The organism is Microbulbifer maximicatervae (SeqCode), from assembly GCF_052467815.1.
The window spans coordinates 2,091,201-2,552,573 of record NZ_CP174326.1; the positions used below are offsets into that span (position 1 = coordinate 2,091,201).

General features: G+C 49.2%; 384 protein-coding genes, 4 tRNA genes, 1 other RNA gene and 2 pseudogenes (2 of these 391 running past the window's edge). 197 read left to right on the forward strand and 194 right to left on the reverse strand.

The features are described 5' to 3' along the window. Together ppk1 (ACJJIW_RS09125) and ppk1 (ACJJIW_RS09130) are read left to right on the forward strand one after the other, a co-directional pair. Positions 1 to 738 carry the final stretch of a polyphosphate kinase 1 gene (ppk1, locus tag ACJJIW_RS09125; RefSeq protein ID WP_444937157.1) on the forward strand. The gene continues 1,311 nt to the left of window position 1, outside the view, so 738 of the gene's 2,049 nt are visible here — the last part of the coding sequence; the start codon falls outside the window, past its left edge; its stop codon occupies positions 736 to 738. Positions 739 to 1,097: 359 nt separating this feature from the next. After that, entirely contained in the window at positions 1,098 to 3,149 is a 2,052-nt protein-coding gene (gene ppk1 / locus ACJJIW_RS09130) for a polyphosphate kinase 1 (RefSeq protein WP_444937158.1), read from the forward strand. Between the two features lie 127 nt (positions 3,150 to 3,276). Here ppk1 (ACJJIW_RS09130) and ACJJIW_RS09135 read toward each other — a convergent pair whose 3' ends face one another. Together ACJJIW_RS09135 and aceK are read right to left on the reverse strand one after the other, a co-directional pair. After that, a complete protein-coding gene (locus ACJJIW_RS09135) occupies positions 3,277 to 3,786 on the reverse strand; it encodes a hypothetical protein (RefSeq protein WP_444937159.1) in 510 nt (169 codons plus the stop codon). 56 nt (positions 3,787 to 3,842) lie between these two features. Continuing rightward, positions 3,843 to 5,597, reverse strand: a complete 1,755-nt coding sequence (aceK, locus tag ACJJIW_RS09140) for a bifunctional isocitrate dehydrogenase kinase/phosphatase (RefSeq protein ID WP_282931143.1) — start codon at positions 5,595 to 5,597, stop codon at positions 3,843 to 3,845. A gap of 156 nt (positions 5,598 to 5,753) precedes the next feature. On the opposite strand from aceK, the gene ACJJIW_RS09145 reads away from it, so the two are divergent. Together ACJJIW_RS09145 and ACJJIW_RS09150 are read left to right on the forward strand one after the other, a co-directional pair. Beyond that, entirely contained in the window at positions 5,754 to 6,362 is a 609-nt protein-coding gene (locus ACJJIW_RS09145; RefSeq protein ID WP_282931144.1) for a MarC family protein, read from the forward strand. A 149-nt stretch (positions 6,363 to 6,511) separates the two neighbouring features. Next, a complete protein-coding gene (locus ACJJIW_RS09150; protein WP_444937160.1) occupies positions 6,512 to 7,246 on the forward strand; it encodes a sulfite exporter TauE/SafE family protein in 735 nt (244 codons plus the stop codon). Between the two features lie 395 nt (positions 7,247 to 7,641). On the opposite strand, the gene ACJJIW_RS09155 is transcribed toward ACJJIW_RS09150, so the two are convergent. Then, the gene (locus tag ACJJIW_RS09155) at positions 7,642 to 8,001 is read right to left on the reverse strand and encodes a putative quinol monooxygenase (protein ID WP_444911587.1); all 360 of its coding nucleotides are present in this window, start codon (positions 7,999 to 8,001) and stop codon (positions 7,642 to 7,644) included. A gap of 928 nt (positions 8,002 to 8,929) precedes the next feature. Here ACJJIW_RS09155 and ACJJIW_RS09160 point away from each other — a divergent pair. Then, on the forward strand, positions 8,930 to 10,792 hold the full coding sequence (locus ACJJIW_RS09160; protein WP_444937161.1) for a diguanylate cyclase: 1,863 nt from the start codon (positions 8,930 to 8,932) through the stop codon (positions 10,790 to 10,792). Between the two features lies 1 nt (position 10,793). Here the strand turns inward: ACJJIW_RS09160 and pstS are convergent, their stop codons facing one another. Continuing rightward, entirely contained in the window at positions 10,794 to 11,876 is a 1,083-nt protein-coding gene (gene pstS / locus ACJJIW_RS09165; RefSeq protein ID WP_444937162.1) for a phosphate ABC transporter substrate-binding protein PstS, read from the reverse strand. 111 nt (positions 11,877 to 11,987) lie between these two features. Beyond that, positions 11,988 to 13,910 carry a PhoX family protein gene (locus ACJJIW_RS09170; protein ID WP_444937163.1) on the reverse strand — a complete coding sequence of 641 codons (1,923 nt, stop codon included), beginning with the start codon at positions 13,908 to 13,910 and terminating at the stop codon, positions 11,988 to 11,990. A 229-nt stretch (positions 13,911 to 14,139) separates the two neighbouring features. Between ACJJIW_RS09170 and ACJJIW_RS09175 the strand changes: the two genes are divergently transcribed. Then, positions 14,140 to 16,743: a TonB-dependent receptor gene (locus ACJJIW_RS09175; RefSeq protein ID WP_444937164.1), complete on the forward strand. Its 2,604-nt coding sequence runs from the start codon at positions 14,140 to 14,142 to the stop codon at positions 16,741 to 16,743. A gap of 131 nt (positions 16,744 to 16,874) precedes the next feature. Further along, a complete protein-coding gene (locus ACJJIW_RS09180) occupies positions 16,875 to 18,755 on the forward strand; it encodes a phytase (protein WP_444937165.1) in 1,881 nt (626 codons plus the stop codon). Here the strand turns inward: ACJJIW_RS09180 and ACJJIW_RS09185 are convergent. The 5 genes from ACJJIW_RS09185 to ACJJIW_RS09205 form a co-directional block, all read right to left on the reverse strand. Beyond that, positions 18,733 to 19,170 carry a VanZ family protein gene (locus ACJJIW_RS09185; protein ID WP_444937166.1) on the reverse strand — a complete coding sequence of 146 codons (438 nt, stop codon included), beginning with the start codon at positions 19,168 to 19,170 and terminating at the stop codon, positions 18,733 to 18,735. The genes ACJJIW_RS09180 and ACJJIW_RS09185 overlap by 23 nt on opposite strands. Positions 19,171 to 19,761: 591 nt before the next feature. After that, entirely contained in the window at positions 19,762 to 20,472 is a 711-nt protein-coding gene (locus tag ACJJIW_RS09190; protein ID WP_282931153.1) for an outer membrane beta-barrel protein, read from the reverse strand. A gap of 218 nt (positions 20,473 to 20,690) precedes the next feature. After that, complete coding sequence (locus tag ACJJIW_RS09195) at positions 20,691 to 21,401, reverse strand: outer membrane beta-barrel protein (RefSeq protein ID WP_282931154.1); 711 nt, start codon at positions 21,399 to 21,401, stop codon at positions 20,691 to 20,693. A 142-nt stretch (positions 21,402 to 21,543) separates the two neighbouring features. Then, positions 21,544 to 22,209, reverse strand: a complete 666-nt coding sequence (locus tag ACJJIW_RS09200; protein WP_108734620.1) for a replication protein P — start codon at positions 22,207 to 22,209, stop codon at positions 21,544 to 21,546. Beyond that, on the reverse strand, positions 22,121 to 23,428 hold the full coding sequence (locus ACJJIW_RS09205; RefSeq protein WP_108734619.1) for a DnaT-like ssDNA-binding domain-containing protein: 1,308 nt from the start codon (positions 23,426 to 23,428) through the stop codon (positions 22,121 to 22,123). Before ACJJIW_RS09205 ends, ACJJIW_RS09200 begins: the two co-directional genes overlap by 89 nt. 200 nt (positions 23,429 to 23,628) lie before the next feature. Here ACJJIW_RS09205 and ACJJIW_RS09210 point away from each other — a divergent pair, with 200 nt between their 5' ends. The 4 genes from ACJJIW_RS09210 (at position 23,629) to gbpA (ending at position 29,659) form a co-directional block, all read left to right on the forward strand. Then, positions 23,629 to 25,872 (forward strand): heavy metal translocating P-type ATPase, encoded by a 2,244-nt coding sequence (locus ACJJIW_RS09210; protein ID WP_444937167.1) that lies wholly within the window; start codon positions 23,629 to 23,631, stop codon positions 25,870 to 25,872. Then, entirely contained in the window at positions 25,873 to 26,241 is a 369-nt protein-coding gene (locus tag ACJJIW_RS09215; protein WP_282931156.1) for a cupredoxin domain-containing protein, read from the forward strand. It begins immediately after the preceding gene. Between the two features lie 155 nt (positions 26,242 to 26,396). Continuing rightward, entirely contained in the window at positions 26,397 to 27,224 is an 828-nt protein-coding gene (locus tag ACJJIW_RS09220; protein WP_444937168.1) for a DUF417 family protein, read from the forward strand. 782 nt (positions 27,225 to 28,006) lie between these two features. After that, entirely contained in the window at positions 28,007 to 29,659 is a 1,653-nt protein-coding gene (gene gbpA, locus ACJJIW_RS09225) for an N-acetylglucosamine-binding protein GbpA (RefSeq protein ID WP_444937169.1), read from the forward strand. A gap of 89 nt (positions 29,660 to 29,748) precedes the next feature. Here gbpA and ACJJIW_RS09230 read toward each other — a convergent pair whose 3' ends face one another. Next, complete coding sequence (locus ACJJIW_RS09230; protein WP_444937170.1) at positions 29,749 to 30,360, reverse strand: TetR/AcrR family transcriptional regulator; 612 nt, start codon at positions 30,358 to 30,360, stop codon at positions 29,749 to 29,751. A gap of 134 nt (positions 30,361 to 30,494) precedes the next feature. On the opposite strand from ACJJIW_RS09230, the gene ACJJIW_RS09235 reads away from it, so the two are divergent. Further along, positions 30,495 to 31,571 (forward strand): MBL fold metallo-hydrolase, encoded by a 1,077-nt coding sequence (locus ACJJIW_RS09235; protein WP_282931159.1) that lies wholly within the window; start codon positions 30,495 to 30,497, stop codon positions 31,569 to 31,571. 163 nt (positions 31,572 to 31,734) lie between these two features. Here ACJJIW_RS09235 and ACJJIW_RS09240 read toward each other — a convergent pair whose 3' ends face one another. The 9 genes from ACJJIW_RS09240 to ACJJIW_RS09280 all read right to left on the reverse strand — a co-directional run bounded on the left by ACJJIW_RS09240 (position 31,735) and on the right by ACJJIW_RS09280 (position 39,842). After that, a complete protein-coding gene (locus tag ACJJIW_RS09240; RefSeq protein ID WP_282931160.1) occupies positions 31,735 to 32,808 on the reverse strand; it encodes a hypothetical protein in 1,074 nt (357 codons plus the stop codon). Between the two features lie 520 nt (positions 32,809 to 33,328). Next, on the reverse strand, positions 33,329 to 33,553 hold the full coding sequence (locus ACJJIW_RS09245) for a hypothetical protein (protein WP_282931161.1): 225 nt from the start codon (positions 33,551 to 33,553) through the stop codon (positions 33,329 to 33,331). 49 nt (positions 33,554 to 33,602) lie between these two features. Further along, a complete protein-coding gene (locus ACJJIW_RS09250; RefSeq protein WP_282931162.1) occupies positions 33,603 to 34,874 on the reverse strand; it encodes an alpha/beta hydrolase-fold protein in 1,272 nt (423 codons plus the stop codon). A gap of 145 nt (positions 34,875 to 35,019) precedes the next feature. Beyond that, the gene (locus tag ACJJIW_RS09255; protein WP_444937171.1) at positions 35,020 to 35,766 is read right to left on the reverse strand and encodes a copper resistance protein B; all 747 of its coding nucleotides are present in this window, start codon (positions 35,764 to 35,766) and stop codon (positions 35,020 to 35,022) included. Next, positions 35,759 to 37,549, reverse strand: coding sequence for a copper resistance system multicopper oxidase (locus ACJJIW_RS09260; protein WP_444937172.1), 1,791 nt, complete (start codon positions 37,547 to 37,549; stop codon positions 35,759 to 35,761). Before ACJJIW_RS09260 ends, ACJJIW_RS09255 begins: the two co-directional genes overlap by 8 nt. Before the next feature lie 11 nt (positions 37,550 to 37,560). After that, positions 37,561 to 38,049 carry a DUF411 domain-containing protein gene (locus tag ACJJIW_RS09265; RefSeq protein ID WP_282931165.1) on the reverse strand — a complete coding sequence of 163 codons (489 nt, stop codon included), beginning with the start codon at positions 38,047 to 38,049 and terminating at the stop codon, positions 37,561 to 37,563. Between the two features lie 108 nt (positions 38,050 to 38,157). After that, positions 38,158 to 38,505 (reverse strand): hypothetical protein, encoded by a 348-nt coding sequence (locus tag ACJJIW_RS09270; RefSeq protein ID WP_282931166.1) that lies wholly within the window; start codon positions 38,503 to 38,505, stop codon positions 38,158 to 38,160. A gap of 82 nt (positions 38,506 to 38,587) precedes the next feature. Continuing rightward, on the reverse strand, positions 38,588 to 39,385 hold the full coding sequence (locus ACJJIW_RS09275; protein ID WP_282931167.1) for an oxygen-binding di-iron domain-containing protein: 798 nt from the start codon (positions 39,383 to 39,385) through the stop codon (positions 38,588 to 38,590). A gap of 13 nt (positions 39,386 to 39,398) precedes the next feature. Next, positions 39,399 to 39,842: a pseudoazurin gene (locus tag ACJJIW_RS09280; protein WP_282931168.1), complete on the reverse strand. Its 444-nt coding sequence runs from the start codon at positions 39,840 to 39,842 to the stop codon at positions 39,399 to 39,401. A 261-nt stretch (positions 39,843 to 40,103) separates the two neighbouring features. On the opposite strand from ACJJIW_RS09280, the gene radA reads away from it, so the two are divergent. Next, positions 40,104 to 41,498, forward strand: coding sequence for a DNA repair protein RadA (radA, locus tag ACJJIW_RS09285; RefSeq protein WP_444896030.1), 1,395 nt, complete (start codon positions 40,104 to 40,106; stop codon positions 41,496 to 41,498). An 81-nt stretch (positions 41,499 to 41,579) separates the two neighbouring features. Here the strand turns inward: radA and ACJJIW_RS09290 are convergent, their stop codons facing one another. The 4 genes from ACJJIW_RS09290 to ACJJIW_RS09305 form a co-directional block, all read right to left on the reverse strand. After that, entirely contained in the window at positions 41,580 to 42,686 is a 1,107-nt protein-coding gene (locus tag ACJJIW_RS09290) for a YHYH protein (protein ID WP_444937173.1), read from the reverse strand. Between the two features lie 56 nt (positions 42,687 to 42,742). Further along, the gene (locus ACJJIW_RS09295) at positions 42,743 to 42,997 is read right to left on the reverse strand and encodes a hypothetical protein (RefSeq protein WP_444937174.1); all 255 of its coding nucleotides are present in this window, start codon (positions 42,995 to 42,997) and stop codon (positions 42,743 to 42,745) included. A gap of 391 nt (positions 42,998 to 43,388) precedes the next feature. Then, positions 43,389 to 44,447, reverse strand: coding sequence for an AraC family transcriptional regulator ligand-binding domain-containing protein (locus ACJJIW_RS09300; protein WP_444892078.1), 1,059 nt, complete (start codon positions 44,445 to 44,447; stop codon positions 43,389 to 43,391). Between the two features lie 737 nt (positions 44,448 to 45,184). After that, positions 45,185 to 46,786, reverse strand: coding sequence for an AbgT family transporter (locus tag ACJJIW_RS09305; RefSeq protein WP_444892077.1), 1,602 nt, complete (start codon positions 46,784 to 46,786; stop codon positions 45,185 to 45,187). A 316-nt stretch (positions 46,787 to 47,102) separates the two neighbouring features. Here ACJJIW_RS09305 and ACJJIW_RS09310 point away from each other — a divergent pair, with 316 nt between their 5' ends. The 6 genes from ACJJIW_RS09310 to ACJJIW_RS09335 all read left to right on the forward strand — a co-directional run bounded on the left by ACJJIW_RS09310 (position 47,103) and on the right by ACJJIW_RS09335 (position 62,104). Then, positions 47,103 to 47,804: a glutamine amidotransferase-related protein gene (locus ACJJIW_RS09310; RefSeq protein WP_444892076.1), complete on the forward strand. Its 702-nt coding sequence runs from the start codon at positions 47,103 to 47,105 to the stop codon at positions 47,802 to 47,804. 653 nt (positions 47,805 to 48,457) lie between these two features. Continuing rightward, positions 48,458 to 51,472, forward strand: a complete 3,015-nt coding sequence (locus tag ACJJIW_RS09315; RefSeq protein ID WP_282931175.1) for a TonB-dependent receptor — start codon at positions 48,458 to 48,460, stop codon at positions 51,470 to 51,472. A gap of 810 nt (positions 51,473 to 52,282) precedes the next feature. Beyond that, positions 52,283 to 53,421 (forward strand): IS3 family transposase gene (locus ACJJIW_RS09320; RefSeq protein ID WP_444935996.1). Its coding sequence is split into 2 segments (ribosomal slippage): positions 52,283 to 52,532 and positions 52,532 to 53,421, totalling 1,140 coding nucleotides; the frame shifts between segments, so codons are not numbered across the junction. 2,776 nt (positions 53,422 to 56,197) lie between these two features. After that, a complete protein-coding gene (locus ACJJIW_RS09325) occupies positions 56,198 to 57,262 on the forward strand; it encodes an HlyD family secretion protein (RefSeq protein WP_444937175.1) in 1,065 nt (354 codons plus the stop codon). A 2-nt stretch (positions 57,263 to 57,264) separates the two neighbouring features. Beyond that, positions 57,265 to 59,997 (forward strand): ATP-binding cassette domain-containing protein, encoded by a 2,733-nt coding sequence (locus ACJJIW_RS09330; protein WP_444937176.1) that lies wholly within the window; start codon positions 57,265 to 57,267, stop codon positions 59,995 to 59,997. After that, positions 59,987 to 62,104, forward strand: coding sequence for an ATP-binding cassette domain-containing protein (locus tag ACJJIW_RS09335; RefSeq protein WP_282931178.1), 2,118 nt, complete (start codon positions 59,987 to 59,989; stop codon positions 62,102 to 62,104). Before ACJJIW_RS09330 ends, ACJJIW_RS09335 begins: the two co-directional genes overlap by 11 nt. A gap of 213 nt (positions 62,105 to 62,317) precedes the next feature. On the opposite strand, the gene ettA is transcribed toward ACJJIW_RS09335, so the two are convergent. Next, positions 62,318 to 63,982: an energy-dependent translational throttle protein EttA gene (ettA, locus tag ACJJIW_RS09340; protein ID WP_444892073.1), complete on the reverse strand. Its 1,665-nt coding sequence runs from the start codon at positions 63,980 to 63,982 to the stop codon at positions 62,318 to 62,320. A gap of 180 nt (positions 63,983 to 64,162) precedes the next feature. On the opposite strand from ettA, the gene ACJJIW_RS09345 reads away from it, so the two are divergent. The 5 genes from ACJJIW_RS09345 to fnr (ACJJIW_RS09365) all read left to right on the forward strand — a co-directional run bounded on the left by ACJJIW_RS09345 (position 64,163) and on the right by fnr (ACJJIW_RS09365) (position 69,649). Then, positions 64,163 to 65,269 (forward strand): enoyl-CoA hydratase/isomerase family protein, encoded by a 1,107-nt coding sequence (locus tag ACJJIW_RS09345; RefSeq protein WP_444892072.1) that lies wholly within the window; start codon positions 64,163 to 64,165, stop codon positions 65,267 to 65,269. Positions 65,270 to 65,341: 72 nt separating this feature from the next. Continuing rightward, the gene (gene mmsB, locus ACJJIW_RS09350; protein WP_444892071.1) at positions 65,342 to 66,247 is read left to right on the forward strand and encodes a 3-hydroxyisobutyrate dehydrogenase; all 906 of its coding nucleotides are present in this window, start codon (positions 65,342 to 65,344) and stop codon (positions 66,245 to 66,247) included. A gap of 398 nt (positions 66,248 to 66,645) precedes the next feature. Then, a complete protein-coding gene (locus ACJJIW_RS09355; RefSeq protein WP_282931182.1) occupies positions 66,646 to 67,344 on the forward strand; it encodes an OmpW/AlkL family protein in 699 nt (232 codons plus the stop codon). Positions 67,345 to 67,467: 123 nt separating this feature from the next. Continuing rightward, positions 67,468 to 68,850, forward strand: coding sequence for an oxygen-independent coproporphyrinogen III oxidase (gene hemN, locus ACJJIW_RS09360; protein WP_282931183.1), 1,383 nt, complete (start codon positions 67,468 to 67,470; stop codon positions 68,848 to 68,850). Positions 68,851 to 68,920: 70 nt separating this feature from the next. Further along, positions 68,921 to 69,649, forward strand: a complete 729-nt coding sequence (gene fnr, locus ACJJIW_RS09365; RefSeq protein ID WP_282931184.1) for a fumarate/nitrate reduction transcriptional regulator Fnr — start codon at positions 68,921 to 68,923, stop codon at positions 69,647 to 69,649. Positions 69,650 to 69,701: 52 nt separating this feature from the next. Here the strand turns inward: fnr (ACJJIW_RS09365) and ACJJIW_RS09370 are convergent, their stop codons facing one another. Next, positions 69,702 to 70,724: an adenosine deaminase gene (locus ACJJIW_RS09370; protein ID WP_282931185.1), complete on the reverse strand. Its 1,023-nt coding sequence runs from the start codon at positions 70,722 to 70,724 to the stop codon at positions 69,702 to 69,704. A gap of 290 nt (positions 70,725 to 71,014) precedes the next feature. Between ACJJIW_RS09370 and ACJJIW_RS09375 the strand changes: the two genes are divergently transcribed. From ACJJIW_RS09375 to ACJJIW_RS09390, 4 genes are all read left to right on the forward strand, one after another. Next, a complete protein-coding gene (locus ACJJIW_RS09375) occupies positions 71,015 to 71,881 on the forward strand; it encodes an SDR family oxidoreductase (protein ID WP_444892070.1) in 867 nt (288 codons plus the stop codon). A gap of 232 nt (positions 71,882 to 72,113) precedes the next feature. Continuing rightward, on the forward strand, positions 72,114 to 72,845 hold the full coding sequence (gene fnr, locus ACJJIW_RS09380; RefSeq protein ID WP_444937177.1) for a fumarate/nitrate reduction transcriptional regulator Fnr: 732 nt from the start codon (positions 72,114 to 72,116) through the stop codon (positions 72,843 to 72,845). Positions 72,846 to 73,696: 851 nt separating this feature from the next. After that, positions 73,697 to 74,092 carry a hypothetical protein gene (locus ACJJIW_RS09385; protein ID WP_444892068.1) on the forward strand — a complete coding sequence of 132 codons (396 nt, stop codon included), beginning with the start codon at positions 73,697 to 73,699 and terminating at the stop codon, positions 74,090 to 74,092. A 98-nt stretch (positions 74,093 to 74,190) separates the two neighbouring features. Continuing rightward, positions 74,191 to 74,886: a putative adhesin gene (locus ACJJIW_RS09390; RefSeq protein ID WP_282931189.1), complete on the forward strand. Its 696-nt coding sequence runs from the start codon at positions 74,191 to 74,193 to the stop codon at positions 74,884 to 74,886. 68 nt (positions 74,887 to 74,954) lie between these two features. Here the strand turns inward: ACJJIW_RS09390 and ACJJIW_RS09395 are convergent, their stop codons facing one another. Together ACJJIW_RS09395 and ACJJIW_RS09400 are read right to left on the reverse strand one after the other, a co-directional pair. Next, the gene (locus tag ACJJIW_RS09395) at positions 74,955 to 75,398 is read right to left on the reverse strand and encodes a SpoIIAA family protein (RefSeq protein WP_282931190.1); all 444 of its coding nucleotides are present in this window, start codon (positions 75,396 to 75,398) and stop codon (positions 74,955 to 74,957) included. A gap of 29 nt (positions 75,399 to 75,427) precedes the next feature. Then, complete coding sequence (locus tag ACJJIW_RS09400) at positions 75,428 to 76,003, reverse strand: hemerythrin domain-containing protein (protein WP_282931191.1); 576 nt, start codon at positions 76,001 to 76,003, stop codon at positions 75,428 to 75,430. Between the two features lie 480 nt (positions 76,004 to 76,483). On the opposite strand from ACJJIW_RS09400, the gene ACJJIW_RS09405 reads away from it, so the two are divergent. The 13 genes from ACJJIW_RS09405 to ribA all read left to right on the forward strand — a co-directional run bounded on the left by ACJJIW_RS09405 (position 76,484) and on the right by ribA (position 86,564). Beyond that, positions 76,484 to 76,972, forward strand: a complete 489-nt coding sequence (locus tag ACJJIW_RS09405; protein WP_444892067.1) for an outer membrane beta-barrel protein — start codon at positions 76,484 to 76,486, stop codon at positions 76,970 to 76,972. Positions 76,973 to 77,124: 152 nt separating this feature from the next. Continuing rightward, positions 77,125 to 77,619 carry a porin family protein gene (locus ACJJIW_RS09410; RefSeq protein WP_444937178.1) on the forward strand — a complete coding sequence of 165 codons (495 nt, stop codon included), beginning with the start codon at positions 77,125 to 77,127 and terminating at the stop codon, positions 77,617 to 77,619. A gap of 219 nt (positions 77,620 to 77,838) precedes the next feature. After that, complete coding sequence (gene glyA / locus ACJJIW_RS09415; protein ID WP_108734578.1) at positions 77,839 to 79,107, forward strand: serine hydroxymethyltransferase; 1,269 nt, start codon at positions 77,839 to 77,841, stop codon at positions 79,105 to 79,107. Between the two features lie 153 nt (positions 79,108 to 79,260). Next, on the forward strand, positions 79,261 to 79,728 hold the full coding sequence (gene nrdR / locus ACJJIW_RS09420) for a transcriptional regulator NrdR (RefSeq protein ID WP_108734577.1): 468 nt from the start codon (positions 79,261 to 79,263) through the stop codon (positions 79,726 to 79,728). After that, positions 79,725 to 80,870 (forward strand): bifunctional diaminohydroxyphosphoribosylaminopyrimidine deaminase/5-amino-6-(5-phosphoribosylamino)uracil reductase RibD, encoded by a 1,146-nt coding sequence (ribD, locus tag ACJJIW_RS09425; protein WP_444892065.1) that lies wholly within the window; start codon positions 79,725 to 79,727, stop codon positions 80,868 to 80,870. The genes nrdR and ribD overlap by 4 nt, the downstream gene beginning before the upstream one ends. Further along, complete coding sequence (locus tag ACJJIW_RS09430; RefSeq protein ID WP_108734575.1) at positions 80,870 to 81,532, forward strand: riboflavin synthase; 663 nt, start codon at positions 80,870 to 80,872, stop codon at positions 81,530 to 81,532. The genes ribD and ACJJIW_RS09430 overlap by 1 nt, the downstream gene beginning before the upstream one ends. A gap of 78 nt (positions 81,533 to 81,610) precedes the next feature. After that, positions 81,611 to 82,732: a bifunctional 3,4-dihydroxy-2-butanone-4-phosphate synthase/GTP cyclohydrolase II gene (gene ribBA, locus ACJJIW_RS09435; protein WP_413663385.1), complete on the forward strand. Its 1,122-nt coding sequence runs from the start codon at positions 81,611 to 81,613 to the stop codon at positions 82,730 to 82,732. 77 nt (positions 82,733 to 82,809) lie between these two features. Next, on the forward strand, positions 82,810 to 83,280 hold the full coding sequence (gene ribH / locus ACJJIW_RS09440) for a 6,7-dimethyl-8-ribityllumazine synthase (RefSeq protein ID WP_108735355.1): 471 nt from the start codon (positions 82,810 to 82,812) through the stop codon (positions 83,278 to 83,280). Positions 83,281 to 83,349: 69 nt separating this feature from the next. Further along, on the forward strand, positions 83,350 to 83,793 hold the full coding sequence (gene nusB, locus ACJJIW_RS09445) for a transcription antitermination factor NusB (protein ID WP_282931196.1): 444 nt from the start codon (positions 83,350 to 83,352) through the stop codon (positions 83,791 to 83,793). A 10-nt stretch (positions 83,794 to 83,803) separates the two neighbouring features. Then, positions 83,804 to 84,745 (forward strand): thiamine-phosphate kinase, encoded by a 942-nt coding sequence (thiL, locus tag ACJJIW_RS09450; protein ID WP_444892064.1) that lies wholly within the window; start codon positions 83,804 to 83,806, stop codon positions 84,743 to 84,745. 42 nt (positions 84,746 to 84,787) lie between these two features. Continuing rightward, entirely contained in the window at positions 84,788 to 85,276 is a 489-nt protein-coding gene (locus ACJJIW_RS09455; protein WP_444892063.1) for a phosphatidylglycerophosphatase A family protein, read from the forward strand. A gap of 17 nt (positions 85,277 to 85,293) precedes the next feature. Then, positions 85,294 to 85,929: a retropepsin-like aspartic protease family protein gene (locus tag ACJJIW_RS09460; RefSeq protein ID WP_282931199.1), complete on the forward strand. Its 636-nt coding sequence runs from the start codon at positions 85,294 to 85,296 to the stop codon at positions 85,927 to 85,929. 17 nt (positions 85,930 to 85,946) lie between these two features. Next, positions 85,947 to 86,564, forward strand: a complete 618-nt coding sequence (ribA, locus tag ACJJIW_RS09465) for a GTP cyclohydrolase II (RefSeq protein WP_282931200.1) — start codon at positions 85,947 to 85,949, stop codon at positions 86,562 to 86,564. Between the two features lie 69 nt (positions 86,565 to 86,633). On the opposite strand, the gene pulA is transcribed toward ribA, so the two are convergent. After that, positions 86,634 to 89,960: a pullulanase-type alpha-1,6-glucosidase gene (gene pulA / locus ACJJIW_RS09470; protein ID WP_282931201.1), complete on the reverse strand. Its 3,327-nt coding sequence runs from the start codon at positions 89,958 to 89,960 to the stop codon at positions 86,634 to 86,636. A 589-nt stretch (positions 89,961 to 90,549) separates the two neighbouring features. Here pulA and rsgA point away from each other — a divergent pair. Further along, complete coding sequence (gene rsgA / locus ACJJIW_RS09475; RefSeq protein WP_444937179.1) at positions 90,550 to 91,668, forward strand: ribosome small subunit-dependent GTPase A; 1,119 nt, start codon at positions 90,550 to 90,552, stop codon at positions 91,666 to 91,668. Between the two features lie 39 nt (positions 91,669 to 91,707). Here rsgA and ACJJIW_RS09480 read toward each other — a convergent pair whose 3' ends face one another. Then, positions 91,708 to 92,025 carry a DMT family transporter gene (locus ACJJIW_RS09480; RefSeq protein WP_108734565.1) on the reverse strand — a complete coding sequence of 106 codons (318 nt, stop codon included), beginning with the start codon at positions 92,023 to 92,025 and terminating at the stop codon, positions 91,708 to 91,710. A gap of 294 nt (positions 92,026 to 92,319) precedes the next feature. Between ACJJIW_RS09480 and ACJJIW_RS09485 the strand changes: the two genes are divergently transcribed. Continuing rightward, positions 92,320 to 94,368 (forward strand): TonB-dependent receptor, encoded by a 2,049-nt coding sequence (locus tag ACJJIW_RS09485; protein ID WP_444937180.1) that lies wholly within the window; start codon positions 92,320 to 92,322, stop codon positions 94,366 to 94,368. Positions 94,369 to 94,459: 91 nt separating this feature from the next. On the opposite strand, the gene ACJJIW_RS09490 is transcribed toward ACJJIW_RS09485, so the two are convergent. From ACJJIW_RS09490 to ACJJIW_RS09510, 5 genes are all read right to left on the reverse strand, one after another. Continuing rightward, positions 94,460 to 96,310 carry a DUF885 domain-containing protein gene (locus ACJJIW_RS09490; protein ID WP_444937181.1) on the reverse strand — a complete coding sequence of 617 codons (1,851 nt, stop codon included), beginning with the start codon at positions 96,308 to 96,310 and terminating at the stop codon, positions 94,460 to 94,462. A gap of 140 nt (positions 96,311 to 96,450) precedes the next feature. Continuing rightward, positions 96,451 to 98,367 carry a 1-deoxy-D-xylulose-5-phosphate synthase gene (gene dxs / locus ACJJIW_RS09495; protein ID WP_444937182.1) on the reverse strand — a complete coding sequence of 639 codons (1,917 nt, stop codon included), beginning with the start codon at positions 98,365 to 98,367 and terminating at the stop codon, positions 96,451 to 96,453. Positions 98,368 to 98,462: 95 nt separating this feature from the next. Continuing rightward, entirely contained in the window at positions 98,463 to 99,356 is an 894-nt protein-coding gene (locus tag ACJJIW_RS09500; RefSeq protein WP_444937357.1) for a polyprenyl synthetase family protein, read from the reverse strand. Positions 99,357 to 99,371: 15 nt separating this feature from the next. Beyond that, positions 99,372 to 99,686, reverse strand: a complete 315-nt coding sequence (locus ACJJIW_RS09505; RefSeq protein ID WP_444937183.1) for an exodeoxyribonuclease VII small subunit — start codon at positions 99,684 to 99,686, stop codon at positions 99,372 to 99,374. A 50-nt stretch (positions 99,687 to 99,736) separates the two neighbouring features. Further along, positions 99,737 to 101,224 (reverse strand): PQQ-dependent sugar dehydrogenase, encoded by a 1,488-nt coding sequence (locus tag ACJJIW_RS09510; protein ID WP_444937184.1) that lies wholly within the window; start codon positions 101,222 to 101,224, stop codon positions 99,737 to 99,739. A gap of 796 nt (positions 101,225 to 102,020) precedes the next feature. On the opposite strand from ACJJIW_RS09510, the gene ACJJIW_RS09515 reads away from it, so the two are divergent. Further along, positions 102,021 to 102,590, forward strand: coding sequence for an HNH endonuclease (locus tag ACJJIW_RS09515; protein WP_282931208.1), 570 nt, complete (start codon positions 102,021 to 102,023; stop codon positions 102,588 to 102,590). A gap of 53 nt (positions 102,591 to 102,643) precedes the next feature. Here ACJJIW_RS09515 and ACJJIW_RS09520 read toward each other — a convergent pair whose 3' ends face one another. The 6 genes from ACJJIW_RS09520 to ACJJIW_RS09545 all read right to left on the reverse strand — a co-directional run bounded on the left by ACJJIW_RS09520 (position 102,644) and on the right by ACJJIW_RS09545 (position 109,968). Further along, positions 102,644 to 103,654 carry a D-alanine--D-alanine ligase gene (locus ACJJIW_RS09520; protein WP_444937185.1) on the reverse strand — a complete coding sequence of 337 codons (1,011 nt, stop codon included), beginning with the start codon at positions 103,652 to 103,654 and terminating at the stop codon, positions 102,644 to 102,646. 4 nt (positions 103,655 to 103,658) lie between these two features. Further along, entirely contained in the window at positions 103,659 to 104,600 is a 942-nt protein-coding gene (mepA, locus tag ACJJIW_RS09525; protein ID WP_444892054.1) for a penicillin-insensitive murein endopeptidase, read from the reverse strand. Between the two features lie 76 nt (positions 104,601 to 104,676). Beyond that, positions 104,677 to 105,750: a histidinol-phosphate transaminase gene (gene hisC / locus ACJJIW_RS09530; protein ID WP_444918212.1), complete on the reverse strand. Its 1,074-nt coding sequence runs from the start codon at positions 105,748 to 105,750 to the stop codon at positions 104,677 to 104,679. Then, positions 105,747 to 106,787 carry an FHA domain-containing protein gene (locus ACJJIW_RS09535; RefSeq protein ID WP_444937186.1) on the reverse strand — a complete coding sequence of 347 codons (1,041 nt, stop codon included), beginning with the start codon at positions 106,785 to 106,787 and terminating at the stop codon, positions 105,747 to 105,749. The genes hisC and ACJJIW_RS09535 overlap by 4 nt, the downstream gene beginning before the upstream one ends. Beyond that, on the reverse strand, positions 106,778 to 108,076 hold the full coding sequence (locus ACJJIW_RS09540) for a S1C family serine protease (RefSeq protein WP_444918211.1): 1,299 nt from the start codon (positions 108,074 to 108,076) through the stop codon (positions 106,778 to 106,780). The genes ACJJIW_RS09535 and ACJJIW_RS09540 overlap by 10 nt, the downstream gene beginning before the upstream one ends. Positions 108,077 to 108,186: 110 nt before the next feature. Beyond that, entirely contained in the window at positions 108,187 to 109,968 is a 1,782-nt protein-coding gene (locus ACJJIW_RS09545) for a trans-sulfuration enzyme family protein (RefSeq protein WP_444937187.1), read from the reverse strand. 1,221 nt (positions 109,969 to 111,189) lie between these two features. Here ACJJIW_RS09545 and ACJJIW_RS09550 point away from each other — a divergent pair. Continuing rightward, positions 111,190 to 111,687, forward strand: a complete 498-nt coding sequence (locus tag ACJJIW_RS09550; RefSeq protein WP_444937188.1) for a hypothetical protein — start codon at positions 111,190 to 111,192, stop codon at positions 111,685 to 111,687. On the opposite strand, the gene ACJJIW_RS09555 is transcribed toward ACJJIW_RS09550, so the two are convergent. From ACJJIW_RS09555 to ACJJIW_RS09565, 3 genes are all read right to left on the reverse strand, one after another. Then, entirely contained in the window at positions 111,681 to 114,242 is a 2,562-nt protein-coding gene (locus ACJJIW_RS09555; RefSeq protein ID WP_444937189.1) for a protein kinase domain-containing protein, read from the reverse strand. The genes ACJJIW_RS09550 and ACJJIW_RS09555 overlap by 7 nt on opposite strands. 126 nt (positions 114,243 to 114,368) lie before the next feature. Continuing rightward, the gene (locus tag ACJJIW_RS09560) at positions 114,369 to 116,951 is read right to left on the reverse strand and encodes a protein kinase domain-containing protein (protein ID WP_444937190.1); all 2,583 of its coding nucleotides are present in this window, start codon (positions 116,949 to 116,951) and stop codon (positions 114,369 to 114,371) included. 106 nt (positions 116,952 to 117,057) lie between these two features. Continuing rightward, positions 117,058 to 118,032 (reverse strand): FHA domain-containing protein, encoded by a 975-nt coding sequence (locus tag ACJJIW_RS09565; protein ID WP_444918206.1) that lies wholly within the window; start codon positions 118,030 to 118,032, stop codon positions 117,058 to 117,060. Positions 118,033 to 118,747: 715 nt separating this feature from the next. Here ACJJIW_RS09565 and ACJJIW_RS09570 point away from each other — a divergent pair. Continuing rightward, positions 118,748 to 120,142, forward strand: a complete 1,395-nt coding sequence (locus ACJJIW_RS09570) for a cytosine permease (RefSeq protein WP_444892047.1) — start codon at positions 118,748 to 118,750, stop codon at positions 120,140 to 120,142. A 49-nt stretch (positions 120,143 to 120,191) separates the two neighbouring features. On the opposite strand, the gene ACJJIW_RS09575 is transcribed toward ACJJIW_RS09570, so the two are convergent. The 3 genes from ACJJIW_RS09575 to ACJJIW_RS09585 all read right to left on the reverse strand — a co-directional run bounded on the left by ACJJIW_RS09575 (position 120,192) and on the right by ACJJIW_RS09585 (position 122,176). Further along, positions 120,192 to 120,755, reverse strand: a complete 564-nt coding sequence (locus ACJJIW_RS09575) for a YceI family protein (protein ID WP_282931220.1) — start codon at positions 120,753 to 120,755, stop codon at positions 120,192 to 120,194. Between the two features lie 12 nt (positions 120,756 to 120,767). Beyond that, entirely contained in the window at positions 120,768 to 121,373 is a 606-nt protein-coding gene (locus ACJJIW_RS09580; RefSeq protein ID WP_444892046.1) for a cytochrome b, read from the reverse strand. Between the two features lie 134 nt (positions 121,374 to 121,507). Next, positions 121,508 to 122,176 carry a hypothetical protein gene (locus ACJJIW_RS09585; protein WP_413663348.1) on the reverse strand — a complete coding sequence of 223 codons (669 nt, stop codon included), beginning with the start codon at positions 122,174 to 122,176 and terminating at the stop codon, positions 121,508 to 121,510. A 570-nt stretch (positions 122,177 to 122,746) separates the two neighbouring features. Between ACJJIW_RS09585 and yihG the strand changes: the two genes are divergently transcribed. Further along, positions 122,747 to 123,649 (forward strand): 1-acylglycerol-3-phosphate O-acyltransferase, YihG family, encoded by a 903-nt coding sequence (gene yihG / locus ACJJIW_RS09590; RefSeq protein WP_282931223.1) that lies wholly within the window; start codon positions 122,747 to 122,749, stop codon positions 123,647 to 123,649. A 52-nt stretch (positions 123,650 to 123,701) separates the two neighbouring features. Here yihG and ACJJIW_RS09595 read toward each other — a convergent pair whose 3' ends face one another. Beyond that, positions 123,702 to 124,139, reverse strand: coding sequence for a host attachment protein (locus ACJJIW_RS09595; protein WP_282931224.1), 438 nt, complete (start codon positions 124,137 to 124,139; stop codon positions 123,702 to 123,704). A gap of 315 nt (positions 124,140 to 124,454) precedes the next feature. Here ACJJIW_RS09595 and ACJJIW_RS09600 point away from each other — a divergent pair, with 315 nt between their 5' ends. From ACJJIW_RS09600 to ACJJIW_RS09610, 3 genes are all read left to right on the forward strand, one after another. Then, complete coding sequence (locus ACJJIW_RS09600; RefSeq protein ID WP_282931225.1) at positions 124,455 to 124,883, forward strand: Hsp20/alpha crystallin family protein; 429 nt, start codon at positions 124,455 to 124,457, stop codon at positions 124,881 to 124,883. Positions 124,884 to 124,957: 74 nt separating this feature from the next. Beyond that, positions 124,958 to 125,374 carry a CBS domain-containing protein gene (locus tag ACJJIW_RS09605; protein ID WP_282931226.1) on the forward strand — a complete coding sequence of 139 codons (417 nt, stop codon included), beginning with the start codon at positions 124,958 to 124,960 and terminating at the stop codon, positions 125,372 to 125,374. Between the two features lie 272 nt (positions 125,375 to 125,646). Further along, on the forward strand, positions 125,647 to 126,222 hold the full coding sequence (locus ACJJIW_RS09610; protein WP_282931227.1) for a PhnA domain-containing protein: 576 nt from the start codon (positions 125,647 to 125,649) through the stop codon (positions 126,220 to 126,222). Between the two features lie 146 nt (positions 126,223 to 126,368). Here the strand turns inward: ACJJIW_RS09610 and ACJJIW_RS09615 are convergent, their stop codons facing one another. Then, on the reverse strand, positions 126,369 to 126,611 hold the full coding sequence (locus ACJJIW_RS09615; RefSeq protein ID WP_353057013.1) for a DUF6868 family protein: 243 nt from the start codon (positions 126,609 to 126,611) through the stop codon (positions 126,369 to 126,371). A 234-nt stretch (positions 126,612 to 126,845) separates the two neighbouring features. On the opposite strand from ACJJIW_RS09615, the gene ACJJIW_RS09620 reads away from it, so the two are divergent. The 3 genes from ACJJIW_RS09620 (at position 126,846) to fghA (ending at position 130,039) form a co-directional block, all read left to right on the forward strand. Beyond that, positions 126,846 to 127,859 (forward strand): AraC family transcriptional regulator, encoded by a 1,014-nt coding sequence (locus ACJJIW_RS09620; RefSeq protein WP_282931228.1) that lies wholly within the window; start codon positions 126,846 to 126,848, stop codon positions 127,857 to 127,859. A gap of 174 nt (positions 127,860 to 128,033) precedes the next feature. Continuing rightward, positions 128,034 to 129,167, forward strand: a complete 1,134-nt coding sequence (locus ACJJIW_RS09625; RefSeq protein WP_444892044.1) for an S-(hydroxymethyl)glutathione dehydrogenase/class III alcohol dehydrogenase — start codon at positions 128,034 to 128,036, stop codon at positions 129,165 to 129,167. Between the two features lie 14 nt (positions 129,168 to 129,181). Beyond that, the gene (gene fghA, locus ACJJIW_RS09630) at positions 129,182 to 130,039 is read left to right on the forward strand and encodes an S-formylglutathione hydrolase (RefSeq protein ID WP_444937191.1); all 858 of its coding nucleotides are present in this window, start codon (positions 129,182 to 129,184) and stop codon (positions 130,037 to 130,039) included. Positions 130,040 to 130,176: 137 nt separating this feature from the next. Here fghA and ACJJIW_RS09635 read toward each other — a convergent pair whose 3' ends face one another. Continuing rightward, on the reverse strand, positions 130,177 to 130,611 hold the full coding sequence (locus tag ACJJIW_RS09635) for a hypothetical protein (protein WP_444937192.1): 435 nt from the start codon (positions 130,609 to 130,611) through the stop codon (positions 130,177 to 130,179). A 412-nt stretch (positions 130,612 to 131,023) separates the two neighbouring features. Between ACJJIW_RS09635 and ACJJIW_RS09640 the strand changes: the two genes are divergently transcribed. Beyond that, positions 131,024 to 133,231: a S9 family peptidase gene (locus tag ACJJIW_RS09640; RefSeq protein ID WP_444937193.1), complete on the forward strand. Its 2,208-nt coding sequence runs from the start codon at positions 131,024 to 131,026 to the stop codon at positions 133,229 to 133,231. Positions 133,232 to 133,304: 73 nt separating this feature from the next. Here ACJJIW_RS09640 and katG read toward each other — a convergent pair whose 3' ends face one another. Then, positions 133,305 to 135,578 carry a catalase/peroxidase HPI gene (katG, locus tag ACJJIW_RS09645; protein ID WP_444937194.1) on the reverse strand — a complete coding sequence of 758 codons (2,274 nt, stop codon included), beginning with the start codon at positions 135,576 to 135,578 and terminating at the stop codon, positions 133,305 to 133,307. Between the two features lie 328 nt (positions 135,579 to 135,906). On the opposite strand from katG, the gene ybaK reads away from it, so the two are divergent. Next, positions 135,907 to 136,383, forward strand: a complete 477-nt coding sequence (gene ybaK, locus ACJJIW_RS09650; RefSeq protein WP_444937195.1) for a Cys-tRNA(Pro) deacylase — start codon at positions 135,907 to 135,909, stop codon at positions 136,381 to 136,383. 140 nt (positions 136,384 to 136,523) lie between these two features. On the opposite strand, the gene ACJJIW_RS09655 is transcribed toward ybaK, so the two are convergent. The 10 genes from ACJJIW_RS09655 to ACJJIW_RS09700 form a co-directional block, all read right to left on the reverse strand. Beyond that, positions 136,524 to 138,872 carry a DNRLRE domain-containing protein gene (locus tag ACJJIW_RS09655; protein WP_444937196.1) on the reverse strand — a complete coding sequence of 783 codons (2,349 nt, stop codon included), beginning with the start codon at positions 138,870 to 138,872 and terminating at the stop codon, positions 136,524 to 136,526. Between the two features lie 86 nt (positions 138,873 to 138,958). Further along, positions 138,959 to 139,600: an Lcl C-terminal domain-containing protein gene (locus tag ACJJIW_RS09660; protein WP_444937197.1), complete on the reverse strand. Its 642-nt coding sequence runs from the start codon at positions 139,598 to 139,600 to the stop codon at positions 138,959 to 138,961. Then, positions 139,600 to 141,183 carry an ethylbenzene dehydrogenase-related protein gene (locus ACJJIW_RS09665; protein ID WP_444937198.1) on the reverse strand — a complete coding sequence of 528 codons (1,584 nt, stop codon included), beginning with the start codon at positions 141,181 to 141,183 and terminating at the stop codon, positions 139,600 to 139,602. Before ACJJIW_RS09665 ends, ACJJIW_RS09660 begins: the two co-directional genes overlap by 1 nt. Positions 141,184 to 141,475: 292 nt before the next feature. Further along, positions 141,476 to 142,078 carry a glutathione S-transferase N-terminal domain-containing protein gene (locus ACJJIW_RS09670; protein WP_282931239.1) on the reverse strand — a complete coding sequence of 201 codons (603 nt, stop codon included), beginning with the start codon at positions 142,076 to 142,078 and terminating at the stop codon, positions 141,476 to 141,478. Between the two features lie 83 nt (positions 142,079 to 142,161). Continuing rightward, complete coding sequence (locus tag ACJJIW_RS09675) at positions 142,162 to 142,413, reverse strand: HP1242/YdcH family protein (RefSeq protein ID WP_282931240.1); 252 nt, start codon at positions 142,411 to 142,413, stop codon at positions 142,162 to 142,164. A gap of 314 nt (positions 142,414 to 142,727) precedes the next feature. Further along, positions 142,728 to 143,480, reverse strand: a complete 753-nt coding sequence (locus ACJJIW_RS09680; RefSeq protein WP_282931241.1) for a TetR/AcrR family transcriptional regulator — start codon at positions 143,478 to 143,480, stop codon at positions 142,728 to 142,730. 145 nt (positions 143,481 to 143,625) lie between these two features. Next, complete coding sequence (gene cydB / locus ACJJIW_RS09685) at positions 143,626 to 144,645, reverse strand: cytochrome d ubiquinol oxidase subunit II (protein WP_282931242.1); 1,020 nt, start codon at positions 144,643 to 144,645, stop codon at positions 143,626 to 143,628. Then, positions 144,642 to 146,030: a cytochrome ubiquinol oxidase subunit I gene (locus ACJJIW_RS09690; RefSeq protein ID WP_444892038.1), complete on the reverse strand. Its 1,389-nt coding sequence runs from the start codon at positions 146,028 to 146,030 to the stop codon at positions 144,642 to 144,644. The genes cydB and ACJJIW_RS09690 overlap by 4 nt, the downstream gene beginning before the upstream one ends. A 317-nt stretch (positions 146,031 to 146,347) precedes the next feature. Continuing rightward, a complete protein-coding gene (locus ACJJIW_RS09695) occupies positions 146,348 to 146,905 on the reverse strand; it encodes a GbsR/MarR family transcriptional regulator (protein WP_282931244.1) in 558 nt (185 codons plus the stop codon). Positions 146,906 to 147,041: 136 nt separating this feature from the next. Then, complete coding sequence (locus ACJJIW_RS09700) at positions 147,042 to 147,995, reverse strand: DUF1853 family protein (protein WP_444937199.1); 954 nt, start codon at positions 147,993 to 147,995, stop codon at positions 147,042 to 147,044. A 263-nt stretch (positions 147,996 to 148,258) separates the two neighbouring features. Between ACJJIW_RS09700 and ACJJIW_RS09705 the strand changes: the two genes are divergently transcribed. Together ACJJIW_RS09705 and ACJJIW_RS09710 are read left to right on the forward strand one after the other, a co-directional pair. Further along, on the forward strand, positions 148,259 to 149,161 hold the full coding sequence (locus ACJJIW_RS09705; RefSeq protein ID WP_444892036.1) for a bile acid:sodium symporter family protein: 903 nt from the start codon (positions 148,259 to 148,261) through the stop codon (positions 149,159 to 149,161). 211 nt (positions 149,162 to 149,372) lie between these two features. Continuing rightward, positions 149,373 to 150,290, forward strand: coding sequence for a glycosyltransferase family A protein (locus ACJJIW_RS09710; RefSeq protein WP_444937200.1), 918 nt, complete (start codon positions 149,373 to 149,375; stop codon positions 150,288 to 150,290). Between the two features lie 80 nt (positions 150,291 to 150,370). On the opposite strand, the gene ACJJIW_RS09715 is transcribed toward ACJJIW_RS09710, so the two are convergent. The 3 genes from ACJJIW_RS09715 to ACJJIW_RS09725 all read right to left on the reverse strand — a co-directional run bounded on the left by ACJJIW_RS09715 (position 150,371) and on the right by ACJJIW_RS09725 (position 154,817). After that, the gene (locus ACJJIW_RS09715) at positions 150,371 to 152,722 is read right to left on the reverse strand and encodes an autotransporter family protein (RefSeq protein WP_444937201.1); all 2,352 of its coding nucleotides are present in this window, start codon (positions 152,720 to 152,722) and stop codon (positions 150,371 to 150,373) included. Positions 152,723 to 152,870: 148 nt separating this feature from the next. Further along, positions 152,871 to 153,647: an OmpW/AlkL family protein gene (locus tag ACJJIW_RS09720; RefSeq protein WP_444937202.1), complete on the reverse strand. Its 777-nt coding sequence runs from the start codon at positions 153,645 to 153,647 to the stop codon at positions 152,871 to 152,873. Between the two features lie 240 nt (positions 153,648 to 153,887). Then, complete coding sequence (locus ACJJIW_RS09725; protein ID WP_444937203.1) at positions 153,888 to 154,817, reverse strand: LysR family transcriptional regulator; 930 nt, start codon at positions 154,815 to 154,817, stop codon at positions 153,888 to 153,890. A 113-nt stretch (positions 154,818 to 154,930) separates the two neighbouring features. Between ACJJIW_RS09725 and ACJJIW_RS09730 the strand changes: the two genes are divergently transcribed. The 4 genes from ACJJIW_RS09730 to ACJJIW_RS09745 are packed head-to-tail and all read left to right on the forward strand — an operon-like array spanning position 154,931 to position 157,692. Next, positions 154,931 to 155,149, forward strand: a complete 219-nt coding sequence (locus tag ACJJIW_RS09730) for a hypothetical protein (protein WP_444937204.1) — start codon at positions 154,931 to 154,933, stop codon at positions 155,147 to 155,149. Between the two features lie 2 nt (positions 155,150 to 155,151). Beyond that, positions 155,152 to 156,081, forward strand: coding sequence for a sodium-dependent bicarbonate transport family permease (locus ACJJIW_RS09735; RefSeq protein ID WP_444937205.1), 930 nt, complete (start codon positions 155,152 to 155,154; stop codon positions 156,079 to 156,081). Between the two features lie 6 nt (positions 156,082 to 156,087). Continuing rightward, positions 156,088 to 156,579: a 5-(carboxyamino)imidazole ribonucleotide mutase gene (gene purE, locus ACJJIW_RS09740; protein ID WP_282931253.1), complete on the forward strand. Its 492-nt coding sequence runs from the start codon at positions 156,088 to 156,090 to the stop codon at positions 156,577 to 156,579. Positions 156,580 to 156,591: 12 nt separating this feature from the next. Further along, positions 156,592 to 157,692, forward strand: coding sequence for a 5-(carboxyamino)imidazole ribonucleotide synthase (locus ACJJIW_RS09745; RefSeq protein WP_444937206.1), 1,101 nt, complete (start codon positions 156,592 to 156,594; stop codon positions 157,690 to 157,692). 3 nt (positions 157,693 to 157,695) lie between these two features. On the opposite strand, the gene mnhG is transcribed toward ACJJIW_RS09745, so the two are convergent. The 12 genes from mnhG to ACJJIW_RS09805 form a co-directional block, all read right to left on the reverse strand. Continuing rightward, positions 157,696 to 158,040, reverse strand: coding sequence for a monovalent cation/H(+) antiporter subunit G (gene mnhG / locus ACJJIW_RS09750; protein ID WP_282931255.1), 345 nt, complete (start codon positions 158,038 to 158,040; stop codon positions 157,696 to 157,698). Continuing rightward, positions 158,030 to 158,365 (reverse strand): cation:proton antiporter, encoded by a 336-nt coding sequence (locus ACJJIW_RS09755; RefSeq protein ID WP_282931256.1) that lies wholly within the window; start codon positions 158,363 to 158,365, stop codon positions 158,030 to 158,032. The genes mnhG and ACJJIW_RS09755 overlap by 11 nt, the downstream gene beginning before the upstream one ends. Further along, on the reverse strand, positions 158,365 to 158,838 hold the full coding sequence (locus ACJJIW_RS09760; protein WP_444937207.1) for a Na+/H+ antiporter subunit E: 474 nt from the start codon (positions 158,836 to 158,838) through the stop codon (positions 158,365 to 158,367). Before ACJJIW_RS09760 ends, ACJJIW_RS09755 begins: the two co-directional genes overlap by 1 nt. A 6-nt stretch (positions 158,839 to 158,844) precedes the next feature. Next, positions 158,845 to 160,365: a Na+/H+ antiporter subunit D gene (locus tag ACJJIW_RS09765; protein ID WP_444937208.1), complete on the reverse strand. Its 1,521-nt coding sequence runs from the start codon at positions 160,363 to 160,365 to the stop codon at positions 158,845 to 158,847. Continuing rightward, positions 160,362 to 160,736, reverse strand: coding sequence for a Na+/H+ antiporter subunit C (locus tag ACJJIW_RS09770; protein ID WP_282931259.1), 375 nt, complete (start codon positions 160,734 to 160,736; stop codon positions 160,362 to 160,364). Before ACJJIW_RS09770 ends, ACJJIW_RS09765 begins: the two co-directional genes overlap by 4 nt. Position 160,737: 1 nt before the next feature. Then, on the reverse strand, positions 160,738 to 161,157 hold the full coding sequence (locus ACJJIW_RS09775) for a Na+/H+ antiporter subunit B (protein ID WP_282931260.1): 420 nt from the start codon (positions 161,155 to 161,157) through the stop codon (positions 160,738 to 160,740). Then, the gene (gene mbhE, locus ACJJIW_RS09780; protein ID WP_444937209.1) at positions 161,154 to 163,439 is read right to left on the reverse strand and encodes a hydrogen gas-evolving membrane-bound hydrogenase subunit E; all 2,286 of its coding nucleotides are present in this window, start codon (positions 163,437 to 163,439) and stop codon (positions 161,154 to 161,156) included. Before mbhE ends, ACJJIW_RS09775 begins: the two co-directional genes overlap by 4 nt. Before the next feature lie 219 nt (positions 163,440 to 163,658). After that, complete coding sequence (locus tag ACJJIW_RS09785; RefSeq protein WP_444937210.1) at positions 163,659 to 164,351, reverse strand: pirin family protein; 693 nt, start codon at positions 164,349 to 164,351, stop codon at positions 163,659 to 163,661. Between the two features lie 102 nt (positions 164,352 to 164,453). Further along, the gene (locus tag ACJJIW_RS09790; protein WP_444937211.1) at positions 164,454 to 165,356 is read right to left on the reverse strand and encodes a LysR family transcriptional regulator; all 903 of its coding nucleotides are present in this window, start codon (positions 165,354 to 165,356) and stop codon (positions 164,454 to 164,456) included. 105 nt (positions 165,357 to 165,461) lie between these two features. Then, the gene (locus ACJJIW_RS09795) at positions 165,462 to 166,433 is read right to left on the reverse strand and encodes a glutathione S-transferase family protein (RefSeq protein ID WP_282931264.1); all 972 of its coding nucleotides are present in this window, start codon (positions 166,431 to 166,433) and stop codon (positions 165,462 to 165,464) included. A 47-nt stretch (positions 166,434 to 166,480) separates the two neighbouring features. Then, positions 166,481 to 166,912, reverse strand: a complete 432-nt coding sequence (locus tag ACJJIW_RS09800; RefSeq protein WP_282931265.1) for a DoxX family protein — start codon at positions 166,910 to 166,912, stop codon at positions 166,481 to 166,483. A gap of 170 nt (positions 166,913 to 167,082) precedes the next feature. After that, complete coding sequence (locus ACJJIW_RS09805; protein ID WP_444937212.1) at positions 167,083 to 167,820, reverse strand: OmpW/AlkL family protein; 738 nt, start codon at positions 167,818 to 167,820, stop codon at positions 167,083 to 167,085. 663 nt (positions 167,821 to 168,483) lie between these two features. On the opposite strand from ACJJIW_RS09805, the gene ACJJIW_RS09810 reads away from it, so the two are divergent. Continuing rightward, the gene (locus ACJJIW_RS09810) at positions 168,484 to 169,353 is read left to right on the forward strand and encodes an alpha/beta hydrolase (RefSeq protein ID WP_444937213.1); all 870 of its coding nucleotides are present in this window, start codon (positions 168,484 to 168,486) and stop codon (positions 169,351 to 169,353) included. Positions 169,354 to 169,436: 83 nt separating this feature from the next. On the opposite strand, the gene ACJJIW_RS09815 is transcribed toward ACJJIW_RS09810, so the two are convergent. Further along, positions 169,437 to 169,580, reverse strand: a complete 144-nt coding sequence (locus tag ACJJIW_RS09815; RefSeq protein WP_444937214.1) for a hypothetical protein — start codon at positions 169,578 to 169,580, stop codon at positions 169,437 to 169,439. A gap of 381 nt (positions 169,581 to 169,961) precedes the next feature. On the opposite strand from ACJJIW_RS09815, the gene ACJJIW_RS09820 reads away from it, so the two are divergent. Genes ACJJIW_RS09820 through ACJJIW_RS09855 form a run of 8 tightly spaced genes read left to right on the forward strand, consistent with a single transcriptional unit; the run spans position 169,962 to position 177,196 of the window. Further along, complete coding sequence (locus ACJJIW_RS09820; RefSeq protein WP_444937215.1) at positions 169,962 to 171,287, forward strand: hypothetical protein; 1,326 nt, start codon at positions 169,962 to 169,964, stop codon at positions 171,285 to 171,287. Further along, positions 171,284 to 172,108, forward strand: a complete 825-nt coding sequence (locus tag ACJJIW_RS09825) for a hypothetical protein (protein WP_444892020.1) — start codon at positions 171,284 to 171,286, stop codon at positions 172,106 to 172,108. The genes ACJJIW_RS09820 and ACJJIW_RS09825 overlap by 4 nt, the downstream gene beginning before the upstream one ends. A 33-nt stretch (positions 172,109 to 172,141) precedes the next feature. Further along, complete coding sequence (locus ACJJIW_RS09830) at positions 172,142 to 172,960, forward strand: hypothetical protein (RefSeq protein WP_444937216.1); 819 nt, start codon at positions 172,142 to 172,144, stop codon at positions 172,958 to 172,960. A 34-nt stretch (positions 172,961 to 172,994) separates the two neighbouring features. Beyond that, positions 172,995 to 173,816: a hypothetical protein gene (locus ACJJIW_RS09835; RefSeq protein ID WP_444937217.1), complete on the forward strand. Its 822-nt coding sequence runs from the start codon at positions 172,995 to 172,997 to the stop codon at positions 173,814 to 173,816. A 33-nt stretch (positions 173,817 to 173,849) separates the two neighbouring features. Beyond that, complete coding sequence (locus ACJJIW_RS09840) at positions 173,850 to 174,671, forward strand: hypothetical protein (RefSeq protein ID WP_444937218.1); 822 nt, start codon at positions 173,850 to 173,852, stop codon at positions 174,669 to 174,671. Between the two features lie 31 nt (positions 174,672 to 174,702). After that, entirely contained in the window at positions 174,703 to 175,524 is an 822-nt protein-coding gene (locus tag ACJJIW_RS09845; RefSeq protein ID WP_444937219.1) for a hypothetical protein, read from the forward strand. A gap of 34 nt (positions 175,525 to 175,558) precedes the next feature. After that, positions 175,559 to 176,341: a hypothetical protein gene (locus ACJJIW_RS09850; protein ID WP_444937220.1), complete on the forward strand. Its 783-nt coding sequence runs from the start codon at positions 175,559 to 175,561 to the stop codon at positions 176,339 to 176,341. Between the two features lie 33 nt (positions 176,342 to 176,374). Then, entirely contained in the window at positions 176,375 to 177,196 is an 822-nt protein-coding gene (locus ACJJIW_RS09855; protein ID WP_444937221.1) for a hypothetical protein, read from the forward strand. A gap of 800 nt (positions 177,197 to 177,996) precedes the next feature. On the opposite strand, the gene ACJJIW_RS09860 is transcribed toward ACJJIW_RS09855, so the two are convergent. The 7 genes from ACJJIW_RS09860 to ACJJIW_RS09890 form a co-directional block, all read right to left on the reverse strand. Next, complete coding sequence (locus ACJJIW_RS09860; protein WP_444937222.1) at positions 177,997 to 178,932, reverse strand: COG2958 family protein; 936 nt, start codon at positions 178,930 to 178,932, stop codon at positions 177,997 to 177,999. Positions 178,933 to 178,997: 65 nt separating this feature from the next. Next, on the reverse strand, positions 178,998 to 180,359 hold the full coding sequence (locus ACJJIW_RS09865; RefSeq protein ID WP_444937223.1) for a restriction endonuclease subunit S: 1,362 nt from the start codon (positions 180,357 to 180,359) through the stop codon (positions 178,998 to 179,000). Then, positions 180,356 to 181,951 carry a class I SAM-dependent DNA methyltransferase gene (locus ACJJIW_RS09870; protein ID WP_444937224.1) on the reverse strand — a complete coding sequence of 532 codons (1,596 nt, stop codon included), beginning with the start codon at positions 181,949 to 181,951 and terminating at the stop codon, positions 180,356 to 180,358. The genes ACJJIW_RS09865 and ACJJIW_RS09870 overlap by 4 nt, the downstream gene beginning before the upstream one ends. A gap of 5 nt (positions 181,952 to 181,956) precedes the next feature. Further along, positions 181,957 to 183,081 (reverse strand): Fic family protein, encoded by a 1,125-nt coding sequence (locus ACJJIW_RS09875; RefSeq protein WP_444937225.1) that lies wholly within the window; start codon positions 183,079 to 183,081, stop codon positions 181,957 to 181,959. A gap of 195 nt (positions 183,082 to 183,276) precedes the next feature. Continuing rightward, complete coding sequence (hsdR, locus tag ACJJIW_RS09880) at positions 183,277 to 186,801, reverse strand: type I restriction-modification system endonuclease (RefSeq protein WP_444937226.1); 3,525 nt, start codon at positions 186,799 to 186,801, stop codon at positions 183,277 to 183,279. A gap of 224 nt (positions 186,802 to 187,025) precedes the next feature. Then, positions 187,026 to 190,226, reverse strand: coding sequence for a DEAD/DEAH box helicase (locus ACJJIW_RS09885; protein WP_444937227.1), 3,201 nt, complete (start codon positions 190,224 to 190,226; stop codon positions 187,026 to 187,028). A 151-nt stretch (positions 190,227 to 190,377) separates the two neighbouring features. After that, entirely contained in the window at positions 190,378 to 193,395 is a 3,018-nt protein-coding gene (locus ACJJIW_RS09890) for a DUF2339 domain-containing protein (protein ID WP_444937228.1), read from the reverse strand. A gap of 598 nt (positions 193,396 to 193,993) precedes the next feature. Between ACJJIW_RS09890 and ACJJIW_RS09895 the strand changes: the two genes are divergently transcribed. Both ACJJIW_RS09895 and ACJJIW_RS09900 read left to right on the forward strand, forming a co-directional pair. After that, positions 193,994 to 194,716 carry an AzlC family ABC transporter permease gene (locus ACJJIW_RS09895; protein WP_444937229.1) on the forward strand — a complete coding sequence of 241 codons (723 nt, stop codon included), beginning with the start codon at positions 193,994 to 193,996 and terminating at the stop codon, positions 194,714 to 194,716. Continuing rightward, entirely contained in the window at positions 194,713 to 195,027 is a 315-nt protein-coding gene (locus ACJJIW_RS09900) for a branched-chain amino acid transport AzlD family protein (protein WP_282931290.1), read from the forward strand. The genes ACJJIW_RS09895 and ACJJIW_RS09900 overlap by 4 nt, the downstream gene beginning before the upstream one ends. Positions 195,028 to 195,482: 455 nt before the next feature. Here ACJJIW_RS09900 and ACJJIW_RS09905 read toward each other — a convergent pair whose 3' ends face one another. Both ACJJIW_RS09905 and ACJJIW_RS09910 read right to left on the reverse strand, forming a co-directional pair. Further along, a complete protein-coding gene (locus ACJJIW_RS09905; RefSeq protein WP_282931291.1) occupies positions 195,483 to 195,863 on the reverse strand; it encodes a DUF5329 family protein in 381 nt (126 codons plus the stop codon). A gap of 118 nt (positions 195,864 to 195,981) precedes the next feature. Then, a complete protein-coding gene (locus ACJJIW_RS09910) occupies positions 195,982 to 196,341 on the reverse strand; it encodes a hypothetical protein (protein WP_444892006.1) in 360 nt (119 codons plus the stop codon). 759 nt (positions 196,342 to 197,100) lie between these two features. Here ACJJIW_RS09910 and ACJJIW_RS09915 point away from each other — a divergent pair. Next, entirely contained in the window at positions 197,101 to 199,644 is a 2,544-nt protein-coding gene (locus ACJJIW_RS09915; protein WP_444937230.1) for an LVIVD repeat-containing protein, read from the forward strand. Positions 199,645 to 200,009: 365 nt separating this feature from the next. Here the strand turns inward: ACJJIW_RS09915 and ACJJIW_RS09920 are convergent, their stop codons facing one another. Continuing rightward, on the reverse strand, positions 200,010 to 202,175 hold the full coding sequence (locus tag ACJJIW_RS09920; RefSeq protein ID WP_444937231.1) for a winged helix-turn-helix domain-containing protein: 2,166 nt from the start codon (positions 202,173 to 202,175) through the stop codon (positions 200,010 to 200,012). Between the two features lie 220 nt (positions 202,176 to 202,395). Here ACJJIW_RS09920 and ACJJIW_RS09925 point away from each other — a divergent pair, with 220 nt between their 5' ends. Together ACJJIW_RS09925 and ACJJIW_RS09930 are read left to right on the forward strand one after the other, a co-directional pair. Further along, positions 202,396 to 203,247, forward strand: coding sequence for an alpha/beta hydrolase (locus ACJJIW_RS09925; RefSeq protein ID WP_444937232.1), 852 nt, complete (start codon positions 202,396 to 202,398; stop codon positions 203,245 to 203,247). A gap of 57 nt (positions 203,248 to 203,304) precedes the next feature. Then, entirely contained in the window at positions 203,305 to 204,507 is a 1,203-nt protein-coding gene (locus ACJJIW_RS09930; RefSeq protein WP_444937233.1) for a serine hydrolase domain-containing protein, read from the forward strand. A 166-nt stretch (positions 204,508 to 204,673) separates the two neighbouring features. Here the strand turns inward: ACJJIW_RS09930 and csrA are convergent, their stop codons facing one another. Next, on the reverse strand, positions 204,674 to 204,883 hold the full coding sequence (csrA, locus tag ACJJIW_RS09935; RefSeq protein ID WP_282931298.1) for a carbon storage regulator CsrA: 210 nt from the start codon (positions 204,881 to 204,883) through the stop codon (positions 204,674 to 204,676). A 693-nt stretch (positions 204,884 to 205,576) separates the two neighbouring features. Between csrA and ACJJIW_RS09940 the strand changes: the two genes are divergently transcribed. Further along, positions 205,577 to 205,915: a YjaZ family protein gene (locus tag ACJJIW_RS09940; protein WP_444937234.1), complete on the forward strand. Its 339-nt coding sequence runs from the start codon at positions 205,577 to 205,579 to the stop codon at positions 205,913 to 205,915. A 723-nt stretch (positions 205,916 to 206,638) separates the two neighbouring features. Here ACJJIW_RS09940 and ACJJIW_RS09945 read toward each other — a convergent pair. The 4 genes from ACJJIW_RS09945 to ACJJIW_RS09960 all read right to left on the reverse strand — a co-directional run bounded on the left by ACJJIW_RS09945 (position 206,639) and on the right by ACJJIW_RS09960 (position 209,319). Next, positions 206,639 to 206,893 (reverse strand): hypothetical protein, encoded by a 255-nt coding sequence (locus ACJJIW_RS09945; protein WP_282931299.1) that lies wholly within the window; start codon positions 206,891 to 206,893, stop codon positions 206,639 to 206,641. 137 nt (positions 206,894 to 207,030) lie between these two features. Further along, entirely contained in the window at positions 207,031 to 207,387 is a 357-nt protein-coding gene (locus ACJJIW_RS09950; protein ID WP_444937235.1) for a hypothetical protein, read from the reverse strand. Between the two features lie 282 nt (positions 207,388 to 207,669). Next, entirely contained in the window at positions 207,670 to 207,876 is a 207-nt protein-coding gene (locus tag ACJJIW_RS09955) for a hypothetical protein (RefSeq protein WP_282931301.1), read from the reverse strand. A gap of 280 nt (positions 207,877 to 208,156) precedes the next feature. After that, positions 208,157 to 209,319 (reverse strand): IS3 family transposase gene (locus ACJJIW_RS09960; RefSeq protein WP_282932943.1). Its coding sequence is split into 2 segments (ribosomal slippage): positions 208,157 to 209,061 and positions 209,061 to 209,319, totalling 1,164 coding nucleotides; the frame shifts between segments, so codons are not numbered across the junction. A gap of 982 nt (positions 209,320 to 210,301) precedes the next feature. On the opposite strand from ACJJIW_RS09960, the gene ACJJIW_RS09965 reads away from it, so the two are divergent. Both ACJJIW_RS09965 and ACJJIW_RS09970 read left to right on the forward strand, forming a co-directional pair. Continuing rightward, positions 210,302 to 210,523, forward strand: a complete 222-nt coding sequence (locus ACJJIW_RS09965; protein ID WP_444937236.1) for a hypothetical protein — start codon at positions 210,302 to 210,304, stop codon at positions 210,521 to 210,523. Between the two features lie 318 nt (positions 210,524 to 210,841). Beyond that, positions 210,842 to 211,915 (forward strand): competence protein CoiA family protein, encoded by a 1,074-nt coding sequence (locus tag ACJJIW_RS09970; RefSeq protein WP_444937237.1) that lies wholly within the window; start codon positions 210,842 to 210,844, stop codon positions 211,913 to 211,915. A gap of 98 nt (positions 211,916 to 212,013) precedes the next feature. Here the strand turns inward: ACJJIW_RS09970 and ACJJIW_RS09975 are convergent, their stop codons facing one another. Beyond that, positions 212,014 to 212,208, reverse strand: a complete 195-nt coding sequence (locus ACJJIW_RS09975) for a hypothetical protein (RefSeq protein WP_444937238.1) — start codon at positions 212,206 to 212,208, stop codon at positions 212,014 to 212,016. A gap of 328 nt (positions 212,209 to 212,536) precedes the next feature. Here ACJJIW_RS09975 and ACJJIW_RS09980 point away from each other — a divergent pair, with 328 nt between their 5' ends. Genes ACJJIW_RS09980 through ACJJIW_RS09995 form a run of 4 tightly spaced genes read left to right on the forward strand, consistent with a single transcriptional unit; the run spans position 212,537 to position 213,611 of the window. After that, a complete protein-coding gene (locus ACJJIW_RS09980) occupies positions 212,537 to 213,049 on the forward strand; it encodes a hypothetical protein (RefSeq protein ID WP_444937239.1) in 513 nt (170 codons plus the stop codon). Positions 213,050 to 213,051: 2 nt separating this feature from the next. Further along, positions 213,052 to 213,246 (forward strand): hypothetical protein, encoded by a 195-nt coding sequence (locus ACJJIW_RS09985; RefSeq protein ID WP_444937240.1) that lies wholly within the window; start codon positions 213,052 to 213,054, stop codon positions 213,244 to 213,246. Continuing rightward, positions 213,230 to 213,394: a hypothetical protein gene (locus ACJJIW_RS09990; protein ID WP_444937241.1), complete on the forward strand. Its 165-nt coding sequence runs from the start codon at positions 213,230 to 213,232 to the stop codon at positions 213,392 to 213,394. Before ACJJIW_RS09985 ends, ACJJIW_RS09990 begins: the two co-directional genes overlap by 17 nt. A gap of 22 nt (positions 213,395 to 213,416) precedes the next feature. After that, entirely contained in the window at positions 213,417 to 213,611 is a 195-nt protein-coding gene (locus tag ACJJIW_RS09995; protein WP_444937242.1) for a hypothetical protein, read from the forward strand. Positions 213,612 to 214,292: 681 nt separating this feature from the next. On the opposite strand, the gene ACJJIW_RS10000 is transcribed toward ACJJIW_RS09995, so the two are convergent. Then, entirely contained in the window at positions 214,293 to 214,433 is a 141-nt protein-coding gene (locus tag ACJJIW_RS10000) for a hypothetical protein (RefSeq protein ID WP_444937243.1), read from the reverse strand. Positions 214,434 to 216,597: 2,164 nt separating this feature from the next. Between ACJJIW_RS10000 and ACJJIW_RS10005 the strand changes: the two genes are divergently transcribed. Then, positions 216,598 to 217,500, forward strand: coding sequence for a putative phage abortive infection protein (locus ACJJIW_RS10005; RefSeq protein ID WP_444937244.1), 903 nt, complete (start codon positions 216,598 to 216,600; stop codon positions 217,498 to 217,500). Positions 217,501 to 217,985: 485 nt separating this feature from the next. Here ACJJIW_RS10005 and ACJJIW_RS10010 read toward each other — a convergent pair whose 3' ends face one another. The 8 genes from ACJJIW_RS10010 to ACJJIW_RS10045 form a co-directional block, all read right to left on the reverse strand. Further along, the gene (locus ACJJIW_RS10010; RefSeq protein ID WP_444937245.1) at positions 217,986 to 218,237 is read right to left on the reverse strand and encodes a hypothetical protein; all 252 of its coding nucleotides are present in this window, start codon (positions 218,235 to 218,237) and stop codon (positions 217,986 to 217,988) included. A gap of 768 nt (positions 218,238 to 219,005) precedes the next feature. Then, entirely contained in the window at positions 219,006 to 219,476 is a 471-nt protein-coding gene (locus tag ACJJIW_RS10015; protein WP_444937246.1) for a hypothetical protein, read from the reverse strand. Then, entirely contained in the window at positions 219,476 to 219,901 is a 426-nt protein-coding gene (locus tag ACJJIW_RS10020; protein ID WP_444937247.1) for a hypothetical protein, read from the reverse strand. Before ACJJIW_RS10020 ends, ACJJIW_RS10015 begins: the two co-directional genes overlap by 1 nt. Positions 219,902 to 220,919: 1,018 nt before the next feature. Beyond that, positions 220,920 to 222,161 (reverse strand): tyrosine-type recombinase/integrase, encoded by a 1,242-nt coding sequence (locus ACJJIW_RS10025; protein ID WP_444937248.1) that lies wholly within the window; start codon positions 222,159 to 222,161, stop codon positions 220,920 to 220,922. A gap of 234 nt (positions 222,162 to 222,395) precedes the next feature. After that, positions 222,396 to 222,785, reverse strand: a transfer-messenger RNA (tmRNA) gene (gene ssrA / locus ACJJIW_RS10030). A gap of 173 nt (positions 222,786 to 222,958) precedes the next feature. Next, complete coding sequence (locus tag ACJJIW_RS10035) at positions 222,959 to 224,305, reverse strand: sodium-dependent transporter (protein ID WP_444937249.1); 1,347 nt, start codon at positions 224,303 to 224,305, stop codon at positions 222,959 to 222,961. Positions 224,306 to 224,345: 40 nt separating this feature from the next. Then, a complete protein-coding gene (smpB, locus tag ACJJIW_RS10040) occupies positions 224,346 to 224,825 on the reverse strand; it encodes an SsrA-binding protein SmpB (protein WP_282931304.1) in 480 nt (159 codons plus the stop codon). 15 nt (positions 224,826 to 224,840) lie between these two features. After that, positions 224,841 to 226,259, reverse strand: coding sequence for a sodium-dependent transporter (locus tag ACJJIW_RS10045; RefSeq protein WP_282931305.1), 1,419 nt, complete (start codon positions 226,257 to 226,259; stop codon positions 224,841 to 224,843). Positions 226,260 to 226,449: 190 nt separating this feature from the next. Between ACJJIW_RS10045 and ACJJIW_RS10050 the strand changes: the two genes are divergently transcribed. After that, complete coding sequence (locus ACJJIW_RS10050) at positions 226,450 to 226,890, forward strand: type II toxin-antitoxin system RatA family toxin (RefSeq protein WP_413663280.1); 441 nt, start codon at positions 226,450 to 226,452, stop codon at positions 226,888 to 226,890. Next, the gene (locus ACJJIW_RS10055) at positions 226,887 to 227,240 is read left to right on the forward strand and encodes an RnfH family protein (RefSeq protein WP_444937250.1); all 354 of its coding nucleotides are present in this window, start codon (positions 226,887 to 226,889) and stop codon (positions 227,238 to 227,240) included. Before ACJJIW_RS10050 ends, ACJJIW_RS10055 begins: the two co-directional genes overlap by 4 nt. Here ACJJIW_RS10055 and ACJJIW_RS10060 read toward each other — a convergent pair. Next, complete coding sequence (locus ACJJIW_RS10060; RefSeq protein ID WP_282931308.1) at positions 227,237 to 227,581, reverse strand: outer membrane protein assembly factor BamE; 345 nt, start codon at positions 227,579 to 227,581, stop codon at positions 227,237 to 227,239. The two genes, ACJJIW_RS10055 and ACJJIW_RS10060, sit on opposite strands and share 4 nt — an antisense overlap. Before the next feature lie 278 nt (positions 227,582 to 227,859). Between ACJJIW_RS10060 and fur the strand changes: the two genes are divergently transcribed. Next, positions 227,860 to 228,270, forward strand: coding sequence for a ferric iron uptake transcriptional regulator (gene fur / locus ACJJIW_RS10065; RefSeq protein WP_282931309.1), 411 nt, complete (start codon positions 227,860 to 227,862; stop codon positions 228,268 to 228,270). 50 nt (positions 228,271 to 228,320) lie between these two features. On the opposite strand, the gene ACJJIW_RS10070 is transcribed toward fur, so the two are convergent. Both ACJJIW_RS10070 and recN read right to left on the reverse strand, forming a co-directional pair. Then, on the reverse strand, positions 228,321 to 228,920 hold the full coding sequence (locus tag ACJJIW_RS10070) for a 1-acyl-sn-glycerol-3-phosphate acyltransferase (RefSeq protein WP_282931310.1): 600 nt from the start codon (positions 228,918 to 228,920) through the stop codon (positions 228,321 to 228,323). 281 nt (positions 228,921 to 229,201) lie between these two features. Beyond that, on the reverse strand, positions 229,202 to 230,869 hold the full coding sequence (gene recN / locus ACJJIW_RS10075; protein ID WP_444937251.1) for a DNA repair protein RecN: 1,668 nt from the start codon (positions 230,867 to 230,869) through the stop codon (positions 229,202 to 229,204). Between the two features lie 228 nt (positions 230,870 to 231,097). Between recN and grpE the strand changes: the two genes are divergently transcribed. The 3 genes from grpE to dnaJ all read left to right on the forward strand — a co-directional run bounded on the left by grpE (position 231,098) and on the right by dnaJ (position 235,141). Continuing rightward, a complete protein-coding gene (grpE, locus tag ACJJIW_RS10080) occupies positions 231,098 to 231,718 on the forward strand; it encodes a nucleotide exchange factor GrpE (protein ID WP_282931312.1) in 621 nt (206 codons plus the stop codon). A gap of 123 nt (positions 231,719 to 231,841) precedes the next feature. Beyond that, entirely contained in the window at positions 231,842 to 233,788 is a 1,947-nt protein-coding gene (dnaK, locus tag ACJJIW_RS10085) for a molecular chaperone DnaK (protein ID WP_282931313.1), read from the forward strand. A 228-nt stretch (positions 233,789 to 234,016) separates the two neighbouring features. After that, complete coding sequence (dnaJ, locus tag ACJJIW_RS10090) at positions 234,017 to 235,141, forward strand: molecular chaperone DnaJ (protein WP_282931314.1); 1,125 nt, start codon at positions 234,017 to 234,019, stop codon at positions 235,139 to 235,141. 125 nt (positions 235,142 to 235,266) lie between these two features. Here the strand turns inward: dnaJ and ACJJIW_RS10095 are convergent, their stop codons facing one another. Then, positions 235,267 to 235,716 carry a hypothetical protein gene (locus ACJJIW_RS10095; protein ID WP_444937252.1) on the reverse strand — a complete coding sequence of 150 codons (450 nt, stop codon included), beginning with the start codon at positions 235,714 to 235,716 and terminating at the stop codon, positions 235,267 to 235,269. Between the two features lie 232 nt (positions 235,717 to 235,948). On the opposite strand from ACJJIW_RS10095, the gene dapB reads away from it, so the two are divergent. The 7 genes and pseudogenes from dapB (at position 235,949) to greA (ending at position 244,438) form a co-directional block, all read left to right on the forward strand. Beyond that, on the forward strand, positions 235,949 to 236,764 hold the full coding sequence (gene dapB / locus ACJJIW_RS10100) for a 4-hydroxy-tetrahydrodipicolinate reductase (RefSeq protein WP_444937253.1): 816 nt from the start codon (positions 235,949 to 235,951) through the stop codon (positions 236,762 to 236,764). 164 nt (positions 236,765 to 236,928) lie between these two features. Further along, positions 236,929 to 237,318: pseudogene (locus tag ACJJIW_RS10105) on the forward strand (ATP-dependent zinc protease family protein); the annotation flags it as partial. A gap of 84 nt (positions 237,319 to 237,402) precedes the next feature. Beyond that, the gene (gene rimK, locus ACJJIW_RS10110) at positions 237,403 to 238,311 is read left to right on the forward strand and encodes a 30S ribosomal protein S6--L-glutamate ligase (protein ID WP_444937358.1); all 909 of its coding nucleotides are present in this window, start codon (positions 237,403 to 237,405) and stop codon (positions 238,309 to 238,311) included. A gap of 168 nt (positions 238,312 to 238,479) precedes the next feature. Continuing rightward, positions 238,480 to 239,055, forward strand: a complete 576-nt coding sequence (locus ACJJIW_RS10115; protein WP_444937254.1) for a YfiR family protein — start codon at positions 238,480 to 238,482, stop codon at positions 239,053 to 239,055. A gap of 330 nt (positions 239,056 to 239,385) precedes the next feature. Then, positions 239,386 to 240,534: a glutamine-hydrolyzing carbamoyl-phosphate synthase small subunit gene (gene carA, locus ACJJIW_RS10120; RefSeq protein WP_444937255.1), complete on the forward strand. Its 1,149-nt coding sequence runs from the start codon at positions 239,386 to 239,388 to the stop codon at positions 240,532 to 240,534. 112 nt (positions 240,535 to 240,646) lie between these two features. Next, entirely contained in the window at positions 240,647 to 243,874 is a 3,228-nt protein-coding gene (gene carB, locus ACJJIW_RS10125; protein WP_282931319.1) for a carbamoyl-phosphate synthase large subunit, read from the forward strand. Positions 243,875 to 243,961: 87 nt separating this feature from the next. Continuing rightward, positions 243,962 to 244,438, forward strand: coding sequence for a transcription elongation factor GreA (greA, locus tag ACJJIW_RS10130; protein ID WP_282931320.1), 477 nt, complete (start codon positions 243,962 to 243,964; stop codon positions 244,436 to 244,438). Positions 244,439 to 244,495: 57 nt separating this feature from the next. On the opposite strand, the gene ACJJIW_RS10135 is transcribed toward greA, so the two are convergent. From ACJJIW_RS10135 to ACJJIW_RS10190, 12 genes are all read right to left on the reverse strand, one after another. Next, complete coding sequence (locus ACJJIW_RS10135; protein WP_282931321.1) at positions 244,496 to 245,371, reverse strand: hypothetical protein; 876 nt, start codon at positions 245,369 to 245,371, stop codon at positions 244,496 to 244,498. A gap of 448 nt (positions 245,372 to 245,819) precedes the next feature. Next, positions 245,820 to 246,701, reverse strand: coding sequence for a hypothetical protein (locus ACJJIW_RS10140; RefSeq protein WP_444937256.1), 882 nt, complete (start codon positions 246,699 to 246,701; stop codon positions 245,820 to 245,822). 295 nt (positions 246,702 to 246,996) lie between these two features. After that, a complete protein-coding gene (locus ACJJIW_RS10145) occupies positions 246,997 to 247,887 on the reverse strand; it encodes a hypothetical protein (protein WP_444891975.1) in 891 nt (296 codons plus the stop codon). 306 nt (positions 247,888 to 248,193) lie between these two features. Beyond that, entirely contained in the window at positions 248,194 to 249,078 is an 885-nt protein-coding gene (locus ACJJIW_RS10150) for a hypothetical protein (RefSeq protein WP_444937257.1), read from the reverse strand. A 410-nt stretch (positions 249,079 to 249,488) separates the two neighbouring features. After that, positions 249,489 to 250,370, reverse strand: coding sequence for a hypothetical protein (locus tag ACJJIW_RS10155; protein ID WP_282931325.1), 882 nt, complete (start codon positions 250,368 to 250,370; stop codon positions 249,489 to 249,491). Positions 250,371 to 250,614: 244 nt separating this feature from the next. Next, positions 250,615 to 251,634 carry a hypothetical protein gene (locus tag ACJJIW_RS10160; protein WP_282931326.1) on the reverse strand — a complete coding sequence of 340 codons (1,020 nt, stop codon included), beginning with the start codon at positions 251,632 to 251,634 and terminating at the stop codon, positions 250,615 to 250,617. Positions 251,635 to 252,084: 450 nt separating this feature from the next. Beyond that, positions 252,085 to 253,107, reverse strand: a complete 1,023-nt coding sequence (locus ACJJIW_RS10165) for a hypothetical protein (RefSeq protein ID WP_282931327.1) — start codon at positions 253,105 to 253,107, stop codon at positions 252,085 to 252,087. A gap of 489 nt (positions 253,108 to 253,596) precedes the next feature. After that, a complete protein-coding gene (locus tag ACJJIW_RS10170; RefSeq protein ID WP_282931328.1) occupies positions 253,597 to 254,139 on the reverse strand; it encodes a hypothetical protein in 543 nt (180 codons plus the stop codon). 58 nt (positions 254,140 to 254,197) lie between these two features. Beyond that, a complete protein-coding gene (locus ACJJIW_RS10175) occupies positions 254,198 to 255,070 on the reverse strand; it encodes a CsgG/HfaB family protein (RefSeq protein WP_282931329.1) in 873 nt (290 codons plus the stop codon). Between the two features lie 32 nt (positions 255,071 to 255,102). Next, entirely contained in the window at positions 255,103 to 255,522 is a 420-nt protein-coding gene (locus ACJJIW_RS10180) for a curli assembly protein CsgF (RefSeq protein ID WP_282931330.1), read from the reverse strand. Next, on the reverse strand, positions 255,522 to 255,950 hold the full coding sequence (locus tag ACJJIW_RS10185; RefSeq protein WP_282931331.1) for a CsgE family curli-type amyloid fiber assembly protein: 429 nt from the start codon (positions 255,948 to 255,950) through the stop codon (positions 255,522 to 255,524). Before ACJJIW_RS10185 ends, ACJJIW_RS10180 begins: the two co-directional genes overlap by 1 nt. Then, positions 255,947 to 256,378 carry a response regulator transcription factor gene (locus ACJJIW_RS10190; RefSeq protein WP_282931332.1) on the reverse strand — a complete coding sequence of 144 codons (432 nt, stop codon included), beginning with the start codon at positions 256,376 to 256,378 and terminating at the stop codon, positions 255,947 to 255,949. Before ACJJIW_RS10190 ends, ACJJIW_RS10185 begins: the two co-directional genes overlap by 4 nt. 864 nt (positions 256,379 to 257,242) lie before the next feature. On the opposite strand from ACJJIW_RS10190, the gene ACJJIW_RS10195 reads away from it, so the two are divergent. The 3 genes from ACJJIW_RS10195 to ACJJIW_RS10205 all read left to right on the forward strand — a co-directional run bounded on the left by ACJJIW_RS10195 (position 257,243) and on the right by ACJJIW_RS10205 (position 261,019). Continuing rightward, positions 257,243 to 258,679: a hypothetical protein gene (locus tag ACJJIW_RS10195; RefSeq protein WP_444937258.1), complete on the forward strand. Its 1,437-nt coding sequence runs from the start codon at positions 257,243 to 257,245 to the stop codon at positions 258,677 to 258,679. Positions 258,680 to 258,842: 163 nt separating this feature from the next. Then, positions 258,843 to 259,634, forward strand: coding sequence for a glycerophosphodiester phosphodiesterase family protein (locus tag ACJJIW_RS10200; protein ID WP_444891971.1), 792 nt, complete (start codon positions 258,843 to 258,845; stop codon positions 259,632 to 259,634). 482 nt (positions 259,635 to 260,116) lie between these two features. Further along, entirely contained in the window at positions 260,117 to 261,019 is a 903-nt protein-coding gene (locus ACJJIW_RS10205; protein ID WP_444937259.1) for an MBL fold metallo-hydrolase, read from the forward strand. A 64-nt stretch (positions 261,020 to 261,083) separates the two neighbouring features. Here ACJJIW_RS10205 and ACJJIW_RS10210 read toward each other — a convergent pair whose 3' ends face one another. Both ACJJIW_RS10210 and ACJJIW_RS10215 read right to left on the reverse strand, forming a co-directional pair. Continuing rightward, positions 261,084 to 264,203 carry an efflux RND transporter permease subunit gene (locus ACJJIW_RS10210; RefSeq protein WP_444937260.1) on the reverse strand — a complete coding sequence of 1,040 codons (3,120 nt, stop codon included), beginning with the start codon at positions 264,201 to 264,203 and terminating at the stop codon, positions 261,084 to 261,086. 120 nt (positions 264,204 to 264,323) lie between these two features. Then, positions 264,324 to 265,442: an efflux RND transporter periplasmic adaptor subunit gene (locus ACJJIW_RS10215; RefSeq protein ID WP_444937261.1), complete on the reverse strand. Its 1,119-nt coding sequence runs from the start codon at positions 265,440 to 265,442 to the stop codon at positions 264,324 to 264,326. 134 nt (positions 265,443 to 265,576) lie between these two features. Between ACJJIW_RS10215 and ACJJIW_RS10220 the strand changes: the two genes are divergently transcribed. Beyond that, positions 265,577 to 266,209, forward strand: a complete 633-nt coding sequence (locus ACJJIW_RS10220) for a TetR/AcrR family transcriptional regulator (RefSeq protein ID WP_413663250.1) — start codon at positions 265,577 to 265,579, stop codon at positions 266,207 to 266,209. On the opposite strand, the gene ACJJIW_RS10225 is transcribed toward ACJJIW_RS10220, so the two are convergent. Genes ACJJIW_RS10225 through ACJJIW_RS10235 form a run of 3 tightly spaced genes read right to left on the reverse strand, consistent with a single transcriptional unit; the run spans position 266,190 to position 268,437 of the window. Beyond that, positions 266,190 to 266,654, reverse strand: coding sequence for a GFA family protein (locus ACJJIW_RS10225; protein WP_444937262.1), 465 nt, complete (start codon positions 266,652 to 266,654; stop codon positions 266,190 to 266,192). The two genes, ACJJIW_RS10220 and ACJJIW_RS10225, sit on opposite strands and share 20 nt — an antisense overlap. 59 nt (positions 266,655 to 266,713) lie before the next feature. Then, positions 266,714 to 267,475 carry an ABC transporter permease gene (locus ACJJIW_RS10230; protein WP_444937263.1) on the reverse strand — a complete coding sequence of 254 codons (762 nt, stop codon included), beginning with the start codon at positions 267,473 to 267,475 and terminating at the stop codon, positions 266,714 to 266,716. Then, positions 267,472 to 268,437 carry an ABC transporter ATP-binding protein gene (locus ACJJIW_RS10235; RefSeq protein WP_413663247.1) on the reverse strand — a complete coding sequence of 322 codons (966 nt, stop codon included), beginning with the start codon at positions 268,435 to 268,437 and terminating at the stop codon, positions 267,472 to 267,474. Before ACJJIW_RS10235 ends, ACJJIW_RS10230 begins: the two co-directional genes overlap by 4 nt. A gap of 39 nt (positions 268,438 to 268,476) precedes the next feature. Between ACJJIW_RS10235 and ACJJIW_RS10240 the strand changes: the two genes are divergently transcribed. Then, a complete protein-coding gene (locus ACJJIW_RS10240) occupies positions 268,477 to 268,749 on the forward strand; it encodes a hypothetical protein (RefSeq protein WP_282931342.1) in 273 nt (90 codons plus the stop codon). A 219-nt stretch (positions 268,750 to 268,968) separates the two neighbouring features. Here ACJJIW_RS10240 and ACJJIW_RS10245 read toward each other — a convergent pair whose 3' ends face one another. Continuing rightward, positions 268,969 to 269,124 (reverse strand): hypothetical protein, encoded by a 156-nt coding sequence (locus tag ACJJIW_RS10245; protein WP_282931343.1) that lies wholly within the window; start codon positions 269,122 to 269,124, stop codon positions 268,969 to 268,971. An 84-nt stretch (positions 269,125 to 269,208) separates the two neighbouring features. Between ACJJIW_RS10245 and soxR the strand changes: the two genes are divergently transcribed. Next, the gene (gene soxR, locus ACJJIW_RS10250; protein WP_282931344.1) at positions 269,209 to 269,697 is read left to right on the forward strand and encodes a redox-sensitive transcriptional activator SoxR; all 489 of its coding nucleotides are present in this window, start codon (positions 269,209 to 269,211) and stop codon (positions 269,695 to 269,697) included. A gap of 93 nt (positions 269,698 to 269,790) precedes the next feature. Here the strand turns inward: soxR and ACJJIW_RS10255 are convergent, their stop codons facing one another. The 3 genes from ACJJIW_RS10255 to ACJJIW_RS10265 form a co-directional block, all read right to left on the reverse strand. Continuing rightward, the gene (locus ACJJIW_RS10255; RefSeq protein ID WP_282931345.1) at positions 269,791 to 270,516 is read right to left on the reverse strand and encodes a dienelactone hydrolase family protein; all 726 of its coding nucleotides are present in this window, start codon (positions 270,514 to 270,516) and stop codon (positions 269,791 to 269,793) included. Between the two features lie 80 nt (positions 270,517 to 270,596). Next, on the reverse strand, positions 270,597 to 271,010 hold the full coding sequence (locus tag ACJJIW_RS10260; RefSeq protein WP_282931346.1) for a VOC family protein: 414 nt from the start codon (positions 271,008 to 271,010) through the stop codon (positions 270,597 to 270,599). 83 nt (positions 271,011 to 271,093) lie between these two features. Next, complete coding sequence (locus tag ACJJIW_RS10265; RefSeq protein WP_444937264.1) at positions 271,094 to 271,696, reverse strand: LysE family translocator; 603 nt, start codon at positions 271,694 to 271,696, stop codon at positions 271,094 to 271,096. Positions 271,697 to 272,071: 375 nt separating this feature from the next. On the opposite strand from ACJJIW_RS10265, the gene ACJJIW_RS10270 reads away from it, so the two are divergent. Then, positions 272,072 to 273,004 carry a LysR family transcriptional regulator gene (locus tag ACJJIW_RS10270; RefSeq protein ID WP_444937265.1) on the forward strand — a complete coding sequence of 311 codons (933 nt, stop codon included), beginning with the start codon at positions 272,072 to 272,074 and terminating at the stop codon, positions 273,002 to 273,004. A gap of 99 nt (positions 273,005 to 273,103) precedes the next feature. On the opposite strand, the gene ACJJIW_RS10275 is transcribed toward ACJJIW_RS10270, so the two are convergent. From ACJJIW_RS10275 to ACJJIW_RS10305, 7 genes are all read right to left on the reverse strand, one after another. Then, the gene (locus ACJJIW_RS10275; RefSeq protein ID WP_444937266.1) at positions 273,104 to 275,866 is read right to left on the reverse strand and encodes a nitrate reductase; all 2,763 of its coding nucleotides are present in this window, start codon (positions 275,864 to 275,866) and stop codon (positions 273,104 to 273,106) included. Further along, positions 275,866 to 276,312: a nitrite reductase small subunit NirD gene (nirD, locus tag ACJJIW_RS10280; protein WP_413663240.1), complete on the reverse strand. Its 447-nt coding sequence runs from the start codon at positions 276,310 to 276,312 to the stop codon at positions 275,866 to 275,868. Before nirD ends, ACJJIW_RS10275 begins: the two co-directional genes overlap by 1 nt. 87 nt (positions 276,313 to 276,399) lie before the next feature. Beyond that, the gene (nirB, locus tag ACJJIW_RS10285) at positions 276,400 to 278,937 is read right to left on the reverse strand and encodes a nitrite reductase large subunit NirB (protein ID WP_444937267.1); all 2,538 of its coding nucleotides are present in this window, start codon (positions 278,935 to 278,937) and stop codon (positions 276,400 to 276,402) included. Between the two features lie 270 nt (positions 278,938 to 279,207). Continuing rightward, positions 279,208 to 280,989: a bifunctional protein-serine/threonine kinase/phosphatase gene (locus ACJJIW_RS10290; RefSeq protein ID WP_444937268.1), complete on the reverse strand. Its 1,782-nt coding sequence runs from the start codon at positions 280,987 to 280,989 to the stop codon at positions 279,208 to 279,210. Next, the gene (locus tag ACJJIW_RS10295; RefSeq protein WP_444937269.1) at positions 280,979 to 282,442 is read right to left on the reverse strand and encodes a NarK family nitrate/nitrite MFS transporter; all 1,464 of its coding nucleotides are present in this window, start codon (positions 282,440 to 282,442) and stop codon (positions 280,979 to 280,981) included. Before ACJJIW_RS10295 ends, ACJJIW_RS10290 begins: the two co-directional genes overlap by 11 nt. Positions 282,443 to 282,622: 180 nt before the next feature. After that, the gene (locus tag ACJJIW_RS10300) at positions 282,623 to 283,687 is read right to left on the reverse strand and encodes a CmpA/NrtA family ABC transporter substrate-binding protein (RefSeq protein WP_444891958.1); all 1,065 of its coding nucleotides are present in this window, start codon (positions 283,685 to 283,687) and stop codon (positions 282,623 to 282,625) included. 7 nt (positions 283,688 to 283,694) lie between these two features. Continuing rightward, complete coding sequence (locus ACJJIW_RS10305) at positions 283,695 to 284,282, reverse strand: ANTAR domain-containing response regulator (protein ID WP_282931354.1); 588 nt, start codon at positions 284,280 to 284,282, stop codon at positions 283,695 to 283,697. Positions 284,283 to 285,056: 774 nt separating this feature from the next. Here ACJJIW_RS10305 and ACJJIW_RS10310 point away from each other — a divergent pair. From ACJJIW_RS10310 to ACJJIW_RS10325, 4 genes are all read left to right on the forward strand, one after another. Further along, positions 285,057 to 286,604, forward strand: coding sequence for a Re/Si-specific NAD(P)(+) transhydrogenase subunit alpha (locus ACJJIW_RS10310; RefSeq protein WP_282931355.1), 1,548 nt, complete (start codon positions 285,057 to 285,059; stop codon positions 286,602 to 286,604). Positions 286,605 to 286,619: 15 nt separating this feature from the next. Next, positions 286,620 to 288,011: a Re/Si-specific NAD(P)(+) transhydrogenase subunit beta gene (gene pntB / locus ACJJIW_RS10315; RefSeq protein WP_282931356.1), complete on the forward strand. Its 1,392-nt coding sequence runs from the start codon at positions 286,620 to 286,622 to the stop codon at positions 288,009 to 288,011. Positions 288,012 to 288,222: 211 nt separating this feature from the next. Then, entirely contained in the window at positions 288,223 to 289,809 is a 1,587-nt protein-coding gene (locus ACJJIW_RS10320; RefSeq protein ID WP_444937270.1) for a S41 family peptidase, read from the forward strand. 1 nt (position 289,810) lies between these two features. Then, entirely contained in the window at positions 289,811 to 290,185 is a 375-nt protein-coding gene (locus tag ACJJIW_RS10325; protein WP_282931358.1) for a hypothetical protein, read from the forward strand. Between the two features lie 34 nt (positions 290,186 to 290,219). Here ACJJIW_RS10325 and yhbY read toward each other — a convergent pair whose 3' ends face one another. Next, positions 290,220 to 290,522, reverse strand: a complete 303-nt coding sequence (gene yhbY, locus ACJJIW_RS10330) for a ribosome assembly RNA-binding protein YhbY (RefSeq protein ID WP_108734403.1) — start codon at positions 290,520 to 290,522, stop codon at positions 290,220 to 290,222. Between the two features lie 143 nt (positions 290,523 to 290,665). Here yhbY and rlmE point away from each other — a divergent pair, with 143 nt between their 5' ends. From rlmE to cas6e, 14 genes are all read left to right on the forward strand, one after another. Beyond that, complete coding sequence (rlmE, locus tag ACJJIW_RS10335; protein WP_108734402.1) at positions 290,666 to 291,286, forward strand: 23S rRNA (uridine(2552)-2'-O)-methyltransferase RlmE; 621 nt, start codon at positions 290,666 to 290,668, stop codon at positions 291,284 to 291,286. Positions 291,287 to 291,473: 187 nt separating this feature from the next. Then, entirely contained in the window at positions 291,474 to 293,393 is a 1,920-nt protein-coding gene (gene ftsH / locus ACJJIW_RS10340) for an ATP-dependent zinc metalloprotease FtsH (RefSeq protein ID WP_444894768.1), read from the forward strand. A 91-nt stretch (positions 293,394 to 293,484) separates the two neighbouring features. Further along, positions 293,485 to 294,330, forward strand: a complete 846-nt coding sequence (gene folP / locus ACJJIW_RS10345) for a dihydropteroate synthase (RefSeq protein ID WP_444937271.1) — start codon at positions 293,485 to 293,487, stop codon at positions 294,328 to 294,330. A gap of 94 nt (positions 294,331 to 294,424) precedes the next feature. Then, complete coding sequence (gene glmM / locus ACJJIW_RS10350; RefSeq protein WP_282931361.1) at positions 294,425 to 295,777, forward strand: phosphoglucosamine mutase; 1,353 nt, start codon at positions 294,425 to 294,427, stop codon at positions 295,775 to 295,777. Between the two features lie 119 nt (positions 295,778 to 295,896). Continuing rightward, positions 295,897 to 296,631, forward strand: a complete 735-nt coding sequence (tpiA, locus tag ACJJIW_RS10355; RefSeq protein ID WP_444937272.1) for a triose-phosphate isomerase — start codon at positions 295,897 to 295,899, stop codon at positions 296,629 to 296,631. Positions 296,632 to 296,701: 70 nt separating this feature from the next. Continuing rightward, positions 296,702 to 297,136 (forward strand): preprotein translocase subunit SecG, encoded by a 435-nt coding sequence (secG, locus tag ACJJIW_RS10360; protein ID WP_444891953.1) that lies wholly within the window; start codon positions 296,702 to 296,704, stop codon positions 297,134 to 297,136. Positions 297,137 to 297,145: 9 nt separating this feature from the next. Then, positions 297,146 to 297,231, forward strand: a tRNA-Leu gene (locus ACJJIW_RS10365). A gap of 1,338 nt (positions 297,232 to 298,569) precedes the next feature. Beyond that, positions 298,570 to 300,735 (forward strand): choice-of-anchor U domain-containing protein, encoded by a 2,166-nt coding sequence (locus ACJJIW_RS10370; protein WP_444937273.1) that lies wholly within the window; start codon positions 298,570 to 298,572, stop codon positions 300,733 to 300,735. A gap of 45 nt (positions 300,736 to 300,780) precedes the next feature. Then, positions 300,781 to 301,020, forward strand: coding sequence for a hypothetical protein (locus tag ACJJIW_RS10375; RefSeq protein WP_444937274.1), 240 nt, complete (start codon positions 300,781 to 300,783; stop codon positions 301,018 to 301,020). A gap of 468 nt (positions 301,021 to 301,488) precedes the next feature. Next, positions 301,489 to 303,090 carry a type I-E CRISPR-associated protein Cse1/CasA gene (gene casA, locus ACJJIW_RS10380; RefSeq protein WP_444937275.1) on the forward strand — a complete coding sequence of 534 codons (1,602 nt, stop codon included), beginning with the start codon at positions 301,489 to 301,491 and terminating at the stop codon, positions 303,088 to 303,090. Then, on the forward strand, positions 303,090 to 303,668 hold the full coding sequence (casB, locus tag ACJJIW_RS10385; RefSeq protein WP_413663214.1) for a type I-E CRISPR-associated protein Cse2/CasB: 579 nt from the start codon (positions 303,090 to 303,092) through the stop codon (positions 303,666 to 303,668). Before casA ends, casB begins: the two co-directional genes overlap by 1 nt. A 204-nt stretch (positions 303,669 to 303,872) precedes the next feature. Continuing rightward, a complete protein-coding gene (gene cas7e, locus ACJJIW_RS10390) occupies positions 303,873 to 304,949 on the forward strand; it encodes a type I-E CRISPR-associated protein Cas7/Cse4/CasC (RefSeq protein WP_444937276.1) in 1,077 nt (358 codons plus the stop codon). A gap of 8 nt (positions 304,950 to 304,957) precedes the next feature. Beyond that, entirely contained in the window at positions 304,958 to 305,716 is a 759-nt protein-coding gene (gene cas5e / locus ACJJIW_RS10395; RefSeq protein WP_444937277.1) for a type I-E CRISPR-associated protein Cas5/CasD, read from the forward strand. 10 nt (positions 305,717 to 305,726) lie between these two features. Beyond that, on the forward strand, positions 305,727 to 306,497 hold the full coding sequence (cas6e, locus tag ACJJIW_RS10400) for a type I-E CRISPR-associated protein Cas6/Cse3/CasE (protein WP_444937278.1): 771 nt from the start codon (positions 305,727 to 305,729) through the stop codon (positions 306,495 to 306,497). 784 nt (positions 306,498 to 307,281) lie between these two features. Here cas6e and ACJJIW_RS10405 read toward each other — a convergent pair. The 3 genes from ACJJIW_RS10405 to ACJJIW_RS10415 form a co-directional block, all read right to left on the reverse strand. Then, positions 307,282 to 308,640: a hypothetical protein gene (locus ACJJIW_RS10405; RefSeq protein ID WP_444937279.1), complete on the reverse strand. Its 1,359-nt coding sequence runs from the start codon at positions 308,638 to 308,640 to the stop codon at positions 307,282 to 307,284. 343 nt (positions 308,641 to 308,983) lie between these two features. After that, positions 308,984 to 309,538 carry an endonuclease V gene (locus ACJJIW_RS10410; protein ID WP_444937359.1) on the reverse strand — a complete coding sequence of 185 codons (555 nt, stop codon included), beginning with the start codon at positions 309,536 to 309,538 and terminating at the stop codon, positions 308,984 to 308,986. Continuing rightward, positions 309,532 to 310,266, reverse strand: a complete 735-nt coding sequence (locus ACJJIW_RS10415; protein WP_444911462.1) for a tetratricopeptide repeat protein — start codon at positions 310,264 to 310,266, stop codon at positions 309,532 to 309,534. Before ACJJIW_RS10415 ends, ACJJIW_RS10410 begins: the two co-directional genes overlap by 7 nt. Before the next feature lie 236 nt (positions 310,267 to 310,502). Here ACJJIW_RS10415 and cueO point away from each other — a divergent pair, with 236 nt between their 5' ends. Beyond that, positions 310,503 to 312,074 (forward strand): multicopper oxidase CueO, encoded by a 1,572-nt coding sequence (gene cueO, locus ACJJIW_RS10420; RefSeq protein ID WP_444937280.1) that lies wholly within the window; start codon positions 310,503 to 310,505, stop codon positions 312,072 to 312,074. A gap of 20 nt (positions 312,075 to 312,094) precedes the next feature. Here cueO and ACJJIW_RS10425 read toward each other — a convergent pair whose 3' ends face one another. Further along, positions 312,095 to 312,529 (reverse strand): helix-turn-helix domain-containing protein, encoded by a 435-nt coding sequence (locus ACJJIW_RS10425; protein ID WP_444937281.1) that lies wholly within the window; start codon positions 312,527 to 312,529, stop codon positions 312,095 to 312,097. Positions 312,530 to 312,557: 28 nt separating this feature from the next. Here ACJJIW_RS10425 and ACJJIW_RS10430 point away from each other — a divergent pair, with 28 nt between their 5' ends. After that, complete coding sequence (locus ACJJIW_RS10430; protein WP_444937360.1) at positions 312,558 to 314,063, forward strand: MFS transporter; 1,506 nt, start codon at positions 312,558 to 312,560, stop codon at positions 314,061 to 314,063. A gap of 282 nt (positions 314,064 to 314,345) precedes the next feature. Next, positions 314,346 to 314,852 (forward strand): hypothetical protein, encoded by a 507-nt coding sequence (locus ACJJIW_RS10435; RefSeq protein ID WP_444937282.1) that lies wholly within the window; start codon positions 314,346 to 314,348, stop codon positions 314,850 to 314,852. A 287-nt stretch (positions 314,853 to 315,139) separates the two neighbouring features. On the opposite strand, the gene ACJJIW_RS10440 is transcribed toward ACJJIW_RS10435, so the two are convergent. Continuing rightward, positions 315,140 to 316,093 carry a hypothetical protein gene (locus ACJJIW_RS10440; RefSeq protein ID WP_444937283.1) on the reverse strand — a complete coding sequence of 318 codons (954 nt, stop codon included), beginning with the start codon at positions 316,091 to 316,093 and terminating at the stop codon, positions 315,140 to 315,142. A gap of 846 nt (positions 316,094 to 316,939) precedes the next feature. Here ACJJIW_RS10440 and ACJJIW_RS10445 point away from each other — a divergent pair. Further along, positions 316,940 to 319,372, forward strand: a complete 2,433-nt coding sequence (locus ACJJIW_RS10445; RefSeq protein ID WP_444937284.1) for a glycoside hydrolase family 19 protein — start codon at positions 316,940 to 316,942, stop codon at positions 319,370 to 319,372. Positions 319,373 to 319,519: 147 nt separating this feature from the next. Here ACJJIW_RS10445 and ACJJIW_RS10450 read toward each other — a convergent pair whose 3' ends face one another. The 6 genes from ACJJIW_RS10450 to ACJJIW_RS10475 form a co-directional block, all read right to left on the reverse strand. After that, positions 319,520 to 320,335, reverse strand: a complete 816-nt coding sequence (locus ACJJIW_RS10450) for a NosD domain-containing protein (protein WP_444937285.1) — start codon at positions 320,333 to 320,335, stop codon at positions 319,520 to 319,522. Positions 320,336 to 320,716: 381 nt separating this feature from the next. Continuing rightward, positions 320,717 to 321,940, reverse strand: a complete 1,224-nt coding sequence (locus ACJJIW_RS10455) for a hypothetical protein (RefSeq protein ID WP_444937286.1) — start codon at positions 321,938 to 321,940, stop codon at positions 320,717 to 320,719. A 235-nt stretch (positions 321,941 to 322,175) separates the two neighbouring features. Further along, positions 322,176 to 322,373: a hypothetical protein gene (locus ACJJIW_RS10460; RefSeq protein ID WP_444937287.1), complete on the reverse strand. Its 198-nt coding sequence runs from the start codon at positions 322,371 to 322,373 to the stop codon at positions 322,176 to 322,178. A 128-nt stretch (positions 322,374 to 322,501) separates the two neighbouring features. After that, entirely contained in the window at positions 322,502 to 323,860 is a 1,359-nt protein-coding gene (locus ACJJIW_RS10465) for a hypothetical protein (protein ID WP_444937288.1), read from the reverse strand. Between the two features lie 511 nt (positions 323,861 to 324,371). Further along, entirely contained in the window at positions 324,372 to 324,482 is a 111-nt protein-coding gene (locus tag ACJJIW_RS10470; RefSeq protein ID WP_413665889.1) for a hypothetical protein, read from the reverse strand. Positions 324,483 to 324,515: 33 nt separating this feature from the next. Then, positions 324,516 to 324,797, reverse strand: a complete 282-nt coding sequence (locus ACJJIW_RS10475) for a hypothetical protein (RefSeq protein WP_444937289.1) — start codon at positions 324,795 to 324,797, stop codon at positions 324,516 to 324,518. Between the two features lie 945 nt (positions 324,798 to 325,742). Here ACJJIW_RS10475 and ACJJIW_RS10480 point away from each other — a divergent pair. After that, on the forward strand, positions 325,743 to 326,582 hold the full coding sequence (locus ACJJIW_RS10480) for a right-handed parallel beta-helix repeat-containing protein (protein ID WP_413663199.1): 840 nt from the start codon (positions 325,743 to 325,745) through the stop codon (positions 326,580 to 326,582). A 543-nt stretch (positions 326,583 to 327,125) separates the two neighbouring features. Here ACJJIW_RS10480 and ACJJIW_RS10485 read toward each other — a convergent pair. The 6 genes and pseudogenes from ACJJIW_RS10485 to ACJJIW_RS10510 all read right to left on the reverse strand — a co-directional run bounded on the left by ACJJIW_RS10485 (position 327,126) and on the right by ACJJIW_RS10510 (position 335,239). Next, the gene (locus ACJJIW_RS10485) at positions 327,126 to 327,500 is read right to left on the reverse strand and encodes a cysteine peptidase family C39 domain-containing protein (RefSeq protein WP_444937290.1); all 375 of its coding nucleotides are present in this window, start codon (positions 327,498 to 327,500) and stop codon (positions 327,126 to 327,128) included. A gap of 426 nt (positions 327,501 to 327,926) precedes the next feature. Beyond that, positions 327,927 to 329,021 (reverse strand): hypothetical protein, encoded by a 1,095-nt coding sequence (locus ACJJIW_RS10490; protein WP_444937291.1) that lies wholly within the window; start codon positions 329,019 to 329,021, stop codon positions 327,927 to 327,929. A gap of 156 nt (positions 329,022 to 329,177) precedes the next feature. After that, positions 329,178 to 329,282: pseudogene (locus ACJJIW_RS10495) on the reverse strand (hypothetical protein); the annotation flags it as partial. Positions 329,283 to 330,269: 987 nt separating this feature from the next. Then, positions 330,270 to 331,580: a hypothetical protein gene (locus ACJJIW_RS10500; RefSeq protein WP_444937292.1), complete on the reverse strand. Its 1,311-nt coding sequence runs from the start codon at positions 331,578 to 331,580 to the stop codon at positions 330,270 to 330,272. Between the two features lie 494 nt (positions 331,581 to 332,074). Then, complete coding sequence (locus ACJJIW_RS10505) at positions 332,075 to 333,370, reverse strand: hypothetical protein (protein WP_444937293.1); 1,296 nt, start codon at positions 333,368 to 333,370, stop codon at positions 332,075 to 332,077. Positions 333,371 to 333,946: 576 nt separating this feature from the next. After that, positions 333,947 to 335,239 carry a hypothetical protein gene (locus tag ACJJIW_RS10510; protein WP_444937294.1) on the reverse strand — a complete coding sequence of 431 codons (1,293 nt, stop codon included), beginning with the start codon at positions 335,237 to 335,239 and terminating at the stop codon, positions 333,947 to 333,949. Positions 335,240 to 336,641: 1,402 nt separating this feature from the next. Here ACJJIW_RS10510 and ACJJIW_RS10515 point away from each other — a divergent pair. Beyond that, positions 336,642 to 338,030 (forward strand): MFS transporter, encoded by a 1,389-nt coding sequence (locus ACJJIW_RS10515; protein ID WP_444891934.1) that lies wholly within the window; start codon positions 336,642 to 336,644, stop codon positions 338,028 to 338,030. A 35-nt stretch (positions 338,031 to 338,065) separates the two neighbouring features. Here the strand turns inward: ACJJIW_RS10515 and ACJJIW_RS10520 are convergent, their stop codons facing one another. Continuing rightward, positions 338,066 to 339,277 (reverse strand): hypothetical protein, encoded by a 1,212-nt coding sequence (locus ACJJIW_RS10520; protein WP_444937295.1) that lies wholly within the window; start codon positions 339,275 to 339,277, stop codon positions 338,066 to 338,068. An 810-nt stretch (positions 339,278 to 340,087) separates the two neighbouring features. Here ACJJIW_RS10520 and ACJJIW_RS10525 point away from each other — a divergent pair. Then, positions 340,088 to 341,248, forward strand: coding sequence for an NnrS family protein (locus tag ACJJIW_RS10525; protein ID WP_444891933.1), 1,161 nt, complete (start codon positions 340,088 to 340,090; stop codon positions 341,246 to 341,248). 82 nt (positions 341,249 to 341,330) lie between these two features. On the opposite strand, the gene ACJJIW_RS10530 is transcribed toward ACJJIW_RS10525, so the two are convergent. Together ACJJIW_RS10530 and ACJJIW_RS10535 are read right to left on the reverse strand one after the other, a co-directional pair. Continuing rightward, entirely contained in the window at positions 341,331 to 341,753 is a 423-nt protein-coding gene (locus tag ACJJIW_RS10530; protein WP_444891932.1) for a GFA family protein, read from the reverse strand. A gap of 87 nt (positions 341,754 to 341,840) precedes the next feature. Then, entirely contained in the window at positions 341,841 to 342,632 is a 792-nt protein-coding gene (locus ACJJIW_RS10535) for a PhzF family protein (protein ID WP_444937296.1), read from the reverse strand. Positions 342,633 to 342,827: 195 nt separating this feature from the next. On the opposite strand from ACJJIW_RS10535, the gene ubiM reads away from it, so the two are divergent. The 14 genes from ubiM to ACJJIW_RS10605 all read left to right on the forward strand — a co-directional run bounded on the left by ubiM (position 342,828) and on the right by ACJJIW_RS10605 (position 356,234). Next, positions 342,828 to 343,994, forward strand: coding sequence for a 5-demethoxyubiquinol-8 5-hydroxylase UbiM (ubiM, locus tag ACJJIW_RS10540; protein ID WP_444937297.1), 1,167 nt, complete (start codon positions 342,828 to 342,830; stop codon positions 343,992 to 343,994). A gap of 288 nt (positions 343,995 to 344,282) precedes the next feature. Further along, positions 344,283 to 344,359, forward strand: a tRNA-Met gene (locus ACJJIW_RS10545). 41 nt (positions 344,360 to 344,400) lie between these two features. Beyond that, a tRNA-Met gene (locus ACJJIW_RS10550) sits at positions 344,401 to 344,477 on the forward strand. A 37-nt stretch (positions 344,478 to 344,514) separates the two neighbouring features. After that, positions 344,515 to 344,591 (forward strand) — tRNA-Met (locus ACJJIW_RS10555). A gap of 246 nt (positions 344,592 to 344,837) precedes the next feature. After that, a complete protein-coding gene (gene rimP, locus ACJJIW_RS10560; protein WP_108734364.1) occupies positions 344,838 to 345,302 on the forward strand; it encodes a ribosome maturation factor RimP in 465 nt (154 codons plus the stop codon). 42 nt (positions 345,303 to 345,344) lie between these two features. Continuing rightward, positions 345,345 to 346,847, forward strand: a complete 1,503-nt coding sequence (nusA, locus tag ACJJIW_RS10565) for a transcription termination factor NusA (RefSeq protein WP_282931408.1) — start codon at positions 345,345 to 345,347, stop codon at positions 346,845 to 346,847. A gap of 64 nt (positions 346,848 to 346,911) precedes the next feature. Further along, positions 346,912 to 349,815 carry a translation initiation factor IF-2 gene (gene infB, locus ACJJIW_RS10570; protein ID WP_444937298.1) on the forward strand — a complete coding sequence of 968 codons (2,904 nt, stop codon included), beginning with the start codon at positions 346,912 to 346,914 and terminating at the stop codon, positions 349,813 to 349,815. A 90-nt stretch (positions 349,816 to 349,905) separates the two neighbouring features. After that, positions 349,906 to 350,304, forward strand: coding sequence for a 30S ribosome-binding factor RbfA (gene rbfA, locus ACJJIW_RS10575; protein ID WP_108734361.1), 399 nt, complete (start codon positions 349,906 to 349,908; stop codon positions 350,302 to 350,304). A 3-nt stretch (positions 350,305 to 350,307) separates the two neighbouring features. Then, positions 350,308 to 351,249, forward strand: a complete 942-nt coding sequence (gene truB, locus ACJJIW_RS10580; protein ID WP_444937299.1) for a tRNA pseudouridine(55) synthase TruB — start codon at positions 350,308 to 350,310, stop codon at positions 351,247 to 351,249. 146 nt (positions 351,250 to 351,395) lie between these two features. Next, entirely contained in the window at positions 351,396 to 351,665 is a 270-nt protein-coding gene (gene rpsO, locus ACJJIW_RS10585) for a 30S ribosomal protein S15 (RefSeq protein WP_252083174.1), read from the forward strand. A 263-nt stretch (positions 351,666 to 351,928) separates the two neighbouring features. Further along, positions 351,929 to 354,052 carry a polyribonucleotide nucleotidyltransferase gene (pnp, locus tag ACJJIW_RS10590; protein WP_444911446.1) on the forward strand — a complete coding sequence of 708 codons (2,124 nt, stop codon included), beginning with the start codon at positions 351,929 to 351,931 and terminating at the stop codon, positions 354,050 to 354,052. Positions 354,053 to 354,166: 114 nt separating this feature from the next. After that, positions 354,167 to 354,817, forward strand: coding sequence for a hypothetical protein (locus ACJJIW_RS10595; RefSeq protein ID WP_444937300.1), 651 nt, complete (start codon positions 354,167 to 354,169; stop codon positions 354,815 to 354,817). Next, positions 354,810 to 355,214, forward strand: a complete 405-nt coding sequence (locus ACJJIW_RS10600; protein ID WP_444937301.1) for a GFA family protein — start codon at positions 354,810 to 354,812, stop codon at positions 355,212 to 355,214. Before ACJJIW_RS10595 ends, ACJJIW_RS10600 begins: the two co-directional genes overlap by 8 nt. 51 nt (positions 355,215 to 355,265) lie before the next feature. Beyond that, entirely contained in the window at positions 355,266 to 356,234 is a 969-nt protein-coding gene (locus ACJJIW_RS10605) for a zinc transporter ZntB (protein ID WP_444891925.1), read from the forward strand. A 54-nt stretch (positions 356,235 to 356,288) separates the two neighbouring features. Here ACJJIW_RS10605 and ACJJIW_RS10610 read toward each other — a convergent pair whose 3' ends face one another. The 7 genes from ACJJIW_RS10610 to pcnB form a co-directional block, all read right to left on the reverse strand. Next, positions 356,289 to 357,851, reverse strand: coding sequence for a Rossmann-fold NAD(P)-binding domain-containing protein (locus ACJJIW_RS10610; RefSeq protein ID WP_444937302.1), 1,563 nt, complete (start codon positions 357,849 to 357,851; stop codon positions 356,289 to 356,291). Between the two features lie 164 nt (positions 357,852 to 358,015). Then, complete coding sequence (locus ACJJIW_RS10615) at positions 358,016 to 359,053, reverse strand: endonuclease/exonuclease/phosphatase family protein (RefSeq protein WP_444937303.1); 1,038 nt, start codon at positions 359,051 to 359,053, stop codon at positions 358,016 to 358,018. Between the two features lie 399 nt (positions 359,054 to 359,452). Further along, entirely contained in the window at positions 359,453 to 360,244 is a 792-nt protein-coding gene (locus tag ACJJIW_RS10620) for an acyl-CoA thioesterase (protein ID WP_444937304.1), read from the reverse strand. Positions 360,245 to 360,322: 78 nt separating this feature from the next. Then, positions 360,323 to 361,135 (reverse strand): 3-methyl-2-oxobutanoate hydroxymethyltransferase, encoded by an 813-nt coding sequence (gene panB / locus ACJJIW_RS10625; RefSeq protein WP_282931419.1) that lies wholly within the window; start codon positions 361,133 to 361,135, stop codon positions 360,323 to 360,325. A 5-nt stretch (positions 361,136 to 361,140) separates the two neighbouring features. Beyond that, entirely contained in the window at positions 361,141 to 361,827 is a 687-nt protein-coding gene (locus tag ACJJIW_RS10630; RefSeq protein WP_444915629.1) for a deoxynucleoside kinase, read from the reverse strand. A gap of 101 nt (positions 361,828 to 361,928) precedes the next feature. Then, a complete protein-coding gene (gene folK / locus ACJJIW_RS10635; RefSeq protein WP_282931421.1) occupies positions 361,929 to 362,405 on the reverse strand; it encodes a 2-amino-4-hydroxy-6-hydroxymethyldihydropteridine diphosphokinase in 477 nt (158 codons plus the stop codon). Then, positions 362,405 to 363,781 (reverse strand): polynucleotide adenylyltransferase PcnB, encoded by a 1,377-nt coding sequence (gene pcnB, locus ACJJIW_RS10640; RefSeq protein WP_444937305.1) that lies wholly within the window; start codon positions 363,779 to 363,781, stop codon positions 362,405 to 362,407. Before pcnB ends, folK begins: the two co-directional genes overlap by 1 nt. A 6-nt stretch (positions 363,782 to 363,787) precedes the next feature. Between pcnB and ACJJIW_RS10645 the strand changes: the two genes are divergently transcribed. Then, complete coding sequence (locus tag ACJJIW_RS10645; protein WP_444937306.1) at positions 363,788 to 364,411, forward strand: hypothetical protein; 624 nt, start codon at positions 363,788 to 363,790, stop codon at positions 364,409 to 364,411. 183 nt (positions 364,412 to 364,594) lie between these two features. Here the strand turns inward: ACJJIW_RS10645 and ACJJIW_RS10650 are convergent, their stop codons facing one another. The 5 genes from ACJJIW_RS10650 to dksA form a co-directional block, all read right to left on the reverse strand. After that, positions 364,595 to 365,986, reverse strand: coding sequence for a sigma-54-dependent transcriptional regulator (locus ACJJIW_RS10650; protein WP_444937307.1), 1,392 nt, complete (start codon positions 365,984 to 365,986; stop codon positions 364,595 to 364,597). 129 nt (positions 365,987 to 366,115) lie between these two features. Then, positions 366,116 to 369,079, reverse strand: coding sequence for an ATP-binding protein (locus ACJJIW_RS10655; protein ID WP_444937308.1), 2,964 nt, complete (start codon positions 369,077 to 369,079; stop codon positions 366,116 to 366,118). After that, entirely contained in the window at positions 369,069 to 369,245 is a 177-nt protein-coding gene (locus tag ACJJIW_RS10660; RefSeq protein ID WP_169337099.1) for a hypothetical protein, read from the reverse strand. Before ACJJIW_RS10660 ends, ACJJIW_RS10655 begins: the two co-directional genes overlap by 11 nt. 142 nt (positions 369,246 to 369,387) lie before the next feature. Beyond that, on the reverse strand, positions 369,388 to 370,311 hold the full coding sequence (gluQRS, locus tag ACJJIW_RS10665) for a tRNA glutamyl-Q(34) synthetase GluQRS (RefSeq protein ID WP_444937309.1): 924 nt from the start codon (positions 370,309 to 370,311) through the stop codon (positions 369,388 to 369,390). Between the two features lie 29 nt (positions 370,312 to 370,340). Beyond that, positions 370,341 to 370,778 (reverse strand): RNA polymerase-binding protein DksA, encoded by a 438-nt coding sequence (gene dksA / locus ACJJIW_RS10670; protein WP_108734345.1) that lies wholly within the window; start codon positions 370,776 to 370,778, stop codon positions 370,341 to 370,343. Positions 370,779 to 371,036: 258 nt separating this feature from the next. On the opposite strand from dksA, the gene sfsA reads away from it, so the two are divergent. Continuing rightward, complete coding sequence (gene sfsA / locus ACJJIW_RS10675; RefSeq protein WP_444937310.1) at positions 371,037 to 371,738, forward strand: DNA/RNA nuclease SfsA; 702 nt, start codon at positions 371,037 to 371,039, stop codon at positions 371,736 to 371,738. An 18-nt stretch (positions 371,739 to 371,756) separates the two neighbouring features. Here the strand turns inward: sfsA and ACJJIW_RS10680 are convergent, their stop codons facing one another. The 6 genes from ACJJIW_RS10680 to ACJJIW_RS10705 all read right to left on the reverse strand — a co-directional run bounded on the left by ACJJIW_RS10680 (position 371,757) and on the right by ACJJIW_RS10705 (position 375,771). Next, complete coding sequence (locus tag ACJJIW_RS10680) at positions 371,757 to 372,101, reverse strand: Rieske (2Fe-2S) protein (RefSeq protein ID WP_108734344.1); 345 nt, start codon at positions 372,099 to 372,101, stop codon at positions 371,757 to 371,759. Positions 372,102 to 372,149: 48 nt separating this feature from the next. Further along, positions 372,150 to 373,205: a S1C family serine protease gene (locus tag ACJJIW_RS10685; RefSeq protein WP_282931426.1), complete on the reverse strand. Its 1,056-nt coding sequence runs from the start codon at positions 373,203 to 373,205 to the stop codon at positions 372,150 to 372,152. Between the two features lie 216 nt (positions 373,206 to 373,421). Then, entirely contained in the window at positions 373,422 to 373,952 is a 531-nt protein-coding gene (locus tag ACJJIW_RS10690; protein ID WP_444937311.1) for a hypothetical protein, read from the reverse strand. A 7-nt stretch (positions 373,953 to 373,959) separates the two neighbouring features. Continuing rightward, positions 373,960 to 374,319, reverse strand: a complete 360-nt coding sequence (locus ACJJIW_RS10695; protein ID WP_444937312.1) for a hypothetical protein — start codon at positions 374,317 to 374,319, stop codon at positions 373,960 to 373,962. Positions 374,320 to 374,427: 108 nt separating this feature from the next. Beyond that, positions 374,428 to 375,312 (reverse strand): protease HtpX, encoded by an 885-nt coding sequence (htpX, locus tag ACJJIW_RS10700; RefSeq protein WP_282931439.1) that lies wholly within the window; start codon positions 375,310 to 375,312, stop codon positions 374,428 to 374,430. Between the two features lie 174 nt (positions 375,313 to 375,486). After that, entirely contained in the window at positions 375,487 to 375,771 is a 285-nt protein-coding gene (locus ACJJIW_RS10705; protein ID WP_108735343.1) for a TfoX/Sxy family protein, read from the reverse strand. 246 nt (positions 375,772 to 376,017) lie between these two features. Between ACJJIW_RS10705 and ACJJIW_RS10710 the strand changes: the two genes are divergently transcribed. The 3 genes from ACJJIW_RS10710 (at position 376,018) to ACJJIW_RS10720 (ending at position 378,195) form a co-directional block, all read left to right on the forward strand. Next, the gene (locus tag ACJJIW_RS10710) at positions 376,018 to 376,737 is read left to right on the forward strand and encodes a M15 family metallopeptidase (protein ID WP_444937313.1); all 720 of its coding nucleotides are present in this window, start codon (positions 376,018 to 376,020) and stop codon (positions 376,735 to 376,737) included. Between the two features lie 156 nt (positions 376,738 to 376,893). After that, complete coding sequence (cysE, locus tag ACJJIW_RS10715; RefSeq protein ID WP_444937314.1) at positions 376,894 to 377,700, forward strand: serine O-acetyltransferase; 807 nt, start codon at positions 376,894 to 376,896, stop codon at positions 377,698 to 377,700. An 18-nt stretch (positions 377,701 to 377,718) separates the two neighbouring features. Next, positions 377,719 to 378,195, forward strand: coding sequence for a hypothetical protein (locus ACJJIW_RS10720; protein ID WP_282931442.1), 477 nt, complete (start codon positions 377,719 to 377,721; stop codon positions 378,193 to 378,195). Positions 378,196 to 378,276: 81 nt separating this feature from the next. On the opposite strand, the gene ppa is transcribed toward ACJJIW_RS10720, so the two are convergent. Then, positions 378,277 to 378,813: an inorganic diphosphatase gene (gene ppa, locus ACJJIW_RS10725; protein ID WP_444925791.1), complete on the reverse strand. Its 537-nt coding sequence runs from the start codon at positions 378,811 to 378,813 to the stop codon at positions 378,277 to 378,279. Positions 378,814 to 378,975: 162 nt separating this feature from the next. Between ppa and ACJJIW_RS10730 the strand changes: the two genes are divergently transcribed. The 5 genes from ACJJIW_RS10730 (at position 378,976) to ACJJIW_RS10750 (ending at position 384,789) form a co-directional block, all read left to right on the forward strand. Further along, entirely contained in the window at positions 378,976 to 380,349 is a 1,374-nt protein-coding gene (locus ACJJIW_RS10730; RefSeq protein ID WP_444891912.1) for a glutamine synthetase family protein, read from the forward strand. 18 nt (positions 380,350 to 380,367) lie between these two features. After that, positions 380,368 to 381,774, forward strand: a complete 1,407-nt coding sequence (locus ACJJIW_RS10735) for an aldehyde dehydrogenase family protein (protein ID WP_444891911.1) — start codon at positions 380,368 to 380,370, stop codon at positions 381,772 to 381,774. Between the two features lie 105 nt (positions 381,775 to 381,879). Beyond that, the gene (locus tag ACJJIW_RS10740; protein WP_444891910.1) at positions 381,880 to 383,064 is read left to right on the forward strand and encodes an iron-containing alcohol dehydrogenase; all 1,185 of its coding nucleotides are present in this window, start codon (positions 381,880 to 381,882) and stop codon (positions 383,062 to 383,064) included. Positions 383,065 to 383,129: 65 nt separating this feature from the next. Then, positions 383,130 to 383,720 carry a peptide-methionine (S)-S-oxide reductase MsrA gene (gene msrA, locus ACJJIW_RS10745; protein WP_444911431.1) on the forward strand — a complete coding sequence of 197 codons (591 nt, stop codon included), beginning with the start codon at positions 383,130 to 383,132 and terminating at the stop codon, positions 383,718 to 383,720. A gap of 25 nt (positions 383,721 to 383,745) precedes the next feature. Beyond that, complete coding sequence (locus ACJJIW_RS10750; RefSeq protein ID WP_444937315.1) at positions 383,746 to 384,789, forward strand: lipase family protein; 1,044 nt, start codon at positions 383,746 to 383,748, stop codon at positions 384,787 to 384,789. A gap of 237 nt (positions 384,790 to 385,026) precedes the next feature. Here the strand turns inward: ACJJIW_RS10750 and ACJJIW_RS10755 are convergent, their stop codons facing one another. The 3 genes from ACJJIW_RS10755 to pdxR all read right to left on the reverse strand — a co-directional run bounded on the left by ACJJIW_RS10755 (position 385,027) and on the right by pdxR (position 388,684). Next, positions 385,027 to 385,959: an ADP-ribosylglycohydrolase family protein gene (locus tag ACJJIW_RS10755; protein WP_444937316.1), complete on the reverse strand. Its 933-nt coding sequence runs from the start codon at positions 385,957 to 385,959 to the stop codon at positions 385,027 to 385,029. A gap of 200 nt (positions 385,960 to 386,159) precedes the next feature. Continuing rightward, positions 386,160 to 386,969: a right-handed parallel beta-helix repeat-containing protein gene (locus tag ACJJIW_RS10760; RefSeq protein ID WP_444891906.1), complete on the reverse strand. Its 810-nt coding sequence runs from the start codon at positions 386,967 to 386,969 to the stop codon at positions 386,160 to 386,162. Between the two features lie 260 nt (positions 386,970 to 387,229). Next, positions 387,230 to 388,684 (reverse strand): MocR-like pyridoxine biosynthesis transcription factor PdxR, encoded by a 1,455-nt coding sequence (gene pdxR / locus ACJJIW_RS10765; RefSeq protein ID WP_444937317.1) that lies wholly within the window; start codon positions 388,682 to 388,684, stop codon positions 387,230 to 387,232. A gap of 103 nt (positions 388,685 to 388,787) precedes the next feature. On the opposite strand from pdxR, the gene ACJJIW_RS10770 reads away from it, so the two are divergent. Continuing rightward, a complete protein-coding gene (locus ACJJIW_RS10770; RefSeq protein WP_444915645.1) occupies positions 388,788 to 389,387 on the forward strand; it encodes a pyridoxamine 5'-phosphate oxidase family protein in 600 nt (199 codons plus the stop codon). 28 nt (positions 389,388 to 389,415) lie between these two features. Here the strand turns inward: ACJJIW_RS10770 and ACJJIW_RS10775 are convergent, their stop codons facing one another. Further along, positions 389,416 to 390,390 carry a S41 family peptidase gene (locus tag ACJJIW_RS10775; RefSeq protein WP_444937318.1) on the reverse strand — a complete coding sequence of 325 codons (975 nt, stop codon included), beginning with the start codon at positions 390,388 to 390,390 and terminating at the stop codon, positions 389,416 to 389,418. A gap of 2 nt (positions 390,391 to 390,392) precedes the next feature. Further along, entirely contained in the window at positions 390,393 to 390,863 is a 471-nt protein-coding gene (locus tag ACJJIW_RS10780) for a MarR family winged helix-turn-helix transcriptional regulator (RefSeq protein WP_444911424.1), read from the reverse strand. A gap of 264 nt (positions 390,864 to 391,127) precedes the next feature. On the opposite strand from ACJJIW_RS10780, the gene ACJJIW_RS10785 reads away from it, so the two are divergent. The 3 genes from ACJJIW_RS10785 (at position 391,128) to ACJJIW_RS10795 (ending at position 395,465) form a co-directional block, all read left to right on the forward strand. Continuing rightward, positions 391,128 to 393,980 carry an ExeM/NucH family extracellular endonuclease gene (locus ACJJIW_RS10785; RefSeq protein WP_444891902.1) on the forward strand — a complete coding sequence of 951 codons (2,853 nt, stop codon included), beginning with the start codon at positions 391,128 to 391,130 and terminating at the stop codon, positions 393,978 to 393,980. A gap of 723 nt (positions 393,981 to 394,703) precedes the next feature. Beyond that, on the forward strand, positions 394,704 to 395,072 hold the full coding sequence (locus ACJJIW_RS10790; protein WP_413663153.1) for a hypothetical protein: 369 nt from the start codon (positions 394,704 to 394,706) through the stop codon (positions 395,070 to 395,072). Between the two features lie 30 nt (positions 395,073 to 395,102). Then, the gene (locus ACJJIW_RS10795; RefSeq protein WP_413663152.1) at positions 395,103 to 395,465 is read left to right on the forward strand and encodes a VOC family protein; all 363 of its coding nucleotides are present in this window, start codon (positions 395,103 to 395,105) and stop codon (positions 395,463 to 395,465) included. A 66-nt stretch (positions 395,466 to 395,531) separates the two neighbouring features. On the opposite strand, the gene ACJJIW_RS10800 is transcribed toward ACJJIW_RS10795, so the two are convergent. Then, positions 395,532 to 396,794 (reverse strand): 6-phosphofructokinase, encoded by a 1,263-nt coding sequence (locus ACJJIW_RS10800; RefSeq protein WP_444891901.1) that lies wholly within the window; start codon positions 396,792 to 396,794, stop codon positions 395,532 to 395,534. A gap of 287 nt (positions 396,795 to 397,081) precedes the next feature. Between ACJJIW_RS10800 and mpl the strand changes: the two genes are divergently transcribed. From mpl to ACJJIW_RS10820, 4 genes are all read left to right on the forward strand, one after another. Then, positions 397,082 to 398,464 (forward strand): UDP-N-acetylmuramate:L-alanyl-gamma-D-glutamyl-meso-diaminopimelate ligase, encoded by a 1,383-nt coding sequence (gene mpl / locus ACJJIW_RS10805; protein WP_444937319.1) that lies wholly within the window; start codon positions 397,082 to 397,084, stop codon positions 398,462 to 398,464. A 31-nt stretch (positions 398,465 to 398,495) separates the two neighbouring features. Continuing rightward, on the forward strand, positions 398,496 to 399,158 hold the full coding sequence (locus ACJJIW_RS10810) for a flavin prenyltransferase UbiX (RefSeq protein WP_444891899.1): 663 nt from the start codon (positions 398,496 to 398,498) through the stop codon (positions 399,156 to 399,158). Further along, entirely contained in the window at positions 399,148 to 399,435 is a 288-nt protein-coding gene (locus ACJJIW_RS10815; protein WP_444891898.1) for an Rdx family protein, read from the forward strand. The genes ACJJIW_RS10810 and ACJJIW_RS10815 overlap by 11 nt, the downstream gene beginning before the upstream one ends. A 118-nt stretch (positions 399,436 to 399,553) precedes the next feature. Then, positions 399,554 to 402,136, forward strand: a complete 2,583-nt coding sequence (locus ACJJIW_RS10820; RefSeq protein ID WP_444891897.1) for an efflux RND transporter permease subunit — start codon at positions 399,554 to 399,556, stop codon at positions 402,134 to 402,136. A gap of 73 nt (positions 402,137 to 402,209) precedes the next feature. On the opposite strand, the gene ACJJIW_RS10825 is transcribed toward ACJJIW_RS10820, so the two are convergent. Then, positions 402,210 to 402,491, reverse strand: a complete 282-nt coding sequence (locus ACJJIW_RS10825; protein WP_282931463.1) for a peptidylprolyl isomerase — start codon at positions 402,489 to 402,491, stop codon at positions 402,210 to 402,212. 188 nt (positions 402,492 to 402,679) lie between these two features. On the opposite strand from ACJJIW_RS10825, the gene ACJJIW_RS10830 reads away from it, so the two are divergent. The 14 genes from ACJJIW_RS10830 (at position 402,680) to ACJJIW_RS10895 (ending at position 417,629) form a co-directional block, all read left to right on the forward strand. Further along, positions 402,680 to 403,261: an LON peptidase substrate-binding domain-containing protein gene (locus ACJJIW_RS10830; RefSeq protein ID WP_444937361.1), complete on the forward strand. Its 582-nt coding sequence runs from the start codon at positions 402,680 to 402,682 to the stop codon at positions 403,259 to 403,261. A gap of 96 nt (positions 403,262 to 403,357) precedes the next feature. Beyond that, positions 403,358 to 404,641: a glutamate-5-semialdehyde dehydrogenase gene (locus ACJJIW_RS10835; RefSeq protein WP_444891896.1), complete on the forward strand. Its 1,284-nt coding sequence runs from the start codon at positions 403,358 to 403,360 to the stop codon at positions 404,639 to 404,641. Positions 404,642 to 404,665: 24 nt separating this feature from the next. Then, entirely contained in the window at positions 404,666 to 405,373 is a 708-nt protein-coding gene (gene nadD, locus ACJJIW_RS10840) for a nicotinate-nucleotide adenylyltransferase (RefSeq protein ID WP_444891895.1), read from the forward strand. Further along, positions 405,370 to 405,747 (forward strand): ribosome silencing factor, encoded by a 378-nt coding sequence (gene rsfS, locus ACJJIW_RS10845; RefSeq protein ID WP_413663146.1) that lies wholly within the window; start codon positions 405,370 to 405,372, stop codon positions 405,745 to 405,747. The genes nadD and rsfS overlap by 4 nt, the downstream gene beginning before the upstream one ends. Before the next feature lie 5 nt (positions 405,748 to 405,752). Continuing rightward, the gene (gene rlmH / locus ACJJIW_RS10850) at positions 405,753 to 406,229 is read left to right on the forward strand and encodes a 23S rRNA (pseudouridine(1915)-N(3))-methyltransferase RlmH (protein WP_444896240.1); all 477 of its coding nucleotides are present in this window, start codon (positions 405,753 to 405,755) and stop codon (positions 406,227 to 406,229) included. A gap of 120 nt (positions 406,230 to 406,349) precedes the next feature. Then, the gene (gene mrdA / locus ACJJIW_RS10855) at positions 406,350 to 408,248 is read left to right on the forward strand and encodes a penicillin-binding protein 2 (protein WP_282931468.1); all 1,899 of its coding nucleotides are present in this window, start codon (positions 406,350 to 406,352) and stop codon (positions 408,246 to 408,248) included. After that, positions 408,241 to 409,386 carry a rod shape-determining protein RodA gene (gene rodA, locus ACJJIW_RS10860; protein WP_444891894.1) on the forward strand — a complete coding sequence of 382 codons (1,146 nt, stop codon included), beginning with the start codon at positions 408,241 to 408,243 and terminating at the stop codon, positions 409,384 to 409,386. The genes mrdA and rodA overlap by 8 nt, the downstream gene beginning before the upstream one ends. A 42-nt stretch (positions 409,387 to 409,428) precedes the next feature. Beyond that, positions 409,429 to 410,439: a lytic murein transglycosylase B gene (gene mltB / locus ACJJIW_RS10865; RefSeq protein ID WP_282931470.1), complete on the forward strand. Its 1,011-nt coding sequence runs from the start codon at positions 409,429 to 409,431 to the stop codon at positions 410,437 to 410,439. Between the two features lie 147 nt (positions 410,440 to 410,586). After that, positions 410,587 to 411,462 carry a septal ring lytic transglycosylase RlpA family protein gene (locus ACJJIW_RS10870; RefSeq protein WP_282931471.1) on the forward strand — a complete coding sequence of 292 codons (876 nt, stop codon included), beginning with the start codon at positions 410,587 to 410,589 and terminating at the stop codon, positions 411,460 to 411,462. A gap of 249 nt (positions 411,463 to 411,711) precedes the next feature. Further along, positions 411,712 to 412,857, forward strand: coding sequence for a D-alanyl-D-alanine carboxypeptidase family protein (locus ACJJIW_RS10875; protein WP_282931472.1), 1,146 nt, complete (start codon positions 411,712 to 411,714; stop codon positions 412,855 to 412,857). A gap of 167 nt (positions 412,858 to 413,024) precedes the next feature. Beyond that, positions 413,025 to 413,306 (forward strand): HP0495 family protein, encoded by a 282-nt coding sequence (locus ACJJIW_RS10880; protein ID WP_282931473.1) that lies wholly within the window; start codon positions 413,025 to 413,027, stop codon positions 413,304 to 413,306. Beyond that, positions 413,306 to 414,007 (forward strand): lipoyl(octanoyl) transferase LipB, encoded by a 702-nt coding sequence (gene lipB, locus ACJJIW_RS10885; protein WP_444915656.1) that lies wholly within the window; start codon positions 413,306 to 413,308, stop codon positions 414,005 to 414,007. The genes ACJJIW_RS10880 and lipB overlap by 1 nt, the downstream gene beginning before the upstream one ends. Next, entirely contained in the window at positions 414,000 to 414,983 is a 984-nt protein-coding gene (lipA, locus tag ACJJIW_RS10890) for a lipoyl synthase (RefSeq protein WP_282931475.1), read from the forward strand. Before lipB ends, lipA begins: the two co-directional genes overlap by 8 nt. A 930-nt stretch (positions 414,984 to 415,913) precedes the next feature. Beyond that, a complete protein-coding gene (locus ACJJIW_RS10895; RefSeq protein WP_282931476.1) occupies positions 415,914 to 417,629 on the forward strand; it encodes an AMP-binding protein in 1,716 nt (571 codons plus the stop codon). Between the two features lie 70 nt (positions 417,630 to 417,699). Here ACJJIW_RS10895 and ACJJIW_RS10900 read toward each other — a convergent pair whose 3' ends face one another. From ACJJIW_RS10900 to ACJJIW_RS10910, 3 genes are all read right to left on the reverse strand, one after another. Next, a complete protein-coding gene (locus tag ACJJIW_RS10900; protein ID WP_282931477.1) occupies positions 417,700 to 417,990 on the reverse strand; it encodes a DUF1540 domain-containing protein in 291 nt (96 codons plus the stop codon). A 159-nt stretch (positions 417,991 to 418,149) separates the two neighbouring features. Next, on the reverse strand, positions 418,150 to 418,671 hold the full coding sequence (locus tag ACJJIW_RS10905; protein ID WP_282931478.1) for a GNAT family N-acetyltransferase: 522 nt from the start codon (positions 418,669 to 418,671) through the stop codon (positions 418,150 to 418,152). A 112-nt stretch (positions 418,672 to 418,783) separates the two neighbouring features. Continuing rightward, entirely contained in the window at positions 418,784 to 421,168 is a 2,385-nt protein-coding gene (locus ACJJIW_RS10910; RefSeq protein WP_444937320.1) for an autotransporter outer membrane beta-barrel domain-containing protein, read from the reverse strand. A gap of 427 nt (positions 421,169 to 421,595) precedes the next feature. Between ACJJIW_RS10910 and arfB the strand changes: the two genes are divergently transcribed. Then, complete coding sequence (gene arfB / locus ACJJIW_RS10915) at positions 421,596 to 422,015, forward strand: alternative ribosome rescue aminoacyl-tRNA hydrolase ArfB (RefSeq protein ID WP_444891889.1); 420 nt, start codon at positions 421,596 to 421,598, stop codon at positions 422,013 to 422,015. 264 nt (positions 422,016 to 422,279) lie between these two features. On the opposite strand, the gene ACJJIW_RS10920 is transcribed toward arfB, so the two are convergent. Beyond that, positions 422,280 to 422,837 carry a DUF2799 domain-containing protein gene (locus ACJJIW_RS10920; protein WP_282931481.1) on the reverse strand — a complete coding sequence of 186 codons (558 nt, stop codon included), beginning with the start codon at positions 422,835 to 422,837 and terminating at the stop codon, positions 422,280 to 422,282. 245 nt (positions 422,838 to 423,082) lie between these two features. Here ACJJIW_RS10920 and ACJJIW_RS10925 point away from each other — a divergent pair, with 245 nt between their 5' ends. The 3 genes from ACJJIW_RS10925 (at position 423,083) to ACJJIW_RS10935 (ending at position 429,508) form a co-directional block, all read left to right on the forward strand. After that, positions 423,083 to 424,504, forward strand: coding sequence for an amidase (locus tag ACJJIW_RS10925; protein WP_444937321.1), 1,422 nt, complete (start codon positions 423,083 to 423,085; stop codon positions 424,502 to 424,504). Positions 424,505 to 424,978: 474 nt separating this feature from the next. Then, entirely contained in the window at positions 424,979 to 426,538 is a 1,560-nt protein-coding gene (locus ACJJIW_RS10930) for a M20/M25/M40 family metallo-hydrolase (RefSeq protein ID WP_282931483.1), read from the forward strand. Between the two features lie 345 nt (positions 426,539 to 426,883). Next, positions 426,884 to 429,508, forward strand: a complete 2,625-nt coding sequence (locus ACJJIW_RS10935) for a TonB-dependent receptor plug domain-containing protein (RefSeq protein WP_444937322.1) — start codon at positions 426,884 to 426,886, stop codon at positions 429,506 to 429,508. A 132-nt stretch (positions 429,509 to 429,640) separates the two neighbouring features. Here the strand turns inward: ACJJIW_RS10935 and ACJJIW_RS10940 are convergent, their stop codons facing one another. The 4 genes from ACJJIW_RS10940 to can form a co-directional block, all read right to left on the reverse strand. Then, positions 429,641 to 430,372 carry a glycerophosphodiester phosphodiesterase gene (locus tag ACJJIW_RS10940; protein WP_282931485.1) on the reverse strand — a complete coding sequence of 244 codons (732 nt, stop codon included), beginning with the start codon at positions 430,370 to 430,372 and terminating at the stop codon, positions 429,641 to 429,643. A gap of 159 nt (positions 430,373 to 430,531) precedes the next feature. Then, positions 430,532 to 431,044 (reverse strand): flavin reductase family protein, encoded by a 513-nt coding sequence (locus tag ACJJIW_RS10945; RefSeq protein WP_282931486.1) that lies wholly within the window; start codon positions 431,042 to 431,044, stop codon positions 430,532 to 430,534. A 118-nt stretch (positions 431,045 to 431,162) separates the two neighbouring features. Further along, positions 431,163 to 432,755, reverse strand: coding sequence for an FAD-dependent oxidoreductase (locus ACJJIW_RS10950; protein WP_444937323.1), 1,593 nt, complete (start codon positions 432,753 to 432,755; stop codon positions 431,163 to 431,165). A 96-nt stretch (positions 432,756 to 432,851) separates the two neighbouring features. After that, complete coding sequence (gene can, locus ACJJIW_RS10955; protein ID WP_282931487.1) at positions 432,852 to 433,508, reverse strand: carbonate dehydratase; 657 nt, start codon at positions 433,506 to 433,508, stop codon at positions 432,852 to 432,854. A 428-nt stretch (positions 433,509 to 433,936) separates the two neighbouring features. Here can and ACJJIW_RS10960 point away from each other — a divergent pair, with 428 nt between their 5' ends. Then, entirely contained in the window at positions 433,937 to 434,446 is a 510-nt protein-coding gene (locus tag ACJJIW_RS10960) for a GNAT family N-acetyltransferase (RefSeq protein ID WP_444937324.1), read from the forward strand. A 78-nt stretch (positions 434,447 to 434,524) separates the two neighbouring features. On the opposite strand, the gene ACJJIW_RS10965 is transcribed toward ACJJIW_RS10960, so the two are convergent. Beyond that, positions 434,525 to 435,721 carry an MFS transporter gene (locus tag ACJJIW_RS10965; protein WP_444937325.1) on the reverse strand — a complete coding sequence of 399 codons (1,197 nt, stop codon included), beginning with the start codon at positions 435,719 to 435,721 and terminating at the stop codon, positions 434,525 to 434,527. A 165-nt stretch (positions 435,722 to 435,886) separates the two neighbouring features. Between ACJJIW_RS10965 and ACJJIW_RS10970 the strand changes: the two genes are divergently transcribed. The 9 genes from ACJJIW_RS10970 to ACJJIW_RS11010 all read left to right on the forward strand — a co-directional run bounded on the left by ACJJIW_RS10970 (position 435,887) and on the right by ACJJIW_RS11010 (position 448,386). After that, complete coding sequence (locus ACJJIW_RS10970) at positions 435,887 to 437,803, forward strand: IucA/IucC family protein (RefSeq protein WP_282931490.1); 1,917 nt, start codon at positions 435,887 to 435,889, stop codon at positions 437,801 to 437,803. Between the two features lie 10 nt (positions 437,804 to 437,813). Further along, on the forward strand, positions 437,814 to 438,797 hold the full coding sequence (locus ACJJIW_RS10975; RefSeq protein WP_282931491.1) for a GNAT family N-acetyltransferase: 984 nt from the start codon (positions 437,814 to 437,816) through the stop codon (positions 438,795 to 438,797). After that, positions 438,794 to 440,614 carry an IucA/IucC family protein gene (locus tag ACJJIW_RS10980; protein WP_444937326.1) on the forward strand — a complete coding sequence of 607 codons (1,821 nt, stop codon included), beginning with the start codon at positions 438,794 to 438,796 and terminating at the stop codon, positions 440,612 to 440,614. The genes ACJJIW_RS10975 and ACJJIW_RS10980 overlap by 4 nt, the downstream gene beginning before the upstream one ends. Positions 440,615 to 440,616: 2 nt before the next feature. After that, the gene (locus ACJJIW_RS10985) at positions 440,617 to 441,933 is read left to right on the forward strand and encodes a lysine N(6)-hydroxylase/L-ornithine N(5)-oxygenase family protein (protein WP_444937327.1); all 1,317 of its coding nucleotides are present in this window, start codon (positions 440,617 to 440,619) and stop codon (positions 441,931 to 441,933) included. An 826-nt stretch (positions 441,934 to 442,759) separates the two neighbouring features. Then, the gene (locus ACJJIW_RS10990; protein WP_444937328.1) at positions 442,760 to 443,491 is read left to right on the forward strand and encodes a hypothetical protein; all 732 of its coding nucleotides are present in this window, start codon (positions 442,760 to 442,762) and stop codon (positions 443,489 to 443,491) included. A gap of 225 nt (positions 443,492 to 443,716) precedes the next feature. Beyond that, a complete protein-coding gene (locus ACJJIW_RS10995; RefSeq protein ID WP_282931495.1) occupies positions 443,717 to 444,829 on the forward strand; it encodes a phospholipase A in 1,113 nt (370 codons plus the stop codon). Between the two features lie 81 nt (positions 444,830 to 444,910). Continuing rightward, a complete protein-coding gene (locus tag ACJJIW_RS11000; RefSeq protein ID WP_282931496.1) occupies positions 444,911 to 445,315 on the forward strand; it encodes an NUDIX hydrolase in 405 nt (134 codons plus the stop codon). 250 nt (positions 445,316 to 445,565) lie between these two features. Further along, entirely contained in the window at positions 445,566 to 447,617 is a 2,052-nt protein-coding gene (locus ACJJIW_RS11005; RefSeq protein WP_444891872.1) for an aminotransferase class I/II-fold pyridoxal phosphate-dependent enzyme, read from the forward strand. Between the two features lie 28 nt (positions 447,618 to 447,645). Then, entirely contained in the window at positions 447,646 to 448,386 is a 741-nt protein-coding gene (locus ACJJIW_RS11010) for an SDR family NAD(P)-dependent oxidoreductase (RefSeq protein WP_444937329.1), read from the forward strand. A gap of 72 nt (positions 448,387 to 448,458) precedes the next feature. Here the strand turns inward: ACJJIW_RS11010 and ACJJIW_RS11015 are convergent, their stop codons facing one another. Further along, positions 448,459 to 450,117, reverse strand: coding sequence for an acyl-CoA dehydrogenase family protein (locus tag ACJJIW_RS11015; protein WP_444937330.1), 1,659 nt, complete (start codon positions 450,115 to 450,117; stop codon positions 448,459 to 448,461). Between the two features lie 810 nt (positions 450,118 to 450,927). Between ACJJIW_RS11015 and ACJJIW_RS11020 the strand changes: the two genes are divergently transcribed. The 6 genes from ACJJIW_RS11020 (at position 450,928) to ACJJIW_RS11045 (ending at position 455,342) form a co-directional block, all read left to right on the forward strand. After that, complete coding sequence (locus tag ACJJIW_RS11020) at positions 450,928 to 451,611, forward strand: helix-turn-helix transcriptional regulator (RefSeq protein ID WP_282931500.1); 684 nt, start codon at positions 450,928 to 450,930, stop codon at positions 451,609 to 451,611. A 4-nt stretch (positions 451,612 to 451,615) separates the two neighbouring features. Continuing rightward, positions 451,616 to 452,044, forward strand: a complete 429-nt coding sequence (locus ACJJIW_RS11025; RefSeq protein ID WP_282931501.1) for a CsgE family curli-type amyloid fiber assembly protein — start codon at positions 451,616 to 451,618, stop codon at positions 452,042 to 452,044. Then, positions 452,044 to 452,445, forward strand: coding sequence for a curli assembly protein CsgF (locus ACJJIW_RS11030; protein ID WP_282931502.1), 402 nt, complete (start codon positions 452,044 to 452,046; stop codon positions 452,443 to 452,445). Before ACJJIW_RS11025 ends, ACJJIW_RS11030 begins: the two co-directional genes overlap by 1 nt. 42 nt (positions 452,446 to 452,487) lie before the next feature. After that, the gene (locus tag ACJJIW_RS11035; protein WP_444891868.1) at positions 452,488 to 453,333 is read left to right on the forward strand and encodes a CsgG/HfaB family protein; all 846 of its coding nucleotides are present in this window, start codon (positions 452,488 to 452,490) and stop codon (positions 453,331 to 453,333) included. 290 nt (positions 453,334 to 453,623) lie between these two features. After that, positions 453,624 to 454,109, forward strand: a complete 486-nt coding sequence (locus tag ACJJIW_RS11040; RefSeq protein ID WP_282931503.1) for a hypothetical protein — start codon at positions 453,624 to 453,626, stop codon at positions 454,107 to 454,109. A gap of 54 nt (positions 454,110 to 454,163) precedes the next feature. Beyond that, the gene (locus tag ACJJIW_RS11045; protein ID WP_444937331.1) at positions 454,164 to 455,342 is read left to right on the forward strand and encodes a hypothetical protein; all 1,179 of its coding nucleotides are present in this window, start codon (positions 454,164 to 454,166) and stop codon (positions 455,340 to 455,342) included. Positions 455,343 to 455,429: 87 nt separating this feature from the next. Here ACJJIW_RS11045 and holA read toward each other — a convergent pair whose 3' ends face one another. The 3 genes from holA to leuS form a co-directional block, all read right to left on the reverse strand. Continuing rightward, on the reverse strand, positions 455,430 to 456,434 hold the full coding sequence (holA, locus tag ACJJIW_RS11050; protein WP_444937332.1) for a DNA polymerase III subunit delta: 1,005 nt from the start codon (positions 456,432 to 456,434) through the stop codon (positions 455,430 to 455,432). Positions 456,435 to 456,447: 13 nt separating this feature from the next. Continuing rightward, positions 456,448 to 456,972 carry an LPS-assembly lipoprotein LptE gene (locus ACJJIW_RS11055; RefSeq protein ID WP_282931506.1) on the reverse strand — a complete coding sequence of 175 codons (525 nt, stop codon included), beginning with the start codon at positions 456,970 to 456,972 and terminating at the stop codon, positions 456,448 to 456,450. An 85-nt stretch (positions 456,973 to 457,057) separates the two neighbouring features. Then, on the reverse strand, positions 457,058 to 459,655 hold the full coding sequence (gene leuS / locus ACJJIW_RS11060) for a leucine--tRNA ligase (RefSeq protein WP_444937333.1): 2,598 nt from the start codon (positions 459,653 to 459,655) through the stop codon (positions 457,058 to 457,060). Between the two features lie 161 nt (positions 459,656 to 459,816). On the opposite strand from leuS, the gene ACJJIW_RS11065 reads away from it, so the two are divergent. The 3 genes from ACJJIW_RS11065 to ACJJIW_RS11075 form a co-directional block, all read left to right on the forward strand. After that, on the forward strand, positions 459,817 to 460,266 hold the full coding sequence (locus ACJJIW_RS11065) for a zinc ribbon-containing protein (protein WP_444937334.1): 450 nt from the start codon (positions 459,817 to 459,819) through the stop codon (positions 460,264 to 460,266). A gap of 197 nt (positions 460,267 to 460,463) precedes the next feature. Further along, positions 460,464 to 461,045 (forward strand): YdcF family protein, encoded by a 582-nt coding sequence (locus tag ACJJIW_RS11070; RefSeq protein ID WP_444896286.1) that lies wholly within the window; start codon positions 460,464 to 460,466, stop codon positions 461,043 to 461,045. A 172-nt stretch (positions 461,046 to 461,217) separates the two neighbouring features. After that, positions 461,218 to 461,373, forward strand: the start of a protein-coding gene (locus tag ACJJIW_RS11075) for a hypothetical protein (RefSeq protein WP_413663111.1). The gene runs 258 nt beyond the window's last position; the window shows 156 of its 414 coding nt (coding positions 1-156); the start codon lies at positions 461,218 to 461,220; its stop codon lies off the right edge, out of view.

Sequence of the window (461,373 nt, forward strand, 5' to 3'; positions counted from 1 at the left end):
CGCCGCGAGGATGGCAAAGACCGTTTCTACAGTCATCTTGGAACCGGTAACTTTAATGAGAACACTGCGAAGGTCTATTGCGATTTCAGCTTATTGACCAATAATCAGGAGCTGGGTAGGGACGTTTACAATGTATTTGAGTTTATGCAGGCACCGAGTAAGCGCCCTTCTTTTAAACGTATTATCACTTCACCATTTTTCTATCGGGATGCGATTACTGCGGCGATAGATCGTGAAATTGATGCCGCCCAGGCAGGGAAGGAAGCGGCGCTATTTTTCAAGTGTAATAACCTTGTGGATAGTCAGATTATTGAGCAGCTGTATCGTGCCAGTGCCGCAGGTGTAAAAATTCGTATTATCGTTCGTGGGATGTGTGCATTGGTTTGTGAAACTCCGGGCGTATCAGATAATATTCGTATTATCAGTTTGGTAGATAAGTACCTGGAGCATGCCCGGATCTATATTTTTCACAATGGTGGTGATGAGATGATGTGGTTGTCTTCGGCGGACCTGATGAAACGAAACCTGGATCAGCGAGTTGAAGTCACTTTCCCGCTTATGAATCCGGAGCACCAGGCTACAGTTCGCAAAATTATGGAATTGCAGTGGGGTGATAATCAGAAGGCGCGGCTGATTGATGCCAAGCAAACAAATTCCAAGTTAGCTAATGAGGGACGAAAAGGTTGTCGATCTCAGGATGCCATCTATCGCTTTTTAAAGCAGCGCGAGGCGGAGTAGTATAGATCGCCAGTAATGGGCTGTAGACCTTCCCTAGATTAAAAGGTGACCCTTCAGTTTGTCTGTGGGGTCACAAATACCATTTGTACTGCTAACATCATTATTCTACCCAGTGTAGGCTTCACTCTTGACAGAGTGCATCTTTCCTTTATTTATGGACCCCGCTGCCAAGATAGAAACTCTAATGTTGGTTTTAGAACCGATATCACAAGGAGTGAATCCAAAAATACGCTGTCACCTTGTTCTATTATTTTATAGTTAGCCAGATTTTAAGCTCTGTACCAGTAGGGCGGATTTGGGGAGGCTGGTATTTGGATTTTGGTGATCAATAGTAGAAGCGTTGGTGAAGTGCTCTATTTATGCTGAATGATATTCCTCTATTTCCCAGCGAATTAAGCTGGCTATCTTTTAATGAGCGAGTACTACAGGAAGCCGAGGATGAAAAAGTCCCGGCTATCGAACGGGTACACTTTCTCGGAATTTTCTCCCAGAATATGGATGAGTTTTTCCGCATTAAGGTGGCTGGTGTACGGAGGTTGGCGAGTATTGATTCTGGTGTGGGGCAGAGGGAGCACTTTTCCCAGCTATTGAAAACTATTAACGATCGTATTTTGACACTTGAAAAGCGCTATGCCGAAGCTTATGTCAAAGTGTTATCGGGATTGAAAAAACATAGTATTTATCTTGTTCGAGAAGATAGCTTAAATAGCCATCAGTTGGGATTTGTAAAAAACTATTTCCATAGCCTGGTTTTACCGGAGTTAGAGCCTTTTTTTATCGATGGCAGGTCAGCAATGCCATTGCTGAGTGACAATAATATCTATTTCGCTATCACTTTGAATTTAAAAGGGGAGCCAAGCAGATATGCAGTTATGGAAATCCCCACTGCTATTCTTCCCCGCTTCCTGGAAATTCCATCGCGCCAAGGCAGGAAAGAGAAAGTTTACATCGTTCTGGATAATATTATTCGAGTGTGCCTGGAAGAAGTCTTCCGCAATGTCCTGCCTATTCTTTCTGCCAAGGCCTATATGTTCAAGATAAGTCGGGATGCAGATATTGAACTGGGGGAGTACGTCAACCGGGATATTCTCGAACGTGTTGAACGGTCGCTCAAGCAGCGTAAGCGTGCAGAGCCGGTACGTCTTGCTTACGACATGGAAATGCCTAATACACTGTTGGAGCTGATTAAGAAAAAGCTGAAGATGGGGTCCAGGGATAGTTATACCCCTGGTGGGCGTTATCACAACTCCAAAGATCTTATGGGCTTTGCCCCGGACTCCAAAAGTTGTCGGTATAGAAGGCCGGCACCGCTCTTGGCTTTATCCACCAGTAAAAATATTTTTGACCAATTGCAAGACGATGATGGATTGTTCTGTTATCCGTACCATGATTTTTGGGCAATAACAAATTTCCTTGCTTCGGCCTCTATTGACCCGCAGGTAAAAGAGATACGTATTACCTTGTATCGAATGGCGAAAAAATCAAGGGTAATTGCGGCGTTAATTAATGCGGCAAGAAATAATAAAAAAGTAATTGCGGTTGTTGAATTGCGGGCGAGTTTTGATGAAAAAGCCAATATTTATTGGTCCCGTAAATTAATAGAAGCAGGAGTATTGGTTGTTTACGGCGTTCCTGAAATGGAGGTTCATGCGAAGTTAATTTCTGTAGTTCGACGTGAGCAGGGAAAGAATCGTTTTTATACCCAGTTGGGAACAGGGAATTTTAACGAAAGTACTGCCCGTGTCTACTGTGATTTCAGTGTATTGACTAATGATCAGGGAGTTGGGCGCGACATCTATAACTTGTTTGAATTTATGCGATTCCCCAATACAAAACAGGTTTTCAAGCATATAATCGTTTCTCCTTTCTCATTGAGAAGTTCCTTTGAGCAGGCCATAAACCGGGAAATAGAGGCTGCCCTTGCTGGGCGTAAAGCTGGCATATTTTTTAAGTGCAACAGCCTGATAGACAGCAAACTGATTGCCCACCTTTATCGGGCGAGCGCTGTGGGAGTAGATATTCGATTACTCGTTCGCGGTGAGTGCTCTTTGGTATGCGACACCCCTGGATTATCCGACAATATTAAGGTGATCAGTTTGGTGGATAAGTTTCTGGAGCACGCAAGGATTTATGTGTTTCATAATGGTGGCGATGAACTGATGTGGATGTCCTCTGCGAACCTGAAAAACCGCTGTCTGGATCAACGGATCGAAGTCACTTATCCGGTAACCAATTCTCGACACCTCCGAACCATTAAGAAGATCATGGAACTACAGTGGCATGATAATCAGAAGGCCCGCTTAATTGATGCCGGTCAAACCAATACCAGGTTGGCTAATGAAGGGAGTAGGGGCTGTCGGGCCCAGGACGCTATTTACCGCTACTTGAAGAAGCATTCCCAGAGGTACTAAAAAGGACAGAAGAAAAGCAGTGTGGGGCTCAAGAGTGTATGGAGCATAGAAGCTTTACAGGCTTAAGTGAGTGTATCCACGTTATGTTTCAAATACGGTCTACTCACACTAGTGGCAACTCTTTTCTTTAGTTGGGGCTAAATCCCACCAGTTGTCCATCACTAAATGAAAAGCGATAGCCCTGGCCCACCTTCAGTCGCTGGCCGCAGGGGGATTGAATTGTAATACGGGGATATTGCGGGGTGGAAATCCAAGTTGCAAAGTCGCCTCTGGGTCCGCGTCCCAGCAGTTGGTAATAATCTCCATAGTTACAGAAGGCTGCTGGCGTACAACTTTCCGCGCCCCAGACATAGGCAATCACGTCGAACTGTTGGGGGAGGGCGTATGACTCTACGAAGGGTTGGCGTGGGTTTTCAGTAAAAGTAAAGACCTCATCAAAGGACAGGGTTGGAAACCCCCGGGCGGGGGTTGCACAGCTAACCACGTGGGGTTTTCCTGTGATTCGTGCGTAAGGTGGGGGGCGTTTTGCTGGAGGGAGCTTGCCGGGGATGGACATCTCGCTGGGGAAATAGCCGCAACCGCTGGTCGTCAGCAGGGAAACAGTTGCGGCAACTAGAGCCCAGCGAAAAATATGCACGGATTATCCGCTCCCTTGGAAAAGTCCTCCTACCAATATAGTCATAGATTGGTCGTCTACTTTTGTTGTGCACGGTTATGGGAACGGCGCGGGAAACGCCACTTGCGTCGATAGGGGAAAGCACTCTCCACATGTCCGGCGCGAATACGATCTTGTAAGAGTTTCCAGAAGCGATAGTTGTATAAATCGCCGTGCAGCTTTTCGAATGCCGCGCGCGCGGTGGGATTTCCAGAGAAGAATAAGCGGAATTCTTCCGGGAAGACGTCGGCTTCTGCGACGGTATACCAGGGCTTGTCGGCCAGCTCCTGCTCAGAGGTATGAGCTTCGGGAATCTTGCGGAAGTTACATTCCGTCAATGGGCAGAGTTCATCGTAATCGTAGAATACTACCCGCCCGTGACGGGTAACCCCAAAGTTTTTCAGCAACATGTCACCTGGGAAGATATTTGCGGCTGCCAGCTGTTTGATGGCATTGCCATACTCTTCCATGGCCTCCTTGGTTTGCTCTTCATTGGCGTGTTGCAGGTAGAGGTTAAGCGGTTCCATACGCCGCTCTACATACAGGTGTTTGATGATGACCCGCTTCTCATCAATGATCAGTTTTGATGGTGCCACTTCCTGCAGTTCTTTGATCAGCTCTTCACTGAAGCGATTGCGGTAGAAAATAAAGTAAGAATACTCTTGGGTGTCAGCCATACGGCCGACCCGGTCAGAGCGGGATACGAACTTGTATTTTTCTTTTACGATCTTTTCGGTGACAGTTTTCGGCTGGTCGAACTCGTCTTTAATGACTTTAAATACCACCGGGTAGGAGGGTAATGTGAATACACTCATCACCATCCCTTTAATGCCGGGTGCAATAACAAACTTGTCGTTACTGACCTTCATATGGGCGAGGATATGGCGGTAGAACTCGGTCTTACCGTGTTTGTGGAAGCCGATAGAGTTGTAAAGCTCAGACTTCTCCTTGAGCGGCATAATGGTGGATAGGAAGCGCACAAAGCGGGAGGGGATTGGCGCATCCACCATAAAGTAGGAACGGGTAAAACTGAAAATAATACTGGCGGAGTCGTTATTGTAGATAAGGGTGTCGACAAAAATACCGCCGCGCCCGTTGTTTAGGCAGGGCAGGATCATGGGGATAACTTCGCCGTTCAGGATAATGCGCCCCACCAGATAGGCCGCTTTGTTACGGTAGAAAACCGACTCCAGCATATCCACCCGCAAGTGTTTCTCGTTGTCCACATTGGCCAGAGGTGCGCTGCGCAGGGATTCGCAGATATGGGCAATGTCGCGCTCCATATTCTCCCAGGGCGTGGAGAAGCTGAAATCCTTGAGAATATCTTCGACCATACACTCGAGGCCGTGGCGGCCGCTGTAACTGATATAGATGCTGTAATCCCGTAGCGGTTTGTCTTCCGGTGCTCGGGACGGCTTGACGAAGATATTGCTGTCGTGAATGTTGGTGTGGTGAAACTGGCTGCAAAACACCGAGTTAAAAAAGGTCTCGGCGATCTCATAATTGCTGTGATTGGCAATCAGCTGTGCATAAGTGGCGCGGGCATCACGCCACAGCTCCAGCTGGCTGGTGTCCTTGCTGGTTACCGAATGGACCAGGTCCACCACTTGGGTGACCTTGGTTTTGTAAAGATCGATCCGGGCTTTATTGGCCTCATGTGCCGCTTGCCAGGAGGCGGTTTCAAAACGGGCCTTGGCGCCCAAAGTGATGTTCTGATAGTCTGCGAAATAGGCGTCAAAACCATTGAGGATGGTTTTAGCGATGCGTCGGGCGGTCGGTGAGTGATTCGTCATGCACTAGACTTTTTTTCTAAGTTACAAGTTACGCTTGCGCCAGCAGTTACCGTAGATAACGGCGTTGGACCCCCTAAGCACACCTCGCTCCGGTCCTGCCCATACTGCCTGGGGCTCTAATTAAGCGGATAGTAGCACGGCACGTCGGAGTCCCAATTGAACGATTGGATCAGTAGCTTTGTCTTTTTCTTTGCTGTGATTGACCCGGTGGGTACTCTGCCAGTGTTTATCGCAGTCACTTCACGACATGCAGAGTGGCAAAAGCGCAGGATAGCCTGGCTGGCAGTACTCGTTGCCACCGGGATCTTGTTGTTCTTTTTGGTCGCAGGGCAATTCTTCCTCGAGGCGATTGGCGTGCCCCTTTCTGCATTTCAGGTAGCTGGAGGCGTCGTCCTGTTCCTGTTTGCCTTAACCATGATATTTGGTGAGAGCAAGCCAGAGCAGGAGATAGAAATCATCCGTGAGGGGCATGAGACAGCGATTTTCCCTCTTGCGGTGCCCTCCATTGCCTCACCCGGAGCCATGCTCGCGGCTGTGGTACTCACAGATAACCATCGATTTGATGTGGTTCATCAGCTGAGTACAGCATCTGCCATGATAGCTGTATTGGCGATAGTGATATTGCTGCTGCTAACTGCCAACTGGATATATCGATTTATTGGTGATGCCGGGGCCAGTATCGTAAGTCGCGTTATGGGGCTGATCCTGGCCTCCGTAGCAACAACCAATGTACTTGTCGGGATTCAGCAGTTCTTTTCAATTTAACTACTGGCATTTGGTTTTGTACTGGTTGAGCTAAGGCTGCGTTTCTTCTAGTGAAGAGAGTATTGGATTGCCGGTTAGTGTTGGAATTGCGCCCAAGCCTGAATTTCTACTTTATTCATTGTGATTTTGGTGACTTCTGAAGCGGTAAAATGATAGAGCTATTGCTGCTGATTTTTGGCGTCTTGATTTGGTATATCAGCACGCTTGCGGCCGGGGGCGGGGCACTGCTCCTTGTTCCAGTGATTAGCTTTATCGTTGGCCCACACCTGGTTGCACCAACGGTAACCATTGCCAAGTGCCTGGCTTCACCCTACCGGGCCCTGATTTTTTGGTCCTATATTGATTGGCGGGTAGTACGCTGGCTTACCCCGGGAAGCTTAGTCGGGGCATTGCTAGGTGCATATTCCTATACACAGATGTCCCCAGAGTGGATACAAATAGTGGTTGGGCTTTTTTTAATGTCCACGATACTTCAGTATCGCTTTGGCCATAGGGAAAGATCTTTTCCCATGTCACTTCCCTATTTTTTACCTTTGGGATTGGTGACCGCTTTTGCTTCCGGTCTTATTGGGGCAATGGGTCCCCTTAAGAACCCTTTCTTGCTGAATTATGGCCTCGAGAAAGAATCCCTGATAGCCACTAAGGCCTTTAATGGGCTGTTAATGCAGCTTGTAAAGCTGGGAACTTATATTACATTCTCGGCGGTATCCCTAGAGTTGGCATTCTATGGTGTGGCGGCTGGGCTTGGGGGGATTATTGGTGTAACCCTCGCTAAAAAGAGATTGCACCAGGTCAGCTTTAAAAAATTTAGGAAATACACTCTATTGGTAATGTTTTTGTGTGGCTTGGTATTAGTGATAAAAGCGCTTTATGACATGGCTTAAATTTTTAGGGATAGTATTTATAATTTATTGCTAGAACTAACCCTTTGGAAAGCAAAGAATTAAAATTCGCTCCCCTAATTACAATACTATCATCATAAGAATTGGGGAGCCTCTGAATAACTCCGTGATACCTCTGGCATGCAGAGCGGTTCTCAATCAAGGCGCGGCTTCGCAGGAATGTCTAGACCTTTCAAGAAGTCGCAACGCGGAGTGTGAATCGCTCTGCAAGCCCCGAAGGGCGGGCCTTGAAGGCCACAGCTGCTGCGTTGCCGCTCTTGCAAAGGGCTTACGGCCATTCACGGCGAGCTGCGCCTAACATCTGCAGCCTTCAAGACCCGCAGAGGCATTACGGAGTTATTCAGAGGCTCCTTAGTACAATTTTTATATCCAGTTTATTAATGGCTGCGTTCGAATCCTGCATAGGTGTGATACTGCTGGGGGGTTAGGCCTGCATGGCGTGCCTGAAGATCCTTGGGAAGATCGCCTAAATAGATGACGCGAGTGGGTTCTGCCGTCTTGAGCCAGCGCTCTGAATAATTCTCCCAGGTATCCACATGTTTATGTGCGGCACTTACATCCTTGAAATGCTCGTATACAATAATTTCTCCACTATCAGAAATATAGTACTGGTAATTCAATGTCCCCGCTTCTTTCTGCGAGACTACCTCTACCATTTCATCAACAATTGACCTAAAGGCCTGCTCCTGTCCGTTCTTTATTTTCGCCTCCACAAGCCAGCCAACATTATTAAACATAAGTATCTCCAATACGGTTTAAGAGGCTTTGACATAAGTGGTAGAGCAACAATTTTTAGGTCCTGGGAGCATGCTGACTGATAAGCAACCTATCGCTAAATACCAGAGGGGGAGTAACTGCTCTACTCAGGAGGAAGATCAAGCGATGCTCCTAGATATTGTAGACGACATCGTGGCGTCTAGTTTGGTAAGGCTAGCTATTTGATAGCTCTCCAGTTGCACTGAAATTCACCGGGCTCCTTATATCAGAAACCTGCTTCACGAATGACTAATGGTTCATTGTTTGGCCTAAGGGAGGGTTCAATGCTTGTGTTGTGAGATAAGCCCAATTGTATTCAGCTGTTCTTTAGAGGCTCCTTAATATCTAAGAGTGGCATATTTTCCGTATGTACTGATTGGTAAACAACGATGAGATCCCCGGATCAGCAACAATTTCTAAATTTAGCGTTCTAGGGACAATATTTAAATTTGATGTGGGTAGTCAAATGTAATCGTTAACAGGAATTTTCTCTTTGGCGTATTTAAGATTTTGTATTCTTTGTCTCTCCTAATTAATACCAGACTTTAAGGCTTAGCCCCAAGGTGTAAGACGGCGTAACAGCCTGTGTACCCTTATTTCAAGCTAAAAGGCATAAAACACATTACTTAAGCGCTTGATAAATGAAGAGTGAAACTGCCAAATAGGGGGAGTAGAAAAAAGTTGTACCTGATAATTTAAAGTCCTTGCTAGTGTGTTTTTTGTACAGGTGTGGACTTGTAGAATTCATACATAGCTATTTTATTTAAGTATGAATTGATGACTTTCTTGTATGGAAGCTATTTCTCTGAAATACAACAAGCATTATCAATTCACTTTGGAAGTCAGTATCCATTATGACTGATTTGGTCTTTATGAAGACGGAAATTGTTGCGTATCTACATAGTAAGAATGAAAAAAACAATTGGTGAATTTGAACTGTGGACTCAAAAGGGCGGCCCTAAATGGCACAACCGTTTGGTTTGTTGTGCAGTGCTGATGTTTGCCATACTTCTTTCTATGCCCAGCTACTCCCATACGGTTGTGGATGTCACCTCGTTGGATGGAGGAAGTAAACCGAGTGGCCTAAATGCAATTTGGCATGACCCAGCGGGGTTTGGAAACATTATTGAAGCTGAAAGAGCTTACAAAAATAAACTTTTTCTTCCCTTGGGAACTGCCGGATCTACCGGGCTTAAATCCGGAGCCTTCTGGTCTCACTTCATATTAAAAAATTTCAGTAGTGAAACAGTTTATGTCTCGATTGAATATGTGGATAACCAGCTCGATGGGCTGACGGCCTTTTCCAGGATTCAGGGCGGCAGTCAGCCTTACACGGAGCTGGCAAGCCTGTCTGCGAATCAGACTTTTTCCAGTCGAGAAATCAAGCATCATCGCTTTGCTTTCCCACTTAAAATCCCCCCCTTCGCATCAAAGGAAATTATGGTTAAATTTGATGTTGGAGTTTTAGGTGTTGCCTTTCCCAGTATGCGCATTTGGCGACCTGAACAACTTGAAGAGAGGAGTAAGGCTGAGGCCATTTTAACGTCATTTCTTTTTGGTGGTTATTTTTTGATGGCCATTCTTGCGCTGATTGGTGCTATTACTGCGCGTAAGAATATCCTGTATCTATACTCGTTATATTCCGTAACGAAAATTTGGGTGTGGGGATCTCTGCTGGGATATACCCATCAATATTTGCTCCAAGAGCAATTTGATTGGCGCTATCAATCGATTAGTAGTGCTGTGGCGATTCTGACTGGAATTCTTTTTGCTCGATACTTTCTTGAAACGGCAAAGTACACTCCAAGACTGGATTACTTTTTAAAATTAATTTTACTCAATGGTTTATTTCTGATTATTTGCGTTGTTCTGCAGTGGGAAGCTCTGGCGCACATTTCCATGATACTCGCTCTATTTTTCTATCCTGGCGTTGTTGTTGTCGCATTGGTGCGTTGGAGACAGGGGGACACCTCGGCGGCCGTTTTCGCTTTAGCCTGGGGCGTTTTGGTGTTGGGGCTTTTGGTGCAGGCGATGAGGGATCTCGGTTATGTGGTGCACAATCCAATTAATTATTATTGGCCCCCGGTTGCCTCTTTTGTTGAGATGTTGGCAATAATGATAGCTATTGGATTACTGGTAAAACGTTTACGGCAACAAAAAGAGACTGCAGAAAAGAAGTACCTACTACACCTGGAAGCCTCGAGAACCGAGCTGGAGCAACAGGTAAAACTTCGCACACAGGAATTGGAGTACGCTAAGGCCAGAGCTGAAGAAGAAGCTCGGACAGACCCATTAACGGGTATTTTTAATCGTCGCTGTTTTTTTGAAGAGGCTAGTAACCTGATAAAAGTGTTGATTAATAATAAAATGCCACTGTGTGTATTAATGTTGGATATCGACAACTTTAAATCTGTAAATGACATTCATGGCCACTTGATCGGTGATCAGGCACTCTGCGCGACGGCTAGGGTAATCTCCCAACATGTGCGGGATGTGGATATCTTCGGGCGTATTGGTGGGGAGGAATTTGCTCTGGTACTCAGTACCAATGTCGAAGGAGCAATGAAGGTTGCCAATCGTATACACCGGGATATTGCTAAAATCGTGATTAAAAGTGCAGTTGGCCAAGCTCAATTTACCGCAAGTATTGGCATAGCCCACCTGCAGGGGCGGGAAGACATCCTGGAGTTAATGCGGCGGGCGGACTCTGCGTTATATCAGGCTAAACGAGCTGGCCGTAATCGTATTGTGGAGTGCGCTGAAACTACGTGAGTTAGCGCACAAAAGTGACAGCGTTTAACACTTTGAGCCTTATGTTTTCTGGAAGAGGGACCAAACCCAAGGTCCCGGCTTGACTTTGAGATGCGTTACTCAACATAAAGACCAGCATTTGCCGCAATGCTTGTGCTTTTTGATCATCCTGGTCTGCGTAGAGTAACAGCCAGGAAAAGCTGGTAATGGGATAGGCGGTTTCTCCCTTGGGGTCCCAGATCCAGGCGATAAGATTGGGAGCACCACTAATTGGCAGTGATGCTTTTGGAAACTCAACCTCTGATAGTGCCTCTGCTCCGCTCTTGGGGCCGGCAGCAATATAATTGCCCGCTCGGTTTTCCAGTAAAGCCACGGGCAGGTTTACCAGTTGGGCAAACCCGTGCTCGACATAGCCAATGGCCCCAACTTTCTTGCGAACCTTAGCAGCGACGCCTTGATTGCCCGGTGCTCTTTTAAATCGGGGCAACTTTGGCCAACTGGGTGTCCTGTCCAAACCAATTTTTTCGCGGAAATCCTGGCTCACGCTACTCATATGTCCAGAAAAGATATATGAGGTCCCCGAACTTTCAGAACGGGTAACAACGGTGATCTCATCTCTGGGCAACTTGATATCGGGGTTTGCGGCCGCGATCTTGGGATCATCCCAGTGGGTGATCTCTCCCAGGAAAATCCCCACATATGCTTCCCTGGACAGTTTTAGCTTGTCGATTCCTGGGAGGTTAAATACCAGTACCACTTCCCCAGCAGTAACCGGTAGTACCACGCCACCGCCTTTCAGGTTGCGTAACTCATCGATCTCAATAGCGGCATCTGAGGCGGCAAAATCAACTGTATGACCGAGGAAGTCCCTGATGCCGTCACCGCTACTGCTCATCTCGTAGAAAATAAATATGTTGTTTTCCCGATGGGTAAACTGCCGAAACCACTCCACATAGATTGGGTAGGGGAAACTGGCGCCGCTGCCGCGGAGATTTACAGGATTTTCTGGTACCTGGGCAGTTCCCGGTGTGGCGGCAAGGATAAAACTGGCGATTGCCAGCACAGCGGTAAGGCGGCGTATAAGGGTTGCACACCTCGATATCATAGGGACCTCGGCTTATAGGCCTCCGACAACCTGCCTATAGGCGGGGTGAGAGGCCAAAAACTGCTTTAGATTAAAATTTTAGCAGGGTCCCTGGTTTGTCATATCCATTGCCTAGCTACCGACTATTTGGTCGTCCTCACGGTAAATGGCCAGTACTGATGGCCGAGGTGGTAACAGGGGATTATTATCTGGCCAGCGGTGCAGGGGTTGGTCATAAGTGGAGTTGCGCGAATCGGCCGGGTGTTGCACGGCAATAAACAGGGTTTTTCCATCGGGAGTAAATTCCGGCCCGCATACTTCAGCCCCTTGCGGGCAGCCAAAGAAATGCTTGGGTGCCGCCCGCAAAGGCCCCTCAGTAGCCATTGCCCAAAGTCCATCGTGGAAGCCAAAGCGCTCACAGCCATCGGTAGCAATCCACATATTGCCCCTGGGATCGAAAGCGACGTTATCGGGATTGGCAAACCAGCCGTGCTCAGAGATATCGTAAGGGGACTGTTGTCCATAGGCGCCCCTTTCAGCAGGGTCTTCAGCATTGGGGTTTCCACCAAGTAGAAATTGCTGCCACTGAAATTGGGCGCTGGTGTGGTCGCGGTCTCCCTTCTCCCCGGGGGGCGCTATTTCCAATACATGGCCGGCAGTATTGCGGGCGCGGGGGTTGGCGGCATCGGTATCGCTGCGCTTCTTGTTTTTGGTCAGCATTACATAGGTGCAATCATTGTGGGGGTTAGTCTCCACGTCCTCCGGCCGATCCATCGGCGTGGCTCCCAGTAGCGCGGCTGCGCGGCGCGCATCAATCATTACATCTGCTTGATTGCGAAAACCATTCTCTGCGGTCAGTGGGCCCTGGCCATATATCAGTGGCAGCCATTCGCCACCGCCATCATCGGCAAAGCGTGCGGCATAGAGTGTGCCATTAACGAGTAGCTTTCGGTTTGCATCGGGATCTTTGGGCTGATAGTTATCTTGGGATACATAGCGATAGACAAATTGATGTTCATCATCATCGCCACCGTAAGCAACGATCGGTTGCCCCGGTTTACAGACCAGGGTAAAGCCTTCGTGCTCAAAACGCCCCAAACTGGTCAGCTTGCGCGGTTTTGATTGGGGGTTATAGGGGTCAAACTCCACCATCCAACCGAATCGATTGGGCTCATGGGGTTCTACCTGAATATCAAATCGGCGGTCGTGGTCACCCCAGTTGCGATTTTCTGGTCTTATACCAAAAAGTTGATGGTTTTCGATCTCCCGGGAATCTTCGAGCTTTTTTGGGTCTCCCTGAAAAGCGCCGCCAAACCCCTCTTCGGCAATTAATACAGTTCCCCATGGAGTTTTCCCTCCTGCACAGTTGCCTATGGTGCCGAGGACCTGGGTTCCACTGGGGTCTTGGCGGGTCTTCAAACGTTCGTCGCCTGCGGCCGGGCCAGTGATTTTCATTGGCGTCGTAGAAGTTATCCGCCGGTTATAGGGACTGTCAGCCACTACTTTCCAGCCCTGTTTACTTCTTCGAATTTCCACGATGGAGTGTCCGCAGGCGGCCTGTTCAATGGCCACATGCTCGGCACTCACTCCTCGGGTGGCACTGTATTCGTCGTTATAACCGGGGAACATTAGATGGGGCTGGGTGTATTCGTGGTTGACACATAAAAGCCCGCGATCACTATTTTTGCTTTGTATATGCAGGTACCCCTGGGTAGAACTGGTCCCCACTGCCAAGGGCATAAAAGCAATAAAATCGTTGTTGTAACCGAATCGCTGTTCCTGGCCGCTGGCGCTAAGTTCTTCAGGCTGAAAAGGTGTTCCCTCTCTATTTAAGGGATCTCCCCACCTCAATAGAACCGTGGATTTATAACCCTCTGGTAGATGGTGTTGGTAATCCAGTCTATGGGGGATTTCTTTAAAGGTGAGGGAGTTGTGTGTGGGCTTTTCATTTTCACTACAGCCGGGTAGTAAGCTGCTTACAGCACCGGTGGCGGTTACACCACCCAGGACTTTAAATAGAGATCTGCGTGCTGGGTTTTTGGGGCTATCGTTCATGACTGCTCCATATTTGGCTTCAGTATATGACGCTTTTTACTGTTAATTGCCTTGATGGTTCTTTTTAAGGCGATTGATATCTGTGTAAATAGCAGGGCTTACATCTATCGTCGCAGTACTAATTGACTATGTGATGACAAGCTTAAAAAAAATGTCACGTAAAGTTCATAGCGGCCTTCTACTCTGCGTCCAATTCAAACAACCACCGGTAATGTGGGAGTGGGACGCAATGAAATACAGAACTTCAGGCTTGCGGTTACTGGGAATGCCATTGGCGGCTCTGGCGACTGCCATCATTAGTGCAAATGCTGTCGCAGAAAATGAGCAGGTAATGGAAACTGTGACGGTTACCGCCCAGGCAAGTAATGCGCGTAGCGACTTGGACCGACAGCGGGACGCCAATAAGGTCGTAGCGGTGCAAACTTCTGATGCGATTGGCGAACTCCCCGATGCCAATGTCACAGAAGCGTTACAGCGGATGCCCGGTGTATTTATTGCGAGAGATCAGGGTGAGGGGCGTTTCGTTGGGGTGCGGGGTATAGACCCAAATTTGAATGCGGCGACAATTAATGGTGTGAGCTTGCCTGCACCGGAAACAAACACCCGGGCGGTAGCCCTGGATGTTATTCCATCGGACTTACTGGCGAGTTTGGAGGTATTTAAAACTCTTACACCGGATATGAGCGCAGATTCTATTGGCGGTGCCATTGAGATCAAAAGTCTGAATGCGCTGGATTATGACAGCAATCGCTACAAGTTCAGCGTAGAGAATAGCTACAGCGAGCTTCAGGAAGAGTACAGCCCCAAAGTGGCTGCGACCATGACCAACATTTTTGAACTTGATGGAGAGCGCCGTCTCGGGGTGGCCTTGGCGCTAAGTCACCAGGAGCGGGATTTTGGCTCAGATAATATTGAGACTGATGGTAGCTGGGAAGAGCTGACCGCTGAAGACGGCTCTGTCGCTAAGGGCGCGACCGAAATAGAGCATCGCGATTACAGTATTACCCGGGAGCGCACAGGTCTTGCTGCCAACTTTGACCTGGATCTGGGCAGTGACTCAAGTATCTATCTCCACAGTTTGTACTCCGATTTTTCTGATCAGGAAATCCGCCAGCGCAATTCCTGGAAGCTCGATGATGAGCGCGATGAGCCGGAGACTATTTCGGCCAACTCGGCAGAGTGGGAAGAGGCAGCACTAGAGAAGTCCCTGAAGGACCGCCTGGAAGAACAGGAAATTATTTCTGCGGTATTTGGCGGAGAGCATAATTTTGATCAATGGGGATTGTCCTATGCCTTGGGATATTCCCATGCAGAGGAATCTGAACCCAATCGCCGCGATACCGATTTTGTCTTGGACTCCCTGCGTTTGGGGTATGTTGAAGCTGGTGATACTCCCCGTATGGCGGTGGGAAGTGAGGATGTTGAAGCAGTATTGGACCCGGCCAGTTATCAACTCGATGAGTTGGTCATTGAAGATAACTTTACTGAAGATGAAGAAATCAGCTTCCGTATTGATCTCAGTAGAGAAATGGATTGGGCTGGCAATCCTTCAGTAGTTAAATTCGGATTACATGAGCGTCAGCGAGAAAAGGCTGGTGACTTAAATGCGACTGTATATGAAGGGTTTGGTGGGGATTACACTCTGGCGGACTTTTCTCGCAATAGTATCGATTATGGTTTGGATGCATTTGGACCTGGCGTCAATGTTGGAAGCCTGAATAGTTTTATCAATGCTAACCTCAGTGATTTTGACATAGATGAGACGGAGACCGCTTTGGCATCCGCCCGTGACTACGCAATGAATGAAGACATCACGGCCTTGTATGTGATGAATTCTATTGAGTTGGATCGCTCCCAGCTGGTTTTTGGGGTTCGCTATGAGCGCACCGAATTTACTGCTGAAGGCGTGAATGTGGCAGAGTCGGAAGAGTCCCTGCCGGGTGCCGATTTAATTTCAGAAGGGGTTTATGCCACTGAGGTTAACTACGAGCGGGACTACGACAATTTCTTCCCCAGTATTAATTACAAGTTTGATTACAACGATAATTTTGTTCTCCGTGCAGCTTATTCGGAGTCCTTATCGCGTCCATCATTTGGCTATTTGAACCCCTCTCCGGCCAAAATTGAATACGATGATGGGGAACTGGAGGTTGAAGCTGGAAATCCAGAATTAGACCCCTATGAATCCCGCAATATCGACCTGTCTGCCGAATACTATGCGGACGACCTGGGTATGTTCTCTGTGGGACTTTTCCATAAGAGTATCGATAACTTTATTGTCATGTCTGAGGTTTCCAGTAATACCGATTTTACCCGTTTTGTAGGTGATTTAGCGGTTGATGATGCTGAAGTATGGCAACCGATTAACGGAGACAACGCCCGTATCAGTGGTGCCGAACTGGCCTGGACTCAAGGTTTTGAAAATGGGTTCTTACTCAGGGCCAATGCAACATTTACCGATTCAGAAGCTGATCTGGGTCTCAATAGCAGTGATCGCAGTGACAAAATATCTATGCCTTCCCAGGCGGATTTTGTCGGCAACTTTATTGTAGGCTATGAGCGCGATGCCTTTAGTATGCGCCTGTCAGCAGCTTTTCGCAGTGAACGCCTGCTGGAAGTAGACCTTGAAAATGAGGCTAATGATCGCTACGAAGAAGACCATTTGCAATTGGATTTGTCGGCCCGCTACCGCTTTGATAATGGCCTTCAACTTACTTTTACTGGGGTTAACCTCACGGATGAACCTTACTATGTTCACACGTCTGGGTTTAATGGTCAGTACGAAGAATACGGTCCGACTTATGCGATTGGGCTGAGCTATAGCACTTTCTAGAATTTTCACTGGAATTTTTGGATTAGTGTAATTTTTTTCCCTGATAAAGCCCCTGCAATATTGTGGGGGCTTTGTTTTTGTAAAAATAATATTTTCTGTCATTTACCGGTAAGTCCTAAGCAGGTTTTATTATGCGTTTTTCAATAGTGGGTGTTTTGTCCTGCCTTATATTACTCGGATGTGATCTTGAAAAGGATAGTCAAAGATTATCTTCACAAAAGATCATCTCTTTAAAGGGGGTGATAGCTGAACAGATTCAGCTGGTCAGTTTCCCTGAGCAGCAATACTTGTTGCTATCCAGTAAAGATAAGGGGCTAGTGCTTCTAGATGAGTCCGCAGAAATACAAGTTCAAAAGGATGGCAGAGTAGAGGCACTTGCCATTCAGCCAAGGGAAGATGGCAGCTACCTGGTGGCGGCTTACGAAGAGCAGGAAGCGCAATTACAGCTATATCAATTATTTACTGATCTAAACGATGATTTGCAGCTTCAACTTTTAGGAAAGCTTGAGAATGCTAAGCCTGTGAGCGCACTCTGTTTTTCACTACAAGCAGGAAGAGATCACCTGTTTGCCATTGGAGAGGACGGACTGGGGTTTGAGTACCTGCTTTCTCCCAGTGATGAGCACTGGGACTTTACCGAGATCCGGCCAATATATTTGGGGGAGGAGGTTAATAGTTGTAGCGTGGATAACCGTCGGGGGCGATTATTGGTATCACAGCCACCTGTTGGGATATTGGCATTGAATGCCGATGCAGAGCGAGATGAGGAGCGTGAGCTTTTAATCTCGGCGGAACAGCTCGGTGATGATTTCGGCAGCTTGCGACTGGGTTATCAGCAGGACCAAATCTGGATTACTGTGGAACAGGGGGTACAGGCTTTCGACTTGTCAGGAAGTGATAGGCCCCACCAGCTTTGGACTTTGCCTGCAGAAAGTTCTGCTTCAATAGCAGTTTTTGGTGATAGGTTGGCCGTGTTAAATGATAAGCAGAGTGAAATAACCTATTTCCCGATAAATACCAAGCTGACCAGCGCTACAGATAATTCGCTTGAAATTATTCCCACTGTTGCCGCCAGGGGACAAACTGACCCCGTTCACTCTTATGGGGATGCTGCTGATGATCCCGCTATTTGGGTGAACTCTTATTCGCCGGCAAACAGCCTGATTTTTGCTACAGATAAAAAAAAGGGGCTCAATATTTATCATCTATCAGGCGGCTTAAAACAGCACTTTCCGGTAGGCAGGGTTAATAATGTTGATATCCGTAAAATTTCCCACCCTAATATTGATGCGATTGCCGTTGCCTCTAATCGTACTAACCCCGGTTTGGATCTATTTACTATTAGTACAACGGGCGAGGTGGGGTATCTTGGATACCGGGGTATAGGGCTTCGTGATCCCTATGGCTTGTGCCTGCAACAGGACGATAGTGGACTTTATGCTTGGGTTTCTGACAAGGAGGCCAGCTTGCATCAGCTCAAAATCAATGTCTCTGAGTCCTCCAATGAGTTTGAGATTGAGCAGGGTATCCAGTTTGATGACTATGGACAGGTTGAAGGCTGTGTTGTGGATGACCAGTTCGGAACCCTGTTTTTTGCTGAGGAAGACCGGGGGATTTGGCGGCTGGACCTAAAGTCCTTATCAGAGGCCTCTCCAGAGTTGGTGGCAGAAGTGGATGGTGACAAGCTGGTGGCAGATATAGAGGGATTGGCACTTTATCAGGATGGCGATAAGGGCTATCTAGTGATATCCAGTCAAGGTAATGATAGCTATGCACTATTCAGCCGTAGTGGGAATGAATTTATTACCTATTTTCGGGTTGGTATGAATCCCCAGCTAGGTGTGGATGGCAGTTCGGCGACCGATGGTTTGGCCGTTACCAGTTCAGCTTTGGGTGCGGAATATCCTCAAGGTTTGTTAGTTGTCCAGGATGGGCGCAACCGAATGCCCAGCGCAACCCAGAATTTTAAATTGGTTGATTGGAGAGATATCAATCGTCTGTTGTCTCACTAGCGGTATCGGGGTTTTCAGGCTGGCTTAAATTGTTAATATTGCGGGCTCTCTGAACCAGGTAAACCAGAGAGCTCGCAAGTATCACTCCAACGATATCGGCGGCCAGATCAAGTAAGTCAAAAGTCCTTGAGCGAACAAATGCCTGGCTTATCTCTTCAATCAGGGCAAAGCCAAGCACTGCGATAGCACCATAGTAAATTCTAATAAAGCCGAGCTTAAAATAAGTGGCGCGGGTGGCAGGTATCAGGATAAGACCAAAAGTACCAAACAAGGCGATATGGCCTAGTTTATCGCCATAGGGGATAGCACGGACAAGGTCAAAAAATATACTACTCGATCCGGTATTGGCTAGATAGATAATCCAAAGAATAAAGAGAAAAAACAGTAGGGCTGAAGCCTTGAGAAATCTTGACATAATACTTATTGATACTGTTTCGTCTAATCTTGTGAAGCTTGACTATTGATTTTATAGATATCTAATTGGATCGGAAAGATAGGCCATTTGGCTATGTGAATTAGCCAGAATGTGATGGCTCAGTATCAATTATTTTCGACTTACAGTCCCTACATAGGTAGGCGATACCATTAATATCTAGTGATTTACTTTTAGATCGAAACTCATAGGGCTCCATGTTTTTCTTACAGTCGGTGCAAATAGGTGGGTTTTCAAGTTTTTCTTGCTCTAGCTGTTTTTTTGTTCCGAATATTAACAGCACAAACACTATAAGAATGGTCCATTGATAATTGTCTGGCTGCCTAGAGCTTCTCGAAACGAAGATTGAATAAATTAATAGTATAGAAACTATTGTAATGTATATAATTGAATGAGTTTTTTTGGTTTCTTTTAGCGTGTTTTCATAATCTATTTTCGCTCGATAGTCTTCTTGGTATTCCTCCAGATCTTTTTCATTCAGTATTTTATTCTTTTTGTTGTTCATTTTGGAATGTGTTAGTTAATGGCTGTTTATGGAGAGGAGTTCTATCAGTATTTAACAGGGTTTTATCATTAAAAATGCATACTCCACCCCATGGTGATAGCTTCACTATCTATTTCATCCAGAAACGTATCGCCCCCAATTTTTGAAAACTGTTCCCACTCTATCCGTAGGCTCCACTTGCCCCTGTAGCTATAGTTAACACCAGCACCATATGCCCAGTGGAATCCATTGCTGCTATCGGTTAATTCACCTCTGACAGGAGTTAATTGTTCTATTAAACTGCCATCTTCAAGCTGGTATAGGATAAAAACTTCACCCTTCTGAATCTCATTGGTTTCCGCGTACCAGATGCCGGTGCCAAGTTTCCCGAATAAGCTAAATGACTCTCCCAGGGGAAGATACGCCAGGGAAAATATATTGAAAAGCTGGCTATCAAAATCAGAGAAATAGTTTAAATATTCACCATCCCCATATGAGATATGGGTATCCAGCTGGTACTTATTGAAATTTTGATAGCTGGCTTCAATTGCCAGGTAAGGTGTCCATCGAATTCCTGCAAATAGTTTCCAGGCGTTATTTTTATCATCACACCGACTGAGATCCACTTGATCTAAGCTGGTGCTAATTTGTTGAACACGCTTTTCTGCTTCGCTACACAAGTTATTGGCATGCTGGTTACCGAAAGAGATACCAGCATATTTGTGTGAGTAGAAATCGGCGCAAGTAAGGGCAGGCAAGGAAAGTAGAAAAATAATGAATAGGGGGCTAAAGCGGTTCATGGTTTGACCTTGTTTAGCTTATATGGGGGGACCGCTGAAGATGATTTTAGAGTGAAATTTGATTAAGGCAACCACCAAAATAATAACGTCTTTTAGATTGATCGAAGGTAGGACCTACTCTATTAACTGGATTCGGCGCCTAAAGATAGAGTTCCCAGTAATAGTTCGCGGGAACTCTATTTAATTTGTATAAAGTTATAGGTGTCAATTAACAAAATTCAAAAAAGCCGCCCTAAACCCAGTGATAGTGTTTCTGCATTGAAGTCTACTCCAGTGGGCTCCAGTTTCTCCCACTCCAGTCTCCAAATCCAGTGATTCCTATAGATATAATTCATGCCGACCCCAACTCCCCAGTGAGGGCCTTTGTGGTTTTGGGACTTGTCTTTATCGAACGTCTGAAGTTGTGCCGTGAATTGTCCATTGGATAATTGCTGGGGGATATAAAATTGAGCGGATTGTTGCTCTGATAATTTTCCTCTCCAAGCTCCAGCCCCGACTCTGGCAAACATATTTATATTGGAGTTAACAGGATAAAAACCCAATAAAAAGGCGGTCAATAAATGTGTCTCAACCTGGTATGCAGCCTTTGCATACTCTCCATTTTCATTATTGGTATAAAAGCTGCTTTGCGCAGCTGAAGGTTTTAGATAGCTGATTTCAAGGGCGAGGTATCTGTTCCAACGCAAGCCGCCATAAAACTTAATCGTACTGCCGCTACTATTGCAATGAAAACGTCCGTCTGTAGATCCTTGAGGAATCTGTGATTTTATCCGGGGGTTTGCAGATGAGCAAAATTGAGGATAAGAGGTTTCACCGAGGGTAGCCCCAATATATTTCCTGTTGGCAAAGTCAGCGCTGGTATTTGTAGCGAAAGTGAATATAAGGCTGGAAAACAAACTTGTTTTTACGGTGGTCTTAAAATTATTCATGATCTGTCCTGTGCTTTGTTTATTTTTATTTCAAGCACAGTAAAGCTAGATCAGGGCTTTTACTTCACAAGTCATTGGCGTGAGGGCCTTTAGGTATCAGGCCCTGTATTCAAAGTCAGAGTAAGCAGTTGGCTGTTAATTTCTAAATGCCAAGCTTTGCTCGCATCTCCGAGAGTCTTTTCGAATTTTCTTCCTTGGAAAGTGGTGAGCCGGGGTTTTCCTCCAGCTTTAATTGCTCTGGAGCGGTTAGTTTTTCTCCCCCCAGGACTCGTTCACATATTTTTCGATAGTGCTCAGCAAAGACCGGGTAGGCGATAGACTCGGGGTTATTGGCAAGAAAAAACCAGTTGGATTCCCGCCCTGCGTGATAGATCGCTAAGTGGCTCCAGTTGTAATTGGTTTTGGGGCTGGGGGCATTGCAGGCTTCGCGATAGGCGGCGCGTGCTTCCGGTAAACCATTCTCCCCAGCGGCGCACAGCTGCAGCATTTTATGTACGGTGGGCAGGTACTCGCTTTGCAGGATCGCTCGCTTGGCACCCTGCATAATATCCTGGGGAGCGAAAGCAAGCAGGGCCTCCAGCCAGAGGCGCTTGGCGTGGTGAAGGGTTTCAGTGTCTGGAAACGCTGCGCTGAACTGATTGTGATAATTCAGTTTAAACAGCGCAAATACTTCATTGATTGCGCGCTTCTTTTCGTTCAGCAGTTCCTGGCCCTGTTCACTACCAGTTTGTGTCTGTGAGTATGTCGCCGATTGACCGGTCGCGGGTGCGCTGGTTGGTGTTGTTGTGGGAGTCTTGTGGATTGCCATAAGAGTTTCCTATTGCCAGTTTGTTGCGCTCCGCCCACTGGTGGCGCGCGTGACGCACAAATACGGCGTCCCAGCTTTTACGTGCGGCATTTTGACCGCGCCAGTAAATAATAAATTCCGGAACCAGGGATAGAGCGAAGTCGCGATCTATCTCGCATTGGTTCATCAAATGACTCAGGCAGTCACCACTGGGCTGCCAGTTGCGGGAGATGGGTTTGGCCACCGGGTTTTTCTCAATACCCTGGCAGTAATAGGCCCACTCTTCCCGCGCATACTCGATAAACAGTTCACCCCAGCGGGCACTGTGGCCACCGCGCTCGGTCCATTTATAAATGAATTCCGGCAGCAATTCGGCAGCAAAGCGCGGATTGATGGCCAGGCGCTGCAACTGCTCCCAGGTGTGCTCGCTGGGCTGCCAGTCGCGGGACATAGCAGTGGGCTTGCGCTTTTCGATAAATGGCGTGTCCTGCTTTTCCCAGTCTTCCATAATCCAGTCATTGAATTCCAAATCCCAGGAAATGGACTGCTTGCCACTGGAGCGGTGGTAATCGAGAAAGCGCTGTAGGCCGCGACCGACAAAAGTGCTGGGGACTCCCTCGTCTGCCAGCTTGCGCAGGGTCTCATCGCTGGGTTGCCAGCCGTTGGGCAGTGGCTGTTTGCGCTGAGCAGTTGCGCGAAAAGCCTCCCACTTGCTTTTAACCTGGCGCAGGAATAGGGAGCCAAAGGAGTGGCGGGGCTCGGCGCGCTCGCGCCAGTAAGTGACAAACTCCGGCAGTTGCTCCCTTACAAAGTGCTCGGGAATACCCAACTGGGCGATACGCGCCATGGTTTCACTATCCGGCTGCCAACTGGGGGCAATGGTGTTGGCATTGCGGTTGGATGGGGTAGGGGGTGTTGCCACCGGGCGCTTGTACTCACCGGGCAGGGCGAACTTCAGAATCTCGCTACTGCCGAATGGTGCCGCCCCCAGCAGAAGGGCACCCTGGTTGCGCAAGCTGGTGGCTACCCGCTGGATATCCGCCGCCTGCCAGAAGGGCAGCAGCAGATATAGCTGCTCCCCCTCGGCGGTATACCAATCCCGACCTCCGTAGGGCTCCAGGGGAAGGAATGGAGCCAGGTCGCCAAGTGCAGTGAGCAGCACAGCTTCCTCCAGGCCGACAGTGGCAGCCAGAGAAGGAGAGATACTCAGGGGTCTTTCGGGAAGCAGGGGATGTGTCATGGCGCGATAATAACATTCCGTCGCATCGCATGCGCGATCATTGGCGAATCCTCAGCCTTTTCCTGCCCCTGGTGCCAACCACTAAGCTGAAGGATGAATTGACTGCGAAATTTCGGCAGACGGTGCGCTGCCAACTGTTGCCTTCCCCTAGCGGTAAGGTTGTAACTTTGTCGCTGTAATTGGTGTTGCGGGAGAGCAAGATGACGAAGGAGCAACAATCTGCGCCAACGGTGTTCCGTTTGAGTGGAGTCAATTGTGCCGGTTGTATCAACAAAATTGAGACTGCGGTTAAGGCCGTAGCCGGGGTGACTGATGCCCGGGTAAACCTGTCCGATAAAATCCTGTCGGTATACGGCCCGGCGGAGGCTGAATCCTGTATCGAAGCCGTCCGAGGCGCGGGCTACGGCGCTGAACTCCTGCGAAGTAGTGAACGAGAGCAGCGCGCGGAACAGCGGGAGCAGACACAGCGGCACTACCGCCAGCAGTTGTGGCGCTCGGCATTTGCTCTGGGCGTGGGCGTGCCAATGATGGCCTGGGGGCTGATCACCGACAAGGTATCGGTGAATACCCCTGCGGAGCAGCTGGCCTGGGGTGTCATGGGGCTGATTACCCTGGCGGTGCTGGTCTTCTGTGGCGGCAACTTCTTCAGTGGTGCCTGGAAGGCACTGCGTCACCACAATGCCACTATGGATACGCTGGTGGCCCTGGGCACGGGAACGGCCTGGCTCTTCTCCATGATCGTGGTATTGGTTCCCCATCTCTTACCGGAAGCGGCACGACATGTGTACTTCGAGGCCAGTGCCATGATTATTGGCCTGATCAGCCTCGGCCAGGCACTGGAGATTCGGGCGCGCGGGCGCACCAGTGCAGCAGTGGAGAAGTTGTTGGAGCTCCAGGATACATCCGCGCGGGTATTGAGAGACGGCCGAGAGGTGGATCTGCCTATCGAGCAGGTGCAGCAGGGAGACCAGCTGCGCGTCCGCCCCGGAGAGAAAATTCCGGTGGATGGCACTGTGCTTGAAGGGCGCAGCCTGGTGGATGAATCCATGCTCACCGGGGAACCAGTGCCGGTGAAAAAGGCGGAGGGTGACAGCCTCGCCGCCGGCACCCTGAATAAAAATGGCAGCCTGTTGTTTCGCGCAGATAAAGTGGGTTCCGACACCCGCCTCGCGCAGATTATCGAGATGGTAAAGAATGCCCAGAGCTCCCGGGTACCTATCGCGCGCTTGGCGGACAAGATTTCCGGCATCTTTGTGCCAGTGGTGATGATTATTGCCCTGGTGGCCGCACTGGTTTGGTTCAACTTGGGCCCCGATCCTCGGGTTGCCCATATGTTAGTAGTACTGACTTCGGTGCTGATTATCGCCTGTCCTTGTGCCTTGGGTTTGGCGACTCCCATGTCGGTTATGGTGGGGGTGGGCAAAGGTGCTGAGTACGGTGTACTGGTGCGCAACGGCAAGGCCCTGCAACAATCCTGCACCTTGGATGTCCTGGTTGTGGATAAAACCGGGACTCTCACCGAGGGTTCTCCGCGTCTGACAGATATCGATAGTGATGGCGACAGCGATGAACTGCTGCGTTTGGTAGCGAGCCTGGAGCAGGGCTCAGAGCACCCCTTGGCCGAAGCCATAGTGACGGCAGCTCACGATAAAAACCTTGAATTGCAGTCTCCAGCCAACTTTGAAGCCATCACAGCTCACGGTGTGAGTGGTGATATTGGTGGCAGTCGCGTGCTGTTGGGGAATACCAAGTTAATGCAAAAGGAAGCCATTTCCCTGGACGCCTGGAATGAGCGGGCAGCCACGTTGGCTGCGGCGGGGCGCACGGTGATGTACGCCGCCGTGGACGGCAAGTTGCGGGGGATTATTGCCGTAGCCGATCCGATTCGCGCTGATGCGCAAGCTGCAATCGAGCGACTGAGCAAACTGGGTTTACGCATTGAAATGCTTACCGGGGACAATCACGGCAGTGCCGAAGCGGTTGCCCGGCAACTGGGCATCGATCGAGTTCACGCAGAACTATTGCCGGAAGATAAAGAGGGGATCGTCGCTGAATTGCAAAAAAAAGGCGAGCGAGTGGGTATGGTGGGTGACGGGATTAACGATGCCCCGGCCCTGGCGCGAGCCGATGTGGGCTTTGCGATAGGTGCCGGTACCGATGTTGCTATTGAGAGCGCCGATGTCACCCTAATGCGTTCCTCCCTGCACGGGGTCGCCAATGCCGTGGAGTTGTCCCGGGCCACTTTGCACAACATCAAGCAAAACCTGTTTGGAGCTTTTATTTATAACACTCTGGGTATTCCCATCGCCGCCGGCGTCCTCTACCCGATTACGGGTATGTTACTGAGCCCCATTGTTGCCGGTGGTGCTATGGCGCTTTCCTCCCTGACGGTGGTCAGTAATGCCAACCGCCTGCGCTTCTTTAAACCATCGGAGGCTCGCTAAATGGCTGAAGTTCTCGTAAATATCGTCGGTGTGCTGATGATTCTGGCTGTTATCTGGTGGTTTTGGTTGGGGCCAAAACGAAGTGCCAGTAAGGCGACGCCGAGCACGGATAATTTACAGATTCTGGTTAAGGACGGTGTTTACGAACCGGATCTTATCCGCCTGCCCGCCGGTCGCACCGCGACTTTGCATTTTCACCGGGAGGACCCCAGTCCCTGCTCCGAGTGGGTATTGTTTCCAGACTTGGAAGTCAGCGCTCAGCTTGCCCTGAACCAGGATACCTTGGTGGAAATACCAAAAGCCGAGCCGGGTGAATACCCGTTCAACTGCCAGATGCAAATGTATCGGGGCACATTGATACTGGAGTAACAGTAAATGTGATTCTCTATGGGGGTGTAATAATTCCCCGAGCCAAGACGACATAGATTTAACCAATACCCCAGAGCCGCCTTTCACCTGTATGGAGAGAGGGGCTCTGGTCAGGCTGGTGACTAAGCTCTAATTTGTTAAGAGGTCGTCAACAAATGTCATTTCTTCTTCGAAAACTTCCCTTCGCCCTGGTGGCCATCGCCTTTGCGCTTATTGCGGCGGCGCTTTTTTCCGGCCAATGGGGTGGTATCAAGCGCGTATTTGAATTTTACGGTGTCACTAATGAGGAAGTGCTTTCCTCTATACGTTTACTGACTGCCATTATTTTTTCAGTCGCCGCTATTTTGGGGGCGCTCGTCCTTCGCTTTGAGCGAGTTGTTAAGCCCCTGGCAATCCTTCTGATTTTAATATCGCTAGTGCCCCTACTGAGTCTTCTTGGCAGCGGCCATTGGATCGACTCCCTGGGCGGCTTTCCGGCAATTGGCTCAGGACAGGGGATAATTAAGTACTTTGCCCTGTTAACCTTGGGTATTACCTGGTTGTATCGGGATTCGTTGAGTCCACTAAAGCTGATATGGCTCAATTATTTCCCTGTCGGCTTGGTATTACTCTGGATTGGTGGGATGAAATTCACAGCGCTTGAGGCTGAGGGGATTGAAGGTCTGGTAAGCACTTCGCCACTGATGTCGTGGTTATACAGTGTATTTAGCGTGCAGGTGGCCTCAAATTTTATCGGTATATATGACTTGATTGCGCTGGCTATCCTCGCCTTGGGTATTTATATCCGGCAGCTGTTTTGGCCGGGACTATTGCTTTGTGCCGCAGTATTTATAACAACCCAGACCTTCCTCTACTCCTACCCGGGCAGTTGGGTAGCTCCCTGGAAACTTAGCTCTAGCGGTATTTTTATTATTAAAGACCTGTGGTTTATCGCAAATCTGATATTAATCTTGGGCTTTAGAAACTCCATGATTAAATCTTAAAGCTGATGGGGCCAAAGAGTTGTTCCGAGGCCCCCAGAATGCCAGCTTTGATACATTGGGGATACTATTTGTAAGTTATGGAAAGGTAGAATTTTCTGTGGGCTCTGGGAGATCTGGCCGGTATGAATTCAGTGAGGTGAAAGCTTGAAAAATAACTCATATCTTTAATTGTTATTACAAAGCCCTCTGCTTACTTTGCTATAGAAGATGTGTTGGCCGTTGTTTTCCAGATTTTTCTATTTCTATTTTATCTTGGATACACTGAGTTTTTGCCGATAAGCGATAGGTGGTGTTGGTTAAAATTTCATATTGAGTTTCGGGAGGATTTAAGTGTGAAATTCATAGTTCTTCCATATTTCGTTTTTATATTTTCATAAACGTTATTTTCGGGTTTGTACCTGATTACTTTTGCTGGAATAAAGTTCCATCAAAGGTGCTGCATATTGATATTGTGTTGTAGTAAAGTTCCGATAATGTGGTCTTTCTTTGTTTTAGATTGTCATTTTTATATTTTGCAAGAAGTTGTTTTGTCATTATTTGTATTTTTATTTTTGTGTGTATATGGAACTTTTAATGGAATGGTATTTATTAAAAGTTGGGCTTATCTTTCGGTGACACACTAAAGGTTGTTTGTCTAAATTATAAAAATAATAGGAACCGTGCCAGTTAGTGGCGGTCCATAACTCTGTCGCTAGCGTTGCAGGATTTACATCCTCTAAAAGTAAAAATTTGTGTTCAGCTGGGGAAGGAAGTTGAACGCAAAGTAATAAATGGGCAGAGATATGATTCTACGTAAGAAAAAATTAGCATCCGTATTTAAACAACCGATAGTCAATCGCACATTAATGGCAGTGGTATTAGCCGGTGTCAGTTCTAATGCTTTCAGTCATGGTTATGTTGAGGCCGCTGACGGTGGTGTAGCTTCTGCGCGCGGTACTTTGTGTAAATACGCATTAGATACCGGTGAAATGAACTTGAATTGCGGTGCAGTTCAGTGGGAACCTCAGAGTATTGAAGGTCCTGAAGGCTTTCCCGATAGCGGCCCTGCCGATGGGCAGATTGCCAGTGGAGGAAGCAGTGCCTGGTCTGAGCTTAATGAACAGACATCAGATCGCTGGGTAAAAAATTATATTAGCTCCGGTTGGCAAACCTTTAAATGGTACTTCACCGCCAATCATGTAACTCGTGATTGGAAATACTATATTACTAAAGAAGATTGGAATCCGAATTCAGTCTTGACTCGTGATCAATTTGATCTCGATCCATTCTGTGAGATAGATGGCAATTATGAACAGCCAGATGTAAATACAACTCATGAGTGTCAGGTGCCGGATCGCGAGGGCTATCATGTAATTCTGGCTGTTTGGGATGTGGGTGATACGGTTAACGCTTTCTACAATGTTATCGATGTAGAGTTCGATGGCGATAATGTCACTAATACCGAGTGGAGCGCTGCGGGTACCATCAATCCGACGCAGGACTTGAACGTTGGCGATAAAGTATATACCCGCGTATTTGATGGCTCAGGTGAAAACTCATCTTACAGCACTGTTTTGGAAATTGCCTCCGAAGAGCAGGGCATCGCTGAAAACTGGTCACACGATTTGGCTGAGTTGATTAATGCAGAGCAGACCGATATCCGTGCCGGTGATTTTGATGGTGATAATAGTTTTGAACCTCTGTACGGTATCAACCGAATTTATCTGAAAGATGGCAGTGGCCTGGAAAATGTCGAGATCGGTTACGAGTTGAGCGAAGAAGAACCCAGCTATGAAGTAACGGTAAGTGGCCTTGAAAGTGAATATACAATTACCGGTGGTGCTATTTCTCTAGACTTGGCTCTCAGTGCAACGGGAGATGTCAGCGTTGAGGTTACAGTGGTGAATCATGGCGGTGATACTTTAGCAAGCTATAGCAATAACATTGATGATGGTGATACTGCCAGTACTAGCTTGACCCTTTCAGAGACTGTAGCAGGGCACCATATGGTTGTAGTGGTGGTAAAAGACCGCGATGGCAACATGGTTGATCAAAACACTCTGAACTTCTACCTGGTTGAAGATACCTCTGGTGATGATGACTCCTCGAATGGGGATGACGATACTTCCAATGGGGATGACGATAGCTCCAACGGCGATGACGACACCTCCAATGGAGACGACGATACTTCGAACGGGGACGACGATACTTCGAACGGAGATGATGATAGCTCCAATGACGATGATCAATCTTCGAGTGATCAGGATTACGATTATGTCTTCCCTAGAGGTCATAGAAACTATGCTGCGGGCACCAAAGTTCTGGGCCGTGACGGTAATGTCTACGAATGTAAGGACTCTGCTTACTCCCACTATTGTAAGGAAGTAAAAAGAGGTGCAGTACAGTTCGAGCCAGGTGTTGGCGGGAACTGGGAAATACTCTGGGAAAGACTGTAATTTGTTCCCGATAAAATAAAAAAGGCCCCTTTTGGGGCCTTTTTTATAGGTAAACTAGTTGGTAATAAATGGCCTTTTAGGGAAGCGATTTAAGCTTGGTAATAACTTAAAAACATCGCTGCGGTGCGCTTGGCCAGTGTCTCTTGCTCGACGGAACTCGGTGGGCCGGAGAGTTGGAGTAACTGAGGCCAGTAGCAACCACCCTTAATCAGGTTGTGAATCTGCCCACTGGCGACCTCTATGTCGAGAGACTTTAGTCGCCCATCAGCTACGGCAGATTTAATCCAGCGCTGCACCCCGGTTTCATGGGCCTTATATTTTTCCATTTCCTTCTGTAGTGCTTCTGGCTGGTGGAAGAAGTAGTCGAAGGCCATGCGGTTAAGCTCAATATACTGCGGGTTGCAGATCGTTTTTATTTCCTGCTCTAACAGTGTACGGAGTTGTGACTGCATATCACTATCTGGGTTGTAGTCACAACCGGAGGGCTGGGTGGCTTGCTGCCAGAGTTCACCGATCAAATACATCACCAGGGCTTCTTTACTGGAGAAGTGGTTGTACACGGTGCGTTTTGATACCTGAGCTCGGGCTGCCAGCTCGTCCATACTCGTGCCCTGCACCCCCAGCTCCTGAAAAGCCTGCTTGGCGGCATCAATAATAGCTTGGCGTTTCAGCTCACTTCTGGTTGGTTTTTTTTCAGTCATGGGTATCTCTGTGAAATCTGGGCCGGGGGATTCCATTGCCGGCGAGTTACTTCTTACGCAAATTTTACACTATATAGTTTACTTTTATATAGTTAGTTTATACACTGCACTGTATAGTTTACATGGTAAGTGAAATGAAGAAGCGCTGGTGGATTCTGGCAGGAGTGATTGTTATGTCGGTAAGTCTCTTTGGTAGCTGTACAAATCAACCCGAGAAGTTCCGCAACAGTGATATGGACTACAAAGTCAGTAGTGGCGGTATAGTTGAGATGATTGGCGCCTACATTAAGGCGGATCGTGCAGCCCCCGCACCGGTGAAGCCAATTCCATTGCGGCAGATTCCCGCCGCAGAGCTGGCAGCCCCTGTCGCTGAGAGTGCCGTATATCGCGTTGGGCACTCCACAGTACTGATTCGAATGGATGATCAGTATGTTTTGACAGATCCGGTATTTAGCAAGCGGGCATCCCCGGTTCAGTGGCTGGGCCCAAAGCGCTTTCATCCATTGCCCATAGATATTCGAGACTTGCCTTCGATTAAAGCGGTCGTTATCAGCCATGATCACTATGATCATTTAGACAAAAATAGTATTCGCGCACTGAAGGATAAAGTAGAGCAATTTGTCGTTCCTACCGGGGTGGGGAGTCGTTTGCGTAATTGGGGAATTCCGGCCGAAAAAATTGAGGAGTTGGCCTGGTGGGAATCGTTTGCCCTGGGCAGTTTGCACTTTACCGCGACCCCGGCTCAACATTTTTCCGGGCGTGGACTCACGGATAAAGACTCAACACTGTGGGCCAGCTGGGTAATTGAAGGGCGCGAGGGCCGTATGTTTTTTAGCGGTGACAGTGGCTATTTTAGTGGCTTTCGTGAAATTGGTGAGCGATTTGGTCCGTTCGACCTGACACTGATGGAAACGGGTGCTTACAACAAGCTTTGGAGCTCGGTTCATATGTTGCCCGAAGAGAGTGTACAGGCACATCTCGATCTTGGAGGGCGAGCAATGTTACCTATCCACAACAGTACTTTTGATCTTGCCCTACACGATTGGTATGAACCCCTGGAGCGCGCACAGGCGGCAGCCAAAGACCAGGGTGTCACTTTGGTAACGCCTATCATTGGAGAGGTTGTTCGTCTGCGATCTCCCACCACAACAAAGGCCTGGTGGAAAGATGAGGTGAGGGCAGCTGATAATTTAAACCTAGTGACTAAATAGCTCGGATTTGAAGTTTATATTCGAAGGAGGGGGCAAATGTATTGTGGTTTGTGGCTCAGGTTGGGTGTAATTTAAATTGCTAAGCATAGGGTTACCAGAGTTAAGTTCCGGTAACCCCAATTTTTTATTCAGAAGTAGACGTCCTGGAAAATATTATTTCCTTTTAGTCTCTAAACATTGCAACTGCTTTTCCAAGAATCTCATACTGTGATCTTACAAGTGGCAGAGTTTTTACACCATAATAACTGTACTCATCATGTTCATTATTCCCAGCTGTGCGCCAGACAAAGGGAAAGATTGTTACAATTTTTTCATTACTTGCAGCAAAATCATAAGCATCCCAAGCACGGAGAACTAACTCCTCTTCCGTCATGACACTATAGCTTGGGCTGTCGGTTTTAAATGCGCGGGGTACTATGTGGTATTTTACATCCATGTCTTGTGTTGCATACATAAGGTCGTTAACAACATCGGACTGAAAATTTTTATGCTTGTAGTAATCTGCGCCAAACATATCATAATTATTGGGGGGTTCTGGGGCTTTGAGGCAATAAGAGGCTAAAGAGTCATTGTATGGATCGTCATCAGTTAGATAGTCATAGTCATCGTCATAGTAGCAGGAATTGTACTCATCCTTCATTTCCCCGACGGTATCTTTTGTGAAAGTTATTCCTCTGCGTGCGTTGGGGAAGTCTGCTTTAAGTAGAAGTCCGATTTCTTCCAAGTACACCTTTAATTCATTATTGCTCAAGTCTGAGCGATGGTATGGCTCGTCAAGAGGGTCAAATGCATAGATCATGTCTTCGTAAGGTTTTAGCTTTTCCTTGGCTTCTAACCAACGTTCATAATAATCACTGTTCTTTTTATAGCCGTCATCATAACCACTAAAGAAAATTGATTGAAGTGATATCCAGACTTTGGTACCACTGCTTTTAGCAATATCCATATATGTGTCAACCTTTCCATAGTCAATATTGACAAAAGTTGACAATGTTGCAGCATCAGGAATGTCGTCTTTTTCCCATCCTGACTGGTAGAAGCCAAATGCTTCTAGATGATCAGGAACAACATTTCCTGGGTCAGCATAGAGGGGGATAGATACAGGCCCATGGATTATCACCATTGGAGGTTCTTTTAAATCCATTGCCGGGGTGGGTTCTACTTCTTCTGCCACTAGAGAACTTGAGATTGCAGTCAAAAAACAAGTACAAATAGATAAAATTTGAAAGTGTTTCATCGATAAACTCCTTTTATTGCTCAATATGATGCTCTATCTAAGTTTTATTTGGGGTTTGCTTTTTGTGTGAATAGCTAGGTTAGAATGTCGTTTGATACTATATGTTGATATGTAAACTATAGTAGCTTGGCAGTCTATAGTCTTTATTAAATTAGCTTTATTTTATTGATCTTTCAAAAGGTTTTCCCTTTCAGTAATATATTCAATATTGGTACGATTTAACCAGTCAGCTTGATTTGCTTGACTGGGCATGCATTTTTTATGCGTTATTACAACACTAAACATGTTAACATATGAGGGTTGGTTGTTCTTGTCCTTTTGTGTGGCAACCTGTAAAGAGGTACCTGGGAAAATCAGATAACTGCTAAAATTAGTATTTTATCACAATCTGCATTATTTTTTCCTTTTGTTCTCTAAAACAACATTTCCTGGATTGATAGTTGCCCGGAATCCCCGTCCGTAAATTGAAAATTAATTATTCTCTCAAGATCACATAACGTTGTTTTTCGAGAGAAGTTGATTAGCCAGGAATCGTAGGTGTCTCAATTGTGTTATCTGAAGAAAACAGCTCCTGTGTTTCGGTAATGCGGCTGATAAACAGACTGTCGACCACCGCAGTATGATTGAGTATACGGATAAAGAAGCTCGCACCTTCCTTGGGTAGAAGATGAAGTTGCTTTTCTCCAGCTGATAATAGCTCTAAGTTGGCCCATTTTTTATATTGAAAAGCACTGGTGAAATCCATATATATTTATCTCCTTTTATTTTTAGTAAATACGATTTTTAATCGTATGCTAATTGAGCTTGAGTTCATCTATTTGCCGATTTATCGCCGCCGTTTTGCTTTTATCCTGATTGCGAGAAATTTCTAGTGCTTTCTTCAAGATATCAGAAGCCTCTGAAATTCCATCATTCTGTTGTAGCGCCTGGGCCAAACTTTGGCGGGCGTCAATAGAATTTGGCCGATATTCCACCCATCGCCTTGCGACATTGATGGCTTCTTGGATACGACCATCCTTTAGTAACAAATTGGTGATATGGCTTAATTTGTTAACATTTCTCCAACGTGTAGCCCTGGGTAAAATAGGAAAGCCATATTTCTGTGATAGTGATTGATAGAAATGATCGATATTTTGTAAGGCGTCACCAGGCTGGGATATCAATTCTCGATAATTTGCGGACCATTCTTCGTGGGGGTAATTAAGCTCAATAGCCGATAACGTGGCTTTTATAAAGGCGCCGTAATGGTTTTCATTGTTAATAATTTCTATTTTTAGTTTGAGGTTCTCTTTTGCGTAAGGAGAAAGTTTGGTGTTAATTTGACTTAAGATTTTTTCATGGCGCTTATCTTTACGCATGTCACTGTCAGCCATCGCGAAATAAAAAGCACTAATCTTGTTTGATGAGGTCTGCATACTTGTGGTTATTTCATCAATAAAAGTACTCTCTGAAGTGGGCCCCATACCAAATATATCGGCTGCAGATAAAAAGAAGTAAGACTGAAACAATCCAGGTTTGTTAGTTAGGGCGTATAGAGGAAAGATACTGCTAGTTGAGACACCAATAATCATCCTGTTGTCGAGAGCGCGGTAATTACTTTCTAAATATGGGAGTAGTTCTTCAGTTAGAAATTTACTATAGGTCTCAGGGTTTCCCTGGGCGCTAAATTTCTCCTCAGCGGTATGCTTCCACATTCCATGTAGGTAGGTTTCCGGTTCATCACCGCCATCATTAAGACTGATTACAATACTTTCCGGCATACGTTCTACGCCACTTAGATGCTTTACCACCCCGGTTAAGGCGTGGAAAAATTCTTTGCCGTGAGTGCCATTAATAAAGATAACCGGGTATCTATGCTGCTCTGATGCTTGGTGGAACGTTTGCGGTAAATATATGTTGATTGGTATTTCACGACTCAAGATTCTGGATGAGAAAAGAATTTCATCGCCATAATTCAGGTGTTTGGTCGTGTTAACAGAAGAGTGGCTCTGTGGACTTTCAGGTTCTGCTGATAGTCCCACACACAGTAAAGAAACTGCGATTAACAGTATTCGGGGAAAAATCATATCACCGGCATCCTTGCTGAATTTAAATTTTCTTAAAAAGGCGATTAAGATCTATTAGATGCTATGACAGATTGAGGGGGTGGTAAAGTTGGTTATAGCTGATGCGAAGTGGTACACCTTGTATAGATATAAAAGTTGGATTTTTTCAAAACCAAGCTCTAAACCCCAGTACCCATACGGTTGAGTCCACATCCTCCCCTTCTTCACGGGCGAAATCAGCGGCATTGCCCACTTCCCGTTCATAGTGGACGCCAATATAGGGTGAGAATTTCCTGGTGACTTCATACATGAGCCGAAAGCCGACTTCCGCTTCCGATAAGCCAGAGCCGCTACCTCGGGCCTCATCGTTCTGCCCAAAAAAGTTCAGCTCGATACGTGGGACCAGATTCCAGTCCTGTGCCAACTTTATTTCATACTCGCCTTCCAGGCGAAATGCAGTACTGCCATGTTCTCCATAGAAAAATACTGCATCCATTTCGAATTTGTAGGGAGACTCTCCAGTAATACCCACAGCAGCCCAATTCCGGCTAGTAGTCTCCAGATTAAAATCGTGGCGAATTCCAATTAGGAAATTCCAGTTTGCCGAAATTGCCCGGCTATAGAGCGCCCAGAGTTCATTTTTTTCAATTTCCCCACTACTTCGTTCATAGTCAACTTCGGCAACAAACTTATTTTGCTCTCCGCCATAGCTGAAGTCTCCCTCGATCTCCCCGCCGTTATCACCTCGCAATTCCACATAGTCGAGGCTGACTTCAGCCATGGGTTCTTCTTCGTTATCCTCGCCAGAGGACTGGTAGCTGTGGTGTTGATGCTGAGGGTCTGCCTGCCCATAGCTGGCCTGGGCAGCAAGTAGCCATAGTGTTGCTGCTATCCCTGAAATATTCTTAAACAATGCGCACCTCCCGATACATACCGGGCCTCTGGTAAAGCAATTGACTGTGTAGAGCCCAGCGGCCATAGGTGTCGGCGCTGATTAAGTAACTGATGCTTGATCCGGGTTGCACGATCACCGTGTGCTTGCGGGGTAAATACTCTCCGTCGCCGGTTTCCAACTCACTCCAAAAACCGTGTAAGTGCATGGGCTGGGGAAGCGTGGTGTCATTGACCAGGGTAATGCGCAGGCGCTCCTGGTGCCGCAATAATAATGGGCTGGCATCGCGAAAATTTTCACCATTTATTGACCAGAGATAGCGTTCATAATTGCCGGTCAGGTGTAACTGTAATTCCCGCTGTGGCTCTCGCTGATCCTGGGTAGGCTTATTGCTGCGCAAGTCGCAGTAAGTCAGTACGCGGCGGTTATAGCGATTTTTGTGGATTCTGAGCCCTACACCGGGGTCAGAGATGCCGTTTGCTGGCGTCAATGCGCGATGATCCACCCTGAAGTTGGATTCACTTGGCTGATGAATAATAGGGCTATTACTACCGAGTCCCGCTGCGGCGAGGCTTCCGTAAAACCATCCCCCCTCAGTTGCCTCGGGCAAATCGGAATGTTTTTCGGTGTGAGCAGCCTGGGTTGTTTTAAAGTGTGTATCTGTCTCTTCGGTTTTTCTCGCCAGTCCCAGATCTTGCAGAGTGAGCACTGGGCGGTGATCCATCGCAGGAATCTCTGCGCTCAGACGTATATCACTTGTCAGTGTGCCTCGCGCATAGCCACTGCGGTCCATGGACTGCGCAAATATACTGTAGGCCTGTTCACTCTCTGGCTCGACAATTACGTCATAGGTTTCGCCGCTGCCAATGCGAATTTCATCGACGCTAACGGGCTCGACATTTTGTCCATCGGCCGCCACCACCTTCATTTTCAGGCCAGGGATACGCAGGTCGAATAAGGTCATCGAAGCTGAGTTAATTAATCGCAGGCGAACCCTCTCACCAGGTTTAAATAATGCAGTCCAATTGGTATCGGGTGTATGCCCGTTCATCAGGTAGGTGTAAGTCTCGCCTGTGACCTGGGAGATACTGCGGTCGGAAAGCTGTTTCCAGTTCCATTGATGCCGGTCCCGCCAGGTTCGTGCGACACCTTTTGTTCTCACTTCACGCCATAAATCTGTAGCCGTGCGCTGTTGCCGGTTGTAGTAGTCCGGGTCTTTTTTTAAATGGGTATAAATAGTTTGGGGAGATTCATCGCTCCAATCGGATAGGACAACAACATAATCCCGCTCGTAAGAAAATGGTTCTGGAGATATCGGATCAATGACTATTGCCCCAATTAGCCCCAGTTGTTGTTGAAACCCGGATTGGCTGTGATACCAATAAGTACCACTTTGGCGCACAGGGAATCGGTAGCGAAATGTTTGCCCAGGTCGAATGCCGCTAAAGCTCAACCCCGGTTCGCCGTCCATATCGCTGGGTACCCTAACACCGTGCCAGTGTAGGGAGGATTTGTCGGGTAATTGGTTGTGGACATTCAGGGTGACGGTTTCCCCTTCCCGCCAGCGTAAAATGGGGCCCGGTAGACCGCCATTAATGGTAAGGGCTTGTCGTTCGCGCCCGGTAAGATTTACCTGGCGGTACCCGATGGATAAATCAAAGTGGTTACCGCGCAGGGTTGCTGTCGAAGCTGTTGGCGAGTTTGGGTGCGAACTGTGGGGTATCCCCAGCAGCAAGGCTCCCGCTCCGAGACCTGTGACGAAAGTACGCCTCGATACGGCGTCGGTGCGGAAGCTCTCTGTCATCGATGTCCCTTTTAAAACTGCTCCTGTGCCGTATTGATTTCGGCGTAAATTTCGCTGCTGCCGTTTTTGTTAAGCAGCATTACCTGATAGGGCGTAAAACGGTCGCCCACTTCCATACCGGGGCTGCCCAGGGGCATACCTGGCACTGCGAGGCCAATGGCATTTTGCGGTGGATTCTGCAAGAAACGCTGTATCAGCTTTGCAGGTACATGCCCTTCAAAAACATAGCCCTGTTCTGACACTGTGGTGTGGCAGGATTGGTAGCGCGGAGAGATATGGTGCTGCTTTTTCACGCCGTTAAGGTCTTCGACATCCTTTGCTACGACGTTAAAGCCACTTTGTTGGGCATGCTCAACCCAAATTTTGCAGCAGCCGCAGGTGGCGGATTTGTAAGTGGTCAGGCTCACAGATTCCTTTTTGGGGTCTGGAGATTCGGCACAGGCACTTAATGCCAGGGTAGTGAGTAGCGCAGCAATAGCGATCAAAATTGAACGGTTCATATGAACTCCGATGATGAGATTAAGGGCGCACACAGGCGCGCGAGTATTTATAAAAAATATTTGGAGTAAAACTGGGGAGTGCGCGTATGCCTAGGCATACGGGGCCCGTTAAGTGCGGAATATGGGTGGGCGTAGTGCCATTTCCGGATCTGGAGAGGAATTAAATTCCCGGTAGGCAGTGACAAGTAGATTGCGGTTGTATACAAGAATTTTATATTGAGCGTTTACCGCAGAGCTGGTGCCTGGCCCTGCACAGCAGCTGCATTCAGCAGTGCAACTGGAGGGATGGCTGTCGCTGCAGTTCTCAAGGGTTGCCTCGTCGCAGTGGGTTTTTTCTTCTGCAGCGATGGATGCCGCTGGGGATTCGTGTGTTTCCGCACAGGATGACGCAACTGCCTGGCCGCCGAAGGCCAGTAGTAGTATGAGCAAAAATAGGCGGAAGATCCCGGAGTGCATGGCGGTATTCAGAAAACAAGCCAGCCCGCAGTGTATGGGCTGGCCTCTGCCGGTGCAACTTTCCCGCTTGCGGGATGGCGGGTTAAGAGCGGCTCAGGGGTAGGCGGAAGTCCTGGTGTCGCAACAGGTCCGGCCCACATTCGAGGCGCTCGAGCCAGCCCAGGAAGCGCTCTTTGACATCGCCTGAGGCAAAGTAACCGCCGTGCTGGGGCACAATCATTGCGGGGTTGAGCTCCCGAATCATCTTGGCCCAGAGACGACAGGTCCAGTTCCCGCCCATATAGCGGCGGTGGAACCCTTCCATCGACGGCAGGTGCTCGTCGAAATCTTTGACTTCGCCCTCCTCACCACCGAGTGAGGCACCGATATCGCCGGAAAATAATATGCGGCTGACCGGATCATAAAAACTGAAGTTGCCACAGGAGTGCATAAAGTGGGCTGGCAGCGCCCAGATCTCGCTGTCGCTGAAGGGGATAATTTCTCCCTTGTCGTCCAGAGGCATGATGCGTTCCTGCCAGCGTTCAGCACCGGCACGCGAGGCGACAAAGCCGGAAACCAGGTGTGGCAAAAACCGCGACCACAGCTTCGACACTGCCACCTTACAGCGCGAATGCAGCATCCAGCGCGGCAGCGAGGCGATAATATCCGGATCCTGGTGAGAGGCCAGGATCAGGTCCAGTTCGCTCAGGTTCAAATGGCGGCTGAGCTCAATGGTGAGGTGTGTGTAAGTCAGATCGCCGCCGGGATCGATAAGCGCCCCTTTGGTGCCGCGGCGAATAACAAATTGATTGGCCTGTACCCCATCGCTGCCATTCTGCTCTTTAACCAAATCGCCGAACCGCGCAACCAGGTGGTGACCTTTTTCAAATAGGATGTCCACGCCGCGACTCCTCTTATTGGACTTGGCCGAGGTATTGAGTGAGCCTCTCCTTGTTCATGGCGATGGTGGCATTCATGCCTTCGGCATGCTTCTTGGCTTCTTCCAAGTTGGTTGCCTTACCTACCTGAATTACCCCAACCATACCCAGCGGCAGATGTGGGTCGCACTGGTATACGTAGACACCTTCCTGGTTCAAAGTGACAGTCACCTTTTCTCCCATGCTGCCATTCCAGGTAGCGCCCTCGGCAGGGGACAAAACTGAGTGAGTGTTGTGGGCCGCATCAGTGGGCAGGAAGGTGACAGAATCGCCCGGTGCTACTGCGAGAAATGCCGGTTCAAAAGTCATCATGCCGTCCTTGCCCTGGTTCAGCATCTTAACTTCGTGATCCGCAGCCAGGGCGGAGGTCGAGGCCATGGCGAGCGCCAGAATCGCGCCGCGAAGAGTAATAGACGACATACTTACTTCCTGTTCGATGGTTAGTCAGTGTTGTTCAGCGCCTCCCCATTAGTGGGTAGAGGCAGCGGCGGATGTTATCTCGGAGGGGGCTGGGTGAATTGATCTAGATCAATCGCGTAGATAGACCAATTAGAAGGAGAAGATGCCAATAGAAGGGATCCGTGTAGGAGAGTCATTTTAGACTGCTGAGCACCACCCGCCTTGGCCGGATAAGGGGTAAACTGTGCGCCGATCAATTCTGTGACTTTTCGGGAGAGTGCTTTGGCCACAAAACGTAAAACTGCCTACGTGTGTAATGAATGCGGCGCTGACTACACCAAATGGGCAGGGCAGTGTAGTGCTTGTGGCACTTGGAATAGCCTATCGGAAGTACGCCTGGGACCGGATCACAAAGACAGTCGCGCCGCGAATTTTACCGATGCACAAAGTGGTTACGCCGGTTCCGCTGGTGCTGGCAAAGTACAAAAACTATCGGAAATCGACCTCAGTGAATTGCCGCGTATTCCCACTACGGCCTCGGAACTGGATCGGGTACTGGGCGGCGGGCTGGTGCCGGGCTCCGTTGTATTGATCGGCGGCCACCCCGGTGCGGGGAAATCCACTGTTTTACTCCAGACCTTATGCCATCTCGCCACATCAATGCCGGCGCTTTATATCACCGGCGAGGAATCTCTCCAGCAGGTTGCTATGCGCGCTAAGCGCTTGGGGCTGCCCACGGACTCCCTGCAATTGCTCAGCGAAACCGATGTGGAGCGTATTTGCCTGGCGGCCAAGGAAGTGAATCCTCGGGTTATGGTAGTGGACTCGATCCAGGTGATGCACATGAGCGATGTGCAATCGGCACCCGGTTCTGTGGCACAGGTGCGCGAGAGTGCGGCCTACCTGACCCGCTTTGCCAAGCAGACCGGCACGGCGCTCATTCTGGTGGGGCATGTCACCAAAGATGGCAGCCTCGCAGGCCCCAAGGTGCTGGAACATATTATCGACTGCTCCATTCTCCTCGAAGGCACCCACGACTCCCGCTTCCGCACATTGCGTGCCCATAAAAATCGCTTTGGGGCCGTCAATGAACTCGGCGTGTTTGCCATGACAGAGCAGGGCTTGAAAGAGGTATCCAATCCCTCAGCCATTTTCCTGCAAAGGGCTGAGGAGATCGCAGCCGGTTCTGTGGTGACCTCGGTGTGGGAGGGCACCCGGCCGCTGTTAGTGGAGTTGCAGGCCCTGGTGGACGATAGCAGTCTTGGCAACCCCCGCCGGGTAGCGGTGGGCCTCGACCAGAACCGCTTGAACATGCTGCTCGCTGTGTTGCATCGCCACGGTGGTGTCTTGGTGGGGGACCAGGATGTCTTTATCAATGTGGTCGGCGGGGTAAAGGTGATGGAAACCAGCGCCGACCTGACACTGTTATTGGCGGTAGTCTCCAGTTTCCGCAACCGTGTCCTGCCCCGGGATCTGGTGGTATTCGGGGAAGTTGGGCTGTCAGGCGAGATTCGCCCAGTGCCTTCGGGCCAGGAGCGTTTGCGCGAGGCGGCCAAACACGGTTTCCGCAAAGCCATTGTGCCTGCAGCCAACCGTCTTAAGAACGATATCGAGGGAATGGAAATGCACTCGGTCAAGACCTTGGCGGAAGCGCTGGCAGTAATTGATATGAGCTGACAGCCCAGCCGGGGCGGCTGTTTTGACAGGGGAATACCTTGCGTATTCCCCTGGAGAAGTGAGTTTTCAGAGCCTCCTGCGCTAGGGGCGCCTAGTTGCTCCCTTGCGCTGGTTGTTACCGGGGCCCCGACGAAAATCCTCTGACGGAGTGCCCTTGTAACAGCGCGGGATAATGGGCCAGTCCTCTGTTAGAAAATAGGCATAGGTGCCCTTGGGGAATTCCGGGGTGCTTACCATTCTGCCGTTGCACTCATCCAATGTGCCGGAGCCAGCCACATAGTGGTAATCATCCACAAAGGTACCATCGTAGTAGCCTCCAGGTTCTTTACTGCCCTTGGGGCGTTTCCCGGATTTCACCTGATAACTTGAAGTCATTGCCGCAATCCCGGATTTAGGTTCCCAACCATCGGCATAGGCGTACAGGGCATAAATGGGGAATCCATCGGCAGCCCAGCCAATCAGCGGCGAATGCCTTTCCTTAGATACCCCCAGGCGCTGTAATAAACCGGTGGGAATTCCGTGATAGTGATAGGCACCATTGGGCTGAACATGGGCGTAGTTATCGTCTACACCCAGCTGAATCGCGCCGGATAGGGCTTCGTAGCGCCAGCGTCCGCGATTGCCCAGGTACCATTCCGCAGCACTGGGGTCGAAAGGCACTCCGTTCAGGCCGATACCAAAGTCCTGTAACGGAACTGGTGTGGATTGAGCGGCGATCTGGGGATTTGCAGGAATCCGAAAACGGTAGCGCTGCACCTCGATTTCATGGGGATTGCCGCGATTGGGGAAGGTGCCAGTCTTGTGCTCGGAAATACCGTTGGCCTCAATAACGCGCCAGGGCCCTTGAATACTGATACTCACTTCACTAAAGGTGATGGGCGCCTCGGTAGCAGGGACTGTGTGCTGCAGGCCGTCGGATTGTACCACTGTATGTTTACGGGCGGCGGGGGGCCCACCAGCGGCGCCACCCCCTGTAGCGCGAGCAGCCGATTTACGCTCGGGAACACAAGCTAGCCCGTGTGATTGGGGGAGGTTGCGGCAGCGACCAGTGACTAGTCCGCTGGGCAGCTCTATAGTGCAGCTGGCGCCACTGGATAGCTTCTTGCAAGCCTGTAGGGCGCTGTCAGGAACGTGAGCCAGTGCGAGCGGTGCAATACTGCAAAGCCCCGCAAATAACCACTTCTTCATAATCACATCTCAAGATTTACAGTACCGCTGGCCGGCCTCGATCGATTTATTAGGATTTATTGCGCTTCATCTTCCATTGGGCGAGGGCCACCTTTGCCCTTACCGCCGGCAGGTACACAGACCAACTGCTCAACCTCTGGGGGCATACGGCAGGTGCCTTCCAGAGTGCCTCGCGGGGTCTCGACAGTGCAGGCGTCTCCTTCTGCCAGGCTGCTGCAGGCATCAATCGCTTCCTGCGGCGGCTGGCGGGGCTGTGCGGACACATTAGTGGCCAGTAAAAGGGCTGCTACTGGAATAAATATTCTTTTCATCATGATCTCCTGTCGTAGGCACTTTGGGGGAGTCCCACAAGCTGTGATTTTGCTCTTTGGGTTTTGACAATAGTTATTGGTGTCGCCCAAAACTAAAACTATAGGCTCTGGTAGTGGCGATTACCGCTCAACAGAAAGTTGGCTTCTCGGTACCGCCCTGGGACTTCAATCGAAAATAGTTGAGGAATGAGTAAGTAATGTGGACAGCTTGTAAAGAAGTGTGGTGCAGGGGAGATGGAACTATGACCTTCTAGTCCGGGTACCGGCCAATTCCATGAAGAAAAGCTAGTATGGTCGGCGTAATTGGAGGGCTAGAAGGTAAGGCCTTAGATAAGACCATCGGGACACATACCTAGAGTAGGTTTGTGTCCCGATTTATTACTTGTGAGGTTTAACTCTCAGCTTCCAGTGCGGCTTTTGCTGCGGCTTCACTTAGCAGCTTACGCCGGACTTTCATCGGGGTAATACCAAACCAGCGATCGCAAGCCCGGTTGAATGAGCTTTGCTCTCGGTATCCCAGCATGTTGGAAATCTGAGCCATCGGTGGCAACTTCCGACTGAGATAATGTTCCGCGCGTTCTCGGCGAATTCGATCCAGAATATCCTCAAACACCAATTCTTGGTCTCGCAACCTGCGCTGTAGAGTGCGCTTGTGCATACCTAGCTGGTTGGCAACTTCTTGCAGACTGCAACGCTTCAGAGGCATCAGACAGTAGATCAGCTGCTCTACCTGATGAATCAAATTTGATTCGCCTTCGCTCAGTACTTTATCGATATAGGATTTCAGTAGGGGTCTTAATACCGGGTTGCACTTCTCTGTAGGTTGGGCCAGCTGGCCGCTATTGAGAATTAAGGTATCGCTATTTTTCGAAAAAAGTACTTCCGTGCCAAAAAAGTTTTCGTATTGGTCGTGTAGCGGACGCTTGGATTTTAAGTGAACTGCCTCCAGGTTGAATTTTTCCCCACAGAGTATTTGTAGGGCGACAACGGACACCCCGAGTAAAAATTCCCTGAATAGTTCTAGCGGCAATGAAGAGTCCGAGGGTATATAACTTTCCAGGTCATTTAAGCAATGAAAAGTTATATATGTTTGCAGCCCCTTAACCTCCAATTCAACTCGGAGGTTATAAGGGGGAGCAGCAAATTGTTTTACGGCAGCATTGAGGAACTCTCCCAGGGTAAGCGACTGCAATACTGCTGCCCCCAGAGAGCTCAGGGCTGCAGCCCCCTGGCTTTTTGCTAGTCTCAGTCCAAAGTCTGCACAGTTGAGTTGCCGCGCAGCCTTTTCTACAAGGTCTGTCACTTTACTCAAAGGGAGGTACCCCTCGAGTTTTTCAACTTGCTCGGGGTTTATACCGGCGCTATTAAGCAGAGTTTCCGGACAGCCGTTTAGCTGGGATACTTGGTCATAAAAGCCGGTTAACAGCTTAGCTCTTATTTGTTGGGTCAATTTCTTCCAAATCCTTCCAAGAACCCAGCCTGATTTAAATTATTAGGCGTGCCGGGTCGCAACTTCAATTTGAGCGGAAATCTTCAACTGATAGGGGCACCCGATAATTTTGGGAGTCTGCAATTAAATCAGATTCCAGAATTATGCTTTCCTGGGCTTTGTCTGACAGGTTTATGAAACCGTCATATTGGCGAATGCCTGTTTTATTTCGATTTCCTGATATGTAATGTGCGCGATGAATAATTGTTACTGCACTAACTACCACAAAGTGCACACGGCTCATCCTGAGAGAGTAATATTTGAGATTAAAACAGGGCAGGCGAAACTGGCGCAATCCGCCTATCAGTCTCCGCTAAGTATTATTTCAAGGTCTATATTACTTGTTTTTTTTTCCGGATTCGAAGGGCTTCTGGATTTTACCCATAAACAAACTGTCACCTAATGAAAAAAAATACCAGTTGAACCTGATATATTGAAACTTTATTCCCGTATGACAGCAATAAAATCTTTTTGTTTTATGGTGACTTCATATCTGGGAATAATAATTTTTTCATACTTTATCCACTTTTTTTTCTGCTCGCTAAAGCTAGCTTGAATGACTGGTGATTTCAGGAACGCTTTAACACTTTTAGGGTAGTTACAGCCGGATATAAATGACTCGGTCAAAAGAGTAGTCATTCTGCGCAGACAAAAAAGCCCGCAAAAGCGGGCTTGTGGATCACTGTTTGGAGAAAAGCTTAGCCACCGTAGTAGGTAGCGGCACCTGGGCCTACCGGCAGTCCCAAGGCAAATACCCAGATAAAGAACAGCGCTGTCCAACCGATGAAGAAGAAGATGGAGTAGGGGATCATAGTAGCGATCAAAGTACCCATCCCTAGATCTTTCTTGTAGCGTGCGGCAAATGTAATGATTAGACCGAAGTAACTCATCATCGGCGTGATTACGTTAGTCACAGAGTCACCGATACGGTAGGCAGCCTGGATCACTTCCGGAGCGTAACCGAGCAACATCAGCATTGGCACAAATATGGGGGCTGTCACTGCCCACTGAGCTGAGGCACTGCCTAGCATCAGGTTCACAAAGCCACACATTATGATAAAGAACAGGAATAGCAGTGGCCCAGTAAGACCGATGCTCTGCAGCGTATCTGCGCCCAGGACGGCGAAGATGGTACCCAAATTGGTGATTTTAAAGAAGGCAACAAATTGTGCAGCAAAGAATACCAGCACAATGTACATACCCATGCTGTTCATACTCTTGGCCATGGCATCAATGACATCTCGGTCATTTTTCATTGTGCCAACAACTTTGCCGTATACAAAACCAGGAATTGCAAAAAATACCAGAATCAATGAGACGATCCCTTTAAGGAAGGGGGAGCCCGCGACCAGGCCTGTCTCAGGGTTACGTAAAACACCCCACTCAGGTACTACTGTCAAGGCAAGCACAGCAGATACACCTAAAACTGCCAAGCCCGCGTACTTGAGGCCGCGTTTCTCAGCCTCGGTCAGAGTGCCGACCTTGTCTTGAGTCAGGTCGACAGATGCTTCGCTGGGATCATATTTCCCCAACTTTGGCTCAACGATCTTCATGGTCACCCAGCTGCCAACAGCGGTAATCAGGAAGGTGCTGACAATCATAAAGAACCAGTTTACTTCCGGGCCCACTGAATAGTTCGGGTCGATCATATGGGCCGCAGATTCAGTGATTCCAGACAACAAAGGGTCCACAGTTCCTAACAGTAAGTTGGCACTATAGCCTCCAGAGACACCGGCAAATGCAGCGGCCAAGCCAGCGATGGGGTGTCGACCGAGGGAGTGAAAGATCATCGCGGCGAGGGGAATTAGCACCACATAGCCCAGCTCTGAGGCTGTGTTGGAAATGATGCCGGCAAAAACCACAATAACCGTAACGGTGCGCTTAGAAGCCTGGAGTACCAAGCCACGCACAGCGGCACTCAGCAGGCCCGAGTGCTCGGCAATCGCGACTCCCAAAAGAGCTACCAAAACTGTGCCCAAGGGCGCAAATCCGGTGAAATTCTTTACCAGGCTGGTAACGATCATCCTGAGCCCATCACCGCTCATGAGATTAAAGACTTCAATAACGCCATCTGGCGCGCGGCCAGCGGCGCCAACTGGGCGAGGATCAGGGACAGATAGGCCAAAGTAAGAGGCGACACCGCTAATGACTATCACACCAACGGCAAATAGTGCGAATAGTGTTATTGGATGGGGAAGAAGGTTGCCGAGCCATTCCACGGCGTCTAAGAAGCGGATAAAGGCGGTCTTGCGCCCAGGTGGGCTGTCCTGCCGATCACTCGGGGAGGTTGTTGTGGTCATTGTTTGTCCTCAATCGTAACTGCAAGCGGCCCTAATTGCCTCTGGGCCGCCCTGTAGCCGAAGGGTTGGCTGAAAAATGTGCTAAAGCCGAGATCATACACAAAACTACTTCAGCTAAGAATGCCTTGGAAGAAATGTTGCTCCTAGATGTCAGGGTTAAACGCTATAGAGAAGCCTAGATAGAATAGAGATCTATGATGGGTGGTGTGCTGGCGGTAGTGTATGGCCTCGAGTGTCAAATACCCTAGATGACGCTCTCTGATGCATAGGTATGCCATAATCTCAACACCAAGCAGTCAATTCAGCGGTGAAAATAATGAAGATTGGAATATTAAAGACCGATGATGTGCGCAAAGAGCTCGTCGACGAATTTGGGGAGTACCCGGAGATGTTTGTCAACTTGCTGCACGACCAGGACTCCGGGCTGGAGTTTATCACCTTTGAAGTCCAACACGGTCAGTATCCAGAGCAGATAGATGAAGTAGACGCATACCTTATTACAGGTAGCAAGACCGGCGTCTATGACGATAAGCCATGGATTGCCCCTTTAATGGAATTCGTTCGCAAATTACATGAGAAGCAAAAGCCGACTATTGGCATTTGCTTTGGTCATCAGATAATAGCTCAGGCTCTGGGAGGTCGGGCGCGTAAATCGGATAAAGGATGGGGGTTGGGGGTACACACTTATGAGATGCAAGAGACGCCAAGCTGGATGTCTGAGCCAACGCTTAATTTCAGCCTTTTAGTAACACATCAGGATCAGGTGGATCAGCTGCCCCCGGGGGGGCGAGTATTGGCATCCAGTGAGTTCTGTCCTATGGCAATGGTGCAAGTGGACGACCATATGCTCAGTTTCCAGGCGCACCCGGAATTTACCAAGATTTATTCAAATAGCTTGATGGAGCTCCGCCGAGAGGCGTTTGGTGAAGCTGTTGTTGATAAAGGACAGGAGTCGCTGAAGAACGATATCCATGAGAATACGGTTGCCAAGTGGATGTTGGAGTTTTTACGCAAGTAAATTCCTGTAAGGAAGTGAATGGCCTCACTTCCTTACAATTCACCCATTCCTGACTTTACTTATCCTGACTCACTCTATTTCTTGATATTGAGAATATATTCTGGCTTACCCTGCATTTTTTGTATGTTAATTATTATTCTGAATGGCGTAGTAAATTAGTGTGACAAAAAGCAATTATAATTTAGATATGCTTGAGCATAGATTGTAATTTATTTTATTTGGCTCTAACTGTCTTCTGTTGAAGTTGCCTTCGCATTTTGACAGGGATCTGAACGTGGAACAAATTTGTTAGTTCGGCTTTAAATAGTTTCTATTTGCTAATTGTGTCCGGTTTTGGCGGTATTTCTGTCTTTTTTATTTGATGTATATTAAAGAGCGGTAGAAAATATTTTTATTGGTTGTTTTAAAAAAGGATGATTGCTTAATATGTGGGGTGCCAAGAGGGGCTAATTTAAGTAATTGAAATGATTGTCCCAATTTTAACTTTTCTAGATCTGTCAATATTGAAGGTTGGATAATTTTTTGAAGCGCTTTTTCATACTTTTTTATAGTTGTTTGGTGGAATAAATAACTTGATGGGGGTGAGTAGGCAATAGAAGGTTGGTTTAATTAACATAATTAATAAACATTTTAATAATCAAAAGGATGGGTTTATGAATCTGTTTAAAAGGACACTTTTAGCGACGTCGATAGGGTTGTCGTTTGTTGGTAGCCAAGTGTATGCGACAGGTAATTCAAGTTCCAACATCGTTGGGGTTATCGAAGCTTCTGAGCAAAAAGCGGAAGAAGAGTACATCGTCACTGTTAATAATTTGAGTACGGGCCTGACGCGATCGATTGAGACATTGCCGGGAGAGAACTTCAGATTTACCAAGCTGCCTATTGGCATGTATCAAGTCGTGGTCACGCAAGACGGGGAGCAAGTCGGTGAGCGCACAGTAAGGGTCGCTCTTGGAGCAAATGCTAGTGCCAATTTTGACATTGATAATGTCACTTACGAAGAGGTTGTTGTTGAAGGCAGGCTTCTGACCTCTGTTGACACCTATACGATGGATTCTGGTTTGGTTATGGGAGAGGCTGAGCTTGATGCGATGCCAATCGCAAGAAACCTGACAGCAGTGTCATTGTTGGCGCCAGGAGTTATTGCCGGGGATACAGGCTTTGGTACTGGTAATGGTTTTGGTGCCGCTTCTTTCGGTGGCGCATCAATTGCGGAAAACTCCTGCTACATCAATGGGCTTGAAGTCACAAATACCCGGCAAGGGATAGGCTGTAGTTCTGTTCCTTTTGAATTCTACCAAGAGTTTCAGGTGAAGACCGGCGGTTATTCAGCAGAATTTGGTCGCACAACTGGCGGTGTTGTTAATGCAGTTACTAAAAGTGGTGGGAATACCTGGGAGTTCGGCAGTACGGTCTATTGGGATCCAGATTTCTTCCGCTCAGAAGGGTCTGTTTCGAGGGGCAATGGTGGAACTGGAGATGTTTTCCGCAATGAATCCCAAAATGAATATGATGAAATCTCTTACACATTTTCTGCTTCGGGTCCAATTGTTCAGGATAAGCTTTTTTTCTATGGCTTGATAAACCCTAGGGATAAAACTGATAAGTTTGCTTATCGATCTGGGTTCGACCAGGGAAATCCAGATACTCAGTTTCGTACTCGCGAATCATCTGGTACTGACAATCTATTTTGGGGGGCCAAAATAGATTGGGATATTACTGATAGTCATAGGTTGAGTTATTTCGGTTTTTCCGATCGGAATGAAACGGAGGAGCTCATCTTTGAATTTGATGCGAATACCGGGTCAATTGGGCCAAATATTGGCGCTGCAGCGGGGGTTGTTACGGGTAATACCCGAATAAGGGGATCTGAAGCTCATTCCTTTAATTATACCGGATATATAACCGACGATTTAAGTATATCCGCTATGGCTGGCCAAATTGAAACTGAGTATACCACTGAGCCCTTAGCTCTAGAATGTCCAGCAATTGCAGATGAAGCTGGGCTTGGGGTGAGCACCTGTGGTGGTGGAACTATTGGGTCAAATTTCGATGAAAATACTCAATATCGTTTTGATATCAATTACTCACTGGGGGATCATAGCCTTAAAGCGGGAGTTGATATTCAGGAGCGTTCATCAACTCGTACTACAGCTCCAGTTGCTGGTCATAGTTGGACTTATGAAACTATTGGCATTGGCGGTAGTGTACAGGGTGATCAGGGAGCTTTATTTACAAATGAAACTGGAGAACCGCTGCAAGTCGTTAGCGATAGAATCTTCGAAGGTGGAGGCGGTTTTAGTTCAGATTTAACTGCTTTCTATATTGAAGATCAGTGGCAGATAATGGATGACTTGATGATAAGTATCGGTCTTCGGAAGGATATTTATGAGGGAGATGGTACTACTGGGAAACAGCTGTTCGAGTTCGATACGGATATTGCCCCTCGATTAGGATTTTCCTGGGACCCCTTTGGTGATGGTGAGACAAAGGTTTACGGTACTTGGGGACGGTATTATCTACCTATTGCGAATAATACTATCTATAGAGCCGCATCCGGCGTTAGCGATGTAACAACCTATTATACTTATACTGGCATTGATCCTGTAACTAATGCGCCTACAGGAATTACGCCTATAAATGGTGATGTTGCGTCTTCCTCCTATGTAAGTTCTGTGCCTGTAATTCCAGAGAAGGACATATTCCAGGCCCAAGAAGCTGAGCCATTTGCCCGAGACGAGTATATTTTGGGCTTTGAAACAGCGGTTAACGATGAACTAAGTGTAGGAGTTCGAGGGGTTTATCGTGAAGTTGTTTCCGCTCTTGATGATTACTGTGGACGCTATGCATGGCCATACTGCGTTATGGTAAATCCGGGTGAGTCGATGTCCTGGTATGCCGATGGGTATTACTGGGATGGCTCCGAACTTGTAGTGAAAGGGGAGTTATTTGATGGCTCGCCAGATCCAGATTCCCTCAGGAAATTCTCTGCAGGAACAATCGGTCTACCTGAAGCTAAAAATATCTATCGTGCCCTTCAAGCGGATCTGACCTATAGTACAGATCAGATGACCTGGAAGTTCATTTATACTTGGTCTCGTAGCACAGGTAATTTTGAAGGTGCAGTGAAGTCTGATATTGACCAGGCTGACGCCGGTGTTACTCAGGATTTCGACTTCCCCGCCCTTATGGATGGGGCAGAAGGATACCAGCCTAATGATCGCAGACATGTCTTTAAATTATTTGGAAGTTATGATTTTACTGAAGACCTAACATTCGGTTTAAACGCTACTTTAGCAAGTGGGCGACCAATATCAGCATTTGGCCATAGTTACCCGAGTGACGATCCAAATATTTATGGTAGTTATGGTGATACCTTCTACCATCTGGACCCTGAAACAGGCGAATATGTGTACATCCCAAGAGGAGAAGTTGGCAGAACTCCGTGGACATTTAATGTAGATGCCTCTATGAGGTATAGATTCTCATTAAATGGAGTTGACATGACGGCTTCTCTTGATATTTATAATGTATTTGATAATCAAGAGGCGACTAATGTTAATGAGCACTACGAGCTAAATTCTGCTGAAGTTAACGATTGGTATGGCGCTGCATACGACTGGACAGCGCCAAGGTCTGCAAGAATTGGCTTAGTAGCAACCTTCTAATACGATTAGTAAATCCCCCTGTAGTAATGATTTGATAAGATTACTACAGGGGTTCTTGTTTTAGTTTACATTACTGATTTCTCTTAATTTTAAGCTGGCCTTTAACTGCAGTATAATGGCCCTTTTTTATTTTTAACTGATCATTTAGTTTATTCCAGTAATGAAATCTTCTTCGAGTATTAGTACTCTTACTCGAATCGGATCTTCAATTTGAAAATAACTTCGAGCCCGCTCATCAAGCTGGATGGATAGTGTTTGTAGTTTTTGATGTGTTAGGCTGGGTTTCTTCGAGCAGATTATTTCTATATAGCACTCGCCTGGTGTTATTTGAAGGGCGTTAATTATTTCTATACTAGGGTCTTCCTCTGTATCTAACTCCTTAATAATTAGATCTTGGAATAGTTCAGAGGCTGAATCCGGAGCTAATTTTAGTGGGGTCAAAAAAATCTTGCAGCTAACCATAGGGAAGTTCCTATTGGGAAAATTAATAGCTATATTAATTGTCTTTATATTACTTTTTTAAAGGCGATAGTGTTAAGAGGAGTTTTAAATGCCCCTTGGGTGTCCGTATGTTTAGGTGTGCAAAGATAATAGCAGAAGATTGTGTTTTTTCTTTGGGGTCGTCTTGCTTAGTTATAACTTTTTGTAATTTAGAGTAGCTTTTTTGAATTTGAGTTTGACGGTTTTGGCCAAGCTTATTAGCTTCTTTAAGATTTTAGGTAGGAGTTGTTCAGGTGGGCGGCTCTTTGTAGTGGTCTAATCCTTCCGGACACTTCGTTAAGATGGTAAAACTACCTAGCGAGGTGAAGTATGACAACAAAAGGTACACGCCGGAAATTCAAGCCGGAGTTCAAGAAAGACGCCGTAGCTCTTGTCTCAGAACAAGGGTATTCGATTTCCAAGGCCGCAGAGGCTGTAGGAACCACTGCTAACAATCTGCGACGCTGGATAAAGGAGCTGGAGCAGGAAGAGAGCGGAGTAAGGTTGGATTCGGGCGAACGAGCTGAACTGGATCAACTGCGACGTGAAGTAAAGCAATTGCGGATGGAGAAGGAAATCCTAAAAAAGGCCAGCGCCTTCTTTGCGAAAGAAATGAAATAAAGTACGAATTTATTAAAAAGCAGCAAGGTAGCTTTCCAGTTAGAGTGCTCTGCCGAGTAATGCAAGTAAATAAGAGCAGCTATTACGAATGGTGTCGTCGTAGTGATAGCCCAATAGATGGCCAGATTTGGCAACTATGCCATCGATTGAAGGCCTTATTTGCAGAATCTCGTGAGAGTCTCGGAAGTCGTCGGTTAATGAAGCTGTTGCGCAAAGAAGGCTTTGAAATTGGGCGTTATCGAGTCCGCAAACTCATGAAAAAGCTCGGCTTGGTAGTAAAACAGAAGAAGCGATTTACACTAACCACAAATAGCAAGCACCAACTGCCAGTTGCTGAGAATCTTCTAAATAGGGATTTCTCACCGAGTGCTAAAAATCAAGTTTGGACTACGGATATTACCTATATCTGGACTTTGCAGGGTTGGTTATACCTAGCAGTGGTAATTGATCTTTATTCACGCCGGATTGTTGGCTGGCACTTAGACCGCCAGATGGAGACGGCCCTGGCAAGTCGTGCACTGATTATGGCTATCAATTTGCGCACCCCAACAAAAGGTCTGCTGCATCACTCTGATCGAGGTAGCCAGTATGCCAGCCATAGCTACCAAGCGCTACTAAAGCAGCATGGAATGGTGTGCTCAATGAGCCGCAAGGGAAATTGTTGGGACAATGCACCTACTGAGCGTTTTTTTAGTAGCCTGAAGCGGGAATGGTTAACAGGAAACCTCTATCCGACAAGGGAGGGTGCGATAACAGACGTGAGGGCCTATATTGCGTATTACAATTCACGCAGGATACATACAACACTGGGGGACGTAACCCCTATCGAATTTGAAAAATGTGCTTAGGAAAGTGTCCGGTTGGAGTTGACCACAACACTTCGTGTTAGGTAGTAATTAGGTAAGAATAAACTCTGTGGGTGGGAGAGGTTGGAGGTCAATAGATTTATCTGGATATATACATTATTCCACCTTTAGTGTTGCCGGGTATTTTTTTGCTAGAAAATTTAGGTTTACAGCATAAATTGATGAAATTTAAATAGTATTTCTTTAGCGATAGGTTTAGGAGGCTACAAAGCGCTTTAGAGATACTTTTGTGTAACAAAACACTAGTGCTAGCTAAGGGTGGGTTAGTGGGTAGGTGTAGTTAGAGTAGATGCTACAAGTTTGAATGGGTTGAATTTTATGCAGCGGGCTTTACGGTAGTCCGTTACTCCAGCCTTAAGAATGAGTTTGATTATGCTCGGAGTATGTCAATATTTATTGTTGTGATCTGGTTGCTGTTTAAGTTTTTACTTATTTTTTCAAAGTTAGTTGATTTTTGGGGCTGGCATTTAGTCTTTCCTGGGGGGGGGCTGTAGAAGTTAATTCAATTTAATAGGAGCTGTGAATAATCTTTAGGGGATTTAGACCCAGATTACCCTACATTAATTGGTACGAAAGTTCCGCCAGCAATATGAAAGCTCAGTTTAATTTGGCTGTATCAAGGATTGGTTTAATGAAAGTTACACTAGGAAGTTGTGGGCAGTGTTAAGCTAGTTGAGGTTTTCATCGATTCCATTAAAGAGGTCGATAATTATTTTATAAATGTTGATCGATGTAGGATGGATGTTACACCATAAGAGAATTAGTAGGCTGTGAATAGGATAGATAATCCTGAAAAGTGAAGAGTAGAGCCTATTGGGCTAAGATAGTTTTTGCTCAATTTAGGAGGCTTATGCATGTATGCAGGATGTTTCTAGCGGTAGACAAAAATTTTTGTTGTGATCACTCACCCATAATTACCAGTCAACATTGGCATATTGGGGCATAATCGAGTTAAGCTTTAGTTTGCTGGGTAGAGGTTCCTATCCAGCAAACTATACGAACTTACTGAAAGGAAGGTGCGCTATGTACACTGAAACTGATATTAAAGCTGGTCCTGATGCACAAATAGAGCTGCCTTGGGATGAAGATTAAGTAATCTTTCCCTTGACCCCCAAAGTTAGGCTGTTTGGAGTGCTTTTACAGATTGATCTCGATAGGTTTTGGGGCTATTTTCAGTATTGCTTTATTGAAAACTTCGAATAACCTTGTAGTTATATCTGCTTGCACTGCAGGCTTTGCTTTCCTGAGGGGGGATTGCCGGCCCTAACTTACCTGTCGAGTTTATTCCAGTGTACGTAAATGGTTGTAGCTCGCACTGATTGTTCGACACACCTATTTTGTAAGAGTTCATTCGTGAATTTGCAATTTTTCTACATGACTCTTATCGCTTGGTCTACTTTCGATGGGATAATATGGGTTTGCAGGCGCCAGTCGTCAAATGATGTCGATTGGTGCCACTTTATTTCCGCTATAGGAATAGCTCTAGCTGTTTATTTTTAAATACTAGAACCAATCTAAATGAGTTTGCTCCCCTCTACTTTTTGCTTTCAGTTGGCGGTGAAAGTGAGCTATGATTTTTTAACTATAAAACCTATGTCCTAATATGATTATTGCTATTTAGCTCATAATTTAAGCCTATCTTTGTCAGCTTTGACTTTATCAGTAATTTAGCGAGAATATGTCTCGACAACTATCCTTGCGAAAAGCAGGGCCGAAAAAGGAGGTCTGTTGCTAGTAGAATCTTGACGGTGCTGATACAATGCTTGGTTCACAAGTGGCAGCTTTGTTAGAGCTTTATCCAATCAGATAACACCCTGAATTCATTTTAATTGTGTGTTTTTAGGTGGAGTCAATAAGTTTTTTGTTCAATAAAAATTCTGGATGGTGTTTATTTCAGACTCTTGATAGCGCCGTCTCGTAGATTTTATATTGGCCCGATTTGCCACTTTTCTACCGAGATCTCTAATAAAAATCTTTGAGCCACCTTTTGTGATTGAGCTCTAGCATGTGTATTGGCTTTGCAATTTCGGAAATGCTGTAAAGTATTAAGCAAGTCTCGAATCTATATTGATGGTAAGCCGAATTTATGCTTTTGATTTTAACTCTTGTGCTTTGCTTTTAGATTTACTTTATCAAAAAATGGGTTCTTGCCTATCCTATATAGTACTATGGCTACTTAGCTGAAATATGTAAAAAATGTGAAATTCTTGTTTTTCGACAGCTACTTTGATCAGTATCAAGGTTTTAGTGATGGAGTATAACTATAAGTGAACAGGCCACTATACCTACCGTTAGTTTGTACTTACTTTCCATGTTAGATGAATATGACTTGAGAGTGTTTAGGTGCACCCCAGGTCTATATTTCATTTTCTCCTCAATGATTTTTGGTTGAAAAGCTTCATCTTGCCTGCTTTGGCTGTGGAGTAAAAATCATTGCATGGATCATCACTTTAGTTTAGGGGGATAGTTATAAATCACTATGTTAGAGCGAGTAATATACAGATTCCAATTGACTCCATAACCTGAGAAATCTAAATTTGTATTTCCTGTATTCTAAGTAGAAAAATACAAAAGATCGAATGAATAGAGTCAAATTTTACTCCTGTTCAATGCGATAACTATTGATAGGTTTCTTATATTGTCAACTCCTTTTTTTCACACTTCACGTTCCATTGTTTCAGATTCTATTCGTGGTCTGATTGTAGCTATTGCTCTCGGTGTCCTGCTTTTATCGGCTTGGGTTATATGGTTTTTTACAATGGAAATCACAACATATAGCGTGAGTGAAGATGCGAGGTTGGAGCAAGATCACAATACTGTCCATGTAAGTACCCAGAGAGTTGGGCGTGTTGTGCATATTGAAGCAGAGCTGGGAGATGCCTTAGAGCAAGGCGATATATTAATTCGTCTTGATACGTCCGTACTTGATTTGAGCTTGCAGGGAGATAACAAGATATCCGGAAGCTTGCGAGATCAGTTTGAATCAGTTCAAAGAGAACAAGAGCTACTCGATAAAAAATTTGGTGAAGACGAGAAGGCCCTTAGCGATCAATTAAAATTACTGGAACAACAGTACCAGCTTCAAGTGAGTAATCAGAAAATTCAAGCGGATGTTACTGATCGTTATGAGCGACTGTTACAAAAACAACAAAGTTCAGAATTGGATTACCTCGCCGCAAAGCGAACGTACCAACAAATGGCGATGGCAACCTTGAAAGTACAAGCGGATATTCGTGCTTTGGAGGATCGTCGAGCGCAACTGATTAGTGAATATCAACTTGAGGTGAGCGCATTAAAGCAGCGACATCAGGATATCGATGGAAAACTTGCGGAAGTTGATACCCGTATCCAGCAAAGCCATCTTGCAGTACGTGAACAGAACTTACGTGCCCCAATTACCGGGGTATTGGCTTCGCTGGCGAAAATTCGGGAAGGTGAAGTACTGGTTGCCGGGCAACAAGTTGCAACGATTCAGGCAGAAGGCGTTATTTCTATACAGGCATTTTTCCCGCCCGCATTAGCACTTGGACATATTCAGCCTGGGCAGCAGGCCCAAGTAAAATTGGATGGATTTTCCTGGGCTCGTTACGGGCAATTGGAGGCTCGTGTAGAGCGGGTGGCGAGTGCCGTCCAGCAAGGTAAAGTTCTTGTACAGCTATCCTTGCAAGGTGAGACACCGCCCCACCTCCCTTTATTACACGATTTACCGGCCAGAGTAGAAATTGCCACAGGTAAGAAAACACCTTATCAGCTGCTGCTACAAAGGACGGGCGAAATACTTTCAGGTAAAGCTTCCGCAGAAATAGTAGAAGAGGGAGCGTGATAGTGAAATGCAAAACACGCTGGTTAGTTCCAGAGGTTGTTCAGACCTCTAATATGGACTGTGGCCCGGCTTCCCTGAAGTGCTTGCTTGAAGGCTTTGGTGTAAACACACATTACGGCCATTTACGCGATGCTTGCCAGACTGATGTAGATGGCACCTCAATAAATACTCTGGAAAAGATTGCGATAGAGTTAGGGCTGGATGCCGCCCAGATGGTAGTTCCCGTGGATCACCTTTTACTGAGTTCCACTGATTACTTACCAGGATTGGTTGTGGTGCGCCTACCTAATGGCAACACTCATTTTGTTGTGGCGTGGAGAAATCATCGCGGTATCGTGCAGGTGATGGACCCTGCCAGTGGCAGGCGTTGGCCTAGCGCACGTCGTTTTTTGGATGAGTTGCATGTCCACATCCTACGGGTGCCTCCTCAGGGCTGGAGAAGCTGGGCAGGTGGTGATGACTTTATTGCCCCGCTTAAAGAGCGTATTGCACACTTAAAGGTTGGCGATACTGTGGCCACCACGCTCTGTGACAAAGGGCTAAAAGATAAGAGTTGGCTGTCGCTGGCATTTCTCGATGCATCCGTTCGAATGCTCACCTCATTAGTTACGTCCGGGGCGATAAAGCGAGGAACTGAAGTCAGTGGTATGTTGCAGCGGCTGTTTGTTGAGTTTTCTACAGATACCAGTCAAGCATTTTCTCTAGTGCCAGAGAGTTACTGGTGCGCTAGGCCGTCCCGTCCCAGTGGAAGTGAGCCGGCAGAGACAATTGAACTGTCGCCAGAGCAGCTGGCATTTAGTGGTGCGGTCATCGTGAGTGTTAAAGGGGTTCGCGATGTCAGTGAAGTTAAACCGAAATCGGAAGCGCTATCGAGGGCTTTGCGAGAGCCACAGGTTCAACCTCTCAAGCAACTATGGGGGTTGATGCGTGAAGATGGAATGATTGCGCCACTCTCTATATTTATTGCTATGCTCGGAGCGGTATTGGGGCTGATGTTCGAGGCCTTGCTTTTCCGTGGCCTGATTGATATTCACAGTGAGTTAGCGACAGAGATACAGCGAGCAGGCACGATTGCACTACTGCTGGTCTTTATGATCACATTACTGCTATTGCAGTTTCCTGCAGCAAAAATCCAAATGGTGGTAGGGCGGCGTTTAGAAAATCGATTTCGCATGCGTTTTTTAGCGGCGCTGCCCCAAGTACCCGATCACTTCTTTCAGAGCCGCCCGACCTCTGACACAGCCGAGCGCTCACATCGTATTGCCGCCTTAAGAGGTTTGCCTGTTCTTGGAACGAGTATCGTTTTTAAAATTTTCTCCCTGCTCGCTACTGCACTGGGAATAATTTGGCTTGCGCCTGTTGCTGCTCCTTTGGTGCTAATGATGTCGGTATTGCAAGTTGCTGTACCTTTGATGTTCCACCCAGTACTCACTGATTACAGTATGAGAGTACAAACTCATGCGGGAGCCTTGGCTCGCTTCTATATGGATGCGCTGCTGGGAGTTATTCCAATTCGTACGCACGGCGCAGGTGAGTCTGTACGGCGTGAGCATGAAAACCTGCTCACCGAATGGATAAGGGCTGGATACTCATCATTGAGTTTTCAACTCAATAGCCAGGCGGTACAACTGTTGGTTAATTGCACTCTCAGTAGTGTATTGGTGATTTATTGTGTTAATGCACGAGGGGCAAGTCCCGATCTGCTTTTATTGATTTATTGGGTGTTGGCACTGCCGCCACTGGGTGAAGAAATTGCGGGGCTGATGCGAAGTTATCCACGGCAGCGAAATTTTTTACTGAGAGCCCTCGAACCGCTGCAAGCAGTCACTGAAACTGATACAGACAAAAATTCCGCTGATAGTGTGGCATTTTCCCCGGCAAAACCGGTGGGAATTAAGTTTGAGAATGTCACCGTTAATGCCAGCGGTCGCACTATTCTCGACAGGGTAAATCTGGAAATCAGCCCCGGTGAGCAAATTGCTGTGGTCGGAGCATCCGGCGCTGGAAAATCTAGCCTTGCAGGGTTATTGCTGGGGTGGCACAAGCCCGCCAGTGGCCGTGTAATGCTCAACGGTGGAGAATTGAAGGGAGAATTACTGCATCGTTTTCGCCTTCACTGTGCCTGGGTTGATCCCGCAATTCAGCTGTGGAATAGCAGCCTTTTGGAGAACCTGAGTTACGGCAATAAGCTGGAAACTCCCCTTTACCCCATTTTACAGCAAGCGGATTTACTCAAGCTGGTAGCAGCGCTACCGGAGGGGCTGCAAAGCCCGCTAGGTGAAAGTGGTGCTTTGGTCAGTGGTGGTGAAGGGCAGCGCGTACGTCTGGGGCGCGCACTTGGCTGTGAGGAAACTGCTTGTGTGATTCTGGATGAACCGTTCCGGGGTCTTGATCGCCAACAGCGGCAGCGCTTGATGAACCGGGTGCGGGAGGTTTGGCAGGGGGTTACCCTGATCTGTATTACCCACGATATCAGCGAAACCCGGGACTTTCCTCGTGTTTTGGTCGTGGACGATGGTTGCATTATTGAAGATGGCAAGCCCAGTGAGCTTCAAGCCCAGGGCGATACGCGCTATGCACAGCTACTGGCAGCTGAAAGCAGTCTCTGGCAAGAGTGTTGGCAGAGTAGCAGTTGGCGTCACTTGCGTATGGCCAGCGGTCAATTGACAGAAGTGCAAGGAGTCCCTGGGGCGACACCGGCCTCCCGGTTTACGGAGGTTGCCAGTGAGCAGTAAAGAATTAATGCCCTATTGCTGGCCAGTGTCACAGCTGGAGGCCGCCTTACAAGCGTTAGCAAAATACAGCGGCTTGGAGCCAGAGGTAGCGGAGCACAAATCCCAGGGAAGCACCCTGGAGTTGAATGCCAGGTTGCAGGCAGGTGCCGAAGCTTTGGACTTGCAAGTGGAGCAGGTGAGTTGTAGCTATCCAGAGATGGAAACCATGTTGTTGGGAGCCGCCCCGGCACTGTTGCGGGTTCGCTTTCCCGAGGGGGAATATTTTATCGCACTGTGTGGTGGCAGGGGGCATAAGTTACAGCTGCTCACACCGGCACTGAATGTGGAGAAAGTTTGCCTAGAGCTGGTTATTCAGCAGCTGGCTCGCGAGCTTGAAGGGCCTCAGCGCGAACGAATCGAGCAACTGTTGGATAGTGCATGCATTAAAGGGCGTCGCCGCAAGAAAGCCATGGCTGCTCTGCTGCGGGAAAATCTTGCGGGCGTACGCCTGGATGATTTCTGGCTGTTGCGTCAACCCTCTCACCGGTCTTTCCGCTTACAGCTTCGCCAGCGCGGGTTGTATTGGCGCTTTGCCGCCATGCTTGCCTGTCACAGTGCCCAGATGACTATTTTTCTGTGCAGTTGGTGGGTAATAGGTAGGGCTGTGCTCGAGGGCCATATTGATACCGGCTGGCTATCTGCCTGGGTATTGCTATTGGTGACTCAGGTTCCCCTATCTTTGCTCACAGCCCGAATGCGAGGAGTGCTCTCTGTTGAGACAGGTGCACTCCTGAAGCAGCGACTGCTTGCCAGCGCGCTGCGCGTTATTCCCAGTCGTATTCGCCATATGGGGTCGGGTCAGGTATTGGGCAGGGTTTATGATGCGGAGAATATAGAAGCCAGTGCATTGCAGGGTGCCTTTTTATTGTTGCTTGGCGCTGTAGAACTGTTAATTGCAGCCTCAATTTTACTGATGGGAGCTGGTGGCCTTATCTACGCAGCAATTTTGCCCCTATTTTTAGCGGTTGCGTTTTTCCTGGGGCGGGCACAGTACTACGGCCGCAAAGAGTGGACGTTACAGCGCCTTTCAATGACCCACCGTTTGATTGAGAAAATGATCGGCCACCGCACCCGCCTCGCGCAGCAGGCACCTGGCGACTGGCACCGGGGCGAAGACAGTGAGTTAAATAACTACCTGGAAATTTCCTCTCACATGGATAACACCATGGCGCGTTTGCAGGCTTTTTTGCCGCGCCTCTGGTTACTTCTTGGGGTAGTGGGGTTGGCTCCAATATTTATCGCTAACAGTGTCAGTAGTACCCAGCTCGCGATTGCCTTTGGAGGCATGTTGTTGGGGTATCGCGCGGTCTTGAAGTGTATGAGTGGCTTTACCAGTGCTTTGAATGCAGCAATTTCCTGGGAAAAAGCACGTGAATTATTTTTCTTGGAAGAGCGCATTGTAAAGGGAAGCGTGGGGTCGGCAATGGTTACGCCGTCGGGCCAGCAAAGTTCCTCGCAACCACTGTGTTATTTACGCGATATCGGCTTTACTTACAAAGGAAAAGATCAAGCGGCGTTGGCGGGTTGCAATCTCAGTATTTATCCTGGCGATCGGCTTTTACTACAGGGCGCTTCTGGTTCAGGTAAATCTACTTTAGCGAATATTCTTACCGGTATTCAGCGGCCGGATGAAGGTTTATTACTACTTAATGGCTACGACCGGGCGAGTATTGGTGCTGAGCCTTGGCGCAGGATGGTCGCCTCCTCTCCCCAATTTCATGAAAACCATGTGTTGGGAGACTCATTTTTATTCAATTTATTGATGGGAGATCAGTGGCCGCCACGTCAGGAGAGCCTGCGCAAGGCTTATGCAATTTGTGATGAGTTGGGTCTCACCCCGCTTCTTCGAAAAATGCCTGCGGGAATTTTACAGACGGTAGGGGAAATGGGGTGGCGGTTGTCTCACGGAGAGATGAGCCGTTTATTTATCGCCCGTGCACTTTTGCAAAATGCTGAGTTAGTGGTGCTGGATGAAAGTTTTGCGGCACTCGATCCGGAAAACCTCCGTATGGCGGTAGCCTGCGTACAGAAAAACGCAAAAACTTTGATGGTGATTGCCCACCCATAGAGCGATAAGTTTTTTATTGGGAATTTTTACCTCCACTTTACTTAAGTAATCTATGGGAGGATAAGTCTTATGTACCTCGAACCTGATATTCAGACTGATCTAACAGCTGTATACCTTTCTTTCCATAGTTGGTTAGAGCTTAAGCCTATGGCTAGCTATTCTAAGGCCCTCCCATAAAAAAGCCCGCTGACGCGGGCTTTTTTGTTATCAGGGTTAAGTCTTAAGCTTCTTATAATGCATGCGATGGGGTGTTGCATCCTCACCTTTGCGCTGCACAAAGTCCTCGTGGTACTCGGTATAGTTACCCTCGAAGAATATCGCTTCACTCTCACCCTCATAGGCGAGGATATGGGTGGCAACGCGGTCCAGGAACCAGCGATCGTGCGAGATTACCAGGGCGCAGCCGGGGAAGTTGAGCAGGGCTTCTTCCAGGGCGCGCAGGGTTTCGATATCCAGATCGTTGGAGGGTTCGTCCAGCAGCAGTACATTGGCGCCCTGCTTGAGGGTATAGGCCAGGTGCAGGCGTCCGCGTTCACCGCCGGAGAGTTCGCCTACGCGCTTCTGTTGGTCACTGCCCTTGAAGTTAAAGCGGCCAACATAGTTGCGCGAGCCCACTTCGTAGTTGTTGATCTTGAGCATATCGTGGCCGTCTGAGATGGCTTCCCATACGGTCTTGCTGTCATCCAGATTTTCACGGCCCTGTTCAACGTAGGCGACCTTAACGGTTTCCCCCATCTTGATCTCGCCGGAGTCTGGCTGCTCGGTGCCGCTGATCATTCGGAACAGGGTGGACTTACCGGCACCGTTACCGCCGACGATACCTACAATTGCGCCCTTGGGCACGCGGAAAGACAGGCTGTCGATCAGCAGGCGCTCGCCGAAGCCTTTGCTCACACCTTTAAACTCAATCACATTGTCGCCGAGACGCTCGCCGGGCGGAATGTAGATTTCGTTGGTCTCATTGCGGGCCTGGAAGTCCTGGGACTGCATTTCTTCCAGGCGGGACAAACGGGCCTTGTTTTTGGACTGACGGCCCTTGGGGTTTTGGCGGGCCCACTCGAGTTCCTTTTGCATAGCTTTGGCGCGAGCCTGTTCGCCGCGCTGCTCTTGCTCCAGGCGTTTTTCTTTCTGTTCCAGCCAAGTGGTGTAGTTGCCTTCCCAGGGGATGCCGTGGCCGCGGTCCAGTTCCAGAATCCAGCCGGCAACATTGTCGAGGAAGTAGCGATCGTGGGTGATGGCAACCACAGTGCCGGTGAAATCGTGCAGGAAGCGCTCCAGCCAGAATACGGATTCCGCATCCAGGTGGTTGGTGGGTTCGTCGAGAAGCAGCATATCCGGGCGGGACAGCAGCAGGCGGCACAGGGCCACACGACGTTTTTCACCGCCGGACAGGTTGTTGACGTCCGCATCCCAGGGTGGCAGGCGCAGTGCGTCTGCGGCGACTTCCAGGCGGTGCTCCAGGTTGTGGGCGTCCCAGGCCTGGATAATGTCTTCGAACTGTTGCTGTTTCTTGGCCAGGGCATCGAAGTCCGCGTCGGGCTCGGCGTAATCGGCGTAGACCTGTTCCAGGCCGGCGAGGGCGTCGATGGCTTCGCGTACACCGTCCTCTACGTTACCGCGCACGGTCTTGCTGGCATCGAGTTGCGGTTCCTGGGGCAGGTAGCCGACCTTGATGCCGGGCATTGCGCGGGCTTCGCCGTTAAAGTCCTGGTCGACCCCGGCCATGATGCGCAGCAGGGTGGATTTACCTGCGCCGTTTAGACCGAGTACGCCGATCTTGGCGCCGGGGAAGAAGGAGAGGGAGATGTCCTTGAGGATCTCGCGCTTGGGGGGCACTACTTTGCCCACCCGGTTCATGGTGTATACGTATTCGGCCATTTGGGGTTCCGTAATGGGTGTTGGAATCGGTCAGATTTTGCGCGCAACTTATCAGTTTGCGTAAAAAGTGCAACCGGGCATGTCTGAGGTAGCCCGCTGTACTCGCGTGTGGCTGACGTCAAATGTGATCTGTGTTTAACTGCGACACTATCTAGTACAAGAGCTATAAGACGAATAAAAATGGATCAGGATTCCCCGGTGTTGTTTTCCCGACGCGGCGCCCTGGCGATCGCGACGTTAAACCTCCCCAAGGCTCTCAATGCCTTAAATTCACCCATGATCGACTTGTTGTCGGCCCAGTTGGACCGCTGGGCTGAAGACACTGAAGTCGCAGCAGTCTGGATCGATGGCAGTGGCGACAAGGCGCTGTGCGCTGGCGGCGATGTGGTGGCGCTGTATCGGGAGTCCGCCGCCTATGGTGAGACACCGGACTACGGCTTCACCACCGACTTCTTCTCCCGCGAATATCGCCTGGACTACCAGATTCACACTTACGCCAAGCCCGTCGTGGTGTGGGGCGGTGGCTTCGTGATGGGAGGCGGTATCGGCATTATGGCGGGAGCCAGCCACCGGATTGTGACGGAAACCACTCGCATGGCAATGCCGGAGATTACGATTGGTTTGTTTCCCGATGTGGGGGGCAGCTGGTTCCTGAATCGTATGCCCGGGCGCCTTGGACTTTTCCTGGGACTGACCGGTGCGCAGTTTAATGGCGCCGATGCCCTGTTTGCCGGTATGGCGGACCGCATAATCGGTCAGGGCCAGCGGGAGTCAGTCTTGTCTGCGTTAGCGGAGCTCAGTTTTGGTGAAAACCTGGAAGCCAATCACCAGTTAATTAGCAATTGCCTTAAATCCCAGGAGCTGCCCCTTCTGGAGCGGCCTGAGTCTGCTCTGCGAGAGCATTATGACCAAATCCAGCAGCTTACCGATTTTGCCACCTTGCCAGAGGTTTGTGCCGCCATCAGTGCATACCAGGGTGTGGATAAGTGGTTGCAGCGGGCAGCTGCCACTTTGGCAGGTGGCTCTCCGCTGACCCCCTGGATTGTGTGGGAGCAATTACAGCGGGCTCGACACCTCTCCCTGGCGGATATCTACCGCATGGAGTTGGCACTCGCGGTAAACCTCTGTGCCAGTGGCCACTTCAAGGAAGGGGTGCGCGCGCTGTTGATTGATAAAGACCGCGAACCCCAGTGGCAACCTGACAGCTTGGAACAGATTACACCTGCGCAGGTGGAAAGCTGCTTTGAGGGCCCCTGGGGCGGTGAGCACCCGCTGGCCGACCTGTAGATATCGTATTTACCGAGCGTCCCGGGCTGTTAATCGCCAGGGATACCAACAACAAAATAGGGAGTGGCTTTTATGGAAAAGATAGCCTTTTTTGGTTTGGGTAATATGGGTGGCCCCATGGCTGCCAACTTGGCGAAGGCCGGCTATACCGTAGCGGCATTTGATTTGAGCCCTGTTGCTCTGGAGCAGGCACAGCGAGACGGCTGCCTGCCCTGTGACAGTGCCCAGCAGGCTGTTGAGGGCGCGGATATCGTAATTTCCATGTTGCCCAGTGGCGACGCGGTGAAAGGGCTTTACCTGGGAGGGGCTGGGTTGTTGCAGCAACTCCCGGCCGATACCCTGATTATCGACTGTTCGACTATCTCTGCAGAGGATGCCTGCCAGGTCAGCCAGGCTGCGGGGGAGCATGGGTTGAGAGCGATAGATGCCCCGGTATCCGGAGGTACAGCTGCGGCACAGGCGGGGACGCTTTGCTTTATGTGCGGCGGGGATGAAGCGGCATTCGATGCAGCGCGGGCCCCGCTGCAGGTGATGGGCAGCAAGATATTTCTCGCCGGTGCTGCCGGTGCTGGGCAGGTGGCAAAGATCTGCAACAATCTGTTGCTTGCGATCCATATGACCGGTACCGCAGAAGCTTTACAGCTGGGGGTGGATAAGGGGCTGGATGCCAAGGTACTGAGCGATATTATGCGGGAAAGTTCGGGTAATAATTGGTCCCTGGCTAACTATAATCCCTACCCGGGCACTATGGAGAGCGTACCTTCGGCAAAGGGCTATGCCGGCGGTTTCAGTGTGGCATTGATGCTCAAGGACCTGGGACTGGCTATGGATGCCGCCTCAACCAGTGCATCTTCTACTCCGATGGGAGCCCTGGCGAAAAATCTTTTCCAACTGCATGGCGCTAGTGAGGAAAACCAGCAGCTGGATTTCTCCAGTATTCAGAACATGTTCCGGCGCCCGGCGGGTAGCCTTACCTAGGGCTTATCTATAGGTCCTACACCGCAGTCAGGCAGCATTGGCTGTGGTGTAGTTTTAGGCGGTTTTACATAGTTGTACTGATGTCGCCTAATGGAAAAATTTGCGACAGTTCGCAAATTGGCAATTAGGTGCCAAATAGTGCAGGCTGCTCTGTTCCCAGCGGCAGCGAGAGTCGCTATCTTGCCAATCCCTTCCCGGAAATGGGCCCCCCTTTACCAACGCAATAGCTGTGCAGTCGTATGGCTTCAGTGGATTTTTTTCCAGGTAATTCGGCAGCTTGATTTGGATCAAGCTGTTCCAGTTAGCCTGCGGGTAACCTGTCCGCGACTTGTGATTGTGCCTGGAGGGGGGCCCTTCCTGAGTCGGGAAAAATGCCTAATCGCTTTATGGAGAAGTTAATGAATCGTATAACTGCTTGTGCGACAGCCGCTTTGACCGCCGTACTTACTGCACCCGCACTGGCCTATGAACAAGGCAGTTTAATTCTGCGCGGTGGCATGGCCACTGTAGCACCCGATGCTAATTCCAGCGTGCTTTCCTTGAATGGGACCGGCATCAACCAAACTGGCGTTGATGTGGATAATGGTTCCGCACTGGGCCTGACCGGCGTCTACATGTTCCGCGATCACTGGGGCTTGGAACTGGTTGCTGCAACGCCGTTCAGCCACGATATCGAAGTTGTGGGCGAGGGCCTGGGCAGCTTTGATCTGGGGGAAACCAAGCACCTGCCACCGACTCTGTTGGTTCAATGGTATCCGATGGAGCCGCAGTCCAACATTCAGCCGTATGTTGGCCTGGGTGTGAACTACACCGCTTTCTTTGATGAAGAAATCAGCAGCACCGCCGATAGTGCTTTCGCAAGCCTTGGCGCTACCGGTGATGCAGAGCTCTCCCTGGACAATTCATTTGGCCTGGCAGCAGAAGCTGGTATCGATTTTACCTTCGGTGCCGATCAACGCTGGCTGTTCAATATGTCCGTGTTCTGGATGGACATCGAGACCGACGCCACAGTCAAAGTACCTGGCCTGGGTGAAGTGACGGCCAATGTGGATATTGATCCGCTGGTTTACATGGCTGGTCTGGGCTACCGCTTCTAACAGGTAGCAATAAATAGGTCTGGGGTAGAGCAGTCACTGCGGTTTTCTGGTCGAAGACCCGGTGGCTGCTTTTTTGTTTGTGTCGGATTTTCAAGCAAACTACCGAACGAGGTGTGAATGAATATGAAGCAAGAGATTAAAAGCCCCGTGGGAGGGTTGTCTGAAGAACTCTTATCCCGTTATAGCGGACCCTGCCCGCGCTACACCTCGTATCCTACCGCCGATCGTTTTCACACATTAAATGGAATTGAGCCTTGGGCAGCACTGCAGGATATTCGCAGCTTGTCCCTTTATGTTCATATTCCTTTTTGCCGTTCTCTTTGTTACTTCTGCGCCTGTAATAAAGTAATTACTCACCAGTATGGATTGGCTTCCAGTTATCTGGATCACCTGCTGCAGGAGGCCCAGTGGTACCGGGATAAAGTGGCTGATGTCCCCGTCACCCAATTACACTTGGGCGGTGGTACGCCGACTTTCTTGAGTGATAGTGATATGCGTCGCTTAATGGGGGGGCTGGCTGAAGTTTTTGATTTGCGCCCAGGCGATGGGGTTGAATACAGTATTGAGGCCGATCCACGTACCCTTGAGTTAGAGACCCTGGATACTCTGCGAGAACTGGGTTTTAACCGCTTGAGCTTGGGGGTGCAGGATTTCGATATCGAAGTGCAGCGTTCAATCAATCGTATCTGCAGTGCCGACCAAGTCACGGAGTTGACCGTAGCGGCGCGTGAGCGCGGGTTTGAGTCTATTTCCTACGATCTGATTTACGGACTACCCAAGCAGGGACTGAGCAGCCTGCACCGCACTTTGGATAAAGTGCTGGAGCTGCAACCGGACCGCATCGCTCTCTATCACTATGCACACCTGCCGCACCGATTTAAGGCCCAGCGCCTGATTGATACGGATTTAATTCCTTCCGCCGCAGAAAAAGTGGCGATGCAGCTGGCGGCTGTAGAGCACCTGGGTAAGGCTGGGTATGAATTTTTGGGGATGGATCACTTTGCCCGCCCTGGGGATGAACTGGCTAAGGCAGCCCATGCCGGTATGTTGCAACGCAATTTCCAGGGGTACACCCTAATGCCGGCAGATGCTTTGGTTGGATTGGGAGCGTCTGCAATCAGCTACAGTCGCGATGGCTACTGGCAAAATTTACATCGCTTAAAAGAATATACTCAGGCGATTGGAGAAGGGAAATCTGCAGCCTGTCGCGGCTGGTTAATGGATGATGAAGATCGTTTGCGCCAGTGGATTATTAGTGAATTAATGTGTCGTTTGCGCTTGGATAAAAACCTTGTTGAACAGCGTATAGGTGCTTGCTTTGAGGAGTATTTCTCTGAGGAATTAGCGCGCTTACAGCCTATGTTTGACGATGGTCTAATTTATCAGGATAACGAAAATATTATTGTTACCGAGGAAGGCCGCTGGTTCGTGAGAAATGTTGCTGCTGCATTTGATATGTATTTGCACAGTCAAGAAACAGATGCGAAATATTCACGTGTTCTATAGCTACCGGCAGGAGACTAACGGCTCAACAGCCGTTACAATTGCGGCAAATTAGTTTACCGACCGGTTTAGTATGATGGATTCCTCTACAGCTGTTAGTTGCGGCAACTGTTCAGTCAGACGTTTGTGCTTGCCAGCTGGTTTGTGTCAGTCTGATATTGATCGGCTAGAGCAGATCACGCGTCGAAAGAAAATAATTAAAGCGGGGGAGACCCTTTACCGAGCTGGCGATCCATTTGCCAACCTCTATGCAATTCGTTCAGGTAGTTTTAAAACTGTGGTGATTGCTGCAGATGGTGACACTCAGGTCACCCACTTCGCTTTACCTGGGGAACTGCTCGGTCTGGATGCCTACAGTACTCGGGTACATCCGAGTTATGCGGAAGCATTGGAAGACAGTAGTGTTTGTCTGCTGCCTTTTACTCAACTGGAAATTTTGGCCCAGCAGGTGACAGCCCTGCAGCAGCAGATTTACAGCATTTTTTCTGAAGAGTTACGCCAGGAAAATGATATTTTAATGTTGTTGGGTAAACGCTCTGCCGATACTCGTTTGGCGGCTCTTCTGATTAATATTTCCAGCCGTTACGCTCGTCGTGGATACTCTCACAGTGCCTTTGTTTTATCGATGCCGCGCACTGATATCGCCAATTATCTGGGTTTGACAGCGGAAACTGTCAGCCGGCTTTTCTCGCGTTTTCAGCGAGAAAAATTAATTAAGGTGAGTGGCCGATCAGTTGAGATTGTTAATTTAATTGAACTCAGTGAGCTAGCGGGTACTCACTGCGGATATGATGAAGACTGAATCTTGAAATAGTGTCCTGGCTTTATGGTCAGCCAGGACACTACCCAACTCACTAAACTCCAGCAACCGTTTCGATTGCTGATATTGCCTCCGCCCACTTTTCTTTATCTGCCTCTGAAATGTAGCTCGCTTTAAAACTATTCAGGGCCAGTTTTTTCGCCTGCTCTTTGGTCATGCCCAGACTTTCGCTAAGGGCCAGATAATTTTTATTCACGTAACCGCCAAAGTAAGCGGGATCATCTGCATTAACCGTGACACACAGCCCGCGCTCGAGGAGTGACAAAATGGGGTGTTGGCTCATATTGTCGTACACACAGAGTGCGGTATTGGAGAGCGGGCAAACAGTCAGGGGAATATTTTCTGCTTTCAGGCGCTCAATTAGTGCTTCGTCCTCAACGCAGCGAACCCCATGGTCGACACGGCTCACGTCCAGAAGATCGAGAGCCTCTACGATATAATCGGCAGGTCCCTCTTCACCGGCGTGGGCAACTCTCTCAAGCCCTAGCTCTTTGGCCATAGCAAAAACTTTTTGAAATTTTCTGGGTGGATGACCCAGCTCAGAAGAGTCCAGCCCTACACCTTTTATTAAGTTCAGGTATGGTTTTGCCGCTTCCAAGGTGGCAATTGCTTCCTCTTCACTCAGGTGGCGTAAGAAGCACAAAATAAGGTGACTACTTATTCCCCACTCATTTCTTGCATCATCAAGAGCACTGTTAATACCCTTGATAACCACACCGATATCAATGCCCCTCTCTGTATGGGTTTGGGGGTCAAAGAAGATCTCTGTGTGGACAACATTGTCTTCACGACAGCGCTTGAGATAAGCCATGGTCAGATCATAAAAATCCCGCTCATGGATCAGGACCGAAGCGCCTTGATAATAAATATCGAGGAACGACTGTAAATTATGAAATTTATAGGCTGCTTTAATTTCCTCAATACTGGAAAAGGGAATTTCAATATTGTTGCGCTTGCTCAACTCGAACATTAGCTCCGGTTCCAGTGAACCCTCGATATGGAGATGAAGCTCGGCTTTTGGCAGTGCTTTCAAAAAGTTCAAATCAGCAATGGACATAGAAATACCTTGTTGCGGGACTACCTGTGAATGTGAATGCGCCGGAGGCAATCCAACATTCCTACTCACAGAAACTGTCTGGGCTATAAAAGGGCGCTAATGGTATCAGGTTACGTTCTCTGAGAATAAAGCTGGTTACGGATTATTCTGGCAAGTTAGCCCTATGCTTAGCAGCAGCCAGCTACACCGCCAGAAAATACACTGATCGGTTTACTTGTTGCTTTTTATGTGTATACTGCACCGAGTAGTTTACATCTTGAGATTGATTAACGGATACTGAGGAGAGAGCAATGAGTAAGGTTGCCTTGATTACCGGGACTTCCACAGGGCTGGGGCAGAGTCTGGCGCTGCAAATGGTCAAGCAGGGGTTTAGGGTCTTTGCCACCATGAGAGATCTCTCCAAGGCCGACCAGCTGATAAATGCGGCTCCTCAGGGGGCGGCTCTCGAAGTGATGGAATTGGATGTAACAGATTCTGACAGTATTCAGAACTGCGTAGATACCATTATCCGGGATGCTGGGCATATCGATTTATTGATCAACAATGCTGGCGCTGGTTTTGTAAAGACCACTGAACACGCCAGCGAAGAAGAGATACGCTGGGTGACGGATGTGAACTACCTCGGTGTAGTTCGCTGCACTAAAGCAGTTTTACCCCATATGCGCGAAGCTCGTAGTGGACACGTTATCAATATTTCGTCGGTGGGCGGGCTAGTTGGGCAGCCGTTCAATGAGCTGTATTGTGCGGCAAAATTTGCTGTTGAGGGTTATACAGAAGCCATGGCAAGTTATATAACTCCTGCCTTTAATATCAATTTTACCGCTGTCGAGCCCGGTGGTATCCACTCGGAGTTTGCCAATAATGTACTTTCGCAGTTGGAGCAGAGCCAGGGGTACCCCGAAGATGAATACCAGGGGGTCTTCAATCAGTATATTGGTGGTATGAGGTCTCGGAGCCCAGAGAAGACGGCAGAAATATATCAAACTTGTGACCAAGTAGTTGGCGTGGTTTTGCAGGTTGTACAGGCTGAGGATCCACCAATTAGAGTCAGGACATCCTCCTGGGCCAATGAATTGTGTAATTTTAAGATAGGCTTAGATGATAATGGGAAAAAACAGCAGAAAATGGTGGTCGAGAGTTTTTTGCCGAATATCTAGACCTTCATTTCTTGGTAGGTTAGTAATTCCCCGTGAGCTAAATGAGTAAAATCCAGTTTTAATTTTGAGAATTTTACGTCTAGGGTGATCTATTAGGTGTCCAGCGGGTTCATTTTTTCAGTTGGCAAAGTAGCCCGCTCGGGTGTGTAATTTATTCACGGCAGGATGAATTCCCTATTTGATGCCCTGATTAACAGTACAATAGAGAACATATTTTTTTGGCTGCCTTTTTATGAGTAAGGCATCAGCAGCGGTAAGCTGCAGTAACTGTTCAGTCAGACGTTTATGTTTGCCTGCGGGGCTGGAACAAGCGGATATTGATCGGCTTGAGTGCGTTAGTCGTAGGAAAAAAGTGATTAAAGCGGGAGAGCCTCTTTATCGTGCAGGTGACCCGTTCCAAAGCCTCTTTGCAATCCGCTCCGGAAGCTTTAAAAGCGTGGTTATTGCTGCAGATGGAGATTCTCAGGTAACCCATTTTGCCCTTCCTGGAGAGCTTCTAGGGCTCGATGCTTATAGTAGTCGGCTCCACCCGAGCTATGCAGTGGCCCTTGAAGATAGCAGTGTATGTCTTCTTCCATTCGATCAGTTGGAAAATCTCGCTCAGGAAGTTCCAGCTTTACAGCAGCAAATCTATAGCATCTTTTCTGAAGAGTTGCGCCAGGAGAATGAGATTTTAATGCTGCTTGGTAAGCGTTCAGCGGATGCTCGTCTCGCTGCTTTACTTATGAATATATCCAGCCGTTATGCCTGCCGAGGTTACTCCCCTCGCGAATTTGTGCTTTCTATGCCTAGAATAGATATTGCCGACTATCTCGGATTAACGGCAGAAACGATAAGTCGTATATTTTCTCGTTTTCAGCGTGAGGGGCTGATAAAAGTTAGTGGTAGGATGATTGAGATTTTAAATATAGTTGCACTAAGTGATTTGGCGGGTACCCATCTTAGTTATGAGAATGATCAATGAATTTTTTTGGGGCTTATTTGAATTGCTGCATGTTATAGAAAGATATTAATTGACTGTCGTAAAGTTCAACTTTCTGTTTTATAAATTACTCTGCTATTTTTCTAGGTTTGTGGGTGTTTTAGCTGTAAATGCTGATACTAGATTATTTATACGGTGGCATCAGTTGGCAGGTGCCATGTAATTATAATTTATTTTCAGGCCTGTTTTTTATGACTGATTAATAATTCATTCGTGGAAAACGATTTTCCCCGATCTCTGTTAGCTATAAGTTTTCCAGGAAATGTTTACCTGAGCATAGTAATCTTTCAGTTAAGGTGCTGAAAAGTGCAAAAAAATAATAAGGTGAAAAGGGAAGAAATCATGCCAGTTAGAAGGCTTGACCTAGTTAAGAGTTTTGCAGTGGATGGGGCTTAGGTCGAAGCTGCGCCCAACTTAGCTATTTCTACTCATGGGGCGATAATCAAGCAATTTTTTACCCGAAAAGGGCATGGGGGAGATGATCTATTTTTCTTTTCTCCACATGATTGCTTTCTAGATGATCCGGGTATTAGTAGTGCCTTAACGGGTAATGCGAAATGTCGCGAGTAGGTAGGCAAAGGAAAGCTTTGTCATAATTATACGCTAAGTAAATTTTAAGAATCCCATGGCACAACTACAGGTCAGATTCCCGGTCGTGTCACACGCTTTTCATAAAAGGCGCGAGCTATGCTGGCGTACAAAAGGCAGTGGATAGCACCCATTAGCGCATTGAAATTGTGAATAGTCCGGATCTAAACAATCCTATAGACCAGTAATATATTGCAAAAGGGGTGGAGTCGGTAGACTTATTAACTATTCGCCATCGAATAAAGATGGGTAATCTCACTCTGGCTGATGTTCTCAATATTCGGCATAAAAATAAACTGCATTATGAAAATGTTTATTGCTCTTTTTGTCGCAGTGAAATGAGTTTTGGAGATATTGTTATTGGAGCTCCATTCTGGGGTAGCAAAATGCAGGGGGCAGCTACTAAATCAGTATTTTTGGACTGTAATACAAATGAGGTGGTGCTTGTTTGGCGGTGGTATAAATCTACTTATATTTCTAAGTACCTTTTTGATTTTAATGTTGGTCTTGCAGAGTTTTCTTTATTTTCCATATTTCCTCCTTATTTCTTTCGTATTTTATCTGGTTTTTTAAGAAACCTTCCTGGTTTGTCGCCTCACTTCCAAAATTATCTGTTCATGACAAACATCAAAAATTACTGAATATAACTTGAGTGTGAATGGCTGGTCATAGTACGTTAGTAGTACGGTTATGAGGGGTAACCCTCTTATTTTTATACTAGACGTTAAATAGGTGTCTTATGCCTGTTCGTGAACTTGATTTAGTTAAAATTTTTGCGCCTGAAGGTACCAATGTTGGGGATGCGCCGAACCTAGTCATCTCTGCCCACGGTGCCGCAACCAAAGAAGTTTTTTGTAGCAAGGGACATGGCGGTGATAATCTATTCTTTTTTGCCCCCCACGGTTATACGTTAGATGATCCGGGTCTGGAAAATGTAGTTAATGGGACCGCGAAATATCACGAGTGGGTTGGTAAAGGTAAATGGTGCAAAAACTATACTCTGAGTAAATTCCAGGGTTATCACGGATCTATGGCGGGGCAAATATTCGGTCGCCTAACGCGGCGATTCATTACTGATGGTGAAAGCTATAACGATATTCAGAGAGTTGTAGACTCGGCACATAAAAATAATCAATTTGTTGAGCGCAAGAAGACGGAGCTGGCAAAATATGATTTATCTGATCCGTTCCAAAAGTCTATGTACGATGCAAAATCCAGCTCGCTTGAAACCAGAATGGAAGCTAATTTTCTGACGATTCGAAATCGGCATAACCAAAAGAATCCGACACTGGTTGATGTGCTCAATATTCTGCATCGAAATAACTTGCATTATGAAAATATTTATTGCTCCTTCTGCCGCAATGAGCTGAATTTCAATAACTTTGTTATTGGTACACCTTCTTGGGATAGCCATAAGCAAAAAGTGTCTAGCTGAAGCAGTTAGATTGTCAAATTTCAGGCAAAAAAAAGGGGGGCGTAAACGCCCCCTTAATCCACTACTTATCAGGAGTGTGTGGAGAAAGCTAATTCCTTTTCAGATTCCTTGTGACCAATACCCGTCTTCCTTGTTTCCTGTAGCCAATCCATGGCCTCTTGTTGCTGTTTGAAATAGCGGACTTCACCGCTAACAAACCAGCTCCCGACTTTTGTGGCTATTTGCTGCCACTCCTCATCCCCAAGTACAGCGACATGCGAGAATTCATTGCCGTGCTTTAAGGCCAGCTTGAACTCATCCCAGATCGCGTGCATCCCCCAGCCCTCGAAATCCCGGAGATCAATCAGTAATTGAACCTGAGGTTTTTTTACCCCTTCCAGAGCATATTCTAATAGTGGTGTTATATGCTCATAATCCTCATGGGTTAACTCACCAATTGCCTTTATGTAAAGGAAAAACTCATCATTTATACGTTCCATGCCAATGGATATGCCGTGGCGTTTAAACTGCATTAACATTTCCTCCCTGCTGTTTTGGTGACCTAAGCTAATGCCTGCGCGGGCATTTGATGTTGTGTCAGATCTTCGTGCAGGGACTCGTAAATTTTTCTGGTTGCCCTGTCGAAATATCTGCAGCTTAATTCACTGACCTGTTTCTGAATATAAATCCAGTCGGTAGTCCCCAGGTACTGTTCGATCTGTGGGAAAATAGATTTATTTTCCAACTCCATATGCTTGCGTTGCAGCTTCAGGTAGGTGTTGCAAGCTCCTTGCAGCACTCTCCGTTCAACGGTCGCATCATTGGCAATAGCGTAAAATAAAGCGCACATGTGTTTTGTCGCTGCGGCTATATTTTCATGCTGCATTTGCGCTTCGTAAATTGATTCCCTGTCATGTACTGGCTTAGTCAACAGCCGGGAAAATATTAAATCCTCAACTGGGTGGTGATACCTATCCGGGTATGCCGATAAATAATCCAAAGCATCAAGGATCAGTGACAAGGTGTTTGGATCGCGGTCGCCGCAGCCAAAAAGATCCAGGAGTAATTGCTCAAAGGCGTTGAGCAACTCTTGCATATGTTTATGGTCACAGCACAGTTGTCGGTAGATGGCATTCATCCCAGACCTCCGCGATTTGTCGATGGGTCTATTGTTGCCATATGTACCAATCCAAAGTTGATTTGGATCAAGTGAGGGGGACTTAGTGGGACTCAAGGTGGAACTTACCGCTACCTACTCAGGGGAGGGCTGAGGTTATCAATAGGTATGAGGCTGACCATGCCGCTGAATTCCTTGGGCCAACTCTTATCTGTACCTCGTTGTATTTGACCACAAGATAAATTAAACCTATTTTCGAGTAGCCCTTTCTTCAGTTTTTTCCACAAGTACGCTCTTCTGTCGGACCTAGATAAGGGTGTGTCTGATCCTTCATATTTTAATAATTTCTAATGACGTGTTGTTGCACATTTAAGCATGCTGCGATGTTTCCCGTTGTTCAATAAATTTATTGGTGCTGAAGTCGTAGGTTGTCATCGAATTATTCTGCAGCGCTCTATTTATGTGTCACGACAAAGTTAATGCAACAGGATGGGAGTGTTAATGAAAATAGTTAAGGCTGGTATAGGTGTGCTGGCACTCGTTGTTTCAGCGGGCGCAATTGCCGAGGGCGCCTACTGGGGGGGTGTGGCCGGAATAACAGATTTTGATTTCAAGGGGGTCGATAATCCACTGAATTTGGGACTGCGAGCAGGTTATGTGCGGGCCTCGGGTTTTGGGGTGGAAGGTGAATATACTAGTTCACTATTAAGTGGTGAGACTGAGGCTTATGGTCGGAATGTGGGTGTAGACATACGTACTCTTGCTACTTATGCGACTTACAGAACAGAGGGGGACTGGTACCTGAAAGGACGCCTGGGCCTTCTCTATGAAGACGTTTCTGTTGGCAGCGAAAGTAGTGATGACCTGGGTGTCAGCTTAGGGGCTGGAATTGGTTATAGCCTGAATGAAATTTATCACCTGGAGCTTGAGTACACCATATTAGAGAAGGATGTCAGTTATTGGTCAGGCGGGTTTAGCCTGAGATTTTAATTGTCCCTTTCCTAAATTTAACTAGTGGAGACATCTCTTTTTAGAAGCTCCTAGGTTACATACTGACCTGTCTAAGTAAACACTTGTGCCAATTGATCGTGCCCCTATAATCCCTGCCCTTTGATCAGACTTCGAGATTTAAGGGGAAGATGGTGGGCTTTAATCTCAAGGCAATGGCTGCAGTTGCCGCTCTGTTGTGTTCCGCTACCGCTTATGGGCAGGGTGCGTATATCGGTGGCGTTTTCGGTGTTTTGGATGTTGATGCCAGGGGGGAGAGCCCTTTAAATGGGGGGATTCGAGCCGGTTATACCTGGGGTTCTGGCTGGGGATTCGAGGCAGAAGTCACCGACTCTGTCATTGATGGTGAGTTCGACTACTACTGGTACGATTACAACTACTCCCTGGCAACACAAGCTGTTTATGCCACCTATCGCAGCCCGGGCAACATTTATCTGAAAGGTCGTATCGGCTACCTCCATGAGGAGTTGGAGATAGATAATTGGGAGAAAGAGTACTCGGATAACGGTGCATCTGCCGGGCTCGGGGCTGGTTTCAAACTGACCGACGAGGCGACCCTGGAACTGGATTACACCATCATTGAGTCAGATGTGAATTACTGGTCTGGCTCTGTGGTGTACAAATTCTGACCGCCTTTTTAAGGTGGACGGGTTGGTCCCGCCACGTCTCTGCATTTGCGCATTCATGCTGCCCTTGGTGTACAATGCGCGCCTTTCTAAAATGCCCAGAATGCATTGAGCAGTAGGGCCATCCCACGCTGGGAGCCTTTGGTCCTACTCATAAGTCTGGGCGCTGTGGTATCGAGTTTTAAAAGCCTCTACTCAAGCCCGCTTTACCGAGGGAACACCATGTTTGATTCATCTGTCACTTTAGCTTCTTACGACCCGGAAATTTGGGAAGCCATCCAGGAGGAAGACTCTCGTCAGGAAGACCATATCGAGTTAATCGCCTCTGAGAACTACACCAGCCCAATGGTAATGGAAGCTCAGGGCAGCAGCCTGACTAACAAGTATGCCGAGGGCTATCCAGGCAAGCGTTATTACGGCGGTTGTGAGTACGTGGACAAAGTGGAAACCCTGGCCATTGAGCGCGCCAAGGAGCTGTTTGGTGCTGACTACGCGAATGTGCAGCCGCACTCTGGATCACAGGCTAATGCGGCTGTTTACCAGGCGCTCTGTGCCCCAGGTGACACTGTACTGGGCATGAGTCTGGCCCACGGTGGCCACCTTACCCACGGTGCCCGCGTTAACTTTTCCGGCAAGATCTACAATGCAGTGCAGTACGGTCTGAACCCGGAAACTGGCGAAGTGGATTACGAGGAAGTTGAACGCCTGGCGCTTGAGCACAAGCCGAAGATGATCGTGGCTGGTTTCTCTGCCTATAGCCGAGTGATGGATTGGGCGCGTTTCCGCGAGATCGCTGACAAAGTGGGTGCTTACCTGTTTGTGGATATGGCTCACATTGCAGGCCTGGTTGCCGCTGGTGAGTATCCCTCCCCAATCTCCCACGCCGATGTTGTGACTTCTACTACTCACAAAACCCTGCGTGGCCCCCGCGGCGGTATCATCCTGGCGCGCGCCAACGAAGAAATTGAGAAGAAGCTCAACTCCGCTGTATTCCCCGGTGGTCAGGGTGGCCCGCTGATGCATGTGATCGCGGCGAAAGCGGTTTCTTTCAAAGAGGCCATGACCCCTGAATACAAGGCCTACCAGAAGAAGGTTGTGGAAAATGCCCGCGCAATGGCGGAGACCTTCCTCGATCGCGGTATCAACATTGTATCCGGTGGGACCGATGATCACCTGATGCTGGTTGACCTGATTGGCAAAGAGTACACCGGTAAGGATGCGGATGAAGCCCTGGGTAACGCCAACATCACCGTTAATAAGAACGCGGTACCCAACGATCCGCGCTCTCCTTTCATTACCAGCGGCCTGCGTGTCGGTACCCCGGCAATCACTACTCGCGGCTTTGGTGTAAAGGAAACCCAACAGCTCACTCACTGGATCTGCGACGTGCTGGATGCACTGGAGAAAGGTGATGTTGAAGCCACTATCGCCGATGTGAAGCAGAAGGTTCTGGGGATTTGCGCAGAGTTTCCTGTGTATAAAAAAGGCTGATCAGCACTGCTGACAAAAAAGCGGCTCATAGAGCCGCTTTTTTTATGTGTCCCTGTTGAATTTGCGATGCACTGTGGCTGTGCGTGCCGCGGTCACACAGTGCAACGGCTGTGGTAAACTGCGGCCCATTTTCCATTCCGGGGATAATCCCACATGCACTGTCCGTTCTGCAGCGCAGAAGAAACAAAAGTAGTCGATTCCCGATTGGTGGCTGAGGGCGACCAAGTACGCCGCCGGCGCGAGTGCCTGGAGTGCCACGAGAGGTTTACCACATTTGAAACTGCGGAGCTGCTGCTGCCGCGAGTGATCAAGCAAAACGGCCAGCGCGAGCCGTTTAATGAAGACAAGTTGCGCGCGGGTATTCAGCGCGCTGTGGAAAAGCGCCCGGTGAGTATTGAGCGGGTGGAGTCGGCGGTATCTCAAATAAAACACGCTCTGCAGGCGACCGGAGAACGGGAGTTGCCGGCGCGTGCTATTGGTGAATTGGTGATGGAGCAGCTGCGTGAGCTGGACCAGGTGGCCTATGTGCGCTTTGCTTCTGTCTATCGCCGTTTTGAGGATGTCAGCGAGTTTAGAGAAGAGATTGAGCGACTGACCAGTAAGGGATCGAAGACAGAATGAGTCAAACGGTTGTACACAGTGCGGAAGCACTGATGGCCCGCGCTATTCAGTTGGCAGAGCGCGGTCTCTACACCACTATGCCGAATCCGCGAGTGGGCTGTGTGATTACTGACGGGGATGGCAATGTTGTCGGCGAAGGCTGGCACAAGCGGGCCGGCGAACCCCACGCTGAGATCGAAGCCTTGAGTGATGCCGGCGACCTGGCTCAGGGGGCTACGGTTTATGTCACTCTTGAGCCCTGCAGTCATACCGGCCGCACAGGTCCCTGTGCCGAGGCGTTGGTAAAGGCCGGCGTGGCCCGGGTTATTTACGGAATGCAGGATCCGAATCCGAATGTCAGCGGTGCCGGATTGCAAATATTGCGCGATGCTGGGATCGAAGTGGAAGGCCCCATCCTGGAAGAGAGGTGTCGCGCTCTAAACCCCGGCTTTATCAAGCGTATGACCCTGGGACTGCCCCTGGTGCGAAGCAAATCCGCCATGAGCCTGGATGGGCGCACCGCTATGGCCAGTGGGGAGTCAAAGTGGGTATCGGGCCCTGCGGCTCGCGCCGATGTACAGCGCCTGCGCGCTCGCAGTTGTGCAGTGATTACCGGGGTTGAGACGGTGCGCTTCGACAATCCCAATCTCAATGTGCGCGCCGATGAAATGGCACTGGAAATGCTGGCCGCAGAGCGAGCCGCCGAAGTGCAGCCGCTGCGAGTAATTGTTGACAGCCAGCTGCGTACCCCAGCGAGAGCCTTTATTTTGCAGGGGGATGCCCCCACATTGGTGTGCACGACAGAGCGCGCGGAGGCCGAGCGCCGCGAGCGTATTGAGAAAACGGGTGCGGAAGTCGTGGTTTTACCCCACGACAAAGAGGGCCGCGTAGACCTGCTCGCCCTGCTCAAGGAGTTGGCGCGACGCCAGTGCAATGAAGTTTTGGTAGAGAGCGGTGCGACCCTCTCTGGTGAATTCCTCTACCGGGGCCATGTCGACGAAATAATTGTTTATATGGCGCCAAAACTGCTGGGTAGCACCGGGCGACCGCTGTTTGAACTGCCTATCGAGCGTATGGGCTCGATGCTGCCGATTACGATTACCGATATGCGCGCAGTTGGTCACGACTGGCGCATTACTGCAACAACCGATATCGAGCGCTGATGTTTACCGGAATTATTGAAGCCTTAGGCGAGATTGCAGAGTTAAAACCCCAGGGCGGCGACCTGCGTGTGCGTGTGCGCAGCGGTAAGCTGGATCTGGGTGATGTGCAACTGGGGGACAGTATTGCCACCAATGGTGTTTGTCTCACGGTTGTTGACCTGCCCGGTGATGGTTACTGGGCGGATGTCTCTGCGGAAACCCTGGATGTGACAACGGTGGGCCGCTGGAAAAAAGGCGACCGGGTCAATCTGGAAAAAGCACTAACACCCCAGACCCGCCTGGGTGGACACATTGTCAGCGGCCATGTGGATGGTATTGGCGAGGTGGTATGGCGCAAGTCCGAGGCTCGCGCCGAGCGATTCCGCCTGCGCGCACCGGAAAACCTGGCTCGCTATATTGCCCATAAAGGGTCTATCACCGTCGACGGCACCAGCCTCACGGTCAATGCCGTGGATGGGGCTGAGTTTGAACTCACCATAGTGCCACACACGTTGCAGGAAACGATTATGGCCGGCTATACCGCCGGTACTCGGGTCAACCTGGAAGTGGACCTGATTGCGCGCTACTTGGAGCGGCTACTCCTCGGTGATGAGGCAGCCAAGCCTAGTGGTGGGGGTATGACCCTCGAATTTTTGGCCCAGAACGGGTTTTACAAGCGCTAAAGATGGGCCGTGCACCACGGCGAAAACAGCAGCGATAGCCGCTCTATTTGCAATTGATAAATTTATCCAGAGTTAACCATGGAACTAAATACGGTTGAAGAACTGATCGACGATATCCGCCAGGGCAAAATGGTAATCCTGATGGATGATGAAGATCGCGAGAACGAGGGCGACCTGGTGATGGCTGCGGAGCAGATTCGCGCTGAAGACATCAACTTTATGGCCACTCATGCCCGTGGCCTGATTTGTATGCCCATGTCCAAAGAGCGCTGTGAGCAGTTGGATCTGCCGCTGATGTCGCGGGACAACGGAGCCCAGTTCAGCACCAACTTCACCGTATCCATTGAGGCGGCAGAGGGTGTCACCACCGGTATTTCCGCCGCCGATCGCGCGCGCACGGTTCGCGCCGCTGTGGCCAGAAATGCCAAGCCCAGCGATATTGTACAGCCCGGCCATATCTTCCCCATTATGGCCCAGCCCGGCGGTGTATTAAGCCGCGCAGGCCACACCGAAGCCGGTTGCGACCTGGCCCGCCTGGCGGGTTTTGAGGCGGCTGCGGTGATTGTTGAGATCATGAATGAAGACGGCACCATGTCCCGCCGCCCGGACCTGGAAAAGTTCGCGAAAGAGCACAACCTGAAAATCGGCACTATCGCCGATCTGATTACCTATCGCGCCCTGAATGAGAAAACCGTCGAGTGCGTTAATGAGCGCAAGGTGCGCACCGAGTTCGGTGAGTTCAAGCTGCGCACCTATCTCGATAAGGCTCGCCGCGAACGCCACTTTGCCTTTGTTAAAGGCGACCCCACCCCAGAAGAGCCGACCCTGGTTCGTGTGCATGTGGGAAATACTCTGCGCGATGTGCTTACGATTCAGCGCGGCGATGAAAAATTCACCCCGTGGACCTTCCGCCGCGCGATGCAGCGTATTGAAGAAGAGGGCAAGGGTGTTGTCGTACTGATCTGCCACAACGAAACCACCGAAGAAATCGAAGAGAGCATTGATTGGCTGATCAGCGGCAAGCAACAGCGCCCCAGCCAGGACTTGGTGTACAAGCAGGTAGGTACCGGTTCGCAAATTCTGCGGGATCTCAAGGTGCGCAAAATGCGCCTGATGAGCGCACCGTTCAAGTTCAGTGCTATTTCCGGGTTTGACCTGGAGGTAGAGGAATACCTGAACGTGGAAGCGCCGCAACCCTAGTAAAAGAGTAACAATACTGAAGCGCCGCTACTGTCCTGATAGCGGCGGCGATGGACAAGAAATACGGATTGAAAATTATGAGTAATATTCAAGTGATCGAAGGGGACTTTGTCGGCAGTACGGGCAAATACGCACTGTTGGTGAGCCGCTGGAACAGCTTTGTGGTTGAAAGCCTAAAGGATGGTGCACTGGACACCCTGCGCCGCAAGGGTATCAAGGATGAAGATATCACTATCTACTACGCCCCGGGCGCATTCGAATTTCCCCTGGCGGCACAGAAGTTGGCTGAGACTAAAAAGTTCGATGCCATTATTGCCCTGGGCGCGGTTATCCGTGGTGGCACCCCGCACTTTGAGTATGTGGCTGGCGAGTGCACCAAAGGCCTGGCTCAGGTATCCATGAATACTGGCATTCCCGTCACCTTTGGCGTGCTGACTGTGGACTCCATTGAGCAGGCTATCGAGCGCTCAGGCACCAAGGCTGGCAACAAAGGTTGTGAAGCCGCCGAAACCGCCCTGGAAATGGTTTCCCTACTCGGCAAGATTTAATTGCCGGCGCGCCGGCACAAAAGGTGTGTCGGTGCAGCCCATTCTGTGAAGTATCTACCGGAAAAGACAATGACCGTAACTGCATCCGCCCGCCGTAAGGCACGTCACTACGCCATGCAGGCGCTCTATCAGTGGCAGATGGCCGGCGCCAGCCTTAATTCCATTGAGGCCGAGTTTCACGCCGATAATGATATGAGCAAAACCGACGTGGAATATTTTCGTGATATTTTCCACGGCGTAGCGAAAAACCTTGATGAGGTAGAGGGCGCTTACACGTCGCACCTGGATCGCAAAGTGGAAGACCTGGACCCTGTATCCCGCGCGCTGTTGCGCATGGCCACTTACGAGCTGAAAAACCGTATCGATGTGCCTTACAAGGTTGTCATTAATGAGGCGGTGGCCCTGGCGAAAAAATTTGGTCCCACCGATGCCTTCAAGTTTATCAATGGCATTTTGGATAAGACCGCTGCGGACCTGCGCTCGGCAGAGGTAGCCGCAGACAAGAAGGGCTGAGCCAGCAATTATGTCTAAAGCGCCGGGGGAGTTTGAGATCATCCGCGATTACTTCGCCCGCGCTCCCCAGGGCGAAGGTGTAGCCCTGGGGATTGGCGATGACTGCGCGCTATTGCAAGCACCTGTCAGCGGGCAGCTGGCCACTTCTATGGACACCCTGGTAGCAGGCCGTCACTTCCCCGCAGGTGCTGACCCATTCATGGTTGCGAGCCGTGCACTGCGTGTGAATATCAGTGATCTGGCGGCAATGAATGCCCGCCCCCTCTGGTTTACCCTTGCCCTGACCTTACCCGATAGCGACTCCGTTTGGCTGGAGAAATTCGCCAGTGGCCTACTGGAAACTGCTGGCAAGTTTGGGGTTTCCCTTGTGGGTGGTGACACTACCGCTGGCCCCTTATCCATTACGATTCAGGTGATCGGCCATACCGAAAAGCCCCTCCGGCGGGACGGCGCTTCTGTCGGCGACAATATTTATGTGAGCGGCCCACTGGGCGCTGCCGCGGCAGCCCTGCCCGTTGTTTTGGCAGAGCGGAATGTGACTGAGTCAGTGCGGCGGGAAGCGGAGCAGGCTTTCTATTTTCCCGAGCCGCAATTAGAAACTGCCAGCGCGATTGCAGGCATTGCTACCAGTGCTTTGGATATTTCCGACGGATTACTGGGGGATCTGGGCCATATCTGCAAAGCGAGCGGTGTGGCAGCAGAAATAAACCTGGAGTCTCTTCCCATAGCCCCCCTAGCCAATCGATTGGCAGCTGATACTGCCGTAGAGCTGGCGGCCTGTGGAGGGGATGACTACCAGCTTTGTTTTACCGCACCGGCAGCCGCAGTTGAGCAAGTTCGTCAGTTGGGTTTTACACCCATAGGGAAACTCGTTGAGGGGGAGCCGCAGGTACGTTGCTCCTATCACGGGAACCCCTGGGTTGCTCAATCGCCAGGCTATAGGCACTTTTAAGTCATTGTGTAGACCATAGTGCCTTTGTGAGAATTCAATAATATGAGCATTAACAACCCGACATTTTCCCAGCTGTTGCGCGATCCCACCTTACTGTTGGCATTTGGGTTCGGCTCCGGGCTGGCACCCAAAGCGCCGGGTACGTTTGGTACCCTGGCAGCGATTCCTTTTTGGTGGTTGATGAAGGATTTGCCTCCATTCTGGTATCTGGCCATTGTGTTTGTTACCGGTGTGGTAGGTTGCTATCTATGTGGTGCAGCTGCCAAGAAAATGGGAGTTCACGATCACGGCGGTATTGTTTGGGATGAAATGGTGGGCTACTGGCTCACCATGTTTATGGCTCCTGCAGGTTGGGCTTGGGCGCTATACGGCTTTGTCCTCTTCCGGGTATTTGATATTGCCAAGCCCCCGCCCATTGGCTGGGCCGATCGCAAGGTGCAAGGTGGCGTTGGGATTATGCTCGACGATATACTGGCCGCCGTTTATGCCTCCCTGGTACTGCAAGTAACGGCGTGGGTACTGGGCGCTTAGATTGATAGGGAAGATCAATGCGCAGCTATTTTGTATTTTTTTTCAGTCTCTTTATTGCTCTGAGTGCTAATGCGCAGCAGGTTCAATTAAAGGGGTTATTTGGCGATAGCGCCATGCTGGAAATTGATGGCCGCCAGAAAATTCTTAAGGCGGGACAAAAATCCCCAGAGGGTGTCACCCTGTTGGAAGCGACTACTCGTTATGCACGGATTAGTGTGTCTGGACGAGAGCAAAAGCTGACCTTGGATGCACCTATAGCAACCAGTTTTGCCAAGGCGGCGAAAGCAGAAGTACGGCTTCCCGCCGATAGCCGTGGACATTATTTAACAAATGCCTGGGTCAATGGCCTGAGAGTACCGATGATGGTGGATACCGGCGCTACCAATATTGCTATTAATTATCCTACCGCTCGTCGCCTAAGGCTGAATCTGGATAATGCCGAGGAAGTACTAGTCTCTACTGCTAATGGTATTACTAGTGTTTATCGAGTGAATCTTAGCAGTGTCACCATAGGTGGAATCAAGGTTCACAATGTTGATGCGACAGTTCATGCCGATGACTTCCCCCAGGTGGTACTTCTTGGCAACAGCTTTCTCAGCCAGGTTGATATGGAACAGCAGGGCGGTGTGCTGGTACTGCGCGCCCGACACTGATTTAAAGAGGTATTAAGTTGACCATTCGTTTTGTGGAATCCTCAAAACTACCCACCTCTTGGGGTATGTTTGAGATGCACGGTTTCGAGGAAGTGGAATCCGGAAAAGAGCACGTGGTGCTCACCATGGGTGACTTCGATACCGAAGAGCCTCTGTTGGCCCGTATTCATTCTGAGTGCCTGACCGGAGATGCACTATTCTCCCTGCGCTGTGATTGTGGTGCCCAGCTACAACATGCTATGCATCGTATTGCGATGGAGGGGCGTGGAGCTATTTTCTATCTCCGCCAGGAGGGCCGTGGTATCGGTCTGTTAAATAAGATTCGCGCTTACCACTTGCAGGATTGTGGTGCGGATACGGTGGAAGCTAATGAGCAGTTGGGCTTTGGCGCCGATATGCGGGATTACTCGATTCTGAAAGCAATGATCGAACACCTGGGTATTCATGCCATTCGCTTGATGACCAATAACCCGCGTAAGGTAAAAGCGCTGGAGGACTTGGGCATCAATGTGACTGAGCGCCTGCCGCACCAGTCCGGACGCAATCCCCACAATGCCAAGTATTTGTCTACCAAAAAAGGCAAACTTGGTCACTTGATCGAAAATGAGGATGAAGAAGGAAAAGAGGAAAACTAACTTTCACTTTTCTTGAAGCACCCCAATAAAAAAGGCCGGAAAATCCGGCCTTTTAAAATTTATAAAGAATTAATATCTACGGCGTGGCTGCACAAATACTGTGGTAGTTCGGCCGGGCAGAGTAAAGGTGCCGCTGCTCCTATCAAATTTTACTTTGTGCAGGCGTGAGTCTACTGATCGGCGCTGACGTGGGTGCTTGAACAGGTACTCACCAATAAGGTTTTCGCTGGTAAATTCCAATGATTCGTCATCGCCATTAAACAGCACCACAATACGTTCAAAGCGGCGATCGATGTTGCCATTGGAATCGGATAACTCCATCACAATCAGCCCAGGAATCTGGTCGGGTCCGGTGTTGAGGAAATTGAGATGTGCTTCTACGGACTCTGCATCAGACAAGCGGAACAGGGGAGAGCTGTTGCGAATCGCCAGCTGCTCGCGGAATAGAGCAGAGCTCCACAAGCGGTGCCGGCGCTCGGGAGCCAATTCCGGGTTTGCCAGTAAAGGTTGCATCAGGGACCAGTTATCTTCGTTTTTATCTGCGATAGGTAAACCCGCAGCCCAATTATCGGTGGCGAGGCTGAAGTCCAGTGCATTAAACCAGTCACCGGAGTTGTAGCTGTCCCGATCCATCGACTTTGAGCGCAGGAAATCCTGGCCTGCGTGGATAAACGGCACTCCCTGGGCGAACAGAACCAGGGAATTACTGAATGCCTGGATACGCACTCGTTCAGCCAAGTCGGCGCTGTCGCTGGCTTTGATCTGTACTCCGTCGAACAGCGTCTCGTTGTCGTGGGCGGCAATATAATTAATGGATTCCTGCGGGTCGGCGGTATAGCCGGTGGGCTGGCCGTTATAGACCAGCTCGCTGCCGGTAATGATATTGCCGTTGGCATCTTCAAAAGGATAATCCGCCAGGTTGCCGGCGAGGGAAATGCGGACTTTATCTGCCAGGGTTAGCAGTGTGGCACGCTCATCTTCTCCCTCAAACTTACCGTTGCTGTCGGTGAACAGACCGGTACCAAAGCCCTGCTCCTCAAAACCTCCAAAGGGGTTGCCGCCACGCACGGAATCGCGCAGGCGATCGTTAAAGGTGCCGACACCGCTGCCGGCCATATTGCCCTGGCGGGCCTGTACAAAGCGAGCATCGTCAGCCACTTCGCCAAAATTCCAGCCCTCGCCGTACAGGTAGATAGCTTTGCCGTCGACACCATCGGCTGCCGGGGTCAGTGATTGCAATGCCGCTTGCGCCTTGAGGATATTGTCGAGGCTGTGGTGTCCCATGAGATCGAAACGGAAGCTGTCCACCTTGTAGGACCGGGCCCAGGTGACCAGGGAATCGATCATCAGCTTTTCCATCATGGCGTGCTCACTGGCGGTATTTGCGCAGCAGCTGCTCATCTCCACTCCGCCCTCCAGATTGCGGCGGTGGTAATAGCCGGGGACGATTTTATCGAGTACGGAGTTGTCGTATTGGCCATAGGAGCTGGTGTGGTTGTAAACCACGTCCATTACCAGTCGCAGGCCGGAGTGGGATAGCCCTTGCACCATTTGACGGAATTCGCGAATGCGCGCAGGTCCATCGGGAGCGCTGCTATAGCTGCCTTCGGGGACCGTGTAGTGCAATGGATCGTAGCCCCAGTTAAAGCCATCGGTATCGCGAATAGCATCTACCTGGGCCTGCTGCTCGCTGCTGTCCGGCGCGTAGTCTGAGAGGTCCGGGGTTTGCTGCTGCTGGGTGCGATCCTCATTGACTGTGGCAAAGTCAAAGGCCGGCAGCAAGTGGATATGGGTGAGGCCGGCGCGGGCCAGTTTATTGAGGTGGCGCATGCCGTCGCTGTGCTTGCGGGTGAAAGCCTTGAAGGTGCCGCGCTCTGCTTCGGGGACAGTTTGATCCACAATACTGAAATCGCGTACGTGCAGCTCGTAGACACTGATATCTTCCGGCTGGGTTAACCTGGGCTTGCGCAGGCGATCCCAACCGCGCGGCTTCAGGTCCCGGTCATTCAGGTTAATGATCTGGCTTTTGCCACTATTGATGGAGAGACTCAGGGAATAGGGGTCGGTGACCAGGTTGGTTTCAATCTGGCGGCTGAAGTAGGAGTACACCTCGACCTCATAGAGATAAAAGTTGCGGTCCCACTGCTTATCGATATCGGCACTCCAAACCCCGGTAGATTCATCGCGCAGCATGGATACCACCTGACCGGCGCTATCGCTGCTGGGGTCTGTAAACAGGTGCAGCTTTACTGCCCGTGCAGTGGGTGCCCAAAGATCGAGCTGGATAATCTCCTCGCCGACACGGGCACCGAGTTCACCGTCGTAGTAGAAGCGATCATCGAGCGCGCCTGCTATCTGCACACCAGTCGCATCCAGTAACGTGCCCTCCGCATCGTAAGCGGCGAGGGCCAGCTGCTGGGTGACCAGATCACTGATGGAGGCCTGCCCTGGCAATTGCCAGGCACTGAAACTGGCCAGGTGCGGGAATTTTTGTTGGGCGCTGTCGGGCAGGGTGGCGAGAGGGGTGAGATCGATGGTGCCGTCGGAACGGATATCACCGTCCTCCAGTTCTAGCTCGGCGCTGTTGCTGTAGTGCAATTTAACCTCGATACCTTCCTGCACCTGGATATCCCAGGCAAAGCTGCTGGTATCCACCCAGTGAGCTTTATCACTGCTCAGGTCACCCTTGGCGAAGCCATCACTGCTGACGGTGACTTCTTTACTATTCGAGTCAAAAGCAAAGTAGATTTCGTCGTAATCGGCGGCCACGGTAAAGCTGACGTTGGTTCCATTGTTGCCGTAGCTCTCCTCCCAGCCTTCGTGCAGGGCTACCTTGAATTCATAGGAACCGGCAGGCAGTGCTGAGGTGATAAAGGTGTAGGTGCCATCTCCATCGGCATCCTGCATCCAGCTGCGTAGGCAACCGGGTTGCCAGTCTCCCGGGCACCCCAGCAGGGATTGGAAGTTGCCGGCTACAGTGGCGACCACGCTATTGTGGTTGTCGGTGATCCAGTGACTCTCGTGGTCGTAGATAAATTTAACTTCGCGGGCCTCATCCAGGCTAAGGGAAATATTACCGCCGTCCCGCTGGCCGCCCCAGCCATAATTTTCATCCCAGCTGTTGTTGAGAGCGGCTTTGTACTCCCAGTTGCCGGCGGGTATCCAAAAGTTGCCTTGCCATTTGTCGTCTTCGCTGTCATAGCTGAGCAGGGTGGCGACACAACCTGGTTGCCAGTCGCCATCGCAGCCCAGTTGGCTTTGTAGGTTGCCGGGAATATTGACCTCTGTGGGGTCTGGTGTGTCAGATGCCCACACCGGTATTTGGATGGAGCAGAAGACTGCCCCCAGAATCAGCCCCGCCTTTGTGCCGGGCCCTGTAAATTTTGTTGTTGGCATAGCGCTTCCCATTTTTTTTGTACTTGTTGCGGTTCTCTCAGTTGGTATTGAATCGCAGTCACGCATTGACGGCCTCCCACCCCGAGGAGGTGGAGGTCTGGGGGAGGTGGTTGGGGGTGTCATAAAAGCTTTATAAATTCGTCACTTGGTGGAAACACCCGCAGGAGAAGATGCTTCTCGAGTAAACGCGATGGCGAAAGAAAAAGCCGGATCTATACTCAACTGATCGGGTTATGGTGAGTCGAGAAAGGTGATGCACTCGCTGTAATCGGATTCGAAGGCCGGCTTTTGCCGGCTTTGCTTTTTGTGGCGGGGCAATTACTAAGAGGCTTCCCGGGATTATCCTTGCTCCTATCCCCGGGTAGTGCTAATTTGCCCATAGCCCGCCAGGTACTATGGCGGAATCCAGAACTCAATGACTGCGGAGGATGATTGATGATTGTTGCAACCCTCCGTCGGGTCCAGTAGCAGCCTCCAGCTGCCCACGCCCGGCGATAGATTCCTAGACGTCGGGCTTTCCCTGAGAAAGCTCTGTTGGCCGCGTATCTGCGGTCGCTTGGTGCTTTGTTGCGCCCAGAGGGTTTCAATCTTGAGTAAATCTCACTTTACCCGCCGGTCTGTTAATAGATTCGGCACTAAATCCCTATCTATCAAAATTGAGCGGGAAACCTCTCCGCTACAAAAACTCGGTTGGAAGTCTTTTTTCCAACAGCAGCTGACGCTCGAAGAACTCGAGCAGTGTTTGCCGCTGCGGATTATGGCTGTACACCGCAGTCGCCTGGAATTGGCCGGCGAGCAGGGGGCTGTGTCCCTTCCCCTAACCGGGAGTCTTGTGGCTAATTTGCCCGCGGTGGGGGATTGGCTGTTGTTAGAGAAGAGCAGTGGATATTTCGTGCGTTTGTTGAGCCGCAGCAGCCAGTTTGAGCGCATGGCACCTGGGGGGCATCAGGTGCAGATGATCGCCGCCAATGTCGATAGTGTTTTTATTGTTTCGTCTCTGAATGATGACTTTAACCTCTCACGTATTGAGCGCTATTTGGCTCTGGCTCGGGAGTCTGGTTGCAGCCCACACCTGATACTGACTAAGGCCGATCTGTGTGAAGATACAGCCCCTTTTCTTCAGGCATTGCGTCCATTCGGCGAATTACCCGCTGCAATGGTAAATAGCCTGGATCGAGAGAGCGTGGCACAGCTGCGCCAGTGGTGTTTACCGGGAGAAACTATCGCGCTGTTAGGTTCTTCTGGAGTGGGTAAATCCACTTTGCTAAATACGCTGTCTGGCGAATCCCTGGCTGAGACTGGGACCATTCGCGAGGCCGACAGTAAAGGGCGTCACACTACACGGAAACGCTCTCTTCACTCCCTGAGTTGGGGAGCGCTGTTACTCGATAGCCCTGGAATGCGGGAGCTGGGGTTGGTGCATGTTGAAGATGGCGTGGCGGAGACTTTTTCTGATATTGAGGCCTTGTCCAGAGAGTGTCACTTCTCTGACTGCCAGCACCAGTCAGAGCCAGGCTGTGCGGTACAAGAGGCAATAACGGGCGGTTCGTTGGATGATCGGCGCTTGCGCAATTGGCAAAAACTGCAACAGGAATTAAGCCGTAACGGTCTAACTCTGGCACAGAAGCGGGCAGGGGAGAGAGCGCTATCCCAGATGTATCGATCTGTACAAAACCAGGCGCGTAAACACAAATATTCAGAGGATTAATAGAACTGGCCCCCGGGAATTTTCCCGGGGGCTTCTCAATTAATGAGAGAGTTTTAACGTGACAACACCTAAGATAATGAGCAAAACTCCCAGATAGCGTCCAAGGCTGGTGGAGTCTCCAAAGAACAGCACCCCTACCGCAAAGGCTCCGGCGGCACCAATTCCTGTCCAGACCGCATAGGAAGTACCAATAGGTATCTCCCGCTGCGCCAGCCATAGAAGAAATCCACTGACCCCAATAAATACCACAGCCATAACCACACCCAGAAGGCGGGTGTTACTTCCCTGTGAAATTTTCAGTCCCAGCACCCAACCAATTTCGCATAGTCCGGCGAGTATTAAGTAGAACCAGGCCATGATATTCCTTTAAAAATAGCTTTGGGGATTTCAACTTCAGCGCCGCTTGTGACGCTTGCTTGTTGATAAACATATTGAAGGGTCAATAGAAAAGATATAGCTGAGAATGGAGGAAACGCTTTTTATGAGGCTTGGGGCAGGCCAAGCGGCAGACCATACTTGTCTTTAGCAGCTGCAACTTCCGATATAATCAGGTTTGAAGGGAAGTATCCGACGATAAAAATAAAATCAGTTATAGGGAGTTTGGCCAAGTTGAAAATGATCCATGGAATAAAAGGAGTCTTATTATTTTTTGTGTCTGTCTGGTTATGTTTCCTCTCTGACTTTTCGTATGGTAATGAGACGAAGATAGAAACCCTGGTTGTTACAGCGGGCAGGTATGCTCAGGGCATTGCGGAGCGGGTAGAGAGCATTTCCGTTGTCGACAATGATGTACTCAAGAAAGCGGGTAACACCCATATCCAACAAAGCTTGGCGAGTGTGCCCGGAGCAAATCTGGCTCGAGGAAATGGGCAGGAATATCTGCCTGCCCTGCGCTCCCCAGTACTGACGGGTGCGGGAGCTTGTGGGGGAGTTCTGACAGCAGAGGATGGTATTCCACTGCGAGCAAATGGCTTTTGCAATATTAATGAGTTATTTGAATCTTTTAGTGAGACAGCACGTCATATCGAAGTCATAAGAGGGCCTGCTGGTACGCTATATGGTTCAAATGCCCTACATGGATTGATCAATATTATTAGCCGTGACCCTGTTGAGGATAAGGGTGGATTACTCAATGTTGAGACGGGGCCGCACGATTATCACCGAGTGGGTGTGTCGGCGAATCATCATTTTAATACTGAAGGTGATGGAATAAGTACGGATTTGTATCTGACGACCGATGGTGGCTATAGAGATCACTCAGGTGTGGACCAGCAAAAAGCCAGTGTTCAGTATGTTAGCCACATCGGAGATAGCAGGGTTCGAACCCGTTTGGTAGCTACAAACCTGAACCAGGAAACTGCGGGTTACGTTGAGGGAGAGAGCGCTTATCGAGATCCTCGATTGAGCCGTACAAACCCCAATCCAGAGGCATTTCGGGATGCCTATGCTATCAGGATGTATTCCCTGATCGATATACCTATTAATCGTGACAGCCAAATACAGTTGTCGCCGTATTTTCGAAAAACCAAAATGCGTTTTCTGCAACATTATTTACCGGGCCAGCCTTTGGAAGAAAATGGTCAGGAAAGTATTGGAATTAGAACTAGTTATTATCTGGAGCTGGATAAAAAACTGAATCTGGTTTCGGGTATTGATACGGAATTAAGCGAGGGATATCTCTTGGAGGTGCAAGAGAGTACTACCGAGGGATCTGAATTTCTTCAGGCGACGATTCCAGTGGGGAAGCACTATGATTACGAAGTGACGGCTTGGAATCTCGCTCCTTACGCATCGGTAAACTGGCAGGTTAGTGATAAATTAGAAATTACTGGCGGAGTGAGGTTTGAGTCTGCACGTTACAATTACGACAATAACATGCTCTCCGGGCGTACCGATGAAAATGGAATGGCTTGTGACTTCGGCGGCTGCCGGTTTAGCCGACCGAGTGACCGAAAAGATAGATTTAGCAATATCTCCCCCAAGCTGGGTGCTCTGTTACAGTTAGATAGTGAATTTCAACTATTTACCCAAATCGCTCAGGGATATCGGGTACCCCAGGCGACAGAATTATATCGCTTACAGAGGGAGCAAACGGTTGCAGAATTGGACGCTGAAGAGCTCAATAGCTTTGAAATAGGACTGAGGAAGCTGGGTGATCCCCTTTCATTTGAGTGGGTGGCCTATGCAATGGAAAAGGAAAATGTAATTTTTCGCGACGCTGATTACTTTAACCAGTCCAATGGGAAGACCCGGCACTGGGGACTGGAATTAGCGGTTAATTATGAGTTCTCTGAAAGTCTGCGCTTTGAGGGTAGTACCAGCTATGCTGAACATCGCTATGACGATCAACGGGAGTTAGAGGGCGTAGAACTGGATGGGAATTTTGTAGATTCCGCACCAAGAACTTTTGGTAGCTATCGCCTGCAGTGGTCGCCTGGCTCTCTTATATCGGCGGAACTGGAGTGGTTACATCAGGGCAGTTATTTTACCGACCCTCAAAATGCTCACCGCTATCCGGGGCATGATTTGCTCAATTTCCAATTGGCCTGGCAGTGGGATCAATATGGATTTTCGACACGATTATTGAATATTACTGACAGAGCTTATGCTGAGCGCGCCGATTACAGCAGCTTTAGTGGCAGCCGGTATTTTCCCGGAGAGCCTCGCTCAATTTATTTTGGAATTGATGTTGAGTGGTAATGGGGAAATTAGGGTTGTTTTATCGAAACTTCCTCTTTGCAATAGGTTTGAAATCTATTGCAAAGAGGAAGTAGAAGCCGACAGGTTTGGATTAACTGGTAGCGGGCTTCTCGATCTGTTGCGCATCGATATGGGCAGATGCTGAGGCCTGGCTTTCCAGCCAGTTGTCCATACGCTCTTCAAGAATATTCAGTGGCAGTGCTCCAGATCCCAACAGAGCATCATGGAAACTGCGAATATCAAAATTGCTGTCCAGGGTTTCCTCCGCTTCCGCACGCAGCTCTTTAATTTTGAGCTGCCCCAGTTTGTAGGCCAGGGCCTGGCCCGGCCAAACCAGATAGCGGTCGATCTCGACGGTCACATCGTGGAGTGGCTTGGCGCTGTTTTCCATAAAGTACTCGATCGCTTCCTCGCGACTCCAGCCCAGCTGGTGCATACCGGTATCCACTACCAAACGCACTGCACGCCACATATCGTAAGTGAGTGCACCGAACTCGCTGTAGGGGTTTTTATACAGGCCCAGGTCGTAACCGAGGCTTTCGGAGTAAAGGCCCCAACCCTCTACAAATGCGGTGTAGAGAGCCATACGGCGCAGCGGGTGAATATCAGTTTGCTCTTGTGCCAGGGCGATTTGCAGGTGATGACCCGGCATCGCCTCGTGCACTGTGAGCGCCTCCATTTCCCATTTCGGGCGGCTGGGCAGGTTGTAGGTATTGGCAAAGAAGATACCTGCACGGCCTGCCTCATTGGAGCCCGGTTGGTAGTAGGCAGTAGTCTGGGCCTGTTCTGAGTAACCGGGAATTGGTTTCACACCATAGGGCAGGCGCGGCAAGGTGCCGAACAGGGCGGGCAGCTCTGCATCAATGCGTTTGGCAATATCGCGATAATCCCGCAGTAACCCCTCCCGGCTGGTGTGGTAAAAGCGCGGGTCGGTACGCAGGAAGTCGGTAAAGGCCTTAAAGTCCCCCTGGAAGCCCGTCTTCTGGATGATTTTATCCATCTCCCCTCGAATTCGCTTCACTTCCGCAAGCCCAATGCGGTGGATCTCTTCGGGGCTAAGATCGGTGGTGGTACTCTCTTCCACTTTATGGGCGTACCAGCGCAGACCGTCAGGGCGGCTGGTTAAAGCTGTATCCACCTGGGCCTCGGGAATATATTTTCGCTCAACAAATTCAGCCATACCCTGCCAGGCCGGTACCAGTTGTTTGCTGTAAATGGCATAGGCGCGTTGCTGCAGGCTTTTCCGCTTAGTTGCTGGGATGGCCTCAGGCATTTGATTAAATGCCGTCAGCAATGGGCTGTGCTCCGGCGCGGCAGGTACCAGTGCGCGTATCTGACGCGGCAGGTCGCGCAGGGTAATTTGTGGTGGTGTGACCCCTTTGCGCAGGCCCCGGCGCATCAGCCCCTGGGTTTGTTCAATCAGGATTGGCAACCTTTCCAAGCGGCTGATTATTGTTTCGTAATCGGCTGCAGTGCGCTTGGGCATGCTATTGATAACAGCCGGTACATTGCGCTGAATACCGCTCATATGGGTAATTGGTTGCAAGTGCTCTGGAAACTGGAAGCCTTTTACTTCTCCCAATAAGTCCTGGTAAAGCAGCTGGTAATCCAATTGTTGCCCGGCTGGCAGGTCGCTCTGGTCGATATTGCGTGTAGCGCCCAATAGGATTCGGGTCTGCTTCTGCCTGAGTTCCACAGATTTCAGGGAGTTATCTACCCAGCGATGATTTTGCCCGGGGTAGCCCTCGTAGGTTGCCTGGCTGGGATAACTCTCCATAATCCAGCGATAGCGTAAATCCTGTAAGGCGATGAGGCGCTCGGAGGCGCTGGTCTCCGGAAGGGACTTGTATGCTTTCCGGAAGGTATCCTGATCCATCGCCGAGGTATTGAGGCTGGCAATAAGTCCCAGGGAAGTGAATAGGGCTTTTCTGATAAACGACATAGTCCCCTCGAGTGAAAGCGTGTGGTCCAAATAGTGGCCGGATTTAGTCAATGGGTGGTTTGTTACCACTGCCGGCAATTTATTGCCGGGCATTCGAAGAGCAGCCAGCCGCATTAGCTGGCTGCCAAAGGCGGGCTGGGTCAGTTGGCTGCCGCTGTGCGACTGCCAAACTCCTGGTGATTGATCAGTTGCAAGCGCCTGCGAATCTGTTCCTCAATACCGGAAGCATTGAGGCCGATGGCCGCCAGCAGGTCTTTGTGCTTGCCGTGCTCAATAATTTGATCTGGAAGCCCCAGTTGCAGCACCGGTACCGACCGCGCAGTGCTATTGAGGTATTCGAGTACGGCACTGCCAGCACCACCAGCAATAGTGTTCTCTTCGATGGTAACTAAGAGTTGGTGACTCTCGGCAAGTTCATCGATCAGTGCTTCGTCCAGGGGTTTTACCCAGCGCATATCGGCTACGGAGGCCCCCAGTTGCTCTGCAGCGGTCATAGCGGGGCCGAGTAAGGTTCCGAAGCTGAGGATGGCTACACCACTGCCCTGGCGCAACAGGCGCCCCTTGCCGATCGGCAGCTCTATCATTTCCTTGTTAATGGCGGTACCCATACCAGTTCCGCGCGGATAGCGCACAGCAGTGGGGCCGTTGTGTTTGTAGGCGGTATAGAGCAGCTGGCGGCATTCGTTTTCGTCACTGGGCGCGGCGATAGCCAGGTAGGGCAGGCAGCGCATAAATGTGAGGTCAAAACTACCCGCGTGCGTGGGGCCGTCTTCGCCCACCAGGCCGGCGCGGTCGATGGCGAAAGTGACATCCAGGTTTTGGATTGCCACATCGTGCACCATTTGGTCGTAGCCGCGCTGTAAAAATGTCGAATAAATAGCAACTACCGGCTTCTGGTCTTCACAGGCGAGGCCCGCAGCGAGAGTGACTGCGTGCTGTTCGGCAATGGCTACGTCGTGGAAGCGGTCCGGGAAGCGCTTGGAGAACTCCACCATACCGGAACCCTCGCACATGGCCGGGGTAATTGCGACCAGGCGCTCGTCCTGTTCTGCGGCATCGCACAGCCACTGGCCAAAAATATCCTGGTACTTGGGCAGTTTCTTCTTGCCGGGTACGGCCACTTGCACCTTGGCTTCCGGCTCCAGCTTGTTCAGCGCGTGGTAGCCCACCGGGTCTTCTTCAGCAGGGCCGAAGCCTTTGCCCTTGGTGGTGGCAATATGTAGGAGTTGCGGGCCCGGCTGGCTGCGCAAGTTGCGCAGGGTATGTACCAGGTCGTGCATGTTGTGGCCATCCAGGGGGCCTACGTAGTTAAAGCCCAGTTCTTCGAACAGGGTGCCCGGCGTGATCATGCCTTTGACGTGCTCTTCGGTACGTCGCGCCAATTGCCAGGCTTTGGGGATGGCAGACAGTATCTTACGGCTGCCCTCGCGCATATTCAGGTAGGTTTTACTGGCCAGGATTTTGGCGAAATAGGTAGCCAGGCCGCCGACATTTTTTGAAATAGACATACTGTTGTCATTGAGAACAACCAACATGTCCTTGCCGGTATGCGAGGCGTGGTTCAGGGCTTCGAAAGCCATTCCCGCCGTCATGGCGCCATCGCCAATCACCGCCACTACCTTGCGATCGTCAGGGGAGCCCAGGGCCATACCCAGGGCGGCGCTGATCGAAGTGCTGGAGTGACCGACACCAAAGGTATCGTAGGGGCTCTCACTGCGCTTGGGGAAGCCGGACAGGCCCCCTTGCTGACGCATGGACAGCATCTGTTCGCGGCGACCGGTGAGGATTTTATGGGGGTAGGTCTGGTGGCCCACATCCCAAACCAGCCGGTCCTCCGGGGTATTGAATATGTAATGCAGGGCGATGGTCAGTTCCACCACACCGAGACCGGCACCAAAGTGCCCGCCGGTCTGGCCGACACAATACAGCAGGTACTCGCGCAATTGGCTGGCGAGTTCCGGCAATTGGCGTTCATCGAGGGCGCGCAGCTGCGCCGGGTCGTCGATCGAGTCGAGAAGCGGTGTCTGCGGGCGTGTGCGTGGAATTTCTTCGAGCATCAAATGTATCAGTTGCAACAGATGGTGTTATTGAGGGGGATTGTATGCCCGTGGCGGGCATATTGCATCCCAAACCCCACAGGCAAGGCTGTGACTCAGTGTCCGCGCTGCACGATATAGTCTGCGAGCTGCTGTAGTAGCAGGGTATCGCCATCGAGACTTTGCAGTGCCTGGGCGGCCTGGGCGTGCAGTTTTGCCAGCTTGTCCCGGGCGCCGTCGACGCCGAGCAGAGAGACATAAGTGGGTTTGTTGCGCAGGGCATCGGCGCCCTGGGTTTTGCCCAGAACTGCGGTTTCAGCAGTGATATCGAGAATATCGTCCTGAACCTGGAATGCCAGGCCAATAGCTTGGGCGTAGCGGGTAATAATCTCCAGCTCCCTCTCGCTGGCACCGCCCAGCAGTGCGCCCATACGTGCGCTGGCACAAATCAGAGCCCCAGTCTTGAGGCGGTGCATGGGCTCCAGCTGATCCAGGGTGAGGGTTTGGTCAACGGAGTCCAGGTCGATAGCCTGGCCGGCGACCATACCTCGGGCCCCCGCCGCAGTGGCGAGCTCACGCATAAGCTGTAACTGCAATTGAGGGGCGAGGGGTTCAGCGAGAAGCAACTCGAAAGCCTGAGTTTGCAGTGCGTCGCCGGCGAGAATGGCTGTGGCTTCGTCATAGGCGATATGACAGGTGGGGCGACCTCGACGAAGGTCGTCGTCATCCATTGCCGGCAGGTCGTCGTGGACCAGGGAGTAGGCGTGAATGCACTCCAGGGCCGCCGCTGTGCTATCGCAATAGGCCAGGTCAAAATCGACACCCCGAAAAACCTGGGCACAGGCGTAGACGAGAGCGGGGCGCAGGCGTTTGCCGGGGCCCAGTGCGGCATAGCGCATTGCTTCGAACAGCTTTTCTGAGCCGTCGATCGGGGTGTTGAGCGCCTGCTGGATTCGGCTTTCGACGCGTGTGGAGGAGGCCTGTAGAAAGGCTTTCAGCTCCTCTGGCAGGTTTGCGGAACTCACTTAAACTGGGTCCCCGGAGTTGTCGTCGGCATCAAAGGGGAGCTCGCGGATATTGCCGCTTTCTTCAATTAACAGCTTCACTTTCTGCTCGGCTTTGGCGAGCTTCTGTTGGCACTCCCGGGTGAGTTTCACTCCCTTTTCAAAATCAGCGAGAGCCTCCTCCAATGGGAGATCTCCGCCTTCGAGTCGCTCAACCAGCTGTTCCAACGCCTCGAGACTCTCTTCAAAAGTTGCTGTTTTTTTCTTTGCCGCCATAGGATTGCCTCTTAATTGCGGGGCAACCTTAGCGGCTGGCGCTGCGGGGGTCAATTCCATGGCACCCTCATCCGGGAGCCTCTTCTCAGTGTCGTTTAGACGTGCAATTCCTAGAGGCTCGACTCCCGGGATAAAAGATAGTGCGCCAGGGCTTTTTTCTGCACCGCCGTAAAGTTGTAGTTGGGCATTGGTGGTGTTGGGGCATCGAAGTAGTCAGCCAGGGTCTGCGCTGTGTATTTAGCGGACAGGTTGCGCAGGGGAAACTGGGCCTGATGGCAGTGGGCACAATCGTTAGACCGATAGAGCTGCGCGCCCAGTTGCACCATCTCGGCATCTATTGAAAGCGCGTTGGCCGTGGATGTTTTTTGCAGTTGTGGCTGCTGTGTTGTCAATACAGCTTGGCGAGGGGCCCCTTGGCTCACACGATAAACTGCACCGGCGTAGTCATCGGAAATATAGATGTTGCCCAGTTTATCCTCGGCGATGGCGACAGGGCGGCCGTAAACCGTTTGGCGGTCATCGCTGAGAAATCCCCACAGGAAATCCCTCTGTTGAATTTCCCCGTCGTCACTCCAGTGCAGGGAGACAACTTTATAGCCATCTTTCACGCTGCGGTTCCACGAGCCGTGCAGGGCGACCAGCGCTGCATGGCGATAATCCTTAGGCTGTTCCACACTGCGCAAAAATTTAATCCCGAGTGGCGCGTTGTGAGCGCGAAATTCGTATACGGGGGGAATTGAGGCAGCAATCTTTTGCTGGATTTCAGGGCTTGCATCCACCCCAAGATCCGGATCGGGAACCCGGTCACCGTAGGCGTAGGGCCATCCGTAGAATTGGTCTTTGCGAATCAGGTTGAGCTCATCTGGCGGCAGGTTGTCGCCGAGCCAATCGCGGCCATTATCTGTTGCGTAAAGTCCGCCATCTTTTGGAGACCAATCGAACCCCACACTATTGCGCAGGCCGGTGGCGTATATTTCAAAATCATGTCCATTTGGCTTCATCCTCATAACAGTTGCGCGGCGAGGATCTTTTTCAATACAAACGTTGCAGCTGGAACCACTGCTGAGAAAAAGCCACCCATCGGGACTCATATCAATAGTTTTGGTCCAGTGTCCATCGTCCTCAAGATTTTCAATAATTCGCTGGTAGCGCCCAGCCAGCCGCCCATCGGAATGATCAAAGGGCACCCGTCCAACTGCGTCACTTTCGGCAATATATAACCAACCGTCGTGTAGCAATAATCCGTGGGGCCGCTGAAGATTATCAATTAGGACTTTTTGTCCGTCACTGCGACCATCGCCGTCTTTATCTTGTAATAAAAGTGAAACTTTGCCGTGTCTCGGCTGAGAGACAATGATGTCTCCGCTGCGGGTCACTATGAGCCAGCGCGCGCCAGGAACATCCCTTGCGAATAATTCGACCGAATATCCATCCGCTGTCGTTAGCCTGCCTGTCACTTCTTTTTCTGTTGTTTTGACACCACCGACCAGTTGGCGCCAGGGTACACTGACACTGGATTTAAAGGTGGCCAAGGCGGTAGAAAGCACCGCTCCCAGGGCAATAAAAAATATTAGCGTATATTTCAACGTTTTCTTCATGGTATCGATTGAACTTGAAATAAAGATGTTTATAGTTGCCGCGCTTACTTTTTTACCCCTATAGTTAACGCGGGATTAATTTCCTGTCTCCCCTCCCTTTTGTAACAGGTAACTCAGTTTGTGAGATATCTCTTACATAAAATTCAGCAGATTTCCCCTACTTTTTTCTCCCTTGATGTCCATAATTAACTTGCAAGGACGCGAAAGGGACTGCACTACTGCGGCAATGGATAAATGGATTGCGCCGCTCGCCCTAGGGATATGGGCATCATCCTGTGAGACGCACCGCCCTGGCCGGATTGCCTGGGCGGTGTTTTACATTCTGCTTTAATCTGCCTGTTGCTGCCTACAACACTTTCCAGAATTTATACCTATCCTATGTAATTTGCTGTAATTCCACCATCGGCTTGTCACTGTCTGGAATTTGTAATAGTTATCCGCTTTAATGTTGATAGGCCGGCCAAATTACCCATGGGCCGGCGGAGGGTGGCGCATTCAGTAATCTACCAGCAGAAGTGCCCGTATTACCCAAGGCAAAACTACGCCTGTGGGCATCTGTATTTTCGTTGGTAAAAAAACTTTCAGGCTTTTCCATACTGTCTGGGAGCAAGCTTTTACTTTCGAAGGTGGCAGTTTTTTCTAATGCTGCGAATTGCGCCAGCCTCTGTCATCGTCATCCAGTCCCTTCGATCTGTCACTCCAAAACTTCTTTTTTCTTCTTTATAAAAAATATTGTGATTACACGGAAACAGTTCCGGGGCTGCCTTGTTCTATTCGACTGTGGGGAGGCGAGGTTATGCACGCGAGAATATTGCGTTTAAATCTGGCGGGACAACCGCTGGAGTGGCTGAGTTGGCAAGAGGCATCCTGTCTGTACGTGCGGGAGCTGGTTACATGGTCGCTGGGAGGTGTTGTCCAGCGGGTGAGAGGAGGTTTTAATCGCAATGGCGATCGTTCCAGCCTCGATCTGGCCGCTATTATCGCCTGTGGCGGTGCACGTATGGCCCGTCCGCGCCGGCGCCCACCTCTAACAAATCGAGCACTGTTTTTTCGCGATTCCCATACCTGTCTTTATTGCGGTAATTTCTTTAAAAGTGTGGATTTGACACGGGACCATGTTATTCCTGTTTCCAAAGGTGGAGTTGATTCCTGGGAAAATGTGGTCGCGGCCTGCAGGCGCTGTAACCAGCATAAGGGCAATCAACTATTGGAAAATATTGACATGGAGCTGTTGGCCTTGCCCTTCTGCCCCAATGCAGCTGAATACCTTGCCCTGATTAACAGTGAGCGGATTCGCGGCGATCAGATGGAGTTTCTGCGCGGCCAGTTTTCACGGCGGCGTCAACAGGGGTGGTTGTTGCACTAGCCCATCGGATCAAAATGAGCAAAAAAGAAAAGGGGCCAACAGGCCCCTTTTAATTATGTCTTGTCGTTAGGTGAAGATACCGCAGAGCGGATCAGGCCGGCCAGGTATTCGGTGAAATTGTGCCCGTGGTTTTCCATCATTTTGGGGAACATGGAGTTTGGCGTCATACCGGGAAAAGTATTGACCTCATTGAGGTAGAGTTCGCCGGTCTCTGTCAGGAAAAAGTCTATGCGGGACAAATCCTTCAGCTTTAGGGCTTTAAAAGTGCGCAGGGATACTTCGGCTATCCATTGAAGCTGTTCTTCGTGAAGATCAGCAGCTTCGATAAAGGTGACCGCGCGGCTGCCCTCGGCATACTTTTCCTTATAAGTGTAAAAAGTATCCGTTGGGGCGCGTACTTCTCCCGGGCGGGTTGCGATCACATCATCGTTGTAGTGGTAAACCGCAACTTCCAGCTCTCTGGCTTTCAATGCTTTTTCTATCAGCACATAAGGGGAGAGTTTAAAGGCGTCCTCGATCGCGGCCTCTAACTCCTCTTTGTCATGGACCTTAAAGCAACCTACGGAAGATCCCTGATTGGAGGCTTTTACAAATACCTCACCCCAGTTCTCTAGGGCATCGTGAGCTTTTTGTAGTTCCTCGACTTCAGTGCTGTGCAAAAACTCGTAAGGTGTGTTTTCAATACCCAGGGCACTGAGCCACATCTTGGTTTTAATTTTGTTAAAGCAGATTTTGCTGGGTTCAGGTGCAGAGCCGAAATAGGGAATGCGGAACATATCCAGTTGCGACTGCAAATCGCCGGTTTCTCCCGGGTAGCCGTGAATTGCAGGAATTACGTAGTCCACATCCCAGGAGTTACCCTCTTCATCGCGAATTTTACGATCGTAAAAGATATGGTAAACCCGGCCCTGGCTGTCGGTAAGGCAGCCACTGTTATCCATTTCCACCCGCAATAGGGCGATGTCCTCTGCCGCTGACAACTTGTCCTCGATAAAATCAGCAGTTCTGAGGGATACGTCGTGCTCGCTGCCACCACCGCCGCAGATAAGCAAGGTGTTAATCATAAAATTATTCCGTCGTAGTGCCTGCCGAAGGTGCGGTTAATACCTGTTCACACTGTTGGGGCAAGGTCTTTGGTTTCGGCTTTTTCTGTTTCGGCTGGGGTTTAGTGCCATTGAGAATTGCATAGAAGTCATCGCTAAACCACCAATCCAAGTCACTGCCACAGGCTGCAGTGGTCACCGGAGCCTGGGGCTTACAGTTGGTGCTTCCCTCTGGGCAGGCCAGGCGCACATGAAAATGGTAATTGTGCCCCCACCAGGGGCGCACTTTGCGCAGCCACTCGTTATCTTCGCCGGATATTTCACACAGGTGGCGCTTAATGGTCGGGTGTACAAATATTCGTTCGACCCGCTGGTCCTCTGCGGCCATGCGCAGGATTTTGGGAACCCGGTCGTCCCAATTTTCAGGGATCAGGCGGTGTTTGCGCTCATCAGCCAAGGCAACAGCAGAGATATTATCACGCTCCCACGGGGTGAGGGGACGCTCTGCGGCCCGCCGATCCTGGGAATACCAGATGTCTACGTCTAGGCCGGTTTGGTGGCTGTTGTGCCCACCACTGCCGAAAGGGCCCCCTCGAGCCATAGACATGTCACCGATCTGGATTCTGCCCAGATCTTTCTGCGCCACGCTCTGGGAAAACTCCTTCAGGAAGTTAATGGTCTGGGGATGGGCAAAATGTCGATCGCGGCCAGTCCTCACCAACTGATAGCCCTCTCCCCTCAATGGCAGGGTCTCCCCGCCACTCAGGCAGCCATTGGTGTAGGTGCCAATACTCGATGGTGTCTGTGCACTGGGCCCTTCGACCTTATCCCAGTCGTTGGCACTTGCGGCGCCGCTCGCCAGGGCCGAGGCGAGAATCAGGGTGTGGGTTAATTGCCGTAAAAATCCCGCTTTAAAGGGGCTGACGGCCTCGGTAGTGGATACTGAATTTTGAGCTTTCGGGTGCATAGGTCCCTGGATACCAATAAGTCACAGTTGTCGGGCCACCTCAAGTGGCGCCCGACGAGTATAGACAGACAGAGTGCTAGCTCTGTGACGCAAGTATCTCTTTGCAGTTCCGTATCAGCTGCTCCATTTCTTCATCGGTGCCAATAGAGATACGCAAGTACTCACTGATCCGGGGCTTGTTGAAGTAGCGTACGAGAATATTACGCTCCCGCAGTGCCAGGTACAGGGCTTCTGCGCCGGGCTCCGGTGGTTTGGCCAGGAGGAAATTGGCCTGGGAAGGAATCACTTCGAACCCCAGGTCTATAAGCGCCCGCTCACAGCGCTCCCGAGTCGCGATGACCTTGCCGCAATTGTCGCTGTGCCAGGCGGTATCGTGGATCGCTGCGGTGGCCACACGCTGGGCAATGGCATCAATGGGGTAGGAGTTAAAGGAGTTCTTGGCTCTCAGCAATCCTTCAATCAGGTGCTTCTGCCCCATGGCAAAGCCGAGGCGAAGCCCTGCGAGGGCATAGGACTTTGACAGTGTGTGTATCACCAACAGGTTGGGGTAGCGATCGATGAGTGTTGCTGCACTTTGTCCGCCAAAATCGATATAGGCCTCATCAATAACCACCACTCTCTCAGGCTGTGAGCGCAAGAGCTGTTCAATTTGCTCTAGCGGCAGGTACCGTCCCGTGGGTGCATTGGGGTTGGGAATAATTACACCGGCTGCGGGAGCGGCATAGTCCTCAAGCTGGATAGAGAAATCGCCGTGCAGGGGAACAGTGCGGCTTTTGATATTGAAGAGCTGGCAATAAACCGGGTAAAAACTGTAGGTGATATCCGGAAATAGCAGGGGCTCGCTGCGGCGGAAAAAACTGTAAAAGCTCAGCGCCAGCACTTCATCGGAGCCATTGCCCACAAATACTTGTTCGGCAGAGAGATTGTGCTTATCGGCAATAGCGCGGCGTAATTCACAGGACTCCGGGTCGGGATAGCGGCGCAATGCATCGGCAAAGTCGTGCTGCTCCAAGAGCCTTAAAGCTTCGGGGGAGGCAGGGTAGGGGTTCTCATTGGTATTGAGCTTTATCAGGGTTTCACTCTTGGGCTGCTCCCCAGGTGTATAGGGTTCCAGCTGGTCGAGCCCTGGGCTCCAATAAATCTTGCTCATGATTCTACCTCTGCGGTACTACTTTGATTGTCGCTGGAGGAGCCTTCAGCGCCTTCTTTAGTTTCTTTTTTCTTGATGGGGATATCAAACAGGTCGGCCGAATTTCCAATAAATTCCTGCATGGGAACAGGGTTGCGGAATAGCATATTATCGTATTTCAGCTCTGTGGATATCGGTGGAACCTCGCTGAATTCGTCCATGTTGTTAACGCTTTCAGCTAAACCCAGGCCGAGGAATGCCAGTGGCAGTGTCAGTGCCACTGTCCAGCGCCAGCCCCTGGCGAGGTTGGTGGCCAGATAGCAGGCGGACCAGAGCATTGCCGGTAATATGATGGCGAGTACCAGGAAGTCCAGGACCTGAATAGTGGTGCCGATGGCAAAATTGAAATTGATTAGCCCCCTCAGCCATTCCCAAAAGGTGTAAGTAAGTGCACCTATGGCGGCGATGGATAGATGGGTGAAAAAGTGTGTTTCATGCCTGACTACCCTGCTGATAAACGCCCAGACTCCGGCGTAAATCACCATGCCAATTATGGCCGTGGCAAGAATGTTGACGGCAATGGTCCATTGATAGTTACGGGCGTAACCGAGGTAGCTCATCAGTACGCTGGCGAAGCCAAAACACAACAGCAGCAGTATTGCTCCCAGGGGGTGGGACAAGCTGGAAAACAGGTTTTCCAGTGAATGGAGAGGGGTAGCTTCAGGTACCGGGTCATCCGTATGGAAAACCCGGAAGCGTGACTTCCCACACTGCAGCAAGTCACCGGAGGATATCCTGTGTTGAGCGATGGTATCGGGTTTAACGGACTTGTCTTTCAGGTTTCCCAAAAGCTGGCAGCCGTTGATCGAATTGAGGTCGTGTAAGACGTACTGGCCGTCCTCTCCCCGCTTGATTTCGGCATGGTGGGCATCGGAGTGGATGTCCTCCAGAATTGCATCATTGTCGTAAGCGCGGCCCAGGGTAAATTTATCCCCGTCCATTCGGTAGCGCAGCTGCACCCGGTGGGCGCGATTGAGTTCTTCAATAATCAGGGCCATTGGATCTCGCTCGTAAACTTCTGGGTAAAGGCGTCGGCGGACTCCTGGGTAAAGCCGGACAAGGTAAAGTGGCTGACCAGTGCGCGATTTTTCTGATCCACACTTAGGCTCAGGAAGAAAATATCGTAGAGGTCTGGGAAGTCCTTGTAGCGCCTGACGCAGTAGCTGGTGCGCGCGATCAGGGGCTCGCGATTGCGATCCGGCTTGGACACTGAGGTTTCATTGCCGCGCTCCTGAGAGGTAAATCCTTGCTGGCAGCGGAAATTGGTTACATCTTCTTCTCCAGCGCTATTGCCTGGGTAAAAGGAGTCCATCTGTCCTTCGTACTCCGCATAAAAGCGCGCGGGCAGAAGATCCTCCGCCTGCAGCCAGAAAAATTCGTACTCTACCCGCCCGGTGTTGAAGTCGTCGGAAAGGAAAATAACATCTTGTCCGGTGCAGCCTTTATCAATTCGCTTGATCGGATTGGTTTCGCTCTCTTGGGTGTTTCCCCAGCATTTAATGGCTGGAATTATTTCACCGACAACCTGGGCCTCACCGAGGGCGCGACGCTGCCAGTCGGCCCTCAGTATTGAGTCGATAATTTTTTGCTGGTTATCCAAAAGCTGTTGATAAGTTACTTGCTTCAGGTTGAGAGTGCCGCCTTCAGCGCGGTAGTGTTTTAAAAGTGACGACAGCTTATCCACTGGTACCAGGAAGCTAACCTGGTTGCCTGCAGTCGCCACATTAATGCCCACTACCTGCCCTTGGGTATTGATCGCTGGCCCACCGCTCATTCCCGGATTAATAGATCCGGCAAAGTGAATACGATCGTAGAAGCTACCGCCGGCAATACCGTTATAGGTCCCGGGAATCAAGGTCATGCCCAGGTCCAATGGGTTGCCCAGGGAGACAATGGTTTCCCCTTTTTTGGGGGTGTCTGTCGCCAATTCCAGGTATTCGCCTCCCGGTTTCTCCTGGCGCAGCAGCGCCAGGTCATTGACTACATCAATATCCAGTAGAGTTAATTTTCCCCGGGTGCCATTAACTGCAAGGTATTCCAGGGAATATTCGTCCGGCTCACTAACCGCTTGAGCCACTACGTGGTAGTTGGTGGCGATCAATCCATCGGGGGAGATTTGAAAGCCTGACCCCAGGCCGGCTTTTGAATTGGAGGATTTTTCGATAAGTCGAATTTGATAGAGGCTGCCGCGATAATCACTGTAGAGCTTTTCATAGCCTTGCGCCATTGCAACAGTGGATAAGCAGCACAGAATCCAGGCGAAGAGCCACGTGGAAAGTTTCGGCATTTTGAATTGATTAAATTGTGGACAGAAAGCGTGATACTACGGGATATAGGATAGTGCAACAAGCGCCCATCACCGGCGCTATCTACCGGTGATGGATTTGTTTTGGATGGTTAGAGATAGTCCACAATTTTTGGCTGTGTCTCTATCACTTTTTGGTGCGACTCGAGATAAAAGCGGCTGAAGAGTTTGTCGGCTTCTTCCGGGGCGATAAAGCCCTCGCTAAAATCAGGGCTAACTGGATCGAGATGCAGGCGCGCGCAGTTGATCACATGAGCGGCCATCTGCGCCATATTTTCATCCCCAACAGAAATTCGGATGGTGGTTGGGAATATACCCGCCGCTTCCATCGCTTCAGGTGATAGCTCTGAGTGAGATGTCAGGGCAGGGCAGAGCACCATGGTATTTGTCTGGCCCAAGCTCACCATCTGCCCGAAAGCGGGCTCCAGCGCGTCAAAGAAACTTTTAAAGGCTTCGGTGGGAATTTGCGCAGCTTCCATGTCAATGCTGAATAATGGTGTGGGGAACTGGTAGCGCATCAGCGATTCTCGCAGCCCGGAATTGGGATGGGTTTCCACTGCATGGCTGTTGACACGAATCTTGCTGTGACTGGCAAAGAAATGGCTGAGGCTCAAAGTATTAATACACTTGGTGAGCATACGCATTTCCAAGGTGCGCATACCGCAATGCACTTCCCAGGCCTTGTCTGCATCCAGGAAAGCCCCCTTGATGTAATAAACATCCCAGAACATGCACTGATCCCAATTAAGGCCTTTTGCGCTGTCGCCTTTAGGGATAAACATGCGGTGGTTTTCGCCGATAACCACACCGGCAGTGGCGGCGCCGGTGCCACCGATATCCTTGGTGTAGGAGTGAACAACAAAATCCGGTCTCTCTTCCCTATCTTTGCGGCGTAGTGGCTGATATAGAAAAGGGGTTGCCAGGGTGGCATCCAGGCTTACCAGGATATTTTCCCGGTGAGCGGTTTTACAAATAGCCGGTGCATCCAGCATGATCCCGTGGGGATTGCATGGCGATTCAATATAGACATGTATTTTTGCTCCGGCACTGATTGCGTCTGCGTATGCTTGCTGGGTATCAGCCAGTAGCTTTTCGAACTCTTCACCGGTAGTGCCATCAAACCAGGCCAGATTGATAGACAGTTTATCTTTGCGGGCGTAGAAATCCTGTAACAGCTGGTGAGTGCCGCCATAGATATTCCTGGAAACAATTAAGATATCCCCGTGGCGCAATTGATTTGACAGGAGTGCATCGATTGCAGCCATACCGGAATTAAAATTCCAGGCCATATATTCACTGGCTTCAGGTCCGCATTCCAAATCCACAATAGCATTGGCCAGGGAAATGGAAGTGGGGTTGAGTAAACGTGAATAAATATCGTGGCTCGGCTCGCGCCCACGGAAAGCATCGTCCACCCACTCGGTGCAGGCATAAATGTAAGTTGCTGTGCGGGCAATTACCGGGGTTGCAGAAAAAATAGCGGGAATATTATCGAACAGGGGGTAACCGCCCCGTGTGGTGATATTAAAGTCGTCCCCTTGCAGGCTTTGAAAGCTGGCTCGCAATGGGTTTTGTAAGGTGTCCAATAATTTCGCCAGCTGGAAACTCATAAAGCGCTTGGCATTGAAATAGGCAATCTTGTCAGACTTGTCCAAGCGCTGGAGTGTGTCCGTTACCTGGCTCCACAGCTGGCTCAGATTTCCTTGTGCCTGGTAGAGCAGGGTTGCGGTTTGTTCTAACAGTTTTCCATGTTCTGATTCACTATCAATACAAAAGTGCTGCAATTGCTCTTTTGACAGCTCATCAATATTTTTTGCCTCGGTGCTGTTGCGGCGGGGAGAGAGAATTTTTACATCTTCTAGGTTCGCTTCCATTGTGTCCTCACTACGTGATGCTTTTTGTTATATGGTGACTCTAACAGTCCTGTGCGGCGCATAAAACACTTGGCGAGTAATTAGTGTGTAATTTGCTGTGTTTTGGCGTGATCGATCTGTAATTTGGAAATCTGTACAGTAGCTTCCAGTTGAGGGGGTAGGTGGCTGTGATAATGGTTACCTCGCCATGGAAAGGCAGCCCCCACAATTTTCGAAAGGATTTAATTTCCTTGCCCCCTCAGGTGGCGTGAGGAAACAAAGGAATTCAGCGCAAGCTGAACGGTCAAGCTGGAATCGACAGGTGTAGAGTCTTAGTCGATCCATCTTGGATGAGCTTGTCCGGGCATGGATGCCAAATTTTGCTCTTGATAGTGTTGTTGTAACCGTCGATGGTTGGGACCATCATTTCGGGCCGGCAGTTTTGTGACTGCCGGCTTTTTTTATTTTCTGATTTAGTTGTAAAGGTTATTGCTTGGCTAAAGAGATTGTCTGCCATTGGTTTTGCTGAATAGCTTTGAATAAACATTTTTGGTGTGGCCTTGATAAGAATAAATTATCTGAGGGGGCGTTAGTCTCTTTCAGTAAGAGTTCAAAATATTTTTATATTTATTTTAATAATATAGCGTCTTATCTTTATTTAGATATTCACGTGATGGGGAAGGAAAAACTTTTCCACTCTTCTTTTTTCTTTTATTATGAATTTATCGTGTAATTATTTTGGCATATGATGACTTTATGCCTTTCAACAAATATATTTTGCGAAATTATCTGTAATGGCGTGTGATCGACCTGTAATCCTTAAGTATGTACATTGTGTTCCAGTTGAGGGGGGTAGGTGCTTGTGGGAACAATTACCTCGCCATGGAAAGGCAGCCCGCAGCAAAATTCGGATAGATTTACTTACCCCTTATCCCCAATGTGATGCCAGGGGTTGAAGGGGGGGGGCACAGGCTGAGTGGCCAAGCTGGGATCGATAGGTGCAAAGTCTTAATCGAGTCAATTGGATAGGGTTGCCCGGGCACGGGTGCCAAATTTTGCGCTTGATAAGATTGTTGTAGCCGTCGATGGTCGAAGCCATCAATCAGGGGCGGTAAGTTTCAGCCCTGCTGGATGATTTAAGATTGGGGCTGGTTATGATGACGCAGTCACGGACGTAGTTTACACAAGATAATACGCCCTTTGGTGACACCATATAACAAATTTTTAGAGGGGAATGGAAATATGGTCAATTGTGCTGACCTACCTGTACTTGACGTGAAGGTGCCTAAAGAAGGGTTAAAGCTAGATTTGGTTCTTCAGCCTAAAGAGCAAGAAGATGGTAAGCCTCAATACTGGCCGCTGTTTAATGCGGCTAACCCTGAAGAGCACTTTGGCAATATGCACTTCAAAATCCATAAGCGTGCAGTATTGACTCTGGAGGTGACTCTGGATTTATCGCAAGTACCGGGTCGTGAGTTGGAGTTTGTTCGCTATCGTCAGAACCATAAGTTAGATGGTCTTATTGCCCTGAGCCCGGATTTTCGTCACCAGTTCCGTGCTCGCGCTAAAGAGGTGGATGGCGAATTCACTAAACTGATTATTAAAATCAGGGATAGAGAGGATATCCCCGATAACTTCTCTTTCCTGTGGATGTGCGTGGATGCGGAAACCGGTGTGCACTTTGTCTCTGGGGATCCAGATGCGCAGATTGATCCTTATCCGGTTAACGACCCTCAATAATTGCAGATAGTTTGTAAAACCTTTTGTGATGTCTGAGGCTGGGTGCAGAGCTTTTGAAACGCTGGCAGGGCAAACCACTCTGCGCCCATGCCTTGCTCGATTAACTCTTCAATATAGTAGTTTGCTGATCGCCATTCCTCAGAAAGGGCATAAATAAGAGCTGCACTATACTTGATGTCAGTTTCATCTTGGTTCAGCTTAAGCAATTTATTGAGTATTACTATTGATTCGGCATGCCGGTTGAGGTTGGCCAGGGCTATGGCTCGAAATCGATATTTTTGGGTGTTCAGTCCTTCATTTTCAATGTTTGAGGTTATTTGAAGTATTTTTTCATATCCATTGATTGCAAGCTGGTTGTTTCCTAGCATTTGATGAGTTTCTGCAACTTGATAAATTGCAGTTAAATTGTTCGGGGATATAGATATAACTTTTCTATATTTTTCCAGCGCCAGCTGATACTTTCCTTGAAGGAAATACACCACTCCCAAGTTGGCTTCAGAACTTAATGTTCGGAACTGTTCTGGGATCGTAGTGATAGCCCTCTTGGCTCGCTCCAGATTACCTTGCTCTAACTCAATAACTCCAATAACTGCGTAAGCAGACCAAAACTCTGGATACTTATCTAAAAGATCGTTTAAGGTTTTGCGTGCATCATTATAGTTTGCAATCTGAATCTGGTTTATCGCAACTATGTATAGATTGTGTGCAGAAGGATTTAGGGCTGAGGCTTGCTCTGCATAATAAAGGCCTTGCTTATAATTTCCTTGGGAATAATGGAATCGGGCATACTGTGCAAGTAGATGTGCTGAGGGATACCCTTTAGCCTGGAGCCTGCTTAAAATTGACTCAAACCCTTCTCTGTCTGTACCTGTGGATTTAATGTAGAGTTGAGCTTCAAGAAGAACACTTTTATCTGTGCTGGTAGATTCTGCGCTGGCCAATATTCCAAGTGCTGAAGTCAATAACTTACTATCATTGGTCGAAAGATATAGTTTGGTGGCAATACTAGCATAAAGTGAATATAGGTTTGAGTTCTTTGGGTACTTGCCTATTAGCTCTTTTGAAGCTTCCAGGTCGGCAGGCTCCGTTGCCGTAGTGGCAAGTTTAGAGAGGATGTGAAGGTAGTGATTATAGTCCTCGGGTGACATTCGGATATCAGAGCCGGGTTCCCTATGGTATCTTTTGGGGAATAAGTCTATAGCACTATTTCGAATAGAGTATTGGGCTTCTTGTCTTAGCTGGCCAGGTAAAAAAGCAAAAGCAGTTTGCTTTTTTACCTGTTTGTCAAGAGGGTTAATAACCTGTATTTCAATATTGCAACGGGACTGTACGCAATCTAATCGAGCAGATAACGCATCCGTAATGCCTTGCGCTCCAAGATGCCGGAGCTGCTCATTTAAAGTGGCCTCTCTTCTAGGGATATAGCTTACAAGAGCACTGGACTTTAGGTGGCTGGGGGTGCTCATAAGCGCTTGGCGCACCATTGCTTTTACTAAGCTGTCTGTACTCTCATCAATTGTTTTGCCGCTTAATTCGATAGGAAGAATTGCGATATATTGTGGCGGTAGACGAGAATAGGTTTTCCATCCCCAAAAGCCAGTAGCGCCCAGTGCAATTAGAGCAACTAAAAATGACGTGAGACGGCGATGTTTCTTGCGTGGTTTAATAAGTAACTGCGTTACTGTTTCAGAGTATTGTTGGGTGTCAGCATCAATGCCATGATGGCGGACTAAAGAAAGAGCCTCGAAAACTTGCTGGGCAGAGTCTGGACGTTGCTCGGGGCGCTTACTCAAGAGTCTATCGAGTAGTGCTACAAGTGGCTTAGGTATTTCTGGCCAGTGGGTTTGTGGAGGAATATGGGGAGCGCTACAGATTTGTTGGGCAAATGCCAGCGCATTTAAGTCCCCGCGTTCAAAGGGCTTGTTGTTGCAAAGCAGTTCGTAAGCAATACTGCCCAAGCTAAACAAGTCACTCCGAGCATCCAGAGGGGCACCTTGAACCTGCTCTGGGGACATCGCCTGAATGCTGCCAGCAATATGATCCTCTCTGGTCAGCTGTTGATCACAGTCCAGCGCTTTGGCGATGCCAAAGTCAGTAATCTTTGCTACGCCATCATTAGTGACAAGGATATTTTCCAGCTTAAGATCGCGATGAATAATACCTAGGGAGTGAGCTTTACTGAGCCCTTGACATATTTGCATCAATAAATCGAGCTTTATTGCCAGGGTAGGGCTGTTTTCGCGAAGCCATTCTTTAAGAGTGACGCCTTCAACCAGCTCCATAACCAGGGCGATACCGGTATTCTCCTCCAGTACGTCATAAAGCCGCACAATATTTGGGTGATTCAACCTGGCTAAAAGTTCAGCTTCGCTGCGAAAACGGGCCTCTGCAGAATTTCCACTTAAGTCAGAGCGGAGGCGCTTAATAGCTACTTTTCGCCGAAGTTTGACATCTTCGGCCAAGTAAACAACCCCCATACCACCAGCACCCAGGGTGCGCTCAACCCTGTAACGGCCTTGATATTCCTCAGTTTTCTCCAACGCAACTACGTCCATTGTATTGTATTCTTCTCGGATGGATAGGGGATTTTACCTGATAGTACAATTTCGTGAAGGCATCTGTCCCCTCTTAAAGGGAAATGGTTCACGTTATTCCATTCTGTTTGATTTGTTTTTGACTGTTTAAGTGTCAGTCCTGTCAGAGCATAAGGTAGGGTATCTGGCGCGTATATCATCAAAACTTGCCAGAGTACAAATAGGTTGAAAGCCAATTGTTGTGAACCAGACTGGAGCCATGCCTAACTCCAAAGTTTTTCGTATATAGGCTTTGGCGGAAAGCATATCGCCGCAGGCCATGTAAACCTGGGCGCGGCTGTAATTGACAAATAGGCCGTCTGGAGCGGTGTTATCCATCTTTAATAGTGTCTCAATGGCTTGCTCACCCTGCCCCAGTTCAGAATAGGCCTTTGCCCGCAGTAACAGTCCAAGCCAGTCCTCCTGCTTTTGTGCCAAGGTTAGGGCGCGCTGGGCAAATTCTTGTGATTGCAGCTGTCTATTTTCCAGGCGGGCAATCTCTGCCAGCAGCAGATATACGTGGGGATCGTTAGGGGCCCGTTCAGCAACATGACTCAGGCAGTTTTTTGTATCCTGCAGCTGCTGTTCGATGTAATAGGACAAGCAAAGGTTGAAGGTATCCCGGTCTCCTAAATGCTTTAAGCCCACCTCACTAAGGAGCCGGATAGACTCTTTGGGTCGGCCTGAATCCAATTCATTGGCTGCAAGCAAGGAGATAGCATCAATATATTGATTGTTGAGACGGATGGCCTGTAAAAGATGAGGCCTCGCTTTTTCCATTTGCCCCATCAGGGTCAGGGTCAAAGCCTTTTGGCGAAGATAAAGAGGGCTGGTTCGAATGTTGAGTGCTTGGTTAATGACTTCAAGCGCACGGTTGTAATTCCCCCCTCGCTGATAGGCTTTCGCGCGCAGGAAGTAGTAGAGAGCCTGATCAGGTAGTTGCAGCTTTAGTTTTGCAAGTAAGGACTCTGTAAGCTCTGTATCTGCCAGGAAGATGGCAATACGCAACTTAGTGATCAACACCGTTGGGTGGTTGGAAATCTTTGTTGGTATGTTGTTGAGAAGCCCTGTGAGTCGGCCGCGTATTTTGGTATCCCGCGAGTGATATAGGTGGGTGGCTAATAGATCCGCTAACAGTTCATAGTAGGAGGGGAAGTAGGGGTTCCTTTTTAGCAGAGCCTCAACTTTGGTAATTGCCTCGGCAACATTAGCTTCATTATTGCGCTGTTCGAATATCTCGAGGTATTGCTGGTAATCTTCAGGGCTAAGGCTGAACTGAACTCTTAGGCTTCCTGTTGGGTGGTTGGGAAGTAGATAGTGCAGTTGCTGCAAGACACGTGCGCGGCTCTCCAGCGGTGCATCCAGGTTCAGCATGGCACTACGGTTGGCGACTTCAGCAAACCCCTCGGTTTCTATAAGGGCAAATGAAGCTTCACAGGCGGCGGCCTCACAGTTTAGGGCAAATTGCATCAGCAGCTGTGCGTTGAGCGCTTGCGCCTGCTCCCGCAAAGGCTTGCCTTTTAGTTGCTGGGATTCCGAATAGGGTACCAGTAGTAGCGCTGGTTGATCGGAAAGCCCCTGTTTGATGGAGCTGAGAAGGTTATTGGCCAGTAGCTTTTCCTCTCGGCTGCGCAGGTTTGATAAGTCTGGCTCAATAATCGCAATGTACTTTGCCGAGGGTTCTTTACTTCCCCATAGAGAAAGTTCAGGAAAAACAGCGGCGGTTAAGCCGAGTAACATCGCACCGGATGCCAGGAGTATGCCGGCTAGAAGTTTGTGTCCTTTGTTTGTACGTCGATGTTGTACATGAAAGTCTTCCGTGGTGATCGTGATGTCATGGTCATCGGCGGTTTCATGATCCGATGTTAATTGGCTCAGTATCACATCCAAATTGGTGGCTACAACGGCAGCACTGACGGGGCGTTTGTCCGGGTTTTTGGCCAGCAGCTTATCCAGTAACTTGCACAGCGCCGTAGGAAGTCCGGGGTTTATGGCCCCTGCGGGTGGGTGCGGGTTGTTGATGATCCGATCGATAATAATGTATGGGCTTCCATGCTTGCCGAAGGGAGGCTGATCACACAGTAGGTGATAGGCGAGCATTCCCAGGGCAAATAAGTCACAGCGGTTATCCAGATTCTCGCCGAGGGCCTGCTCGGGAGACATTGCGTACCAGCTGCCAGCGATATGCTGCTCGCGGGTAATTTCTTTCGTATCCTGCCAGCTCCGCGCAATTCCAAAATCAGCGATTTTTGCGATGTTATTGCTGTCAATAAGGATGTTGTCAGCTTTCAAGTCGCGGTGAATAATTCCGGCAGCATGGGCACGCGCAAGACCGGCAGTGATTTGCTTGAGTAGCTGGATTTTCTGGCGGAGGCTGGGGTTAAACTCCCGTGCCCAATAGGTGAGTGGGCGGCCATCAACATACTCCATAACCAGGGCTACATCGTTCTGCTCCTCAACAACATCATAAATTTGTACGATATGGTTGTGGTTTAGTTGTGCGAGCAGTAATGCTTCCTGGCGAATTCGCCGTGAGGCAGATTCGTCTTCAGGGTTGTTGAGCAATCGCTTTATAGCGACCTCTCGGTTAAGTCGCTCATCTTTGGCGAGGTACACAACTCCCATTCCCCCGGCTCCAAGCTGCCTGATGATCTTGTACCGGCCGATATAAGAGGGTGGTTGCGCTGACATTGTAATTCTTGCCGAGGGATAAGAGATTCAGCTCCGCCACCCTGGCAAATAATTACTGAATAGATAATAAGGGGCTTAGCCTTAAGCCCCCTTTCTGGAGATGAAGCTATACCGTTTCCGGCTCTGCTCTTGCCTCGAGTTGGTTGCCTTTATAAATTTCGAATTGCGGGCAACCAATACGGATTTCCCAGGATCGACGCTCTACCAGGCTCGATGTATCCACTGCATCAGGTAGGGATTCAGAGATTTGTTTGCGGGCGCGGAAAATTTGGGTGTTTAAGTGGTTAACAGTGATACCCAGCTCGTGAGTGGCTACCTGAATAGAAACCCAGCCCTGGGAGTCAGTGTCCATGCCGCTCTGCATATCTTTGTGGCGGGCACGAGCAAGGTACAACAAGAGATAGTTGTGGATTCTTGCTGGTAAGGATTGCTTCATGCCTTCCCGCTGAAGTTGTAACTGCACATGCTCTTCGTGGGAACTCACAGAGAACTTCAGCTCAAAGTCGATAATAGACAGTTGTTGCAGTGACAACTCTTTCGTTGCCCCTTGGTTGTCCGCCAGGAAGAGCTGCCAGCTATGCAGGCCGCAATCGATACGATCGCCATGATTTACCAGGATCTTATCGCCGTCCTCAGCAGATGGGCCGGTGAACTCGTACAACCACTGTCCTGTTAGGGGGCTGTACTGAAGACTGGCGAGAGGCTCATTTTCGTCGGGCAGCAGGTGGTATTGTTCCAGCGGTTGTGCCTCGCCGGAGTGAATATCGATCAGCAAATTCTCGGGAGCGTCGAGGTTTTCGACGATCCAGGCTGGGTTATTAGCCCGGCCAAAAGCGATTTTGTCACCGGTCTGGAGTGGGTAGCTCTTAGCGGGCACCAGCTGCTGGCCATTTAGCCAGGTACCATTGCGACTCAAGTCGCGAATATTCCAATGAGTACCGGTCCACTGCACTGCGGCATGGATGCCCGATATCTCAGCACTTGTGATTCTTGTGTCTACTGCACCCTGCCGGCGCCCAATGGTGTGGTGTGCCATTAAGTAAACTGGTTGTTCCCTATCTGGATGCTGTAAGCAAGCCATATTCCTACCCTTCTGCCGTGGCCAACTCAAGTTGTGGCCTGATTGCGACAAAGCTCATTCATACTGGTGGATGCCCGCTGTGCTTGTCCTGCGAATACCTCAGCAGTACGGAGTCTTGGCTTACCATCTGCGGCGATTATTTCCCTTGAGCTGAGACACTACTTGTTGTGATGGGCGCTGCTCTGCGCCGCTGTCTCACTGCTTGTCTCGGAGAGGATTGCCCCAGTTCTGAATGATTTAGTCACTACGATTTTTGGAAATTGTTCTATTTTTGCGCTCCCTTGATAACTGTCTCTAGAGGGAGTGCAATAATTGTCAGTAATTGCTTCCATTTTCGCTGAAAAGTTGTGCCGCCGTCAAAAATCTTAAAGACCTTTTCGTACTTTTACTTGTGACTTGGTTAATGTTCTCCAAGTACACGGCTGCACACTAGTTTAATGGATACTTACATGCATCTTTGTCGATCGCATCTTCTTTAATCGATGGCTACACAATATATTTCACAGTTGTGCGCCAGTGCTAGCGGCATTACTGCTAATTTGGTAAATGGATACCACTTTTACTGTTATTGAAAATAAGTCTCAATTGTAAAAGAGAATATATATTATTAACTGTTAAATTTGGCACTTATGACGGCTTGTATGTCATTGTTGAAAAGGTTGATTTGAAGTAGCTGCTTTGGCGCGTTATTAATCAAATGCACTTAGGTGACACTTTGCAGCTAAAGAATGAAAATTTAGCGGTGGTGAAGCCCGAAGCAAAACGCTGGGGCACTCTGACGATCTTTAACCTTTGGGCCAACGCTGCACAAAGTCTCGCTGGCTATACCCTGGCGGCAACTCTATTCCTCGGTCCCAATACGAATGCTTGGCTGGTTCTCGCTGGGATCGCTATTGCAGCAATTTTAATTATCATCTTATTAAATTTAATCGGTGAACCGAGTGTTAAATACGGTATACCGTTTCCTGTATTGGCCAGGGCGAGTATGGGGATCCGAGGTGCTAACGTCCCTGCGTTGCTTCGGGGGAGCGTGGCAATATTTTGGTACGGTGCGCAGACTTGGTTTGCTGCCCATGCCATGTCTTTGTTGCTGAGAGAGTGGTGGCCACAAGCTGTCGGAGGGCAGTGGCTGGCAATGGACCGGATCGATTGGGCTTCCCTCGTACTTGTCTCCTTATTTCAGGCTCTTCTATTTTTCAAAGGTATCAATACGATCCGTTGGTTTATCAACCTGGCTGCGCCATGTGTCTATGGAGTGATGCTCGCGCTGTTGTGGATGCTAGTGGTTCGAAGTGACGGACAGTTTGTATTTGCAGTTGCTACTTTCTTTGATCGGTCTATAGCATCCTGGGGCGATGGCTTGGTCCAGCTCATCAAAGTCACAGGTACTATGTTGGCTCTCTATGCGCCGATAATCCTAAGTTACGGAGATTTTGCTCGTTTCTGTAAGAACGAGTCTGTTATGCGAAGGGGGAATTGGCTGGGAATCACTATAAACATGACTGGCTTTGCGATAATTGTTCTGTTCACCACTATCGCCGCCCAGTCAGTTTTCCACCAGAACTTGGCAAACCCCACTGATATCGTGCAGAAGCTTGGGAATCTGGAGCTGTCATTGATCGCCGCGGTTGTTTTTTTTACAGCAACGGCCGGTATCAATGTGGTGGCGAACTTTGTGGCTCCAGTTAACGATATTTCAAATTTTCTGCCAAAGTACCTGGGGTTTCGCAGGGCGGCATTGATAACGCTGTTTCTGGCCTTTCTGATTAGTGCTTTGTGGCCCGCTGTTATCAAACAAATCGGTTTAGTGGCGTTCGTAAACTGGGTGGGGGTTTTTCTGGCGCCTGCCTACGGTGTCATATTGTCTCACTACTACTTAGTAGAGAAGCGCCAGATGGATGTAGGGCAGTTGTATTACAGCGAAAGTGATGGGCGTTATTACTATTTCTGTGGCTGGAACCCGCGAGCACTGCTGACTTTATTGGGGACATGTATTGTCATCACAATGCTAGCTTTTTTCTTACCGAAAGGGTTGATGGCAGGCGTCGACTGGCTATTGGCTGCGGCTGCTGCTTGCGTAGTTTATTGGAGTGTTGCGAAGCGCAGTTAGGGGGGAGCCCGGAGGTATTTCCGGGCTCAGGGGGCGTACTTTTTTGTTGTTAGATACGGATACCTTCGATATCCAGGATCATCTCAACTTTCTGGGAGGCTGGGCCTAGGGATTTGATACCGAATTCTTTCAGCTCGAACTCAGTGGTTCCACTGAAGCCCTGGCGGTAGCCACCCCAAGGGTCTTTACCGCCACCGATATTGGTAACGTCAATTGTGATTGGCTTAGTGATACCGCGGAGGGTCAGTTCGCCATTTAGACGGGCTTTGCCGTCTTCCAAAGGTTCAAAGCTAGTGCTCTTAAAAGTAGCAGTGGGGAATTTGGCAGCGTCGAGGAAGTCATCGCTGCGCAGGTGCTTGTCGCGCTCAGCGTGATTGCTATTGAGGCTGGTTACATCGATGTCGACATTGATAGAAGATTTTTCCGGCTGCTTTTCATCGTAAAAGAAGGAGCCGTTGAAGTCATCGAAACGGCCGTATAGCCAGCTGTATCCAAGGTGCTTGATACGAAACTGCACAAAAGCGTGAGCCCCTTTGGTGTCGATTTTGTATTCCGCTGCTTGAGCTACAGTCCCCATCAGAGCTGCAATAAGAAATACAGAGAGCTTCTTCATGTCATTTTTTCCTTATTTGGTGGTTGAGAGTGTTGTTTGTACGTGTGAGTGATTGTCTGTAGAACTTTTTACACGGATGCCGATGATTCTGCGCAGTGTGCCGTCACGGTCAATAAAGTGGTGCTTGAGGGCTGCCAAGACATGTGCTGCTACGAGTCCAATCAGGCCCCAGGCAAGGATTTCGTGGATAGATCCCGCAATGTCTTCCTGATTGGGAATTCCTTGTAAGGTTGCAGGGATGCTCACTATGCCGAAGACATCGATAGGGCGGCCATCGGCGGTAGAAATCAGATAGCCGGAAACCATGATTGCCAGTAGTAACAGGTAAATCAGTCCATGAGTGGCGGTGGCGGCAAATTTCTGCCAGTTGGGAGTTTGGGGGTTGCTCGCCGGAGATGGGTTGGCAAAGCGCCAAGCCAGCCTGAAGAGTAGAAACACAAGCAGGATGATGCCTACCCCTTTGTGAATTTCAGGGCCTCGTTGATACCATGGATCGTAGTAGGATAGCTGGCGCATCCACCAACCGAGAATAAAAGTCCCTATGATCGCAGGGGCCATTATCCAATGGAGGACGATGGCTACCCAGCCGTAGCTGGAGGAGCTGTTTTTGGCCTGCACTTCTCTCTCCTATTGGTAGTACGTCACACTTAGATTTGCTAAGTGCCACTAGGGTACAGCCTTTGGGCTCTACCACCAATGGGGAGTTCATGAGTATGGGAAAGGAGTCAAAGGTGTTAGTAGGTAATGCCGCGCTATATCGAGCGCCCCGGAGAGCTTTCGCGCTCGGCCGCCTGAAGGATGCGCTCACAAGATAGCCGATCAAGCGCGGAAGAGCGCTGTGCCAGTTGGTCCGCCAGCCAGCTGGTGGAGTGCTCTTCATCCCCAAGGGCTAGTTGTTCCAGCTGCCAGATAACATTCAGTAGGGTCTCACGCTCAAACCCGGTCTCAACCGCCTGGCTGGTAAACAGATGGGGTTCCAGTTGTTCCAAATCGTTGCGCTTGAGCACTAACTCCGCATAGGTAGGGTACCAGCGGCTGCTAAACGGTTCTGGCCGCTGGTGGTAGTCGAAGGTGATTCGCAGCCGGTTTCCGTCGGCATCTTCCAGAAGCGGGGTGTCATGTTCGTAGGCGGGCAGCGCTGGATTGTTCCGCAAGATATCCACGATGGCGTGCCAGTCACTGGCATTTTCGTAACAGAGCCGGACGGGCTCTACCAGTTCACGGGTCCCCTTGTGATCTTCCAAGGACAGTTTTTGGCCTGGACGGTACCAGTACAGGTTAAGAAGCTGCTCATCGGCCAGGTCTGCAAGATGTGCACTGGTTAGTGGCTCTTCAGACAATGCACTCAGGTGGTCAACGGCCTGCTGTACGCTGAGCCATTGCTTGCGGTGGAAGTGTTGCTTATTACCTGTAATTCCCATTCTATTCTCCCGGCGCAATTCTACGACCTGGAGCCCCAAGTTTAGCAGGATGCAATGCTGCTCCAGTTACTATCGTGCCTTTGCGGCGTGGGAAGATAAAAGTTACTAATTCATGGTTATAGAAAGGGTACAATGGCGCCTTTTCATATCCAGGACATACTGAAAAAATGAGGCCGCTCACCGGGCTGCTGTCACTGGTTTTATCCGTGCAGTTTGCGCTGATGTATCGCCGATAGATTCAGACTATTCAGTCAAAAAATATGGAGTTGAAATGCGTGTTACTCTCCCAGAGTTGCAGCGGTTTGATATTGCCTCTGGCGCGGCTAAAGCCTAGGCGCTCGGCGCATGAATTTATTGTAGTGGAGCAGTTTCCCATGAGCCATAAATATACACAGCCATGTTAATTGCGATAGGCAGCCTGTAGCCCGGATTATGTAAATACACTGATGAGAGCAGAGTCCGCTTAGTTTTTGATAAGTGGATTTCAAGATATTAAAAAAGAAACGGGTAACCTGTGAATATGGCGTGACAGCCTGACCTGTAAGCCCGGAAAATTAAAAGAGCCTTTAGATGTTTAACTTTCTCCCCTCGTTTTTACTGTTGGTCATATCTTCGGTGTTGCTGGCCATTAGCACATTGGTTTGTGCAGCCCCCATACTCTTGTTTTCAGTTTTTAGGTTTATTCTCCCTTTTGCCTTTCTGCAAAAACTTTTCATGGGTTTTTTTATTTCTTGGGCAGAAATGTGGATAACCCTAAATAAAGGCTGGATGAAGCTAACCCAAAGAGCCCAGGTGGATGTACAGGGGATAGAGCATCTCGATCAACATGGATGGTATCTGGTCACAGCGAACCATCAAAGCTGGGTTGATATCTTTATTATGCAGTCGATTTTTAATCGAAGAATTCCATTCCTGAAATTTTTTGTGAAGCAAGAGTTGATCAAAGTTCCTGTGATTGGAATGTGCTGGTGGGCACTCGACTTTCCATTTATGAAGCGTTACAGCAAAGAATTTTTGAAAAAACATCCAGAGATGCGCGGTAAGGATCTTGAAGCGACGAAAAAATCTTGCGAAAAGTTTAAACTAATGCCCACCAGTATTATGAACTTCCTTGAAGGAACAAGGTTTAGCAAAGAGAAGCATCAAAGACAGCAATCGCCTTTCAAACATCTTCTAAAGCCCAAGTCCGGAGGGATTGCTTTTGCAATGCACTGTATGGGTGAGCAGTTGAACCAGCTACTGAATGTCACCATTGTTTACCCTGATGGTATACCTACTTTTAAAGATTTCCTTTCTGGTAAGTTAAAGAAAGTGATTGTTCGTATTGAGAAAGTCCAGTTGCCCAGCCGGTTTTTTGAGAGAGACTACGCAACCGATCAGGAGTTTCGGGTGGAGTTTAATCAGTGGGTAAATGAGTTATGGACTGAAAAGGATGCCCTGATTGATAAACTTTTAACAGAAAGCAGGGCTTAAGTGGGGTTCGTAGAGAGGTTCACTCGTGAGCCTCTCTACTGGCCGAACGTTACTATAGCCAAATAGGGAGCTGAGCCCGGATCTCCTCGGGTTCACAAGCCACCAGATTTTTTCCTGTTTCTCCTGCTATTGTTGCGCGGGTTGGAGATTTCAAGGCATCCCTCAAGCTGCCAACCATATAGGGTTCTGCGACAATATACAGCTTTTCGTACTGGCCCTCCTGTCTTCCCCTCTCCAGGGTATGTGCAATTTCTCTGGCGAAATTCTCACCTTCACGGCGATGTAATCCTGCAGAATTACCTACTGAGTGCCTTCCTTGACCATAGCTGTCGAAAGTGCGTCCGGGCGCATCACTCTCTTGGTCTCTTCCAGAGAGCCGTGATTCTGGATGGAGAAGTGCCTGGATTTCATTGAGATTTCCCGCGCGTTTGTTGGCTTCAAAAATTCGCGCTTGGGACTGGTTAGCCACAAGGACCCATGCTAAGGCCATGAACATATCCTCGTTTAACTGCCTTATTTAATCCTAGTAAATAGCCATATTGGCCACGAGCCCTGGTTGCTTATTGATGGATATGGAGGTGGAAATTCTCTTTAGGTGCACTTGGAAAGGAAGTTTTTAATATTTATATGTACAAAAGAAATATACGACAGCTCTCATATTCAATTTGTAATGGCTTTTATCGGCACTTAATCCCTTCGTTTGTCGCAGTATTTCCTAGACTGTACTCAAGATGTAACAGGCGCAAGACGGACTCTTGAGTTTTCTGGCGCCTTTTGCGGCTTAGCGTAAAAAGAGGTTGTAGATATGAGTCTGATTCCCAGAGGGTCCCTATTGGACCTTGATAATATGTTTGAACAAATGCTCTCACCGACCCGTGCAATCGGATCTGAACGCGAGGGATTTTTTTCTCCGCGTATTGATGTGAGTGAGCGCAAGAATATGTATGAAATTAGCGCTGAGCTGCCGGGAGTGGGTAAGGACGATATCAGTGTAACCCTAGAAAATGGGGTTTTGACCCTTGAAGCTGAGGTGCACCGCGAGGTTAAGGAGAAGAAGGATGGCCGCGTGCTTCGTCAGGAGCGGCGTTACGGCAAGTTCTTGCGAAGTTTCAATCTTGGTGAAGATGTTCGCGAAAGTGAGATTGATGCAAATTTCAAAGATGGGATTCTCACGCTCACGGTACCAAAACATGAGGGGCATCCCCCGCAAAGAAAGCGGATTGAAGTGCACTGATCTATAGGGGTTAAGGGTGATGGGTGTTACCCATCACTCTCTTTGGCATTTGTCTTAAGAGTTTTGAGGTACCTATGAAAGTTAAACACGCAATGCATGAGGGGGCTACCTGGTGCACCCCGGATACTCCACTACAGGAGTTGGCAAAAATATTGCGCGATGAGGATATTGGTGCAGTACCGATTGGAGAAAATGACAAGCTTGTAGGAATAGTGACTGATAGAGATATTGTATGTCGCGGTGTGGTTCAGGGAGGTAATCTAAGCTCTCTATCTGCCCGCGATGTTATGACAGAAGGGATTGAATGGTGCTGGGAGGAGGATGATCTGCTGTCTGCTGTCCACAAAATGGAGCAACAGCTGTTACGCCGGATGCCGGTACTCAATAGTGAAAAGCGCATGGTCGGTATTCTCAGCTTAGGGGACATCACCAGTGCCATCGCCAGCAAGCAGGGTGGGCAGTTCGCAGCAGCGGTCTCCTCGCACCACTGAGTGTGGGACTTAACGCATAATGCTCTTTACAGTCGTCAATCTATATTGGCGGCTGTTGGAAGTTTTAGTACCCTAGAGTGTCTTGTCTGAAGCCTGTGAATCCCTCGGCAACCTAATGGCTCCATCTACTACTGGGCTGTTGATAGTCTTATTTACTTCCTGTCTGAGCTTGATCATGTTCACGGTCGACCTCGATGTCCGTTAAATGTGATTATTTGGGAGGCGTGCAGGAAGAATCAGTCGTATAATCCCTACTTTTTTTGAGGTTACTTATGGCTGTGACTCAGGAGCAGTTGGCACAACGCAGTGGAAATCAGTGTGAGCTCTGTAAGGCAGAAAATGGCTTGGCGGTTTATGACGTACCCCAGTCAGAGGGTTATCCAGATGCGGCGGTATTATTGTGTCAAACCTGTAGGGACCAGCTGGAAAATCCTGCACAGCTGGAAAGTGCGCATTGGCAGTGTCTGTCGGAGTCTATGTGGAGTACCGAGCCGGCAATTCAAGTGTTGGCATGGCGTATTCTAAAGCGCTTATCTGGCGAGACCTGGGCCCAAGACTTGTTTGATATGTTGTATTTGGATGGCGATTTGCTGGCCTGGGCAGAGGCCGGGGCAATACCAGAGGCTGGTGAGTTGGTGATTCATCGGGATAGTAATGGTGCCCAGTTACAAGCTGGAGATAATGTAGTTATTATCAAAGACTTGGATGTAAAAGGAAGCAGTTTGGTTGCAAAACGGGGAACGGCAGTTCGCGGTATCAGCTTAAGCGATAATCCTGAGCATATCGAAGGGCGGGTCGAGGGTCAGAGAATTGTTATTCTGACAAAGTTTGTGAAAAAGAGTGGCTGATAAATATTTTAGAAATATCTTAATTTTCTGAAAAGGGGATCTGCCGGCGGACCCGAAATACTCTCCCTATCCGTCTTAAATATGAAAATAAGAAAGGTATAGTTTACCTTTCTTATTTTTTTGCAAAATATTTCCGCTTTTATCAATTAACTGATAATTTTTAGAGCAAAATACGGTGTAATATTGAAGACGATAATAGCAATTTTGTATTGTGCCAGATATTGAAAGTATGCACGGCCTAAATCTTGTTCATTAAGCTCAAATATTCGGGCGTGAATCCTGGTGATCGACTTTCTCAGGCAGACAAGTCCAAGAGTTGATAGCAGTAGTATCAATATGTTTATAATCGAAGCCCAGCCTAAAAATAGTGTTAGATTTTCAGTTTCCATGTGAAATTTCCTTGCGGTTTTTTCTCGTATAAAACCGACAGTTTTATGAGTAGATAGTGGAAAGTGCCACAATAGTCAGGCACTAGCCTCCAAATAAATTTCGTTTGTGGATAGGGGCAGTCCCAGTTAGTTGCAAAGCTATTTTATATGATACAGCTATTGTCCGATGCTCTTTATTCCTAGACACTGTGTGATAGTGAAAATGAGAGGTTGGCAATATGGTAGCTATAAAACATGAAGCCTATCTATGAAATTCGCAGTGGTGCGCTGGCTGGGTTTAATCTATTGGTGCCACAGCTCGGTGGTCAGTCATCAGATTTTTTAGCGCAAGTGGGGCTTCCTGCGGATTGTACACGTCGTCCAAATATCTTGATCCCCATTGCAACGCTGGTAGACCTCCTTAATTTGTGTTCACGGGACTTGTCCTGTAGTGACTTTGGCTTGCGATTGGCGGGGAAGCAAGGGCTGCGTATGCTGGGTGTCCTTGGTAAGCTGATACTGGAAAGTGAGAATCTATCCAGTGCTTTGACAGTAACTCATCGGTATATGGTGTTACACAACCAGGCGGACCACTGGAAAATTTACCAAACCGATGACTGCTTGATTGCAGAGAGAGTTAATCACTTCCCCGACGCAATTCCCGCGCAACAGTATACTGAACTTTCAGTAGGAGCCGCCTATCGCCTGATACAGGAGATGGTTGGCTCCAAAGTATCTCCCCGCTCTGTTTCATTTCGGCATAAACCCCAATCTTCGTTGAGTAGTTACCAAAATTTTTTTGGCATTGAGGCTAGTTTTGAGCAAGATCGAGATCGCTTGGTTTTTGATGGATCATTGATGAACTATCCCCTCGCTAAACCCAGCAGCGGTCTTATGAGATATTTTGAGGAGTTTTCCAAGTGCTTATTGGCAGAGCACAAGGGTGATATCAGCCGACAGGTTCAAGTCTTAATCCTTCAAACTCTCGGGGCCCAGCAGCACTCCCTGGAGCAAGTTTCTCGGTTACTCGGTATGCCAATGAGAACGCTTCAGCGCCGCTTAAATGAAGCGGGAACCTCCTTTAAGCAGTTGGTACAGGGGGCGCGAATGAAGACTGCCCGCTGGCATCTACGGGCCTCAAGTATTGACGTGGGATTACTATCAGCAAGTTTGGGCTACACCGATATCAGTGCTTTCTCAAAAGCATTTCGAGCCATTCATGGAAGCTCCCCACTGCAGTGGAGGAAGCGACAAGCTATTAATTGTTAATCAATTAAAGGAATTATTTTTAATAATGGTTCAGCGCTACCACTTATTACTATAAGGGTGAGCTTTTAGATTTTTCCTGATTTTACTTCAGCAGCGGCGCTTGGCTTTGCACCAATAATCCTAGGGGACTATGCTGGGCGCCACTGGAACGAATGATGAAAGGCAGAATTGAAAATGAGTGCAGAGACAATCCGTTGTAAAGCAGCTGTAGCTTGGGGGCCTGGGGAGCGTTTGGTTATTGAGGATGTCGATGTTATGCCTCCCCAACAGGGTGAAGTTCGCGTGAAATTACACGCCACCGGCGTTTGTCACACAGATGCGTTCACTTTGTCAGGAGATGATCCTGAAGGGGTATTCCCGGCAATCCTCGGCCACGAAGGTGCGGGTGTTGTTGAGTCCGTTGGTGAGGGGGTGACCAGTGTCTCTGTCGGGGATCATGTGATTCCTTTGTATACCCCTGAATGTGGCGAATGTAAGTTTTGTCTCTCTGGAAAGACCAATTTGTGCCAAAAAATCCGGGGCACCCAGGGCAAAGGATTAATGCCTGACGGTTCGACACGCTTTTCGGTAGATGGGAAACCCATTTTCCATTATATGGGTTGCTCTACTTTTTCTGAGTACACAGTCCTTCCTGAGATATCTGTGGCCAAAATTAATCCCGAAGCCCCCTCAAATGAGGTTTGTTTGCTGGGCTGTGGTGTTACTACGGGAATGGGAGCCGTTACCAATACAGCCAAGGTTGAGCCGGGTTCCTGTGTGGCAATTTTTGGTTTGGGTGGAATTGGTTTATCCGCAGTGATCGGAGCCAAGATGGCTGGCGCCTCACGAATTATTGGTGTCGATATTAATGAGGACAAATTTGCGCTGGCGAAGAAACTGGGGGCCACTGAGTGTATTAACCCCAAGGCTTACGATAAGCCTATCCAAGAGGTTATCGTAGAGCTTACCGATGGCGGAGTGGATTATTCTTTTGAGTGTGTGGGCAATGTTAACCTGATGAGAGCTGCCTTGGAGTCTTGCCACAAAGGATGGGGGGAATCCATTATTATTGGAGTGGCAGGTGCGGGACAGGAAATCAGTACACGCCCATTCCAGTTGGTTACAGGGCGGGTTTGGAAGGGATCAGCATTCGGCGGTGTAAAGGGGCGCTCTGAATTGCCTTCTTTCGTAGAGCGTTACCTGGCTGGAGAATTTAAATTGAATGACTTTATTACTCACTCAATGCCCCTTGAGCAAATAAATGATGCCTTCGATTTAATGCACGAAGGTAAAAGTATTCGCAGTGTTATTCATTTCCAGCAGGCTTGATAGGAACACTTAAAATGTCGATTGAATTGGTTGGCAGTACTAAATCTTTTGACGGTTTGCAGCAGCGTTACCGACATAAATCCAGCACGCTCAACTGTTCTATGGTCTTCTCCATTTTTTTACCACAGGATGCAGAGGGGAATACACAGAGGAAATATCCTGTTGTTTATTGGCTATCGGGCTTGACGTGCACGGATGAAAACTTCAGTCAAAAGGCTGGTGCTCAGAGAGTCGCTGCAGAGTTAGGGATTATCTTAGTGATACCCGATACGAGCCCCAGAGGAGACGATGTGGCGGATGACCCGGGTTATGATCTGGGGCAGGGGGCTGGTTTTTATGTAAATGCGACTCAAGAACCCTGGAAGCAGCATTATCAAATGTATGACTACATCGTGGATGAACTTCCAAGCCTGGTAGAACTTCATTTCCCCACCAATGATCGACGCGGGATTTGCGGACATTCTATGGGCGGGCACGGTGCCCTGGTCATCGGTCTGCGAAACCCCAAGCGATATCAATCAATTTCTGCTTTTAGTCCAATTTGTAATCCTATTGCTTGCCCTTGGGGAGAAAAGGCGCTGGGAACTTACTTGGGAGCTGATCCCAAGAGCTGGGAGCCATATGACGCAACAGTGCTAATGGGGCGCGCTGTAGAGAAAACGCCGATTTTGGTTTCTCAGGGAGAACAGGATGAGTTTCTTGAGGAGCAGCTGAGACCACATTCCCTGCAAACAGCTGCCGAAGCCAGTGATTATCCTCTTCGGATAGAGCACCATGCAGGCTACGATCACAATTACTATTTCATCGCTTCATTTATTGAGGAGCACTTAAGGTTCCATGCAGACTCATTGTTGAGCAGACATATATATTAGGCTGGATAAATTACGGACTAGTGAAATTAGCCCCTCAGTTGAGGGGCTGTTTGGGCAAAGGGCTTTGCGCCCTGGCAAGTTGCTATGTATAAAGCGATACGAGCAGAATACATAGAGCCAAAGTGAGAGGCGTAAGCTTATCGTGCAACCGCCCGACACTCGCCAATAATTTCAGCTCTGTTCTGGTCAAAAGTTTGTTCGATCAGGAACCAGCCATTGGGACAGAAGCCACTTTCGGCTAGCAAGAGTTCCATTCTCTGCCGGGCAACTTTCTTCACATCTCCAGAATTGGCGCCGCTGGGACCGCCACTGCCGCTGGGACCACCACCGCCTGGGCCACCACTACCCTTACCGCCGCCGGGACCACCACCGGGACCACCGCCACCCGGACCTCCACGCCTACTGCCTTGGCCCTTGGGACCAGCCCCAATGGTTGCCTTGTAGGTAAAGCGACGATGGCCCAGTTCAGTGATGTCAGTGACAAATGATTCAGTGGTGGGGATCTCTGGTGTAGAGCTACAGCCAGCAGCGATCAAAATCACAGCTGCAGATGCAAAGAGATGAACCTTCATTATTGTTACCCCGTATTTTGATAAAAGCTTTAGTCAGACATTAGCTAACCACAAATGTTGGTTAAGCAGAGTAAACATTTGTAAAGGGGGGGCAATAGCAGCAGGATTGTTTGTGCTCAAACCCAAAACTGTAAGGTACTGCATGTCCCGGAAGGTTCCGTTGTAGAATCCTCAATAGTTTGCTCTATCCACAATATAGCTGCATTTTTTAGAGGGTTTCCGATAAATTTGAGATACTTCTGGTGATCAGAACAAGTCCCAAAGAGAAGCTATGGTTTATCTGGATGCCATTTAGGCCGACTCTTAAGGAAGCCGGAGATAATATGGAATTAATCAGAGTTTTCTAAATAATACCCTTGGTAGCAAAGTGGTACGTGAATTGCCAACAATACTTAATATAAAGAGTTTTCCTATGAAACAAGCACTGCTTGCATTACTTGGATGCACTTTTGCAGGAATATGTTCTGCAGAGTCACTCAGCATTGAACGGTTATTCTCCGACCCGGCTCTGGGTGGTACTGCTCCCCGTGCGCTGGAATATTCACCTGATGGGCAGCGCGTAACTTTCCTCAAAGGTAGAGCTGAAGATTACAACCGTTACGATCTTTGGGAGTACAACCTGAAAGACGGTCAGTCCCGAATTTTGGTCAATTCCGATAGCTTGCACAGCGGTAGTGAAACTCTTTCGGATGAGGAAAAGGCAAGACGGGAGCGCCAGCGAATTTATGGTAGTGGAATAATGGAGTACAGCTGGTCCGAGGATGGTCGGTCTCTGTTGTTCCCTTTGGCCGGCGATATTTACTATTACGATCTCAAAGACCGTTCTTCGCGTCGACTGACTGAAACGGAAACCTTTGAAACCGATGTAAAGGTCTCTCCCGAGGGGCACTTTGTTTCGTTTATTCGCAACCAAAATATCTATATTGTCGATCTGAAAACCGGTAGGGAAAAGCAGCTAACCAGCGACGGCAAAGATCATATTAAAAATGGAATGGCTGAGTTTGTTGCCCAGGAGGAAATGGACCGGATGACCGGTTATTGGTGGTCTCCTGATGATCGGCATATTGCTTTCCTGCAAGTTGATGAGTCGCCAGTTGATCAGGTAACCCGTAGCGAAATCTATGCGGATCGTATCGAAATGATACAGCAACGTTACCCCGCTGCTGGGCGTGCGAACGCAAAAATCCGACTTGGCCTTATAGATATTGATTCGGGAGATATCCGTTGGATCAACCTGGGAGATAATCAGGATATTTATATTCCCCGAGTAAAATGGGCCCGTGATCACCTGTTAACTTTCCAGTGGCAATCTCGAGACCAGCAAAAGTTAGAGCTTCGCGCTTACAATCTCAATACGGGAAAAACCCGAACGCTCCTTGCCGAGTCCAGCGATACCTGGGTTAACCTGAGCCATGATCTCCACTTTTTGGAAAATAGCGATGCTTTTATTTGGTCATCGGAGAGGGATGGCTTCAAACACCTGTATAAATATGATTTTGGCGGCAGATTACAGGCACAATTGACTAAGGGAGATTGGGTGGTTGACGAGTTAGAGGCTGTTGATGAGCGGGCTAACCGTTTGTATTTTACCGCACGAAAAGATACTCCAATCGAGAGGCATCTCTATGCAGTCTCCCTGCAAGGGGAGAGCGACATTAAGAGAATTTCACAGCGTACTGGTATGCACTCTATCGAATTTTCTGAGGATGCCTCTGGATATATTGATAAATTTTCCAGCGTTACCACGCCCCCTCAGGTGAGCCTGCACAGCAGCTCAGGGACCAGAGTTACCTGGCTTGAGCAGAACGCTGTAAATCGTGATCACCCTCTCTATCCTTTTAAAGATCAATGGATCACCCCGGAATTTGGCAGTATTAAGGCGCCCCATGGCCAGGAGCTTTTCTACCGCTTGTACAAACCTGCTAATTTTGATGCGAAGAAAAGTTACCCGGTAATGGTGTTTGTCTATGGTGGTCCACACGCTCAGGTGGTTACCAATAGCTGGGATAAACTATTCAACCAGTATATGGCCCAACAGGGTTATATTGTTTTTTCCCTAGATAATCGTGGTTCAGCAAACCGCGGTACCGCTTTTGAGAATCCTATCTTTAAGAATATGGGATCTCCTGAAGTGGAAGATCAAATTACCGGCGTTGAATTCCTGCGCACCCTGCCTTACGTTGATAAAAATAAAGTAGGCATCTTCGGCCACAGCTACGGTGGTTACATGGCACTGATGAGTATGTTCAAAGCCGGAGACTACTTTAAGGCGGGGGTATCGGGTGCGCCGGTTACGGACTGGACGCTGTATGATACTCATTATACTGAGCGTTATATGGGCAATCCAACCAAGGATATGGATGCCTATGAGGCATCTTCTGTGTTTCCCTATGCGAAGGGCTTACAAGGTGATCTGCTGATTTATCATGGTATGGCGGATGACAATGTGTTGTTTACCAATACCACCAAACTCATAAAACAGTTGCAGGATAACGGCCAACAATTTGAACTGATGACTTATCCAGGCAAGAAGCATAGCTTGCGCGGTAAGCAGACTCGCATCCACCAATACAGCATGATCAAGCGCTTTTTTGATCGGTATTTAAAGGGGCAGGATTAAAAATTAAATAATCTCCCAGAAGAAAAAAACCGAGGCTAGCCTCGGTTTTTTTCTTTATTGAGGTATATGACCCCTAAGACTGAGGCTGATCAACCCGATCCAAATTCATTACTTTGGTCCAGGCCAGCACAAAATCATTTACAAACTTGTCAGCGCCATCACTAGAAGCATAAACCTCTGCGACTGCCCTTAATTCAGAGTTTGAACCAAAAATCAGATCTACAGGTGTGGCTGTCCACTTTGCCTGGCCACTTTTGCGATCTTTTCCTTCATAGATACCCTCTGATTTTGCCGACTTGGACCAGACAGTAGACATATCGAGCAGGTTCACAAAGAAATCATTCGTCAGTGTGCCGGGGTGCTGAGTAAGTACACCATTCTGTGAGGAGTCGGTATTTGCATTAAGTGCCCGCATTCCTCCAACCAGAACAGTCATTTCAGGCACACTTAGGGTTAACAGACTGGCTTTATCAACTAATAACTCTGTAGGGGTTCTTCCATAACCATCGCCAAAGTAGTTGCGGAAGCCATCGGCCAGAGGTTGTAGTACCGCAAAAGAATTAACATCTGTTTGTTCCTGGGAAGCATCGGTGCGTCCAGGCTTGAAAGGGACCTGAATTTTATGTCCGCCTTGCTCTGCAGCTTTTTCAATGGCTGCTGCGCCCCCAAGTACAATGATATCTGCCATTGAGATTTTTTTGCCCCCGGATTGGGAACTGTTAAATTCCTGCTGGACTTTTTCCAGCGATGCCAGGACTTGTGATAGTTCAGAGGGATCATTTACCGACCAGTCTTTTTGGGGTTTCAGGCGAAGACGGCCACCATTGGCGCCACCGCGAAAATCTGAACCACGGAAGGTAGAAGCTGAGGCCCAGGCAGTCCTCACCAGATCGGGAACGCTAATGCCCGCCGCCAGTATTTTTGCTTTGAGAGAATCTATATCCCGGCTGTCAATTAGAGGGTGATCAACTTTGGGGATAGGGTCTTGCCAAATTAAATCTTCTTCAGGCACCTCCGCTCCCAAATAGCGCGCACGAGGGCCCATATCCCGATGAGTCAACTTGAACCAGGCTTTGGCAAAGGCGCGTTGAAACTCTTCCGGATTTTCCTGAAACCGCCTGGCAATTTCTTTGTAGCTGGGATCGAACTTAAGGGATAAATCCGTGGTAAACATGATGGGGGCATGGCGCTTGTTCTTGTCGAATGCATCGGGCACCAGATTTTCCGCGCTCTGATCATCGGGAATCCACTGAACGGCACCAGCTGGACTTTTTGTTTTGACCCAATTGAATTTAAACAGGTTGTCCAGATACTGCTGGCTCCAATTGATTGGGGCGGCAGACCAGGCCCCTTCCAGGCCGGATGTCATTGTGTCGTCGGCATTTCCTTTCCCACACTTATTTTTCCAGCCAAGCCCCTGTTGCTCTATCGGGGCGGCGGCGGGCTCTGGGCCGAGGCAATCAGCTTTCACTGCACCGTGAGCCTTACCAAAGGTATGGCCTCCGGCAATCAAGGCTACTGTCTCTTCGTCATTCATCGCCATGCGGGCAAAAGTTTCGCGGATATCTGTGGCGGCAGCCACCGGATCGGGATTGCCATTGGGTCCCTCAGGGTTGACATAAATAAGCCCCATTTGCACTGCGCCAAGAGGTTTGTCCAACTCCCGGTTGCCGGTGTAACGCTCATCCGCCAGCATCTTGGTTTCGGGCCCCCAATAAACCAGGTCGGGCTCCCAGTCATCCTGTCGCCCCCCGGCAAATCCGTACGTAGGGAATCCCATGGACTCCAGAGCTACATTGCCGGTTAGCACCATAAGATCAGCCCAGGACAATTTGCGCCCATATTTTTGTTTGATGGGCCAGAGTAGACGGCGGGCTTTATCCAGGTTGGCATTATCAGGCCAGCTGTTGAGGGGATCGAAACGCTGCTGACCACCACGGGCACCACCGCGACCATCACCGATCCGGTAGGTGCCTGCGCTGTGCCAGGCCATTCGGATCATAAATGGGCCGTAATGACCGTAGTCTGCGGGCCACCAGTCCTGTGAAGTTTTGAGCTGAGTTTCGATGTCCTGTTTTACCGCTTTAAGGTCCAGGGTTTGGAATTCGGCAGCGTAATTAAAGTTGTCACCCATTGGATTGGATCTGGGGGAGTGCTGTCTGAGCGGGCGTAGGTCGAGTTGGTCTGGCCACCAGAACCTATTGGACTTTGGTTGCCCTTCAACTGCGCCCTCAAGAATGACGGGATCAGTCACCACTTCCTCATTGGTGTCTGCGGCATAGAGTGGCGCGGTTATAAATATTGAGATTATTAAAGCGGCACAACTACGATTATATTTTATTAGCATCGAAAGTGTCTCCGTACGATCGTTGATACATCCTTCGTTTTACTATTACTCTCGTAATGATATAGGCGACTTGCTGCGATTTAGTAAGGTGACTTTCGGTTTACGATAGCACCTGATTCATCTATCCAGCAGATAGTATAGCGGGTAAATAGTATAAGAATTTACCGGTATAAGGATTAAAAGTAATCAATAAGGTAAATTGAATAACTTAATAACCAAGCCTATTTGTTGATTGGCGATATGGGCTGAGGTAGTTTTATTTATAGAGTGTTTTGTCTGGGGCCTATTGTATTATCATGTGGGTGTCGTTAGGTGGAATATATAGGTTATGGGTTATATGACTCCGGGAATTGCCTTATTAAAAAAGAATAATATCAGTCACAAGGTTCATGAGTATAGACACGACTCTTCAAGTGATTCTTACGGTTTGGAAGCATCGCAAAAATTGGGAGTTGCTGAGGAGAGAGTGTTTAAAACGTTGGTAGTTGCGCTGGACAATAAAAAGTTAGTTGTTGGTGTTGTTCCGGTTTCGACCATGCTTAACCTGAAGCTTATTGCAAGAGCTGCCGAGGCAAAGAGGGCGATAATGGCCGCTCCAGCTGATGTAGAGAGATCAACAGGTTATGTTTTGGGGGGCGTTAGCCCTCTTGGACAAAAAAAGCGCTTGAAGACTATCCTTGATCTATCGATTCAAAATCACTCAACCATTTTTGTGAGTGCTGGCCGTAGGGGACTGGAAATAGAGTTAAGTCCAGATGACCTGATAAAGGCTGTCGATGGAAATCTAGCTAAAATTTGTGAGTAACTGAGCCGGGCAGTTCCTGATGTGAGGGTTTATTAGCTTCAAGGTGAATAGCTATTGCCTTCTTAAAAGTAGTGCATGAAGAAATCAGTAAGTTAGTTGTTATTGAAGCTGGGCTCTCCCTGGGGAGAGCCCAAAAAGTATTAATTACAGAGTGTCTGCATTGTCAGGAGAGGGCTCTGTCCACTCTCTTTGGAGCTTATATCGAGGCCATTAATGCCTCCCTCTGAAGCGATCACCAGGCCGTGATTACTAGCGTTGAGCCAGCGGTCCACTATACCGGAGGCTCCCAGGTCAATGAGGTGTCGACCAGTAGAAGAGGGCGTAAAGCTACCCACCTGAAGCCCAAGAATCGAGCTGCCGCCAACAGAGTCCCATGTAGCGGATTCCTCTTGCCAGCTTTGTGTCGCCATATATATGCCATAGCTGTTGCTGGATGTATTGATGACATTCAGTTCGAGTGTCGCATCAATATATTGCTGACAACTTAAATCGGATAAATCGAAGCGAATCAGGCTATACATTGTGCCGTAGATCAAATCGCTACCATCGGCGAGAAGTCCATCGCTGTCACCATCGAAATTGTCATCTTCCTTTCTGGAGGAGATAAAGACATCATCTGAGGCAACTTGGGATATCTTTTCGCTGACAGTGTCACTGCAGTCTGCAACCACCTTGAGGGCTGGTGCAATACCGGTTTCCTTTGATGAGATATCTACGCCATTGCTTCCATTTTGCGCGGCGATGACCATCCCGGTATTTTCAGCGTTTAGCCAGTCTTCCAGAATACCAGAAGAGCTTAAATCCAGGGTTAGGGTTCCAGTGGATGAAGGAATAAAGCTGGCTGCCAATTGTGAAAGCACCCCCGATCCGCCGACTGAATCCCAAGTGACTGATTCTTCGTCCCAGTCAGATTCGGCCAGGTAAATTCCATAATCGTTGGTGGAGCGGTTGGTAATATTTAATTCAAGCTTAACTGAATTTATTGCTGAACAATTGGCGATATTGGAGAGGCCAAATTTGATTAATGAGTAGAGAGTTCCGTAGGTACTATCGCTACCATCTGCCAGTAGCCCGTCTGAGTCACTGTCGAAATTACTGAATGAATAGCGGGAAGAGATAAAGGCATCATCTGCTACGGGTAGGGTTACCTCACCGTTGTCACTGCTATCCTCGATAATGACACTCCTGCCAACACTATTTTGTGCAAGAACCATAGATTCGCCAATTCGGTTGGCACTCCACCAGTTAATGTCCTCTGGTAAAGCAAGGGGGTCATTGGCGCGATCTTCACGGGTCAGGATACTGGCGCTGTCGTCAAATTGGGCCGTGCGGACGCTCAGCTCATCAGGACTAACTTGTATCACTTTAAACTGCTGGATGCTGGCCATATCGATGGTCCAAAACTTGGCATCATTGGCGGAACGGGCCGGAGCCCCCCAACTGCCTTCACCCACATAGACAGTGCCTCCGGTATCACTGGTAGAAAAATCACTATTGCCCGGGGCGACGACTTCAGTGAGTTTGGTCAGGTGGGTATCTGATTCGACCACTAGGTTCATGGCGTAGTCATAAAATGGCTCTGCCCACCAATTGAATAATGTGGGGTTATCGGACTTGCCACTGTAATGGGGGAACATTGGCTTGTGGTATTGGGCAAAACGCCAATTGCTGTAGGCGCCACTTGTAGCTAAATCATCTTCCAGCCAGTTGTTCATAGCCGTTGCATAAGATGACCAGCCACTTTCCTGAAATTGGCTGTTTAGGGTGTAGACGCGTAAGAGGGGGGAAATCTGTACGGCGCCGTAAGTATCGCTGGGGCTACAGCTACTATCTGCATTGAAGTCGACTCCAAATACCTGGCAAATAGTGGAGTAGTTGTCATCTTCATGATTTCCATGGGTGGGAATTAAGGGGTAAATGCGTTGGTAGCTATACCCATCAATTTCATCGCTGGAATAAGTCAGGGTCCAGTCTTGTAAAAACTCATCCATCTCTGATGCGCTGTTGGCGTTAGTAAAATCGCCGCCGTGCATAACAGCCAGCGGACGGATCTTAGCCAGCAGTGCATTCCCCTCGCGCCGGGTTGTGTGTCCGGTGCGGGTATCGCCTCCAGCAATAATCACAAATGGGGACTCATCGTCAGGTGCAGTTTTAAACCAGAAACGATCGCCACAGCCATCCTGGTCACAGACCCGGTAATAAACCTCTGAATTCGGTGTCAGGTTTTCCAGTCTTACAAAGTAGCTATTTAAGCTACCGTCGAACGTAGCTGCGGTATCAACTGCTCGACTGCTCCAACTATTTTCATTGGTTGAGTAGCCAAAATTGATATAAGGGTTATTACTATTACCGTCCGGTGAAAATCCAATGACAGCACTGGTAGAGGCATCGCCATCCCAGGCCAATCTGTGATATTTGGTCGCTGAGTTGGCATCAATTGCCAAACATAGAGTCGAGAAAGCAAAAGCAGTACTTAAGAACCGTCTCATGGGGGATTCCTGTAAGTAGTGGTTATTATCTGAAGGCGCTGCAATTTGAAAGGTTAGTTGTGAAAGCTGGATGCAGCGCGCCGGAATTATTCGGGATTATTATTACAGGCGGTTGAATGGTTGGAGACTAAGCGTACAAAAGCGGCGTTTCTATAAGGAATTGTGATAGTTTCTGCGTTCATGAAATTAACTGCTCCCGCCCCTGTTTTCAGGTACTGGTAAACATCGTATAAAGGCCTGTCAAAATTACGGGTCCAGTAATCACCCCGTTGAGTTTTTGGGAAATACTCCGTCGCAATTTGAGGCCTCACAGATTTACTCTCCTTTAGGAGAATGGAGCGAAGTTCTGTAATATCCGGAAGTCTCCAGTTTTGTATTGCACATAGTTTTTCCTGATTGGTCCGACGAATCAGATCTTCTGTATCACATCGGTCCTCCTCAAAGTAGCAATCCCCATTGTTTTTTATCCCTTTTTCATATTGATACCACGAGTAGGTCCACCTTCCATCGTGAATTCCGTCGTCGTCGGTTTTTACTTCCCAAAGAAGCCCTGTATCGGTATCGCAGATACAGGACCAAGGGCCTGCCCAAGCCTCGATAGGCTCCCCATTTTTATCAATTTTAACTAAGTGGTATTCCCTTGGCAGAGGTTGTGATGGTTGGTGCAGTATGACTGCACAGACCGTGATTGCAGGAAAAATGAATACCCAAAATATACGCACAAACATTATTGATCTGCCAACTTGATTTTGACGGGGAGAGAGTGGCGAGTGTGGGCGATTTGCGAGTGATCAAAGGCAGAAACCCAGAGGCAAATACCGTCTTTTATTGCTACATCTAACGCTGATCCAGTATCTAATTTTCGCACCATCTCCATAGACCAGTAGCCGTCCTGCCAAACAGCATAGGCCCTTACATCGGCACGATCTCCCTCAAAGCGATTTGAGGTATAGAGGACTGAAGGCATAATCGTATTGATAGGATAATTGTCATCTTCAGCCGTGTATGACTGGTAATCAAACCAGGAAATAGTCCAATCGCTTTTTGTATCCTCGTTTTGATATGGCGTCAGGCTGGAGGGACTTTTGGGTAGTCGTTTTGGTGTAACGTTTTTTGCGGAGTACCACTTCCAGTTCATTAAGTATGCCCCGGACTCTTTGCCATCCTGGAGATATCCTGCGGTATAGCGGCGTGCTCCTGGCCTTACAATATCAGGCTTGCCAATATAATTGTCATCTGCCAGGTGCATTTTATTGGTTCTTACTGCTTTCCAGTGCCAGAGATCGTGTATTTCATCGGATGAGCTGTAATGGTAGCCCTTGCCATGCCAATTTGCGGGCAACTGTGCTGATGGTTTGCGGCCCAGGTGAGAGGTTCCCGAAGCACCGAAATCACAGGAATTGGAGAGCAGGATGGCAAACTTATCTTCATAGTGACGGGTTTCATTAAAATTTTGAAAACCTTGCTGTTGTATTTCCCAGCCAGAATCTACTTTTTTCAGTGGTAGGTGTTTCAGGCTTTCAGTAGGGTCTTCCCAGGTGATATGAAAAAATATTTCTTGTTGGTTATGCAAGGCTCTCAAGTTGACGGTTGAGCTACCATCAATAAAGTTAGCACCTCCGTCAGTATGGATTTTAAGTGATATGGCTGAGGACCATGCGGATTCTTGAGGGATTCCATCTATGTTGATAAAGGTTTCCGGACTTATTTTCTCAACTGTAAGATCGTGGTAACTGTTATTTGTAACAATAATCCAAAGTAATAAAGTGATACAGACGGTAGATAAGTAGGTGAAAATTGAAGTTCGATAGCCCGATCGAGTAATGGGAAGTAAATAACTCAAAGTCTTCAGGCCATAGGTTGTTAGGTAAACGCCAGCGTGAAGGAATATATAGAATAAGATCGCAAAAGCACTATAAAAGTGTGCCTGGCGAAAGATAGAAGCATTGTCGGAACCAATAAATAAAATCCAGCCACTTAAGACCATGAGCACTAAAAAAAATGAGCCAATGCGTGTTACTACCCTATGGTAGCTAATTGATGTTTTATAAGGTTTACTTTGTGAGGTTGTATTTTTTATTTTAATTGTTACTTTATAGGATAAGTAGCAGATAAGGATGGCCGAAGTAACAATTGCTACAAAGAAGTGAATATCATGAATCTGTCCCTGGGGTAACAGTTCTTCGATATTTCCAATACTTGGCTTAGTTAAGGTGGAGATACGGAGCCCCGTTAGCAGGTTACATAAAACTGCAACAATGGCCACACTGTGCAGAATTATCCAAAGAGTACTCTTCGGTTGTTTGGCCATGGGAGTATTCCAAAAGGGATTAGGCTAGTAAAAAAGTGTGGCATTTATATTAATTAAAATAGACTACATTCTGCTGATGGAGTCACGGCGCCTAAAAAAGGAAGAATGAACTGTGCTGTAGAAGCGCATTAAGAATGAATGCCGGTTCCTATCTTACCGAGATGTAATCACAGCGAGTCTCAGTTGCAGAGTTTCCTTTCCGCCTGACACAATAGTGCACTACTCAGTATTTTGACCTGCTCAGAACAAATAGCGGGATAACTTATTCTTGTTGGTATTCCGCATTTTGTAACTATTCATGCAGCTGACACTTACTCAGGCTTTCACTTTTCTCCAAATCTTCCGATATGGCCATAAGTTTCGGGTGGTCACTTCTCCAGTCAAAATCTTCATGGCGAAAATCAAGATAGGATAGTGCTGAGCACAAGTTAATATGTGGCAAGCTAAGACTGGCGGGTAATCGATCCAGGTGCTTTTCCAGGTAATCTAGAGATCTCTCAATAGCACTGAAATAGCGCTGCCACCAAAAATCAGACCTAAGTTCTTCCCGTGCGCGCAGCTTTTCCATTTGCAGATGCACTGCTGCGTCCATTAATCCAGAGCTGACACTGTGAAAAGTATACAGATCCCAATTGTTATCCAGTGGCGCAGATAAGTGACCATCCCCCAAGCTTTTATCCAGAAACGCACAGATGACTTCGCTGTCAATGATCGAGGAGCCATTATCCAGGGTTAGGCAGGGGACTTTTCCCAAGGGGTTGCTGGAAATAAGTTCGTCGTCATTGTGAAAGGGGTGAGAGAAATGCTCTGTTACCACAGAGTGCAGACGCTGTTCTTGCACAACAATGCGCGCCTTGCGAGCAAAAGGAGAGGAAAAGGTCAGGTACAGTTGCATAGGCCAAGCTCTTTTAGGCTGCGTGCCCTTTCAGCAACTGCAGTGACCGCCAGTGCTGCTACGAGCAACTGTTAACGCGTACTTTAGTGATGGGTAATCACTGAAGTAATGCGGTTATAGAGGTGCTGTTTTAAGTAGGCTCTCTGTTTTTTGAGGCTGGAATAGTGATCGTCGTCGGTGCCAATACCACTATCCTGAAGGCCTCTTATTTGTTTATCCAGTTTGCTGTAAATGTCGTTTTCAAGTTTGAATTGAATATCGTCTTCGATGAGCTGCTTGATTGTGTCTGCATATTCTGGGAAATCCACCGAGAGCTCGTGTGAAGCAATGGGCATAAGGGACCTCCACAATCGATATTAGTTAATGAAGTGTAGGTTCAGTCTTGCCAGTCACAAAAATGCAATTCTAGCGCTGCTCCCCTTAATCAACATAGTTATAAAGTGAAGTTAATATAAGTTTGTATATAGCCATTTGATATATATAAAAGTTGAAGCTATTTTATTAGCAAATATTTTTTACCCTCTTTTTTTTGATTATTGGTAATTGTTAGTCAGGTGAGGCTTAAACAGAGGGCTGGGAGGAAGTGACGGGCACAAAAAAGCCCGACAATTACTTGTCGGGCTTTTTTGTTGCGGTTCTGCTACTGGGCTTAGGCCGAAGCCTCCAGTGGGGCAAAGCGCAATTGGCGCCTCTGCAAAAGCTCACCGAGGTAGAGCTTTAAGTAGGCTGCAGCGGCCCGTTTCCCCTCTGCTGCGGAGTCTTCTGTTATTTTCCCAAAGCGGGAATAAGACTGGGAGCAGAAAGAGTCGTTAATGTTGATGGCACACATAAACCGGTCTCGCCAATCCTGAGAGGGTGGCAACTCAAACTCCCGAGACAGGTTTTTGATCAGAGTATCTGCCAGGCGCCAATTGTTTTCCATTTGTAGTTGGCGTAATGCCCAACTGGACTGAGGTCCAAAATGTACTTTTAGTGCCGCGAGATTCTCTTCATAGTAGCCGCGCACAAGGTCGCACAGCTGATTCAGCATATCCTGCCAGCTTTCTGACGGAGAAAAATCCGAATGGCCCAATACTACGTCACCGAAAGACTTATAGTGACGCTCGGCCAGGGCGGTTAAGCTGGCATCTACACTTGGGAAGAAATGATAAACAGACGCTGCTGGAACACCTGCAACCTGACTAAGGTTTGCGAGGCTAATATCCGTAGAGTCTTGTTCAGTAATTAATACTTCAAGGGCGTCAAGAAGCTTTTCATACTTCTCCCGACCATTTTTGCGTTGTGGTTTGCGCGGACTGGCAGTGTCGCGCCGGCTGATAGCTCGTCGATCGATTTGGTTCAAATTACCTCCCCCTATAGACAAGCGGTACTGGCCATGGGCTAGCATACGCTTTACTTCCATGTAAAAAATTGTCTTTTGGAATTGATTATTATAATCGTACCAAATTCAGGCGAGCAAGAAGAACTTGTTTGATTTGTGGGGTAGTTCCACATTAATTAATTAAATTCGGCTAGCAGGTATTTCTGCCAGCCGAATGGAAATGAAGCTAGTGATAATGTAGCTCTGTCGCCTTTCCTCGGAAGACGTAATAAGAGAAAACGGTATAGGCGAGGATGACGGGAACTACTATTACCGCACCCACAAGAATAAATTTTAATGAGGCGGTGGCACTGGCTGCCTGCCAAATATTTAGTTGGCCGGGAACAATATCAGGGAAAAAGCTGAAAGCCAGGCCGATAAAGCACATCAGGAAAATAACAACGACGGTAAAAAAAGGAACCGCTTTATGTCTGTCCGCAGGCTTAGGCATTCTCGCCAGCAGAACATCATTGGAGACAAAGGCAATAAAGCACAGGGTGGGGACGAGTAGTACAAACATAACCAGAGGGTAGGTAAACCATCGGTCAAATACTGTTGGGTTTACCAGAGGATTGATGGCCGATACTGCAACCACCCCAAGCAGGGTGGCCCGCCCTGCGTAACGGGTCCACGTAGTCGCTCGTTTTTGCAGCTCCGACTCGGTTTTAAGAACCAACCAGGCGCCGCCAATATAGGCGTATGCGGCGGTAACTCCCAGAGCGCTGAGCGCTGAAAAAAGCTGTGCAGACCAGTCGGGCTTAAAGCCAATCACGTACTGCCCCAGCATGTACCCCTGCGCAAGGCTGGTAATAATAGACCCCGCCTTAAAGGTTCGATCCCAGGTTAGCTTTTTGTCGATGGCAGCCTTGGCACGAAAGTCGAATGCCACTCCTCGCATGATTAGCCCGACCAGCATAATCGCAGCTGGTATATATAGATGCATTAACACCAGGTTGTGTGCGATTGGGAATGCAATCAGGAGCAAACCGATTGCCAGCACCAGCCAAGTTTCGTTGGCATCCCAAAAGGGGCCAATGGATGCGATCATGGTATCCCGCTGCGATTCCTCCTCTTCTCCCATGGGGAGCAAAATGCCCACACCAAGATCGTAGCCATCCAGAATTGCGTAGACTATTACCGCCAGGCCCATAAGGGCCACAAAGGCGACAGGCAGCCAATAGGCCGCTGCAGAAGCGCTACCGGTCATTTGCCTTCTCCCTTGTCATTTTTCTCGGTATCTTTTGGGCGGTTGGTTAAGCTAGTGCCGGCGAATAGTTCCTGAGTTTCAAACTCCTCGACTTTTACAGACTTCAGGGCCATCACTTTCAGGGTTCTTATGTACGCATAGAGCAATATCACGTAGACAACCAGATAAAGGGTTAGGGAAAAACCGACATGAGAAGGTGGTACTGGAGTAACAGCGTCGGCGGTTTTCAGTACTCCTGTTACGAGCCAGGGTTGGCGTCCAATTTCTGTGACATACCAACCGGCCAAAGTGGCTATCCAGCCGGAGAATGTCATCGCGACCAGGGTTTTGAGCATCCAGCGAGGCAGCTCACCTTTACGCAATAGATAGACCCCTCCCCAAGCGGTTAGCAGCATCAATATTCCTATGCCGACCATAATGCGGAAGGCGAAAAATACGGGGGCTACCGGTGGGTGATTATCGGGGAATTCATTAATTCCCTTGATCTCACCATCCCACTCATGGGTAAGGATAAGGCTGGCCATCTTGGGAATGCCGATCGCCAAATGGTTGGTTTTCTCTTCTCCGTCGGGTATCGCAAATAACAGTAGGGGTGCGCCGCGCTCTGTTTCCCAGACCCCCTCCATTGCGGCGACTTTTTGCGGCTGGTGCTCAAAAGTGTTGAGTCCGTGTAAGTCACCAACATAGATTTGAATCGGAATAAAGATGGCAGCGAGAACCAGTCCTGTTTTAAGGGCGAGCCGGGGCGCGCGTTTGGGGTCTCCTTTAAGAATCCGATAAGCGGAAATCCCCGCAACAAAGAAAGATGCCGTCAGACCCGAAGCCAGCAGCATATGTGTAAGTCGGTAGGGGAAAGAGGCGTTAAAGATAATTTCCATCCAGCTTGCCGGGTAGGCGACCCCATCCCGTAAATCGAATCCGGCAGGTGTTTGCATCCAGGAGTTGAGAGCGATAATCCAAAAAGCGGATAGAGTGGTCCCTGTTGCCACAATAAAGGCAGATAAAGTATGTATTTTGCTTGGCACCTTATTAATGCCAAACAACATAATGCCGAGAAAGGTTGCTTCGAGAAAGAATGCAGTAAGTACTTCGTATCCGAGAAGCGGGCCGGCGATATTGCCGACCTGGGCCATAAAGCCGGGCCAGTTTGTCCCGAACTGGAATGACATAGTGATGCCACTCACTACGCCGAGAGCAAATGTCAGGGCAAAGACTTTTACCCAAAAACGATATGCGCGCATCCAGACCGGATTATTAGTTTGGTCGTAGCGTAATTTAAAAAAGAAAACGATCCACGCGAGTGCGATGGTGATTGTTGGAAATAGAATATGAAAGCTAATATTTGCGGCAAACTGTATCCTGGAAAGGATCAGGGTATCTAGCATGAGAGCCTCTGCTGGTCTGAGATCTTTGAACCAGTGAGCCGATTAGCACCTCCTGTGCTAATCGGCACTGCAAGAAAATATAGAGGCAGGTGTGTGTTCCCGCGTATACAATCCTGCAGGAGCCGACTTTGGATCGGCAGCGGCACGGCCTTGTGCCGTTATTAATCCAGCACTATGGGCTGCTGGATTAAAAATATGCCGGGGCTTTTAGCCATGGATTTGGCCCTATGGGTTTCTCCCCGGAATAAGTGCTTCAGATGAAAGTGTTATTTCGCTTTGAGTGCAGCGGTATATTCCTCGTACTAGCGTTTTTTTCGCTAGTTTGAGGTGTTCTGTCCACCTGTCATCTTACTTTTGAGTTCCAGTAGCTTGACGATACCGGAGCCTAGCTTCATCAATTTAAGCAGGTCCTGGTGTTCTAGCTTGCTGAGTGTGTTGGCAAATTCTTCGAGCAGCTCCAGCAAGCTGTAAACTTCCTGGATTTTTTCCTGTGCCTGGGCATCCAGCTCATCTTGGGGTTCATTGAGCAGCAGCTGGCGAAGCAGACTTAATGTAGGGTCGAGCTCTCGCTTGCGGCGCTCCTCGAAGACAGTGCGAGCGAGGTCCCAGATTGACCCAGCTGCAGTGAAATAATCTTTGCGATCGCCCGGTTGATGGTGCAGCTCAACCAAGCGCCAGGCCTGTAGCTCTTTGAGCCCCATACTGACATTGCCACGACTGATCTTCAGTGCCTGGGCCAATTGCTCGGCATTGAGTGGCGTGGGATGAATGGTGAGTAGTGCAAACATTTGTCCCACCGTGCGATTGAATCCCCAGCGGCTACCCATTTCACCAAAGTGCAGTACGAATGCCTGGGCTTGACTCGATAGTTTCATTTACTTCTTAAGTTTCAGAAATTTCTGAAAATTGTAAATGTAAATTGATCTATGTCAATCACCAATTTAGAAAATAATGTGAGGCCAGCGAGAGGCTCCCGGATTCTGATTTGGGGAGAGGCTGGCGCAGCCGGGGTTATATGCTCAAGCTACTTTTGGCTCTTTGGTACCAGTTGTCGGGCACGATAAAGCCTCTGCAGGCTTCGCCGTTTTTATCGACGGCGGCGATGCACAGTGGGCGGGTAAAGCTTTCGGGCAGCAGCGCCTCTAGCAATTGATCGGCAGTCATGCCGGTGGTGCTGCTCTGAGGCGCCAGCCAGGCTTGCTTGGGGAGTGCCAGCCACTCGAGAGCACTGCGGTTTGCCTGGCGCAGGGAGAATGACCGAAACTCAGATAACGATACCCACCAAAGATCATGACTGGAGGGCCGGTGAAGTGTATCCAGCGGTTTGAATAGTCTCCCAGGCATTAGCGCCCATTGGCGATCTATCTCTAGGCCGTGCTCTTTCAGCATTGATTGAACTGCCGGCATTTCAATCAGTGGCAGTTGATGATCTGCCATTCTTGCCAGTTTGATATTCAGTCGGTCCTTGATTCCAGGCCCTACCCAATGGATATCGGTAACCTGGAGATAAAATTTTACGGCAATTTCCCAGTGTTCACACTGGTTGCTGGGCAGGTGTTGCACGACGAAGTCGAGTTCCCCCAGTGTCTTGCCGCCGGACCTTAGAGGGAGGTTTTGGTAGAGCAGCTGGTAGTCGGGATGTTTGTCAAAGGCAAATGACCAGAGCCTTTCAAAGTAAGTGCCCAAGCGGTTATTGGGTTTATTGAGGCTGAGTTCGTGCAGGTAATTATCCAGTTCAGGGGAAAGTACATCTTTTACTTTCGGGCAGGAAAAGTATTCCAATAGGGACTTTCGTCGCGTGGGTAGAAGCCAGGGGAGTTGGTTAGCTGCACTAAAAGCTGTAACGGAGCCCTCGCTAGTGGGAATATCCGAACTTCCCACGGACCACATTAAGTTGTCCCAATTATCTACCTGTCCGCTTTTCAGGGAGGAAATCATGGCCTTCTGTATCGTTTCCTGAGTCATTAAACTTCTGTATATTGCTAAAATACAAGACACATTGGTGAAGTCATCTATGATTGCTTTACCATCTGAACTAAAAATAATAATTACACTTATAAGAATCGATCCGAGCACCAAGAAAATCAGCGAATTACCGATGTCGAAATAAGTCCCCTGGCAGTGAAGTTTCTGCCTTGATTTCGTTATCCATCTCCAGTGCCAGCTGTATTCTGGAAGTTGATTTTGGTCGGGTATTTTTCTTACAGTGACTGATACTGGAGAAAATCATGGAATCAGGTCCCCTTATTTCGATCGGCTTACCTATCTCGCTGTTTATCATCATGGTGGGAATAGGGATGACCCTAACTGCCAGGGATTTCCATCAGGTAACGGTAAAGCCTATTGGCCTTATTATCGGAACTTTTACCCAAATTCTCCTGATGCCAGCTATAGCAATTGGCCTCTGCTGGGGATTAAATCTACCACCGGCCATTGCTGTTGGCCTAGTCATTATTGCCGCCTGTCCGGGAGGCACAACATCGAACCTGTTTACCTTGATGGCTCGCGGTAACGTGGCGCTTTCTATTGTATTAACAGTTTCTGCTAGCCTGATTACTATTGCCAGTTTACCGCTTTTCGCAAATTATGCGCTTCGAACTTATTTCGGCGCTGACCAGACTATAACTCTGCCATTCGCGAGTACAGTGGTGATGTTATCCAGTATTGTCCTCTTGCCTGTTGTGATAGGGATGCTATTTCGCGCCTGGAGACCGCACCTGGCTCGCCGCGCAGAGGGAATAGTCAGTATTTTTGGCGGGGTTGTATTGCTTGCACTGGTAGCAGGCCTTATCTGGGGAATTCGCGATCGCCTTGCAGACTTGATGGTTCAAGCTGGACCCTCGGTCATTCTATTGAATCTCTGTGGTGTGCTATTGGGGCTTCTTATCAGCCGGGTTGCTGGCCTGCCAAAGCGGGAAGGGGTTGCGGTTGCAACGGAACTCGGTATTAAGAACAGTACCATCGGAATGATGGTAACCCTCACGCTCTTACACTCGAGTGAGATGTCCGTGCCCTCAGCAGTTTACGGTGTATTGATGTTCCCATCTGGCGTTCTTTTGGCGTTATATGGTCGCCGTGGCGCAACGAAAAAACTGGCCTCTGAGACGGAAGGAGCAGGTGAAGTAGGGTAGTAAATGTTGCATTTACCGAAAACTAGACCATACCTTTACTATTGAGGGTGTGGTCGATCTCGGAAAATTGTGCTCGCCTATACCAATTTCTGTTACTGCACTATGAATTTCAATAATTCTAATGTGCGGCCACGGATTACTGAATGTCCTTTTTAGGTATATGTCTAAAACCAGGCATTGAGTTGTCTCAACCCCAGATTGTAAAGTCAATATGTTCAAGGGTTTTACGGCGAAGCGCAGCAAGAAAAATACAATCAACAACAACCTAAAATTAGATGCTCTGGTCTGGAAGAGAATATTGGAGCAGTCGACCCTCAGTGGTAATGATTCTGGGGTAGGTAATGCGGCTAAACACAGTATTGTTGTTTCTCTGACTAGCTATGGAAAGCGAATCCATGATATCCATTTGTGTATCGAGAGTTTATTTCAGCAGTCGCTAAAGGCGGATTTAATTGTACTTTGGCTATCGACCAAAGAATTTCCAGATTATATGTTGCCCAATATTTTAATGAGGCAGGTAGATCGTGGATTGAGAATTGAATTTGTTGATGAAGATCTAGGACCTTACACAAAGTATTATTACGCGCTTCAAAAATTTCCTGATAGCCTGATAATCACGGTGGATGACGATATCCTCTACCCGATGGATACCATCGATATGCTGTATCAGTCATATTTAAAGTTCCCATCACATATTTTCTGTCATCGAGCTCACAGGATAGGTGTTGATAAAAAAGGCAATGTATTGCCTTACAACAAATGGAGGACAACGCGGGAAACTTGGAGGTGCAATATGAATATTAAACCTTCTTATCGTGTTTTTCCTACTGGAGTTGGGGGTGTTTTATATTATCCCGGCTCTTTACATCCCGATGTTCTAAATAAAGATAAGTTTTTGGAGTTATGTCCTAATGCGGATGATATCTGGCTTAAAGCCATGAGTATGAGGCAAGGAATTCGTTGTGCAAGAGTGCCAGATGTTCGTTTCTGGAGGGATAGGTTTTTAACAATCCCTGGGTGTCAGGCTAGCGGCTTGAAGAAACAAAATTTAAAGGGAAAGTGTGGTAACGATAAGAAAATACGCAGAGTATTCTCTGAATATAATTTATCTCAGTTACTCTTAGAGTGAATAGGCGCTGCTTAATCTATAGGTAATGTAGCTGTCGTACTCTAAGGTTGATATTTGGCTTTCAGTTTGATCTCAAATTGCTACCACTTATAACGAAATCCTAATTCCAAGCCTCCGGAAAAACTATTCCCCAGGTTTTCCAAACTGCTACTGTAATAAATTTCTGAATAGATAGAACAGTGATCACCGCACTCATCGTAGCTCGCGCCCAAGCGCAATTCACCGTACCAGGTATCAGGTTTTTGACTGAGTCGGGTTTCCGATACGAGTAAATTAGTCCTCTGGTCGATATTGTAAATAAGGCTCGGAGTTGCGAATAGAGAGAACCTTTCCAGGGGAATTGAGCCATACATATTGCGACTGCTCTTACGCTGGCTCTTGCGCTTTTCAAAGATGGTTCCCAAACGTAAGAGGAAGCCATTGTTATTGATATCTGTAGCTTGTACTGCATAGATATCCTGCAAGTTGTTGGCTTCCTCCGAGGTGTAAATCAATTGCGCATGGGGTGTCCAGGAATAGTAATCATGCAGTTTAAAACTCTTGCCGCCCTCGATAGACAAGGCGTAACCAAATGCTTCATCGCTATTATTGAGTTCGCGCAGTGATTTGGCATCCATTTCAAAGTCAAACCAATTTAGCTTAAGTTGACTATCAATAAAAATGCCATCCAATCCATACCAGGTGACAAATGCGCTGACGCCGTAGTTACTCGCATCGATTGAGCCATCACCAAAAAATGAACTCACATCGTTATTTGAATCGCCGTAGTGCAAAGCGGCGCTGCCAATAAGTTGGCTTCCAAATACGGAGACTTGTATTGGTAAATCAAAGCCCACTTGTACTTGATAGTAAGTCTGTTTCCAGTTTGCACGGGTACTGGACTCATTGGGGTCAAGGGTAATATGCCGGGCAGAGTTCCTGATCCAAAGTCCACGATTATCAATTGCCTGCTCTTGGGCATCGCTATACTCGCTACTGGCCAGGTCCAAATAGCTTGTACCTACCCAATAGCGATTACCCAGGCGGCTGCGCAGTGAAGAGGGAATATTGAGTGTTCTGAGAATTTGCGGGAGGGCTTCGTAGAGTACTGCAGTAGGTTGCCAGCGGATCATTCCGCTTTCAGGAAATACTGAAGAGTTATCCACAGTTGAACGCAAATACCAGCTGCCATCATCACTTCCTCCTGCGCCATTCTGGTGCAATGTGTAAGCATAGGCTCCACCTATCACTGCCTGCTGATCATCTTTGCTGACAAAATCCCCAGCCAGGGTAAATTGTGCATTTGACTCCCCTTCGACGGAGACCACTTTGATCCCGTTGCCCACTGTCCGTTTTCCTTTACCTGAACGGTTAAAGACAGAGATGGTCGTAGTGCCGGATGTGTCTCCCTCTATAATTAGCTGATCGCTTTGTGAAAAATCATCTTCTAGAACGGCGTCTACCCATAAGCGCCCGTTGTCAGAGCGATAATTTCCATAGTTTCCTGTGTCGTCTTTGGCTATGGTGAGGGTGTTGAATTTATTATTAGATAGGTCAATGGTTCCGTTATTGGATATATCTCCTGTAATCACATAACTGTCGCTGTCAAAAAATGCTTGCCCTCCCCATCGAATATCCAGGCCAAGCGGGTTTCCCTCTGCGTCGAGGCCTCCACCGACGGCTAAGCTCCCGGTAAATATCATTTTGGAACTACCCCAAATAACTATCCTTTCCCAGTTATTTAAAAGTGTCCCATCAACGGAGTAATCCAGCTTGAATATCAAGTTGTCAACCTCTCCGTCATCTGCACTGAGATCATCACCACCATCCAGTACTACATCACCGTCGAATGAGTGTGAGTCAATCAGGAGGGTATCTGATCCGGAGCCGCCTCGAACTTCGTTGCTGATGCCCTCATCCCAATAGATATAATCATCACCATTACCGGCATCCAGGTAATTAAAAATAAAACCTCCATCCAGGGTAATGGTATCGTTTCCATCACCTCCCCAAACATGGAAAGACAGCCCATCGAGTAGGATCAGGTTGTCATCGCCCTCGCCTCCATGAATGCCGCCTCCCTCCAGATAATCTCCAACATCACTGGAACGCTCATCGAGGGTTATCGTATCGTTACCAGCGCCGCCATTGACAAACAAATTGACTATGCCGCCGGTAATATTTATTTCATCATTTCCCTCACCGGCAAGTACATTTTCTGCCGTTCCTCCATTCAGGGTGATGGTGTCGTTGCCGGCGAAGGTTTCTATATCTGCGCCATTGGGGTCATTATCTTCATCACAAGTGATTTGATCTGCGCTGGCAGTACCGCTATTACCTGGGTTGCATTGCGCAATAGATTTATTGTAAAAAATAAGCACAAGAGGAATTACCAAGGTGAGTTGTACCAGCCTTACGAGCAATGCCGGGTGTCCAATTTTATGGATAGACACAGTTATTCCTTTTATCGTGCCAAATATTTACAGTAAATGTTTGCGATTTAACCGCACGGTTCTAGTTGGGCGAAATACAATTCATGTATTCACAGGCTTTAGAAACTGGCTTCTATTCTCGCCCAACTTTAAAAATCATTCCCATAAACTAGAATTTAGTGCCGACGCCAAAATTTATGATCCAAGGGTTGTAGTCAAAATGGGCGTAAAGGCGATCTCTGCCCAGTTCTGTGGGAAAATCGATAGTGGCATCAGTATCCGCTAGGTAATAAACCGTGGATAAATTAAGCAGGATCGGATAGCGCCAATCTCGGAAGTCTAGGCTGTAGTCCAAGCCAGCCTGTAGCCCCCAATCCCAGGAGTGTCCCATATTAAATGATCCTGGTGCGACCGAGAGCCCAGAGTCCAACAGGTACTCGTTAAACTGGCGGCTGATTTCAACCGTGTGGAAGTTGGTGTAATTTATTCCCGCGCCTATATAAGGTCGTGTACGATAGGAGGGGTCCATGAAGTACCAGTTGCCAAACACCATGGTTGTAGTGGTACTAAAGTCGCCCAGCTGGATTTGGTTTCGCCCGACGTTGCCGGTGAAGTTATCCAGTTTTGTACCGTAGTTGGCGCCATTAATATGCATCAACTCAATACCCCAACGGTCGCTGGGGCGCCAGACCCCCGATATTTGCCAGGCGTGAGCGGTATCGATCTGCCAGCTGCTGTTATATAAATCCCACTGCTGTAAAACCCGATATTTTAGCGCTGTGCCCTCGTCATTTGGTTGGACGTAAGTTAATCCGAAGCGAACAATAAATTCCCCCCACTCGATATCACGCCAATCATCCTGGGCATGAGTTGACAATGTAGAGAGAGTAAAAATCAGGGTAATAATTCCTTTGCTAAATCCTTTTGCGATCATCGCGATATCCATCTCTGAAAATCCAGGTACAGGCAAAACTACTTAATTGCCATAGGGAGGTGTAAATAAATACCGGCAATACATGGGCCAAGTACCCCAAAAAGTAGCAGGGTTGAGAAAGCTCGCAGTAAATTTTTCAAATTTTGAGGACTAAATTATTCAACAGGCATGATGTCAGGGGAGTGCTAGAGATATGACTTTGGGGGAAGCCAATATCTCTGGAAGATTGGGGTGAGAGGGGGAAATTGAGGGTTAAGAGAGTTTCCCCAAGGGCACCTTTTCCAGATTGCGTGCATACTCCAGGAATTTCTGTGCGGCGGGAGACAGCGGACGGGATTTGCGTCGGGCTAAATACCAGTGGGTAACAATAGGAAGCTCCTCAATATCGAGAATCGATAAACCTGCACGCCCGCCAAATGCCAGGGTATGTTCCGATAATATAGAGACCCCCAGGCCGGACATAACCGCATGCTTAATGGCTTCATTGCTCTCAATGGTCATACGGAGCTTGAGGTCTACATTGCGTTTGCGCAGGAACTGTTCAATGGCGTGGCGTGTACCGGAACCCTCCTCTCGATGCAGGAACTGACAGTCTGCAAATTCTTGCAAGGAGATTTTTTTACGGGAGGCCAGTGGGTGGTTTTCCGGTGCTATCGCCAGTAAGCGGTTGGGTAGAAACTCCACAAGCTCCAGATCCTGGCTTTTTGGAGGGTGGCTGAAAACGTAGAAATCATCTTCATCCTCACCGGTGTAATCAATAATCTGTTGGCGATTGCCCACCCTGAAGTGGATATCCAGTCGCGGATGCTGCTGATAAAACTCCCCGATCAGGTGAGGGATAAAGTATTTGGCGGTGGTCACTACTGCCAGCTGTAGGCTGCCGGTATCCAACCCTCGCAATTGGGCCAGTTTCAGGTCCAGATACTCGTAACTCTTCAGGATCTCCCTGGCACTTTCTACCAGGGTTTGCCCGGCCTCCGTAAATTGCAGTTGCCTGCCCACCGAGTAATACAGAGGTAGACCCACCGCATCGGAAAGTTTGGCCAGCTGCATCGATACGCTTGGCTGGGTCAGGTGCAGTTTTCTGGCAGCGGCGCTGATATTGCCCAACTCGTAGACACAGAGCAGGATCTCCAGTTGTCGAACGGTTCCAATGCGGGCATGGGCACGAGTTAAGGGCACAAAATCACCTATATAGGTTTTGGTTTATAGTTTACATAATAAATATCTATTTTTATCTATCAATAGCAATTCCGATAATGCGTCAATTTCAATAACCAGTGGGGGCATTATCAATGCAGAGATCACAACTCTTATTTGGCGTGATTGTCGGCTTGTTAGTTTTATGCGCAGGCTTGTCAGTAAATCTTGCCGGTATGAACGGGGTTCCATTGATGGCTGTAGGCCTAGTGGTGGTTCTGGCCAATGCTGCTTACTGGCTGATGGCGCAGCAAACTCCGAAACGCATACGTATCTCCAATAATCGCTCCAGACAGCGCCGGGGACAGCGATAGAGATGCAGTTGGATATTGTTGTTGGTTTCTTTCTGCTGGGCGCCTTTGCCCAGCTGGTTCGCAGTGACCTGCGTTTACCCAAAGGTCTTTACCAGAGCTGCGTTACCTTCCTGCTAATCGCCATCGGCTTGAAAGGTGGTGCTGCTCTAAGTGCGTATTCCGCTGCCACCCTGGTTCCCCAGTCCCTGGCGGTGGTGGCTTTTGGTGCTCTGTTACCCCTGGTGGCTTTCCCTATCTTGCGCTGGATTGGCAAGTGGTCACGTGTGGATGCGGCGGCAACGGCGGCGCACTATGGGTCTGTCAGTGTTGCCACCTACGCGGTGGCGGTGGCCCTGCTACAGTCACAGAATATTGAATACGAAGCGTATTTCCCTCTGTTTGTAGCACTTCTTGAAGTCCCGGCAATCATTGTCGGCATGCTGTTGGCGCGGCAATCGATGGGCAGTTCGAGCAAGCGCCGGGTGTTTCACGAGGTCACCTGCAACCAGGGAGTACTGTTGCTCCTGGGGGGAATCGTTATCGGAGCCTGGGCTGGAGAGCGTACCGCTTCAGTAATGCCTTTGTTTGGGACCCTGTTTCATGGCATATTGGCGCTCTTTCTGCTGGAAATGGGGCGTGTCGCTGCGGCGCGGTTGGCCGATGTTAGAGGGCAGGGGGCTTTCCTGCTCAGCTTCGGCATTTTTATGCCGCTGATTGGCGGTGCCGCTGGCGGTATCTTGGGGAGTTTGTTGGGTTTGTCGCCTGGTGGTATCTTTCTGCTCGCGGTGCTCGGTAGCAGTGCCTCTTATATCGCTGTGCCTGCGGCTATGTCCGTTGCCCTGCCGCAGGCCAATGCTAGTGTGTCCATCACTTTGTCCCTGGCAGTTACCTTTCCTTTCAATGTGCTGGTGGCGATTCCCGTCTATCTGGCGCTCGTTCAATATTGGAGTTAATCGCAAGTGAAGCCGATTCCCTTTGAAAAAGTCACTATCGTAATGGGTTCCCGCTCAGATTGGGCCACCATGAGCAACGCGACTAAGCCTCTGGAAGAGCTCGAAGTTCCCTTTGCTACTGCTGTGGTTTCGGCCCACAGAACTCCCCAGCGCATGGTTGAATTTGCCAGCCGTGCCCACGAATCCGGTACCGAAGTGATTATTGCCGGCGCCGGCGGCTCCGCCCACTTACCGGGTATGATCGCTGCTTTGACTCCCCTGCCTGTGATCGCAGTGCCGGTTGAGAGCCGTTTTATGACGGGTATGGACAGCTTGTTATCCATTGTGCAGATGCCTCGCGGTGTGGCGGTAGCAACCCAGGCGGTCGGTGCTTCCGGTGCTTACAATGCAGGTTTGATGGCTGCGCAGATGTTGTCTTTGGCTGATGCGGAATTGCAGAAGCGCCTGATCGCCTGGCGTGAGCGTCAGACCGAGCAAGTCCCGATCACGGTTGAGTGATAGGAGATCGTTGTGAGTAAGAGACGAGTTGCCATTATTGGCTGTGGGCAGTTGGCACAGATGATGGCTCAAGAGGGGCAGCCCCTCGGAGTGGAGTTCAGTTTCCTGGCTGAGACCGGTGAAAACACCGACTGTGTGAAGGGGCTGGGGACTATCGTGGAGATGGAACCGGGACAGGACCCTGAGGCCTTGTATCAGGCACTGGGACGCCCGGAAGTGATCACCAGTGAGAGAGAGCAAGTGAGTGTGGACTTGCTGCGCTCTTTTCAGCCCTTTTGCCCGGTATATCCGGACCCGCATATTACAGAGAAGGCCCAGCACCGTTTGCGTGAGAAGCGAGCACTCACAGACTCTGGACTGCCTGTTGCACCTTTCGCAGCAGCACAGGGTGAAAAAGAGCTGCGGGAAGCGGTCGACCAACTGGGATATCCGGCGTTTATTAAGAGCTGTGAAAATGGCTACGACGGCAAGAATCAATGGTGTGTGAAGAGTGCTGCAGACTTGGATGCTGCCATTCCCCAAGCTGGTGATCAGGAGTGTGTCGTTGAGGCTGGGGTGAATTTCGCCTGTGAAGTTTCCATTATCGGTGCTCGTTCGGCATCTGGTGAAATTAAAGCCTATCCGCTGACGGAAAACCGCCACCGCAACGGCACCTTACTGCTGTCCACCGCTCCCTACGACAACCCGGAGCTGCTCAAGGCCGCAGAGGGTTACCTGGCGACCCTGCTGAAGGACTGGGACTATGTGGGTGTATTGGCCGTTGAGTGTTTTGTCAGTGAGAGTGGCCTGATTGTCAACGAAGTGGCACCGCGAGTTCACAACAGCGGTCACTGGACCTTTGTCGGCCCTGAGGCCAGCCAATTTGCCAATCATATCCGCGCGATACTGGATATGCCCCTGGGCGATACTGTCTGCCCGGTGCCAGTTGCGATGGTCAATATGTTGGGGGTTGATGTAGCTCCAAAGCAGGATAACGATGGTGTTTGGCTGTACGGCAAAGCACTTCGCCCTGGGCGCAAAATGGGTCATGTCATTTTACAGGACCCGGATATGGATCAGTTGCGTGAACGCAGTGAGAAGATGATCGAAGAGCTTTACGGCGAAAAGATTTAGTCCTTACTGAATATTGCGCATCGGGTTCTTGAACTTGATCTTGGAGCCGGTACCTCGCCACATGGGAGTGCCGGCCCGGTAGGCTGCCCGGGCAATCATATGTACACCGATTGGAACTGTCAGTAATAAGAATAAGATGGCAGCAATGGCCCTGGCGGTCACTTGGGCATCGCTAAAGAGAATTGCTACGCCCGCCAGTAATAACCCACAACATACCGTAGCCCCTTTTCCCGATGTACTCATTCGAGTGTAAAAGTCCGGCATTCGCAGCAAGCCCAAAGCGGCGCTGAACCCAAAAAAACTGCCCACCAGAATTATCAAAGCGATAAAAATTTCATCAAATGTCATCACGACCCCTATGGCTGTGGGTGACTGTGCGCGAGCCGCTTTTTTCAATAAAGCGGGCAAAGGCCACACTCACTAAAAATGCGACCAGGGCCAGGGCGATGGCAGCGTCCAGGTACACGGGTTGTCCCGAGGCGATTGCCAGTAGTGCACAGTAGGCCACGGCCAAAATGTTGAGAACATCCAGAGCGACAACCCTGTCCGCTAAGGTGGGGCCCAAAGCGATACGCAGGAAGCACATTACCAGGGCGAGTAATAATAGAAAGGAGGCAATATTGATTGCTACTGTGACCAGTGGTGAATGAATATCGATAATTGTGAGAAACATCAGGAAACCGCCTCCTTAACCCGTTTCTCAAACCCCTCTCTAATTTCTTCGCGAAAGGTGTCTGGATCACTGACAAACATAGTATGTACGATTAAGGCATCATTATTGGGGGTGACGTCCAATACCATCGTACCCGGTGTCAGCGAAATTAAGTTGGTAAGAATAAAAATCTGGTTTCTATCGAGTCTCTCCATGGGTAGTCGTACGACCAGAGGCCGGCTTTGTAAGCGGGGTGAAAAGACTTCGTAGGCGGCGCGCAGGCTGGATAATACTAGCTCCTCGAGAAAGAAAAAAAATAAATGAGCCAAGCGCGGCAGGCGGGTAAAGTAGGTTTGTGCCCCAGGCAGTATGGGAGATACTCGAAGTGCCAAAAAACCGATCAAAAAGCCAAAGAAAAAGTTCGCCATGGAAGCATTTCCCGTCAGCGCAGACCAACTGATGGCGAGCAGCAAATTTAATAGAAAAATACGCATTTCTATTCAGTTATCCGTAATTGAATGAACAATACCTGGCAACACTGCGTTCAGGTAATCATCAGGCTCCAATAACTCTCCGGCAGCACCCAGGGAGTACTCTATAAAAGGTTCAGGAACAAATCCCAAGGTCAAGGTGATAAGTGCGAGCAATATGACTGGAAGCAGCCGCTGGAAGCGCTCCGCACCACTTAAGCTGTATAAATTCTTGCAATGCTCCTCGGGGTGAGGTTTCCAGAATGCTTCCGCCCATATCTTGCTCATTGAAAATAGAGTCAGTGCCCCGGTAATTAACGCGACAGCAGCGACGATATAGGCGGCCTGGTCCAGGCTAGCCTTGACCAATAGCAGTTTTGCCCAAAAACCTGATAGTGGAGGAAATCCAGCCAAGCTGAATGCGGCTATAAAAAATAATGTCGATAGAAACGGACTGGACCGATATAAACCGCCAATCTCATTCAATTCATAACTGCCTGTGAGGCGCTGAGCAGTACCACTGATCAGGAATAAGTTCGTTTTTGCCACAATGTTGTGGACCATATAGAAAACAGATCCGGCCAGTGCCAGGGGGCTGTTCAGAGCTAGCCCCAAGACCAGGAATCCAATCTGGCTGATGATATGAAATGCAAGTATTTTCCGAAATTCATAATGTGCCGCAGCGCCCAACACACCTGTCAGCATGGTGAGCAATGCTGCCCATAATAAAATATCCCGGGTGAACTCAAGATCATTGGGAAATATTAAAGTAAAGGTGCGAATAAGCGCGTAGACGCCGACCTTAGTCAATAGACCGGCAAATACAGCGGTAACGGCGACCGGCGGAACATGGTATGAAGCGGGCAACCAAAAAAACAGGGGAAATATTGCCGCCTTGATCCCAAAAGCACAGATAAATATAACTGCCAATGTTGAAATCGCGACAGGATTTTGCACCTCTGCCAGGGAAATATGCAGCTGAGCCATATTCAGGGTGCCAGTGAGCCCATAAAGGAGCCCGATAGAGGTCAGCATCAACAGTGTGGATACCAGATTTAACGCTACATATTTAATACCGCCATCCAGTTGTATTTTCTCACCACCGAGTACCAGTAGAGCGAAAGAGGCAATTAACATTACCTCAAACCACACATATAAATTGAATAAATCACCAGTGATAAAGCTACCGCTGACGCCCGCTAAAAGCAGCTGGAAGAAGCTGTGAAATCCCATCTTCACACGTTTTTCACTGATGTCTGATATTGCAAATAGTGAGACACATAATCCCACAATGGCACTGATCAACAGCATTACCGCACTGAGCCGATCGGCGACCAATGTGATTCCGAAGGGGGCCTGCCAATCCCCCATCTGCCCGGCCTGAGGACCATTGGTTTCAACCAGGATTAGAATAAAAATATTAACGCAAAGGGCGGTAAGGCATCCCAATATAGAAATGGCAGAGCAAAGATATTGACGGCCGCGTGCGGGAAATGTAATTAACGCCGTGGCGATAGGGATTAAGAATGGCAGGGCCAATAACCAACTCAAGGGGCTTTCTTCCTCTTGGGCTTAACTGGTTCAGCAATTCTCATACTATCCACATCTAATGTACCCAGCTCCCGGTAAGCTTGTGCAATTAGTGCCAGGGCAAAGGCCAGCAGGCCAAAGCCAATTACGATTGCGGTTAGGATCAGGGCCTGGGGTAGGGGATTGGCAACGATAATTTGCGGGGCTTCCTGGCCCTTGGGGACCAGCGGTGGCGAGGCACGGGTCAGTCGTCCGGCGATAAAAATTGCCAAATTGGCGGCATTGCTGATCAGTACCAAGCCAAACAGGTAGTGTAACAGGTGGCGGGCCAGCATAAGGTAAACGCCGGTAGCTATCAGGATGCCGACGACAACGGCGAGTGGAGCTTCCATTTTAGCTGGCCTCTTCCAGTGCGAAAATCAGTGTGAGAACGGCTCCGAGTACTGTTAGGTAAACTCCAATATCAAAAAATAAAACATTGCTGATAATAATTCCGCCAGTTTCCTTGCTCCCTACCATGGCAAACCACTGTCCGGAAAAGGGGCCATCTCCCCAAAATAGAGCCATTAATCCAGATAACCCGGCAATGACAACTCCCCAGGCGGCGAGGGTCCCTGGAGGTATGCGCAGAGCACTTTGTGCAGCCTCCATCCCCCAAGCCATAGCAAACAGGGCAAAAGCAGAAGCGGCAATTAATCCAGCAATAAATCCGCCTCCGGGATAATTGTGTCCACGTAACAGCATATAAATGGAGAAGACCAAGATCAGGGCTACCAACACACGGGTCGCTGTCTGTAGGATAATAGAGTTCACTGCTTGCCCCGTCTTAAATGATGACCGAGTAATGTCACCGCAGCGACAGCTGCGGTGAACACCACAATAATCTCCCCGAAAGTATCCAGGGCCCGGAAGTCCACCAGAATGACATTGACAATATTGCGTCCATGGGCCTCGGGTACTGCTGCCTCTTTGTAAAATTCACTTACAGGGCTCTCGAATGGGGTTTGCAGGACCACCAAAATACTGATAGTAAATAAAAGGCCGACTGTGGCACCCAGCAGTGCATCCCTGGGACGGAAGCCTTCCTTCTTACCGGGAGTAAATACGGGCAGGCGTGGAAGAATCGCAGCAATTAATACCAGATACAGCGTTTCTACCAGAATCTGTGTAATGGCTACATCCGGTGCGCCAAAGAAAAGATAAATTAGTGCTATACCCACACCGAGAGCGCCGAGTGCGCAAATGGCGGTCAGAGGTTTACGCGCAATGCCCGCAGTAAAGGTGCCTCCTACCGTCAGCAGTATGGCTGCCCACTCTTTTAAATTGAGGCGTGGTGCAGTGTACTCCAGTGAGAAGTGGCCGGTATGTATAAAGGCATAAATTAAAGCCATCGAGAGAGTAACAAAAATAACAGTGAGATAACGCCGCATAATTCCATTTTGCAATATACGTGTTTGCAGTGCGGCAAAAGCTTTTAATAGTTCTAAGGATTTATCCCACAGTAAATCGGCGCTAGTTGGCGCATGGGTAAAGTCCCAGTTTAACCAAGCTCGCATACGTTTGAGATTGACATACATAATCACCCCGAGCACAAAAGTAAGAATACTCATCAGGAGAGGAATGTTAATACCGTGCCAGAGTTTTAGGTCGATGGTTTCTGGAAGTCCGAGTATCGCTGTGAGAGCCGGTTCCACCAGTCCGCCACCGACTAAGTCCGGGGCTAGGCCAAATGTGAGGCCGAAAGCGCTTAAAACTATTGGGCTTATCCATAAACCGGGAGGTGCGCTTCGAATACGGCTGGCATCTTTGGGTGGAGGACCAAAGAAGGGTTTGATGGCTACCATACCGGCTACTGTCACCGTTACCGCATTGGCAAAAATTGCTGCTGTGCCCACCAATGCGGGCTCTGAAGCTACCGCCAAGGCACCTTCATATTTCAGTTCTTTGCCAATAAATCCAAGGAACGGCGGGAACCCTGCCATGGATAGGGCTGAAGCCAGCGCAGCGATAAACGCAAAGGGCAATAATTTTGCCAGGCCGTGTAGCTTGGTTAAATCCCGGGTACCGGTCTGCCGATCGATAATGCCCACCACCATAAACAGTGCAGCTTTGTAAAAAGAGTGAACCAGCAAGAAAGTAATTGCAGCGGCGACGGCAGCTGAAGCATCAGAACCCAGAAACATGGTGATAGTGCCGAGAGCGATTACGGTGGTATAGGCGAGGGCCCGTTTCAGGTCTGTTTGACGCAGGGCAGCCACTGCCGCTACTGCGGCAGTGGCAATACCGGTGCAGGTTAAAATCCACTCCCAGTATTCAGTGTGGGCTAGTACCGGATGTAGGCGAGCAAGAAGGTAAATACCGGCTTTGACCATAGTGGCGGAGTGCAGATATGCGCTCACCGGTGTTGGAGCCGCCATGGCATTGGGTAACCAAAAATGGAAAGGCAATTGTGCCGACTTTGAGAATGCTCCGATAAGTACCAGAATCAAAATAGGAAGATAGAGTGAACTGGATTTAATTTGTTCCCCTTTTATTAACAACTCTTCAAGGTCATAGCTATCGACAATTTGTCCCATTAATAAGAAAGCGGTAAGTAAGCAAAGCCCCCCTAAGGCAGTTACTAGTAAAGCCTGTAAAGCTGATCGCCGCGCAACAGCACTGGAGTGGTTAAAGCCAATCAGGAGGTAGCTCGCGACTGTCGTCACTTCCCAAAACACAAATAAAGTAATGAGATCGGATGCCAATACCAAACCCAGCATTCCGATCATAAAGAGATAGAGATAGAGGAAGAAGCGTCGCAATAGTGGATTGCCGCGCAAATACTCGGCGGCATAAATGGTGATAAAAAATCCAATACCACTGATTAATAAGGCAAATAAAAAACTGAGTCCGTCGATATAGAAACGCAGGGATATGCCCAGATCTGGAACCCAGCTAATGCCAAAGGAAAACTCTCTGCCTGCAGAAATATCGGGTAGATGAAAAAGCAATAACAAGGCGACAATGGCCGGAGGAATCGGAGAAAGCAGGGAGATCCATCTTCCCGGCGCTTTTCTATCGCCATTGCGACTTTCCATGTCGCCTACTGATCCCATTATTTTATCCCTGGTGACTCGATGTCAGTATCTAGCAGTGAATCACTGCCAAGTTAATAGTTTAGGTGTAAACCGGAGATTGTCGCTTTTAGGGTGAGTAGTCTTGTGCTTGTAAAGATGAATGTTCTGGTTAGATAGATTCCAATGCCTGTTACAAGAAGCGGTATCTCAGAGCAGGTTTACAGCTCCAACAGAATCAGTCTGTTGATAGATTGCCTATTATCGAGGCAAGTCGAACCATAGTGCGAGAACATTATTTGCTGAAGCGGTTAACTCTATTTTTTCCCGATAAACTCCCAAGCCATCTCCCGCCACTAGCAGATGACTGCCATTGAGTTCGACATTACCAGCGATGATATGAAGATATCCTGGGCGCTTAAGGGTGTTCAATCTTAAACTCTCACCGGTACGTAGTTGGAGGCGAAACAAGCTGGCATTCTGGTGAATAATTAGTGAGTTATCGCGTCCATCGGGAGTTACCAATGGAGTTAGCGCCCCAGTTTGAGTAATTGTCCTTTGTTCATAGCTGGGTTGAATATCTTTCCGGTTAGGTTGAATCCAGATTTGCAGGAATTTAAGGTTTTTAGTCTTTGAGTGGTTATACTCTGAATGGGTAATACCTTTACCTGCACTCATTCTTTGAATCTCACCAGCGGGAACGATAAAGTGGTTTCCCTCGCTATCTAAATGTTCGATAGCACCCTCCAGAATGTAGGAAATAATTTCCATATCCTGATGGCCATGAGTGTCAAAACCTGCCCCAGGCTTTACGGTATCATCGTTAATAACTCGCAGCGCGGAAAACCCCAGATGATTCGGGTCATAATAGTGCCCAAATGAAAAACTGTGTTTGCTGTGTAGCCAACCAAAACGGGCTTGCCCCCGTTCCCCTGATGGTCTGAAGTAGTACATAGCCGGTTCCTTATCGGTAGAAATAATTTGGCTATGGTAGGCTGCTGTGGTTATAGGAGATATTGGATAAAAATGAATTGGTTGTTCGTATTAATAGAATGTTTAAGATTCTTCAGAGGTTGGCATATCTAAGGTCAGCAATCTTAGCTCACCAATAAACTCTCTAGCGGCAGGGCCTAATTTATCCTGGTCTTTAAAGTTCAAGAAAAAGCTTGTGGAGCGTAGGCTACCGTTTTTTAATTTAAGCTTTTTAAGCGTCCCCGCATTGAGTAACTTGGAAATTAGGGGTATGGGTAGCCAGGCGAAACCGAGGCCCTGTTCAATAAGATCTAAGGAGGCCCGTAAACTACCCACCTTCCAGCGCTGTTCCGCTCCCAGCCAGCCTGAATCCCTGTTTGTCTGCATAGCTGAGTCCCGCACAATAATCTGTCGATATAATTTCAGATTCTCGTACGTCAGTTCGCAATTTAATTGATGTAGCGGATGATCTCTATGAGCGACAGCGACAAATTCTATACGGCAAATTTCATCGTTGAGAGCATTTTTCATAGGAAAGGCAGAAAGGCCTAAATCCACAAGCCCTTCTTGGATCAACTCATTGGTACCGGACAATATGGTATCGACAATATCGATATTCACCTGGGGATATCTCGCCGAAACTTTCTCCAGTGCCTGAAAAACCACACTTTGGGGGAAGGCGCCATCTACAGCGATACGCAGTTCTGATTCCACGCCTTCACCAAGGGTTTTGGCAATATCCTCGATACGGGAGACTTCATCCAGCAGGTATTGGCCGCGGCGCAGCATTAGGTTGCCAACTTCCGTGAGTATCACTTTGCGGCCAGATATCTCAAAAAGCTTGACTCCGAGAGCAGCTTCCAGGTTGCTAACCGCATTGTGAATACTGGATTGGCTTTTATGGACTCGCGCAGAAGCCTGATTAAAACCTCCGGCATCCACTACCGCTTTAAACATGCGCCATTGTTCTAAGGTGGTTTTTTGCATTATGTAAACCCTGATTCTTATACCGGCAGTTGTGGATAAATATCAAGGGCAAAGCTGCACTGCCTAGAACCCCAAATACTTGCCCCAAGCGCGGGGCAAGCGTATTTATACCCGATTGTGGGGACTGTTGTAATCGATCATTGGACCCACAGGTACCACCTGGCTGGGGTTGATGGATTTATGGCTAAAATAGTAGTGGCGTTTAATATGGTGGAAATTCACTGTCTCTGAGACCTGCGGCCATTGGTATAGCTCGCGGACATAATTGCGCAGGTTGGGGAAGTCTTCCAGACGCTGCCGGTTACACTTGAAGTGGCCGTGATAAACGGAATCAAAGCGAATTAAAGTTGTGAATAGTCGCCAATCTGCTTCAGAGACCTTATCGCCTACCAGATACCGCTGTTTACCTAATATTGCCTCTACCTTATCCAGGGCATCAAATAAGTTTCGGTAGGCCTCTTCATAAGCGGATTGAGTCGTCGCGAAACCACAGCGATAAACCCCGTTATTTATGTTTTCATAGACCAATTGATTGATGGCTTCGATATCTTTCTGTTTGTCTTTGGGATAAAAGTCCTGTGTATCACCAGTAATTTCATTAAACGCACTATTAAACATGCGAATTATTTCGGATGACTCATTGCTGACAATACAGTTTTGCTGTTTGTCCCAAAGTACTGGGACCGTAACGCGGCCGGAGTAGTCGGATTTATTGCGAGTGTAAACCTGATGCATAAAGTCATAACCAAATAGTGCATCACCGCTACTACCCTCATCGGTATTGAAGCTCCATCCCTGCTCAAGCATATCCGGGCTTACAACGGAGGTACTGATATGTTCTTCCAGCTTTTTCAATTTGCGGAAAATCAAGGTGCGATGAGCCCAGGGGCAGGCCAGGGATACATATAGATGGTAGCGCCCAGACTCAGCTTTAAAGCCACCTATGCCACTAGGCCCTGCGCTGCCATCGACAGTAATCCAGTTGCGTAACTGTGCAGCCTCTCGCTTAAATGCGCCACCTGAATTCTTGGTGTCATACCACTGGTCGTGCCACTGGCCATTAATTAACAATCCCATTTCATACTCCTAAATAGCGGTTGTTTTGTGACTGGCTTCAGATGGAATCAATGTGTTTTCTTTCTGTTGTCCAAGCTGAAACGCCCAGCGCCATGGGCTGCTATCACCAGAAAACCACCGGCTATAGCCAGGTTCTTAAAGAACATTAGAAACTGCATTTGATCTTCCAGGTTGCTATGGAACAGGAACGCAGTGAGTAAGCTAAATCCGGCGAATGCCAGAGCAGTTAATCGAGTTTGAAAACCCGCAATCAGAGCTAAGGCACCGCCTATCTCAAACAGGATTACCAATGGGAGCAGAAACTCGGGTAGACCACCGTAGGCCAGGTACTGAGCGCTACCCTCATAGTTTTGGATCTTGTTAACACCTGCCAGTAAGAAGATTGCTGCCAAGCCAATACGTCCGGAAAGGTCTGCGACGGCTGGAAACAAGGAACCACTGGGGGCATTTGATGCTGTGGATAAAGTGGAAGTATTCATTGTGTCGGTCCTTAAACTGTAAATTGAGCGCCACTGCGGAGTAGCTGCTGTGGATAAGGGGCAGTTTATAGAGGACGAGTAGAATGAAAATTGGTTAAATTCGACCATATCATTCGAATAAATCGAACATCGGGTGGGTCAGGTTCATTCAGAAGTGGACAAAAGGCCGCTCAGAAGTGATAGCCGATACCTATTGAGTAGACCCAGGGGTCAATATCTACATTTACATTGATGCGGTCGTAGTCGTTATCTTCTGTGCGGAAGCGAATTTTGGCCTTGGTATCGATGCTCAAGTACCAGATGGCCGCATTAAACAGCCAGTTGCTCTCTCGTCCAAAGGCAATATCTACGCCCACTTCCCATGCCAGGCCCCAGGAATTGCTCAGGCTCAGGGATGCCCTTGAGTCTGCACCCAGGGCCGTCTCGAAGTAGTTTTGTGCCGTGCGGCTGATATCTTCATCGAAGAAATGGGTGTAGTTAATTCCCACACCAATATAAGGCTGTACCCAGGACTCGGTGCATACCGGATACCACTGTACGCTGAGAGTTGGCGGAAGGTGCTTGATGTCACCCAGGGATACCCGACCCAGTGGATCACCGGTATCCGGGTCCGGTAAACCGCGAACATCGAGATCGTGCCGGAAAGGTACAGCTGCCAGTAATTCCAGTCCCCAGTGGTCTGCAAATAACCAGGTACCAGTGATGCTAGCGGAGTAGCCGGTATCCACGTAGACCCGGGTGTAGTCCAAGGGGGTGCCATTTAGGCGAAGTCTACCAGAATCGTCGTTTGGATCGACCGCAGCAGCGCCAACGCGAACGATAAAATCTCCCTTTTTATAGTCCGCAACCGACGGGCTGGTAAGCAACAGTACTGCACAAAAAACTAATGTCAGATTGATTCCGTTCATGCCCAACCTTCCAGAGGTGCGACTGGTAATAAGTAGGAGGTCTGATAGCGATATGAATACCGCAACTTACCGCCAGATTATTAGTGTAGATGTCTTGGAGATCCGGGAAAGAAGATAGTAAAAGCTGTGGCGCGGTATTTTATTGATATAACTTTGCTGGCTCCCTTTGAGAATAATTTCCCATCTGTGAGAGAGTGCAAGCCAGAAAAGAGTCTTATTTCCTATTGCGGCGATAATTGTCGAATCGGTTAATCTATTGATTGAATTCGCCCTGTATTATTTTGTGTTTCTACGTTGATATATATTTAGCGATTCTTGATCAGTGTATTTTTCTTAATGCTTAGGAGCCTCTGAATAACTCCATGATACCTCTGGCATGCAGAGCGGTTCACAATCAAGGCGCGGCTTCGCAGGAATGTCTAGACCTTTCAAGAAGTCGCAACGCGGAGTGTGAATCGCTCTGCAAGCCCCGAAGGGCGGGCCTTGAAGGCCACAGCTGCTGCGTTGCAGCTCTTGCAAAGGGCTACGGCCATTCGCGGCGAGCTACGCCTAACATCTGCAGCCTTCAAGACCCGCAGAGGCATTACGGAGTTATTCAGAGGCTCCCTTAGCAAAACCCACTATCAATGATGATATAAGACACTTGGCTAGAGATTTAATAACATGCTTAAGATAATACAGGGAACAATGCAACTCACAGGGCGGCTATCCCCAAAGTTATCGGCCAATATTGCAATGTACCTGTCTTCACGACCCAGACGCTATTCTGATTCAGAGCGTGAGAAGGCGCAGCAGTCTCAAGCCAAGAAGATTACTTACCGAGGTGCTTTAGGAACAGAAAATACGGCCTGGTCCTGGGGGGAGGGGCCTGTAGTGATTCTCTGCCACGGCTGGGAAGCCAAAGCCGCAAAAATGGCAACCTTGGCGATGGCAATTGCTGAGCAGGGTTTCCAAGCGGTGGCTATCGATGCTACCGCTCACGGTCACTCTGAGGGCAAGGTTTGTAATTTCGATATTATGGCGAAAGATATCTGCTCTCTGGCCAGCCAGTTTTCGGAAATATTTGCCATCGTCGGTCACTCGATGGGCGGAATGATGACAATGCGCGCGCGGGAGTTTGGGCTTAAAGCCCAGTGCTACGCAATACTCGGCGCACCGAGTGCTCCCTTGCCCATTATAGAAATTATGAAAAATATGCTGAAGGTAAGCCCTGAAACTGCAGAGCTATGCCAAGACAAGATAGCGAATCAAATAGGCTACTCTTGGCAGGAGTTGTTGCAGTGCAAAATGTATACTCCAGAAGATACCCCGCTCTTAATGATCTACGATACTGAAGACGATGAAGTACCTGTCTTCCACGGAGAAAGAATTCATAAAACCTGGCCCGCAGCGGAGATGATTAAAATTAACGGTGTGGGGCATCGGAAAATGGTTTGGGATGCTGAAGTAATAGAGTCAGTGGTAGAATTTCTGCAAATGGAAAAGGCCAAGAAGGTAATGGTAGGGGCAGATTTGGGGAAGCGCGTGGGCTAACCAAGCTATTGAGGTTTAGAGGTACGGCGGGCCTTGAATGCTCGCCTTACGGAGCTTTTAATAGTTCCCTGTATAAGGCCCTTTTATTTTTGTTTGTAAGTATTGCTGGAATAATTTTTTATTTTATTGCTATTTTGTAGTCCTTCTGATTTAAAGCCTGCCAGTTTTTCTCGTTTGAAGTATTCTTCGACTGTCTCTAATACCCCTATCAACTCTTTGTTTCTCACTGTCTCAATTTCTGCGTATCACTTTTAGTGGTTGATACATTGGTACCAATAAACAAGGGCTAGCGGTAGGCGCTTGCAATATGGTTAGAGGCGAGAAATTGAATCCAGTAGAGATAGCTTAATAGACTTGCTGGTTGGTACAAATCCACAAAGCTTCCACAATTCCTGTAGGACAGCCAAGTAGCTAAAGCCAGTTTGCCACCACACTTGTTGTTCAATATCTTTGAAAGCTTAGGCTAGCTCTTGCCCTTTATTATTTCAAACTGGAAATAAATCACATTATGTATAAAAGCTATCTGTTAATAACGTGATTTTGGCCGATTTTTATAGATAATAACGCCCGATCAAACCGATTGTTATGTATAAGGGAGGGATTCTCGAATGAAGGTATTTGGTTCTGGTTTAGCGGCTTCTCCTGCAATGGAGGTACATGGCTTTAAGGCTATGGGGGATAACTCAAACGGCTACCTCCTGATTTCAGACGCTAAAGATGGCCGTAAGGTTTATATTGATGCAGCCATCGCCGGGAAGTTTGCCAGCTGGCTAGCAAGAAGTGGCTACAAAGGATCAATGGTGATGTCCCGCCTTGCCCAACTGCGGGCCACCGCTGGAGGCTTGAAGAGCTATAACAATACCGGTAATGCCTTTGAGCATATGGATATCATTGAGAACCTACAGATCGGTTACAAGATTATCCAGCCCAGTGCAGATAATCGGCGCGGTGGTGTCTATATCACTCGTATTGATTTTGCCGAGCATGCTGGAGGGGATGTAACGCCGGGCTTGTATCATGTTGATTATAAAACAGACGAGGAAGTGTGGGGGCTGGACAAGAAAGAGCAATTTCAAATCCGCCGTACTAATATGGCTGTTAATGGGCTCTGTGAAGATGCTGAAGTTGCAGCCAGGGATATTATGCCGGGAATGGTGAATGGCGCCTATAAAGATATCAGCGGCAGTCAGGGGATTAAAGACGAGGGGTTTGGTTTATTTTATAATCCACGCCCGCTTTACAGCGCTGGCCAGCAGTGGAAGACCCCCCAACAGAAACAGGTTTCTTTTGAAGTGACAGCGAACAAGCTGGGTAACCTGATATTGGCATCACAAAAGGAAGGAAGGGATACCCAGTGGGTGATTCACGGTGATGGCTGCCACTTATTCCGCAAGACCTTGCTGCGTTTGCAGGGGCAGGTACTAGACAAGCATACGGTGTTTTTTGCGGCTCCCAAGGGGAATTTTCAAACCCTATTGCCATTGGTGCGGGGGGCTGGATTAAAACTTCATAAAGACGTTTTTAAATATCATCCCCATGACTGGAGTCAACCCCTGAATCGGGTTAACCCGCGTATCTCTAAAGAGATAAAGGCCTTTGGATCTGATTATAAAGAAGTTGCAGGTGTGGTATCACTGAACATGCAGCGGAGTTCTACAACTGCAATCGCAGCTCTCATGTCATCCGCTACTGGTGGTTTTACACTTGGGCTTGGTGGATTGAGTGCCGGTGCTGGTGGTGTGGGCATGGCAGTAAAAGCGCGAGCATTAAGAAATATGCTGGCCAACCACGCTAATGATTCTACTCTAAATCCCCATATGCACCCCTTTAAAAGCATAGATGAAATGGATATGCATGTGAGATCGGAGAATGGAGCAGGGCTAAGCTCGTTCCTAAAACTGGCCGGGAGTCTGCGCCGCGAGTATGCGAGATGATAAAAAAATTACTATTGTGGCCGCCCATTTACAAGCGCCTGCCGGCCGCATGGCAGGCCAGTAAGCTGAACCTTTACGGGCCAGACTTTGAGCAAGCCCCCTGGAAGCAAATTGACCTTTCCGGGATCAAACTCAAATTTAAAAACCCTCCTCAGACGAGAATGTTCCCTAATGATATCCGGGTGGAGGGGATGAATATCTACGACGATCAATCTTTTAGCCCCCCCTGGGATGGTGGTAGGACTAAGACACTATATAAGAGTGGCTGGGTCTACACAGATGGCCTGTTCGGCGATGGAGTTGTGGGGGGCGGTACCCTACAGATGATTATTCAGCGGCGGGATTTAAAAAAGTATGGTTTGCGGAGCCTGTTTATTCCCAAGCAGATGGCCATGATTCTACTGGATGATTTAGCGAGGGATTACGAGGCTAGGAATAAGGAACTACGGGAAGGTGATAATCACGTAGAGCCCTATAATCCGGAAGTTGATGTTTGGCTGTACCCCAAAAGCGTTGAAGCGCTGAATCCATCGGAGTGCGGGGGGCTGGCCTGTTACTCATTTTCAATATGGCAGCCATTTGAGTTGAAAAGATACACATGGGCTACCGCTATTACTGATGAACATATCCTTAAATTTTTCTATATGCCCAGCGCCAGCGGTGTGAATCACCTGGCGGATGACAATAACTTTGCTGAAGCGGCGGAAAGAACAGCGCGTGAGTTTGCTGAGAATATTGATATTACTCTGACGCCAGATGCTGAAAGACAGCGGCAGGCGGCTTTAACTGAAGCCTCGAAATTGGCACAGCAGCGGGCCTAGATCTGGCCCGAAGTTTGTGTAGAGAAACTTACGATGCTAAAAAAACTGCTATTGTGGCCGCCCATTTACAAGCGCCTGCCGGCCGCATGGCAGGCCAGTAAGCTAAACCTTTACGGCCCGGACTTTGAGAAAGCTCCCTGGAAGGAAATTGACCTTTCCGGGATCAAGCTTAAATTTAAAAATCCCCCTCAAACTGAGATGTTCCCCAATGATATTTGGGTGGAGCGAATGAATATCTATGATACTCGCAGCTTTGAACAATGGGATGGTGGTGAAACCGAAATTGTTTATAAAAGCGGTTGGATCTATACGGATGGTTTGTTCGGTGACGGAGTTGTGGGGGGCGGTACCCTTCAGATGATTATCCAGCGGCGGGATTTAAAAAAATACGGCATACACAGTCTGTTTATTCCCGAACAGTTGGCGATGATTTTATTGGATGATTTGGCGAGAGATTACGAGGCTAGGAATAAAAAACTGAGAGAAGGCGATTACCTGGAACCCTACAATCCGGAAGTTGATGTTTGGCTATACCCCAAAACCGTTGAAGCGTTGCATCCAGCTGAGCATAGGGGCCTAACTTGCTATTCATTTTCTATATGGAGACCATTTGAACTGAAGAGGCACACCTGGGCTACCGCTATTACCGACGAACATATTCTTAAATTTTCCTATATGCCCAGTGCCAGCGGTGTAGATCACCTAGCGGATGACAATAACTTTGCCGAAGCGGCAGAAAAAACGGCACGTGAGTTTGCTGAGAATATAGATATTACCCTGACGCCAGATGCTGAAAGGCAGCGGCAGGCGGCTTTAACTGAAGCCTCAAAATTGGCACAGCAGCGGGCCTAAATCTGGCCCGAAGTTTGTGTAGAGAGACGGTGTGGTGCTGAAGAAATTATTATTATGGCCTCCCATTTATAAGCGCCTACCGGCCGCATGGCAGGCCAGTAAGCTAAATCTTTACGGCCCGGATTTTGAGCAAGCCCCCTGGAAGGAAATTGACCTTTCCGGGATTAAGCTTAAGTTTAAAAATCCCCCTCAAACTGAGATGTTCCCAAATGATATCCGGGTGGAGGGGATGAATATCTACGACGATAGTTCCTATAATCCACCTTGGGATGGTGGCAGGACTAAAACGTTGTATAAAAGCGGCTGGGTCTATACGGATGGCCTGTTCGGCGATGGGGTTGTGGGGGGCGGTACCTTACAGATGATTATCCAGCGGCGGGATTTGAAAAAGTATGGCTTGCAGAGCCTGCTTATTCCCGGGCAGTTGGAAAGCATTTTACTGAAGAGTTTAGCGAGGAAGTATGAGGAAAAGAATAGAAAGCTACGCGAAGGCGATTACTTGGAGCCCTACAATCCGGAAGTAGACATTTGGTTATACCCCAAAACTACTGAAGCGCTAAATCCTGCGGAGCATCAGGGGCTAACTTGCTGCTCATTTTCGGTACGAAAGCCCTTAAAGCCAAAGATTCATACGTGGACCACCGCTATAACCGATGAACATATCCTAGAATTTTTTTACATGCCCAGTGCCAGCGGTGTAGATCACCTAGCGGATGATAACAACTTTGCCGAAGCAGCGGAAAGGACAGCGCGTGAGTTTGCTGAGAATATTGATATTACTCTGACGCCAGATGCTGAAAGGCAGCGGCAGGCGGCTTTAACTGAAGCCTCGAAATTGGCACAGCAGCGGGCCTAGATCTGGCCCGAAGTTTGTGTAGAGAAACTTACGATGCTAAAAAAACTGCTATTGTGGCCGCCCATTTACAAGCGCCTGCCGGCCGCATGGCAGGCCAGTAAGCTGAACCTTTACGGCCCGGATTTTGAGCAAGCTCCCTGGAAGGAAATTGACCTTTCTGGGATCAAGCTTAAATTTAAAAATCCCCCTCAGACGAGAATGTTCCCCAATGATATCAGGGTGGAGGGGATGAATATCTATGACGATCAATCCTATAGCCCCCCTTGGGATGGCGGTAGGACTAAAGCGCTATACAAGAGTGGCTGGGTCTATACGGATGGCCTGTTTGGTGATGGGGTTGTGGGGGGCGGTACCCTACAGATGATTATCCAGCGACGGGATTTAAAAAAATACGGTTTGCAGAGCCTGTTTATTCCCGGGCAGCTGGAAACTATTTTATTGGATGACTTAACAAAGAAATACGAAGCAAGGAATAAAAAACTTCGTGAAGGCGATTATTTGGAGCCCTACAATCCAGAGGTTGATGTTTGGCTGTACCCCAAAAGCGTTGAAGCGCTGAATCCATCGGAGAAACGGGGGTTGGCCTGTTACTCATTTGCAATATGGCAGCCATTCGAACTAAAGAGGCACACCTGGTCTACCGCTATTACCGATGAGCATATCCTTGAGTTTTCCTATATGCCTAGTGCTAGCGGCGTGAATCACCTAGCGGATGATAACAATTTTGCCGAAGCGGCGGAAAGAACAGCACGTGAGTTTGCTGAGAATATTGATATTACCCTGACGCCAGATGCTGAAAGACAGCGGCAGGCGGCTTTAAGTGAAGCCTCGAAATTGGCACAACAGCGGGCCTAAACCTGGCCCGAAGTTTGTGTGGAGAGATTCTGTGATACTAAAAAAACTGCTACTGTGGCCGCCCATTTACAAGCGTCTGCCGGCCGCATGGCAGGCCAGTAAGCTAAATCTTTACGGCCCGGATTTTGAGAAAGCTCCCTGGAAGGAAGTTGACCTTTCCGGGATCAAGCTCAAGTTTAAAAATCCCCCTCAAACGAGAATGTTCCCCAATGATATTTGGGTGGAGCGAATGAATATCTATGATACTCGCAGCTTTGAACAATGGGATGGTGGTGAAACCGAAATTGTCTATAAAAGCGGTTGGATCTATACGGATGGTTTGTTCGGTGACGGAGTTGTTGGGGGCGGTACCCTACAGATGATTATCCAGCGCCGGGATCTGAGAAAATACGGTTTGCAGAGTCTGTTTATCCCCGAGCAGCTGGCCATGATTTTGCTGGATGATTTGGCACGAGATTACGAAGAGCGAAATAGAGAACTGCGAGAAGGTGATTACCTGGAACCCTACAATCCGGAAGTTGATGTTTGGCTATACCCCAAATCTATTGAAGCGCTAAATCCTGCGGAGCACCAGGGGCTAACTTGCTGCTCATTTTCGGTTCGAAAGCCCTTAAAGCCAAAGATTCATACGTGGACCACCGCTATAACCGATGAACATATTCTCGAATTTTTTTACATGCCCAGTGCCAGCGGTGTAGATCACCTGGCGGATGACAATAACTTTGCCGAAGCGGCAGAAAAAACGGCACGTGAGTTTGCTGAGAATCTCTATATTACCCTGACGCCAGATGCTGAAAGACAGCGGCAGGCGGCTTTAACTGAAGCCTCGAAATTGGCGCAGCAGCGGGCCTAAATCTCGCTCGAAGTTTGTGCAGAGAGACGGTGTGATGCTGAAGAAACTATTATTATGGCCGCCCATTTATAAGCGCCTGCCGGCCGCATGGCAGGCCAGCAAGCTGAATCTTTACGGCCCGGATTTTGAGCAAGCCCCCTGGAAGGAAATTGACCTTTCCGGGATCAAGCTTAAATTTAAAAATCCCCCTCAGACGAGAATGTTCCCCAATGATATCTGGGTGGAGGGGATGAATATCTACGACGATCAATCCTATAGCCCCCCTTGGGATGGCGGTAGGACTAAAGCGCTATACAAGAGTGGCTGGGTCTATACGGATGGCCTGTTTGGTGATGGGGTTGTGGGGGGCGGTACCCTACAGATGATTATCCAGCGACGGGATTTAAAAAAATACGGTTTGCAGAGCCTGTTTATTCCCGGGCAGCTGGAAACTATTTTATTGGATGACTTAACAAAGAAATACGAAGCAAGGAATAAAAAACTTCGCGAAGGCGATTATTTGGAGTCCTACAATCCAGAGGTTGATGTTTGGCTGTACCCCAAAAGCGTTGAAGCGCTGAATCCATCGGAGAAACGGGGGTTGGCCTGTTACTCATTTGCAATATGGCAGCCATTCGAACTAAAGAGGCACACCTGGTCTACCGCTATTACCGATGAACATATCCTTGAGTTTTCCTATATGCCTAGTGCTAGCGGCGTGAATCACCTAGAGGATGATAACAATTTTGCTGAAGCGGCGGAAAGAACGGCACGTGAGTTTGCTGAGAATATTTATATTACCCTGACGCCAGATGCTGAAAGGCAGCAGCGGGCCTAGATCTGGCCCGAAGTTTGTGTAGAGAAACTTACGATGCTAAAAAAACTGCTATTGTGGCCGCCCATTTATAAGCGTCTGCCGGCCGCATGGCAGGCCAGCAAGCTGAATCTTTACGGCCCGGATTTTGAGCAAGCCCTCTGGAAGGAAATTGACCTTTCCGGGATTAAGCTTAAGTTTAAAAATCCCCCTCAAACTGAGATGTTCCCAAATGATATCCGGGTGGAGGGGATGAATATCTACGACGATAGTTCCTATAATCCACCTTGGGATGGTGGCAGGACTAAAACGTTGTATAAAAGCGGCTGGGTCTATACGGATGGCCTGTTCGGCGATGGGGTTGTGGGGGGCGGTACCCTACAGATGATTATTCAGCGGCGGGATTTAAAAAAATACGGTTTGCAGAGCCTGTTTATTCCTGAGCAGTTTGCAGTGATTTTGCTGGATGATTTGGCGAAAGATTATGGAGAGCGGAATAGAGAGCTGCGCGAAGGCGATTATCTGGAGCCCTACAATCCGGAAGTTGATGTTTGGCTATATCCCCAAACCGTTGAAGCACTGAATCCATCGGAGCATCGGGGTCTGGCGTGTTACTCGTTTCCTATATGGCAGCCATTCGAACTAAAGAGGCACACATGGGCTACCGCTATTACCGATGAACATATCCTTAAATTTTCCTACAGACCCAGCGCCAATGCTGTCAACCACTTGGCGGATGACAATAACTTTGCTGAAGCGGCAGAAAGAACGGCGCGTGACTTTGCTGAGAATCTCTATATTACCCTGACGCCAGATGCTGAAAGGCAGCGGCAGGCGGCTTTAACTGAAGCCTCAAAATTGGCACAACTGCGGGCCTAAATCTGGCCCGAAGTTTGTGTAGAGAGACGGTGTGGTGCTGAAGAAATTATTATTATGGCCTCCCATGTACAAGCGCCTACCGGCCGCATGGCAGGCCGGTAAGCTGACCAATATATCAATTGGTTTATAAAATCAAACACCAATCTATTTTTATTCGCCACTAAAATAGGCAGCTTTACCCCTGCTCACTAACCGAATTTGATCGGTGCTGTTTCAGGGATAGCTTTAGCAGAATCCAGGCATGGTAAATACTCCCCAAGAAGTACATCATTATGCCGAGTGCAACAAGAATGCCTGCTGGGATAAAGGCGTCGCTTTGTATGATCAAGCTAGAGAAATACTGGTACTCAAAAATATCGCCCTCATTAGATAGTTGAAAAATAAATAAGAAAAAATAGCTATACCAAATATTTGAATTTATTTTTCTAAAATGTTTTTTTTGTAGTTCAGATATGAAAGGTTTGCCGGTTTGTAGGTGTCGTATGCGATAAATAATGCAGGCTGAGCAAGAGGTGAATAGAAACGCAAGAAAACTTATCGCAAAGAGAGTGTTGGTGTTCTTCATATCCAAGTTGGATAGGTACTGGAGGTCAAGAATGTCGCCTTCGGTGTACACTTGATAGATAAATAAAGTTAAATATAGATAGCCGATATTCAAGAAAATCTTTTCAAGATGTTCTCTCGCTGGCTTTGAAATGGATAAATTTCTCATTGTTTTACAAAATGTCTACTGCGCTGAATTATTAGTTGAAATAATTGTTTTCCCTAAATGCCATAATAACAATGGCCTTAATCGTTGCTTATTCTTCGCTGGTGGCTTGCCAATCGGAAAGGCGCAGGTCGCCGGTTTGGTAGAAGTGGCGGATACTTTTGATATAGGCGAGAAAGTCTTTGTTCTCTTTCGCGAGGCGGTTGGCGATATCCCAGTCGATGGCGGCGCGTTCGCGGGCGGGGATCAGGATTTGGCTTTCCGCTGGGTTTTCGGCATCCAGCAGCATTAAGCCGATACCGTGGGCGGCGCTGAGCAAGCGCAGTTCTTTTAGGGTGTCGCTGCCCTCAATCTCGGCGGCGACCAGATAGCCCAGGTTGGCCCAGGAGGAGTTGGACAGGGCCTGGAAGAAGCACTCGCGGCTATTGGAACGGTTCAGCCGGCATTTGACTTCGAAGGACCAGAGGCGGGTGCGCTGGTCGGCGTATTGGCTGGCACAGGCGCGGATCTCTGCATCCCAGCCGTCGGTGAGATCCTCCAGGGCGACAATATCCGGGTAGAGCCAGCGGTTGCCATTGGGGCCCTTGTTATTGGAGCTGCGCTTTTCGTCGATACGCTTGCTGTACAGATTTAACTCGGCATAGAGATATTCGCTGAGCAGCGGGTAGAGTTGGAACTCCTTGGACTTTCTGCGCGCTGGGAAAGTTTTAGTGGCACTCGCCGGGGCGGATTCCGCGTGAGCGATCTCTTCGGTGGCGCTGGCCTCGCTGTAATAGAATTTGCGCGGCCGGGTTTCCAGGGTTTTTATCTGTGGGTGTTCAGCTCTTATTTTTCTATGTCGAGAATATACTTGGTTGGTGAGCCGTGTTAAAAGCTCTTCTTCACTATTAATCGTGCTGCTACGAGCAAGCTTGTCTTTACACATATCAGGATATGTATCGAGAAGCTTTTGCGCTATCTGTGTGGCGGTAAACTTTTGCTCACGGTGTTCGCGTAGAATTACAAATATACATTCGCGTAAGGTCATGGCTAAGTGACTTCCTTGTCTGCTGCCCGGCAGGGGGCTGCCGGGGGTATTTTGGCTTTTACCGATTAAGCGGCTGTGGTTTTGCGGCGCTTGCGCGGGGCCGGTTTGGCGGCGGCGCGCTCGGCTTGGATTCGCGCCAGCAGGGCGGCGGCGCTATTGTCGCCGCTAATCAGGTCAGGATTGTCGCGGCGCCACTGCTCGGTCAGCTCGCCCCTAAACGCCTTGGCCAGAATCGACTGGCTGAGCTGATCCACCTTGGCTAGAGCGCTACTGACCTGCAGTTCGATTTTATCGGCGTAGGCGAAGAGATGCTCTACTTGCTGAACAATTTCTTTTTGCTCTTCTGTACTAGGGAGTAAGATTGGCATCTCCTTCATCGAACGAACATTGAAATGTTGTTGAGCCACGCCAACTTGGTTTGCGGCAACATTTCTCTGTGCGACCTCTGAGTTCATGAAGATACAACCATACTCAGAAATAAGTCTGTTTCCAGGCCGGGCAATAACTAGGTCTGAGCAATTAGCAACTCCTAGATTCTTAGGTATTACACATGTTGTTCCTGGAGCGCCAGAACGGACAATAGCAAGATCACCCTTTTCAAGCCTGGATTTAATAATTTTCTGGTGAAATTCTTCCGAAATGTACAGTAGATTTTTTTCTGAAAACCGGAAAGGCCTAATATTTTGTGACCTTAGAAATGGAATTCCGGATTCCGTGTATTTATCAGACATTTTTCCAACATAGCCAACAGTTATTTCATCGCAAACTTCAAAAAAAATTGTATCTTGCCAGGACTCTATTTCTATTTTTTTTGTATCTCGCCATTCTTTAGTTAACTCCCCACTAACCGCCGCCGCCAATACCGCTTGGCGAAAGCGTTTTAGGATCTGCGGGATGTGTTGCAGGCGCGCTTTGCTGCTCTCCACCTGCGCCAATAAGCGGTCGAGTTTTTCGGCGATTACTTTTTGTTCAGCTAATGGGGGGAAAGTTAATTCAGTAGCTTCAAATTTCCCTTTAGTGACATGTCGCAGACCCACCCCGCCATGAGCACCGTCAATTAGGATGTCAAGGGTTTGATTTATCGCATATCGTAAAAATATTTTATTTATAAATTTTTTATTATATGAAACTTTAAATATATGCTGGTTCAGTGCGGCAGTTGCACCTTTCCATTCGTGCGCGCCAAAAGATGTGCCTGGAGTTCCTGACCATGCAAAAAGTAAATCGCCCGGGTTTATCTTATGTTTGTCTGCTAGTTCACCGTCAAAATAATTAAATTTTGCGTTTGTGTTATTTAAATTTTGAATTCGAATAATAGGTAAGCCTTGCTCTGACCATTCACTAGACTTGAAAGCTCTACCATTAAATAAATTGCACAGGTCACCAACCTTTACCAATTGCCAGCTTGAGGGCCGATTGTGCTTCATACGGCCTCCGTACGTGTAAGGTTGAGAATATGGGAGAGGTGCATCTCGCTTTTACTAATCTCTTCTTCACTTCCCAACTCCCGCATTAACCCATCCAATTCCCCCAAGGCCTGCACCAACTCCCCCATGGCCTCAGCAGCCAACTCCGCCGGCTCCGGCAGTTCACCGGCATCGACACTGTCGGCATCTTTTAGCCAGCTAATATCCAGGGAATCGCCTTTTTGCTCGGCGATCCAGTCGCGGGAGAAGCGGCGCCAGCGGCTGTTTTCTATGGTCTGTTCGGCACCCTTATCACAAAAAGACCAGTCGCCCTCGCTGCGTTTGCTGGTGCCATCGGGCTTGTTGCCGTAGCACTTTTCAAACGGTTTTAAGTGTTCCTCTCTAAACGGATTGCGCTTGCCGAAGCTGGGCATATTGGTGCGGAGGTCGTAGACCCAGGTATGTTGGGTGCAGTTTTCCTCCTGGTAGGGGTCTTTGGCGGAACCCTTGTTAAAAAACAGCACATTGGTTTTCACCCCGGCGGCATAAAAGATGCCGGTGGGCAGGCGCAAGATGGTGTGCAGGTTGCACTTGTGCATCAGGTCGCGGCGGATCTCGGTGCCCACGCCCGCTTCAAACAGCACGTTATCCGGCAGTACCACAGCGGCGCAGCCGCCGGGTTTGAGGGTGCGGTAGATATGCTGCACAAAGGCCAGCTGTTTGTTGCTGGTTTTATAGGTGAGGTCGTCGCGGCTGATACTGGCTTCGCCGCCCTTGGCGGTGCCAAACGGCGGGTTGGCCAGCACGATATCCACCGGCTCCAGGCTGGCGCCGGCCTGGCCGAGGGCATTGCCCAGATGCACCACGCCTTCGGCATCGCCCTCCATACCGTGCAGCAGGCAGTTCATCAGGGCCAGGCGGCGGGTACCGGGCACCAGCTCGATGCCGATAAACGCCTTGTTTTTCTGGAAGTGCTGGGCCTTGGCATCCAGGTCGAAGAGGTCGTCGGTGTGGTCCTTGATATAGCGGTCGGCGGCAATCAGGAAGCCGCCGGTGCCGGCGGCGGGGTCCTGGATCACTTCGCCGGCCTCGGGTTTGACACAGCGCACCATGGCGTCGATCAGGACGCGGGGGGTGAAGTACTGGCCGGCGCCGGATTTGGTCTCGGTGGCGTTCTTCTGCAACAGGCCCTCGTAGAGGTCGCCGAGGCCGTCTTTCTGCGCGCTGAACCAGTCGATCTGGTCGAGGGATTTGATCATCTGCTCCAGGTGGCGGGGCTCGCGCAGGCGGGTCTGGGCGTCGGCGTAAATGGCGCTGATCAGCGGGTCCTCGTGGGCGATATCGCCGCTGGCGTGGCGGCCGGTGGACAGCGCCAGCAGTATGCGCTTGTAGTCGTTCAGCAGGTTGATGCCGGACTGGCGGTTGAGATCGGTCCAGCGGCAGCCCTGCGGCAGCGGGTGTTGCTTGAGGGCGCCGCTCTCGGTGTTCTCGTGCACCATCTTGATAAACAGCAGCAGCACCAGTTCGGTGACATAGTCGGAGTAGTTGATACCGTCGTCGCGGAGCACGTCGCAGAGGTTCCAGAGTTTCTGCACGATATGGTTGTTGGTCATGGGTTTTAAACTTCCTGTTGGCGGGGGAGCGGGGCTCCCTGGCAAATATTGAGTAGTTGGGGAAAGGCGTAAATGGTGGGCGTGCGGCCCTGGCCCTGGCGCAATATGGTCAGGGGCCCCTGTGCTTGGCTGAGTTGGCGCAGCAACCCCTGTAGAGTCTGTTTGTTGATCTGGTTGCGCCGGGCAAAATCGGCGGCATTAAAAATGGGCTGGTCGAAGATGCCGTCTAATAACTGCGGGCTGTGCTGGGTGTGGGTAATCTCGCGAATCTGGTTTTTGGTGGTCTCGTACAGGGCCATAATGCGCCGCACCTGCAATAGGTTGGTATGGGCCTGTTGGGTAATCGCCTCCAGGAAAAACTGAATCCAGCCGCTCCAGTCGTTGTGGCGGGAGATATTGGCGAGCCGCTGGTAATACTCTTCGCTGTGGGATTCCAGGTAGGCGGAGAGGTAAAACATGGGGCTCGATAGCCGCTGGCGGGCGTAGAGAAACAGGGGAATCAGCAGGCGGCCAATGCGTCCATTGCCATCTTTAAACGGATGCAGCAGTTCAAATTGGGCGTGCACTATGGCGGTCTGTGCCAGTACATCGAAGTCCTGATGTTGCAGGTATTCTTGCCAGTGTTGCAGGTGGTCCGCTAACTGTAACGGGCTGGGGGGCACAAAGGTGGCCTGCTCCAGGGTACAGCCGGCATGGCCAATCCAGTTTTGATCCCTGCGGAAGTGCCCGGGGGATTTGTCCTGCCCGCGCACATTGTCGAGCAGGATTTCGTGCAACTGGCGCAGCAGACTCAAGCTGATTGGGCGCCCAGCCTGTAGGTGTTGCTGGGATAACAGCAGGGCTTTGCGGTAGTTGCGGACTTCATGAATATCGGCACTTTTACGCCCTTCAAAGTGCTGCCCGGCCTCTTGCTCCAATACTTCTTCCACCGTCGCCTGGGTGCCCTCAATCTTTGAGGACAATACGGCTTCCTGCTGGGTGAGGGGCGATAGCATCACGGCGGGATTAATAATGCCCTGTAGCAGGCCGCTGTATTCGGCGAGCTTGGCGTTTGCCTCACCTACGGGGGTAATCAGGCGTGCGTAGTCCAGTTGCTTCAGGGGCAGGGCGTCGGGGGTGTAGGGATTCATGGGTGTATGGCTGCTTGGCGTGTATTTTTCCACTGTGTTCAGGCACTACAGGCCCCGTGGCACTATACCAATGGCCCTATTCGTTGTGTATCAAATACTGGCAAATTTGATATGAGAGGGGGCTTGTGTGGGGTGGCTCATACACAAACCCTCTTGTGTATCAAAAATCTGTAAATTTAATACATAATTGGGGGCTTATGCAGGCACCGGCTTGGGGGTTGCCCAGATAGCCATATTCAGCTCCTCTAACACCGTGTCCAGCTGGTCGTCCAGCACCTTGTCCAGTTGGCGGGCGCCGCCCTGGAAGGCGGGCAGTTTGTTGATGGTGTCGCGGTCGATAATCACCTCGTGGGTCAGCTGTTTGGCCAGGCGCTCCAGCCAGCGGCGCTGGGCAGTTTTCCAGGGGTGGCGGGCGTAGATTTTCTCCATGGCCGCCGCCACGCGCTGGGCAAAGGGCACCAGGGCCTCCCCCAGGGCGGCACGGCGGATATGGCCGATAATACTGGCGGCGATATCCCGGTTGGTCTGGCTGCGCACGGCGGCCTGTAATTTGGCCTCGGTGTAGCCGTGGCTATCCAGCAGCAGCTTGATCTCCTTGAGTTGGGCACGGGTGAGATCGCGGGGGCGCTTGGCGACCACGGTGATGGCGGCGGACTCGTTAATCTGCTCGCCAATAAAACGGGTGAAGCTGTCGAGGTAGTCTTCGGGCTTGCTGTGCTCGCCGTAGCCCTGGCTGCGTTCGAGGACTTCATCTGCGTGTGTGGAGATCACCGGATGGCGCTCGCTGCCGAGCAGGGCTTTCACTTCGGCCAGCTGATGCAGCAGGCCGCCGTGCTGGTTGAGAAATTCGGCGGCTTTGTGTGGGCCGAGGCCGTGCAGGTGGCTGTGCAGGGATTTGGCGGGGACACCCCAGCTCTGTTCCAATTCATTGAGCTTTTCCCGCAGGGCCGGGCGCTTCTCTGCGCTGTTCTCCGCTTTGCGCAATACCCGCATGAGTTTTTGGCTGAGCTGGCTCAGGACCACATCGGCCTGGCTGTCCATGCCCGGTTCGCCGGGGCTCTGTAGGGCGCGCTGCAGTTGCTCTGGGTCGGTGAGTTCGCCGGCCAACTGCTCCAGGGTGATATTGGGGTCTTTGACCAGGGGTTTCATGGTGTTGACGTTTTGCAGCGCTGCGTAAATATCTACGGGGTCGTAGATGCGAAAGACGGTTTTGCCGATTTCATCGCAGCGGCGGGTGGCGCGGCCGATCATCTGTTCGTAGAGAATGCGCGAGCGCACCCGGCGCATAAAGACCAGGTTGCAGATTTTGGGTACGTCGATGCCGGTGCTGAGCAGGTCGACGGTGATGGCGATATTGGGGTAGCGCTCGTTTTTATACTGGCGAATTAACTGTTTGACGCTGGGACTTTGCCCGGTAATTTTGGCCACGGCGGCCTGGTTGTAGTCGTCGCCGCAATAGTCGCTAAAAGCTTGGTCCAGCAAGCTTTTGACTCTGTCGGCGTGGCTGTCAGTGGTACAGAAAATCAGGGTTTTCTCCCCGCCGAGCGGGTCCAGCTCCTGCGCCAGTTGCTCGCAGATCACCCGGTCAAAGTTTTCGTTAATCACGCGGCGGTTAAAGGCGTCCACGTCGAAGTGCAGTTCGTCTTCCAGTTCGGCGCTGTCTATTTCACCGGTTTGGGTGTCCACCGTTTCCACGGTGCTGCCGGGCGCAAAGGTGATGCCGTTTTTACTGAGCAGGGTTTGGTAGCGAATGGGGGGCTCGTGGTCGATCAGCCAGTCATCGGCAACGGCCTCGCGGTAGGAGTAGGTGTATACCGGCTTGCCGAAAATTTCGCTGGTGTGTTTGGCGGGAGTGGCGGTGAGGCCTACTTTCACTGCGTCAAAATAGTCCAGCACGCGGCGGTAGCTAGATAGATATTGGCTGGCATCGCGGGTGGCCAGTTCGCCTTCAGTCATCTCCTGGTCGAGGGTGTAGCCTCGGTGGGCTTCGTCCACGATCAGGCAATCGTAGTGATCCACGGTGGGGGTTGGTTCGCTGGCGAACAGGCGGCTCACCATGGCCTGCACGGTGGCGACCTGGATGCGGGTTTCCGCCTCGACGGCCATATCACCCAGCTCGGCCAGGTTATAAATTTTGGAGATGGGGTGGTTCTGCTCCAGCGGCGCTTCCTTAAAGGCATCCTGGGCCTGCTCGCCCAGAGCGGTGCGGTCCACTAAAAACAGGATGCGGTTAAAGCGTTCGGCTTTGAGCAGGCGGTACATCAGGCCGATCACGGTGCGGGTTTTGCCGGTGCCGGTGGCCATGGCCAACAGGGCGCGGCGTTGGCCGGAAGTTATCGCAGCTTCTGCGGCGAGAATGGCTTTTTCCTGGTAATCGCGCAGTTTGAGGTAGCCAAAAGGTTCCCGCTTGAGTTGATCTTCGGCGTCCTGTTTGCTGCGCTGGAGTCGATCGAGCAGGCCCTGGGGGCTGTGGAAATTGGGCAGGGCGTGGGCGCGATTTCTGGGGCTGCGTACATCCCGAAACCAGATACCGGACAATTCCTGTATCTGTGGCAGGTAGGGGCGCCCATTGCCGGAGTAGACAAACGGTACTAAATAGTGGCCGCTGTGGTTGTCTGGCCAAGCAATGGTGCGCCCGGCAAACTCCCAGGCACTGGTGAGCGGCGCTTGTATAACGATATTGCGGCTGTAACCTTCGGCCTGGGGAATCTTGCCGGCAACATTTTTATTTTTCCGCTTTGCTTCCACTACCGCGATGGGCATCAGGCCGACAAACAGCACATAGTCTGCACGCCCTTTGTTAGTCGGCCATTCGGCGATGGCCCTATTGATACCTTTCTCTGGGCGTGCGCCTTTGGCGTATCTGAGTTCCTCTGTATCTACCTCCCAGCCGGCATCGGTGAGTTGTCGGTCGATCAGGATGCGGGTGAGATCTTCGTCGAGATCGAGGTCGAGCTTTACCGCCCTGGTTTTGCGCACGGCTTCTTTGCGCTGGCCGACCCTCTCTTTGGCCTCGCTTGCAGTCAGCTGTTTTTGCAACGCCTGGATTTTGTCTTCGTAGCCGCGCTTGGTCTCTTGTAGGGCCTGTTCGTGAGCGGCGACCTGAGCGGCATTGGCGCGCGCCTCTTCATCCATGGCCAGGGCCAGGGACTCGTAGTCGGACTTCTCCTGGGCGATCAAGTCGTTGAGCTTTTGGCTGGAGTCGAGCTGTACGTTGGCCTCTGTCAGCTCGCTGCGCAGCTGTGCGATTTTTTCGTGCAGTTGGTGGAGATCTTTACTGGGGTCTTCGGGAGCCTGGAAACGGCCCGCTTTAAATTGAGCACCGTTGCGGCCAAAGGCGCGGTGAAACCAAACGGCCAGGGTGCGGGCTACGCGCAGGCCATCCATGGCTTCTTTGTGCCGGGTTTTGAACTGGTGCGTGGCGCGGTTGCCCTCGACGCGCAGGGTGCGAAACAGCTGCCGCACCGCCGGCTCAAAGTTGAGTTCGCGCCCCAGCCGTTCCACCAGTTCCAGCTGTGTGGTTTGCTCAGTAAATGCCACTCCACTGATGCTGGCGATATGCTGGGCGAGCGCTTCTCCCAGCTGGCGCAGCTTGATCAGGGTGGTGTTGGGGTCGCTGCTGAAGGCACGCTCGGCGGCGCAGGCTAATTGAACAAAAAGGGGGTCGTGCTCGGCAAGAAAACCGAAGTTGTCGGATTGACAGGGCTCTATCGCTGACACATTCCCTCCAATGGCTGTTCAGCTGGTGTAAGGAAGGCTAAGGCTCGCTACCACTTGGCTTAGCGCTTATTTTTTTACCTTTATACGACGGTGATGCTACCTGAAATTGGCGGATTGTTTAACTATTAGGCGGGAAAGGGGGTTAAGGGGCGCTGTTGGGGTTTATCGATGGGATCAATCGGGCGGGAAAAATAGGGGCTCCACCGGAGCCCCTATTAAATGATTTAACCCTGGAACAGTGACAACCACTGCTCCGAATCCAAGGCAGCACTTTTCCCATCTTTACTGTAAATCGCATCTGCCAGCGCCTGCTTGTGCGCTTGCATATCGATGATTTTTTCTTCGACGGTATTTTCGCAGATAAATTTATACACAAAGACTGGCTTATCCTGGCCGATGCGATATGCGCGGTCGGTTGCCTGGTTTTCTACTGCCGGATTCCACCAGGGATCGTAATGAATAACCGTATCGGCAGCGGTAAGGTTTAGGCCTACCCCTCCTGCTTTTAAGCTGATCAGGAATACGGGAACATCACCATTTTGGAAAGCGTCAATTGCTTCCTGGCGTTTGCGCGTGCGCCCGGTGAGTTTTACATAGGGTATGGCTTGACCTTCCAGGGCAGTTTCAATTTTGCCGAGCATCTCGGTAAATTGGGAGAATACAAGTATCTTGCGGCCTTCCTCCACCATTTCCGGGAGGATGTCCATCAGTGCTTCCAGTTTGGCCGATTGTTTAACCTTTTTTGCCTTTTCCAGTTTGACCAGCCCGGGATCGCAGCAAATTTGTCGCAGCTTTAATAGGGCATCCAAGATTTCAATATGAGAGCGATTTAGACCTTTCTTCTTCATCAGGTCCCTAACCCGCTTCTCCATCACTGAGCGTACGGTTTCGTAAAGCGCGGCTTGGGCGGTATCGAAAGTCACCCGCTGGATAATTTCTGTTTTTGGGGGGAGTTCAGTGGCCACTTCTTGTTTGGTGCGGCGTAAAATAAATGGGGAGATTCTCTGGTTCAGAGTCTGTTGCTTGTGCTCATTAGCCTGCTTCTCAATGGGGGTGCGATAAAGACCATTAAACCTTTTCTGGCTGTGCAGAAAACCGGGCATCAGGTAGTCAAACAGTGCCCACAACTCGCCCAAGTGGTTTTCCAGTGGCGTACCTGTCATGCACATTTTGTGCTTTGCACTTAGAGTACGGAGTAATTGTGCCGCTTTTGATTTGGGATTTTTAATCACCTGGGCTTCATCGAGAATCAATAGATGAAAATCATACTCTTTTAATATTTCACTATCTCGAACAATCAACGGGTAGGTGGTTATGACCAGATCAGACTCGGGAATGAGTGAGAAATTCTCATGCCGCTCACTGCCGTGAAGTAGTAGCGCTTTTAATGTTGGAGTAAAGCGCAGGGCTTCGTTGAGCCAGTTACCCACCAAGCTGGTGGGTACAACCACCAGGGCGGGGGCGGTTAAGCGGCGGCTCTCTTTTTCTTTGAGAATATGAGCCAATCCCTGCAAGGTTTTACCCAGGCCCATGTCGTCGGCCAAAATACCATTCATATCGAGCTTGCGTAGGTGTTGCAGCCATTCAAAACCCGATTGCTGGTAGGGGCGTAATTGTGCTTTCAGTGCCCTGGGAGGTTTTACACTTTGCGGGCCCTTTTGTAGATTCTTGGCCAGGGCTTTTAGATCTTTATTGCCCTGCCAGGCTGAATCGGCATGCGGCAGCTCCGGCATAGCAAACCTGGGTACCTTGAGGCTTTGGGACTCGCTGTCATACCACTCTTCTAAAACGGCATATAAATTGCGGAATAGTGCACTGGGCAGACGAATATACTGGTCTGAGCCGAGGGGAACTAATATGTCTTCTTCATCAGCGGCCGCATAACCCGATTCCAAATACTGTAATATTAGCGGCGCCAGGTGAATGGGTTGACCTTCAATATCTACGGTAGCACTCAGGGAAAACCAGTCATTGTCAGACTCTTCTGTTTGCCATTCCCAATCTTCAACTTCGTGTACTTTTAAAGAAAAATCATTCTCGAATTCGACTATCCACCCAGCTTCCTCAAGTCTTGGGATACCCTCGTTGAGGAAATCGTGCCAGCGCTCAATAGGCGTTTGACCGGTTTCGCCATCATCGAAGAACAGAGAGATCTCACCGGCTTCATTACCCCCTAAACTCCACTGCCATTGCATAAGATCCTTCAGTACAGCGATTTCGTGATGAAAATTTCGCTCTACTTTATAAAGCTTATCTTGTTGAGAGTAGATATTAGTTTCTGGCGGATTCTCGGCAAGTATTTCTTCTGCACGGATTACTACCGGGCCATACTTAATGTGAAAATTGGCCGTGTGAATACTTTCAATCTCTCCCGGAATGGGGATCGATTTAAGGGTTAAGACCGGCCTTAGTGAATCGTCTACCTGTATGATAGGTAGTGATTTTGGTGTGGGTAAATGTTCACTGCCATAGTGATTATTAAGAAAGGTAATAGCACTGCCCATTTCTTTTTTGGAAATGGCTGGCATTGTTGCAAAGTCATTTAAAGCTCCACCACCCACAGGGCTTATGATAGGACCAATGATGTCTTCTTGTGGTGAAAAATAGCAAGGTGGCTCGGTGGGGATTAGTTTCCAGTCATCGGGAAGGTCAGGCACATCTAATTGCAGCTGTGCGCTGTTATTACTTTCTTCCCAGTTGAGCTCCAGCTTGACTGCGTCCCCCCCATGAATCGGAGTTAGAGAATCGATATCGCTGAAGAAACGTCCACTGTCTAGCAGGCTTCTCAACAGAAGCGCACCTTCCTCTCCAGATATGGTTTTCCTGAAAAAGGACTGTGACAGCAGTTGTTGAAGGCCAAAAATTCTCTGGTCGATTTTTGATATGGCAAGGCTGCTGTTGATATGGAAGTATTCTCGCTGGGGCTTACCATAGCCGCCTTTTTTGAGTGGACGGGCAGAATAGACATTAATCCTGGCATGTGCAGGGGAATGCCGATCATCCCAATCCAAGGTATACAGTAGGTCTCGTTGTGCTGGTGAATCAAGCACGAGTTCACGCTGTTTCCCTGTAATATTGTTTTGCCAATGCTCCCAGGTTGTACTATTTGAGACCCGCCTGGGTGTCTTCTGGACTTCATTAACCGCTGCCATCAGTACAGCGGCTACATGTTTGCAGTTGTACCCCACTGGGCAGGAACATTCTCCATCAATTTCGAATCCCCCCAAAATAGGGTCTTCGACTATTTCTATAAGTTGTTTGTAGTGGCTGGCATAGGAACCCTTTACCCTCCCGGTGATGGTTTTGCCATCGTGGGAAACATTAAATTCCTGAACTTTGCCGTTTCGAAAGTAATCTTTTCCCCTAACCAGGCTGTTACTAGGGAGTTGCTGGGAAATGCTTCTAAAATCTATCGGGATGTTCATTTATTTTGGAATTGCCTAATACTAGCCGGTTAGCGATTACAGTTCTAAGAGAGTCTTTTGTGTTAATGGTACTTGCTTTTAAACGTAGGGGTAAGTAATCGGGAGCTTGTCGGTATCAAACTCCCGGTATAGCGTCTAATTAACCGGCGGCCTATTCGGGTAACGTGTGTCGGGGTAAGAACTTCTGATACTGAAACGCCGCGCCCAACATACACAGTCCCACTAACATACAAACGACTATCTTTTGTATTAGTGAGAAGTCCTGCATATCCCAGAGCACAATCTTCAGTGCAGCTATGCCATAGATAATTAGTGATAACTTGAGTAACTTCTGGGTTTCAGGCTTTAATGTCTGGAACAGCAGTAGGGTCGCATGCACAACGAGAGCGAAAGAAACTGCCGGTAGCCACATGGCATCAAATAGCTGTGCTAATAGAGCTACGTAAACAATAATCGCGGTAACATGCACCAGCCACATATTTGCTATTCGATGACCAGACCAAACGGCTCTTGTAGGCAGGGTTTTGTGGTAAACCAGCAGGACAGCGATGCCAAGAGAGACTAGGTTATAGGCTCCAATCCACTCTGCATTGTGCGATTTTACAATGACAGCTCCGACTTGAATCAGTGTGATTAATTCAAAAATACCCAGTGTCAGCATGTAGAAGGGCGTTAGCTGGTTGCGTACAGGTGCCAGCTTGGGTTGGCCGAAAAAGAGGCTCCCAAAATAGAGCTGAGTGAGTAGTAATGACAGTACATAGTCACGAGTCAAAGTGTAACTGACAGCTATCAGTACTGCTGCAAAATAGTAGAAGGCCAGCGGGAATACAGGCTTCAGTGCCCAGTGGATAGCTTGCTGCCACTCCCTACCTGCGGGAGATCGCTTTAAGCCCTGGCCAAGCCATATGAGCCCTATGAAGCTGGCGACTCCCAGCAATAGCCCCTCCATCGCCTTGCCCTGCCAGCCGACAAACTCTTGTAGGAGACAACCGCCGATAGTGATAAGGCTTGCAGCAGAAATCAAAATGCGAAATTCTTGTTTTAGATGTTCCATCCGCAGCCATATGTAGAGGTATAGGGCAATACCACACGAGAACCACATAGCAACAGTGAAGTAGTCACTGGCCTTATACAGTATGGTAGGTAAGGCAATAATGGGCAGTAAAGCGTAAAAGAGTTTACGCAGTGCCAATGCCAGCTTCTGCCCTGGTGATTGTATATTCAGCTGGTGATAGAGCTCGGCAATCAACCAAAGCGCCAGGAAAGCTTCAACACTGGCGATTTTGCCGTAGGGAATTTGATCATAGAAATGGAGGTTGCCCACAACTGATGCACTGGCCAGTAGTGGAATAAACAACAGAAGGTAATGCCAGAGGCCGAGCCACTCGCTAAATGCTGAATTCATGCGTTGGCTGCGCCAGATCAGGAAAGTCATTGGCAGTGGTGCAAGCAACCACATTCCCTGTGGCCAGATAATACCTACCGATAACAGGAAGCTAGCCGATAAAAGCAGCCCAAAAGCATTATCGGCAACAAGGGTGAAACCTTGCTCTGCGGGAGTGGTTTTTCCTGCACTATGGCGCAATAGCTGAGTGAGGGCAAAGGCAGCGGCACTTAGGGTCAGCCAATTTGTCCAGCCTGCGCTGACGTCAAGGGATAGCAGAAGTGGTGCTGGCACCAGACTTTCAGCTACCCATACCAGGGCTTGCAAAAACAAGGTTATACCGGCTAAGGCAAGGGCGATATAGCCCTCACAACGCACGCTGATAAAACCGAAATGTAGACCGAGGTAAATCAGTAGGAGTCCTTCAATACACCAGACGATACCCAACAATTCGGGGCTGCAAAGAGCCAAAATAGCCAAGCCTGCTAGCAAGCCCCCATGGAGTAATGCCATTGCGAGGATACTGCGGGCTGAGTCACTATCAGTACCGTAGCCGAATAACGGTCGAGAGCAGATAGCGAGCGCCGCCCAGGGCAAAAGGTTGAACAACCAAATTACCCCCAGGGCGTTGCTAGAAGGGGTCAAAGACCAGCTTATATGGATAAATAGCACCAGGTTGGCTACCAGCATACCGATGCGTTTCCCATCCAACTCCCTGCCACTAAGTCCACTTAAAATGTAGTGAGCAAAACCATAGAAGAAACCATGAACTATCAGCAATAGGCTCCAGGTAGAGGTAGACTCCCCCAGATTCGCGACCGAGAACTCGAACATGCCAGCACTCAGTGCCATAGTGACCAGTGCGAGCTGAGGCCAGTGAATCAGCTTGGATAAATGGAGCATGGCGAGAGCGAGAACCAACAAGTAGCTTAGATATACAACAGCAGTTGGATCAACATGATTAGCCACCAGTGGCATGGTGGCGCCGCCCAATAAGGTCACCATGGAGACAACCCGGGTCTCAAACAGCAGGGCAAGTAAATAGGAGATCGATGTCGTTGCTACTAATAGTCCGACCCCGACTGGAATCGGGACTAACTGATAGTATGGCCCGGCAAAATAACCACACAAATAAAGGAGTATGACCCCGAGTGCGATTAGCCCGGAACCATAGTCAGCCATATTGGGCATACGCCGTCTAAACGTTACACCGCCCACAGTGGTTGCCGCCGCGACTAGGAAGCCAAGAGTCACTTTACCGGCGGGGCCCAGGTAGGCATTGAAAGAAAACTGCAATAGGTAAGCAAAGCCAAACACCAATGCCAATATACCGGCAGCCGTCATAAAGAAGACCGGAGCCTTCCCCTGGTTTTGATAGTGCCGGTAGAAGCTCATCAAGGAACCCCAAACCCGGTTCAGTGGTTCCAGGGTAGGTTCTAATAGGCTCGGTAGTTCCTCAGATATCCATTTAGCCAATTTACTTGGTTTGCCCACGCTTTGGGGGCGTGGCGTGGAGATAGTATTCTTCGGATGGACTGGAACTGTAGGAGGGGAAGTTGTTTGGTCTGGTTCTGGGGACTTAGAGTGGGCGGGCCCCATCAACTGAGCCAGTTCATCCTCTGGATTATCCTCTATCGGGAGCTTGGCTGCTAACTGATCCGCTGTATCTTGCTGAAGCTGTGCTTCTAGAGCGGATAACCGCTGTTCGAATATCTCAAGACGACGGCGATTGTCCCGCTCCAGTAGGGCCAATTCTGCGCGAAGTGATTGAAGTTCACTTTCCATAACTTGCTCTAAGTACTTTTCTCCGAGGCTACATTGACCTGAGCAGCGGAACAAGTAGTTATATTGCTGTATTCATTTGTTCAATTAATTTTGATAAATGTATCACTATTTGTTATGTAAGTATTCGCAAGCTGTTCGTTGACAACTATTAAAATAGTAAGAAAATTCAGTACAGTGAAGATTGTTATTTTTGTTCTGTCCGTGTTTACCGTGGTTGGGTCAAGAGAGATCGTTTGTCGTCACTAAGCTTAAGTAGCCAGATTGATCTCGATAAGATAGTCCTTTCACCATATGGAGCTTACCAAAACTACTTTTTCTATATTTTTGCTTTTTTGCACTTGATATTTCAATGTAAAAAAATCAGTTGACCCTCTGGAGTTCAAAATATATAAGTCCCGTCGGATTAAAGACTAAATGATTAAAGGTTTCACGAAGAAAAATGGAGGCAAGATTTCAGTATTTCCCTGGTCGGATGCTAATAATTATTGCTTATCATCATTCCCGTATTGTCAGTTGTTAACCTCTGGTACAACTTTGTAAGTTTGTATCAGATAAAACAGTAAACAATCCCTAATTGTAAAAATTGTCAGTTATTATCATGAATTTTCAAAGAGCCATTCCCGCAGAAAGATCGCATTCACTTGGGATGGCAGCAGTACTTGATACTTTGCCATTAGCAATAGCCGTAATTCCATGGGGGATTCTTTGTGGTTCTTTAGGAATTAAAATGGGCTTGAGCCCACTAGAATCACAGCTAATGTCCTTGCTGGTATTTGCCGGGGCAGCGCAGTTATCGGCTCTTTCCATTATTGGTGTGGGCGGTGGTCTTTCTTCTATCCTAGGTAGTACGGCAGTTGTAAGTTCTCGCCATCTACTCTACTCTGCGACTTTTAGAGGTGAAGCTTTAAAGCTGCCTCTATACAAGCGAATTGCATTTGCATTTCTTCTTACGGATGAAATGTTTGCAGTTGCCGAGAATAAAAAGAGAACACTTGGATATTTCTCATTTGAGTATGCACTAATATCCGGATTTACTTTCTACTTAATATGGAATCTATCTACCTTTGCAGGAATTATAGCCGGAAAGGGTATCCCCAACCTGGAGGCACTTGGGTTGGAATTTGCAATTGCTGCAACTTTTATTGCTATGGTCGTTCCAAATATTAAATCTCGAGCTACTCTCATAGCTGTTTTGGTTTCGGCAGCGAGTTCAGTAATATTTCATATTTATGCAGTATTCCATGGGTTGCTATTTTCAGGATTGATGGGTATGTGTATAGGCTATCTCCTAGAAGACAAGGCTGAGGAGGAAGAGGTATGAGTATTTATACCATCTTAGCAATGTCTGCTATTACTTTTTACATGCGTTATGCTTTCTTTATAAAGAATCTTCCAATAAAGTTAAACAATAATACTCAACGTTTTTTAAGGTTTACTGCACCTTGTATATTGGCCTCAATGGCGGCTCCAATTGTTTTTGGAGAGGTTGAACTTTCCAATTCCGATCTAACTAACCCCTTCCTTGTGGCAGGTCTATTCACTATTTTAGTTAGTTGCGTGATTAGAAATACTCTTGCCGTTGTCTTTCTTAGTATATTTGCGTTTTCAGCAATGAAGTTCTTCTTTGGCTAATTAAGTATATTTCTATTCAGGTAGGATTGAAGTTTTTGTTTCGGATAGTTTTAGCTGTTTAGAATGAAAGGGTATGAGAAGCAAGTTATTCTGGGCCTCCTTAACTATGCTGAAGTTAGGCCAATTCAATTGCTTTTGGTAAGGTAGCTAGGGAGCCCCTGAATAGCTCCGTAATGCCTCTGCGGGTCTTGAAGGGTGCTGATGTTAGGCGCAGCTCGCCGCGAATGGCCGTAGCCCTTTGCAAGAGCTGCAACGCAGCAGATGCGGCCTTCAAGGCCCGCCCTTCGGGGCTTGCAGAGCGATTCACACTCCGCGTTGCGACTTCTTGAAAGGTCTAGACATTCCTGCAAAGCCGCGCCTTGATTGTGAACCGCTCTGCATGCCAGAGGTATCACGGAGCTATTCAGAGGCTCCCTAGGTATCAGCTTTAATTGAGTTGGCCTCTTGCTAATGGCTTAAGTATTATCAGGAGTTAACTGAATAGTTTCACGATAGCGTGCAAGCTCATCTAAAAGCCACTGCTGGGATTCTTCTTTGGGTTGGTCTGCACACTGTATATGATAAGGTTTGCCGCTAAAAGTGCTTGCGCTGGCACTTAGTTTAATAAAATCCTCAGCGCTAACAATTTTATTGGAGAAATATTTGTATTTTTTCTCCATATGCTCCACGGCTTCCTGGCTGGTATGCTTGCTATCATTACGGATAAATGTGCACTCTGAAGCCGAAACAAACTCCATCAGATGATTTATCTCCTTGGTAGCTGTGTCAGCCTGAACCAGGGCAGGGAGCATACTCAGAGAGAGAATAGTGAGTGAATTTGAGAGGCTTTTAATCATTTTCCCATTCCTTGGCTATGGAAATCAGGATAGTCCACTAAGCGGACTTGAAAGAGTTGGAATAGAGCCCCGGAGGGGCTCTACCAGAAACATATATCAAGGCCTATAGTTTGGAGCTTTAGATGTTCTTGGTAACCACTACTTTCGCGGTGCACTGAACACTTTTACTGCCTTCCTCTCCAATAACTTCAGAGGACTCGGTCAAGATTTGAGAGACTGAAAGTTCAGAGGCAGAGATAACCTCCATCATTTCCTTTTTGCAGTTGGTGATATTGATAGCATTGGATATGGCTGGGTCATAGCTAATTTTGTGAGAAAAGTCTCTCTCTTCTTCACCATTGCGGCTTCTCTTGATACTTTGGAACGCATCTTTGCCCGCATCTACTGTGTCCCCGATAACGTTGCCAGGTTGTACTTCGAGTTTCATACAGGAGGTAGTAGCAATGGCCAGTGCAATAATGCTCAAGATTTTTTTCATTTTTTAGCTCTATAAAATATAAAAGCTTAACTTTGAATAGGCCAAAATGACTCAAAAAGCCAGGGGCTTGATGGTGGCCTATATATTAATTGGATTTATTCCAAGTTAAATTATACAAAATTTTGCGATGATTATTATCTAAATAAACCGTCATTGAAAATTTGGTCTATTTTTTGTTCATAGTGAACAAAAAGTCATCGAAAAACCTTGTGACGTTTGTGCGAAGGTACCTGTTGGGCGCTATCTGGTTCAAGCCATTTAAAGTAGTGCAAGGTTGTAGCGATTGGGTAGTTTTCTGGAGCATCCTGCATCCTCAGGATGTGTGTATCTATATACGAGAGATACTATATAGAGTGGAAATCTTTGTATTTTTTACATCGCCAAATAAGAGCAGAGATTGGAATACCTTTATAGAGGGTCGCAAAGAGTTCTAATTATCTAATTAGGGTAAGCACCAATTGATTTGAATCACTTATTTATAAATTCAATTTCTTTTCCCAGTGATGCTAGAAATATATTCAAGCAATAAGGCTCAGCGGCATATTTAAGAAGTGCCCGCAGTTAATTTGCATTTAATGTCACCCCTCCCTATTGTAGAAAAATCAACCATGAATGTTCAGTCACTGACCAACTTGGTACGTTTCGGCTCGAAATAAGGAAGAAAAAAGGATTTTCCAGCAATTTTATTTGATAAAGTCCCTGCGCAACAAAAATTCTTACAAAAGATATTCTATTAAAAGTTTTTGGGGAGATTTATCTGTGGGTAGCTTTAATAAAGCTTTATATCTTAGTTCTGTCTTTGTGCTTTCCGCTTGCGGAGGAGGTGGTGGCGGTGGCGGTGATTCATCTGGATCACAATCTCAATCAAATAATCAATCACCTCCAGCCGCAACGGCTCCGACAGCTGTTATTTCCGGACCTGCAAGAGTTGTTGATGGCGAACTGGTTACACTAAGTGCCGCAGAAAGTACGTCAAATAATGATTCCAATTTAACTTATCAGTGGCGTAGATTGACATCGGGGGGAGGAAGCCTCGAAGGAGATGATACTGATACGGTAACCTTTTATCCGTCATATAATCTTGACCCAACAGCAGGGGCACATCCTATTACACTGGAGCTAACGGTCGATAACGGGGAGACGACAGATACCTCACAATTTACCATTATTTCTGCTGCTAGCTTAAAAGAAAATCCGTTCAAGAACTATGCGACGGAAGGAGTTTGGGTAGCGGAAGATTTTTATCTTTCAGATGAGCGTATTTACTTTGTTGACAATAGCAGCTCGTTTATAAATCGCCCACTACCTGAGTTGGGGCAGCCAACTCCTAAGGAAGTTCATCAACAGATAGATGTTTATTCATGGCATGAAAAAAATATTGTCCAATATGAAAACTGGGCAATAGTGGTCTCTACGAAAAACTTGGAGTTTATTCAAACTTCTACTGAAGGACAAATATTACAAACAGTCACGGTTCCAACCAGTGCTGCAGATAACGGAGCTGAAAAAGCTTTTGGTGCTGTCTATGGTGACTATCTGGCTGTAGCTTTTAATAATAGTACAAACGGACTTAAAATCTATGATATTTCCGATCTACCCAATGTGAATTTGGTTGGCGTGGAGGCAAATATAGATTACCCAAAAAAAATATTAGTTTCGGAGGGTAGGGCTGTTGTAGCTACTGGCAGTAAATTATATACCTTTGATATATTAACCGATCCAGGCATGAGTACCCCGACTGCCTCTTCTTCAATTTCATGTTATGACATTGAACTTCATAAAGATCAGCTTTTCTGTGTTGAAAAAGATCACCTTGCAAAATATGAACTTGATGATGATGGTAGCCTAACTGCAAGTCAGTCATTTGTTTTTGAAAATATAGATACTGAAGCCCCGTACAATTTTACTATATCCAAAGGTGAAACCTTTCTCTATCTCAATACACAGGGGCTGACCACTACCTTTCCACTAGGTGAAGATATAAACATTCTTCATCCTGAAGTTAAATACCTCCAAACAGGAGCTGATTACGTTACAGACAATGGGGAAATCGTTGCTATAAAGCATTTTGATGGAAGTGTGGCAACGAGTGAAGTAAAAAAAATGGGTTCAGCACAATTGAATACCCTTTCAGAGGGTAAATCTCTAGAGTACTTGGCATTTCCTAGTGAAAGCCTGCTTGCCGCATCAGATGCTGAAGGCAGTATTAACTTCTACGATATATCAGAAAGGCTGAATCCAGAATTTGATTTTTCTATTTCCCGATCTTCAGCGGACTCTTATATAGGCAATATTGAATCATATAAGAATGATATAGTTAGTATTCCATTTAGCGGTGGTCTTTCTGATATAGATGTTTCCGGCGGTGAAAATATTGTTGAGTTATTCCAAGCCAATCCTACTTCAAAGAGGATTCTGGACTCCGCCTATAAGAGTACAAAGCTGCAAAAAGGACACTTTACGGTTGAACAGTATCCAGCTGTAAATGATGAAGAAGATTACTCCTTGATACGTTTTTTAGTTGATGGATCTCAATGGAGTGAATTTGAAGCGCCAGGATTAGTATATGAAATTACAGCCCATGGTGACTCACTCTATATGGCGTCAAGTCTAGGCGTTCAGATCGCAGACATCTCTTTACCTACAGCGGTAATACTAAGCGAAACCAGATTCTGTCATAGGACTATTTACTCTCTAGATGTTGAGGACTCAACCCTGGTAGCTTTCTCAGGATTTACCCTTTGCGCCACTACATTGGATGAAAATGGTTTGCCAATTGTAGATACGACATCGGCAGTCGATATCAGCAGTGGGTTTAGAGGGTATCAGCCTAAAGTCGTTCTCAATGATGGACTGGCCTTCCTTAATGGAAATGGTGTGACAATTTATGATGTTGGAGTTACCCGAGCACCTGAAATAGTAGGGCATTTCAGTACTTCTGGCCCTTCAAATGATGTGGAAGTCATTGATAACCTAATCTACTCTGCTGATGGTATGGGAGGGCTAACGGTTATTGAAAATACATTAGAGAATAATCCCGCCATAACTCAAGTTAGTGATAACGATGGTTCCATTACTTATGATTTAAGTTGGACAACTCCAAGTCAAGGACAACGGGTTCTAGATATTCCTGTTTGTATTGTGGACATGGGAACTTGTGAGATTAGTGAAGTAAACCGTGAAAATAAAACTGCAAAATTAATATGGAATAATAGTGACTTTGAAGGTGAAGCTGCTCTGAGGGTTATGGTCGGTAATGATATTTGGTTTAACTCTCAGGTAATCGTTACTCACTTTGACTAACTGATTATCCTTCTTGATTAATTGTTTATATAGTTTCCGATAAACGTTGGTAGGCTATTTTGACTGGAGTGGTTTTTAGAACTGCTCCGGTCTCTTTCTTCGACGTCTGGTTGCTAACTTTAAAGTCAGAGCTATTTGGCCATGTTCTCGCATGAGAATTAAAGTTAATAAATATTAATTGGTGCTATGAAATCAAGGTATCAATGAAGGTCACAATAAATAATATTGCAGTAGTTATATTAAAGGAGAACGGTTAACCATCTACTAATTTAAATGATGAGTTATAGTGTTATTTTCCCTACAAAGCCTCAAGTTGCTTGTAAACTCAAGGCCTATCAAAAAGTGCAGAGCCCCTTAAGAACGTTTTATTTTCTTAAGAATAACTCAGCCACTTCTTTTTTAGCGGCAACAACATAGGTAATCATTAGATTTTTCTGATTAATATCAGTCAAGTAATCGATGTCTCTATGCACTGCTCTCAAAATAGAAAAGTCACCAGTGCTGAGATCGTATGACCACAGCTGGTCATCTCGATTGATTGAGTAAATCACATTCTCTTTGACTACAAACCTTTTCTCACTGCCCTGATCAATCAGCTTTTCAATAAGCTGGTCTTCCGCAGGGCCGGGCTGCCAGAAGCGGTTCATATGATCCATATAGATCAGCCGGCCATCCTCGCTTCGTTGGGCCCAGTTAACTTGGGTATCGCTGATAATGCTAACTTCGAGATTATCCAAGTTTACTTCTGCAAACTTTGTAACGCCTTTAACCGTTAAAGTTAACAGTGCGAGGTTACTCACGCTATCCCACTGGAATAGTCGGTCAACTGGATGCGCTAGTGAGAAGGCTTCTCTGCTACCGTCTAGGGAGATTTTAGTCAGTATCTGATTGGCACTCGCCAGTATGCTTTGGCCGTCGGCAGACCAGCTAATACCGTAGATATTGGTATCCATAGGAAACAGGCTGACTTGCCGTAAATCACTGCCATCACTTATCCACACCTGATCTTCACCAGAGCGCCTGGATGTAAACGCAATCAAGTTACCATTGGGTTGGAAAATGCCATCATCTTCTCCCAAAATCGACCGTGTTGTGCTTGGGTAGAGTTCGCTGACATCTTCGTCCGAAGGTGTATCGATTGACTCAGGTTGGTTAAGCGGTATTGATGCAATATCACTATCGTATCGGCCCTTAATCAGAAGTGCCCTCTGCCCATTTGGGTGGAATTCCGGCGAGCTAGCAGACTGATCCAGGGGTAAATCAAGCTTACTGACCTTTCCATCATAAGTGAGAGAGAAGAGTCGCCGCCCTGTGCTAAAGATTAACTCATCTGTAAGCGGTGAAAAGTTAGGGGATATGGTCCTGCGCTGAGGGATTTCATCCGGATAGTCTATCGGGTGGCTGGATAAAAGCGCCCCCTTGGAATCCAGCATATCGATATAAAGCTGGCCATCTTGATGATGGCTGGTTACTGCTATTAACCCTTCACTTATTGAGTAATCAAAATAGGCCAGGTTTCCATTCTCCAGGTCATAAAGGACTCGACTGGTATTATCCTTGACTGAATAGTTGATCAACCGCCAACGGTCAGTCTCTTTGTGCAAAATAGCGAGATCATTATTATTTAGCCATACCGGGTTCTTAATTGCGGAATTTCTACAGCGCATTAATACATTTGGCTGCTGTGGGCTGGCTAATGCCTTTTGAAAATCCAGGCTTACCAGGTTGTAACAAGTATTTTGGGTTAGCGGTATGGTGCAGTCTTCTTCAGAAATAAATACCAGTTTCTTGCCATCCGGTGATAGTGTATGGCGGCCATAAGTACCCCATTCTGGAGTTAACTCTGTTTCCTTCTGTGTATGAATATTTCTGGCCCAGATTTTATTAACGCAGAGCTTATCTAAGTAACGATTAAATATAATATATTCACCGTCAGGCGAATAAGAGGGGCTAAACTCTTTACGGTCAGTTGCAGTTACCGCCTGTAATCGATCAAATACAAGCTGAGAGCTTTGCTCGGGCGGAGAGTATTTAAATATAACAAATACTAATAATACCAACCCGACAAGTGCAAAGATTGGAAATCGATTTGGTTTGATCGTCTGGGTTTGGTGGTTTGGATTAACCGGTGTTATATCAATTTCATGCTCAGGGGGAGTAGGGGAGGGAGCTTCCTCTTCCGGTGCTGTCTTACCCTGTGGAATAGAATCACCATCTTGCCAAACAATATCGCATTCCAGGCTATAACCCTGTTTCGCATGGGTCCTAATATAAGACTGCTGCTTCCGATCTTCCCCAAAGGCTTTTCTAAGTTGCGCAATACTTCTTTGCAGCGTATTGGGTGTGACTATTGTATCCGGCCAGACCTCAGACAGTAGCTCATCCTGGCTCACCACTTTTCGCTGATGTCTTGCTAAGTGGGTTAAGACAGCAAGGGCTTTAGGGGGGACAGTTTGCGAGTGCTCATGTCGGGTGATCTGGTTTCTGGATAAATCAACAAAGAAGTCACCCACCCAATATTGTGAAGTCATTGATGTATCTACCTGAACAAAATATGAGCTAAATTTTGGCAATGGATACTAGCATAAACCCTGATTACAGCTAAAGCAGACTTTGTAAGCTGTTGATAAATAAGCAATTTATAGCAACAGAACAAAGTCATTTAAAAGTCAGGGGCACTTCAGGTGTTTCATAGGCTCCTTGTTTAGATTCAACGCTTCTCCGATCACATGTAACGGTATAAATACTGATATGAAAAAGCGTTTACTAGTTGCCTTCCTCTTGCTACTACCTATAACGGCTCTTAAAGCCGGTGAGCATAAAGCCCTGGAGTTATCCACAATCCAAGTGATACCCATTCAGGACTCCAGCAATAACAGGGAATACGAGCTGTATATCAAGCTGCCTGAGAAATATAAGGAGAGTGACACCAAAAAGCATCCGGTCATTTATTATACAGATGCTTTGTGGGCGGTTGAAATACTGTCGGCCACCACTGAGTATGCACTGGAAGATGCAATTTTGGTGGGCATTGGCTGGCGGAAAGGTATGCCAGCTGATGAAAATGAATGGTCGAGTCGATATCGGGACTTTAAACCAGCACTACCCTCAGATGATAAAGCTAACGATAAAGAATCCTTTAAAGGAGAGGCCCATCAGCATCTCGCCTTTATCAGAAATGACGTTATAAAGTATATCGAAAGCAATTACCGCGCGAATCCAGATAATCGGACATATTTCGGTTACTCATTTGGTGGTCTCTTTGGAGTCTATGCCTTAATAAGCCAACCGGATACTTTTCAGAACTACATTATCGGTAGCCCATCAAGATTGATAGGCACTTATATGGATTCTCGTCTTGAACTAGAGCCTAACAAACCATTGATAGAACTACCAAAACAAACCAATGTATTTATTGCCTACGGCGCTTTAGAAAAGGAGCTGGGTGCAACGGTAGAAAGGTTTGTTAGTGAGTTAAAGAGCCAAAAGCTGGCTAACTTATCCATAGAACCGGTGGTTATTGAATCGGCTAATCACACAACGGCGTTTCCAAAGACTTCAGTGCGCAGTATTTATTGGCTTGCGGATAAAGTGAAGCACTAATCAATAGTATATCGAGCCATATTAATAAACCGTTAAAAATTAAATATAGGATATAAAATGCTTATCAAGAAGCTAATCACAATCGGGCTAACGTACGGGGTATTTACTACTGTAAGCGCAGGAGACCTACAGGCACCAGAAGTCAATATGGTCGACTATAGTAGCGACCTCACAGGCCTGGAGAGATCAATACCAAAGCTTAAAACAGCATTTATAGATACAGCCCCAGCGGATAGAAAAGACGGTATTCCTGTTGGTGAAATCGATACCATCAAGGAGAGCTTGGAAAAACTGGCACGGGAAATAGCAGACAACCAACACACACCCTACGATAGCCTACTAATTGCTCAAAATAACAAACTGGTATTTGAATCCTACTACTCCCTTGGTCGTGTTAATTTTCCTCACCCGCAAGCATCTGCCACAAAGGCTTATACAGCCCTGGCAATTGGTCGGGCGATACAGTTAGGTTATTTGACCATGGCAGACTTAGACAAGCCTGTCATTTCCTTTCTAAAGGGGTTGGATAGGAAACAGCTTGTTAAAGGCGCAGACCTTGTCACACTAAATCATGCTATGAGCATGCAGTCGGGAATCCGTATTGCAGAGGAAAAACTCGATGCTCTACTGGAAAGCAAAGAGCAGTTAACCGGGAAAAAGCTGGCTCAAATCTATTTAAGTCACAGTAAGCCGATCACTCTTGATTCGCAAACCTATTTATACCAAGGCTCAGATCCAATGATTGCAATGTTGGTACTGGACGCCGTTGTCCCCGGTTCCGCAAGCGACTTTATTAAAAAAGAGCTGCTAGAGAAGATGGGGATCGACAACTATCACTGGAAGGAAGCCGTCAGCGGCGTGCCCCAGGCAGGGTCAAGGGCCATGATGACATCTCGCAGTATGGTTAAGTGGGGCACCTTGGTACTCAATAAAGGCAGATGGAATGGCGATCAGTTAATCCCTGAAGCGTTTATTGCTAAGGCCACCGGAAAAGTAGCTGTTCCCACAGGTGATGAGTTTGACTATACCAACTTCTCATACGGCTACTTCTTCTGGCGAACGCCCCTGAAGGTTGGCAACAAGAAATATATCGCAAAATTTGGTTGGGGCGGTGGTGGCCAGTATGTCATGGCTATTGAAGATCTTGATTTAGTAATTGCCGTCACCGGCCACAGAGATGATGACAAAACCCTGGGCTTGATAGAACAACGTATTTTGCCAGCTTTTGTATCTTCTGCATTAAGTGGTACAACTGGCTAAATTGTTACATTAATTTACCTTGCCTAGGCACTGTTAAAGTTTTCTGTCCAGCATTTAGGGCCTTTGGAATAAGGAAGCCCTAAATGCTGGATAGATTGTTCGATTACACAAGGGTTGCGGTAGTTATCGTTTTGGAGTAGTAGGACCAAAGCAGGATTGTTAGGGCTCACTCTACTGGGAAAATTTGCTTTTTATCCCCATTGTCTTGCCTCTGTTGTCTTTTGATTCTCCTATAAATCTCTTCACGGTGAACCGCCAAGGTCTTGGGAGCGATTATGCCTACCCGCACCTGATTACCTTTAACTTCTAATATCGTGATTGAGACGTTTTCCCCAATCCTGAGGTTCTCGCCAGTACGGCGGTTTAAAATCAACATATTGGTTTCCTAATGAGACGCAAAGCATTGGCAAACCTCCCGCAACGGGAGGGCAAGGAAAGTAAGAACGGTTGCAGGTATTAGGAGGGGCGCGAGAACGGTAGGCGTAAAAGAAGAAAAGGCGGGCGCTAGACTCCCAGTGCTTAGGGAATCGCCTCAGGCTACTGAAAGTGCAACCTTTTATTGAAGACGAGCGGGTTTCTAGCGTACCATTCATGGAGCCACTTTGATAACTGTGATATCAACTTGGTTAGCTGGCCCCGGGTGTTGCCGCACCTTGGGTCAGCGCCTTTTACTGTCTCTTACGTCACGCTACCGTTCTCCTTTGAGAATGGGTCTTTTATACAACTCTTGATGTTCTTGTTTTATCTTGGGCTGCTGGCTTGTCGAAGCCGATTTGATCACGGCCCAAAATATTGCTAAATATCTATCGATTCTACGCAGCTTTGACGCTGAAGAAAACTGAATAAAATCCAATAAGATTATTTGGGCGCCTAAATTTTTTTCTGTCTGTCTTGTGGGTATCAGTTTCTTATTGGATGTATCGGGTTAAATTGAGTTTGGCTTTATGTGTTGGTTAAATATTTAAACTGAATTATCCTGCCATAATTTATTTGATATTGAGTTAGTCGGTAAGTGCAGGATAATGAATTTTTCCTGAGGTCTACTTATTAAATTTGCCGGTTAGCCTCCATGTACGATAAGAAAAAATGGCAGTGGATTTGCCCCGATACGGGAAATATCTACAACCTAAAGCACACACAGGAATTCGAGACTTCATATGGTGTGAAGCTTGAAAAGGGAGAGCCTGCGAAAGATATTGCTTGCCGAGTTATTTTTTCCAACCATTGTTTTACGCGGTTACGAAATCCTGAAGACTTAGATAGTCACGTAATGGTTCGTGAATCAAAGCGTGGCGGCAATGTGGAAGAGAGAGTTTTTTGCCCTGTTCGATGGGACTTCTCGCAACAGTTACCGGAGATTATTCGTGACCTGACATACCGAAATTGCCTTATAGGGGGAAGTAGGTAAATTATTTACCGGCAAGAAGGTCGCTCTGGGTTTAAGGAGCAGCAGGGTTGGTATATCTGTATGCGTTTAAATTTCAAAAGTAAACGTAATCCACAGTTGGGGCTTTGGGTTCGCAGTGTGCATTGGCGGAGAAATCGTCCGTTTGATGTGCGGGGGCACGGCGGTAAACGCTTTTGTATGATTTTGTCGGAATATCTCAGAAAACGATTATAAGCATCAAAAATGCAAAAGCCCCGGAAAACCGGGGCTCTGCATAATCACTGTCGGGCGTCTTGATTATGACCACACTTTGGTGGAAACCAGTGTTAACTGGTGCCATGAGAGCTACCCCAAAGGGACACCGACTATCGCTACTCACGTTGATTAATATATTAATATCTGGCGGCTTCGTCAATGAGAGAGGGGTAATTACAGGATTCTTATCGGCATTTGGTCTCCAATTAAGTCTTCTTGATTTTTAAGTTAAGAGATTCTAATAGCCTAACTAACTGATTTATATGGAAAATACAGATTTTAAAGGTTTTAGCGGCAATCTGAGGGAATATTTATCGCCTTTGCTCTGTCTAGATGGCACACCAGTCCGAGCTTCTGGAGGTCAATAATGATTAAGATGGTTATAGCAATGAGTTATAAGGGCAAGGGGGTAGGTTTTGTTGAGCGCTTGCAGAAGAATCGTATTAATTGGTAGCTAGAATCGCTAAATATCAATTATGTAAACTATTTTTACGCGCCGTTAATTCTGTTGGGGTCTTCAACCCATTCCTGGTTAATGCCTGTTTTTTGGTATGGCCGATGAAGGTATTCATTAAAAACAGATAGATCTATGTGAGCATTGATCAGATGGTGGAAAGCAAACTCAAAAGTTTGAGGTTGTAACTGCCCTTCGAAGTTGATTACGATCATGGCATCTTGGTTGTAATCATAGTTCTTGGAGTTGGGTGTGTATAGGATCTCAATATTGAGGCTCCATTTTATCAAAAAACACAAACCTCTAAGCGTTTTTCTACAGACTGAATGCCCCGTTAAGATCCCCAAGCAAGCCTGGCAAATCGGACCATGCTTGCTTGGGTATGCTTCAACGGCTTCTTATGTGTATCCTGCGATATTAATTAAACTTATTCCCAGATGCTTATCCATTCAATTTCATGTGCATCTGAAGATATACCGCTCGACTCTTTAACATTTACGCTTACTTTTTTTCCTGAAGCCTGCGCAGATAGCAGAGTAGATAAAATACTTGGATAAGATGGTTCTGAGTTTTCAAGATATGCGTATTTGACTCCTTCACAATCTCCCTGGCTATTTACAAATATACGTAAAGTATCTGCATAAGCACTACCATTGTCACGAGTTGCTTGTACCGTTATTCCTTTCACATCAATGTAACCGCATTCTAAGTAAGCATGAGATTGAACAGAAAAAACAGAGAGTGCTACTGCACCAGAAATAATAGAAAATGCCTTTTTAAACATTAGAGATTCCTTACGTTAATTATCAATAGAAAATATATTATTTTACGTTATCATAAAAAATGAAAGAGTGAATTTCTTCTTGCACGATAAAATCCACTGCATGCAAGGCTTTTAAATGAAGACGAAACCGAAATATAAAAGTCGTCGCTGTGTCCGAGATTGCTGATTGGGGTCTATCCACTAGCTTGCGACCTAGGTGAAATGCAGAGCTGTAGTCGCTAACTATTGTCTGGACCTCTTGATTTATCATACCCTAAAAAGGGTTGACCACTACATAAGCCTCTAATAGGGGGCAAACTTTTCACTAAAAAGCTTTGCCAGATTAGCTTCTACACCTTTAAGGATTTCTGCATCGTTAAGCAGATCAGACAGGGTGTCTTCATTAATTGAATTCTCATCAAGGTTTTCAATTTGTTTAAGATGGTATCGCATTGAATCCAGGATTAGGGTTAAGTTGGTATAGGGGAGCTTTAAGTCTAATGTTTCCACAATAATCTCTGAGTGTACTCTCTAGTGTGGTCCATGAGGGCATGAGATTCACCGAGTTGCATTGTTCTTGAGGGGGTGGACATTGTAGTGGTTTGCATACCTTGGCCTTCTGTATACGACAAACTTCACCCCATTTCTTGCTTGAAGTAACGCATCTTTCATGAGGCGAATATGATTAAGTCTAGGTTTTTTAGAATTCCCATATCGATGTGAATCCAAGAATAGTTCTGTATGATCTGTAATGTAAAACTGATCCTACCCATCAACAACGGACACACCACTAAGCGACTAGTTGTTCCTCAAACGCCTCAGGGCTGAGATAGCCATTGGCGCTGTGTAAGCGATTTCGATTGTAGTCTATCTCTATATACTCAAATACGGTCTCTCGCATGAGGCACCTTGTGGGAAAGCGGTTACCATGGATTGCTTCTACCTTAAGTGAGTGAAAGAATGTTTCTGCACAAGCGTTATCATAGCAATTACCTTTGGCGCTCATGCTGCACCGCAGACCATAAGCTGTAATCAAAGATTGATAATCTTTAGAGCAATACTGGCTTCCCCTGTCAGTATGCACGATAACATTCGTAGGTTTCTTACGTCGCCATAAAGCCATTTGAAGAGCGTCACAGACCAATGTAGCTGTCATCGTTTCTGACATCGCCCAACCAATAACTAGCCGACTATATAGGTCTATCACTACAGCCAGATATAACCAACCTTCTTCCGTTCTCAGGTAGGTTATATCCCCAGCCCATTTCTGATTCGGCCCTTCAGCATTGAAGTTCTGCTCGAGCAGATTTGGAGCTACTGGCAGGCCATGTTTTGAATAGGTTGTGGCTTTATATCTCTTGGCGGCTTTAGCCCGTAGGCCCTGTCGACGCATGCTGGCAGCAATTGTTTTTTGATTATATTTACTCCCCTCACTGGCCAACTCCTTCGTCAGGCGAGGAGAGCCACTACGTTCTTTACTGGCTATAAAGCGCTGCTGTACCAAGCTATCGAGCTGCATTCGGTACTGCTGGTACCTGGATTGGCCGGCCGATCTTGACACCCAGTCGTAAAACCCACTGCGAGATACGTTCAATACCTTGGCCATCGCTTTGATGCTGAATTCATGCCTGTGCATTTGCATGAAGGCGTACCTCATTTCAGGCTCTTTGCAAAGTACGCTGCGGCCTTTTTTAAGATCGCCAGCTCCTCTGCCTGCTCAGCCAGCTGCCGCTTAAGGCGAGCATTCTCTGTGGCCAGCTCTCTCTCGGCATCCCCTCGGCTCTGATGTAACTTAGCCTTGCTTCGCCATCCGTAAATCTGAGAAGGATGTAACCCAAGCTGTTTAGCGGCAACGCTTACCCCAACTTTGAGCGCAAGTGCTAGGGCATCCTTTCTATACTCCTCTGAGTACTGTTTACGAGTGGTTTTGGTTGGTTTATTTGATCTTGTCATAGAGCACCTCTGCTGCGTAGTTTATCGCTTAAGAGAGTGTCCGTCGTTGGTGGGTAGGATCAAACCTCTTCCTTTGTTAGCACTACTATCTCCCTTTAGTAACTCGTCCCCACCATGTTTGCGCCAGAGTGATCCTTGCTTGATGTGTAGTAATCGAGCGCTAACTTTGGCCATTAATAAGTGGCGGCTAAGCGGGTGCAGGGAATATTTCGTAGAGATTGTAAAACTTGATTAGATTAGTTTGGGTAGAATTACGTGCCGTTTAAGTGACTGGTGCGGACGTGCAAAATTTAGGAGCGTGATGCTCATAAATGAAATTGTCTCTCTTGTGTGTAATTAAAAGTAGTCAGAGCTTTAGGAGGAGATATTAATTTTTGCTTAGTCAATCCTTTTGCTGATTACCCTTGTCGCTGTTTGTTTTAGGGCGGTGATTTATTCTCAATGAAAAACGCCTCCCAAAGGGCACTACTGAATATCAAAAGTTGAGAAAGGAGTGCGCTAAAAAGTGTGATGAAGAGCTGTTATCAGGTTCCGAAGAAGTAGATCAGACAGAGCTACTGAGCGGGGAAAGATGGAATGCGAGATGATAATCCTGAGGGGAAGCCGGATTTAAAAGAAGTTAAGAGGTAGTGTATACAGTGTTGGATAGTTGCACTTTAATGATGTCGACTTTTTGGGCAAGGAAATTGTTTAGCTCTTGAACCTGAAGGTTTTCTGGATGTGAGCTAGAAATAAAAAAGGCCAACCTCACGGTTGGCCTTTTTCGATTTGGTGGAGATGGCGGGAGTCGAATAGTTGGCTGTAGGCCCCGTATTTACTGGTTTCACAATTTGCTTAATCACAAAACCCCACAGATAAACCCACCATCAGAGCAAAGTAACCCCCCATTCTGGCACCTCGTTAAACAGTTCTCTTTGCCTATTGATGATAGGAATTTATTCTCACTTGGTGCTCTAAGAAATGTAATTCAGCTGGAGGCATTATGAATAGGTTGGGGGTAGTTTTATCGTGGGGTGGCTTGGTGTTGTTGGCCCTGAAAGCATTGGGAGCGGTGAGCTGGCCTTGGGTGTGGGTAGCTATGCCCTGGATAGTTTACTCTTCGGCAATACTTGGGAGCATTCAGGCGGCAAAGGCGGTAGATGATTCCTATGGCCCGATGGTGCATGAGCTAACTCAGAGGGTAGCGGAGCTTGAGCAGCAATAGGCCGTAATTAGATGGCCTTCTCGGGGATTATACTGATGCGAACAAAACCTTTGCTGATGTCAACATTTGTCAACAGGAGAGCGCCGCTCCTCTTTGTGCTGGTGTCCTGTCCCGGTCTGACCCCGCATAAACCTTCCTGGCAGTGAGACAGCCCGCAGATAAGGCGAGGCAACTGATTGTGGAAAAACCTTCCCCTTGATGGTGCCTAGTTTTTTTAGTCCATAAAAAGTACCGAGATTCTGGTTTCCCAGCTGTAGTTTCAAGATGAGCTTATTTGTAATAATTGGCGACAGATAAGGGATTATGAGTCATAGGGTTATGAGTACACTAATACCATTTGCGATAAATAGGGAAAGTGGCGAACTTTGTGGTGTTGAAGATGTGCCACGTGGGCGCAGCTGTAATTGTGTCTGTCCCTCTTGCGGGCAGAGCGTTGTTGCTAGGCGTGGTGAGAAGGTGGAATGGCACTTTGCTCATGATAGCCGCGCTGAAGTAATGGCTGAAAAGGAGTGTGAACTATCTTTCGAGTTGGTCTGTGCGCAAATGCTAAGGCAGATGCTACTTGACGCGAAAAATGAACCTTTAGCGCTTCCAGTATATGAGGAGTTTTTGTGCCTGAATAAGGGTGGATATAAGCGTCGTGACTCAATCACGATAACTGAAGCCTCAACCAATTCAGTGAGTGAGTACAAAGAGTTTTCGATTCCGTATACGCTCATAGCAACGATACAAAATCATAAGCTGCTTCTCGATATCATACACAGAGAGCGTGTGGCAATAAGCCTTGATGATTATCCTGATAAAGTGTCAGGCCACTTGGAGTTTGACGTGTCAGATTATCTATCTTCACTAGAGAGCAAGGTGCCTCGCGGAATTACTTATAAGGCTGCTATGCGTAGATGGGTAACTGAAGAGGTTATAGCTAAAAGATGGCTTAATCACAAAAGAAAAGAGAGGCAGCTTGATAAGCTAAGAAAGGAGCTAAATAAAAGTCTTGATAATGAGATAGCACATTCGAAAAATATGTTACGCGAACAACGCCGAACATCAAGAAATGCAGATAATTCTATAGGGGTACATAGGTATCAGAGAGTTAGCCCCCCTAAAGTTCCTAGCGATAAGTATACTCATGAAGCAATGAGAAGAAGGGTTCAAGAAGAAGAAAGAAAAGAAAAAGAATCTAGAAGGCGGTTACTAGAAGGTGAATGGCCTAATACTCAAAGCTACTGTCCAGTTTGTAAGCATAAACTTGTTGCTCAGAAGTGCTCCTCTTGTTCTTCAAGCGAATATACCAGGGCTTCGTGCCAACACTGTGTTGGGACAGGTACGGTAAAAACATGCCCGAACTGTGGAGCCTCAACCAAAAATGAAGTTCAGGTATTCTCAGGCTAGGGCCCATGTCTGGCGGCGGCTGCAGCCTTCATCGATTGGACCCACCTACTGCACTTTAAATCTACGGTGTCATATTTCCAGCTAATATAGAATTTAACTTATCGTGATGATTTGCACTTTCTACTTGCGTAGCTTTTAAGGTGCATCATTGCGGCAGACTTAGGTTTTAATCCGCGTAGTTCGGTTGTTTGAATCTCTCCATCAGGCAGGTATACATGCAAGATGTCATCATCAACACTATATTCCGCTGATATTTCTTGCCCATTGAACTCAGTCGATATTTCTTGATTCACATCGGTTTCCTTTCGATATCAGAAAGTGAAACTACACACCGTAGTTACTCACCAAAAGCCCATTGCTGCTCTTTATTCACAGATGAGATTGTTACTTTTTGATGGTACATAGTTATCCACCCAATGTCTTCCATCGCTAGCTGGGCCCAAATGAAAATTGGGTGCTGAATGTGCAGTGTTGAATTAAGAAAGTGGCTTATTTTCCTAAATATTTTTATTGGTACCATGGTGTGATAAATATAGGTAAGTCTTGCAAGTTCAGCACATTGCCGCATAAACATGTGTATCGTAATATCCCCTTGCTTCGTTAAGCAGGGGAAAGGATTCGATGCTTGCAACACATCAAGACGCTGAAAGGCGTTATGGGGTAATTAGAACTCAGGTATTGGCGGTGGCTGAGGAACTAGTTAAGGGTGATTATCCAGGGTTAAAACTCACAACTATCAACGAGGTGGTTTTAAAGGCAGCTAAAGGCTGGGAGGCTCACCCTAATCGGCGCGTCAACTGGGAGTGGGCTGAGGTTTATCCTGAAATTAAGTTCCGCTACCCAAAGCGCTTTGAGTGTGCTGTATGGAATGGGGAGTGCCTTAACGCTTTATCATTTGGTCGTCCTACCTACTCTAGTGGTAGTCTTCGGTTGGATTTCGTAGAGGCCAGCCCTGCTAAGCGGGAGAACTCGGTATTCAATATTATTATTGTTGCGATGCAGACCTACGCAGATGTGTTAGGGGCTAATGAGCTGCGAATCATGCGCCCGATTAATGATGTAGTGAAATCATATTATGCAACGTATGGGTTTACTTATGTTGCCAAGGGCGACTACCTATTTAAGAGGATTTAGTTATGGGGAAGGTCACTGATATCCGTGATAAAAAGCCCCGGAAACCTGTCTCTGTCGAAGAGGCTGCTAAACGCGCATACAGGGAGCTTTATCGAAAAACCCCGGTAGAAGATGAGCCGCAAGAATTGATTTCAGGCAAAACTGACGCTGAAGGCCGCATGGTGCTAGAGGATGACGACGATGAAAAAACCGAGTAATAAGAAAGACCCCAGGCACTTAAGCCCAGCTGAAAAGCAGATAGTCCCACTACCGGAAGAGGTGGACCCTAAAGATGTGGCGATGAGAGCGCGAATTGTAGCCTTTCAGCACATGGTTAAGGTAAAGCACAACACTCGAAACAAATAGCAGACCGCTTGTGTAGCGCAGCATGGCCGGTGAAACGCATCCCCTTAAAGGGACTCCAGAATACGAGCAATGGGGAAAGGAGTGGTTGAAGAAGCGGACTCAAGAACTGCTTTCCGCTGATTGTGATTTTGACCAGGTAGGGCTTCTTAGTGGTGGCAAGCGCGCTATGCGTGATGAGAACCCGGACGGGAAACCTGACCTGAAAGTAGTTAAATAGACTGCATATCGGCCACCCACCCAAAAACGCTTAAGCTGGCCAGCTGTTAATACCGGAATCCCGGTATTTAGACCTAGCTCTTTGGCCCCTTAAGGGCTCTTGATAACTGGACAAATTTGTACGGTTTCTCTCCAATCGATGCCCTTGGCCGCAAGGGTATCTCTATCGCCTCCTTGTATAAATAAACAGTGCTTTCAATTCCGAAGATTTCCCCACTTTACTTGCTGAGCTAATGACTGACAGTTGTGGATAAGCCTTCTCTCTACGGCTAAGCCAGAATTCTAGCTTAGGTCAAAAAGTAATCGTCTTAGCTGGGCATGGCAGTGCGACCCATCTATTTCATGCCTAGCTCAGGCGACAGGTCCCAACCGTAAAACGGTCATCACAGCAATGGAGCAGCTAGAGGAATCGGGGCTAACTGTCCGCGTCAAATCTAACGGCTCCAGCAATCAATTCACTTTAAATTTTGGCCAAACAACCAGGCCCAAAAACGGTACTAGTCCCAAAAGCGGGCCAGGTCCAAAAACGGACAAAACCAGTACCAAAAACGGACCACGAATCTAAAAAGAAACTAAATGAACCTAAAAATATTACTAGGGGATTGGATTTTTCATCTTGGCCGAACGAGCCAGGTGCGGAAGTTCTTCGGGATTGGAAAAAAGTACGCAAAGCCACGCTGGCTCAAAATGTTGTCAGCCAGGTTGCCCACAGCTCCACCTGGCTAACCAGCACGGCTACAGCGTTGACGACTGCCTCGCCGTTTGCTGTGAGTGCGAGGGATGAGGATTCCAGTTCCAGTTGCGGCTGAATCATGAAAACCAAGGGAATGGATTCCCTGTGTAACTCTCTCCGTTTCCCGCTGCCCTTAAAGCTGCCTCTAAGGCTTCCTGATGGCTTTTATCGCTCAATTGGTATGATGGGGTGGGCAAGGATTAAAACCCAACAGTAAGCCTCTGAGGTGCGTTTTCGAGTGTTGAAGGTGCAGGCGCAAAATCTATCGTGTGATGTTTGATTTTCAAGCTTGTACGGCAGTGCCAGAAATGGGTGAATCCTGGGTTGCGCACTCTCAGACTGGTTACTTAGTCCAGTATTTACTTTGTTATATTCTTTACTTTGTTGTGTCGGATTTACCGTATCCGGTGAAACCGTATCTGGATTATCCGTATCCGGTTTTTCAGGAAGTGGATTGGGAAAAGCGGGTCTGCGTTTGGACAGCGTTGAAACTGCCTAACTTCAGCTCTGCTCGAATTGTTTCTGGGCTTTATCTTTCTCGACCATCACTAAGGCGGTTCTAAGCGCTCCTGCCGGGATTTATTTCTTTCTTGCTGTGATGGGGTGGCCTTTAGTTAAAGGCCGCGAAACAACCTCTCAATTGGCCTCAACGCGATTTCGCTAAATTCATTCTTTTGTGCTGGTTTGTATGGCTGGGGGTGATTTTCAAATCTCCCTGCGAGAGTAAGCCCAAGCCGGTTTCTTGTTCGGTGTTTGGTTGCCATTGCGCCTTAGGTGAATTGGCAGATTTATTTTGAATTTATTTTAACCTGCAAGGTAGGTTCATTGACTGGTTCAAAAGAGTGACTGGTTCTGGGTGCAGGAGATTCACTACCCCCTAGTGCAGGAGATTCACCACGTGGTGCAGGAGATTCACTACCCTGCTCCAATCGAGTTAACGAAGTATTAGATTAACTGACTGGTTCAAAGAGTGACTGGTTCTGGTGCCATCTCTTACCCCACCCCCTATGCCAGGAGCTGCTATAGGTGTGCTATCTCCTGCTACACCCCCAGAGCGGGAGATTGTTTATCAGGGGCTCGCATGTGTAATGAGAAAATATGCAAATCTGCACAGTTTCTAATTCGAACGAATTTCAGTTTTACATCTGCGAGGTGAGTCCAGATTCAAAGTGTAGATTTACACTGTGGTACATCGATTAAGTGTGCCTGCGCCTTGTTTCGTGCCTGCTGGTTTACTACTGGTTCTTACTGGTTTTATAGAGACGGACGTGTTGTCATTTTCACCGGTTGGGTGCTCAGATTTCACCGGTTCGTGTTTTATTTTCACCGGTTGAGAAGCTGCATTCAATGCTCTTGTGTACCAAGATGTGAATTTACATCTTGCCCAACCCATATCATCCAGGGCGATTTAGTGCAGTGCATTTTTGCTTGTCGCTTGCCGAAGGGGGCCCATTTTAGGGCTCCCATGTCGCTGACGGCAGGGCTAGAGCCAGCGCCTGAAGCTCTTCAATTTCATCCTGTGATTTACCCATAAAATCAATGGCATACTAGACATGACCCCATGCCTTGAAAGCGGTCGATAAGTGCAGCCAACCCCCACAAACGACTTCCAAAAAACCTTCACTTTAGCCATCACGCAACGCTATTCAGGTGTTTTGGCCAAGGCGTTGAGGGTTGAGGCTCTTAGATATGAAATCCAGAAGGGTAAGCGCTGGGCGCACACCCCGGGAACATTGGTTTCAATCCCGTCATTTCGATGGGTTAGGGTTTCGACCGTGCATATACCTTGCGCGCACCGAGGCAGCCTCAAAGGGTTGCGTTTGAAACGTGACTCCTGACTCTGCTAGCGCGCGTACTGGTCGCAAAACTCTGAGAGGGTGACAATGGGGCGCACCTTGTGCTGAAAGGGCCTCTGTGGCTCTCTGGGCCGCTTTGCTGGCCTTGGGGGGTGCGTTTTAGTGCTGCTTAGGGAGCACCTCAGTATTTCTCAGTAAGAATTGCGAACAAAGACCATATTGGTACGTTAGTGCACCTCATGTCTGTGGCTTGCTAATTGAGCTGCAAAAATCTTTCCTTTGATTGTTTTAATGAGTCAGGCAAATCGACACGGTTCCACATCCGGATTAACCTCTGAGTTTCTGGCACACATGCCACATGTCTGTTTTCTTGTGGCAAGTGATGTAAATAAGCCTCAAGACTAGGGGCGTTTATGTCATTCATAATCGTATAGCTGAGTAGTAAGGGAGTTCTCAGGGTGGAAGTAGATACTAATCAAATAGATACCGCTCCTAAGTGGAGGTCACTAATTAGAGACTTCAAGTGGCTAATTGCTATGTCACTTATCATCGCTATTTGCGCTGGGGTGATGTACGCATCTATGTTTAATGGAGGGCTTTCTACTGACAATGGGGATTGGGGTGCTTTTGGGGATTTTATGGGTGGGGTCTTAAATCCTATTTTTGGCTTTACCGGGCTTATGGCTCTATTGCTGACTATCTCCATGCAGAGTGAGGAGTTAAGTAACTCAACGAAGGAGCTGAGGAATTCAGCAGACGCCCTCAAGGAACAAAGTGAATCTTTAAAGAGACAGAATTTTGAGAACACTTTTTTCCAGTTGATACGGCTTCACAATGATATCGTGAGTGATATTGACCTGATAGCTACGCACGTTAATCGCGCCACAAAGGGCAGGGACTGCTTCACTGTATTTTTTAAGCGCTTAGAGAGAGAATATAAGAAAGCTGAGCCAGCTAAAGTTGGTTTGCGAGACATCATTGAATCTTCCTTTTTAAAGGTTTACCGAGAATCAGAAGGAGATTTAAGTCATTATTTCAGGAATTTATATTCTTTATTGAGATTTGTTGATGAGGGAGGGGGAGCCAAGGAAGACAAGCAGTTCTATGTCAGAATTATTCGGTCGCAATTATCCATTTATGAAATTGGTATGCTCTTTTACAATGGTCTTTATGGGGAAGGCAGAGATAAATTTAAACCATTAATTGAGAGGCATGCGCTATTCGACAATCTAGATTCGAGCATATTAATAAATGGAGATATTTATAGCGATATCTATTCCCTAGGTGCTTTCAGCAATGGGAGTACAGGCACAACCGGTAATGCATTACCTTCAGTAAATGTAGCCTGTGACACTGCTTAATAACTTCATGAGGGTATCTGTGGCTGTAAGGGCTCCTGTGGCCTTCCGGGTCATTTTACTGTTCTCGGAGGTGTATTGTACTGGTGTCTCTGAGTAACGCTTAGAGGTCACCTCAGTATCTCTCAGTAATTCCACTTCGCTATCACTCGCATTTCAAATGTGAGTGGGCTAAAAGCCTCTCAACTCACGCTCAGAGCACCAGACCCCGAATTCGGGGTTTGGGCTGCCAGCTCTCAATATCACCTTAATATTTCTTAATGTTTTGGGGCTGAGTGGTCCCACGCTCGTTTTGTACTCTGACTCCTTGAAACCAAGGAGTGAGATAGTCCTGCCCTGCGGTAAGGCTTTACCCTTCGAGGTTTCAAATGTGAAAGGGCCAAAGCGGGAATTCCCGCTCTGGTATGACCTTGAAGGTCTGCTGGCCTCCCTCGGTAAGGATGCCCTGTTTCAAGGCCCCCTTGCACTATGAGCCAGCTAAAAACCTCTCACTGCTTGCCCTCCAAGCGCTCCAGGTCTTCCCTCTCACAGTCGATTAGGTTTGCCCATTCATCGGCAAGGTGGGCGCCGATAACTGCTAGCTCTTGGCTGGTGGTGTTGCTCTCGGATATCTGGCTGATGCTGTGGAAGAGAGTGCGCAGCTTGTTCAGTGACTCAAGGCTGAGGTTTGCGAGGTCGATTGAACGGCTAAGGAAGTTATCGGCTTGAGGGATAGATTCAACTGGGGCTTGGTTTGCCATGGTCTGGGCTCCTGATATTGGGTGAGCCGCTGCCCTTGAGGTTCCAATCTCAATTGGGCGGCGGGCTGACTGGGTTGGAACTACCGCTATCAGGAACGGCGGGCACAAGGCCCCCCAGAAAGCCCACCATAACAGGGTGAGACCATAGAGGTCTGGGCACAAAAAAACCGCATACAGGGTAGGCGGCTTCGGGGCGCCTGATAGTTTCGGGGTTCCAATCCCGGTTACGGATTTTGCCGCAACGCCTCCAGTATGCTTGCCCAGTGTAAAGCCTTTCAATGCTGGGCGTCGAATGTGATGCCAATATTTTTGGGGGCGCTTGGCTGCCCAAAACTCTCACATGTGAATCAGGCTTGATGGCGTCACGAATTGTTGCCCCACTTTGGGCGCTAACTGCATGAAAGGCGTTTGCAAGCTGATGAACCCGAATTAATCATCTGGCACCAGAGGTGGGCTTCGATTCAAGCCGACCTACTCTCATAACAGACTAACGATTTCCCATCGGGCAGCTGTTAGGGGTATCAGTTATCAGGTGGTCAACCCCTATTGCTTAACCGCTATTCTCACGCTGACTCAGTGATGTGAGGCCCACGCACTGTATGGAGCATTAGAATTGGTTAACTATGGGTATGGCTAAGTATAAGACTCTCCAATATGAGACTAGTGAGGCCCAAAAAAGGGCTGTTAGTCCTTCATATTGGTACTGCTGGCGCTCGTATCATCTGTTTTCCTCTTTAACTTGTCTCATATTGGAGTAGGTAGAGGTAGTTAGTCCTCCAATATGAGACTGGTAAAATCGAAATTTGCAGGAGCCTTGAGGGTTGGTTTTAGCTTCCAGGTTGAGGGGTGGGTGCACCAATACCCCAGTGACTGGCGTCCTGGCATAATCCCTTCTCGAAATTCAGTTCCATTTTTTGGTTCATCAATCCCAAACCAAGTCGCAGCTAACAGGGTTGGGCAGCCTCGCTTCTTAACTCCTTTTCGAGTGACAACGAATATTCCTGAGTGCTCCAGCTCCCCAAGAGCCCGGTAAAGTGTTCCCTTGGCCCATCCATAGTCCCTCATAATCGAAAAGCAGGCCGACAGGTGGCCATTGTTATTTCCTTTGTACTGAACCATGACGTTATTCAGCAGCTTATGGGCTTGGGCGCCTAGCCCCCGGAAGCGGGGGCTATCGTAAACACGGTGCGGGCATTGGATGTAGCTGCCGTTTTCAGGCTTCTGTCTCCGTTTTGCCATTAGTCCTCCAGCAGATTTAAGGACTTTACTCGCTGGCATTCGCTGTCAGGTAGCCAGTAAACGCCATGACTTCCTGCAATTCCGTCTCGGTCAATATGCCCCTCCATTCGGCATTTAACAGCTATTCCTCGCTTTCTAAGTTGCGATACGATTTCGGGACTATTACTTGCCCCGGTGACTTTATCTAACTCCTCTCGGCAGCATGACCGCTTAACAAGAGTTTTGAGTGCTCGCATTTGCCTGGCGGTAAGGCGGCGTTGTTTACCCGGCGGGAAAAGTGCCAGCTGCTCTTTATTGGGGGTCGCCCAGTTGGTGCTGTGGGGCGTGCTTAAAACTACTCCAAATAGCGATTCACTGGTATTATTTATGGGCTTGGTTTTTTGGTCGGGGCCGCTCTGTTCTGGGGCGGTTCTGATTGTTTTCATGATTCCTCCCGTTAGCTCTGAGCTTCTCTAATGAGTTTTTGGCGAAGGTCTACTAAATACTCTCCCTCCCATACGGTTGTTTTTGGTCCCAGCTTAATGCCGGGTTTGACACGTCCATCTGAAACCCACTTCCACCATGTCGAAAGGCCAACGCTATATAAATTCGCGCAGTCCTTTGCTCGATAAAGAGCGTCTCGGTTAATGGTGTTTGTGTGCTCGACAGTCCCAGCCATAAGGCTTCCTCTCTTTAGAAACAAAAAAACCCGCACTAGGCGGGTTGGGTTTGAAAACTAGATGTAAAAAACTTTGCTGCTACGCGGCCTCTCTTGAAGAGGTGTTTAAAAGTGCTCCTCCTTTGAACTCAAATTTCAGGCATAAAAAAACCCGCACGCGGCGGGTTTAGTGGTTTGAATCTGTAATCTTCGGGGCTGCAGGCGCCTGACTAGAGGCGCTTAATTTATCAGCGATTCTCTATCTTTCAGGCACAAAAAAGCCCGCTCGCGGCGGGCCTTCTAAGATTTTGTGGGCTGCTCATACTGCTCGGCAGCCTTGCATATATTCGACCATACGGGCGTATGTGTTGCAAGTTTTCTGGGGCTTTTGTGGGTTGCTCCGCACGAATCGGCAGCTTGCCTCAATTTAATGTCTAGACGGCTAGCCGTCAAGGTGGTTTTGTGCGCCACAAGCTTCGACTGGATTAAAATACAGTACTTGTCTCAAGCCCTTCGCAGAAATCGGCAGCTTGCCAAAAAATAGCGTGTACACGTGTAAACTGTCAAGGCGGCACAGGGCCACAGTAGGTTTGTAGGGGCCAATTTAAGTCGGCTTGGTAGTTAAGTATGAAATTATATTTTGTTTCAACAGTAAGAGGCAGTGTGGTTTTAATTGTGACAATTAGAGGCTTTAAGAATCCTTGAAGAGAGGCGTCGTGCAGAAATCGACAGCCTACCTAAATTTAATCCCCGGGCGCCCGGGGAGTCAAGGCAAGCTTAGATTTACTGGGTGTTATTCCTGAGTGTTAAGTGCTTGAATTGTTTAATCTGAAATTAGCGACTACTACATTTTCTATCCCTACTTGAGCTCTCAGGTTGTCTAAATAATCTGCCCACTTCTGCATCATTGCAGCTCTCTGCTCAAGGTGCTTGGTGCGGTTATAGGCACGCCCTAGTGTGTCTTTCACTTCATGGGCCAGCTGGTGCTCGATGTAGTCCACACGGAAGCCCAGAACTTCATCCAGCAGGGTGCGGGCCATAGCGCGGAAGCCGTGGGCAGTCATGGTTTCATTGTCATAGCCCAGCGACCTGAGCGCAGTCCTCACGCCGTTGTCAGACAGTGGGCGGCTCTGGCCTCGAGCTGATGGGAAAATATATTTGCCACGGCCAGTTAGCGGCTCCAGTTCTTGAAGTAGTGCTAGTGCTTGTTCTGCCAGCGGGATAATGTGCGGCTGGCCCATTTTCATTTTTTCGCCGGGCAGCTCTATTTGCTTGGCTTCCCAATTAATTTCGGTCCACTCCAGCTTACGCAGCTCTCCAGGGCGGCAGAATAGGAGCGGCGACAGCTTCAGGGCTGCTCTCACTACTGGGGTGCCTTGGTATTCGTTTATGGCAGTTAGTAGGCGCCCAACTTCAGCAGGGTCGGTAATGGCTGCCAGGTGTTTTTTCTTGGTGGGGGTGAGTGCGCCGGTCAGGTCTGTGGTGGGGTCGCGGTCGGCCCTTCCGGTGGCCACGGCAAAGCGGAACACTTGGCTGGCTACCCGCTTTACCCGGTGGGCTGTCTCCAGGGTGCCCCGGCTTTCAATACGACGCAGACAGCGCAGCACTTCCGGTGGGGCTATCTCGGAGATAGGGCGCTTGCCCAAATAGGGTTTTAGGTCACGCTCTAAAGCGAGGGTGGCGCGGTCCTTTGATGAGTTGGATAGGTGTGCCATCTTGGCGGCGAACCATTCATCACTAACAGCGGCGAAGCTGTTGCGATTGGCTTCCAGGTTGGATTCTCGACGGACGCGCTTTACATCGCGTGGGTCTATACCTTGGGCAACATATTCCTTAGCCTCCCTGGCTGCCTCACGGGCTTTAGCAAGGCTGACCGATGGGTACACCCCCAGCGCCAGGTCGCAGCGTTTTTCATGTAAGCGAAAGCGGAATATCCAGCGCTTGGTGCCGTTGGGCTTTATCTCCAGGTAGAGGCCCTTGCTATCACTCTCCAGGTATTTCTTGTCTCTGGGCTTGAGGGCTTTAGCTTTGGTATCTGAAAGAGGCACGCTCTTGTCTCCCTGCGACTATCTGAGGGCGACGGGTCAACCCCGCGTACTTCCTTGCCCTCCGGCAATTTGGTGGGGTCAGTGGCGCAAATCTGCTCGACCCCACAATTAACCCCACCAAAAATGGCTGGATTTGGTGGGTTTGAGTTAGATTAACTGGGATTGGTCAGATAAGCAAAAACCCCGGAAACACTAGGTTTGCGGGGCTTTCGTGGGCTGTCTGAGACAGCAATTTGGTGGAGATGGCGGGAGTCGAACCCGCGTCCGTCAGCACTCTGCCAGAGGCTCTACATGCTTAGCTCCGTCTATTGATTTAACCCATTACAGCCCGGCGGTCAGGACGTATAGGGCGATCCCGAAATTTGTTTAACCGCTTACCCACGGGTATGGCTTGCGGCGATCCAGTTCTGTATAACAGTCTACAGCGCGATACTGGAACCTTGCTGAAGACTGCTAAGGGGCGAACCCTTAGTTAGCGCTTCACAAGCTGCTTACGCAGCGAGTTGGGCACCGTAGTTGTCGTCGTTGGCAACTAATAAAATACAGCTTTGGATTTACGAGATTCGCTGCCATCTCGGCATGCACCCAAGGTTTCGTAACCGGCGTCGAATCCAAGTCATCCCCGATAAGAAACACTCATGTGTGTCACCTAAGTATACCTCAAAATTCACGTTAGCAATAAATTTTATGTAATTGGCATTTGAGCGATCAGAGTCGCTTTAGTCAGGCGCTTTGAGGGAGGGCTTAGGTGGGAAGGGGGTTCCCGGCGGTGAGGTACCGCCGGGAGGGAGATCAGCTTAGCGAATGGACTGCACGAAAGCGGTCAGGATCAGCAGTGGGCAGACGATGCGCACGTACCAGGGCCAGATCTTCCAGAACAGGGTCTGTTCGATATCTTCGTGGCCTTTTTTGAGCTCACTCAGCAGCTGATCGCGGCGCCAGATCCAGCCAGCAAAGATACATAGTGCAATGCCGAGCAGAGGTTGGCCGTATTCGGTGCTGATGCTGACTGCCAGTCCGAAGAGGGCGTCGAAGTTGTAGATGATGCCGCAACTCACGCCGAAGATGATCAGGCCAACGATCGGGGTGGCGATGCGGCGAGGGATATTCAGGTTCTCGATAGAGAAGGCCACCGGTACTTCCAACATGGAAATGGAGGAAGTGAGGGAGGCGATAACCATCAGCGCGAAGAAGGCGATGGCGACGAATATCCCGGCTTCACCCATGGTGTCGAACAGTGCCGGCAGCACTTGTAGGATCAGGCTTGGGCCGGCGATCAGGGAGCCGTCGGCAGAGAAAATCTGGGTGCCGGCTTCCTGGGCTACGTACATGGCGGGTAGGATCAGCAGGCCCGCTGTGAAGGCGATGCCCACATCAATCAGGGTTACCAGGGCGCCGAGGCGCGGCAAGCTCTCCTGCTTGCTCAGGTAGGAGCCGTAGATCAGCATGGTGCCTACACCCAAGGACAGGGAGAAGAAAGCCTGGCCCATGGCGGAAATTAGCAGATCCGGGGTGAAGTGGTCGAAATTGGGCATCAGGTACACTTCCAGGCCGGTCAGGGCGCCGGGCTGGGTGAGTACGTAGCAGATCAACAGCAATAACAGGATGATCAGCGATGGCATCAACAGGGTGGACCAGCGCTCGATCCCCTTTTCAACACCACTGGCGATAATCAGCATGGTAAGACCACTGAAGATGGCAGTCATGATCATATTGCGATCGGTGCTGTTGCCGGCCAACCACTGGGCCGCCTCTTGGGCGCCGAACAGGCCGGCGAAAGGTTCGGCCAGGTGGGCTACCATCCAGCCCGCCACAATGGCGTAGAAGCTCAGGATCAGGGAGGCCACCAGGATGCCGCCGAAGCCGGTCAGGCCCCCGAAAAAGCGGCTGATGGGCCCGTTGGAAATGGAGCGTAGCGCCTGCACCATATTGCGGCGCGCGTGGCGGCCGATGGTGAGTTCGGCCATCAGGGCCGGATAGGCGAGCGCAAAGGCTAGAAATAAGTAGGCGACTACAAAGGCGGCGCCGCCGTTACTGGCGGCCTTGGTTGGAAAGCCCCAAATATTGCCGAGACCAACGGCGGAGCCCGCCGCAGCCATCAAAAAGCCAATATTCGAGCTGAACTGTCCTCGCGGTGCACTCATGGTAAATCCCGTAATTATTCTTCTAATAGTTCACTGTGCACTATTTGTGCGCCGAGCGCATTAGGCGCTGCTTTTCGCGGTTCCAATCGCGCTTCTTCTCAGTCTCGCGCTTGTCATGGCTCGCCTTACCTTTAGCAAGGCAGACTTCGCACTTCACCAGATGCCCTTTCCAATACATGGCTGTAGCAACCACAGTGTGGCCTTTCTGCTCAACAGCGGCGATCAGCTTGGAAAGCTCGCGCTTGGTGAGCAGCAGGCGACGGGTGCGGTCGGGCTCGGTAACAAAGTGGGTGGAGGCACTGGGTAGCGGCTGGATGTTGGCACCCAGCAGCCAGGCTTCCCCGTTTTTGAAAATGACATAGCTGTCGGTCAGCTGGGCTTTGCCCTCCCGACAGCTTTTGACTTCCCAGCCTTTCATCTCAACGCCCGCCTCAAACTTTTCTTCAATGAAATAGTCGTGGCGGGCCTTCTTGTTGAGGGCGATGGTATTGGATGTTTGTGCTTTCTTTTTCTTGGCCATGAAAACTACGAGTGACTATATAAAACTGTGTCCAAAAAACTTCAGGGCCACGGTATTGATAAAGATAAGCAGCAGTATCAATGGGATAAAAGTGCCCAGGGAGAAGTTAACGTATTTTTGCGAAAACGAGCCTGCAAAGTTGCTGTCACCTTCTTGCAGCTCTTTATCAAAATTGGATTTCTTCCATTTGTAGATCACGAACAGACATACCAGCAGGCCGTTTAAAGGCAGGATGGTGTCGTAGAAGATGATCTCCACCAAATCGAAGAACGACTTGTTTGCGCCGGCCAGTTGTACAAACTCTGTAAACCAAGTGGCCATACCGAATGATACGGCGCAAGCGATGGCGAGTACAAATTGAACTGCCGCGACGATGTAAATGGCCTTCTTACGCTCCATGTTGCGCTCGTCGCGCAGGGTGGCGATAGGCACTTCGATAATGGAAACCAGTGAGGTGATGGCGGCAACCAGTACCAGGAAGAAGAAGATGGCCGCTACGGCGCTGGCGCCTATGTAACCGATTCCGTCTTGCAAAGCGAGGAAAATCTTTGGCAGGAACAGGAAGATCATACCGGCGGAGGAGTCGCTCAATTCTGCCGGATCAATCTGCGGGTTAAAGTGGAAAATACTCGGCAAAATCAGCAGGCCAGCAGTAAAGGCTACCAATGTGTCAGTAATCGCTACGGCGCGGGAGGAACCGGGGATGGAGTCCTTCTTCTTCATATAGGAGCCGTAGGTAATCATGATGCCCATTCCCAGAGACAGGGAGAAGAAGGCCTGGGCCATGGCTTTACTGATTACGTTGCCATCAATTTTGCTGAAGTCGGGTACCAGGTAGTACTGCAAACCGAGGGCGGCGTTATCCAGGGTCAATACAAAGAAGACCAGTCCCAGTAACATCACAAACAGCATGGGCATCAGGGTTTTTGCGGCCCGCTCAATACCGTCTTTAACACCCATAGCGAGAATGGCATTAATGATCAGCATCAGGATGACCAGGTAAATAAATACCGTGGGAGTATTGATAAAGTGGATAAAGAAATCCGGGGTGGCGAGCTTATCCAGGTTGCCGGAGAAGATTTCTACCAGGTACCCCATTACCCAAACGGTGACTACCAAATAAAAAACCGCGATCATAAATGGGGTGATTAGGGCCAGCCAACCGGGAATACTCCACAGCGTGGAGCCCTTGGATATCTCGCGATAGGCCCCGACAGGGTCTTTGTCTGAGCGGCGACCCATAGCGAGTTCAGCCATCATCACCGGCAGGCAGATCAGGAATACGAAGAGAGCGTAGACCAGTAAGAAGGCGCCGCCCCCGCTTTTGGTGGCTGCTACAGGGAATGCGACCAGGTTGCCAATACCGACGGCGGAACCTGCGGCGGCCAGGATAAAGCCCAGCCTTGACCCAAAATGCTCTCTCACTGCGGTCATAAGTACTCTCGCTATTATTTTTTGAATGCTTGTAGTTTTTGATACATCGGCTGGGGCAAATTGCTCCCCACCAGTAAAAAATGCGATTGTTACAGGAATTGTCTTGCTTGAGTAGCGTCGACTGGCAAAATTAGCCGTTCAACGGCAATCCCAGGTAATTTTGCCTGATGGACTGGATTAGACAGTAGGAATGACTGAAATAGAACGCAGTGCGCTGGTGATGTACAGCGCAGAACAAATGTTTGATCTGGTCAACGATGTGGCCAGCTACCCGCAATTTTTGCCCGGCTGTCGCGCTGCGGAGATTATTCACAGCGATGACACCACTTTAGAGGCGCGCCTGGATTTGTCGCGCGCGGGTATAAAGCAGAGCTTTGTGACTCGAAATCAGTTGGTGCGTCCCAAGTCGATGACACTCAAACTGGTGGATGGCCCCTTCGAGCAGTTTGAAGGGCTGTGGGAATTTACTCCACTGGCTGAAAATGCCTGTAAGGTGAGTTTCACCCTTTCGTTTTCGATGAAAAATCGATTGATCGCGGCGGCTGCGGGAAAAATTTTCAGTGACCTGGCTAACCAGATGGTTGCAGTTATGTGTGAGCGCGCTGAAGAAGTTTATGGGAAACCCCAATGACAGAAGAGAAAACAATCTCGGTGGAGGTGGTGTACGCACTGCCCCATGAACAGCGATTGATGCGTTTGTTGGTGTCTGAGGGCACCACTGCGCGGGAGGCGCTAATTCGCTCGGGAATTCCCAGGGAGTATCCTGAAGTTGATCCGGATACTGCAAAGATGGGCATTTTTGCCCAGGTGCTGGGGAGTAAGGGGCTGCCGCCGGCAGAAAGTTATGTCCTGCAACCTGGGGACCGGGTTGAGGTATATCGCCCTTTGATCGCCGATCCCAAAGAGGCGCGCAAGCAGCGCGCCGAAAAAGCCAAGCGTATGGCTGAGAAGAAGAAAGGCGCCGCGGGGGCGTCCTCTTAGGGCCAGCCTGTGGGCTGCCAGTCGCCGCTGGTGGCTACCAGGGAGTCTTCGTCAAAGTAAACGCTAAAGGTCTTTTGGGTGATATTGCCTTTCTTGTCGCGAAGGCGATTGACGTAATCCCAGCGGTTGGGATTGTAGGTATCTTCCAGCAGCGGAGTGCCCAAGACAAACTGTACCTGGCGTCGAGTCATCCCTGGCTTCAGCTGATCCACCATCTCCTGGGTAATGATATTGCCCTGCTGCACTTCAATACGGTGTACACCGGGGAATTTTACGAGTGTGCAGGCTCCCAGCAAGCTGCAGAAGAAGGCGATGGTGAGAAATCTCAGACTAGGCGGCATTCATTGCTCCATTATTCGGTTTCAAACGGCAGCGCTCACGCTGATTTCTTACAAACAGTCAGTTTAGTCCCAAGTGGAGAAAAAAAGTTCCTCCACCTACCAGTTCTGCTCTAAGTGAGCAGTACGGGGTTTCTCTGACTCCGTAGGGCATGGGATAATACCTGAAGAGTTGGCTCGCTGACAGACGGGACTCCAGGGTCGGAATCCTTTATAAATGGCCGCTGTGGGTTTGGGCAACTTCGGATAACTTTTAAAATCCTGCCGGGAAATATTGATACATGTCGAATGAAAACCAGGAATTGCGCAAGGCTGGCCTCAAGGTCACTCTGCCGCGGGTAAAAATTCTGCAATTGCTCGAAAGCACCAGTGAGCAGCATTTGAGTGCTGAGGATGTCTATAAGCTATTGCTGGAAGCGGGAGAGGATGTTGGCCTAGCTACTGTGTACCGGGTGTTAACCCAGTTTGAGAGCGCGGGCCTGGTTGTGCGCCACAATTTCGATGGTGGCCACTCTGTATTTGAGTTGGACCGTGGTGATCACCACGATCACATGGTGTGCACCGATACCGGTAAGGTTATCGAGTTCCACAATGAAGAGATTGAGGAGCTACAACGCCAGATCGCTGAAGAGCACGGCTATGAGCTGACTGGCCACAGCCTGGTTCTGTATGTGACAGAAAAAGAGAAGTAATTCTTCCGGGTGCGGTATTCACCGCACCCTTCAAATGCTTATCCTGAGTGTTACGACTGGCAGGGTGGAGTGTAAAGCTCTGGGAACTTGCCAATTTTATCCGCGTAAAATTCCTTGAGCTTCAACAGCTCGGCTTCCAGGTTTTCACCGAATTGAGCTATCGGGCCGATGCCCACTTCTTTTTTGGGGAAGCTGATATAGCCCAGTACCACCGGGACCCTGGCGTTGCGGGCGATATGGTAAAAGCCGGTCTTCCAGCGTTCCGCCAAACCGCGAGTGCCCTCGGGGGGGATAGCGATAACCAGTTCTTTGCGCAGTTTGAATTGCCTGGCGGTGGCATCCACCAGGTTGTTGGCTTTGCTGCGGTCTACGGCGATACCGCCGAACCAGCGCATGGGGCCACCCAGGGGGAAAGTAAATAGCTTGTCTTTGCCCATCCACTGCGGGGTCATCTTCAGTTTGAGTGCGGCGAGGATAAAGTAATAGCCATCCCAGTTAGTGGTATGGGGGGCGCCGATCAAAACATACTGCTTTAGTTTGAGAGACTGCTCGTCAGCTTTGACACGCCAGCCGTGCAACTTCAGTAGCACCCGTGCAACCAAGCGGAGGATTGGGGTGACAATGGGGGTGTTGAAAATCGTTCTCTGCATAACCTCGGCCGGGACTACTCATACATCGAAAAATAAGCCGCCAAGTATATGGTGACTTTACCTGCCACTCCCAGTCATATTTGTTCGTTTGTCCTAAATCGGCACATATATCCGACGAAAGGGGTGGTTTACCGGATTGTGTGGCGGTCAATTATTGATCTACGGTATAAGATTGCTTACCAAAATGCACCATTTTTGACCTTTGGTGACGCTTGGTGCTGGTACCGTATGGAGGGAGCGAGGCTGACTCTATAGCCAGCCCGAGAGAGGAATTTGGAGAGTTAAATTCTCTCCAGCATTTCCTCGGCATGAGCCAGGGATTGGGCGGTGGGGGCGCCGCCGAGCATGCGCGCCACTTCTTCGCGGCGCTCGCCGTTGGTGAGTTCGCGCAGGGCCACAAAAACACTTTCGCCATCGCTGTGCTTCTCCACCAGGTATTGGCGGTGGGCTCGCGCCGCTACCTGGGCCAAGTGGGTCACACAGATCACCTGGCCGCTGCGGCCATTGCGGGTTTCCCCCAGTTGGCGCAGCAGGCGGCCCACCACATCACCGGTGGCACCGCCAATACCCACATCCACCTCGTCGAATACCAGGGTGGGGGTGCGGGAGGTTTGCGCAGTTACCACCTGGATTGCCAGGCTGACCCGGGAGAGCTCACCGCCGGAGGCAATCTTGCCTAGGGGGCGAGGCGGTTGGCCCGGGTTGGTGGATATTAAAATTTCCGCTTCCTCGAGTCCCTGGCTATTAGGCGTATCCAGCTTTTGAAGTGATAGCTCTACTCGAGCGTGAGGCATGGCCAAATCGGCCAGCTGGTCGTTCACGGCTTCTGCCAGTGAAGTTGCTGCTTTGCTGCGCAGTTTGCTGAGCTTGCCGGCAACTTTTCTGTACTGCCTTTCCAGTTCTTCACAATCTGCGGCTAGGCGCTCCAGGGCATCTGGGCTGCCGATATCGTCCAGCTCTGCCTGTAACTGTTGCTGTAGTGCCGGCAGCTCCTGCGGTTGGACTCGGTGTTTGCGCGCCGCCTGGTAGATGGCGCTGAGCCTGTCTTCAACCTCGGAGAGTCGCTCCGGGTCCATCTCGAAGCGGTCGATATGTCGGGAGAGGGTGGCTGCGGCTTCATCCACCTGGATGCGCGCGCTGTCGAGCATCTGCGCCACTTCCACTAACGCCGGAGCCTGCCCGGGCATGGAGGACAGCAGTTGCAGGGCGCGGTGTAGCTGTTCGGCGATATCGCCCTCACCGCCGGACAGGAAAGCGGCCAGCTGGTAGCTGCCATTGAGGATTTCTCCGGCATTGGCCAGCTGTTGTTGTTCGCTCTCGAGGGACTCTATTTCCCCTTCGCTCAAGCCAAGTTGATCCAGTTCCTTAAGCTGGTATTCCAGCAAGTGGCGGCGGGCTTCGGCTTCTTCGGCGCTGTCGGCCAGGGTGCGATAGCGGCGATAGTGATCCCGCCAGGTTTTGAAGCGGCTGCGGGTCTCTGCGGCGAGTTCCTGGGCCTGGGCGTATTCATCCAACAGGCGCAGGTGCGTTTCTTTCTTCAGCAGGGATTGGTGCTCGTGCTGGCTGTGGATATCGATCAGCTGTTCGCCCAGGGCGCGCAGCTGCAACAGCGTGACCGGTTGGCCGTTGATATAGGCGCGGGAGCGGCCGTCGGCGCCGATGGTGCGGCGCAGAATGACTTCCTGCCCGGCGTCCAGCTCCTGGGATTCGAGCCAGCTGGCGGCGCTGGGGTGCTCGGCGATATCAAAGGTGGCGCTGATATCGGCGCGATTGGCGCCGGTGCGTACAAGCTCAGCGCTGCCGCGACCGCCCAGCGCCAGGCCGAGGGCATCCAGGGTGATTGACTTACCCGCGCCGGTCTCACCGGTCAGGGTGCTGGTACCGGGACCAAACTCCAACTCCAGTTGGTCCACCAGGGTGAATTGGCTGATAGACAGATGCAGCAGCATAGAGATCGCTTGTGTCCTTGCTAATCGGCGGGCGCCCGGCCCAATTAGTGGTTATTTATACAGTATTCGCTCCCGCTTAGCTATAGGGGCGGGGCCACATTACTCTGAGGATGTGCGCTAGCGCGAAAAACCACTTGAACTGTGCGGGGATGTCCCCATATAGGCTCCAGTGCCCGCGAGACGGGCTCAACTCACATTACTGACAGAGTCGACGCGACGGAGAAAGCAGTGGCCAGAGAGCGCAGCGAAGAAGATCAGATTAAAGAGGGGGCGGAGCACGCACCAGCTACAGACGAGGGTGTTTCAGCAGAGATTGAAGATCCTTCCTCTATAGAAAGCGAACTTGCCGAGGAAGCCCTGCGGGAAGAGGCCGAAGGTGCCGATGCCCTGCACGAGGAAATTATCAAGTTGCAGGAGCAACTGGCAGCGCACAAGGATATGGCCCTGCGCGCCCAGGCGGAAGAGCAGAATGCCCGCCGCCGCGCGCAACAGGATATCGAACGCGCGCGCAAATTTGCGGTAGAGAAGTTGCTGCAGGACTTGCTGCCTGTAGTGGACAACCTCGAGCGCGCACTGGCGACGATCGATACGGCTGACGAAGCCAACAAGGCCTTGGTAGAGGGTATCGAGCTGACTCACAAATCTTTCGTTGAAACCCTGACGAAAAATGCTGTGGAAGTTGTCGATCCAGCGGGAGAGCCCTTCGATCCGGAATTGCACCAGGCCATGACCCAGGTGCCCAACGGCGAGGTGGAGCCGAACACGGTTCTGGATGTGTTTCAGAAAGGTTATCGCCTCAATGGCCGCCTGGTTCGCCCGGCCATGGTGGTGGTCAGCAAAGCGCCGTAACGGCAGAAGTGTAAAGCGGCCTTGAAATTTTTCGGCCGGCACCAATATAGCTGACATCAAGAATTATTCGCGCGATGCAAATAGAACAGAGCTGGCAGCGCGCATCAAAAGAGGATTTTACAGATGGGAAAAATTATCGGCATCGACCTGGGTACCACTAACAGCTGTGTAGCGGTACTGGATGGTGACAAAGCGCGTGTAATCGAAAACGCCGAAGGCGATCGCACTACACCTTCTATTGTTGCCTTCACTGACGACAACGAAATTCTGGTAGGTCAGTCTGCCAAGCGTCAGGCGGTGACCAATCCCCAAAATACTCTGTTTGCGGTTAAGCGTTTGATCGGTCGTAAATTCAAAGATGACGTTGTCCAGAAAGATATCAAGATGGTTCCTTACACCATCACTGAAGCTGACAACGGCGACGCTTGGGTAGAAGTGAAAGGCGATAAAAAAGCTCCGCCGCAGATCTCTGCCGAAGTCCTGAAGAAAATGAAAAAGACTGCAGAAGATTTCCTCGGTGAGAAAGTTGAAGCTGCAGTAATTACCGTACCGGCTTACTTCAATGACTCCCAGCGTCAGGCCACTAAAGACGCCGGCCGCATCGCGGGCCTGGACGTTAAGCGTATTATCAACGAGCCGACTGCCGCTGCACTGGCATACGGCCTGGACAAGCAGGGCGGTGACCGCACTGTAGCGGTATACGACCTGGGTGGTGGTACCTTCGATATCTCCATCATCGAAATTGCCGACGTAGACGGCGAGAAGCAGTTCGAAGTACTGTCCACCAACGGTGACACTTTCCTCGGTGGTGAAGATTTCGACCTGCGCCTGATCGAATACCTCGCAGACGAGTTCAAGAAAGACCAGGGCATCGACCTGAAAGGTGACCCCCTGGCAATGCAGCGCCTGAAAGAAGCTGCGGAAAAAGCCAAGATCGAGCTGTCCTCCAGCCAGCAGACCGAAGTCAACCTGCCGTACATCACTGCAGACGCCACTGGTCCCAAGCACTTGGTGGTTAAACTGACCCGCGCCAAGCTGGAAAGCCTGGTAGAAGAGCTGGTTACCCGCTCCCTGGAGCCGGTAAAAATCGCTCTGCAAGATGCCGACCTGTCCGCTTCCGGTGTAGACGAAGTGATCCTGGTAGGCGGTCAGACCCGTATGCCAATGGTTCAGCAGAAAGTAACCGAGTTCTTCGGCAAAGAGCCGCGCAAAGACGTTAACCCCGACGAAGCCGTTGCCATGGGTGCTGCTATCCAGGGCGCCGTACTGTCCGGTGACGTTAAAGATGTACTCCTGCTGGACGTAACCCCGCTGACCCTGGGTATCGAAACCATGGGTGGTGTTGCGACTCCGCTGATCGACAAGAACACCACTATCCCCACCAAGAAGTCCCAGGTTTTCTCCACTGCGGATGACAACCAGACTGCGGTAACCATTCACGTGGTTCAGGGTGAGCGCAAACAGGCTGCACAGAACAAATCCCTGGGTCGTTTCGACCTGGCCGATATCCCACCGGCACCGCGCGGCATGCCGCAGATCGAAGTAACCTTCGACATCGATGCCAACGGTATCCTGCACGTACACGCGAAGGACAAGGCCACTGGTAAAGAGCAGTCCATCGTGATCCAGGCTTCCTCCGGCCTGTCCGAGGACGAGATCGATAAGATGGTTCAGGACGCTGAAGCCAATGCTGAAGCGGACAAGCAGTTCGAAGAGCTGGTGCAGACTCGCAACACGCTCGACGGCCTGATTTCTGCGACCAAGAAGACTCTGGAAGAAGCTGGGGACAAAGCTACCGCTGAAGAGAAAGCAGCTATTGAAGCGGCTGTTACCGAAGCGGAAGAAGCGGTTAAAGGCAATGACAAGGCCGCTATGGAAGCTGCAACTACCAAGCTGACTGAAGCTTCCGGTCCGGTTGCCCAGAAGATGTACGCCGAGCAGGCTCAAGCCGCTGGTGCTGAAGGTGCCGCTGGCGCTGGTGCCCAGGGTGAGCAGCAGTCCTCCGCTGGCGACGACGCAGTAGACGCAGAGTTCGAAGAAGTTAAGGACGACAAAAAAGAAGGTAAGTAAGCGTTCGCTTGCAATTCCGGTGGCAGCTTTTAAAGTGGCCACCGGAGAACTTCAGGGGCGCGGCGCCTTACTTTCAGAGGCCCGCGCCCTGTGTTGTTTCAGGTATCCGCCAATATTTGCCGAGTTTTCGCAGTTTTGGTGGTGCTCCGTTCGCGGAGCTTAGTTAGAAACCGAGAAGTAGAAAGAGAGTTTGGCCGTTCTTGATGCCGGACCAGAGAACATAGTTTTATGTCGAAACGCGATTATTACGAAGTCCTCGGCGTCGAGCGCGGCGCTTCGGATGCAGAGCTGAAAAAAGCCTACCGCCGGGTGGCAATGAAGTTTCACCCGGACCGCAATCCCGATGACAAGGAATCGGAGAACAAATTCAAGGAGGCCAATGAGGCCTACGAGGTTTTGTCGGATTCCGAGAAACGCGCAGCTTATGACCAGTTTGGCCACGCCGGTGTGGAAGGCCAGATGGGCGGTGGCGGCGCCGGTGGATTCGGTGGCTTCTCCGATATTTTCGGCGATGTGTTCGGCGATATCTTCGGTGGTGGCGGCGGTGGCCGTCGCGGCGGCCCTGCTCGCGGTTCCGATCTGCGCTATGACCTGGAATTGGACCTGGAAGACGCAGTGCGCGGCACCACGGTCAAGATTCGCGTTCCGACTCTGGCAGCCTGTGGTACCTGTAGCGGTTCCGGTGCCAAGCCCGGTTCCTCTCCGCAAACCTGTGGCACCTGTGGTGGTGCTGGCCAGGTGCGTATGCAGCAGGGTTTCTTCTCTGTTCAGCAAACCTGCCCCAACTGTCGCGGTCGCGGGACCACTATTTCGGATCCCTGTGGCAGCTGTCACGGTCGCGGTCGTGTAGAGGAAACCAAAACCCTGTCCGTTAAGGTACCGCCCGGTGTGGATACCGGCGATCGCATTCGCCTGTCTGGTGAAGGTGAAGCCGGGCCCGATGGCGGCCCCGCTGGTGACCTCTATGTACAGGTAGTGGTAAAAGAGCACGATCTGTTCCAGCGCGATGGCAAGAACCTCTACTGCGAAGTGCCGATTAGTTTCGTTTCCGCTGCCCTCGGTGGTGAGCTGGAAGTGCCGACTCTCGACGGTAAAGTGAAGCTGAAGATTCCTGCGGAAAGCCAGACCGGCAAGCTGTTCCGCCTGCGCGGCAAGGGTGTTTCCCCGGTTCGCGGTGGTGCAACTGGCGACCTGCTGTGTCGCGTTGTGGTAGAAACTCCAGTGAACTTGTCCGGCAAGCAAAAAGACTTGCTGCAAGAGTTCTCTAATACCCTTAGCGAAAAGAAAAATTCACCGCGTCAGACCGGTTGGTTTGAAGGGGTGAAAAACTTCTTTGGTGATATGAAGCTTTAATCGCTGTTAGCACCGGCAAAACCTTAAATTGTTTTGCGGGTTGCCTATTCAAAAAGGCTCGAGAGCATTAGCTTTCGAGCCTTTTTTATTTCCGGGTGAGTTTTATCCCCCCAATTGAATACCTTCTATTTGGAAGTTTTGGTTCTCAAACGGGCCGCGAATTCACTCAGGAATTCCTGTTGGATTTTTTGCGCTTTGCGCAGTTGCTCCTTATTTAAAATACCTTCCAATTCTTTGTGTGTTTCCAGACTGATAGCTGCGAATTGAGCGCCAATTTCGCCGCGTTGCTTGGGGGTTAGAGCGACCTTTTCACCACTGAGTAATCCGTATTTTTCCAGCACTGCTTTTTTCTCTGCGAAGCTTTTTTGCATAATGGGTAATACGGTTTTTTCCTGTCCCGGGGTGAGCTGCAAACGCAGCGTCACCCAATCGGTAATATCATCATACTTCTCCCAAAAGTCTGGATTGGCATTTTGCTGCTGGGCAGATGCCGGCGTGCTGCCAAAAGCCAGGCTCAGAGAGATCACTACCACCATGATGTGCGGTAGATGGTTGGACAGGATCATCAGTCGCATATTGGCGCTCCATTTACCCCTCACAGTAAAGCGTAGCAGTGGCCGCTGATATCGCGTTTTGCGCAAGTATCCTCTTGGCAATTTAAAAATATGTGGATATTTCTTTTTGTTTTACTTTTGCGGAGTGACTAGCGATTTTTAGACTCGCTAATACTGGCTTACTGGTATCTATGCGCTCTACCGGGTGCGTTGTAGAATCCAGAACCTTATAGATTTGGACTGGAGTGCTGTGATGGCGGTAAAAGTGGCGGTGACGGGATTTGGTGGTCGAATGGGGCGAGCGTTGGCGGAGGCTTTGTCCCTGTCTGATAAAGCCGAACTGTCAGCGGCTATAGTGCGGCCTGGCTCCAGCTTGGTCGGCGCCGATGCCGGTGAAGTTGCCGGTCTGGGCCGCAGCGGCCTCGCTATTGTGGACAGCCTCGATAAGGCAGGCTTTGACGTACTTATTGATTTCACTGCCCCTAAAGCGACTGTGGAAAATACTGCCTATTGTGCGGAGAAAAACCTCCCCATTGTAATCGGCACCACGGGCTTTGATAGCGAGCAAAAAAATAAAGTATTGGCTTATACGGATCAGGTGCCGCTGTGCCTCGCCAGTAATTTTTCCACCGGGGTAAACCTGTGCTTTAAATTGTTGGAAACTGCTGCGCGGGTAATGGCGGAAGAGGCCGATATCGAGATTGTCGAAGCCCATCATCGCCACAAAGTGGATGCACCTTCCGGCACGGCACTGAGTATGGGAGAAGTGATTGCCGAAACTCTGGGGCGCAACCTGGATAAAGTGGCAGTTTACGGCCGCGAAGGTCAAACCGGTGCCCGCGATAGGGATACTATCGGTTTTGCCACAGTGCGCGGTGGTGACGTAGTGGGTGAACACTCGGTGATGTTCCTGGCAGAAGGTGAGCGGGTCGAAATTAGCCACCGCGCCAGCAGCAGGCTCTCTTTTGCTCGCGGTGCTGTGCGCGCGGCACTGTGGATGATGGGAGAGGAAGGGAGTGCGCGGGCACCGGGGCACTACGATATGCGCGATGTGCTCGGCCTTAACTAGTCTTACTTAGAGTAAATAAATTCAGCGCCTGCAGGGGCGCTGTGAAAGAAATTTTCGATTTTCATTTGCCCGCCATTTTTGCGGGTAAAACTAAAAGGCCGGCGACATTCGTTCGACCGGCCACCCTGTAACCTTCCTTTGAGGATTCTTGCTTGGAAAGAAAGTTGATTGTCGGCAGCGAGGAGTGGTGCGGATTTCCCGCGCTAGGTATCCCGGCGATTAAGGCGCGTGTGGATTCAGGAGCTAAAACCTCGTGTTTGCATGCCTATAACATCCATACCTTTAAGCGCGATGGCGAACCCTGGGTGAGTTTTGAAGCGCATCCATTACAACACCAGCGCCGCCCATCGGTCCGCTGTGAAGCCCGACTTCTGGATAAGCGGCTAGTGCGCAGCTCTTCCGGTGAAAGTGAAAAGCGCCCGGTAATCCGCACCTCCATTTCCATTGGTGGCAGTGTCTGGGATATCGAACTGACCCTGACCAATCGGGACAGCATGGGTTATCGCATGTTGTTGGGGCGCGAAGCCATGATGGGGCGTATGCTGGTGGACCCTTCGGAAAGCTTTTGCCTCGGTGATATCCCCCAGAGCCAGTTGGATGAGTACTACCGGGATGAGCACCATATTGCCGGTACCGGATTGCGTATCGGGCTGCTGGCATCGAACCCGGACCTCTACAGCAACCGGCGCATTATGGAGGCGGGGGCCGAGCGCGGGCATCGCATGAGTTTTCTCGATATCCGCCAGTGCTATATGAAGCTCGACCCTGATGAGCCGGAAGTACACTACCGTGATGGCCGAATACTGAATGGCCTGGATGCGGTGATTCCCCGTATTCGCCCCAGCCAGACTTTTTACGGTTGTGCACTGACGCGGCACTTCGAGAGCCTGGATATCTTTGCCCTGAATGGCTCTGCCGCTATCAGCCAGTCGCGGGATAAGTTATTTTCCCTACAGTTGCTGCAACAAAATGGCCTAAATATCCCGACTTCCGGATTTGCCAATTCTCCGGTGGATACCAACGAGCTGATTGAGATGGTGGGCGGTGCGCCACTGGTGGTGAAGTTGCTGGAGGGAACCCAGGGGCGCGGCGTGGTTTTGGCAGAAACCCGCAAGGCTGGGGAGTCGGTGATTAATGCGTTTAAGTCCCTCAAGGCCAACCTTCTGGTACAGGAGTTTATTCGCGAGGCGCAAGGCAAGGATCTGCGCCTGTTTGTTATCGATGGTCGTGTGGTGGCCTCAATCCAGCGCGAGGCGGCACCAGGGGAGTTTCGCGCCAATATTCACCAAGGCGGTACGGCTTCAGTAGTGAAGGTCACCGCTGAGGAAAAGCGCCTGGCGGTCAAGGCTGCCAAGGTGTTGGGGCTCAAGGTGGCGGGTGTGGATATTATTCGCTCTCGCAAGGGGCCGCTGTTATTGGAGGTGAATTCGTCACCGGGTCTTGAAGGTATTGAGAGTGCCACGCGCAAGGATGTCGCTGGAGCCATGATCATGTCTATCGAGAAGGCGCTGAAATGGCGCCCGATTGTGGCGGGCGAGGACGACTAGTTATTGTAACTTCGGCCCCGGCGGGGGCCTTTGCGTTGGGCTAACCTGAGTAGGTGGCCGGGCTTTTCGCTGGCGCGCAAATAGAGCCGCAGCGAGCTTTGGCCGCTGCGGGTAACAGCCCACCGCAGCTTCCTTTCGGGAGGTGCAAACCGCAGGGTTTGAGCTTCTATGACGATATCCAGCCCAGGTTCACTTCGCATTATTCCCGCCCTGCTATTTTTCCTGTCAGTACTTTTCACCGGCGTGGGTGCCCAGGCTGCGGTGCAGCTCTCAGATACGCCTTTGGGGCGGCGGGTAATGGTGGATTACATAGTGCACTTCGCCTACCACCTACAGTGGCCGGTCAATGCCTTTGCCAACAGTAGTGCCCCGTTCAAGGTGTGCCTGATGGGTGGGGATTCTCTCGGTGAGCCACTGGCGGCCCGATTCAAGAATCAGCGTATTGATGGACGGGATGTGGAGCTTGAGAAAATTGAGGTCAAGGAGATGCTGCGGGCGCGCAAGTGCCAGATTGTGGTGCTGAGTACCCTGGATCGCCCCACACTGCTCAAGGCGTTGGTGGCACTGGAGTTTTTCCCGGTACTGACGGTTAGCGATGCTGAGCGCTTTGCCGCCACTGGCGGTATGATCGAGTTTGCCGACAGCGGCCGGGAGGTGGCCCTGCGGATGAATAAGACCATGCTGGAGAAGGCGGAGCTGAAAATGGGCAGCAGTCTTTTCCGGTTGGGACGCAAGCCGGAGTGAGATTTTCAGGGAAAGTAGCCTGGCGTATTTTTGCACTAGCGTCCAGAGGTGAATTCGCGTAGAATCTGCGCCCGATTTGGGCCGGTGCCGCGAAGCTGAATCGCGCAGCGTGAGCCTACTAAAAAGCTGGCGGCAACCGTCGGCCACTTTGTGAGAATCACGCGTGAACAGATTTTTAAAGCGAGATGAAGCTGCGATGTTTCATCTCGCTTTTTTATGCGCGCACCAGTCAGGAGCCCGCGTGCTCCGAAGCCCGCAAACCCCGCCCGGAAGCAGTTCTGAAGATTGGAGTTCAATTTGACTAAAGCTGTCCCTACGTCGGAGGCTTTCATGCCCCACAACTTTATGCAGAGTACAACTCCCGCGCTGCTGGTGCTCGCGGATGGTAGTGTCTTTGAAGGACGCGCAATCGGTGCCCATGGCAGTTCTGTTGGCGAGGTCGTGTTCAACACATCCATGACCGGCTACCAGGAGATCCTCACCGATCCCTCCTACGCCCGCCAGATTGTGACTCTGACCTACCCGCACATCGGCAACACTGGCACCAACCAGGAAGACGAAGAGTGCGCTGATATCTGGGCCGCCGGCCTGGTAATCCGCGACCTGCCGCTGCTGGCCAGCAGCTTCCGCAACGAGCAGTCCCTGGAGGACTACCTGCGCGAGCGCAATATCGTTGGTATCGCCGATATCGACACTCGTCGCCTGACACGCCTGCTGCGCGACAAAGGTGCGCAGAGCGGTTGCATCGTTGCCGGTGATAATATCGACCGCGAAGAAGCCCTGGCCAAGGCCAAGGAATTTGCTGGTCTGAAAGGGATGGACCTGGCCAAGGTAGTGAGCACCAAGGAAGCCTACCCCTTTAGCGAAGGTACCTGGGAACTGGGCGAAGGCCACAAGGCCGCGCCGGAACAGCCCTTCAAAGTAGTGGCTTACGACTTCGGTGTGAAGCGCAACATCCTGCGTATGCTGGTGGATCGCGGCTGTGACATCACCGTAGTACCGGCGGAGACTCCGGCTTCCGAAGTACTGGCGATGAATCCCACCGGTGTATTCCTGTCCAATGGCCCCGGCGACCCCGAGCCCTGTGAATACGCGATCACCGCTATCCGCGAAATCCTGGACGCGGGCATTCCCACCTACGGCATCTGCCTGGGCCACCAGTTGTTGGGCCTGGCGGTGGGCGGTAAAACTGCCAAGATGAAGTTTGGTCACCACGGTGGTAACCACCCGGTACAAGACCTGAACAGCACCAAGGTGATGATCACCGCGCAGAACCACGGTTTTGAAGTGGACGCCGACAGCCTGCCGGACAATGTGGAAGTTACCCACAAGTCCCTGTTCGACGGTACCTTGCAGGGTATTCACCTGAAGGACAAGCCGGCCTTCAGCTTCCAGGGACACCCGGAAGCGAGCCCGGGCCCACACGATGTGGCGCCGTTGTTCGACCACTTTATCGATTTGATGAAAGAGCGCGCCTAAGGGCGTAGCCGCCCAGGGTAGGGCATTTAACCGCCGCTTTTGCGGCGGTTTTAACAAGAAACGAATGAAATTTAGCGCAGCCGGCCTTTGCCGGTAGTAGAACGGAAGAAAGATGCCAAAACGCACAGATATCCAAAGCATTCTGATTATCGGCGCAGGCCCCATCGTGATCGGCCAGGCGTGCGAATTTGACTACTCCGGCGCCCAGGCCTGTAAGGCGCTGCGCGAAGAGGGTTACCGGGTGATCCTGGTGAACTCCAACCCGGCCACCATCATGACCGACCCGGCCATGGCTGATGCCACTTACATCGAGCCGGTGGAGTGGCGCACCGTTGCCAAGATTATCGAGCAGGAGCGCCCCGACGCCATCCTGCCTACCATGGGTGGCCAGACAGCACTGAACTGCGCCCTGGACCTGGACAAGCACGGTGTCCTGAAGGAATTCAATGTCGAGCTGATCGGTGCGGACAAAGACGCTATCGAGAAAGCGGAAGACCGCGACCTGTTCGACAAGGCGATGAAGGCGATCGGCCTGGAAACTCCGCGCGCCAAGATCGTTCACTCCATGGAAGAGGCGAAGAAAGTACCAGAAGAGTTCGGCTTCCCGGTAATTATCCGTCCGTCCTTCACCATGGGCGGTTCCGGTGGCGGTGTGGCCTACAACTGGCCGGAGTTTGAAGAGATCTGTAAGCGCGGTCTCGACCTCTCCCCCACCAACGAACTGTTGATCGACGAATCCCTGCTCGGCTGGAAAGAGTACGAGATGGAAGTGGTTCGCGATAAGAACGACAACTGCATCATCGTGTGTTCCATTGAGAACTTCGACCCGATGGGCGTACACACCGGTGACTCCATCACTGTGGCCCCGGCGCAGACGCTGACCGACAAGGAATACCAGCTGATGCGCAACGCCTCCATCGCGGTATTGCGCGAGATCGGCGTTGAGACTGGCGGCTCCAACGTACAGTTCGGCGTCTGCCCGAAGACTGGCCGCGTAGTTGTGATCGAGATGAACCCCCGCGTATCCCGCTCCTCCGCACTGGCCTCCAAGGCCACCGGTTTCCCGATCGCCAAGGTCGCGGCCAAGCTGGCAGTGGGTTACACCCTGGACGAACTGCAAAACGATATCACCGGTGGTGCTACCCCGGCGTCCTTCGAGCCGTCCATCGATTACGTTGTCACCAAGATTCCGCGCTTCACCTTCGAGAAATTCGGTGAAGCCGATGCGCGCCTGACCACCCAGATGAAGTCTGTGGGTGAAGTGATGGCGATTGGTCGCACATTCCAGGAATCCCTGCAGAAAGCCTTGCGCGGCCTGGAAGTGGGCAGCTTCGGCCTGGAAAGCAAAATTGATCCGAGCAAAGACGGCGCTGAGACTCGTCTGCGCAGCGAACTCTCCATTCCGGGTGCCGAGCGCATCTGGTACGTGGGCGATGCCTTCCGTATGGGCATGAGCGTCGGCGAAGTTTACGACCTGTCTGGTATCGACCCCTGGTTCCTGGTACAGCTCGAAGAGCTGATCAAAATTGAAGAGCCGCTCAAGTCTCTGCCTACCTCGGCGTTGACCACTGAGCATATGCGCTTCCTCAAGCGCAAAGGCTTCTCCGATCGCCGCCTGGCGGACCTGCTGGGGGTGAGCCAGAAGACTGTGCGCGAATTCCGCCACAAGCTGGGTGTATTCCCGTCTTACAAGCGCGTAGATACCTGTGCTGCTGAGTTCAGCACCTCCACTGCTTACATGTACTCCACCTACGATGAGGAGTGCGAAGCGCAGCCGTCTGACAAGAAGAAAATCATGGTACTCGGCGGTGGCCCCAACCGTATCGGCCAGGGCATCGAGTTCGACTACTGCTGCGTACACGCCGCTCTGGCGATGCGCGAAGACGGTTATGAGACCATCATGGTCAACTGTAACCCGGAGACTGTCTCCACCGACTACGACACTTCCGACCGCCTCTACTTTGAGCCGGTAACCCTGGAAGACGTGCTGGAAATTGTTGCCAAAGAGAAGCCGGAAGGCGTGATCGTACAGTTCGGTGGCCAGACTCCGCTGAACCTGGCGCGCTACCTGGCCAACGAAGGTGTGCCTATTATCGGTACCACCCCAGAGCAGATTGACCGCGCGGAAGACCGCGAGCGCTTCCAGCAGATGATTATGCGTCTCGGCCTCAAGCAGCCGAAGAATGCCATCGTGCGCTCTGTCTCCGAAGCCATCCAGGCGGCGAAAGACGTGGGCTACCCGCTGGTTGTGCGCCCGTCATACGTACTGGGCGGCCGCGCCATGGAGATCGTCTACAAAGAAGACGAGCTACTCACCTACATGAAAGAAGCGGTACAGGTTTCTGACGAAGCACCGGTACTGCTGGATCACTTCCTCAACGCCGCCATTGAGGTGGATATCGATGCGGTATCCGATGGCAAGGACGTTGTGATCGGCGCCATCATGCAGCACATTGAACAGTGTGGTGTTCACTCCGGTGACTCCGCCTGCTCCCTGCCGCCTTACAGCCTTCCGGCGGATGTGCAGGACCGTATGCGCGAAGAAGTCAAAGCCATGGCCCGCGAGCTGGGCGTAGTTGGTCTGATGAATACCCAGCTGGCCTACCAGGACGGCGAGATCTACGTGATCGAGGTGAACCCGCGCGCTTCCCGTACTGTACCTTTCGTCTCCAAGTGCATCGGCACTTCACTGGCGAAAGTGGCTGCGCGCTGTCAGGCGGGTATCAGCTTGCAGGAGCAGGGCTTTACCGAAGAAATCGTACCGGACTACTACTCCGTTAAAGAGTCTGTATTCCCGTTCAACAAGTTCCCGAAAGTGGACCCGATTCTCGGCCCCGAGATGAAATCCACCGGCGAAGTAATGGGCGTAGGCGCTACCTTCGCAGAAGCCTTCGACAAGGGCCTGGTTGCCGCTGGCGACCGCCTGCCGGAGTCCGGACGCGCATTTATCTCTGTGCGTGACTTCGACAAGGCCGACGCAGTGGGCGTAGCTCGCGATCTGGTGGAACTGGGCTTCGAAGTAATTGCCAGCCGCGGCACCGCCAAGGTCTTGCAAGAAAACGATATTCCCGTTACAACCGTCAACAAGATGAGTGAAGGTCGCCCGCATATCGTCGATATGATTAAAAACGACGAGATTGCGCTGGTGGTGAATACCACCGAAGGGCGTCAGGCGATTCGCGACTCTGCGGATATCCGCCGCAGTGCCGAGAATCACCGGGTGTGTTACACCACCACCCTGGCAGCGGCCCAGGCCATGGCGATGGCCATGCGTCAGGAGCAGCCGCTACAGGTTCGCCGCCTGCAAGACCTTCACCAGCGTGTCGTAAAGCTGTCTTAATAGCTTTAAAACCAACTTGTGAAATCCAACCGGGCCCCGTGATCTCACTGGGCCCGGTTTCGTCGTAACAATAATGGAGGTCCCACATTGAACCGGGTACCAATGACCGTTGAAGGCGCAGAAGCGCTGCGCTCAGAGCTGGACAATCTGAAGAAAGTTGAACGCCCTACTGTTGTACAGGCGATTGCTGAAGCGCGCGAACACGGTGATTTAAAGGAAAATGCCGAATACCACGCGGCGCGGGAAAAGCAGGGCTTTATCGAAGGCCGTATCCAGGAAATCGAAAGCAAGCTTTCCCACTCTCTGGTCATTGATGTGAAAAGCATTGAGCCCAGTGACAAGGTAATTTTCGGCACTACGGTAACGATTATTCACCTGGATGATGAGAAGGAAGTCACATACAAAATTGTGGGTGACGACGAAGCCGATGTGAAAAAGCACAAGATCTCGGTGAACTCCCCGATTGCCCGTGCGCTGATTGGAAAGGAAGTAGGTGATGTGGTGGTAGTCCAAACACCTTCCGGTGCGGTGGAGTACGAAATCGATGCAGTGGAGCACCTGTAAACTACAGGTGATAAAAAAAGGGCGGCCCATGGCCGCCCTTTTTTGTTGTTGCCAGCTCTACTGGAAAACGTAACTCTGGTTAGCATGGCCAGACTGCATTACCGTGGCAGTTTCGTAGAGGCCAAATTGTCCAACCAGGCTATTGTTGTTGTGTCCTGATTGACGTGCCATAGCGGTATGCCCGACACCAACCTGTCCTAAATACACATCATTGTGGTGGCCTCTCTGGCGAGTACGTCCGCTGTGATCGAACCCGGCCTGGGAAATATCTGCTTCTTGGTTGTGGCCGCGCTGGCGCATACGAGCGTAGTGGTCACCACCTAGCTGACGGATATCACCATCGTTGGATTCACCAGACTGGCGCATGCCTGCATCATGGCCGAATCCGCTCTGGTAGGTATCTGCGTTATGCAACTCCCCTCTCTGGCGGATAACTGTCTCAGAACCAACACTTAAAACCTGGGTAGCGGTTGCGGTGTTGTGGCTGTCATTCTGAATAATTACTGCGGAGTTACCAGCACCGACAAACTGATAGGTGAGGGCGTAGTGGTTGTCGCCGGATTGCTGGTGGGCGGAATAGCTGCCGAGCTGCCCGATTTGGTATGTCTCCGAAACATTGGTTTCGCCAGACTGAAAGCTGAACGACTCATTTCCGGCGCCGCCGGTTTGCAGTAATTCCGCTGAGTGGTGATCACCCTCTTGGTACTGGTAGCCATAGCTACCGAGCTCAATGCTATGAGTGATCTCTGCGTCATTACCATGGCCGTGCTGTTCCTGCATGGCGTTGTTATCCCATGTCAGCGGTCCGGTTTGATCGATGGTGGCATTGTTGTGGCCGCCATTCTGGTCCTGAGTGGCAGTGTTGCCGCCCGCGTAAGCGGTTCCACTGATGGCCAGGGTTAGGGCTACAGCGATAGGGGTCAAAGTCTTCATGAGTGTCTCCATTACTACAAACTTCAATGAGCATCACATGGTGAAATACCAGCCTAAATGGCTGAAAGGGGGTGGCACGTCATCCTGCGCCGAGGGTTTTACAGCAGGTGCACCTAGCCTGGGGGGCAGGTATCACTGTAAAGAGGGGGAGCAGCGTTGCCACAAAGGCATTGCCGCCAATCAAACAGGTAAGTGGGAGAGTAGGACTGATACATTTTGATGGCTTCCCTGATACTGCTTAGGAGTCCAAAATTTCGTTCCGTCCCCAATATTCTTGCTGGGAATTGAGGCAGTCGCTATAGGAGAGAAGTTGTAAATCCTTGAGAAGAAAGTTCTATTGCAGAGTGCCGAATTTAGCTTTTCTCTCTCTATAGCTTTTGCCCGTCGTTATGAATAGCGCAGAGGTTTAAGTCGGATTTCTCGATTGGCAGTTTTGCTGCGAGTCGATTTACTGGGAAATATTGCTGCTATTGGAAATGCCGATCTGTAGGGTATTACTGGACGCCCCCGCTCTCATCTGGCTGGCTTGGACCTGGTTAAATAAGCCAATCTGGGTACTGCTGGCCATCTGGTTAAGGCCCTGTTGAGAAAATGAGACAGTATTTTCAAGCCCAATTTGGTTTGATTGGTTGGTATTACTTACACCAGCTTGCAGAGAATTTGCTGAATTCAATAAACCCTCTTGTGAAGCTGATGATGAATTTCCCGTGCCCAGCTGCTCCATTTCGGAAAAGTTAAGTGCGCCTGCCTGGGTAATTGAAGATTCATGAGCGATGCCGGTTTGCTCACTGATACCTAAATTAAGCAAACCCGCCTGTGAGATTGAGGCATTACCCGTAAAACTGAATACTTGTGCCACAGCGGCGACATTGGCTCTATCTGTCTGCTCAATATTGACGCTGTTATTGGCCCCGGAAATTTGTACCGTGGTGGCAACCTGCCCCTGGCCATCCTGAGTGTGCAGGGAGAAACCGTTTATTTGGTTAACTTGCCGGGTGAGCGATCTGCTATTAGAGCCAATCTGTACGCTCTGTCCCGCATTGTCGCTCCCTGTAGATTGGGAGACTCTGGAAAAATGATTGCGGCCAGTTTGAAATTGGGAAATTGTGCTGTTGATTTCTATGGATTGAATGCCGGTGGCGTCATTAAAAAAGCCAATTTGCTCTTGCAGGATTAAGTTGCCCTCATTAAGTGGAAACCTCTGGTTGGCAACAGCATTGTTGCCAATACCAATTTGTATCTGCTCTACGGTTTGGTCATTTCCAAAAGCGGAATTGGCAGAAAGAAATGCGATAAATGTGACTACCGGCGAGTAAATAACTTTTTTCACGAATACCTCCACGACTACATAACAAGGAGCATGAAAATTACGGCTTTTAAGTGCGGTATCGGCAAGCAAGCATAGGGAAATTACTATCGGAAATTAAATCCTGGACAGTAATTTTTAAGAGTGCTAAAGGCGAATTGATCCAATTACCGCTATTTTCATTGTTGATGGCGGTATAGTAAGTTGCTATAGGGCTTTATTCTCAATTTAATGAGACATAAATATCAAGAAATGAGTGCTTTTAACTCAGGAATCCAGTCGGAATAAGTTGATCTTACTCCGACTGGTAATAACTCCGTTACTGTAAAACCACTGCCGTATTACCGGTACCGGTTTGGGTAATATTGGCGGATTGGGAGAAACCATTTTGAATCACAGTTGCGTCATTCATACTGCCAGACTGATTGACGATCACCATATGGCCACCGCCTAGTCCGCCGTTACCGGCTTGCATAATGTTGGCGGAATTCAAGAAACCATCTTGAGTGACAAAAGCACTGTTATACCAGGATACTTGTACGATGGTGGCCATGTTGCCCTCGCCATCCTGATAGAGGTCCAGTTCGTTGTACATATCGGACTGGGCAACATCTGCACTATTGGCAGCGCCGATTTGCTGAATGCTGGCGTAGTGTCCAGTACCTTCCTGACTGATCATGGCCTCGTGGCTTGAGCCTTGCTGGAATATCAACGCATCGGAATTAAAGCTTGCGTATTGACCAATCAATGCGCCGTGGAGTTCGCCCATTTGCTCAATAACAGAGACATTATCGCTACCTAGGTGTTGTTGGATTTCTGCTTCATTACCCGATCCCACCTGCCGTATTGTTGATTGCCCATGCTGTGTGGCCAATTGGTAACTATTGGCACGATTATTAGAGCCCGACTGGAATATTTCTACGCTATTTGCGATCCCATCCATTTGCAGGCTATAGGCGTCGTTAAGACTGCCTTCTTGTATTTGGATGATTGAGCTTTCAATTTCGTTTTGCTGTACGGCCTCTGCAATATGAGCAGAGCCGTCTTGACTGATCTCCAGGTGATTGTCGATAGCGCTTGGATCAGTTTGATCTGCTACAGCTGAGTTACTGGAGCCACTTTGGGTGATTAATGTAGTATTTTCTGCAGCATAACCCAAGCTGGTGGCAGATATCGCCAATACCAGTGGAATTACGGTAATCTTCTGCACGGCTAACTCCTGTGTATTACCGTCTAGTGGTAAATCCGGTCGTTAAAACTTTTGCCTGTGTTACCTCTGAAGTGAGTAACGTCAAAATGTGAGAAATCGTTTACATGGAAAACTGTAGACGAAGAATTTTGAAACCTCTGCTACGTAAGGAAATATTGATGCAGTATTTTTATCAGCTAAGGAAAGAATGCCATTCTTTGGGCAGCTCTGTGAGTGACTCATAAATTAAAGCTGGCATTGAAAAATGCATTCTTTCCTCTATCTACATTGAAAATATAATAACCTTCAGCTGGAACGAATATGCCGCTACTGTATGATAAATCCTTGGTTTAACACACCATTCTGAATGCCAACGGCCGTTTGATTGTCAACGCTCTGGGTAATAGTGTGAAGATTAGTTGTTCCTATCTGGGTACTGCTTGCTGATTGCATTGCTCCAGCTTGATCCACGATGGACATATTGCCAATACCATCTTGTAGCGTAGAAACCAACAAAATATCTCCCGTCTGGGTCTGGGTACTAATGTTTCCATCTCCTATCTGGGTACTTATTGCTACCAGGATGTCACCCGTTTGTATAGAAAAATAAGTATTCAGATTGCCCGTTTGCGAGGAGGTCAATAGATTATCAAACCCTGTTTGTTCGGCATCTGCGCTATTTTGATCACCCGTTTGAGACACATTTAGGCTGTTAAACGTGGTGGTAGTTTGAGTCACTAACATCTGGTTATCAAAACCAGACTGATAGAGGTTGACTGTATCGAAACTACTGTCTATTTGGGAGAAAATGATGTCATTTGCAGAATTGAACTGAGAAATGTCAACAAAGCTGGAAGAAGTACTGTCCTGTAAAGTAGAGGCGAAATTTCCAGCGCCCTCCTGATAGATATTTACCTCTGCATCATCTGAGAAATTAGTTTGAGTCGAGTCAGCTTCATTCCCCAGTGTTACCTGTTCATGTCTGATGATACTCAAGTTGGTTGAAGTGTCTTGCAGGCTATTGCTAACCTGTGCTTCATCTGCCTGAATAACCTCAATAAGGTTGTTAGTTGCTGTTGGGTCTACTTGGTTTGCAGTCACCTGGTGATTGTTACCCGTTTGTTCCACGGTAGTTGTATTTCCATCCGCATAAGTAATTGACCCGACAAGGCATAGACTGATGCCCACGGAAATTGGTGTATGGATTCGCATCGATATCTCCGATTGAAGGTAAGGTGGATTTTTCTTATCCCCATGATTTCAGTTGCGGTGAAGCATCAAGCCTAGGAAGGACAAAAGACTCCATAGATAGGGCGTGGCATTTATTGCGCAAGGAGTTGGCACACCTTGTTTTATTGCTATCCCTAATAGGTATTATCACTGGAGTACCTGATAATACCCTGATGCTTGTTTGAGTTTTATCGTAAGCCTCAAGTATTGCTATGGGAAGTTAGTGCCTAAAAAATAGGAAAAACTTCTTTGTTGTTGTTTTCGGCGTTAACTGAATATGCCCGTAAAGGGATACGATAAACGGATTTAAGCGAAAGGTTTGTAGAGTTATAGAGAGGTTCAGATTGGGCTACCTGTTAGAGTAGCCCGTTAATAAACAACTAAATGTGATGTTATTGAAAAATAAAGCCCATATTATTGCTGCCATTTTGAGTGGCATTGGCTGTTTGGCTGATGCCATTCTGGCTGGTCTGGTGTGAGTTGTTTGTTCCTATTTGTAAGGTGGTTGCCAAGTTATTGGTACCGCCTTGATTCATATTAATCATATTCATAGAGCCTATCTGAGTCGATGATCCGGTTGCGAATGTCCCGAACTGTCCATGAAAAGAGGTGTTATTATCACCATCCTGCATAATGGTGATCGAACCCTGCTGACTACTTTGTACAGCACTGATTGTGTTTGAAGTACCAATCTGAGTGGCATCAATCAAGTGGGCCAGACCTGTCTGCGTATATCCAGCACCATTTGAATCTCCAGATTGTGAAGATATGGTGGTACTTGAGTCGCTATTTGCTTGGGTAACTGTAGCCAGGTTTTGAGTGCCAAATTGCTCAAAGTCGGCATTGTCAGAAACGCTATTTACCTGGCTGATAGTGGCAGACTGAAGGGTTCCGAATTGCTCAACACTACCGCTGCTGGTTGTTGTATTAGTTTGGCTTGTAGTTACGCTGTGACTAACGCCGTCCTGGTAGACAGTCGCTGTTGTATTAGTAGCTGCCGTTTGAGTTGAAAAAATGGAATTGCTGTCTCCGAGTTGTTCCTGATCAATTCCATTAGAGGTGCTGTTTGTTATCTGCGTAGCATTAGCAGTATTTAGATTCCCGGACTGAATTTGAGTAACTAAATTTCCAATAGCAGTAGGATCACCCTGATCCACAGTGGCGCTATTGGTTAATCCGCTTTGTAAAACTGTAGCGGTATTATTGGATGCGATAGCACTGTAGCTTGGGATACACAGTAAGAGTCCAATGGTTAACGTTTGGTAGCGTATCATTTTATCTCCGTGGGATTTTAATTTTGAATATAAAAGATCTTGAACAGCTTGAATGAAACGAAGAAGCTGATTATCTGGTAGATATAGTGATTTTTACTTCTTAAACACTATATATGCAGAACTATTGTAGAGTGTTCACCTATGGTGGCTATGAGAACTTAGTATGGATAAATTGAGATTAAAGTTTGTGAGATAATTTTTTCGTTAAAAAAAGGCCGACTTTAACAGTCGGCCTTTATCTTGATTACTGAATAATTACTGCCACATTGCCATCGCCCACTTGTGCAGGAGCGGCTGCGTTGAAATCACCTACTTGGGTCACAGTTATGGTGTTGAAGTTGCCAACTTGTGATGATGTGGCGCTATTAAAATCGCCAGGTTGTGTCACGGTCAGGTTATTGAAAGTACCATCCTGAGCCGCCTGGGAGAAGTTATCGAAACCACTTTGGGTAACGACAGCAACATTAGTGAGTCCCACTTGTTCTGTGTATGCCCAGTGGTCACCGCCACTTTGGTTGTGGACCAAAGTCTGGGTAGTACCGTCTTGCAAGCCCTCACTGTAGTTTCCGTCATCAGTCTGGCTAAAGAACAAGGTGTTGAAAGAGCCATCCTGGAAGGAGAAGGTGGTGCTGTTGCTCGCAGATATTTGCTGGTGAGCGACAGTGTTAGTATCACCGGCCTGGATCATATTCATGGTGTTCTGCGTGCTATTACTTTGCGTTGCAGAAGCGGTGCCATTGGTGCCGGTTTGAGTAATAATTGCGCTATTCAGTGAAGTCAGGGTTTGAATGGCGACTGCCACATTACCGTCACCGGATTGATTAACTACGGCGGTGTCATTTGCACTGGTAGTCTGGGCAATAGTTGCATCTTGCGGGCCACCGCTTTGATTTATCACGGCAACACTGGTATCTACAAAGCTCTGAGTAGTCGATGCAAACTGGCCGTCATTTATCTGGGTGATAGTAGCCACTGGCACATTGGAATCGTTCTGGAATGATTCCGCGTAATTCATATCTCCTACTTGAGTTTGAGTAATTACTCCTGAATCATTATTGCTGGATTGCTCAGCATAAACTTCATTCGTATCACCAGTTTGAGTCTGGGTGATAACGTTGTTGGTTACCGTTGGATCACTCTGATCAGCGGTTGCCATGTTACCAGTGCCGTTCTGATTGAGAATGGCGGTATTGTTCGTGGCGAGGGCTCCGGTGCTGGCAATCGCCAGAAGAACACTGGCGGCAATAGGTGTGTACTTGGTCATCTGTAACTCCATATAGATGTCAAATATCGCTGTACAGCTTTTACAAACAAAAAGAAAACAGCATCATTTGATATTGGAAGAGTCTCATCCTCAGGCATATTACAACTGTGTCTGAAGTATGTGAGGAAACTGGGATGAACCCGACTGCTTAATAACCTTCACATTCCTTGTGAAAACCTAGCAATATCATTTAAACAGCAGCTTGATGCTGATTAGAGTTTTGTCGTCTTCTGGAGTTACAGCCATAGGACGGAAGTGCCGAAACCTTAGGAATAAAGTTCTTTTTTGAACTAGCTATGGCAAATAATGTCAGCTGATTTGAGGGACGGCATTAAATGCATGAAATGGTTGTTTCATGCGAATTTAGGGGCTAGTAATAATAATTGAAGCTTGCACTTAGCCCACCAAGTTGAAAATAGGCCGGTATTTTAAGCCGGCCTATTCCCTTGATTATTGAATAATAACTGCGACGTTGAAATCACCTATCTGGGTAGGTGTAGCCATGTTGGTATCGGTTGCCTGGGTCACAGTAATCGTGTTGTTGTTACCTGTCTGCGAGGCAACAGTGGTATTGAAATCGCCGGGCTGGGTAACGGTTAAGCTATTGAATGTTCCATCCTGGTAGCCTTCAGAATAGTTATCAAAGCCTGTTTGGGAGATAACACCAATATTGGTGGTGCCCACTTGCTCAGTATAAGCCCAGTGATCATCTCCAACTTGAATATGAGTCAAGCCCTGAGTAGTACCATTTTGGAAGCCCTCGCTGTAGTTCCCATCACCTGCTGTCTGTGATGAAGTGAATGTGTTGGAAGTGCCATCCTGGAACGAAACTGAGGTGCTGTTGGTTACCAGATTTTGGATAAGTACTACAGAGTTTGTGGTACCTGCCTGGAGAGCATTAACAGTGCTCGATGTACTGGAAATTTGAGTAGAAGTTGCAGTATTGGTGGTTCCTGTTTGGGTTAATGTTGCGGTGTTAAATGAACCATTAGTTTGAATAACATTACCTACGTTACCGTCTCCGGACTGAGTCACTACAGCAGTGTCATTCGCACTGATAGTTTGAGTTACTGCTGCTGTTTGTGGACTACCACTTTGAGTGACAACAGCAACGCTGGTGTCTACAAAGCTTTGTGTAGTCGTTGCAAAGTGACCGTCGTTGATTTGGGTGATAGTAACAATCGCAGTACTGGAATCATTCTGGAAGGACTCTGCGTCATTCATATCCCCGGCTTGAGTTTGGGTAATTACACCGGAGTCATTAAAGCTGGTTTGCTCTGCATAAACTACGTTGTTGTCACCGGTTTGGGTTTGGGTGATCAGGTTGTTGGATACAGTGGCATCACTCTGATCAGCAGTGGCCATGTTGCCAGTGCCATTTTGGGTGAGAATGGCAGTATTGTTGGCCGCGAGGGCTCCGGTACTGGCGATCGCCAGAAGAACACTGGCGGCAATAGGTGTGTACTTAGTCATCAGTAACTCCATAGAGATGTCAAATATAGCTGTACAGCTTTTTACAAATAAAAAGAATTCAGCATCATTAGATATTGGGAGCGTTTTGTCTCAGGACACGATACCGCTGTGCCAGGCGTATGTGAGTTATCTGGAGTGAAACCGACAGCTTTTAACCTTCACATTCCTTGTGAAACATCTAGCAATATCATTTTTAACAGCAGCTTGATGCTGACTAGAGTTTTGTCGGCTTCGGGAGTTGCGGCTATAGGACGGAAGTGTCGAAATTTTAGGAATAAAGTTCTTTTTTAGGCCTTTGATGACAAATGTGAGCAGCTGGTTTTTTGAAATGACACAAAATTTGAGGAATTGTTGCTGCAGGCGATCCGGCTACTCAAATGGATAATTTAACTTTTGTAGTTGTGACTGTTGATAAATTAATCAGTAAAAATGTAGGACTGAATAAGTCGAGGTAATCGGTTTTTGGAGAATTGATATATGCTTTAAATATTAGTCATACTGACTTATTTGTGTTGTTATGGCAGTTCCGACAACGGTGACTGAAGTATGTAAGCCGTTCCCACTTTGGTAAATATTTACGTTATGAAAGCTGCCGATTTCTTCCACTTGTGCACTATTTTGTATTCCAATTTGAGATATGCCTGCTGTGTTTCCAACTCCATACTGATCGATATCTATAAAATTCTCAAAGCCCACCTGTATTAATAATGCAAAGTTGTAATCTCCGACTTGGCTGGATGAGACTATATTGTCTTTGCCGGATTGGGTGACAGCTAAGTTATTTCTATTGCCGTCCTGATGGGCAGAAGTGTAGTTGCTGCTACCTGTTTGGTAGGTGTGGACTCTATTTCCCCCGCCCTCCTGATTTATGACGCTTAAATTTGAGATCGAATAAAGATTGGCTGCGCTCAATTCGCTGGCGACAGCCAATTCACTACTGCTATCCAAGTCTGAACAAAATCCTGTGCCAGGGAAGATTGCTACTGCCAGCAAAAAGGTGGCAGGGTAAGTGCTACTGATTTTATGGTACATCTTTTCAACCTTTCGAATTTCAGGATAGGCACAAAGTAAATTTTGAAGGCTTTAATTTCTACATAATGACGGTGCTGTCATTTAAGTAGTACTGTAATATTGGATTCTCAATTTCATCCGGGTTGGCGAGTGCCCAGGAGTTGTGGACAATGCCTTCACTGATCAAGTGAATTACAGCGGATTCCATCGCTGAAAGCATAGCAAGCTGTGCCGGTTCGTTATAGGTAGTACCTGCTTCCAATTCCAATAGGCGTCGATATTTAACATAGCGGAATACATCGGCACTAATTGCTTTTGAATAGACCGTTTTGGAGGTTAATACTGAGTGTAATACCCGCCCGGAGCGAATATCAATGGCTCTCAAGTTAACTGTTACCTGGTCCACACGGTATTGCTCATCAGCGCCAATACCAAAGTATCGAGCGCCTGCGCCACCGGTTTGAATATTTTGGTCGTAGGCAACAATGCCACCTTCCAATAAGACGTTCGCAGCTACGAGAGTGGGAAGTGGCACACTGTTATTGACGGGAATATCCGGCTTGGTTAATCCTGCACGGATAATTTTCCGTTCAGTTAACAGATTTTGTAAGCCCTCACGCTCTAGCGGGATAAACCAGCCAGATTCATTGAGCACGTCCATCAGCATAGCCGCGCCACCCTGAGTAACCGCAGTCGAGAAACTACTATTCGGTGCGGGCTTATACTGACCGGTTTGGTCGCGGAAGCCATAAACCGCTACCAATATTTTACCTTTTGGTTCAGGAAGATTGATTAGGTCCCGGTAGGTATTTTTCCTAGGGGTGAGCATTGCATCTGTGATGCCCGGACCAAAAAGTGCATCGCCCACATCTTTGACTGCAGAGCAGCTGCTTAGCGTCATTAATGTTGTTACGATGGGCAAAGCTATCACTTTTTTTATTGCATTACGCATTGCCAAAGAATCCTTTGATATTTAAAGGTTCATTAGTTTGTCGGGTTTAATCCGCTTACAACGATTTCGCTTTTATCTCCGGTACTTCGATCGGTGATAAGTACTGTTAGGACACCATCGTTATCAACAATTTGTACGATAAAGTCGTCGGTAATCAGCTCTCCACTATTGCCGTCACCAACATCGGTAAGGAGTTGGTTTAGTAGACGGGTTTCCAGTGAATCGCTGAATCTATCCAGGGCACTGGGCTGCTCATAGAGGCTGTCAACCTTGTCAGGGTCTTCGTGGGTATCTTGGGACTGTGCATTTTGCAGTAAGTAGGTGCCGTTGAGTGGGTTGCCACCAAAGTTAGGGTTTACCGGTTCATAGATTAATTCGGTGGCGGAGATATGGTGGTAGGAGACCGCTGCCAGAGAAAAGACGGCGGTTCCTAGTAATGACTTGATTTTCATTAGAATTCATCCTTACCCAAATCAAAGGTGTCTGTGAGTGAGCTGCGAACACGCGATTGCAGTACTTCCTGGTGAATATACTGAGCGGCCTCATCGGCCAAGCGATGTATATTGTTGGTGCTTGGACTGATAAAACGCCTAAAAACAATTTTGTCGTTATAGGTAACCCAAATTAGATTTCCCCATCGGGCCGACGGCCTTTCATAAATTGTTAAGTTGTACGTAGCATCTGGGTAATTGAGGTTTCTGTATTCGCTCATGAAGCGAGCAAAATCATGCCCGGTGCGAGTTATTGTTCGATCTATATTAAATCCGCTGATTTCATCTTCGAGTTTTCCAGAATCGGTATCTGCTGGAGGAACCTCTGTGTCATCCTGGCCAAAGGCCAGGGATGCACACAGTGTCAACATCAACAGGGTTAGTCTCATATCCTCTCTTCCTGGAGATTGAGCTTGGCCCAATTACTGGCCTGCAGCCGGTTTTTAACTCCAATTTTTCGGAAAATGTTGTACATGTGATTTTTCACAGTGTGTTCGCTAAGGTGCAATTTTGTTGCGATAACACTGTTGGGTTCACCGGTAGTGAGTTGTCCGAGTATTTCCTGTTCCCTGCGGGTAAGAGGGAGGGAGTTTTGTGGGCTGATATGTTGTCGCCCCTCGGCACTGTGAATCGCGGTATCCAATTTGTGAATAAGGTTTTCCTGACTGGTATTGCTGTCACAAAGTAGGTGAAAACCTTTCTGGCGTAACTTTTCCGATATATGAATGGGTAGGTTGGCTGGGAGATTAATCAGTAAAGCTTTTGCATGACTAATCTTCTTTAGATCTGAAAGAAACTGTTTTGAGTCAGAGCTCACACCAATTTGCCAGCAATCTATCACGATAGCCTGATAATGCTGCAGGCAGTTTTTTTGTTTTCCAATGCTAGATTTTTCCCAGGGTATGGGAATAGCTTGTGAAAACAGTGAAAATAATAGATCGCCTTGAAGGCCGGAGTTGCTAAAAAAAAGAACCGGCATATACCTCGTACCTCTCCTTGATACAGATAGATCTCTCTCGAAATAAGAGTTTGACCTTCCATCGACTCCTGTCGTTTAGGTTCCCAAAATTACCCCACGTTATCTGCCATGACGACGTGGGAGTCAGCGTAAAATCGTATCTGCCATGTTAGGGAAAAACACTCACTCAATGAGAATTTAGTTTGGAGTGTAGACGTAGGAGGGATAAGTCTTAGGAAAAAATGTGCCTTATTTATTTGTAAATATTTTTAGTGTTTTTTTGCTGTAGTTTAAGATCGCTAAATAATTGCTTTTGTTCAGTTAGAATATCTGAAAATAAGCGTTCAATTTATTTTTTTGGCATTTTGTGTCTTGTGTTTGGTGCTGTTTTTTTATTTGGCAAGTATTGCATTTAATTGATGCTTAATTGTACTCGTTAAAGACCTTTATTCGCTTTGCTCTGTCGCTGGAGTGCAATTAATTTTCTGCAGAAAAAGAGGTTTTCAGGTGCCTTTCCTATGTCACCTCTTATGCCTTTTTTTGTTGAGTTGTCGCAACTGCCTAATGCCTATGTCAGTTTTCCCTGTGTTTCCTATGATTGGAGCCGATTACAATGGTGAAACTGTCGTCATACTACTGTACAAATTGTGAACTTTTGGGCGGATGTGCTGTCCGCAGCTGTTAGGATAGAGGCCAATTGGGCTGATAATGAAGGGGGGAGAGATGAGTCAACTAATGCAAAGTTTACCACTTTGGCTTTGGGGCATCCTGGGTTTGATTGTATTGTTCTTGGCCCGTGAGCCTGTGCATCGCGCCGTATATGCGATAGCACGTCTGGGCCATCGGGCGTTGCGCTTTGTGGCGAGTAATATTGATTCTGCAGAACAAAGACTGGTAGAGCGCAATCGAGAAGTACTTTTTGCTGAAGGCCGGGACACGGCAGAGCGCCAGATTGAAAGAGAATTTGAACGTATTGAGCAAACCGTAAAGCGGGATTTGGCACTGTATCCAACCTTGCATCGAAAGCTCTGTGAACAGCTCAGCAGCTTGGATGAGGACTATGTACGCAGTGCTGAAATAGCACCGGAACCGTCGAACTGGGCCAGGGCTATTCGAGCTGTTTCGGAAATTCCCGGTAAAGAAGACCCAGTGGTAGCTGATGTTCTCGATACTATTAATCAGTCTATGCGCAAGGCCGAGTCCAAAGCTCTGGAGTCCTATCGTGAGTCCACCCGGGAGAGGCACCAATTACTAAAACGTATGCTGCCCAGTTGGCGTGCAATGCTTTCGACATTGGGACGTATTAACAAAAATGTAGAATCGGTTATTCGGCGGGCCAAAGCGCTGGATGGCCATATGGAGCGCTACGAAGAGATTTTGCAGGAAACGGATAAAAGCCTTCACTTGCTGTCTTCATCCTCTTTCAGCCGCTTTCTGACAGCTTCTCTGGTATTAGTGGTTGCTTTAGCTGGCGCTATGGTGAATTTCCAGTTACTGGCACAGCCTATGGCGGCAGTACTGGGCGCTGAAGCTTCACTTGGCAGTTATAGCCTCGCCAGTATTTCAGCCGCAGTGGTTATCTTTTTGCAGATCACTGTCGGATTGTTGATTATGGAATGCTTGCAGGTTACTCGAATGTTTCCTGCGGTAGGTTCCCTCGGTGAGAGTACGCGCAGGTTATTGCTGGGAGTAGCTTTGGCACTCTTATTGGTTTTGGCTGTAGTCGGTGGAAACCTGGCTTTCTCCCGTGAGTTGATTCTGCAACAGCAGTTATTAGGTTCTGAGCAGCTTTGGCCAATTCCTCTGGCACAGATGGGACTTGGGTTTGTGCTTCCCTTGATTCTGGCTTTTCTGGCAATTCCTTTGGAGCAGTTTATCCGTTCAGCGCGAACGGTGATTGGTATTGGGGTGGGCTTATCCCTGCGAGGAATGACCTTAATACTGCGGTTTTTGGCGATGGCTTCACTGCACTTAGGTGTTTTGGTTAATCGTTTTTACGACATCGTTATTTTTGTTCCCCTCTGGTTACAGGCTTTGTATGTGCGTCAGAAACAGGGAATTGGCAATGAGCCTAAAGAACCGGCGGGGAAAGAAGAGTCCAAAAAGAGTGCCGTGCTTGCTGACACTGATTCTGTTGCCAAATTAGTGGAAGAGGCGTGATCGAAGCTAACACTATCCAGCTTGAAAACTGACAAAATAATAAGTGTGGTGAAGCATGTTTTGGTTGTCGTTCTTTTTAATTGCCCTAGTCGTCCTATTTCTTTATGCCCGGTCTGCACCGGGCAAACCTTGTCCTCTGTGGTTTCCTCAGGGGGAGGGGCCGATGGTGATCGCACATGGTAATGACTGCGGCAATGGCCTCTACCCAGGAAACACGGCGATTTACCTTGAAAAAATGGTGCAACTGGGCGTGGATGCTATTGAAGTGGATTTGTGGCTCACTGCCGATGGCCATTTAGTGTTGATTCACGACAGGGAGCTGGAAATGTTCTCTAATGGTGCGGGGTTTGTAGAGGATAAAACCTTAGAGCAGCTGCGTCAGTTAAATGTTGCCTATCTCTGGACTCGGGATGGAGAGCATTACCCCTATAGAGAAAAGCCCCTGCGAGTGTTGACTCTGGAAGAGGCGATGGCAATGGTAGGGGATATGCCTATGATACTGGAGATTAAGAGCCGCCAGTATCGCGCTGCAAAAGTGTTGAAGGATGTGCTGGCAAAGTGTGGAAAAGGCGAGCAGGTCGTCGTTTCCTCATTTCACCAAGGAGTGATTAATGAGTTTCGTCGACTCTGTCCGCAAGTAGCGACGGGCACGCCTACCGTAGAGGCGGTGGTATTTTATATTGCACAGTTACTTCGAGCAGAGAAACTGCTGCGTCCAAGCTATAGTGCGATGCAGCTACCGATGGAGCAAAAAGGTATTCCCGTAGTTACTGAAAGTATGGTGCGCGCCGCTAATAAGAAGAACGTCCACTTGGCGGTATGGACAGTGAATGGCACGGAAAACTACCGGCGCTATATTGATCTGGGCGTACACGGCATTGTGACTGACCGACCGGATCTGCTGTTGGAGATGTTGGCGCAGCAGCGAGAAACTTTATTGAAGCAGGCAGCCTGACTCGATTGATATAAGGAATAAGTCAACTGATGGAGATCGTAGTGTTTCTATTTACGACTATTTGTATTATTGGCTTCATTTCAGGTCTTACTGCTGCCATTAGTATCTCTGTTTTGAGTAAGTATGCTGTTGGCGCGCCACGACTTCTTAAGTTGTCAGGGGTTTCGTTACTCTTTAAAAAGTACTATCCAAACCACAATAAACAGAGAAAAGTGACTCTCGCTCTAGAGGTTATTTGCGTGGCTTGTATCTTGCTTGCGTTTTTGGTGCTAATTATCTGTATTCCAGAGATGAGAGATCTGGTTTTTAAATCCATTGGTAGCCACAGTACTTTATAGGAGTAGGCAAGAACGTCTAGCCTTTCAGTTTGATTGGAGGGCTGACCAAAATATTTGGCATACTAAAAGCAACAGGCGCATTTTATGTTGTCAGATCAACTTCTGATAATTTTCGGAAAGAAATAATAACAACTGGGAGTTTTTATGAAGAACGTAGTAGGTTCCGTCGCCCTGGCAGTTTCTGTATTGGTTGCATCTTTTGCTTCCGCACAAGATCGGTTTGCCAATGTGGAAATTAGTAGTGAACTCGTGTCTGGCAATGTTTATATGCTCAAAGGGGCTGGGGGCAATATTGCGGTACTGGTGGGAGAGGACGGCACCTTTATGGTGGATGACCAATACGCGCCTTTGACCGCAAAAATTCAACAGGCAGTAGCTGAGTTAGCTAAGCAACCTTTGCGTTTTGTCATTAATACCCACTGGCATGGCGATCATACCGGCGGTAATGAAAACCTGGGTAAAAGCGGCGCCCTGATTGTGGCTCATGAGAATGTGCGCAAACGGGTAAGTACCGAGCAGTTTATTGAGGCGTTTAAGCGGAAGGTTGAGCCGTCTCCTCCAGAAGCATTACCGGTGATAACCTTTACCGATGCCACTACCTTTTACTGGAATGGCGATAGGGTAAAGGTCCAACATGTGGGGTCGGCGCATACGGATGGTGACTCCATCGTGCATTTTGCCGAAGCCGATGTGATTCATATGGGGGATATTTATTTTAACGGCAACTATCCCTTTATCGATCTCTCTTCCGGCGGCTCGGTGGATGGCATGATCGCAGCTATGGACACCGCTCTGGCGATGGCGGGGGAAGATACCAAAATTATTCCCGGTCACGGCCCCCTCAGTAATCGGGCAGAACTGCAACAGCAGCGCAATATACTGGCAGGGCTTAGGGACAAAGTGAAAGCGATGGTCGATGAGGGGAAAACCCGGCAGGAAGTGATTTCTGCAAAACCGACAGCGGAATTTGATGCGCAGTATGGCCAGGGTTTTATGACACCGGATATTTGGACCGGGATTGTTTACGACTCCCTGACACAATCTTAGAAAATAAAAAAAGGCGGCGCAGTGAAAACCTGAGCCGCCTTTTTTGTTGGATTACCCGGTGAGTTTAATCTGTAGTGGCATTCGGGGTCATGGGCCCGCCAAATTCAGGGCTGTTTTCCACCGCCTCTTCATTGTGTTCTTCCCGCACTCGGAACCAAGCGGCATAGAGTGCTGGCAGGAACAGTAGGGTGAGTCCGGTTGCGACAATCAACCCCCCCATAATGGCGACCGCCATAGGGCCAAAGAAGTCACTGCGGGACAGTGGAATCATTGCCAATACTGCAGTCAGTGCGGTCAAAACAATCGGCCTGAAGCGTCTTACCGTCGACTCGACAATTGCATCCCAGGGGCTGAGGCCCTGGCTGATATCCTGCTGTATCTGGTCCACCAAAATCACCGAGTTACGCATAATCATTCCCGCCAGGGCGATGGTGCCCAGCATGGCGACAAAACCAAAGGGCTTGCCAAACAGCAGCAGGAACAGGGTAACGCCAATCAGGCCCAGGGGAGCGGTGAGGAATACCATGGTGGACAGGGACATACTGCGCAATTGCAGCATCAGCAGGGTAAAGACCACCAGTACGAACAGTGGCATACCGGCATTGACCGATTCTTGTCCCCGCGCAGATTCTTCCACGGTACCACCTACTTCCAGCAAGTAGCCCGGCGGTAATTTATCGCGAATGGATTGAAGCTGAGGCCACACGGCATTGACGACGGTCGCCGGTAACTCTTCCCCATAAATATCAGCGCGCACGGTAACGGTGGGCAGCCGATCCCGGTGCCAGATAATGCCTTCCTCAAAACCGTATTCCAGGGTGGCAATCTGGTTCAGGGGGACACTGCGACCGCTGTCGGTTTGTACCGCGAGGTTGCCCAACTGGCGCAGGGCATAGCGATCGTCTTCATTACCGCGCACACGCACGTCGATCAGCTCGTTATCTTCCCGGTATTGGCTCACAGTGATACCGGTCAAGGAGCTTTGCAGAGCCTGGGACAAGGTTGCACTGTTGACGCCCATGGCGCGAGCGCGGTCCTGGTCGATATTGAGGTTGATAGATTTACTCGGTTCTTCCCAATCCAGGTGCACGTTGGTCACCTGTGGATTGTCCCGCAGGCGCTCGGCCACTTCCCGAGCCAGCCCCCGCACTTCGCGAATATGTTCGCCGGACAAGCGGAACTGCACCGGGTAGCCCACGGGTGGGCCGTTCTCCAGGCGGGACACACGGCTGCGCAGGGTGGGGAATTCCTCATTCATCGTATTGATTAGCCAGCTGCGCACTTGCTCGCGTTCTTCAACGCTGCGGGTCATCACAACAAACTGGGCGAAACTGGCAGCGGGCAGTTGCTGGTCCAAAGGCAGGTAGAAGCGCGGGGAGCCGGTGCCCACATAGGCCACGTAATTTTCCACCTGATCGTTTTGTGCCAGCAGGGTTTCCAATCTTTTGGCCTGGTGCTCGGTGGATTTCAGCGAGGCACCTTCGGCCAGCTTCAGGTCCACCATCAATTCGAGGCGTCCGGAAGAGGGGAAGAACTGTTGCGGAACCAGTTTGAACAGAGCGAGCGAGCCGACAAAAATCGCCAGGGTGGCCGCGATCACTGTTTTGCGATTGCGCAGGCACCAGGTAATAAAGCGGCGGAAGCGCTGGTAAAAGGGTTTCTGGTAGGGGTCTTTGACTTCACCGCCGTGGCCGTGTCGCGCCAGGTTTGGCAGCAGGTAGTGGCCCAGATAGGGTACGAAGACCACGGCGGCAATCCAGGAAACGATTAGCGACAGGGTGACCACCTGGAAAATAGATCGGGTGTATTCACCGGTACCGGACTGGGCGGTGGCAATCGGTAAAAAACCGGCGGCGGTAATCAATGTACCGGTGAGCATGGGAAAAGCGGTACTGGTCCAGGCGAAGCCGGCGGCTTTTAGCCGGCTGAGCCCCTGCTCCATTTTTATCGCCATCATCTCCACCGCGATAATGGCGTCGTCCACCATCAAGCCCAGGGCGAGTACCAGTGCCCCCAGCGAGATCTTGTGCAGGCCGATATTGAAGTAGTACATCAGCGCGAAGGTCATCGCCAATACCAGTGGGATCGACAGCGCCACAATTAATCCGGGGCGGCTGCCGAGGGAGAAAAAACTCACCAGCAGTACGATACCCAGGGCTTCAGCCAGCACTTGCAGGAATTCGCCAACGCCGCGTTTTACTGCTGCCGGTTGGTCGGAGACCTTGCGCAGTTCCATACCTATGGGCAGATCTTCCTGTAGTCGGGCAAAGGTTTCGTCGAGGGCTTTACCCAACTTTAAAATATCTCCCCCTTCCTTCATGGACACGGCGAGGCCGATGGCATCCTCTCCCATAAAGCGCATGCGGGGCTGGGCCGGATCGCTAAAGCCGCGGTGGACCTGGGCGATATCTCCCAGGCGCTGGGTGCGGCCATCTGCGGTAATAGGAAACTGGCGTATTTCATTGACGGAGGTGAACTGTCCGCTCACACGAATGCGCACCCGGTCGCTGACGGTATCCACAAAGCCGCCATCGGTGACCTGGTTTTGCGCTTGCAGGGCGTTTTGAACCGCAGACAGTGGAATGCCCATGGAGGCCAATTTGGTGTTGGATATTTCCACCCAAATTTTTTCGTCCTGCAGTCCCAGTAACTCGACCTTGCCTACATCCTTAACTCGCTGAAGGGCCAGTTGCAGCCGCTCAGCGTAGTCCTTCATCAGTGCGTAATCGAAGCCACTGCCGGTGAGGGCATAAATATTGCCGAAGGTGGTGCCAAACTCGTCGTTAAAAAATGGGCCCTGGATATCCGGCGGCAGGGTGTGGCGAATATCCCCCACCTTTTTGCGCACTTCATACCAGAGATCCGGAATGTCACGGGAGTGCATATCGTCCCGGGCAACAAACAATACTTGGGATTGTCCCGGACGGGAAAAAGAGGAGATACGCTGGTAGTCACCGGTCTCCAGTAATTTCTTTTCTACCCGTTCGGTAATCTGGCGGGACACATCCTCGGCACTGGCGCCGGGCCAGACGGTGTTGATCACCATCACCTTAAAGGTAAAGGGTGGATCTTCACTTTGCCCCAATTGGGTATAGGAAAAGGTTCCCAGCAGTCCCAGGACGATCATTGCGTAAAGCACCAACGGGCGGTTTTTCAAGGCCCACTCGGAGAGGTTAAAACCCATGGCAGTTTCTCTGTTTCAAGGGCGGCTCTGCTGTTCGCGGCCGCACTTTGGAAATTGTTATCGAGGCTTTATTGGGAATTAATTTGCGCGGGCAGGCATTATTGTTCCCGCGCCTTTAATTTATTCCTGATGGGCGAGAGACGGCCCCTGTTCGATGGGGCGGTTCATACGGTCCACAGGGCGCACCACCATACCTTCCTGCAATAAATGGGTACCTGCGGCCACAATCCAGTTATTGCGTTCCAACCCGGAAAATACCGAGACAAACTCCTCACCGTAGGGGCCCAGGCTAACCGGGGTTTTATGCAGTGTTTTTGTCTCTGGATTTAATACCCATACAAATGCGGCGCCATCGTCGGCACTGACTGCTGACATCGGAACTTGCAGTACATCAGTTTTTTCCGCCCTGGGGACAAATGCCCGTGCACTCTGGCCGATTTCTACACCGCTCACTTTATTTTCGAAAGCGACCCTGGCTTCAAAGGTGCGGGATATGGGATCGGCTGCCGGCGATAGTTCGCGGATGCGTGCGGGGAAAGATTGGCCCGGTTGGGACCAGAGTTCGACAGTTAGCGGTTGCCCCACTTTAAAGCGGCTGATGGATTGTTCCGGCAGGTCGATACGCACTTCCCGTTCACCATCGGCTGCCAGCTCAAAAATGCCTTGTCCTGCGGCAACGACCTGGCCGGCCTCGGCCATGCGGCGGGCGATCACGCCACTTTCCGGCGCCTTGAGTACGGCGTAGGCAGCCTGGTTGCGGGCAACATCCAGCTGTGCCTTGGCCTGCTGTAGTCGCGCTTCGCTGGCTTCGAATTGGGTTTCTACGGTATCGAATTGGGAGAGGCTCACCAGCTGCTTTTCCAATAGCTTGCGGTGGCGCGAGAGTTCACTGCTAGCCAGGCGCTGGTCTGCCTCGGCGGAAGTATGGCTGGCGCGGGCTGAATCCAGTTGTAGTAGCAGGTCTTCAGTGTCCAGTTCCGCCAGGGGCTGGCCCTGTTCCACACGGTCGCCGACATTTACCAGGCGCCGCTGGATTTTCCCGCCGATACGGAAGGCCAGTGCCGGCTCGAAGCGGGCTCTTACCTCACCGGGATACACATCGGTTTGGGCGCTGGCCAGGGTGGGGCGGACCATAACAGCGGGGCGCGGTTTGGTTTCTTGTTCCTGGGATTCAGAGGGGGCACAAGCGCTCAGCAAAAGGCTGAGTGAGAGCGCAGCGAGGATTAGCATTCGGTACATATTGGCTTCCTTCCCCGGCGCTGGCGCGTCGAGGCAGATCCGTGACTGGGTCAAGCATGGCCGGGCGGCCATCAATGTTATACTGGCGAGTATAGTATATTTAATGAACTAACGAGTCTAGTATATGGAGAGCTATGTCTGAGCAGACCCAGACGGCCGCCCAGCGCGGTCGCCCCAAGGATCCGGTGAAACGCCAAGCCATTCTGGATGCCGCCCGGGACCTGTTTTTATCCCACGGTTTTGCCGCTACCAGCGTGGATGCGGTGGCCTCGGCCGCGGGAGTATCCAAACTTACGGTCTACAGCCACTTCTCCGATAAGGAGACGCTCTTTAGCGCCGCTATTGCTTCTCGCTGCGAAATGATGATGCCCCTGCCCATCTTTGCTTTAGAAGAGGGGGAATCGGTAGAGCAGGTCCTGGAGCGTATTGGCGACGCTTTTATGGGGATGGTGGAGAGCGAGGATAGCGTGCGTCTGTTACGCCTTTTGTGTGCCCTGGCATCCCAGGAGTCGGAAATGGCCCAGCTATTTTTTGACGCCGGTCCCCAGCGGATTTTGGGGGAGATAGAGCAGCTACTGCGCAGAGCCAATCAGTTACAGATGTTGAAGGTGGATAATCCCGCCGTAGCGGCGGAAGATTTTATCGGCTTGTTGCTGGGTTGCCACCATATGCAGGTCTTGATCGGTTGCCGACAAATGTCGACACAGGAAGAGCGCCGTGAGCGCGTACAAAAGGCGGTGAGAACCTTTATGTGTGCCCACCACTAGCGCCGGGATTATTGCCTGTATTCTTGGGCTGTTCCGCCATCGCGGGGCACAGGACAATATCAGTGGCTACCTGGAGCCACTCAGGTTTGTTGCGGCTGTAAACATAGCGCTCGGGATAAATAAACTCCGGTGCATCAAAGGCGCCGCCGCCAAAGCCCCGATATTCGGGTAGGAACTCCAGTGTCCAGGTGAGCGTGCTGCCGCAATCGGGGCAGAACTGGCTCTTTATCCAGCGACCGGCATCGGAGTAAAGAGTGTGAGTTTGCAAATGGCCCTGAAGAAAGGCTATTTGTTTCTTTTTGAAGTAGACCGATAAGCCGATGGGGCTACCGCTGCGCTTTCTGCACCACTGGCAAGAGCACAGGCTGACCCGGCGAGGGGAGCCGAGGGCGCGAAAGCGCAGTTGCCCGCAAACGCAGCCCCCTTCGTGATATTCCTCCACCATGCTAAGTCCACCGCTGTACCGCCTTTACTAAGGTTGGCACAGCGGCGTGGGGGGAGGAATCAGGTTTTGATGCGGTATCCGGTGCGGAAAATCCACCAGACGGTGGTGAGACACAGCACCAGAAAGAGCAAAGTCATGCCGATACTCAGCCCCAGGTTAACATCGGCTACGCCGTAAAAAGCCCAGCGGAAGCCGCTGATCAAATAAACTACCGGGTTGAACAAGGTAATTTTTTGCCACATTTCCGGCAGCATACTGATCGAATAAAATGCACCGCCGAGAAAAGTGAGCGGCGTAATAATCATCAGCGGAATAACTTGCAGCTTCTGAAAGTCATCGGCCCAAACTCCGATAATAAATCCGAACAGGCTAAAAGTGACGGCAGTCAGCGCGAGGAATGTCAGCATCCACCAGGGGTGTACAATTTCGTAATCCACAAAAAAGCGAGCGGTCAGCAATATCAACAGCCCTAATAAAATGGACTTTGTCGCTGCGGCACCCACATATCCGGTGACGATTTCGAATGAGGATATGGGAGCGGACAGTACTTCATAAATGGTGCCGGAAAATTTAGGAAAAAATATTCCGAAAGAGGCGTTGGAAATACTCTCGCTGAGCAGTGCCAGCATTACCAATCCTGGAATAATAAAGGCCCCATAACTGACTCCGTCGATATTCCCCATACGCGATCCAATCGCCGCACCAAACACAATAAAATAGAGAGATGTGGAGAGCACCGGTGAGGCGATGCTCTGCATCAGGGTGCGCCAGGTGCGGGCCATCTCAAACTTATAGATGGCGCCAATTCCATACCAATTCATGCCTGTGCCTCCTTGCTGAGCTGCTCTTCCCGTTCAAGGCGGGCACCGTGAACCAAGTTGACGAAAATTTCCTCCAGGGAGCTTTCCCGGGTGTGTAAATCGCGGAATTCAATATTGGCGGCATTTAAACGGCGCAGAAATTCCGCAAGACCAGTGTCTTCACTTTTGATATCAAAGCGGTAAACCAGCTGGCTGCCATCGCTGCTGAGACTGAGTGGCAGGTCAGCGAGACTCTCTGGAATTTGTTGCAGTGGTGTGGGCAGTTGCAGGCTGAGTTCTTTCTCCCCCATTTTCTTCATCAGTGCATTTTTCTCCTCAACCAGAACCAGTTGGCCGTGATTGATAACACCGACACGATCGGCCATTTCCTCGGCCTCTTCGATATAGTGGGTGGTGAGGATAACGGTTACTCCCGACTCTTTCAGTTCGCGCACCATTTGCCACATATCCTGGCGCAGCTCCACATCGACCCCGGCGGTGGGTTCGTCGAGGAAGAGCACATTGGGCTCGTGGGATAGCGCTTTGGCGATCATCAGGCGGCGTTTCATTCCTCCTGAAAGCGTAATAATTTTGTTATCTTTTTTCTCCCATAGGGATAGCTGCCGTAGAATTTTCTCCAGATAGGCGGGATTGGGAGCCTTGCCGAATAGACCGCGGCTGAATTTCACTGCCGCCCAAACGGTTTCAAAGGCATCGGTGGATATCTCCTGGGGCACCAGACCAATCTCATTGCGGGCATTGCGATAGTCCCGCTGAATATTGTAACCATTGACAGTGACCTCACCGCAGCTCGGATTTACGATGCCGCAGATAATGCTGATCATGGTTGTCTTGCCCGCGCCGTTGGGGCCGAGCAAGGCAAAGAGTTCTCCCCGCTGAATTTCCAGGTCGATATTCTTCAGGGCGGTAAACCCCTCGGCATAGGTTTTTCCCAAGCCTTTGATAGAAATAATCGATTCCACTTTTTCTCCTTGCCAAAATTACCGTACGGCTTTGGCTGTGTGTTGTCAGGTGGATTTATCGGGCAGAAAGGAGGAATACCTTTCCTGTCGGATCAGTTTCCCGATCCCAGCCCGGAAGTATATGCCAATGAGAATTCTTTTTTAATTTTAATGATGTATATCAAAGCAGCGCTGGATGCGGCGAACATCAAAATTAAAGCCATGGATGAAAATGCACTGGAATATCCCATGTTATCAATCCAGGGCTGGCTGATGAAAGGCGAAATAAATTGCCCAAGAAAAATTCCAGTCGTCAGAAATCCAGCCTGCTAATGGAGCGCAGAGGGCGATGCTCAAAGCGGGCAGGGTCACTACCAGTCGGCTCCACAAATCACTATTGGGTGTCCCTGAGAAATACTGCTGCAGTGCAGGTAGTGACGGGGCTACAGTGGCCCCCGACATGATAGTGAGTGCTGCCAGGCACAGTAATGTGATACGGCTCTGAGACGGTATCCCGCTGGTCGTGTGCTTCATGATTATTAGTCGCTGCTTCTAGGTCCCAGGGTTTCTCTTCGCGGTATCTCCAGACTCGCGTATTTCATTAGCAAATTTGGGGTTCAGGCTTGCAGCTGCCACTAGTAGTAAGAACAGGTTTGGGGTGGCTTGACCGGCTGGTTGCGCAACGCCGTTTGCTTGGTGCTTTTCCATCACTTTTCTCCCTCGCTTGCATTAGGTTGCGCAGCAGTGTAAAACCTCAACTAATGTTTAGGTCAATGGTTGGTGGGCATTTTTATGGCAGCTGAAGAATCGGCCGAAAAAGGAGCGGTAAAGTCAAAGCAAATCAAGCGGGAGCTGACTGTTGGCGAGGTGGCCGAGCGCAGCGGCGTGGCAGTCAGCGCCCTCCATTTCTATGAAAGCAAAGGCCTGATTGCCAGCTGGCGGACCTCCGGAAATCAAAGGCGTTACTCACGGGATGTGTTGCGCCGAGTGGCCATTATCAAGGTGGCCCAGAGTACCGGGATTCCATTGTCGGAAATACGCGAGGCCTTCGGGGAGCTTCCCAATAAGCGCACGCCCAATGCGGGGGATTGGTCATCACTCTCTTCTCACTGGCGTGAAGAGTTGGATCAGCGTATCCAGCAGTTAACCAAGTTGCGCGATGACCTTGAGGGATGTATTGGCTGCGGTTGTTTGTCTATGCAGAAATGCCCTTTACGGAATCCTGGGGATGAAGCTGCGGAGCAGGGAGGGGGAGCTCGCTATTTGGATTTGACCGAGTAGGAAAGTGGTAGCAATACACGAGTACTGCTACCAACTCGCAAGGCGTACCTTTATCACTGCTAAAAGGTTGCTAGCGGTTTTCCGACGCTCACCTCAAGAGAAAATTTTCTCGTAAAATGCCAGCGTTCCCCGCCAAGCATCCTCAGCAGCTTCACGGTTATAGGCCAGCGGTAGGCCGAATTTTTCTCCACGGTCTGTCGCACAAGGGTTGGTAAATCCGTGTAGGACTCCAGGGTAACTGACCAGAGTTAACTTTGCGTTGGACTCTTGCATCTCAGTTACAAACTGGCCGACCTGGTCCGGTGGGACCATCACATCGGCGCCACCGGTGTAGACTTGTATTTCGGGTTTGATAGGTTCGTTCTGTGCAGGCGTACTTCTAGCCAGGGCGCCGTGGTAACTGACAACGCCGCGCAAGTCTACTCCAATTCGAGCCATGGCGAGTACGACTCCGCCGCCAAAACAATAGCCCTGTGCTGCGATCTGGTCCGGGTCTGCTAGGGGCTGTTGCTGGAGCAGTGATAATGCTGTGCGAAAGCGCGCCTCGAGGGCCACCGGATCTTTCAGGGCTTCATCCCTGAACTGTTGTGCCTCCTGTGGATCATCGGTCTGTTTGCCTGCGCCAAACATATCTACCGCAAAAGCGAGGTAGCCGCAGTTGGCCAGTTTCTCCGCCTGCTCGCGGACAAAGGCATTGTGACCCCACCATTCGTGTACCAGTAAAACCCCCGGCCGTTTGTTACTGATATTTTCATCCCATGCGAGATATCCGCAAAAAGTGTCACCGTTTACGGTGTAGTCAATTACTTCCGCTTCCATAGTGAATCGCCTGGCTGATCGAGAAAGAGTCGTTGGGAAACCGGTAAGGGCCCGGCTACTCCGCAAGCGTGGCACAAACTTCAGTTGTTGCCAGTGGGTGGTCCTTTCAGCTCAATCACATTGTCCTCGGGATCTGAGATGTAAATTGACAGGCCAATTCCATCGGCGCCAAAGCGTTCTTCTGCTGGCGAAAACTTTACCTGTTCCTGCGCTAAAAAGGCTTGAATACTCTCCGGATTAAAGGGTTCAACCCGGAAGCAAAAATGATCCAGGTTCCGCCCTTCCTTTCCTGGTGCTGCTCCCCCTCTCTGGCCTATAGGTTTATCAACTGGCACTAAATCTATCATGCAAGTGCCTGCGCGGAGTTGGTAGAGGCCAATATCGTCCCGTTGGCGCACAATGCTGCATCCAAGAATATTTTGGTAAAAGTCGAGCATGGGTTTTAGAGATTGGACACGCAATACAATATGGTCAATATGGTGGAGCTTAATCATAGGCGGCCCAAGCTTAGTTTTTACTAAGACTAGGTGGACCCTAAGGTAGTTGTCGAGTGAATTAAATGTTAGAGATTTTCTAGTTAATCTGTAAAAGTCTGGCTGTAGAGAAGGTAGGTAGCGCAAATAATCAGAAGGCTCCCCATGGATCTGTTAAATACTTTGCGCCGGTGTTGACTCCCTAATAGTAAGCTAGCTCGATCTCCGGCAATAGCCCAAGTACTTAATGATATGTAGCAAACCAGAAAGTAAATCAGGGTAAATGTGAGTAAATTGCTGTGGTTATCGCTGCTGGAGAAAATAGCCACTCCAGAAAGGCAGGCGATCCAGGCCTTTGGGTTAAACCATTGCAATAAAAACCCCTGGTAAAAGCGTGGCTCCTGTAACCGCTCAATATCTGCATGATTAGCAGGTGCAGCCGCTGTTTGGTAGCCGATAAAGGCCACATAAATTGATCCTGGTATCGCAACATATCGTAGTAACTGGGGATAAATTTCTATTACCTGATAGAGCCCAAGGCCCATAGCTGCAAGTAACAGTGTAAAGCCTATTGTGGCTCCTGATACAAAGGGCAAGGTGCGGATAAATCCATAATTCACCCCGGAGGAAATGATAACCATATTGACCGGCCCCGGTGTAATGGACATAGCCAGGGAAAACCCAAACATAGCAAGAAGTAGTGACATTCGCTGCTCCTGGCAGTTATCAATTGTTTGGAGACTTTAATGGCCTGGTAGGAAAATGATTAGATACTTAAAACTGAAATATATTGTTTATAAAAATTTACTTACTAAAAAGGGAGAAGGAAAGAATACATTGAACTCGGGACCCTATGAGGCATGGATGCCGATTAGGAGCTTACAGGGATGTATTCACTGCGTGTCTCGAGTACGGTGCATTCTTTCCTTTCACCCCAGTAGTAAGTATGGACGAGTGTGCTGCATGAGACTGGATGCCGATTAGGCGCTAACAGCAATATATTCACAGATCTTCGCAAGAGCGGTGTATTCTTTCCTGTTGACCCAGAAGTATCTTTAGAGAATTCATAGGGAGTTGCTATTGTGCTAAAGGATATTCGCTATTTACTGGTGTTTGCCAAGGTTGTGGAAAGCGGCTCTTTTAGAGGCGCTTCTTCGGAACTGGATATTTCTGTCGCCAGCGTTAGTTCCTATGTGGCGAGGTTGGAGGAAAGTCTTGGCGTTGCGCTCTTGTATCGCAATACCCGCAAGTTGTCCCTGACCGAAGATGGGGAAAAGATTTATAAAACGGCACAGAATATATTGGATTTGTACGCCGATGGTCTCGGAGAATACAAAGCGCGAGAGGAACGCAGTATCAGTCGGCTTAAAATTGCAATCCCCGCCGTTTTGATCCACAGCCGCTTGCTGAGCAAAATAGTGGACTTTGTCCGGCGGGATCTGGCTATTCATTTACAACTTCAATGCAGCGACCAGCACGAGGATGTAATTGGCGGTGGTTTTGACTTGGCAATTCGCCTGGGTAATATGCCTGACAGCAATTTGAAAGCGCGTAAGATATTTGAATTGGAGCGGGTGTTAATTGCCAGTGGCGATATGCTGGATCGTTATGGTTTTCCGGGTCATCCTCGCGACCTTGCTGTCTGGCCCTGGATTGGGCTGGCCATGCGGCCCAATCACCGGCAATTTCTAAATCGGCAGCAGGGCGAATATGAAGTTAGCTACACTCCGGTAGCGACTGTCGACAGCGTTGAAGCGGCTTATCGACTGACGAGCTGTGGCCTGGGACTATCGGCGCCACCTCGATTTTTAATAAGCGCACAGGATGATGTACAAGAGTTATTGCCAGACTGGCAGCTTCCGAATTTACCCGCCTATGCAGTTAGGCCTTCAAACGGAGTCTCCGAAGGTCCTATACAGAAACTGATTGATTATTTGGCCGATAGTGATACCCAGCTTGCTGCCTGCCATCCTCGCGATTTAACGCAAAAGCTAGCTGCAGAAGCGGTTGATTGATTGTCCCGGAAGGTTCTCAATAGCTCGGTAGAGGCCTCTGCCGTCAAGGTTGGTCACTTGCGGGCAGAGGTTCTTTTATTCATGGGGGAATTTAAAACCTTACTGCGGAATAAATTCCTGAACCATATTTATTTGGGCATTACTGCTTATTTCTACCGGATCTTGCTTTATCGGAGTTGACTCCATGGATGTGTCTTCAGAGGCATTAACTGTGCGAATAATACTGGCGATTTCTGGTTTGCAGGAACCGCAGCTGGTACCGCAGCCAAGAGTTTCTCCCAGTGCTTCGACGGTGTTAATGCCCTGGGCGATGGCTTCCTCTATCTGTGGCCGGGATATCTGGAGGCAGGTACAAATCATCTTCACACCGGGCTTTATGGGATGAAGCAATTGCCCCGGTGATTCAGGCAGGGGAGTGGCCAGGTAGTTTTCCAGGTGCTGTCGGCTGGGTAATTGGTGCCAGTCTCTACCAGAGAAAATCAGAAGTTTTAAGCTATTATCGTAGGCTATCCAGCGCTGACTTTTAGGGGTAACCAATTCCTGCCAGAACAATTGGGGCTGCTCGTCCATTATCTTGGATGCCAGTTCCCGCCCGTGGATAAGTTGGTTTGCGGCAATTTCATAGCGAAAGCCATTTTCCAAGGGGACTCGATACCAGTGCAGGATACTGCTGTCGTTGGACTGCTGTAACCAATCCCATACTCTATCGGCAGTCTCTTCGGCACAGATCATTGTGGCAAAGTATTCAGCTGCCAGGGGACTGACATTGACGGGAACCTGTTTGAATTCAGGTTGACCGGAATAGGGATCAATACTGGAGTCCGCCAGGGCACTGGGCTTGGAATCCTGTGAGAAGGTTTCACTCCAGTGAATGGGGGCAAAGATCTCCCCTCTTTTTTGCCCGCCGTTGAGAGCGGCGCGGCCGACCATTTTAGATGAGGCGCTGTTTAACCGAACTAATTCCCCATCTTTAACCTGGAAGCGAGCGGCATCCTTGGGGTTTATTTGTATTTCCGGCAGTTCGCTGTGATCGAGTAATTTTCTTACCCGCCCGGTTCGGGTCATGGTATGCCACTGGTCGCGCATACGGCCGGTATTGAGCCATATAGGATACTCGCCACTGATCTGCTGTTCCGGAGGCTGCGGCGTTATGGGGATAAAGCGAGCACGCTTGTCCGGGGTAAAAAACTGTCCACTGGTGAATAAGCGTTTGCACCCGGCTGGATGCTCCTGGTTGACCGGCCACTGTACCGGGGCCAGTGCATCGTATTCACTGCGATTGATATTGGCGAGTGCGGAGATATCAAAAGCCCTGGAGCCGTGGTTTTCGAAGCCGGAAAGCTGGGCGTGCTCACGAAAAATATCGGCGGGGTGTGAATAATTAAACTGATCTCCATAACCAAGATGCTGGGCCAGTCCGCACAGGGCTTGCCAGTCGTGGCGAGCTTCTCCCGCTGGGGATAAAAATCCACGTTGCCGAGAGATACGTCGTTCTGCATTGGTGACAGTGCCGTTTTTTTCTCCCCAGCCCGTTGCGGGAAGTAGCAAATCGGCACAGCGAGCGGTATCGGTATTGGCAATGCAGTCGGAGACAATAACCAACGGGCATTTCTGTAGTGCGGCTTTGACTCTATCGGCTTCGGGCATACTGACGGCGGGGTTGGTAGCCATAATCCAAATGGCTTTAATTTTTCCGCTTTCTACCGCGCGGAACATATCCACAGCCTTCATTCCTGGCTTGGTAGCAATTTGATCGGAATTCCAGAATCGTGATACCCGGTCAATATCCTGCTCGTTAAACTCCATATGCGCGGCGAGGGTATTGGCAAGTCCGCCCACCTCGCGTCCACCCATCGCGTTGGGTTGGCCGGTAATAGAAAATGGTCCTGCACCAATTTTGCCCACGCGTCCGGTGGCTAAATGGCAGTTTATGATTGCGTTGTTTTTATCAGTGCCGCTGCTGGACTGATTGATTCCCATGGAATAAAAACTAATGGTTTTTTCTGTTGCTGCAAATGCCTGAAAAAATTCCAATAGTTTTTCGATAGATATGCCACAGGTAGCCGCAGTTAATTCTGGTGACCAGTCTTGAGCCGCAGCTAAGGTATCGGCAAATCCCTGTGTATGATTTTTTATATAGCCGGTATCTAGATAATAGTGCCGGCTGAGAAAACGCAGTAGTCCATTGAATAGTGCCGCATCAGTGCCGGGTTTAATTGCCAGGTGCAGATCTGCCATTTCACTGGTAGCGCTGCCACGGGGGTCGATAACGACAAGCTTTGCAGCACCTGCCTGCATTCGCTGGAATAAGATCGGATGTGTCCAGGCTGCATTGGAACCGACAAGCACGATAAGTTCAGCCTGTTCCAGATCCTCATAGGAGCAGGGAACCGCATCGGCACCAAATGCGCGTTTATATCCCACCACTGCAGAGGCCATACAAAGCCGGGAATTGGTATCAATATTGGCAGAGCCAATAAATCCCTTCATTAACTTGTTGGCTACATAGTAGTCTTCGGTGAGAAGCTGACCGGACAGATAAAAAGCTACCGAGTCAGGGCCATGGTCGCGAATTGTCTGCTTAAAGGCATCGGCCATATAAGAAAGCGCAGTATCCCAGTCACAATCTTTTCCGTGCAGGCGAGGGTGCAGGAGACGGCCGTGTTCGCCCAGCGTTTCGCCGAGCGCAGAACCTTTTACGCACAATTTGCCGAAATTTGAAGGGTGCTGGGAGTCGCCACTAACAGTAATCGCTGTAGTATTTACGCGCTCTTCCCTGTTAACCGAAACCCCACAACCGACACCACAATAGGGGCAGGTAGTGCAGGAGCGGTGCGCGCTCAGAAATTCCTGTACTGCCATTACTGTAGCTTATTGTTGCCGATGTAAACCGTGTTCCCACTAAATGCCAGCGGGTAGGTGGCAAGCTTGATATCGCTGTCTTCCATGCAGACTCCATCGCTAAGGCGGAAATGGTTTTTATACATTGGGGAAGCAATGGTTAATTCCCCTTCCAACTCCGCAATAATTCCTCTTGCAATCACACCAGCTTGTGCGATTGGGTCCCAGTTGTCAACGGCATAAAGCTGTTGTTCCTGGTCGGGTAAAAAAAACAGGGCGATGCTTCTTTGATAGACAGTTTTAGTCACTGTATTCAAAGCCTTCGTTGGGTATACGGAGGTATCGCCCCAAAGCGCACATACCCCAGAGTTGGTGACCAAATCTGATCGCTGACAGATTGGAGACCATTGGGGGTGGGTTATGGCAACTGAATTTGGGGGAGTTTCTTGCAGGGCAGCCAGGCTCATAATAATTTCCTCACAATGGATGGAAAGGATTCAAAAGCAATTTATTAATAACGGTATAACTGGCGGCTTGCGCCGCCGGGTGAAGCTTTAGGCGGATTCGGCTGTTTCCACTAGCTCGTCAGTGGTCGCCGGACGCGGTTGTCCGCGCTCTTTAACGAAAACAATCTTTTCGTCGGTTTCGTTGCTATTAACGAATTGACGGAAGCGCTTGAGTTTTTCCGGATCGTTAATGGCTGTTTTCCATTCGCACTGGTAGGTGTCTACTACTCGGGCCATCTGGGCTTCCAGCTCAGCACAAATCCCCAGCTTGTCATCGATAATGACTTCGCGCAGGTAATCCAGGCCGCCGTCAAGATTTTCCAGCCACACAGATGTGCGCTGTAATTTATCGGCGGTGCGCACATAGAACATCAGGAAACGGTCGATATAGCGGATAAGGGTTTCGTCATCCAAGTCGGTGGCGAACAAATCTGCATGGCGGGGGCGCATGCCACCGTTGCCACAAACAAATAGATTCCAACCTTTTTCAGTGGCGATAACCCCGACATCTTTGCTTTGAGCCTCAGCGCATTCACGGGTACAGCCGGAAACGGCCATTTTTATTTTGTGTGGAGAGCGTAGTCCCTTGTAGCGGTTTTCTACTTGAAGGGCCATTGAAACGCTGTCCTGAACTCCAAAGCGACACCAGGTGCTACCAACACAAGACTTAACCGTGCGCAGGGATTTGCCGTAGGCATGGCCGGTTTCAAATCCTGCATCAATCAGCTCTCGCCAAATTTCCGGTAGCTGCTCCAGGCGCGCGCCAAACAAGTCGATACGCTGGCCACCGGTAATTTTGGTATAGAGGTTGTAGCGTTTGGCGACTTCGCCGATCACTATTAATTTTTCCGGTGTGATCTCGCCGCCGGGAATACGCGGAACTACGGAATAGCTGCCGTTTTTCTGCATATTCGCCATAAAAGTATCGTTGGTGTCCTGTAAGCCGACGTGAGTCTGCTCCAGAATATGTTCATTCCACAGGGAGGCAAATATGGATGCGGCCGCAGGTTTACAAATTTCACAGCCGCGCCCTGAACCGTGTTTACTTAATAATTCACTAAAGGTTTTTATTTCTTCCACCTGGATAATGTGGAATAACTCCTGGCGGGAGAAGGGGAAGTGCACGCATAAGTGATTGTTCACTTCCATGCCGAGCGCCGCTAGCTCTTCATCGACAATACTTTTCAGTAGCCCAGCACAACCACCGCAACCTGTAGATGCTTTTGTTACATCCTTAACATCAGCCAGTGAGTGGCAGCCACCGGCAACGGCGTCGATAATCTGGCCTTTACTTACATTGTGGCAGGAACATACGGTAGCCGAAGCGGGGAGTGCAGCAGCACCCAGCCCGGGAGTGGCGCCATCGGTTGCCGGTAAAATTAATTGTTCCGGGTGTTCGGGCAGATCAATATCGTTGAGGTGATATTGCAGCAGGGTATCGTAGTCATCCGTATCCCCCACCATCACCGCACCCAGCAGCTTTTTGCCCTCGCTATCGGTGATCATACGTTTGTAAACACCGCTCTGCTCGTCTACAAAAGTAATAGCGGCAGCGCCGTTGGTGCGACCATGGGCATCGCCAATAGAGCCGACCTGTACACCCAGGAGTTTCAGCTTGGTGCTCATGTCAGCACCGTTAAAACTTTCCTCTCCACCGGTCAGTTGAGCGACAGCAGTACGCGCCATGCTGTAACCGGGAGCGACCAGGCCAAAAATTTTCTGATCGTAAAGTGCGCATTCGCCGATAGCGAAAATATTCGGGTCTGAAGTACGGCAGCAGCTGTCAATTACGATCCCGCCGCGTTCGCCAACTTCCAGCCCGCTGGATTTTGCCAGTTCATCCTGGGGGCGAATGCCTGCGGAGAAAACAATCAAATCGGTAAGCAGTTCTTTATCTCCCTTGAACTGCATACGTAGGCGGCCGTCTACTTCTTCAATCAATTCCGTGGCAGTACTGGTGTGTACCTGAACCCCGAGTGCTTCAATTTTTGTTCTTAATAGGGCTGAACCACCTTCATCCAACTGAGTGGCCATAAGGCCTGGGGCGAACTCGACAACGTGGGCTTCAAGTCCCAGGGCTTTCAGGGCATTGGCAGCTTCCAGGCCCAGTAGGCCACCGCCGACAACTACACCACTTTTTGCACTGGCGGCAATCGAGCGGATGGAATCGAGATCTTCCAGGGTTCGATATACAAAGCAGCGCTGGTGTTGATGACCGGGTATTGGCGGAACAAAAGGGTAGGAGCCGGTGGCAAGTATTAATTGGTCGTAAGAGAGGCTGGCTCCACTTGCCGCAGTAATTGTTTTATTGTCCCGATCAATTTGCACCACTTTGTCATTGAGCAGGATATTAAAACCCCACTGCTGATACTGCTCCAAGTTTCCCATGGACAGGTCTTCAGCTGTGCGTCCGGCAAAGTATTCGGAAAGGTGGACCCTGTCATAAGCGGGACGGGGCTCTGCACAGAATATGGTGATATCAAACTGGTTGGCGAATTGATGGTTGGCGAGCTGTTCCAGGAAATGGTGCCCGACCATACCGTTGCCAATCACAATCAGCTTTTGAGGTTTAACATTTGCCTTCATTTACAATCCTGCCGTCTCAATTCGTTTTATTCGGCAGGAAGAGGGCCCGTCTGAAATGGCAAGGGCGTCTCCTCTTCTGCCGAAGAGTACAGGCGCCGTTGCCTCGTAATGGGGGAATAATTTGTTGGTAATTAAATACATTCAATCTCTATGCCAATTTTATTTTTAGTAATAAAGGGGGTTTGGCCTGATTGTCCACAATTTTTGCGACAAAGTGGTGCATTTAATTAATTTTCTGCGCTGTAAATGTGCTTATTCAAATCTTATGTATTAGCGCCAAAAGAAGTAGAGCAGATGAGAGAGCAGTAGAATTAAAGTTAGTAGCTGCCAGACAAGAACCGGATTTCTTTCTAGCAGGGGACGGCTTTGGGGGGCTTTAAATTCCGGGCTGGGAGATTGCAGATCCTGGATAAATTCTGACAATGCGTTGTAGCGCTTTTTAGGATCAGGAGCACAAGCCTTTTGTAGGGCGCTATCAATCCAGTAGGGAATATCTTTGCGGTGTGCGGATGCGCGAGTAAAGCGCATTTGGTTATAGTTCTTTAAACGGTAGTGGTAGCTGCCAAAGCGCTCGGGATAGGGATATTTGCCCGTGAGCAATTCATAAGCAATGATTCCCAGGGAAAAGATGTCTGATCGATGGCTGGCGCTATCCCCAAAAAAGAATTCCGGAGCTGCATAATTCTTACTGCCGGGCGCTGTTTCACCAGATAGATGTAATTGCTCTCTGAGCCCTGGGCCATCGGCACCACCGAGATCAATGATTGCCAGGCGCCCGTCGTTGCGCATCATAATATTCTCTGGCTTGAGATCGCCGTGAACGATCTCCAACCGCTGTAAACTTCGCAACGCACTAACCAGTTGTCCCATTAGCCCCCGCACTTGGGGAATTTGAGGTTGTGGATGTAATTGCATCCACTGACGCAAAGTCTGTCCTTCAATATATTCGAGAATATGATAGAGACAGTGCCTTTCAGAGGTCGGAGCGAAAACTTTAATAACTCCTGGATGGGAAATTCGTCGCCCGGTCCACTCCTCAGCAATAAATCGTTCGATGTAGTGGGGGTCATCACAGAAATTAACCGAGGGAGTTTTTATCACCCGCAATGCTTCGGTATTGAGGTCTCGGGCCAGATAGAGATGGCTGCGGCTGCTGGCATGTAATTCCTGTAAAACAAGAAAGTTGTCGAGCTTTTGGCCTGGGCGCAGATCAGGTGCGAACGGGAGTTCGCGATTGCGCATAGCCAATTCATCGCACTGAGGCAGCCCTACATAATTTATCCGGCAAGTGACAGCAGTCAGGTTATCGGTGGAGCCCGCTTTCAGAGCAGCATCAATAAGCCCTTGTGGGGTTGAGCTGGAAAAATTAAGCAATAATTCAATTAACTCTGTCTCAGGCAGAAAATCGTGAATACCATCGCTACTCACCAGGAAAATATCCCCGGGTTGCAGTTCCTCACAGCGGTAGTCCACTTCAATATGGGCATCCATTCCCAGGGCGCGGCTCAAAAAGGTGCGTCCAGGTCCGAGGCTGTGGCTGTGATCGCTACTCAAGCACTCTAATTTCCTGTCGCGGAGTCGGTAGATCCGGGAGTCGCCGATGTGAACCAGGTGTGCGCTGGTGCCTTTGAAAATAACGGCAGAAAAAGTGGTCAACCAACCCCGTTTAATTTCGGCACTGCCGCCACTCTGTCGAAATAGCCAGCTATTGAGCGAGTGCAAAACCCGCGCAACAGCGTGCTTTGTCGACCAGGTTTGCGGGGTGCTGTAATAATCGGAAAAGAATCCATTGATGGCAGCGCGGGCTGCTTCACCGCCGGCTTCTGCATTGGCAACACCGTCGGCTACTGCGGCAAGGCTGCCGTGGCGCTGTAATTCAGCGCCTTCGGGAAGCCTCACTGCGCAGGCGTCGTCATTGTGTTGGCGAAGTCCGGCGCAGGAGGCAGTGAACAGTTGCAGGGCATCTTCTTTATCGCCCTGCGAACTGTCACTGGCAGCGAACCCGGATTCTTTTGTGCTCGCTGCAGTGGGTAGATCGTTATTAGGCAACATCGATCATGGATACGCTGCCATCCGGGTGTACTTCTGCCATTTGTCCCTCCGGTTCTTCCAGTAGAAGCAGGGCGGCAAAGCCGAGCAATGCGGTAGCGCAGATTACCAGGAAAAAGACCTGGTAAGACACCATGCTGAGAACGGTGAGATAGAAAACGGCTCCGACATTGCCGTAGGCGCCAGTCATGCCGGCAATCTGCCCGGTTAGGCGGCGTTTGATCAAGGGCACCACTGCGAATACAGCGCCCTCACCAGCTTGCACAAAGAAGGAACAGGCCATGGCAGCGGCGACCGCCAGGTACAGGGGCCACTCGGCATCGATCATGCTCATAGTGAAGTAACCCAGAGCCAGGCCAGCGGTGAGGATCAGCAGGGTAGGTTTGCGGCCCCAGCGGTCGCTAATCAATCCGCCGGCAGGGCGTGACATGAGGTTCATAAAGGCATAGGCGGAGGCCAGCAAGCCAGCTTTTACCGGGTCCAGTGTAAAGGTCTCGGAGAAGAACAGGGGCAGCATGGAAACCACAGCCAATTCGGAACCGAAAGTCGCGAAGTAGAGCAGATTCAAAACTGCTACTTGCTTAAACTTATAGCGGTGTACCGGTGCTGGTGGGTTGCTGAGTACTTCACGGTTAATACTGTAGGTTTTATACGCGTCCAGAAGATACAGTAATACCAGGCCTGCATAGATCAGGTTGGCAGTAAGGTTGGATATTAATGCAACGCCGCTGGATAATTTCCAGGTTAGCAGAGCCAGTGCCGCATACATGGGCACTTTCATCACCAGAAGCAGGATAAAATCCCCGGGACTGGTGACTTCCATAGCACCAATTTTTTTTGGCTTGAAATAGGTTGACCCCTTGGGCGTATCAGTCACAGAGAAGTAATAAACTACGCTGTAAACCAGTGCGATTGCACCGGTGAGGCCAATGGCGTAGCGCCAGCCGTCGTCACCGCCAAAAAACAGGGCGATGGTGGGTAGGGACATGGCCGCTGCGGCTGAGCCAAAATTTCCCCATCCCCCGTAAATACCCTCTGCGGTACCCAGCTGTCGAGCCGGGAACCACTCGGACACCATGCGGATACCTACAACAAAACCTGCACCAATAAAGCCCAAAAGGAATCGGCCAATGGCTGCTTGCACAAAATTGTCTGCCAGGGCAAAAATAAAGCAAGGCACACTGCCGATTGCCAGTAATAGCGAATAGGTGAGTCTGGGGCCATATTTATCAGTGAGCATCCCGATTACAATGCGTGCGGGAATTGTCAGGGCCACGTTTAAAATAAGTAGGGTTTTGACCTGGTCCGGAGTTAATGAAAGGCTTTTCGCAATTGCCATTAACAGTGGTGCGTGGTTAAACCAGGCAAAGAAAGTGATAAAGAAGGCCACCCAGGTTAGGTGGAGCACTTTTATCTTCCCGCGGAACGAGAATAGATTGAGTGAGTCACTGGACATGCGCATTTCCTTTGTTTGCTAATTCCGCAGGCACAAAAAAAGCCCACAGCTGCAGCCGCTTGACTGCAGACGATGGACTTCGTTGCCCGTTATATTCGGCGAACAACCGCTTCACCGCGCTGATGCGCCTGAGGGAAGGCAATTGCATCATCGAATTATTTCCATTCAATTAATGTGCCACTATTTTTTTGCGAGCAGGAAATCCACTGTCTGCCGATAGAGGTCTGGACGATAGGCTTCTGCTGCACGGAGTGTCGAACTCCCCAGGTCTGAATACATCTCCAGCAGCTGCCGTGCTTTTTCCTGAGTTGGACGCCCGCAGTCGTTATCAATATGGGCAAAGAGGTGCCAGCCGGGATTGGCGAGAATCTCCCGGTCCCGGTGGTAGAGAATCTGGTCATTGAGGGAGCGCTGAATCAGCTCCTCAGGCAAGTTGAGGTATTGCCCCAGGGACAAGAGCTTGGCAGCTTCGGCTCTGTTTGCGCGTGCGGCAAGCCAGGTACAGGCTTTGAGAAGAGCGGCCCTTAGGGCCAGGTGGGTCGCAGGGTTGGCTTGGTGCCAGCTTTCAGTGACTGTCAGCACTTTTTCCGGCATAGCTGGCAGCAGTGTATTACAGGCTGCAATGACTACGCCGGACCCTTTGTGGGCGGCCAGGGAGTTCCAGGGTTCGCCTACACAATAGCCATCGATAACGCCACTGTGGAGGTTTTCCAGCATTTGTTCAGGCGGTAATACCACCAGTTTTATATCCCGGTCCGGGTCGATATCGGCAGAGCGCAACCAGTATCTTAATTGCAAGCTATGACTGGAGAATGGATAAACCGTGGCGAGCCTGACAGTAGGTGGGTATTTATTGTCGTGCAGGTAGCGCTTTAGCGCCAAGGCTATATCACTTTGTGAGTCACCTTCACAGTAATTTTGCAGGCGTTCGAATAATTCTGCGGAAAGGGTAATAGCATTACCATTGCAGCTGAGAATTAATCCACTTAACAAGCGTTCGTGGCAATTGGGTAACGCTTGTTCAAGTGTCAGGGGCATAGGAGCGAGCATTGCTGCAGCATCTGCTTTGCGCGCAATTAACTTGTCTCGCAGGGTGGCCCAGCTTGTTTCTTTTTGCAGCTGTACCTTTAATCCATATTCTTGGAAGTAGCCTAGCTCCTTGGCGACAATCAGCGGTGCGCTGTCGGTCAGGCGCAGGTAAAGCAGTTTGATGATCTTTTTTTCCGGGCACAGAAGGGCTGACATCGGTACTCTAATGCTCTTTCTGAAAATATTGGATTACTTGCTCGGCAACTGTATGGATGGTCGAGTTGCTGTTCATCGCGAGATTGCGCAAGGTCTTATGGGCATCCTCTTCACTGAGGTTCTTCTTGGCCATTAATAGCCCTTTGGCCCGCTCGATCGCTTTTCGCTCTGTGAGTTGCTGCTGGGTGCGCTCGAGAGACTGACGCAATTGCTGGAAATGTTTAAATTGTGCCATAGCGATTTCGATCGCCGGTGCCACGCGCTCAGGAGTCATTCCCTCGGCCATATAAGCGCTTACCCCGGAGTCGACTGCACGACTAATAAAGTCTGCGTTGCCGCTACCTGAAAACATAGCCACTGGGGTTGGCGCCTCACGATTGACTATGGCCAGGCTTTCCAGGATATCCCTGTCCGGGGATTCGATGTCTATCAGCACAATATCTGGACGGTATTTTTCCACCTGGAAGAGGAGGCCTTCGGCACTGTTGATCTGGGCGAGAATGCTGTAGCCAGCAGCACGTAATCGCTCACAAACCAAGTGGGCGCGCTCGGGATTGTCATCGACCAGCATGATTCCAGGGCTTGGATTAGTCACAATTTACTGCGGCACTCATCTAATAATTTTTATTGGGCTTTACCAACTTTTAATCAATAGTTGTGCCAAATACGCAGAGGTGGGGGAGTGGATATATGTCTCTAATTCCATGAGATAAATCTGATGTTACTGCTTTTTCCTGGTGCGACATTCTGCGGATATTGTTTTTTTTGCACAAGTAGGGGGCTAGTACATATTTTTCAGGCAGAAAAGTGTGACTTGGTACTATGGAAGCAAAATCATCTGCACATTTGTGGTTTGCGTGAATAGACTGTCACATGGCGCGTTATTTTTTATTATAGGTGTAATGCGATAGTCGCCTTTATCGACAATATTTAACTAACACGGTGTGTTTGGCGATCTATTTGCGGTTATTAAAAGTAGTCAGTTACCCCTAAATTATTGTAGTTTTTTGTTTGTTTGTAGGTGGTCACTCCACTGTGGGGATTTTCTTGGGTTGAAAATTCATAGTGAATTGAGCGGTAAGGCCATTTAAAAAGGAAAACTCCTTATATTTTGGATAAACAAATAGCAATTTAACTTCAGGGAAAAGGTTTCGAGCGAGACTAATTTTTGCTTATTTCTCCCAAGTCTATATAGCCAATTCAGGATATATAGTCTTATTAATTTCACCAATTACGGCTATCAGGTTATCCCTCTTTTCATCCCCTTTGACGACGTTTACACTCGATCTGTTTATAAATTGGGCAATCCAATACTTTTTGAGGTAGATGTAGCTGTAAGTTCATAAAATCAACTAAGAGGGGCACGGCGGTGATTATAGCCATACCTAGAGAGACCGCAGAGGGAGAAGCACGTGTTGCAGCGACTCCCGATAGCGTAAGACGATTACGCGATTTGGGTTTTTCCGTAGCGGTGGAGAAGGGGGCTGGTAACAGGGCCAGTTTTACTGATGAAGCTTATGCTGAAGCCGGTGCAGAAATCCGTGAGGATATGCAACAGTGCCTGGCTGACGCGGGCATAGTATTAAAAGTACAAGCACCAACTGATCAAGAGTTGGCCCTGATTCCCAAAGGGGCTACGCTGATCGCCTTTCTGAAGCCGGCACAAAATGCCGAGTTCCTACAGAAGCTTGCCGAGCGCGATATCAATGCGCTAGCGGTCGAGTCGATTCCAAGAATTTCCCGCGCGCAAAAAATGGATGCGCTCAGCTCCATGGCAAATATTGCCGGCTATCGTGCGGTTGTGGAGGCTGCCCATAATTTCGGTCGCTTCTTTACCGGGCAGATCACAGCTGCAGGAAAAATTCCCCCGGCAAAAGTACTTGTTATTGGTGCTGGTGTAGCGGGGCTCTCTGCAATAGGTACGGCAAAAAGCATGGGAGCTATTGTGCGGGCCTTCGATACCCGCGCTGAAGTACGTGAGCAAGTGGAGTCCATGGGGGCTGAATTCCTTACCGTAGAAATTGAGGAGGAAGGCTCGGGCTCCGGTGGTTACGCCAAGGTGATGTCCAAGGAATTTATTGATGCTGAAATGGCACTGTTCCGCGAGCAGGCCAAAGAAGTGGATATTGTGATCACCACTGCCTTAATTCCGGGGAAACCAGCTCCGAAATTATGGCTTGCAGATATGGTCGACAGTATGCCTAAGGGTTCTGTCGTCGTGGATTTAGCGGCAGAAATGGGCGGTAACTGTGACTATACGGTGGCTCATGAAAAAGTGGAGCAGAATGGCGTCACTATTCTTGGTTATACCAATTTGCCCAGTCGAGCAGCTGCACAATCCTCGCGCCTGTATTCAACCAATCTCGCTCACCTGCTTGGGGAGCTAACGCCGGAGAAAGATGGCGAGATTAATCTCAATTTTGATGATGAAGTGATTCGTGGTGCCACAGTGGTTAAATCCGGTGAGATTACCTGGCCTCCACCCGCACCAAAAATTTCCGCTCAGCCCAAGCCATCGGCGAAAGCTACTGAGGAAGTGAAAATTGTTGAGGAGAAAGCTGAGAAACGAAAATCTCCCGTATCTATTTTTGCATTTTGGGCGATCGCGGCAATCTTATTGTTGTGGTTGGGGCGCGTCGCACCTCCTGATTTCGTCTCGCACTTTACCGTATTTGTCCTGGCAATATTTGTTGGCTGGCAAGTGATTTGGAATGTTACCCATGCGCTACACACTCCGTTAATGAGTGTTACTAATGCAATTTCCGGCATTGTGGTTGTTGGTGCATTAGTACAGCTTGGAATTGCCAATTCGGGTTTGGTGAGCCTGCTTGCTTTCATCGGCGTGTTGGTGGCCAGTATTAATATATTCGGTGGTTTCTTTGTGACCTACCGTATGTTGAAAATGTTTCGCCGGTAAGGGGAGGAGAGAGTGATGAACGGTATGATTGCAATGGCTTATCTCTTCTCGGCAGTGATGTTTATCTTGAGTCTGGGAGGTTTATCCAGTCACGAAACTGCGCGCAGGGGAAATATTTACGGCATGGTGGGAATGGCAGTTGCCATTATCGCCACTATTGCTGGAGTGGCCGCCGGGGCTTACTGGATGGTCGCCATCGCCATGATCGTCGGTGCGGTGATTGGTTTGGCACTGGCCAAGCGTGTGGCTATGACTCAAATGCCACAAATGGTGGCTTTGCTACACAGCTTCGTCGGCTTAGCTGCGGTATTAATTGGTTGGGGCGGTTTCCTTGATCCGGTTGTGGAGTTACACGGAGCTGCTCATGTTGTCCACAGCACTGAGATATACCTGGGTGTATTTATTGGAGCAATTACCCTGACCGGTTCTTTGGTTGCTTTTTGTAAGTTGCAGGGATTGGTTTCCGGGAAACCATTAATGCTACCGGCCCGGCACTGGCTTAACTTGATTGCCATTTTGGCTTGTATTGTTCTGGGTGTGTTGTTTGTACCGGCAGATGTGCATGCGGGTACGGTTATTAACTTACTGTTAATGACCTCAATTGCATTGCTGTTAGGTATTCACCTTGTGGCAGCTATTGGCGGCGCTGATATGCCGGTGGTTATATCCATGCTGAACAGCTACTCCGGTTGGGCCGCTGCCGCTACCGGATTTATGCTGGGCAATGACCTGTTAATTGTAGTGGGCGCCCTGGTGGGTTCTTCCGGTGCCATCCTGAGTTACATCATGTGCCGGGGAATGAATCGCTCTTTTATCAGCGTTATTCTCGGTGGATTTGGCTCTGATGGTGGTGAAGTCTCCGATGAGGAAGTCGATGGTGAAGTAATTGCCATTGATCAACAGGAGCTTGCGGATGAACTGGATGCGGCGGACAGTATCATTATTGTTCCCGGATTCGGAATGGCGGTAGCCCATGCCCAGCAGGCGGTTAGTGACTTGACCGATCGTTTGAGAAAAGCGGGCAAAACAGTGCGCTTTGGTATTCACCCGGTAGCTGGACGTCTTCCCGGACATATGAATGTGCTCTTGGCTGAGGCTAATGTGCCCTACGATATCGTTCTGGAAATGGATGAGATTAATCCAGATTTTCCCGCTACAGATTTGGTTTTGGTGATCGGTGCTAACGACACGGTAAACCCGGATGCAGTGGAAAAACCGGGCTCGCCTATTGCCGGTATGCCGGTGTTGGAAGTTTGGAAGGCCGGTAAGGTTGTTATCCTTAAGCGCTCTATGGCTTCAGGGTATGCGGGAGTTGCTAACCCGCTGTTTTACAAAGAAAACTCACGCATGCTGTTCGGTGATGCAAAAGATAGTTTGCAGGGGGTTTTGGGTAAGCTCGGAAGCTAATCCCTGACCCGGGTTATCAAATGTAATTAAACCTACTTTGCACAGAAGGGCTTGGAGGGGTACAAATTGGACAGTGCCTCTTCAGGCCTTTCTGCGTTTAGGTTTGGTGATTTATTTTGATGAAAATATGGTTATCGAACCTCGCATCAAATAATGATAATCTGCCAGCCTTTACATATCTTTACAGTAGAGAGTTACAAGGAGTTTGGGGATGGAAATCCGTCTACGTAAGCTAGCTTTAACAGGGGTGGTTACTCTGGGAGTTTTGGGTCTGGCAGCTTGTGGGGGGGGAGGCGGTTCTGATTCTGGGGCTCCAACAACAGATAGTGGTACTTGGGAAGAGGGTAATTTCCTGACCTCCTCTACCTATGCTAACCAGTGTGTTTCTCCTCGCAGTGGCACAGATCCAGCAACCGGTTCAGCCTACGCTGATGTAGCGGGCAGCCGTGAAGATGAGAATAACTGGCTGCGCTCAATGAGCAATGAACTCTACTTGTGGTATGACGAGATTGAGGATCAAAACCCAGCTGATTTCGATGACTCTTTAGCTTATTTCGAAGAGCTAAGAACTTTCGCCCTGACTCCCTCCGGTCGGGAAAAGGATCGTTTCCATTACACTGTCCCCTCAGATGAATGGTATTCAGAATCAGAATCCGGTGTTTACGTTGGCTATGGTGTTCAGTGGGCCCTACTTTCCAGCACCCCGCCACGTAAAGCAGTAGTCGCCTACCTGGATGAGGAAAGCGGTGGTGATTTGCCCGATATTATGACCCGTGGTGCAGAAGTTATTAGTGTCGACGGTGTTGATCTGGCCTACGGCGATGATGTGGATACCCTGAATTACGGTATGTGGCCAGAAAATGATGGTGAGTCCCACGTATTTGAAATAAGACCTTTGGGTTCTTCAATGATCGAGACTGTCACGCTGGTTGCGTCACCGGTGCAATCTGACCCGGTTCAATATGTTAAAACTGAAGTGACAGATTCGGGCCGTAAAGTCGGTTATATGCTCTTCAATGATCATATTGCGACAGCGGAAGCGGAGCTGATTGATGCTGTTACCGAGCTTGAATCGGAATCTATTGAAGAGTTAGTGCTTGATCTTCGCTATAACGGCGGTGGCTATCTCGATATCGCTGCGGAACTGGCCTATATGATTGCCGGTGATACTACTGTGGGGCAAGTATTTGAAATTGCCCAATTTAATGACCAGCACCCGGAAACTAACCCAATTACCGGAGCGCCTTTGGATGGGACTCCATTCTATTCGACCGGCTTAGGCTTTATTGATGAGTCTTTATACGGAAAAGAACTGCCGACTTTAAACCTCTCGCGGCTGTTTGTCCTAACCAGTGAAAATACCTGCTCTGCCAGTGAAGCCATTATCAATGGCTTGCGCGGCATTGATATCGAGGTTATTCAGATAGGTGAGACTACCTGTGGTAAGCCCTATGGTTTTTATCCTTTGGATAATTGTGGCACCACTTATTTCACAATTCAGTTCTCCGGTGTGAATGCAAAAGGCTTTGGTGATTACTCCGATGGCTTTATGCCCAATGGTGATTACGGAACTGATGCCGATTTGCCAGGGTGTGTGATCGGTGACGATTTTGACAATCTCCTGGGGGATGTCGATGAAGCGCGCTTTGCTACCGCACTGAATTATATCGAGACCGGAGTGTGTGGAGATATTTCCACCAGTGCATTCTCCATATCAGGTGAAAGTGAAGATGCTCCCGTTTTCAATGCGAGAGTGACCAAGGAAGTTTCCCGCAGTAACCGCATAATGGTGAAATAAAATGAGAATGGCAGCTCTGGCTAAACTTTGTGGTTTTGCATTAATGTGCCTTGGCTGCTCCTCTCAGCAAAGTGTTGAAACTGCAACACCGGCGCTGTTACTGGAAACAAGCCCGGAGATTCAAAGCAAGTTGCAAACTGCAGTTTCGCAAGCGTTGGGTGGAGCTAAAGTGACCCTTGGCCCGAAGGTGTTTGTAGATGATACCGTTTTAGTGCTTGAGAATACCCCGAAGCAGATGGCATTGATTGGTAGGGATATGGGGCGGCCGATTAAGTTTCAGCTGGTCGGCAATGGTGAAAAGTGTTGGTTGACACGGCTGTCCACTGGAGAATCCTGGGAGTTGCCTGTGCTGTGTAAGCCAGTGTCCACTGGTTGAGAAAAGAAAGGGGAGCATTAGCTCCCCTTTTTGTTTAACGCAGCAGGTTGGACTTGCGAATATCCGGCTTCTGCGCCGCGCGGAAAATCAGGGCAATCTTGCCGATTTCCTGTACCAGCTCGGATGAGGATTTTTCGCAAAGCTCACCAACGATTTGGTGGCGTACTTCCCGGTCGGCGATCATCAGTTTGACTTTGATCAGCTCGTGGTCTTCGAGTGCACGGTTCAGTTCTTCCATCACCCCCTCGCTCAGCCCATTGCCGGCTACGGTCACGACAGGTTTCAGATTGTGACCTAGAGAGCGAAGAGCTTTTTTGCGGTCGGCGGTTAAAGGCATACAATACTCCATTACCACTTTGTGGAATTCGATGTGGGAGCGGCCACAGACCGCGATCGTCGCCAGCGTTTGTTCGGCGGACCCGATCGCGGCCAGTGGCCGCTCTTATAATTAAGCTGTAGTGATTGTAGGCATTGTACCCGATGGGCCGATCTAAGAGCAGCCACCGTTGGCTGCGTGAACATTTTAATGACCATTACGTCAAACAGTCCCAAAAAGAGGGCTATCGCTCCCGTGCCAGCTACAAGCTGCAGGAGCTACAAAATAAGGACCGCTTATTCAAGCCAGGAATGACTGTTGTCGACCTGGGTGCGGCTCCAGGGGGCTGGTCCCAGGTAGCGATGGAGTTGGTAGGGCACAAAGGCAAGGTTTTGGCGTCAGATATATTGCCGATGGACCCACTGGCCGGTGTGGACTTTGTCCAGGGGGACTTTACCGAGGAGTCGGTGCTCAGTGAACTGTTACAGCGCATGGGCGATGAACTGGCAGACCTTGTGATTTCCGATATGGCCCCCAATATGAGTGGGATACGCGATGTTGATCAGCCCGCCTCCATGTATTTGGTGGAACTGGCGGTCGATATGGCCCGGCAGGTACTTAAGCCCGGTGGTGCATTTGTTGCAAAGGTATTCCAGGGAGAGGGTTTCGACGAGTTGATCCGCGACTTGCGTGGGAGCTACAACAGTGTCGTAACTCGCAAACCTGGTGCTTCCCGCCCCCGTTCACGTGAAGTATACGTGGTGGCGCGAGGATTTAAGGGCTGAGAGCGACTGAGAACATCGGCGTATTTCTAGTCTGACTCCCCGTATGGTATAAGCGATACCTGTATCGGGGGCGAAGGCTGTTGACCCCCCGCACCTATACTGGTTTTATCCGGTATTGATGTGGCCGGCATTGCCGGAATGAACGGATTTTGATTGCGAAAGCGAGAGGGCTATCCCTTTGAATGATATGGCAAAGAACCTGGTACTGTGGTTGATCATCGCAGCGGTACTGCTGATGGTTTTTCAAAACTTTAAACCGCAGTCACGGGATGAGGCTCTCAGTTACTCCGACTTTGTTCAGGATGTGCAGTCGGGCCAAGTAAAGAACGTGATCGTAGACGGTCTGGTGATCACCGGCGAAAAAGCCGATGGCAGCCGCTTCAAGACTATCCAGCCACAGATTATCGACGATGAACTGACCAATGAGCTGGTGCGCAGCAATGTGCAATTTGTTGGTCGCGAGCCTGAGTCACCGAGCATCTGGCAGCAGCTCCTGGTAGCCAGCTTCCCGATCCTGATTATTATCGCTGTATTTATGTTCTTTATGCGCCAAATGCAGGGCGGAGCCGGCGGTCGCTCAGGCCCTATGGCATTTGGTAAGAGCAAGGCGCGCCTGCTGGGTGAAGACCAGATCAAGACAACTTTTTCCGATGTTGCCGGTGTAGACGAAGCTAAGGAAGAGGTACAGGAGCTGGTCGAGTTCCTACGCGATCCCACCAAGTTCCAGCGCCTGGGTGGCAATATCCCTCGCGGCGTACTGATGTGTGGTCCTCCCGGTACCGGTAAGACCCTGCTTGCCAAAGCAATTGCCGGCGAAGCAAAAGTACCTTTCTTCTCCATCTCCGGTTCTGACTTTGTTGAGATGTTCGTTGGTGTGGGCGCTTCCCGGGTGCGGGATATGTTTGACCAAGCCAAGAAGCAGGCTCCCTGCATCATCTTTATCGATGAGATTGACGCTGTTGGCCGTCACCGTGGAGCCGGCGTTGGCGGCGGTCACGATGAGCGTGAGCAAACCCTGAACCAGTTGCTGGTTGAAATGGACGGTTTCGAAGGTAATGAGGGCGTGATCGTTATTGCCGCGACCAACCGCCCGGATGTACTGGACCACGCCCTGCTGCGCCCAGGTCGCTTTGACCGCCAGGTATTTGTCGGACTGCCGGATATTCGCGGCCGCGAACAAATCCTCAAGGTCCATATGCGCAAGGTGCCTATGGACGACAAGGTGAACCCGCAGACGATTGCCCGTGGAACCCCTGGTTTCTCCGGTGCCGATCTGGCCAACCTGGTCAACGAAGCCGCCCTGTTTGCTGCGCGGGCCAATAGACGCACCGTGACCATGGAAGAGTTTGAGCGCGCCCGTGACAAGATCATGATGGGCGCCGAGCGCAAGTCCATGGTGATGAATGAAAAGGAGAAGGTGAATACCGCCTATCACGAGGCCGGTCACGCCATTATTGGTCGACTGGTACCGGAGCATGACCCGGTACACAAAGTAACTATTATCCCCCGTGGCCGCGCTCTGGGTGTGACCCAGTTCCTGCCAGAGGAAGACAAGTACAGCCTGTCAAAGCGCGCGATTGAATCGCAATTGTGCTCCCTGTTTGGCGGCCGTATTGCTGAGGAAATGACCCTGGGTATCGACGGCGTTACTACCGGCGCTTCCAATGACATCGAGCGGGCCACCGACTTGGCGCGCAGTATGGTGACCAAGTGGGGCTTGTCTGAAAAGCTCGGCCCATTGCATTACGGCGAAGATGAAAGCGGTCAGCCCGGCCAGGGTAATCCGGTTTCCGGCAAGACCACTTATGAAATCGAAGCCGAAGTACGCCGTATTATTGACGGCTGTTACGACCGCGCTCAGAAACTGCTGGAAGACAATCGAGATATTCTTGAAGCTATGAAAGATGCGCTGATGGAATATGAAACCCTGGATGCGGACCAGGTTAGTGATTTGATGGCTCGTCGCAAAGTTCGCGCACCAAGGGACTGGGAAGACAATAACTTCGGCTCTGGTGGAAACAGCCCGACTCAGGATACTGAAACCACAGAGGCCTCAACTGAGGCAGATAAGAGCAATACCGTCGGCGGCCCATTAAACGGCCACTGATTCTCCGAAGCGACTAACTGGACAAAACCAAATGCCGGGTTGGGGATAGGGCGATAGCCTGTTCCGATCCGGCATTTTTTTATTTCAGCCAATGAAAATTATCTGTGGTAACCACACCTTAGACCTCTCCCAACCGGTGGTTATGGGGGTTCTGAATACGACGCCGGACTCCTTTTCCGACGGTGGCAATTACTATGCCTCCGGTACCCTGGACTTGACCCTGGCTCTGCAGAGAGCGGAACAGATGCTCTCTGAGGGAGCGACAATCCTGGATATTGGCGGAGAATCGACACGCCCTGGCGCATCGCCGGTCACCGAGCAGCAGGAGCTGGATCGGGTAGTGCCGGTGGTGGAGGCAATCAATGCGAACTTTGACGCGATTATCTCTGTCGATACCAGTACTCCGGCAGTGATGCGTGAGTCAGCTGCGGTAGGGGCGGGACTGATCAATGATGTTCGTGCCCTGGAGCGCCCGGGTGCACTGGAAGCAGCCGTCGAGAGTGGCTTGGCGATCTGCCTGATGCATATGCAGGGTCAGCCCGGCACTATGCAGGATGATCCGTCTTACACTGATGTTGTAGAGGATGTCGCCAGGTATCTGCAGAAACGGGTCGATCTCTGTATCGAACTGGGAGTGGCACGGGACCGGCTTATTCTCGACCCGGGTTTTGGCTTTGGCAAAACCGATGAGCACAATTTGGCGTTGTTGCGTAATTTGTCGCAGCTGGCGCCAGTGGATATGCCCATACTGGCGGGCTTGTCGCGGAAATCGATGATTGGCCGCCTGCTCGATCGAGATGTAGATGGCCGACTCCCCGGTAGCCTGGCCCTGGCCATGTTAGCTGCGCAAAAGGGTGCAAGAATTTTACGTGTCCACGATGTTGCGGAAACCGTGGATGTGTTGCGCATGCAGCAATTGGTTTGCAGCGAAATTTGATGAGTGATGTCTTACAGAGACCTTAAGCCGCAGGGTCCTGTTGTGGTTTTCCGACAGAACAGAAAAGCGGCGAAGTACACAATTGAGAAGCGTTATGGAAAGAAAGTATTTTGGCACTGATGGTATTCGTGGTCGCGTTGGCGAGGGAGCAATTACTCCCGATTTTATGTTGCGCCTGGGATATGCAGCGGGCAAGGTACTGGGAAGAATTTCCAAAGCTAAACACCACCGGCGCCCCCGCATCCTGATTGGTAAGGACACCCGGGTCTCCGGCTACATGTTTGAGGCAGCGCTGCAGGCGGGCCTGATTAATGCTGGCGTGGATGTCGCCTTATTGGGACCAATGCCAACTCCGGCGATCGCCTACCTGACCCGAACTTTCCATGCCGGTGCAGGCATTGTTATCAGCGCCTCCCATAACCCTTACCACGACAATGGCATTAAGTTTTTCAGCGCTGAAGGTTCCAAGTTACCGGATGAGGTTGAATTGGAGATTGAAGCGGCTCTCGAGCTGCCGATGGAAACTTCTGACGATCTCGGTCGCGCCTATCGAGTTGATGATGCAGCCGCGCGTTACATCGAGTTCTGCAAGGCTTCTACGCCCTGGGGTTTCTCCTTGGAGGGTTTGAAAATTGTCCTCGACTGCGCCAATGGTGCCACTTATCACGTAGCGCCAATGGTGTTTCGTGAGCAGGGAGCAGAAGTCAGCGTAATTGGAGCAGGTCCAGATGGACTCAATATCAATCTTGATTGCGGCTCCACTAAACCACAGCAGTTGCAACGGGCCGTGGTTAAGCGCGGTGCAGACTTGGGCATAGCCTTTGATGGTGACGGGGACAGGGTGTTGTTCGTCGATGCCAATGGGGAATTGGTCGATGGCGATCAGCTGTTGTATATCATTGCTATGCACCAGCATAAATTCCTGGGCGGTTGCAGTGGTGTTGTCGGCACCTTGATGAGCAATTACGGTTTTGAGCTCGCATTGCGCGAAAACAAAATCCCGTTTGAGAGAGCCAAAGTGGGCGACCGCCATGTGCTTGAAAAAATGTCAGCTAATCAGTGGAAGCTGGGAGGCGAGTCGTCAGGCCATATTATCTGTGCCGATGCATCTACCACCGGCGACGGTATCATTGCCGCACTGCAGGTACTGCGTGGCTTGTGTGAATTTGATGAGCCCTTGCATCAGCTTAAATCCCGTATGACAATGTTCCCCCAGCACATGATTAATGTGCAACTGGCTCATCGCGATGGTGTTCTCGATCACACAGACGTTAAGGCCATTGTTGTCGATGCGGAACGTCAGCTCGCAGACAGCGGACGTGTGCTGCTGCGGCCATCGGGCACAGAGCCTCTGATCCGGGTAATGGTTGAAGGCCGCGACAGCGCCCTGGTGGAACAGCTGGCCAAAGATATTTCCTCCGTGGTGGAGCGAATTGGAAATAACTGATCTGCTGCAATTTAACCCGTAGTAAATCGGTCCTCTTGGGGCGCAGAAGAAACTCGTATAATTTTGGTTGTATGTTGGCGTCAATGTCGCTAAGATTTGCGCCCCTTGAAGGAGCACACATGCGAACACCGCTAGTAGCAGCAAACTGGAAAATGAACGGCAGCCGCGAGTTTGCCGAACGTTTTTTCACCGAACTCAACCTCGAAGGTGTGAAGTTCGGTGTTGTTGTTTGCCCATCTTTTCCATACCTCGGCCTGGTGGCTGATGCAGCGGAAAAGAGCGGAGGTTTCAGCTTGGGTGCCCAGGACCTTAGCCAGGAGCCCGAAGGGGCGTTTACTGGTGAGGTTTCCGCTAGCATGTTACTGGATTGGAATACCCGTTACGTTATTGTCGGGCATTCTGAGCGCCGTAGTCTCTACGGAGAAACCAGTGAGTTAGTGGCGAAAAAATTTGTTGCGGCCCAAGAGGCGGGATTGACTCCAATACTTTGCGTCGGGGAAACCCTTGAAGAACGCGAGCAGGAGCGCACTCTCGAAGTGGTTGCAAAACAACTTCAAGCGGTTGCCGATATCATTGATTCGGCTGGCTGGAAGCAGTCCGTGATTGCCTATGAGCCGGTATGGGCCATTGGCACCGGAAAAACTGCTACTCCTGATGAAGCCCAAGCTGTACATGCATTTATTCGCTCGCAGTTGGGAGATTTGGGCGCTGAAGTACAGATTTTATATGGCGGTAGTGTAAAATCCGCAAATGCCAGGGAGCTTTTTGCCCAGGCAGATATTGATGGTGCCCTGGTGGGTGGAGCCTCGCTGGATGCCGGCGAGTTTGCTGAGATTTGTCGCGCTGCTGTTTAAATTGACAGCACGCGGGTTGGCGAATACTGAATAACGGGTTGTTTAGACCCCGGTAGAGAGTTTCCAGAAAATGGAAAAATTGGTATTAGTTGTACACGTTTTGACCGCATTGGGCATTATTGGCCTGATTTTGTTGCAGCAAGGTAAAGGTGCCGAAGCCGGTGCATCCTTTGGTGCGGGCGCGTCCCAGACAGTTTTTGGTAGTCAAGGTAGCGGAAATTTCTTTTCCCGCTTGACAGCAATTTTTGCGACGGTATTCTTCGTCACCAGTTTCGGCCTGGCCATCCTGGCTAAGCAAGGTGCAGGCGCCAACGTTGATGCGGACCTTCCGCAAATTCCAGCAATGGAGCAGCAAATTGGCCCAGCCGAAGAACTGCCGGCTATCGACAGCGATATCCCGCAGCTCGAAACAGATTTGGAAACTGGCGATATCCCGCAGATTCCTGCAGACAGCACCGGCTCAGAAGAGCCAGCTGCTAACCAGGAAAGTGAGGAACAGCAGTAAAAGATTTTTGCCCAGGTGGTGGAATTGGTAGACACGCTATCTTGAGGGGGTAGTGAGCTATGCTCGTGCGGGTTCAAGTCCCGCCCTGGGCACCACATCAAGATCCGAAGAAGTTCGGAATCATTCAAAAAGCCCGGTAAATCCGGGCTTTTTGCTATCTGGAGGGTACACAGCCCTCCGTTCTTGTTCGTTGTCATCCGGTGTTACATTTGGTGCTACCTGGTTCAATTTAGAAACTGGTAGTACCACCATGGCTATGACAGGTGCTCAAATCAAGTAGGCCAAGCCAAGCGACAAGGATTAGTGGCTTGTGGATATCTGGTTGTTCTGTATATGGCTCTTATGCTCAGAGTTCAATACGCAAAGTAATGTAGCCAATAAAACTTGAGCGCTGGAATCAGCTTTAGATCTTAACTTTGGCCAAGTAGAGAGCCAGTCATTTCAACAAAAAATGATATGGACCACTAGCTGTTTGACTAAGTCAGGGAATAATTATGTATACCTTACGCCGTTGCTTATTTATAAGCTCCAGTATATTCACCCTAATTTATGTCTTGCGATGGCTTCTTGCCTATTCATGGTTGTGGGTGATTGGCTATCTTGTAGTTGGTGCAATATTCGTAGGTTTCTCAATGTGGCTTTACTCTGGTATGTATAACGAAGACGAATGAAAATTTTTGCAAGCGCGCATATGCATAGCTGAATAGTGTCGTCTTGGCGGTCTATGCGGTTTGAGTTTCTGTACTTTACCGACCACCAAGGGTTCTAGGGGGGCATGATTCTGGGCGCCCTTTGGGATGTTTTGGAAATCACTTCAACTAAAGTAGGGCTACCTTCAGAGCATTAGGTAAACCGATACGTTGTCGATTTGGAGTAGGTGAAGCCACGCTTGAATTTCAGTATCACGCTCAATCGTTGAGCCCCCTCAGTAGGGGGCAGGATTCAAAGTGGTGTTACTTTTTTGTTGTGCTTTCCTATACGTCCCGCACTGATCAAGAAACGAAGAGGCTCCGAATCATCCAAAATGCCCGGCTGGTCCGGGCTTTTTACTATTTAGAAAATAAAAATATTAACCTTTCACTTTGTCAGGAATTGCCCTGTATAGCCTTGAATATCCCTTCCTGGCTCACTCATTTATGACCAGGTGCCTCTCCAATAATTTATAAGCCATCTGCAGAGCTCATCGGTGGTTGATGTGATTTTGTAGACAGGAAACATTCACTAGTAGGCCTGTAATTCTATGTAATAGCTTTTCCGGGAGGTTTGGTTGCGGGTTTATTTGGGGGGATGGATACTGGATTACTCCAGTTGCTCGGTATCAAGTTAGTAACTATTTTGCTTCCCATTCGCGATCCCTATTCTCGGCACCAGTTCTGAAAGTGAATTCAATATCGGCTGAGATTTTTGGTAAATATAGAAAAAGGAGTTTTCGATTGAAGTCTTATACCACTAAATACAAAAAGCTTTCGACACTTCGGGGGCTAATAATATTTGTCGGGCTACTGTCCATGGAAGGTGTATCAGCTGACGCCTCTCCTTCTGATCTTGATATTGATAATGATGGTCTGATTGAAATTCGTAATTTAACAGACCTTAATGAGATTCGTAACAACCTAGACGGATCAACTTTATACAGTAGTAACTATGGTTGCCCAGAAAGTGGCTGTTATGGCTTTGAGCTGACCAAAGACCTGAATTTTGATACCAATGACGATAGTTATGTTGATGCGAATGATGAGTACTGGAACGAGGGCTTGGGCTGGGAGCCAATCGGTACGAGTGAAAACCCGTTTACTGCGACCTTTGAAGGTAATGGCTATTCCATCAATAACCTCTATATAAACCTCAATGGAGGAGTATTAATGGTTCTGAATGGATACACAGGCCTGCTGGGAATCGTTCAATCGGCGGAAATACGCAATTTTACTATAGTTGATACTCTCGTTTCTTTTATTGGCACTATTTCCGCTGGGGGAGACTCTACAAGCCCAAGTGAAGGGTGCTCGGGAGATATGGCTGAGTCTAGTACTATTTCCAATAGTGAATTAGGTTCTATATGTGAATTAAGCTCGATTGTGCTGACCTTAGATTTATCCGATACCGAGATAGCATTACCCTATATTAATTTTGAATCTCCAGTAGAGGGTAATGAAGTATTTGTTATTGATTTATCTGAATTCCCTTCAGTTGATGAAGAGTGCGGGGCTAACGATTTTTCTGGGGACAACGATAGCTTTTGTGTTACTGGATCAACAATTAGTTTCCAGGAGGGGGCTGATGGTGACAGTTTAGTTGCTATTTCAAGTATTCCAGTTATACCTAGCGCTACGTTTAACTTTTACCCCATAGTTACGGCAAAGCTATCTCAAGCTGGTCAGTTCAGGGCTGTAATTTATGAGGATCAGGGACCGGCAGAGATTCAAGCCTGGGTTACAGATGAGTATGAGCTGGACCCATTTACCTATAGTTGGAACAGCCCAAAGCTAGTTCAGCTCAACGACTCTGGTGAAAGCGTATTTACCTTTGATCCAGCAGGTTTGTCGGGAGCTTTCGAAGTTACTGTTACTGTTACAGATTCTGGTGGTTTGTCAGATACTGCGAAGCTGATATTACGAGTGGATGGCAGTGCCCCTGTATTGTCTGATAATGAGGATGCTGATCAGGATGGGCTGAGTGACAGCCTTGAGGGATTCTTAGATTTAGATGGTGATCGCATACCGGACTATCTAGATAGGGTGGCGGTTCGTTCCCAGCTGCCGGTAAATAGAACTGGTGCAGTGATGCAAAGCTCTGAAGGGACAAGCTTGAGACTTGGTGATAGTGCCTATATTGCCGGTCAACAAGTGGGCCAGGTTACGTTGGAGGATATAGATAATCTCTTTGAGGATAATTTGGCAGGACAGAATAGCTATAAATTCCTGCATGGTATTTTTGACTTTGTTGTTTACGATACAGATTTTGGGGAAAGCGCTAACATCGTTGTCCCTTTAAATGCCGCCTTGCTCGAAGGTGCTCGTTATCTGAAATATCGCCAAAGTGTTGGATGGGTGGATTTTATTGAGGATGAATTTAACCATGTATCTTCTGCACTGGGGCAGTTGGGTGATTGTCCTGAGCCTGGCAGTGATGAGTACCAGCCAGGGCTCCATGAAGGCCATTTTTGCATCCAGCTCAGTTTACAAGATGGTGGCCCTAACGATGATGACGGGGAGGTGAATGGTATTATCGTTGATCCCGGTGCTGTTGCGACTCTCAATGTCAATGAGCCAATTGTAAGCATAAACTCCTATTTACTTGAGCGTTCACAGTTTCTGCTAGAGCAGGAAGCCCCGGTATTAGCTTTCTCTCTGCAGAGCGATTCTGCCGATGCGATATTGAAGTCATTCACAATTAAGGCCGATGGCGAGCTGAATGAAGTGTCAGACTTACAGCAGGTGCGTTTGTATTTGGATCGGGACAGTGACGGGATTGCCGCTGAATCGGAACTGATCGGCAATGGGTTTTATTCAATTGATAACGGCTCCCTGACGTTAGATTTATTCAATAAGTTTCAGTTGCCTGTCGGCGAGACCCGGTTTCTGGTGACGTATGAATTCTAAGTTTCAGAGAATTTTTTGGGTTTTCTGCTAATGGTAGGTGGATATATGAAATCTTTAAAATCTGATATATGTTTATATCTTTTATTGGCTATGATTGCCTTTGTTGGGGCTTGTGCTGATTCATCGAATAATGTGGTAGAGCCGGATGAAAAATCGGCAAGTAAAGCCTTTTTAGTTAGCCTGGAGTCAGTTGAGGTTGAGAGGCTCAGTAATGGTGATGCTGTGTCTGTGGATACAAATGAGACTGAAAATAAAGATCTTGTTTTGGAATTTCCCCCCGACTAAATAATGTTTTAATAAGTAAGAACATAATGCCCCTTTTTAGGGGCTTTTTTGTGCGTAATTTTTAAGAAACTTATAAGGGGGATAATAGAGAGTGACTAATCATTTGTTAATGATTTTGTCATAAAGGATTTAAGTATCCAGATAAAGGCTGAAGTTGATGCAAATATCCTTACATTTATAAGGGTTGATATGGCAGTAGTCGATTCGTAGCGGGTAAACGGCCGTGCATATAATTTTCTGTCTGTGAGAGGGAAAAGATGCCCAGACTTGAGCCAGATCATTTTTCCCTAGTCAGAGTGGCATAAGGTAATGGAATTAGTGTCCCGGCAGTGACGCTGAGAGATTGAGCACTCAAAAATGAGGCAGAGGCGCTCGCACTGCTCTGAGTGTAACTGTTCCCTCTAGCTCTTAAAAAAAGCATGGCTATAGCAGAGTAAGAGGGCGGAGACTGGATCAGGGAGGATCGTGGTGAATTTGGTTGAAGATTCCTGGCTGCCAATTATCCGGCGATGCGGTAAGCAGGAAAGAATTGCTCCTTGGCAAATTGTCGAGGTGGATAATCCTGTCGTAGATATTTGCACGGTACGACCGGATTTTCGCGGGGCGCTGTTCCAGTTTTTAATTGGCCTGTTGCAAACAGCTTTTGCACCTGAAAGTGTCGATGATTGGGGAGTCTACTGGAAAAAGGCGCCTACTGAGGAAACACTGAAATCACGGCTGCAAAACTACGCTCCCAATTTTGAATTGTTTCAAGAGTCCGGGCCTGCATTTATGCAGGACTTGGAATTGAGTGTGGGGGAATCAAAGTCGATTGCTGCCCTACTGATTGAGGCGCCGGGCAGTAAAACCTGTAGAGATAATCAGGATCTATTTATTAAGGGCGGTAGGGTGCAGGGTGTATGTCCCAGCTGTGCCGCTAGTGCCTTGTTTACCTTGCAAATTAACGCCCCCTCCGGAGGAGTGGGGCATAGAACCAGTTTGCGTGGTGGTGGCCCTTTGACCACATTGATAATTCCAGAGGCAGAAGATGCCAACCTTTGGCAGAAATTGTGGCTCAATATCTTGCCACAAAAGGAGTTTGGGGCGAGGTCTGAAAGTTCTGATAGTTGTATCTTTCCCTGGCTCGCTCCCTCCCGCCTCTCTGACAAACAAGGTTCCTCTACGTCTCCCAATGATACCCATCCCCTGCAAATGTACTGGGGTATGCCGCGCAGGATACGTTTCTATATCCCGAGAGAAGGCAAGGGTTACTGCGATCTTTGTGGAGAGCAGACGAATCAGTTAATTCGGGAATATACCACTAAGAATTATGGCATTAATTACGAGGGTCCCTGGATTCATCCCCTGACGCCCTATCGACGTGATCCCAAGAAAAAAGCCCCACCCTTGAGTTTGAAAGGTCAACAGAGTGGCCTCGGTTATCGGCATTGGTTGGGGCTTATGTGGAATGACCATTCACATGGCGATGAAGCGAGCCGGGCGGTGCGCTTCTTCCATGAGGAATATGCGGAAATTCTCGAAGAACTGGATTCGAATGTCGATGTGCGTCTGTGGGGATTTGGCTATGACATGGACAATATGAAAGCGCGTTGCTGGTATGAACAGGAAATGCCAGTACTGCCTATTTCCCCCGAGTACCGGTCGCTATTTATTCAGCTGGCAGGGCAGCTTTTAACGGCTGCAAAAGATACTTTGAAAGAGCTGCGCTTTAGGGTCAAGGCTGCCTGGTTTAATAACCCTAATGAGGCTAAAGGGGATTTTTCATTTGTCGATCAGGCGTTTTGGCAGGCGACGGAAAGCCAGTTTTATCACTCGCTCAAGCAATTATCCCTCGAATCCAAGAAATCCCAATTTACACCTGCACCGGTGGCTATTGCCTGGGCACACATATTGAAAAAAACGGCCTTGGCGCAGTTTGACCATTGGTCAATGGAGGGCTCTGCGGAAGACCTGAAATTGCAGCGAGTGACTCGGGCGCGACGTCTTTTAAGGAATAAGCTCGCCAGTCTGGCAAGTTTAAAGACTCTGGATAATACAGCCAAAGTTGAGCAACAACAGGAGGAATTGTGATGGCCGGATATCAATATCTTAGCGATACAGATGTGAGCCGACTGCGCGAGTGGCACCGCTGGCTCAATGACAAAGCTGGCCGGGCCGACCGAGCGCGTTTGCGCCGTGCGGTAGAGCCTATGGATGTAATGCCTACTCCCGCCTTTATCCGTTTTTTAAAGGATATGCCCGAGCGCTGGCAGAAAGATGAGCAAATTCGTATCGAAGATGCGGCTCTGGTAGCCACAGTAATTGCACACGTAAAAGCTGATAACACGAGCAAAACAATTGATATTGATAGCAGCGAGGCTATGGATGTCAGCTTTGCCCGATCCCTGGCTATGCCCCGGGAGAGGGGCGGGCGCCCCCCTTTAAGTGAGCTGCGCTTTTTTCAGTTGCAAAAAAGTCGCGATACGGCCGAGTTTTATCGCCGCATAGTACGGGCCCTGGCCCTGCTGGATGGCAGAGCCAATATAGCTTCTCTTGCCAATGATTTGCTGCACTGGCAAAGAGAAATGCGCACAATTCCCGCAAGACATCCACAGGAACGCCTGGCTGTGCGTTGGGCAACTGATTACTACGCCGTATTACCAGACTGAGAAGTATTTAGAGAATTCCAAATTAAAGGGGTCTTAGGGGCCTAAAAATATTTTAAATGCTATTCCCATAACAACACTAAGCACTAAGCACTAAGCACTAAGCACAGAGCAAAGCCAGACCGATTGACAGTGACTGTTGATCAGATACCTGAGAAATGAATCGAAGTAATGTGATGGCCTGACGGTCGCAACAAGGAGAGATTTATGAGCCGCTTTATTCAATTGCATGTATTGACCGCCTATCCCCCTGCGAACCTGAACCGGGATGACTTGGGGCGGCCAAAAACAGCGAAGATGGGAGGTTGTGATCGCCTGCGAATCTCTTCCCAGAGCCTTAAGCGTCACTGGCGAACGTCAGAGTTGTTCCAGCAGGTATTGGCTACGGAGCAGGGGGATAGCCTCATTGGCACCAGAACCAAGCGTCAGGGGGTACTGGCCTATGAGACTTTATTGGATCTGGGTGTCTCTGAAAAAAAGGCCAAATTGTGGGCACAGAAAATTGCCGAGCAATTCGGTAAGTTAAAAAAGCCGGAAAAAGATAACCCTCTGGCCGATTTGGAAATCGAGCAGTTGGTTCACCTCAGTAGTGCCGAGCAAAACGGGATCAATGCACTACTGAAAACCTTGGCAGAAGAGGGGCGGGAGCCGGAGAAGACAGAGTTGGATTTATTGCGCAAGGAAAACATGGCAGTGGATATCGCCTTGTTTGGCCGTATGCTCGCTTCCAAGCCCACCTATAACGTTGAAGCGGCGTGCCAAGTGGCCCATGCACTCTCGGCTCACTCTGTAGTGATTGAAGATGATTATTTTACTGCGGTAGACGACCTGAATGATCGCAGCGAGGATGCCGGTGCTGCTCACTTGGGGGAGGCGGGTTTTGCTGCGGGATTATTTTATTCTTATATCTGCATTAACAAAGAGCTGCTCATTGAAAACCTGGGCGGGAATAAACCCCTGGCCGATCGAGCTGTAGCTGCGCTGACTGAGACAATCCTTAAAGTTTCTCCCAGCGGTAAACAAAACAGCTATGCCAGCCGTGCCTATGCCTCATATGTCGTGGCCGAAGCCGGTGACCAGCAACCGCGCTCTCTCTCTGCGGCCTACCTGAAGCCGGTTGATCGCTATAGCGAGGATTACGCCCATGACGCTATTGATGCACTGCAAAAGCAATTGCAGAGTTTCGATAAGGTGTACGGGGATTGTGCTGATAGCCGCTATGTTCTCAATGCCGTAACTGGCGAAGGTAATATCGAGGAACTTTTGGCCTTTGTCAGCGAATAGGTGGCGCTATGGAATACCTAGTATTTCGTCTTTACGGTGCCATGGCTTCCTGGGGGGAAGTGGCTGTGGGGGAATCCCGCCACAGCGCACACTATCCGGGTAAATCCGCTATTGCGGGACTATTTGGTGCGGCACTGGGGATACCCCGGGAGCGAGAGGATTTACATCAGAACCTGGCCCGGCAATATCGCCAGGCGGTAAAGGTGCTGAATGTCGGTACTTTGCTGAAGGATTTCCACACGGTACAGGTCCCAGATTCCGCCGGCAAGCGCCGCTACCATACGCGCCGGGATGAGCTGGTTGTAGGGAGAGCGCGTCTGGGAACCCTGTTATCCCGCAGGGAGTATCTGGTGGATGCGCAGGCGATAGTGGCCCTGAGATCCTGTGAAGAGGCTAACTGGACTCTGGCGGAGCTGTGTGAAGCCCTGGCCCGGCCAAAGTATCACCTCTACCTGGGGCGCAAGGCATTTCCCCTTTCAGCCCCCACTGCCGCACGGGTGATTGGTGCGGATAATTTCCGCAGCGCCCTGGATCATTATGAATCCCCGGAGTTGCTGGATTACCAACCGGAATGGGCCCGGCAGGAGCGCTGGTTGCCCACTGAAGAGAGTTGTCGTTACTACTGGGAGGGTAGCTTGGATGATTTCTCTGCGGAAGATGGAGTGTTTTCAGCAGGATCTGTACAGCGGCTTAGCCGTCTCGATCAGCCCCTATCTCGCAAGCGCTGGCAGTTCCAGCCGCGTATTGAAAATCTCTGGCAGTCATAAGGGAGCGGCTATGTATTTATCCAGAGTTCAACTATCTCCCTCGCTGGCGGAGCAGAAGCAGCTGGCGCGGTTGCTCAGCGAAAACAGCTACGGTATCCATCAAATCTTGTGGGATCTTTTTGAGGGTGATGAGCGCTTTTTATTTCGTGAGGAATCCTCGCGGGAACAGCTGCTTAGCAAACGCAATCTACCGGTGTATTACCTGCTGTCTAAAGTCCGGCCTGCGCAGGACAATCCGATATTTTTGGTAGAGACTAAAATCTTTGAGCCCCGCTTAAACCCCGGCGATCGGCTGGCCTTCCGCCTGCGGGCGAACCCTACAGTTGCTCGTAAAACTGAAGGGCAAAAGCGCGGCAAGCGGCACGATGTGCTGATGGATGCTCAATACCATTGGTTGAGGGAGCAGTGCGAATTGCATGGTTTACCTGTTGAAGGTGGCAAAGGGCAGCTGAAGCAGAGCTTGGTGCAGGAAAAGCCGGAGCAGTTTGACCAGGGGCAGATTGAAACCCGGTTACAGGATGTCAGCCAGACTGCCGCCCGCAGCTGGTTAATTCACCGGGGGACGCGCCTCGGATTTGATATTTACCCACCAAAGCTTCACTGCAATGGGTATCGTTGGAATTTGTTACATAAAAAGCAGCGCGGTGCTGGTTTCAGTTCTGTGGATTACCGGGGAGAGCTTTTGGTTACTGAACCCGAATTATTTATAAAAAATATTTTTGCGGGTATGGGGCCGGCCAAAGCATTTGGTTGTGGATTGATGTTAATCCGCCGAATCTGATTGGGATAATTAGAGTTGTTATACAGCTGGAAGTGTTTGAAGAGCGAGGGCTGGGATTCAATAGTATCGGCAACGATACTAAGACTTTAGCGGATAGCAAATAGGCATATTTAGAAAGTTCCCCGCATCAGCGGAGATAAATCGACCGGTGGGATGATGGTCAAGCCAGCGTCATACTGTTCCCCGTATATACGGGGCTAAACCGGAGGGTATCCTGTTATACACTCCTTTCCGAATAGGTTCTCCGCATAAGCGGAGTTGCACCGGTAATTGCGCAATAAGGCGATCTTAACTGAGGCTGTTCCCCGCCCAGGCGGGGTTAAACCGTGGAAAATCGTCAAAGCTGCACGGTAATGATTCGGGCTATTCCCCGCTGCTGCGGGGGTAAACCGAGTGTGGGGTTGGGTTGTGCCGACACCTGAGTTTGTTCCCCCGCTGGGCGGGGCTGGACCGTAGCCGATAGCGAACGGACATTAGTTCTGAAAATGTTTCCCCGAAAGCTCGGGGATGCAATGGGGGTGTGCTATGATCGCGCTCCTTTTGCGCGACTGTTCCCTGTTTGTACAGGGGTAAACCGGATAAGGCATAGCCTTAGTGCTTTGCGCAAGGTGTTCCCTGAATGCTCGGGGATAAACCGACGATGGAGAAGTTGTCGGAGTGCATCCTAGTTGTTCCCCGCTCTCGCGGGGCTGCACAACGACTTTTCCCTTCTTCTTTTTCCTGTAGATTTCGCAATCGAAAGCCCCGCAGTGTATTACCGGGGGCTTCTGAATTTTGGCTGAAATTACTGGATGATTACGCCGGTATTACTCTCGCCGCCGATCTGGAAGTTAAAAGCGCGGCCATTAGAACCTGTCTGAGTAATTTCCTTGGTGTGATTGTTACCAATTTGCAGGCTAAAGGCTGAGTTGGAGTCACCACTCTGGGTGATGGTGATGTTATTACTATCGCCAAATTGTCGGGAACTTATTGAAAGAGACTCACCAGCTTGTTCGAACGTTGCCCGGTTATCAAAACCCAATTGACGGGTGAATATATCTACCTCTGTTCCTGCCTGCTCGATATTGGCAACATTCTGCAACCCGGTTTGTTCATTGGTCGCGCTGATCAGGAAGCCGCCTTGATTAATAACAACCACATTATCAATCAGGAACTGTTCGCTGTTCATGGAGTTGAATTCGGCACCCAGCTGGGAACCAGTGATCTGGTTGGTGGTACCGGTCTGGTGTATATCGATACTGCTACTCAGTGCGGATTGTTCTAAAGCCGCGTTGTTGCCCCCACCATTTTGGCGCAGCTCAAGGGTATTAAAGGCACCGGTTTGGGTAATCGAGGTGATATTGGCATCGCCGAGCCTTTGGATAATCAGAAGGTCATTGAACAGACTGTCTACTTGGGTTGCAAACGCGAAGTGGCGATTGTTTGTTTGCCGTAAGGTCATACTGCTGCTGACACTGGCAAATTGTGCGAGCCCGCCATAGATATCGCTGCCATCCTGCAGTATGTCCAAGGTGCCATCGATTGTGGCAACCAGGCTGGCGGTGGCGAAGTCGTCCCGATCAAACTGAAAGATTAAAACGGAACTGCCTATATTGCCTGCGGTTTCGTCTACCACGGCACTTTGCCTTTCGCCGTCCTGGAATACAAAAATGCTGCCGTTAGCACTGGCTTCCTGGCGACCAATAAAAAAGTGACTGTCTCCATCCTGGATATTGGTAATGGTATTACCGCTGCCAAAGCGCTGTTCGATAGTGGAAGCATTGGAGGTACCGAGTTGCAGAATAGATACCTGGCTGTCGAGAGAGAGTTCTTGGGTGATCTCGGAAGTATTTTGCGATCCGATTTGTGTATTGGTTGCGCTTAGAGAAGCACCACCGGATTGAGATATCGTGGTCTCATTTTGACTGCCGATCTGGGAACTCTGAATACTACTGTTAATAACACCGCCACTTTGAGTGGCGGTAGCAGTATTAGTATCACCTATTTGGCGTTTGATAATAGTATTGCCGAAACCTGCTTCAGTTTGATCGGAATTTGCTGAGTTACCTGAACCGATTTGTTCCAAGTCAGTAGAGTTGGTGCCCAGCGCATTGCCGCTAAAGGCAACCAGTGCGAGTGTCGCAATACTGGCGCATAACTTCATGAGTAACTCCTTTACTACAAAACTTCCAAGGAGCCCATTCGGGGCTGCTAATGAATATCGTCCACTCGCGCTTCACAAGTGGACATCAAAAACTACGAGCCGAATACATCAGTATGGGATCTTAGCTACTTCTAGCCGTCTATCTAAGCGCCAAATTATCCCTATAGGATAAACGGATGCCAGGTAGCTTTTACTTTCAGTAGCTATTTCCCGCCGAATAGAAAAATTATTGCTGGCATCGAAGGGGTAGGATATGAGAAATAAGTATTGAAAATGTAGGAAGAAAGTCCCAGGGATGTGACTGGGAAATGGCGGCGATAATTGCCTTTCATTCTCTCGGGAATTATCGTGGGGACTTTCGACACTCGCGGTCCACGCGTTTCAATAAAGTGGGGATACGGTGGTCTCCATGCATCTTTTTCACCAATTTTTTGGCTTCCAGCAAAGGGAGACCGAGGCTGCTGATATACAGCGGTTTTATACTTTTTCCCCGCAGCAGCTCCGCCTCAACAGGGGTGTCCTTAAATGGTTTCTTGGCGACACCGATGATGGGAACTTCCTGCTGGAGAGCAGAATAGAGATGGGCACCCAGTCCCGGTTTTTGTTCCCCTCCGAGAAATACATAACCATCGATAACAATCAGTTCTGCTTCTATCTTGTGCTCCTCGATTAGGGTGAGGATACAGGGGAGTTCTCGCTTGTAGAAAGCACCGGGCTCATAGGCCAAGGTACTCTCTATTTTACTGAGATAGAGTTGCTCGGGCTCAGGAGCTGACCAATTCTCAAAGCCGACCCCGGCTACCATTGCTCCGGGGTCCCGGTAATCTACATCTACCGCCAAAATCATATTGGGAGCCTTTTTTTTCCATTGAGCCGAATGTTGCGATTGGTTCAGGATACTTCCAGTTTTGCCTGCTTTAACAGCTGCTTATGAGTCGCTTTGTAGTGCTTGCCCAGTGTTTTGGATTTATCAAGGATTTCATTGAACAAGACATTGGCCTTTTCCGCCTGGGATTGATCTTTTAAGAATAAGGCAAAGTAAAAAGTCGCTTCTGGTCCGCTGTAGTATTGGTACAACGTTTCATACTCGTGGTAGGCCTCTTTTACTTGCTTCAATGCCGCTAGTGTACGAGCGTAAAGTAAGTGAGCATCCTGATTTTTAAAATCGGGGTTTTTTTCGATTAATTGGTCCAGTGTTTCCTTGGTTAGTTCAAACAGATTGAGAGCAAACTGACAGCGTGCCAACCCAAACATCAGCTCAGGGTCATCCTGATGAACCCCCTGGAGGCACTTTTCATAGAGAGTTTTTGCTTCATGATAAAGGCCACGCTTCACGCATTCATCGGCCATGCGCATAGAGTTTTCCACATTATTGGAGCGGGACAATTCTTGTGCAGCCTGGTGGATATCCCGATTGGGATTTAGAGTTTCCCGCACCGTCCTGCGCGCATTTTTGGCACTGCGTGATTGGTTTACTTCCGGCAGGATTTCCAGGACCAGGTAAGCAATAACTCCGGCCATGGGCAGCATCACCAGAACCCAAATCCAAGTGGTGTTGCGCCCGGTTTTGAGCACGTGAATTACAAAAGCTGCCTGAATAAGGATGGATAGAATAAGAAACGGCATAGGGATTACTCTTCTTATTTTCGCTACTAACTTTTCGTGGGCAAGGTTAACCGAGTTCGCTTAGAACACAAGGACTGTGGATCATGGAGTTGTGCACTATGGTACCACTCTGTATTGAGTGTACAGTTGTCGCAATATACTACTGGGCCATTGGAATAAGCCGTCTAAGATTTCTGGGGATAAAAATGACCAGTGCCCTAGACACTTGGAGCTATGGCGCATAGGGAGGTGGACCCATGGCTCAATTGTCGCGACGGAAATTTTGTTTTGCCACTGGCGCATTGGGGGCGGCCTTACTAACAGGGGTGTCGACTTCCAAAGCTGCCCAGGCACAGAAGGGCCGCCGTCAGGCTTTACCGATTCCCCCGGAGTTGCGTGCAGATAGGCAAGGCCGGATTAAATTGGCAGCGCGCCCGGGCAAGCAGTCTTTCCTACCGGGGGTGACTACGCGTACTTATGGGTTCAATGGTCCGTTTTTAGGTCCGGCGATACGGGTGCGCAAGGGCGAGAAAGTAACCGTCAGCGTGGTCAATCATCTGCCGCAAAATGTAACTGCGCATTGGCATGGACTGATCGTACCCGGCAATGCCGATGGTGGCCCCTATATGCCATTGAAGCCTGGAGAAACCTGGACCGTAGATTGGAACATAATCCAGCCCGCCGCCACCTTATGGTTTCATCCCCACCTCTACCCGACAACCGCCGAGTTGGTACTCAAAGGCTTGGCGGGATTGATTATTATCGACGATGAAGAAGGCGATGCACTGCCGATACCTTCGCGGTGGGGTGTGGATGACATTCCGCTAGTGATTCAGGATCGCCGCTTCACCGATGATGGTCAGTTCTTCCATCGCTTTAACGAAGTGACGGTTGCGGCGGGCTATTGTGGGGATCGACTTCTGGTTAATGGCGTTATTAATCCGGTGGTCAGGCCACCTAAAGGCTGGGTGCGCTTTCGTATTTTGGATGGCTCCAACGGACGCAACTATCGGCTTGCCACCAGTGACAAGCGACCGCTCTACGTGATCGCCAGCGATGGCGGTTTTCTCTCGGAACCAGTGAAAGTGGACGTACTACCTATTGCTGCGGGAGAGCGCTACGAAGTAATGATCGATACCCGCGATGGCAAGCCTTTCGACTTCCAAACACTGCCAGTGCCCCAGCCAATAATGCACCTGCCGCCATTTGATCAGGCCCACAGTTTTCTCAGTGTGGTGCCTGGAACATCTGAGGGGAAAGGAAAATTGCCGGAGCGCCTGGTATCCCTGCCGACAATTCCCCAAAACCTGCCACCAATCAGTCAGAAGCTGGTGATGCAAATGAATCGACAGAAGCAGGCGCAAGCTGTGATCGGTGCAACGGGGCTGCCGCAGATGGTTGCCGCAGGTACGACCAACCCCGATGTGGTGGCCAAAGTATTGAAGCTAATTACTGAGGGGCCGGCATTGCCGTTAAAAGAGCAATTAACTGCGAATGCGATTAATGGGGTTTCCTTCGCATTTACCGAGCCCGGGTTTAAGGTCGCGAGGAATAAGGATCTGCGCTGGGAGATCTCTGAAGGACAGGACCGAATGCTACACCCGGTACATATCCATGGCTGCCAGTTCCGAGTCACGAAATACAATAATGCAGAACCGCCTCTCTATATGCGTGGCTGGAAAGATACGATGCCCATATCCGATGGCGGCAAAGCGGAAATATTTGTTCGCTTCCCGCTGCCGGCGATGCCGGATATGCCCTATATGGCGCACTGCCATGTTTTGGAGCACGAGGACTCGGGAATGATGACAGAGTTTAGTGTCTCCTGACTTTATTCGCTGCTATTCTGTCAGCGTCGCTTCTGTTTCCTGTCTTCCTTATGCTGTAACTTGGTAGCTTTCCTGATCAGGTTTTGGAAGTTGGGGCACTCCAGCTGATTGACTTCGGGACAGTTGGCCACATGGCGTAGCCCATCGCGCATAGCTTCGAGTCGGCGGATATTCTTTTCCAGGTCGTCGGCCCTGGCGAGGAGCTGCTCCCTGTCGATAGCGGGGTTGCCATTAGAGGAAAACATCTCGCCAATTTCATCCAGGGAAAAACTGGCGTAGCGGCCAAGGGAGATAAGGGACAGCTGTTCTATCACTGTGGCTTTAAAAATTCGGGTAATTCCCCGACGACCACATGACTTTATCAGGCCTTTTTCCTCATAATACCGAAGTGTGGAAGAGGGGAGTCCCGACAGTTTGGAGACTTCGCGTATATCCAGTTCTTCCCTGTTATTCATCGCTTATTGACCTCAAGCTCACTTGAAGTTGTATGCTAGTTTCACGCGTCATTACTGGCAAGTCAAAGTTCAGCTTATGCACACCGCGAAAAGTTATTCCGAAGACCCAATTTCCCAAGAGGCTGCTCAGGTTTCCAAAAGAGGAGTCCTGGTCACCTTGTGTTTGGCGACCTTGCTCGCAGCCTTGGGAGTCAGCGCAATTAATATGGCGCTGCCTGTATTAATCGAAAGCTTGGGGGCTTCCTTCAGTAATACTCAGTGGATTACCGTGGCCTACATGATGTGTATGACTGCGACTCTGCCTATTGCCGGCAGTCTCAGTGATAAGCTGGGTCGCAGAAAATTGTTTCTAAGCGGCGGATTGATATTCACCTTATCGACATTACTTTGCGCGCTGTCTTTTAATGTTTGGACTCTGGTTTTTTTCCGCGCAATACAAGGGGTCGGTGCGGCGATGTTCGTGGCTGTGTCTATGGCTATTGCCAGCGACGTTTTCGATAAAAGTGAAACGGGAAAGATAATTGGATTGTTGGGTAGCCTGTCTGCGGTTGGGACTGGTATGGGCCCTATCGTGGGCGGCTTGATTGTCGAAAACCTGAATTGGCAGGCTATCTTTTGGTTGGTAGTGCCGGTGGGATTGGGGGTGTTTTTCCTCGCATATCGAACTCTACCGGAAAACATAGTCGGCGAAGTTGTTGATGGCAGAAGTCGACTCAAACGCTACCTGGCTGCAGCATTCCTGTTCTTTAACATTGTTTTTTATACCCTGGCGATTAAGCCATTGGGAGAGGGATATTCCGCAGTTAATGGAATTGCTATTGCTCTATCGGTGATATTTGGTGTGGGGTTGTTTTATGTCAGGCAGAAAGTACAACCCCTGCGTGAAGGATTTACGGAGTCTTCTGGAAAGCAGACATTCTTGGCGAATGTGGCTGGAAACTTTTTGGTGGCTTCATCGGTAATGAGTAGCCTGATTGTAGGGCCTTTTTATTTGACCCTGGCACTGGATCTGGACCTTTTTATCGCAGGGCTGGTGATGACAACCGGATCATTTATGGTGGCTGCTTGTTCAAATCTTGCCGGTCGAGCCGTGGATCGATTCAATAGTCGAGGTATCGTATTACTGGGTCTGTTAATTTTACTTTGTGGAGCCATGGGAATGGGACTGCTCAGGGTGGAGCAGGGCTTGGTAGGCTATCTGGTTTTTTCCGTCACTATGGCAATGGGTTACGGAACCTACCTTTCGACAGTTAATACCATGACCATGAATAGCGCCCGGGCCGAAGTTCGTGGGCGTATTTCCGGGTTTCTCAGCCTTTCACGAGGATTGGGTTTATTGACTGGAGCTTCTGTGATGAGTGTGATTTTTGTAGGGCTTGTACCCAGCCAGCCCCTGCAAGACATGAGTCCGTCGCAGATAGCGGATGGTCTCAATGCCGTTTATCGCCTGGCATCAGTGTTCTTGTTAACCGCATTAACAATACAGATCGTGTCTATTCTTGCCAGCAAGCTTGCTTCCCGAGCGCAAAATTAACGATTACCTCCAGAGCTATAAAGTAAACCCATTAGCGAGTGCTTCGTTTTAGTGAGCACTCGCGGGTATTTATAGCTGCTGGAGCTATTAATACCCATCTCTATTTCCTGATTTATTCCTATTTTCCAGGCCAACGCCTTTACACTTCACCCACGACTTAAATAGCTAAAAATACAGGCACAGATCTGGTTGACTTAAAGCTGGCTTCAAGTTGTATCTTAAATTTGTGGATTCGCAGTAATTTTCAACAAGATATCGAGAGAGCTCTAGGAGGACCAATCAGTGACGAATTCTTTGAGACAGTGCGTTGAAGCACTTAAAGCGAATTGGCAGGGACTTGATACTTCATCAATTGTGAGATGTCGAGAAGCCCTGGGAAAATTGGCGGCATCAAATTCTAATGAGGCATGGTTGGCTGATCTACACAGTCGCCAAGAACCCAGTGTAGAGTTATACCGGGATGAAGGTAAGGGTTTTATCTTGCTGGCTCATGTGGAGCCTCGTGGGCTCTATCGTCCACCACATAATCATGGCAATGGCTGGGTATTTTACGCGGTGCAACATGGTGAAGTGGAGATGTCTACCTATGGTTTACTTAATCAAGACGATGGTGAACAACTGGTGAGCCGGGGCTGTTATCAGATGACGCCCGGTGACTGTAGTGCGTTCTTACCAGGGGATATTCACGATACTCGCTGCCTTTCTGAGTATGTGTTGATGTTTAGATTGACCAGCTGTGACTTTAGCGAGGAGAAGCGTGAGGGACGTCTTAGGGTCTTTGCACCTTAAGCAAGAGTTTAACAATTGCCCGCTGGCCAGTTGCTAACGGGCAATTATCGATTGGACGGTTCCTAAGGAGCCTCTGAATAACGCCGTAATGCCTCTGCGGGTCTTGAAGGCTGCAGATGTTAGGCGCAGCTCGCCGCGAATGGCTCTAGTCCTTTGTAAGAGCTGCAACGCAGCAGCTGTGGCCTTCAAGGCCCGCCCTTCGGGGCTTGCAGAGGTATCACGGAGTTATTCAGAGGCTCCCTAAGCCCAGTTCAATCAAAACTTTCGATTAAAAATCGTAATCTCTATTATTGGGATATCATCCCAATATTGCCATTGCCCACTTGACTGGCTGAGATATTTCCATTGACTTCACTCTGTGAAATATCAATAAAATTATCCAGCCCATTTTGTTGAGATAAGGCGAAACTCGAAGTGCCCTCCTGAAATGCAAAAGCCTCATTAAACATACCTTCCTGTGTGGTGGTGATGCTCATGAGTTCACCTTCTTGTCGAGAGGAAGAGATATTGTCTGACCCGATCTGACTTGTTTGGGCGTAGCTGTTTTCATTGAATATTTGCCAGAGAGTGGCATTGTTGCTATCACCTAATTGGGTGACTTCACTAGTAAGGGACTCGCCAAAGTTCTGCAAGCTGGTCGCCTCATTTCCTGTTCCGTTTTGTGTCACGGTAGAGGTATAGAAGGTACCGCGTAATTGAATTAGGACACCATCATTCAGCGTTCCTGTTTGGAGAAGTGAGCCTGAGTGGAAATCACCACTCGTGGCGCGGACAAACCCCATATTACTTTGTCCAGATTGGAACAAGTAGCCTGTATTGCCAGTGGAGTCACTTTGGAAGAGTTCACCGTCATTCAATAGCCCCTCCTGATAGATTTCCCCATTAGTCGTAGTGGTAAGTATCTGGGTACTGAGTGCGGTCTGATTATCACCCAACTGCACAACTTGCACCGTGGTTGAAGTGCTTTCTTCTTGACTGGCGATGGCGCTATTACTGTCTCCAGTTTGCATTTGAAGTATGTAGCCCAAGGATGAATTCACAGATTGCATCGCTTCGGCAGAATTGGAACTACCCGCTTGCCTTTGTTCTATTAAGTTATTTTCAATGGTTGGGTCAGCTTGATCGGCAGTTGCCAGATTGCCATCGCCGTATTGCTCTACAGTGGTAATACTTGTGTCCGCGTGGCTAATAGTACCTAACAACAGAATTGTGGATGAAAAAAGGATAGGGTAAGGCTTCACAAAGATCTCCCTTTGTTGAACTAATCTAAGCTCTTTCCTGTTTGGGGCACGGGGTGCTAGCCAAAGGATAAATGACTGCTAGTTGCGGCTTATTACTGCTGATATTGCCGATCTAAAGTGTCGCCATGGAGTAAGGGAAATACTATGGGCCAGAAGTACTTTTATTTTGAGAGAAAAGTCACTGACAAAAGATTCAGGAATTGTGAAAAGCTGTATTTATCAGTTGTGGTTCCTGGTTAGGTTGGGAACTTTTTCTCACTTAGTCGATGGAAACTGCCGTGAGCTTTTCTATAGGTGACTGTTGACTAGGTAATTATCCTCATATTTTGATCCTGTATTGCTATTAGTAAAAATTTTTGCTGTTGTGGTTTTTTGTAGATATAAAAACCTATAATTTATGCTTTTTACGTGCTTTTGATCTTTAATTTAGATATTTACTCACTGGCGCACGCGGCCTGTGTCGATATGGTCACGAAATATTCTGTTTAAATCTGGAACCATTCCGTTTGGTATTTATCGAAACTGCTGAGTACGTATGGGGCTATTTGAACAGCGTACAGAAATAAAGTAAGTGTTTGTGATAATTACTAAAGGTGCAGGGGCAGTTGCACCCAGTTGAGTAAATAAAAACGAGGAAGGGGAGTGGGTTCCTTACAATTTAGAGCATCCTGGCAGTGTATAAATATTCATGCCAAGAATGCCTGCTCTATTTATTAATGCTTTCCGTTATACGTTATTCACACAAGCTCTTGATCTCTATTTTTGCAAATAATACCTGTCAGTTTGGTATTTGCCTCATCGCGTAAAACTTTAAATAGAACCCTAAAAACGACAATTGGAGATTCTATGAGCCATATTTTTATTCGCACAGCCATAGCATCGGCGCTGATGCTGGGCGCTCAAGGTTTGAGTGCGGCACAACCCGCCGACGACTACGTTGCGGGGCAGAGTTATACCGGTGGAAGCCAGGTTTGCTACGGGGGAAACTTATATAAAGCTCAATGGTGGGCAACAGCTTCTCAAGTTCCCTCGGATGCCCTGACAGCAGAAAACCGATGGGACTCCCCCTGGATTTTGGAAGAGTCAGGTGCGTGCGATACCAGTGGTGGCGATGACTCCAATTCCGGTGATGGTGATGGCACCGATTCTGATGATGATACTGATACCGGAAATAACGGTGATACGGATTCTGGTAACAATGATGATGCAGGTTCCGGCAGTGGTGGTGGCACTGGTGGCTCTGATGACTCCGATACTTATATTTCTGGTCAAAACTATCGCAAAGGCGAAGAAGTTTGTTACGACGGTGACCTATTTGTTGCCCAGTGGTGGGCTAATAGTGACGACCACCCCACCGATGCATTAACGGCTGAAAATACCTGGGGTTCCCCTTGGCTTCTTAAGGAAGCGGATGGTTGCTCCAGTGACGGTGGCTCCGATGATGACACCGGCACCGGTGGCAATGATGGCGGCAGTGATAACGACGATAACGACAACAGTGGCGATGGCAACGATAATTCTGACAGCACTCCCATTACGATAAGTGCTTCAGTGTCGCAGTCACAAATTACCGGTGGTGGCACTGTAATACTTGATGCCAGTGCCTCCGGTGGCGAGGGCAATTTATCTTACAGCTGGGCCCAATTATCCCCGGCCTCTCCTGAAGCAGATATTGCCTCTGCGACCAGCGCATCCACCACTGTTACCCTACCTTCAAGCACCTTTGATGTGAGCTATGTCTTTAGCCTGATCGTCAGTGATGGTGACTCTACTGAAGAAGCACAGGTAACCGTGCAAAACCTCGCTGTGGACGATACCGATGAAGACGACGATGATAATACCGATGGTTCTGAAAGCTCAGTAACCGCAAATATCTCGGCCTCAAGTATCAATGTTGGCTGTAGTGGAACGGTTAATCTGGATGGCTCTGGCAGCACCGGCGGCAGCGATATCTCTTATATCTGGAGCCAAACTAGTGGGCCGGTTGTAAAGATGACCAACTATACCGGCAGCGCTACCTCAGTGACCCTGTCTGAGGTATACAGCGATGTAACCTATACCTTCCAGCTGACGGCTTCTGACTCCACTCAGGCTAGTGATGTGGACGAGGTCTCCATTAGCCAGGAAGGCTGTGCCGCAGCCGATGGCTATGTGATGGGCATCAGCGAACTGGAAGCTGCAGAAGAGTCGATTACCAGCAGCGATTCCCTGCTTCAGGAAGTAAAGGATACTGTCGAAACCCGGGACAATGCCGTGGTTGAGGCGGTACAACCTGGCCGCAGTGCAAACCCTGAAAATGTCCTCCGCGTTGAGAGCATCCTGTCTGAAGAAGATTGGGATTACCTTTTCGCCCTCAGAGCGGAAGAGTACACCTACACCAATTTCCTCCGTGCCGTAGCCAAGTTCCCAGCTTTCTGTGGTGACTATACCGATGGCCGCGATGCCGAGGCGATCTGTCGCAAGTCGATGGCGGTAATGTTTGCACACTACGCCCAGGAAACCGGTGCCCACGCAACAGGTTGGGAAGTGCCGGAATGGCGCCAGGGTCTGTACTGGTTGCGGGAAATTGGCTGGACTGAAGATACTTCCGGTGGCTACGGCGCCTGTGATGCCAGCAGCAGCTGGGCAGCGGAAGCATGGCCCTGTGCGATCAATGATGACGGTGGCTATAAGAGCTACTTCGGCCGCGGTGCCAAGCAGTTGAGCTGGAACTATAACTACGGTCCCTTCTCCCAGGCGATGTACGGCGATATTTACACCCTGCTGGAAGCCCCGGAATTGGTAGCGGATACCTGGTTGAACCTGGCGAGCTCTATCTTCTTCTTCGTCTATCCACAGCCACCCAAGCCAAGCATATTGCATGTAATCGATGGTACCTGGGAACCGAATAGTGTGGATCTGGCTAATAACCTGACTTCTGGATTCGGTGTTACCACCAATATTATTAATGGAGCGATCGAATGTAGTTCTGGTACTGAAGACTACCGCTCACAGTATCGGATCGAGTACTACCAGAGCACAGCGGATTACTTCGGTGTAGAAATTCCGGCAGATGAAGAACTCGGTTGTGCCAATATGGGGCAATTCCAGACTGGCGGTGCAGCCTCCCTGGATATTTACTGGGATAAAGATTGGGGATGGTCTGCGGATACCCCAAATAATGAGAGCTACGCATGTCAGTTGGTGAATTACCAGACTGCCTACTCAGCACTGAATGAGGGCGACTATGCCAAGTGTGTTGAAGGCAATTTTGATATGACCATCGATTACCAAGACTAAAAACCAGGGGGCTAATTAGCCCCCACTCAAACCCTTTCAGTGACCTGGTTCTCCCCCGCAGCCAGGTCACTTTTTTATTACCTTTCCTTCGGTGTTATCTTTCTCTAAACCTATCTACAGGCATATACATTCCTGTTAGACAAAATTTTAATCCAGGCAGTTGGGGTTAGCCGTTGTAAAAGTGTTGGAGATCCATGTATTGGAAGACGTACAGGCATCGGCATTGGCGTCATTAAGGTCGAAGCCAATGCCGGCGCCGCCCGAATCAACTCTGTTGCCGGTAATAAGGTAATTGGTTTGCGCAAACTCCTGCATCAATATGCCGCTAAACATAATATTTAAAACGGTATTTTGCGTAATAATCCCTCCGGACGAGCTTCCGATAACGATACCATTCAATCCTGTTGTGAGACCTCCAGTTATTGGCTCTATGGTGTTTTGTGAAACGAGTGCATAGTCCCCTTGGATAACAATAGAGTCCCTCTCGTTATTTACAATTTCATTTGAAAGTATGCTGTTAAAATCCCCATCGGAAGAGATACCCATTTCGGTATTTAAAGAAATTGTCGAACTGCTAACAAAGTTGTTATTGCTGGTTAGGGAAATACCTATTTCGTTAGTTTGCACTAGGATATTGTAAATTCCATGAAATCCCGAGTCCTCTGCGCTGACGCCGGTATAACAATTCTCAATGGTCCCGTTTGAGAGAAAAGCCCCCTGACCAGACAAAATGATGCCAGTATTCAGCACGGGAAGTTCGGCACAGTGCACGGTAAACCCGTTCATATCCAGATTGCCGCTGGGACCGGATATGGTGATTGGCGGTGTGGCAGTGCAGAATAATATGTCTTCAGTCATTATTTCAGCGGTGGTAATGGTATCGCCGCACTGAACGTCGGCAAAAGATAGGGCTGGTAAAAGCACGGGTGCAAAAATGAATGGGAAATATTTTCCTGCCTGCATAGGGTTTCTTCTCTGTCAGTTGCTTTAAGGTAGCGCTTAAAAGAGATCCTTTGAGCGGATCTTCTGAGAAAAATATAGATATGATTGATTGGGAGGTGAGGTAATAGGTGACGGAGATCAGGCGTGGGAAATGGGTGCATATTATCGCTATTTACATAGATCCGAGCCAAATAAGTAGGAATAATCAGAGGCTCCGAACTCCCTGGACGGGCCGTTTTTATAGGTACAGATTACTCTTTCCCCTCTGTGGCATCGTGCCCGCGCCATGCGTATAAAGCGGAAATATACAATAGGTTTGATAAACTACAATGCCGCCGGATATTGCAAGGAATATTGGCGGCATGGTGTAGCAAATTATTCAGGGGCTGCTTGAGGTTACTCCTACTGTGCGACCTGGGCAAAGTTGGCGCTGCCGACTTGGATAGTGAAGGAGGATTGACCTACGCCAGTCTGCGATATTTCTTTATAATGCCCATCACCGATTTGAAGCAGTGTCAGGGAATTACCCAGGCCACTTTGGGTGATAACCGCATCATTGGAGCTACCAATTTGGGCGACATCTGCACTGAGAATAACGCCATCCTGTTGTAGGCTGACAGTATTCCCTGTTCCTACCTGTGCAACCAGAAGATGTACGTCAACCCCTAACTGATCAGTATCTGATGAATTTTGGCTCCCCAATTGAGCGATCTCACCACTGCTGATCAACGTATTTTGATCGGCATCAACACTATTTCCTGTGCCGCCTTGGGTAATGATGAGAGAGCCATCTTCCGATAGGCTTTGATTGGTAATTGCTGTATTTAAAGTTCCCAGTTGAGCGATAAATACACTATTGGAATTACTTATGGTCTGGGTAGTTTCGGCAGAGTTCTGTGTACCGGTTTGAAGTATTTCCGCACTATCTGAATTTGCGTCCAGCTGCGAAATTTTTGCGTAGTTATCACCTCCTATTTGGGTAATAGCCCCTTGGGCGGAGTCACTATCAATCTGGTCAATACGCCCCGTATTTAGTGAACCGACCTGAAGTAGGGTTCCAGTGCTACCTGACCCTAACAACTGCAGAATATTCCCCGTGTTTGACACTCCAAATTGTTGAAGTGTGCCACTAGCGGAGCTTATATTCTCCTGGTAAATTTCTGCGGAGTTTTGTTCTCCCAATTGAGTGGTGAGTGATGAGATTGAAGAGGTCACAACCTGTTGGGAGGTAGCGGTATTCGATACGCCGATTTGATTGACGATAATCGATCCGTCTGATGAGCTTCCCTGGCCAGCATTAGCGCTGTTACTATCCCCTGTCTGAGAAGTGTTGATATGCCCATTACTGGTATTTTCCTGGGCAGTCTCACTGTCATTGGCGACACCGATCTGGCTTTGCACGATGGTGCTTTCAGTGGTTCCATCAATTTGGAGGGCATCCTCGCTGTTGTTGACTCCAATTTGAGTTTGTACTATTAAGCTGTTGTTAACATCAGAGTCTGCATTATTGGCTGTGGCGGTATTACCTATGCCAGTTTGGTTTTGGATTACAAAATTGTTTTCGGCAAAAACCACACTGCTGATTGCCAACGCAAGTGAGCTAAAGATAAGTGGTGAGATTTTCATAAGTTACTCCTTTAAACTAAAAATCCCCAAATCATTGTCCGTTCAGTTACTGCTTCCTCCTTGTAAATCGAATTGACCACTGATATCCACTTGAGGCTCTGCCGATGAACGATACTGCATACAGAGCCTAATCCTGTGAGTTTTGGATATAACTATTGCTGCATACTGGCAAAGTTGGCATTACCAATTTGTAACGTAAATGAGGTTTGGTTTACATACACTTTGTGAAGTTTCTTCAGAATGACAGCAGCCAATCTGGATTAATATCATCAAATTTCTCAGATCCGTATGGGTACATGGTACTGCCATTTTGTGTTACAGCGGTGCTCAGAAAGGCCCCACCTTGCTGTGAAGTAACAAAATTATTCTCGGCGATAGCAGCACTGCTGATGGTCAGCGCCAGGGAATCGGTAAGGAAGGAAGAGATTTTCATAAGATACTCCTTGACTACAAAATCTCTATGACAGCATATGGTGATGTTTAGGCGATGTGCTCATTAACTTTTGCATATTGAGTAGGTTAAGATGCCCAAAGGGCACCTTAACGAAAGTCTCTATTAGTCTACTGTATAAATGTAGCGCTATTGCCGTCTCCAAGTTGGGTAACACTGATAGCATCATTAAAGCCAGTTTGCGTAACCGATATGTAGTTACTGCTACCGTCTTGAGATAATGTTGCAGTGTTTTGCATGCCGCTCTGGGCCAACTCAATCAAATTCAAGTTACCTGCCTGCAACATGGTTGCTGTCTCCGTATCTCCATCCTGTGTTGAGGTAATTTCGTTCTCATCACCTTCCTGGGTGATATCCAGTGAGCCACTGAATGCTGATTGGCTAGCTGAAACCATATTCATATTTCCAATTTGTTCAACAGAGGATGTATCCGATGAACCACTTTGTGTGACAGTAGCATCGTTTTGTGTACCGTCCTGGGAAATAATATTGGAGCTATTGTCAGTCGACGCCTGTAAGGCTGTAGCCATATTGGATGAGCCCGACTGATAAATTTCAATGTTGTCACTGGCTCCTGATTGTGTTGCCAAAGCCATATTATTGTCATCACTTTGGCTAATATAAATGTTACTTTCAAAAGCACTACTTTGTGTGGCAACCGCTGATTGATTATCCCCATATTGGTAGATGGATAATGTATTGTCTGCAGTATCAAAACTAGTAGCACTGGCAAAATTGGAGTCTCCGGACTGTACTACGATAGCACTATCGGAACTTGAGGTGTTTCTGTTAATTGAGGCATTGTTGAAATCACCAACCTGACTTATCAAGTCTGAATTGGTAAAGGAGTTAAGGTGAGATATCCCAGCAGCATTTTGTTGCCCGAATTGAATTGTGGTAGCGCTGTTACCAGAGCTTGCTGTGTTTTGCAATGTAGTTGAAATATTTAAGTCACCGGATTGGGTAATGACTACAATATTGCTGGAACTCGTGTCCTGAGTACTAGTAGCCAGGTTTTGATCGCCATACTGGCTGATTGAAATAGAATCAGAATCTGAGGAGGTTTGTTCAGAGCTGGCAAAGTTAGTGTCACCATTCTGGAGGATTTCACTGCTACCGTTTGAAGCGGTTTCCTGACTGGTTAAAACGATATTGTTATCCCCGACCTGGAGTGCTGATGCCGTAGTGCTGGTTGTGGCATCTTGTGTCGAGGTGACACTATTATTATCTCCCTGCTGTGTTTGATAAATGGCGCCGCTGACATTGCCATTAGTTTGACTGGCATCAGCGTCGTTGTTATCACCAATTTGTGTTTGCACAATAAGGTTATCAAATACGGTCGGATCACTTTGATCAGCTGTCGCGTTATTATCTGTACCCATCTGGTTCTGGATGACAGTATTTTCCGCATAGGAAATCCCACTGATCATAAAGGATAAGGCCGTGGCTATAAGGGAATAGGTCTTCATTGGATAACTCCTTTACCAATTTGGACTTTGGGTAGTAAGCATATACTCTGCCTTTAACATCCATATAAAGGCAGAGTGTTTTTCGTGTTTCTACGAAAAATTATGTGCGGTCAATAATGATTGGGAATCTTAAGTGGAGGCTAGTACATAAAAAATATCACTCTACTACACGATGATATGGTTTAAAGCCATAGGTTGGGTTGTTAGCCATTTGATTTATAGCGTCAGATCAATCAAAGGCTACTTTAATTTTTGTCGATGAATTGGTATGTAGCTATGAGAATTTAGTTTGGCAAAGTTAGGAATAAAGTCGAGTTTGCGTTTTGACTGACTACGTACTGGGCTGATCTATATTTTATAGATTGACAAGAATATAGGGAGGTTGCGCCCTGATGATCAAATCAGCTCACCGATCAGCACAGCTTTCGAGACAACCTTGAAAGGGCTAGATTATTGCTGCTGGTAGTTTGCGCTGTTGTCACCACCTATTCGTAGTATGTCAGCACTGCTATTAACCCCCAGTTTGCATCATTTGTATAAAGTTATTGCTACCAATTGGGGAGAGTTCGACAGTATTTTGTCTCCCACTCTGGGTTAGACTGAGCCCATGATCGCTACCTATTTGGTGAGTGTAGAGGTGAGTCTCTTCTCCACTCTAAGTGACGTTTACACTATTAATATATCCCTCCTGCAGTAGTTGCAGTTCGCTACTTGTGCCGCCCAAATTCACTGTTTTAATATTACTACTGCCGAGTTGATTAATAATAACCTCATTATTAGCTGTAGAGATAAGACTAATATCGATAGTGCGTCTGGCCCCAGCTTGTATAATCTCTACTTTGTCATTATCACTAGTACTGTGAATTAGAAAAACCTGGTTGTCCGCACCAACTTTCTTGATATAGTCTATTGCCGAGTTTGTCGTGCTAATAAACACCTGGTTTGTTTTGAGCAGAAATCGTACTATTGTTAGAGCTATTGTTAGAGCTATTGTTTGAATCTATTATTGTTGGTTTGTTGCTAAGTCCTATCTGATGAAATTGCATTTCTCCATTGATAATATTACCTTGTGAACTAGTGGCAGAATTTTCTGTGTTTTTTTGATAGACAGAAATAGAAGCATTTTTAGAGTAGGTTTGAACACCTTGGGCGTTATTTTAATGGTCTAACTGGATATAGTTAAAATGGCTGTTAGTAATGGAGTCTTGTAGTGAACTTCCCTGGTTGCTATTGCTAATCTGTTAGCCACTGGAGCTTGTGTCTCTTGTATTTTCCTGAGAAGCAAAGGTATCGTTATCATCGCCGAATTGTATTTGTATGATCTGGTTGCCAATACTAGTAATATCGCTTTGGTAAGTAGTGGCACTATTAACGCTACCCTACTGATGCAGTGATTTAATATTTGTTTCAGCCTAAGAATCTGTGGTAACAAGTGAAGCTAGAGCAATGTAAATACGAGCCTTGGTGTACATGATAACTCCTTTCTATGATCGAACATTAAGTAATAGTTTTCCGGAGCAAGTACTTCTATCATGAGTAAGTTTTATATAAATAATCTAAGTCTTTCCTAATAAGCTGCATACATTAGCTGGCGAATAAAATCGTACTTTCCCAAGTTGGATCAGAGTATGGTGTTCTGGATTAAATGTTAGTAATACTTAGAAAGTAATTGCGCCAGCTTAGGGTTCTGTTTTTAATCTTTGTTGTCGATTTAGCTGCGTTAGATTCTTCAAAGGAATGACTTGGTTTTTTTATTCATTCGAACGTCAATTACTTTGGGCAATTTTTCTTATGGTGGAAGTTATTATTGCATCCAAACTTAGGGGACTCAGTATCTCTGTGCTGAGGTATATTATTTTTTCTGAACTGATAGGAGTTGGATGTGAAAATTAAGCAATCTGTAGATAAGGTGGCACTATTAGCGATAATGGCTTTTTCGGCGTCTTCATATTCATCAATTACCTTGGCTGAAGTGGCTTGTGGCGATGTAATTACAACTGCAGAAGTGCTTACTGAGGACTTATCTTGTGATCTAACAACCGATGAACCTGATGCACTTACTATTGTCGGCCCAAGTGGCAGCTTAAATATGGGCGACTATTCCCTGACCTGTACTACAGGAGGGGATCTAGGTGGTGCAGGAATTCGAATCGAAGGCAATGGCGCCACCCTCACTGGAGGCGTTATTGATGGCTGTTTTGATGGAATTTTCTTAGAGGGAGAGGGGTATCACAAAGTACTTAATACCGAAGTTGTTAATAGTGTTAATGATGGGATAGATATAGATAGTATTTACAATACTATAAATGACTGCGTTATTACTGATAGTGGTAGAGTCGGAGTCGATATGGATGATGACTACAATACTTTTTCTGGCTGTACTGTAACAGGAAGTGTTGCCGACGGAATCCAGGTGGATGATAGTTTTTCACGAGTTTTTAACAACACTTCAAGTGGAAATGGAGGGGCTGGTATTCTAATAGAAGGATCGTCAAATAATGTGATATCACAGAATACAACTACCGACAATGGCAACGGTGATAGCCAAGATGGTGGTATAGTTCTTATTTTTACTAATTCCAACTTCAATATTATTTCTGCGAACTCTTCTTTTGATAATGATCCTTTTGATCTGAGGGATACAGTTGACCCTGATTGCAGTGGTACTAATATTTGGGTAAACAATGAATATCTCACTAAAGATCCAGATTGCCTGGATTGACAATTTTTTCGAGCGAGTCTTTTTTCAAAGTCTCTTAAACTGGTGGCTACATCTTGTAGGATTTCATAGCGGGCTTTATTTAACTTGTCTATAAAATTTATCAATCAGTTGTCTATTGGGAGCTTGTATGTTAAATATATGAGCTTCCTTTTTTGTGATTAGATTCTGGTAGAGTTCTACTGTACTTTCACATAAAGTAAAAAACGTTCAAGATCAGTAGCTTATATAAGGCTCTCGAGTACGTGGCTGGTAGCATTTTCTTTCATTAGATGTTTTTGTATAAATCAAATTATACTTTTTCCTTAATATTAAAGCCTATGGTTCATCTCTTTCGGATAGCTGCATTTTTTAGTGGTTAATGCCTTGAAACTGCGCGATATTGTAAGCAATATTCCAGTTTTGTACGGCTCGGCTGTAAACATCCAATGTCCTTGTAATTTGTACTATAGATTCTGATTTCATCCATAGCTTTACGGTAGTTCGACGTTTTTCTTTCTTAGCGGAAGTGGGTGGTTTTCTTACATCATAATATCCACTTGGACATTATTGGAAATCAGCAGATGCCTCACCATCGGATAGGCGTGCCACAATAAAATAACTGCCATCGTGTGCCTTAGCGATAGCGGGCAGCATGGCATTACTCAGATCGCTGACATCAGACGCTAGCTGCTTGGCCTTTAACGTAAGGACCTTGGTTGCTTGTAGGAGCTGGGTATCAGAAAAGGATTGTCCTTCATGACCAAACTGGTGGGAAAGTTGATCAGGCTCAGCAGGCAATTGATGGAAACGCGCTATGGCAACCAGCGCATGCAATCCTGTGTCGATCTCTGAAACTGCCTCCATCTTACTACTACGCCGCAACATCCATGTTAAATACAACTTTATAGCAAGCAAAAGCCCTGCTATACCATCTGCCATCCCGGAATCATTCCAGAGCGCACGCAGTATAAACAAACTTGAGAATCGATCTCAATAAATAGAAAATAAAATAAAATATAGTTTATGTGACTAACTTATCAGTCATTGTGTAAATAATTCACTTTCTTCGTCGGCCTATGATCTTGCCCCGTTTTAACGGGTACCAAAGTCAAACAGATGAGGTGTCCGTTAAAACGAGGCAAGATCAGTAGGTTTTTGTTCGTTTCGACATACAATGTTCTTTGGTTCAAAAGAGGAAGCTGATGTTTACGTGTACTACTGATCCAGAAGGAATACACTGTTTCTGAGTGCTGCTGTGAATGCACATCGGTAAGCTCGTATTTGGCATCCACAGCTCATACAGCCTTAAATACAGTTTTTCTTTCTCTCCTGACTTCTTGTAGTTGGTAACTCCTAAGGCGTAGCCTACTGCTGTTGATAGCTTGCGCTATTGTTACTGCCAAGTTGCAATATGTTAATGTTGCTATTAATTCCTGTTTGCATCATATAGATATAGTTGCTGTTACCAAATTGGGAGAGTGTGGCAGTATTTTGTCGCCCACCCTGGGTTAGATCCAGCTCATTATTACTACCTATTTGATGGGCGTATAGGTTAGCTCCCTCTCCACCCTGAGTAAGATTGACACTATTAAGATATCCATCCTGTTGCAGTTGCGTTCCGCTACTTGTGCCGCTCAAATTTAAGGTACCAATATTACTACTACCTAATTGATTAATAGTGACTTCATTATCAGCCGTAGAGATAAGACTAATATTGAGCGTTTGTTGTGTCCCTACTTGCAGAATCTCTACTGTATCATTGTCACTGATACTGTGGACCAGGAAAATCTGGTTGTCTGAACCGGTTTGCTGGATATGATCTGTTGCGGAGTTTGTCGCGTTAAGAAACACATTGTTTTGATTGCTGTCCCCGCTCTGGGTAGAAGTTAATCTGTTATCAGAGCCGTTATTGGAATCCGCTACTGTAGATTTATTGCTAATACCGGTTTGGTAAAACTGCATTTCTCCCCTGGTAATAGTGTCCTGTGAACTAGTAACTGTATTTCCTGTGCCCTCTTGAGCGATAGAAATAGAAGCATTGTCGGAATTCGTTTGGACGCCTTGAGCGCTATTTTGACTGCCCAACTGGGTATAGTTGAACTGACTGTTGGTAACTGAGCCTTGTAATGAGCTTCCCTGGTTGTTATTACCAATCTGGTAACCACTGGAACTTGTATCTCTTGTGCCTTCTTGTGAAGCAAAGGCATTGTTACTATCACCGATCTGCGTCTGTAATATGGAGCCACGCAAATTGCTGTCGCTCTGTGTTGCCTCTAGTGAGTTATCGTTACCAATTTGTATTTGCGTAATCTGGTTGCCAATACTGGTAATGTCGCTTTGATCGGCAGTGGCACTATTATCACTTCCTTCCTGATAGAGAAAAGTATTATTGTTTTCAGCCAGTGAAAATGTGGCAGAGAATGAAACTAGAGCGGCGCAAATACCAACCTTGGTGTGCATGATAACTCCTTTCTATGACTGAACAGCAAATAGCAGTTTCTTGAAGTGAGTACTTCTATCATAAATACAGTTTATATGGAGATATCTAGAATTTCATGGCCTATTTTTTCTTATTTATTTTTAAACGTTGTATCTGGAGATGGCTCCCCACTTTATTTAGGAAAGCCATTTAATCCATTTTTTAGTAAAAATAGCGCTATTGTTATCTCCCAGCTGAGCAATGTGTATACTCTCGTTCGCACCCATTTGGGTAAGCATTAGAAAATTATTGTTGCGATCCTGAGTTCAGGTGGCGGTATTTTGTTGGCCAATCTGCATGAGATCTAACTCGTTCATCATTGCGGTCAAACTTAGTGTTGCTATTTCATTAACACTATCTTGGAGTAAATTGATAAGATTCTATTCTCTATGTTGTTCGGCCAAAAGGTCAAGACCAGAACTGAATTGCTATTACCGCTTTGAAAAATTACTATAGACATATTTGAGGTGCTATCTTGAACAGAAACAATAAAGTTATTATTTCCCTCCCGGGTCTGGATAATACCTCCTCCAGTATTTCCATTTATCTGACGTGCATCTATATCATTGTGATTTCCAGTTTGTGTCTGGTCTATAAGGTTATTACTAATAGTTGGCTCTGGTGTGTGCATTGTGGCCGTATAGCTTTCTGAGCTACTTAGAGGTTCCCGGGTGGGAATATATTTTCAAGTCATAGTTTCCGAACAATCGATTAAATTAAAATATAATACCTACTGAACTTGAGGTGTTAAATTGTCACTCTAAATGGCGATAAAGGTCGATATGGCTTTGCACTGCAAACTTCGAATCCATCTAATTGCTATTGATGTCTTAATCTGCCTTGGTATTACTCGCATACTGGCTGTTTAGATGTGAATCGATAATCTCAAGAGCGCTACTAATATATCCCTAAATCGATATTTCTATATGGGTCACCTCCTATGGTCAATGAGCCAGTCGCATCGAGTGTTGTCAGGCCTGGCTGTACCTTTAATTTGTGCGGATAGTAAATTGCTGATCAGAATCTCTGGGATGTTGAAAATAATGACGCTCTAAAAAGTTATTGTGCAGTAAAGAATTCTTAGCAAGTTGGAAAAGTATGGATTTATTAGGAAAAAATTCCTGGAGAGATATTGCACATCTCTCCAGGTGTGAGTATTTAATGCGGGTTTAAATAAAATTAGGTTATCGGTAGGGTGCTTGCTGTTTGTTGATTGCCCCTAAATTCAATCACTGGGAAATGGTGCCGCTATTGTTATCCCCCAACTGGATCGCGGTGATAGTATCGCTGGTGCCAGTTTGAGTAACGGTTAAAGTATTGTCATTGCCGTTTTGGGTGAGGATGGCGGTATTCAGCGTGCCGCTTTGGGTCAGATCTATCTCATTGACCGTGCCGGTCTGGCTCAACATAGCTATTTCACTAACGCCATTCTGCACCGCATCGATCAGATTATCTACACCATTTTGTAGAGCGTACAGGCTGTTGTCGGCGTTATCTTGGTCGACATTTATGTTACTGGAGTCATCCATTTGGATAACTTCCGCCATATGACCGGAACCCGATTGATTAACTACGGCAACATTTATAATATCGCTTTGGGTAACCGATACATAACTATCTGAAACGTTAGTTTGAAAGATTGTAAGATTATGGAAGCGCCCACTCTGAAGGGCAACCGCTGTACTATTGTTTGCATTGTTTATTTCTGCATTGATAGAGTTGCCATTCCCATTTTGTACTAAGTTGTTGGTCTGATTAAAGCTCGAGGCAATGGTGGAGTTGGTAAGGTGGGAATTTCCAGTCTGGATAAGGCTGCTGATATTGTTGGCGCCGCCAGTGCGATCTTGTACAGTGCCAACATGGGTGTTGCCCGTTTGAAAAATCGTAATGGTAGAATTTGAAACATCAGTTTGGATTGGAGTGGGATCGTTGCTATCGCCATAAGTTTCCGAAATTGCTGTTGAGGAATCCGAATTCTGCTGATTTAAATCGGGGCGGTTACCCTCACCAACAACGGTAAAACTAGCACTGACATTGCTGTTATTCGCTTGAAATGATTCCCCGTCGTTATTATTTCCTTCAATGGCATAGATCACCGTTGTATCTGAATTTCCTGTTTGCATATTTTCTATTTCATTGCCGTTTCCTGTTACATAAACGCCGATAAAGCTAGTGGCGTTGGAAGTCTGAGTGGTTTCTAAGTCGTTGTTGTCACCGATAGCACTGGTTTCTACCGTTGAGTTAGTGTTGCCGTCTTGGGTGCTAAGCGATACATTATTGCTGCCCTCCTGATACTGGCTAATGGTGCTACTGTTATTGCCATTGGTCTGCGATGCATCGACGGAGTTGGTTGTTCCGATCTGGACTTGTTCAATCAGGTTGTCGCTAATCGTGGGGTCGCTCTGATCCGCGTTAGCGGTATTGCCGCTACCATCTTGAAACAGAATATATTCATTGTTGTCAGCATAGGCGGGGCCACTGATGGCGAGGGCCAGTGCGGTTAGGGGTAGTACAGTCGCGGCGATAGGTAAGATTTTCACAAATAAGTCCTTTATGTTAATTGGCTATGACACATTAATTGCAGTCGCAGCGCTTCCTGCATCACACAGGCGGCATCGATATCCAATTCCGGTGTTGGTTAACAACAAATTAGTCTGCCGTTGTAATTCGCCCGATGTTGGGGAATTTTATTGGCCCTTAATGGAGAGAATTAGTGAGACTACTGACTGACACTGGTTTCAAGCCATTATTGTTAGCATGAATACTTGGTTATGCTGGGATATTGACCTTTGACTTCCTTCTCTACAGTCTCTGGACCGAATAAATCCGCGCTATTTGAATCCCGAATTATTGGTAGAAGTATTAAAAGAAGGCGTAGGAAAGGAAATGGGATAAAAGCACTGAAAAACTAGTAATAAAGTAGGTCTGGACGTTTTCGTAAGTGTGTCTATTCTATAGTGATTTTCTAGGATCAGAGCTAGTTGACAGTAGGGGGGGAGTCTATATGCGACGTATACAGACTCCCCTGGTCAATTCATTGTGTAAAAGTAGCGCTGTTGTTATCACCTAGCTGGGTGACACTAATGGTATCGCTAAAGCCGGTTTGAGTAACCATAAGGAAATTACTGTTACCGTCTTGCGAAAGGGTGGCGATATCCTGCTGGCCGCTCTGGGTGAGGTCTATCTCATTTAAGGTGCCGGTCTGGTTCAGTGTTCCTGTCTCACTATCGCCGTCCTGCAGAGAATTGATCAGGTTTTCCTCACCGTTTTGCAGAGCGTACAGATCGTTATCAAAGCTTTGTTGATCCGCATTGATTTCGTTCATATCGCTCATTTGAATCGTTTCTATCGTATGATCAGAGCCGGTCTGTTCCAGAAAAACAGAGTTGCTATCGCCAAATTGGCTGAGGTCAAAACTGTTATTGGAAACCGTCTGTATTATAGCGCCTATGGAGTTGTTGTCCCCCTGCTGCAAAACAATCCCGGTACCGTCACTGGAGTCTGTTACCGAGGTGGACACCACATTGCTATCGCCAATTTGTTCGAAATAGTTGTTTTGCGAGAAGCTGTTGAAGTTGGCAAAGCTGCCAATATTGGAGTCGCCAACCTGGACAATGGTGCCGGTATTGTTGGCGCTGCCAGTTTGATCCCCCGTGGCTCCCGTATTGCCATTTCCGGTTTGGAAAATCATAACGCTGGTGTTGGAGCTGTTACTTTGGGTGGTGGAGATAATATTACTATCGCCGTAGCTTTCTGAAACCAGTATCGCTGAGTCGGAATCTGCTTGCAGGGACGATGCGATATTGCCATCACCAACAAAGGTGAAATCCATCAAGCTATTCGATAAGTTCTCCTGGAGCGAGATCCCGAAGTTGTTATCCCCATCCATGGTATATAGCTGCGATGTATCGGATGTCGTATCTTGGGTGCCGCCCCCGGTATTACTATTACCCGTTATATATACGCCCATGGTGCTATTGCTGGTAGCCGTCTGCGACGTATCTGAATCATTACTATCACCGGTCAGATAGGCTTCTGCGGTTGAATCAGTGGTGCCATTCTGATCGCTGGTCGAGGTGTTGTTGTCACCTTGCTGGTACTGAATTATCACACCGTTGGTATTGCCGTTAGACTGGGTGGCATCCGCATCGTTGTTGTCACCAATTTGGGTCTGCTCGATCAGGTTGTTAAAAATGGTGGGGTCGCTTTGATCCCCGCTGGCGGTATTGCCGGTACCATCCTGGTAGAGGATATATTCATTGTCATCTGCATGAACCAGACCACTGATGGCAAGGGATAGAGCGGTAACGGCTATAGGTAAAATCTTCACAAGTAACTCCTTTACTTCAACTCGTTATGGGGCTTTGACTGCGCCCACAGTACTTCCTGTACAACACAGGTGAAATCTGTATCCAATCCCGGTGTAAACGAACGGCGACTACATTCCGCCTCTACCGTCCGCTGGGCATTGGGGGGTGATTTGATCGGCCCTAAATGGTGAGAGAAGTAGTGAGAATGCTTGCTTACACTAATCCCAAGCCATTTTTTTGGCATTAATGCTTGGAGATGCCGAGGCTATATTCATTTTGCTTCGATTGAAGTGAAATATTTATTCCAAGTTTTTCACCTGTATTAGGTGATTGTACTATTCATTTAATTTGCTCCTATTTGGTTTGTTGGTCGGTCAAGCTATAGTGAAGTGATGAATGACTCCTACTTTCGGTATCGCTTTTAGTATTATTAATAAATAAGATGATTGGTATGAGATAAAAGCACTGAGATGCTAGTAAAAAAGTCTGCTTTACATAGTACTTTCATTACAGAGTAATATTGATGTTTGGTAGTGGATAGAATATGGACGGTAACGAGGAGCCCATATATAAGTATATGGGCTTCCATTAACTAGTTACTGTGTAAAAGTAGCACTATTATTGTCACCCAACTGGGTAACGCTAATACTATCGCTAAAGCCGGTTTGGGTCACCATTAGGAAGTTATTGTTACCATCCTGAGATAGGGTGGCAGCGTCCTGTTGTCCGCTTTGGATAAGGTCTATTTCATTGAGGGTACCCACTTGGTTGAGCGATGCCATTTCGCTATCGCCATCCTGTAAAGAGGTGATCAGGTTTTGTTCACCATCCTGATAGGCGTAGAGGTCAGCCTCGAATCCTGTTTGCTCGGCGTCGATCATATTCATAGTATCGTTCTGAATTATATCGGCACTATGTGATGAGCCGGACTGAAATAAGAAAGATTCGTTACTCTCACCTGTCTGGGAAACACTTGAAATACTGTCAAATGCGAGATCTGCATTAGTGAAAGCATTATTGTTGTCACCCTGTTGAATAATGATTGAGTTCAGATTGGCAGAGTCAGAGATCAGTATAAATGCATCATTTTGATCACCAGACTGCAATATATAATTGGTAATATCGCTGCCAGTATTTGTAGTGGCGCCGGCAGAGTTATCGTCCCCATACTGCTCCATGAGATCCATCTGGTTAAAGCTGGGAGTATGGTTAAATCCTACGTTATTTGAACTGCCAGACTGTATAGCGGATATGCTGTTATTCGAGCTATCAATATCGTTACCGGAAAATGCATTAAAGTCTCCAGTTTGCTGAATGACTATGGTTGTGTTGAAGCTGTCAGTCTGGTTTGTGGATGCGATGTTGTTATCACCATTTATTTCGGCATTGAATGATACTGAATCTGAGTTTGTTTGACCTGATCCAAATATATTATTATTCCCATTAACGGTGAATATCATTACACCATTGGAGGTTGATATTTGCCCCGATCCTCCGAGGTTGTCATTACCTGTAACGGTATATTCCTGCGTCGTATTGCTTGTATTCTGTTGAAGGGGGGAAACGTCATTCGTATCGCCAATCAGGGTAATTACTAAGGTAGTGTCAGTGGTTCCATCCTGAAGCGCGATAGAACCGTTAGAGTCACCCTCCTGATACTGAGTAATTACACCATTGGTGTTGCCGTTGGATTGTGTTGCATCTACAGAATTATTATCCCCGATTTGAGTCTGTTCGATTAGGTTGTTAAATATAGTGGGGTCGCTTTGGTCTCCAGAGGCCGTATTGCCTGTACCATCCTGATAGAGGATATACTCATTGTCGTCAGCATGAACGAGCCCACTAATGGCAAGGGATAGAGCGGTAACGGCTATAGGTAAAATCTTCACAAGTAACTCCTTTACTTGAACTCGTTATGGGGCATTGACTGCGCCCACAGTACTTCCTGTACAACACAGGTGAAATCTGTATCCAATCCCGGTGTAAACGAACGGAGACTACATTCCGCCTCTACCGTCCGCTGGGTATTGGGGGGTGATTTGATCGGCCCTAAATGGTGAGTGAAGTAGTGAGACTGCTTACTTGCACTGGCTCCAAGCCATTGTCATTGGCATTAGTACTTGGATATGCCGGGGCTATGATCATTGGCGGCTTTCAAAAAAAGACTCAATGATTTCAAATTTCTGGTGAGCATAAGTGCCCACCATTTGTCATAGATTTTTCTCCTCTGTAATCCGTTTGATAAGATCCCCCAAAAGTTGAAACCCAAAGCGTTTCAGGCATTGAAGCCTTGAAAAAGTATTGGCAAGGAGAATCCTTAGGGAAATGAGATAAAAGCACTGAGATACTGGGAATAAAGTCGGATAATTTTTATTATTTTTAGGGTTTTCGGAAGTGGGAGTAGGGCAGGATGGTAGATTTCATGAGATTGATACATAGCTTTACTGCATAGAAATCATAGTATTATTGTTGCCAAACTGGGTGGTGGTGATGCTATCGTTAAACCTTACCTGGATAGTCGCTAAAGACTTGTTATTTCCATTTTGGGTCAAAATGGTGCTATCCGCTTGGCCACTTTAAATCAGATCTATTCCACTAAAAGTTCTCGTCTGATTAATTGTAGAAACTTCTGAGATGCCAGTTTGGAATACATCAACCTAGTTAATTTTGCATCTTATAGTACCAAAGGGTTTTAATTGGAGTCGGCTCGTTCAGCTATTATAGGGCCCGAGTTAACTTGCAGGAGTATACTGGTGCTATGATCTGATCCAGTCTGTAGTGATTCTATGGCAGTAAAGTTTCTAGTTTGAGTGATATTAGACTTGCTATCAACTACTGTAGCGCCTTCATGGGAAAATCCTGTAACCCTTGACTTGTAGTTAATGAGAGTGGAAGTAGAAGGTCCCGCTCAAGCTAGTCGATCAACCCTGATTGATCATCGACTGATAGCTTTAAATACTTCTGCTACCAAGAACTGCTTCTAGATTGATTCGACCTGCTTAACATGGGATGAAGGGAAGTGAGACTACGGACTTGCACTGACATCATGCCATTGTTGTTGGCATTAATGCTTGTCTATGCCTGAGCTGGGACCTAAACAGAGTATTGTGGATAAGTGCTGGCCAGGGTATAGGAAAAAAGCACTGAGATTCTAGTAATAAAGTTTATATGACCCCCTAGCTAGTACGTCTCCCTTTAGAGCTATACGCTGATTAGTACTGCAACCGGGCTCCTGTTGGTCCAAGCTTTTATATCCATTGCATAATTTGCAAAGTGTAAAGTTTGGCATTTATGGCAGCCTCAAAGACCCCGCTATCGCGATCACAGATTATTGGCTTAACAGCATTGTCGTTGGCAGTCTTTTTGGTGGCCAATGATTTTACGGCCTTCTCAGTCGCTATCCCTGCAATGGAAAAACACTTTAACGCAGATATCTCCACTCTTCAGTGGGTGATTAACGGTTATGCATTGGTGTTCGGGATTTTTATAGTTACTGGCGGGCGCTTGGCGGATATGTTTGGTCGGCGCCGGCTATTTTTTGTTGGAACCTCAATCTTCGTCTTTTTCTCAGTTTTGGGTGGTCTGGCCGTTAATGAATGGATGTTGCTGGGGAGTCGGGCATTAATGGGGGTTGGTGGCGCCCTTATGTGGCCCGCTGTACTCGGCATGACTTACCAAATAATGCCTGATGATAGGGCGGGGCAGGCTGGCGGCTTGATAATGACGGTATGTGGTTTTGCCAATTCTATAGGGCCATTATTGGGAGGTTTCTTTACAGAGTTTGTCAGTTGGCGCTGGATTTTTTTTATTAATTTCCCCATTGCGCTGGCGGCAATGTTGGTGGGCTGGAAGGTAATTGAGGATGATAAGCCCGCAGAGAGCAAGGAAAAGGTTGACTATTGGGGCATGGTCTCTCTATCTATCAGCTTACTGGCATTAATGCTGTCCTTGGATTTTGTTATTGATGTGGGATTTAGAAGCCCTCTGGTAATAGGACTTTTCAGCGCTTCGGTGATGTTTTTCCTAGTGTTTGCCTGGGTGGAGCCTCATACCCAGTCGGACCCACTTATTCCCTCTGATGTCGCTAGCAACTGGCGTTTTTTTGCTATCGGTGTAGTGACCCTGCTTCTGTCTGTCACTTTCGTATCTATGTTGCTTTATATCCCGCAGTTTCTGATTAAGGAGCTGAGTTTTTCTGCCGTTTGGTCCGGCGCAGGGTTATTGCCGGTGATGATTACCTATGCGGTAGTGTCCTATATCGCGGGTTGGCTGTACGAATCTTTGGGAGCACGGTTAATTTTGGCTGCCGCTGCTCTATTTTTAGGATTGGGAATGTTCTTGCTTTCTGGATTGATAGTCCATGATCGCTATCTGCACTTGGTGCCAGGCATGCTTTCTCTCGGGGTAGGCTTGGGTCTATATTTTCCTACGATAACGACGACCGCTGTTACAGTACTGGGGCCAGCCAGGGCAAGCTTGGCGGCGGCTTTAATTTATATGTTCCAAATTATTGGCGGTGCTATTGGATTGGCGATGAATACAACAGTTGTAGCCATGGCTCCCGAATTATCGGAAGGTATTGATCGGGCATTTACTGTTAATGCGTGTTTGGCTGCTGCAGCACTGATTGTAAGTTTGCTGTTTGTGAAAGGGGATGTTTCCCAGAAAGAAAAAATCTGAGCAATAAATAATATGGTTTTTCTTAGCCTCTTTCTCTACTGTATGTATATCGCAGAATTGTTACTGCCAATCTGTGAAATGGAGATAGTAGCACCAAAACTCAATTGAATTACCTGGAGAAAGTTGTCTGTACCAAGTTGTAGTAGCTCTGCACTATTAAAGCTGCCGGTTTGAGTGAGATTGATAGTGTTTAGCTCACCCAATTGAATGATGTCCGCATCATCAATATAACCAGACTGCGTTGAACTTACTTGATTCTGTAGACCTTGTTGCAGCAACTGTAGTCTTGCACTAAAGCCATCTTGAATGGCTATTAATGTGTTTTGATCAAATTCCTGGTCTATAGCTGCCTCAGAGACTGATCCACTTTGACTAATATCAGCGCTATTATCCGATCCACTTTGTGTGACAACACTACTAGCCCCTTCAATAGCGAGTTGTATTGACGTGGCGCTATTGCTTGTTCCTGTTTGTGTTATCTCGGAAAAATTATTGATGTTTATCTGGTTGATTGTGGACCCGTTGTTTGTTCCGCTTTGAGATGTAAAGGCCTGATTATTTAGAGCAAGATTAACAATGATAGAAGCGCGATTACTCTGTCCTTGCTGGATGGAACTGTTAAATCCCTGAATAGAGTTGCTTGTTTGGATGCTAGTAGCACTGGAATCTGTCAGTTGTACTATTGAGTTGGTATTAAAGGCGCCGTTAATATTTGTTATCCGGGCAGTGTTGTTATTGCCAAATTGCTGAATTTGATTATTGGTTCCCAGAGACTGTATCAGGGTAATTCTAGTATCAATATTCTGGCTTCCACTTTGGATAATACTGGCAGAGTTTGCTATGCCACTTTCTTTATCGATAATCTCAGCTCTATTAAAATTACCTAACTGGCTAATAGAGACATCACTAAGAGCAACACCATCTTGGATAGATTCTGAAAAATTTAGGGTTCCTATCTGCGAGATGTTAGCAGTTGTACCAGTGGAAAGGTTTTGTATGCTGGTAATATGATTTAGGGATTGTTCCTGACTGATGCTTATAGTGCTAAACAGTGTACTTGTCTGTGAGGTTTCGGCCTTGTTGAGAACATTAAGCTGGGAGACTGATGTCGTGCTACCCAGGCTGCTGGATTGGACTGACATTAGCTCGTTTGATACGCCTCTCTGCAACTGGATAATAGATCCTTCAGTATTGCCGTTGGATTGCTGAGCCACCACATTATTAAATTCACCATCTTGTGTTTGCATGATGAGATTGTTAATGATGGTTGGGTCGCTTTGGTCCCCTATAGCCCGATTGCCAATGCCCTGTTGTGACAGGATATAAGTGTTGGTTGCGAGGGCCTGGCAGCAGAATAGTAAGGTTGATGCCGCGATAAGATGGCCTGGTATGGGCATAATTCCTCCACTGCACAGGCTGGCGTAAATCTCTAACTTAGGCTGTATCTTACCGGCACTGGGCACGGTGTGATGATTGCCATATAAAATTATGGTGAAAACTTAATGGTTTGTATATGAGAGATAAGCACTGAATTACTAGGGAAATGGGTTCAAGCTTTATTCCTGGTTGAGTGTTTGTTTATTGGTGGCTCCGTGTATATTTCTGTAAATGGAAGTGCTTCCCAATCTGAGTAAACTTGTGAGATACTTCAAGTCCACTTCACCTTTGCCCAGTTTTTCCTGAAAATAGAAATAACCCTATAAAACGTGTGGTTTTTTTAGGTTAGCTACACAGAAAAAGATTCTTCACCCCAGTTAGATTAATTCACAGACTGCTCATTTTTTTGTTAACTATTTTTGTTAATTGAGTGAGAATAGGGTTCTTTCCCAATCCCTGGAAATGGAATCTCGGGCGATATCCCGCACTGATGCGGATGACTGAAAAGTCGGCGCTTTCGCTTAGGTTGCGGCGCCGCCGGACAGATAAACCCCTGTGTCCTGCTTTTTATAGGACGCCTTTGATTCTCCAAGCAAAGCAGGCCTGTCGGGGTGGTCTTGTACTGCGAATTATTTGTGTAGGGAGCCTGGTGTTCCCGTAGTTGGTAAGGAGAATGGATTTTGATACCTATCGTTGACCGCGCGCGCGCGGAGTCTATTGCACCTATTTGGCGTATGCCGTTTCGACCTTTTTTCTGGGGAGCTGCTCTGTGGAGTATGGTTGCCCTGGTTATCTGGCAGGGGCAGTTATCCGGTTGGCAGATGCCGGCTTTTCGTATGGGGGTAGTCTGGCACTCCCATGAGATGCTGTTTGGGTTCGCGGCTACCGTTGTTGTGGGTTTTCTGGGTACGGCTATGCAAACCTGGACTGGTATCCCCTCGCCAAAGGGCACTCAGCTTATTGCTTTGGTCGGCTTGTGGCTCTTAGCCCGTTTGGGCTATCTGTTGGCGGCGGTTCCTATTTGGATGCCGGTGATTGCTGAAGTGTCCTTTTTCCTGTTCTCAGCGTTCTTGCTCGGAGCCAGGGTGTTGCGAACCAAGCAGTGGCGAAATATGTTTGTATTGCCTGCGATGCTGATGTTTGCCGCATTGTCCGCTAGCCACTGGCTGCTGCCAGGGGCACAGAGTCGAATCGCCTTACTGGCTTTGCTGTTGGTGACGGCGATTATTCTGATAATCGGCGGGCGGGTTATACCCTTCTTTACGGCGCGCCGCTTTCACTTGAGCCCAAGGGATAAGATACCGGCTGTAGAGTGGGGTACCCATATTGCTGCGGTGGGCTTGTTACTGTCGGTAGCTGTTGGTTTGCCGCAAATGGTTTGGGCCTTTTTTGCGGTCTCTCTGGGTATTTTGCAGGTGATCCGGGTAGTGCGCTGGCACCCGACAAAAATATGGGCAGAACCGATGGTTTGGTCTCTGCATGTGAGCTACTGGTTGGTTATTTTGGGGTGTTTTCTCGCGGCTCTGGCCTGGAGCCAAATTGCCCCTTCCTGGCAGAGTCCCGCTTTACACGCATTTGCCGTTGGCGGTATCGGCGGATTGATCTTGTCTATGACCAGTCGCGTCAGTCTCGGCCACACAGGTCGGATATTGAAGGCGCCGCGCTTGATGCCCCTGGCTTTTATGGCTCTGGCGTTATCTGCTCTCGCACGTGTGTTTTGGGCACCCGCCCCGAGTGGTTTGCTCGCAGCAATTATTGCCTGGGTAGTCGGTTACACGCTTTTCTTACTGTATTACACCCCGGTGCTTTTCCAGCCGCGCGTTGACGGTCATCCCGGCTAATTCTCTCTATGTGACCTTCAGTTGCTGCGAGAAACCTTATCATCGCAGCAACTGTGGTCGAGTAAAGCCATCATTGACAGGTCTATTCAGAGTCCGCACTAGCCACCTGGGGTAGTTTGTCTACTTTAGGTACTGATTCCAGTTCCCGATCCCACTCGGCTTTACTGGCCATAAAGATATGGGCATTAGGCCTTACATCTATTGGGCGATCCAGACTCCCAGCGGGAACCGCTAAGAGGCCAACTTCAGGATCTTCTCGTGGCACTGCGGAACCGCATTGATTGCAAAAGCTTTTGCTGTGCCTCGTCCCTGCCAGCTTAAAGGTTTTGACTTGTTCTGCACCGGATAGCCATTCAAGTTTCGCTGATGCGAAGAATAGGTTTGCTGCATGGGCTGTACCGGTATCTTTGCGGCAGTAACTACAGTGGCAGAGAAAGAAGCCGCCAAAGTCACCTTCAATTTCGAAGTTAATAGTGCCACATAGGCACGATCCTTTTTGTTCCATTGCTCAATGCTCCTCTGTTTAGTTGTACTTATCGTAATTGGGGGAAATTGTGATTTATTTTGGATGTTTCGGCGGGTTTTCGGGGTATCAAACCCGTATGGTTCCATTCAAATAGGGTGCTGCTTTGCCTGAGATAATGACCCTGTCCCCGGCGATGGTGCAATTCAGCAGGCCACCGCGCTTGGAGGCTTGATAGGCAACCAGCTCTTTCTTATCCAGGATTTGTGACCAGTAAGGGGCGAGCCCTGTGTGAATAGAACCGGTCACCGGATCTTCGGCGCCACCATTGGATGGCCAGAAGTATCGGGAGATAAAATCGTACTTATCGGATTTTGCCGTGACGACCACATCGTAGGGGGCGAGCTTTCGCAGGCTGCTCGCATCCTGTTGTACATCCAATACTTCTCGCTCACTATCGTAGATGGCAAAGTAAGCTTGGTTGTTAAGTAGCACCTGGTTTGGTGTTATTGAAAGCCCCTCCAGTAATTCCGGCGGTATGCGATTTACGGGTTGTGGCTCCCTTCGTGGAAAGTCCATGGAAATAATTCCATTTTCTCCTCGGTTTATTGTCATTTTGCCCACTGCGGCCGCATGGAGCTGGAGTTGTTCGCATTGAGGGTTTTGAGAAAAAAGAACATGGGCTGACGCCAGGGTAGCATGACCACAAAAATCAATTTCCGTTAACGGTGAAAACCAACGAATTCCATAACTGGTATCTGGGCGTTTTACCAGGAAAGCCGTTTCGGAAAGATTATTTTCTGCGGCGATGGATTGCATTAAATTTTCATCCAGCCAATCCTCAGTAACAACAACTCCGGCTGAATTTCCGTGAAAGACTTTGTCGGTAAAGGCGTTAATGAAATGAATTTCAAGTTCCATATTTGAACTCCATAGTGCTCCAGTTTTTTCGGAAGTGCTGGTGGCGGGCGTGATATTTTATACCCCTAAAGTTCACCAATTTATACCTCTGTAGAGCAGCTTGGGATTGGCTTTAACCTGATCTGGATCAGTTTATCCCGGATGTGAGTCTCTAGAGTGACTTGTATTTGTTGCGTGCAAATCAAGGGTGTGAAAATGACGGAGTCCGATGTAGCTATCGTAGGTGCTGGACCGGCGGGACTTTCCTTGGCGGTGATGCTCGCCCGCAAAGGGTGTCAGGTGGCAATTATTGAGCGCCAGGATAAGTCGGCGCTGTCCGCTCCCGTTGACGATGGTCGCGAGATTGCCCTGACACACAAATCCTACAAGTTGCTGCAAGAATTGGGGGCTTGGCAGAGGTTATCCCCGGAAGAGATTAGCCCGCTAAATGCTGCCGAAGTAGTCGATGGTAATTCCCCTTCGACACTCCACTTTGGCCCGGGAGAGAGGGGGCCTCTGGGTTTTATTGTCTCCAACTCTGCAATCCGGCGAATCTTATATGAGACAGTTTTGGAGACTGAGAATATAACGCTGCTCGATAACTCGACCGTTACCGGGATGACATTGAGTGGCGCCATGCGTCATCTTGAGTTGGCAGAGGGGGAGGGCGTGCGCGCTTCCCTGGTGGTTGCAGCCGACAGCCGTTTTTCTGAAGTGCGGCGCATGGCGGGCATTGGCGCCGATATGCGGGACTTTGGCCGAGTGGCGATTGTCGGCCCTGTACGCACCGAATTACCCCACGATGGTATTGCCCGGGAGTGTTTCCGCTACGGCTCGACACTGGCGCTGTTGCCTTTGCCCAAGGCAAATATTTCATCGGCCGTGGTTACTGTTCCCGCCAGTCTCTCTGCCCAGATTATGGCGATGGGTAATGAAGAGTTTGCCGGGCACGTATCCCGCGAAAGCGCGTCCCAGCTCGGCGGTGTCGAAGCTTTTGGTGAGCGCCACTGTTATCCATTGGTTGCGGTATATGCACATCACTTTTTCACTGAGCGCTTTGCCTTGGTGGGAGATGCCGCTGTGGGGATGCATCCAGTGACCGCACATGGATTTAATTTGGGCTTGGCCGGTGCGGATACTTTGGCCCGTCAACTGGATAGCGTTAGCCGTCTATATAACCCGGCCAAGCTGACTCGGGCCTTGGCCCGTTACCAGATGCTGCACCGGGTTGAATCCAAGCCGATTTACTCTGGAACTAATAGGGTGGTGGATTTGTTTACCGACGATCGCCTGCCGGCCAAGTTGCTGCGCAAAATGGTGTTGCGAGTCAGTGATCGCTTCCCTCCTATTCGAAAAGCAATAGTGCACCAGTTAACTCGCTAGCTTATTCAGAGGCGCCTTGAAAGAGTTTTACTCTTCGTTCTTTTTATAAAAAGTACATGTGCAAGAAAGAAGACGGTATATGGAAGTGGCCTGCTTGCGGGATTTTCTTCCTTTTCTATACTGATTTGCGAGATGGTAGAGACGGCTTTAACCCCCCGGTGAAAACAAATGCCAATTACGGCTTGACTCACCGGGTCAGCACCAATAGAATGCGCAGCCTCTTGAGTGGTTGGGCTGGTCCCGCCGCAGGGAAACAAAGATCAACCAGGCTTTGTTTCTTGGAGTTGTTGCGGGGTGGAGCAGCCTGGTAGCTCGTCGGGCTCATAACCCGAAGGTCGTAGGTTCAAATCCTGCCCCCGCTACCAATTTTACCTTCGGGTAAAATATTTGATTGCGCATTTGTTGTTGCGGGGTGGAGCAGCCTGGTAGCTCGTCGGGCTCATAACCCGAAGGTCGTAGGTTCAAATCCTGCCCCCGCTACCAACTTTCCTTAGGGAAGCTTTGATTGCGCTTTCGTTGTTGCGGGGTGGAGCAGCCTGGTAGCTCGTCGGGCTCATAACCCGAAGGTCGTAGGTTCAAATCCTGCCCCCGCTACCAAATTCAGGTACCAGTGGTACTTAGGTCGATGCCCGACGAATCGGGCTCCCCTTTTACCTCTGGCGGCATGGCCGGGCGAAGGTCCCAGATTATATCTGCCCCCGCTACCAAATTTTGCATTCGTGCACACTGACTGCACGAATGTGCGGTCAAAGCCCCGTCAGGGGCTTTTTCGTATCTGCAAGAAAAGTTGCAGATATTTTTCGAAGTGGGCCGTAGGCCCATTTTTTGTATGTGGTGACGAGAATGGCGAGCAAACGCGAATTGCTGGAAGAGCTTCTGGCGCCGGTGGTGGCATCGCTGGGGTGTGAGTTGTGGGGTATTGAGTACCAAACCCACGGTCGCAACGCGCTGCTGCGCATTTATATCGACTCCGAAAACGGTATTTCCGTTGAGGATTGCGAGAAAGTGAGCCGCCAATCCAGTGCTGTACTGGATGTGGAAGATCCCATCAGTAGTAAGTACACACTTGAAGTCTCTTCCCCAGGGCTCGACCGCCCTCTTTATAAGCTGGCCCAGTACGAGCGCTTTATCGGCGCCCAGATTGAAGTTCGCCTGCGTATGCCTCTGGATGGGCAGCGTAAGTGGCGCGGACTGCTGGCCGGTGTAGAGGGTGATGAAGTGGTTCTGCGTGTAGATAGTGAAAACGAATACCTTTTACCGATCGACAGTATCGAAAAAGCAAATATCATTCCCCAATTTACCAAATAACCTGTAGGAGCCTGAGCTCAGGCGATTTTGAGGCACAGTTGCATGAACAAAGAGATCTTGCTGGTAGCCGAGGCGGTATCCAACGAGAAGGGCGTTGACCAGGAGATTATTTTCCAGGCCATCGAAGCGGCATTGGCAACGGCCACGAAGAAGCGCTACGACGAAGATTCAACCATTGAGGTTATCATTGATCGTCGTTCAGGCGATTACGAGACTTTCCGCAGCTGGGAAGTGGTCGGTGATGAAGTCTTGGCTGAGTTGGGTACCCAGTTCACCCTGGAAGAAGCCCACGAAAAAGATGCTGACCTGAAAGCAGGTGACGTTTTCCGCGAGCAGGTGGAAAATGTAGAATTTGGACGCATCGCCGCACAGACCGCAAAGCAGGTCATCGTACAAAAGGTACGTGAAGCCGAGCGTGCCAAAGTTGTAGACGAGTACCGCGATCGCGTCGGCGAAATGGTTAGCGGCACTGTGAAGAAGGTGACCCGCGACTTTATCGCTGTAGACCTGGGTAATAACGCCGAAGCGCGCCTGCCTCGCGATCAGCTGGTTGGTCGCGAAATTTTCCGACTCGGCGATCGCGTGCGCGCAATCCTGTTGGAAATCCAACCGGAAGCCCGCGGCCCCCAGCTGATGCTGAGCCGCTCCTGCCCGGAAATGATTGTCGAATTGTTCCGCATTGAAGTGCCGGAAATTTCCGAGCAGGTAATCGAAATTAAAGGCGCGGCCCGCGATCCCGGTCTGCGTGCAAAAATCGCTGTAAATACCAACGACGGTCGCATCGACCCGGTGGGTGCCTGTGTGGGCATGCGCGGCGCGCGTGTTCAGGCGGTATCCAACGAACTGTCTGGTGAGCGCGTAGATATCGTTCTGTGGGACGAGAATCCCGCTCAGTTCGTTATCAATGCGATGGCGCCAGCAGAAATTGAATCCATCGTAGTCGACGAAGACACCGGTTCTATGGACGTAGCCGTAGCAGAGGAAAACCTCGCAATGGCTATCGGCCGCAGCGGTCAGAACGTGCGCTTGGCCTCAGAGCTGACCCAGTGGCAGATCAATGTCATGAGCAGTGACGAGTGGCAGAGCAAGCAGGAAGCCGAGTCCAGCTCGATCATGCAGGTGTTTATGGATCGCCTGGATATCGATGAAGATGTGGCTGGTGTACTGGTTGAAGAGGGCTTTGCCTCTCTGGAAGAAGTAGCATATGTACCCATTGAAGAGATGCTCACGATTGAGGGCTTCGATGAGGATATCGCTGAAGAGCTGCGCGCCCGCGCCAAGGACACCCTGTTGACCCAAGCGCTGGCATCTGAAGAGAAGCTGGATGCGTCCGAGCCTCAGGAAGATCTTTTGAATATGGACGGTATGGAGCGCCAGCTGGCATTCCAACTGGCCAGCCGTGGCATTGCCACAATGGAAGACCTGGCAGAGCAGGCTGTCGATGACCTGCTGGATATCGAAGGTCTCGACCAGGAGCGTGCTGCTGCGCTGATTATGAAGGCGCGTGAGCCCTGGTTTGCCGACGATAGCGGCGAAGAAGCTTAAGTGCAGCGACATATAACTTACGTATAAATAACCCCCTCCGACCAAGTGACTTTTAGGAGAGAGAATGGCCGAAGTAACAGTTAGTGAACTCGCCAAATCGGTTGGTGCCACCGAAGACCGTCTGCTCAAGCAGATGAAAGAAGCGGGTTTGCCTCACACCTCTGCAAATGCGGTGGTGTCAGATGAGGAAAAGCAGGTCTTGCTCAGCTTCCTGAAAAGCAGTCACGGGGAGCAGGGCGCGACGCCGCGCAAGATCACCTTGAAGCGCAAAACCACAAGCACGCTGAAGACTGGCTCTGGCACCGGCCGCAAGACTGTGAATGTGGAAGTGCGCAAGAAGCGCACTTATGTGAAGCGCCCTCAAGCTGAGCTTGAAACCGTAGCAGCAGGCGAAGAATCGAGCAGCCCCGAGCAGGAAGCGGCAGTCGATGCCCTGCAAAATGAGCAGGAAAGACTGGAGGCCGAAGCCGAGCGCGCACGCGCAGAAGCTGAGGCAGAAGCTGCACGCCTAGCGGCGGAAGAAGAGGCGCTAGCCAAAGCCGAAGCCGAGGCGAAAGCCAAGGCTGAAGCAGAAGCGAAAGCCAAGGCCGAAGCAGAAGCGAAAGCCAAGGCTGAAGCCGAAGCGAAAGCAAAAAATGAAGTAAAAGCCGATCAAGATGCGGCTAAATCAGAGGATAAGACCGCGGAAAACGTAGTGAAAAAGGCAGAGCCCGCCGCACCAATCCGCTCAAGCTACTCCGACGATATCGAGGCAATGCGAATTGCCGCGATGGAGCGTCGCAAGCAGCAGGCTGAGCAGGAAAAGCGTGAACTTGAAGAGAAGAAAGCTAAAGTAGAAGCTGACCGACGCGCAGCCCAGGAAAAGAAAGAGAAAGCTGCACAGGCTGCACAGGCTGCACAAGCAGCCAAGGCTAAGCCAGCACCGGCAAAAAGTGCTGAGAAGACCTCTGAGGTCAAGCCAGCTCTGCGTCGCAAGCTGGAGGCAGCATCCACTGCTCCCGCTGAAGCTGATCGCTCTGAGGACGAGCCGCGCAAGCGTCGCGGTCGCCGCTCCAAGTCCGGCCCGAAAAAATCCAGCAAAACCGCTCTGTACGAACAGGCGCTGGAAGTATTTGAGGAAGACGAAGCATCCAAGCGCAGCACGCGCTCCCTGTCTCGTCCGACCTTGAAGGTTAAACCTACGCACGGCTTTAAAAGGCCCACGGAGAAACAGGTGTACGAAGTACAGTTGGGCGAAACCATCACTGTTGGCGAGCTGGCCAAACAGATGAATGTGAAAGCCGGTGACCTGATCAAGCGCCTGATGAAAATGGGCGAGATGGTTACTATCAACCAGAGCCTGGACCGTGAAACTGCACAGCTGATCATCGAAGAGATGGGCCACAAGGTGGTATTCCGCTCTGAGAGCGAGCTGGAGGAAGCGCTGGTTGCCGAGACCCAGGCCAGTGAAGGCACTGAGGTGTCCCGCGCACCGGTAGTTACCGTTATGGGTCACGTTGACCACGGTAAAACCTCCCTGCTGGACTACATCCGTAAGACCAAGGTGGCTTCCGGTGAGGCCGGTGGTATTACCCAGCACATCGGTGCTTACCGAGTAAAAACCAGCCAGGGCGAGATCGCTTTCCTGGATACCCCGGGACACGCCGCCTTTACCGCAATGCGCGCCCGTGGCGCCCAGGCAACTGACGTGGTTATCCTGGTAGTGGCTGCTGACGACGGTGTGATGCCGCAGACTGAAGAAGCTGTGAACCACGCCCGCGCTGCCGGTGTGCCGCTGGTTGTTGCAATCAACAAGTGCGACAAAGAAGCTGCCGATCCCGATCGTGTTAAAAACGAGCTGGCTGCGAAAGATGTAATTCCTGAAGACTGGGGCGGTGATACCCAGTTTATCAATGTGTCTGCACACACCGGTGAAGGCATCGATGACCTGCTGGAAGCGATTTCCCTGCAAGCAGAGATGTTGGAGCTGAAGGCCAAGGTCAAGGTACCGGCAACGGGTGTTGTGATCGAATCCCGCCTGGAAAAAGGTCGCGGTGTTGTGGCCACCCTGTTGGTACAGAACGGCGAGCTGAAGCGCGGCGATATCATACTGGCAGGCCAGAGCTACGGCCGTGTTCGCGCCATGACCAACGAGCTGGGCAAGCAGGTTAAAGAAGCTGGCCCTTCAACCCCGGTTGAGCTGCTGGGTCTGGACACTACTCCCAACGCCGGTGACGAGTTCATGGTGGTTGCGGATGAGCGCAGAGCCCGTGAAGTGGCTGAGCAGCGCGGTGACAAAGAGCGTCGCGAGCGCATGCAGCGCCAGCAGGCGGCCAAGCTGGAAAACATGTTTGCGAACATGGAAGCCGGCGAGCGCAAAGTACTGCCGGTTGTGATCAAAGCGGACGTTCGCGGCTCCCTGGAAGCTATCCTGGGCGCACTGGCGGATATCGGCAACGAAGAAGTTTCTGTCAACGTCGTGTCCAGCGGTGTAGGTGGTATCGCCGAGAACGATATCAACCTGGCCCTGACCTCCGGCGCTATCGTACTGGGCTTCAACACCCGTGCTGATGTGGCTGCCCGAAAGGTTGCTGAGACAGAAGGCGTAGAGATTCGTTACTACAGCGTGATCTACAACCTGCTGGACGAAGTGAAGCAGGCGCTGTCCGGTATGCTTGATCCGGAAATACGCGAAGAAATCGTGGGTATTGCCCAGGTTCGCGATGTATTCCGCTCACCGAAATTTGGCGCCATTGCCGGTTGTATGGTTACCGAAGGTACCGTCTACCGCAACAAGCCGATCCGCGTACTGCGCGACAACGTTGTGATCTACCAGGGCGAACTGGAATCCCTGCGTCGCTTCAAAGACGATGTGCAGGATGTGCGCAACGGCATGGAGTGTGGTATCGGGGTTAAGGACTACAACGACGTTAAGTCCGGTGACCAGATCGAAGTTTACGATATCGTTAAGGTTGCTCGCGAACTCTAAGGAGTTCCGCAGCGGATCGAGGATAAACCCGCGCGGCGCTAGCCGTGCGGGTTTTCCTGTCTTTAAACCGCCATTCTCAATAGGTAAACAATGGCAAGAGAATTTCATCGCGCAGACCGCGTCGCCGACGCCATGCGCCGCGAGCTGGCCCAGCTGATCCAACACGAGATTCGCGATCCTCGCCTGGGTATGATCAATGTCAACGATGTTGAAGTCAGCCGCGACTTAACCGTTGCTAAAGTTTTTGTCACCCTGGTGGGTGAGGATGATCGCAGCAAAATTAATACCTCTATCGAAGTGCTGAACAAAGCCGCCGGCTTTTTGCGTACGCAGCTCGCGCGTGCAATCCAGATTCGCACTATTCCCCGTTTGCACTTCCGCTACGACGAGACCTCGGTGCGCGGCCAGGCGCTGTCTGCCCTGATCGACAAGGCGGTTAAAGAAGATCGCAAACACCAAGACGACGATAGCGACTCCAACGAAGATTAATCCATGGGCCGCAGACCAAAATGGGGCCGGCCGGTTCACGGCGTGCTGTTATTGAACAAGCCCGCCGGGATTACCGCCAACGACGCCCTGCAAAAAGCCAAACGACTCTTTTTCGCCAATCGCGCCGGTCACACCGGAGCGCTGGACCCCCTGGCAACCGGCGTGTTGCCGATCTGTTTCGGCGAAGCGACCAAGTTTTCCCAGTACCTGCTCGATGCGGACAAACGCTATCGCAGTACTTTTGTTTTCGGCATGACCACTGCAAGTGGCGATGCCGATGGCGATGTGCTGGAGACTAAAGATGCTTCCGATTTGACCGAAGAAGCCGTGCTGAAAGCGATGGAAGCCTTTCGCGGTCCCATCAAGCAAGTGCCGTCTATGTACTCGGCCCTCAAGCACAAGGGGCAGCCGCTGTATAAGTTGGCGCGCCAGGGCTTGGAAGTGGAGCGCGAGGCGCGGGAAGTAGAGATTTTTGAGTTTGAACTGCTGAGCTTTACACCGGGCGCCCAGCCCCGTGCAGAAGTTGAGGTTCACTGCTCCAAGGGCACTTATATTCGCAGTATTGCCGAAGACCTGGGTCAAGCCCTGGGTGTCGGTGCCTATGTGGAAGAGTTGCACCGCAGCGCAGCCGGTCCCTACGTCGAGGCCGATTCAGTGACTCTGGATGAGCTCACCGCAGAGCGCGGTGAGGGAATGGCGGAGGAGTTGGATCACCACCTGTTATCGGTGGATTCTCCTGCCTCCTCGCTGCCCAAACTCACCCTTCCGGACGAGTCTGGTTACTATGTGCGTCAGGGGCAGCCGGTAATGGATTTGCAGGTCTACCGTATCGGTGAAGAAGGTGATATGGTGCGCCTCTTCCTGGAAAATGGCGATTTTCTGGGCGTAGGAGAAATTACTGACGACGGGTGTGTAGCGCCTCGGCGTCTGGTAAGTAGTACTTAAGCAGAAAACGCTATATTGGTGAGAGCCGATAGCGGTTGATGTGAGAGTATTGCAGTGGACTAAGTCCACAACAGTGAGTAGCTGGTCTGTAAATATGCACGGGCCAGCCGAATCTTTTAAAGCATATTACGACGAGGTTAATCGTTATGGCACTGTCTGCAGTAGAAAAAGCAGCAATCCTGAAAGAGCACGGCCAATCTGAAGGCGACACCGGTTCTCCGGAAGTCCAGGTAGCCCTGCTGACTGCCAACATCAACAAACTGCAGGGTCACTTCTCTGCGCACAAGCAGGATCACCACTCTCGCCGTGGTCTGATCCGCATGGTAAACCAGCGTCGCAAGCTGCTGGACTACCTGAAGCGCAAGGATCTGAACCGTTACGCACAGCTGATCGCTAAGCTCGGCCTGCGTCGCTAAGACCCTGGAATGCCCGCCTCTGGCGGGCTTTCTTCTTTAATGCTTGCTGAAAAGTGGCGCTGTTGTCACTTTTCGGCAGTTTCGCAACACAACCCCAGGGACAAATATCCCGGCGGATGTGCTGCGTTTGCACCGGCCACCCGGGTCGGTAGCGGTACATCCCCGTATCGCTCTGGATTGAAGGTTTGGAACTTCTATCCAGGCAACCACTGTAGGGGTTACTGGAATGGGCCAGTAACCGTAAGGAAATAGGAAAAAAACTAGTGAATCCAGTAAGCAAAACTTTCCAATACGGACAACACCAAGTCACCATCGAGACCGGCCGTATCGCGCGCCAGGCTACCGGTGCTGCCCTGGTTAGCATGGGAGAGACTGTTGTCCTGTGTACTGTTGTCGGCGCTAAAGAAGCCAAGCCTGATCAGGGCTTCTTCCCGTTGTCCGTGCACTATCAAGAAAAAGCCTACGCGGCTGGCAAAATTCCCGGTGGTTTCTTCAAGCGTGAAGGCCGCCCGTCTGAAAAAGAAACCCTGACTTCCCGTCTGATCGATCGCCCGATCCGCCCGCTGTTCCCGAACGGCTTTATGAACGAAGTTCAGGTGATGTGTACTGTTCTCTCCGCTGAGAAGGACATGGACCCGGATATCGCTGCCATGATCGGCACTTCCGCAGCGCTGTCTGTTTCCGGTATTCCTTTCGCAGGCCCAATCGGTGCTGCGCGCGTAGGTTACACCCAGCAAGACGGCTACCTGCTGAACCCGGGCTACGAAGCTCTGAAGACCTCCGAGCTGGACATGGTCGTTGCCGGTACCAAAGACGCCGTACTGATGGTGGAGTCCGAAGCCCAGGAGCTGCCGGAAGACATCATGCTGGGTGCCGTACTCTACGCACACCAGGAAATGCAGGCCATTATCAAGGTTTGTGAAGAGCTGAAAGCGGAAGCGGGCAAGCCCCAGTGGGACTGGCAGGCTCCGGCGGAAAACACCGAGCTGAAAGCTGCCCTGGACGCTCAGTTTGGCGAAAAGGTTGCCGAAGCCTACCGCATCACCAACAAGCAAGAGCGCAGCACCCGCCTGGCGGAACTGCGCAGCGAAGCCGCTGAAGCCCTGGCTACTGAAGAAATCAGCGCCGATCTGGTAAAAAGCTACTTCGGCAAGCTGGAGAAGAAGCTGGTGCGCGGCGCTGTCGTTCGCGGCGAGCCCCGTATCGACGGTCGCGACAGCAAAACTGTACGTTCGATTGCTGTGGAAGTTGGCGCTCTGCCCAAGTCCCACGGCTCTGCGCTGTTCACCCGTGGTGAGACCCAGGCTCTGGTAGTGGCTACCCTCGGTTCCACTGGCGATGCACAGATCATCGACGCCCTGGAAGGTGAGCGCAAAGACTACTTTATGCTGCACTACAACTTCCCTCCCTACTCTGTAGGTGAAGCGGGTCGTGTAGGTGCTACCGGTCGTCGCGAAATCGGTCACGGCCGCCTCGCTCGTCGCGGTATCGCTGCAGTTCTGCCGAGCCCGGATAGCTTCCCCTACACCGTGCGTGTAGTTTCCGAGATCACTGAATCCAACGGTTCCAGCTCCATGGCTTCCGTATGTGGTTCCAGCCTGGCGCTGATGGATGCGGGTGTTCCGCTGAAGGCACCGGTAGCCGGTATCGCTATGGGTCTGGTGAAGGAAGAAGAAGGCTACGCGGTTCTGACCGATATCCTCGGTGACGAGGACCACCTCGGCGATATGGACTTCAAAGTAGCGGGTACCGCCTCTGGTGTGACCGCGCTACAGATGGACATCAAGATCGAAGGTATTACCGAAGAGATCATGGAGACCGCTCTGGAGCAGGCTCTGCACGCGCGTCTGCATATCCTCGCGGAAATGAACAAGGTGATCGACTCTTCCCGTACCACCGTGAATGAGAACGCACCGCGCTACGCGACCCTGAAGATCCATCCGGATAAGATCCGCGACGTGATCGGTAAGGGCGGTGCGACTATCCGCTCCATCACTGAAGAGACCGGCGCCTCCATCGATATCGAAGATGACGGCACTATCAAAGTCTTCGGTGAAGACGGTGAGAGCCTGGAAGCGGCGGTAACCCGCATCGAGGAGATCACTGCGGAAGCTGAGATTGGCGCTATCTACGAAGGTACCGTGGTACGTATCGTAGACTTCGGTGCGTTCGTTAACTTCCTGCCGGGCAAAGACGGTCTGGTGCATATCTCCCAGATCGCTGAAGAGCGCGTAAATGCCGTAACTGATTACCTGAGTGAAGGTGAGAAGATTAAGGTTAAGGTACTCGACGTTGACCAGCGTGGACGTATCAAGCTTTCTATCAAGGAAGCTAAGGCCGATGCAGCTGCCGCTGAAGAAGCCAAGCAAGCTTCCGACGAAGCTTAAGTCTACGGACTGAAAAAACCCGGCTTTTAAGCCGGGTTTTTTTGTATCTGCCGAAGCGGAATTGTCGCTTATTACCGGTTTTCTATTAGAATTCTGGAAAAAAAGGGCAAAACATTGGACAACTTCTGGCTGATCGACATTCTCCTCACCCTCGCCGCACTGCTGATTGCCAATCAGTACTGGCGTCTTACCAATGATCGCTTCCAATCAGCTGCACTCTTGGTGATAGCGGGTCTCCTATTTATCGCTGTCTCCGCGATTGTCGGTGCTTATCGCTACGGTATTGATCCCGGGGCAACCCAATTACACCGGGCTTTACTGCAACTATCCGGGTTTAGTTCGCTGTTGCTAATTGGAATAGGGTTGGTTTGGGCACGTTTCGAGATAGGTATTGGACAGAGTACCCGGGGACCCGCTTATGTAGTGCTGGTGCTGGTATTGGCCTCGTCTATTGGCGTCTCGGAAAGTGGCAGGTTATCGCCGCAGGAAGTGACAGAGGTATTTTCCGCCCTGGGGCTTCTATTGTGGTTGTGGGTTGCAATGATGGAATTGATGTCACCGCGACGACTATCGCCACCGGGTCCTTTGTTACTGGGGGCAGGGGCAGTAGTCATTGCAATGGATGGATTGTTTGTGGGTACTGGCGCTCCGCGAGTGCTGGGCTTGGCGCGTACAAACTGGTTCCACCTGCTGCTGGGCCTTTCGCTGTTTTCACTGTTGGCTGCCCGCCCGTTATTTGAAAAGGACAATAATTCAAATGAGTAAAGTTACTACTGAACTTCGCGGAGGTTGCCACTGTGGAGCTATTCGCTATCGGGCGCGGCACGAGCGCGACTCAGAGGAGAAACTGGTAGCCCATGCGTGCAATTGCTCGATGTGTGAGAAAGTGGGGTTCCTGCACGTCATTATTCCCGCTGAAAACTTTGAGCTGGAGTCTGGGGAAAAAGACCTGCATTGTTATACGTTTAATACGGGGGTGGCCAAGCACCTGTTTTGTCGCCACTGTGGCGTTAAATCCTTTTATGTGCCCCGCTCCAACCCGGATGGCTATAGTCTTAATGCGCGCTGTTTTGATGAGAGGCCCAGGGACTTGGAGGTAAAACCTTTCGATGGTCAAAACTGGGAGCAGAACGCCGCAGAGCTGGCCCATCTCAGTAAATAAGTCGCGCAAAGAAAGTGATACTCCAACCAATATCAGGTGATATGAGAGCCTATGGAAACTGGTCTGGTCTACGCTGTCTTACTCGATCGCAAAGGCTCGGGCCGGGAGCTTTCCTGGACCGAGGTGCAATCATGGCAGCCGAGCCAGGGGCTTCTCTGGTTGCACTTTGACTACGCCAATAGCAAGACCGTCGAGTGGCTCCAGCAGCACAGTGGGCTTACAACGACAGCGGTAGAGACCCTGTCAGCAAAGGCAGTTCGCCCCTGTGTAGCTACTGTGGAGGATGGGCTGATTTTGGCCATGTATGGTATTGAGAGAAAATCCAAACCTCGCTCAAAGGATATGATCGCCGTGCGAATTTGGGCTGAGAAAGACCGCATTATCAGTACTGGCCGACGAAAGTTACTTGCGGAGGATGATTTACTTTCCCGTTTGCGCAGTGGCTTTGGACCTCGTGGAACTGCAGCTCTGTTGATGTCGCTGGCTGATTTGCTGGTCTTGCGGATGTGTGAAAAAGCTGAGGATTTCGAAGAAAAAATTGATGAGTTGGAAAACCTGTTATTAGGTAAGGGGGGGGCGGAGCTATCTTCTTTATTAGTGCGTCTGCGCAAGAAAACTATCGTGTTACGGCGCTATTTATGCCTGCAAAGAGAGGTTCTGAGACGTCTACAACAGGAATCCTTACCCTGGTTTGATAAGCATAGTCACGCTCTTTTGGGTGAAGCAAATGATCGACTGCAAAGGCATATCGATGATATTGATACAGTGCGGGAGCGCGCCGCCATCGCCCAGGAAGAGTTGTTGAGCCTCACATCAGATCAGTTGAATAGCCGTATGTATGTGCTATCGGTGGTGGCTGCAGTTTTTCTGCCCCTGAGTTTTCTTACCGGGCTATTCGGGATCAATGTCGGTGGTATTCCCTGGGGGCAATCATCTCTGGGTTTTATTGCTTTTTGTATATTGCTGATCGTGGCATTGACTGGGCAGATCGCTTTTTTCTACTGGAAAAAGTGGTTGTAGTCATCTTTTCAAATATTCCAATTGAATAGTCTGTTTAAGCTAACTGGTTGCTAATCAGCCATTAAATCCTATGGATCTTACGATTCGATCAGCATTTGCCATAATGGTAAAGGTGATGGTTGAACCCGCAATATTGGGAAAATTGGCAGAATCTACAATGTGGACATTTTTAAAATGCGCTGGTCGTCCTAATAGGTCTGAGTGAAATATTTCATGATTGCCCTGCATAGGGAAACTGCCTCCAAGGTGGAAGCTTTTACCTGGTGGTAGCACGGTGAGAAAGAAGGGGGGAACCATACCAAGCCTTATCAAAGAACGCCTTATCAAAGACTGTGTTCTTTGAGTGATTTCCCGGGTTCTGGAATTTTCAATCCCCCTTATCTCTACTGTAGAGCTATCTGAGTGTTTGGCGGTTAAGGTCAGCTCCAGTGAGTCAGAATCCTCAGAGGACATAAAACCCTGAATTACGTATAAGCGATCCAAGGCGACTTGCTTCGGGAAAAAGGCGGGAAGTAGAGATATTAATTGCTTTTCAATAATTTGGCTTCGGCCATAAAGTTGAAGGTGTATTTGCTCTGCGCTTATGTTTGGGTTGTTAATCTCCAGAAAGATTTCTGCTAATGTAAATTCGATTTCATAGCGATATCCTTTGTAGAGGAAGAGGGGAAAGAAAAAATACTGACTGTTTTTGATTTTGATAGGGGTATTTAGTAAGTTTAGAGATCTTGCCAATATCGTGGTGGTCGCAAATTGCCCAGCCCCAAGAAACACTCTCTGTGCGGTAAATTTATTTATTTTGCCATTAGTTATATCAACTGCAATTACTTCCACACCTTGCCCTGTTTCATGAATCTCCAGGACAAGGAGGCCCTGATGTATGATAAGTCCGCCTTTTTGTAGTTTCTCAAATAAATACTTAGGGTTAAAAATAGATTGGTATGGGCATCCGTCAAAACAGTGACCACAATATCTACACCCGTGTTTCCCCATGCTTGCATCTACCGCTAATCGGGCTCGACCAAATTCAATGCCATTTTTTTGGAGGGTACTTTCAATAACCTTCAATTTTTTCAATAAGAAATCTGTAGGTGTATTTCTCTTAATGGCAGTGAAGTTATCAGGGAATAGCGGATACTTGTTGTTGAGATTATCTATCTCCGCACTTATTGGCATATAGCGGAGTACATTTTTGTAGGATGATGTCAGCTCATTTAAGGAAATAGGCCAATTCTGCAGCTGATTTTCACTGTAGGGCATAACCGCTGCACCCCATACGTTCCCAAGCCCGCCAAAGCCATGGGAGAATTCTGTATTGCAGTTTTTTGTCGTAATGCTGAGTTGCTTTGGTACTCTGTACGGAAAGTCTGAACCAAATAGATATCTCCTTTCCAGGCCTTTGCGGGAGGCTACTGGTGGTGGAAACAGTTTATCTTTCTCTTCCTGAGTCCATACATCAAAGTTTTTTTTGGATAAGATATTAACTTGGCGTTTGATGTCGCTTTCAAGGTCGTATGCAACATCAATAACTTCAACGGTCTGCCCTATATCCTGTAACGCCTTGACTGTAGCGATACTCGCAGGACCACTCCCGACAACCAGATTCTTAATCCTGTCCACTGAAAGTCCTTCCCGACAATATTCGTTTTTTGCGTGGATTAAAGTTCTGCTCAATAAACGAAATTGTAGCCGGGTTGAATTTTCAGCTCTGTATTCCTGGTCAATCAGTGAAGTGATTGTTAAAGCCTCTTCTGATCCCCGGCAGAAGAGGCTGTATCCATCGTTTAGTTTTTAACCCAGGAGAAGTCTACAAATACAGGGTCGTGATCACTCAATCCTGTGTACGCTGAAGAACCGATGTAGTAGTTGGTTATGTCCAGAGTGTAATTGGGATTGTTGTTAATGACGACTACATGATCGGTATCATCCTGAAGTTCATCGTCACAGGCTTCCAAGCTGGTGTCGCTGCCGGACAGCATATATTGGCATGCATGTTTGCCACCGGTCTTGGCAAAAAATGCTTTCCAAGCCTGATAGTTAGCACCGCGCCAGTCATTGTCATTTTCATCGAATGCCATATTGAAATCACCGCCCAGGATAACGGTAGCGTTGCTTGAATGGGCGACAATCATATCGGCAATCTGGTCGAGCTGCTTGGCTTTGGCATCCAGGTCTTGGTCGTCACGGCCCGCATCCATATGGGTGTTGTAAACATGAATATGGAAGTTTTTAGTCACCTCAATTTTTGCCACAGTAAAGCCTTTCTCGGTATCACAGTCATTGCCGGCGCAGTCGTCAAAAGTTTCCTCTTCATAAGTGGCAAAGGAGTAGTCGTCGTCATCGCGGTTATCGCGATCAAATGGAAATTTGGAGAAGGTCAGCAAGCCATTACCAAAACTGGTACCAGAGCCTTTCCAGTGCTTGGAGCGGTAGGGCACCGTATCATTATCGAGCTTGTCATTGTCGTCCAAATAATTGGCTTTGGTTTTGTTCCAGACTTCCTGCATTAGCCAGAGGTCTTTGGGGTTGCTGTCAAAAGTGTTAATAATCTGCTTAAAGTCAGACTTGCTATTTCCGCCAATGCATTCCAAAAAACCATCCATGTTGTAGACGATCATGTCAAAGCTGCCTGAGTTGGCGTCGGAAAATTCAGTGGCACCGTATTCATAGCCATCCAGATCCTTTGAACCCGTATCGTCGACGTCATCAATAAATTCAAACCAGTTACAGGAAGTAATTGCATCCCATACATCTTCAAAGTCTGCTGCAGCAGCGGGATAACTGAATAAAAACATAAGGGAAATAAATATTCTTTTTATCATTATTGCTCTCCAAATTTGTTATTACCGACGGTTTTGTAGTGGTGTCGAAAATTGGTGGCGCTTCTCTGGCGGCCCCTTTGTTTTCGAAGGAGGGGATGATGGATAGCGTAGATTACAAATTGGAGTAAGGGAGGTTTATTTTATTTTATTTCTCTGTAAGAGTGGCGCGAATTGTTTTTATCATAAAAAAATAATAAAAATCACGGAAGTTGTATATTTTTATGCGGGTAATAATTGGTTCGTTAGGCGGGTTAAGCAGAATCGGGAAGTATTATTTAGAGTGGTCTGAAGGTCGCAGAAAAGTTATAAAATTCTTTAGGGCCGCTTAAATGGTTCCATCCGTGGAGCCAAGGCACTCAATGAGTGGCGGTAAAGGGATAGTTGATCGACGAGTGCTGGTTAACCAAAGATAGTGACCATTTGGCGGGAGAGGGCGGTTAAACGTCCATCGGCATCCCATAAGCGGGCCTGGATCACTGCGTAACCATCCTCGGCCTGCTCAACTTCGGCCTCGTATTGCCACCAGTCAGAAGCAGTGCGCTCTGGGAGTGGCTCCATAAACTCCACTGTCCATGTTAATGAGCTGGCGGGAGCCGGCTCTTTCATCATCGGGAGTGTCGCCGGTGGCCAGGCATCGATCAGTGCGAGTAAGTGGCTGATACCGGTACGGCCTTTACTTCCATCCTTAAATCGCACCCAGCCACCTAAAACTCTCTCTTTCGCGCCGCTGAAAGGCAGGCCCCCACATGCGATACGGTAATCGAACTTTTGTGTAAATTCCGGCACTACACCTTCGATATAGGGCAGGGGCAGGCATTTATCCGGGGCGGGGTATTCCGGTGCTGAGGGACCTTTGGCGAGAACCGATGACTCCCTGCCGCGGCCAAAACTGGCGAGGCCCGCCAGCATAACGGCATCATCCTGATCGAGGTGCCCCTGCACCTGGGTGACAGAGCGGCCTGCGCGAAGGACATCCGCGCGGGTGTTAATCGCCCCTGGGGCAACAGGGCCTACGAATGAGGTGGTAAAAGAGCGCAAGCTGCTGTCAGAAGGCAGCTCTGAAGCCATCTGCTCATACAACATTGCGGCTACAAGGCCGCCAAATGTAGCCCGCCCCTGGGTCCAGCCTTCGGGCACAGAAGTGGCGCCATTGGTCGAGAGCCAATCCTGGATTAGTTGGTCGAAAGTCATAGTGTTACCGCTTGAGAGCGGCAGGTGGGACCTGCCGCAGAAAAATACCGGGTGAGAAGCACCCGGATGAGGGGAGTATTATTTAAATATGTGTTCCTCGCCGGGGAAAACGCCTTGTTTGACGTCCTCGGCGTATTTGCGCAGGGCCCCGGGAATATCCTCGGCCTCTACCAGGAAGTTTTTGGAAAACTTGGGGGGCTGTTGGGTGAGGCCCAGGATGTCATTGATTACCAGTACCTGGGCATCGCAGTCGCGGCCCGCGCCTATGCCGATGGTGGGCATGGATACGGCTTTGGTAATACGCTTTGCCAGGTCGGCGGGAACACATTCCAACACCAGCAGATCAGCTCCGGCTTCGTCGAGTTGTAGGGCGTCTTCGAGGATTTGCTTGGCGTGTTCTTCGTCGCGCCCCTGAACCCGATAGCCTCCCAGTTTGTGTACTGATTGAGGGGTGAGGCCCAGGTGGGCGCAAACGGGAATACCGCGATCAGTAAGGATCTTCACGGTGTCGGCGAGCCAGGCGCCTCCCTCGATCTTCACCATATGTGCACCGGCCTGCATGATCCGGGTTGCATTCTGGAGTGCCTGCTCCGGGGTGGCGTAAGTCATAAACGGCATATCCCCCATAATCAGGGACTTCTTATTGCCGCGCGCGACCGCCTCGACGTGGTAAATCATTTGCTCCATCGTCACTGGCACGGTGCTGTCGTAACCCAGCACGGTCATGCCCAGGGAATCTCCGACGAGCAGTGTCTCAACCCCGGACTTTTGTGCCATCGCAGCCATAGGGGCATCGTAGAGAGCAACGGTAATAAACTTCTCACCATTCGCTTTCATTTTTCGCAGGGTTTGAACGGTTACGAGCTTTTCTAATTCAGAGGGTGCATACATAACGATTAACTTCCTGGGTTGTAATAGTGCCGGCCACTGGTGATCGTGAACAGATATTCGACCAGCTGTTGGTAGTCCTCTGGGCTATCGACAATGTCGATCTCCTCGGTATTGACGATGAGTAGAGGCGCCTCATCGTAAAAATGGAAAAAGCGGGTGTAGGCGTTGTTGAGGGTGGCGAGGTACTCATTGCTTATCGCCTGCTCAGCCGGGATTCCCCGATTGCGGATTCGGGCTTGCAGTACATCGAGGGGGGCTTGCAAATAGATCACCAGGTCCGGCTTGGGTGCTTCCAGGGTGAGGTGTTTGTACACCTGTTGGTATAGGTGCAGCTCATCCTTATCCAGGGTGACTTCAGCAAACAGCTGGTCTTTTTCGATCAAAAAGTCCGACACCCGCACCGGCTCAAAGATATCGTCCTGCCGGAGTGCCTGGATTTGCTGTGATCGCTGGAGGAGAAAGTGCAGCTGGGTGGGCAGTGCGGCATTTTGGGGGTCCCGGTAGAAACGCTCCAAAAAGGGGTTCTCCTCGGGTAATTCCAACAGCGTGTCGTAATTGAATGTGGAGGCCAGCTTCTTTGCCAGTGTGGTTTTTCCCACACCAATATTGCCTTCCACCGCGATAAATTTAGGCGGTGTTTTATTAGACAGGTTGAGTTCAGCTGTGCTGGTCTCGGGTTTTTCGATAACCACTTGAGCGACTCCTCTTTGTCTGGGGTCTTCCCTGATGAGTTGCAAACGCAAAAGTACTATTGAGAGGGCCGCCCGTCGAGTAGTTGGGGAGCCTCAGTCGATCAAACCTTTTCCAGGCGGTTTTCCGGGCAGCCCTGTAAGAGTGCTGGAAGGGCTCCCAATCCGGGCAGTTCCATCGCGGGAGCCAGTTCAGAAAGGGGTAGCAGTACGAAGTTGCGCTCGGCCATGCGCGGGTGTGGGACCTGTAGGCGGGGCTCATCGATTTGAGATTCCCCAAACAACAGGATATCCAGGTCCAGGGTGCGGGCGCCCCAGCGGATGGAGCGCTCGCGCCCGTGGGACAGCTCGATAGATTGGAGCTGGTCCAGTAGTGCTAGCGGGGACAGTGCTGTTTTCAATGCTGCGACGGCATTGATGTAATCGGGTTGATCGCCGGGGCCGACCGGGGCGCTTCGGTAAAAGCTCGAACACCCCAATAATTCTGTACTGGGGATTCGTTCCATGGCCGATAGGGCGCTGCGCAGTTGTTTGCCGGGCTCTGCCAGGTTACTGCCCAGGCCGATGTATACCGTTTCCATTACTGTTCTGCTCTCGGCTTGCGACGGCGGCCGCGAGAGTTGCGGTTGCGGCGCCCACCGCTGCCTGTGCGCTGTAGCTTGCGCACCATTTGCTGGCGCTGCTCATCGTCAGCCTGTTGGAAGTCGGTCCACCATTTGCCCAGGCCCGCTTCAATCTCGCCACTTTCTTCCCGCAGCAACAGGAAGTCGTAGGCGGCGCGGAAACGGGGGTGTTCCAGCAAACGCTGGGCCCGGCTGCCACCGCGCTGGGGCAGGCGCTGTTGTAGGTCCCAGATTTCCCGCATTGGGATTGAGAAGCGCTTGGGAATAGCGGTGTGGGCCAGCTGTGAACTGGTAACTTTTTGTGCTGCTTGGGCCAGCGCTGGCGCTGGCGGGGTGCCCTTGGCAATCAGCTTTTGTTGCTCGGTGCTCACCGCAGGCCAGAGTAGGGCGGCGTAGAGGAACGCTGGGGTAACACGCATATCGGCGCGGATACGCTGGTCCGTATTGCGCAGGGCTTGCTGGGATAGTTTCAGGGCCGCGTTGTTGGCCTCAATTTGTGCGGCGTTATCCGGGAACAGGTGTTGCCAGAGCTGGTACTGGCGCAGCAGCTCAAAGGTGTGCTCTCCGTGGCCACTCATCAGCAGCTTGAGAATCTCATCGAACAGGCGAGCCGGGGCAATATTGCGTAACAGTGGCGCCAGCTCGTGCAGGGGGGCTTCCGTCTTGCCTTCAATAGTGAAATCCAACTTGGCGGCGAAGCGCACTGCGCGCAGCATGCGCACCGGGTCTTCTTTGTAGCGGACCTCTGGGGAGCCGATCATTCGAATCAGGCGCTTTTCAATATCCTCGACACCGCCGGTGTAGTCGTGGATTTCAAACCCTTTGGTGGTGTAGTAGAGCGCGTTGACCGTGAAATCCCGGCGCATGGCATCACTTTCCAGGTCGCCATAGACATTGTCACGCAGCAGCATACCGTGTTCGGACTGCTTGGCCTCGTGGGTCTCGCCATCGCTGTGGTGACCGCGGAAGGTAGTCACTTCGATAACTTCACGGCCTATACGGGCGTGCAGGATGCGAAAGCGGCGACCGACAATGCGGGCGCCGCGAAAAAGCACCTTGGCTTGCTCTGGAGTGGCGTCGGTGGCCACATCAAAGTCCTTGGGGTGACCGCCGAGCATCAGGTCGCGCACACCTCCACCTACGATATACGCCTGGTATCCGGCATCCTGAAGGCGCTTCATAACGGTTAAGGCCGCGCGGCTGATTTCCCGGCGCGAGATGCTGTGGTCGTTGCGGGCGATAACCCTGGGGCCTTTACTGGCCGGCTTGCGCCAGCGTTTGATACTACTAATCAGGTTGTTGAGCATACGGCTGTCTATGTTGACTGCTGCCATTTAGGGATGGCCGGGAAAGCCCCGCTGTGCTTGGCCACGCATTGGTTGGCGGCCTGTATAAGTGGTGGTCCCTCTGGGGAGATTCACGATGGCACTGCTGGAGCCTCTATACCTGGGCTACCCCAGGAGCGAGTCCGGAAAGGAGCCTCAGTGGCTGTTTATCCTCAGAGATCGGGACTCGCGGGCGCGATTCTAACACACGCAAAGGAATGCGCCCGCAATATGCGGGTGCCTGTAAGTTCGGGGGAAAAGAAATATGGGAATTATTATTACCAGTATGAAGGCAGCGGCTTCCTTGCGCTCTCAATTTGCTTTCAAGCAAACACCCTCTCCCAGGTACAGTTCAGTCAGTTTGCAACGCGCTTGTTGTTATTCTTATTCTTCTTGAGTTTTATTGTTATTGTTTATTGTTGTTCTTGCGGTTTTGGCCACTCATTGCTTTTATTGTCGGCCGCCCCATTATTTTTATTATGTTTCGCCCCACTTATTGTTAGTTGTTATAGGGCTTTTAACAGTCATTTATTTTTATTGTTGGCTGTTTTCAATTTTTGTACTAAGAGTGAAGCACTTAGTATGCCAACTTTTAAAAATCCTTATAAATCAATAGGTTGCGATCTTTACGAAATTTGACGGAACTTTTCCTGGAGCTATTGCGTTACGGAAGGTGCGAGAGTTGTTACTTCTGGGTGGGTGTGGGTAACACTCTGGTTGGTAACCCCTGTGGGGGTGGGGTAACAAAGTAATGGAGGAGACTGGCAGGTGGGGGAGGAATGGGAGCAGGGGGCGGAAGCCCCCAGGGGATAGGGTTAGTTTTTACACTTCTGCGGCAGCGCTGCGGCGACTCTTCTTGCGGGGGATACCCAGCTTTTGGCGTCGTTCCCACAGACATTTGCGGCTGACGCCGAGCTTCTTGGCCAGGTCCGTCTCACTCATGGTGTCCTGGTGTTCAATAACAAAGCGGGCGAAGTAGTCCTCCAGGGACAGGTCCTCGCGGGGGTCAGTGTGCAGGCTGCGTGGGCGAGGGATGCCATCGGCTTCTTCGATCGGTACCAGGTCCAGATCGATGTCCAGGGTTTTGTGGTCGATCTCACGGCTGTTCTTATCCGTCAGGATCACAGCGCGCTGAATGGCGTTTTCGAGTTCGCGCACGTTACCGGGCCAGGTGTAGGTGGTAACAGCCTGGATGGCTTCCGGTGACAAGCGCAATAAAGGACGCTCGATCTTGGTGCAGAACTTTTCCAACAGGTGCTCTGCCAGTGCTAGGACGTCTCTGCCTCGCTCGCGCAAGGGGGCAAGCGTCATTTGCACCACATTGATGCGGTAGTAGAGGTCTTCCCGGAATTTACGCTCCGCTGACAGCTGGCGCAGGTTGCGGTGGGTGGCTGTTACCAGGCGCACATCCACTTTGCGGGATTCGATCGAGCCAATTGGCCGCACTTCGCCCTCTTGCAATACACGCAGCAGGCGGGCCTGTGCCTCCAGGGGCAGCTCACCGATCTCGTCGAGGAACAGGGTTCCTCCATCGGCTGCCGCTACCAGTCCCTCGCGGGAACTCTGGGCACCGGTAAATGCGCCTTTCTCGTAGCCGAACAGCTCCGATTCAATCAGAGTGTCGGGAATTGCGGCACAGTTGACGGAGATCAGCGGTTTGTTGGCCCGGCGGCTCTCCTCGTGAATAGCCCGGGCGACCAGTTCCTTACCGGTGCCGGTTTCACCGTGCACCAGGACGGTGGCGTCTGTGGGGGCAACTTTATGGATGCGACCGTAGAGCTCCCTCATCACAGGGCTGCTGCCAATCATGCCGGCGATAGTGCCGGTATTTTCTTTCTCGTTGATGGGCTGGGCGCGATTCTGCTCCGCTTTGCCAATGACCCGGCGGACGGTTGCGAGCATTTCGTCGTGATCAAAGGGTTTGGCGATGTAGTCGGCGGCCCCCATACGCATGGAGTCCACCGCAGAGCGGAGGCTGGCGTAACTGGTCATGATCAGTACCGGAATATCACCGGCGTGCTTGAGCAGGTCGGTGCCCGGTGCGCCGGGCAGGCGCAAATCGGAAATAACCAGGTCAACTTCATTGAGGCGGTACTTGGTGAGCGCCTCCTTTACCGAACCCGCTTCACTGATTTTGTAGCGGTGCCGCTCTAAAAGCTTGCGCAGCGCCGTTCGGATAATGGCTTCATCTTCGACGATGAGGATGTGGCTCATATGTTACGCCTGGTTACAAAATGCTCAGTAAGCGCCTAGTTTTACCCGGGCGCCGTTTCGATGCAACTCAAAAACGGTTAATCGGGTTATTTTTGCACAAATAATGATCGATTTGGATGTCTAGCCATCTCAGTCTCCCAGGGGGAGTTGCACAATAAAGCGGGCGCCAGTCCCGGTTTCCGGATTTGCGGGACTGACCAATTCCAGCTGGCCGCCGTGCTCCTCGACAATGCTGTAAACCATTGCCAGGCCCAGTCCTGTACCCTCGCCGGGCTCTTTCGTTGTGAAGAAGGGCTCCAGAATCCGTTCACGATGCTGAGCTGAAATTCCCGGTCCGCTGTCGGTGACAGAGACACAGGCACTGCCGCTCTTGCGATAGCCCTCAATTAGAATCTGGCCGCCATCGGGGCTGGCATCGCGGGCATTGCTGAGCAGGTTGATAAACACCTGGATCAGGCGCTGGTTGTCTCCCGGGGCGATCAGGTCTTCGGGTACCCGATTCTCAAACTGGACCTCGGTCTTATCCCGTTGCAGGGACAGCAGGTTGACCGCCTCCTGTACACAGGCATAGAGGTCCACTGGGGCCCGCTCACTGTCTTCCTGGTTGCCGCTGTGAGAGAAGTTGACCAGGGAGTGGACGATACGGCTGATACGCTGGGTCTGGCTCAAGATCTGGTCGGCGGTTTCCAGGACTTCCGGATTGTCACAGTCGTACTGGAGGTTTTGCGCCAGGCAGGCGATTCCCGTTACCGGGTTACCCACTTCGTGGGCTACGCCGGCGGCCAGGCGACCCACAGAGGCCAGGCGCTCGCTGTGGATAAGTTCCTGTTCCAAGACCTGTGTTTCGGTAATGTCCTCCAGCAACAACATTTGTGCATCGCCGCGCTCGTCGCGGGAGCGATCGCTGCGGCTGCGTTTTTGCCGCGCCTTGTGCAGGTTGAGCCAGTGGCTATTGCCGTCGAGGCTCACCTGTTGCTTAAAGCGGCTGGCATCGGTGGATAGGGCGAACTCCCCTAGCAGGCTGCGCCAGGGTTCCGCCAAGTATTCCAGTTTCGAGCCGATTACCTCGCTGGCACTGATACCAGTGAGGTCCTGCATGGCGTAGTTCCACAGCAGGACTTCTCCGTCGCGCCCCAGGGAGCAAGCGGCCATCGGCAGCTCTTCCAGCATTTGGCGGTGATACAGGCGCAGGTTATTGAGTTCTGCGGCCAAGCCGGTGAGCTGGTGCTTATAACGGCCCAATCGGGTCTCGATCAGGTGAATGTCTTTGTTTGCCGGCTGATCGCTGTTCTGGAACGGGAAGTGTCGATCAATAATTTGCACCGCCAGAACACGCCCCAGCAGGCCGGAGAGATTGGACTCCAGCTTGTTGCGCAGTTGGCGCAGGGCGTAGGGGCGGCGCTCGTTGTCCGGCAGATTGAGGGCGGCGAGGGCGCGTTTAACTTCTTTATTCGCCGTAGCGGCCCCGAGGCTTTCAGCCAAGCGCAGGCGAAAATCTGCGGCGGATTCCACATCCAGTCCCAGGCGCAGAGCCTGGGCGATGGTGTCGTCGCTACATAGGTCAGCGGCGTACTGCTCCAGGCTGCTGGTGCGGGTGAACAGAGACAGGCCGACAAATAACAGGACATTGACCCCCAGTGACAGGGTGGTGATCTGTGTCCAGATAGACATCCCCAGGGGGATCTGGAGGGAGGTGCCGGGCAGGGTGATGCCGGTAATCCCAAAAATTGACGGAATTAACAGGCCGCCCCCCCAAAGCAACATGCCCGCCAGCAGGCCACCGACAAATCCGCGCCGATTGCCTCGTGGCCAGTGGATTACAGCAAAAATTCCAGGCAGGAACTGGAGTGATCCGATAAATGCCAGCAGGGCCAGGTCCGACAGGGAGAGTCGGTTGTTGAGTAACAGGTAAAAGGCAAAGCCGGCAATAAATAGAGCGGCGATCAGCGCGCGGCGCAGCCACACCAGCTGCCGGTACATATTGTCTTCAGAGTGCCAGCGGGTGCCGGGCAGCAGCCAGTGGTTCATCACCATGGTGGCGAGGGCCAGGGTGATCATAATCAGTGCGCCAGTGGCTGCCGACAGGCCGCCGATAAAGGCCAGGGTGGTGAGCAGTGCCGAGCCACTGGCGCGGGGAACCGCCAGGGAGAAGTACTGCACCGGGCCGGCCACATCCAGGGCAAAGCCCGCCCACATGATGGGGAAGATAGGCAGGGCCATCAGCAGCAGGAACAGGGGGAAGCCCCAGCTGGCGGTGCGCATTGCCTGTCCGGTGGGGCGCTCGGCAATACTCAGGTAAAAAATATGTGGCATAGCCACGGCAGTGGCGATAAACACCAGTAGCAGGGTGTGGGATGAGCCCTGCTTGATGGGGGTGTAGAGCAGCTGGTGCATATCGGGGTTCTCCAGCAGCCACTCATCCAGGCCGGAAAATCCACCGAAGACGCCGTAAATGGCATAGCCGCCCACCGCGGTTAGCGCCACCAGTTTTACCAGGGACTCCAGGGCCATGGCACTGGCCAGGCCCTCGCCACGCTCGCGGGTGGCGCCGTACATACTGGTGAATACCGCTAGCAGTACGCAGTAAAAAAATGCGATTAGGTTTTTGCTCGATACACCGCTGTCCGGCAGTGCCAGGGCAGCCACACTATCCCGCGATAAAAGGGCCAGGGTCTCAGATACTGCCTGGATTTGCAGGGCGATCAGGGGGAGCAGCGCCAACAGCATAAACAGGGTGGCGAGAGTCCCCGCCTGGCGGCTGTGATAGCGGAACACCAGAAGATCTGCCGGGGAGTACAGCTGGTAGCGCTGTGCCAGGCGCGCCAGTGGTTCCAGGGCTACTGGCGCAAACAGGAACATGGCGCCGGTGCCCAGATAGTAGGCGAGTACCCCGTAACCATATTGCCAGGCCAGGTCGACGATACCGTAGAAGGTCCAGGCCGATAACGATACGCCCAGGGAGAGCACATAAACCAGTGGATGCCGCACCCAGCGGGAAGGCAGCCAGCCCTTGGAGGTGGCGAAGGCGACAAAAAACAGGGTGGCGATATAGGCCACTCCCACCAGGGCAATGTGGGCAATATCAAAGCTCATTCGATTTGCGCCTCCACTGGATAAAAATCGCCAGCAGGATCAGCACGAACCAGAGGATAAAAGGCCGGTACCAGGCGCCGACGGGATTGATCATCCAGGTGAAGATGGTGGGGGAGAATACATAACCCACCAACACCAGCAGAATTAATAGTGTGCGGTTACTCATAGATCGCCTTGAAAACCCGCTAGAGAAATTTGTTGCCCGCGCACTGTACCGGTGAGAAGTCATCCCTGTGTAATCGTCAACGCGGGTTATCAGCCGGACCCCTAAGGGCGGCTGGCGCGGAAATGGTAAGTGCAGCTTGGAATCAGTGCAATTGGCGGTTGCGCATATCTATCTGGTGGCGGCGCCAGCGTGCGGTAGCCCACTTGAGAATATGCTCGGGGGATTCTGTTGGGGCAGTGTTTGGCAGTTTGAAGCCGAGGAACTGTAAAGCCTTACACAGGTTACCGGAAGCCATGTTGTCGTCGATAGCCGGCGCGTGATTTTGTTTGCTGAGTTTTTGCCTGTCGTCAGGGCCCATCACCAGCGGCAGATGGCCGAACTGGGGGGGAGTGGCGCCGAGGATTTTATGCAAGCGCTGTTGTGCACCGGTGGTATCCAATAGGTCTGAGCCGCGCACCACCTGGTTGACCTGTTGGTCGATATCGTCGACAACGACTGCCAGTTGGTAGGCATAGAGGCCGTCGCGGCGCTTGAGAATCGTGTCTTCGCGGATTAGCTGCCGTTGCTCTCCATGCCAAATATCCACAAAGCCTTCCTCGCCGCCTGCGCATTGCAACCGCAGCGCTGAGGGTTCGCTCACATCGTATTTAAGGCGACAGAAGTCGTTCGCATGTCCACCATTTTTCTTAATCTGGCTGCGTGAGCAGTCGCAGGGGTAAATAAGTTGCCGTTGGCGCAGTGTGGACAGGGTTTCCTCGTAGAGTGCGTAGCGCTTGCTCTGCCATTCGACGGGGCCGTGCCAGTGCAGTCCGTGGGCTTCCAGGGATTTCAGGATGCGGGTTGCCGCGCCGGGCTCTTCCCGGGGAGGGTCGAGGTCTTCCATGCGCAGGAGCCAGTGTCCACCATGGGCGAGGGCGTCGAGGTAGCTGCCGACGGCGCACACCAGTGAGCCGAAGTGGAGCGGTCCACTCGGGGAGGGTGCGAAGCGACCAATATAGGGAGTTGTGCTGTTCAAAATGAATAGGGGCGATACATTGATCGCCCCCTCCGAGCAGGGCGATCGCAAGCGAACGCCGTGCCGCTATCGGTTGTGGATCAGCCGGAGATCTGCCGTTCCTTGATTTCCGCGAGGGTTTTGCAGTCCACGCACAGAGTGGCGGTTGGACGGGCTTCCAGGCGGCGAATGCCGATATCAACACCACAGGCTTCGCAGAAACCGTAGTCATCCTGGTCGATAAGCTCCAGGGTGGCATCGATCTTCTTGATCAGCTTGCGCTCGCGATCGCGGGTGCGCAATTCCAGGCTAAATTCTTCTTCCTGGCTGGCGCGGTCTGCGGGATCGGGGAAGTTTGCGGCCTCGTCTTTCATGTGGGAAACGGTGCGGTCCACTTCCGCCATCAGCTCGGCCTTCCAGGCCAACAGCAAGTTGCGGAAATGCTCCTGCTGCTTCTCATTCATGTACTCTTCGCCCTGCGTCTCCTTGTAGGGCTCAAAGCCGTGCAGAGATTCGGTGCTCGCAGCAGTTTTGGGCATAGTCGTTGCCTCTCTTTCTATACGGGCCCCCCTTTATGGGGGCGATACCACCAAATTCAATCTAGCCTAGACCGGAATCTTTCTAAGTGATGCTTTTTTCACCTATCAAATTCGCTGCGGTGTCAGGCTAATCCTGTTCTCGGTACCGATACCCCTGGCGACCGAGAGCGAGGAAGCTATCAAATCTGCGCGATTCGCGCCACAAATAGTTGTCTGCTATTTTGTGGCGCCTGAAATTACAGCCAAGTGGTCCAGCCCGTGAAATTTACCCCCCCGTTGCAAAAGGCAACACTTTTGCGCCGATACAAGCGCTTTCTCGCCGATGTGGAATCTGCCAGTGGCGAAGTGTTTACCATCCACTGCCCAAATACGGGGTCTATGAAGAATTGTTGGGTGGAGGGGGGAGACTGCTGGTACTCCGATTCTGGCAATCCCAAGCGCAAGTACCGTCACACTCTGGAAATCTGTACGACCCCGGATGGAGCCCTGGCGGGGGTGAACACAGGCCGCGCCAATGCTCTGGTTGAAGAGGCCATTCTGTCCGGTGTAGTCAGCGAGTTACAGGGCTATGAATCCCTGCGCAGGGAAGTGCGCTACGGCGAGGAAAACAGCCGTATCGATCTGTTGTTGTCCGGTGCCGATGGGGACTGCTACGTAGAAGTGAAAAATGTGACCCTGGCAGATGGGGCACGGGGTTACTTCCCCGATGCGGTAAGTACCCGGGGCGCCAAGCACCTGCGCGAACTGCAAAAGCTGGCTGAGAGCGGAGTGCGGGCGGTACTTTTTTACTGCGTTCAACACAGCGGTATCGAGACGGTGCAGGCGGCGCGGGAAATTGATCCCGCTTATGCTGAGGCCCTGGATTCCGCTGTCGATGCTGGTGTGCAAGTGCTCGCATACCGCGCGAAGCTCGGTGCTGAAGGCGTCGAGCTGGTGGAGGCCCTGCCTTTTCTCCCGTGAGGGAAAGGCAGGGAGCTGTCAGTCGGCCAGTAATGCGTAGAGACCGTCCTGTGCATATTCCACCGGTACTGGCGTCAGGGCATCACCAGTACAGGGCCCGGCGATACACTCCCCGGATTCAATCAGGAATAGCGCGCCGTGGGAGGCGCACTGAATAAGTGCGCCATCGGGATCGAGGAACTGGTCTTCCTGCCAGTCCAGATTGATGCCCCGGTGAGGGCAGGTGTTTTTGTAGGCGTAGACCTCGCCATCTTTCATCACAGCAAACACATTGTCAGTGCCGGCGGCAGTGTCTCCGAGGGAGAACCCTTTGGATTGACCTTCGCTTAATTCGTCATAGCGACACAGGAAGTACTTCTGCATAGATTATCGGCTCCCGGCCTAATTCTTGTTCAGGGCGCAAGCGCCTGCTTATTCGGGTGCCGCGAGTCTAATGGACGTGTAGCGAATTGTCCCGTCACGCAGTATGCCGATAGTGATTTCGTCACCGGCACTGTGCTTTTCCAGGGCATTGAGCAGATCGTCGTAGCTGCGAATCGGCTGTTGTTCTATTTCTACAATCACATCACCCAATTCCCAGCCCCCACCCCGGGTGCGGTGGATACCGCGCAAGCCGGCTTTCTCTGCGGGAAGCCCGGGAGCGGTACGCAAAACGGCGACCCCTTCAAAGCCGTAGCGGCTACTCCACTGGTCCGGGGCGGATTCGATACCAATAATCGGGCGCACCAGGCGGCCGTGATTGATCAGTTCCGGCACAATTTTTTTGACCGTATCCACTGGAATCGCAAAGCCAATACCGACACTGGCGCCACTGGGGCTGTAAATTGCGGTGTTGACCCCGATTAAACGCGCCTGGGAATCCAGCAACGGGCCGCCGGAGTTACCTGGATTAATAGCCGCATCTGTTTGGATAACATTGCGAATGGTGCGGTTGTTGGCGGCTTCAATTTCCCGCCCCAGGGCGCTGACCACACCGGTGGTGAGAGTGGTATCCAGGCCGAACGGGTTGCCGATAGCCAGTACTTTACGGCCTACCGCGAGATTGCTGGAGGTGCCCACAACCAGCGGTTTTAGCAACTCCCTGGGAGCGTTAATTTTCAGAACGGCCAGATCTTTTTCCGGCGCAGATCCCACCAGCTCGGCCGGCCACTCACTGCGATCCTGCAAAGTAATGGTGATTTGCCGCGCACCCTCAATGACGTGAAAATTGGTGACAATATGGCCCTGAGTGTCCCAGATAAATCCGCTGCCGGCGCCTTTGGGCACTGAGTGGAGGCGCAGGGTCCTGCGATCCCGTACCAGGGTTTCATTGGTGACATAGACCACTGACGGACTGGCAAAATTGAACACCTGCATGGTGTTGCGTTCGTCGTCGGTGGCAAAGGTTTCCGCCTGTGCAGATATTGCCGGGGTAAGCAGTAAAAAGACTGAGATTAAGCTGGCGCGTAGAGTTTTAAGTAGAGTCATTAATACAATCCTCCCTTTGAACTACCGGATTGGAAGAGACGTCTGTAATTGTCGTCTTCCTTTTTGTTTGTTGCTGTTTTAAAAGTGTATCTTGTTTGCAATCGTTATGCGGTGTTGGCTGTTTATTGGGGGCTGCTGGCGAGATTTAAAGCTGGGAGCTATGGAGACGACATACACGGTAGTTTTATCGAACAGTACAAAACCTCTCTCTACCTGTCAGGTTGCCTCGCCACGGCCCTGGTGATTAAAAAACAGTACCAGATTCCGGACCGTTGTTACCTTGCCGTAATAGGGATTGCTTTGATAGTCCTCAAGGGTTCGCCCGGTTCTTTGTGCGATCTCCTCAAATAAGTCCAGATAGAGATCATCTTCATCCAGTTTTAGGGTATTAAAGAAATCATCTGATGCTTGAATTGGGACCAGTTGTTTGGTGGGAAGTGCCGCTTGTAGTTGCTCATACACCGCTCTAATAATCCATGTATCTACAATTTTACAATCAAACTCCCGGGCAAATTCACAAATGGATAAACCTTTGCGGTTGTCACGTAGATGTTGGAAATGCCTATCAATTTTGGGTTGTTTGAGATAGCCCCAAATTATGGCCAATAATACTAAGCCAACTAAAGCTAAAAGATACATTGGCTGGTAAATAAGGATAGCTATAACTGCTGGTAGAAAAGCAAATAGTGTAAATTTACTTGCCCTTTTAGGCTTGTATTTAGGCATAAATCTTGATGCTTTTCTCATGTTTTTATTATTGCTCCAATGTTGGTAGTTTTAGCTTTTGTTCCAATTGAAAAAAGGTTTTTTCTGTGTAGGGGCCAAAAACAAACTCGGAAGAATCTGCAAATTTGTGGTCTTTAATTCGATCTATGTAATAGTAAGCGCAGGCACCCTCAGGGCAAGCGTAGACTGAGACGAACATCTCGTTTGCACTGATATGATGTGGCTTATCGATACGGCGGATGTAGGCATCGTCCCCCAAATAAAAACCAAGGGCTTTTTCGCCATCTATCCAATAAATCTCGTAAGGGCCGTCACTCCATGAAGGAGAACACCCAATTAAAAATGTGGCGACGAGTAGTGGGATGTACTTCAGGACACTTCTTTGCATAAATGCTTTTACTTTGCATCCGTCCACATAGAAAGTAACTACGTTTTAGTGGCAGCTCTGTGAGAAATTGAAACTACAGCTCTGATCACTTATCTATCCAATTAGACACTAATTACGGAAGTTTTGCAGGGCGAGAATACGATCATCCAGTGGTGGGTGCGTAGCCATAAGCGCTCCCATGCTACCGAATATACCGAAGGCTTTCATATTGCCGGGTAGGGGTTCCTCGTGGCCGCGATCGGACTCCACTTTGAGCCGTTGTAGTGCGGCAATCATGGATTGAGGACTGGCCAGTGTGGCACCGGCATGGTCGGCTCGATATTCACGGCGGCGACTGAACCAGGCGACAATCATCATGGCGAAGAAGCCGAATATGATGTCCATAACAATAGATGTGACAAAATAGCCGATGCCCAATCCCTCTTCGTTGCGCAAGATAACCCGGTCTACGAAGAACCCAACCAAGCGGGCGAGGAACATCACAAAGGTATTTACCACGCCCTGGATCAGTGCCAGCGTCACCATATCGCCATTGGCCACGTGACCAATTTCATGGCCAATAACGGCGCGGGCTTCCTCTCGGCTGAAGCGCTGCAACAGACCGGCACTGACAGAGACCAGGGCGCTGTTGCGATTCCAACCGGTGGCGAAGGCATTCGCCTGGGGCATTGGAAATATCCCCACATCTGGCATACCGATGCCCGCTTTGCGGGAGAGTTCCCGTACGGTTTCTACCAACCACTGTTCATCGGCACTGCGGGGCTGCTCGATAATTTGTGTGCGGGTACTGACCCGTGCGATGGTTTTCGATAAGAGCAGGGAAATAAAAGACCCGCCAAAACCAAAAATTGCGCACATCAGCAACAAGGCGCCGAGGTTGAGATCGACACCGTTTGCCTGAAGAATTCCCCCAATTCCAAAAATATTGAAAATAATGCCAACCAATACAAGGACAGCAAGGTTGGTCAGCAGGAATAGCCCAATGCGCAACATCGGATCTCTCCTTTGAGTGAGTGTCTTTACGGAATTATTCCGTGGCTCCACCGGTAAGTTTAGATAGGGTTGGCGCAACTTGCCTTACTGTAGACCGGCACAGCTTGGCCTGCTGTGCCGAGTCCGTCGAGTGCGTGTGTCTGCGACTCTTTCCGCGGTGTTTGAGGGGAATTGCTAGTCAGAGTTTTGGGTGGCAAGGAGGCGGTCGACCTCGCTGGTGAGGTGTTGTTTCAGCTCCGGCTCCAGGTCGTTCCAGTGCACATCCATCAGCGCGCCCTGAAGAGCGTAGAGCATTACTTTGGAGGCGTTAATCCCCCGATTGCGAATGCTGATAAAGGCCTCGACAGGCCCAACCCTGCGCAGGTCATCGTGGGAGCGAATGCCAATAGAGTGGAGAATATTGACCGAGGCCAGGCCCAGGTTTTTTAGTTTTAATAGTTCTGATTGACTCGGGTGCATTCGGTTTTCCCTACCAGTTTGAGCGTCCGTTGTCGCAGCCAACCCCTCGACTGCGGCTTTGAACTTAACATAAATTAACAGGTGGCTAACAAACATTACCGCCAGATTATTGTGCGGCGCGCCTGCTTTTGGTGCCCCTGCTTTGGTGCCATAGTTAAGGGCGATTGTCTGCGCTCTGTTAAAGTAGGCATAGCCTGTTGAATAATTTAGCCTGCCCTTTGGAGTTCGCCTAATAATGAGATGCAAATGTTATCGACACCGCTGAAGCGTATGTTATTTGGGCTCGGCGATGAGCATGTCATTGTTGACCCAGCTTCTGACCAGCTTTTACATCCCGAAGCACTGATCGCCTTTCAGCGCTTGAGTCGGGATGCCCGTGAAGAGGGGTTTGCCCCTAAAATCGTGTCCGGTTTTCGCGCTTTTGATCGACAACTGTTGATTTGGAATGCCAAAGCACAAGGTCACCGCCCGGTTCTTGATAGTCACGGTACTCCCCTGGATATTGAACAGTTAAGCGAGCGGGGGCTGATCTTCGCCATTCTGCGCTGGTCCGCATTGCCGGGAGCATCCCGTCACCACTGGGGTACCGATTTCGATATTATCGATGCGGCGGCAGTCCCCGCTGACTATGCAGTCCAGCTCACTCCCCAGGAGGTGGCGGACGACGGAGTTTTTGGCGCCTTCCACCGCTGGCTGGATAACCAAATCAGCACGGGTAATAGTTATGGGCTGTTCCGGCCCTATGCAGAGGATCGCGGCGGAGTCGCACCGGAACGCTGGCACCTGAGCTATGCCCCCAGGGCCCGAGAGCTTCAGGAACTTCTCAGCGTGGAGCGCCTGTCCGAGTTGCTACAAGAGTCAGAACTATCCCTGGGCACTGCGGTTTGCGAGCACCTTCAGGAAATCTATACGCGCTATATCTGGGTTCCGGATCACTGCTACCCCCCATTTAATGGGCAACTATAGCGGTCTGTTGAGATAGGTTGGTTACAGTTTATTACCACCTCAATGGCGGGTGGCAAGAAAGCTACTTTGCGATGGAGGCTTCCTCTTGAAAGGGGCTAGTGATCCTGCCAAGCTGCGCCGCAGTGAATGCCCTGGGAAATATAAGGGAGATGAATTATGGGTGAGGAAGCGGCCGTTCAAGGGCAGCGGGATATTTGGCAGGCGATGCGGGCTGAAGCCTCAGAGGCGGCTGCTGGCGAACCTATCCTGGCAAGTTATTTCCACAATACCATTTTGCGCCACAAGTCTCTGGGTGATGCTATGGCGGATCACCTGGCTTCGGTGTTGGAGCACAATGCCCTCACGGCAACCGCACTTCAGGAAGTGATTGCCACTGCTCTGGCTAATGATCCGAGTATTTCCCACTGTATGAGCGAGGATATTTGCGCTTGGTATGACCGGGACCCGGCTTGCGACCAGTACCTGACGCCTTTCCTGTATTTTAAGGGTTTTCACGCCCTGCAATCCCACCGGATAGCGCACTGGTTGTGGAATCAAGGCCGCCATACCTTGGCGCTCTATTTCCAGAGCCAGGTATCGGAACAGTTCTCGGTGGATATCCACCCAGCAGCGCGATTTGGCTGCGGGATTATGATCGATCACGCCACTGGATTAGTGGTGGGGGAGACCTGTGCGGTTGAGGACAATGTCTCGATTCTCCACTCGGTGACATTGGGCGGCAGTGGCAGCGGCAGCGGCGATCGTCATCCGAAAATTGGCCCCGGAGTGATGATTGGCGCCGGTGCTAAAGTATTGGGTCCGGTTAAGGTGGGAGAGGACGTCAAAATTGCCGCCGGTAGCCTGGTCTTGCACGATGTGCCGGCCCATACAACCGTCGCCGGTGTTCCCGCCCGCCAGGTAGGAGGGCGTGTAGAAGGGGCTCCGGCTTATACCATGGACCAGACTCTGGATTCGGAAGAGTAACTCAGGGAAATATTATTGATGTCGCAATCTGCCTACAGTTTGGTTTTTCGCGGTGATTTGGTGGCGGGTTTTACCGCCGGTGATGTAAAGGCCAGTATGGTGCGCCTGTTTAAAAGCAATCCCCAGGCGATAGAGAAATTATTCAGTGGGCGCCCGCTGGTACTGAAGAAAGGGTTATCTCTGCCCCAGGCACAGAAGTTTCGTGCAAACCTGGCCAAAATAGGCGCACAGGTCACTATTAAGGACGAAAGCAGCGGCGCAGCTGTTGCTGAGCAAACCAAGCCCAAGATGGAAGCTGCGGCTAGCCCGAAGTGGACCTTGGCGCCCATGGAGGGAAACTTGGTTAAGGAGCACGAACGCAAGTCGGTGGAACCGGTCAGCGTTGAGGTAGAGCACCTCAGTTTGCGTGCAGCGGAAGGCCAGCTTCTGGATGAGAGTGAGCGCAAAGGGGAGGAGCTATCTCCTGTCTCTGTTCCCAATTGGGAAGTTAACTGACAGGGTCTCTCCTAACAGGCAGTAAAAAACCGGCACTAGGCCGGTTTTTTATTGCTCAGAGTCTGCTGAAAGAAGAGGGGATTAGCCTTCTTCTTTCAGGTAGCGCTCGCGGGAAGCCATAACTTCTTTGCGTGCAGCTTCGGCGTCAGCCCAGCCTTCTACTTTAACCCACTTGCCCGCTTCCAGGGCTTTGTAGTTTTCGAAGTAGTGCTCGATCTGCTTGATCAGCAGCTCGGGCAGGTCGCTGATTTCTTCAACGTGATCGTACAGCTTGGTCAGCTTGGTGTGCGGTACGGCCAGCAGTTTGGCATCAACACCGGATTCGTCGGTCATGTTCAGAACGCCCACAACGCGGGAGCGGACTACAGAGCCAACCATTACCGGGTAAGGTGCTACAACCAGCACGTCCAGGGGGTCACCGTCTTCAGACAGAGTCTGGGGCACGTAGCCGTAGTTTGCTGGGTAGAACATCGGAGTGGCAACGAAGCGATCCACAAATACTGCGTCAGAGTCCTTGTCCACTTCGTACTTGATCGGGTCGTGGTTGGCAGGGATCTCGATGATTACGTTGATATCGTTGGGCAGTTCTTTACCTGCCGGGATCTTTTCGAAGCTCATTGCTGGTCCTGAATGAATAGATAACTGAAAATCTGGAGCGCGGATTATATATGCTGAGGGGCTCGGCTGAAAGTCACGCCTGCGCCGGGTTTATGGCGTCGAAGCTCGTCTGGCGGGTCTATCCTGTAACTCGGAGATAACAACAACGGGGCAGGACCAGTCATGGTAAAGGCACGGGAGGTAAAAACCGCTCAGGAGGCCCGCGCAATTGTCGAAGAACGAGGCCTCAGTCATGTCAAAGTGGGCTTATTCGATACCGATGGTGTAATGCGTGGCAAATATATGAGCCGCGCCAAGTTCCTCTCATCCCTGGAAAAGGGCTTCTCGTTTTGCGATGTGGTCCTGGGCTGGGATGTTAAGGATCAGCTCTACGACAATACCCGCTATACCGGTTGGCACACCGGATATCCAGACGCTCCGGTCCGCATTCTTCCAGAAAGTTGCCGGGATGTACCTTTTGAAGATGACATGCTGCTATTTCTCGCCGAGTTTGACGGTCGCGCCCAGGCGTTGTGTCCCCGCGCAGTTCTGCGCAGGGTAATTGAGCGCTGCCGCTCACTGGGATTTGATCCCTATGCCGCCCTGGAGTACGAATTTTTCCTGTTTGATGAAACGCCCGAGTCAGTGCGGAGCAAGGGTTTCCGCAACCTCAAGCCTTTTACCCCTGATGTGTTTGGTTATTCCATACTGCGAAATTCTGTCCACGGTGAGCTGTACCGGGAAATCCTGGAACTGAGTGAGCGCATGGACTTCCCCTTGGAGGGCTTACACACAGAAACAGGTCCGGGAGTTTTAGAGGCGGCTATTGCAGTGGATGGTGTTGAGGCCGCTGGAGACAAAGCTGCCTTGTTTAAAACCTTTATAAAAGTATTGGCACAGCGAATGGGCTTGATGGCCACTTTCATGTCCCGCTGGTCCAGTGAGTACCCGGGGCAAAGCGGGCATATTCATTTATCACTGCGCAATAGTGGCAGCGGTGATTCGGCTTTTTTCGATTCGGGCCAGCCAGACGGTATCAGCCAGGTAATGCGTCAGTTTATTGCTGGGCAGCAAAGGTTGATGCCGCAATTCCTTGCCCTGATGGCGCCGACTGTCAACAGTTATCGCCGCTTGGTACCAGGGTATTGGGCGCCAACAGGAGCCAGCTGGGGAGTGGAAAACCGCACAACGGCTCTGCGCGCTATCCCGGGTGGCGATACTTCCCAGCGCATCGAATACCGCTTGGGGGCCGCCGACGCCAATCCCTATTTAGCACTGGCAGCAGCTTTGGGCTCGGGTCTTTACGGTGTTATGCAGCAATGGCATCCCGGTGAGCCTGTCACCGGCAATGCTTATTCGCTGGAGTTGGAAGGCGAGCAGGTTCTGCCGGGCACACTGTGGGAATCCACTCAGCAATTTAAGGCGTCAGAAGCAGCACAGGAACTATTTGGCAGCGACTTTGTTGAACACTTTTCTGCCAGTCGCGAGTGGGAGGAGCGGGAATATCGCCGCCATGTGAGTGACTGGGAGTTGGAGCGGTACTTCGAAATTATTTAATTGGGAGTATCGACGCCGATGAAGACTACAAAAATCATGCACCACCTTCAGTGTATTTCTCCTATTGATAACAGTGTTTATGTAGAGCGCGCTCTGGCGGGAGAGGTGGAAATCCGTGTAGTGCTGGATAGGGCCAGTAAAGCACAAAAAGCATGGAGGCGAACTCCCCTCAATGAGCGCATCGCTATTATCGAGCGGGCTGTGGAAATATTTGCCGTTAAGAAAGAGCGTTTGGGGCGGGAGCTGTGTTGGATGATGGGGCGCCCAATCCGTTATGCAGGAGGGGAAATTAGCGGGTTTATGGATCGTGCGCAAACCATGGCACAGCTTGCTACTGAAGCCCTTGCTGACATTCAATTACCCGAGAAGCCGGGTTTTACCCGGTTTATGCGCCGCGAGCCCTTAGGGGTCTCCCTGGTAATTGCCCCGTGGAATTACCCTTACCTAACGGCGGTTAATGCAGTGGTACCGGCACTGCTATCGGGCAATGCAGTTATTTTAAAACACTCGGCACAGACGCCGCTGTGTGCTGAGCGAATGGTGGAGATTTTTCGCGAGGCGGGACTGCCCTACGGTGTTTTTCAGTTTCTTCATTTAAATCATGCTTATACCCAGCGATTAGCTTGTGCAGGGGAAATCCAGCATGTTGCCTTCACCGGCTCGGTTGGCGCTGGCGCGAATCTAGAACGCACAGTTGCCGGTCGATTTATTCAAGTGGGACTTGAACTGGGGGGAAAAGATCCAGCCTATGTTCGCGCCGACGCCGATATTAACCAGGCTGTGGCAGCGGTAGTCGACGGCGCCTATTTTAATTCCGGGCAGTCCTGTTGCGGTATTGAGCGGGCCTATGTGCATGAAGATATTTTTTCTGAGTTTATTTCCCAAACGGTCGACTTACTGCGCGACTATCGACTGGGGCGCCCGGATCAAGTGGAGACCACTTTGGGGCCTTTGGTGCGTGCGGAAGCTGCCGATCGGGTTCGCGCGCAGGTGGATGAAGCGATAGCGGAGGGCGCGAAGGTCCACTTGGATGTGAGTGAATTCCCAATGGACAAGCGGGGCACCCAATATATGGCACCGCAACTGTTAACCCGGGTGCGACACCATATGCGAGTGATGCGCGAGGAGACTTTTGGGCCGGTGCTGGGGGTGCAGAAAGTGCATGATGATGGCGAAGCTCTAGAATTTATGAATAACAGCCCATTTGGTCTTACTGCGGCTATTTTTACCCGCGATGAAGATGTAGCAATGGAGATGGGAGGGTATTTAGAGGCCGGCACTGTTTTTTTAAATCGTTGTGATTACCTGGATCCGGAATTGGCCTGGACGGGTGTTAAGCAATCTGGTCGTGGATGTACGCTTTCTAAAATTGGATTTGAGAATTTAACCCGCCCCAAGTCATTTCATTTTAAACATGATGGTTAGCGGGAACGGTTGCCGGATGCAGAAAGTGAAATTGTCTGCCTGTTTTCCGAAAGGTCACAGCCTATTTTGAATATGCAAAAGTGACAGAACGTCAGAGAGGAAATTGTGGATAAATACCATGTCAATTGGAATTATCCCACGACCGTTTGGGTTGGTCCCGGTCGCATTACTGAATTGGCTGAAGCTTGCCTGGAGCTGAATATTCACAAGCCTCTGTTAGTTACTGATCCTACAGTCGCCGCATTGCCACTGATCGATAGTGCGGTTAACCCATGCCAACAGGTGGGTCTGGAAGTTAGCGTTTTTTCCAAAATCAAAGGTAATCCCAATGAGATAAATATCGCCGATGGGGTGGCCAAGCTGCGTGAGCAGAAGTGCGATGGGGTCATTGCCTTGGGCGGGGGCTCGGCCCTGGATGCGGGCAAAGCCATTGCCCTTATGGCGGGACAGCAGCACAGTATTTGGGATTTTGAGGATATAGGCGACAACTACAGGCGTGTGGACCCAGAGGGTATTTTACCGCTGATTGCCATTCCCACGACGGCTGGCACAGGTTCTGAAGTTGGCCGGGTTGCGGTAATTACCGATGAGAAAGCACAGGTTAAGAGGCTGATTTTCCATCCGCGCATGATGCCGGACATCGTTATTCTCGATGCTCAATTGACTATGGGGTTGCCGCCAGACCTCACCGCAGCGACGGGAATGGATGCGCTGTCACACAATCTGGAGTCTTTTTACTCCCCTCAATACCATCCTATGGCCGAGGGAATTGCTCTGGAGGGGATGCGCCTGATCAAGGAGTATTTGCCTCGAGCTTATGCTATAGGCGCAGAACTCGAGGCGCGCCAGCAAATGTTGGTAGCGTCCTGTATGGGGGCTACAGCTTTCCAGCGGGGCTTAGGCGCTATCCACGCCCTGGCACATCCACTGGGAGCCCTGTATGACAAGCACCACGGTTTGTTAAATGCGATATTGATGCCCTACGTCCTGATCGCCAACCGTCCAGCCATCCAGGTGCCTATGGGGCATCTGGCACTTTATCTACAACTGGCCGGTAATGAAATGTTTGATAGCGGATTTGATGCGGTACTCAACTGGTTGCTCGGATTGCGCAAGCAGCTGGGGATTCCCCACAGCCTGTCGGAGATTGGAATTGATGACACTGATGCCGACAGAGTTGGGAAAATGGCATCGGTAGAGCCTTCCGCTAGTACTAACCCGATGCGTTTTAATGGGATAGAGTATCGGGATATTTTCTTGCGCGCCTGTGAGGGTACCGTCACTCTGTAATAAATTCCTGCGAATAGACGACAGAAGAGAATGTGTTCCATCGACAATCGGTAAAGGACTGAATGATGCGCAGTATTATTGCTCTCTTGTTCCTCTCATTGGCCAGTATTTCCCTGGCTCAGGATTCATCGAATATTCGCACGGCTATTTTTGCAGGAGGGTGTTTCTGGTGCATGGAGCCGCCATTCGACAAGGTCGATGGCGTCCTGGAAACCACCTCAGGGTACAGCGGTGGCCATGTCAAAAACCCGACCTATGAACAGGTGTCTTCCGGTGGTACGGGGCATGCGGAAGTTGTTCAGGTAAAGTACGATGCGAATAAAGTCAGCTATTCCGACTTACTGAATATTTTTTGGCACAACGTTGACCCTTTTGATTCCGGTGGTCAATTTTGCGATCGAGGTGACCAGTACCGAGCCGAGATTTTTTACGACAATCAAGAAGAAAAGGTGTTAGCAGAGGAAAGCAAGAAAAAGGTAGAAGCGGAGTTGGGTAAAAAGGTGGTGACACAAATAAAACCCGCTGCAACCTTTTATCCCGCAGAGGCCTACCATCAGGACTATTACCAACGTAATCCCCTGCGTTACAAGTATTATCGCTACCGCTGTGGGCGTGATAAGCGCTTAGAGGAGGTCTGGGGGAAAGCGCCAAGTTAACGGATTGCCTCTTCGCAGGGTGAATATGGCACCGAGTCCCACTTTGTTTGACGGGGAAGTCCTGGAAACAATCAATGGTTTTCCAGTGCTTTACCGTTATATTCCGGCGGTTAGTACCAATCCGCTAATGGTATTTATTCCAGGCACAGCGCATCTAGCGCGTATTTTCTACGGCTATCCCGGTGGCCGCCCAGATGATTTTATAAGTCACTGGGTCAATCGAGCGGGTTTTCCCTTCCTTGCTATTTCTTACCCTATGGAAAATGCGGTTTTTTGCAGTACTCACCCGGAGTTTACAATTCAAGATTGGGGAGGTCAGGCTGCAGAAATTATTGCCAAGATTTTGTCTGAATATAACCTTCCAAATTCGGTAGTGGTGTGCGGCTGGAGTATGGGAGGGAAAATCGCTGGGGCTCTAGCGCGGGCGGCGAAAGCCTTGAATTTTTCGATTGAATGCTTTGTGGCTATGGCCGCAGAACCCGCGTTGCCGGGCTTTCTTCCCGAAGCTAATGCCAAGGCCATCGAAATGACAGTTGATGGGATGGCCAGTCGAAAGGGCATATATCCTGCCTTTTTGGCCGCGCTTGATGAGCAGAACACCTTAAACCAACACACAATTATCCCCAAAGATATCTATCTGGAGGCGTTCCTTGGAGCAATTCCCATCGCGCTTATTGGCACTGGATTAATGTATGATGGGCAAGGGTTTAAGGAAGATCTTTCCAGGGCATTGAAAACGGCAAACACCTTTGACTTCTTGGACTATCCAATTCCCGTTGTTATTCAGAGTGATTCAATGGGGGATTTGGAAAATGTGCTGTGCAATATTGATGATTGGGCATTTATTCGCAATCGAGTTCTTGCCAGTAAACTTTTAGGAGGTGCATCTCCAGAGCAGATTCCAAGGGAAAGGTGGGAGCTAGTACAGCTTATAATCCGCTCGTCTTCCGCTTATTTTTCACAGACCGTTACAGGTAACCATTTCTTCTTTGTTGGCGCTATTGGGGCGCGCACTACTGTTGATAGTATCGAAAAGCTTTTGGCCAGGGTGAGAAGTATCCAGTCCTAATAAAGCACTTCTTAATAGCCTCATGGTGCTCTGGTTAAGCTGTCAGAGATTTTTAAATTAACATTTTGGTTATTTTACGATCCGCTCTACTTTTTTAAGGCTTACTACTGGGGTGAAAGGAAAGAATACACCGCACTCGAGACTCACCGCGAATACATCCCTGTAAGCTTCTAATCGGCATCCATGCCTCATAGGGTCCAAGCGCGGTGTATTCTTCCCTTTTCCCTTTTTAGTAGGCTATGCGGGTTGTAAGGCTTGTTCATGCTGATATTGGGTGAAATAGAGTTTCTCAGAAAGCTCGGTAATAAAATCGATGTTTTCGACCTTGTCGGCCATGCTTTCCATTCGGTCTTCTCCATTTAATGCTCCCCAGATGCTAGCAGCCATGGCACCCAAGGTATCTGTGTCACCACTTAAGGAAAAAATATTAGCTAATACAGACGTTAAAGGAGAGTTTCGATACTTAAGTCCAAAATAAATGGCAGTGATACAGGACTCTGGCGCGGTAATACCATTACCTAGCCATTGCTTGATTTGCTGCGGATGTGGAATCTTCTGGTTAAACAGTAGAGTCGCACACTTTTCCAGTTTGTAGCGATATATTTCGGACTTACAACTTACTTCAAGTTTGTTCAATATCTCTCTGTTTGAATGGTCTTGCAGGGATTCACAGATGGTTATAGCGATCAAGTATGCTCCCTCGACAGCAACTGGATGGGCGTGGGTGATTTCAGACACCGATTGTACATATTGCTTGAGGCGGTAGTCATTTTGGGAATGGCAGAGGGCAATAATAGGTGCCCTCATGGCGGCCCCATTGCCGATAGAACCGTGCTTAAATTTTTTTCGGTTTAAATCTTGCCAGCGTTTACCGTCCCTGACGCCTTTTAATAGTTTCGCTGCACTGGGACCATATCCTCTGCTCCAGCGATAACTTTGGGCAAATTTTTTGGCTATGTGGTCTTGATCAAGGTAATTATGTTCAAGAAAGGAGGTCGCAATATCAATAGACATTTGCGTGTCATCGGTGTAGCGCTTTTTGCCCTGTTCGGTTTTCCCAATAATTTTCCAGAGTTGTCTTTCTAGAACGCCACCCTCGTATGGGGCGCCAAATGAATCGCCGATGGCTATTCCTTTAAAGCAGCCTCTGTATTTACTGAGCTTTATCATTCTTTGATTTCTATACCTTATTCTCAGGGGAAGTCGCTACTAGCTATAAGGATCACTATTAATTGCTGTTATAAGTAACAATTTTATTCTAGAAAACATCTGTTGGTAGTTAATGGCTCGCGAGTGGAAGGATTTTATTTTAGGTGAGAGCGAGCCGATATTTAAAACTAATCGGCTCGCCACTAAAGTCGCTATATTATTTAATTAATACAGGCATCGTTAGCACTTCCAAAAGTATTTCTAATCCATACATTGCCAGTGCAAGCAGGGTGGTTGTGGTCAGCAAGATCTGCACCGGCATTATTTTCTGCGGTATTGCCAATGATCAAGTATCCGACTTGACCCAATCCCAACATCATAATGCCGTTAACGCCGTTATTATCTGATAGATTATTGGCAACAATGCCGCCATCCCCACTATCAATTACAATCCCACTCGATGTATTGAGAATCGTCTCATTGAATCTGATGAGAGTATTGTCACCAACGATCTTTATTCCTTGGAGACCGTTACTTGATGCATAAGAGTATCTCACACGATTACCGTCACCCATAACGCGTATACCCATTCCCCCATTGCCGCTAGCATCGGTGGCTTCAACTGTATTACCTGAACTCCAAAGTGCGATTCCTGCAATAGAGTTTGATGAAGCAGTGATATCAAAGATTTGATGGCTGCCATCACCTTCGGCTGATACGCCATTGTTACAGTTTGTGATAGTGCTTCCACCAACAGTATCCTCAAGGACTCTATCACTGTCTTTCAATTGAATGCCAATTCCGCTGCCATCGCAACTGAGGTGGTAACCCGCCATATCGAGTGATCCGCCAGCATCTATCACGAGTGCAGGATGGCTTGCGCAGCCAAGAATATCGCCGGTGAGTACTTCTGCTGTTGTAATGGTATCTCCACAGCTGACAGCTGAAGCGACGGCGGAGAGCGATAGTGCTGCAATACCGGATACAGCGAGCAATGATGCTTTTATAGAATTCATATTTCTATTTTTCATATCAAATTTCCCTAATTATCTGAGTAATTAAAAAAGAGAGTGAACACCCAAAGCCATGGAGATTGTGACCTAGGTTTGAGAAAGAGCCATAGGAAATTCTTCCTAATTTATTGGGTTTTATTTGATATTTTGGTGATAATAGACTGTTTTTATTCTATTAAAATATTTACTTTTTTATTTTAGGTGGAGGTGCTTAATGCTGGTGCGAAGAATGAAGAAACCTGCATTATAAAAATAAGTTTCGTTTGGGTGTGCAATGGCTACTTTTTCAGGATTTTTGCGAGAATCTTTACGCAATCTGTCCTCTGTTCGAAAGTTGTATTGGCAAATCCGAGCACCAACCCTGAATCTTCATTTTTATTGGAATAGAAGAGCGATAGTGGTGTGCTGCCAAATCCGTATTCACGTAGTTTCTTTGAAAGGGTGATGTCGTCGTGTCCCGGCGTGGATATAACCAAGTGCATACCAGCGCTATTGGCAATTAGTCCGGCTGGAGGTGGTATTTCTTCCCGAATAAGCTGACAGAGATGTTCCCATTTCTTCATATAACTAGCGCGCATTTTGCGAAGATGTCGCACAAAATGCCCCTCATCGAGAAAGTCTGCCACGACAGCTTGTGTGACTAAGGGGGAGTGGCCAGATAACATTTCTTTTGCTTGGGTAAATGCCGCTACTGTAGATTTAGGCACCACTAAATAGCCCAATCGTAGGCTGGGTAGCAAGGTCTTACTAAAGCTCCCCATGTAGAGTACAGGTGTATTTTCTCCCATCCCCTGGAGTGCTGCGATGGGTTTGTGTTGGAATGAAAATTCACTGTCGTAATCATCTTCAATTATCCAGCAGCTTGCCTGTGTCGCCCAATCCAATAATTTGATTCGTTCACCAGCAGGCATAACACCACCCATTGGGTACTGATGTGTTGGTGTGGTAAAAAGTAACTTGGCTTCGGTTGCACTACTGACCAGCTTATCCACATCCAAGTGCTTATCTTTCAGGTTCGCTGGTACGAGCTTTGCTCCAACAGATTGGAAAGCTGCTCGAGCACGGCGATATCCCGGATTTTCTATATAAACCTTGTCTCCCTGGTTAATCGCGACTAGTGCACATAAATTCAGGGCCTCCTGAGCTCCATTGGTAATAATAATTTGTTCAGCATTACAGCGAACTCCCCGGGAGTTGCGCAAGTATTCCGTAAGTGCCATACGCAAAGGTAAATAACCTTGGCTTTGCCCGTAACCTGTGAGAGCTAACCTGGATTGGTGGCGGCGGTATAATTTGTTCCAAATAGTGAATGGAAATGCGCTTAGATCCGGTAGGCCGGGGGTGAAGGGGAGAGATTGATCTTCACTTTTCTCACCCCAAGATAATGTCTGTGCAAAATCACCATAGTGAGAAAGTGATGGCAGGTACCTATTCCTCTGTGCTTGCCAACCTTGCCTATGTGTTTTCTTTGTGTAGGCCGGCAATTCGGGAGATACAAATACGCCTTTCCCAGGATGGCTGGTAAGGAAGCCCTCCGCTTTCAGCTGGTCCAGAACTAATGTCACTGTATTGCGGCTGATAGAGAGGAATTCTGCCAACCGGCGCGAGGAGGGGAGCTTGGTACCAGCAGCCAGCCGGCCGTTGCAGATCCAATCTACCAATTGCCGATACAATTGTTCCTGTAGCGGCTGGCCTGATTCGAGAGTTAGGTCTGTAAGTTCGGCGGCACTCAAAACTGGCACCATAAAATAATTAAAACTGGCGCTTATCAGCGTACCAGTAAGATCCTACATTGGCGATATCTATTTCATACCAGAGTGAATTAAAGGAGGTTTTATGAATTTACATTCGCCAATCTCTGATGAATTGCCAACCTCAGCGAAGAGTCGTGTACGTCGTGCTCCCAAGCGTGCCAGTTATCGGCGAGAGGATGTTTATAAGCTTGTCGACGAGCTAAAACTGGGCCATGTCGGATTTATTGAAGACGGTGAAGTCATCATTATTCCTTTAACCGTTTGGCGCCTGGGGGAGTTTTTGTATTTTCACCTGGCTAACAAGAGTCGGCTACAAAAACTATTGGAGGCAGGAGAGCAGGTCTGTATTTCATTTGCCCGTTATGATGAGTGGGTACTGGCCAAGTCAGCCTTTCATCACAGTGCTAATTATCGCTCTGCGGTATTGTTTTGCCGAGGTGAGAGGGTCAAAGAGCAGCGGGAATTTGATGCGGTTTTTAAAGCGATTATTGATGATATAGAGCCGGAGCGCTGGGATCAGGTGCGCCTCCCCAGCCTACAGGAGCGCAAGGGAACAGCTTTGATGCGCCTGACTATAGAGGAGGGGGCTTTCAAAAGCCGAACTGGCGCGCCATCCGATAATAAAGAGGATTTGGCTCTGCCTGTGTGGAGCGGGGTCAAGCCTGTGTGCCCGTTTCGCTAGTGCTCAATTTAGCAAAGTAAAGGGAGCCTTATAGGGCCTCTGCCACTACTTTTAATGCGATTTGAATGATCTCCTGCTGGCCGGCTTCAATATCGGGGATCACACCCTGTCCTTCCCAGTTGGGGCGGCTGCCGACAATCGTAGAAACTGGGCGTTTATCTGGGATACCGATTTCAAAGCCATAGGGGAGGGATTGGGGAGACTCCATCATATGTGCCCCACCGGCGCTGGCAGTACCTATAACCGTGGCTCGGCCCAGCTGTTGTAGTGAGAAGGCGGTACTCTCAGATGCAGAGAAGGATCTTCCATCAATCAGAATGACCATTGGCCTGTCACTACCATAGCTGGGCCAGGGTTGAGGTGAAATACGTTTCGGTATTTCTCTCCCCTTGCGGCTTTCAATAACAAAGGGAAAGGGAGAATGGGGGGCAATAAATGACTGCAGAACAGCATTGGCGGTTTCTTCGTCTCCGCCGCCATTACTGCGTAAATCGAGTATTAGGCCCTCGCTGTGGCGAAGCAGGGTGAAAGCCGCAGCGAGGGTTTGGTGGGCATTTTTATAGGTGTGGAAGGAGGAGAGGGAAAGGTAGCCAATGTTACCGGGAAGAATTTCAATTTTCTTAACGCCGTAGTTATTGCTGGGCGCTTCAGCCTGCCACTGTTCAATCCAATTATGGGCTTCTTTTTGGTTATCTATATGCTCTATATAGAAATGCTTATCACCGGAAAGGGTGCGAATTTCTTTGGTAAGTGCGCTGGCTAATTGTTGGTAGTCACTACAAAGATGATTAAAGTGTTTGGATTCAGCCAGGCTATTGAGTTGAGTAGATAGCGCCTGTCCTTTTTCCTCCAATATATAGTGCTTCTGAATAGCTACTGCAGCAGCTTTAATAACCGGGCCTGTCTCAAACTGGCAGGAACTCATTGCGCCGGAACTTGCCGCGAGAGACATGGAAAAAAAACTGATTAATACCGCTAAACTCATCTTGAGTTGGCGTTTCATATTTATGTAGCCTCTATTGATAGATTTTCTTGTATCCGCTCTAAATAAGGACGTTTCTCTAAAGCTTGAATTGCTTGATTGAGCAGCTCTGAGAGTTCTGTCGGTAATTCGCTATTGAGGGACTGCTCAGCTTCCAGAGTTGCTATCCACTGCTGTTTTAACTTGGGTATCAACGCACTGCCTTTGCGGGTCAAGCGTATTTTGCGCTGGCGAGCATCTTCTCCAGAAGAGGTCTGTACCAGCCCTTGTTTAATCATGTCTTTTACAGTTTGACTCACTGCGGGCTGGGAAATGTGGGTGCTCGCTACCACCTCACTAATGGTGATATCTCTCTTGTGGATAAGTGCACGCATTATCGGGGTGTAGCGGGGTTTGTAATTCTCCAGGCCACAGGCCCTATAGCTCTCTGCTACATCGCCATCCAGTAATTCCAGAATGTGACGAAGCTGAGTCCCCAGTTGGCTGTATTTCATAAAAGCTGCTCCATAAGCACTTATATAAGTGACTATATAATTTTTGGCGAACTTTTCAAGCTTCTTTGCCGCTATTCATCACCCCGTACAAATTCTTTGGCGCTTTTTTTGCATTGTGTGGCGAGTTTGGCGGGTTCTGTGTGAAATGGATTTTTGAACAAAGAGCTGAAATTTAAATTTCATATTTCATTCATCGAACTTTAGGAATTAACCGCCAATCTTTGCGCCGCGTGATCTGTGTCAGGTACGAGTGAAGAGAACATTATGAAAGAGATTGGCTTGGCTGCCCTTGCAGCCCTGGGGTTACCATTTTTGGCTGAAGAGGTCCAAGCCAGCGACCTCATTATTTCTGAATATATCGAGGGCAGTAGTAACAATAAGGCCCTTGAAATTTACAATGGCACGGGTGCAGCGGTTGACCTCAGTAGCTACAGCATTGAACTTTACTTCAATGGCTCCTCTGCGGCGGCTTCAATCATCGCCCTAAGTGGCAGCTTGGCAGACGGCGATGTTTACGTATTCGCCCACGCCAGTGCTGACTCCTCAATCCTGTCAGTAGCCGATCAGATTTATACCAGCGGCCTGTTTAATGGGGATGATGCGGTTGCCCTGAGTGGCCCCAATGGATATGTGGATGTTATCGGCCAGATCGGTGTTGATCCCGGTAGCCAATGGGGCGATAGCAGTCTGGGTACCCAGAACCAAACCTTAACTCGCAACTGGAGTGTGAGTGAAGGTCGTGTTGATGGCAGCACGGATTTTGACCCTGCTGCGCAGTGGTCCAGCTTGGGCCAGGACGACTTTTCCAACCTCGGTTGGCACAGTGAAGACGGCACTGGTGGCGGAGATGACGGCGGTGATGACGATGTTGTTCTCGGCGATTGCGGAGATATTTCTACGTCAATCAGCCAGGTTCAGGGTGATGAGTTTGAAAGCGCTCTGGAGAATGAGCGCCACGAAATTGAAGCGGTTGTTGTTGGTGATTTCCAAGATACCAGCACTGGCCTTTCCGGCTTCTTCCTGCAAGAGGAAGACAGTGACCAGGATGGCCAGATAAATACCTCTGAGGGGCTGTTTGTACACGACAAAGGCTTCGGTGTAGATGTGCAAGTCGGGGACTTGGTTCGCGTCGGTGGTGTGGTTACTGAATACTATGACTTTACCGAATTAGACGGGGTTGATGGCGTTACGGTTTGTGGTAGCGGCTTCAGTGTGACTGCCGAGGAAGTCACACTGCCGTTTAGTTCTGCCGAAGAGCAGGAGCAATACGAGGGGATGTTGGTTGAGTTCCCGCAAGCCCTGATGGTGAATGACCACTATAACCTGGGGCGCTATGGTGAAGTCACCCTGGCAAATGGCCGCCTCTATATCCCCACCCACAACAATGAGCCTGGGGTTGCAGCTGTAGCACAGGAAAGCGCTAATGATCTGAACAGGATTGTGTTGGACGATGGTTCCAGCGTGCAGAACCCGGAAGCGGTGCCGTACCCGGTCTCCGGTCTCAGTGCCAGTAATACCTTACGCAATGGCGACACGGTAGAGGGACTGCGCGGTGTAATGGGGTATAGCTACAGCGCCTACCGAGTACATCCCGTGGAGGCGCCAGAATTTGTTGCTGCCAACCTGCGTGAAAGCGCTCCACAATTACCGGGTAAGGGCGGTTTAAAGATCGCCAGCTTTAATGTTCTGAATTATTTTAATGGCGATGGTTATGGCGGCGGTTTCCCTACTTCCCGTGGGGCTGATACTGAAGAAGAATTCCTGCGCCAGAGAAATAAAATTATCTCCGCTATTTTAGACCTGGATGCCGATGTAGTTGGCTTAATGGAAATTGAGAACGATGGCTACGGTTCAGAAAGTGCTATTCAGGATTTAATTAATGGCCTTAACACGGCTACTGGCAGTGAAATCTATCAATTTATTAATCCAGACCTGACTCAACTGGGCACCGATGAAATTTCTGTGGGGCTGATTTATCGCAGCGATCGGGTAATGCCTGTAGGCGCTGCTGCGACAACTGATAGCTATCCCTTTGATGACGGTAACCGCCAACCACTGCTACAAGCTTTTGCCGAACTATCAAGTGGTGAAGAGCTGGCCGTGGTGGTCAATCACTTTAAATCAAAGGGAAGTTGTCCTGACGATGGCAGTTTGAACGATGATCTGGGTGATGGACAGGGCTGCTGGAACTCGCTGCGCACCGAAGCCGCAGATGCCCTGGTTTCATGGATTGATTCTGACCCGACAGGTAGCGGCACCGATCGTGTTCTGGTGCTCGGTGACCTCAATAGCTACGCCCGTGAAAACCCAATTAGCACTCTAAAGGACGCTGGTTACGCTGATTTGTTGGAGGTTTTCGGTGAAGGAGAAGCTTACTCCTATGTCTACAGCGGTGAGTCCGGCTACTTGGATCACGCCCTCGCCAGTGAATCACTGGCTCCTTTGGTAACAGGTGCGGCCGATTGGCATATCAATGCCGACGAGCCTCGGGTGCTGGATTACAACATCGAGAATAAAACCGATGAGCAGGTGGAGAGTTTCTACTCGACTGATGCATTCCGCGCTTCAGATCACGATCCGCTTGTGGTTGAACTGGATCTGGGGGCAGATAACCAGGAGCCGGTTGCTGGGTTTGAGTGGGGTGTTGAAGGCTTCGAAGTGAACTACTTCGACAGCAGCATCGATACCGATGGCACTATCGTTAGCTGGGCCTGGGATTTTGGTGATGGCACTACCAGTACTGAGCAAAACCCCAGTCATAGCTACGATGCAGCAGGCACTTATTCAGTAATCCTCCAGGTTGAGGACGATAGGGGAGCGATCTCCACTGTTGAGCAGCTTGTACCACTTGAAGAAGTTGTTGATCTTCGGGCTGATTTTAAAGTCCACACCTTCCTGCGCTGGGTGTGGGTTGAAGAGCGCAGTAATTACGATGGCGACGGTAACCTGAGCTACAAGTGGGACTTTGGCGATGGCACCAGCCGCTCCGGTCCCATGGCACTGCACCGCTATGCCACCGGTGGTAGTTATGAAATTACCCTGACTGTGAAAGACGATCTGGGTAATGAAGATAAAGCCTACCGTGAAATTGAGATTCGCAAGCCGTTTTGGCACTGAGATGGATATCAACAACAATAAATAATTAAGGAGCCTCTGAATAACTCCATGATACCTCTGGCATGCAGAGCGGTTCACAATCAAGGCGCGGCCTCGCAGGAATGTCTAGACCTTTCAAGAAGTCGCAACGCGGAGTGTGAATCGCTCTGCAAGCCCCGAAGGGCGGGCCTTGAAGGCCACAGCTGCTGCGTTGCAGCTCTTGCAAAGGGCTACGGCCATTCGCGGCGAGCTACGCCTAACATCTGCAGCCTTCAAGACCCGCAGAGGCATTACGGAGTTATTCAGAGGCTCCTTAACTCCACATATTGAACGGTCGGATATTAAGGCAAGAGATATTCGGCCGTTTTCTTTCCTCCCCGCGTTAATTACGTCTTTTTCATCTTTACCTCCTTGGGCATATGCCCGAGTGTTTCACTTCCTCGTTTTCATATTGGTAGCCCGGCAAGACTCCATTGCGAGCCATTAAAATCTTTATTATATGGATTATTGGAGGGGAAAGTGTTTGTGCGTGCCCGATCCCTGAATTGGAAAAATACTTAAGTAAAGTGCCTAATGTGTCTTTCTGGAGTGTCGAGATATCATTGGGGCCTATCGGAGACGTATCAAAATAGATAAATATTTAATGCAAGGAGTGTCGTTTTCAGTCAGCGTGTGTTTTATTGCTTCAGGTAAATCAGTTACTAGTGATCAGCGAAGCTATTAAACCACTGGGGGAGACATAGTTTGCAGGCATTTAAGACATTGGAAGGTTTAAGCCTGGAATGGACCGGCACACACTATTCAAAACAAGGTGATTTCCCCGACCTTTCTACCCACACGGTAACCTATGAAACCGCGACACATTGTTACGTTACGGCGTCAGGAAAGTTAGTTGGGGAAGCTTCATATACCTATGAAGCCATGGACGATAGGATGGCGGCGTTGATTTATCGGCCTGATATATATCAGGGGCGAAAAGGTGTGGTGCTTTATGCGATGCTCGATTTTGTACAGATGATGGATCGCGCCATTATTCTCTATCAGGATCGGCCACTAGCGCTGGCAAATGGCAGTTTTCAGGTGGTGAATACTCCGGTGCGACCTACAGCCTGAAAATTGAAAAATAAGGAAAATGGTGAGCTTATGAGAGAGTGCGAGAAAATTAATTATATTGAGTTGCCCTCCAGGGATTTGGGTAAGACAAAAGCATTCTTTACCGAGGCTTTTAATTGGACTTTTACCGATTACGGTCCGGAGTACACCGCTTTTTCAAATGCGGGATTGGACGGTGGCTTTTTCAAGGCAGAGCTGCAGAGCACTACTGAAAATGGATCTGCATTAGTGGTGTTATACAGCCGCGACCTGGAGGGTACCCTGGAGAAGGTCACGCGATGCGGAGCCGAAATAGCCAAGCCAATTTTCCCGTTTCCCGGTGGCAGGCGCTTCCATTTTAGGGAACCTTGCGGCAATGAATTTGCGGTTTGGTCTGATGTGGAGTCTGCGTAGAGGCGTTTACAGAAAAAAGCCCCCGATTTTACTCGGAGGCTTTTGGGAGACTGGCAACCGTTTCTATTAAGCTTCGAAATCGGTACCCAGCTTCTTTTCCACCAGCTGCTTTTTCAGGGTGGCGTACTGGGGAATGCCATTTTTGTAGGGAGGGTAATCCTCGCCTTGAATTAATGGCAGCAGGTACTTGCGTCCCTCTTCAGTAATTCCAAAGCCATCTTCGCTGATATATTCGCGCGGCATAAATTTTTCTACGTTGGCGACTTCAGACAGCGGCGCCTCTGCGATGGACCAGCTGTACTCTTCACTTTCTGCGCGAATAATGGCTGGCATAATGGCATTTTTGCCTGCTACAGCCATTTCCACTGCGGCGCGACCTACGGCGTAGGCTTGCTCAACGTCAGTAGCAGAAGCGATATGGCGGGCGGCGCGCTGGAGGTAATCTGCCAGGGCCCAGTGATACTTCAGGCCGAGTTCGCTTTTGACCATGTTGGCCAGGGTCGGTGCAACACCGCCCAGCTGCTTGTGACCAAAGGCGTCGGTGGTGCCGGCATCGGCAAGGAAGGTGCCGTCGCCGTACTGGGCGCCTTCGGAGGCGACGATAACGCAGTAGCCTTTCTCGTCTACGGTCTTTTGTACCTTGGCGAGGAACTTCTCTTTATCGAAAGCGATTTCCGGGAACAGGATAATGTGGGGTGCATCGCCTTCCTGTTCCTGGGCCAGAGCGCCGGCAGCGGCAATCCAGCCCGCGTGACGGCCCATCACCTCGAGAATAAATACCTTGGTGGAAGTAGCGCACATGGAGGCCACGTCCATGGCCGCTTCCTTGGTGGAAACGGCAACATATTTGGCAACGGAGCCAAAGCCCGGGCAGTTGTCGGTCAGGGGCAGGTCGTTATCTACAGTTTTGGGAATATGGATGGCCTGGATTGGATAACCCATGGTCTCGGACAGCTGGGATACTTTCAGGCAGGTGTCTGCTGAGTCGCCACCACCGTTGTAAAAAAAGTAGCCAATATTGTGCGCTTTGAAGACTTCGATCAGGCGCTCGTATTCTGCGCGGTTCTCTTCCAGGCTCTTCAGCTTATAGCGGCAGGAACCAAAGGCACCGGAGGGGGTGTGGCGCAGTGCAGCAATATCCTCTGCGCTCTCTTGGCTCACGTCGATCAGCTCCTCGCGCAGCGCGCCGAGAATACCGTTTAGCCCTGCGTAGACATTGCCAATCTGGTCCGGGTTTTCACGCGCAGCTTCAATTACGCCGCAGGCGGATGCGTTGATCACGGCGGTAACGCCACCGGACTGCGCATAAAAGGCGTTCTTTTTCGACATGGTTATCCTGTGCTTATAGAGATATAGAGAAGTATCCCGATCCGGTAGTCCGCCTCGCATCTAGTTTTAAACATTTGTGCCAGTGGGGATAACCGGGAGCTCGTATCGGGTGTCGACCCTTTCGGGAAAATTCCTACCACCGTACCGGGGATGAGGCCGACCAATGCGGGGGCGGAGTCTAATGGAATAGCGAGTAAATTGCATGGTAACTGGGGTATTTGGCAATTACTGGCCCGAATTGCCGTGTTAAGCTTGCGCCGCAACCCGTAGGAGTACATTTTTCCGCTATGCATATTCATATTCTAGGTATTTGCGGCACATTTATGGGCAGTTTGGCCCAACTGGCGGTGGCGGAAGGGCACCGCGTAACCGGCAGTGACGCCAATGTTTATCCACCTATGAGCACCCAGTTGCAACAGGCGGGTATCCAAATTACCGAGGGCTATGATCCCGCACAGCTGGAGCCCGTCCCGGACCTGGTGATTATTGGTAATGCCATGTCCCGGGGAAATCCGGCGGTAGAGGCGGTGTTGGAAAAAGGGTTGGCTTACACCTCTGGCGCCCAGTGGTTGTGCGATCATTTCCTGGGTGGCCGCTGGGTATTGGCGGTTTCCGGAACCCACGGTAAAACCACCACCGCCAGTATGCTGGCCTGGATTTTGGAAGCGGCAGATATGCAGCCCGGCTTCCTGATTGGTGGAGTTCCGGCTAATTTTGGTGTCTCTGCTCGTTTGGGAGAGTCTCCCTTCTTTATTGTCGAGGCGGATGAGTATGACACTGCCTTTTTCGACAAGCGTTCCAAGTTTGTGCACTACCGCCCGCGCACGGTGATTATCAACAATCTCGAATTTGACCACGCAGATATCTTTGAGGACCTGGCGGCAATCCAGAAACAATTCCATCACCTGGTACGAACTGTGCCTGCTAGCGGCCTGATAGTGGCCTCTGCCGAAAAGAATGTAGAGCAGGTGCTTGATAAAGGCTGCTGGAGTGAAGTGCAGCGGGTTGGCAGCGAGTCTGCCGAAGGTGTGCGAGTGGGTGATTGGTGCGCAGTGGATATTGCCGCCGATGGCAGCAGTTTTACGGTTCAGTTCAAAGGCGAAGCTGTGGCGCGGGTCGAGTGGGACCTGACCGGGCAGCACAATGTGCAAAATGGCCTCGCGGCTATGGCTGCGGCGCGGCATGTGGGTGTCACCCCAGATTTGAGTGCGGCAGCTCTGGCACGCTTCCAGGGGGTTAAACGCCGTATGGAGTGCCTGGGAGAAGTGGCCGGCATCCGTGTTTACGATGATTTTGCCCATCACCCTACCGCGATTGAATCCACCCTCAATGGTCTGCGGGCGAAGGTAGGGGAGGATAAAATCATTGCCCTGATTGAACCGCGTTCCAATACCATGCGTATGGGAGTGCACCAGGGCAAGCTGGCCGACTCCTGCTCCGGAGCCGATATGGTGCTCTGGTATCAGCCTGAGGGAGTTAACTGGTCCCTGGAAGACGTCGCCCACCACTCATCGGTGCCGGCCAAAACTTTTGATTCGATTGAAGATGGTGTGGAATCTGTGTTGCAGCTAGCCGATTCCGGTAGCCATATCGTAGTGATGAGCAACGGCGGCTTTGGCGGTATCCACCAGCGCCTTATCGGTGCCCTGGAACAGAAATACGATCTCTAAGTCAGAAGACTAATGTTTCCTGCGCAGTCCTATGCTCGCAGGGCTTAATAAGGTATCGACTTTGCATCAATCCTCTTTCGAAAAGACCGTGACCCTGGCTATGACCGGGGCCTCCGGCGCTCAGTATGGTTTGCGCCTGTTGCAATGCCTGCTGGCATCGAATGTGCGCGTGTGGTTGCTGTTGTCTGAGGCGGCTCAGGTGGTCATCAACACCGAAACTGATATGCAGTTGCCGGAGGGCGATGAACGCGAGTTGCAGAATTTCCTCGCTGATCGTTTTGCCGCGCAGGAAGGTCAGCTAACTCTGTTCAGCAAGCGCGATTGGTTTTCCCCGGTGGCTTCTGGAACCGGGGCGCCAGCCAGTATGGTGATCTGCCCGGCAAGTGGTGGCACCTTGTCTGCGGTGGCCTGCGGAGCATCGAACAACTTGATTGAGCGGGCTGCGGATGTAGCCCTGAAAGAGCGCCGCCAGCTCATTCTGGTTCCCCGCGAGGCACCTTACTCCGAGATTCACCTGGAAAATATGCTGAAACTCACCCGCATGGGGGCCATGATCCTGCCGGCCAGCCCTGGCTTTTACCAGAGGCCCAGTTCGGTGGAAGATATTGTGGACTTCGTGGTGGCTCGACTGCTCGACCAACTGGGCATCGAGCAGAAGCTGTTGCCCAGCTGGGGAGAGCAGGATGGGCAATGAGATAAAACCGAGTATTACGATTCATTACTGTGTGCAGTGCAACTGGATGTTGCGAGCCACCTGGATGGCCCAGGAATTGCTGCACACTTTCGCCGATGACCTCAATCAGGTTGCATTGCAACCGGGTACTGGGGGAGTATTCGAGATTCGGATTGGCGAAATTTTGATCTGGGAGCGCAAGCGTGAGGGCGGCTTTCCCGGTGCCAAGGAGCTCAAACGTCGCGTCAGGGACACCCTGTTTCCCGAACGCGACCTGGGGCATATCGACAATCCCTGAAAAAAGTTCCAATAAAACGGTGCGGTGGCAAATTTTAGGTTTGCTAATTCATCGCATAGGCGAACAATATGCGCGCCGCAATGCGGCCAGTTTTTAGTTTGGAAAGAAGCGGAAATTTATGCTGTCAGCTTTACAGAAGTCTTATGAATACTTGGTGACCAAGCGGCCCGCTGTGGTGTTGGTGGTTATCGGCCTGTTAACCCTGCTGGCAGCCCTCGGATTGTCCCGCCTGAAGATCGACGCCTCTGCCGATTCCCTCACTCTGGAAGCTGATAAGTCCCTGGATTATTTCCGCGAGATTTCCGAGCGCTATGCCAGTGGTGACTTCCTGGTCGTCACTTACCGCTCCAAGACTGGGGACCTGTTCAGTGATGAGTCCCTGGAAACCCTGGGCAAGTTGCGGGATGAATTGGCCAAGGTAGATGGTGTGTCCAGTGTGCAGAGCATTCTCGATGTCCCACTGCTATACAGCCCCAAGCTAGTTCTCACCGATATCAGCGATGAGGTGCGCACGCTCTCCAGGCCCGATGTCGACCGGGATATGGCCCGTCAAGAGTTCCTTTCCAGTCCGATTTATCGGGAGTTGATCCTGAGTCCGGACGGGCAGACGACCGCCATTCTGGCGAACCTGAAACTGGATAGCCGCGGCATCGAGATGGTGCGCGAGCGGGATGCTTTGCGCAGCAAGCGCAATACAGAGGGGCTGACTCCGGAAGAGGCCGTTCTCCTGGAGGAGATCAGCGCGGTCTATCTGGCCCACCGTACTGAGCAAGAGAAAATTGCCCACCAGCGAGTCGATACCGTGCGCGGAATTCTGGCTGGCTACAACGGCGAAGCGGAGCTGTTCCTCGGTGGTGTCACCATGATTACCGCCGATATGATTTCGTTTATTAAGAGCGACCTGCTGGTATTCGGTGTGGGGATTCTCGCTTTTATCGTGATTACTCTGTTGCTGATTTTCCGCCAGCCGCGCTGGGTGCTGTTGCCGCTGATGACTTGTGTTACCACTGCGGTGGTGATGCTGGGGCTACTCGGCTGGCTGGACTGGCGACTGACAGTGATCTCGGCCAACTTTGTCGCACTGCTGTTAATTATTACCTTGGCAATTACCATCCACCTGGCGGTGCGCTACCGGGAATATATTGCCCAGAACCCGGATTGGGATCTTGAAAAGCTGGTATTGCAGACAGTGCGCTTTATGGCCAAGCCCTGCCTGTATACCGCACTGACCACCATCGTGGCTTTTGTGTCCCTGGTGGTGAGCGGCATTCGCCCGGTTATCGATTTTGGCTGGATGATGACGATGGGTGTGACTGTGGCTCTGCTGCTGTCGTTCCTGATTATTCCCAGTTTCCTGATGGTGCTGCCGAAGCGTGTGGGCAGTGTGAGTGCAGATAACTCCCACGCATTTACCCTGCAGTTTTCCCGCTTTGCTGAGCGCCACAAGTTTGTGGTGCTAGGTATTTCACTGCTGGCAGCCGTCGTGAGTGTGGTGGGCATATCCCAGCTGAAAGTGGAAAACCGCTTTATCGATTACTTCGATGATTCCACGGAAATTTATCAGGGCATGCTGGTGATTGACCGCCGCTTGGGTGGCACTGTGACCTTGGATATTATTCTGGATCAGCCCGAGGAGCAGGAGGCAGCTTTCGAGGGAGAAGAAGATCCCTTTGCGATGGAAGCAGAGGAAGATCCCTTCGCTGTAGAAGAGGACCCCTTTGCCTCCGATGATCCATTTGGCGGTGAAGAGGAGTCAGTGGAGCAGAGCTACTGGTTTACGGTTGCCGGTTTGGCAAAGCTGGAGCAGCTGCATGATTACCTGGAGGAGCAGCCGGAGATAGGCAAGGTTCAATCTCTGGCGACCCTGTATAAAGTTGCCGTGGATCTGAATGGCGGCCCCCTCAATGACTTTGAGCTGGCGGTGGCCAATACCAGCCTGCCGGCCGAAATTCGCTCCGTTCTGGTAGACCCCTATTTATCCGTGGAGAATAATCAGGCTCGTATCACCCTGCGAGTGATGGAGACAGACCCCACCCTACGTCGCGATGAGCTGATCCAGCGCATCTACAACTACGCTCATAATGAGATGGGTATTGCTCCAGAGAATGTCCATCAGACTGGCCTGTTGGTGCTGTACAACAATATGTTACAGAGCCTGTTTAAGTCCCAGATCCTGACCCTGGGTGCCGTTTTTGTCGGAATCCTGCTGATGTTCCTGGTGCTATTCCGCTCTCTGTGGATTGCTCTGATTGCACTGGTGCCAAATATGCTGGCGGCCTGTGTGGTACTTGGTGGTATGGGGCTCGCGGGTATCCCGCTGGATATGATGACCATCACTATCGCCGCGATTACCGTGGGTATCGGGGTGGACCACGCGATTCACTACCTGTATCGCTTCCGCGCTGAGTTTGCCAAAGATGGCAATTACCTGGCGACCATGCATCGCAGCCATGCGACGATTGGTCGTGCCATGTTCTACACTGCGATCACGATTATTGTCGGTTTCTCAATTTTGGCGCTGTCGAAGTTTGTTCCGTCGATCTATTTCGGTCTCCTCACCGCGCTGGCGATGTCCGCCGCACTGTTGGGTTCCCTGACACTTCTGCCCCTGTTGCTGGTGATGTTCAAGCCCCTCGGTCGTCAGAGGCAAGCTGATAAAGTTGAGCCCGAGGCACCGATGCAGGAGGCGCCCAGCGCCTGAAGCGAAGGAATTTGAAGAATAAAAAAAGCCGGGATAACCCCGGCTTTTTTTATGTCTGCTCAACAGTCGGGACTCAGTCCTGGCGGCTGGTAATTTCCAGCAAGTGGTAGCCAAACTGGGTTTTGACTGGGCCATGTACCTTGTGCAGCTCTTCGGAAAATACGACCTTGTCAAACTCGGGAACCATCATTCCCTTGCTGAAAGAGCCCAGGTCACCGCCGGAACGGCTAGAGGGGCACTGGGAGTACTGCTCGGCAATTTTACCGAAGTCAGCACCGTTCTCGATTTGCTGTTTCAGGTCCTGGCACTGCTGTTCATTTTCAACCAGGATATGGCGAGCGGTTGCTGTAGGCATGAAAAATCTCCGTTTGGTCAATTTACCGCAGCAGCTTAAAGGCTGGGTGTTGGGCTTGCCAGCGACAATTACCGCAAAGTGGAAAAACTTGCTCGCAATCCAACCGGTTGGCGGTAAAAAGTCTCTTAACCTGCCGCAGAGTTCCCTAGGGCGATGTTATCTTTAGGGCACACAAAAAATAATGAGTGATGACTTTGCAACAGATACCCCTTTTTCCCCTGAGTGTCCCTCTATACCCCGGCGTGACTTTGCCCCTGCGGATTTTTGAGCAGCGCTATATTCACCTTGTCAGTGAGTCCATGAAAACCAATAGCGGCTTCGGCATTGTATTGATTCGCTCCGGGGGTGAAGTGGGGCGCGCTTCAGTATGGCCTCTCGGTGTTTATGTCGACATCGTGGATTGGGGACAGGGCGAGGGAGGGCTGCTAAACGTGGAGGTGAAAGGTCGGCGTCGCTTTCGCATTGTCCACACCCGTCGCGCAGAAGATGACCTGCTTCTGGGGGACGTGGAATGGATACCAGATGAAGATGAAAAGCCGATTCCAGCTGATTGCGATGGTCTTCTGTCGGTGTTGGAGGAGTTGAAGGAGCGGGCGCAGTCGCTATCACTTAAATTTGAGCCGGTGGAGTCTGCGGACTCACTTTCCTGGCAATTGGCTCAGCTTCTGCCACTGGAGGATAAGGTTCGTACAGATCTGTTGGCGGTAGAAGATCCTCTTATGCGGCTTGCCACCATCGCCGAGAACCTGGACCGTTGGACGCGGGAATAGCTAGATACAAAGCTGTGCGGCCCGGTAATCGGCACTTTAAACCGGGTCTCGCTGGGTTATACTGCGCGGCCGACCGGATTTTGCACGGAGAGCCAAGTGACCGCCACAGACACCGCTGATCAGCAATCCACTCGCGCCAAGCTCGAACAGATGGGGCGCGCCGCCCGTACCGCAGCCAAACAGATAGCTGCCGCGGATACCTCCACCAAAAATAATGCTCTCAAAGCCATCGCTGTCCAATTGGAGACTCAGCGGGTGTCTCTACTGAAGGCCAATACATTGGATATGCAGGCGGGTCGCGAGCGCGGCCTGGATGCGGCTCTTCTAGATCGCCTGGAGCTTAACGATGCCCGCATCGATGGCATGATCGAGGGCCTGGTGCAGGTGGCAGAGCTGCCCGATCCGGTGGGAGAAGTTGAAGATTTACGCTATCGCCCCAGCGGCATTCAAGTGGGCAAAATGCGTGTGCCCCTGGGGGTGGTGGGCATTATTTATGAGTCCAGGCCCAATGTGACCATTGATGCAGCGAGTCTGTGCTTAAAATCCGGCAATGCCACAATTTTGCGTGGAGGCAGTGAAGCGCTGCACTCGAACAAGGCAATTGCCACCTGTATTACCGCCGGCTTGCGAGAAGCGGGTTTGCCGGAAACGGCGGTGCAGGTTGTCGATACCACCGATCGAGCGGCGGTGGGTGCCCTGATCACCATGCCGGAGTATGTGGATGTAATTGTACCCAGGGGCGGAACCGGCCTGATTGAAAGGGTCAGTCGCGAAGCCCGGGTGCCGGTGATCAAACACCTGCACGGTGTTTGTCATGTGTATATCGATGATCGGGCTGACCTGGACAAAGCTTTCGATATCGCCCTCAATGCCAAGACCCATCGCTATGGTGTTTGTAACGCCATGGAGACACTTTTAGTTGCCGAGATGGTTGCGGCGGATATACTGCCGCGCTTGGCTAGTGCCTACGAAGAAAAAGGGGTTGAATTGCGCGGTTGTGACCGGACCCGTGAAATCATTCCTCACTGTGTAGCGGCGACAGAAGATGACTGGAGTGAGGAATACCTTGCCCCGGTTCTCGCTGTGCGTGTTGTTGCGGATATGGAAGCGGCTATGGACCATATTGCCTGTTACGGATCCGGCCACACCGAGGCAATTGTCACTCAGGATTACAGTCGCAGCCGCCGCTTTATGAGTGCTGTGGATGCCAGCTCAGTGATGATTAATGCCTCAACCCGTTTTGCTGACGGTTTCGAGTACGGCTTGGGGGCGGAAATTGGTATCAGTACTGATAAAATCCACGCCCGCGGCCCGGTTGGCCTGGAAGGGCTCACTTCGCAAAAATGGATTGTGTTCGGAGATGGCCATATCCGGCAATAAGCATTTTTCCCTTTGGGGCAGCGAGTGCGAGAGGTACGAGAAATAATTGTGGCGAGCAAAAGGCATACGTTGGCCCTGTTTGGCGGAACCTTTGATCCGATTCATCTCGGTCATTTGCGCATGGCGCTGGAGCTGCGCCAGGTGCTCGAATTTGATGAAATGCGCCTGCTACCCAGCCACCAGCCTGCCCACCGGCAGACGCCAGGTGTATCGTCCCGCCAGCGCAGCGAAATGCTGGCTCTGGCGCTGGAGGGGTGTGAGGAGCTCACCCTGGATGAGCGAGAACTCCATCGTGGCGGAGCTACTTATACGGTAGATACCCTGGAGGAGCTGCGCAGTGAACTGGGAGGTGAAACCTCCATCAGTTTCTGTATGGGATTGGACTCCCTATTGAGTCTGCACCGCTGGCACCGCTGGGAGCGCCTCTTGGAGCTGGCACATCTGGTGGTGGTAACAAGACCGGGCTGGCACCTGCCAGATCGCGATAGCGAAGAGCATGGCCCTCTGGCAGAACTGCTGGAGAATCATCGGAGCACGGTTGCAGACTTGCATACACGAGCATGTGGTTGCCTGCTGTTGCGGGAGCAGACCATGTTGCCGATTTCCGCGACGCAAATTCGCGAATTAATTAAAAGTGGCCAGTCGCCACGCTATTTGCTGCCCGCAACTGTGTTGCAGTACATAGAAGATCATCGACTTTATACAGAGGTTGCTTCAGGCGACCCGCAATGAATCAAGGTGTTATGACAAATATTAAAGATATCGCTCTCAATGCGCTGGAAGATTTGAAAGGTAAGGATATTGTTTCCCTGGATGTTTCCGGGCTTTCAGATGTAATGGACAATCTGCTGATCTGTACTGGTACTTCCAGCCGCCAGGTTAAGTCCCTGGCAGAGAACGTTGTAGACGAGCTGAAAAAAGAAGGTATTCGCCCCATTGGTGTTGAAGGTGTCGACCAGGGCGAGTGGGTATTAGTCGACTACGGTGACTTGGTTGTCCACGTTATGCTCGCAGATGTTCGCGGTTTCTACGATCTGGAGAAACTCTGGTCTATGACTCCGAATACCCGTGACGATGCCGATGGCAGTGATCCGCACCAGGGTTAATTGTTGTGAAAATCCGCATTCTTGCCGCCGGTGGAAAAATGCCGGCTTGGGTGCAGGAGGGCTACGCCGAGTACGCTAAGCGCCTGCCCCGAGAAATTGCTCTGGAAATGGTGGAAATTCCACTCGGCCAACGAGGTCAAAAGAGCTCTGCAGCCCTGATTGAAAAAGCGCGAAAAAAAGAGGGCGAGGCGATGCTCGCCGCTTTGGGGCCGCGGGATCACGTGGTAGCACTCGATGTGAAAGGCAAGCCCTGGAGTACCGAGCAGTTGTCGGCGCAATTAAGTGATTGGCAAATGCTCGGGGAAAATATCAGCCTGTTAATTGGCGGACCCGACGGTTTATCCGAAGACTGCCTCGCTCGTGCGCGCCAGCGCTGGTCCCTGTCTCCACTGACCTTGCCGCACCCGCTGGTGAGGGTGGTTCTGGCTGAACAAATTTATCGCGCCTGGACATTATTAGCCGGCCATCCCTACCACAAATAAAGCATTTGCGATAAGTCGCGGAGAGATTTGCCGACTCGGTTCTCTCTCCTGACTCGCCCTGTGTTAATGTAGGGAATTAGTTTTTTTGTACGCCAGTCAAAAACCATCGAATAAATTCTGATGCCGCACGATTACCACCTCAAGGACCCTCATACCGAGCAGCGATTGTTTCGCAATCGTATGTTGGTGGCGCTTTTGGGTGTTGTCTTCTTGTTGGGAGTCCTCGTTGCACGTTTCTATAACCTGCAGGTCGTCAATTATGAGGACTACCGCACCCAGTCTGATGAGAACCGCATCCAGGTGCGTCCGGTTGCGCCAACCCGGGGGTTGATCTACGACCGCAACGGCATTCTATTGGCAGATAATCGCGCCAGTTATAACTTGTCGATTGTTCGCGAGCGTGTTCGTGATATGGACGCGACCTTGGAGTTGATCGGTAATCTGGTGCGACTCGATGAAAACGATGTTGCCAAATTTCAGAAACGCCTCAAGCGCCGTCGCCCCTCATATGAGCCGGTGCCTCTCCGGTTTCGATTGAATGATGATGAAATTGCTCGGATCAGTGTTAACCAGTTCCGTATGCCGGGAGTGTTGGTGGAGGCGGAGCTGGTGCGTTACTACTCCCTGGGGGATCTATTTGCCCACAGTGTGGGTTATGTGGGGAGAATCAGTGATAGCGATCTGAATAACTTTACCGAAGATGATGTGCGCCGCTATCGGGGTACCCGCAGTATCGGTAAGGTCGGGTTGGAACGCTCCTACGAGGACCTTCTGCTCGGGGAGGTTGGTTACGAAAATGTTGAAATTAATGCTCTTAGCCGAGTGCTGCGCGTACTTGAGCGACAAGATCCCAAACCGGGCGCTGATCTGGTGCTCAACCTGGATGCTCGGCTGCAACAAGTCGCCTCTGATGCCCTGGGAGATCGACGCGGCGCAGTAGTTGCAATCGATGTAAATAGCGGTGGAGTGCTGGCGTTTGTTAGCAAGCCATCGTTCGACCCCAATCTGTTTGTGACCGGCATTAGCTTTGCCGACTATCGGGCGCTCAGCGATTCCCTCGATGTACCTCTGTTTAATAGGGCTGTCCAGGGTCGGTATCCACCAGGTTCTACTTTAAAGCCGCTGATGGGGCTCGGTGGACTCCAGGCAGGCATTATTTCCCGGGAGACTACGGTTAAGGACCCAGGCTTTTACAAGCTACCTAATGATCCCCGCATCTATCGTGACCACGTGCGCTGGGGGCATGGTGAAAAAGTAGATCTTGTGCAGGCTATGGCGCAAAGCTGTGATGTTTACTTCTGGGATATGGCGCACCGTTGGGATATTGATGATATGCATAGTATCGCCTCCCATTTCGGCCTGGGTGCCAAGACTGGAATTGATTTGCCGATTGAGAATTCTGGGCTATTTCCCTCTAGGGATTGGAAGCGTGGTGCCCGCGGAATGCCCTGGTTCCCCGGAGATAGTTTAAATGCGGTGTTGGGGCAGGGGTTTGTATTGGCCACGCCACTGCAATTGGCAGTGATGACTGCCACGATAGCCAATCGAGGAACTCATTATCGCCCGCAAATGGTCAAGTCGATCAACGGGGTGGAGCAGCCATCGGAGATATTGCATAACCTCGAGGCACGCCCGGATCACTGGGATCTGGTATTCGAGGGAATGGAGGCTGTAGTCAACCACAGTACAGGTACTGGGAAGCGGGCAGGTAAAGATCTGGATTTTCGCGTGGCGGGTAAGTCAGGCACTGCTCAGGTGGTCGGCATTGCCCAGGGGGCACGTTACGATTCCGAAGCGCTGCAGGAGAGGCATCGCGATCACGCCCTATTTGTGGCCTTTGCGCCTGTGGATAACCCCCGTATTGCCGTTTCAGTGCTGGTCGAGAATGGCGAGGGTGGCGGCAAGGTTGCTGCACCGGTGGCTCGGGAGTTGTTTGCGGAGTGGATGTCACGCCCGCAGCAAGAGCTGCAGAAAGCTGCGAATGCTACCCATTTGGGCGAGGGGGCGAGCAATGGCTAGTCGTGACTTCTCCCACCGTTTGTCAGATGTCCATGGAAGTCTGCGCAGACCGGTCAGCCTATCCCGCCGCCTGCATATGGATATACCGCTATTAGTGTTGTTGTTAGTGTTGGCAGCCTTGGGACTTGGGGTGCTATACAGTGCCTCCGGCGGTGATATGAATTATGTGCGACGCCAATCGATTTTTATGTGTGTAGCCTTTGTGGGCATGTTTATCGTTGCACAAATCCCCCTGGATTTTTACCGACGCTGGTCCCCCTGGGCCTATTTGGCCGGATGTGTACTCCTAGTTGGGGTATTGTTCTTTGGTACCAAAGCGATGGGAGCGCAGCGATGGTTGGAAATTGGTGGATTTCGCTTCCAGCCATCGGAAGTGATGAAGCTCGGTGTCCCCATGGCAGTGGCGGCTTATCTGCATCAGCGCCGGCTGCCGCCCTCGTTGATAACAGTGATAGGGGCGCTGGCAATTGTGGCAGTTCCCGCAGCCCTGATTGTGCGCCAGCCGGATTTGGGAACTTCAATCCTGATTGCGGCATCGGGCTTATTTGCCCTGTATCTAGCGGGGTTGAGTTGGAAGATGATCAGTGTGGCGGCAATGGCTTTACTGGTTGCCGCCTATCCTATTTGGCACTGGGGGCTACACGATTACCAGCGCCAGCGAATTTTGACCCTGCTCAACCCAGACGATGACCGTTTTAATACTGGCTGGAATATATTTAACTCCAAAGCTGCTATCGGCTCTGGTGGCATTTATGGCAAGGGCTATCTGCAGGGAACTCAGTCACAGTTGGACTTCCTGCCGGAGAGTCATACCGATTTTATTATCGCGGTACTGTCGGAGGAGTGGGGCATGCGCGGCGCCCTGTTGCTGCTTTTGCTATATGTACTGATTATCGCCCGTGGCATTTACATTAGCTTTATGGCCCAGCACGTATTTGGTCGATTGTTGGCGGGGAGTATTACCCTCACTTTTTTTGTCTATGTATTTGTAAACATTGGTATGGTTACAGGATTGTTGCCGGTAGTTGGGGTGCCCTTGCCAGTGATTAGTTACGGCGGGACATCCTTGATTACATTGATGGCCGGGTTTGGCCTTCTTATGGCTGTTGGCACGGAGAGGCGCAGAGTGCATTTTTGATGGGCACTGCACAGGGACAATAACCGGATTTAGAGACGCGAGATGAAGACAGGAGCGGTCGTTTTGAAGTGGACCTCGGGATTATTAATCGGGATGGGACTGGCCCTCGCTGCCTGTGCGCAGGAACCGGGTCATGGGGACAATAAACAAGCGCAACAATTCGTTGATTATATGGTGGAAGAGCACGATTTTAATCGCGAAGAAATGCAGACCTTGATGCGTGAGGCCAAGCGCAAAGACTCCATCCTAAAAGCGATCAAACGGCCAGCTGAGAAAGCCAAGCCCTGGCACGAGTATCGCAAAATGTTTCTCACCCCGCAGAGCATTGCTGGTGGGGTGGACTTCTGGGATCAAAATGCTGAGGCCCTGGCTGAGGCTGAAAAGAAATACGGTGTACCCGCTGAAATGATCGTCGCTATTATCGGTATTGAAACCCGGTACGGCGGTAATATGGGCGGCTACCGAGTTCTGGATGCTCTTTCCACGCTGGCATTTAACTACCCTCGTCGCTCGGCGTTTTTTACCAAAGAGTTAGAAAATTACCTACTGCTGACTCGTGAGCAGGATATGGACCCCCTGGCTCTCAAGGGCTCTTATGCTGGGGCTATGGGCTACGGTCAATTCATGCCTTCAAGCTACCGCTCTTATGCGGTGGACTTCAGCGACGATGGCAAGGCGGATATATGGAATAATCCTACCGATGCGATCGGCAGTGTGGCTAACTATTTCGTGAAGCACGGTTGGAAGCCCGGCGAACCGGTCGCGGTACTGGCCAGCCCCCGGCCGAATGCAGATATGACAATCGTCAACGATACTCTGCAGCCGCAGTGGACCGTTGGAGAATTGGCGGACAAAGGCTTTAACGCTACTAGCCAGGTGGCTCCGGAAATGCCAGCCAACGTATTCTCCCTGCAAACTGAGCAGGGGAAACAGTATTGGCTCGGTTTGAATAATTTCGCGACTATCACCCGCTATAACCGTAGTCGTCTCTACGCTATGGCCGTCAATGACCTGGCCCAAGAGATCGTTAAAGCGAGAGGCGGCAAGTCTTAAGGCGGCTTCAGTCCCGCAGCTAAATTTAACCCAAATGGAGGGAACCATTTGGGTTTTTAGTGTTCATATTTTTCTATTTTATTTAGCAGTTCCAGATAATAGCGGCTTGGAGACGGCAGCAATAAGTTGTCGCGCGCCGGGGGGATTATGTTTCAGTGCAAAGCGCGTTGGGGAGTGGCCCTGGCGGTCCTGATATTAGCGGCCTGTAGTGGCCCGCAGCCAAAACCACAGAAAACCGAAAACACAAAGCAGCCGGACTTTAATAGCATCAAGGATAGTGGCCCTGCTGCTCCGGTAAATATGCAAGCAGCCCCTGAACCGATCCCTGTCCGCGAGCCGATCGGCGACGCCGGCAATAAATCCCCTTATAAGGTCAACGGTGTCACGTATCGTGTACGCAATGACGTCAAGGGTTATAAAGAGGTGGGGCAGGCTTCCTGGTATGGAACAAAATTCCACGGCCGACGCACTGCAAATGGCGAGGTCTACAATATGTATGCCATGTCTGCTGCCCATAAAACGCTACCACTGCCCAGCTATGCCAAGGTCACCAATCTCGACAATGGCCGCAGTATTATCGTGCGGGTAAACGATCGGGGGCCCTTTGTGCACGGGCGCATCATCGACCTCAGTTATACTGCTGCGCAAAAGCTCGGATACATTGATAAAGGCATTGCTCGGGTTGAGGTAGAGGCTCTGGACCCGGCCGCGTTGCCGGCGGCCAATGAAGTACTGGCCAATAGTGATGGCACCGCTGGTTTGGCGGAAGATACGACTATCAAGTTGCCCGACAATACCTATCTGCAAGTTGGTGCTTATAGCAGTTCCGCGCAGGCCCAGGAAATTCGCACCCAATTGGCAGCGGCCATTGACTATCCTGTTGCTGTTAGTTCTGTTCAGAGTGGCGGCAAGACTTATTATCGAGTTCGAATTGGCCCACTCACCCAGCAGAGAGCTTTGGCAACAGCGCGGGAAACTGTTGAGCAAAAGCAATTTGGACAGCCACAAGTAGTTTACGAATAGTGTTGTGGGCTTTTGGGTATCAATAGGTAAGGGTGATATCTGCCTTAAATGATTGTGACTGATGCTGTCGGCGGCAGTCATTTGAATACCCGTTCACAAAATAGTGCGCATTGACGCGTTTTTTCTTGTATTTTGTAATTTTGTAATGATAGGCGGCGTTTGGTGACAAGCTCTAGTGCCGCTGATTAACCTTGTAGATTTCGTTGCAGGTTAAGCCAACGAAAACGAGGAATGACGAGACATATACCTATGATCACACGGATTATCGCCTGTTCTTTCCTGTTGTTATGTGCGGGCCTGGCCCAGGCGCAATCTCTTATCCCTGCACCGCCTCAATTGGCGGCAAAGTCTTACCTGCTCTTAGATGCCAATACCGGTCAGGTCCTGGTTGAGCACGAGGCGGATACTCCGGTACCGCCGGCAAGCCTAACCAAGATGATGACGGCCTATATCGTTTCTGAGGAGATCCTTAAGGGGAGCATCAAAGAAAACGATATGGTTCGTATCTCTGAAAAGGCCTGGCGTAAGGGTGGCTCCAAGATGTTTGTCAAAGTGGGTGACCAGGTGCCGGTTATCGACTTGATGCGCGGTGTGATTATTCAGTCCGGTAACGATGCGAGTATCGCCCTGGCAGAACACGTCTCCGGTAGCGAAGAGGTCTTTGCCGAAGTTATGAACCAGCAGGCAGAGCTGCTGGGCATGGAAGATACTAACTTTGTCAACGCCACTGGCTGGCCTGCAGAGGGGCATGTAACGACTGCCCATGACCTGGGTGTACTGGCGCGTGCGCTGATAATGGACCACCCGGAGCATTACGATATTTATTCCGAGAAGTATTTCAGCTACTCCGGCATTAACCAGCCCAACCGCAACCGTTTGCTGTGGCGCGACTCCTCTGTAGACGGAATTAAGACCGGTCATACGGAAGAAGCAGGGTACTGCCTGGTGGCTTCTGCAATGAAGCGCGGCATGCGCCTGGTTGCTATTGTTGTCGGCACCGACAGTGATGAGAAGCGCGCCTCTGAAACCCAAAAACTGCTCGCCTACGGCTTCCGCTACTACCAAACCCACAAGGTCTATGGTCAGGGTGAAGAGTTGCAGACGGAGCGTGTCTGGGGTGGTAAAGAGCCCAGCGTGGGTATTGCCGTAGCTAAAGATGTATTCGTTACCATCCCCCGAGGCGGTGAGGAAGGCATTAAGGCCGACCTGATTGTGGATGGCGAGCTGGAAGCGCCTGTGCAAAAGGGCCAGCCAGTAGGTAAAGTTGTTGTGACCCTGGATGGTGAGACTGTCGCCGATGTTAAAGCAGTTGCTGCCGAAGATGTGGAGCGTGCCGGTTTCTTCAAGCGCATGTGGGACTCCATCAAGCGCTTTGTAATGGGCTTTTTTAGCTAATTGCTGATTTAGGGATGGGAATGATTCCCATCCCTGTCCATCCCTCCCCACTCTCTGTCCACTTCCCCTTTTGCTCACTGTCCACTGCTGTTTAGCCGCTGTATAATCGCCGCCCGGCTGTGCCTAAGCTTTTCTCAATATCTAACAGCCCGGCCCCGGAGAGTGGTATGAGTCAAGATCCCAATCAAAAAGCCCCGAAAATTGAATTTCCCTGCGAAGACTACATGGTCAAGGTCGTGCGTGATGCCAATGATGAGGCGCACGAATTTGTACTGGATGTGATGCGTCGCCATGCCCCCGGCCTGGATGAAGAGCGCGTTACCTTGCGTGACAGTAGTACTGGTAAATTCACCTCAATGACTTTCTTTATCCTCGCCACTGGTGAGGAGCAGCTCAAAGCGTTATTTGAAGAACTGAAACAGCACCCCGCTGTGCATATGGTGCTCTGATGACCATTGTTCGCGATCTTGCGCGGCGAGATTACAAGAGTGTCTGGCAGGCCATGTCGCGCTATACCGATAGTCGCGATGGCGAAACTGCCGACGAGATCTGGTGTGTAGAGCACGAGCCGGTTTTCACCCAGGGGCAGGCAGGCAAAGCCGAGCACCTGCTGAATACTGGTGATATACCCGTGGTTCAGGTGGATCGTGGGGGACAGGTGACTTATCACGGCCCCGGCCAGTTGGTGGTGTACCCATTGCTGGACCTGCGCAGAGCAAAAATCGGCGTGCGTGATCTGGTCACTGCCCTGGAGACTGCCACGGTGGCAATGCTGGAAACTTTTGGTGTTGCAGCGGCACCCAGGGCCGATGCACCTGGGGTCTACCTCACTGAAGGCCCACGTGCGGGAAGTAAGATTGCCTCTATCGGATTGCGAGTTCGGCGGGGGTGCAGTTTCCACGGTATTGCCATCAATATCGATATGGATCTGGCTCCATTCCTGCGGATCAACCCCTGTGGTTACGCGGGGATGCAGATGGTGCAGATGGCCGAAATATTGGAACCCACCCCGAGTTGGAGCCAGGTCGCCGAGATTTTTGTACGCGAGCTGCTCCACACTCTTCAGTTGCCCGACGCCCAGTGGCAACCCATTGATGAAAAAGTATTTGCGCAGCTGAGCGCAGAACAGCAGGAATTAAGTAATGGCTGATAAACCCGACCTGGTGCCCGTTAAGCGCACTCGCCGCCTCCAGCAGGGGGAGAAACTTCGCGATGGCGATAAGGTAGAGCGTATCCCGGTGAAGGTAATTGCCAGCGATAACCTACTGCGTAAGCCTGACTGGATTCGCGTAAAGGTTCCCGCTTCAAAAGAAGTGGATCGCATCAAAAATATTCTCCGCTCACAAAAACTGTCAACGGTTTGTGAAGAGGCGAGCTGCCCTAATTTGGGAGAGTGCTTTAGTGGCGGTACCGCGACATTTATGATCATGGGTGAAATCTGTACCCGTCGCTGTCCTTTCTGCGACGTGGGCCACGGTAAGCCCAATCCACTGGACCCGGAAGAGCCTAAGAACCTGGCGGATGCCATTGCTGCAATGAGTTTGCGCTATGTGGTAATCACCTCTGTTGACCGGGATGACTTGCGCGATGGTGGCGCCGAGCATTTTGCCAATTGTATTCGTGAATCGAGAGCGCAATCCCCGAACCTGCAAGTGGAAATTCTCACTCCGGATTTCCGAGGCCGTATGGATGTAGCGCTGGACATTCTGGAGAAAGAAGCTCCAGATGTGTTTAACCACAATTTGGAAACTGTGCCACGCCTGTATAAAGAGTCTCGTCCCGGTGCTAATTACAAGTGGTCTTTAAAGCTGCTACAGGAATACAAAAAGCGCCGCCCTGACGTACTGACCAAGTCCGGGTTGATGGTTGGCCTGGGTGAGGAGAAAGAGGAAATTTTCCAGGTAATGGACGATATGCGCGAGCATGATATCGATATGCTTACGATCGGCCAGTATCTGCAACCGAGTAAAGAACACTTGCCGGTACAACGCTACGTCCATCCGGATGAGTTTGAAGAGTATCGCCGCTACGCCGAGCAAATCGGCTTTAAGCACGCGGCCTGTGGTCCCTTGGTACGCTCCTCTTATCACGCTGATAAGCAGGCCCACGGGGAGAAAGTGGGCTAACATAAGTTCAGAGTGGGGGAGTGGAATTTCATTTTCCTCTCCCTGTTTATTCTTTCGCTACTCTTCTACGAGAGTTCATTTTCTTTTTATCAGCTATTGGCAGTTAGTCGGTATAGCAGTGAGTTTATTTTCTTGATAAAGCGGATTAACTTTAGATCGCTTAATTGTCGAGATAAATATTTCTGAGATACGTAAAAGTTAATTGTTTCATTTCTAATATAGTGCTGTTTTAAGAAATCTCCATTTTCTATCTGGGGGCTTTTATAGTGCCTGTTGATGAGGCTTCTCCGTGATCTGACCTTGGACCTTTAAATTAAAAGGTTTAATAGTGGCTGTCTGTATATAGAATAATAATCTTTGACGGAAACATGTATTTAATGACCAGAGGCTTTTGTTGGTTGCGTGATAGGTTTCTGAATTGAATGTGGTTGTTTTTGATCAAACTCCAGTAGAAATAAAATTAATGTTTGTAAATACGAATTGCTCTCTGATTGGAGCAGCAATTTTAATTTGTGCCAACATCAACGTTTTTTACTAACGTACTTTGGGCTCTCTATTGGCCTAGCAAATTAAACTCTACTAGTAAGCATACTTTTGTTAGATCTTATGTCCCAATTAGAAGCTAGAAGCCCCTCTGTATGTGACTAACCGTCCGAGCTTTCTATGCGATAACAGTAATTGCACTAATAGGCGATCTTCAGTAACTTTAGATAAAACAATAACTGTCAGAGATTCTGCCTTTTTAGGTGTCTCATCTGCCATATTCAATGGGCTGATCTAGCCAAGCTAGGCAAAAGTCGTTATTTAATTACTTTAGTGCTAAGCAACCTTGGTAATTTTGTCTACGGTATGCTGCATATTGGTGCAGTCTACCCGGACATATAACGTTATCCATAATTAAAAAAACACAATAATCAGAGAGGACTAGCGATGACCCCAGAAGAAAAGTACGAGAAGGTGAAAGACCTGCAACCCTTGGAGATTCTTTACCGGAGGGAGGCTCAGCAGGCTGAAACCGTTTTTCTTCGCCAAATGCAGCAGCGCCAATGGAGAGATTATACTTGGGGTGAGGTAATGGATCGGGCTCGGAGGATCGCTGGCTATTTACGCAGCAAGTACGAGCCCGGTGATCGCATCGCTATTCACGGTAAGAACTGTGCGGACTGGATCATTGTGGACGTGGGTATCATGTTGGCGGGAATGATCAGCGTGCCACTTTACCCGGGCCAATCTGTCTCCTCGATGACCTATGTATTACAGCACTCAGAATCGAAGATGCTTTTTTGTGGTGCCACTGACAATAATGCTGCTCTGCAGGAAGTCGCTGATATGCTGCCTTCCGTCGCTATCCAGCGCTGTGAAATCCGTTGTGATCAGGACCTGGAAACCTTAATCAAAGATAGTGAGCGCTATGAGGAAAAACCAGTATTCGGTCTGGATGATATTTTCACGATCATGTATACCTCTGGAACTACCGGCAATCCAAAAGGCGTTATGCATAGCTGGTCTTCAGTGGTCTTTGTCTCTCCGAATATGATCCGCGGTTATGGAATGGATGAGAATGATCGCGTTCTTTCCTATTTGCCTCTAGCCCATGCCGCAGAGCGAATACTGGTTGAATTCCATTGCTTATATTCGGGTACACCAATTCACTTCCCAGAATCCCTGGATACTTTCCTTGAGGATTTAAAGCGCACGCGTCCAACTATGTTCTTCTCGGTTCCCCGGCTCTGGACCAAATTTAAAGAGGGGATTGACGAGAAAATTCCGCCGTCACTGCAAGAGGTGTTACTGCGCATTCCGGGAATTAATACCTGGCTGAGAAAGAAAGTTCGCAATGGCTTAGGGCTGGATGATGCCGAAATATTGGTTAGTGGTGCATCCCCTATTTCCATTGAATTGCTTCGTTGGTACCACCGCATGGGGATGAAGGTAGCGGATGGTTATGGAATGACTGAGAACTTTATTTATGGTTGTTTTGCACCGCCGGGAGAGGACCCGGTACCGGGAACGGTTGGTAAGCCTTATCATGGATGTGAAGTCAAAATTTCTGAAGATGGGGAGATACTTTTCAAGAGTGACTCCTTGATGAAGGGGTACTATCTAGAGCCTGAAAAAACAGCGGAGGTAATAAGGGATGGTTATTACCACACAGGCGATTCAGGTTTTATTGATGCAGATGGCCTAGTTCATATTACCGGTCGAATTTCAGAGACCTTTAAAACCAGTAAAGGAAAATTTATTCAGCCCAGTCGTCTCGAAGGTTATTTTGGTAATGAAACATCATTGGCTCAGCTGTGTGTACTTGGGCATGGCATGGATCAGCCTGTGATGTTGGTGACTATTTCTGAGTCTGCTGAAAAATTAGCGCGTGAGGAGGTAAACGAGCATTTACAGAAGCTGCTTGCCTCCGTGAATGATAAATTGCCGCAACATGAGAGAATTAAGACCATCTTTATTACCAAGGAAGAATGGACACCCCTCAATGAGTTCTTGACGCCGACATTGAAAATTAAGCGAAAGGTGCTTGAGGCTCATTATCAGCCCTTATTTAAACAGCATGTGGATACCTTAGGGGTGGTGTGGGAGCCTCGTACTTCAGTTGGAGTGGATTCAAAAGAGGCTTCACTTGAGCCTGTAAGTTAATAAATCGAGTAGAAATAAAAAGCCCGGCGAGTTTTAAACCGGGCTTTTTATTGAGTTATTAATAGTCTAATTAATGGGTGTAGCTCTGGCAGTGTTGGGAATTTCCTCTCAATCCAATTTGAATACTTTCTGCTGAGCACTCGAAGTCATCATTAAATTTGCAATCTTCCATTTTGCAGGCGCCGACACCGGCGGTGCGAGAGCTGCTTGTGTGGCGAGAATTTGTGAAGAAAGTGTCACAGTCGGGATCTGCGCCATCACCAATGGTAATTGCTCTGGCGTGGCAGGCATCGTTGGCATTATAAGCGCATTGGCTGGCAGCACATTGACTGACTTCTGGCATATCTGTTGCGATAATCATGGCAGTCCTCTCCTTAATAGTAAGTTGGAGACTAGCTCAGCATACTTACATGTCAATGGAAAGCCATATGATCTGTAGGGAATTTTTACTTTCAGTATTTAGCTACAATATTTGTTGCTAAATGTTTTTTAGAATCTGATTTATATTGCAGAAAGTTATTTAGTTTGACGCTTCTTTTTGCCAGGTCATTAATAATAATTCTTTAGTCTCACCCGGTAAGACAACATTTGACTCGCAGTTCAAACCAAGCTTTTCTAGTAGTCGAATAGATGGTGTATTTTCTGGCTGTGTAATAGCAAGGATTCGCTGAAGTCCCAACTTCTTCTTGGCATATGCCATTACGGCTTGCGCGGACTCTAGAGCAAAGCCCCGACCACGGTAATCGGGCAAAAAGGCAAAGCCGATATCCACTCCATCGAGTCCCTCCCGTTTAACCAATCCGCAGATACCTATTGCTGTGCCATCTTTCAAAGATACTTTGTACATACCAAAGCCGTGCTCGCGATACATGGCGATAGGGCCGTTTAGAATATAGTGACGAGCTTCAACCTCAGTGCGAACTCCGCGATCGCCAATATTCTGCAAGAAGTCAGAGTCGTTAAGTAATGCCAGCATTAACATAGTATCTCGATCTTCATTTAACTCTTGAATAACCAAGCTGGAAGTTTCCAATTTGAGCATTTGATGATCTCTATTTCTGTTGGATTAAATTGGGTGGGGCCGAGGTGCGTCAATTACTGGAGGTGAGAAGTAGGGAGGGGGATGTGCCCCCGGTTGGGGGCACAGTTACCACTTAGAAGCGGTAGGTCAAATTAACGGATGCAGATTCAGTTGTTGGACGGGAAGCAACAGTTGCACTTACGGCAATAGTGTCAGCTGCTTGCCAGCGAATACCAGCAATCATACCCATACCGCCGTTGAAGATACCTTCGTCAACACTGGCATAGCTTGGCATCGCATTCATGTTGCCTTCCATGGATTTAACGCCCACTTCGATAGTGTCTTCTTCGGTACCATTGGAATCTTCGTACCAAATTTCTGCGTAGGCATTGATGTTATCCCAGCTCTTATTGGTGAAAGCACCAAAACGCATATTTCTCAAGCGGCGATCCTGATCGCCATAGTTCATACCCAGGGGATCGAGCTCGTTGCCACTCAGGTCGGTGTAGGTGAACCCTTCAATAGCATCTTCGGTATAGCCATCTACATCAGTGGTCACTCTGGTGAAGCTCACAAAGGGCCCAAACTGGAAGCTTTCGCTGCTGAGCAGGTTCGCACCCGCGGTAATGCCCAGAGATAGGTTTTCACCAGAGGTGCTACCGGTCAAGTCACCATTGTAAGTATCACCCAAGGAGATAGAGCGGCTAACCTCGTCATAGTCCACATCAGTCAAGGTCGCATTGGTTTCGACAAAGAAGATGTCGTAGTGCATGCGACCGAATACGCTGTAGTTGGTAGAAGTCGATTCGATAGCCAGTTGTGAGTTGTCCACATCAATATTGGAGCGACTCACGGCAAAACCGATCTCAGCGTTATCGCGCAAAGCAAAGGTCATACCGAGGACATTCGAATAACCATCACCTCTGACATTGGCGGTGTAGTCAGTGTCGTAGTCAATGTTGCCGAGGGAGCTACCAGCGAAAACGCCAGTCTGAGCAGAGCGATAACGAACACTCGCCAGACTCTCGTCCAGGCTATTGGTGTGGCTACGACCAGCTTGTATAGCGATATCCGGCAGTTGGCCGGCAACCTGGGCTGCATTTACGATAGCGGTGTAGTAGTCGGCAAGAACTTCCTGGCCAACTTGAGTTGGGTGCACGCTGTCATTGAAAATCAGCTGGTCCGCATCGGGGTCGGAGCCATCAATGCCGTATACTGGGTGCTCGATGCAGTCGTTGCCGCTGTCATCGTAGCAGTATTGGCTTTGATCAACATCGCCGGCCAAGCCCAGTTGTTCCGCATTATTCAGTGCGACTTTCAGTAAGCCCGCCTGGTCTACCATCAGCACGCCATCAATATCCTTGGCCTTGCTCAATAGACCAGAGTTAAAGCTTTCAGAAGCTGCGCTGGCTTCCAGTAAAATGCTGTCGATAGCTGCAGTTAACTCGGCAGTGGCTTCATCTTCAGTCATCAATCCAGCTGCAACAGCAGCTTCTAGTGTCGCTGCATCATCGCTGGAGTAAACCGCTTCATAAGCGGCAGCATAAACCCCTGGGGTTTTGCTGATATCCGGTACATTGGAAACCAAAATATAGTTGGCGCCAGCGTCAGATAGGGCTCCAGCTGCACTCGCCAGCATGGTAGATGCGAGGGAGAGATCTTCAGTTACTTCGTCGATAGTAGATGTGCCAGCGACGACATTGGCAAAGCCATTAAGCAGGTCATTACCGCCGCCATTTACCCAGTAGAGCGCATTGTGATCGGTGCTTCCCAGGGTGCTTTCCAGGTAGCCCAGGCCCAGAGGGTGCGGGTTACCGGTTGTGCCTGAGTCGGCGATGATAGTTGCAGGAGCTGCATCGATCTGAGCCTGAACGGCCTCCGCCTGGGCAGTGTAATAAGCGGCAGTGTCACTATCGCCGGCAGCTTCATATTGTTCAGCAGCTGCGGTTAACTCTGCAACAATAGAAGGCCCTTGAAGTATCAGTGCCAGCTGGGTCAGGTCCGCGTACATTTCTGTATCGGTTTCGCGGGTTGGATCTGGGAGTAGCGCGCTGGCAAAGTTATGAATGCTGGAGTCATAAGTCAGGCCGTTGGCACTCAGGTACTCATAGTAATTTTCAGTACCAATTACATTCAGTAGGACATCTGCTGCTCTGTGGCCGCCAACGGCCCAGCCGTTACCAGAGTCGGAGAAAGCTTCCAATACTTGTACTTCAGCTTCCGCCAGCAGTTCTTCTGTTGTCATGCTGGTATCGGTCAGATCGATATTGGGCAGGCAAAGAGTTAAATCTGCACAGGAGGGAGTTACTTCACCCAGACCTAAGTTCTGCGACAAGATGCTGATTGCAACTTCACGGTCGTCGCCGCCATTAGTGAATACATCGTAGTTGCCGACATCGGTCAGGCTGTCACCAAAGGCGATAACCTGGGAAAAGGCTGTGTCTTCGGCAAAAGCCGCAGAGCTTGTCATTGTTGCGAGTGCAATGGCCGCTGCGAGGCTACGCTTGGCGTTATGCATGGTTTTCTCCTTGTCGCGGTAATCTCACACCCGCTGAGACATCGGGAGCAGTCCAGAGGAAACTACAGGGCGAGAGTCTTTATTGTTCTTTGCTCCAATACTTCAAAGGAGCTAGGCAATGTTAGCGGATTTGACTGAAACTTTGAAACAAGTCACAAGTAATTTCGCATGTTTTAGCCGGCCTTTACGGACGTTTTAATAGCTTTTATTCGGCTGGCGCAATATTACTTAATACAGGTTTCCTGGTAAATGAGGTTTACCCCTTGATACTCTCACTTTATAGAAAGTATTTTTTTGTAAATTGATTTCTGTCAATGGCGAATTGTATCTGTGTAGCGGGGCTGGTTAATAGCTGCACTATTTGGGCAAAATTGTCATTGGTTTTTGCATTTTTAGTAAAATGAAGTAGCTCGGATTTTGGATATTTATGGTTTTTAAAAAAAGTGGGGTATCAATTTCTCAAGATGAGATTGAGCTGAGTGCGATACGTGCTCAAGGCGCCGGTGGCCAGAATGTAAATAAAGTTTCCAGTGCAATTCATCTGCGCTTTGACATTAAGGCTTCTTCCCTTCCGCAGTTGATTAAGGAAGGCCTTTTAAAGCTAAAAGACCGTAGGATTTCCTCTGATGGAGTGGTGGTCATCAAGGCGCAGAGGTTTCGCACTCAGGAAAAAAACCGTGCTGATGCCTTGGAGCGGTTGCAGGAGTTGGTGGATAAAGCCGCATTTAAGCCTAAGTTTCGCGTGGCGACCAAGCCTAGTCGTGGCGCCAAAGAGCGTCGTCTACAAGCAAAAAACCACCGCTCCCAGGTAAAATCAATGAGAGGCAGGGTAAAAGACCAGCATTGATCAGAGGTTTTCTTTGAGGGGGAGAGCTATTTTTTGATTATTTGGTTCTTTGGTACAATTTTTTGACCGACCATCAAAGGCCAACAAATTTTGTTTCATCCTGCCATTTGTGAAAATAATTTATTTTCTGTATTTTGTGCCAGCCGGTATCATTAGGTTCTTGAAGCAATTGTGGCTGGTTGGTGGTAGCTGGCAGGGGTAAATGGAAGTGGGATGAATCTCTGCAGATTTAAATGTCCACAGAGATTTATGGTTGAGGAACTTTTAGTAAGGAGAGTGGGCTAGAACTTTCTGATATGTCGCTTCCCGTTGCATTAGCTCGAATTGCAAGTCTGTGATTTCCATCCCCAGCTCTGAATGCTTAACCTTTAAGCGAGTAATATCGGCAAGAAGTGTCACCCGTTCAGAGTTGTCGATCGTCTCATCCATCAATAGCGAACCAATTTCTGTCATGTCATCAAGAATGTGCTCTCTTTGCAATTCCAGGTCATGAATTGTAGACACAAGTTCCTCGACGGCTGCTTTGGCAAGAAAAATATCCTGGCCGGAGTTGTACCCCTTCAGGAATAACCCCTCGAGATCTGCAGGGCAAACACCGTTGTAGTTGTTGCCAGAGCGCCCCTGGTCGAACCCGCGCAGTTCGGTACAAAAAAGCTCAAGCCCTTCACCCCGCCCATTGCGGTATGCCTCTGTTTTGACTGATATTCCATACTTTGCACAAGACTCGCGGCGCGCTCCTAAGTAAGAAAGGTCCCGGCCAGCTGCACCATCTTCATATCCGATTGCCTGCCAGTCCGCGACATAGCATTCGTCTTTACTCATTGTGGCACATCCTGAAATCAACGACGCAAAAAGAAAGCAGAGGGCAGTTGTAGAAGTCAATTTCACAGCGGTTTTCCATGTCGGTGATTTCGCTATAGCTTAATTCCCAAATCCTGTCTGGAAGCTGAAGATGTAGGATAGTGTGAAATCATTTCACTAAGTCTTTTCACTGGGGTGCTCTAGTAATTATCTATTGGCGACTAGTCTGATGGTGTCAGCTAGTCAGTAATTGAGAGTCCTTGTCGATGAGCGATTTTGTTGGGATGACAGCCCTTGAAATGTTGCGGGGATATAGAGCGAAATCATTTTCGCCAGTTGAGGTTGCCCAAGAATTGCTCAGCCAAATTGAACGTCTAAATAGACATGTCAATGCTTTTTGCTTAATTGACTGCGAGACGAGTCTCGCCTACGCGCGTGAATCTGAGCGACGTTATATGTCCGGTGCCGCAAAAGGGATGCTCGACGGGGTGCCAGTAGCAATAAAGGATGTTTTCTATACACCCATGTGGCCGACAGTTTTTGGTTCCCAAACTATTGATCCAGAAACGACGCTAGGGTGTACGGCCCCTAGTATTGCAGCATTACAGCGCCACGGTTATACGCCAATAGGGAAAACCACGACACCGGAATTTGGGTGGAAAGCGGTTACAGATAATGCCATTGATGGTATCACGAGAAACCCTTGGGACAGGGATAAGACTTCAGGTGGCTCAAGTGGCGGGGCTGCTGTATCCGTATCATTGGGGCTGAGTCCCTTGGCGTTGGGAGCCGATGGTGGTGGATCTATCCGGATTCCAGCGAGCTTCTGTGGGGTTGTTGGATTTAAACCTAGTTTTGGGCAGATTCCCCATTGGCCTTTGGGAGCTTTCTCCTCTCTGGCGCAGGTGGGACCCTTGGCTTCGACTGTGCAGGATTGTGCGCTGTTGATGAATGTCATCAGTGAACCGGATCATCGGGATATCCGTGCAATACCTCGACGTGAAATAGATTTCCTTGCTGTCACTGGGGAGGGGGAGTTTGATGGTATAAAAGAGTTACGTATTGCCTATAGTCCCAGTCTTGGCTATGTCGAACCCGACCCTATAGTTGAGCGTAGAGTTTCTGACAGTGTAATGCTGTTCCAAGAAATGGGTGCCGACGTTGTAGAAGTTGCCCCCAGTATTGATGACTCAAGTGCAGTTTTTGGGTGCCTGTTTAGTGCGGGTATCGGGAGTACCCTGAGGGGGATGGATAGTGCAAGACGTCAGTTGGTGGAACCTCAGTTACTGGAGGTTGCAGAGCAAGCAGACAGAATATCCTTAACCGGTTACCTCGATGTATTGAAGCGGCGAGATAACTTTGTTGAGCGATTGCAGGACTTTTTTCTGAGATATGATCTGTTGGTAACCCCGACTTTGCCTATCACAGCATTTGCTGCGGGTCTTAATATGCCGGATAAGGCCCCCGGTTCTCTTTGGTATTCCTGGACACCATATACGTATCCCTTCAATTTATCCGGTCATCCCGCAATATCGCTGAATTGTGGTTTCTCATCAAGTGGCCTGCCTATTGGCTTGCAAATCGTCGGTAGGAAATATGTCGATGAGATGGTTTTATGTGCGGCCGCTGCATTGCAAAGTCGGCAAGGGTTAAAATTGGTGCTTCCCGATTGGGTGCATTTTGTGTAAGTCACTGCCTTGAAAATAATCTCGTAGATCCAATTAAAATAAAGGGCTAAAAAACTCTTTAGTTCAGAAATTACTCCTAGTTCCATTTGCTATTAATAATCTTTTTATATTCTAGGTTTTTTGTATATATGTGATCGACTTATAGTTTGTTGCGGCTCCTACGTTGAATGGTGCCAAATTGTTTTAGTATTTATTTGAATGTGCTAGCTTTTCCTTGCCGGGTTGATCAACCCGGTTTTGTTTGTTCTCTCTGCGCTTTTCAAAATTTGAATAATAAAAATATTTTTGGATTGTCTGTGGTTGTGTGTTGGTGAGGCGTGTCGTTCCATATCTCGATATTTTTTATATTATTTGAATATTATTGATATTCAAGACTGTTGTTTTGTGCAGGCTTCTTGCATGTGTATTTATTGCCTGCCTGTGTTTTTGAGATATTTGGAATTCGCAGAGGGCTAACTCAATGTGGAGAAGATAATGAAAAAAATTATTAGTAGATCTTTGGTTGGGGTTCTTGCACTCCCCGGCGCTGTTGTGGCAGAAGAGCTGTGGATAACTATAGGTAGTGATGGCTATCAATCGTTAAAGAAAAACAGCAGCCTTGTTGCCAAGCAACCACTCACGATCCAAGGTGAGGAGCGTAATGGAGTTGCTATCTTAAAGGTTGATGAAAGCAACCTTTCCGATATATCAACACTGATGCATATTAATCATAATCGCTGCGGTGGCTTTATGGTGCATGACTCACTGGAGGAGGCAGAAGCTGCACAGGTTTCATCCCTGACGACAACCATAAATAATTTGGTCACTTACTCTATTGATAATGCAGATGTGGTTAATGCCCTACAGGCAGAAATCTCAGAATCCAATATACGATCAACTATTGAAAGTTTGTCGAACTTTACTAATCGCTATTACACCACTTCAACCGGTGTAGATGGTGCTGAGTGGATAAGGGATGAATGGCAGGCACTAACGAATTCACGTAGTGATGCCTCTGTCGAACTTTATAACCACAGTTGGGCACAGCCTTCAGTAATTTTGACTATCGAAGGGCAAACAGATCCGGATGAGATTGTTGTACTTGGGGCGCACCTGGATTCAACGGTCGGCTTTGGCACTGGTGAAGGTACAAGGGCGCCGGGGGCCGACGATGATGCTTCGGGTATCGCAACGCTGACAGATGTTATTAATGCAATTGTTAGTACAGGCTATAAACCGGATAAAACACTAGCATTTATGGGGTACGCTGCTGAGGAAGTGGGGCTAAGGGGGTCGGATGATATTGCCAGCGATTACAAGTCACAGAATAAGAATGTGATTGGTGCATTGCAGTTGGATATGACTAATTATTATGGTTCGAATAGTGATATCTACATTATTGGCGATTACACCGATAGCAGTCAGAATAGCTTCCTCGAAGACTTGGCTGAGACTTACCTGAGTGATCTTACTGTTGCAACAACGTATTGTGGTTATGCTTGTTCCGATCATGCATCCTGGTACAACCAAGGTTACCCTGTTTCATTCCCTTTTGAGGCGACTTTTAATGGCTCAAATCCTTATATCCACACTTCAAGTGACACCTTAGCCAATAGTGGTGGAGATGCCAGTCACGCAGTGAAGTTTGGAAAGCTTGCTGCGGCCTATGTCGCAGAGTTGGCCAAAGGTTATATAGGGGATGATCCTGGCCCGGATCCCGACCCGGATCCCGATCCAGACCCCGGTGAGGAACAAACAGAAACCTTTAGTGGTGATGTGGGCCGTGGTTCGGAGGATCACTATGGACCTCTCAGTGTAACGCCTGGTACAGACTTTATTGTAGACATGACAGGCACCAACGATGCCGACCTATATGTCCGTTTTGGTGCGGCACCTACTTGGCGCTATTACGATTGTCGTCCCTATGAGGGGGATAGTTCGGAAAACTGCTCTTTAACCGTGCCTAGTGGTGAGAGTGAAGCCTATTTTATGGTGCGGGGTTATAGTCGTCTGGGATCGGATTATGAGGTTGATGTTACATATACGCCTCAATAAACAGCGTTGATCTTGCATATTAAATTTTATGATTAAGTCTCTTGTAGTTAGCCGCATTTAAAACTTACTAAAAGTCACGTTTGACAGTTTTTGGTTTTTGTTAAACGTGTACTCCCTCCGTTGAAAAGAAATATCGCGTCATTAATTTTTTGATTTGTTGGATGTTGGGATTTAATCGCGTAAAAGATCTAACCGAGGTGTGCACTTACATCTGGCATGGATGCAAATTAACGAAATTTCAGTATGTGACTAGCTCCTGCACAGATTTTAGTTCTGGTGTGCATTGCTTCGAGTATCTGGTGGTTTTCTGCTTGACGTTAATAAAGATAAGAGAGGGTGGTGAATATGAAGTGTTACTTGTTAAGGCCTTTGTCGCTGGCGGTAGCAATTGCCATTTTTAACTCTGGTGCGTATGCCATTGATGAGGAGCGGGAAGATTCCTCCAATGCTGCGAATCAGACAATGGAAGAGGTAATAACCACTGGTACACGCAAAGAAGGTGTATCTCCTACCGAAACGCTCTCTCCTGTAGATGTTGTAGGTGGAGAGGAAATCGCCGATCAAGCGAGCTTTGATCTTACAGAGTCCCTGGCAAAAATTGCTCCTTCATTTAATACACAACGATTTCCCATTGCCGATGGAACTGCTTTTATCCGCCCGGTAACTTTGCGCAACTTATCGCCAGATCAAACGCTGGTGTTGGTTAATGGAACCCGCCGACACCGTTCTGCACTAGTCAACTTACAGCTCGCCCCTTTGGGAACAGTCAATCAGGGAGCTCAGGCTGTGGATTTTTCGGCATTACCTTCTATGGCAATTGAGCGAGTTGAGATTTTGCGCGATGGAGCTTCAGCGCAATATGGCTCTGATGCAATTGCTGGTGTCGTTAATATTATCCTGAAGGATGATTCTGAAGGGTTTAGTTTATCCGCACAGACAGGGGAGTATTTTGAGGGTGATGGGACTCGGATGAGCATTGCGGCAAATACAGGATTTGCCCTGGGGAATGCTGGATTTATTAACGGAACCATCGAATTTTCTCGTGCTGATAAAACCTGGCGCAGTGAAGCAAGGCCGGATGCGCAGTTTGTAGGGTCAGTTGTGGGGGATAATCTAGTGCCTCTGGAAGGATTGGGGCAGCGGTGGGGAGATCCTGATGTCGAGTCCCTAAAGCTTTTTGTTAATAGTGGTTTAGAAATCTCGGATTCGGTAGAACTTTACGGAAACCTGGGTTATTCACAGAATGAGACAATTTCAGATTTCTTCTATCGCGGCCCGGTTCTCGATCCGGAATATCAATTTACCGCTAGGGGTACTCTGCAAGTAGATAGCCCAAATGATCCTTTGGACCCGGGCAGTATTGACTACACTCCCGATCCGGCGCCTCAATCCTTAGTGGACTCTATTTTAGCGCAGGGCCTTAACCCGTCTGATTATCTGGTAGAGGATTCATCCAGCGACAGCGGCTACGTATTGCGCAATCCGATTTATACCCAGTTCCCCGGTGGCTATAACCCTGAATTTGGTGCAGATATTTATGATATTGCCGCTGTTGTAGGAGCGCGTGGGGAATTTGCTAGTGGTCTCTCGTGGGATGTGCGTGGCCGCTTGGCAGAAAATGAAGTTGATTATGTTCTGAAGAATTCCATTAACCCAAGTTTGGGTATTCTGTCTCCTACTTCCTTTAAGCCGGGAACGCTCACGCAGGAAGAGTCCAGTCTTAATGCAGACTTTGTCTATCCCATTGATGTTGTGGCTTTTGCCTCCCCACTAAATCTTGCGTTTGGGGCTGAGTGGCGCGAAGAGACCTATTCAATAGGCAGGGGAGACACTGCATCCACAGAGGTGGGACCAACAGCCGCATATTTTGGTGTGGGTTCAGATGGTTTTCAGGGTTTCCCTATAGAGGCGTTAGGCAGTTTCAGTAGTGAGAGCATTGCTGCTTATATCGATCTTGAAGCCGATGTGACTGATAAATTGACCTTGGGTGCTGCCCTACGATTGGAGGAATATGATGAATTTGGTTCAACGTCAGATTGGAAGTTATCGGCTCGATATGATGTGAATGAACAACTGGCACTGCGGGCAACAGTGAATACTGGTTTTAGAGCACCGACTCCTGGTCAGGTCAACACCTTGAACGTTACTACTACGACTGATTCCAGTGGCAATTTGATACCCAACGGTACCTACCCCGTAGCTCATCCAGTAGCGTCTGCGCTCGGAGCGGTTGAACTGGAGCCGGAAGAGTCCACCAGTTTTACATTGGGTGCAGTTTTTTCTCCAATGGACAATACCAGTGTGACAATTGACTATTACAGCATCGATATCGAAGATCGCTTGGCCTTGCGCAATAATGCCATTGGGGATGACGAAGTGCTTTTGTTGCAAAATGCCGGCATAGAGAATGCGGCACTTCTTAATGGCAGCAATGCAAATTACTTCGTTAATGCTTATGACTCGGAAGTGTCCGGTGTAGATCTGGCAATTACTAGTGATTTTGAGATTCTTGAGAGTTTATTGGTGGTGGACTTACGCCATAATCACAATCGCCAGGAAGTTACAAGTGTTGCGGCAAACACAATCAATGCCTCGCGAGTATTTGACCTAGAAAATCAAGTACCCAGCGATCGGACGACTTTAACCTTTGATATCGATACCGGTAGTTTATTTGAAGGGTACCTGCGTTTAAATCGATATAGTAGCTGGGAATCAACCGGTGGTCTGTTTGGCGCAGGAGACGCCAGTGATACTTATAGATATGGCAGCGAAATTCTCGTAGATATCGAAGCGACTTTTAACATTTATGAAAATTACAAATTGTCGCTGGGTGGTGAAAATATATTTGATGTAATGCCGGATGATGAGCAGGAACCAACGCTGCGATACCTTGGGGTGCGTCATGCCCTTACATCGCCATTTGGATTTAATGGTGGTTATTGGTATGTACGTGCGAGCGCAGAGTTTTAGGTAGCCTGCGTTAAAAGTCGATCCTTTCCCTAGTTTAACCACAGCAGTAGCTCGGTAGTTAGTCCGGGTTACTGTCTGTTCTTCAGGTTTTCAGAGGTTATCTTTGTTGGTCCCTGGACTTGCAGCAACTCCCTATGTGCCAGTTTTTGTGAATTCAGCACGGGCATTAAAATCTAATACGATTTGGGGTTCATCGGTGAAAACCCCATCCACCCCTTGAGCTGCTAAAAGTACCAAGTCGTTAGGGTCGTTGACAGTAAATACGTAGTTCTTAAGCCCGCGTTGTTTTGCATCAGCTATTAAATCTGCATTTATAAAATCCACGTTGGTATGTAATGAGTAGGCTTTTAAGGGGGAAGAGCAGGCCGCAAGATCGAGTGGAACACCGGAAATCAGCACTCCCCTTCTGACTTCTGGAGCTAATTGCAAGCACTGGAACAGCTGTCGGTGGTCGAAAGACGAGACGATATACTGCTCGTAGCTTGCGCCAGTATCCTGAGTAAAGGTGTGGATTTCATCTGCGAAAAGACCTGCACAGTTGGGTCCTTTAAGTTCGATATTGAGCAGGGCACTATTGCCTACAAGCTCCAGAACTTCCCGCAATGTGGGGATTTTATTTCCGCAAGGGAGAGGTCTCTCCTTTAGGGCATCGGGGTGCATTTCGGTGATTAGCTCTGAGCCCGCTATAAGGCGCCCTAGACGTCGGTCGTGCTTTACTAGAAGCTGTCCACCAATATTCCATACATCAATTTCAATACCCCCTACGTTGAGTTCCAACGCATGCCCGATTGCCTGGAGACTATTTTCACTGGCCCGCTGTTGATAACCCCGATGGGCGAAACAGAAGAGCGTAGCTGAAGTCATGGTTTATCAGTCCATTTTCACGGTTTGTTGCAGACTGCCCTTAAATTATTACGAGGTCACTAAAGCAACACCAAGGTTTCTACCAAATACTGGTTAATTGGCATTAAAAATTTATTTTTATAGCTTTTGGGAAGATTCACCAGTTTGGAAGCTTTGTTGTTATTCTCCAGCCAGGGCACGATAACACCCCTGATGGAAAACCAAAGGTTCACCGCCAAAAGCAGCAAATTCGAGAACCTCACCTAAAAGTATCGTGTGGTCACCACCATCAATGCACTGTATCCGGCGACAATGGAAGTAGGCTGCACACTCTTCAAGACGGGGTATTCCATTGGGGCCTTCATACCAACTGACTTGTCCAAACTTGTCTGCTCCCCGACCGGCAAAGAGGTTGGAGACATGCTGTTGGTCTGCCCGCAGGATATGCACCGCAAAGTGCTCTCGAGTGGTAAATGCCTTATAGCCCATGGATTGCTTGTCTATGCTCCATAGAACCAGGGCGGGGTTCAGAGAGACGGAATTAAAGCTATTAGCTGTCATTCCAGCTGGTTGGCCGTTGGTATCCTGAGTGGTAATGACAGTCACACCGGTAGCAAAGTGGCCGAGGGTGTCCCGTAACAGCCGGCTTTGCTCGGGTGACGGGGAAATCGTACGGCTTTTCTCTGTCGTCATACTAAGGCTACTTGTACCAAAACTGTAAAGGGCGGCCATTTTAAGGCAAAAGAGAGCGATTTGCGCGCTTTACCTCGAATTGTTATTGAAATAAAAACGATTACCAGTCATTTTATGACTAATCGTTCATTATTGGTTGGCATACCTGGCTGAGCCTTTCCTTGTGGATAATCGCACTGCCTGTAAGAGCAAAGCCTAGTAAGTCGCCCTTTTGATTACGAAATTCGGCACAAACTCCAGAGTCTTCCCGGCTGACCTTCCAGCTTCCTTTGGTATTGGGACGAGGAGGGCAAACGATAGTTGGGTGTAGGGTTGTTTTTACGGCTACGGGAATTACACCAAAACAAATTTGGCTCGGATTGCCAGATAAGGTTCGTGCCAGGTTTTTTGCACAAGTGATTAGGGGAGCGACAAAGAGCAGCTGGTAGCCGTCAATTTCCGCACAATCCCCCAAGGCGTAGATATTTGGATCGCTTGTTTGTAAGTACCGATCTACAGCAATACCTTTTTGTGTGTTTAGGCCGGCCATGGTGGCTAATCCTGTATTGGCTTCGAGACCTAATGCAGCCAACACAATATCGGCTTCTATTTGCCCTCCCTCTTTCAAACATGCACGGATACCGGTGTTTGACTTTTCGATATGGGTTAGTGGTGCGCCCCCATAAAAGCGTACGCCATAGCTCTCCAAAGAACTCTGAAGATCGCGGGCGGCAATTTCGGGAAGTAGTGTTGCCAGTGGCCATTTCTCCTTGTCAACCAGGCTCACTTCGAAGCCCGCCTGAATCAGGTCGTTGGCAAATTCACAACCGATCAAGCCGGCACCCAAGAGCAGTATGCGCTTGTGACCTATCAAGGCGGTACGAAAACGGTGGTAATCCTTGAGATTATTAATGCGAAAGATATGTGCCAGGGCATTGCCCTCGAAGTGGGGAAGCTTGTGACATTTGGCTCCGATTGCAAGTACCAGCTTCCCGTAGGAAAGCTTGGATATATGCTCTGCGCCATCCTGTTGAATCGTCAGGACTCTTTTGGTGCGATCTATATGTATGACCCGAGTGTGAACCAGAATCTGTGCTCTGAGTTCCCTGGCCATATCTTCGGCACTGGCAGAGCTGAGCTGTTGCGCCGTCTTACCGTGGGAAAAAGAGGCTGACAGCAGAGGTTTGGAGTAAAAGGCTCCGTCATCAGAAGTAATCAACAGGAGGGGGGACAGGGGAGCAAGCTTGCGAAATTCCCGCGCCAAATTGTATCCAGCTAGCCCTGTTCCAATAATTACCAGGGGTATTGAGGTTGTATTATTGGCATCCTCGATTGCCAAAGGGGGAGTTTCGATAGGACCTTGCCTTACAAGGACCATATCGAACTCTTGCTTACTCACACCACACTGTGGACAGCTCCAGTCTTCGGGAATATCCTCCCAGCGAGTACCGGGATCTATGCCATCATGAGGACGTCCTTCGGCTTCATTATATGTCCAGCCACATACCATGCATTCCCAGATGCGAAAGCCAGTTTGACTATCTTGAGCAGTATCGCCACTGATCTGCAGCATGGAGAAATCTTGCTTGGCGGCACCACACTCAGGGCAGTACCAATCTTCAGGTATATCTTCCCAGCGAGTGCCGGGAGCTATTCCGTCCTCAGGCCAACCTTTTGATTCATCGTATATCCAGCCGCAGTTCTGGCACTGCCACTTTTTGTATGCCGACATGTTTATCCACCAAGCAGGGATGGACCCGGTAGCTAAAATGGCCGGGTCTTTTCCATTTATAGTGGTAAAAACACAGGATGTAGTGAGTAGGTTGTATTATTCAGCGCCGCGCTGGGCGATTTTACTGAGAGCACTTTGGTAAATATCAGCAATTTCCCCGGGATGCTTGATTGAAATACCTAAATCATGCACCAGACCATCTTTGAGACCATATACCCACCCATTAACGGTGAGTTCCTGGCCCGCTCGCCAAGCATCGCGAACAATAGTGGTCTGGCAAACGTGTATTACCTGCTCCAGAACATTGAGTTCACACAGTAAGTCTGTGCGCTGTTGTTGCTGGAAAAGATCGATCAAGGTGTGGTGTTTATCCCTGACATCTTGAATATGTCTCAGCCAGTTATCTATCAGGCCCAGTTGCTCATTATTTAAAGCTGCCTGGACGCCGCCACATCCGTAATGACCACAGACAATAATATGTTTTACTTTTAGGATCTCTACGGCATATTGCAGTACTGATAGGCAGTTCAGGTCTGTATGAACAACGACATTGGCTACATTTCTGTGCACAAAAAGCTCGCCGGGTAGCAGGCCGACAATTTCATTGGCGGGAACGCGGCTATCAGCGCAGCCAATCCAGAGGTATTCGGGGCTTTGCTGCTCGGACAGTTTAAGGAAAAAGTCAGGTTCGTCTTCGCGAGTGGCCTCTGACCAATGCTGGTTATTCTCTATTAAATGATTGAGCGGGTGCAATGAATCTATCCTGATGTGACCGTTTGGACAATTAGCCCGCAGCATAGCGACTTTGTTCGTGCGCGCCAAGTGCATCTGGTCTAATCTAAAAAAGTGACTATTGGCTCGAACCTGGTCTATAAAGGAATCTAAGATCATGGGAAGAAAAAAAAGCGCCATTCCAGGAAAGCGGCAGAGGGTTTCCAGGCGCTCCAACTCAGTGGGGCGGCATCGCCTAAGGGTGCGCCAATTGCTGGCTAGGAGGACACGTTTACGCAGTTATTTACAGTATTTCCTAGCGGAGGATAATGGAAAGTTCGAATCGATATCAGGGCAAAGGGATACTGAAGTTACCTAGGGAATTCGTTATTCTACCTTTCTAGAGTGGGGCTCAAGAAATCATATTTAATGAAGTTTTGAATGAATAGGGAAGTAAAAACGAGAAATATATGGTGTTAGCAGGTTTTGATGTCGATATTCATTTAAAGGTTGATCTGGCAAATTACGATGAACCAGAGGATGCGAAGAGCGTAGTCGCTTTGATGGAGGAGTACGCGCTCCATCCATTCGGTGGGGGAGAACCTCTTTCAGAACTCTGCCGGTCTAGCTTGGTGACAGCATTAAAAGAATTTCCCGGGGCCTTTAGTATTCTTGCTTACCGAGGTGAAGCTGCAGTAGGACTTGTTAATTGCTTTACTGGTTTTTCCACTTTTTTATGTAAGCCACTGATCAATATTCACGATGTAGTTGTTAGTGAATCAGCTCGAGGGTTGGGGGTGTGTACTGCCATGATGGACTTCTTGGCAAAAGAAGCAAAAAGGAGAGGTTGTTGCAAACTTACTCTGGAAGTTCTGCAAAGAAATTATACTGCACGGGCTGCTTATCTTAAGACGGGTTTCAAACCTTATACGTTAGATGAAGAGATGGGGCAAGCTGAGTTTTGGCAGCGCTATCTTTAAAGAGCAGTGTTCGCAATCTAGCTTTTGAGACAGCAATTACCCAATTAAATAGGTAATTGCTGTGATTCACTTCAGAGATTATATAGCACTTACGTTAGGCGATTTTTTCCAAGAAATAACAAAGTTAGTCAATGTGAGTATGGCTATTAAACTGACACTGAATAACATTCCTATTAAAGGTTGCGAAGAGCTTTGTTCATAGAGCCAGCCACCAAGAGCAAAGCCTATTGTGTAGCCCCCAGTGTGCATTAGTGACAAAAGGCCGAACAAGCGGCCACTACGTTGTTGCCCTCGGCTCACGAGAGCGCTGTAACCTGGAACCAAAAAGGCAACACCAACAACAAATAGCATCAGACCTGGAGCTGCAAGGGCACTACCGAGTGTTAGAGACAGGGTCATAGTGCCCAGGCATACGCATAAAACCCCAATCATTAAACTGATCTGTGGGCGTTCTATTTTTCTTACTAATCCCACCTGTACAAGAAAGCCGCAAATTGCGACGGAGGCGAGAAGAACAGCAGTTGTCGATGATGCCCCCAATGCACTTAAGCCGTATAAATCTTGTAGCACTGGCCCCATGACAACTTGTAACTGCCCAATACTTACCGTGCCTAACAACGCTATTGTGAATAAACTAATGGTTGCAGTGGGAAGGTTAGTTTTCTCAGTTTCTTTTGCAGTTATAGTTTTTTCTGGGGATTGGGGCAAAAAGAGTGTCAGGATTAATGCGGAAAAAGGCAGGAGAAGTAGCCACAGTAATGGCCATAAGCTACCTGCGATGAGTGCAGGCAGGGCAAGTAAAGGTCCCAGTCCTCGCCCTAAATTTGCGGCAGCGCTGATCCCCGAGAGAATAGATAACTGCTGGTCTTTCTCTCCCAATTCAAGAGCCCAAGCCTGGCAGCAGGGGAAAATCGCAGCGGCATTCAATCCGTAAAGGACTCTACTGGCAACCAGGGCTATAAGTGCTGAGTCAGTTTCCGGGTGTCCTTGGGCCAAGGCAACTAATAGGGCTACGAATAATACCTGGGAAAGCAGTGCCCCACTGAGCCCGAATAACAGTATCGGTTTCCTTCCAATTTTGTCGCCCAGCTCTCCCCAAATGGGGCCTGCAATCATTAGGCAAAAAGTACTGACCGCAACCAGTGCGCCAAGGGTTGCCAGATCCAGTCCACAGTACTCGATGATCAAGGGGATCTGGGTCAGCAAGATGACCTGGGCCGCACCTTGGCTGGCAACAATCCAGTTTATTTTTTGGAAGTGAGTGGGGCTGCTCATTCGGGCTCCAGAGATTAAAACTTGGGAAAAAGTCCTATTTTCCTTAAAGAAAAGTTCTCAGCCGAATAATTTCCCTACTAAAAGGCTTGAAATGTACTAATTTTCAGGACATGATAATATAAATACAAATCATTCTCATTACAATCCTGTAAAAGAACCTTACTCATGAATAATCCAGATCTCAACGGGGCTTCTTTGGGCGCCGCTACAGGAGCTTCTGATGCTCATAGTATGAACCCGGCTACTTCTGAGCGGCCGGCAAATATGACTGCTGAAAAGCAAAAGGTCAAATGTTCTGCTGAAAGACTGTCAGCTAATTGCTTCTTCAATGCATTGCTGCGTGAAACAGACAGTGGCCAGTGGTACGAGCATAGCGACACATCATTCCCGGAGGGCATCAAGGCTCCTGCTGTTTGTGTATCTCTCCCGGAAACTGGGACTGAGTTATGGCTGAACGTGATCTATCGTAGTGAATGTGGCAGGCACCAGTTCGAGTTACCGATAGTTTGGCGACAAAGCTCCTTAAGAAGCCAAGTGGTATCAATGGCTGAATGTGCTCGGTTGATTGCTGATGACCCCGCTTTTTTCCCCGGAGCTGGAGAGCAGTCGCGACAGGTGTTTGCCGATCGTGTGCAAGCGAGTGTCCGGAACATGACTCAGGCCTTACAGGCGCGCAACCAGGATATGGAGCGCTTGTTTGGTGAAGTGTTGTCTTTTGGTGAGTCGGAGCAAGCTTTACTTTGTGGTCACTCCATTCACCCAACCCCCAAGAGCAGGGAGCCTTTCACTGATCGGGATGCTGAGTGTTTTGCCCCGGAATTCGGCAACAGTTTTTCACTGATGTGGCTGGGCGTAGATCCTCAGTTTTTATCCGGTGCTAGTGGAGCTCAAGAGTCAGCAGATCAACTCGCTGATCTTGTTCGTGAAACTGATGGTGTCTCTCAGCCGCCAAAGGGGTTTGTTGCAATTCCCGCTCACCCCTGGCAGTGGCAACAGTTGCAGAGAGATCACAGAATCACTCAGTTATTGGAAAGTGGCAGCGTCGTAGAGCTGGGGCTAGGCTCTGGAGCTTGGAGAGCGACATCATCGCTACGTGCAGTGTATAGCGCTGAGAGCTCCTATATGCTGAAGTTCTCCCTCAGCCTGCGCTTGACTAATTCGGTGCGCACTTTACAACCAAAAGAAATGACAAGGGGATTGGAAGTCCTAAAAGTACGAGAGACTCCAATTGGTCAAGATTTCGCTCAACGTTATCCTAATTTTCAGGTTTTAGCTGAGCCGGCCTATTTGATGCTAGCTGACCAGTCCGGAAATCCGGTGATCGAAAGTCTGGTAATGTTCCGGGAGAACCCATTCGTTGGCGAGGCAGCAGAAAATACTTGTCTGCTAGCTACTTTAACCCAAGACCACCCGGATGCAGAGAGCTGTCGTGCAGCTCAACTTATCTCTCAGCTGGCAAAAGAGCAAAATCTATCATCTATCGTTGCTTCCAAGCTTTGGTTTGATGCATTTGTTGATGCTGTGATTGAGCCTTTGTTAATAGCTCAGGCAGATTTTGGAATTCTGTTTGGCGCACATCAACAAAATTTAATTCTGCGCTTTGACGGACCTATGCCGGTCGCTGGATATTTTCGTGATTGCCAAGGTAGCGGTTACAGCTATCTCGGTGAAGAGCTGCTGAAACCTTATTTACCTAATCTCGCGCAAAATAGTGAAAATGTAGTTAATGAAGAAATGGCCAACCGCTTATTCGTTTACTACCTCATTGTTAATAGCTGCTTTGGCTTGATTTCGGCAGTTGCTGCCGCTGGGCTAGTTAGTGAAAGGGATTTGCTAAATCAACTCCGTGACCGGGTTCAGAAACTCTATGACGGTCAGCGACGTGATCGCAGTGGGTTGGAATATTTACTCCAGTCTGAACAGATATGGGCAAAGGGGAATTTCCAATGTGCAGTTATTGGCATGAATGAAAATACTAGTGATGACCCGTTGTCAATTTACCACTCTATGATTAACCCTTTGAAAGAAACTGAAGAACCATCCCCTACTTGTTCAGATAGCCTGGACTGTTCAAATACCTAAGGATCGATTGATGAGCGACATAAAGGCTAAAGCCGAACTAGAAGTAATGCAGCAAGGAGCCCTACCTGATGGAAGGCGATGGACTCTTGATGGTGAAGGTTATCAATGTCAGCTGGATAGCAATACTTTTTTTACGTTATTGAATGTAAATAATGGCAGTAATGCTCAAATACAAATCCCCCATGATGAGGCTGAATCGTCTAAGTTAAATGGGTGGCTGGAGTGGCTATTCGATATTCATGGCGGTGTTGCGATTGTTGAACTTGTTTCTTTAAATGGGGATAAAATAAAAGAAATATTCAAGTCTGATTTTTATCAGCAGACAGAAATCTGGTATCGAGGAAATAATGGCGGAACATTCCCGCTGAGGTGGGTTGAAAATGATCAAGGTGTAAAACATCCTTTCAGAGCTGAGCCTGTGAAGGGAGAAGTGTATAGGCGTCATTTCCACACCTTGGGGATGGATCTTAGTCTCCGTCATTTAGATCCAGATAAAGATCTGGAGCTTTTTACAAGCTGGATGAATGTAGGGCGTGTTGCGAAATTTTGGGAAGAAGAAGGCGATCTAGAAAAGCAGAAAAAGTTTATTCGGGAGGTTATTCAAGATCCCCATAAGTATCCGTTAATTGCTTCCTTTGACGATGTGCCCTTCGCATATTTTGAGGTTTATTGGGCGCTTGAGGATCGTATAGCTCCTTACTACGACTGCCATTCCTTTGATCGTGGGGCGCATATGTTGGTGGGTAACAGTCGTTTTCTTGGTCGGCGTTATGCGCTCGCTTGGCTTAAGGGCGTATCCCATTTTATGTTTTTGGATGATAGTCGAACACAGACCCTAGTTGGTGAGCCTAGAGCTGATAATGGTCCCCTACTGAAGTATATGAATGGAACTTTTGGTTGGAAAAAAGTAAAAGAGTTTGATTTTCCTCATAAGCGAGCGGCACTTATCTCCTGCGATAGAGCTGACTTCTTCGAGGGGGCGGGGAAAGTATGAAGAAAGATAGTTATTGGGCTCAGGCAAATCGAAAAACGCTTGCTAAGTCTTTATCAGAACTTTGCTATGAGCAAGCTTTAAGCGCTGAGCAGGAATCTGAAGAATCTTATATTGTTAGGCTTAAGTCTGGGGTGAACTATCAATTTAACGGTATCCCGACTATCTGGGATTGGCTGCTAATTGATGGGGAGACTATTCAAAGGTGTCAGGGTGCTGAAAAGCTGATTGCAAATGATGTGGCTCAGTTTTTTATCGATGCTGCGGAAGACTTAAAAATAGCAGCCAGCACACTGGGTGGCTTATTGCATGAATTGGCAAATACCTTAGTTGCTGATGTTGCTTTACTTGAGAAGCGTGAGGCTTTCTCAGCAGAAGATTTGGCTCAGTTTACTGACGAGCAACTGCAATGCTTTTTGGATGGGCACCCAAAAGCAATGATCAATAAGGGGCGTATTGGCTGGGGGGCTCAGGAGTTTAGAACCTATGCTACTGAAGCTGGTGAGGGTGTTCGCTTTTTATGGTTGGCTGTTCGCCAGGAAATGACTGTCAATGGGCATAGTGAGCGTTGGAATTGGCAGCAGTTACTAAAAGAGAGCCTGTCAGCTGATCAAATACAGTTAATGGAAGATGCTTGTCAGGAAAAGAAGGTCAATTGGCAAGAATTTATTCCACTTCCAGTTCATCCTTGGCAGTGGCAGCACCATATTTCTCAGCACTATGCGCAACAGCTAAGTCGTGGTGATATTGTACTTTTGGGGCAATTTGGCGATCATTACCTACCTCAAGTCTCGTTGCGTACTTTCTCCAATGTGCCACGCCCGCAATCACTGCACGTCAAACTGCCACTAACAGTATTAAATACATCGTGTTACCGTGGAATCCCCGGTAAATACATGCAGTGTGGACCATCTTTATCACAATGGATGCAGGAAATTTGTGTTAAAGATTGTGAGCTATCTGGGCGAGGCACTGGTATCTTGCAGGAAGTTGCAGGGTTACATGTTCCGCACCTCCATCACGAACAAGTAAAGGGAACGCCCTACCGTTACAGAGAGATGCTGGGGGCGACTTGGCGCCAAAGTCCAGCCAGCCACTGCTTAGAAGGAGAGCGCCATTTACTAATGGCTGCATTGTTACAGAAAGACTCCAGCGGAAGATCTGTAATTGCAGCACTAATTCGTAGCTCCGGTCTTTCTGTTGAAAAGTGGTTGGAATACCTTTTTGATGCGACTGTGGTGCCTTTATATCATTTGCTCTGTCGATATGGTGTTGGATTAGTTGCTCATTCTCAGAACTTGACTTTAGTTTTAAAAGGGGATCGAGTAGCGCGAGTTCTACTGAAAGATTTTCAAGGGGACCTGCGTCTTTCGCAAGGAGAATTTCCTGAGCGGAGTGATATTCCTCAGGCAGCAATGGATGTCCTTGATCAGCTGCCTCCTAACTATATTATTCACGATCTTTTTACAGGGCATTTTGTAACAGTTCTGCGTTACCTGTCCTCCCAGTTGATGTTAGAACTCGATTTTCCTGAGTCCAAATTTTATGGCGTTTTAGCTTCGGTTTTACGTGATTATCAAAAAAACATCACAGAAAATAGCCCTAAAATGGCCGAACGTTTTCAGGTTTTTGATATTTTCCGTCCTCATATCGAGAGAGTTTGTATCAATCGGGTGCGATTGTCGCATGGATGGGGTGATAGCGCTGAAAGGCCGGTACCGATAGTTGGAGGAGATTTGGAAAATCCCCTTTGGCTATCAGAGCAGAAGCCAGAGAAAAAAGAATCCAAACTTAATACAGTTTCCTCCACAGAGATATAATGATGAGTAATATATTAGATCTAGCTGGTATTGGCGCCGGTCCTTTTAACCTCGCGGTTGCCGCTCTAATGTGGGATAAATCTTTAAAGCATCGTTTTTTTGAGGCGAAATCAGAGTTTTCCTGGCATCCTGGACTCATGTTACCTGGTGCTATGATGCAAACGTCTTACTTAAAGGATTTGGTAACACCAGTTGATCCAACTAATCCGTATAGTTTTCTTGCCTATCTAGTTGAGAAAAAACGCTTTTATGACTTTCTGAATGCGGAGCAGCGTACGGTTAGCCGTCAAGAATTTGCTGATTACTTGGGGTGGGCTGCAAAACGTCTGGATTCTTTGGAGATGGATAGTCGAGTACAAAGTGTTCTGGATAAGGGGGAGTATTTTGAGTTGGATATCCACGGTCCAAAAGGACAAGAGATAGTCAAGGCTAAAAATATATGTGTTGCTAGTGGTAAGAAGCCCAATATTCCAGAATTTTGCCGTCCGCAATTATCTGAAACCTGTTTCCACGCTCTGGAAATTGCGCTGCGTAACCCTGATGTTCAGGGTAAGCGAGTTGCAGTTATAGGTGGGGGGCAGACTGGAGCCGAGGTGGTAATTAACCTGCTCAATCGGCAGTGGGGAAAGCCAGAGCAGATTACTTGGATTTCTCGTCGTAGTAATTACCTCCCGCTGGATGAAACCCCTTTCACTAATGACTGGTTTACACCTGAATATGTTAATGTATTCCGTCAACTATCTCAGCATCGCAAGGAGCAGGTTGTAGCAGAACAGAAGTTGGCCTCAGATGGTATTTCACCAGATACCTTGAAAGAACTATATCAACTTTTTTATCGATTGGTGCACCTTGAGGGTGATACGAATCGTATGGTGCTTATGCCCAATCGAGAAATGCTAGAAATTTCCAAATGTGGTGCTTATCGAGTTCAGTTGCAAAACCATTTAGTGGGTGGAACTGAAGGGCAAGAGTGGTTAGATGCGGATATTGTTATTTTGTGCACAGGCCTCAGCGAAGCGTTACCGCCTTGTATTGCACCTTTGCAAGACCGTATCGCCAGAGATGGGGAGGGACGCCTTCTTTTGAGTGATTCCTTTGCGGCCCAATTAAATAGTGATGAAAGTGATCGTCGACTTTATTTCTTGGGTACTGGACGATATAGCCATGGTATTGCCGAGCCTCAATTAAGTCTTTCCGCCTGGAGGGCTGCGCAGGTTGTTAATGATTTACACCGGGAATCCATATACGACAACCAGGAATCAAATAACTTTATGAACTGGATTAGCCCTGGGAAAAACCTAGAGGCCGCAGTAGCCTAAGGTAAATTCTAATCAGTGGCTGAGTACTCTAATTCAGTCGCTGATTTTTGGCTGCTGGCTACAAGGCACTTTTGTCTAATAGACGATTGGTTTACGTGTGGCGGCCGTTAGTATGTAATTGACGTTGCCTTCTACCAGTTGGGCCATTTCAAGACGTACTAATCATACGTCTTGCAGGTGATAAATAGCTATTGGATTTTCCCAGCCTTGATAAATGTCGGTATTTCGGCTAATAGATTGGTGGTCCAGTATTGACATGAAAATTATTATTCATGATTTGGATATTGAATAGTGATTTTTTTGGGGCTTACTTTTAACATTTTTAAGTTCAGATTTTCTCGCCTGCGAATCACCCCAATTATATTTATTTTTGTTTAAACTTGTCCGCTTCTTGTGTTTACAGGGCTCTGTTTGGCGTAATAATAATAAAATCTATAGTTGTAAGTACTTTTATAGATATAACCTTTCCCGATTTTAGTGATTCATCCTTTAGCAGAGTTTCATTTTAGTGCTTCTTCTCCACTAAAAGCTTCCTCCACTAATGCCTTAAAATGAGCTTTTTGAAGTTTTGGTCTGACAATCACCCTATTGGTGCATGATCTTAAAAAGCTCCTTTTTACTCTTTATCGGTAGCACATTTTAGAGGCACATTAGCATTTTTATTATATTGATCCGCATTTAAGATCTTGGATTAATCACCACTTCTTTGAATTGCTTTTTAGATTAAAGGTGGCGTGTAAAGCTAGGTTAGCTTCCTTCCATGTGCAATACTTTTTGGGTACTGGACCACCAGTCTGGTGTGCAGTGGGCAAGGAGGGAATCTGCGATGCGTTTAAATTCAACTTTGGCTCAGGGCCGATATCATTACAGTTGTGATGGTCGGGAGATGCCTGTACAGGATAGTTGGCAGCTCGGAGATGATGAGCAGGGGCGGCGCTCTCTTGTTAGCCGGCGCTTAGTGGGTGACAAGGGGTTCGGTATAGAGGTTTTTGCCTTTTTGGAGCAAGGGCTTGTGAGCGAGTGTGTGGTCCACTGGCGGGATGAAGTTGATAATATAAGTGCTCACTACAAGCTGTTGCCGAAGGGTGGGATGAAACCTGCGATAGGCGATGACATTCAAGCCAGTTGGACAGGTCCCAATGGCCCACAGCAACTTAGCCTTGAGGGGGAAGAGCGGCTTTTATTTCCTTTAATGCGGGTGTTTATGGGGCCGGTCTTGTCGAGATTAGTTCAATACGAGGGGGGGCTGGAAGTTGTCTCACCAGATATTGTCGACCCATCTCAGCGAGGTAAGCTGCTTTCCCCAAGGGTCAGCCACCGCACTGCAAGGCCAATGGCTGGGGATGTAGCGGGGCAGAGGTCCCAAGAGTTGGGTGCCGACATCAGTGCCTATATTTATCAAGGAGATGAAGCTGAGAGAGACGCCCATTGTTACGTAGATAGTCGAAGTTTACTAGTGGGGTATGACTGGCCATCTAGCACTGGTCGTCTATGGCAGGTCAGGTTGAGAGATTTAGAGTGGTCATCGGACCTTCAGGGGTTACTATGGCCCAAATGAATAGACCAAATAACGATAATTGGTCACATGAATAAATCATTCTTTGGAATAATTGTTCGCCAGTATGTAATTGTTAAATTTTTTTCCTCTTTAAGTTGATAAAACGGCTTCTCAAGTCTGATTGGTTGTATTGTCACTATAATCGCAAAATTATGTAGTGGGACTTGTAAACCTCTCCAGTGTAAGCTTGCTCCATATTTGCAATAAATGACTGGGGGAAGCGTTTTGTCCTACTATCGAAGAGGGGTCTATGCCGGGCTTACACTACTTTCTTCTTTTGGGTTAGTTGCACAGCCACCTGCGGCTTTTGCTGAAGATGTACCAGAATCAACTTTCTCTGTGGATGCAGGGGAAAGCCTGCAAACCCATCACAAACGTTGCCTGAATGAGCAAATTCTTGTTTCCGATGCGGATGTCACAATAAGGGAAATTCGGCGTATCTGTGCTCAAAGAGTCCGGGCTGAACTGACCTTAGAAGAAGACCCTGTGATAGCGGAGTTCCTTGTTGATGAATATGAGGAAGAACTACCGACGGATAAAGTACTGCTAGGAGGAAGGGCTCAGGCGATCAAGGATGCTGCCAATAACCCGTTTACCTTGGCATCCCATAAAACCAATTATGTGTTACCAATGGTCTACAACCCAGCTCCTGAAGAGGGTGGGTTGGCGGATATTGAGGGGCTAGCTGAGGCGGAGGAGCTGGATAATGTCGAAGTCCAATTCCAGCTATCTGTACAGGTGCCTGTTTGGCGTGGTTTTTTAGGCCGGGCTTCCGTGTTGAGTGTAGCCTATACAAATCGTAGCTTTTGGCAGGCGTATAACGATGATGATTCTTCTCCCTTCCGCGAGACAAATCACGAGCCAGAATTAATTTTAAGTTGGCTCAATGACTGGAGCGTGTTCGGTTGGAATAATGTGGCCAATCAAGTGGCGATTAACCACCAGTCAAATGGGCGTAGTGAGCCTTACTCCCGCAGCTGGAATAGGGTATATGCGAACTTTATTTTTGAACGTGATAATTATTCGATAAGCCTGAAACCCTGGTATAGGCTACCAGAGGACAAGGATGATGATGATAACCCGGATATTGAGCACTACCTTGGGCATTTCGAATTGGGTGGGCGTTACCGCGATGGGGGCCACACTGTATCCGTAATGTTGCGCAATAATTTGCGTTCAGATAATCGCGGTGCTGTGGAGTTGACCTGGGGCTTCCCTTTGGGTAGGCGTGTCGACGGATATATCCGTTATTTCAATGGGTATGGTGAGAGTCTCCTTGATTACGATGAATCGGTACAGACATTAGGCTTTGGTTTTGTTTTAGCCCAGGGGTTCTAATTTCAATGGCGAGAGTGTATCCAAGACAAATAGGCTCTCGTTTTCCCTTTTTTCAAGCTGACTCATTATCAGGGTATATTCATGGCCTTTGATGATAGTTACCGCCTCAGTGCCCACGCAGTAATAACTAATCCTTATGGAGAAGTATTGCAGCTGAAAGCGACCTATGCGGAGCGCGGGTGGGGGCTACCCGGTGGCGCACTAGACCCGGGTGAAACTGCCCATGAGGCTCTGGTGCGGGAGTGCCATGAAGAGCTTGGTAAGGAGGTACAGATTGAGTATCTCAGTGGCGTGTACTACCACAACGCTTATAATTCACACGTTTTTATTTTTCGAGCCCATTTTACCAGTGGTGGAAGCTGCGTTCTTTCTGATGAACATTCACATTGGGCTTACTTTCCCCTGGACAGATTATCTGAGGTTCAGCGCCACAGGGTCGAGGACTGCCTGAGCTTTAACGGCATTGTGCGTAGCGCAAAGTTCTAACTTTATTATCTTCCTTGGCAATAGATCTGGTGTGCCAAGGTACATTTGGCGAAAATCGCCAAATGCGTTGTAGTCGCAGAATTCCCCTCTCTCCTACATTAGTATTTGCCTCCTGGTGTTTAATGCCCTGGAATTCCAGAGCCTTCGCAGTTCGCGGGCGCTTTATAAAAGTAAATAAAATCAAATAGTTAATAAATAATTGATACAGCAGGCTGTACAAAGCTGCAAGCTATGCTGATGGATAAGAATTATGGGTTTGGATTTGAAGATGCCTGAGCTGGGCAACCTAAGTGAAAGCAGCCATAAATTAGAGTGCCGAGTCGCTCTGGTCAGTTCTGATAGCAAATTGGCCAATGAGTGGGTAAGTGCCCTCAATAATACGGCAGCAGTACATGACAATCCTTTTGGTCTCCATTTTATGGTAGTGGCCCCCTCTGAAGCTGAAAGGTTGGCAAAAGAAGAGGACTGTCTCCAGGCAGTTATTGTTGATGGTGGCAGCGATGGAAAGGGGTTGGATGCTGCAGATGACCTAGCTGACCGGATTCATGTATTGCGTTCCCAGCTTAATATCTTCCTAGTTGCCCATAGTGGTTTTGCCGGCACAACGTCAAAATCAAGCAAAACTGCTTCCAAATCCATAGCCAATTTACGCCGTCGTTTTGATGAGTTATTCGATCGTCGTGAAGGTAACTTCAACCACATGTTCCGCTTGGTGCAGGCATTTATTGCTCGTAGGGCTTCGACGCCTTTTGCCGATACCCTGAAAGAATACGTCTTCTCTGCTCGGGATGCTTGGCACACCCCAGGCCACTCTGGAGGTGATAGCTTGCGAAATAGTCCCTGGGTAGGGGATTTTTATCGTTTTATGGGGGAGCATATCTTCAATACGGATTTGTCCGTGTCGGTTCAAGTGCTGGATAGTTTACTCGAGCCCCATTCCGTTATTCAGGAGGCCCAGGACTTGGCGGCTCAGGCTTTCGGAGCTCGTCATACCTTTTTCCTGACTAACGGTACCTCTACCGCAAATAAAGTGGTTATTCAGCAAATTCTTGGTGGTGGTGGGAAAATCATTGTTGACCAGGCTTGTCACAAATCGGTTCATCACGCGATTGTGATGAACCGGTGTGAGCCGGTTTATTTGAAGTCTGTCCTGCATCCAGAGTTTGGAATTTACGGACCGGTGAAGCGTTCCGATATAGAAGCCGCCCTTGATGAGCACAGTGATGCGCGCCTGTTGGTAATTACTTCCTGTACCTATGATGGACTGCGCTACGATCTCAAGCCAATTATTGACTACGCCCATGAGCGAGGCGTGAAAGTATTGGTGGATGAGGCTTGGTTTGCTCATGGTTTCTTCCATCCTGAGCTGCGTCCTACTGCACTGGAGTGTGGTGCAGATTATGTGACGCAAAGTACCCATAAAATGCTATCCGCTTTCTCCCAGGCCAGCATGATTCACGTGCAAGATCCGGATTTCGATGAATTCCGTTTTCGTGAGAATCTGAATATGCATGCCTCTACCAGCCCTCAATACGCAATGATTGCGAGCCTCGATGTGGCCCGTAAGCAAATGGCGATGGAGGGGTATGGCCGCTTGAAGCAATGCTTGCAAATGGTGGAAACCTTACGTAACGCCGTAAATGAAACTGGCGTATTCCGTGCACTGACTCGTGATGACTTAATTGCTGATCCCCTTGCCGGTGATAATATTCGTCTCGATCCCACCAAGGTGACAATTGATATTTCCAAGAGTGGTTACTCTGGAAATGAGATGCAGATTAAATTATTTGATCAGTATGGTATCCAGGTAGAAAAGACCACCTACAATACCATCACTGTGCTTGTTACTCTCGGTAGCACAGAGAGCAAGTTGCTTCGCTTGATACATGCACTTAAGCAATTGGCCGGAAGTACTCAAAAACGCATTCATATTGGGTCACCGCGGCGCCTGCCAGAATTTACCCGGTTTACTTGTTTGCCGGCAGATGCCTACTTTTCGGAAGCAGAAGAATTGCCGTTGATGGATAATGGCACAGAAGCCATCGAAAATTTGGTAGGTCGAACCAGTGCCGATGAAATTGTTCCCTATCCCCCTGGCATTCCAGTTCTTGTACCTGGCCAGGAAATTTCGGCTCAAATAGTACAATTCTTACAGCAGCTTCTTCAGGGGCAGAATACAACGGAAATCCACGGCCTAATTTTCCGCTCTGATGAGCCAATGCTAAGGGTGGTTAAGGAAACCCCTAAAGCTAAGCCTGGCAAGGCGCAATCTTCCGCAGAAAAAAAGGCAGGAAAATCATAACACTTCATAATCCGGCACGGAGGCCGGTATGCTTGAAAGTCCACAATCTGTGTTAATTGCCGGTGCCTCCGGCGGAATTGCACAGGCTATTGGCGCCGAAATTATTCGGCGCCATCCTCAGGTTACTCTATTGACCCTGAGCCGAATTACAGTCGACATGATTCCTGGTCATGTTGGAGAGCGTCATCATTTATCTGTTTCCCTAGAGGAGGCGGAGTCTATTGATATCGTTGAAAATTTTTTGGCAGAGCACTCTGAACCCCCAGATTGGGTAATATGTTGCTGTGGAATTTTACACGATGAATTTCACGGACCTGAAAAGTCCCTATCGCAATGTGATGATCACTGGTTGTTACAGTCTATGCAGGTCAATGTACTTTCCCATGTACATTTAGCACGGGCACTAGATGGATTCTTACGGCGTAGGCACCCTTTGTTGTGGGCATCACTTTCAGCAAAGGTGGGAAGTATTACGGATAATCACCTTGGTGGTTGGTACAGTTATCGCACCAGCAAAGCAGCATTAAATATGCTGGTTAAAAACCTATCTATTGAGTGGGCGCGAAAACTGGAAGAGAGTTGCGTAGTCGCAATTCATCCAGGTACAACAGATACTTCACTATCCAAACCTTTTCAAGCTAATTTGCCGCCAAGCAAACTTTACAGTCCTGAATTGAGCGCTAATCGTATTGTGGATGTCTTAAGTCAGTTGACACGACTAGATACTGGTAAATTATTATCCTGGGATGGAAGCCAGATACCCTGGTAGTAACTGTGTCTGAACTATTTACGATAGTTAGAAACCGTCTGACTTCTAAAAACCGGGAAAGCTCTCTGCTATTTATGTTACAAGAGGGTTGCCCCGATCCAGTAACGTTTTGATATCGATACCAGTTGGTAGGCATCCAGTATTTTGTAAACCACTGGCTCCTATTCTTGATTTAATGAAGGCATCAGTGACACAGGAGCTACTTCCTTGTAAGAGAAGATGAGCCTGCATGGTAAGGGCCATTTGATCAACAATATGGCGAGCACGATATTCAAATTGATTTAGGTCAGAAAGTTCATTTCTTAGCTTGTCAACAGCTGTATCAAATAAAGTATTTATACCTCGGCTAATCCCCAGTTCATCGAACCAGTGACTAATAACGGTTGGTGTTTTTGTGATGGCGCGCAAAACATCAAGTGCTTGAATATTGCCTGATCCTTCCCAGATTGCGTTAATTGGCGCATCTCGATACAGTCGTGCCGTAATAAAGTTTTCAATGGCGCCGTTTCCCCCCAGGCACTCCATGGCTTCATATGCGTGATGGGGGCTGCGTTTGCATATCCAGTATTTGCCCACTGCGGCCCCCAGCCTGAGCAGCATTCTCTCGTGCTCGCTGTCCTCTTGGTCCATAGCTCTGGCCATACGCATGGAAAGAGCAATTGAACCCTCAACTTCCAGTTGTAGATCAGCCAGAACATTTTGCATTAGTGGTTGATCAATCAGTTTTTTGCCAAATGCTTTACGCCCACTTGCGTTATATATTGCCTGGATAACTGCTTGCCGCTGGCCTGCTGTTGAGCCGACCATACAATCAAATCGTGTAAGCGCTACCATCTTTATAATGGCACTGATTCCTCGCCCCTCTTCCCCAATCAGCCAGCCTAATGCGCCGCGTATTTCAACTTCTGAAGATGCATTGGATACATTGCCGCATTTCGTTTTCAAACGTTGAATTTCAAGCTGATTTTTCGATCCATCAGGCCTCCATCGCGGAACTAGAAAACAGGATAGGCCGCTTGGGGTTTGCGCAAGAATTAAAAAGGCATCGCACATAGGCGCAGACATAAACCATTTATGTCCAAATAATTCATAAGTATTTTCTTCGAGAGGGAGGGCAGTAGTGGTATTTGCCCTGACATCTGACCCCCCCTGTTTTTCTGTCATACCCATGCCTATGGTCAGTGAGCTTTTTTCAAAATAGGGGCGATTACTTCCGTCATAAGTTCGATTGGTTATCTTGGGGATCCACTCGTTGGCGATTTTAGGGTTTAGCTTGATAGAAGGAACTGAGGCGAAAGTCATAGTGATGGGGCATCCATGCCCTGCCTCAAGTTGTGAATGTAGTAAGTTTTTTGCGGCTCTGGCGACATTGGCTCCAGGACGAGGGTTGGTCCAGGGAGAGCTATGTAAGCCCTCAGAGAGCGCAAGTTGCATAAGTTGATGGTAGGAGGGGTGGTACCTAACCAGATCGATGCGATGACCAGAGCGATCGTGACTTTCAAAGATAGGTTTAAACTCGTTGGCGGCATAACCTCGCTCAATCATTTCCGGTCTACCACATACTTCCCCATAGCGCTCCAGTTCTTCTTTCGCCCAGTATGCTCCATTGACATGTACGGCTTCCTGTAATGCCTGATCGCCAATATAGAGGTTATGGCCAGATAGAGGGCGTGGCTGATTGGTAACTTGATATGTGGGGTTATAACTTGGCGTATAACTCTTACTGTTCATATCTTTACCTTAGAAAATGTGTCTATTTGGGAGAGTTTTTGCATAGCCCCTAAATACCCCTACAGAGCTTATAGCTGCAGTTGATTAGATCCAGCAACTGTAGTTCATTGCAAGGCTTCTTCTTCAGATCTTTCAGAGGCACCTTCACATGGTACGAAATCATAAGTTGTACAGTTTTACTAATTGCGCGAAGGGATTATTTCAATGCATAGCTGAATGTGAGTATAAAACAAGTTTTTTTCTGATTACTATTTAAGCTCTTTACCTGCAGTGAGTTATTTTGCTGTTTTTATTTTCAAGGATGGGTTTTATTGATTCACAGAGGTATTTATTCGATCAAATATGGCTTAAAAGTAATGGATTGAAATTTATATTTTATTGCTATCGAATACCATTTTGTCATCTTGTCTCTAATAAGACTCGAACCATCTTATGTTTGTCACCTCATTGTCGATAAAGGAGTTCTTTACTGCAAATTAAGCGAAATTAATCGGTTAATACTGTCGACTAGTCCAAAAAAAATGAAGCTTTTGGGGTTCTAATTCTGCTCAAAAATCTATACCAAAGCATGTTGATTTTTTAATTCAGCTTATCTATCCGTGATACCTTTGTATTACAAACTGGTATGAGGGAACCAGGTTGGCACACTTAAGATTGAATTTTTGATATCTAGATCACTACTGGTTGCAGTAAGTGAGTTGATCGAATAGATTTAGCTCACAGCGTAAGATGAGCGCGAGAAATTAATTAAAAATAGTAAGGCTGGTAACAGGCCGAAATATAAAGGGACCGCACATTGGGGGAACCCAGATGAACTTGCATAAGGATTATGCACCACTAAAGGTTGTTAGCCCTAAGTCAGAAAAGTCAGGGGTTACAGTTGCCTTTTTAACCGCATGCGTCAATCTTCAGTCCTCAATATTTGCAGGGCGAATTGAAGATGAGTTTAAGACTACTTGCGCTATTCTGCAGCGCTCTACACTTTCTTCTCTAAGTGGTATTAAGGCTGAATACCTACTTCTAGATTGTGCCGATATTTCCTCTCCGGATCTTGAACAGCTTTTGCGGGAAATACACTCGTTACCAACCCCTCCTAATCTTGTGTTGATCAATGTTGATCAAAGTTCAGATATTGATTTTGTTCTTCACTGGGAAAAGGTTCTTGGCTTGATACCCTCGGAGTGTGAAGCAAAAGTCATTATGGAGAGGTTGGGTAGGATATTCTCAGGAGAGTATTGGTTTCCAAGGGATGTTCTTCATAATTTCCTCAGGCAACACAGAAAGCCAAAAAAATGGTGTGATAAAGCCTCTAATCTTACTCAAAGAGAGAGGCAAATTTTACAGCTGATCTGTGACTGCAATACAAACGCTAATATAGCTGAAACACTTTGTGTTAGTGAGCATACTGTTAAGAGTCATCTCTATAAAATCTATAGAAAAATAGGCTGTAAAAATCGTCTCGAAGCAAGTAGTTGGGCCAGTCAAAACTTGTAATATTATGAAATCAATATTTTTGCGTGCAGCTGTGTTTGCGGCTGCACTTTCGTGTATCTTTTGCAAAAGTCATGCGCAAGAAGCAGATAATCAAAGTGGAGAGGAATCCCTACTTACTGGATTAGTTATTGATAATACAGTAAGTGGTATTGGCCATGAATTTGCCAGATCTCTTTCTATTTATATTACAACCAATTTACAAGGTTTTGATTATAACCTTACTGTTCATGAGAGGCCATCCGCTAGATGGGGGAGTGTTGTCTGGGTGACTTATGAAAGTCAGCAGGTTTTCAAGACTGTTATTTACCCTGGGCGTAGAAAGTTTGGTGCAGTTGTCGAACAGGCCGCTTCACAAATAAATAATAATGTTCGGCAGCAGAGGTTGCAGGAACTTTTATCTCAAAATATTGATTTGGCGGGGGATGAAATATAATGAAATGTTATTTTTTGATGGCTGTTTTTCTGTTTTCTGGGGCTGTAAGCGCAACGGAATTGGTATATACGCCAGTTAATCCGTCGTTTGGAGGAAATCCTCTAAATGGTAATTATTTATTGAATAATGCCAGTGCGCAGAACAGTAAAAAAGACCCTGATGCTAAAGATTCACCTTACTCTGATTCCTCTTCTCTAGATAGATTTACTGACACACTGGAATCTCGCTTACTCTCGCAGCTGTTGACAGATGTGGGGAATGGTAATGATGGCACCTTGGTTACAGATGACTATATCGTGAACATTATTGATGTCGATGGTGAGCTGACAATAACGATTACAGATGCCGTTACAGGTGAGATATCTGAGATTGTAGTCGTGGGGCTCAATCCAAGTAATTAATATAAATTTATTTACGGGCTTAGGTTTTTGTGGGGTGGTGCGATGTTGTCGAGAATATTTGTTTTTATAATTATTTTTGGTCTTAGTGGGTGTAGTTCGGTTAAGGAGGCGCTGTTTGGTCCAGGCCAACAAAAGGCAACTTTAACAGATCGGATGAGTACTTATTCCGACTTGGTTAGCTTACCTGCTCCAAGAGGGAAAATAGTCGCAGCAGTGTATGGATTTAGTGACCAGACTGGTCAATACAGACCGGCACCTTCGAGCTCATTCTCAACTGCGGTGACGCAGGGGGCGGCAGCTATGTTGGTTCAAGTCTTAAATGAATCAGGATGGTTTGTAACTCTTGAGAGGGAGGGGTTACAAAACTTATTGACGGAGAGAAAAATAATTAGGGCCGCCCAAAAGGAGCAGAGTAGCCCCGCTAGTCCGGTATTTGATCTGCCTTCTCTTATGTCAGCTAATATTATGCTCGAAGGAGGGATTGTTGGTTACGATACTAATATTAAAACAGGGGGGGCCGGAGCCCGTTATTTTGGTATAGGGATATCTGAACAATATCGAGTAGATGAGGTAACAGTTAATTTACGTGCAGTGGATGTGCGAAGTGGTCGAGTACTCAGTAGTGTTTTAACCAGCAAGAAAATTTTATCAAGGCAGGTCCAGGGGGATGTATATACATTTGTAGAGTATAAGCGGCTACTTGAAATTGAGGCTGGTATGACAACAAACGATCCGGCTCAATTATGTGTTCTGTCCGCGATAGAATCTGCTGTAATTCATCTTATTTCACAGGGTGTAAATGCTAATTTGTGGGCTCTGGAAGATAATAATCAATACCCTATGTCAGTTCTTAGTGAATATGCGGCTACGCCGGTCAAGATATTGTAATATCTTATTAAATAGTTAACTTTGTCTGTGTTTGTATATGTAATTTAGTGAAATGGAATTTTGTTAAATTATGCCGTTTTATATTTTTATATGTAATTTGATGGAATGGATTTCTTTTGGGAAATATGCATTTTAATTTATCGTGCTTCTTTAATACAAAAGTTTTACGTTCTAGTTATTCTTTCCAGTTAAATATAATCTTTCTTCTGATTTAAGATTTATTTGTTTTTACCTATAGTTGTTTCGTTGTTTCTTATAGTTGTTAATCGATCTTTATAGAGAGGTGGTTGGTGATTGCTACAGCTAAACGAGTAACGGCAATTTTATTTCTGTTTCTGGTTTTACCGCTTTCGGTGTGCTGGGCTTCTGATATAGATGACCACAATGAATTGTCTGCGGGGCAGGGAGCTCTGGATCTTCTTCTACTAAGAAAAGATTCAATTACGGGCAACCTAGCCCAGGTTTCACAAGTGGGTGATTACAACGTTGCTGAGGTTACTCAGTCCGGTTTTTATAACCAGGCTGTCCTGATACAGGAGGGTGACTCCAATACAGCGTTGGTGCAACAAACAGGCGATTCTAATTATGCTGCGATATCTCAGTCTGGAGCCTATAACCAAGCTACAGCCATACAGAGTGGCGTAGATAATGTGGCATTGATTAGCCAAGTTGGCTACGGAAATTCTGCAAACATTATTCAAAACGGTGATGGATTGTTTGGTTATGTCGCGCAGTTCGGTGACGACCATGCGGTGCAACTGGTGCAGTACGATTAAAGCATTGCACTATTTTACTTGTATTTATAATTTTATTCTGAGGGAGATAGATAGATGAAAAAGATTACACTTGCTGCTGCTATTGCTTTTATTGCTAGCGCAGGTCAGGCTGTAGCCGATAATAACTACGGTGATCAGGTTCAGCTTGGTGAAGATAACAATGCAGATATTACCCAGGTATCTGCAGCAACCAATAATGCTGCTTACCAGTGGCAGGAAGGTAATAACAACGTAGCTAATGCATATCAGGCCGGTGCTGATAATAACTACATTGACCAAACCCAGCTTGGTGACCGCAACGCGGCCTGGACCAGCCAAACTAATCAAACTGCCAGTGAGGCCCTAACTTTCCAAAACGGAGAAGGCAACTCTGGAACCATCCACCAGTGGAGTGGCTCCTATAATAGCGCCTACGCTACGCAGGTTGGCAGTGAGAATATGGTCCACTTGGATCAGTACTATGAGTCTGATTTCAACTTTGCAGATATGTACCAGGAAGGTAGCGATAACATGGGCGTTCTGCAACAGGACGGCGATGGAAACTACTTTGCTAGTACCCAGGTGGGCGACGGTAACGGTGTTTGGAACAGCACTTGGTACTCCTCTGCAGATGGCTTTGTTGGGGGTCAGGTAGGTGACTTCAACGTTGGTACTGTTTATCAGTCTGGTGCAGAAAATACTGCTAACTTGATGCAAAGCGGCGATGCTAACCTTCTAGATCTGGGGCAGGCTGGAGTGGAGAACACCGCTACTATTTTGCAAGAAGGTGATGCAAATACTGCTTTTGGTTATCAGTCAGGTGCTAATAACTTAGCCAATATTACCCAGAATGAAACCAATAACTTCGGTGCTGTGGGCCAATTTGGTAACGACAACACTGCAAACTTGGTACAGACAGGCGACTACAACACCACTGACTTTGGTCAGTATGGCGATGCTAACCTGGCAAATATTGATCAGACTGGCAACAGCAACTACGCCTATGGTTACAGTGCTGGTGTTGCAAATATTGTAGATATTGATCAAGCGGGTGAGTTGAATCTGGCAGAAGTTCACCAAGACTTTGGTGGCGATAACCTGATTACTGTGGCCCAAACTGGCTACGAGCATTCCGCTCACGTTGGACAGGGTGGCTATGAGAATGTTGCCACTGTTAGCCAGAGCAGTGCTCTGAACATGGCTAGCATTGAGCAGGTTGGTGCCAGCAACGTTGCCACCATCACTCAAAACTGATTCTGAAAAGTTTCAGCTATGAGAAAAAACCGCCCTAAGGGGCGGTTTTTTTTGAGATGCATATGGTCTTAGCTGAATATTTATCGGCTAGACTATTCGTTGACCGCAAAAATTGAGAGTCAGCTCCAATAAGCAGGTCCAGGGGGATTGCTGTCCACGGCCTCCTTTAATCGATACATCAATCGACCGCGCAAGAATTAACAGGCCTTCCAGTTGCTTTTTATTGAGCCTGTGCAGGGCTTTCTGTACCAATGGTTGTCGCTTTTGCAGCCTAACTAGTCTTGACAAAGGTTGGCCCTGCTCCAGCTTTTCCATAACCTCGAGAAGGGTACGAATTTCTCGTGCAATTGCCCAAAGAACAATGGGCGCTTCAACACCTTCAACTCGTAACCCCTCGAGTGTTTTGACCGCTTTGGCTGAGTCACCAGAGAGAGTAGTGTCGATTAGATCAAAGACATTGTATCGAGCGGAGCTGGTAACACTATGCTCCATCATTTCCCTGGTAATCTCTTGTCCGGAACAGGAGAGCTTGAGCTTTTCAATTTCCTGGCTTGCAGCGAGCAAGTTGCCCTCTACTCTTTCTGCGAGAATTTGCACTGCTTCGGGTTCGGCGGAGAGGCCTACTGAAGTAAGGCGCTGGTTGATCCAGCGGGGCATTTCCTGGATGGTCACCGGCCATACTTGGACCAGTACTCCTGATTGCTCCAATACTTTTACCCACTTGCTGTTGAGTTGTGACCTATCAAGCTTAGGTAGCACTAGTAAAAGGAGGAGGTCTTCATTTACCAGTGACGCAAATTCCTGTAAAGCTTTGCTGCCCTTATCTCCGGGTTTTCCTCCTGGTATACGCAGCTCAATTAGTTTTTTCTCGGCAAAGAGGGACATGTTGCCAGCTGAAGCAATCAGGGTGCTCCAGTCAAAATTGTGCTCTGCGTGAATAAGCTCCCGCTCTGTGAAACCATGCTTTTTAGCAGCTGAACGAACTACATCGCAGCACTCTTGTACTATTAAGGGCTCATCACCAGTAATAATAAAAATTGGTGATAGGCCCTTTTTGAGATTTTGCGATAATTGCTGGGAGTTAACGCGCATTTATAAACGTAACCTAGTAGCTTTTTTCTTCTAATGAAGCACTTACATCGATGCGTCGCAGGCGGTCAATTATGCGCCCAATAAGTTCTCGCTGCATCTCTGCTCGCAAGGTGTTTTCTTCTTCACTTTTACTGACAATTTCATCGACATCCCACTCTAGAGTGCGGTAAACGTCGGCTTGTGCTTTATTTAGAAGAACCTGCCCCGTACCTGTGCGTACACTATAAATGGCACTCGTAATTAGTTCATATTCTGAAGCTCGCCCTTCAGAGTCGACTGCTACAGTTAGCTTTCTTTCAGTTTCCTGATGAATAATGAGTGAGTAGTCAGATTCCGCAGGAGACTCTGCTATCGGTACACCGGCATTCCTTAGCAGCCGTGTCAATTGGTCTGCAATATCACTTCGAGGATCTACTGCGGATATATAAAGTGTACTGCCGGGAGGAAAATTCTTAGGGGCACCTCTTAGATGCCAGCCGCAACCGGCAATAGTGATAGCGAGAAGAAAAATAAAGGCTCGATTTGCGATTGTTTTCATAAACTACTTGCCATGGTCTTGTCGGCTACAGCGAGCTGACTTAAGTGAGCCGGGAGTGAAACTCCCGGCATCATATTGCGGGTCTCTACTTGGCGACAATATTAACCAGTTTGCCAGGAACGACGATTACTTTGCGCACCGTAGCTTCACCGATAAATTTCTGAACGTTCTCATCGGCGAGGGCGAGTTTTTCCAGGCTCTCTTTGTCTGCGTCAGCAGGAGCATCCAGTTTTGCCCGTACCTTGCCATTGACCTGGACGACCAAAGTAATCGAGGTGCGCACCAGTGCTTTTTCATCTGCCACTGGCCAAGGAGAATCGATTAGGGCACTGGTATTCCCCAGAACCTGCCACAGTTGGTGACAGATATGAGGAGTAACCGGAGCCAACAGCAAGACGGCGGTCTGTAGGGCTTCTCTCTCAACAGCCAGTCCTTGATCACTGCTGCGATCTGCCAGCTTGCCGACTTCATTGAGCAATTCCATTACTGCTGCGATAGCGGTATTAAAGGTTTGGCGGCGGCCATAGTCATCCCCCACTTTTTGGATGGTCTCGTGGGTTTTGCGGCGCAGCTGCTGTTGCTTGTCATTGAGGGACTGTTGGTCGATCTGTGCTTCACTGGAGCCCGCTGCAATATGGGCGTGAACGGTCTTCCAGAGTTTGCGCAGGAAGCGGCTGGCACCTTCCACACCGGCATCGTGCCACTCCAGAGTCTGCTCCGGAGGGGCGGCAAACATGGTGAACAGGCGAACGGTATCGGCACCGTACTCCTCAACCGCAGCGTGAGGGTCTATGCCATTGTTCTTGGACTTGGACATCTTTACCACGCCGCCGGCAATAATCTCTTCGCCGGTGGCTCGCTCAATCGCTTTGGTCGGCTTGCCCTTGTCATCGCGCTCGACGTCCACATCGGCGGGGTTGATCCAGGTCTTGTGGCCGTGTTCTTCCTTGTAGAAGGATTCGGCTAACACCATGCCCTGACACAGCAGCTGCTTGAAGGGTTCATCGCTATTGACCAGGCCCTCATCCCGCATCAGCTTGTGGAAGAAGCGTGCGTAGAGAAGGTGCAAGATGGCATGTTCAATACCGCCGACATACTGGTCCACTGGCAGCCAGTAGTTGGCGCGGTCAGGGTCCAGCATGCCCTCTTCAAAATCGGGACAGGTATAACGGGCGTAGTACCAGCTAGACTCCATAAAGGTGTCGAAGGTATCGGTTTCACGCTCTACGGGAGTGCCGTTGAGTTCGTCTTTACGCCATTCGGGATCGGCTTTAATAGGTGATTGAACGCCGTCGAGCTCGACATCTTCCGGCAACAGGATCGGCAGCTTGTCTGCGGGTACTGGTATTTCTCCACCGTCGGCCAGGTTGAACATGGGGATGGGCGCACCCCAGTAGCGTTGGCGGGATACACCCCAGTCGCGCAGGCGGTAGTTGGTTTTAACCCGACCCTTACCTGCAGCAATCAGCGCTTCGGAGATCGCAGTAAAGGCGCCATCAAAATCCAGGCCGTCAAAACTGCCGGAATTCACCAATTTGCCTTTCTCTGTATAGGCCTCTTTCTCCAAATCGATAGACTCGCCGTCGGCAGCCTCGATAACCTGGATAACGGGCAGCTGGTATTTTTGTGCAAATTCCCAATCGCGCTGGTCGTGTGCCGGTACTGCCATCACTGCGCCTGAGCCGTAATCCATCAGAACATAGTTAGCCACCCATACGGAGACTTCTTCCCCACTGATGGGGTGAATCGCCTTGAGCCCGGTATCCATGCCTTTCTTGTCCATCGTGGCCATATCGGCTTCGGATAGGGACTGCTTTTTGCACTCGGCGATAAAAGTTTTGAGTTCGGGGTTGGACTCGGCAAGCTCCAGAGCGATGGGGTGCTCGGCGGCGAGGGAAACATAGGTAACGCCCATCAGTGTATCCGGACGGGTGGTGTACACATCGAAGTGGTCCATGCCCGCAATAGGCTTGGGAAGGGCAAAGCTCAGCTCTACTCCCCGGCTCTTGCCGATCCAGTTGCGCTGCATGGTGCGCACCTGCTCGGGCCACTCGGGCAGTTTGTCCAGGTCTTCGAGCAGCTCTTCGGCATAATCGGTGATCTTGATAAACCACTGGGCCAGCTCGCGGCGCTCAACGGTGGTGCCACAGCGCCAGCAGGCGCCATCTTCGACCTGCTCATTGGCCAGTACGGTCTGGTCGTGGGGGCACCAGTTCACTGCAGAGTTTTTCTTGTAGACCAGGCCTTTTTCGTAGAGGCGGGTGAAGAACCACTGCTCCCAGCGATAGTAGGAGGGTTGGCAGGTGGCCAGTTCGCGGGACCAGTCAAAGCCAAAACCCAGGGCCTTGAGCTGGCCTTTCATGTACTCGATATTGGCATAGGTCCATTTGGCTGGAGCGGTCTTGTTCTGGATGGCCGCATTCTCTGCAGGCAGACCGAAAGCATCCCAGCCCATCGGGTGCAACACGTTCTTGCCCTGCATGCGCTGATAGCGAGTAATTACATCGGTAATGGTGTAATTGCGCACATGCCCCATGTGTAGCTTGCCGCTGGGGTAGGGGAACATGGATAGGCAGTAGAACTTTTCCCTGCCGGCGTCTTCCTTTACTTCAAAGCTCTTCTCGGCCTCCCAGAATTCCTGGGCGGAAGCTTCGACTGCGGAGGGGTTGTACTGCTCTTCCATCGATTCGGGACCTATACTCTGTGATCAAAATTTGCGGGAAACTGTTCAGTGTTTATTGGGGGATGTGAACGCTTGTCAATCGGTAAAGATTGATCGCGATCAAGTTTCGTTCCCAGTGCATCTTTTACGATGCGTAAATGCGGGATTATAGGAGGGATACCGTGACGAAGGAACCAAAGTTGCCGCCGAAGGACGATCTGATTAATGAGTTTCGCGAAGACTTTGAAGATTTGGTCGAAGGTGAGCTGGCTGTTGAGAATCTCACCGCCAATAAGATGGCATTTTTGCGCGCTTGGCTGAAAGATGACCTGCATCGGGCTGCTGACTATATCCGGGGACTAGGTGGGGAATTGAAGACCCTGGAGGAGCGCAGCGGTGATTGGCTACTGGATGCGGCGGACCCCACAGAAACCGCCTGGCCAAACTTAATGCGATGCATCAAAGAGGGCAAGCCCTGGGCTTTGGCCGGCGAGTTTGTAGGGCCGGATGAGGAGTTGCAGTGTTTGGGCTGTGGATACCGAGTTATGCCGCCGGCAAATACGCAGATCACTCCCTGCCACCGGTGTGGTTATGGATGCTTTCGTCAGATTGAGGGTGGTCTCGAGTATTGAATGGGCTCTATACGGCGGCGGCCACGCTTCTGATGCCTCCAGCAGCCCCGTTGTTGGGGCTGCTAGTTGCATTCCTTTTGCGATTCTCTTCATCCGGGTCCCTGCTTGAGAGATGCTCTCTACCCTTGGCTGTGATTTCCTTTTGTGTGCTTTGGTTAGGGGCGACCCCGGCATTCTCATCCTGGCTTGGGGATCGATTGGGCAAGGTACCTTATCAACCCCATGTAAGGCCTGAGGCCGTTGTGATCCTTGGTGCAGGACGTTACCGCGACAGGTATTCGAATAGGGAGAGACTCTCTGCGGCGAGTCTTGAAAGAGTTGCCGGTGCTGTCGAGCAAGCACCAGAAGAGTTACCGATTCTGGTATCTGGCGGCCGGGTTCACAGCGGAGAGCGGCTGGCAGAGTCTGATTTAATGGCTGCGTTGTTGGAGGAGGAGTTTTCCACTCCGGTCACTTGGCGTGAAGATTGCAGTCGTACTACTGCAGAGAATGCAGTAAATAGTGCTGATATTTTGCACAGTGCTAACGTGAGGTCGGTTTTTTTGGCCACTCACTGGTGGCATATGCCTCGCGCAGCGGAAATTTTTTCCCGCGCTGGCTTAGAGGTACAGCCCCTGCCGGTTGGGAGTGCTGGAGAATTGATGCCCCGCGCTCAAACAGGTGTGGGGCGCTGGTTGCCCAATGCTGTCTCCCTGCTGAGGACCCAGGTCTACTGGCGGGAAATACTGGCACGGATCTGGTATCGGTGGAGTTCGCTACCGTCCATCAGGAAATGTTGAGGTTCCATAAGGAACTTTTTGATAAATGTAATCTCAGAGGCCTACAGGATTTGAGGGATCAGGCGTCGAGCCCAAATGTTTGAGAGCTCTTGATTGCTAGTTGTACCGGGCTTAGGATGACTGGCGCCACAGGACATACCCATTGATTACCTTTTTATATGGAGTAGCGGCTGTGGATAAGAAACATAACAATAATCGAGATAACCTTATGATGAAGGGCATCCCACTTTCTTTCTCTCCGATACAGTTACATAACCGGTTAAACCGGGCTGTTTGGATTGGCTTCAAGCGGGTTGAGCAAGATGGCCGCACACTGGTTTTTCTGTGT

Bases quoted from the DNA above. Each gene is read 5' to 3' on its own strand.
- ppk1 (WP_444937158.1), top strand. From the start codon at position 1,098: ATGCTGAATGATATTCCTCTATTTCCCAGCGAATTAAGCTGGCTATCT.
- aceK (WP_282931143.1), bottom strand. From the start codon at position 5,597: ATGACGAATCACTCACCGACCGCCCGACGCATCGCTAAAACCATCCTC.
- ACJJIW_RS09150 (WP_444937160.1), top strand. From the start codon at position 6,512: ATGATAGAGCTATTGCTGCTGATTTTTGGCGTCTTGATTTGGTATATC.
- ACJJIW_RS09155 (WP_444911587.1), bottom strand. From the start codon at position 8,001: ATGTTTAATAATGTTGGCTGGCTTGTGGAGGCGAAAATAAAGAACGGA.
- ACJJIW_RS09160 (WP_444937161.1), top strand. From the start codon at position 8,930: ATGAAAAAAACAATTGGTGAATTTGAACTGTGGACTCAAAAGGGCGGC.
- pstS (WP_444937162.1), bottom strand. From the start codon at position 11,876: ATGATATCGAGGTGTGCAACCCTTATACGCCGCCTTACCGCTGTGCTG.
- ACJJIW_RS09170 (WP_444937163.1), bottom strand. From the start codon at position 13,910: ATGAACGATAGCCCCAAAAACCCAGCACGCAGATCTCTATTTAAAGTC.
- ACJJIW_RS09175 (WP_444937164.1), top strand. From the start codon at position 14,140: ATGAAATACAGAACTTCAGGCTTGCGGTTACTGGGAATGCCATTGGCG.
- ACJJIW_RS09180 (WP_444937165.1), top strand. From the start codon at position 16,875: ATGCGTTTTTCAATAGTGGGTGTTTTGTCCTGCCTTATATTACTCGGA.
- ACJJIW_RS09185 (WP_444937166.1), bottom strand. From the start codon at position 19,170: ATGTCAAGATTTCTCAAGGCTTCAGCCCTACTGTTTTTTCTCTTTATT.
- ACJJIW_RS09190 (WP_282931153.1), bottom strand. From the start codon at position 20,472: ATGAACCGCTTTAGCCCCCTATTCATTATTTTTCTACTTTCCTTGCCT.
- ACJJIW_RS09195 (WP_282931154.1), bottom strand. From the start codon at position 21,401: ATGAATAATTTTAAGACCACCGTAAAAACAAGTTTGTTTTCCAGCCTT.
- ACJJIW_RS09200 (WP_108734620.1), bottom strand. From the start codon at position 22,209: ATGGCAATCCACAAGACTCCCACAACAACACCAACCAGCGCACCCGCG.
- ACJJIW_RS09205 (WP_108734619.1), bottom strand. From the start codon at position 23,428: ATGACACATCCCCTGCTTCCCGAAAGACCCCTGAGTATCTCTCCTTCT.
- ACJJIW_RS09210 (WP_444937167.1), top strand. From the start codon at position 23,629: ATGACGAAGGAGCAACAATCTGCGCCAACGGTGTTCCGTTTGAGTGGA.
- ACJJIW_RS09215 (WP_282931156.1), top strand. From the start codon at position 25,873: ATGGCTGAAGTTCTCGTAAATATCGTCGGTGTGCTGATGATTCTGGCT.
- ACJJIW_RS09220 (WP_444937168.1), top strand. From the start codon at position 26,397: ATGTCATTTCTTCTTCGAAAACTTCCCTTCGCCCTGGTGGCCATCGCC.
- gbpA (WP_444937169.1), top strand. From the start codon at position 28,007: ATGATTCTACGTAAGAAAAAATTAGCATCCGTATTTAAACAACCGATA.
- ACJJIW_RS09230 (WP_444937170.1), bottom strand. From the start codon at position 30,360: ATGACTGAAAAAAAACCAACCAGAAGTGAGCTGAAACGCCAAGCTATT.
- ACJJIW_RS09235 (WP_282931159.1), top strand. From the start codon at position 30,495: ATGAAGAAGCGCTGGTGGATTCTGGCAGGAGTGATTGTTATGTCGGTA.
- ACJJIW_RS09240 (WP_282931160.1), bottom strand. From the start codon at position 32,808: ATGAAACACTTTCAAATTTTATCTATTTGTACTTGTTTTTTGACTGCA.
- ACJJIW_RS09245 (WP_282931161.1), bottom strand. From the start codon at position 33,553: ATGGATTTCACCAGTGCTTTTCAATATAAAAAATGGGCCAACTTAGAG.
- ACJJIW_RS09250 (WP_282931162.1), bottom strand. From the start codon at position 34,874: ATGATTTTTCCCCGAATACTGTTAATCGCAGTTTCTTTACTGTGTGTG.
- ACJJIW_RS09260 (WP_444937172.1), bottom strand. From the start codon at position 37,549: ATGACAGAGAGCTTCCGCACCGACGCCGTATCGAGGCGTACTTTCGTC.
- ACJJIW_RS09265 (WP_282931165.1), bottom strand. From the start codon at position 38,049: ATGAACCGTTCAATTTTGATCGCTATTGCTGCGCTACTCACTACCCTG.
- ACJJIW_RS09270 (WP_282931166.1), bottom strand. From the start codon at position 38,505: ATGCACTCCGGGATCTTCCGCCTATTTTTGCTCATACTACTACTGGCC.
- ACJJIW_RS09280 (WP_282931168.1), bottom strand. From the start codon at position 39,842: ATGTCGTCTATTACTCTTCGCGGCGCGATTCTGGCGCTCGCCATGGCC.
- ACJJIW_RS09290 (WP_444937173.1), bottom strand. From the start codon at position 42,686: ATGAAGAAGTGGTTATTTGCGGGGCTTTGCAGTATTGCACCGCTCGCA.
- ACJJIW_RS09295 (WP_444937174.1), bottom strand. From the start codon at position 42,997: ATGAAAAGAATATTTATTCCAGTAGCAGCCCTTTTACTGGCCACTAAT.
- ACJJIW_RS09305 (WP_444892077.1), bottom strand. From the start codon at position 46,786: ATGACCACAACAACCTCCCCGAGTGATCGGCAGGACAGCCCACCTGGG.
- ACJJIW_RS09310 (WP_444892076.1), top strand. From the start codon at position 47,103: ATGAAGATTGGAATATTAAAGACCGATGATGTGCGCAAAGAGCTCGTC.
- ACJJIW_RS09315 (WP_282931175.1), top strand. From the start codon at position 48,458: ATGAATCTGTTTAAAAGGACACTTTTAGCGACGTCGATAGGGTTGTCG.
- ACJJIW_RS09325 (WP_444937175.1), top strand. From the start codon at position 56,198: ATGGAAATCACAACATATAGCGTGAGTGAAGATGCGAGGTTGGAGCAA.
- ettA (WP_444892073.1), bottom strand. From the start codon at position 63,982: ATGGCCGAATACGTATACACCATGAACCGGGTGGGCAAAGTAGTGCCC.
- ACJJIW_RS09345 (WP_444892072.1), top strand. From the start codon at position 64,163: ATGGATCAGGATTCCCCGGTGTTGTTTTCCCGACGCGGCGCCCTGGCG.
- mmsB (WP_444892071.1), top strand. From the start codon at position 65,342: ATGGAAAAGATAGCCTTTTTTGGTTTGGGTAATATGGGTGGCCCCATG.
- ACJJIW_RS09355 (WP_282931182.1), top strand. From the start codon at position 66,646: ATGAATCGTATAACTGCTTGTGCGACAGCCGCTTTGACCGCCGTACTT.
- hemN (WP_282931183.1), top strand. From the start codon at position 67,468: ATGAAGCAAGAGATTAAAAGCCCCGTGGGAGGGTTGTCTGAAGAACTC.
- fnr (WP_282931184.1), top strand. From the start codon at position 68,921: ATGATGGATTCCTCTACAGCTGTTAGTTGCGGCAACTGTTCAGTCAGA.
- ACJJIW_RS09370 (WP_282931185.1), bottom strand. From the start codon at position 70,724: ATGTCCATTGCTGATTTGAACTTTTTGAAAGCACTGCCAAAAGCCGAG.
- ACJJIW_RS09375 (WP_444892070.1), top strand. From the start codon at position 71,015: ATGAGTAAGGTTGCCTTGATTACCGGGACTTCCACAGGGCTGGGGCAG.
- fnr (WP_444937177.1), top strand. From the start codon at position 72,114: ATGAGTAAGGCATCAGCAGCGGTAAGCTGCAGTAACTGTTCAGTCAGA.
- ACJJIW_RS09385 (WP_444892068.1), top strand. From the start codon at position 73,697: ATGGGTAATCTCACTCTGGCTGATGTTCTCAATATTCGGCATAAAAAT.
- ACJJIW_RS09390 (WP_282931189.1), top strand. From the start codon at position 74,191: ATGCCTGTTCGTGAACTTGATTTAGTTAAAATTTTTGCGCCTGAAGGT.
- ACJJIW_RS09395 (WP_282931190.1), bottom strand. From the start codon at position 75,398: ATGCAGTTTAAACGCCACGGCATATCCATTGGCATGGAACGTATAAAT.
- ACJJIW_RS09400 (WP_282931191.1), bottom strand. From the start codon at position 76,003: ATGAATGCCATCTACCGACAACTGTGCTGTGACCATAAACATATGCAA.
- ACJJIW_RS09405 (WP_444892067.1), top strand. From the start codon at position 76,484: ATGAAAATAGTTAAGGCTGGTATAGGTGTGCTGGCACTCGTTGTTTCA.
- glyA (WP_108734578.1), top strand. From the start codon at position 77,839: ATGTTTGATTCATCTGTCACTTTAGCTTCTTACGACCCGGAAATTTGG.
- nrdR (WP_108734577.1), top strand. From the start codon at position 79,261: ATGCACTGTCCGTTCTGCAGCGCAGAAGAAACAAAAGTAGTCGATTCC.
- ribD (WP_444892065.1), top strand. From the start codon at position 79,725: ATGAGTCAAACGGTTGTACACAGTGCGGAAGCACTGATGGCCCGCGCT.
- ACJJIW_RS09430 (WP_108734575.1), top strand. From the start codon at position 80,870: ATGTTTACCGGAATTATTGAAGCCTTAGGCGAGATTGCAGAGTTAAAA.
- ribBA (WP_413663385.1), top strand. From the start codon at position 81,611: ATGGAACTAAATACGGTTGAAGAACTGATCGACGATATCCGCCAGGGC.
- ribH (WP_108735355.1), top strand. From the start codon at position 82,810: ATGAGTAATATTCAAGTGATCGAAGGGGACTTTGTCGGCAGTACGGGC.
- nusB (WP_282931196.1), top strand. From the start codon at position 83,350: ATGACCGTAACTGCATCCGCCCGCCGTAAGGCACGTCACTACGCCATG.
- thiL (WP_444892064.1), top strand. From the start codon at position 83,804: ATGTCTAAAGCGCCGGGGGAGTTTGAGATCATCCGCGATTACTTCGCC.
- ACJJIW_RS09455 (WP_444892063.1), top strand. From the start codon at position 84,788: ATGAGCATTAACAACCCGACATTTTCCCAGCTGTTGCGCGATCCCACC.
- ACJJIW_RS09460 (WP_282931199.1), top strand. From the start codon at position 85,294: ATGCGCAGCTATTTTGTATTTTTTTTCAGTCTCTTTATTGCTCTGAGT.
- pulA (WP_282931201.1), bottom strand. From the start codon at position 89,960: ATGCCAACAACAAAATTTACAGGGCCCGGCACAAAGGCGGGGCTGATT.
- ACJJIW_RS09480 (WP_108734565.1), bottom strand. From the start codon at position 92,025: ATGGCCTGGTTCTACTTAATACTCGCCGGACTATGCGAAATTGGTTGG.
- ACJJIW_RS09490 (WP_444937181.1), bottom strand. From the start codon at position 96,310: ATGTCGTTTATCAGAAAAGCCCTATTCACTTCCCTGGGACTTATTGCC.
- dxs (WP_444937182.1), bottom strand. From the start codon at position 98,367: ATGCTCGAAGAAATTCCACGCACACGCCCGCAGACACCGCTTCTCGAC.
- ACJJIW_RS09505 (WP_444937183.1), bottom strand. From the start codon at position 99,686: ATGGAATTGACCCCCGCAGCGCCAGCCGCTAAGGTTGCCCCGCAATTA.
- ACJJIW_RS09510 (WP_444937184.1), bottom strand. From the start codon at position 101,224: ATGAAGAAAACGTTGAAATATACGCTAATATTTTTTATTGCCCTGGGA.
- ACJJIW_RS09515 (WP_282931208.1), top strand. From the start codon at position 102,021: ATGCACGCGAGAATATTGCGTTTAAATCTGGCGGGACAACCGCTGGAG.
- ACJJIW_RS09520 (WP_444937185.1), bottom strand. From the start codon at position 103,654: ATGATTAACACCTTGCTTATCTGCGGCGGTGGTGGCAGCGAGCACGAC.
- mepA (WP_444892054.1), bottom strand. From the start codon at position 104,600: ATGCACCCGAAAGCTCAAAATTCAGTATCCACTACCGAGGCCGTCAGC.
- hisC (WP_444918212.1), bottom strand. From the start codon at position 105,750: ATGAGCAAGATTTATTGGAGCCCAGGGCTCGACCAGCTGGAACCCTAT.
- ACJJIW_RS09535 (WP_444937186.1), bottom strand. From the start codon at position 106,787: ATGGCCCTGATTATTGAAGAACTCAATCGCGCCCACCGGGTGCAGCTG.
- ACJJIW_RS09540 (WP_444918211.1), bottom strand. From the start codon at position 108,076: ATGCCGAAACTTTCCACGTGGCTCTTCGCCTGGATTCTGTGCTGCTTA.
- ACJJIW_RS09545 (WP_444937187.1), bottom strand. From the start codon at position 109,968: ATGGAAGCGAACCTAGAAGATGTAAAAATTCTCTCTCCCCGCCGCAAC.
- ACJJIW_RS09550 (WP_444937188.1), top strand. From the start codon at position 111,190: ATGGTCAATTGTGCTGACCTACCTGTACTTGACGTGAAGGTGCCTAAA.
- ACJJIW_RS09555 (WP_444937189.1), bottom strand. From the start codon at position 114,242: ATGGACGTAGTTGCGTTGGAGAAAACTGAGGAATATCAAGGCCGTTAC.
- ACJJIW_RS09560 (WP_444937190.1), bottom strand. From the start codon at position 116,951: ATGTCAGCGCAACCACCCTCTTATATCGGCCGGTACAAGATCATCAGG.
- ACJJIW_RS09565 (WP_444918206.1), bottom strand. From the start codon at position 118,032: ATGGCTTGCTTACAGCATCCAGATAGGGAACAACCAGTTTACTTAATG.
- ACJJIW_RS09575 (WP_282931220.1), bottom strand. From the start codon at position 120,755: ATGAAGAAGCTCTCTGTATTTCTTATTGCAGCTCTGATGGGGACTGTA.
- ACJJIW_RS09585 (WP_413663348.1), bottom strand. From the start codon at position 122,176: ATGGGAATTACAGGTAATAAGCAACACTTCCACCGCAAGCAATGGCTC.
- yihG (WP_282931223.1), top strand. From the start codon at position 122,747: ATGTTTAACTTTCTCCCCTCGTTTTTACTGTTGGTCATATCTTCGGTG.
- ACJJIW_RS09595 (WP_282931224.1), bottom strand. From the start codon at position 124,139: ATGGCCTTAGCATGGGTCCTTGTGGCTAACCAGTCCCAAGCGCGAATT.
- ACJJIW_RS09600 (WP_282931225.1), top strand. From the start codon at position 124,455: ATGAGTCTGATTCCCAGAGGGTCCCTATTGGACCTTGATAATATGTTT.
- ACJJIW_RS09605 (WP_282931226.1), top strand. From the start codon at position 124,958: ATGAAAGTTAAACACGCAATGCATGAGGGGGCTACCTGGTGCACCCCG.
- ACJJIW_RS09610 (WP_282931227.1), top strand. From the start codon at position 125,647: ATGGCTGTGACTCAGGAGCAGTTGGCACAACGCAGTGGAAATCAGTGT.
- ACJJIW_RS09615 (WP_353057013.1), bottom strand. From the start codon at position 126,611: ATGGAAACTGAAAATCTAACACTATTTTTAGGCTGGGCTTCGATTATA.
- ACJJIW_RS09620 (WP_282931228.1), top strand. From the start codon at position 126,846: ATGAAGCCTATCTATGAAATTCGCAGTGGTGCGCTGGCTGGGTTTAAT.
- ACJJIW_RS09625 (WP_444892044.1), top strand. From the start codon at position 128,034: ATGAGTGCAGAGACAATCCGTTGTAAAGCAGCTGTAGCTTGGGGGCCT.
- fghA (WP_444937191.1), top strand. From the start codon at position 129,182: ATGTCGATTGAATTGGTTGGCAGTACTAAATCTTTTGACGGTTTGCAG.
- ACJJIW_RS09635 (WP_444937192.1), bottom strand. From the start codon at position 130,611: ATGAAGGTTCATCTCTTTGCATCTGCAGCTGTGATTTTGATCGCTGCT.
- ACJJIW_RS09640 (WP_444937193.1), top strand. From the start codon at position 131,024: ATGAAACAAGCACTGCTTGCATTACTTGGATGCACTTTTGCAGGAATA.
- katG (WP_444937194.1), bottom strand. From the start codon at position 135,578: ATGCTAATAAAATATAATCGTAGTTGTGCCGCTTTAATAATCTCAATA.
- ybaK (WP_444937195.1), top strand. From the start codon at position 135,907: ATGGGTTATATGACTCCGGGAATTGCCTTATTAAAAAAGAATAATATC.
- ACJJIW_RS09655 (WP_444937196.1), bottom strand. From the start codon at position 138,872: ATGAGACGGTTCTTAAGTACTGCTTTTGCTTTCTCGACTCTATGTTTG.
- ACJJIW_RS09660 (WP_444937197.1), bottom strand. From the start codon at position 139,600: ATGTTTGTGCGTATATTTTGGGTATTCATTTTTCCTGCAATCACGGTC.
- ACJJIW_RS09665 (WP_444937198.1), bottom strand. From the start codon at position 141,183: ATGGCCAAACAACCGAAGAGTACTCTTTGGATAATTCTGCACAGTGTG.
- ACJJIW_RS09670 (WP_282931239.1), bottom strand. From the start codon at position 142,078: ATGCAACTGTACCTGACCTTTTCCTCTCCTTTTGCTCGCAAGGCGCGC.
- ACJJIW_RS09675 (WP_282931240.1), bottom strand. From the start codon at position 142,413: ATGCCCATTGCTTCACACGAGCTCTCGGTGGATTTCCCAGAATATGCA.
- ACJJIW_RS09680 (WP_282931241.1), bottom strand. From the start codon at position 143,480: ATGGAAGTAAAGCGTATGCTAGCCCATGGCCAGTACCGCTTGTCTATA.
- cydB (WP_282931242.1), bottom strand. From the start codon at position 144,645: ATGACCGGTAGCGCTTCTGCAGCGGCCTATTGGCTGCCTGTCGCCTTT.
- ACJJIW_RS09690 (WP_444892038.1), bottom strand. From the start codon at position 146,030: ATGCTAGATACCCTGATCCTTTCCAGGATACAGTTTGCCGCAAATATT.
- ACJJIW_RS09695 (WP_282931244.1), bottom strand. From the start codon at position 146,905: ATGAAACTATCGAGTCAAGCCCAGGCATTCGTACTGCACTTTGGTGAA.
- ACJJIW_RS09700 (WP_444937199.1), bottom strand. From the start codon at position 147,995: ATGACTCAGGAAACGATACAGAAGGCCATGATTTCCTCCCTGAAAAGC.
- ACJJIW_RS09705 (WP_444892036.1), top strand. From the start codon at position 148,259: ATGGAATCAGGTCCCCTTATTTCGATCGGCTTACCTATCTCGCTGTTT.
- ACJJIW_RS09710 (WP_444937200.1), top strand. From the start codon at position 149,373: ATGTTCAAGGGTTTTACGGCGAAGCGCAGCAAGAAAAATACAATCAAC.
- ACJJIW_RS09720 (WP_444937202.1), bottom strand. From the start codon at position 153,647: ATGGATATCGCGATGATCGCAAAAGGATTTAGCAAAGGAATTATTACC.
- ACJJIW_RS09730 (WP_444937204.1), top strand. From the start codon at position 154,931: ATGCAGAGATCACAACTCTTATTTGGCGTGATTGTCGGCTTGTTAGTT.
- ACJJIW_RS09735 (WP_444937205.1), top strand. From the start codon at position 155,152: ATGCAGTTGGATATTGTTGTTGGTTTCTTTCTGCTGGGCGCCTTTGCC.
- mnhG (WP_282931255.1), bottom strand. From the start codon at position 158,040: ATGACATTTGATGAAATTTTTATCGCTTTGATAATTCTGGTGGGCAGT.
- ACJJIW_RS09755 (WP_282931256.1), bottom strand. From the start codon at position 158,365: ATGTTTCTCACAATTATCGATATTCATTCACCACTGGTCACAGTAGCA.
- ACJJIW_RS09760 (WP_444937207.1), bottom strand. From the start codon at position 158,838: ATGCGTATTTTTCTATTAAATTTGCTGCTCGCCATCAGTTGGTCTGCG.
- ACJJIW_RS09770 (WP_282931259.1), bottom strand. From the start codon at position 160,736: ATGGAAGCTCCACTCGCCGTTGTCGTCGGCATCCTGATAGCTACCGGC.
- mbhE (WP_444937209.1), bottom strand. From the start codon at position 163,439: ATGGGATCAGTAGGCGACATGGAAAGTCGCAATGGCGATAGAAAAGCG.
- ACJJIW_RS09785 (WP_444937210.1), bottom strand. From the start codon at position 164,351: ATGTACTACTTCAGACCATCAGGGGAACGGGGGCAAGCCCGTTTTGGT.
- ACJJIW_RS09790 (WP_444937211.1), bottom strand. From the start codon at position 165,356: ATGCAAAAAACCACCTTAGAACAATGGCGCATGTTTAAAGCGGTAGTG.
- ACJJIW_RS09795 (WP_282931264.1), bottom strand. From the start codon at position 166,433: ATGGGATTGTTAATTAATGGCCAGTGGCACGACCAGTGGTATGACACC.
- ACJJIW_RS09800 (WP_282931265.1), bottom strand. From the start codon at position 166,912: ATGAATACTTCCACTTTATCCACAGCATCAAATGCCCCCAGTGGTTCC.
- ACJJIW_RS09805 (WP_444937212.1), bottom strand. From the start codon at position 167,820: ATGAACGGAATCAATCTGACATTAGTTTTTTGTGCAGTACTGTTGCTT.
- ACJJIW_RS09810 (WP_444937213.1), top strand. From the start codon at position 168,484: ATGCTTAAGATAATACAGGGAACAATGCAACTCACAGGGCGGCTATCC.
- ACJJIW_RS09820 (WP_444937215.1), top strand. From the start codon at position 169,962: ATGAAGGTATTTGGTTCTGGTTTAGCGGCTTCTCCTGCAATGGAGGTA.
- ACJJIW_RS09825 (WP_444892020.1), top strand. From the start codon at position 171,284: ATGATAAAAAAATTACTATTGTGGCCGCCCATTTACAAGCGCCTGCCG.
- ACJJIW_RS09830 (WP_444937216.1), top strand. From the start codon at position 172,142: ATGCTAAAAAAACTGCTATTGTGGCCGCCCATTTACAAGCGCCTGCCG.
- ACJJIW_RS09840 (WP_444937218.1), top strand. From the start codon at position 173,850: ATGCTAAAAAAACTGCTATTGTGGCCGCCCATTTACAAGCGCCTGCCG.
- ACJJIW_RS09850 (WP_444937220.1), top strand. From the start codon at position 175,559: ATGCTGAAGAAACTATTATTATGGCCGCCCATTTATAAGCGCCTGCCG.
- ACJJIW_RS09855 (WP_444937221.1), top strand. From the start codon at position 176,375: ATGCTAAAAAAACTGCTATTGTGGCCGCCCATTTATAAGCGTCTGCCG.
- ACJJIW_RS09860 (WP_444937222.1), bottom strand. From the start codon at position 178,932: ATGACCTTACGCGAATGTATATTTGTAATTCTACGCGAACACCGTGAG.
- ACJJIW_RS09865 (WP_444937223.1), bottom strand. From the start codon at position 180,359: ATGAAGCACAATCGGCCCTCAAGCTGGCAATTGGTAAAGGTTGGTGAC.
- ACJJIW_RS09870 (WP_444937224.1), bottom strand. From the start codon at position 181,951: ATGACCAACAACCATATCGTGCAGAAACTCTGGAACCTCTGCGACGTG.
- ACJJIW_RS09875 (WP_444937225.1), bottom strand. From the start codon at position 183,081: ATGAATCCCTACACCCCCGACGCCCTGCCCCTGAAGCAACTGGACTAC.
- ACJJIW_RS09885 (WP_444937227.1), bottom strand. From the start codon at position 190,226: ATGAACATCCCGATAGATTTTAGAAGCATTTCCCAGCAACTCCCTAGT.
- ACJJIW_RS09890 (WP_444937228.1), bottom strand. From the start codon at position 193,395: ATGGAAAGTGAACTTCAATCACTTCGCGCAGAATTGGCCCTACTGGAG.
- ACJJIW_RS09895 (WP_444937229.1), top strand. From the start codon at position 193,994: ATGAATTTTCAAAGAGCCATTCCCGCAGAAAGATCGCATTCACTTGGG.
- ACJJIW_RS09900 (WP_282931290.1), top strand. From the start codon at position 194,713: ATGAGTATTTATACCATCTTAGCAATGTCTGCTATTACTTTTTACATG.
- ACJJIW_RS09905 (WP_282931291.1), bottom strand. From the start codon at position 195,863: ATGATTAAAAGCCTCTCAAATTCACTCACTATTCTCTCTCTGAGTATG.
- ACJJIW_RS09910 (WP_444892006.1), bottom strand. From the start codon at position 196,341: ATGAAAAAAATCTTGAGCATTATTGCACTGGCCATTGCTACTACCTCC.
- ACJJIW_RS09920 (WP_444937231.1), bottom strand. From the start codon at position 202,175: ATGACTTCACAATATTGGGTGGGTGACTTCTTTGTTGATTTATCCAGA.
- ACJJIW_RS09925 (WP_444937232.1), top strand. From the start codon at position 202,396: ATGAAAAAGCGTTTACTAGTTGCCTTCCTCTTGCTACTACCTATAACG.
- ACJJIW_RS09930 (WP_444937233.1), top strand. From the start codon at position 203,305: ATGCTTATCAAGAAGCTAATCACAATCGGGCTAACGTACGGGGTATTT.
- csrA (WP_282931298.1), bottom strand. From the start codon at position 204,883: ATGTTGATTTTAAACCGCCGTACTGGCGAGAACCTCAGGATTGGGGAA.
- ACJJIW_RS09940 (WP_444937234.1), top strand. From the start codon at position 205,577: ATGTACGATAAGAAAAAATGGCAGTGGATTTGCCCCGATACGGGAAAT.
- ACJJIW_RS09950 (WP_444937235.1), bottom strand. From the start codon at position 207,387: ATGTTTAAAAAGGCATTTTCTATTATTTCTGGTGCAGTAGCACTCTCT.
- ACJJIW_RS09965 (WP_444937236.1), top strand. From the start codon at position 210,302: ATGAATAGGTTGGGGGTAGTTTTATCGTGGGGTGGCTTGGTGTTGTTG.
- ACJJIW_RS09970 (WP_444937237.1), top strand. From the start codon at position 210,842: ATGAGTACACTAATACCATTTGCGATAAATAGGGAAAGTGGCGAACTT.
- ACJJIW_RS09980 (WP_444937239.1), top strand. From the start codon at position 212,537: ATGCTTGCAACACATCAAGACGCTGAAAGGCGTTATGGGGTAATTAGA.
- ACJJIW_RS09985 (WP_444937240.1), top strand. From the start codon at position 213,052: ATGGGGAAGGTCACTGATATCCGTGATAAAAAGCCCCGGAAACCTGTC.
- ACJJIW_RS09990 (WP_444937241.1), top strand. From the start codon at position 213,230: ATGAAAAAACCGAGTAATAAGAAAGACCCCAGGCACTTAAGCCCAGCT.
- ACJJIW_RS09995 (WP_444937242.1), top strand. From the start codon at position 213,417: ATGGCCGGTGAAACGCATCCCCTTAAAGGGACTCCAGAATACGAGCAA.
- ACJJIW_RS10010 (WP_444937245.1), bottom strand. From the start codon at position 218,237: ATGGCAAACCAAGCCCCAGTTGAATCTATCCCTCAAGCCGATAACTTC.
- ACJJIW_RS10015 (WP_444937246.1), bottom strand. From the start codon at position 219,476: ATGGCAAAACGGAGACAGAAGCCTGAAAACGGCAGCTACATCCAATGC.
- ACJJIW_RS10020 (WP_444937247.1), bottom strand. From the start codon at position 219,901: ATGAAAACAATCAGAACCGCCCCAGAACAGAGCGGCCCCGACCAAAAA.
- ACJJIW_RS10035 (WP_444937249.1), bottom strand. From the start codon at position 224,305: ATGAGTGCACCGCGAGGACAGTTCAGCTCGAATATTGGCTTTTTGATG.
- smpB (WP_282931304.1), bottom strand. From the start codon at position 224,825: ATGGCCAAGAAAAAGAAAGCACAAACATCCAATACCATCGCCCTCAAC.
- ACJJIW_RS10045 (WP_282931305.1), bottom strand. From the start codon at position 226,259: ATGACCGCAGTGAGAGAGCATTTTGGGTCAAGGCTGGGCTTTATCCTG.
- ACJJIW_RS10050 (WP_413663280.1), top strand. From the start codon at position 226,450: ATGACTGAAATAGAACGCAGTGCGCTGGTGATGTACAGCGCAGAACAA.
- ACJJIW_RS10055 (WP_444937250.1), top strand. From the start codon at position 226,887: ATGACAGAAGAGAAAACAATCTCGGTGGAGGTGGTGTACGCACTGCCC.
- ACJJIW_RS10060 (WP_282931308.1), bottom strand. From the start codon at position 227,581: ATGCCGCCTAGTCTGAGATTTCTCACCATCGCCTTCTTCTGCAGCTTG.
- fur (WP_282931309.1), top strand. From the start codon at position 227,860: ATGTCGAATGAAAACCAGGAATTGCGCAAGGCTGGCCTCAAGGTCACT.
- ACJJIW_RS10070 (WP_282931310.1), bottom strand. From the start codon at position 228,920: ATGCAGAGAACGATTTTCAACACCCCCATTGTCACCCCAATCCTCCGC.
- recN (WP_444937251.1), bottom strand. From the start codon at position 230,869: ATGCTGCTGCATCTGTCTATCAGCCAATTCACCCTGGTGGACCAACTG.
- dnaK (WP_282931313.1), top strand. From the start codon at position 231,842: ATGGGAAAAATTATCGGCATCGACCTGGGTACCACTAACAGCTGTGTA.
- dnaJ (WP_282931314.1), top strand. From the start codon at position 234,017: ATGTCGAAACGCGATTATTACGAAGTCCTCGGCGTCGAGCGCGGCGCT.
- ACJJIW_RS10095 (WP_444937252.1), bottom strand. From the start codon at position 235,716: ATGCGACTGATGATCCTGTCCAACCATCTACCGCACATCATGGTGGTA.
- dapB (WP_444937253.1), top strand. From the start codon at position 235,949: ATGGCGGTAAAAGTGGCGGTGACGGGATTTGGTGGTCGAATGGGGCGA.
- ACJJIW_RS10115 (WP_444937254.1), top strand. From the start codon at position 238,480: ATGACGATATCCAGCCCAGGTTCACTTCGCATTATTCCCGCCCTGCTA.
- carA (WP_444937255.1), top strand. From the start codon at position 239,386: ATGCCCCACAACTTTATGCAGAGTACAACTCCCGCGCTGCTGGTGCTC.
- carB (WP_282931319.1), top strand. From the start codon at position 240,647: ATGCCAAAACGCACAGATATCCAAAGCATTCTGATTATCGGCGCAGGC.
- ACJJIW_RS10135 (WP_282931321.1), bottom strand. From the start codon at position 245,371: ATGAAGACTTTGACCCCTATCGCTGTAGCCCTAACCCTGGCCATCAGT.
- ACJJIW_RS10150 (WP_444937257.1), bottom strand. From the start codon at position 249,078: ATGCGAATCCATACACCAATTTCCGTGGGCATCAGTCTATGCCTTGTC.
- ACJJIW_RS10155 (WP_282931325.1), bottom strand. From the start codon at position 250,370: ATGATACGCTACCAAACGTTAACCATTGGACTCTTACTGTGTATCCCA.
- ACJJIW_RS10160 (WP_282931326.1), bottom strand. From the start codon at position 251,634: ATGACCAAGTACACACCTATTGCCGCCAGTGTTCTTCTGGCGATTGCC.
- ACJJIW_RS10165 (WP_282931327.1), bottom strand. From the start codon at position 253,107: ATGACTAAGTACACACCTATTGCCGCCAGTGTTCTTCTGGCGATCGCC.
- ACJJIW_RS10170 (WP_282931328.1), bottom strand. From the start codon at position 254,139: ATGTACCATAAAATCAGTAGCACTTACCCTGCCACCTTTTTGCTGGCA.
- ACJJIW_RS10175 (WP_282931329.1), bottom strand. From the start codon at position 255,070: ATGCGTAATGCAATAAAAAAAGTGATAGCTTTGCCCATCGTAACAACA.
- ACJJIW_RS10180 (WP_282931330.1), bottom strand. From the start codon at position 255,522: ATGAAAATCAAGTCATTACTAGGAACCGCCGTCTTTTCTCTGGCAGCG.
- ACJJIW_RS10185 (WP_282931331.1), bottom strand. From the start codon at position 255,950: ATGAGACTAACCCTGTTGATGTTGACACTGTGTGCATCCCTGGCCTTT.
- ACJJIW_RS10195 (WP_444937258.1), top strand. From the start codon at position 257,243: ATGAGTCAACTAATGCAAAGTTTACCACTTTGGCTTTGGGGCATCCTG.
- ACJJIW_RS10200 (WP_444891971.1), top strand. From the start codon at position 258,843: ATGGTGATCGCACATGGTAATGACTGCGGCAATGGCCTCTACCCAGGA.
- ACJJIW_RS10205 (WP_444937259.1), top strand. From the start codon at position 260,117: ATGAAGAACGTAGTAGGTTCCGTCGCCCTGGCAGTTTCTGTATTGGTT.
- ACJJIW_RS10210 (WP_444937260.1), bottom strand. From the start codon at position 264,203: ATGGGTTTTAACCTCTCCGAGTGGGCCTTGAAAAACCGCCCGTTGGTG.
- ACJJIW_RS10215 (WP_444937261.1), bottom strand. From the start codon at position 265,442: ATGTACCGAATGCTAATCCTCGCTGCGCTCTCACTCAGCCTTTTGCTG.
- ACJJIW_RS10220 (WP_413663250.1), top strand. From the start codon at position 265,577: ATGTCTGAGCAGACCCAGACGGCCGCCCAGCGCGGTCGCCCCAAGGAT.
- ACJJIW_RS10225 (WP_444937262.1), bottom strand. From the start codon at position 266,654: ATGGTGGAGGAATATCACGAAGGGGGCTGCGTTTGCGGGCAACTGCGC.
- ACJJIW_RS10230 (WP_444937263.1), bottom strand. From the start codon at position 267,475: ATGAATTGGTATGGAATTGGCGCCATCTATAAGTTTGAGATGGCCCGC.
- ACJJIW_RS10245 (WP_282931343.1), bottom strand. From the start codon at position 269,124: ATGGAAAAGCACCAAGCAAACGGCGTTGCGCAACCAGCCGGTCAAGCC.
- soxR (WP_282931344.1), top strand. From the start codon at position 269,209: ATGGCAGCTGAAGAATCGGCCGAAAAAGGAGCGGTAAAGTCAAAGCAA.
- ACJJIW_RS10255 (WP_282931345.1), bottom strand. From the start codon at position 270,516: ATGGAAGCGGAAGTAATTGACTACACCGTAAACGGTGACACTTTTTGC.
- ACJJIW_RS10260 (WP_282931346.1), bottom strand. From the start codon at position 271,010: ATGATTAAGCTCCACCATATTGACCATATTGTATTGCGTGTCCAATCT.
- ACJJIW_RS10265 (WP_444937264.1), bottom strand. From the start codon at position 271,696: ATGTCACTACTTCTTGCTATGTTTGGGTTTTCCCTGGCTATGTCCATT.
- ACJJIW_RS10275 (WP_444937266.1), bottom strand. From the start codon at position 275,866: ATGGCAGTACAGGAATTTCTGAGCGCGCACCGCTCCTGCACTACCTGC.
- nirD (WP_413663240.1), bottom strand. From the start codon at position 276,312: ATGAGCCTGGCTGCCCTGCAAGAAACTCCCCCAAATTCAGTTGCCATA.
- nirB (WP_444937267.1), bottom strand. From the start codon at position 278,937: ATGAAGGCAAATGTTAAACCTCAAAAGCTGATTGTGATTGGCAACGGT.
- ACJJIW_RS10290 (WP_444937268.1), bottom strand. From the start codon at position 280,989: ATGTTGCCTAATAACGATCTACCCACTGCAGCGAGCACAAAAGAATCC.
- ACJJIW_RS10295 (WP_444937269.1), bottom strand. From the start codon at position 282,442: ATGTCCAGTGACTCACTCAATCTATTCTCGTTCCGCGGGAAGATAAAA.
- ACJJIW_RS10300 (WP_444891958.1), bottom strand. From the start codon at position 283,687: ATGTCAGCCCTTCTGTGCCCGGAAAAAAAGATCATCAAACTGCTTTAC.
- pntB (WP_282931356.1), top strand. From the start codon at position 286,620: ATGAACGGTATGATTGCAATGGCTTATCTCTTCTCGGCAGTGATGTTT.
- ACJJIW_RS10320 (WP_444937270.1), top strand. From the start codon at position 288,223: ATGGAAATCCGTCTACGTAAGCTAGCTTTAACAGGGGTGGTTACTCTG.
- ACJJIW_RS10325 (WP_282931358.1), top strand. From the start codon at position 289,811: ATGAGAATGGCAGCTCTGGCTAAACTTTGTGGTTTTGCATTAATGTGC.
- yhbY (WP_108734403.1), bottom strand. From the start codon at position 290,522: ATGCCTTTAACCGCCGACCGCAAAAAAGCTCTTCGCTCTCTAGGTCAC.
- rlmE (WP_108734402.1), top strand. From the start codon at position 290,666: ATGGGCCGATCTAAGAGCAGCCACCGTTGGCTGCGTGAACATTTTAAT.
- ftsH (WP_444894768.1), top strand. From the start codon at position 291,474: ATGGCAAAGAACCTGGTACTGTGGTTGATCATCGCAGCGGTACTGCTG.
- folP (WP_444937271.1), top strand. From the start codon at position 293,485: ATGAAAATTATCTGTGGTAACCACACCTTAGACCTCTCCCAACCGGTG.
- glmM (WP_282931361.1), top strand. From the start codon at position 294,425: ATGGAAAGAAAGTATTTTGGCACTGATGGTATTCGTGGTCGCGTTGGC.
- tpiA (WP_444937272.1), top strand. From the start codon at position 295,897: ATGCGAACACCGCTAGTAGCAGCAAACTGGAAAATGAACGGCAGCCGC.
- secG (WP_444891953.1), top strand. From the start codon at position 296,702: ATGGAAAAATTGGTATTAGTTGTACACGTTTTGACCGCATTGGGCATT.
- ACJJIW_RS10375 (WP_444937274.1), top strand. From the start codon at position 300,781: ATGAAATCTTTAAAATCTGATATATGTTTATATCTTTTATTGGCTATG.
- casB (WP_413663214.1), top strand. From the start codon at position 303,090: ATGGCCGGATATCAATATCTTAGCGATACAGATGTGAGCCGACTGCGC.
- cas7e (WP_444937276.1), top strand. From the start codon at position 303,873: ATGAGCCGCTTTATTCAATTGCATGTATTGACCGCCTATCCCCCTGCG.
- cas5e (WP_444937277.1), top strand. From the start codon at position 304,958: ATGGAATACCTAGTATTTCGTCTTTACGGTGCCATGGCTTCCTGGGGG.
- cas6e (WP_444937278.1), top strand. From the start codon at position 305,727: ATGTATTTATCCAGAGTTCAACTATCTCCCTCGCTGGCGGAGCAGAAG.
- ACJJIW_RS10405 (WP_444937279.1), bottom strand. From the start codon at position 308,640: ATGAAGTTATGCGCCAGTATTGCGACACTCGCACTGGTTGCCTTTAGC.
- ACJJIW_RS10415 (WP_444911462.1), bottom strand. From the start codon at position 310,266: ATGCCGTTTCTTATTCTATCCATCCTTATTCAGGCAGCTTTTGTAATT.
- cueO (WP_444937280.1), top strand. From the start codon at position 310,503: ATGGCTCAATTGTCGCGACGGAAATTTTGTTTTGCCACTGGCGCATTG.
- ACJJIW_RS10425 (WP_444937281.1), bottom strand. From the start codon at position 312,529: ATGAATAACAGGGAAGAACTGGATATACGCGAAGTCTCCAAACTGTCG.
- ACJJIW_RS10445 (WP_444937284.1), top strand. From the start codon at position 316,940: ATGAGCCATATTTTTATTCGCACAGCCATAGCATCGGCGCTGATGCTG.
- ACJJIW_RS10450 (WP_444937285.1), bottom strand. From the start codon at position 320,335: ATGCAGGCAGGAAAATATTTCCCATTCATTTTTGCACCCGTGCTTTTA.
- ACJJIW_RS10455 (WP_444937286.1), bottom strand. From the start codon at position 321,940: ATGAAAATCTCACCACTTATCTTTAGCTCACTTGCGTTGGCAATCAGC.
- ACJJIW_RS10460 (WP_444937287.1), bottom strand. From the start codon at position 322,373: ATGAAAATCTCTTCCTTCCTTACCGATTCCCTGGCGCTGACCATCAGC.
- ACJJIW_RS10465 (WP_444937288.1), bottom strand. From the start codon at position 323,860: ATGAAGACCTATTCCCTTATAGCCACGGCCTTATCCTTTATGATCAGT.
- ACJJIW_RS10485 (WP_444937290.1), bottom strand. From the start codon at position 327,500: ATGGCAGATGGTATAGCAGGGCTTTTGCTTGCTATAAAGTTGTATTTA.
- ACJJIW_RS10490 (WP_444937291.1), bottom strand. From the start codon at position 329,021: ATGCACACCAAGGTTGGTATTTGCGCCGCTCTAGTTTCATTCTCTGCC.
- ACJJIW_RS10515 (WP_444891934.1), top strand. From the start codon at position 336,642: ATGGCAGCCTCAAAGACCCCGCTATCGCGATCACAGATTATTGGCTTA.
- ACJJIW_RS10520 (WP_444937295.1), bottom strand. From the start codon at position 339,277: ATGCAAACACAAGATGGTGAATTTAATAATGTGGTGGCTCAGCAATCC.
- ACJJIW_RS10530 (WP_444891932.1), bottom strand. From the start codon at position 341,753: ATGGAACAAAAAGGATCGTGCCTATGTGGCACTATTAACTTCGAAATT.
- ACJJIW_RS10535 (WP_444937296.1), bottom strand. From the start codon at position 342,632: ATGGAACTTGAAATTCATTTCATTAACGCCTTTACCGACAAAGTCTTT.
- ubiM (WP_444937297.1), top strand. From the start codon at position 342,828: ATGACGGAGTCCGATGTAGCTATCGTAGGTGCTGGACCGGCGGGACTT.
- rimP (WP_108734364.1), top strand. From the start codon at position 344,838: ATGGCGAGCAAACGCGAATTGCTGGAAGAGCTTCTGGCGCCGGTGGTG.
- nusA (WP_282931408.1), top strand. From the start codon at position 345,345: ATGAACAAAGAGATCTTGCTGGTAGCCGAGGCGGTATCCAACGAGAAG.
- infB (WP_444937298.1), top strand. From the start codon at position 346,912: ATGGCCGAAGTAACAGTTAGTGAACTCGCCAAATCGGTTGGTGCCACC.
- rbfA (WP_108734361.1), top strand. From the start codon at position 349,906: ATGGCAAGAGAATTTCATCGCGCAGACCGCGTCGCCGACGCCATGCGC.
- truB (WP_444937299.1), top strand. From the start codon at position 350,308: ATGGGCCGCAGACCAAAATGGGGCCGGCCGGTTCACGGCGTGCTGTTA.
- rpsO (WP_252083174.1), top strand. From the start codon at position 351,396: ATGGCACTGTCTGCAGTAGAAAAAGCAGCAATCCTGAAAGAGCACGGC.
- ACJJIW_RS10600 (WP_444937301.1), top strand. From the start codon at position 354,810: ATGAGTAAAGTTACTACTGAACTTCGCGGAGGTTGCCACTGTGGAGCT.
- ACJJIW_RS10605 (WP_444891925.1), top strand. From the start codon at position 355,266: ATGGAAACTGGTCTGGTCTACGCTGTCTTACTCGATCGCAAAGGCTCG.
- ACJJIW_RS10615 (WP_444937303.1), bottom strand. From the start codon at position 359,053: ATGATAAAAAGAATATTTATTTCCCTTATGTTTTTATTCAGTTATCCC.
- ACJJIW_RS10620 (WP_444937304.1), bottom strand. From the start codon at position 360,244: ATGACTTTCGACCAACTAATCCAGGATTGGCTCTCGACCAATGGCGCC.
- panB (WP_282931419.1), bottom strand. From the start codon at position 361,135: ATGTATGCACCCTCTGAATTAGAAAAGCTCGTAACCGTTCAAACCCTG.
- folK (WP_282931421.1), bottom strand. From the start codon at position 362,405: ATGGAAACGGTATACATCGGCCTGGGCAGTAACCTGGCAGAGCCCGGC.
- pcnB (WP_444937305.1), bottom strand. From the start codon at position 363,781: ATGGCAGCAGTCAACATAGACAGCCGTATGCTCAACAACCTGATTAGT.
- ACJJIW_RS10645 (WP_444937306.1), top strand. From the start codon at position 363,788: ATGGCCGGGAAAGCCCCGCTGTGCTTGGCCACGCATTGGTTGGCGGCC.
- ACJJIW_RS10650 (WP_444937307.1), bottom strand. From the start codon at position 365,986: ATGAGCCACATCCTCATCGTCGAAGATGAAGCCATTATCCGAACGGCG.
- ACJJIW_RS10655 (WP_444937308.1), bottom strand. From the start codon at position 369,079: ATGAGCTTTGATATTGCCCACATTGCCCTGGTGGGAGTGGCCTATATC.
- ACJJIW_RS10660 (WP_169337099.1), bottom strand. From the start codon at position 369,245: ATGAGTAACCGCACACTATTAATTCTGCTGGTGTTGGTGGGTTATGTA.
- dksA (WP_108734345.1), bottom strand. From the start codon at position 370,778: ATGCCCAAAACTGCTGCGAGCACCGAATCTCTGCACGGCTTTGAGCCC.
- ACJJIW_RS10680 (WP_108734344.1), bottom strand. From the start codon at position 372,101: ATGCAGAAGTACTTCCTGTGTCGCTATGACGAATTAAGCGAAGGTCAA.
- ACJJIW_RS10685 (WP_282931426.1), bottom strand. From the start codon at position 373,205: ATGACTCTACTTAAAACTCTACGCGCCAGCTTAATCTCAGTCTTTTTA.
- ACJJIW_RS10690 (WP_444937311.1), bottom strand. From the start codon at position 373,952: ATGAGAAAAGCATCAAGATTTATGCCTAAATACAAGCCTAAAAGGGCA.
- ACJJIW_RS10695 (WP_444937312.1), bottom strand. From the start codon at position 374,319: ATGCAAAGAAGTGTCCTGAAGTACATCCCACTACTCGTCGCCACATTT.
- htpX (WP_282931439.1), bottom strand. From the start codon at position 375,312: ATGTTGCGCATTGGGCTATTCCTGCTGACCAACCTTGCTGTCCTTGTA.
- ACJJIW_RS10705 (WP_108735343.1), bottom strand. From the start codon at position 375,771: ATGCACCCGAGTCAATCAGAACTATTAAAACTAAAAAACCTGGGCCTG.
- ACJJIW_RS10710 (WP_444937313.1), top strand. From the start codon at position 376,018: ATGTTATCGACACCGCTGAAGCGTATGTTATTTGGGCTCGGCGATGAG.
- cysE (WP_444937314.1), top strand. From the start codon at position 376,894: ATGGGTGAGGAAGCGGCCGTTCAAGGGCAGCGGGATATTTGGCAGGCG.
- ACJJIW_RS10720 (WP_282931442.1), top strand. From the start codon at position 377,719: ATGTCGCAATCTGCCTACAGTTTGGTTTTTCGCGGTGATTTGGTGGCG.
- ppa (WP_444925791.1), bottom strand. From the start codon at position 378,813: ATGAGCTTCGAAAAGATCCCGGCAGGTAAAGAACTGCCCAACGATATC.
- ACJJIW_RS10730 (WP_444891912.1), top strand. From the start codon at position 378,976: ATGGTAAAGGCACGGGAGGTAAAAACCGCTCAGGAGGCCCGCGCAATT.
- ACJJIW_RS10735 (WP_444891911.1), top strand. From the start codon at position 380,368: ATGAAGACTACAAAAATCATGCACCACCTTCAGTGTATTTCTCCTATT.
- msrA (WP_444911431.1), top strand. From the start codon at position 383,130: ATGCGCAGTATTATTGCTCTCTTGTTCCTCTCATTGGCCAGTATTTCC.
- ACJJIW_RS10750 (WP_444937315.1), top strand. From the start codon at position 383,746: ATGGCACCGAGTCCCACTTTGTTTGACGGGGAAGTCCTGGAAACAATC.
- ACJJIW_RS10755 (WP_444937316.1), bottom strand. From the start codon at position 385,959: ATGATAAAGCTCAGTAAATACAGAGGCTGCTTTAAAGGAATAGCCATC.
- ACJJIW_RS10760 (WP_444891906.1), bottom strand. From the start codon at position 386,969: ATGAAAAATAGAAATATGAATTCTATAAAAGCATCATTGCTCGCTGTA.
- ACJJIW_RS10770 (WP_444915645.1), top strand. From the start codon at position 388,788: ATGAATTTACATTCGCCAATCTCTGATGAATTGCCAACCTCAGCGAAG.
- ACJJIW_RS10775 (WP_444937318.1), bottom strand. From the start codon at position 390,390: ATGAAACGCCAACTCAAGATGAGTTTAGCGGTATTAATCAGTTTTTTT.
- ACJJIW_RS10780 (WP_444911424.1), bottom strand. From the start codon at position 390,863: ATGAAATACAGCCAACTGGGGACTCAGCTTCGTCACATTCTGGAATTA.
- ACJJIW_RS10785 (WP_444891902.1), top strand. From the start codon at position 391,128: ATGAAAGAGATTGGCTTGGCTGCCCTTGCAGCCCTGGGGTTACCATTT.
- ACJJIW_RS10795 (WP_413663152.1), top strand. From the start codon at position 395,103: ATGAGAGAGTGCGAGAAAATTAATTATATTGAGTTGCCCTCCAGGGAT.
- ACJJIW_RS10800 (WP_444891901.1), bottom strand. From the start codon at position 396,794: ATGTCGAAAAAGAACGCCTTTTATGCGCAGTCCGGTGGCGTTACCGCC.
- mpl (WP_444937319.1), top strand. From the start codon at position 397,082: ATGCATATTCATATTCTAGGTATTTGCGGCACATTTATGGGCAGTTTG.
- ACJJIW_RS10810 (WP_444891899.1), top strand. From the start codon at position 398,496: ATGCTCGCAGGGCTTAATAAGGTATCGACTTTGCATCAATCCTCTTTC.
- ACJJIW_RS10815 (WP_444891898.1), top strand. From the start codon at position 399,148: ATGGGCAATGAGATAAAACCGAGTATTACGATTCATTACTGTGTGCAG.
- ACJJIW_RS10820 (WP_444891897.1), top strand. From the start codon at position 399,554: ATGCTGTCAGCTTTACAGAAGTCTTATGAATACTTGGTGACCAAGCGG.
- ACJJIW_RS10825 (WP_282931463.1), bottom strand. From the start codon at position 402,491: ATGCCTACAGCAACCGCTCGCCATATCCTGGTTGAAAATGAACAGCAG.
- ACJJIW_RS10830 (WP_444937361.1), top strand. From the start codon at position 402,680: ATGACTTTGCAACAGATACCCCTTTTTCCCCTGAGTGTCCCTCTATAC.
- rsfS (WP_413663146.1), top strand. From the start codon at position 405,370: ATGAATCAAGGTGTTATGACAAATATTAAAGATATCGCTCTCAATGCG.
- mrdA (WP_282931468.1), top strand. From the start codon at position 406,350: ATGCCGCACGATTACCACCTCAAGGACCCTCATACCGAGCAGCGATTG.
- rodA (WP_444891894.1), top strand. From the start codon at position 408,241: ATGGCTAGTCGTGACTTCTCCCACCGTTTGTCAGATGTCCATGGAAGT.
- mltB (WP_282931470.1), top strand. From the start codon at position 409,429: ATGAAGACAGGAGCGGTCGTTTTGAAGTGGACCTCGGGATTATTAATC.
- ACJJIW_RS10870 (WP_282931471.1), top strand. From the start codon at position 410,587: ATGTTTCAGTGCAAAGCGCGTTGGGGAGTGGCCCTGGCGGTCCTGATA.
- ACJJIW_RS10875 (WP_282931472.1), top strand. From the start codon at position 411,712: ATGATCACACGGATTATCGCCTGTTCTTTCCTGTTGTTATGTGCGGGC.
- ACJJIW_RS10880 (WP_282931473.1), top strand. From the start codon at position 413,025: ATGAGTCAAGATCCCAATCAAAAAGCCCCGAAAATTGAATTTCCCTGC.
- lipB (WP_444915656.1), top strand. From the start codon at position 413,306: ATGACCATTGTTCGCGATCTTGCGCGGCGAGATTACAAGAGTGTCTGG.
- lipA (WP_282931475.1), top strand. From the start codon at position 414,000: ATGGCTGATAAACCCGACCTGGTGCCCGTTAAGCGCACTCGCCGCCTC.
- ACJJIW_RS10895 (WP_282931476.1), top strand. From the start codon at position 415,914: ATGACCCCAGAAGAAAAGTACGAGAAGGTGAAAGACCTGCAACCCTTG.
- ACJJIW_RS10900 (WP_282931477.1), bottom strand. From the start codon at position 417,990: ATGATTATCGCAACAGATATGCCAGAAGTCAGTCAATGTGCTGCCAGC.
- ACJJIW_RS10905 (WP_282931478.1), bottom strand. From the start codon at position 418,671: ATGCTCAAATTGGAAACTTCCAGCTTGGTTATTCAAGAGTTAAATGAA.
- ACJJIW_RS10910 (WP_444937320.1), bottom strand. From the start codon at position 421,168: ATGCATAACGCCAAGCGTAGCCTCGCAGCGGCCATTGCACTCGCAACA.
- arfB (WP_444891889.1), top strand. From the start codon at position 421,596: ATGGTTTTTAAAAAAAGTGGGGTATCAATTTCTCAAGATGAGATTGAG.
- ACJJIW_RS10920 (WP_282931481.1), bottom strand. From the start codon at position 422,837: ATGAGTAAAGACGAATGCTATGTCGCGGACTGGCAGGCAATCGGATAT.
- ACJJIW_RS10925 (WP_444937321.1), top strand. From the start codon at position 423,083: ATGAGCGATTTTGTTGGGATGACAGCCCTTGAAATGTTGCGGGGATAT.
- ACJJIW_RS10930 (WP_282931483.1), top strand. From the start codon at position 424,979: ATGAAAAAAATTATTAGTAGATCTTTGGTTGGGGTTCTTGCACTCCCC.
- ACJJIW_RS10935 (WP_444937322.1), top strand. From the start codon at position 426,884: ATGAAGTGTTACTTGTTAAGGCCTTTGTCGCTGGCGGTAGCAATTGCC.
- ACJJIW_RS10940 (WP_282931485.1), bottom strand. From the start codon at position 430,372: ATGACTTCAGCTACGCTCTTCTGTTTCGCCCATCGGGGTTATCAACAG.
- ACJJIW_RS10945 (WP_282931486.1), bottom strand. From the start codon at position 431,044: ATGACGACAGAGAAAAGCCGTACGATTTCCCCGTCACCCGAGCAAAGC.
- ACJJIW_RS10950 (WP_444937323.1), bottom strand. From the start codon at position 432,755: ATGTCGGCATACAAAAAGTGGCAGTGCCAGAACTGCGGCTGGATATAC.
- ACJJIW_RS10960 (WP_444937324.1), top strand. From the start codon at position 433,937: ATGGTGTTAGCAGGTTTTGATGTCGATATTCATTTAAAGGTTGATCTG.
- ACJJIW_RS10965 (WP_444937325.1), bottom strand. From the start codon at position 435,721: ATGAGCAGCCCCACTCACTTCCAAAAAATAAACTGGATTGTTGCCAGC.
- ACJJIW_RS10970 (WP_282931490.1), top strand. From the start codon at position 435,887: ATGAATAATCCAGATCTCAACGGGGCTTCTTTGGGCGCCGCTACAGGA.
- ACJJIW_RS10975 (WP_282931491.1), top strand. From the start codon at position 437,814: ATGAGCGACATAAAGGCTAAAGCCGAACTAGAAGTAATGCAGCAAGGA.
- ACJJIW_RS10980 (WP_444937326.1), top strand. From the start codon at position 438,794: ATGAAGAAAGATAGTTATTGGGCTCAGGCAAATCGAAAAACGCTTGCT.
- ACJJIW_RS10985 (WP_444937327.1), top strand. From the start codon at position 440,617: ATGAGTAATATATTAGATCTAGCTGGTATTGGCGCCGGTCCTTTTAAC.
- ACJJIW_RS10990 (WP_444937328.1), top strand. From the start codon at position 442,760: ATGCGTTTAAATTCAACTTTGGCTCAGGGCCGATATCATTACAGTTGT.
- ACJJIW_RS11000 (WP_282931496.1), top strand. From the start codon at position 444,911: ATGGCCTTTGATGATAGTTACCGCCTCAGTGCCCACGCAGTAATAACT.
- ACJJIW_RS11005 (WP_444891872.1), top strand. From the start codon at position 445,566: ATGGGTTTGGATTTGAAGATGCCTGAGCTGGGCAACCTAAGTGAAAGC.
- ACJJIW_RS11010 (WP_444937329.1), top strand. From the start codon at position 447,646: ATGCTTGAAAGTCCACAATCTGTGTTAATTGCCGGTGCCTCCGGCGGA.
- ACJJIW_RS11015 (WP_444937330.1), bottom strand. From the start codon at position 450,117: ATGAACAGTAAGAGTTATACGCCAAGTTATAACCCCACATATCAAGTT.
- ACJJIW_RS11020 (WP_282931500.1), top strand. From the start codon at position 450,928: ATGAACTTGCATAAGGATTATGCACCACTAAAGGTTGTTAGCCCTAAG.
- ACJJIW_RS11025 (WP_282931501.1), top strand. From the start codon at position 451,616: ATGAAATCAATATTTTTGCGTGCAGCTGTGTTTGCGGCTGCACTTTCG.
- ACJJIW_RS11030 (WP_282931502.1), top strand. From the start codon at position 452,044: ATGAAATGTTATTTTTTGATGGCTGTTTTTCTGTTTTCTGGGGCTGTA.
- ACJJIW_RS11035 (WP_444891868.1), top strand. From the start codon at position 452,488: ATGTTGTCGAGAATATTTGTTTTTATAATTATTTTTGGTCTTAGTGGG.
- ACJJIW_RS11045 (WP_444937331.1), top strand. From the start codon at position 454,164: ATGAAAAAGATTACACTTGCTGCTGCTATTGCTTTTATTGCTAGCGCA.
- holA (WP_444937332.1), bottom strand. From the start codon at position 456,434: ATGCGCGTTAACTCCCAGCAATTATCGCAAAATCTCAAAAAGGGCCTA.
- ACJJIW_RS11055 (WP_282931506.1), bottom strand. From the start codon at position 456,972: ATGAAAACAATCGCAAATCGAGCCTTTATTTTTCTTCTCGCTATCACT.
- leuS (WP_444937333.1), bottom strand. From the start codon at position 459,655: ATGGAAGAGCAGTACAACCCCTCCGCAGTCGAAGCTTCCGCCCAGGAA.